The 455,395-nt window shown below is 71.1% G+C and carries 407 protein-coding genes, 4 tRNA genes, 2 rRNA genes, 9 pseudogenes and 1 riboswitch (2 of these 423 running past the window's edge); of the genes and pseudogenes, 202 read left to right on the top strand and 220 right to left on the bottom strand.

Annotation, left to right across the window (positions count from 1 at the left end; genetic code table 11):
* The 4 genes from OG456_RS21375 to OG456_RS21360 all read right to left on the bottom strand — a co-directional run.
* Positions 1 to 314, bottom strand: partial view of a SurA N-terminal domain-containing protein gene (locus OG456_RS21375; RefSeq protein ID WP_266563359.1) — the start only. The gene continues 367 nt to the left of window position 1, outside the view; 314 of the gene's 681 nt are visible here — the first part of the coding sequence; its start codon is at positions 312 to 314; its stop codon lies off the left edge, out of view.
* 147 nt (positions 315 to 461) lie between these two features.
* Positions 462 to 1,946 (bottom strand): serine/threonine-protein kinase, encoded by a 1,485-nt coding sequence (locus OG456_RS21370; RefSeq protein ID WP_266569368.1) that lies wholly within the window; start codon positions 1,944 to 1,946, stop codon positions 462 to 464.
* Positions 1,947 to 1,996: 50 nt separating this feature from the next.
* Positions 1,997 to 2,644: a hypothetical protein gene (locus tag OG456_RS21365; protein WP_266563357.1), complete on the bottom strand. Its 648-nt coding sequence runs from the start codon at positions 2,642 to 2,644 to the stop codon at positions 1,997 to 1,999.
* A 112-nt stretch (positions 2,645 to 2,756) separates the two neighbouring features.
* The gene (locus OG456_RS21360) at positions 2,757 to 4,850 is read right to left on the bottom strand and encodes an N-6 DNA methylase (protein WP_266563355.1); all 2,094 of its coding nucleotides are present in this window, start codon (positions 4,848 to 4,850) and stop codon (positions 2,757 to 2,759) included.
* Positions 4,851 to 5,049: 199 nt separating this feature from the next.
* Here OG456_RS21360 and OG456_RS21355 point away from each other — a divergent pair, with 199 nt between their 5' ends.
* Both OG456_RS21355 and OG456_RS21350 read left to right on the top strand, forming a co-directional pair.
* A complete protein-coding gene (locus OG456_RS21355; protein WP_266563353.1) occupies positions 5,050 to 5,547 on the top strand; it encodes a hypothetical protein in 498 nt (165 codons plus the stop codon).
* Positions 5,548 to 5,606: 59 nt separating this feature from the next.
* Positions 5,607 to 6,371: a hypothetical protein gene (locus OG456_RS21350; protein WP_266563347.1), complete on the top strand. Its 765-nt coding sequence runs from the start codon at positions 5,607 to 5,609 to the stop codon at positions 6,369 to 6,371.
* 14 nt (positions 6,372 to 6,385) lie between these two features.
* Here the strand turns inward: OG456_RS21350 and OG456_RS21345 are convergent, their stop codons facing one another.
* The 4 genes from OG456_RS21345 to OG456_RS21330 all read right to left on the bottom strand — a co-directional run bounded on the left by OG456_RS21345 (position 6,386) and on the right by OG456_RS21330 (position 14,336).
* On the bottom strand, positions 6,386 to 7,099 hold the full coding sequence (locus OG456_RS21345) for an HNH endonuclease family protein (RefSeq protein WP_266563345.1): 714 nt from the start codon (positions 7,097 to 7,099) through the stop codon (positions 6,386 to 6,388).
* A gap of 126 nt (positions 7,100 to 7,225) precedes the next feature.
* A complete protein-coding gene (gene mfd, locus OG456_RS21340; RefSeq protein ID WP_266563343.1) occupies positions 7,226 to 10,756 on the bottom strand; it encodes a transcription-repair coupling factor in 3,531 nt (1,176 codons plus the stop codon).
* A 215-nt stretch (positions 10,757 to 10,971) separates the two neighbouring features.
* On the bottom strand, positions 10,972 to 13,551 hold the full coding sequence (locus OG456_RS21335) for an ABC transporter permease (RefSeq protein ID WP_266563341.1): 2,580 nt from the start codon (positions 13,549 to 13,551) through the stop codon (positions 10,972 to 10,974).
* Positions 13,548 to 14,336, bottom strand: a complete 789-nt coding sequence (locus tag OG456_RS21330; RefSeq protein WP_266563339.1) for an ABC transporter ATP-binding protein — start codon at positions 14,334 to 14,336, stop codon at positions 13,548 to 13,550. Before OG456_RS21330 ends, OG456_RS21335 begins: the two co-directional genes overlap by 4 nt.
* A 343-nt stretch (positions 14,337 to 14,679) precedes the next feature.
* Between OG456_RS21330 and OG456_RS21325 the strand changes: the two genes are divergently transcribed.
* The 3 genes from OG456_RS21325 to OG456_RS21315 all read left to right on the top strand — a co-directional run bounded on the left by OG456_RS21325 (position 14,680) and on the right by OG456_RS21315 (position 18,603).
* A complete protein-coding gene (locus OG456_RS21325) occupies positions 14,680 to 16,284 on the top strand; it encodes an MFS transporter (RefSeq protein ID WP_266563337.1) in 1,605 nt (534 codons plus the stop codon).
* 115 nt (positions 16,285 to 16,399) lie between these two features.
* Positions 16,400 to 16,981: a DUF485 domain-containing protein gene (locus OG456_RS21320; RefSeq protein ID WP_266563336.1), complete on the top strand. Its 582-nt coding sequence runs from the start codon at positions 16,400 to 16,402 to the stop codon at positions 16,979 to 16,981.
* Positions 16,978 to 18,603: a cation acetate symporter gene (locus tag OG456_RS21315; RefSeq protein WP_266563334.1), complete on the top strand. Its 1,626-nt coding sequence runs from the start codon at positions 16,978 to 16,980 to the stop codon at positions 18,601 to 18,603. The genes OG456_RS21320 and OG456_RS21315 overlap by 4 nt, the downstream gene beginning before the upstream one ends.
* Positions 18,604 to 18,868: 265 nt before the next feature.
* Here the strand turns inward: OG456_RS21315 and OG456_RS21310 are convergent, their stop codons facing one another.
* From OG456_RS21310 to OG456_RS21300, 3 genes are all read right to left on the bottom strand, one after another.
* Positions 18,869 to 19,768 carry a cellulose-binding protein gene (locus tag OG456_RS21310; RefSeq protein WP_266563333.1) on the bottom strand — a complete coding sequence of 300 codons (900 nt, stop codon included), beginning with the start codon at positions 19,766 to 19,768 and terminating at the stop codon, positions 18,869 to 18,871.
* Positions 19,769 to 19,994: 226 nt separating this feature from the next.
* Positions 19,995 to 22,763 carry an SUKH-4 family immunity protein gene (locus tag OG456_RS21305; RefSeq protein WP_266563331.1) on the bottom strand — a complete coding sequence of 923 codons (2,769 nt, stop codon included), beginning with the start codon at positions 22,761 to 22,763 and terminating at the stop codon, positions 19,995 to 19,997.
* Positions 22,764 to 22,770: 7 nt separating this feature from the next.
* The gene (locus OG456_RS21300) at positions 22,771 to 23,796 is read right to left on the bottom strand and encodes an SMI1/KNR4 family protein (RefSeq protein WP_266563329.1); all 1,026 of its coding nucleotides are present in this window, start codon (positions 23,794 to 23,796) and stop codon (positions 22,771 to 22,773) included.
* 221 nt (positions 23,797 to 24,017) lie between these two features.
* Here OG456_RS21300 and OG456_RS21295 point away from each other — a divergent pair, with 221 nt between their 5' ends.
* Both OG456_RS21295 and OG456_RS21290 read left to right on the top strand, forming a co-directional pair.
* Positions 24,018 to 24,590, top strand: coding sequence for a YwqJ-related putative deaminase (locus OG456_RS21295; RefSeq protein ID WP_266563327.1), 573 nt, complete (start codon positions 24,018 to 24,020; stop codon positions 24,588 to 24,590).
* A 70-nt stretch (positions 24,591 to 24,660) separates the two neighbouring features.
* The gene (locus OG456_RS21290) at positions 24,661 to 25,146 is read left to right on the top strand and encodes an SUKH-3 domain-containing protein (RefSeq protein WP_266563325.1); all 486 of its coding nucleotides are present in this window, start codon (positions 24,661 to 24,663) and stop codon (positions 25,144 to 25,146) included.
* Positions 25,147 to 25,481: 335 nt separating this feature from the next.
* Here OG456_RS21290 and OG456_RS21285 read toward each other — a convergent pair whose 3' ends face one another.
* Entirely contained in the window at positions 25,482 to 26,786 is a 1,305-nt protein-coding gene (locus tag OG456_RS21285; RefSeq protein WP_266563323.1) for a sensor histidine kinase, read from the bottom strand.
* A gap of 167 nt (positions 26,787 to 26,953) precedes the next feature.
* Here OG456_RS21285 and OG456_RS21280 point away from each other — a divergent pair, with 167 nt between their 5' ends.
* The 7 genes from OG456_RS21280 to OG456_RS21250 all read left to right on the top strand — a co-directional run bounded on the left by OG456_RS21280 (position 26,954) and on the right by OG456_RS21250 (position 32,317).
* On the top strand, positions 26,954 to 27,541 hold the full coding sequence (locus OG456_RS21280; RefSeq protein WP_266563321.1) for a hypothetical protein: 588 nt from the start codon (positions 26,954 to 26,956) through the stop codon (positions 27,539 to 27,541).
* Positions 27,542 to 27,568: 27 nt separating this feature from the next.
* Positions 27,569 to 27,640: transfer RNA gene (locus tag OG456_RS21275), tRNA-Gln, on the top strand.
* A gap of 117 nt (positions 27,641 to 27,757) precedes the next feature.
* Positions 27,758 to 29,206 carry a bifunctional UDP-N-acetylglucosamine diphosphorylase/glucosamine-1-phosphate N-acetyltransferase GlmU gene (glmU, locus tag OG456_RS21270; protein ID WP_266563319.1) on the top strand — a complete coding sequence of 483 codons (1,449 nt, stop codon included), beginning with the start codon at positions 27,758 to 27,760 and terminating at the stop codon, positions 29,204 to 29,206.
* Positions 29,207 to 29,325: 119 nt separating this feature from the next.
* Positions 29,326 to 30,303 (top strand): ribose-phosphate diphosphokinase, encoded by a 978-nt coding sequence (locus tag OG456_RS21265; protein ID WP_266563317.1) that lies wholly within the window; start codon positions 29,326 to 29,328, stop codon positions 30,301 to 30,303.
* Positions 30,304 to 30,482: 179 nt separating this feature from the next.
* Positions 30,483 to 31,070 (top strand): 50S ribosomal protein L25/general stress protein Ctc, encoded by a 588-nt coding sequence (locus OG456_RS21260; RefSeq protein WP_266563315.1) that lies wholly within the window; start codon positions 30,483 to 30,485, stop codon positions 31,068 to 31,070.
* A gap of 99 nt (positions 31,071 to 31,169) precedes the next feature.
* On the top strand, positions 31,170 to 31,766 hold the full coding sequence (gene pth, locus OG456_RS21255; protein WP_266563313.1) for an aminoacyl-tRNA hydrolase: 597 nt from the start codon (positions 31,170 to 31,172) through the stop codon (positions 31,764 to 31,766).
* Between the two features lie 95 nt (positions 31,767 to 31,861).
* The gene (locus OG456_RS21250; RefSeq protein ID WP_266563311.1) at positions 31,862 to 32,317 is read left to right on the top strand and encodes a hypothetical protein; all 456 of its coding nucleotides are present in this window, start codon (positions 31,862 to 31,864) and stop codon (positions 32,315 to 32,317) included.
* Positions 32,318 to 32,348: 31 nt separating this feature from the next.
* Here OG456_RS21250 and ppc read toward each other — a convergent pair whose 3' ends face one another.
* Positions 32,349 to 35,087 carry a phosphoenolpyruvate carboxylase gene (ppc, locus tag OG456_RS21245; protein ID WP_266563309.1) on the bottom strand — a complete coding sequence of 913 codons (2,739 nt, stop codon included), beginning with the start codon at positions 35,085 to 35,087 and terminating at the stop codon, positions 32,349 to 32,351.
* Positions 35,088 to 35,360: 273 nt separating this feature from the next.
* Between ppc and OG456_RS21240 the strand changes: the two genes are divergently transcribed.
* Together OG456_RS21240 and OG456_RS21235 are read left to right on the top strand one after the other, a co-directional pair.
* Entirely contained in the window at positions 35,361 to 36,356 is a 996-nt protein-coding gene (locus OG456_RS21240; RefSeq protein ID WP_266563307.1) for a fatty acid desaturase, read from the top strand.
* Positions 36,353 to 37,036 (top strand): TetR/AcrR family transcriptional regulator, encoded by a 684-nt coding sequence (locus tag OG456_RS21235; protein WP_266563305.1) that lies wholly within the window; start codon positions 36,353 to 36,355, stop codon positions 37,034 to 37,036. The genes OG456_RS21240 and OG456_RS21235 overlap by 4 nt, the downstream gene beginning before the upstream one ends.
* A gap of 27 nt (positions 37,037 to 37,063) precedes the next feature.
* Here OG456_RS21235 and OG456_RS21230 read toward each other — a convergent pair whose 3' ends face one another.
* The 3 genes from OG456_RS21230 to OG456_RS21220 all read right to left on the bottom strand — a co-directional run bounded on the left by OG456_RS21230 (position 37,064) and on the right by OG456_RS21220 (position 40,002).
* A complete protein-coding gene (locus OG456_RS21230) occupies positions 37,064 to 38,758 on the bottom strand; it encodes a multicopper oxidase family protein (RefSeq protein WP_266563303.1) in 1,695 nt (564 codons plus the stop codon).
* Positions 38,759 to 38,845: 87 nt separating this feature from the next.
* Complete coding sequence (locus OG456_RS21225) at positions 38,846 to 39,211, bottom strand: VOC family protein (RefSeq protein ID WP_266563301.1); 366 nt, start codon at positions 39,209 to 39,211, stop codon at positions 38,846 to 38,848.
* Complete coding sequence (locus tag OG456_RS21220) at positions 39,211 to 40,002, bottom strand: trans-aconitate 2-methyltransferase (RefSeq protein ID WP_266563299.1); 792 nt, start codon at positions 40,000 to 40,002, stop codon at positions 39,211 to 39,213. Before OG456_RS21220 ends, OG456_RS21225 begins: the two co-directional genes overlap by 1 nt.
* A gap of 89 nt (positions 40,003 to 40,091) precedes the next feature.
* Here OG456_RS21220 and OG456_RS21215 point away from each other — a divergent pair, with 89 nt between their 5' ends.
* Positions 40,092 to 40,589, top strand: coding sequence for a MarR family winged helix-turn-helix transcriptional regulator (locus OG456_RS21215; protein ID WP_100596154.1), 498 nt, complete (start codon positions 40,092 to 40,094; stop codon positions 40,587 to 40,589).
* 22 nt (positions 40,590 to 40,611) lie between these two features.
* On the opposite strand, the gene OG456_RS21210 is transcribed toward OG456_RS21215, so the two are convergent.
* The gene (locus OG456_RS21210) at positions 40,612 to 41,361 is read right to left on the bottom strand and encodes a response regulator transcription factor (protein ID WP_116512544.1); all 750 of its coding nucleotides are present in this window, start codon (positions 41,359 to 41,361) and stop codon (positions 40,612 to 40,614) included.
* A 266-nt stretch (positions 41,362 to 41,627) separates the two neighbouring features.
* Between OG456_RS21210 and OG456_RS21205 the strand changes: the two genes are divergently transcribed.
* Positions 41,628 to 42,083, top strand: coding sequence for a GNAT family N-acetyltransferase (locus OG456_RS21205; protein ID WP_266563297.1), 456 nt, complete (start codon positions 41,628 to 41,630; stop codon positions 42,081 to 42,083).
* Positions 42,084 to 42,398: 315 nt separating this feature from the next.
* Here the strand turns inward: OG456_RS21205 and galK are convergent, their stop codons facing one another.
* Genes galK through galT form a run of 3 tightly spaced genes read right to left on the bottom strand, consistent with a single transcriptional unit; the run spans position 42,399 to position 45,598 of the window.
* Entirely contained in the window at positions 42,399 to 43,571 is a 1,173-nt protein-coding gene (galK, locus tag OG456_RS21200) for a galactokinase (protein WP_266563295.1), read from the bottom strand.
* Positions 43,572 to 43,574: 3 nt separating this feature from the next.
* Positions 43,575 to 44,540, bottom strand: coding sequence for a UDP-glucose 4-epimerase GalE (gene galE, locus OG456_RS21195; protein ID WP_266563293.1), 966 nt, complete (start codon positions 44,538 to 44,540; stop codon positions 43,575 to 43,577).
* Positions 44,537 to 45,598, bottom strand: a complete 1,062-nt coding sequence (gene galT, locus OG456_RS21190) for a galactose-1-phosphate uridylyltransferase (protein ID WP_266563292.1) — start codon at positions 45,596 to 45,598, stop codon at positions 44,537 to 44,539. Before galT ends, galE begins: the two co-directional genes overlap by 4 nt.
* A 211-nt stretch (positions 45,599 to 45,809) precedes the next feature.
* Here galT and OG456_RS21185 point away from each other — a divergent pair, with 211 nt between their 5' ends.
* Together OG456_RS21185 and OG456_RS21180 are read left to right on the top strand one after the other, a co-directional pair.
* Complete coding sequence (locus OG456_RS21185; RefSeq protein WP_266563290.1) at positions 45,810 to 47,492, top strand: sodium:solute symporter family protein; 1,683 nt, start codon at positions 45,810 to 45,812, stop codon at positions 47,490 to 47,492.
* 18 nt (positions 47,493 to 47,510) lie between these two features.
* Entirely contained in the window at positions 47,511 to 47,789 is a 279-nt protein-coding gene (locus OG456_RS21180; RefSeq protein ID WP_227295200.1) for a hypothetical protein, read from the top strand.
* A 22-nt stretch (positions 47,790 to 47,811) separates the two neighbouring features.
* Here the strand turns inward: OG456_RS21180 and OG456_RS21175 are convergent, their stop codons facing one another.
* The 11 genes from OG456_RS21175 to rsmI all read right to left on the bottom strand — a co-directional run bounded on the left by OG456_RS21175 (position 47,812) and on the right by rsmI (position 60,791).
* Positions 47,812 to 48,549 carry a response regulator transcription factor gene (locus OG456_RS21175; protein ID WP_266563285.1) on the bottom strand — a complete coding sequence of 246 codons (738 nt, stop codon included), beginning with the start codon at positions 48,547 to 48,549 and terminating at the stop codon, positions 47,812 to 47,814.
* Between the two features lie 246 nt (positions 48,550 to 48,795).
* Positions 48,796 to 50,670 carry a PQQ-binding-like beta-propeller repeat protein gene (locus tag OG456_RS21170; protein WP_266563283.1) on the bottom strand — a complete coding sequence of 625 codons (1,875 nt, stop codon included), beginning with the start codon at positions 50,668 to 50,670 and terminating at the stop codon, positions 48,796 to 48,798.
* 73 nt (positions 50,671 to 50,743) lie between these two features.
* A complete protein-coding gene (locus tag OG456_RS21165) occupies positions 50,744 to 52,522 on the bottom strand; it encodes a PQQ-binding-like beta-propeller repeat protein (protein ID WP_266563281.1) in 1,779 nt (592 codons plus the stop codon).
* Positions 52,523 to 52,703: 181 nt separating this feature from the next.
* The gene (locus tag OG456_RS21160) at positions 52,704 to 54,524 is read right to left on the bottom strand and encodes an ABC-F family ATP-binding cassette domain-containing protein (protein WP_266563279.1); all 1,821 of its coding nucleotides are present in this window, start codon (positions 54,522 to 54,524) and stop codon (positions 52,704 to 52,706) included.
* Positions 54,525 to 54,651: 127 nt separating this feature from the next.
* A complete protein-coding gene (locus OG456_RS21155; protein WP_266563277.1) occupies positions 54,652 to 54,918 on the bottom strand; it encodes a hypothetical protein in 267 nt (88 codons plus the stop codon).
* 78 nt (positions 54,919 to 54,996) lie between these two features.
* Positions 54,997 to 55,896, bottom strand: coding sequence for a 4-(cytidine 5'-diphospho)-2-C-methyl-D-erythritol kinase (locus OG456_RS21150; RefSeq protein ID WP_266563273.1), 900 nt, complete (start codon positions 55,894 to 55,896; stop codon positions 54,997 to 54,999).
* Positions 55,893 to 56,756 carry a 16S rRNA (adenine(1518)-N(6)/adenine(1519)-N(6))-dimethyltransferase RsmA gene (gene rsmA / locus OG456_RS21145; RefSeq protein ID WP_266563269.1) on the bottom strand — a complete coding sequence of 288 codons (864 nt, stop codon included), beginning with the start codon at positions 56,754 to 56,756 and terminating at the stop codon, positions 55,893 to 55,895. Before rsmA ends, OG456_RS21150 begins: the two co-directional genes overlap by 4 nt.
* Before the next feature lie 65 nt (positions 56,757 to 56,821).
* Entirely contained in the window at positions 56,822 to 58,171 is a 1,350-nt protein-coding gene (locus OG456_RS21140; protein ID WP_323136343.1) for a ubiquitin-like domain-containing protein, read from the bottom strand.
* A 135-nt stretch (positions 58,172 to 58,306) separates the two neighbouring features.
* Positions 58,307 to 59,188, bottom strand: a complete 882-nt coding sequence (locus OG456_RS21135; RefSeq protein WP_266563267.1) for a TatD family hydrolase — start codon at positions 59,186 to 59,188, stop codon at positions 58,307 to 58,309.
* 86 nt (positions 59,189 to 59,274) lie between these two features.
* Complete coding sequence (locus OG456_RS21130) at positions 59,275 to 59,700, bottom strand: hypothetical protein (protein WP_266563265.1); 426 nt, start codon at positions 59,698 to 59,700, stop codon at positions 59,275 to 59,277.
* 194 nt (positions 59,701 to 59,894) lie between these two features.
* Positions 59,895 to 60,791, bottom strand: coding sequence for a 16S rRNA (cytidine(1402)-2'-O)-methyltransferase (gene rsmI, locus OG456_RS21125; protein WP_266563263.1), 897 nt, complete (start codon positions 60,789 to 60,791; stop codon positions 59,895 to 59,897).
* Between the two features lie 110 nt (positions 60,792 to 60,901).
* Between rsmI and OG456_RS21120 the strand changes: the two genes are divergently transcribed.
* The 5 genes from OG456_RS21120 (at position 60,902) to OG456_RS21100 (ending at position 67,621) form a co-directional block, all read left to right on the top strand.
* Positions 60,902 to 62,665, top strand: coding sequence for a dolichyl-phosphate-mannose--protein mannosyltransferase (locus OG456_RS21120; RefSeq protein WP_266563262.1), 1,764 nt, complete (start codon positions 60,902 to 60,904; stop codon positions 62,663 to 62,665).
* A gap of 130 nt (positions 62,666 to 62,795) precedes the next feature.
* Positions 62,796 to 64,433, top strand: coding sequence for a penicillin-binding transpeptidase domain-containing protein (locus OG456_RS21115; protein WP_266563260.1), 1,638 nt, complete (start codon positions 62,796 to 62,798; stop codon positions 64,431 to 64,433).
* A gap of 92 nt (positions 64,434 to 64,525) precedes the next feature.
* Positions 64,526 to 66,190, top strand: coding sequence for a penicillin-binding transpeptidase domain-containing protein (locus OG456_RS21110; protein ID WP_266563258.1), 1,665 nt, complete (start codon positions 64,526 to 64,528; stop codon positions 66,188 to 66,190).
* Positions 66,191 to 66,245: 55 nt separating this feature from the next.
* The gene (locus OG456_RS21105) at positions 66,246 to 66,770 is read left to right on the top strand and encodes a YbaK/EbsC family protein (protein WP_266563256.1); all 525 of its coding nucleotides are present in this window, start codon (positions 66,246 to 66,248) and stop codon (positions 66,768 to 66,770) included.
* Positions 66,767 to 67,621: a DMT family transporter gene (locus OG456_RS21100; protein WP_266563254.1), complete on the top strand. Its 855-nt coding sequence runs from the start codon at positions 66,767 to 66,769 to the stop codon at positions 67,619 to 67,621. Before OG456_RS21105 ends, OG456_RS21100 begins: the two co-directional genes overlap by 4 nt.
* A 9-nt stretch (positions 67,622 to 67,630) precedes the next feature.
* Here the strand turns inward: OG456_RS21100 and OG456_RS21095 are convergent, their stop codons facing one another.
* Genes OG456_RS21095 through OG456_RS21075 form a run of 5 tightly spaced genes read right to left on the bottom strand, consistent with a single transcriptional unit; the run spans position 67,631 to position 72,234 of the window.
* The gene (locus tag OG456_RS21095; protein WP_266563252.1) at positions 67,631 to 68,404 is read right to left on the bottom strand and encodes an SDR family NAD(P)-dependent oxidoreductase; all 774 of its coding nucleotides are present in this window, start codon (positions 68,402 to 68,404) and stop codon (positions 67,631 to 67,633) included.
* A 40-nt stretch (positions 68,405 to 68,444) separates the two neighbouring features.
* Entirely contained in the window at positions 68,445 to 69,602 is a 1,158-nt protein-coding gene (locus tag OG456_RS21090) for a serine hydrolase domain-containing protein (protein ID WP_266563250.1), read from the bottom strand.
* Between the two features lie 52 nt (positions 69,603 to 69,654).
* On the bottom strand, positions 69,655 to 70,431 hold the full coding sequence (locus OG456_RS21085; protein ID WP_266563248.1) for an energy-coupling factor ABC transporter ATP-binding protein: 777 nt from the start codon (positions 70,429 to 70,431) through the stop codon (positions 69,655 to 69,657).
* A complete protein-coding gene (cbiQ, locus tag OG456_RS21080) occupies positions 70,419 to 71,180 on the bottom strand; it encodes a cobalt ECF transporter T component CbiQ (RefSeq protein ID WP_266563246.1) in 762 nt (253 codons plus the stop codon). The genes OG456_RS21085 and cbiQ overlap by 13 nt, the downstream gene beginning before the upstream one ends.
* Before the next feature lies 1 nt (position 71,181).
* Entirely contained in the window at positions 71,182 to 72,234 is a 1,053-nt protein-coding gene (locus tag OG456_RS21075; protein ID WP_266563244.1) for an energy-coupling factor ABC transporter permease, read from the bottom strand.
* 191 nt (positions 72,235 to 72,425) lie between these two features.
* On the opposite strand from OG456_RS21075, the gene OG456_RS21070 reads away from it, so the two are divergent.
* Entirely contained in the window at positions 72,426 to 72,755 is a 330-nt protein-coding gene (locus OG456_RS21070; protein ID WP_266563242.1) for an SsgA family sporulation/cell division regulator, read from the top strand.
* 36 nt (positions 72,756 to 72,791) lie between these two features.
* Here the strand turns inward: OG456_RS21070 and OG456_RS21065 are convergent, their stop codons facing one another.
* A complete protein-coding gene (locus OG456_RS21065) occupies positions 72,792 to 74,999 on the bottom strand; it encodes an MMPL family transporter (protein ID WP_266563240.1) in 2,208 nt (735 codons plus the stop codon).
* Positions 75,000 to 75,104: 105 nt separating this feature from the next.
* Positions 75,105 to 75,695, bottom strand: coding sequence for a TetR/AcrR family transcriptional regulator (locus OG456_RS21060; protein ID WP_266563238.1), 591 nt, complete (start codon positions 75,693 to 75,695; stop codon positions 75,105 to 75,107).
* 176 nt (positions 75,696 to 75,871) lie between these two features.
* Between OG456_RS21060 and OG456_RS21055 the strand changes: the two genes are divergently transcribed.
* Positions 75,872 to 79,156, top strand: coding sequence for a S41 family peptidase (locus OG456_RS21055; protein ID WP_266563236.1), 3,285 nt, complete (start codon positions 75,872 to 75,874; stop codon positions 79,154 to 79,156).
* A gap of 202 nt (positions 79,157 to 79,358) precedes the next feature.
* On the opposite strand, the gene OG456_RS21050 is transcribed toward OG456_RS21055, so the two are convergent.
* From OG456_RS21050 to OG456_RS21035, 4 genes are all read right to left on the bottom strand, one after another.
* Entirely contained in the window at positions 79,359 to 79,571 is a 213-nt protein-coding gene (locus tag OG456_RS21050; RefSeq protein WP_266563234.1) for a hypothetical protein, read from the bottom strand.
* Between the two features lie 135 nt (positions 79,572 to 79,706).
* A complete protein-coding gene (locus OG456_RS21045) occupies positions 79,707 to 80,582 on the bottom strand; it encodes an SDR family oxidoreductase (protein ID WP_266563232.1) in 876 nt (291 codons plus the stop codon).
* The gene (locus OG456_RS21040) at positions 80,579 to 81,535 is read right to left on the bottom strand and encodes an alpha/beta fold hydrolase (protein WP_266563230.1); all 957 of its coding nucleotides are present in this window, start codon (positions 81,533 to 81,535) and stop codon (positions 80,579 to 80,581) included. Before OG456_RS21040 ends, OG456_RS21045 begins: the two co-directional genes overlap by 4 nt.
* Positions 81,532 to 83,085, bottom strand: coding sequence for an NAD(P)/FAD-dependent oxidoreductase (locus OG456_RS21035; protein ID WP_266563228.1), 1,554 nt, complete (start codon positions 83,083 to 83,085; stop codon positions 81,532 to 81,534). The genes OG456_RS21040 and OG456_RS21035 overlap by 4 nt, the downstream gene beginning before the upstream one ends.
* A gap of 211 nt (positions 83,086 to 83,296) precedes the next feature.
* Here OG456_RS21035 and OG456_RS21030 point away from each other — a divergent pair, with 211 nt between their 5' ends.
* Entirely contained in the window at positions 83,297 to 83,923 is a 627-nt protein-coding gene (locus tag OG456_RS21030) for a MerR family transcriptional regulator (RefSeq protein ID WP_266569367.1), read from the top strand.
* A gap of 13 nt (positions 83,924 to 83,936) precedes the next feature.
* Here the strand turns inward: OG456_RS21030 and OG456_RS21025 are convergent, their stop codons facing one another.
* The gene (locus tag OG456_RS21025; protein ID WP_266563226.1) at positions 83,937 to 84,947 is read right to left on the bottom strand and encodes a DUF6528 family protein; all 1,011 of its coding nucleotides are present in this window, start codon (positions 84,945 to 84,947) and stop codon (positions 83,937 to 83,939) included.
* A 153-nt stretch (positions 84,948 to 85,100) separates the two neighbouring features.
* On the opposite strand from OG456_RS21025, the pseudogene OG456_RS50825 reads away from it, so the two are divergent.
* Together OG456_RS50825 and OG456_RS21020 are read left to right on the top strand one after the other, a co-directional pair.
* Positions 85,101 to 85,697, top strand: a pseudogene (locus OG456_RS50825) (recombinase family protein); the annotation flags it as partial.
* A gap of 159 nt (positions 85,698 to 85,856) precedes the next feature.
* Entirely contained in the window at positions 85,857 to 86,570 is a 714-nt protein-coding gene (locus OG456_RS21020) for a recombinase family protein (protein WP_266563224.1), read from the top strand.
* A gap of 61 nt (positions 86,571 to 86,631) precedes the next feature.
* Here the strand turns inward: OG456_RS21020 and OG456_RS21015 are convergent, their stop codons facing one another.
* On the bottom strand, positions 86,632 to 87,456 hold the full coding sequence (locus OG456_RS21015; RefSeq protein ID WP_266569366.1) for an exodeoxyribonuclease III: 825 nt from the start codon (positions 87,454 to 87,456) through the stop codon (positions 86,632 to 86,634).
* 44 nt (positions 87,457 to 87,500) lie between these two features.
* Between OG456_RS21015 and OG456_RS21010 the strand changes: the two genes are divergently transcribed.
* Positions 87,501 to 87,998, top strand: a complete 498-nt coding sequence (locus tag OG456_RS21010) for a GNAT family N-acetyltransferase (RefSeq protein ID WP_266563222.1) — start codon at positions 87,501 to 87,503, stop codon at positions 87,996 to 87,998.
* Between the two features lie 95 nt (positions 87,999 to 88,093).
* Here OG456_RS21010 and OG456_RS21005 read toward each other — a convergent pair.
* The 7 genes from OG456_RS21005 to galU form a co-directional block, all read right to left on the bottom strand.
* Positions 88,094 to 88,167: transfer RNA gene (locus tag OG456_RS21005), tRNA-Ala, on the bottom strand.
* A gap of 86 nt (positions 88,168 to 88,253) precedes the next feature.
* Entirely contained in the window at positions 88,254 to 89,621 is a 1,368-nt protein-coding gene (gene glpR, locus OG456_RS21000; RefSeq protein ID WP_266563220.1) for a gephyrin-like molybdotransferase receptor GlpR, read from the bottom strand.
* Between the two features lie 171 nt (positions 89,622 to 89,792).
* Positions 89,793 to 90,464: a GNAT family N-acetyltransferase gene (locus tag OG456_RS20995; RefSeq protein WP_266569365.1), complete on the bottom strand. Its 672-nt coding sequence runs from the start codon at positions 90,462 to 90,464 to the stop codon at positions 89,793 to 89,795.
* On the bottom strand, positions 90,461 to 90,961 hold the full coding sequence (locus OG456_RS20990) for a molybdenum cofactor biosynthesis protein B (RefSeq protein ID WP_116512508.1): 501 nt from the start codon (positions 90,959 to 90,961) through the stop codon (positions 90,461 to 90,463). Before OG456_RS20990 ends, OG456_RS20995 begins: the two co-directional genes overlap by 4 nt.
* Positions 90,958 to 91,452 carry a cyclic pyranopterin monophosphate synthase MoaC gene (gene moaC, locus OG456_RS20985; protein ID WP_116512507.1) on the bottom strand — a complete coding sequence of 165 codons (495 nt, stop codon included), beginning with the start codon at positions 91,450 to 91,452 and terminating at the stop codon, positions 90,958 to 90,960. Before moaC ends, OG456_RS20990 begins: the two co-directional genes overlap by 4 nt.
* Before the next feature lie 85 nt (positions 91,453 to 91,537).
* Positions 91,538 to 92,887 carry a gephyrin-like molybdotransferase Glp gene (glp, locus tag OG456_RS20980; protein WP_266563216.1) on the bottom strand — a complete coding sequence of 450 codons (1,350 nt, stop codon included), beginning with the start codon at positions 92,885 to 92,887 and terminating at the stop codon, positions 91,538 to 91,540.
* 4 nt (positions 92,888 to 92,891) lie between these two features.
* Complete coding sequence (galU, locus tag OG456_RS20975; protein ID WP_266563214.1) at positions 92,892 to 93,794, bottom strand: UTP--glucose-1-phosphate uridylyltransferase GalU; 903 nt, start codon at positions 93,792 to 93,794, stop codon at positions 92,892 to 92,894.
* An 84-nt stretch (positions 93,795 to 93,878) separates the two neighbouring features.
* On the opposite strand from galU, the gene OG456_RS20970 reads away from it, so the two are divergent.
* Positions 93,879 to 94,481 (top strand): 5-formyltetrahydrofolate cyclo-ligase, encoded by a 603-nt coding sequence (locus tag OG456_RS20970; protein WP_266563212.1) that lies wholly within the window; start codon positions 93,879 to 93,881, stop codon positions 94,479 to 94,481.
* Between the two features lie 73 nt (positions 94,482 to 94,554).
* On the opposite strand, the gene OG456_RS20965 is transcribed toward OG456_RS20970, so the two are convergent.
* Positions 94,555 to 97,329 (bottom strand): penicillin acylase family protein, encoded by a 2,775-nt coding sequence (locus OG456_RS20965; RefSeq protein ID WP_266563210.1) that lies wholly within the window; start codon positions 97,327 to 97,329, stop codon positions 94,555 to 94,557.
* A 268-nt stretch (positions 97,330 to 97,597) separates the two neighbouring features.
* On the opposite strand from OG456_RS20965, the gene OG456_RS20960 reads away from it, so the two are divergent.
* From OG456_RS20960 to mscL, 6 genes are all read left to right on the top strand, one after another.
* The gene (locus OG456_RS20960) at positions 97,598 to 99,118 is read left to right on the top strand and encodes a potassium/proton antiporter (RefSeq protein WP_266569364.1); all 1,521 of its coding nucleotides are present in this window, start codon (positions 97,598 to 97,600) and stop codon (positions 99,116 to 99,118) included.
* A gap of 391 nt (positions 99,119 to 99,509) precedes the next feature.
* Positions 99,510 to 100,796 (top strand): MFS transporter, encoded by a 1,287-nt coding sequence (locus OG456_RS20955; protein ID WP_266563208.1) that lies wholly within the window; start codon positions 99,510 to 99,512, stop codon positions 100,794 to 100,796.
* Positions 100,797 to 100,863: 67 nt separating this feature from the next.
* Positions 100,864 to 101,208 (top strand): FmdB family zinc ribbon protein, encoded by a 345-nt coding sequence (locus OG456_RS20950; protein WP_266563206.1) that lies wholly within the window; start codon positions 100,864 to 100,866, stop codon positions 101,206 to 101,208.
* A gap of 93 nt (positions 101,209 to 101,301) precedes the next feature.
* Complete coding sequence (locus OG456_RS20945; RefSeq protein ID WP_266563204.1) at positions 101,302 to 102,177, top strand: S-methyl-5'-thioadenosine phosphorylase; 876 nt, start codon at positions 101,302 to 101,304, stop codon at positions 102,175 to 102,177.
* A 249-nt stretch (positions 102,178 to 102,426) separates the two neighbouring features.
* Positions 102,427 to 103,011: an RcpC/CpaB family pilus assembly protein gene (locus OG456_RS20940; RefSeq protein ID WP_266563202.1), complete on the top strand. Its 585-nt coding sequence runs from the start codon at positions 102,427 to 102,429 to the stop codon at positions 103,009 to 103,011.
* Positions 103,012 to 103,161: 150 nt separating this feature from the next.
* Positions 103,162 to 103,620, top strand: a complete 459-nt coding sequence (mscL, locus tag OG456_RS20935) for a large conductance mechanosensitive channel protein MscL (protein WP_266569363.1) — start codon at positions 103,162 to 103,164, stop codon at positions 103,618 to 103,620.
* Positions 103,621 to 103,626: 6 nt separating this feature from the next.
* On the opposite strand, the gene OG456_RS20930 is transcribed toward mscL, so the two are convergent.
* Positions 103,627 to 103,809, bottom strand: a complete 183-nt coding sequence (locus OG456_RS20930; RefSeq protein WP_266563200.1) for a hypothetical protein — start codon at positions 103,807 to 103,809, stop codon at positions 103,627 to 103,629.
* 460 nt (positions 103,810 to 104,269) lie between these two features.
* Between OG456_RS20930 and OG456_RS20925 the strand changes: the two genes are divergently transcribed.
* The 3 genes from OG456_RS20925 to OG456_RS20915 all read left to right on the top strand — a co-directional run bounded on the left by OG456_RS20925 (position 104,270) and on the right by OG456_RS20915 (position 107,764).
* Entirely contained in the window at positions 104,270 to 105,358 is a 1,089-nt protein-coding gene (locus tag OG456_RS20925; protein ID WP_266563198.1) for a P1 family peptidase, read from the top strand.
* A gap of 231 nt (positions 105,359 to 105,589) precedes the next feature.
* Positions 105,590 to 106,861, top strand: a complete 1,272-nt coding sequence (locus OG456_RS20920) for an Ig-like domain-containing protein (protein ID WP_266563196.1) — start codon at positions 105,590 to 105,592, stop codon at positions 106,859 to 106,861.
* A 132-nt stretch (positions 106,862 to 106,993) separates the two neighbouring features.
* Positions 106,994 to 107,764 carry a DUF6227 family protein gene (locus OG456_RS20915; RefSeq protein ID WP_266563194.1) on the top strand — a complete coding sequence of 257 codons (771 nt, stop codon included), beginning with the start codon at positions 106,994 to 106,996 and terminating at the stop codon, positions 107,762 to 107,764.
* A gap of 28 nt (positions 107,765 to 107,792) precedes the next feature.
* Here the strand turns inward: OG456_RS20915 and OG456_RS20910 are convergent, their stop codons facing one another.
* Entirely contained in the window at positions 107,793 to 108,026 is a 234-nt protein-coding gene (locus OG456_RS20910; protein WP_266563192.1) for a hypothetical protein, read from the bottom strand.
* Between the two features lie 748 nt (positions 108,027 to 108,774).
* On the opposite strand from OG456_RS20910, the gene OG456_RS20905 reads away from it, so the two are divergent.
* Positions 108,775 to 109,092, top strand: coding sequence for a hypothetical protein (locus OG456_RS20905; RefSeq protein ID WP_266563190.1), 318 nt, complete (start codon positions 108,775 to 108,777; stop codon positions 109,090 to 109,092).
* A gap of 183 nt (positions 109,093 to 109,275) precedes the next feature.
* Here OG456_RS20905 and OG456_RS20900 read toward each other — a convergent pair whose 3' ends face one another.
* Entirely contained in the window at positions 109,276 to 110,040 is a 765-nt protein-coding gene (locus OG456_RS20900; protein ID WP_266563188.1) for a glucose 1-dehydrogenase, read from the bottom strand.
* Positions 110,041 to 110,118: 78 nt separating this feature from the next.
* Entirely contained in the window at positions 110,119 to 110,766 is a 648-nt protein-coding gene (locus OG456_RS20895; RefSeq protein ID WP_266563186.1) for a TetR family transcriptional regulator, read from the bottom strand.
* 71 nt (positions 110,767 to 110,837) lie between these two features.
* Here OG456_RS20895 and OG456_RS20890 point away from each other — a divergent pair, with 71 nt between their 5' ends.
* Positions 110,838 to 112,097 carry an extracellular solute-binding protein gene (locus tag OG456_RS20890; protein WP_266563184.1) on the top strand — a complete coding sequence of 420 codons (1,260 nt, stop codon included), beginning with the start codon at positions 110,838 to 110,840 and terminating at the stop codon, positions 112,095 to 112,097.
* 76 nt (positions 112,098 to 112,173) lie between these two features.
* Here the strand turns inward: OG456_RS20890 and OG456_RS20885 are convergent, their stop codons facing one another.
* Positions 112,174 to 113,676 carry an MFS transporter gene (locus OG456_RS20885; protein ID WP_266563182.1) on the bottom strand — a complete coding sequence of 501 codons (1,503 nt, stop codon included), beginning with the start codon at positions 113,674 to 113,676 and terminating at the stop codon, positions 112,174 to 112,176.
* Between the two features lie 153 nt (positions 113,677 to 113,829).
* Between OG456_RS20885 and OG456_RS20880 the strand changes: the two genes are divergently transcribed.
* The gene (locus OG456_RS20880) at positions 113,830 to 114,825 is read left to right on the top strand and encodes a YafY family protein (protein WP_266563180.1); all 996 of its coding nucleotides are present in this window, start codon (positions 113,830 to 113,832) and stop codon (positions 114,823 to 114,825) included.
* A 42-nt stretch (positions 114,826 to 114,867) separates the two neighbouring features.
* On the opposite strand, the gene OG456_RS20875 is transcribed toward OG456_RS20880, so the two are convergent.
* The gene (locus OG456_RS20875; protein WP_266563178.1) at positions 114,868 to 115,872 is read right to left on the bottom strand and encodes an RNA polymerase sigma factor RpoD/SigA; all 1,005 of its coding nucleotides are present in this window, start codon (positions 115,870 to 115,872) and stop codon (positions 114,868 to 114,870) included.
* 200 nt (positions 115,873 to 116,072) lie between these two features.
* On the opposite strand from OG456_RS20875, the gene OG456_RS20870 reads away from it, so the two are divergent.
* Positions 116,073 to 116,597, top strand: a complete 525-nt coding sequence (locus OG456_RS20870; RefSeq protein WP_266563176.1) for a GNAT family N-acetyltransferase — start codon at positions 116,073 to 116,075, stop codon at positions 116,595 to 116,597.
* A gap of 102 nt (positions 116,598 to 116,699) precedes the next feature.
* Here the strand turns inward: OG456_RS20870 and OG456_RS20865 are convergent, their stop codons facing one another.
* A complete protein-coding gene (locus OG456_RS20865) occupies positions 116,700 to 117,467 on the bottom strand; it encodes a class III extradiol ring-cleavage dioxygenase (protein ID WP_323136342.1) in 768 nt (255 codons plus the stop codon).
* Between the two features lie 102 nt (positions 117,468 to 117,569).
* Between OG456_RS20865 and OG456_RS20860 the strand changes: the two genes are divergently transcribed.
* Positions 117,570 to 118,082, top strand: a complete 513-nt coding sequence (locus OG456_RS20860; protein WP_266563174.1) for a MarR family winged helix-turn-helix transcriptional regulator — start codon at positions 117,570 to 117,572, stop codon at positions 118,080 to 118,082.
* 21 nt (positions 118,083 to 118,103) lie between these two features.
* Here the strand turns inward: OG456_RS20860 and OG456_RS20855 are convergent, their stop codons facing one another.
* Positions 118,104 to 119,588, bottom strand: a complete 1,485-nt coding sequence (locus OG456_RS20855; RefSeq protein ID WP_266563172.1) for an MFS transporter — start codon at positions 119,586 to 119,588, stop codon at positions 118,104 to 118,106.
* 154 nt (positions 119,589 to 119,742) lie between these two features.
* Positions 119,743 to 120,414 carry a TetR/AcrR family transcriptional regulator gene (locus tag OG456_RS20850; RefSeq protein WP_266569361.1) on the bottom strand — a complete coding sequence of 224 codons (672 nt, stop codon included), beginning with the start codon at positions 120,412 to 120,414 and terminating at the stop codon, positions 119,743 to 119,745.
* A 262-nt stretch (positions 120,415 to 120,676) separates the two neighbouring features.
* On the opposite strand from OG456_RS20850, the gene OG456_RS20845 reads away from it, so the two are divergent.
* Complete coding sequence (locus OG456_RS20845; RefSeq protein WP_266569360.1) at positions 120,677 to 121,954, top strand: M6 family metalloprotease domain-containing protein; 1,278 nt, start codon at positions 120,677 to 120,679, stop codon at positions 121,952 to 121,954.
* A gap of 6 nt (positions 121,955 to 121,960) precedes the next feature.
* Here OG456_RS20845 and OG456_RS20840 read toward each other — a convergent pair whose 3' ends face one another.
* Positions 121,961 to 123,685, bottom strand: a complete 1,725-nt coding sequence (locus tag OG456_RS20840; protein ID WP_266563170.1) for a class I adenylate-forming enzyme family protein — start codon at positions 123,683 to 123,685, stop codon at positions 121,961 to 121,963.
* 258 nt (positions 123,686 to 123,943) lie between these two features.
* Here OG456_RS20840 and OG456_RS20835 point away from each other — a divergent pair.
* Both OG456_RS20835 and OG456_RS20830 read left to right on the top strand, forming a co-directional pair.
* Positions 123,944 to 124,016, top strand: a tRNA-Arg gene (locus tag OG456_RS20835).
* Between the two features lie 320 nt (positions 124,017 to 124,336).
* Positions 124,337 to 124,738 carry an alpha/beta hydrolase gene (locus OG456_RS20830; RefSeq protein WP_323136341.1) on the top strand — a complete coding sequence of 134 codons (402 nt, stop codon included), beginning with the start codon at positions 124,337 to 124,339 and terminating at the stop codon, positions 124,736 to 124,738.
* 343 nt (positions 124,739 to 125,081) lie between these two features.
* Here OG456_RS20830 and OG456_RS20825 read toward each other — a convergent pair whose 3' ends face one another.
* Positions 125,082 to 125,378, bottom strand: coding sequence for a hypothetical protein (locus OG456_RS20825; protein WP_266563168.1), 297 nt, complete (start codon positions 125,376 to 125,378; stop codon positions 125,082 to 125,084).
* A 174-nt stretch (positions 125,379 to 125,552) separates the two neighbouring features.
* Here OG456_RS20825 and OG456_RS20820 point away from each other — a divergent pair, with 174 nt between their 5' ends.
* Complete coding sequence (locus tag OG456_RS20820; protein WP_266563166.1) at positions 125,553 to 128,522, top strand: BTAD domain-containing putative transcriptional regulator; 2,970 nt, start codon at positions 125,553 to 125,555, stop codon at positions 128,520 to 128,522.
* A gap of 34 nt (positions 128,523 to 128,556) precedes the next feature.
* Here OG456_RS20820 and OG456_RS20815 read toward each other — a convergent pair whose 3' ends face one another.
* The gene (locus OG456_RS20815; RefSeq protein ID WP_266569359.1) at positions 128,557 to 129,930 is read right to left on the bottom strand and encodes an FAD-binding oxidoreductase; all 1,374 of its coding nucleotides are present in this window, start codon (positions 129,928 to 129,930) and stop codon (positions 128,557 to 128,559) included.
* Positions 129,931 to 130,253: 323 nt separating this feature from the next.
* Here OG456_RS20815 and OG456_RS20810 point away from each other — a divergent pair, with 323 nt between their 5' ends.
* A complete protein-coding gene (locus OG456_RS20810; protein WP_266569358.1) occupies positions 130,254 to 131,408 on the top strand; it encodes a sulfite oxidase in 1,155 nt (384 codons plus the stop codon).
* Positions 131,409 to 131,450: 42 nt separating this feature from the next.
* Here the strand turns inward: OG456_RS20810 and OG456_RS20805 are convergent, their stop codons facing one another.
* The gene (locus OG456_RS20805; protein ID WP_266563164.1) at positions 131,451 to 132,698 is read right to left on the bottom strand and encodes a globin domain-containing protein; all 1,248 of its coding nucleotides are present in this window, start codon (positions 132,696 to 132,698) and stop codon (positions 131,451 to 131,453) included.
* 127 nt (positions 132,699 to 132,825) lie between these two features.
* On the opposite strand from OG456_RS20805, the gene OG456_RS20800 reads away from it, so the two are divergent.
* The 4 genes from OG456_RS20800 to OG456_RS20785 all read left to right on the top strand — a co-directional run bounded on the left by OG456_RS20800 (position 132,826) and on the right by OG456_RS20785 (position 139,490).
* The gene (locus OG456_RS20800) at positions 132,826 to 135,108 is read left to right on the top strand and encodes a serine/threonine protein kinase (protein ID WP_266563162.1); all 2,283 of its coding nucleotides are present in this window, start codon (positions 132,826 to 132,828) and stop codon (positions 135,106 to 135,108) included.
* Positions 135,105 to 136,343, top strand: a complete 1,239-nt coding sequence (locus OG456_RS20795) for a hypothetical protein (RefSeq protein WP_266563160.1) — start codon at positions 135,105 to 135,107, stop codon at positions 136,341 to 136,343. The genes OG456_RS20800 and OG456_RS20795 overlap by 4 nt, the downstream gene beginning before the upstream one ends.
* On the top strand, positions 136,340 to 137,656 hold the full coding sequence (locus OG456_RS20790; RefSeq protein ID WP_266563158.1) for an extracellular solute-binding protein: 1,317 nt from the start codon (positions 136,340 to 136,342) through the stop codon (positions 137,654 to 137,656). The genes OG456_RS20795 and OG456_RS20790 overlap by 4 nt, the downstream gene beginning before the upstream one ends.
* A gap of 184 nt (positions 137,657 to 137,840) precedes the next feature.
* On the top strand, positions 137,841 to 139,490 hold the full coding sequence (locus OG456_RS20785) for a hypothetical protein (RefSeq protein WP_266569357.1): 1,650 nt from the start codon (positions 137,841 to 137,843) through the stop codon (positions 139,488 to 139,490).
* 70 nt (positions 139,491 to 139,560) lie between these two features.
* On the opposite strand, the gene OG456_RS20780 is transcribed toward OG456_RS20785, so the two are convergent.
* Positions 139,561 to 142,053, bottom strand: coding sequence for a D-alanyl-D-alanine carboxypeptidase (locus OG456_RS20780; RefSeq protein ID WP_266563156.1), 2,493 nt, complete (start codon positions 142,051 to 142,053; stop codon positions 139,561 to 139,563).
* 195 nt (positions 142,054 to 142,248) lie between these two features.
* Between OG456_RS20780 and OG456_RS20775 the strand changes: the two genes are divergently transcribed.
* The 3 genes from OG456_RS20775 to OG456_RS20765 all read left to right on the top strand — a co-directional run bounded on the left by OG456_RS20775 (position 142,249) and on the right by OG456_RS20765 (position 144,626).
* Positions 142,249 to 142,980 (top strand): GPP34 family phosphoprotein, encoded by a 732-nt coding sequence (locus tag OG456_RS20775; protein ID WP_266563154.1) that lies wholly within the window; start codon positions 142,249 to 142,251, stop codon positions 142,978 to 142,980.
* Positions 142,981 to 143,302: 322 nt separating this feature from the next.
* Positions 143,303 to 144,172: a helix-turn-helix transcriptional regulator gene (locus tag OG456_RS20770; RefSeq protein ID WP_266563152.1), complete on the top strand. Its 870-nt coding sequence runs from the start codon at positions 143,303 to 143,305 to the stop codon at positions 144,170 to 144,172.
* A 244-nt stretch (positions 144,173 to 144,416) separates the two neighbouring features.
* A complete protein-coding gene (locus OG456_RS20765; protein WP_100596076.1) occupies positions 144,417 to 144,626 on the top strand; it encodes a DUF397 domain-containing protein in 210 nt (69 codons plus the stop codon).
* A 146-nt stretch (positions 144,627 to 144,772) separates the two neighbouring features.
* Here OG456_RS20765 and OG456_RS20760 read toward each other — a convergent pair whose 3' ends face one another.
* Positions 144,773 to 145,615, bottom strand: coding sequence for a hypothetical protein (locus tag OG456_RS20760; RefSeq protein ID WP_266563148.1), 843 nt, complete (start codon positions 145,613 to 145,615; stop codon positions 144,773 to 144,775).
* 81 nt (positions 145,616 to 145,696) lie between these two features.
* On the opposite strand from OG456_RS20760, the gene OG456_RS20755 reads away from it, so the two are divergent.
* Complete coding sequence (locus OG456_RS20755) at positions 145,697 to 146,479, top strand: SDR family oxidoreductase (RefSeq protein ID WP_227295319.1); 783 nt, start codon at positions 145,697 to 145,699, stop codon at positions 146,477 to 146,479.
* 208 nt (positions 146,480 to 146,687) lie between these two features.
* On the top strand, positions 146,688 to 148,274 hold the full coding sequence (locus tag OG456_RS20750) for a sodium:solute symporter family protein (protein ID WP_266563144.1): 1,587 nt from the start codon (positions 146,688 to 146,690) through the stop codon (positions 148,272 to 148,274).
* A 59-nt stretch (positions 148,275 to 148,333) separates the two neighbouring features.
* On the opposite strand, the gene OG456_RS20745 is transcribed toward OG456_RS20750, so the two are convergent.
* Positions 148,334 to 149,473 carry an ADP-ribosylglycohydrolase family protein gene (locus OG456_RS20745; RefSeq protein WP_266563142.1) on the bottom strand — a complete coding sequence of 380 codons (1,140 nt, stop codon included), beginning with the start codon at positions 149,471 to 149,473 and terminating at the stop codon, positions 148,334 to 148,336.
* A gap of 262 nt (positions 149,474 to 149,735) precedes the next feature.
* Here OG456_RS20745 and OG456_RS20740 point away from each other — a divergent pair, with 262 nt between their 5' ends.
* Together OG456_RS20740 and OG456_RS20735 are read left to right on the top strand one after the other, a co-directional pair.
* Positions 149,736 to 150,815, top strand: a complete 1,080-nt coding sequence (locus tag OG456_RS20740; protein ID WP_266563140.1) for a tyrosine-protein phosphatase — start codon at positions 149,736 to 149,738, stop codon at positions 150,813 to 150,815.
* Between the two features lie 174 nt (positions 150,816 to 150,989).
* On the top strand, positions 150,990 to 152,429 hold the full coding sequence (locus OG456_RS20735) for an FG-GAP-like repeat-containing protein (protein WP_266563138.1): 1,440 nt from the start codon (positions 150,990 to 150,992) through the stop codon (positions 152,427 to 152,429).
* Positions 152,430 to 152,484: 55 nt separating this feature from the next.
* Here OG456_RS20735 and OG456_RS20730 read toward each other — a convergent pair whose 3' ends face one another.
* Together OG456_RS20730 and OG456_RS20725 are read right to left on the bottom strand one after the other, a co-directional pair.
* Entirely contained in the window at positions 152,485 to 155,082 is a 2,598-nt protein-coding gene (locus OG456_RS20730) for a bifunctional FO biosynthesis protein CofGH (RefSeq protein ID WP_266563136.1), read from the bottom strand.
* A gap of 111 nt (positions 155,083 to 155,193) precedes the next feature.
* A complete protein-coding gene (locus tag OG456_RS20725; protein ID WP_266563134.1) occupies positions 155,194 to 156,024 on the bottom strand; it encodes an LLM class F420-dependent oxidoreductase in 831 nt (276 codons plus the stop codon).
* Positions 156,025 to 156,190: 166 nt separating this feature from the next.
* Between OG456_RS20725 and OG456_RS20720 the strand changes: the two genes are divergently transcribed.
* Both OG456_RS20720 and OG456_RS20715 read left to right on the top strand, forming a co-directional pair.
* The gene (locus tag OG456_RS20720; RefSeq protein ID WP_266563132.1) at positions 156,191 to 157,726 is read left to right on the top strand and encodes a CehA/McbA family metallohydrolase; all 1,536 of its coding nucleotides are present in this window, start codon (positions 156,191 to 156,193) and stop codon (positions 157,724 to 157,726) included.
* An 85-nt stretch (positions 157,727 to 157,811) separates the two neighbouring features.
* The gene (locus tag OG456_RS20715; RefSeq protein ID WP_266557237.1) at positions 157,812 to 159,392 is read left to right on the top strand and encodes an IS1182 family transposase; all 1,581 of its coding nucleotides are present in this window, start codon (positions 157,812 to 157,814) and stop codon (positions 159,390 to 159,392) included.
* A gap of 59 nt (positions 159,393 to 159,451) precedes the next feature.
* On the opposite strand, the gene OG456_RS20710 is transcribed toward OG456_RS20715, so the two are convergent.
* The 7 genes and pseudogenes from OG456_RS20710 to OG456_RS20680 form a co-directional block, all read right to left on the bottom strand.
* A complete protein-coding gene (locus tag OG456_RS20710; RefSeq protein WP_266563130.1) occupies positions 159,452 to 161,023 on the bottom strand; it encodes an APC family permease in 1,572 nt (523 codons plus the stop codon).
* Between the two features lie 255 nt (positions 161,024 to 161,278).
* Complete coding sequence (locus OG456_RS20705; protein WP_266563128.1) at positions 161,279 to 162,745, bottom strand: aldehyde dehydrogenase family protein; 1,467 nt, start codon at positions 162,743 to 162,745, stop codon at positions 161,279 to 161,281.
* Positions 162,746 to 162,834: 89 nt separating this feature from the next.
* Positions 162,835 to 164,568 (bottom strand): annotated as a pseudogene (locus tag OG456_RS20700) (amidohydrolase family protein); the annotation flags it as partial.
* A gap of 217 nt (positions 164,569 to 164,785) precedes the next feature.
* Entirely contained in the window at positions 164,786 to 165,904 is a 1,119-nt protein-coding gene (locus tag OG456_RS20695; RefSeq protein ID WP_266563126.1) for an LLM class flavin-dependent oxidoreductase, read from the bottom strand.
* A gap of 145 nt (positions 165,905 to 166,049) precedes the next feature.
* Positions 166,050 to 166,829 carry an SDR family NAD(P)-dependent oxidoreductase gene (locus OG456_RS20690; RefSeq protein ID WP_266563124.1) on the bottom strand — a complete coding sequence of 260 codons (780 nt, stop codon included), beginning with the start codon at positions 166,827 to 166,829 and terminating at the stop codon, positions 166,050 to 166,052.
* 26 nt (positions 166,830 to 166,855) lie between these two features.
* A complete protein-coding gene (locus tag OG456_RS20685; protein ID WP_266569356.1) occupies positions 166,856 to 167,734 on the bottom strand; it encodes a TIGR03619 family F420-dependent LLM class oxidoreductase in 879 nt (292 codons plus the stop codon).
* Between the two features lie 62 nt (positions 167,735 to 167,796).
* Complete coding sequence (locus OG456_RS20680) at positions 167,797 to 169,047, bottom strand: amidohydrolase family protein (protein ID WP_266563122.1); 1,251 nt, start codon at positions 169,045 to 169,047, stop codon at positions 167,797 to 167,799.
* A 165-nt stretch (positions 169,048 to 169,212) separates the two neighbouring features.
* Here OG456_RS20680 and OG456_RS20675 point away from each other — a divergent pair, with 165 nt between their 5' ends.
* From OG456_RS20675 to OG456_RS20665, 3 genes are all read left to right on the top strand, one after another.
* Complete coding sequence (locus tag OG456_RS20675; RefSeq protein ID WP_266563120.1) at positions 169,213 to 172,206, top strand: BTAD domain-containing putative transcriptional regulator; 2,994 nt, start codon at positions 169,213 to 169,215, stop codon at positions 172,204 to 172,206.
* 197 nt (positions 172,207 to 172,403) lie between these two features.
* The gene (locus OG456_RS20670; protein WP_266563118.1) at positions 172,404 to 172,577 is read left to right on the top strand and encodes a sigma-like protein; all 174 of its coding nucleotides are present in this window, start codon (positions 172,404 to 172,406) and stop codon (positions 172,575 to 172,577) included.
* Positions 172,578 to 172,764: 187 nt separating this feature from the next.
* Entirely contained in the window at positions 172,765 to 172,944 is a 180-nt protein-coding gene (locus tag OG456_RS20665) for a hypothetical protein (protein WP_266563116.1), read from the top strand.
* Positions 172,945 to 173,091: 147 nt separating this feature from the next.
* On the opposite strand, the gene OG456_RS20660 is transcribed toward OG456_RS20665, so the two are convergent.
* From OG456_RS20660 to OG456_RS20650, 3 genes are read right to left on the bottom strand one after another with little or no spacing between them, the layout of a single operon-like run.
* Entirely contained in the window at positions 173,092 to 173,934 is an 843-nt protein-coding gene (locus OG456_RS20660) for a DUF3626 domain-containing protein (protein ID WP_266563114.1), read from the bottom strand.
* A gap of 23 nt (positions 173,935 to 173,957) precedes the next feature.
* The gene (locus OG456_RS20655) at positions 173,958 to 174,194 is read right to left on the bottom strand and encodes a hypothetical protein (protein ID WP_266563112.1); all 237 of its coding nucleotides are present in this window, start codon (positions 174,192 to 174,194) and stop codon (positions 173,958 to 173,960) included.
* Positions 174,194 to 174,568 (bottom strand): ATP-binding protein, encoded by a 375-nt coding sequence (locus OG456_RS20650; protein ID WP_266563110.1) that lies wholly within the window; start codon positions 174,566 to 174,568, stop codon positions 174,194 to 174,196. The genes OG456_RS20655 and OG456_RS20650 overlap by 1 nt, the downstream gene beginning before the upstream one ends.
* A gap of 183 nt (positions 174,569 to 174,751) precedes the next feature.
* Here OG456_RS20650 and OG456_RS20645 point away from each other — a divergent pair, with 183 nt between their 5' ends.
* The 3 genes from OG456_RS20645 (at position 174,752) to OG456_RS20635 (ending at position 177,527) form a co-directional block, all read left to right on the top strand.
* On the top strand, positions 174,752 to 175,606 hold the full coding sequence (locus OG456_RS20645; RefSeq protein ID WP_266563108.1) for a helix-turn-helix transcriptional regulator: 855 nt from the start codon (positions 174,752 to 174,754) through the stop codon (positions 175,604 to 175,606).
* Positions 175,587 to 175,871 (top strand): DUF397 domain-containing protein, encoded by a 285-nt coding sequence (locus OG456_RS20640; RefSeq protein ID WP_266563106.1) that lies wholly within the window; start codon positions 175,587 to 175,589, stop codon positions 175,869 to 175,871. Before OG456_RS20645 ends, OG456_RS20640 begins: the two co-directional genes overlap by 20 nt.
* A gap of 696 nt (positions 175,872 to 176,567) precedes the next feature.
* Positions 176,568 to 177,527, top strand: a complete 960-nt coding sequence (locus OG456_RS20635; protein ID WP_266563104.1) for an endonuclease domain-containing protein — start codon at positions 176,568 to 176,570, stop codon at positions 177,525 to 177,527.
* Here OG456_RS20635 and OG456_RS20630 read toward each other — a convergent pair.
* On the bottom strand, positions 177,502 to 179,085 hold the full coding sequence (locus tag OG456_RS20630) for a FadD3 family acyl-CoA ligase (protein WP_266563102.1): 1,584 nt from the start codon (positions 179,083 to 179,085) through the stop codon (positions 177,502 to 177,504). The genes OG456_RS20635 and OG456_RS20630 overlap by 26 nt on opposite strands.
* Positions 179,086 to 179,208: 123 nt before the next feature.
* Here OG456_RS20630 and OG456_RS20625 point away from each other — a divergent pair, with 123 nt between their 5' ends.
* The 3 genes from OG456_RS20625 (at position 179,209) to OG456_RS20615 (ending at position 181,728) form a co-directional block, all read left to right on the top strand.
* Positions 179,209 to 180,360: a lipid-transfer protein gene (locus OG456_RS20625; protein ID WP_266563100.1), complete on the top strand. Its 1,152-nt coding sequence runs from the start codon at positions 179,209 to 179,211 to the stop codon at positions 180,358 to 180,360.
* Between the two features lie 145 nt (positions 180,361 to 180,505).
* Positions 180,506 to 180,958 (top strand): Zn-ribbon domain-containing OB-fold protein, encoded by a 453-nt coding sequence (locus tag OG456_RS20620; RefSeq protein WP_266563098.1) that lies wholly within the window; start codon positions 180,506 to 180,508, stop codon positions 180,956 to 180,958.
* Positions 180,955 to 181,728, top strand: a complete 774-nt coding sequence (locus tag OG456_RS20615; protein ID WP_266563096.1) for an enoyl-CoA hydratase/isomerase family protein — start codon at positions 180,955 to 180,957, stop codon at positions 181,726 to 181,728. Before OG456_RS20620 ends, OG456_RS20615 begins: the two co-directional genes overlap by 4 nt.
* Before the next feature lie 22 nt (positions 181,729 to 181,750).
* On the opposite strand, the gene OG456_RS20610 is transcribed toward OG456_RS20615, so the two are convergent.
* Entirely contained in the window at positions 181,751 to 182,350 is a 600-nt protein-coding gene (locus OG456_RS20610; RefSeq protein WP_266563094.1) for a hypothetical protein, read from the bottom strand.
* 142 nt (positions 182,351 to 182,492) lie between these two features.
* Between OG456_RS20610 and OG456_RS20605 the strand changes: the two genes are divergently transcribed.
* Positions 182,493 to 183,158, top strand: a complete 666-nt coding sequence (locus OG456_RS20605) for a hypothetical protein (RefSeq protein WP_266563092.1) — start codon at positions 182,493 to 182,495, stop codon at positions 183,156 to 183,158.
* On the opposite strand, the gene OG456_RS20600 is transcribed toward OG456_RS20605, so the two are convergent.
* On the bottom strand, positions 183,155 to 185,566 hold the full coding sequence (locus OG456_RS20600; RefSeq protein ID WP_266563090.1) for a PQQ-binding-like beta-propeller repeat protein: 2,412 nt from the start codon (positions 185,564 to 185,566) through the stop codon (positions 183,155 to 183,157). The two genes, OG456_RS20605 and OG456_RS20600, sit on opposite strands and share 4 nt — an antisense overlap.
* A 216-nt stretch (positions 185,567 to 185,782) precedes the next feature.
* Positions 185,783 to 186,466, bottom strand: coding sequence for a VOC family protein (locus tag OG456_RS20595; protein ID WP_266563088.1), 684 nt, complete (start codon positions 186,464 to 186,466; stop codon positions 185,783 to 185,785).
* Between the two features lie 299 nt (positions 186,467 to 186,765).
* On the opposite strand from OG456_RS20595, the gene OG456_RS20590 reads away from it, so the two are divergent.
* Positions 186,766 to 187,413, top strand: a complete 648-nt coding sequence (locus tag OG456_RS20590; RefSeq protein WP_100596046.1) for a TetR family transcriptional regulator — start codon at positions 186,766 to 186,768, stop codon at positions 187,411 to 187,413.
* Between the two features lie 100 nt (positions 187,414 to 187,513).
* Here OG456_RS20590 and OG456_RS20585 read toward each other — a convergent pair whose 3' ends face one another.
* Together OG456_RS20585 and OG456_RS20580 are read right to left on the bottom strand one after the other, a co-directional pair.
* A complete protein-coding gene (locus OG456_RS20585; RefSeq protein WP_266563084.1) occupies positions 187,514 to 187,990 on the bottom strand; it encodes a nitroreductase family deazaflavin-dependent oxidoreductase in 477 nt (158 codons plus the stop codon).
* Positions 187,990 to 189,192, bottom strand: a complete 1,203-nt coding sequence (locus OG456_RS20580; protein ID WP_266563082.1) for an acyl-CoA dehydrogenase family protein — start codon at positions 189,190 to 189,192, stop codon at positions 187,990 to 187,992. The genes OG456_RS20585 and OG456_RS20580 overlap by 1 nt, the downstream gene beginning before the upstream one ends.
* A 142-nt stretch (positions 189,193 to 189,334) precedes the next feature.
* Between OG456_RS20580 and OG456_RS20575 the strand changes: the two genes are divergently transcribed.
* From OG456_RS20575 to OG456_RS20560, 4 genes are all read left to right on the top strand, one after another.
* The gene (locus OG456_RS20575) at positions 189,335 to 190,513 is read left to right on the top strand and encodes an acetyl-CoA acetyltransferase (RefSeq protein ID WP_266563076.1); all 1,179 of its coding nucleotides are present in this window, start codon (positions 189,335 to 189,337) and stop codon (positions 190,511 to 190,513) included.
* 189 nt (positions 190,514 to 190,702) lie between these two features.
* Entirely contained in the window at positions 190,703 to 191,659 is a 957-nt protein-coding gene (locus OG456_RS20570) for a hypothetical protein (protein WP_266563074.1), read from the top strand.
* A gap of 153 nt (positions 191,660 to 191,812) precedes the next feature.
* Complete coding sequence (locus OG456_RS20565; protein WP_266569355.1) at positions 191,813 to 193,264, top strand: amino acid permease; 1,452 nt, start codon at positions 191,813 to 191,815, stop codon at positions 193,262 to 193,264.
* Positions 193,265 to 193,366: 102 nt separating this feature from the next.
* Positions 193,367 to 194,020, top strand: coding sequence for a pyridoxal 5'-phosphate synthase (locus tag OG456_RS20560; protein WP_266563072.1), 654 nt, complete (start codon positions 193,367 to 193,369; stop codon positions 194,018 to 194,020).
* A gap of 10 nt (positions 194,021 to 194,030) precedes the next feature.
* Here OG456_RS20560 and OG456_RS20555 read toward each other — a convergent pair whose 3' ends face one another.
* Genes OG456_RS20555 through OG456_RS20540 form a run of 4 tightly spaced genes read right to left on the bottom strand, consistent with a single transcriptional unit; the run spans position 194,031 to position 196,389 of the window.
* A complete protein-coding gene (locus OG456_RS20555; RefSeq protein ID WP_266563070.1) occupies positions 194,031 to 194,606 on the bottom strand; it encodes a GNAT family N-acetyltransferase in 576 nt (191 codons plus the stop codon).
* 5 nt (positions 194,607 to 194,611) lie between these two features.
* Positions 194,612 to 195,499: a GNAT family N-acetyltransferase gene (locus OG456_RS20550; protein WP_266563068.1), complete on the bottom strand. Its 888-nt coding sequence runs from the start codon at positions 195,497 to 195,499 to the stop codon at positions 194,612 to 194,614.
* A gap of 24 nt (positions 195,500 to 195,523) precedes the next feature.
* Positions 195,524 to 195,940 carry a Zn-ribbon domain-containing OB-fold protein gene (locus tag OG456_RS20545; RefSeq protein ID WP_266563066.1) on the bottom strand — a complete coding sequence of 139 codons (417 nt, stop codon included), beginning with the start codon at positions 195,938 to 195,940 and terminating at the stop codon, positions 195,524 to 195,526.
* A complete protein-coding gene (locus OG456_RS20540; protein ID WP_116512441.1) occupies positions 195,937 to 196,389 on the bottom strand; it encodes a DoxX family protein in 453 nt (150 codons plus the stop codon). The genes OG456_RS20545 and OG456_RS20540 overlap by 4 nt, the downstream gene beginning before the upstream one ends.
* Positions 196,390 to 196,538: 149 nt before the next feature.
* Between OG456_RS20540 and OG456_RS20535 the strand changes: the two genes are divergently transcribed.
* The 4 genes from OG456_RS20535 to OG456_RS20520 all read left to right on the top strand — a co-directional run bounded on the left by OG456_RS20535 (position 196,539) and on the right by OG456_RS20520 (position 201,690).
* Positions 196,539 to 197,690: an NAD(P)/FAD-dependent oxidoreductase gene (locus OG456_RS20535; RefSeq protein WP_266569354.1), complete on the top strand. Its 1,152-nt coding sequence runs from the start codon at positions 196,539 to 196,541 to the stop codon at positions 197,688 to 197,690.
* 232 nt (positions 197,691 to 197,922) lie between these two features.
* A complete protein-coding gene (locus OG456_RS20530) occupies positions 197,923 to 200,139 on the top strand; it encodes an acetate--CoA ligase family protein (RefSeq protein WP_266563063.1) in 2,217 nt (738 codons plus the stop codon).
* Between the two features lie 62 nt (positions 200,140 to 200,201).
* On the top strand, positions 200,202 to 200,990 hold the full coding sequence (locus OG456_RS20525; RefSeq protein WP_266563061.1) for an enoyl-CoA hydratase/isomerase family protein: 789 nt from the start codon (positions 200,202 to 200,204) through the stop codon (positions 200,988 to 200,990).
* Between the two features lie 82 nt (positions 200,991 to 201,072).
* Positions 201,073 to 201,690: a flavin reductase family protein gene (locus tag OG456_RS20520; protein WP_266563059.1), complete on the top strand. Its 618-nt coding sequence runs from the start codon at positions 201,073 to 201,075 to the stop codon at positions 201,688 to 201,690.
* On the opposite strand, the gene OG456_RS20515 is transcribed toward OG456_RS20520, so the two are convergent.
* Positions 201,691 to 203,019, bottom strand: coding sequence for an MFS transporter (locus OG456_RS20515; RefSeq protein ID WP_266563057.1), 1,329 nt, complete (start codon positions 203,017 to 203,019; stop codon positions 201,691 to 201,693).
* A gap of 104 nt (positions 203,020 to 203,123) precedes the next feature.
* Between OG456_RS20515 and OG456_RS20510 the strand changes: the two genes are divergently transcribed.
* Positions 203,124 to 204,140 (top strand): GlxA family transcriptional regulator, encoded by a 1,017-nt coding sequence (locus OG456_RS20510; RefSeq protein WP_266563055.1) that lies wholly within the window; start codon positions 203,124 to 203,126, stop codon positions 204,138 to 204,140.
* Positions 204,141 to 204,152: 12 nt separating this feature from the next.
* On the opposite strand, the gene OG456_RS20505 is transcribed toward OG456_RS20510, so the two are convergent.
* Genes OG456_RS20505 through OG456_RS20495 form a run of 3 tightly spaced genes read right to left on the bottom strand, consistent with a single transcriptional unit; the run spans position 204,153 to position 207,343 of the window.
* Entirely contained in the window at positions 204,153 to 205,202 is a 1,050-nt protein-coding gene (locus tag OG456_RS20505) for a Zn-dependent alcohol dehydrogenase (protein WP_266563053.1), read from the bottom strand.
* Positions 205,199 to 206,398, bottom strand: coding sequence for an acyl-CoA dehydrogenase family protein (locus tag OG456_RS20500; protein ID WP_266563051.1), 1,200 nt, complete (start codon positions 206,396 to 206,398; stop codon positions 205,199 to 205,201). The genes OG456_RS20505 and OG456_RS20500 overlap by 4 nt, the downstream gene beginning before the upstream one ends.
* A 33-nt stretch (positions 206,399 to 206,431) precedes the next feature.
* Entirely contained in the window at positions 206,432 to 207,343 is a 912-nt protein-coding gene (locus OG456_RS20495) for an SDR family NAD(P)-dependent oxidoreductase (RefSeq protein WP_100596028.1), read from the bottom strand.
* 85 nt (positions 207,344 to 207,428) lie between these two features.
* On the opposite strand from OG456_RS20495, the gene OG456_RS20490 reads away from it, so the two are divergent.
* The gene (locus OG456_RS20490) at positions 207,429 to 208,355 is read left to right on the top strand and encodes a cyclase family protein (RefSeq protein WP_266563047.1); all 927 of its coding nucleotides are present in this window, start codon (positions 207,429 to 207,431) and stop codon (positions 208,353 to 208,355) included.
* A gap of 355 nt (positions 208,356 to 208,710) precedes the next feature.
* Here OG456_RS20490 and OG456_RS20485 read toward each other — a convergent pair whose 3' ends face one another.
* The 4 genes from OG456_RS20485 to OG456_RS20470 form a co-directional block, all read right to left on the bottom strand.
* A complete protein-coding gene (locus OG456_RS20485) occupies positions 208,711 to 209,172 on the bottom strand; it encodes an ATP-binding protein (protein ID WP_266563045.1) in 462 nt (153 codons plus the stop codon).
* Positions 209,173 to 209,599: 427 nt separating this feature from the next.
* The gene (locus tag OG456_RS20480; protein WP_266569353.1) at positions 209,600 to 210,463 is read right to left on the bottom strand and encodes an acyl-CoA dehydrogenase family protein; all 864 of its coding nucleotides are present in this window, start codon (positions 210,461 to 210,463) and stop codon (positions 209,600 to 209,602) included.
* Positions 210,464 to 210,465: 2 nt separating this feature from the next.
* Positions 210,466 to 211,713 (bottom strand): acyl-CoA dehydrogenase, encoded by a 1,248-nt coding sequence (locus OG456_RS20475; protein ID WP_266563043.1) that lies wholly within the window; start codon positions 211,711 to 211,713, stop codon positions 210,466 to 210,468.
* A gap of 11 nt (positions 211,714 to 211,724) precedes the next feature.
* Positions 211,725 to 212,924 carry an amidohydrolase family protein gene (locus OG456_RS20470; protein ID WP_100596022.1) on the bottom strand — a complete coding sequence of 400 codons (1,200 nt, stop codon included), beginning with the start codon at positions 212,922 to 212,924 and terminating at the stop codon, positions 211,725 to 211,727.
* Between the two features lie 179 nt (positions 212,925 to 213,103).
* Here OG456_RS20470 and OG456_RS20465 point away from each other — a divergent pair, with 179 nt between their 5' ends.
* Positions 213,104 to 214,684: a class I adenylate-forming enzyme family protein gene (locus tag OG456_RS20465; RefSeq protein ID WP_266563041.1), complete on the top strand. Its 1,581-nt coding sequence runs from the start codon at positions 213,104 to 213,106 to the stop codon at positions 214,682 to 214,684.
* Here OG456_RS20465 and OG456_RS20460 read toward each other — a convergent pair.
* Both OG456_RS20460 and OG456_RS20455 read right to left on the bottom strand, forming a co-directional pair.
* On the bottom strand, positions 214,668 to 215,195 hold the full coding sequence (locus OG456_RS20460) for an EF-hand domain-containing protein (protein ID WP_266563039.1): 528 nt from the start codon (positions 215,193 to 215,195) through the stop codon (positions 214,668 to 214,670). The genes OG456_RS20465 and OG456_RS20460 overlap by 17 nt on opposite strands.
* A gap of 177 nt (positions 215,196 to 215,372) precedes the next feature.
* A complete protein-coding gene (locus OG456_RS20455; protein WP_100596019.1) occupies positions 215,373 to 215,747 on the bottom strand; it encodes an STAS domain-containing protein in 375 nt (124 codons plus the stop codon).
* Positions 215,748 to 216,027: 280 nt separating this feature from the next.
* Between OG456_RS20455 and OG456_RS20450 the strand changes: the two genes are divergently transcribed.
* Both OG456_RS20450 and OG456_RS20445 read left to right on the top strand, forming a co-directional pair.
* Positions 216,028 to 216,615, top strand: a complete 588-nt coding sequence (locus OG456_RS20450; protein ID WP_266563035.1) for a sigma-70 family RNA polymerase sigma factor — start codon at positions 216,028 to 216,030, stop codon at positions 216,613 to 216,615.
* Positions 216,612 to 217,955 carry a zf-HC2 domain-containing protein gene (locus OG456_RS20445; RefSeq protein WP_266563033.1) on the top strand — a complete coding sequence of 448 codons (1,344 nt, stop codon included), beginning with the start codon at positions 216,612 to 216,614 and terminating at the stop codon, positions 217,953 to 217,955. Before OG456_RS20450 ends, OG456_RS20445 begins: the two co-directional genes overlap by 4 nt.
* Before the next feature lie 19 nt (positions 217,956 to 217,974).
* Here OG456_RS20445 and OG456_RS20440 read toward each other — a convergent pair whose 3' ends face one another.
* The 3 genes from OG456_RS20440 to OG456_RS20430 form a co-directional block, all read right to left on the bottom strand.
* Positions 217,975 to 219,558: a transporter gene (locus OG456_RS20440; RefSeq protein WP_266563031.1), complete on the bottom strand. Its 1,584-nt coding sequence runs from the start codon at positions 219,556 to 219,558 to the stop codon at positions 217,975 to 217,977.
* On the bottom strand, positions 219,555 to 220,346 hold the full coding sequence (locus tag OG456_RS20435) for an ABC transporter ATP-binding protein (protein ID WP_266563029.1): 792 nt from the start codon (positions 220,344 to 220,346) through the stop codon (positions 219,555 to 219,557). Before OG456_RS20435 ends, OG456_RS20440 begins: the two co-directional genes overlap by 4 nt.
* Positions 220,347 to 220,456: 110 nt before the next feature.
* Complete coding sequence (locus OG456_RS20430; protein WP_266563027.1) at positions 220,457 to 221,140, bottom strand: bifunctional DNA primase/polymerase; 684 nt, start codon at positions 221,138 to 221,140, stop codon at positions 220,457 to 220,459.
* Positions 221,141 to 221,473: 333 nt separating this feature from the next.
* Between OG456_RS20430 and OG456_RS20425 the strand changes: the two genes are divergently transcribed.
* Positions 221,474 to 222,856, top strand: coding sequence for a transcriptional regulator (locus OG456_RS20425; protein WP_266563025.1), 1,383 nt, complete (start codon positions 221,474 to 221,476; stop codon positions 222,854 to 222,856).
* 216 nt (positions 222,857 to 223,072) lie between these two features.
* Positions 223,073 to 224,608, top strand: a complete 1,536-nt coding sequence (locus tag OG456_RS20420; RefSeq protein ID WP_266563023.1) for a hypothetical protein — start codon at positions 223,073 to 223,075, stop codon at positions 224,606 to 224,608.
* 44 nt (positions 224,609 to 224,652) lie between these two features.
* Here OG456_RS20420 and OG456_RS20415 read toward each other — a convergent pair whose 3' ends face one another.
* Positions 224,653 to 225,948, bottom strand: a complete 1,296-nt coding sequence (locus OG456_RS20415; protein WP_266563021.1) for an ABC transporter substrate-binding protein — start codon at positions 225,946 to 225,948, stop codon at positions 224,653 to 224,655.
* Positions 225,949 to 226,065: 117 nt separating this feature from the next.
* Here OG456_RS20415 and OG456_RS20410 point away from each other — a divergent pair, with 117 nt between their 5' ends.
* The 3 genes from OG456_RS20410 to OG456_RS20400 all read left to right on the top strand — a co-directional run bounded on the left by OG456_RS20410 (position 226,066) and on the right by OG456_RS20400 (position 229,393).
* Positions 226,066 to 226,566, top strand: a complete 501-nt coding sequence (locus tag OG456_RS20410) for a hypothetical protein (RefSeq protein WP_116512416.1) — start codon at positions 226,066 to 226,068, stop codon at positions 226,564 to 226,566.
* Between the two features lie 73 nt (positions 226,567 to 226,639).
* Positions 226,640 to 227,524 carry a formyltetrahydrofolate deformylase gene (gene purU / locus OG456_RS20405; RefSeq protein ID WP_266563018.1) on the top strand — a complete coding sequence of 295 codons (885 nt, stop codon included), beginning with the start codon at positions 226,640 to 226,642 and terminating at the stop codon, positions 227,522 to 227,524.
* Positions 227,525 to 227,995: 471 nt separating this feature from the next.
* Positions 227,996 to 229,393: a PAS domain-containing protein gene (locus OG456_RS20400; RefSeq protein WP_266563016.1), complete on the top strand. Its 1,398-nt coding sequence runs from the start codon at positions 227,996 to 227,998 to the stop codon at positions 229,391 to 229,393.
* 14 nt (positions 229,394 to 229,407) lie between these two features.
* Here OG456_RS20400 and OG456_RS20395 read toward each other — a convergent pair whose 3' ends face one another.
* On the bottom strand, positions 229,408 to 230,163 hold the full coding sequence (locus tag OG456_RS20395; protein ID WP_266563014.1) for an SIS domain-containing protein: 756 nt from the start codon (positions 230,161 to 230,163) through the stop codon (positions 229,408 to 229,410).
* Positions 230,164 to 230,379: 216 nt separating this feature from the next.
* On the opposite strand from OG456_RS20395, the gene OG456_RS20390 reads away from it, so the two are divergent.
* Together OG456_RS20390 and OG456_RS20385 are read left to right on the top strand one after the other, a co-directional pair.
* Complete coding sequence (locus OG456_RS20390; protein ID WP_266563012.1) at positions 230,380 to 231,072, top strand: metal-dependent transcriptional regulator; 693 nt, start codon at positions 230,380 to 230,382, stop codon at positions 231,070 to 231,072.
* A gap of 553 nt (positions 231,073 to 231,625) precedes the next feature.
* A complete protein-coding gene (locus OG456_RS20385; RefSeq protein WP_266563010.1) occupies positions 231,626 to 232,486 on the top strand; it encodes an alpha/beta fold hydrolase in 861 nt (286 codons plus the stop codon).
* A 31-nt stretch (positions 232,487 to 232,517) separates the two neighbouring features.
* On the opposite strand, the gene pdxH is transcribed toward OG456_RS20385, so the two are convergent.
* Positions 232,518 to 233,156 carry a pyridoxamine 5'-phosphate oxidase gene (gene pdxH, locus OG456_RS20380; RefSeq protein ID WP_266569352.1) on the bottom strand — a complete coding sequence of 213 codons (639 nt, stop codon included), beginning with the start codon at positions 233,154 to 233,156 and terminating at the stop codon, positions 232,518 to 232,520.
* 454 nt (positions 233,157 to 233,610) lie between these two features.
* On the opposite strand from pdxH, the gene OG456_RS20375 reads away from it, so the two are divergent.
* On the top strand, positions 233,611 to 234,741 hold the full coding sequence (locus tag OG456_RS20375) for a citrate synthase 2 (protein WP_266563008.1): 1,131 nt from the start codon (positions 233,611 to 233,613) through the stop codon (positions 234,739 to 234,741).
* Between the two features lie 87 nt (positions 234,742 to 234,828).
* Here OG456_RS20375 and OG456_RS20370 read toward each other — a convergent pair whose 3' ends face one another.
* From OG456_RS20370 to OG456_RS20330, 9 genes are all read right to left on the bottom strand, one after another.
* Positions 234,829 to 235,431, bottom strand: coding sequence for a TetR/AcrR family transcriptional regulator (locus OG456_RS20370; RefSeq protein ID WP_266563006.1), 603 nt, complete (start codon positions 235,429 to 235,431; stop codon positions 234,829 to 234,831).
* On the bottom strand, positions 235,419 to 236,165 hold the full coding sequence (locus tag OG456_RS20365; RefSeq protein ID WP_266563004.1) for an enoyl-CoA hydratase family protein: 747 nt from the start codon (positions 236,163 to 236,165) through the stop codon (positions 235,419 to 235,421). Before OG456_RS20365 ends, OG456_RS20370 begins: the two co-directional genes overlap by 13 nt.
* The gene (locus OG456_RS20360; protein ID WP_266569570.1) at positions 236,162 to 236,383 is read right to left on the bottom strand and encodes a hypothetical protein; all 222 of its coding nucleotides are present in this window, start codon (positions 236,381 to 236,383) and stop codon (positions 236,162 to 236,164) included. The genes OG456_RS20365 and OG456_RS20360 overlap by 4 nt, the downstream gene beginning before the upstream one ends.
* 72 nt (positions 236,384 to 236,455) lie before the next feature.
* Positions 236,456 to 237,625, bottom strand: a complete 1,170-nt coding sequence (locus OG456_RS20355; protein WP_266563002.1) for an acyl-CoA dehydrogenase family protein — start codon at positions 237,623 to 237,625, stop codon at positions 236,456 to 236,458.
* On the bottom strand, positions 237,622 to 239,481 hold the full coding sequence (locus OG456_RS20350) for a biotin carboxylase N-terminal domain-containing protein (RefSeq protein ID WP_266569351.1): 1,860 nt from the start codon (positions 239,479 to 239,481) through the stop codon (positions 237,622 to 237,624). Before OG456_RS20350 ends, OG456_RS20355 begins: the two co-directional genes overlap by 4 nt.
* A gap of 17 nt (positions 239,482 to 239,498) precedes the next feature.
* The gene (locus tag OG456_RS20345) at positions 239,499 to 241,106 is read right to left on the bottom strand and encodes an acyl-CoA carboxylase subunit beta (RefSeq protein ID WP_266563000.1); all 1,608 of its coding nucleotides are present in this window, start codon (positions 241,104 to 241,106) and stop codon (positions 239,499 to 239,501) included.
* Positions 241,103 to 242,827, bottom strand: a complete 1,725-nt coding sequence (locus OG456_RS20340) for an acyclic terpene utilization AtuA family protein (protein WP_266562998.1) — start codon at positions 242,825 to 242,827, stop codon at positions 241,103 to 241,105. The genes OG456_RS20345 and OG456_RS20340 overlap by 4 nt, the downstream gene beginning before the upstream one ends.
* The gene (locus OG456_RS20335) at positions 242,824 to 243,618 is read right to left on the bottom strand and encodes a TIGR03084 family metal-binding protein (protein ID WP_266562996.1); all 795 of its coding nucleotides are present in this window, start codon (positions 243,616 to 243,618) and stop codon (positions 242,824 to 242,826) included. The genes OG456_RS20340 and OG456_RS20335 overlap by 4 nt, the downstream gene beginning before the upstream one ends.
* A 213-nt stretch (positions 243,619 to 243,831) precedes the next feature.
* Positions 243,832 to 244,800 (bottom strand): DMT family transporter, encoded by a 969-nt coding sequence (locus OG456_RS20330; protein WP_266569350.1) that lies wholly within the window; start codon positions 244,798 to 244,800, stop codon positions 243,832 to 243,834.
* A 303-nt stretch (positions 244,801 to 245,103) separates the two neighbouring features.
* Here OG456_RS20330 and OG456_RS20325 point away from each other — a divergent pair, with 303 nt between their 5' ends.
* On the top strand, positions 245,104 to 246,000 hold the full coding sequence (locus OG456_RS20325; protein WP_266562994.1) for a LysR family transcriptional regulator: 897 nt from the start codon (positions 245,104 to 245,106) through the stop codon (positions 245,998 to 246,000).
* 77 nt (positions 246,001 to 246,077) lie between these two features.
* Here OG456_RS20325 and OG456_RS20320 read toward each other — a convergent pair whose 3' ends face one another.
* Positions 246,078 to 249,023 (bottom strand): FAD-binding and (Fe-S)-binding domain-containing protein, encoded by a 2,946-nt coding sequence (locus tag OG456_RS20320; RefSeq protein ID WP_266562992.1) that lies wholly within the window; start codon positions 249,021 to 249,023, stop codon positions 246,078 to 246,080.
* Between the two features lie 61 nt (positions 249,024 to 249,084).
* On the opposite strand from OG456_RS20320, the gene OG456_RS20315 reads away from it, so the two are divergent.
* From OG456_RS20315 to OG456_RS20305, 3 genes are all read left to right on the top strand, one after another.
* On the top strand, positions 249,085 to 250,296 hold the full coding sequence (locus OG456_RS20315) for a cytochrome P450 (protein WP_266562990.1): 1,212 nt from the start codon (positions 249,085 to 249,087) through the stop codon (positions 250,294 to 250,296).
* Positions 250,297 to 250,448: 152 nt separating this feature from the next.
* Complete coding sequence (serC, locus tag OG456_RS20310) at positions 250,449 to 251,567, top strand: phosphoserine transaminase (protein WP_266562988.1); 1,119 nt, start codon at positions 250,449 to 250,451, stop codon at positions 251,565 to 251,567.
* 64 nt (positions 251,568 to 251,631) lie between these two features.
* Positions 251,632 to 251,814: a hypothetical protein gene (locus OG456_RS20305; RefSeq protein WP_266562986.1), complete on the top strand. Its 183-nt coding sequence runs from the start codon at positions 251,632 to 251,634 to the stop codon at positions 251,812 to 251,814.
* 50 nt (positions 251,815 to 251,864) lie between these two features.
* Here the strand turns inward: OG456_RS20305 and OG456_RS20300 are convergent, their stop codons facing one another.
* Positions 251,865 to 252,839 carry a WD40 repeat domain-containing protein gene (locus OG456_RS20300; RefSeq protein WP_266562984.1) on the bottom strand — a complete coding sequence of 325 codons (975 nt, stop codon included), beginning with the start codon at positions 252,837 to 252,839 and terminating at the stop codon, positions 251,865 to 251,867.
* A gap of 69 nt (positions 252,840 to 252,908) precedes the next feature.
* On the opposite strand from OG456_RS20300, the gene OG456_RS20295 reads away from it, so the two are divergent.
* On the top strand, positions 252,909 to 253,601 hold the full coding sequence (locus OG456_RS20295; protein ID WP_266562982.1) for a GDSL-type esterase/lipase family protein: 693 nt from the start codon (positions 252,909 to 252,911) through the stop codon (positions 253,599 to 253,601).
* Positions 253,602 to 253,631: 30 nt separating this feature from the next.
* Complete coding sequence (locus tag OG456_RS20290) at positions 253,632 to 254,627, top strand: aldo/keto reductase (RefSeq protein WP_266562980.1); 996 nt, start codon at positions 253,632 to 253,634, stop codon at positions 254,625 to 254,627.
* A gap of 161 nt (positions 254,628 to 254,788) precedes the next feature.
* Here the strand turns inward: OG456_RS20290 and thpR are convergent, their stop codons facing one another.
* Positions 254,789 to 255,358, bottom strand: a complete 570-nt coding sequence (gene thpR / locus OG456_RS20285; RefSeq protein WP_266562978.1) for an RNA 2',3'-cyclic phosphodiesterase — start codon at positions 255,356 to 255,358, stop codon at positions 254,789 to 254,791.
* A gap of 17 nt (positions 255,359 to 255,375) precedes the next feature.
* On the opposite strand from thpR, the pseudogene OG456_RS20280 reads away from it, so the two are divergent.
* Positions 255,376 to 255,908 (top strand): annotated as a pseudogene (locus OG456_RS20280) (GNAT family N-acetyltransferase).
* Between the two features lie 16 nt (positions 255,909 to 255,924).
* Here the strand turns inward: OG456_RS20280 and OG456_RS20275 are convergent.
* Both OG456_RS20275 and OG456_RS20270 read right to left on the bottom strand, forming a co-directional pair.
* Complete coding sequence (locus OG456_RS20275; RefSeq protein WP_266562976.1) at positions 255,925 to 257,268, bottom strand: MFS transporter; 1,344 nt, start codon at positions 257,266 to 257,268, stop codon at positions 255,925 to 255,927.
* A gap of 68 nt (positions 257,269 to 257,336) precedes the next feature.
* Complete coding sequence (locus OG456_RS20270; RefSeq protein ID WP_100595753.1) at positions 257,337 to 257,774, bottom strand: MarR family winged helix-turn-helix transcriptional regulator; 438 nt, start codon at positions 257,772 to 257,774, stop codon at positions 257,337 to 257,339.
* A 154-nt stretch (positions 257,775 to 257,928) separates the two neighbouring features.
* Between OG456_RS20270 and OG456_RS20265 the strand changes: the two genes are divergently transcribed.
* Positions 257,929 to 258,111 carry a ribbon-helix-helix protein, CopG family gene (locus tag OG456_RS20265; protein ID WP_266562974.1) on the top strand — a complete coding sequence of 61 codons (183 nt, stop codon included), beginning with the start codon at positions 257,929 to 257,931 and terminating at the stop codon, positions 258,109 to 258,111.
* Between the two features lie 70 nt (positions 258,112 to 258,181).
* On the opposite strand, the gene OG456_RS20260 is transcribed toward OG456_RS20265, so the two are convergent.
* Entirely contained in the window at positions 258,182 to 259,627 is a 1,446-nt protein-coding gene (locus OG456_RS20260; RefSeq protein WP_266562972.1) for an NCS2 family permease, read from the bottom strand.
* 190 nt (positions 259,628 to 259,817) lie between these two features.
* Here OG456_RS20260 and OG456_RS20255 point away from each other — a divergent pair, with 190 nt between their 5' ends.
* Positions 259,818 to 260,084, top strand: coding sequence for a DUF2530 domain-containing protein (locus OG456_RS20255; RefSeq protein WP_266562970.1), 267 nt, complete (start codon positions 259,818 to 259,820; stop codon positions 260,082 to 260,084).
* Between the two features lie 145 nt (positions 260,085 to 260,229).
* Positions 260,230 to 262,629: a cation-translocating P-type ATPase gene (locus OG456_RS20250; RefSeq protein ID WP_266562964.1), complete on the top strand. Its 2,400-nt coding sequence runs from the start codon at positions 260,230 to 260,232 to the stop codon at positions 262,627 to 262,629.
* A 5-nt stretch (positions 262,630 to 262,634) separates the two neighbouring features.
* Here OG456_RS20250 and OG456_RS20245 read toward each other — a convergent pair whose 3' ends face one another.
* From OG456_RS20245 to OG456_RS20235, 3 genes are all read right to left on the bottom strand, one after another.
* The gene (locus OG456_RS20245) at positions 262,635 to 263,570 is read right to left on the bottom strand and encodes a hypothetical protein (protein ID WP_266562962.1); all 936 of its coding nucleotides are present in this window, start codon (positions 263,568 to 263,570) and stop codon (positions 262,635 to 262,637) included.
* A gap of 223 nt (positions 263,571 to 263,793) precedes the next feature.
* Positions 263,794 to 266,940: a sacsin N-terminal ATP-binding-like domain-containing protein gene (locus OG456_RS20240; protein ID WP_266569349.1), complete on the bottom strand. Its 3,147-nt coding sequence runs from the start codon at positions 266,938 to 266,940 to the stop codon at positions 263,794 to 263,796.
* Between the two features lie 89 nt (positions 266,941 to 267,029).
* Positions 267,030 to 267,953, bottom strand: coding sequence for a DUF3027 domain-containing protein (locus OG456_RS20235; RefSeq protein ID WP_266562960.1), 924 nt, complete (start codon positions 267,951 to 267,953; stop codon positions 267,030 to 267,032).
* Positions 267,954 to 268,288: 335 nt separating this feature from the next.
* On the opposite strand from OG456_RS20235, the gene OG456_RS20230 reads away from it, so the two are divergent.
* From OG456_RS20230 to OG456_RS20215, 4 genes are all read left to right on the top strand, one after another.
* The gene (locus OG456_RS20230) at positions 268,289 to 269,686 is read left to right on the top strand and encodes an MFS transporter (protein ID WP_266562958.1); all 1,398 of its coding nucleotides are present in this window, start codon (positions 268,289 to 268,291) and stop codon (positions 269,684 to 269,686) included.
* 102 nt (positions 269,687 to 269,788) lie between these two features.
* Positions 269,789 to 270,265 (top strand): DUF2771 domain-containing protein, encoded by a 477-nt coding sequence (locus OG456_RS20225; protein ID WP_266562957.1) that lies wholly within the window; start codon positions 269,789 to 269,791, stop codon positions 270,263 to 270,265.
* Complete coding sequence (locus tag OG456_RS20220; protein ID WP_266562956.1) at positions 270,235 to 270,942, top strand: futalosine hydrolase; 708 nt, start codon at positions 270,235 to 270,237, stop codon at positions 270,940 to 270,942. The genes OG456_RS20225 and OG456_RS20220 overlap by 31 nt, the downstream gene beginning before the upstream one ends.
* The gene (locus tag OG456_RS20215; RefSeq protein WP_266562954.1) at positions 270,939 to 271,796 is read left to right on the top strand and encodes a 1,4-dihydroxy-6-naphthoate synthase; all 858 of its coding nucleotides are present in this window, start codon (positions 270,939 to 270,941) and stop codon (positions 271,794 to 271,796) included. The genes OG456_RS20220 and OG456_RS20215 overlap by 4 nt, the downstream gene beginning before the upstream one ends.
* A 20-nt stretch (positions 271,797 to 271,816) precedes the next feature.
* On the opposite strand, the gene OG456_RS50515 is transcribed toward OG456_RS20215, so the two are convergent.
* Entirely contained in the window at positions 271,817 to 272,200 is a 384-nt protein-coding gene (locus OG456_RS50515; protein ID WP_116512381.1) for a cold-shock protein, read from the bottom strand.
* A gap of 187 nt (positions 272,201 to 272,387) precedes the next feature.
* Here OG456_RS50515 and OG456_RS20205 point away from each other — a divergent pair, with 187 nt between their 5' ends.
* The gene (locus OG456_RS20205) at positions 272,388 to 272,636 is read left to right on the top strand and encodes a hypothetical protein (protein WP_266562952.1); all 249 of its coding nucleotides are present in this window, start codon (positions 272,388 to 272,390) and stop codon (positions 272,634 to 272,636) included.
* Here the strand turns inward: OG456_RS20205 and OG456_RS20200 are convergent.
* Positions 272,615 to 273,262 carry an HAD family hydrolase gene (locus OG456_RS20200; RefSeq protein WP_266562950.1) on the bottom strand — a complete coding sequence of 216 codons (648 nt, stop codon included), beginning with the start codon at positions 273,260 to 273,262 and terminating at the stop codon, positions 272,615 to 272,617. The two genes, OG456_RS20205 and OG456_RS20200, sit on opposite strands and share 22 nt — an antisense overlap.
* A gap of 65 nt (positions 273,263 to 273,327) precedes the next feature.
* Here OG456_RS20200 and OG456_RS20195 point away from each other — a divergent pair, with 65 nt between their 5' ends.
* From OG456_RS20195 to OG456_RS20180, 4 genes are read left to right on the top strand one after another with little or no spacing between them, the layout of a single operon-like run.
* The gene (locus OG456_RS20195; protein ID WP_266562948.1) at positions 273,328 to 274,344 is read left to right on the top strand and encodes an iron ABC transporter permease; all 1,017 of its coding nucleotides are present in this window, start codon (positions 273,328 to 273,330) and stop codon (positions 274,342 to 274,344) included.
* Complete coding sequence (locus OG456_RS20190; RefSeq protein ID WP_266562946.1) at positions 274,341 to 275,402, top strand: iron chelate uptake ABC transporter family permease subunit; 1,062 nt, start codon at positions 274,341 to 274,343, stop codon at positions 275,400 to 275,402. Before OG456_RS20195 ends, OG456_RS20190 begins: the two co-directional genes overlap by 4 nt.
* Positions 275,399 to 276,238 (top strand): ABC transporter ATP-binding protein, encoded by an 840-nt coding sequence (locus OG456_RS20185; RefSeq protein WP_266562944.1) that lies wholly within the window; start codon positions 275,399 to 275,401, stop codon positions 276,236 to 276,238. Before OG456_RS20190 ends, OG456_RS20185 begins: the two co-directional genes overlap by 4 nt.
* On the top strand, positions 276,235 to 277,212 hold the full coding sequence (locus OG456_RS20180; RefSeq protein ID WP_266562942.1) for an ABC transporter substrate-binding protein: 978 nt from the start codon (positions 276,235 to 276,237) through the stop codon (positions 277,210 to 277,212). The genes OG456_RS20185 and OG456_RS20180 overlap by 4 nt, the downstream gene beginning before the upstream one ends.
* A 12-nt stretch (positions 277,213 to 277,224) precedes the next feature.
* On the opposite strand, the gene OG456_RS20175 is transcribed toward OG456_RS20180, so the two are convergent.
* Positions 277,225 to 278,238, bottom strand: coding sequence for a hypothetical protein (locus OG456_RS20175; RefSeq protein WP_266562940.1), 1,014 nt, complete (start codon positions 278,236 to 278,238; stop codon positions 277,225 to 277,227).
* Positions 278,239 to 278,379: 141 nt separating this feature from the next.
* On the opposite strand from OG456_RS20175, the gene OG456_RS20170 reads away from it, so the two are divergent.
* Positions 278,380 to 280,899, top strand: a complete 2,520-nt coding sequence (locus OG456_RS20170; RefSeq protein ID WP_266562938.1) for a helicase C-terminal domain-containing protein — start codon at positions 278,380 to 278,382, stop codon at positions 280,897 to 280,899.
* Positions 280,900 to 281,015: 116 nt separating this feature from the next.
* The gene (locus OG456_RS20165) at positions 281,016 to 282,668 is read left to right on the top strand and encodes a DNA repair helicase XPB (RefSeq protein WP_266562936.1); all 1,653 of its coding nucleotides are present in this window, start codon (positions 281,016 to 281,018) and stop codon (positions 282,666 to 282,668) included.
* A gap of 56 nt (positions 282,669 to 282,724) precedes the next feature.
* Here OG456_RS20165 and OG456_RS20160 read toward each other — a convergent pair whose 3' ends face one another.
* The gene (locus OG456_RS20160) at positions 282,725 to 285,001 is read right to left on the bottom strand and encodes a cation-translocating P-type ATPase (RefSeq protein WP_266562934.1); all 2,277 of its coding nucleotides are present in this window, start codon (positions 284,999 to 285,001) and stop codon (positions 282,725 to 282,727) included.
* 181 nt (positions 285,002 to 285,182) lie between these two features.
* Between OG456_RS20160 and OG456_RS20155 the strand changes: the two genes are divergently transcribed.
* Together OG456_RS20155 and OG456_RS20150 are read left to right on the top strand one after the other, a co-directional pair.
* On the top strand, positions 285,183 to 286,130 hold the full coding sequence (locus tag OG456_RS20155; protein ID WP_266562932.1) for a hypothetical protein: 948 nt from the start codon (positions 285,183 to 285,185) through the stop codon (positions 286,128 to 286,130).
* Between the two features lie 127 nt (positions 286,131 to 286,257).
* Entirely contained in the window at positions 286,258 to 286,953 is a 696-nt protein-coding gene (locus OG456_RS20150; protein WP_266562930.1) for a copper homeostasis protein CutC, read from the top strand.
* 13 nt (positions 286,954 to 286,966) lie between these two features.
* Here the strand turns inward: OG456_RS20150 and OG456_RS20145 are convergent, their stop codons facing one another.
* Positions 286,967 to 289,012 (bottom strand): ATP-binding domain-containing protein, encoded by a 2,046-nt coding sequence (locus tag OG456_RS20145; protein ID WP_266562928.1) that lies wholly within the window; start codon positions 289,010 to 289,012, stop codon positions 286,967 to 286,969.
* A 263-nt stretch (positions 289,013 to 289,275) separates the two neighbouring features.
* Between OG456_RS20145 and OG456_RS20140 the strand changes: the two genes are divergently transcribed.
* The 4 genes from OG456_RS20140 (at position 289,276) to OG456_RS20125 (ending at position 292,047) form a co-directional block, all read left to right on the top strand.
* Entirely contained in the window at positions 289,276 to 289,467 is a 192-nt protein-coding gene (locus OG456_RS20140) for a hypothetical protein (protein WP_266562926.1), read from the top strand.
* 64 nt (positions 289,468 to 289,531) lie between these two features.
* Positions 289,532 to 290,182 (top strand): hypothetical protein, encoded by a 651-nt coding sequence (locus tag OG456_RS20135; protein WP_266562924.1) that lies wholly within the window; start codon positions 289,532 to 289,534, stop codon positions 290,180 to 290,182.
* A gap of 31 nt (positions 290,183 to 290,213) precedes the next feature.
* A complete protein-coding gene (locus OG456_RS20130; RefSeq protein ID WP_266562922.1) occupies positions 290,214 to 290,714 on the top strand; it encodes a GNAT family N-acetyltransferase in 501 nt (166 codons plus the stop codon).
* A gap of 97 nt (positions 290,715 to 290,811) precedes the next feature.
* The gene (locus OG456_RS20125; RefSeq protein WP_266569348.1) at positions 290,812 to 292,047 is read left to right on the top strand and encodes a Cmx/CmrA family chloramphenicol efflux MFS transporter; all 1,236 of its coding nucleotides are present in this window, start codon (positions 290,812 to 290,814) and stop codon (positions 292,045 to 292,047) included.
* Here OG456_RS20125 and OG456_RS20120 read toward each other — a convergent pair.
* Entirely contained in the window at positions 291,995 to 292,270 is a 276-nt protein-coding gene (locus OG456_RS20120) for a DUF4031 domain-containing protein (RefSeq protein ID WP_266562920.1), read from the bottom strand. The genes OG456_RS20125 and OG456_RS20120 overlap by 53 nt on opposite strands.
* A complete protein-coding gene (locus OG456_RS20115) occupies positions 292,267 to 292,635 on the bottom strand; it encodes a hypothetical protein (protein WP_227295502.1) in 369 nt (122 codons plus the stop codon). Before OG456_RS20115 ends, OG456_RS20120 begins: the two co-directional genes overlap by 4 nt.
* A gap of 124 nt (positions 292,636 to 292,759) precedes the next feature.
* Here OG456_RS20115 and OG456_RS20110 point away from each other — a divergent pair, with 124 nt between their 5' ends.
* The 4 genes from OG456_RS20110 (at position 292,760) to OG456_RS20095 (ending at position 296,769) form a co-directional block, all read left to right on the top strand.
* Positions 292,760 to 293,680 carry a MurR/RpiR family transcriptional regulator gene (locus tag OG456_RS20110; RefSeq protein WP_116512367.1) on the top strand — a complete coding sequence of 307 codons (921 nt, stop codon included), beginning with the start codon at positions 292,760 to 292,762 and terminating at the stop codon, positions 293,678 to 293,680.
* A 62-nt stretch (positions 293,681 to 293,742) separates the two neighbouring features.
* Positions 293,743 to 294,696: an N-acetylmuramic acid 6-phosphate etherase gene (murQ, locus tag OG456_RS20105; RefSeq protein ID WP_266562915.1), complete on the top strand. Its 954-nt coding sequence runs from the start codon at positions 293,743 to 293,745 to the stop codon at positions 294,694 to 294,696.
* Positions 294,697 to 294,829: 133 nt separating this feature from the next.
* Positions 294,830 to 296,356 carry a PTS transporter subunit EIIC gene (locus OG456_RS20100; protein WP_266562913.1) on the top strand — a complete coding sequence of 509 codons (1,527 nt, stop codon included), beginning with the start codon at positions 294,830 to 294,832 and terminating at the stop codon, positions 296,354 to 296,356.
* 137 nt (positions 296,357 to 296,493) lie between these two features.
* Positions 296,494 to 296,769, top strand: a complete 276-nt coding sequence (locus OG456_RS20095) for a hypothetical protein (protein WP_266562911.1) — start codon at positions 296,494 to 296,496, stop codon at positions 296,767 to 296,769.
* A 72-nt stretch (positions 296,770 to 296,841) separates the two neighbouring features.
* Here OG456_RS20095 and groL read toward each other — a convergent pair whose 3' ends face one another.
* The 4 genes from groL to thrC form a co-directional block, all read right to left on the bottom strand.
* Positions 296,842 to 298,467, bottom strand: a complete 1,626-nt coding sequence (gene groL, locus OG456_RS20090) for a chaperonin GroEL (RefSeq protein ID WP_100595711.1) — start codon at positions 298,465 to 298,467, stop codon at positions 296,842 to 296,844.
* 319 nt (positions 298,468 to 298,786) lie between these two features.
* A complete protein-coding gene (locus OG456_RS20085; protein WP_005315736.1) occupies positions 298,787 to 298,990 on the bottom strand; it encodes a cold-shock protein in 204 nt (67 codons plus the stop codon).
* Positions 298,991 to 299,441: 451 nt separating this feature from the next.
* Positions 299,442 to 299,717, bottom strand: a complete 276-nt coding sequence (locus OG456_RS20080) for a MoaD/ThiS family protein (protein WP_266562904.1) — start codon at positions 299,715 to 299,717, stop codon at positions 299,442 to 299,444.
* A 47-nt stretch (positions 299,718 to 299,764) separates the two neighbouring features.
* Positions 299,765 to 301,051: a threonine synthase gene (gene thrC, locus OG456_RS20075; protein WP_266562902.1), complete on the bottom strand. Its 1,287-nt coding sequence runs from the start codon at positions 301,049 to 301,051 to the stop codon at positions 299,765 to 299,767.
* 17 nt (positions 301,052 to 301,068) lie between these two features.
* Positions 301,069 to 301,200, bottom strand: a riboswitch (SAM riboswitch).
* Positions 301,201 to 301,380: 180 nt separating this feature from the next.
* Between thrC and OG456_RS20070 the strand changes: the two genes are divergently transcribed.
* The 3 genes from OG456_RS20070 to OG456_RS20060 all read left to right on the top strand — a co-directional run bounded on the left by OG456_RS20070 (position 301,381) and on the right by OG456_RS20060 (position 305,580).
* Entirely contained in the window at positions 301,381 to 302,328 is a 948-nt protein-coding gene (locus OG456_RS20070; protein ID WP_266562900.1) for a glucosyl-3-phosphoglycerate synthase, read from the top strand.
* 37 nt (positions 302,329 to 302,365) lie between these two features.
* Positions 302,366 to 304,072 carry a hypothetical protein gene (locus tag OG456_RS20065; RefSeq protein WP_266562898.1) on the top strand — a complete coding sequence of 569 codons (1,707 nt, stop codon included), beginning with the start codon at positions 302,366 to 302,368 and terminating at the stop codon, positions 304,070 to 304,072.
* A 110-nt stretch (positions 304,073 to 304,182) separates the two neighbouring features.
* A complete protein-coding gene (locus OG456_RS20060) occupies positions 304,183 to 305,580 on the top strand; it encodes a trehalose-6-phosphate synthase (RefSeq protein ID WP_266562896.1) in 1,398 nt (465 codons plus the stop codon).
* Here the strand turns inward: OG456_RS20060 and otsB are convergent.
* The 3 genes from otsB to OG456_RS20045 form a co-directional block, all read right to left on the bottom strand.
* On the bottom strand, positions 305,577 to 306,458 hold the full coding sequence (gene otsB / locus OG456_RS20055) for a trehalose-phosphatase (protein ID WP_266562894.1): 882 nt from the start codon (positions 306,456 to 306,458) through the stop codon (positions 305,577 to 305,579). The two genes, OG456_RS20060 and otsB, sit on opposite strands and share 4 nt — an antisense overlap.
* A 47-nt stretch (positions 306,459 to 306,505) precedes the next feature.
* Positions 306,506 to 306,763, bottom strand: coding sequence for a DUF3263 domain-containing protein (locus OG456_RS20050; protein ID WP_266562892.1), 258 nt, complete (start codon positions 306,761 to 306,763; stop codon positions 306,506 to 306,508).
* Positions 306,764 to 306,848: 85 nt separating this feature from the next.
* Positions 306,849 to 308,099, bottom strand: coding sequence for an ABC transporter substrate-binding protein (locus OG456_RS20045; protein WP_266562890.1), 1,251 nt, complete (start codon positions 308,097 to 308,099; stop codon positions 306,849 to 306,851).
* A 220-nt stretch (positions 308,100 to 308,319) separates the two neighbouring features.
* Between OG456_RS20045 and OG456_RS20040 the strand changes: the two genes are divergently transcribed.
* From OG456_RS20040 to OG456_RS20030, 3 genes are all read left to right on the top strand, one after another.
* Positions 308,320 to 309,267 carry an ROK family protein gene (locus tag OG456_RS20040; RefSeq protein WP_266562888.1) on the top strand — a complete coding sequence of 316 codons (948 nt, stop codon included), beginning with the start codon at positions 308,320 to 308,322 and terminating at the stop codon, positions 309,265 to 309,267.
* Positions 309,267 to 310,412, top strand: a complete 1,146-nt coding sequence (gene nagA, locus OG456_RS20035; protein WP_266562886.1) for an N-acetylglucosamine-6-phosphate deacetylase — start codon at positions 309,267 to 309,269, stop codon at positions 310,410 to 310,412. The genes OG456_RS20040 and nagA overlap by 1 nt, the downstream gene beginning before the upstream one ends.
* 84 nt (positions 310,413 to 310,496) lie before the next feature.
* The gene (locus OG456_RS20030; RefSeq protein WP_266562884.1) at positions 310,497 to 311,429 is read left to right on the top strand and encodes a 1-phosphofructokinase family hexose kinase; all 933 of its coding nucleotides are present in this window, start codon (positions 310,497 to 310,499) and stop codon (positions 311,427 to 311,429) included.
* 36 nt (positions 311,430 to 311,465) lie between these two features.
* Here OG456_RS20030 and OG456_RS20025 read toward each other — a convergent pair whose 3' ends face one another.
* Positions 311,466 to 312,422 (bottom strand): carbohydrate-binding protein, encoded by a 957-nt coding sequence (locus OG456_RS20025; RefSeq protein ID WP_266562882.1) that lies wholly within the window; start codon positions 312,420 to 312,422, stop codon positions 311,466 to 311,468.
* Between the two features lie 98 nt (positions 312,423 to 312,520).
* Positions 312,521 to 314,233, bottom strand: a complete 1,713-nt coding sequence (gene cdgB / locus OG456_RS20020; RefSeq protein ID WP_266562880.1) for a diguanylate cyclase CdgB — start codon at positions 314,231 to 314,233, stop codon at positions 312,521 to 312,523.
* A 462-nt stretch (positions 314,234 to 314,695) separates the two neighbouring features.
* On the opposite strand from cdgB, the gene OG456_RS20015 reads away from it, so the two are divergent.
* Complete coding sequence (locus tag OG456_RS20015) at positions 314,696 to 315,214, top strand: flavin reductase family protein (protein WP_266569347.1); 519 nt, start codon at positions 314,696 to 314,698, stop codon at positions 315,212 to 315,214.
* 28 nt (positions 315,215 to 315,242) lie between these two features.
* Here the strand turns inward: OG456_RS20015 and arfB are convergent, their stop codons facing one another.
* Positions 315,243 to 315,680: an alternative ribosome rescue aminoacyl-tRNA hydrolase ArfB gene (gene arfB / locus OG456_RS20010; RefSeq protein ID WP_116512343.1), complete on the bottom strand. Its 438-nt coding sequence runs from the start codon at positions 315,678 to 315,680 to the stop codon at positions 315,243 to 315,245.
* A gap of 180 nt (positions 315,681 to 315,860) precedes the next feature.
* Between arfB and OG456_RS20005 the strand changes: the two genes are divergently transcribed.
* Positions 315,861 to 316,436: a TerD family protein gene (locus OG456_RS20005; protein WP_266562876.1), complete on the top strand. Its 576-nt coding sequence runs from the start codon at positions 315,861 to 315,863 to the stop codon at positions 316,434 to 316,436.
* A gap of 541 nt (positions 316,437 to 316,977) precedes the next feature.
* Entirely contained in the window at positions 316,978 to 318,534 is a 1,557-nt protein-coding gene (locus OG456_RS20000; protein WP_266569346.1) for a M4 family metallopeptidase, read from the top strand.
* 37 nt (positions 318,535 to 318,571) lie between these two features.
* Here OG456_RS20000 and OG456_RS19995 read toward each other — a convergent pair whose 3' ends face one another.
* Entirely contained in the window at positions 318,572 to 319,951 is a 1,380-nt protein-coding gene (locus tag OG456_RS19995; RefSeq protein ID WP_266562874.1) for a M1 family metallopeptidase, read from the bottom strand.
* Positions 319,952 to 320,028: 77 nt separating this feature from the next.
* Positions 320,029 to 320,583 carry a heme-binding protein gene (locus OG456_RS19990; protein WP_266562872.1) on the bottom strand — a complete coding sequence of 185 codons (555 nt, stop codon included), beginning with the start codon at positions 320,581 to 320,583 and terminating at the stop codon, positions 320,029 to 320,031.
* A 285-nt stretch (positions 320,584 to 320,868) separates the two neighbouring features.
* Here OG456_RS19990 and OG456_RS19985 point away from each other — a divergent pair, with 285 nt between their 5' ends.
* From OG456_RS19985 to OG456_RS19975, 3 genes are all read left to right on the top strand, one after another.
* A complete protein-coding gene (locus tag OG456_RS19985) occupies positions 320,869 to 322,002 on the top strand; it encodes a sensor histidine kinase (RefSeq protein ID WP_266569345.1) in 1,134 nt (377 codons plus the stop codon).
* A complete protein-coding gene (locus OG456_RS19980; protein WP_266562870.1) occupies positions 321,999 to 322,640 on the top strand; it encodes a response regulator transcription factor in 642 nt (213 codons plus the stop codon). The genes OG456_RS19985 and OG456_RS19980 overlap by 4 nt, the downstream gene beginning before the upstream one ends.
* A gap of 165 nt (positions 322,641 to 322,805) precedes the next feature.
* Complete coding sequence (locus OG456_RS19975; RefSeq protein ID WP_266562868.1) at positions 322,806 to 323,315, top strand: hypothetical protein; 510 nt, start codon at positions 322,806 to 322,808, stop codon at positions 323,313 to 323,315.
* Between the two features lie 24 nt (positions 323,316 to 323,339).
* On the opposite strand, the gene OG456_RS19970 is transcribed toward OG456_RS19975, so the two are convergent.
* Positions 323,340 to 324,041, bottom strand: coding sequence for a pentapeptide repeat-containing protein (locus tag OG456_RS19970; RefSeq protein WP_266562866.1), 702 nt, complete (start codon positions 324,039 to 324,041; stop codon positions 323,340 to 323,342).
* Between the two features lie 155 nt (positions 324,042 to 324,196).
* Between OG456_RS19970 and OG456_RS19965 the strand changes: the two genes are divergently transcribed.
* Together OG456_RS19965 and OG456_RS19960 are read left to right on the top strand one after the other, a co-directional pair.
* Complete coding sequence (locus OG456_RS19965) at positions 324,197 to 325,372, top strand: FAD-dependent oxidoreductase (RefSeq protein WP_266562864.1); 1,176 nt, start codon at positions 324,197 to 324,199, stop codon at positions 325,370 to 325,372.
* A gap of 88 nt (positions 325,373 to 325,460) precedes the next feature.
* Complete coding sequence (locus OG456_RS19960) at positions 325,461 to 326,465, top strand: zinc-binding dehydrogenase (protein WP_266562862.1); 1,005 nt, start codon at positions 325,461 to 325,463, stop codon at positions 326,463 to 326,465.
* 24 nt (positions 326,466 to 326,489) lie between these two features.
* On the opposite strand, the gene OG456_RS19955 is transcribed toward OG456_RS19960, so the two are convergent.
* On the bottom strand, positions 326,490 to 326,963 hold the full coding sequence (locus tag OG456_RS19955; protein ID WP_266562860.1) for a GNAT family N-acetyltransferase: 474 nt from the start codon (positions 326,961 to 326,963) through the stop codon (positions 326,490 to 326,492).
* A 142-nt stretch (positions 326,964 to 327,105) separates the two neighbouring features.
* Complete coding sequence (locus OG456_RS19950; RefSeq protein ID WP_266562858.1) at positions 327,106 to 327,987, bottom strand: aminoglycoside phosphotransferase family protein; 882 nt, start codon at positions 327,985 to 327,987, stop codon at positions 327,106 to 327,108.
* Positions 327,988 to 328,013: 26 nt separating this feature from the next.
* On the opposite strand from OG456_RS19950, the gene OG456_RS19945 reads away from it, so the two are divergent.
* Positions 328,014 to 328,745: a rhomboid-like protein gene (locus OG456_RS19945; protein ID WP_266562856.1), complete on the top strand. Its 732-nt coding sequence runs from the start codon at positions 328,014 to 328,016 to the stop codon at positions 328,743 to 328,745.
* 11 nt (positions 328,746 to 328,756) lie between these two features.
* Entirely contained in the window at positions 328,757 to 330,178 is a 1,422-nt protein-coding gene (locus OG456_RS19940) for an FAD-binding oxidoreductase (RefSeq protein ID WP_266562854.1), read from the top strand.
* A gap of 279 nt (positions 330,179 to 330,457) precedes the next feature.
* On the opposite strand, the gene OG456_RS19935 is transcribed toward OG456_RS19940, so the two are convergent.
* From OG456_RS19935 to OG456_RS19920, 4 genes and pseudogenes are all read right to left on the bottom strand, one after another.
* Positions 330,458 to 331,522 carry an HTTM domain-containing protein gene (locus tag OG456_RS19935; protein WP_266562852.1) on the bottom strand — a complete coding sequence of 355 codons (1,065 nt, stop codon included), beginning with the start codon at positions 331,520 to 331,522 and terminating at the stop codon, positions 330,458 to 330,460.
* 79 nt (positions 331,523 to 331,601) lie between these two features.
* The gene (locus tag OG456_RS19930) at positions 331,602 to 332,240 is read right to left on the bottom strand and encodes a DUF5819 family protein (protein ID WP_266562851.1); all 639 of its coding nucleotides are present in this window, start codon (positions 332,238 to 332,240) and stop codon (positions 331,602 to 331,604) included.
* A 261-nt stretch (positions 332,241 to 332,501) separates the two neighbouring features.
* Positions 332,502 to 333,590: an ice-binding family protein gene (locus tag OG456_RS19925; protein ID WP_323136340.1), complete on the bottom strand. Its 1,089-nt coding sequence runs from the start codon at positions 333,588 to 333,590 to the stop codon at positions 332,502 to 332,504.
* Positions 333,591 to 334,212: 622 nt separating this feature from the next.
* Positions 334,213 to 334,780, bottom strand: a pseudogene (locus tag OG456_RS19920) (IS5 family transposase); the annotation flags it as partial.
* A 27-nt stretch (positions 334,781 to 334,807) separates the two neighbouring features.
* Here OG456_RS19920 and OG456_RS19915 point away from each other — a divergent pair.
* Positions 334,808 to 335,056: pseudogene (locus tag OG456_RS19915) on the top strand (hypothetical protein); the annotation flags it as partial.
* A 207-nt stretch (positions 335,057 to 335,263) separates the two neighbouring features.
* On the opposite strand, the gene OG456_RS19910 reads toward OG456_RS19915, so the two are convergent.
* From OG456_RS19910 to OG456_RS19890, 5 genes and pseudogenes are all read right to left on the bottom strand, one after another.
* Positions 335,264 to 335,512 (bottom strand): hypothetical protein, encoded by a 249-nt coding sequence (locus tag OG456_RS19910; RefSeq protein ID WP_266562845.1) that lies wholly within the window; start codon positions 335,510 to 335,512, stop codon positions 335,264 to 335,266.
* An 87-nt stretch (positions 335,513 to 335,599) separates the two neighbouring features.
* Positions 335,600 to 336,840: pseudogene (locus OG456_RS19905) on the bottom strand (PP2C family protein-serine/threonine phosphatase).
* 227 nt (positions 336,841 to 337,067) lie between these two features.
* Positions 337,068 to 337,286: pseudogene (locus tag OG456_RS19900) on the bottom strand (YdcF family protein); the annotation flags it as partial.
* Positions 337,283 to 337,620 (bottom strand): annotated as a pseudogene (locus OG456_RS19895) (UTRA domain-containing protein); the annotation flags it as partial. The pseudogenes OG456_RS19900 and OG456_RS19895, both read right to left, overlap by 4 nt.
* 351 nt (positions 337,621 to 337,971) lie before the next feature.
* Positions 337,972 to 338,047, bottom strand: a tRNA-Thr gene (locus OG456_RS19890).
* Positions 338,048 to 338,228: 181 nt separating this feature from the next.
* Between OG456_RS19890 and OG456_RS50510 the strand changes: the two are divergent.
* From OG456_RS50510 to OG456_RS19865, 5 genes and pseudogenes are all read left to right on the top strand, one after another.
* A pseudogene (locus OG456_RS50510) lies at positions 338,229 to 338,453 on the top strand (helix-turn-helix domain-containing protein); the annotation flags it as partial.
* An 8-nt stretch (positions 338,454 to 338,461) separates the two neighbouring features.
* Positions 338,462 to 339,094 carry an RNA-guided endonuclease TnpB family protein gene (locus tag OG456_RS19880; protein ID WP_266562843.1) on the top strand — a complete coding sequence of 211 codons (633 nt, stop codon included), beginning with the start codon at positions 338,462 to 338,464 and terminating at the stop codon, positions 339,092 to 339,094.
* 358 nt (positions 339,095 to 339,452) lie between these two features.
* Positions 339,453 to 340,592, top strand: coding sequence for an ABC transporter ATP-binding protein (locus tag OG456_RS19875; protein ID WP_266562841.1), 1,140 nt, complete (start codon positions 339,453 to 339,455; stop codon positions 340,590 to 340,592).
* Positions 340,593 to 340,817: 225 nt separating this feature from the next.
* Positions 340,818 to 341,273 (top strand): hypothetical protein, encoded by a 456-nt coding sequence (locus tag OG456_RS19870; RefSeq protein ID WP_116512325.1) that lies wholly within the window; start codon positions 340,818 to 340,820, stop codon positions 341,271 to 341,273.
* A gap of 44 nt (positions 341,274 to 341,317) precedes the next feature.
* Positions 341,318 to 342,070 (top strand): nucleotidyltransferase family protein, encoded by a 753-nt coding sequence (locus OG456_RS19865; protein ID WP_266562838.1) that lies wholly within the window; start codon positions 341,318 to 341,320, stop codon positions 342,068 to 342,070.
* 74 nt (positions 342,071 to 342,144) lie between these two features.
* On the opposite strand, the gene OG456_RS19860 is transcribed toward OG456_RS19865, so the two are convergent.
* The 7 genes from OG456_RS19860 to OG456_RS19830 form a co-directional block, all read right to left on the bottom strand.
* Positions 342,145 to 343,815: a DoxX family protein gene (locus OG456_RS19860; RefSeq protein WP_266569344.1), complete on the bottom strand. Its 1,671-nt coding sequence runs from the start codon at positions 343,813 to 343,815 to the stop codon at positions 342,145 to 342,147.
* A gap of 92 nt (positions 343,816 to 343,907) precedes the next feature.
* Positions 343,908 to 344,858, bottom strand: a complete 951-nt coding sequence (gene rlmB, locus OG456_RS19855; protein ID WP_266562836.1) for a 23S rRNA (guanosine(2251)-2'-O)-methyltransferase RlmB — start codon at positions 344,856 to 344,858, stop codon at positions 343,908 to 343,910.
* 85 nt (positions 344,859 to 344,943) lie between these two features.
* Positions 344,944 to 346,344, bottom strand: a complete 1,401-nt coding sequence (cysS, locus tag OG456_RS19850) for a cysteine--tRNA ligase (protein ID WP_266562833.1) — start codon at positions 346,342 to 346,344, stop codon at positions 344,944 to 344,946.
* Between the two features lie 92 nt (positions 346,345 to 346,436).
* A complete protein-coding gene (locus OG456_RS19845; protein ID WP_266562831.1) occupies positions 346,437 to 346,841 on the bottom strand; it encodes a PPOX class F420-dependent oxidoreductase in 405 nt (134 codons plus the stop codon).
* A gap of 74 nt (positions 346,842 to 346,915) precedes the next feature.
* Complete coding sequence (gene ispF, locus OG456_RS19840) at positions 346,916 to 347,410, bottom strand: 2-C-methyl-D-erythritol 2,4-cyclodiphosphate synthase (protein ID WP_266562829.1); 495 nt, start codon at positions 347,408 to 347,410, stop codon at positions 346,916 to 346,918.
* Positions 347,400 to 348,143 carry a 2-C-methyl-D-erythritol 4-phosphate cytidylyltransferase gene (gene ispD / locus OG456_RS19835; RefSeq protein ID WP_266562827.1) on the bottom strand — a complete coding sequence of 248 codons (744 nt, stop codon included), beginning with the start codon at positions 348,141 to 348,143 and terminating at the stop codon, positions 347,400 to 347,402. The genes ispF and ispD overlap by 11 nt, the downstream gene beginning before the upstream one ends.
* A 292-nt stretch (positions 348,144 to 348,435) precedes the next feature.
* The gene (locus tag OG456_RS19830) at positions 348,436 to 348,918 is read right to left on the bottom strand and encodes a CarD family transcriptional regulator (protein WP_003953493.1); all 483 of its coding nucleotides are present in this window, start codon (positions 348,916 to 348,918) and stop codon (positions 348,436 to 348,438) included.
* Between the two features lie 676 nt (positions 348,919 to 349,594).
* Between OG456_RS19830 and OG456_RS19825 the strand changes: the two genes are divergently transcribed.
* Complete coding sequence (locus OG456_RS19825) at positions 349,595 to 350,239, top strand: DUF461 domain-containing protein (RefSeq protein WP_266562825.1); 645 nt, start codon at positions 349,595 to 349,597, stop codon at positions 350,237 to 350,239.
* 89 nt (positions 350,240 to 350,328) lie between these two features.
* Here OG456_RS19825 and OG456_RS19820 read toward each other — a convergent pair whose 3' ends face one another.
* Entirely contained in the window at positions 350,329 to 351,009 is a 681-nt protein-coding gene (locus OG456_RS19820; protein WP_018527980.1) for a response regulator transcription factor, read from the bottom strand.
* Positions 351,006 to 352,283, bottom strand: coding sequence for a cell wall metabolism sensor histidine kinase WalK (locus OG456_RS19815; protein ID WP_266562821.1), 1,278 nt, complete (start codon positions 352,281 to 352,283; stop codon positions 351,006 to 351,008). The genes OG456_RS19820 and OG456_RS19815 overlap by 4 nt, the downstream gene beginning before the upstream one ends.
* 189 nt (positions 352,284 to 352,472) lie before the next feature.
* Between OG456_RS19815 and phoU the strand changes: the two genes are divergently transcribed.
* Positions 352,473 to 353,156 (top strand): phosphate signaling complex protein PhoU, encoded by a 684-nt coding sequence (gene phoU, locus OG456_RS19810; RefSeq protein ID WP_266562819.1) that lies wholly within the window; start codon positions 352,473 to 352,475, stop codon positions 353,154 to 353,156.
* Positions 353,157 to 353,236: 80 nt separating this feature from the next.
* On the opposite strand, the gene OG456_RS19805 is transcribed toward phoU, so the two are convergent.
* The 4 genes from OG456_RS19805 to OG456_RS19790 all read right to left on the bottom strand — a co-directional run bounded on the left by OG456_RS19805 (position 353,237) and on the right by OG456_RS19790 (position 358,009).
* On the bottom strand, positions 353,237 to 353,395 hold the full coding sequence (locus OG456_RS19805) for a hypothetical protein (protein WP_165914669.1): 159 nt from the start codon (positions 353,393 to 353,395) through the stop codon (positions 353,237 to 353,239).
* A 61-nt stretch (positions 353,396 to 353,456) separates the two neighbouring features.
* Entirely contained in the window at positions 353,457 to 355,025 is a 1,569-nt protein-coding gene (locus OG456_RS19800) for an APC family permease (protein ID WP_266562815.1), read from the bottom strand.
* Positions 355,026 to 355,109: 84 nt separating this feature from the next.
* A complete protein-coding gene (locus tag OG456_RS19795) occupies positions 355,110 to 356,462 on the bottom strand; it encodes an aspartate aminotransferase family protein (protein ID WP_266562813.1) in 1,353 nt (450 codons plus the stop codon).
* 83 nt (positions 356,463 to 356,545) lie between these two features.
* Positions 356,546 to 358,009: an aldehyde dehydrogenase gene (locus tag OG456_RS19790; protein WP_266562811.1), complete on the bottom strand. Its 1,464-nt coding sequence runs from the start codon at positions 358,007 to 358,009 to the stop codon at positions 356,546 to 356,548.
* A 115-nt stretch (positions 358,010 to 358,124) separates the two neighbouring features.
* On the opposite strand from OG456_RS19790, the gene OG456_RS19785 reads away from it, so the two are divergent.
* Positions 358,125 to 358,739, top strand: a complete 615-nt coding sequence (locus OG456_RS19785) for a TetR/AcrR family transcriptional regulator (RefSeq protein ID WP_266562809.1) — start codon at positions 358,125 to 358,127, stop codon at positions 358,737 to 358,739.
* Here the strand turns inward: OG456_RS19785 and OG456_RS19780 are convergent.
* The 6 genes from OG456_RS19780 to OG456_RS19755 form a co-directional block, all read right to left on the bottom strand.
* A complete protein-coding gene (locus OG456_RS19780) occupies positions 358,717 to 359,865 on the bottom strand; it encodes a M20 family metallopeptidase (RefSeq protein ID WP_266562807.1) in 1,149 nt (382 codons plus the stop codon). The genes OG456_RS19785 and OG456_RS19780 overlap by 23 nt on opposite strands.
* Before the next feature lie 5 nt (positions 359,866 to 359,870).
* Complete coding sequence (locus OG456_RS19775; protein WP_266562805.1) at positions 359,871 to 360,548, bottom strand: DUF1028 domain-containing protein; 678 nt, start codon at positions 360,546 to 360,548, stop codon at positions 359,871 to 359,873.
* A complete protein-coding gene (locus tag OG456_RS19770) occupies positions 360,545 to 360,967 on the bottom strand; it encodes a RidA family protein (RefSeq protein WP_266562803.1) in 423 nt (140 codons plus the stop codon). The genes OG456_RS19775 and OG456_RS19770 overlap by 4 nt, the downstream gene beginning before the upstream one ends.
* The gene (locus OG456_RS19765; protein ID WP_266562801.1) at positions 360,964 to 362,436 is read right to left on the bottom strand and encodes a 4-hydroxyphenylacetate 3-hydroxylase family protein; all 1,473 of its coding nucleotides are present in this window, start codon (positions 362,434 to 362,436) and stop codon (positions 360,964 to 360,966) included. Before OG456_RS19765 ends, OG456_RS19770 begins: the two co-directional genes overlap by 4 nt.
* The gene (locus tag OG456_RS19760; protein WP_266562799.1) at positions 362,433 to 362,969 is read right to left on the bottom strand and encodes a flavin reductase family protein; all 537 of its coding nucleotides are present in this window, start codon (positions 362,967 to 362,969) and stop codon (positions 362,433 to 362,435) included. Before OG456_RS19760 ends, OG456_RS19765 begins: the two co-directional genes overlap by 4 nt.
* 137 nt (positions 362,970 to 363,106) lie before the next feature.
* A complete protein-coding gene (locus OG456_RS19755; protein WP_266562797.1) occupies positions 363,107 to 364,015 on the bottom strand; it encodes a LysR family transcriptional regulator in 909 nt (302 codons plus the stop codon).
* Between the two features lie 85 nt (positions 364,016 to 364,100).
* Between OG456_RS19755 and OG456_RS19750 the strand changes: the two genes are divergently transcribed.
* Together OG456_RS19750 and OG456_RS19745 are read left to right on the top strand one after the other, a co-directional pair.
* Complete coding sequence (locus tag OG456_RS19750; RefSeq protein ID WP_266562795.1) at positions 364,101 to 364,538, top strand: cytosine permease; 438 nt, start codon at positions 364,101 to 364,103, stop codon at positions 364,536 to 364,538.
* Between the two features lie 541 nt (positions 364,539 to 365,079).
* Entirely contained in the window at positions 365,080 to 366,360 is a 1,281-nt protein-coding gene (locus tag OG456_RS19745; RefSeq protein WP_266562793.1) for a serine hydrolase, read from the top strand.
* Between the two features lie 76 nt (positions 366,361 to 366,436).
* Here OG456_RS19745 and OG456_RS19740 read toward each other — a convergent pair whose 3' ends face one another.
* Positions 366,437 to 367,390 (bottom strand): CorA family divalent cation transporter, encoded by a 954-nt coding sequence (locus OG456_RS19740; RefSeq protein ID WP_266562791.1) that lies wholly within the window; start codon positions 367,388 to 367,390, stop codon positions 366,437 to 366,439.
* A 273-nt stretch (positions 367,391 to 367,663) separates the two neighbouring features.
* Positions 367,664 to 368,425 carry a phosphoglyceromutase gene (locus tag OG456_RS19735; RefSeq protein WP_266562789.1) on the bottom strand — a complete coding sequence of 254 codons (762 nt, stop codon included), beginning with the start codon at positions 368,423 to 368,425 and terminating at the stop codon, positions 367,664 to 367,666.
* A gap of 226 nt (positions 368,426 to 368,651) precedes the next feature.
* On the opposite strand from OG456_RS19735, the gene OG456_RS19730 reads away from it, so the two are divergent.
* On the top strand, positions 368,652 to 369,926 hold the full coding sequence (locus OG456_RS19730; protein ID WP_266562787.1) for an MFS transporter: 1,275 nt from the start codon (positions 368,652 to 368,654) through the stop codon (positions 369,924 to 369,926).
* Positions 369,927 to 369,929: 3 nt separating this feature from the next.
* On the opposite strand, the gene OG456_RS19725 is transcribed toward OG456_RS19730, so the two are convergent.
* The 3 genes from OG456_RS19725 to mshA all read right to left on the bottom strand — a co-directional run bounded on the left by OG456_RS19725 (position 369,930) and on the right by mshA (position 373,595).
* The gene (locus tag OG456_RS19725; protein WP_266562785.1) at positions 369,930 to 371,603 is read right to left on the bottom strand and encodes a glycoside hydrolase family 55 protein; all 1,674 of its coding nucleotides are present in this window, start codon (positions 371,601 to 371,603) and stop codon (positions 369,930 to 369,932) included.
* Between the two features lie 140 nt (positions 371,604 to 371,743).
* Complete coding sequence (locus OG456_RS19720; RefSeq protein ID WP_266569343.1) at positions 371,744 to 372,238, bottom strand: YbjN domain-containing protein; 495 nt, start codon at positions 372,236 to 372,238, stop codon at positions 371,744 to 371,746.
* Between the two features lie 7 nt (positions 372,239 to 372,245).
* Positions 372,246 to 373,595: a D-inositol-3-phosphate glycosyltransferase gene (mshA, locus tag OG456_RS19715; protein WP_266562783.1), complete on the bottom strand. Its 1,350-nt coding sequence runs from the start codon at positions 373,593 to 373,595 to the stop codon at positions 372,246 to 372,248.
* Positions 373,596 to 373,784: 189 nt separating this feature from the next.
* On the opposite strand from mshA, the gene OG456_RS19710 reads away from it, so the two are divergent.
* The 3 genes from OG456_RS19710 (at position 373,785) to OG456_RS19700 (ending at position 377,438) form a co-directional block, all read left to right on the top strand.
* The gene (locus OG456_RS19710) at positions 373,785 to 374,579 is read left to right on the top strand and encodes a class I SAM-dependent methyltransferase (RefSeq protein WP_266562781.1); all 795 of its coding nucleotides are present in this window, start codon (positions 373,785 to 373,787) and stop codon (positions 374,577 to 374,579) included.
* Positions 374,580 to 374,826: 247 nt separating this feature from the next.
* Positions 374,827 to 375,864: a C40 family peptidase gene (locus OG456_RS19705; RefSeq protein WP_266562779.1), complete on the top strand. Its 1,038-nt coding sequence runs from the start codon at positions 374,827 to 374,829 to the stop codon at positions 375,862 to 375,864.
* A gap of 275 nt (positions 375,865 to 376,139) precedes the next feature.
* Positions 376,140 to 377,438: a PP2C family protein-serine/threonine phosphatase gene (locus OG456_RS19700; RefSeq protein WP_266562777.1), complete on the top strand. Its 1,299-nt coding sequence runs from the start codon at positions 376,140 to 376,142 to the stop codon at positions 377,436 to 377,438.
* Positions 377,439 to 377,479: 41 nt separating this feature from the next.
* Here OG456_RS19700 and OG456_RS19695 read toward each other — a convergent pair whose 3' ends face one another.
* The 5 genes from OG456_RS19695 to OG456_RS19675 form a co-directional block, all read right to left on the bottom strand.
* Complete coding sequence (locus tag OG456_RS19695) at positions 377,480 to 377,821, bottom strand: DUF2516 family protein (RefSeq protein ID WP_116512297.1); 342 nt, start codon at positions 377,819 to 377,821, stop codon at positions 377,480 to 377,482.
* A 128-nt stretch (positions 377,822 to 377,949) separates the two neighbouring features.
* Positions 377,950 to 378,546 carry a hypothetical protein gene (locus OG456_RS19690; RefSeq protein WP_266562773.1) on the bottom strand — a complete coding sequence of 199 codons (597 nt, stop codon included), beginning with the start codon at positions 378,544 to 378,546 and terminating at the stop codon, positions 377,950 to 377,952.
* 28 nt (positions 378,547 to 378,574) lie between these two features.
* The gene (locus OG456_RS19685) at positions 378,575 to 379,003 is read right to left on the bottom strand and encodes a helix-turn-helix domain-containing protein (RefSeq protein WP_266562771.1); all 429 of its coding nucleotides are present in this window, start codon (positions 379,001 to 379,003) and stop codon (positions 378,575 to 378,577) included.
* A gap of 85 nt (positions 379,004 to 379,088) precedes the next feature.
* Positions 379,089 to 379,553 (bottom strand): helix-turn-helix transcriptional regulator, encoded by a 465-nt coding sequence (locus OG456_RS19680; RefSeq protein WP_266562769.1) that lies wholly within the window; start codon positions 379,551 to 379,553, stop codon positions 379,089 to 379,091.
* A gap of 80 nt (positions 379,554 to 379,633) precedes the next feature.
* A complete protein-coding gene (locus tag OG456_RS19675; RefSeq protein ID WP_266562767.1) occupies positions 379,634 to 380,593 on the bottom strand; it encodes a sigma-70 family RNA polymerase sigma factor in 960 nt (319 codons plus the stop codon).
* A 104-nt stretch (positions 380,594 to 380,697) separates the two neighbouring features.
* Here OG456_RS19675 and OG456_RS19670 point away from each other — a divergent pair, with 104 nt between their 5' ends.
* From OG456_RS19670 to OG456_RS19655, 4 genes are all read left to right on the top strand, one after another.
* Entirely contained in the window at positions 380,698 to 381,468 is a 771-nt protein-coding gene (locus OG456_RS19670) for an SDR family oxidoreductase (RefSeq protein ID WP_266562765.1), read from the top strand.
* Positions 381,469 to 381,548: 80 nt separating this feature from the next.
* Positions 381,549 to 382,034 carry a MarR family winged helix-turn-helix transcriptional regulator gene (locus tag OG456_RS19665; RefSeq protein WP_266562763.1) on the top strand — a complete coding sequence of 162 codons (486 nt, stop codon included), beginning with the start codon at positions 381,549 to 381,551 and terminating at the stop codon, positions 382,032 to 382,034.
* 135 nt (positions 382,035 to 382,169) lie between these two features.
* A complete protein-coding gene (locus OG456_RS19660) occupies positions 382,170 to 383,618 on the top strand; it encodes an MFS transporter (protein ID WP_266562761.1) in 1,449 nt (482 codons plus the stop codon).
* 74 nt (positions 383,619 to 383,692) lie between these two features.
* Complete coding sequence (locus OG456_RS19655; RefSeq protein WP_266562759.1) at positions 383,693 to 384,157, top strand: TIGR03618 family F420-dependent PPOX class oxidoreductase; 465 nt, start codon at positions 383,693 to 383,695, stop codon at positions 384,155 to 384,157.
* A gap of 9 nt (positions 384,158 to 384,166) precedes the next feature.
* Here OG456_RS19655 and OG456_RS19650 read toward each other — a convergent pair whose 3' ends face one another.
* The 5 genes from OG456_RS19650 to OG456_RS19630 all read right to left on the bottom strand — a co-directional run bounded on the left by OG456_RS19650 (position 384,167) and on the right by OG456_RS19630 (position 389,818).
* Positions 384,167 to 386,260: an AAA family ATPase gene (locus OG456_RS19650; protein ID WP_266562757.1), complete on the bottom strand. Its 2,094-nt coding sequence runs from the start codon at positions 386,258 to 386,260 to the stop codon at positions 384,167 to 384,169.
* A 35-nt stretch (positions 386,261 to 386,295) separates the two neighbouring features.
* Complete coding sequence (locus tag OG456_RS19645) at positions 386,296 to 386,934, bottom strand: TetR family transcriptional regulator (protein WP_266562755.1); 639 nt, start codon at positions 386,932 to 386,934, stop codon at positions 386,296 to 386,298.
* Between the two features lie 41 nt (positions 386,935 to 386,975).
* Positions 386,976 to 388,052, bottom strand: coding sequence for a phosphotransferase (locus OG456_RS19640; protein WP_266562753.1), 1,077 nt, complete (start codon positions 388,050 to 388,052; stop codon positions 386,976 to 386,978).
* A gap of 138 nt (positions 388,053 to 388,190) precedes the next feature.
* Entirely contained in the window at positions 388,191 to 388,991 is an 801-nt protein-coding gene (locus tag OG456_RS19635; protein ID WP_266562751.1) for an HAD family hydrolase, read from the bottom strand.
* On the bottom strand, positions 388,940 to 389,818 hold the full coding sequence (locus OG456_RS19630; protein WP_266562749.1) for a winged helix-turn-helix domain-containing protein: 879 nt from the start codon (positions 389,816 to 389,818) through the stop codon (positions 388,940 to 388,942). Before OG456_RS19630 ends, OG456_RS19635 begins: the two co-directional genes overlap by 52 nt.
* A gap of 126 nt (positions 389,819 to 389,944) precedes the next feature.
* Between OG456_RS19630 and OG456_RS19625 the strand changes: the two genes are divergently transcribed.
* Entirely contained in the window at positions 389,945 to 390,133 is a 189-nt protein-coding gene (locus tag OG456_RS19625) for a hypothetical protein (RefSeq protein ID WP_266562747.1), read from the top strand.
* Positions 390,134 to 390,161: 28 nt separating this feature from the next.
* Here the strand turns inward: OG456_RS19625 and OG456_RS19620 are convergent, their stop codons facing one another.
* Entirely contained in the window at positions 390,162 to 391,052 is an 891-nt protein-coding gene (locus OG456_RS19620; protein WP_266562745.1) for a winged helix-turn-helix domain-containing protein, read from the bottom strand.
* Positions 391,053 to 391,227: 175 nt separating this feature from the next.
* Here OG456_RS19620 and OG456_RS19615 point away from each other — a divergent pair, with 175 nt between their 5' ends.
* Positions 391,228 to 391,413 carry a hypothetical protein gene (locus OG456_RS19615; protein ID WP_100595631.1) on the top strand — a complete coding sequence of 62 codons (186 nt, stop codon included), beginning with the start codon at positions 391,228 to 391,230 and terminating at the stop codon, positions 391,411 to 391,413.
* Positions 391,414 to 391,537: 124 nt separating this feature from the next.
* Here OG456_RS19615 and OG456_RS19610 read toward each other — a convergent pair whose 3' ends face one another.
* The 3 genes from OG456_RS19610 to OG456_RS19600 all read right to left on the bottom strand — a co-directional run bounded on the left by OG456_RS19610 (position 391,538) and on the right by OG456_RS19600 (position 394,534).
* The gene (locus OG456_RS19610) at positions 391,538 to 392,791 is read right to left on the bottom strand and encodes a GNAT family N-acetyltransferase (protein ID WP_266562743.1); all 1,254 of its coding nucleotides are present in this window, start codon (positions 392,789 to 392,791) and stop codon (positions 391,538 to 391,540) included.
* 75 nt (positions 392,792 to 392,866) lie between these two features.
* Positions 392,867 to 393,829 (bottom strand): asparaginase, encoded by a 963-nt coding sequence (locus OG456_RS19605; RefSeq protein ID WP_266562741.1) that lies wholly within the window; start codon positions 393,827 to 393,829, stop codon positions 392,867 to 392,869.
* An 84-nt stretch (positions 393,830 to 393,913) separates the two neighbouring features.
* Complete coding sequence (locus tag OG456_RS19600; RefSeq protein WP_266562739.1) at positions 393,914 to 394,534, bottom strand: ABC transporter substrate-binding protein; 621 nt, start codon at positions 394,532 to 394,534, stop codon at positions 393,914 to 393,916.
* Positions 394,535 to 394,674: 140 nt separating this feature from the next.
* Here OG456_RS19600 and dtd point away from each other — a divergent pair, with 140 nt between their 5' ends.
* Positions 394,675 to 395,112 (top strand): D-aminoacyl-tRNA deacylase, encoded by a 438-nt coding sequence (gene dtd / locus OG456_RS19595; RefSeq protein WP_266562737.1) that lies wholly within the window; start codon positions 394,675 to 394,677, stop codon positions 395,110 to 395,112.
* A gap of 11 nt (positions 395,113 to 395,123) precedes the next feature.
* Here the strand turns inward: dtd and OG456_RS19590 are convergent, their stop codons facing one another.
* The 6 genes from OG456_RS19590 to OG456_RS19565 form a co-directional block, all read right to left on the bottom strand.
* Positions 395,124 to 396,089 (bottom strand): folate-binding protein YgfZ, encoded by a 966-nt coding sequence (locus OG456_RS19590; RefSeq protein ID WP_266562735.1) that lies wholly within the window; start codon positions 396,087 to 396,089, stop codon positions 395,124 to 395,126.
* Positions 396,090 to 396,123: 34 nt separating this feature from the next.
* Positions 396,124 to 396,567 carry a Fur family transcriptional regulator gene (locus tag OG456_RS19585; protein ID WP_266562733.1) on the bottom strand — a complete coding sequence of 148 codons (444 nt, stop codon included), beginning with the start codon at positions 396,565 to 396,567 and terminating at the stop codon, positions 396,124 to 396,126.
* Between the two features lie 79 nt (positions 396,568 to 396,646).
* The gene (locus OG456_RS19580; RefSeq protein WP_266562731.1) at positions 396,647 to 397,219 is read right to left on the bottom strand and encodes an FABP family protein; all 573 of its coding nucleotides are present in this window, start codon (positions 397,217 to 397,219) and stop codon (positions 396,647 to 396,649) included.
* Positions 397,220 to 397,452: 233 nt separating this feature from the next.
* Entirely contained in the window at positions 397,453 to 398,391 is a 939-nt protein-coding gene (locus tag OG456_RS19575; RefSeq protein ID WP_266562729.1) for a hypothetical protein, read from the bottom strand.
* Positions 398,388 to 399,227 carry a hypothetical protein gene (locus OG456_RS19570; protein WP_266562727.1) on the bottom strand — a complete coding sequence of 280 codons (840 nt, stop codon included), beginning with the start codon at positions 399,225 to 399,227 and terminating at the stop codon, positions 398,388 to 398,390. The genes OG456_RS19575 and OG456_RS19570 overlap by 4 nt, the downstream gene beginning before the upstream one ends.
* Complete coding sequence (locus tag OG456_RS19565; protein WP_266562725.1) at positions 399,224 to 399,919, bottom strand: hypothetical protein; 696 nt, start codon at positions 399,917 to 399,919, stop codon at positions 399,224 to 399,226. Before OG456_RS19565 ends, OG456_RS19570 begins: the two co-directional genes overlap by 4 nt.
* Before the next feature lie 153 nt (positions 399,920 to 400,072).
* Here OG456_RS19565 and OG456_RS19560 point away from each other — a divergent pair, with 153 nt between their 5' ends.
* On the top strand, positions 400,073 to 400,435 hold the full coding sequence (locus tag OG456_RS19560; RefSeq protein WP_100595624.1) for a DsrE family protein: 363 nt from the start codon (positions 400,073 to 400,075) through the stop codon (positions 400,433 to 400,435).
* Positions 400,436 to 400,460: 25 nt separating this feature from the next.
* Positions 400,461 to 400,736, top strand: coding sequence for a DUF3099 domain-containing protein (locus OG456_RS19555; protein WP_266562722.1), 276 nt, complete (start codon positions 400,461 to 400,463; stop codon positions 400,734 to 400,736).
* A gap of 15 nt (positions 400,737 to 400,751) precedes the next feature.
* Here the strand turns inward: OG456_RS19555 and OG456_RS19550 are convergent, their stop codons facing one another.
* The 8 genes from OG456_RS19550 to OG456_RS19520 form a co-directional block, all read right to left on the bottom strand.
* Positions 400,752 to 401,117, bottom strand: a complete 366-nt coding sequence (locus OG456_RS19550) for a hypothetical protein (protein WP_266562720.1) — start codon at positions 401,115 to 401,117, stop codon at positions 400,752 to 400,754.
* A 94-nt stretch (positions 401,118 to 401,211) separates the two neighbouring features.
* Positions 401,212 to 401,499, bottom strand: coding sequence for a DUF1416 domain-containing protein (locus tag OG456_RS19545; RefSeq protein ID WP_100595620.1), 288 nt, complete (start codon positions 401,497 to 401,499; stop codon positions 401,212 to 401,214).
* A 49-nt stretch (positions 401,500 to 401,548) separates the two neighbouring features.
* Positions 401,549 to 402,388 carry a sulfurtransferase gene (locus OG456_RS19540; RefSeq protein WP_266562718.1) on the bottom strand — a complete coding sequence of 280 codons (840 nt, stop codon included), beginning with the start codon at positions 402,386 to 402,388 and terminating at the stop codon, positions 401,549 to 401,551.
* A gap of 144 nt (positions 402,389 to 402,532) precedes the next feature.
* A complete protein-coding gene (locus OG456_RS50820) occupies positions 402,533 to 402,613 on the bottom strand; it encodes a putative leader peptide (RefSeq protein ID WP_351257108.1) in 81 nt (26 codons plus the stop codon).
* A gap of 190 nt (positions 402,614 to 402,803) precedes the next feature.
* Entirely contained in the window at positions 402,804 to 403,532 is a 729-nt protein-coding gene (locus OG456_RS19535; RefSeq protein ID WP_266562716.1) for a DUF2993 domain-containing protein, read from the bottom strand.
* A gap of 126 nt (positions 403,533 to 403,658) precedes the next feature.
* Positions 403,659 to 404,897, bottom strand: a complete 1,239-nt coding sequence (locus tag OG456_RS19530; RefSeq protein ID WP_266562714.1) for a hypothetical protein — start codon at positions 404,895 to 404,897, stop codon at positions 403,659 to 403,661.
* Between the two features lie 5 nt (positions 404,898 to 404,902).
* Positions 404,903 to 405,157, bottom strand: coding sequence for a MoaD/ThiS family protein (locus OG456_RS19525; protein ID WP_266562712.1), 255 nt, complete (start codon positions 405,155 to 405,157; stop codon positions 404,903 to 404,905).
* Positions 405,158 to 405,206: 49 nt separating this feature from the next.
* Positions 405,207 to 406,040 carry an alpha/beta hydrolase gene (locus tag OG456_RS19520; RefSeq protein WP_266562704.1) on the bottom strand — a complete coding sequence of 278 codons (834 nt, stop codon included), beginning with the start codon at positions 406,038 to 406,040 and terminating at the stop codon, positions 405,207 to 405,209.
* A gap of 267 nt (positions 406,041 to 406,307) precedes the next feature.
* Here OG456_RS19520 and OG456_RS19515 point away from each other — a divergent pair, with 267 nt between their 5' ends.
* Together OG456_RS19515 and OG456_RS19510 are read left to right on the top strand one after the other, a co-directional pair.
* Positions 406,308 to 407,180 (top strand): response regulator transcription factor, encoded by an 873-nt coding sequence (locus OG456_RS19515; RefSeq protein WP_266562702.1) that lies wholly within the window; start codon positions 406,308 to 406,310, stop codon positions 407,178 to 407,180.
* A gap of 23 nt (positions 407,181 to 407,203) precedes the next feature.
* A complete protein-coding gene (locus OG456_RS19510) occupies positions 407,204 to 408,226 on the top strand; it encodes a LacI family DNA-binding transcriptional regulator (protein ID WP_266562700.1) in 1,023 nt (340 codons plus the stop codon).
* Positions 408,227 to 408,289: 63 nt separating this feature from the next.
* On the opposite strand, the gene OG456_RS19505 is transcribed toward OG456_RS19510, so the two are convergent.
* Positions 408,290 to 410,044, bottom strand: a complete 1,755-nt coding sequence (locus OG456_RS19505; RefSeq protein ID WP_266562698.1) for a trypsin-like serine protease — start codon at positions 410,042 to 410,044, stop codon at positions 408,290 to 408,292.
* Positions 410,045 to 410,386: 342 nt separating this feature from the next.
* Here OG456_RS19505 and OG456_RS19500 point away from each other — a divergent pair, with 342 nt between their 5' ends.
* The 3 genes from OG456_RS19500 (at position 410,387) to OG456_RS19490 (ending at position 413,762) form a co-directional block, all read left to right on the top strand.
* Positions 410,387 to 411,487, top strand: coding sequence for a S1C family serine protease (locus OG456_RS19500; protein WP_266562696.1), 1,101 nt, complete (start codon positions 410,387 to 410,389; stop codon positions 411,485 to 411,487).
* Positions 411,488 to 411,588: 101 nt separating this feature from the next.
* On the top strand, positions 411,589 to 412,323 hold the full coding sequence (locus OG456_RS19495; RefSeq protein ID WP_266562694.1) for a response regulator transcription factor: 735 nt from the start codon (positions 411,589 to 411,591) through the stop codon (positions 412,321 to 412,323).
* Positions 412,320 to 413,762 carry a HAMP domain-containing sensor histidine kinase gene (locus OG456_RS19490; protein WP_266562692.1) on the top strand — a complete coding sequence of 481 codons (1,443 nt, stop codon included), beginning with the start codon at positions 412,320 to 412,322 and terminating at the stop codon, positions 413,760 to 413,762. The genes OG456_RS19495 and OG456_RS19490 overlap by 4 nt, the downstream gene beginning before the upstream one ends.
* 6 nt (positions 413,763 to 413,768) lie before the next feature.
* Here OG456_RS19490 and OG456_RS19485 read toward each other — a convergent pair whose 3' ends face one another.
* A complete protein-coding gene (locus OG456_RS19485; RefSeq protein WP_266562690.1) occupies positions 413,769 to 415,034 on the bottom strand; it encodes a DUF2993 domain-containing protein in 1,266 nt (421 codons plus the stop codon).
* Positions 415,035 to 415,124: 90 nt separating this feature from the next.
* Positions 415,125 to 416,936: a bifunctional UDP-sugar hydrolase/5'-nucleotidase gene (locus OG456_RS19480; protein ID WP_266562688.1), complete on the bottom strand. Its 1,812-nt coding sequence runs from the start codon at positions 416,934 to 416,936 to the stop codon at positions 415,125 to 415,127.
* A gap of 173 nt (positions 416,937 to 417,109) precedes the next feature.
* On the opposite strand from OG456_RS19480, the gene mshD reads away from it, so the two are divergent.
* The 12 genes from mshD to pstB all read left to right on the top strand — a co-directional run bounded on the left by mshD (position 417,110) and on the right by pstB (position 429,777).
* A complete protein-coding gene (mshD, locus tag OG456_RS19475) occupies positions 417,110 to 418,042 on the top strand; it encodes a mycothiol synthase (RefSeq protein WP_266562686.1) in 933 nt (310 codons plus the stop codon).
* Between the two features lie 115 nt (positions 418,043 to 418,157).
* The gene (locus OG456_RS19470; protein ID WP_266569342.1) at positions 418,158 to 418,544 is read left to right on the top strand and encodes a GntR family transcriptional regulator; all 387 of its coding nucleotides are present in this window, start codon (positions 418,158 to 418,160) and stop codon (positions 418,542 to 418,544) included.
* The gene (locus OG456_RS19465; protein ID WP_266562684.1) at positions 418,541 to 419,461 is read left to right on the top strand and encodes an ABC transporter ATP-binding protein; all 921 of its coding nucleotides are present in this window, start codon (positions 418,541 to 418,543) and stop codon (positions 419,459 to 419,461) included. Before OG456_RS19470 ends, OG456_RS19465 begins: the two co-directional genes overlap by 4 nt.
* Positions 419,458 to 420,486, top strand: a complete 1,029-nt coding sequence (locus OG456_RS19460; protein WP_266562682.1) for a hypothetical protein — start codon at positions 419,458 to 419,460, stop codon at positions 420,484 to 420,486. The genes OG456_RS19465 and OG456_RS19460 overlap by 4 nt, the downstream gene beginning before the upstream one ends.
* Positions 420,483 to 421,448, top strand: coding sequence for an ABC transporter permease (locus OG456_RS19455; RefSeq protein ID WP_266562680.1), 966 nt, complete (start codon positions 420,483 to 420,485; stop codon positions 421,446 to 421,448). Before OG456_RS19460 ends, OG456_RS19455 begins: the two co-directional genes overlap by 4 nt.
* A gap of 267 nt (positions 421,449 to 421,715) precedes the next feature.
* Positions 421,716 to 423,965, top strand: coding sequence for an RNA degradosome polyphosphate kinase (locus OG456_RS19450; protein ID WP_266562678.1), 2,250 nt, complete (start codon positions 421,716 to 421,718; stop codon positions 423,963 to 423,965).
* Positions 423,946 to 425,013, top strand: a complete 1,068-nt coding sequence (locus OG456_RS19445) for a CHAD domain-containing protein (RefSeq protein ID WP_266562676.1) — start codon at positions 423,946 to 423,948, stop codon at positions 425,011 to 425,013. Before OG456_RS19450 ends, OG456_RS19445 begins: the two co-directional genes overlap by 20 nt.
* On the top strand, positions 425,010 to 425,432 hold the full coding sequence (locus tag OG456_RS19440; protein WP_266562674.1) for an NUDIX hydrolase: 423 nt from the start codon (positions 425,010 to 425,012) through the stop codon (positions 425,430 to 425,432). Before OG456_RS19445 ends, OG456_RS19440 begins: the two co-directional genes overlap by 4 nt.
* Before the next feature lie 238 nt (positions 425,433 to 425,670).
* On the top strand, positions 425,671 to 426,801 hold the full coding sequence (gene pstS, locus OG456_RS19435) for a phosphate ABC transporter substrate-binding protein PstS (RefSeq protein WP_266562672.1): 1,131 nt from the start codon (positions 425,671 to 425,673) through the stop codon (positions 426,799 to 426,801).
* A 99-nt stretch (positions 426,802 to 426,900) separates the two neighbouring features.
* A complete protein-coding gene (pstC, locus tag OG456_RS19430) occupies positions 426,901 to 427,908 on the top strand; it encodes a phosphate ABC transporter permease subunit PstC (RefSeq protein WP_266562670.1) in 1,008 nt (335 codons plus the stop codon).
* Positions 427,905 to 428,975 carry a phosphate ABC transporter permease PstA gene (pstA, locus tag OG456_RS19425; protein ID WP_266562668.1) on the top strand — a complete coding sequence of 357 codons (1,071 nt, stop codon included), beginning with the start codon at positions 427,905 to 427,907 and terminating at the stop codon, positions 428,973 to 428,975. Before pstC ends, pstA begins: the two co-directional genes overlap by 4 nt.
* A 25-nt stretch (positions 428,976 to 429,000) precedes the next feature.
* Positions 429,001 to 429,777 carry a phosphate ABC transporter ATP-binding protein PstB gene (gene pstB / locus OG456_RS19420; protein WP_100595598.1) on the top strand — a complete coding sequence of 259 codons (777 nt, stop codon included), beginning with the start codon at positions 429,001 to 429,003 and terminating at the stop codon, positions 429,775 to 429,777.
* A gap of 237 nt (positions 429,778 to 430,014) precedes the next feature.
* Here pstB and OG456_RS19415 read toward each other — a convergent pair whose 3' ends face one another.
* Together OG456_RS19415 and OG456_RS19410 are read right to left on the bottom strand one after the other, a co-directional pair.
* Positions 430,015 to 431,013 (bottom strand): inorganic phosphate transporter, encoded by a 999-nt coding sequence (locus OG456_RS19415; RefSeq protein WP_266562665.1) that lies wholly within the window; start codon positions 431,011 to 431,013, stop codon positions 430,015 to 430,017.
* A 9-nt stretch (positions 431,014 to 431,022) separates the two neighbouring features.
* Positions 431,023 to 431,643, bottom strand: coding sequence for a DUF47 domain-containing protein (locus tag OG456_RS19410; RefSeq protein ID WP_100595596.1), 621 nt, complete (start codon positions 431,641 to 431,643; stop codon positions 431,023 to 431,025).
* 188 nt (positions 431,644 to 431,831) lie between these two features.
* Here OG456_RS19410 and OG456_RS19405 point away from each other — a divergent pair, with 188 nt between their 5' ends.
* Positions 431,832 to 432,182: a metal-sensitive transcriptional regulator gene (locus OG456_RS19405; protein WP_266562661.1), complete on the top strand. Its 351-nt coding sequence runs from the start codon at positions 431,832 to 431,834 to the stop codon at positions 432,180 to 432,182.
* Positions 432,183 to 432,267: 85 nt separating this feature from the next.
* Here the strand turns inward: OG456_RS19405 and OG456_RS19400 are convergent, their stop codons facing one another.
* Together OG456_RS19400 and OG456_RS19395 are read right to left on the bottom strand one after the other, a co-directional pair.
* Positions 432,268 to 432,468 (bottom strand): hypothetical protein, encoded by a 201-nt coding sequence (locus OG456_RS19400; protein ID WP_266562659.1) that lies wholly within the window; start codon positions 432,466 to 432,468, stop codon positions 432,268 to 432,270.
* Between the two features lie 97 nt (positions 432,469 to 432,565).
* Positions 432,566 to 433,423, bottom strand: a complete 858-nt coding sequence (locus tag OG456_RS19395) for a hypothetical protein (RefSeq protein WP_266562657.1) — start codon at positions 433,421 to 433,423, stop codon at positions 432,566 to 432,568.
* Positions 433,424 to 433,519: 96 nt separating this feature from the next.
* Between OG456_RS19395 and OG456_RS19390 the strand changes: the two genes are divergently transcribed.
* The 3 genes from OG456_RS19390 to OG456_RS19380 all read left to right on the top strand — a co-directional run bounded on the left by OG456_RS19390 (position 433,520) and on the right by OG456_RS19380 (position 435,767).
* Positions 433,520 to 433,681 (top strand): hypothetical protein, encoded by a 162-nt coding sequence (locus tag OG456_RS19390; RefSeq protein WP_165914664.1) that lies wholly within the window; start codon positions 433,520 to 433,522, stop codon positions 433,679 to 433,681.
* Between the two features lie 72 nt (positions 433,682 to 433,753).
* Positions 433,754 to 435,322, top strand: a complete 1,569-nt coding sequence (locus OG456_RS19385) for an FAD-binding oxidoreductase (RefSeq protein WP_266562655.1) — start codon at positions 433,754 to 433,756, stop codon at positions 435,320 to 435,322.
* 160 nt (positions 435,323 to 435,482) lie between these two features.
* On the top strand, positions 435,483 to 435,767 hold the full coding sequence (locus OG456_RS19380) for a hypothetical protein (RefSeq protein WP_266562653.1): 285 nt from the start codon (positions 435,483 to 435,485) through the stop codon (positions 435,765 to 435,767).
* Here OG456_RS19380 and OG456_RS19375 read toward each other — a convergent pair.
* Both OG456_RS19375 and OG456_RS19370 read right to left on the bottom strand, forming a co-directional pair.
* Positions 435,688 to 436,407, bottom strand: coding sequence for a phosphatase PAP2 family protein (locus tag OG456_RS19375; RefSeq protein WP_266562651.1), 720 nt, complete (start codon positions 436,405 to 436,407; stop codon positions 435,688 to 435,690). The genes OG456_RS19380 and OG456_RS19375 overlap by 80 nt on opposite strands.
* Before the next feature lie 234 nt (positions 436,408 to 436,641).
* Complete coding sequence (locus OG456_RS19370; RefSeq protein WP_323136412.1) at positions 436,642 to 437,664, bottom strand: bifunctional lytic transglycosylase/C40 family peptidase; 1,023 nt, start codon at positions 437,662 to 437,664, stop codon at positions 436,642 to 436,644.
* Positions 437,665 to 438,084: 420 nt separating this feature from the next.
* On the opposite strand from OG456_RS19370, the gene OG456_RS19365 reads away from it, so the two are divergent.
* The gene (locus OG456_RS19365) at positions 438,085 to 438,798 is read left to right on the top strand and encodes a hypothetical protein (protein ID WP_266562647.1); all 714 of its coding nucleotides are present in this window, start codon (positions 438,085 to 438,087) and stop codon (positions 438,796 to 438,798) included.
* Between the two features lie 309 nt (positions 438,799 to 439,107).
* Here OG456_RS19365 and OG456_RS19360 read toward each other — a convergent pair whose 3' ends face one another.
* On the bottom strand, positions 439,108 to 439,548 hold the full coding sequence (locus OG456_RS19360) for an ATP-binding protein (protein ID WP_266562645.1): 441 nt from the start codon (positions 439,546 to 439,548) through the stop codon (positions 439,108 to 439,110).
* Positions 439,549 to 439,734: 186 nt separating this feature from the next.
* Here OG456_RS19360 and OG456_RS19355 point away from each other — a divergent pair, with 186 nt between their 5' ends.
* From OG456_RS19355 to OG456_RS19315, 9 genes are all read left to right on the top strand, one after another.
* A complete protein-coding gene (locus OG456_RS19355) occupies positions 439,735 to 440,580 on the top strand; it encodes a helix-turn-helix transcriptional regulator (RefSeq protein WP_266562643.1) in 846 nt (281 codons plus the stop codon).
* 11 nt (positions 440,581 to 440,591) lie between these two features.
* Positions 440,592 to 440,786 carry a DUF397 domain-containing protein gene (locus OG456_RS19350; protein WP_266562641.1) on the top strand — a complete coding sequence of 65 codons (195 nt, stop codon included), beginning with the start codon at positions 440,592 to 440,594 and terminating at the stop codon, positions 440,784 to 440,786.
* Positions 440,787 to 441,511: 725 nt separating this feature from the next.
* On the top strand, positions 441,512 to 441,745 hold the full coding sequence (locus OG456_RS19345) for a DUF397 domain-containing protein (RefSeq protein WP_266562639.1): 234 nt from the start codon (positions 441,512 to 441,514) through the stop codon (positions 441,743 to 441,745).
* 269 nt (positions 441,746 to 442,014) lie between these two features.
* On the top strand, positions 442,015 to 442,323 hold the full coding sequence (locus OG456_RS19340) for a hypothetical protein (protein ID WP_116512240.1): 309 nt from the start codon (positions 442,015 to 442,017) through the stop codon (positions 442,321 to 442,323).
* A 143-nt stretch (positions 442,324 to 442,466) separates the two neighbouring features.
* Positions 442,467 to 443,273, top strand: a complete 807-nt coding sequence (locus OG456_RS19335; RefSeq protein ID WP_266562636.1) for a hypothetical protein — start codon at positions 442,467 to 442,469, stop codon at positions 443,271 to 443,273.
* Positions 443,263 to 444,612 (top strand): hypothetical protein, encoded by a 1,350-nt coding sequence (locus OG456_RS19330; protein ID WP_266562634.1) that lies wholly within the window; start codon positions 443,263 to 443,265, stop codon positions 444,610 to 444,612. Before OG456_RS19335 ends, OG456_RS19330 begins: the two co-directional genes overlap by 11 nt.
* The gene (locus OG456_RS19325; protein WP_266562632.1) at positions 444,609 to 446,168 is read left to right on the top strand and encodes an SCO6880 family protein; all 1,560 of its coding nucleotides are present in this window, start codon (positions 444,609 to 444,611) and stop codon (positions 446,166 to 446,168) included. Before OG456_RS19330 ends, OG456_RS19325 begins: the two co-directional genes overlap by 4 nt.
* 15 nt (positions 446,169 to 446,183) lie before the next feature.
* Entirely contained in the window at positions 446,184 to 447,611 is a 1,428-nt protein-coding gene (locus tag OG456_RS19320; protein ID WP_266562630.1) for an ATP-binding protein, read from the top strand.
* Positions 447,612 to 447,683: 72 nt separating this feature from the next.
* Positions 447,684 to 449,207 carry a type VI secretion protein gene (locus OG456_RS19315; protein WP_266569341.1) on the top strand — a complete coding sequence of 508 codons (1,524 nt, stop codon included), beginning with the start codon at positions 447,684 to 447,686 and terminating at the stop codon, positions 449,205 to 449,207.
* A gap of 6 nt (positions 449,208 to 449,213) precedes the next feature.
* Here the strand turns inward: OG456_RS19315 and OG456_RS19310 are convergent, their stop codons facing one another.
* On the bottom strand, positions 449,214 to 449,771 hold the full coding sequence (locus tag OG456_RS19310; RefSeq protein ID WP_266562628.1) for a GNAT family N-acetyltransferase: 558 nt from the start codon (positions 449,769 to 449,771) through the stop codon (positions 449,214 to 449,216).
* A gap of 104 nt (positions 449,772 to 449,875) precedes the next feature.
* On the opposite strand from OG456_RS19310, the gene OG456_RS19305 reads away from it, so the two are divergent.
* Genes OG456_RS19305 through OG456_RS19290 form a run of 4 tightly spaced genes read left to right on the top strand, consistent with a single transcriptional unit; the run spans position 449,876 to position 453,540 of the window.
* A complete protein-coding gene (locus OG456_RS19305; protein WP_266562626.1) occupies positions 449,876 to 450,805 on the top strand; it encodes an ABC transporter ATP-binding protein in 930 nt (309 codons plus the stop codon).
* The gene (locus OG456_RS19300) at positions 450,802 to 451,575 is read left to right on the top strand and encodes an ABC transporter permease (protein ID WP_266562624.1); all 774 of its coding nucleotides are present in this window, start codon (positions 450,802 to 450,804) and stop codon (positions 451,573 to 451,575) included. Before OG456_RS19305 ends, OG456_RS19300 begins: the two co-directional genes overlap by 4 nt.
* A gap of 55 nt (positions 451,576 to 451,630) precedes the next feature.
* Entirely contained in the window at positions 451,631 to 452,881 is a 1,251-nt protein-coding gene (locus tag OG456_RS19295; RefSeq protein ID WP_266562622.1) for a sensor histidine kinase, read from the top strand.
* Complete coding sequence (locus OG456_RS19290; protein WP_266562620.1) at positions 452,878 to 453,540, top strand: response regulator transcription factor; 663 nt, start codon at positions 452,878 to 452,880, stop codon at positions 453,538 to 453,540. Before OG456_RS19295 ends, OG456_RS19290 begins: the two co-directional genes overlap by 4 nt.
* 87 nt (positions 453,541 to 453,627) lie before the next feature.
* On the opposite strand, the gene rrf is transcribed toward OG456_RS19290, so the two are convergent.
* Together rrf and OG456_RS19280 are read right to left on the bottom strand one after the other, a co-directional pair.
* A 5S ribosomal RNA gene (gene rrf / locus OG456_RS19285) occupies positions 453,628 to 453,744 on the bottom strand.
* A gap of 89 nt (positions 453,745 to 453,833) precedes the next feature.
* Positions 453,834 to 455,395 (bottom strand): 23S ribosomal RNA (locus OG456_RS19280) (it continues 1,562 nt past the right edge of the window).

Below are 455,395 nucleotides of genomic sequence, written 5' to 3'. Positions count from 1 at the left end.
ACCTTGACGCCCGCGTCGGCGGCCGCGCGGTGCAGGACCCGGTCGAAGACCATGGAGTGCAGCGTGTTCCGGGTGAGGCTGCCGGACTTGGCGATGGCCTGCTCGTACTGCTGGTCGTCCTTGGTGGCGGTCTGCTGGGCGTCACGCACCTCGTTCACCCGGTTCTCCAGCTGGGAGACGGTGATGCGGTCGCTGCCCACGACGGCCGCGGCGCCGGGATGCGCGTCGTCGCCGCAGGCGGTGAGGAGGGGGACCGCGGCTACGGCGGCGGCGGAGAGGACGAGCGCGGTGCGGCGGCTGTTGCGGCGATGCAAGGTGGGCCTCCCTGCGAAGAGTTTGTGCGTCGGTGCACAAAGTCCGGCGGTGATCGATGTTAGGCAGTGGCCGAGCTCTCGGCCACCTATTCGACCCAACGATTCGCCGGGAGTTGAGGCACTCCCCCGCGTCCGGCCCGCCCCGGCTCAGCCCCGGACCTGCCCCAGCCACTGCAAGGTGCGGCGGATTTCGGCCGGGAACGGGTGTCCCGGCCCGTGGAGGCGCTCCGCGTCGTGCAGGAGTCGTACGAGGGTGTCGTGCGCGGCGGCCCGGTCGCCGAGCGCGAGGAGCAAGTGGCCGATGCGGCGCCGGACTTCGAGGGGCAGCGTGATGTCCGTCGTCGCGTACTGGTTCTCGTAGTACGGGAGCAGGGCCCGGTATTCGGCGAGCGCGGCGGCCGGTTCGCCGAGCTGTTCCAGGCACTGTGCGGCCTCGTAGCGGAACTGGAGGGACTGCGGGTCGGCCTGGCCCGCCTCGGCGGAGCGCTCGTCGGCGAGGTGGCGCAGCTCGGGCAGGGCACGGCGGTACTGGCCGTCGTCCATGAGCGTCGCGGCGTACTGCTTGCGCAGGGTCCGGACGACCGGTGAGTGCTCGCCGTGCTGGGCCGCGGCGGCGGGCAGGATCGCGCCGAGGATGTCGACGGCCTGCGTGATGCGGCCCTCGCCGAGCAGGCGCTTGACCTCGTCGACGGCGCCCGCGACGTCCGGCTTGTCGGTGTGGGGGGTGGGCGCGGCGGGCTGCGGGGCGGGGGTGCGGGCGCGGTCGGGCCAGGGGGCGTGCGGGCGCAGGAAGGGGCGGGTCGGGTCGAGGGGACCGCCGCTCGGTACGCCGCGCGCGGGCAGCAGCGGGAGCAGTGCCTCGTACGTCTCCTGCGCGGAGGCGGGCCGGTGCTGCGGGTCCTTGGCGAGCAGGCGCAGGACGAGCGCCTCCAGGGGTTCGGGGACCTCGGGGCGCAGGCGGCGGACCGGCAGGGGCGGCTCGTAGAGGTGGCGGTGCAGGACGCCGAGGGCGGTGGAGCCCGCGAACGGGACGTCTCCGCTGAGGAGTTCGTGCAGCAGCACCCCGAGCGCGTACAGGTCCGTGTAGGGGCCCACCGCGCCGCCCATGGCCTGTTCGGGCGCCATGTAGGCGGGGCTGCCGATGGGGGAGCCGGTGTGGGTGAGGCGGGTGGTGTCGGTGTCGAGCACGGAGGCGACGCCGAGGTCGAGGACGGTGACGGTGCCGTCCTGCTTGACCATCACGTTCCGCGGCTTGAGGTCGCGGTGCACGATCGGCACGGCGTGCACCGCGCACAGGACGGCGCACAGCTGGGCCGCGACGGAGACCGCCCACTGCCACGGGTAGGGGTCGTGCTCGGCGAGGTGGTCGGAGAGGTCGGCCCCGTCCACGTACTGCATGACGAGGTAGAGGTCCTCGCCCTGGGTGCCCGCGTCGTGGACGGTGACCAGGCCGGGGTGGTCGACCTGGGCCGTGACGCGGCACTCACGCACGAAGCGGCGGCGCAGCTCGTCGGCCTCCTGGCCGGCGACGCGGTCGGGGCGCAGCAGCTTCACGGCGACGCGCCGGTCAAGCCGCTGGTCGTACGCCGTCCAGACCTGGCCCATGCCGCCCTGGCCGATGAGGGTGGACAGCTCGTAGCGCCCGGCGACGAGTTGTCCACCGGACGCGTTCAGGGGGTGGGTCACCGTCCGCCTTCCTGCTTTCGCAGGTAGTCGCTGAGTTCGTCGAGCTCCGCGCGGACCTGGTCGATGCGGTGGGGCGGCGGCGCCTGGGGCTGCGGGGCGGGGGTGGGCACGGGCGTGGGGGCCTGGCCCGCGGTCTGGGTGAGCTGGTCGTGCACGGGCGGCGTCGAAGGCGGCGCGGGCCGCGGCGTGGGCGGCGCGTAGTGCTGCGCTTGCGGATACCCGTACGCGGGCTGCTGGAGCGGGGGTTGCTGGAGCGGCTGCGGCTGGTACCCGCTCGCGTAGCCGCCGTAGAACCCGAGGCGCCCCTTGCGGCAGTGGAGGATGTCGGCGACGAGGTAGTACAAGACGACTCCGGCGAGCGTGACCAGAAGCATCATCATGCCCGCGTCGCCCCGCCACGTCGTGAAGTCGTCGACGCCCGGGTCCGTGGCGAGCAGCGCGACCGTGCCGGCCTGGAGCGCGGCGACGGACGCGAAGATGATCCAGTCCGTCCTGCTGCGCGTCGTCAGCGCGAGGCGCAGGAGCGCCGCCCACGCGAGGAAGCCGATGCTCAGCACGGCGAGCGCCACGAACAGGACGCGCAACGCGATCTGCACGCCATGCGACGGGCGCTGTGGCGGTGGCATGTAGCCCTGGCCGTGCATGGTTTCTCCTGCTGCTCCTGCTGGCGGATCCTTTGTGTGTCGAGCGTATAGGCCGACTCCGACAACCCGCGCCGGGTTGTACGGAACCGTTGTCGTACGGATGTCAAACGCGTCACTCGGGGCCGAGTGTGCCGTCCGTCAGTCCGTCGTGCAGGCCCCGCACGAGTTGTTCGCCGAGACGCGCGGCCTGGCGCAGGGCGTCCTCGAACCCGGCCAGGGCGCGGAAGCGTTCGCCGTAGCGGCGCTGGTCGGCGAGTGGCAGGCGCGGGAGTTGGAGACGGCGCACGTCCAGGCGCGTCGCGGTGGACGCAAAGCTGCTGGCCTGCCGGTTGTTGGCGGTACCGCGCAGGAACCCGGCGAGGAACCAGGGGTCGAGCGCGGCCCGGTCGGGGCGCAGCAGGGTCAGGCCGCGGCCGAGCGCGGCGCCCGCGGTGGCCTCGTCGACGACGCGGACGACCGCCCCGCCACCCGCCGGCGGCACGATGACATCGCCCGCCTCGACGAGTACGGGCTCCTCGTCGCCGCCCTGGGGTGAGCCGGAGGGTGCGGTGCCGGCGAGGACGTCGTGGTCGGTGAGGACGGGCACGCGCGCGGAACCGCCGGTGGCGGGCCCCGATGCCGCTGCGACCGCCGTGGCGGTCCGCAGCAACAGGGCGCCCGCGCGGGCGAGTTCACCCACCGTCGTCTGGGGCCAGCGGGCCGGGCTCCGCAGGGCGGGCGGGGTGTCGGGGGCGCGGTCGGCGGTGAGGCGCAGGGTGTCGCCGAGGCGGGTGCGGACCGCGGCGAGCTCCTCGGCGCCGCCGCCCACGGCCGGAGGCGGCAGCCGGCGCGCGGGCGCGAGGTCGACCTCGTCGTCGAGCAGTTCGATCACGGGCACGGAGCGGGCGACGCCGGGCAGTTCCTCGATCGTTCCGTCGCGGTCGAAGGGCCGCCAGGCGTCGAGCACGGCCTGCTGGACCTGCTCCCACGGCAGCCTGTCGCGTCCGTCGCCGGAGCCCGCCGGGCCGCCCCCGGTCGTCTCGACTAGGAGGAGTTCCGGCGCGGGCGGTGTGGCGGCGCCGGGCCTGCGCAGGACCCACAGGTGCAGCGGGATGTTGTTGGGCGGGACAGAGCCCGCGGGCAGGGCGATCACGGCGCGCAGGGCGCCGCGGCGCAGCAGGTCGGCGCGGATACGGCGGCCCGAGCGGCGGGAGGCGGCGGCGGGCGGCATCAGCAGGACGGCGGTGCCGCCGTCGCGCAGGCGGGCCAACGCGTGCTGGATCCAAGCGAGTTCGGACTCGGTGCGGGCCGGGAAGCCGTACTCCCAGCGCGCGTCGTAGGCGAGTTCGTCGTGGCCCCAGTTGCGTTCGTTGAACGGCGGGTGGGCGAGCACGGCGTCGGCGCGGACGTCGGGGAACGCGTCGGCGCGCAGGGTGTCGCCGGCCGCGGTGCGCACGGTGGCGCCGTCGGCGGCCGGGGTGCCGAGCGCGAGACGGAGCGCGGTGAGGGCGGCGAGGTCGGGGGCGCTGTCCTGGCCGTAGAGGCGCTGGTCCGGCTCGGGTGAGAGGTCGCGCACGGCGCGCAGCAGGGCGCCGGTGCCGCAGGCCGGGTCGAGGACGGTGCGGGCGGGTCCGGCGAGGGCGGCCATGAGCTGGGCGGGGCCCGCGGGCGTGAGCGTGTACTGGCGCGGGTTGGCGTCGAGATGACGGCCGAGCAGGAACTCGTACGTCTGGCGGGCGCCCAGTTCCGCGGCGAGTTCGGCGGCGCCGCGCAGCAGCGGGACGGAGGGCGGGAGCCCGGTGTCGGGCAGGCTCACGGCGCGCTCGTCGCGGGGGCCGAAGCGGCGGTTCAGGACGTCGTCGAGGGCGGCCGGGAGGCGCTGGGCGAGGTGCTCGTCGGAGACCGCGGCGAGTTCGAGCCAGTCGGTGGGCCGGTCGTGCACGAGGAGCAGTGCGCAGCCGGCGTGCAGGAGCGCGACGCCGGGGCCCGCGGGGTGCCCGGCGAGTTGCTGCCAGACGCGTTCACGCAGCGGGACCTCGGCGAGCTTGCCCTGCTCGCGCAGCCAGTTCTCGACGTCGGTGAGGGCGAAGGAGGGGCTGGTCTCGGTCCCGCCGACGGGCTTGGGGAAGTCGGGGTGGCGGCGGCGCCAGTTGCTGACGGCGGCGCGGCCGACCCCCGCGAGCCGGGCGATCCCGGCCGCGGTCACTTCTGTGGCGTTGTCCTGCACCCGGCGTGCTCCCCTCAGCTCCCCCACATGACTGTGGCGCCGAGCATACCCGCGAACACGTAAGCACCCCATTCACGAGCGTGTACACACTCGATCCCGTGAATCGTGTTGACTCGGTTCACAAGCTCTGCTCTTATTGACCCATCGAAACAAGCGGTCGCCGGAATCGAGGGGCCGCCTTCTGTTGGGGGGATCAGCCATGGGCATGAAGACCAAGGTCGCGCTGGGTGCAGTCGTCGGGATCGTCGTCATCGGTGTCGTATCGGCGAACTCGGGTGACGGCGGCAACGACAACGGGGGGAACGGCGGCGGCACCTCCGCCGCCGCGGACAAGAACGCGGGCGGCCCCGGCGACAAGGCCGGCAAGGCCGACGACGCCGCCAAGTCCGACGCCGGCGACAAGGGCGCTTCGAAGGCCTCGCAGGCCGAGCAGTTCAAGGCCTTCGTGGCGAAGAACGGCACGCCCAAGGAGAAGGACGCCGTCGCCCACGTCCTCAAGGTCCAGGGCGCCGACCAGCAGAACGACATCCTCGACAGCGCCGACGTCTACACCGACTTCACCGGCGGCCTGATGGGCGAGGGCTCCGGCCCCTCCAAGCTGATCGCCTCCGCGTTCGCGGACTGGAAGGACAGCAAGAACGGCCTCGTCACGGTCTACGACGCCAACGGCGAGATCATCACCAACGGCAACTTCTGACGGCCGTGCACCACCGCTCCGCCTCCACCACCTCAACCACTTCCCGGGGGAGAACTCCCATGCGTCGCAGCACACTTGCCGCCCTCTGCCTCACCGCCGTCACGGCCACCCTCTCGCTCACCGCGTGCGGGACCGGCGGCCCCGGTGACGCCGCGGGCCCGGGCGACAAGCCCAAGGCCCCCTTCGCCGACCTGTCGGGACCGCAGATCGCCAACAAGGCGATGAAGGCCACCCGCGGCGCCTCGTCCCTCACCATCAAGGGCAACGCGGCCGACGGGGACGGCGGGCAGATCACCCTCGACGTCGCCCTCGACAAGAAGGGCGAGTGCACCGGCTCGATGGGCATGAACGGGCAGGGCAAGGTCGACCTGATCAAGACCGGCCCGACCATCTACCTCAAGTCCGACGAGGCGTTCCTGCGCGCGCAGAGCGAGGGCGAGTCCAAGGCGGACACCGACGCCGTCGTGAAGATGCTCGCGGGCCGCTGGATGAAGTCGAAGGCGGACAGCCCCGACGCCAAGGACATGGCGGACTTCTGCGACCTCGACTCGATGCTCGCCGAGTTCAAGAGCAATGACACCCTCGCCCGCAAGGGCAGGGCGACGACGGTCGACGGCACCCCCGCGTTCACGGTCACCGAGACCGACGGCAAGGACACGTACACGCTCTACGTCGCGACCGAGGGCAAGCCGTACGTGCTCAAGCTCGTCACCAAGTCCGCCAAGGAGCCGGCCGCGCTCACGTTCTCGGACTACGACAAGCCGGTCGAGGCGGCGCCGCCGGCCGACAAGGACATCGTCGACCTGGACAAGATGGGCGGCTGACCGGGCCTGAGGGGTCAGCGCGCGTGGAAGCGCTCCGGCGCCGACGTCGGGTTGCCGCCCGTGGGCAGCGCCTGGTCCGGGCAGGTCGACAGCACCCGCTTCATGGCGTCCCGCTCACCGGCCGTCACCCACAGCCCGTACTTCTTCTTCACGGCGACCTGCCCGGCGACATACGTGCACCGGTACCCCTTGCGGGGCGGCAGCCAGGTCGCCGTATCGCCCTCGCCCTTGCTGCGGTTGGGGCCCGCGTCGACCGCGAGGAGGTTGAGCGGGTCGTTGGCCAGGGCGATGCGCTTGCTCGGGTCCCACTTCTGGGCGCCCTTCTGCCAGGCGTCGGAGAGGGCCACCAGATGGTCGATGTCGACCTGACTGCGGCCACGCGCGAACGCGATCTCCTTGCCGGTGTACGGGTCGGACGCGAGCGTCCCCGACACGACCGTGCAGCGCCCGTCGCGGAACTTCACCCCCGTCAGGTCCCGCTTGAGTATGTCGTCCCGGGTGTCGCAGCCGTTCGAATCGGTGTCGGCCCAGGCGCTGCCGAAGCGGCCCCGGTCGTAACCGGTCTTGGGCGCCCGCCCCTTGACGGTCAGCGAGTTCACGGCGTCGAGCGCACCGCCCGCCTTGTACTCGGGCCCGGACCCCGACTCGCCCTGCTGCTCCACGGTGCATCCGGTGGCGGCGGCCACGGTCACCAGTACGGCGGCGACGGCCCGCCCAGCGCCTCGCATCACGACGCTCCCCCCTGCTAGTCCGGTTTCGGTGTCACCGTATCGGGTGAGCGCGCCCGTCACCCGGGCGCACCGGGGCGCGCGGAAGCAGTCGCCTTCCCGCCGCCCCTCCCGGCCCGCGAGACTCTACGAACCGAGGATCGACGTCAAGAACTCCCCGACCCAGCCCAGGAGTTCGCGTCCGACCAGCGGCTTGCCGCCCACCTTCGCGGTCTTCGGGCGCGGGACGAGCACCTGGTGCGCCGCCGCCTTGATGACCGTGCCCGGGTAGAGGCGCTTGAGGCGAAGCTCCTGCGACTCCCTCAGCTCCACGGGGGCGAAGCGGATGTTGTTGCCCTGGAGGACGATCTCGCCGACGCCGCACGCCCGCGCGAACATGCGCAGACCGGCGACGAGCAGCAGGTTCTCGACCGGCTCGGGCAGCTTGCCGTAGCGGTCGGTGAGCTCCTCGCGGACCGCCTTGACGTCCGCTTCCGTGTTCACGGAGGCGATGGCGCGGTAGGCCTGCAGCCTGAGCCGCTCGCCCGGCGCGTAGTCGTGCGGGACGTGCGCGTCGACCGGGAGCTCGATCTTGACCTCCAGGGGCGGCTCCTCCTCGACGCCGCCCTCGACGGCGGCCCGGTAGTCGGCCACCGCCTCGCCGACCATGCGGATGTAGAGGTCGAAGCCGACGCCCGCGATGTGGCCCGACTGCTCACCGCCGAGCAGGTTGCCCGCTCCGCGGATCTCCAGGTCCTTCATCGCCACGTACATGCCCGCGCCCATCTCCGTGTGCTGGGCGATGGTGGCGAGACGCTCGTGCGCGGTCTCGGTCAGCGGCTTCTCCGGCGGGTACAGGAAGTACGCGTAACCGCGCTCGCGGCCTCGGCCGACGCGGCCGCGCAGCTGGTGGAGCTGGCTGAGGCCGAAGTTGTCGCCGCGCTCGACGATCAGCGTGTTCGCATTGGAGATGTCGATGCCCGACTCGACGATCGTCGTCGAGACGAGGACGTCGAACTTCTTCTCCCAGAAGTCCACGACCACCTGTTCCAGGGCCTGTTCGGACATCTGGCCGTGGGCCGTCGCGATGCGCGCCTCGGGGATGATGTCGCGCAGGCGGGCCGCCGCGCGGTCGATGGACTCGACGCGGTTGTGGATGTAGAAGACCTGGCCCTCGCGCAGCAGTTCACGGCGGACGGCCGCGCCGATCTGCTTCTCCTCGTACGGGCCCACGAAGGTGAGCACCGGGTGGCGCTCCTCCGGCGGCGTGGTGATCGTCGACATCTCGCGGATGCCGGTGACGGCCATTTCGAGCGTACGGGGGATGGGGGTCGCGGACATCGTGAGGACGTCGACGTTCGCGCGGAGCTTCTTCAGCTGCTCCTTGTGCTCGACGCCGAAGCGCTGCTCCTCGTCGACGATGACGAGGCCGAGATCCTTGAACTTCGTCTCGGAGGAGAACAGGCGGTGCGTACCGATGACGATGTCGACCGCCCCGTCGCGCAGGCCTTCCAGGGTGGACTTCGACTCGGTCTCCGTCTGGAAGCGCGACAGCGCCCGTACGTTCACGGGGAACTGGGAGTAGCGCTCGGAGAACGTGCCGAAGTGCTGCTGGACGAGGAGGGTCGTGGGCACGAGGACCGCGACCTGCTTGCCGTCCTGGACGGCCTTGAAGGCTGCGCGAACAGCGATCTCTGTTTTGCCGTAGCCGACGTCGCCGCAGATCAGGCGGTCCATCGGGACCGTCTTCTCCATGTCCTCCTTGACCTCGGCAATGGTCGTGAGCTGGTCGGGCGTCTCCACGTACGGGAAGGCGTCCTCCAGCTCGCGCTGCCAGGGCGTGTCCGGGCCGAAGGAGTGGCCGGGCGCCGCCATGCGCGCCGAGTACAGCTTGATCAGGTCCGCGGCGATCTCCTTGACCGCCTTCTTCGCGCGGGCCTTCGTCTTCGTCCAGTCCGCGCCGCCCAGCCGGTGCAGCGTCGGGGCCTCGCCGCCGACGTACTTGGTGATCTGCTCCAGCTGGTCGGTGGGGATGTAGAGGCGGTCGCCGGGCTGGCCGCGCTTGGCGGGCGCGTACTCGACGACGAGGTACTCGCGGGTCGCGCCCTGGACCGTGCGCTGCACCATCTCGATGTAGCGGCCCACGCCGTGCTGCTCGTGGACGATGTAGTCGCCGGACTCGAGGGTGAGCGGGTCGATCGTCTTGCGGCGGCGGGCCGGCATGCGCTGGCCGTCCTTGCCCGCCGCCTTCTGGCCGGTCAGGTCCGTCTCGGTGAGGACCGCCAGCTTCAGGGCCGGGTCCACGAAGCCGTAGTCGATGGAGCCGCAGGAGACCTGCACGACCGCCGGGGTGAGCTCGGTGAGGTCCTGGTCGAGGCGGGCCGGGACTCCTTCGCCGCCGAGCACCTCGACGGTGCGGGCGGCGGGGCCGTGCGCCTCGGTGACGTAGACGGTGCGCCAGCCGTCGGACAACCACCCCTTGGTGTCGGCGAGCGCCCGCGCGGTGTCGCCGCGGTACGTCTCCGGGGCGTGCATGCCGAGCTTCAGGGTGTCCGAGCCCAGCTCCTCGTCGGCCGCGAACGGGGACACCGACCACCACATCATGTCCAGCTCGCGGGCCCGGTCGCGGATGTCGGCGATGGACCGCAGGGACGCCGCGTCCACGTCGATGGGGGCCTCGCCGCCGCCGGCCGTGGCCGCCCACGACGCCTGGAGGAACTCCTGCGACGTGGCCACCAGGTCAGCCGCGCGCGTGCGCACCCGCTCCGGGTCGCACACCACGGCCATGGAGCCCGCGGGCAGCACGTCGACCAGCAGCTCCATGTCGTCGACGAGGACCGGGGCGAGGGACTCCATGCCCTCGACCGCGATGCCCTCGGCGATCTTGCCGAGGAGTTCACCCAGCTCGGGGTGTTCCTCGGCGAGGGCGGCGGCGCGCTCGCGCACCTCGTCGGTGAGCAGCAGCTCACGGCAGGGCGGCGCCCACAGGCCGTGCTCGGCGACCTCCAGGGAGCGCTGGTCGGCGACCTTGAAGTAGCGGATCTCCTCGACGTCGTCGCCCCAGAACTCGATGCGCAGGGGGTGTTCCTCGGTCGGCGGGAAGACGTCGAGGATGCCGCCGCGCACGGCGAACTCGCCGCGCTTCTCGACGAGTTCGACCCGGGAGTAGGCGGCTGCGGCCAGCGACTCGACGATCTCGTTCAGATCGGCGCTCTGTCCGGTGTTGAGCGCCACGGGCTCCAGGTCGCCGAGCCCCTTGACCTGCGGCTGGAGCACGGACCTGACGGGGGCGACGACGACGGAGACCGGGCCGGTCTCGGGGTCGTCGGTGCGGGGGTGCGCGAGGCGGCGCAGGACGGCGAGGCGGCGGCCCACGGTGTCGGAGCGCGGGGAGAGCCGCTCGTGCGGGAGCGTCTCCCACGAGGGGTACTCGACGATGCCGTCCGGCGGCAGCAGCGAACGCAGCGCCGCGGCCAGGTCCTCGGCCTCCCGCCCGGTGGCGGTCACGGCCAGCACGGTCCGCCCGGTCCGCCGCGCGAGAGCGGCCACCGCGAAGGGCCGCGCGGCGGGCGGGCCGACGAGGTCGACGTGGGGGCGGTGCCCGTCGGTGGCGGCCTTCACCGCTTCGGCGAGCGCCGGGTCTCGTACTACGGCGTCCAGCAGACCGTGCAGGCTCATGAAGGGCTTCCATCCCGGGGAGTGGGCAACGCGAACCGCCCGACACGTCGAACGGGCCGGGGGTCTTCCAGACTACGACGCGCCGCCGACACCCGCGTGCGGATCATTCACGGATCACATGCATGGCCCCCAGGGCGCACGGCGGCCCCGGAGTGTCCGGGAAGGACACTCCGGGGCCGTCGGCCTCGTTCCCCCGTTCGCATCGCCGCGCTGAGTTACTCCGTGGCGATCGCGTTCAGTACGTTCATCCGGCCCGCCCGGAACGCCGGGATCAGGGCGGCGAACAGGCCCACGAAGGCCGAGCCGACGAAGACGCCGATGATCGTCGGCCAGGGGATCTCCAGGACGTCCAGGCCCTCCAGGGCGAGGAGCTTCTGGGCGGTCGCGCCCCAGCCCATGCCCAGGCCGAGGCCGAGGAGGGCGCCGAAGAGGGCGATGACCACCGACTCCAGGCGGATCATGCGGCGCAGCTGCCGGCGCGAGAGGCCGATGGCCCGCATCAGGCCGATCTCGCGGGTGCGCTCCACCACGGACAGGGCCAGCGTGTTCACGACGCCCAGGACCGCCACGATGATCGCGAGGGCCAGGAGGCCGTAGATCATGTTGAGGAGCTGGCCGATCTGGTCCTTCAGGGTCTGCTTGTAGTCGGTCTGGTCCTTGACGTGGACCGTCGGGTCGGACGCGACCGACGACTTCAGCGCCTTGTAGGCCTGGTCGGCCTTGCCCGCGTCCGCCTTGGCGAACATCATCCCGTTGAGCGGCAACCGGTCGGCGGGCAGGTACTGCTTCGCGGTCGTGAGGTTGATGTACATCGCGCCCTTGTCGAACGTGGTGTCGTCCGACGTGATCGCCGCGATCTTCAGGTCGGCGGTACGGCCGCGCTCGAACGCGACGTTCATGGTGTCGCCGACCTTGAGGTGGTTCTTCTCGGCGAACTCCGAGCCGACCGACATCGCGTTCTTCCCGTACGCCGCCGACAGCTCACCGGCGGTCGTCTCGCGCCGCAGGTCCTGGGCGTACGTGGGCGTCGCGGCGACGAGCTCCTCGTCCTCCTTCGTGCCGCCCGGCGTGGTCAGCTCCGTCTTGACGTACTTGACCTCTGTGACGTGGGAGACATACCCCGACTCACCCGCCTTCTTCAGGGCCTCGGCGGCCTGCGGCTTCAGCCCGTTCTGTCCCTCGATGATGAAGTCGGCGCCGACGGACCTGTCGAGCTCGCTGGTGGCCGAGGCGACCATGGAGGAGCCGACGACGGACAGGCAGGCGACGAGCGCCAGACCGATCATCAGGGCCGCGCCGGTGGCGCCTGTGCGGCGCGGGTTGCGCAGCGCGTTGCGCTCGGCCATGCGGCCGACGGAGCCGAACATCCGCAGGAGCACGGCGCTGATGACGCGCACCACACCGCCCGCGAGCAGCGGTCCGACGACGACGAACCCGATGAGCGTGGCGACGATGCCGACGCCGAGCCACAGGGAACCCTCGCTCGCCTCGGCGGCCTGCGTGGCGGTGTAGAGCGCGAAGCCGCCGCCGCCCGTGAGGACGAGACCGATCAGGGCGCGGACCAGGCCGGCCTTGACGTCGGCGGGGGTGCCGGCGTCCCTGAGGGCCGCCATCGGCGAGACCTTGCCCGCGCGGCGAGCCGGAACGTAGGCGGCGAAGACGGTGACGACGATGCCGAGGAGCAGCCCGACCACGGGGGTCGTCCACTGGACGGTCAGATCGTCGGTGGACAGGTCCATGCCCGCCGCGGACATCATCTTCATCAGGCCGACGGCGAGTCCGACGCCCGCGCCGACGCCGATGACCGACCCGAAGACGCCGAGCAGCAGCGCCTCGACGAGGACCGAGCGGTTGACCTGCTTGCGGCTCGACCCGATGGCGCGCATCAGGCCGATCTCGCGGGTCCGCTGGGCGACCAGCATGGAGAAGGTGTTGATGATCAGGAAGATGCCGACGAGGAAGGCGATCCCGGCGAAGCCGAGCATGGCGTACTTGATGACGTCCATGAACTCGCCGACGTCCTTGCGGTTGGCGTCCGCGGCTTCCTTCTGCGTCTGGAACTTGTACGGGCCGTCGAGGGACGCCGCGACGTTCTTCTTGAGGACGCTGTCGCTGACGCCGGTGGCGGCGGCGACGTTGATCTGGGTGAACCGGCCGCTCCGGCCGATGAGTTCGCGCTGGGCGGTGGCCGTGTCGAAGTAGACGACGGCGGCACCGGGGTTGGTCACCTTGAAGGAGGCGATGCCGACGATCTTCGCCCTGAAGTCACCGGTGGCGGCGATGGTGCGCAGCTCGTCGCCCATCTTCAGGTGGTGCTTCTTCGCCGTGTCGGAGTCGACCATGACCTCGGTGGGCCCGCGCGGGGCGTGGCCTGAGGTGATGTCCATGGAACGCAGGTCGTTGTGCGTCCAGTTGCCCGCGATCGTGGGAGCGCCGTTCTCGGAGCCCATGTTCTTGTTGTCCGCGTTCACGACGGTCACGTTCATCGAACTGACCGCGCCCTCGGCCGACTTGACGCCGTCCGCCCGCTCGACCTGCGTGAGGGCGGAGGCCGGCAGCGACTCGGGGCGCCCGGTGTCGCTGCCGTCGCTCTTGGCGGCCTTCGGGCTGACGGTCACGTCGGACGACGTCGCCGCGAACAGCTTGTCGAACGTCGTGTCCATCGTGTCGGTGAAGACGAGCGTGCCGCACACGAACGCCACCGACAGCAGGACCGCGACGGCCGAGAGGGCCATGCGTCCCTTGTGCGCGAAGAAGTTGCGCAGGGAGGTCTTCATCACGGTGTTCGCACTCATGACGTGCGCCCCCGCGCGTCGAAGTCCTTCATGCGGTCGAGGACGGCGTCCGCGGTGGGGCGGAGCATCTCGTCGACGATGCGGCCGTCCGCGAGGTACAGCACCCGGTCCGCGTACGAGGCGGCGACCGGGTCGTGGGTGACCATCACGATGGTCTGGCCGAGCTCGTCGACGGACTGCCGCAGGAAGCCGAGCACTTCGGCGCCGGCGCGGGAGTCCAGGTTTCCGGTCGGCTCGTCACCGAAGATGATCTCCGGCCGGGCGGCGAGTGCGCGGGCCACGGCGACGCGCTGCTGCTGTCCGCCGGAGAGCTCGGTGGGCCGGTGCTTCAGGCGCTCGGCCAGGCCCACGGTCCGCACGACGCGGTCCAGCCACTGCTTGTCCGCCTTGCGGCCCGCGATGTCCATGGGAAGCGTGATGTTCTCGAGCGCGTTCAGCGTCGGCAGCAGGTTGAACGCCTGGAAGATGAAGCCGATCCGGTCCCGGCGCAGCTGCGTGAGCTTCTTGTCCTTGAGGCCGGTGATCTCGGTCTCGTCCAGGTAGATCTGCCCCGACGTGACGTTGTCGAGCCCGGCGAGGCAGTGCATGAGCGTGGACTTGCCGGACCCCGAGGGGCCCATGATCGCGGTGAACCCGCCGCGGGCGATGTCCACATCGACGTGGTCGAGCGCGACGACCCGGGTCTCGCCCGAGCCATAGGCCTTGACGACCTGCCGCGCCCGCGCGGCGACGGCCGTCTGCCCTCCAGTGCCCCCGGTCCTGGGAATGGTCACAGCCGTTGTCACGGTAAGTCTCCTATGTCGGTCATGCGGAATGTCAGGTGTGTGCGACGCGCTTCAGTCTGCTGGCGAGGGGGGCCCGGGCGCCCTGGTGGAGGTCACCCTCTTTCCCGGGGGAAAACCCCACCCCTTGAAGGTAGGAAGAACCCCCCACCCCTCTCGTCCTCCGGGGGTACGAACCGTCCCCTGTCCGCAGTACGGAGGTCCCCCTAGGGGCAGTCCACCCAACGGTGGAGCTCTTCTCAGGGTTCGCTCCACCTTCCTGCGCAGTCACGCTCCACCCTCCCGCCGCGGCAGGGTCAGGTGAGAAGGTGTCGGGGGCGAGATAGATGCAGGGGGAAGGAATCCGGTGGGCGGCGCGACAACGCAGGCGGGCACGGGGAAGGACCGGCGCCGGGGCGCGGTCGTCGCGGCGCTGATGCTCTCCATGGCCTTGGCGGCGCTCGACTCCACCATCGTCTCCACGGCGGTCCCGCAGATCGTCGGCGACCTCGGCGGCTTCTCCGTCTTCTCCTGGCTCTTCTCGGGCTACCTGCTCGCCGTCACCGTCACGCTGCCGGTCTACGGGAAACTGTCCGACACCTTCGGCCGCAAGCCCGTCCTCATCGGCGGCAGCGTCCTCTTCCTCGTCGGATCGGTCCTGTGCGCGGGTTCCTGGAACATGGGCGCGCTCATCGCCTTCCGCGTCGTCCAGGGCCTGGGCGGCGGCGCCATCCAGGGCACCATCCAGACTCTCGCCGCCGACCTCTACCCGCTCAAGGAACGCCCCCGCATCCAGGCCAGGCTGTCGACGGTGTGGGCGACCTCGTCCGTCGCGGGCCCGGCACTCGGCGGACTGCTCGCCTCGTACGCGGGCTGGCGCTGGATCTTCCTGATCAACGTGCCCGTCGGCGCCGTCGCCCTCTGGCTCGTCGTGCGCCATCTCCACGAACCGGTACGGGAGAAGGGGCCGCGCGCCCGCATCGACTGGGCCGGCGCGCTCGCCGTGTTCGCGTGCGGCGGGGTACTCCTGACCGCGCTCGTGCAGGGCGGCGTCGCCTGGGACTGGCTCTCGGTTCCGTCGATCGCCATGTTCGGTACGGGGGTCGCGCTGATCGGCGCCGTCGTCGCCATCGAACGGCGGGCCGTCGAACCGATCATCCCCGGCTGGGTCTGGCGACGCCGCACCATCGCCGCCGTCAACCTCGCGCTCGGCGCGCTGGGCCTCCTGATGGTCGCGCCGACCGTGTTCGTGCCCACGTACGCACAGGCCGTCCTCGGGCTCGCGCCCATGGCCGCCGGGTTCGTGCTCTCCGTGATGACGCTGAGCTGGCCCGTCTCCGCGGCCCTCAGCCAGCACGTGTACCGCAGGATCGGCTTCCGCAACACGGCCGTCGTCGGCATCGCGGCCGCGCTCCTCATCCTGCTCGCGTTCCCGCTGCTGCCCTATCCCGGGGCCGCCTGGCAGCCCACGCTGGTCATGCTGCTGCTCGGCGCGGCGCTCGGACTCTTCCAACTGCCCCTGATCGTCGGGGTCCAGTCGACCGTCGGGTGGGCCGAGCGCGGCACGACGACCGCGTCCGTCCTGTTCTGCCGGCAGATAGGCCAGACGGTCGGCGCCGCCCTGTTCGGCGCCGTCGCCAACACCGTGCTCGCCGGGCGCCTGGGCGGCGCGGGGTCCCTCGACTCGGTGGCCAAGGCCCTGCAGGACCCCGCCTCCGTGGCCGACCCGGATCGGCTGCGGCGGGCCGTGGCGGCGGCCGTCGACTCGGTCTACCTGGGCGCCGCGTGCGCGGCCGCGCTGGCGCTGATCGCCCTGCTGTGCCTCGCACCGCGACGATTCCCGGTGCTCGACCAGGACGGTGAGAGGGGCAGCGAGCGGTCGGGTGAGGCGACATCTGGGGCCGATGGCAACTCAGTCGGCTCACAAGATACGCATCAGCATCACTCACGCCTCTCACAACGAACCGACTGAACAGTTCGCGAGAACCGTCGCGGAAAGCGCCTACCTACGAGTAACGTTCCGGCTCCCCCCTCGCTCCCTGCGTCCGCAATCCCCGGCGGACCCAAGCCGCGCAAGGAGAACCGGGATGTCCGACACACCGCACCGCTCATATTCCGACCACCAGAACGAGCCATGGCAGGCCCCCTTCCCCACGGGCCGGAGCCAGCACGGAAACCAGAACCGGCACGGGTACCAGCAGCCACAGCAGCCGTACCCGCAACCGCAGCCGTACCCGCAACAACCGCCGCACCCACAACGGCAGCCCGACCCCGCCCTCACCTATCCCTGGGCACCCCCTCCCCCACCACCCGCGCCCACGCACCGACTCCCGCGCCACCCCGCGCTCGGCCACCACAGCGACCTGCGACTGCTGCGCAGCGCCTACCGATGGCAGCGACGCGTCGCCACGCTCACCGCGCTCGGCTACTTCACCGTCTTCCTCGTCCTGTCGGCGTTCGCGCCCTCCCTCATGACGGGCACCCTCCCCGGCGGCTTCTCCACCGGTCTCTTCCTCGGTCTGTGCCAGCTCCCGGTGACCGCGCTCGCGCTCTGGCTCTACGAGTACACCGCCCGCCGCCGCGTCGACCCGCTCGCCCACCGGCTGCGCAGACAAGCCGAGTTGGACCAGCGTCCGACTCCCGGAACGGCCGGGGGGAACTTCCGATGACGGACTTCAGCAGCTCGGCCCAGGGCATGTCCCTGGTCGCCTTCACCGCGGTCGCCACCATCACGCTGCTCCTGTGCGTGATGACCGGCCCCGACCGCGACAACCTCGACGAGTTCTACACCGGCTTCGGCTCCCTCACCCCGATGCGCAACGGCCTCGCCATCGCGGGCGACTACATCTCCGCGGCGACCGTCCTCGGCACCGGCGGCATCATCGCGCTCACCGGCTACGACGGGATCGTCCTCGCCCTGAGCACGTCCCTGTCCCTGATGCTCCTGATGTTCCTGCTGGCCGAACCCCTGCGCAACGCGGGCCGGTTCACCATGGGCGACGTGATCGCCCGCCGCCTGCCGGGACGCGCCGTACGCATCACCGCGTGCGCCACCACCCTCGCGGCGCTGCTCCCGCTGATGCTGGTCCAACTGGCGGGCGCCGGTGACCTGCTGGCGTTCGTCCTCGGCTTCACCAGCGAGGGGTTCAAGACGGGCTGCGTCATCGCGCTCGGCGCCCTGATGATCAGCTACGCGGCGATCGGCGGCATGAAGGGCACCGCCCTCATCCAGATCATGAAGACCGTGATGCTGCTCGGATCGGGCCTGACCGTCGCCCTCCTGATCCTGTACCGCTTCGACTGGAACCCCGGCGCCCTCGCCTCACAGGCCGCGCAGGCCAGCGGCGTGGGCAACGCCTTCCTGCACTCGGGCCTCCAGTTCGCCGGCACCGCCAACCCCCGCCTGGACATGATCAGTTCGGAGCTGACCGTCGTCCTGGGCGGTGCGTGCCTGCCCCACGTCACGATGCGCATGTACACGGCGCGCAGCGCGCGTGAGGTGCGCCGCTCGATGTCCTGGGCGGTGTCGGCGGTCGGCCTCTTCGTCCTGATCATCGCGATCATCGGGTTCGGCGCGACGGCGTTCCTCGGCCGGGCCGCCGTCGCCGCGGCGGACCCGCAGGGCAACACCGCGTATCTGCTCGGGGCGCGGGCCGCGTTCGGCGCGGACGCCTCCACGGCGGAGACGCTGGTGTTCACCACGGTCACCACGGCGCTCTTCCTCACGCTGCTCGCCTCGGTCGCCGGAATGATCCTGGCCTGCGCCAACTCCCTCGCGCACGACGTCTTCGCGCACCGCAGGACGCCGCTCACCGCCCGCAAGGAGATGACGCTGGCCCGCGTCTCGGCGCTGTCCGTCGGCGTGCCCGCGATCCTCCTGGCCACGTTCGTCCAGCACTACAACCTCCAGCCGCTGGTCACGCTGTCGTTCTGCCTGGGCGCCTCGGCGCTCGCGCCCGCGCTCGTCTACAGCCTGTTCTGGCGCCGCTACACGAGTACGGGCCTGCTGTGGACACTGCTCGGCGGCACGGCGTCCTGCCTCGTCCTGATGACGGGCACCAACCTGGTGTCGGGCTCGCCCACCTCGGCGTTCCCCGGCCAGGACTTCAACTGGTTCCCGTTCACCACGACGGGCATCGCCTCGATCCCGCTGGGCTTCCTCTTCGGCTGGCTTGGCACGCTGGCCTCCGGCCGCCGAACGGCCGACGGCCAACGCCGCCAGTACGAGGCGGTGGAGGCGTGGATCTTGGCGGGCGCGACGCGGCAGGTCCCGAAGGGGCAGGACGGGTAGCCCGACACGGTCCACGCGCCCGGCTACGACGCCCCGCCTGCGGGGTTGCGGCGCCTCGTCGACGGGGTTGCGGCGCCTCGTCGGCGGGGTTGCGGCGTCTCGTCGGCGGGGTTGCGGCGCCTTCACGGCGTCTCGTCGGCGAGACTGCGGCCCCTCACCGCGTCCCGCCGGCGAGACTCCGGCGGCTTCACGGCTCCCCGCCGGCGAGGGCGCGGCCCGCTTACCGCGTGCCGTCAGGGTCGGCGCGGCCCGTGGCCGACAGCGCCTACGACGCCCCGCCGGCGGAGTTGCGGCCCGTGAGCGTGGCCAGGGTGGTGCGGACGTGTTCCATGTGGGCGCGGACCTCGTCCCACTTCTCGCCGTGCGCGCGCAGCACCCGCTCCGTCTCGCGGCCCACGCCCTCCTCGTGCAGGGTCGCCTCCGCGAGGAGCTCCGCGGCGCGGGCCTCGGCGTCCTCCTCGCCGTGCCGGGCCGACTCCTCCGCCTCGGCGAACGCCCGCCGCGCCTCGGACAGCCGCCCCTCGGCCAGTTCCAGGCGCTCCGCCTCGCGTGTGTCCGCCGCGGCCTCCTGCCCGGCGATCTCCCGCTCGGCCTCGTCCCGCCGCTCGGCGTGGTCCTTCTCCTGCGCGGCGAGGGTCGCCGCGGTCCGCTCCCGCACGTCGTCGAGCGCGGCGAGCGCTTCCTCGCGCCGTTCCTTCGCCTCGTCACGTGCGGCGGCGCGGACCCCGTCGGCCGTGGCCCGGCCGGCGCCCAGCCGTTCGTCGGCCCACTGCTCGGCCTCGGCCCGTACGGCGTCGGCCGCGGCGCGGGCCGCCTCTCGCGTCTCCCGCGCGCGGGCCTCCGCGTCCTGCGTGATCCGCCGGACGTCATCGGCGGCGGCCGCCCGTACTCCGTCCGCCGCCTCCTCGGCGAGGGCGAGGATCTCGCGGGCGCGGTCGCCGAGGGACTCGTACGTCTGCGGGGCGAGCTGCGTCACGGCCAGCCGCAGCCGCTGCGCCTCGGCCTCCAGCTCCTCGACCTCGACGGTCAGCCGGGCGACGCGCTCACGGGCGTCGTCGCGGCCCTGGGACAGCTCGGCGGCCAGCGCGTCCACCTGCCCGGGACGGTAGCCGCGGCCCCGTCCCGTGACGAAGCCATGGGGCGACACCGACGCACCGCTGCTCATCCTTGATTCCCCTCGTCGCCTCTTCGGCTCTCCTACCCGGCACCTGATCGAGCCGAAGCGCTCAAATCAAGACACTCCGCCCAACCCACTCGACAAGGATGCGTCAAATACTGCCGAAAGTCGGAATCGAGAGCCTTGAGGGCGAGGCAGGTCACATCCCGCCCAAAAGAAGGAGAGGCGCGCGACCGATACGGTCGCGCGCCTCTCCAGTACCTCTGTACGCGGGTTACAGCAGGCCGTCCCACATCTGCTCGAGCAGCACCGACCACCAGCCCTCCGGCGACGCGAGCGCCGCCGGGTCGACAGCGGCCAGCTGCGCCTGGAAGTCGACGGTCCAGCGGCCCGCCTGCTCCTGGTTGAGCCCGAACCGCAGCGGCCACATCCGGCCGAGCACCGCGAGGCTGCGCGCGAACTCGGGCAGGCCCGTGTTCACGAACTGCGGCGGCACCGGCGCACCGCCGGGACCCGCCTCCACCGGCACGGCCACGATGTTCGCCGTGCCGTACTGGACACAGATCGCCCGCCCGAAGTCACTGCCCATCACGAGGTACGAACCCGCGTCCGACGCGGGCTGCGCCCCCCGCTCCTGCGCCAGCTCGGCAAGCGTCGGCACCGGGCGGCCCGGCTGGGCCTGCGCCCAGAAGAACGGCCCGAAGTCGGCGGGCAGCCCCGCCACGACGAGGGTGTGCGCCACGATGTCCGGCACGCCCTGACGGGACACGGCCCGCTGGTCGAACCGGAACACCCCAGGACCGAACGCCGCGGCCAGCTCATGCCCGATCGCCTCCGGCGGAACCGGCGGCATCGGCTGCGCGGGCGGCAGCGGCGCACGCACCGGCGCGAGCCGCGCCGGACCGTCCGCCACCTGGTGCAACTCGCCCTGGTGCGCGATCAGTTGCTGCATGCCCTGCTGGCGCGACGCGTGGTCCCTGCCGTACGGGGCGATGGACGTGATCCTGGCCTGCGGCCACTGTTCACGGATCATGCGGGCGCAGTACGCACCCGGCAGCTCGCAGGACTCCAGCTCCGTGTGCAGCTCCAGGACCTGGTCCGGCGGGATGTTCATGCCGCGCAGCTCATGGAAGATCTGCCACTCCGGGTGCGGCGTACCGGGCGCCGAGCGGCGGATGAGCTGCTGCTCGGAGCCGTCGGGCGCGCGGTAGCGCAGCACGGCCTGATAGCCGGGCCCGACGGTCGGCTGACCCGTGGGCTGCGGATACCCGTACGAGGCCGGGGGCGGACCCCCCGGAACCTGCTGACCGGGCATCGGCGGCGGCATCGGCATACCGCCCGGCGCCTGCGGCGGCGGGGGAGGAGGCATGCCGGGTCCGGCCTGACCGGGACCGGCCAGCATCGTCGCGGCGTGATGGACACCACCACCGGGTGCACCCGGCGCACCGGGAGCACCAGGCACGCCGGGTGCCGCCGGCGGGGGCGGCGTGCCGGGACCGGCCGGTCCCGGCTGGGCCAGCATCGTCGCGGCATGGTGCACACCACCGGGCGGCGTCCCCCCGGGCGGGCCGGGAGGCTGCGGCGCGCCGGGGGCGCCGGGCGGACCGGGCGGCTTGGGAGCACCGGGGCCACCCAAGCTCGGGTCGGCCAGCATCGTCGCGGCGTGGTGCACACCGCCGGGCGGCGTACCACCCGGGGCGGGCGGCGCCTCGGGCCCGTCGGGGCCGAGCTGAGAGACGAGCTGCGTCGGAACGTAGCCGCCCGCCGGGGTACCCGGAGCGCCGGGCCCCGAGGGGCGCGCACCGGGAGTGCCCGGCGCACCGGGCGGCGGCGGAGTCGTCGCGCCGCCACCGCGCGCACCGCGGGGCGGACCCTGCGCCTTGCTGGTCGCGGCGTCGGCGATGTCACCGGCCCCGGGCGCGAGCGGCCGCCCGGGCGCACCCTGCCCACCCGGCGGCGGAGTCTGCTGCGCGCCGGGGCCCTGCGGGTAGCCGTACGCGTCGGGAGCACCCTGCGGCGGCGTCTGCTGCCGGCCCGGACCCTGCGGGTAGCCGTAGGTGGGCGGCGGAGGCTGCGACACACCGCCCCGCGAACTCCCGGGCGCCTGCGGCACGTTGGACGGGGGCGGAGTGCCGGGCCCCTGCGGGTAGCCGTAGTTCGGCGGGGCGCCGGGCGGCGGAGTCTGCTGCCCGCCGGGACCCTGCGGGTAGCCGTACGCATCGGGAGCACCCGGCGGCGGGGTGCCCGGAGCGGCGGGAGCCTGCCCGTCGATCGCCGCCGGGGCCACCGCCGTACGCGGAAGCCGGCTGCCGCCCGACATCAGCGCTGTCTTGGCCTCCGGCGCGGCGGCGGGCGCAGGCACATCACCCTCGTCCACCAACGGCGGCGCGAACACCGTCGCCGGAGGCGCGACCGAGCGGTCCTCCTCCTCGTCCGCGTTCGTGTCCGTACCGGCCCACGGGGTCGCCCCGGAAGGCGCCGCGGGCGAGGCGGGCCACGGCGTCGCGCCGCTGCCCGCGTCGGCACTCGCGGGCGCGGGGGCGGCCGGCTCAGGCGCGGACACACCCGAACCCGCACCGGAAGCAGAACCCGGACGGGACCCAGAACCCGTACCGGAACCAGCCCCGGAAGACGCGCCGGCCGACGACGCATCCCCCCGCCGGTCCGGAATACCCAGCTTGTCCGCCGCCTCCTGGAGCCACTCCGGAGGGCTCAACAGGAACGACGTCTGATTCAGGTCCACCCGCTCCGGCGGCGCGTCCGCCGGCTCCGGCGAAGCCTCCGGCAGCCCGTACTCCTCCTCGTACCGCCGGATCACCTCACCCACCGGCAGCCCCGGCCACAGCGAGGCGTCCCCGCTGTCGCGCGCGATGACGAGCCGCTGCCGCCCGCCGTCGGACACCGGACCGCCCTCGCGGTCCTCGGCCCACACCACGAACCCCAGCTCGAACTCCCGCACCCGCACCTCACGGTGCTGATAGCCGGGCACATCGCCGTTGATCCACTCTTCCGCGCGCTCCTGCGCCTGCGCGAACGTCACCATCGGACACTCACCCCTCGTCCGGGACAGTCGAAGCAGCCGGCACGGCCGCGCCCGCGGCGTCGACCGCACTCGCGAAACCGCCGTCCACCATCAGGTTCGCCACCGTCTCCAGCTCCGGTGGATTGCCCGCGAGCCGGGCCAGGAACGCGTCGAAGTCGTCACCGCACGGCAGCAGCAGACGCTCCACCCGCTCCGCGACCGACCAGCCGGCCGTGTCCCCGCTGTCCCGCGCGTCGTCGTACGCGCAGAACCACACCGAACCCGCCCGGTCACCCTTGACCTTCACGGCGAGAATGCCGCCCTGCACGAACCCGACACCCAGATAGTCCTTGGTCAGGTGATCACGCAGACACTTGTTGACGTACACCAGATCGTTGACCGCGGCCTCGTCGCGCACCGTGAAGAACGGCTGGTCCACCAGAAGCCCGAGCTCGGCGTCCAGCGCCGCCCCCACCGGAGCGCACCCGCCCGCCGCCTTCAGGAACGCCCGGTACGCACCCGGCAACCGGTACCCCAGATCCTCCTCGGCACCGAGGACCTGCTGCTCCGTCACCGCCACCGACGACTTCGGCAGCCCGAAGTGCGCCGGCCGCGTCTCCTGCAACGGACGCGTCCCCCGCTTGCCGTGATCCACCGCCGCCGTCGCGAGACCGCCGTGATGCCGCAGCAGCGCCTTCACCTCGACCGGGACCAGCTCCATGCGACGACTGCCCGGCACGTGATGCCAGGTCCAGCCGTGCGGCGTCGCCACCGGCACGATCGTGTCCCACAAGTCATGCCCGGCGGCGGCCATCGCCGCGTTCGCCGACACAAAGTCCGTCAGCCGCAGCTCATCGACCCCGAACCCCTCCGGGGGCTCGGCGATCTCCGCCGCGGCACGCGCGTAGGCAGAAAAATCCGGATAGCCGTTCCCGTCGATCCGTACGCCCCTGGGATGGCGCGCTGCACGGACCGGGTCCGGGAAGTGCACGACCTGCCCGGCGTAGGCCGCGTTCGGCGGCGCGGCTTGCTGCCCGAGCCGACCTGTCGTCATGGCGGTTGCCCCCTGCGGCACTGTTATGGATCGCGGATAGCGACAGCCTATGCGGTTGTACGACACCGGTCACCGGCCCTCCGGTTCCATGACCAGCAGTCACCCCACCGTGACGATGAGCCCACGCTCCCGCGTGTCGCCGCGCCCCAGCTTCCGCACCACCGGCCGCATTTGGCAGTCTGTGCACGCAACCCGGGGGATTGCAGGAGGGGAAGCAGCACATGCAGAGCAGCACCGCACCGTCATCCGACACGGCCGTCGCGACCGCCTCGGAGCCCGACACCGGGCACCCGGCCACCGCCGACGGCGCCTCCGGCGACCCACGCGTCGGCTGGAGCAGCGCCGAGGAAGCGCCCGCCCCAGCCCTGCGCCAGCGCCGCGACGGCATCCTGCCCACCGTCGCCGCCGCCCTCTCCGTGCGCGGCACCACACTGACCAGCACCGCAGCCCGCGGCGAACACGCCCCCGCCCTGCACCCCCTCGTCCAGGACTTCCTCGACACCCTCACCAGCGCCCAGCGCGACCGCTTCACCGGACGCTGCGCCGAAACGATCCTCATCTCCCGCCACCTCACGGCCGCCGACGAGGAACGCTCCAAACGCGCCCGCCGCAAACCCATGACCAACGGCGAAGCCCGCAAAGCCCTCAAACACGCCAAACTCACCACCCGCCGTATCCGCGAGGACGGCGACCCCCTGCACGGCGGCTTCGCCCGCCCCTGCCGCGCCTGCGCCGCACTCACCGCCCACTTCGGCGTCCACGTCGTGGACCCGGCCGCGGTCACCACCGGCTGACCGGAACCGGCGCACGGCAGCACGCACGCACCACCGCAGGCCCCAGCAGAACAGGACGAGGCCACCCCACATGACCGCCGACCGCACCCGCTTCACCGCCCCCGTCGACGCAGCACTGCGCGCCGCCGGCTGGCAGCCCGGACGCTGGGACATCAAACAGGCCGAATTCTGGGCCGACGCCCTGCGCACCCACGTATCCCCCGCCGGCCACCGCCACACCGTCTTCCCCGCCGCCGTCGAGGCCTGGGCCGAATTCGGCGGCCTCCACCTCACCCCCCAGGGCCCCGGCCGCCAGATAGCCCCCGCCCAGCCCCACCTCGACCCGCTCCACGGCCTCCACATGGCCCGCACCCTCGGCGACCTCGGCCGCGCCCTCGACACCGAGGTCTGCCCCCTCGGTGCGGAATCCGGCTCCGAAGCACTCCTCGCCATCGACACCGAAGGCCGCGTCTACGCCCTCGACCACAGCGGCGACTGGTACCTCGGCCCCGGCATCGACCACGCCCTGGAAACCCTCGTCAACGGCACCCAGCCGACCCGCCTGACCGCGGCCTAGCGCGGCGCGCACACGCGGACCGGGCCACAGCGCACCGGCACACGACAGACAGCCACAGCACAGCCCCGCGGCCCCGAGACCCCACCGGCCGCCACGCGCCTACGAGACGCGAGGGGACGTGCCGGGATGTGCGCGCGGAGCCACCAGCACCACACTCGGGCGGCATGGGCCCGGAGACGAAGCCCCATAGAACAGCGAGCACGTACATCCCGGCGCGGCCCCGCCACGACCGACACCCGGCGCGGACCACCGCCAGCCACAGAAAAACCCACAGCGGCGCAGCCACACACCCGCAACCCTTGAGCCGCAGGCAGCCCCCAACTCCCCTGCAGCCCCTAGGCCGCAGGCAACACAGCCGACACCCGATACCCACCCGCATCAGTCGGCCCGCACACGAAGACCCCACCCAGGCCCGCCACCCGCTCCTTCATCCCGACGAGCCCGTTCCCCCCACTCGGCAACCGCACATCCGACGCCGAATCCGCGTCCGGCGGCGGCTCGTTCTCCACCTGCATCGCGATCTCCGACACCCGATGAGCCAGCCGCACATACGTCTTCGCGCCCGCCGCATGCTTGTGCACGTTCGTCAGCGCCTCCTGCACCACCCGGTACGCGGTCTGCTCCACCGCCGCGACATACGACCGCATATCGCCCTCGACGAGCAGCTCCACCACCATGCCCGCAGCCCGCGACTGACCCACCAGCTCATCGAGATCACCCAGACACGGCCCGTCCTCGTCATCGACGGCACGCGACGCCGCAGCCGCAGCCGCCACCCCCACCGCCGCCAACGGCACCGCAGCACCCGGCTCACGCCCGCCGCCACCGGACCGCATCACACCGAGCATCTCCCGCAACTCGGTCAACGCCTGCCGCCCCATGTCCCCGACCAGCGCCGCGTTCTTCACGGCCTTCTCCGGATCCTTACGGGCCACCGCCTGCAACGCCGCCGCATGCACCACCATCAAACTCACCCGGTGCGCCACCACGTCATGCATCTCCCGGGCGATCCGCGTCCGCTCCTCACCCCGCGCCCACTCGGCCCGCTCCTCCGCGCGCTCCGCGAGCAACTGAAGCTCCCGCTCCAGCGAATCGTTCCGCTCCCGCAAACTCTCCATGAGACGCCGCCGCGCACCGACATAAAGCCCCAGCAGCAACGGCGGAGCGGTCACACCCAACGACGTCGTGATGGCGACGAACGGAACGAACCAGTCCCCCACCCGCACGAGATTCCCGTGCCCCATGTCCTGCTGCGCCCGCACCACCGACACGATCAGCGTCCCGACGAACGACATCCCCGCCAGGGCCCCGATGATCCGCCGCGGCATCTCGGACGCGGCCAGCGTGTAGAGACCCACCACGCTCAACAGCACACCCATCCGGGCCGGAGTCACCGCGACCCCGACCAGCACCACCGCGATCGGCCACCGCCGCCGCAGCACCAGCATGGCCCCGGCAAGCACCCCGAAAACAACACCCACGGCCGCCGGCACCCCGGCGTCCCGCGCGAACCCGACCCCCTCCACCCCGCACTCCGCCGCCGACGCGACGGCCAGCCCGACATCGAGCACGGCACTACGCCGCCGCTCCCACCACCACGGCCCCCCGGCCGCCCGGTGCATTTCCCCCGTCGTGGTCATGCCGTCCAGCCTACGGGCGCACAGTGCCCCTTTTCCGGTGAGTTTCCGCGACGGCCCCCTGCCACGGGCACCATTCGAACAGAAGCGAAACCAGCCGGTATCCCTCGAACTGTTGGCCCATATGCAAATACGACCCACCCGAGCTCATCCCGAACGAGCCTGCGCCTATGACACAGACCACAGGCAAGTACGCCGACTTCGAGCGGTTGCGGGAGCAGGCGATAGCACTGCGACGGAATGGGCGGAGCCTTCGCCAGATCGCCGACGAGCTGGGGGTGCGCAGCAAGGAGACCTTGAGCCGCCTCGTCAGGGGCGAGCCTCCGGCCGAGCGGAGCAAGCGCCCCAACGCAAAGGACGATCTACGGGCTCAGGCGCGGGAGCTGCGTCGACCAGGGCGGACGTACAACGAGATCCAGGCCGAGCTGGGCTGCTCGAAGAGCTCGGTCTCGCTATGGGTCCGAGACATGCCCAAACCTGAGGCCAGGTGCACACCCGAGGAGCAGCGCGCCCGCATGAATCACGAGTCGGCCGACGTTGCGGCAGCCGAGGCGCACTGGGCAGAGGTCGTCGGCGTCGACGCTTCCGTATTCAGCAAGCCCACGATCAAGAAACGCAACCCACGAACCGTCCGGAAGAACACCGGAGAGAACTACCACGGCTGCCTCGTGATCTATGTCCGCCAAAGCGCCGAGTTGTACCGTCGCATGGAAGGCACTTGGTACGGCATAGTGTTGGGAGCCCGGCCGACAGCCTGACGAAATGTCCGACTTAGGCCGTTTCCATCCCCCGTGGTGTAATTGGCAGCACTGTGGCTTTTGGTGCCATCTGTCCGGGTTCAAGTCCTGGCGGGGGAGCTCACAACGTGGCGCGGCCCGACGGGCCGGGAAAACCCGCCCCCATTTCGCGCCCACAACGCCCCGGTATCCTGCGGATGTCCACCCCACACAGCATCCGAAGCCGAAGGGCCACCCGTGAGCGCCAATTGCCCGGCCGCCGTCGTCGTTCTTGCAGCGGGTGAGGGCACCCGTATGAAGTCGGCCACACCCAAAGTCCTGCACGAGATCAGTGGTCGCTCCCTCGTCGGGCATGTGCTCGCCGCCGCACGGGAGTTGAGCCCCGAGAACCTGGTCGTCGTCGTGGGTCACGAGCGGGACCGGGTGCGTGAGCACCTCGCCGGGATCGATCCGGACGCCCGTACCGCCGTGCAGGAGCAGCAGAACGGCACGGGGCATGCCGTGCGCATGGGGCTCGAGGAGCTCGGTGGCGCTGTCGACGGCACGGTGATCGTGGTGTGCGGTGACACGCCGCTGCTGACCGGCGAGACGCTGAAGCACCTGTCGGCGACTCACACCGGTGACGGCAATGCGGTGACGGTGCTGACGGCGGAGGTTCCGGATGCGACCGGTTACGGCCGGATCGTGCGGGACGGTGCGTCGGGTGCGGTGACGGCGATCGTCGAGCACAAGGACGCGAGTGAGTCGCAGCATGCGATTCGTGAGATCAACTCGGGTGTGTTCGCGTTCGACGGTGCGCTGCTGGCGGATGCGCTGGGCAAGGTGCGTACGGACAACAGTCAGGGCGAGGAGTACCTGACGGATGTGCTGGGGATTCTGCGGGAGGCCGGGCACCGTGTGGGTGCTTCGGTGGCGGCGGATCACCGTGAGATCGCGGGTATCAACAACCGTGTGCAGTTGGCGGAGGCGCGTCGGACGCTGAACGAGCGCCTCGTCGAGCGGGCGATGCTCGCGGGCGTGACGATCGTGGATCCGGCGTCGACGTGGGTCGATGTGACGGTGGGGTTCGAGCGGGACGCGATCGTGCATCCGGGTACGCAGCTCCTGGGTGAGTCGTGGCTGGGTGAGGGTGCCGAGGTGGGGCCGAACACGCGGCTGAGGGACACGAAGGTCGGTGCGGGGGCGCGGGTCGACAACACGGTGGCGGACGGTGCCGAGGTGGGCGAGGGCGCGTCGGTGGGTCCGTTCGCGTATCTGCGGCCGGGTACGCGGCTGGGCGTGAGGTCCAAGATCGGTACGTATGTGGAGACGAAGAACTCGACGATCGGTGAGGGTACGAAGGTGCCGCATCTGTCGTACGTGGGGGACGCGACGATCGGTGACTTCACGAACATCGGTGCCGCGAGTGTGTTCGTGAACTACGACGGTGAGAGCAAGCACCACACGACTGTCGGGTCGCATTGCAAGACGGGTTCGGACAACATGTTTGTGGCGCCTGTCACGGTCGGGGACGGTGCGTACACCGCTGCGGGGTCTGTGATCACGAAGGATGTGCCGGCGGGTTCGCTGGCCGTGGCCCGTGGCCAGCAGCGGAATATCGAGGGTTGGGTGGCCCGTAAGCGTCCGGGGAGTGCGGCTGCGAAGGCGGCTGAGGAGGCGTCCCGGGAGGCCGGCAGCGAAGGCTGACCGGAAACAGTTGCGTCCGACACGGCGTACCGTGATAGGTGCACACGATTCGGCTGCCTCGCTGCTAATGGGACGAGCGGGCGCAGCGGCGGAAGAACGCGTCTGAGGAGACAAGTGCTGTGAGCGGGATCAAGACGACCGGCGAGAAGAAACTGATGCTCTTCTCCGGCCGCGCCCACCCCGAGCTTGCCGAGGAGGTCGCGCATGCTCTCGGTGTCGGGATCGTTCCGACCAAGGCATTCGATTTCGCCAACGGCGAGATCTACGTTCGCTATCAGGAGTCCGCCCGCGGCGCCGACTGCTTCCTGATCCAGAGCCACACTGCTCCGATCAACAAGTGGATCATGGAGCAGCTCATCATGATCGACGCGCTGAAGCGTGCGTCGGCCCGCTCCATCACGGTGATTGTGCCGTTCTACGGTTACGCCCGTCAGGACAAGAAGCACCGTGGACGTGAACCGATTTCGGCGCGTCTGGTGGCGGACCTGATGAAGACGGCGGGTGCGGACCGCATTCTGACGGTGGATCTGCACACGGACCAGATCCAGGGCTTCTTCGACGGCCCGGTCGACCACCTGTTCGCGCTGCCGATCCTGGCGGACTACGTGGGGGCGAAGGTCGACCGCGACAAGCTGACCGTCGTCTCTCCCGACGCCGGCCGCGTGCGTGTCGCCGACCGCTGGTGCGACCGTCTCGGCGCGCCGCTGGCGATCGTGCACAAGCGTCGTGACAAGGACGTGGCGAACCAGGTCACCGTGCACGAGGTCGTCGGGGATGTGAAGGGCCGCGTGTGTGTCCTGGTCGACGACATGATCGACACGGGTGGCACGATCTGTGCCGCGGCGGACGCGCTGTTCGCGCATGGTGCGGAGGACGTCATCGTGACGGCGACGCACGGTGTGCTTTCGGGTCCGGCGGCGGACCGTCTGAAGAACTCGAAGGTGAGCGAGTTCGTCTTCACGGACACGCTGCCGACGCCGGGTGAGCTGGAGCTGGACAAGATCACGGTGCTGTCGATCGCGCCGACGATCGCGCGTGCGGTGCGTGAGGTCTTCGAGGACGGTTCGGTGACGAGCCTGTTCGAGGAGCAGGCGTAGTCGCGCTGCGGCTCTTCTAGATCGATTTTGGGGCGGCCTTCCCGCCGGGTAGACTCACGGAGTTGCTCGGCGAGGGAGGCCGCACTGTTGTGTGCGGCGGTCCGTTATCGACGCGCTCTTCGTAGCAGGCCCGTTCGTGGCCGGGTGACCACCTTTCCCCTTTTCTACGAGGAGTGCACATGGCTGAGATCAAGCTTGCCGCCGAGGTCCGTACCGAGTTCGGCAAGGGTGCTTCCCGCGCCATCCGCCGTGAGAACAAGGTTCCCGGTGTCATCTACGGTCACGGCGCCGAGCCGGTTCACGTGACGCTGCCGGGCCACGAGCTGCTGCTCGCCCTGCGTACCGCGAATGTCCTGCTGTCGCTGGACGTCGACGGCAAGACCGAGCTGGCGATCCCGAAGGCCGTCCAGCGTGACGCCATCAAGGGTTACCTGGTCCACGTCGACCTGCTGACCGTCAAGCGCGGCGAGAAGGTCACGGTCGAGGTTGCGGTCGAGACCGAGGGCGACCTGGCCCCGGGCAGCTTCCTCGTCGAGAACGTGCTGAACACGCTGTCCGTCGAGACCGAGGCCACGCACATCCCGACCTCCGTCACCGTGTCGATCGCGGGCCTGGAGGGCGGCGACGCCATCCACGCCAAGGACGTCCCGCTGCCGGCCGGTACGACCCTGGTCACGGACCCCGACGCCGTCGTCATCCAGATCCTGGCCGCGCAGGCCGAGGAGCCGGCTGCGGAGTCCGCCGAGGCCGAGGGCGCCGAGGCCTGAGCCGTACGCTCTGCTTGACGGGGTGGCGGGCCACTGCGGCCCGCCACCCCGTTTTTCATGTTCGTGTCCGTCTGTTGTACGTGAGGAGACGCGGTCCCGATGACGACCGATGCCACTGCCCCCTGGCTCATCGTGGGTCTCGGGAACCCCGGGCCCGAGTACGCGATGAACCGGCACAACGTGGGCTTCATGGTGGCCGATCTGCTCGCGGAGCGGATCGGCGGCAAGTTCAAACGGGCCGGCAAGGCGCAGGCGCAGGTCCTTGAGGGGCGGATCGGTGCGCCGGGTCCGCAGAACCGCCGGGTGATCCTGGCGAAGCCGATGTCGTTCATGAACGTGTCGGGTGGTCCGGTGACGGGTCTGCGGGACTTCTACAAGGTGCCGGTCGGCAATATCGTGGCGATCCATGACGAGCTGGACATCGACTACGGGACGATGCGGCTGAAGGTGGGCGGTGGCGACAACGGGCACAACGGTCTGAAGTCGATCACGAAGTCGATGGGTGCGGACTATCACCGGGTGCGGTTCGGGATCGGGCGTCCGCCGGGGCGTATGCAGGTCGCGGACTTCGTTCTGAAGGACTTCTCGTCGACGGAGCGCAAGGAGCTGGACTACCTGGTGGACCGGGCGGCGGACTCGGTGGAGTGTCTGGTCACGGAGGGCCTGGAGCGGGCGCAGAGCGCGTACAACTCCTGAGTTCACCGGGCATCTCGACAGGTCACGGGGCATCTCGCCCGGGGCCGGCCGGCTCTTCTTGACTCTTCGCGGGGCCATGGCCAAGGATCGCCGCCATGCTCTCGTACACCCGGCGGGCCGCGATGACGGTCGTGGCCCTGCTGATCCTGATCGCCGGCGTCCGGGCATCCTGGGCGTCGGCTCAGCACGTGATGCTCACCAAGGGCCGTGAGCGCGGCACGATGACGGTGACGCGGTGCACCGACGACACGTGCACCGGCCCTTACGCGCCCCTGTCGCCGGGTTCGCAGCCCCGCGACCGCGTCGTCATCGCCCGGTCGATCGCGGAGAAGAAGGGCGCGCGTATCCCCGTGGTGGTGAAGCCCGGCACGGGCGAGGTGGTGCGCACGGGTGCTGCGGGGTTCTTCCACGCGTGGGTCCCGCTGGGCGGTGCGCTGCTGCTGGCCGCCGTGGTGATCGCGGGCGGGCTGCGTCTGACGCGCTGGGCATGGGTGACGGCAGCCACCGGGATCGCGTTGCTGAGTGTCGCGTTCGCGACGCTCACCTGGTGAACTGCCGTCATCCATCGTCCCGTCGGAGTGATCAGCCCGTGTTGCGCAGGCCCGCCGCCACTCCGTTCACGGTGAGCAGGAGCGCCCGCCCGAGCAGCGGGTCCGGCTCGGAGCCGGCGGCCGCGTCGTCACGCTGACGCTTGAGCAGGGCCACCTGGAGGTACGAGATCGGGTCCAGGTAGGCGTCGCGGATCGAGAAGGTCTGCTGGAGCACCGGCTGCGTGTCCAGGAGTTCCTGGCCGCCGGTGATGCGGAGCACCTCTCGTACGGTCAGCTCGTGCTCCGCCTCGATGTCGGCGAAGACGTGCTTGAGCTCGTCGGGGACGAGCGTGTCGACGTAGTGCCGGGCGATCCGCAGGTCCGTCTTGGCGAGCGTCATCTCGACGTTCGACAGGAAGTTGCGGAAGAAGTGCCACTGCTCGCTCATCTCGTCGAGGACGGTGCCGAGACCGGCCTCGCGCAGGGCCTTGAGTCCGGAGCCGACGCCGAACCAGCCGGGCACGATCTGCCGCGACTGGGTCCAGCCGAACACCCACGGGATGGCCCGCAGGCCGTCGAGGCCGCCGCCGGAGTCGGGGCGGCGTGAGGGCCGCGAGCCGAGGTGCAGGTCGGCGAGCTGGTCGACGGGGGTGGAGGCGAGGAAGTAGGCCGGCAGGTCCGGGTCCTCGACCAGCTTGCGGTACGCGGCGTGCGCGGCGTCGGAGACGACGTCCATGGCCGCGTCCCAGCGGGCGAGGGCCTCGTCGGACTGGCGGGGCGCGGTGTGCAGCGCGGATGCCTGGAGGGTGGCGGCCACGGTGAGTTCGAGGTTCTCGCGGGCCAGGGACGGCACGAGGTACTTGTCGGAGATGACCTCGCCCTGCTCGGTCACCTTGATCTCGCCCTCGAGGGTGCCCCACGGCTGGGCGAGGATCGCGTCGTGCGAGGGGCCGCCGCCTCGGCCGACGGTGCCGCCGCGGCCGTGGAAGAGGCGCAGGCGCACGCCGTAGCGGTGGGCGACGTCGCGCAGCCGGCGCTGGGCGCGGTGGATCTCCCACTGGGAGGTGGTGATGCCGCCGAACTTGGAGGAGTCCGAGTAGCCGAGCATGACTTCCTGGACGTCGCCGCGCAGGGCGACGAGGCGCCGGTAGGACGGGTCGGCGAGCATCTCGTCGAGGATGACGTCGGCGGCGCGCAGTTCGTCGGTGGTCTCCAGGAGCGGCACGATGCCGATCTTGGCCCAGCCGCCGTGCAGGTCGACGAGTCCGGCCTCGCGGGCGAGGACGGCGGCGGCGAACACGTCGTCGGCGCCCTGGCACATCGAGATGATGTACGACTCGATGACCTCGGGTCCGAAGACGTCGAGGGCGCGCTTGACGGTGTGGAAGACACCGAGAGTCTTCTCGCCCGCGGCGTCGAGGGGTGCGGGCGAGGGGGCGAGGGGCCTGCGGGACCTGAGTTCCTTGGCGAGGAGCTTCTGGCGGTACTCGCGGGGCATGTCGGCGTAGCGCCAGGACTCCTCGCCGAGCCGGTCGAAGAGCTGACCGAGGGCGTGGTGGTGGGCGTCGGCGTGCTCGCGTACGTCCATGGTGGCGAGCTGGAGGCCGAACGCGGCGAGCGTGCGGATGGTGCGGTTCATCCGGCCGTCGGCGAACAGGGCGCCGCGGTGCTCGCGCAGGGACGTCTGGATGAGCGTGAGGTCCTGGAGGAGCTCGCCGGTGCCGAGGTAGTCGCGGCCGTCCACGTGCGCGGTGCCCCTGGCGAGGCGCTCCTTGGTGTTCTCCAGCTTCTGCCGGATGCAGGTGGCCTTGAGCCGGTAGGGCTCCTCGGCGTTGAGGCGCTTGTAGCGGGGGCTGATCTCCGGGAGGCGCTCCAGGTCGTCCTGGAGGGAGGCGAGGAGTTCCTCGGTGGCGCCGGTGTAGCGGATCGAGTTCGACAGGAAGCCGCGCAGCTCGTCGATGAGCTCCAGGGCGTCGTTGATGCCGTGCTCGTGCTGGAGGATCAGGACGTCCCAGGTGACGGCGGGGGTGACGTTCGGGTTGCCGTCGCGGTCGCCGCCGATCCAGGTGCCGAAGGTGAGGGGGCGGGTGGCGTCGGGCAGGGTGACGCCGACGCGCTCCAGCTCGGCGGTGAGGTCCTCGAGGACGTCACCGACGGCGCCGGCGTGCAGCTCGTCGAGGTAGTAGATCGCGTTGCGTGCCTCGTCGGTGGGCTCGGGCCGCACGACGCGCAGTTCGTCGGTCTGCCACACCAGGTCGATGTTCTCGGCGAGGCGGGTGTCGTAGCGGCGGCGGTCGGCCTCGATGACGGGGGTCTCGAGGAGTGCGGCGACGCGGCGCAGCTTGTTGAGGACGGAACGCCGGGCGGCCTCGGTCGGGTGGGCGGTGAACACCGGCCGTACGTTCAGGTTCCGGACCGTTTCGCGCAGGTGGTCGGCGTCGGCGTCCTTGAGCCGGTCGGCGGTGCGCGCGAGGAGGCTGCCCTCGGCGGCGCGGCGGGCGCGCAGCTCGCGGCCTCGGTGGACCTGCTCGGTCACGTTCGCCAGATGGAAGTACGTCGAGAAGGCGCGGACCAGCTTGGCCGCGGTCTCCAGTTCCGTGTCGCCGAGCAGGCGGGCGGCGGCCTCGCCGTCCTCCCGGGTGAGGCGGCGGACCTTTTCGACCAGTTCGAGGAGCTCGGGGCCCTCCTGGCGTACGAGCGTCTCGCCGAGGAGGTCGCCGAGTCGGCGGATGTCGGCGCGCAGCTCGGCGCTGGAAGTGGCCTCACGGCTCTGGTCGTCGGCACTGCTCACAGGTGCGGCTCCTTGCAGTGTTGAAGCACGTCTGGGAGGAAAACCCGGGATCCGGGTATGAGTCCCGGGTGGAGATACAGAGCGGACCGCGCTGTCCGACCGTTTCCAAGGATAGGTGTCCGCCCGGTCGGACCGTTTCCGGGCCTCTTGCCGCTGGCCTGCGCGCTGCCATACTTACGACGCCGTAGGTTACGGACGCGTAGTAAAAGTTCTCCGTGCCACTCCCCGGCACCACATCCCCGTTCTCGACCTCGACCCCACAGGGGACGCCCCATGACACCAAGCCCCGATCTGATCGATGACGTCCCGGAGGCGTCGTCGAGTGACTCGACCGGCGCTCCGCTGCCCTCCGCCACGCTCGGCGGTGAGCAGAAGCGTTCGCTGGAGCAGCTCGCGCTGCTGCTCTTCATCACCGTCCCGTTCCTGGCGCTGGTCGCGGCGGTGCCGCTGGCCTGGGGCTGGGGTGTGAGCTGGCTGGACCTCGGCCTGATGGTGTTCTTCTACTACCTGGGCTGCCACGGCATCACGATCGGCTTCCACCGGTACTTCACGCACGGTTCCTTCAAGGCGAAGCGGCCGTTGCGGATCGCGTTGGCCGTCGCCGGCTCGATGGCGGTCGAGGGTCCTCTCGTGCGCTGGGTGGCGGATCACCGCAAGCACCACAAGTTCTCCGACGCGGAGGGTGACCCGCACTCGCCGTGGCGGTTCGGCGAGACGCTGCCCGCGCTGATGAAGGGCTTGTGGTGGGCGCACATCGCCTGGATGTTCGATGAGGAGCAGACGTCGCAGGAGAAGTACGCACCCGATCTGGTGAACGATCCCGCCATAAGGGCGATCTCGCGTCAGTTCATTTTCTGGACGATGCTCTCGCTGGCTCTGCCGGCGCTGATCGGCGGTCTGGCGACGATGTCGTGGTGGGGCGCGTTCACCGGGTTCTTCTGGGGCTCGCTGGTACGGGTGGCGCTTCTGCACCACGTCACGTGGTCGATCAACTCGATCTGCCACGCGGTGGGCAAGCGCCCGTTCAAGTCGCGTGACAAGTCCGGCAACGTGTGGTGGCTGGCGGTCCTGTCGTGCGGCGAGTCGTGGCACAACCTGCACCACGCGGACCCGACGTCGGCGCGGCACGGTGTCATGCGCGGCCAGGTGGACTCGTCCGCGCGGCTGATCCGCTGGTTCGAGCAGCTGGGCTGGGCGCACGACGTGCGCTGGCCGTCGAAGGAGCGGATCGCCTCCCGCCGCAAGCCGCAGGCCGCTGACGCGGCATGATGGAGCATGTGGCGACCGATCCGAACACTGCGAGCCCAGCCGGCAACAACAAGCCCCGGCGCGCGCGCCGCACCCGGATGACCGGTGCGGAACGCCGCCAGCAACTGCTCGAGATCGGTCGCACCCTCTTCGCCGCGAAGGGCTTCGAGGGCACGTCGGTGGAGGAGATCGCGGCCAAGGCCGGGGTCTCCAAGCCGGTGGTGTACGAGCACTTCGGCGGCAAGGAGGGCCTGTACGCGGTCGTCGTGGACCGTGAGATGCGCCAGCTCCTCGACATGGTGACCGGCTCGCTGACGGCCGGGCATCCGCGGGAACTGTGCGAGCAGGCCGCCTTCGCGCTCCTCGACTACATCGAGGAGTACACGGACGGCTTCCGCATCCTGGTACGCGACTCCCCCATCCCGCAGTCCACGGGCTCTTTCGCCTCGCTGATCTCCGACATCGCGACGCAGGTCGAGGACATCCTGGGCCGCGAGTTCAAGAACCGCGGCTTCGACCCGAAGCTGGCGCCGCTGTACGCGCAGGCGCTGGTCGGCATGGTCGCTCTGACGGGCCAGTGGTGGCTGGACGCCCGTAAGCCGGAGAAGGCCGAGGTCGCGGCGCACCTGGTGAATCTGGCGTGGCACGGCCTGGACGGCATGGAGGCGAACCCGCATCTGATCGGGCGGCGCAAGGCTTAGACCGCGTCGCGGTCCGAGAAAGCGCCGTCACTTCTGGTAGCCGAGGACGGTCATCATCCCGGATTCGGAGTGGTACTGGTTGTGGCAGTGGAGCATCCACAGGCCCGGGTTGTCGGCGTGGAAATCGACGACGAGTTTGCGGTGCGGCAGCACGTAGGCGGTGTCCTTGCGAGCTCCGCATGCGTCGATGCCACTGAGGGCGAAGGTATGGCCGTGCAGGTGCACGGGGTGCCACATGTCGGTGGTGTTGATGAGGCTCAGGCGGACCCGCTCATCCTCCCGGATCGGGCGGCGTCGCTCGATGGAGTAGGGCCGGTGATCGAAGCCCCAGTCGAACCTCCTCATGCCGCCGGTCAGCTTGATGCGCATCTCGCGGTCCGGTCGGCGGTCGCTGAGGGCTACGGAATCCTGGGGCACGAGGCGCGTGGCCGGCACGATCCGGCCGTCGAGCTCCTGCGGATGTACGCCGGGCCCGGGGGCTCGCCCGCTGCCGGTGCGCAGGACGGCCAGGGCTCTCGCGTCCTTGCCCTCGGCCAACGCGACCAGCGGGAACACCCCGTCCTGTGCGGTGATCAGCACGTCGTAGCGTTCGGCCATGCCGAGCAGCAGCGCGTCCGTCTCCATGGGTTCGACCGGGTAACCGTCGGTGTGCGTCACCGTCATCGCGTGGCCACCCAGTGCCACCCGGAAGGCCGTGTCGCCCCCAGCGTTGATGATGCGCAGCCGGATGCGGTCCCCGGGGCGGGCCCGGAAGACCGAAGGAGCCTGCGCGATGCGGCCGTTGACCAGGTAGAACGGGTAGTCGACATTGCCGCCCACACTGTGCAGCCGACGGCTGCCGGAGTGCCGTAGGACGCGGTCGGGGCCCGCGGGCCTGCCGCGGCCCGAGGTGTGCGCGCCGCCGGACAGGTCGCGACCGGAACCGCCACCCTCACCGCCCTCCCCCATGTCCGTACCCATCCGCACGCTGCCGTGGTGCAGCTGTGCGAGCACGTCGTCCGGGGTGGAGCCGCCCACGCCGTCGACCCAGTCGTCGAGGACGACGACCCATTCCTTGTCGTAGGACAAGGGCTCACTGGGGTCCTCGACGATCAGCGGGGCGTACAAACCGCGGTCGAGTTGCAGTCCCGAATGCGAGTGCATCCAGTACGTGCCCGGGTGCGTCACGGCGAAGCGGTAGTGGAAGTCCGCGCCGGGCTGGATCGGGTACTGGGTCAGGCCCGGTACGCCGTCCATGTCGCAGCGCATACGGACGCCGTGCGAGTGCAGGGTCGTCGCCACGGGCAGGTGGTTGGCGAGCGTGAGATCGAGGACGTCGCCCGCGGTGACGCGGACCTCCCTGCCGGGCAGCGAGTCGCCGTACGCCCATGACCTGACGGTCGGCCCGCCGAGGTCGAGGGACGTCTCGGCGGCGGTGAGCCTGTACCTGCGCAGGTGGCCGGACCTGCGGGCCCGCTCGGCAGCGAGGACCTCGGGATCGGACGGATTCACGTATCCCTTGGGCCCCTTGGGGACGAAGGGGCGTCCGCCGTGGTCCGAGATCCCGGTCCGCGCGTGCGAACCGGCCTCGGGATGGGGAGCGGACTCCGGGTGAGGAGCCAACCCGGAGTGAGGAGCCGCGGGGCCGGTTCCGGAACCGGCCCCGGAACAGGCTGACAGGGCTGCCGAACCGACGGCCGCGATCGAGGCAGCGAGCAGGCTGCGTCGCGTATATGCATGCATAGCCAAATAACACATGTTTTGTGATGAGATGTGTGCACACCGAGACGGCGTGTCCCGCCGCCGGACCGGGTCTGGGCACGTGCCGGCTCAGGGCGCGACCGGTTCGAGGAATTCGAGCCGGTTGCCCACCGGGTCGTCGGCGTAGAACCGGCGGTGGCCCGGCAGGTCCCCGTCCCAGGTGATCCGCACACCGTGCGCCGCGAGCCGCGCCGCGTACGCCTCGATCCCCGTGACCCGCAGCCCCGGGTGGGCCTTGCGGCCCGGCCGGAAGTCCCGCTCGATCCCCAGGTGCAGCCGCACCTGGCCCGCTTCGAACCAGCAGCCCCCGCGCGCCGCCAGCGCCGGAGGCTTCGGCGTCTCAGTCATACCGAGCGCGTCCCCGTAGAACCGGCGCAGCGCGTCCTCCGATCCCGCCGGGGCGGCGAGCTGTACGTGGTCCAGGGCCCGGAGCATCAGGCGTCGGCCGGCTTGCGGGCCACCGCGAAGAGTCGGCGGAAGGGGAAGACCGTGCCGTGGGGTGTCGCGGGGTAGGCGGTGCGGAGCAGGGCGCGGTAGGCGGTCAGGAACGCGCCGGTGGCCCCCGGGTCGTCCGCGAGGGCGGTCAGGACGGGGCGCAGGCCCGTGCCCTTGACCCAGTCGAGGACGGGGTCCTCGCCCTGGAGGAGATGCAGATACGTCGTCTCCCAGACGTCCGCGTGGCAGCCGAGCGCGGTGAGCTCGTTCAGGTACTGCTCCGGGGTGTGGACGGCGTCCGCGTGGCGCAGTGTGTCGCCGAGCCGGTCCCGCCACCGCGCCGACTGTGCGAGTTCGCGCATCAGGACGTGGCTGGGGGCGTCGAAGTTGCCGGGGACCTGGAAGGCGAAGGTGCCGCCGGGGGTGAGGCCGGCGAGCCACTCGGGGAAGCGGCCCGTGTGGCCGGGGACCCACTGGAGCAGGGCGTTGGAGACGATCAGGTCGAAGGGCTCGCCGGGGATCCAGGTGGCCGCGTCGGCGGGGGCGAAGTCGAGCAGGTCGGTAGCGTGGGCGGCGGCCTTCTCCAGCATCTGCGGGGAGTTGTCGTAGCCGGTGATCCTGGCCTTCGGCCAGCGCTCGGCGAGCAGGGCGGTGACGTTGCCGGCGCCGCAGCCGAGGTCGGCGATCCTCACCGGGTCGCCCTGGACGCGGGCGAGGAGATCGGCGAAAGGGCGTGTGCGGTGGTCCGCGTGCCGGAGATACTGCTGCGGGTCCCAGGTGGGTGCGCTCATGGCGGCCAGGATCCTCCCGCATTTATCTCGATGTCAAGATAGTTGAATTCAAGAGACTTCATGTCGAGGGACCCACTAGACTGATCGTCATGGAGGACGAGGTCGACCGGCTGGTCGCAGCGTGGCGTCGAGAGCGCCCTGACCTCGACGTGGAGCCCCTCGAGGTGCTCAGTCGGGTCAGCAGGCTGGCGCGTCATCTCGACCGGGCCCGGCGCCTGGCGTTCGCCGAGCACCAGTTGGAGCCGTGGGAGTTCGACGTACTGACGTCCCTGCGGCGGGCCGGCGCCCCCTATCAGCTCTCCCCCGGGCAGCTCCTCACCCAGACCCTCGTCACCTCCGGCACGATGACGAACCGTATCGACCGGCTCGCCAAGAAGGGTCTCGTCGAGCGCCTCCCCGACCCGAGTGACCGGCGCGGCGTCCTCGTCCGGCTGACCACCGAGGGGCAGGACCGCGCCGACCAGGCACTCGCCGGCCTCCTCGCGCAGGAGCGGGCGATCCTCGCGGAGCTGTCCCGCACCCAGCGCGGTGAACTGGCGGGCTTGCTGCGGCAGTTGACCGCGCCGTTCGACAACATCCCCGGCTAGGGCCTCAGTCGTACGCGTTCCCCTACGACGCCGCTTCCAGATCCGCGGGCCCGACTCCGGCCCTGCGCGCCAGAGCCACCGCCGCGAGCGTGGAGTGTACCCCGAGCTTGCCGAGCACGTTCTGCATGTGCGTACGGACCGTGTGCGGGGACAGGAAGAGACGCTCGGCGACCGCCTTGCGGCCGAGGCCCGCGACCATGCAGCGCAGCACCTCGCGCTCACGCGGCGTCAGGGACTCCACCAGGCGCTCCGAATCGGTGCGGTGCTTGCGGGCCGCGGTCAGCTCCCGCAGGACGCTCGTGAGCAGGGCGGGCGGCAGATGCGTCTCGTCGCGCAGGACACCCCGGATGACCGTGAGCAACCGCGAGAGCGAGCAGTCCTTGGCGACCCAGCCGGAGGCGCCCGCCTGGAGCGCGAGGGCCGCGCGGCGCGGGTCGTCCTTCTCGGCGAGGACCACCGTCCGGACGGTGGGCTGGCCCGAACGGACGCCCGCCACCAGGGAGATCCCGTCGACCAGGCCGTCCTGGCCGGGCGCCGCGTCGGGCACGGCCGTCGCCGGGCGCGGGCCGTGCAGGGCCGCCCCCAGGTCGGCGTCCACGAGGAGGACGTCGAAACGGCGCCCTTCCGCCGCCGCGCGGTCCATGCAGCGCAGTGCGGCGGGGCCGCTGCCGGCCGCGGACACGTCCACGTCGGGCTCGGCGGCGAGAGCCGCGGCGAGCGACTCGGCGAAGATGCGGTGGTCGTCGACGACCAGGACTCGGATGCGAACCACGTGTATAACCCCCTCCCCCAAGCTCCTCGCGGAGCAGGGGATTCCCCGGCGCCGGGAGGCTGTCCGGCACGAGTACGGCGCCCGAAGAGGCAGGTCGTCGCGGTCGCACGGCCGCCGCCGTGCTCGTACCGCTACCCCCGCTCCGGGCGCGTACCCGACTGTCTCGCCCCCTGAACAGCACCGGCCCCCACCGGCGCTGCCCCTCAGAGTAGGGCCGCGGGCCAGGAGCGGAAGGCAATTTGCAGAACTGATTGGCCTGCGCGTTTATGGTGAGGCGTATGTTTCGTATTGAGACAGAAGTCGACAAACAGCGGCGCGATCTTCTTCACTTCCGGCTGCGTGAGGCGAATACCGCGGCGTCGGTGGAGCTCAGGGCGCTGCGCGGAACGTCCGAGGACCGCGAAGTTCCGCTCCAGGTCTGGGCGTTGGACGAGAGCGGCGAGATCGCCGGCGGCCTGGACGGACACACCTGGGCGACCTGGCTCCACGTGAACCTGCTCTGGGTGGACGACCGCCACCGCACGAAGGGCCTGGGCTCCCGCCTCCTCGCAGAGGCGGAACGCATCGCCCACGAGGACCGCGCCTGCCGCGGCGCCCGAGTGGAGACCTGGGACTTCCAGGCGCCGGGCTTCTACCGCCAGCACGGCTACGAGCTGGTGTGCGTGATCCCCGACTACCCGCCGGGAATCAAGGAGTTCACGCTCACCAAGCGGCTCGGCTGATCCCTGACGGGTAGCCGGGGCTCAAGGAGTTCACCCTTACGAAGCGGCACGGCTGAACACACCCCGCCCACGCGAGGAGACCTGGGCCCGTGCGCGAAGCGCACTGTGAGACACAGCCAGGCGCCGGGCTTCTACCGCCAGCACGGCCACGAACTCGTCTGCGTGATCCCCGGCGGGCAGTCGGGAATCAAGGAGCTCACGCTTCACCAAGCGGCTCGGCTGATCCCTGACGGGTAGCCGGGGATCAAGGAGTTCACCCTTACGAAGCGGCTCGGCTGATCCCCGGCCGTGGGCCGGGGATCAGGGAGTTCACGCCTACGAAGCCGCTGGAGTGAGTTTGTGGGCTCCTGCTGACGGGACCGCCGGGAAGACTCGTGGCGCCGTGCGGCCCGCCGCGGCGAACGCCTCCGTGATCGACTTCGTCACCGCCTCCGCGTCAGGCTCCTCCACCAGGACGATCGCCGAGCCGCCGAAGCCGCCGCCGGTCATCCGGGCGCCGAGCGCGCCCGCCGCGTTCGCGGTGTCGACGACCAGGTCCAGCTCGGCGCAGGAGATGCGCAGGTCGTCGCGGAGCGAGACGTGGCCCTCGGTGAGGACCGGGCCGATCGCCCGTACGTCGCCGGCGTCGAGGAGCTCGATGACCCGCTCGACGCGGTGGTCGTCGCAGACGATGTGGCGGACGTAGCGCACGATCCGCTCGTCGGTGAGGTCCGCCAACCTGGCGAGCGCTTGAGGCAGTTCGGCGTAGGACACGTCGCGCAGGTGGGAGACGCCGAGCGCGCGGGCGCCCTCTTCGCAGCCCGCGCGGCGCTCCGCGTACGCGCCGTCGCCGAGCTCGTGCTTGACGCGGGTGTCGACGACGAGGAGCTGGAGGCCGTGGGCGGCCAGGTCGAAGGGGACCTGGCGGACGGACAGGTCGCGGCAGTCCAGGTGCAGGGCGTGTCCCTCGGTGGCGCACGCCGACGCCATCTGGTCCATGATCCCGCAGGGCACGCGCACGAAGTCGTTCTCCGCGCGCTGCGCGATCCGCGCCAACTCGGGCCCGGTGAGCCCCAGTTCGAACAGGTCGTTGAGCGCGAGGGCCGTGACGACCTCGAGCGCGGCAGACGAGGACAGGCCCGCGCCGGTCGGCACGGTCGACGCGAGGTGGATGTCGGCGCCGGTGACGGTGTGCCCGGCCTCGCGCAGCGCCCATACGACGCCCGCCAGGTACGCGGCCCAGCCGCCCTGCCCGAACTCGGAGAGCGGGGTCAGTTCGTCGGCCCGCAGTTCGGCGATCGGCGCGTCGATGTCCGCGGAGTGCAGCCGCAGGATGCCGTCGGTGCGGCGCGCGACGGCGGCCACCGCGGTGTGCGGCAGCGCGAGCGGCATCACGAAGCCCTCATTGAAGTCGGTGTACTCGCCGATGAGGTTCACGCGTCCGGGCGCGGCCCAGACCCCCTCGGGCTCGTATCCGTACAGATCGCTGAACTGCGAGGCGACGGACATGACTTACCCCTCCTGGCGTGCCTGGGCGAAGGCCCAGGCGTCGGCGACGATTCCCGCGAGGTCCGCGCGGGACGGGTTCCAGCCGAGGCGCTCGCGCGCGGTAGCGGCCGAGGCGACGAGGACGGCCGGGTCGCCGCCGCGGCGCGGGGCGGTGACCTCGGGAATCGGGTGGCCGGTCACCTGGCGGACGGTCTCGATGACCTCGCGCACGGAGAAGCCGTTGCCGTTGCCGAGGTTGCAGATGAGGTGCTCTGCGGGGCGGGCGGCGTCCAGGGCGAGCAGGTGGGCCTCGGCGAGGTCGGCGACGTGGATGTAGTCGCGCACACACGTGCCGTCGGGCGTCGGGTAGTCGTCGCCGTAGACGGAGATCGCGTCGCGCCGGCCCTGGGCGACCTGGAGGACGAGCGGGATGAGGTGCGACTCGGGGTCGTGGCGCTCGCCGCAGCTGCCGTAGGCACCCGCCACGTTGAAGTAGCGCAGCGACACGGCGGCCAGCCCGTGCGCGGCCGCCTCCCCGGTGATCATGTGGTCGACGGCGAGCTTGGAGGCGCCGTACGGCGAGGTGGGGGCGGTGGGGTCGGACTCGGTGATGGGGGTGCTGACGGGCTCCCCGTACGTCGCCGCCGTGGAGGAGAAGACGAGCTTGCGGACGTCCGCCGAGCGCATCGCGGCGAGCAGCGCCATGGTGCCGCCGACGTTGTTGTCCCAGTACTTCTCGGGCTTCACGACGGACTCGCCGACCTGGGAGAACGCGGCGAAGTGCAGGACGGCGTCGAAGGACGGGTCGAGCCACTTGGCGGCGTCGCGGATGTCGCCCTCGACGAACGTCACCCCGGCGGGCACGCCCTCACGGAAGCCGGTCGAGAGGTTGTCGAGGACGGTGACGTCGTGCCCCGCCTCGACCAGGTGCTGCGCGACCACGCTGCCCACATATCCCGCACCGCCGGTGACCAGGTACTTCCCGCTCATGTACTCGCTACCTCTCGCAGTCTCTCGGCCGCGGTCTCCGGCGGCACGTCGTTGATGAACACGCTCATGCCGGATTCGGAACCCGCGAGAAACTTCAGCTTGCCGGAAGTGCGGCGGATGGTGAAAAGCTCGAGGTGAAGCGCGAAGTCGTCCCGCTGGACGCCGGAGAAGTCGTCCAGGGTGCCGAACGGCGCCTGGTGCCAGGCGGCGATGTACGGCGTCGGGGACTCCCCCGTTCCGAAGAGCCGGTCGAAGCGCCTCAAGAGTTCCAGATAAACCTGGGGGAACTCTGTGCGCGCGCCGTCGTCGAGGGCGAGCAGGTCGGGCACGCGGCGCTTGGGGTAGAGGTGCACCTCGTAGGGCCAGTGGGCCGCGTACGGGACGAAGGCCACCCAGTGGTCGCCCTCCAGGACGACCCGCTCGCCGGTGCGCTCCTCGGCGAGTACGTCGTCGAAGAGGTTGCGGCCGCCGGTCTGCTCCTTGTGCTCGGCGAGCGAGCGCAGCATGAGGGCGGTGCGCGGGGTGGTGAACGGGTAGCCGTAGATCTGGCCGTGCGGGTGGCCGAGGGTGACGCCGATCTCGGCGCCTCGGTTCTCGAAGCAGAACACCTGTTCCACGGAGTCCAGGTGGGACAGCTCGGCGGTGCGGTCGGTCCAGGCCTCCAGGACGAGCCCGGCCTGTTCCTCGGTGAGGTCGGCGAAGGACGACGCGTGGTCGGAGGTGAAGCAGACGACCTCGCAGCGGCCGGCGTCCCCGGCGAGCGAGGGGAAGCGGTTCTCGAAGACCGCCACGTCGTACGAGGAGTCGGGGATCTCGCTGAGCCGGTCGCCCTCGGACGGGCACAGGGGGCACTCGTCGGCCGGCGGGTGGTAGGTGCGGCCCTGGCGGTGCGAGGCGATGGCGACGCTGTCCCCGAGGAGGGGGTCACGGCGGATCTGCGAGGAGGAGGCGACGGGGTCCAGCGGACGCCGGTCCTCCGCGTCCCGCACGACGTCGTCACGCGAGTCGTAGTAGATGAGCTCGCGACCGTCGGCGAGCCGGGTCGACGTCTTCTTCACGTCCGATGCTCCTCACTCGCATCAACTCAACATAATCAAACATAACAAAGCACGCTTCAACGGGATGGTCAAGACCGCGGCCGCATCCTTCGGTGCGTGGCGTGTCACTCGCATCACAATCAAACAAAGAACCTCAGCAGAAGTGTTCATTTATTGAACATAGAAGCGTAGGTTCCGGTCTGATCAGTTCGCGCAACGAAGCGAGTTCTCCATGCTGTCCCCCACACAAACCCTGGCCGCGGGGCTCCGGCTGCCCACCAACGGCCTCGACTACGCGATCCTGGCGATCTACTTCGCCGTGGTCCTCGGCATCGGGTTCGCCGCCCGGCGCTCCGTGAAGACCAGCCTCGACTTCTTCCTCTCGGGCCGCTCCCTGCCCGCCTGGGTGACCGGTCTGGCGTTCGTCGCGGCCAACCTGGGCGCCACCGAGATCCTCGGCATGGCGGCGACCGGCGCGCAGTACGGCGTCTCGGTCGTCCACTGGTACTGGATCGGCGCCATCCCGGCGATGGTCTTCCTGGGCCTCGTGATGATGCCCTTCTACTACCGCTCCAAGGTGCGCTCGGTCCCCGAGTACCTGCTCCAGCGGTTCGACAAGAGCGCGCACCTGCTGAGCTCCATACTCTTCGCCTTCGCGGCGATCCTGATCGCGGGCGTGAACCTGTACGCCCTGTCGATCGTCGTGGAGGCGCTGCTCGGCTGGCCGCAGTGGCTGGCGATCGTCGTCGCCGGTCTGTTCGTGCTCGCGTACATCACCATCGGCGGACTCTCCTCGGCGATCTACAACGAGGTCCTCCAGTTCTTCGTGATCCTCGCCGCGCTCATCCCCCTCTGCATCATCGGCCTCAAGCGGGTCGGCGGCTGGGGCGGCATGACCGACTCCCTGAAGAGCGCGCACGGCGACAACTTCCTCTCCGCCTGGGGCGGTACGGGCATCGGTGAGGCCAACCCGCTCGGCGCGAACTGGCTGACGATCATCCTCGGCCTGGGCTTCGTGCTCTCCTTCGGCTACTGGACGACGAACTTCGCCGAGGTGCAGCGCGCCCTGTCCGCGAAGAACCTGTCCGCCGCCCAGCGCACCCCGCTCATCGCCGCGTTCCCGAAGATCTTCATCGTCTTCCTGGTGATGATCCCGGGCATGGTCGCCGCGGTGCTCGTGCCGAAGATCGGCATGGCCGGTTCGGGTCTGACGTACAACGACGCGATCCCGTACCTGATGCAGGAGCTGCTGCCCAACGGCGTGCTCGGCATCGCGGTGACCGGTCTGCTCGCCGCGTTCATGGCGGGCATGGCGGCGAACGTGTCGTCCTTCAACACCGTGTTCACGTACGACATCTGGGCCAAGTACGTGAAGACCGGCAAGCCCGACGCGTACTACCTGAAGTTCGGCCGCCTCATCACGGCCGTCGGTGTCCTCGCGTCGATCGGCACGGCGTTCATCGCCTCGTCGTTCTCGAACATCATGGGCTACCTCCAGACGCTGTTCTCGTTCTTCAACGTCCCGATGTTCGTCGTCTTCATCATCGGCATGTTCTGGAAGCGCGCCTCGGTGAAGTCCGGCGTGTGGGGCCTGCTCGCGGGCACCACCGCCGCGATGGTCAACTACTTCTGGATCTACAAGCAGGGCGTCATCGACATCCCGACCGACCAGGGCGCCAACTTCGTGTCCGCGATCGTCGGCTTCGTCGCCGGTGCGGTCGTCATGGTCGTCGTCACCCTGTTCACCGCGCCCAAGCCGGAGGCCGAGCTCGCGGGCCTCGTGTACGGGACGACGGCGCCGGGCCTGGAGGAGCCGCCCGCCGAGGGCGACGACGCCTGGTACCGCAAGCCCGCACTGCTCGGCTGGGGCGCGATCGTCCTCGCAGCGCTGTGCTACGTCCCCTTCTCCCTCTGATCGGAGGCGCGATCAACCATGTCTGAACTCCACAACGAAGTCACCGAGTTGGAGCGCAAGTCCGCGACCGCGGCGCGGCTCTTCGACATCCGGCGCATCATCGGCGGACTGTTCGCGGTCTACGGGGTCATCGTCACCATCGCCGGCATCACGGCGTCCGACGCGGACCTGAAGAAGGCCGAGAACATCAACATCAACCTGTGGACGGGCCTCGGCATGCTCGCCCTCGGGCTGTTCTTCCTGGTGTGGCTGAAGCTGCGGCCGACGGCCCCGCCGACGCCCGACGCCGCCGAGTAACCAGCGCGCCAGGGGCCGGAGTTCACCGCACAGGTGACTCCGGCCCCTGCGGCATGTCCGGGTGGTCGGCGTCGTCGGCGTGGCCCGTCACCTGCACCGGCCCCGCCCGGTCGAGGAGCCCCGTGCGCGCGGCCAGCGCCGCCGCCTCCAGCCGCGAGCCGACTCCCAGCTTCATCAGGACCCGCTGCACATGCGTACGGGCCGTGCTCGGGGCGATGCCCATGCCGGCCGCGATCAGCCGGGTGTCCTCGCCGTCCGCGACCCGCACCAGGACCTCGACCTCGCGCGGCGTCAGCATCTGCAGGAGCCGCTGCCCCTCGTCGTCGGGCTGCGCGGCCGGATTGAGCAGCTCGCTGAAGGCCCCCTGCAGCAGCTGCGGCGCCACGGCCGCCTCTCCCGCCCGCGCCTTCATCAGGGCGCGCTCGACCCCCTCGATCCGCTCGTCGTGCCGTACGTAGCCGGAGGCGCCGGCCGCGAACGCCGCCGCGATCCCGCGCGGTGACGGCACGGGCCCGAGGACGACCACCGCCACCTGCGGGCGCTCCCGCTTGATGCGCACGATCGGGTCGAAGATGCCCGGCTCCGCGGGCGTCGCCGTACCGATGAGACAGACCTCGGGCGCCCTCGAGATCACCAGCTCGGCCGCTCCCGCGGCGGGCGCGGCCGCCGCGAGCACCCGGTGCCCGCGCAGCTTGAGAGCCGAGGCGAGCGCCTCGGCGAGCAGACGATGGTCGTCGACCACCATGAGCCGCACACCCATAGAGCCATCCCCCCACATCCCCGGGATCCCGTGGGACCCCCAGAACCCCCTTGGTGCGGAAAGCCCCCCGACTCCCCGACCTCCTCCATCTCCCGGAAGCTACACGCTCGTTCGGCGTTGCGCTTCCCCTACTGGTGAGAAGTGACCCGGAATGCCGGAATCTCCCGGCGGCGGGCGCATATGCCGACGGCCCCGCACCCTGTCCGGGTGCGGGGCCGTCGCGTGGCCGCGGTGAGCGGCCCGGAGTCACTTCGCCGCGAAGACCACGGCCTCGTACTCCTTCTCGTCCGCCGAGTACGGCTTGGAGATCAGTTCCTTGCCCATGGCCAGCCTGCCGTTGGTGTAGAGCAGTTCGGACTGGGTGGGGGTCATGCTGCTGATGACGCTGGTCACGGTCTCCGTCGCCGGAGTGACCAGGAGCGTCTTCTGCTTCAGCGTCTTCGGGTCGATCGTGACGATCTCGGCGCCCTTGTCGTAGGGGCCGTCCTTGTACGCCAGGACGTTCCCGCCGTCCATGCGGACCGGGAAGAGCGTGTACTCGCCGCCGTCGACGCGGTCGCCGGTGAGCTGGCCGTTCGCCAGGGAGAACGACACGATCTCGTTGGTCTGGCCGGACGTGCCGCCGCCGTCGTGCTCGCGGGTCGGCATGTAGACGCGGTCGTTGCCGACCGTGATGCCACGGCAGCCGTGCATCTCGCCGACCTCGCAGTCGAAGTCGTACCGGTCCTTCTCCAGCGAGACCTTGGCGCGCAGCTTGCCGGTGTCGTCGAGGGAGAACAGGTCCGACATCTCGACCTCCTCGCCGGTGGCGATCACGAAGGTGACCGGCTTGGTGGAGACGACGGAGATGACGTTCACGTCGGCCGGGATCTTGTAGGTCCACTTCGGCTTGCCCGTCGCCGGGTCGAGGAGCTGCACCTGGTGCTTCTCGTCGCCGTAGTCACCGCACTTGCGCACGGCGACCAGCTGCTCGCCGCCGCGGTAGCCGACGTCCTCGCAGGAGCCGGTCTGCGGCTGCCACAGGATCTTGCCCGACTTGATGTCGAAGGCCGCGCCGCCGTCGTAGCCGCCGCCGACCGCCAGCGTGGAGCCGGTGATCGACAGCTCCTTGAACGGGATGTCACGCCCGCCGCTGCCGACGCTCTTCGTCCACAGCTTCTTGCCCGTGTCGACGTTGAAGACCGTGATCTTGGTGCACGGCTGGTATTCGTACTCCTTCGGCTTGCGCGGGGCCGCCTCGCTGATGACCGCGCTCAGGCCGTCCTGGGTGACCTCGGGGGCGCCGCCGCACGTCTGGCCGGGCAGCGGGAGCGTCCAGGCCTTCTTGCCGGTGTCCGCGGCGTAGCCGTTGATCTCGCCCACACCCGCCTTGGCGTACGTCGTGTCCGTGAGCCAGGAGCCCTTGGTGCTGAACACCTCGTCCTTGGGCACCTCGTGCTGGGGCAGCTGGAAGAGGACCTGGGAACTGGTGTTCCCCGGGACCTTCTCCTTGCTCGCGCCGCCCGTGGTGGTGCCGCCGGAGCCGCCCTTGTCCCCGCCGCCGCCCTTGCCGCCGGTGCCACCGGTCGGGCCCGCGGTGCTGGCGTCGGTCTTGTCGTCACCGGACGACGCCGAGTACCAGACGCCGCCGCCGAAGATCAGGGCGACCGCGACCACAGCGCCGATGATGATCATCATCTGGGAGCTGATCTTCTTGCCGGCACCGCCGCCCGCCGCCTGCATGGGCGTGGTGACCGGCGGCGGGTAGGCGCCGTACTGCGGCGGCTGCTGGCCCGGGTAGCCGTAGCCCTGCGGGGGCGTCGGCGGCTGGCCCTGGGGAGCCTGCGGGTAACCGTAGTTGGGGGCCGGCGGCTGCGGGTGGCCGTACCCCCCGGGCTGGCCCTGCGGCGGCGTCGGCGGCTGGGCGGGCGGCTGCGCCGGGGGCGGCGTCTGGGGCGCCTGCGGGTAGCCGTAGCCGGGCTGCTGGCCGGGCGGGGGCGGCGGCATGGGCGCGCCGAACCCTCCGGGCGGGGGGTCCTGCGGGGCGCCGAACCCTCCGGGCGGCGGGTCCTGCGGCTTGCCGAAGCCCACCGGCGGCGGGCCCTGCGGCGGCTCGTTGGGCGGCTGGGGCGGCTGCGTCATGACGTCTGTACCTCGGGTGACGGGGAGAAGGAGCGGGCGGCGGTGCGGTGGGCGGACACTGGGGCTGCGGCGGTCACTTGCCGTACGCCAGCATCAGTTTCTCCTCGCCCTTGGCGGTGCCGGACAGACGCGTCGTGGAGATGTAGAAGCGCCCGTCGACGTAGTCGATCGCCTTGGAGTAGAAGCCGTTCTCGATCTGCGCGGTTCCCGCCGGGTTCTGCAGCAGGGTCTTCGGCGTGTGCGAGCCCGCCGTCGCGATCGACACGACCCGGCCTCCGGCGTCGTACGAGGCATTGACGTAGGCGATCACCGCGCCGCCCGAGGTCTTCAGCGGCAGCATGTTCTGCGCCACCGGCGACTTCGCGCGCCAGCGCTCCTTGCCGGTCTCCAGGCTGATCGCGACGACCTCGTTGGCGGTGCCGCTGGTGGCCTTGGTCGGCAGGTACAGGGTGTTGGTGTCGGCCGCGACGCCCGTGCAGCCCTGGAGGTCACGGTCGAGGATCGCCCAGCCGCACTCGGGCGCGAAGTCCTCGTCGACCGAGACCTCGGAACGCACCGCGCTGCTGCCGTCCTTCAGCGTGGTGATGTTCCACTGCTTCTTGTCCTCGTTGCTGAGGTAGAGGACGACCGGCGAGACGGAGTAGGCGCGGGCGACCTTCCAGCCCTTGGGGAACGGCTTGGTCCACTTCGCCTTGCCCGTCGCCGGGTCCAGCTCCTGGATCTCGTCGTGCTCCTTGTCCGTGGAGGCACCGCAGGAGGAGACGGCCAGGAGGCGCTCGCCACCGGCGAACGCGCCGGGGAAGCAGGCCGCGCCGTACTTCTTCTTCTCGAAGAGCTGCTTGCCGTCGCTGACGCTCAGGCCGAGGCCCGACATCTGGCGGCCGACCATCAACGTGCTGCCCGCGTACGTGAGTTCGACGCCGCTACCGGTGCCGTCGAAGAGGTCCCCCTCGGGGATCTTCTTCTCCCAGTCCTTCTTGCCGGTCTTCAGGTCGATCTGCTGGACCTGGTTGCACTTGGCCCGGTCGGTGACGCCGCTCATGTACGCGATGGCGACCTTGTCGTCGTCCGACTTCTGCACGCTGGCGCCGCAGATCTTGTGCGGCAGCGTGATCGTCGGCCAACTCGGCTTGCCGTCCGAGATGTTGTACGCGACGAGCTCGTTGTAGACCGCCTTCGCGGCGAGCGTGTCGGTGACCCACATGCCGGGCGCGTCCGCGCCGTCACCGGGGGCCTTGGGGGCCGTCTTGTACCAGAGGACCTTCGACTCACCGGCCTGGCGGCCCGCGTTGAGGTCCTCCTTGCCGTCGCGTCCGTCACCGGAGCCGTCACCCGGGTCGACCGGCGCGGAGCCGGTGGGCTTGGGGTCCTGGCTCTTGTCGGCGACCGGGTCCTTCTTCTTGTCGTCACCGCCGCCCACGACCGCCCACACCACACCGCCGGCGATCACGACGACGGCCACCGCGGCGGCCACGATGATCCCGGTCCGGCCCTTGAAGGGGTTCTTGCCGCCGCCGCCCGGGGCCGCGGGGCCACCGGGGAACGGGGGCTGCTGCTGCGGGTAGCCGTACTGGGGCTGCTGCCCGTAGGGGCCGGGCTGCTGCGCGCCGTACGGGCCGGGCTGCTGCGGAGGCTGACCGTAGGGTCCTGGCTGCTGCTGGGGCTGACCGTAGGGACCCGGCTGCTGCGGCTGACCGTAGGGGCCGCCCTGCGGGGGCTGGCCGTACGGGCCCGGCTGCTGCGGGTAGCCGTATCCGGGCTGCGGGGCCGGCGGCGGCTGGGCCGGCGGCTGCGGCGGATCCTGTGGTGCTCCGAAGCCGCCTTGCGGCGGCTGATTGGGCGGCTGAGTCATCAGCGCTCCCCCCGTCTTCACTGATGTGTCTGCTCGCCTGGTCGATTTCAGGACGTTCTCTGGTCGTTCTCAGGCAATTCCCAGAGCGACCTTTCTATCACCCTGTGCAGTAGCACATCGGGCCGGTCGCTCCCCTGTTCCCAAGGGAGCACCGGCCCGTGATGGGTCTGTTACTGGAGCTTCACGCGTCCTCCGCGAGCTCGAGCCAGCGCATCTCCAACTCCTCGCGCTCCCCGACCAGTTCACGAAGCTCCGCGTCCAGCTTGGCCACCTTCGCGAAGTCCGTGGCGTTGTCGGCGATCTGTGCGTGCAGCTTGGTCTCCTTCTCGGACATCTTGTCCATCTGCCGCTCGATCTTCTGGAGTTCCTTCTTCGCGGCACGCGCGTCCGCGGCGGACACCGTCTTCTCCGGGGCGCCCGCGGCGGGGGCCGGGGCGGCGGCCGTCATCGAGGCGGCGACAGCCTCCTCCATGCGGCGGCGACGCTCCAGGTACTCGTCGATGCCGCGCGGCAGCATCCGCAGCGCGGCGTCGCCGAGCAGCGCGAACACACGGTCCGTGGTGCGCTCGATGAAGAACCGGTCGTGGGAGATCACGACCATGGAGCCGGGCCAGCCGTCGAGGAGGTCCTCCAGCTGCGTGAGGGTCTCGATGTCGAGGTCGTTCGTCGGCTCGTCGAGGAAGAGGACGTTCGGCTCGTCCATGAGCAGGCGCAGGATCTGGAGGCGGCGGCGCTCACCGCCGGACAGGTCGCCGACGGGCGTCCACTGCTTCTCCTTGTTGAAGCCGAACGTCTCGCAGAGCTGGCCCGCGGTCATCTCACGGCCCTTGCCGAGGTCGACACGGTCGCGGACCTGCTGCACGGCCTGGATGACGCGCAGTTCGGGGTTGAGCTCGGCGACCTCCTGGGAGAGGTAGGCGAGCTTCACGGTCTTGCCGACGGCGACGCGGCCCGCCGCGGGCTGCTCCTCGCCGTCGGTGCGGGCGGCCTGCGCCATGGCGCGCAGCAGGGAGGTCTTGCCCGCGCCGTTCACACCGACGAGGCCGATGCGGTCGCCGGGGCCGAGCTGCCAGGTCAGGTGCTTGAGGAGCACCTTGGGCCCGGCCTGCACGGTGACGTCCTCGAGGTCGAAGACCGTCTTGCCGAGCCGGGAGCTGGCGAACTTCATCAGCTCGCTCTTGTCGCGCGGCTCCGGCACGTCGGCGATGAGCTCGTTGGCGGCCTCGATGCGGTAGCGGGGCTTGGAGGTGCGGGCCGGGGCGCCGCGGCGCAGCCAGGCCAGTTCCTTGCGCATCAGGTTCTGCCGCTTGGTCTCCTCGGTCGCCGCGATGCGCTCGCGCTCGGCGCGCGCGAAGACGTAGTCGCTGTAGCCGCCCTCGTACTCGAAGACGTCGCCCTTCTGCACGTCCCACATGCGGGTGCAGACCTGGTCGAGGAACCAGCGGTCGTGGGTCACGCAGACGAGGGCGGAGCGGCGGGCCTGGAGGTGCCTCGCCAGCCAGGAGATGCCCTCGACGTCGAGGTGGTTGGTGGGCTCGTCGAGGACGATCAGGTCGGGCTCGCCGATGAGGAGCTTCGCGAGGGCGATGCGGCGGCGCTCGCCGCCGGACAGCGGCGCGATGACCGTGTCGAGGCCCTGCGGGAAGCCGGGCAGGTCGAGTCCGCCGAAGAGGCCGGTGAGCACGTCACGGATCTTGGCGTTGCCCGCCCACTCGTGGTCGGCGAGGTCGCCGATGACCTCGTGCCGGACGGTCGCCTCGGGGTCGAGGGAGTCGTGCTGCGTGAGGACGCCGAGACGCAGGCCGCCGCTGTGTGTGACACGGCCGGTGTCGGCGTCCTCCAGCTTGGCGAGCATCCGGATGAGGGTGGTCTTGCCGTCGCCGTTACGCCCGACGACACCGATCCTGTCCCCCTCGGACACGCCGAGCGATACGCCGTCGAGCAGGGCACGGGTGCCGTACACCTTGCTGACTGCCTCGACATTGACCAGGTTGACTGCCATTTCGCTCCTGACAAGGGGATGGATCAGTCTTCCAGCGTAGTCGCCGCGAGGGGTCCGGCCGCCTGCGCCTTCGGTGGGACGGCGGATACGGGCGGGGCAGCCGGGAAGGAGCTCGCGACGGCCGCGTTCAAGGCCTTCGTGCGGCGCGCCGTCGCGCGGCACGGCTGCGGGGACCTGCGCCGGCCCGGCTGAGCACCGCGGCGACCTCGCGCGGCCGCGCCACCCTGCCCTGCCAGCCGCCGCCGGCGGGCGGAGGCAGGAGGTGGCCACGGGTGGCGAGGGCGGAGTGCAGCCCGACGAGGGCGATCGCGCCGAGCGGTACGAGGACCTGCCCGCGGCCGATACGGCGGCGTCTGCGGCGCCGGTCCCGGGCGCTCGTGGTGTCGGTGGTCATGGGGACCACGGTGCCGCGGCGCCCGTGGCGGCCGACAGCGCGGACGTACTCAGTTACCCGTGAGTACGTCCGGCTGCGTCAGCGCTGGACGACCGTCGCGCCCTGCGCCGGAGACGTCGTGACCCGTACGGAACGGCAGGTGCCGGACGCCGTGAGGGCGGCGGCGACCGCCCGCGCCGACTCCTCGTCCGCGCAGAGGAACGCCGTGGTCGGGCCCGAGCCGGAGACCAGGCCCGCGAGGGCGCCCGCCGCCGTGCCCGCGTCGAGGGTGTCCTTCAGCGCGGGGAACAGGGAGAGCGCGGCAGGCTGGAGGTCGTTCGTGAGCGTCGCGGCCAGCGCGCTCGCGTCGCCGGAACGCAGCGCGTCGAGCAGGGCGGGCGAGGCCTCCGGCTCGGGGATCGCGCGCCCCTGAGCGAGGCGGTCGAACTCGCCGTACACGGCGGGCGTCGAGAGCCCTCCGTCGGCGGCCGCGAACACCCACCGGAACTCGCCGCCCACGGGCAGGAGTTGAAGCTTCTCGCCGCGTCCGGTGCCGAGCGCCGCCCCGCCGACCAGACTGAACGGCACATCGCTGCCCAACTCGGCGCAGATGTCGAGGAGTTCGTCCCGGGTGGCGCCGGTGCCCCACAGCGCGTCGCAGGCCACGAGCGCGCCGGCGGCGTCCGCGGAGCCGCCCGCCATGCCGCCGGCGACGGGGATGTCCTTGTCGATGTGGAGGTGGACGCGGGGCTCGATCCCGTACCGCTCGCCCAGCGCGATCGCGGCGCGGGCCGCGAGGTTGGTGCGGTCCAGCGGCACCTGGTCCGCGCCGGGGCCCTCGCAGGTGAGGGTCAGCTCGTCGGCGGCGGTCGCCGTGACCTCGTCGTGGAGGCCGACGGCGAGGAAGACGTTGGCGAGGTCGTGGAAGCCGTCGGGGCGGGCGGCGCCCACCGCGAGCTGGACGTTGACCTTCGCGGGGACCCGTACCGTCACGCTCACTGCTTGTTCTCCGCGATCCGTGCGAACTCCTCGACCGTGATGGCCTCGCCGCGCGCCTGCGGGGAGACACCGGCCGCGACCAGGGCGGCCTCGGCCGCGGCAGCCGATCCGGCCCAGCCGGACAGGGCGGCGCGCAGGGTCTTGCGGCGCTGGGCGAAGGCGGCGTCGACCACGGCGAAGACCTCGCGCTTGGAAGCGGTCGTCGCCACCGGCTCGGTGCGCCGGACCAGGGCCACGAGACCGCTGTCGACGTTCGGCGCGGGCCAGAAGACGTTCCGGCCGATGGAGCCGGCGCGCTTCACGTCCGCGTACCAGTTGGCCTTGACCGACGGGACGCCGTAGACCTTCGAGCCGGGGGCTGCCGCGAGGCGGTCGGCGACCTCGGCCTGCACCATGACGAGCGTGCGCTCGATGCTGGGGAACGTGTCGAGCATGTGCAGCAGGACCGGCACGGCGACGTTGTAGGGCAGGTTCGCGACGAGCGCCGTGGGCGCGGGGCCCGGCAGTTCGCGTACCTGCATCGCGTCGGAGTGGACGAGCGCGAAGGCGTCCTTCTTCTGCGGGAGGCGGGCCTCGATCGTCGCGGGCAGCGCGGCGGCGAGCACGTCGTCGATCTCGACGGCGGTGACATGGGCCGCCGCCTCCAGGAGCGCCAGGGTCAGCGAGCCGAGGCCGGGGCCGACCTCGACGACGTTGTCCTCGGGGGTGACCTGCGCGGTGCGGACGATGCGGCGGACCGTGTTGGCGTCGATGACGAAGTTCTGGCCGCGCTGTTTCGTGGGCCGCACGCCCAGGGCTGCCGCCAGTTCGCGGATGTCGGCGGGGCCAAGCAGGGGGCCCTGGGGGTCAGTGGTGCTCACGGTCTCAGGGTACGGGGCGCCGCGGCCGGGTCCCGACCGGACCGCGGGTCCCCGCACCACCCCGGCTACCCGTGCAGGCGGCCACCGCAGTGCGGCCACGGGCTCGCGCCGCGCTGCACGTACAGCTTCTTCGCCCGGTACGTCTGCTCGGAGGCGGACGCGTCCTGGGGCCGGCCGCCGCCGCCCAGGCTGCGCCAGGTCTGTACGTCGAACTGGTAGAGGCCGCCGTAGGTGCCGGTGGAGTCGGTCGCGCCGGGGCGCCCGCCGGACTCGCACCGGGCGAGTTCGCTCCAGTGCAGGCCGTCGGCACCGGCGACGGAGGACGGCGGGGGCTTGGTGCCGACCTTCACGAGCCGGCTGCGGGGCTCGCGCACGACCTCGGCGCTCAGGCGACGCGGCTTCTGCCTGACGCCGTTGACGGTGCGCAGGGCGTAGGTGACGCGCCGGGCGCCCTGTCGGCCCGCCCGTTCGACGACCTCGGTGCCGCGGAACAGGGTCGGGTCCAGGGTGCGCTCCACCTCGTACGCGATGACTTCCTCGCGCACCTCCCTGCTGCCCTTGATGCGCATGACGGTGATCGTCTGTCCGTCGCGCGGGAAGCTGTCCTGCGGCACGGACGTGGTGTCCTGGCCGTGCAGCGAGACGCCCGCCTCGTCGACGGCGTCCCGGACGGTGGCGGCGTTGGTGCGGATGGTGCGCTCGCGGCCGTCGGCCATGACCGTGACGCTGCGTTCGGTGCGGACGTCGAACGCGAGGCCGTCGCGGGCGATGCGGCGCGAGCGGGACGTGGAGACGTAGGAGCCCTCGGCGCGGACGCCGAGCTGGTGCAGGGCGCCGTCGACGGTGGCCGAGGTGGTCCACACCTTGCGGCGCTCCCCGTCGAGGGTGAGGTGGACGAGCCTGCCGTAGCGCACGGCGACCTCGTCGCCGCTGGACAGGGCGGTCCCGGGGGCGGGGGCGACGACATCGTGCGGGCCGACGTCGACGCCCTCGTCGGCGAGCAGTTCGCTGACGTCGTCCGCGAAGGTGTGCAGGGTGCGCGGCCTGCCGTCGACACTGAGCTGGATCGCCTTGTCGGCGGCGACGAAGGCGGTGGTGCCGCCCGCCAGGAACGCGACGACGAGGGCCTGCGGCAGCAGGCGTCTGAGGGTCTCGGGCCGTTCGGGCCGTTTCCTGCGCCGGGCCGCTCTGCGGGCCTCGGCGCGCCCCGCGGTCCGCGGGGCGGGGTCTGCGGCCGGGGCGGACGGGCGCGGCAGCAGTGCTTCGGGCACGGGCCAGGCGGGCTGGGTCTCCATCGACTCGTAGCCGGGGCGGTAGGTGTCCGCGTGCGGGTGCGGGCCGGGCGGTGGTTCGTGTGTCTCGAGCGCGACGAGCGTTTCCTGCGGCTCATACGTCCCGTACGGCGAATTGCTCACGACGACGCTCCTCGGTCCGGATCGGCGAGGAGAACCTAGCGGAGCGATCGTCACTCTCCAAAGCGGCGCGACTACGCTGTGTCGCGGCGCGTTCCCGACCTTCCCCTCCCGGCGCCGTCCCGGGGACGCTGCCGGTCAGTAGTCGAAGGCGCGGGCCGTGTTGGCGGAGATCGCCGCCGCGAGGGTGTCCTCGTCGAGGCCCTTCACCGCGGCCATCGCGCGCAGCGTGACCGGAACGAGGTACGGCGCATTAGGCCGTCCGCGGTAGGGCGCGGGAGTCAGGAAGGGTGCGTCGGTCTCGACCAGGACGAGCTCGCGCGGGGCGGCCACGAGCGCGTCGCGCAGGGGCTGCGCGTTCTTGAAGGTGACGTTCCCGGCGAACGACATGAAGTAGCCGTTTTCGGCGCAGATCCGGGCCATTTCGGCATCTCCGGAGTAGCAGTGGAAGACCGTGCGCTCGGGAGCGCCCTCCTCCTTGAGGATGCGCAGCACGTCGGCATGGGCGTCGCGGTCGTGAATCACGAGCGCCTTGCCGTGCCGCTTGGCGATCTCGATGTGCGCACGGAAGGACCGCTCCTGCGCGGCGATGCCTTCAGGTCCCGTACGGAAGTGGTCGAGTCCGGTCTCGCCGACGCCCTTCACGTGCGGGAGGGCCGCGAGCCGGTCGATCTCCGCGAGCGCCTCGTCGAGGGCGGCGTCACCGCCGGCGGACCGCTCGCCCTGCCGCGACCAGCCGTCGGGGTCGCCGAGGACGATGCGGGGCGCTTCGTTCGGGTGCAGCGCGACGGTGGCGTGCACGTTCGGGTGCGCTGCCGCGGTGTCGGCGGCCCAGCGGGAACCGTTCACGTCGCAACCGACCTGGACGACGGTCGTCACACCCACCGACGCGGCCTTGGCGAGGCCCTCCTCCACCGTGCCCGACTGCATGTCGAGGTGGGTGTGCGAGTCGGCGACCGGCACCGCGAGGGGCGCGGGCAGCGGCGGCGGGGTGACGTCCTTCGAACGGTCAGAGCTCATGCCCCGATCCTACGAAGCCGGGGTCGGTGGGGTCGTCGGGGTCCGGTCGCGGTCCGGTGGGTGATCCGCGGGTGATCAACCGGTGATCAGTCGGTCTTGCGGTTCTGGAAGGGGTGCAGCAGGTCGGAGAAGTGCCAGTGATGTTCCTTCGCGGGGTGCACGTCGCCCTCGCCCTGCTCCGCCGGCATGATCCCCTCGCGTTCCATCACGCCGCGGATCGACGAGACCCGCCCCGCCCTCATGATCCGTACGACATGGCCGCCGCAGTTCATGCACGTGGGCCGGGTCAGCGGCGACGGGACACGCTCGCCGCCCGCCACGTACATCACGAATTCCGCGCCGCCGCCGTCGATGTGGTGCTCGATCTCGAAACTCTGCTCCCAGCCGTGACCGCACCGCATGCAGGCGAAGGCGTACGACTCGTGGGCGATGGCTGTGGCCGCGCTCCGGTTCGGTATCTGGGGTGCGGCAGCACCGGTCGGGGTCGGTACGGCGCCTGCGATCTCACTCATGCCTGCTCCTCTTGCCCTCTGGACAAGGCACTTCGGGGCGGGGCATTACATCCGCCCTGAAGCGTGGGACGGGTGCGTCCCTTCAACCAGTGGACGCTTCTCCCGGCGCGATCGCATCAGGCCTGTCGACTATTGGATCCGATTTGGCCTTTCCTTATCGGAAGAAGCCCGATGCGCGGCCTGCGCTTTGCCTTTCACGATAGTCCTTTGCTCCCCGATGGGGCGCCCCGTGCGGCATTCTTTGCCGCGACCACGGCATCGAAGACCTCACGCTTGGGTAGCCCGGCCTCGGCGGCCACGGCGGCGATGGCTTCCTTGCGCCGCTCCCCCGCCTCCTCGCGCACCTGCACCCTGCGTACCAGCTCGGACGCGTCGAGTGACTCCGCGCCCTTCTCCGGGGCGCCCTCCACGACGACGGTGATTTCGCCGCGTACGCCTTCCGCGGCCCATTTCGCGAGTTCCCCGAGCGGGCCCCGCTTCACTTCCTCGTATGTCTTGGTGAGCTCGCGGCACACGGCCGCCCGGCGATCGGCGCCGAATGCCTCCGCCATCGCGGCGAGGGTGTCGTCGAGGCGGTGCGGGGCCTCGAAATAGACGAGGGTGCGGCGTTCCTCCGCCACTTCCCGCAGCCGCCCCATGCGCTCGCCGGCCTTGCGGGGCAGGAAGCCCTCGAAGCAGAACCGGTCGACGGGCAGCCCGGACAGCGCGAGCGCGGTCAGCACGGCGGACGGGCCGGGCACGGCGGTGACCTTGATGTCCCGCTCGACGGCGGCCGCGACGAGCCGGTACCCGGGGTCGGACACGGACGGCATGCCCGCGTCGGTCACGAGCAGCACCCGGGCCCCGCCCGCGAGCGCCTCGACCAGCTCCGGCGTGCGGGCGGACTCGTTCCCCTCGAAGTACGACACGACGCGCCCGCCCGGGGTCACCCCGAGCGCCTGCGTCAGGCGCCGCAGCCTGCGGGTGTCCTCGGCGGCGATGACGTCGGCGGCGGCCAGCTCCTTGCTGAGCCGGGGCGGCGCGTCCGACACGTCTCCGATGGGCGTGCCCGCGAGCACGAGCGTTCCGGGGGAATCTGGGCTTGATGTCACGGATCCATCCTCGCAGGGGCGGGGCGGGCCGACACGTCCCGCCCCGGAGCCGGCCGACTCGGCGGGGCCGCACACGGGACTCGCACAGTGACGTTCCCTACGATGGCGCGGTGACCAGTACTGCGTCCTCGCCGCACTCGCCCTCGACCAGCGCCCCGCCGGGCCAGAACCCCGGCGAGGCGCGGCAGCCGTCGACGTGGGAGCGCCGGCTGCGGCGGTTCGGTCACGTGGCGCGGCCCAGGGACGACGTGGGCACGCGGCTCGTGCCGCCGTACGCGCCGCCGTCGTCGCGGCTGTGGGCGACCCTCGGTCTCTCCGACGGCCTCGCGCGGGGCGTGACCCGCTGGTCGGGCTGGCTCGGTCCGCTGCTCGTGACGCTGATCGCGGGCCTGATGCGGTTCTGGCATCTCGGCAGCCCCAAGGCCGTGATATTCGACGAGACGTACTACGCGAAGGACGCGTGGGCGCTGATCCACCGCGGCTTCGAGGTCAACTGGGACAAGAACGCCAACGACCTGATCCTGAAGACCGGCGGCCATGTGCCGCTCCCGCACGACGCCGCGTATGTCGTGCATCCGCCGGTCGGCAAGTACGTCATCGGGATCGGTGAGTGGCTGTTCGGTTTCGATCCGTTCGGCTGGCGGTTCATGACCGCGGTGCTCGGCACGCTGTGCGTGTTCCTTGTGTGCCGCATCGGGCGGCGGCTGTTCCGCTCGACGTTCCTCGGCTGCCTGGCGGGCCTGCTGCTCGCCGTGGACGGCCTCGCGTTCGTGATGAGCCGCACGGCGCTGCTCGACTCGGTCCTCGTGTTCTTCGTCGTCGCCGCGTTCGGCTGCCTGGTCGTGGACCGCGACAAGGCGCGCGGGAAGCTGGCCGCCGCGCTCCCGAGGGGCGAGGACGGCGTGCCGCGCCCCGACGTGCACATCGCCGAGACGCTGCGTCTGGGCTGGCGCCCGTGGCGGCTGCTCGCCGGCCTGTGCCTGGGACTCGCCGCGGGCACGAAGTGGAACGGCTTCATCTATCTGGCCGCGTTCGGTGTGCTCACGGTCCTGTGGGACGTCGGCGCGCGCCGCGTCGCCGGGGCCGGCCGGCCGTACGTCACCGTGCTCAAGCGGGACCTCGGCTGGGCGTTCCTGTCGACGGTGCCGGTCGCGGTCGCCACGTACGTCCTGTCCTGGCTCGGCTGGATCCTTTCTCCTGCCGACGGGACCGGCGGCTACTTCCGCAACTGGGCGGCGACCGACGGCCGGGGCGGCTCCTGGACCTGGCTGTTCCCCGACTGGGTGCGCAGCCTGTGGCACTACGAGCACGAGGTCTACAAGTTCAACGTGGGGCTCAGCTCCCCGCACATCTACCAGTCGAACCCGTGGAGCTGGCTCGTCGACGGAAGGCCGGTCTCGTACTTCTACGAGTCCCCGCTGCCCGGCAAGGACGGCTGCCCGGCCGGCGCGGGCGACAAGTGCGCCCGCGAGGTCCTGGCGCTCGGCACCCCGCTGCTGTGGTGGGCGGCGGCGTTCGCCGTGCTCTATGTGCTGTGGCGCTGGTTCTTCCGCCGCGACTGGCGGGCGGGCGCCATCGCGTGCGCCGTCGCCGCGGGCTACCTGCCCTGGTTCAACTACCAGGAACGCACGATCTTCTTCTTCTACGCGGTCGTCTTCGCGCCCTTCCTCTGTCTCGGCGTCGCGATGCTGGTCGGCGCGATCCTGGGGCCACCGGGGTCCGGGGAGCGGCGCAGAGTCGTGGGCGCGGCAGGCGCCGGCGTACTCGTCCTGCTGATCGTGTGGAACTTCGTCTACTTCTGGCCGATCTACACCGGCCAGGCGATCCCCTTCAGCTCCTGGCAGTCCCGGATGTGGCTGGATTCCTGGGTCTGACCTCGGACGACCCGGCCCCTCGTAAGCGGTCTCCGTTCGGACAAGTTCGGACAACATCTGCGCACTCTCGCCACACCGGGCACGGCCGCCGCCTAAAGTTCCCCACCGGAACCTGGGGAGGGGACGCAGCATGCGCAAGGGGGCCAAGGCGGCTGTGATCGGCGGGGTGTTCGCCATCATGGTCGGGGGCGCGGGGTACGGCGCGTACAACGTGGTGACGGCCGTGACCGGTTCGGGCGGGTCGAGTACGGCGGGGGCACCCTCGCCGCGCAGGACCGGGCCGCCGACGGCGGACGAGGTCAAGGACGTGTCGCAGAAGTTCCTCGCGGCGTGGGCGAAGTCCGACCCGGACTCCGCGTCGCGCTACACGAACAACGCGGAAGCGGCGCTCTCGGCGCTGACCGGCTGGCACGACGACGCGCACATCACGCACACCACGCTGACGGCGGGGGCGCCTTCGGGGCCCGAGGTGCCGTTCAAGGTGAAGGCCACGGTGTCGTACGAGGGGAAGAAGAAGTCCCTCTCGTACGACTCGTCGCTGAAGGTCGTGCGGGGGCTCAACACCGGCCGGGCGCTGGTCGACTGGCAGGCGGCCGTCGTGCATCCGGACATGCGCAGGGGCGACACCCTCGTCACGGGCGAGGCCTCGACGCCGCCCATCGAGGCCGTGGACCGTTCGGGCAACGTCCTGACGAAGGAGAAGTACCCCTCGCTCGGGCCGATCCTGGACCAGCTGCGCGAGAAGTACGGCGACACGGCCGGCGGCCGCGCGGGTGTGGAGACGTACATCCAGCGCGAGAGCGAGGACGCCGGCACCAAGACGCTGATCACGCTGGTGAAGGGCAGGGCCGGCGAGCTGCGCACGACGCTCAGCGCCACCGCGCAGGCCGCGGCCGAGCGGGCCGTGAAGAGCTTCGACGAGTCGTCCGTGGTGGCCGTGCAGCCGAGCACGGGCCAGGTCCTCGCGGTCGCCAACCACCGCCGGGACGGCTTCAACGCCGCCTTCCAGGGCGAGCAGGCCCCCGGCTCCACGATGAAGGTCATCACCGCGGCGCTGCTCATCGACAACGGTGTCGCCTCGGTCAACAGCCCCGCGCCCTGCCCGGACACCGCGACCTGGCAGAGCCAGACCTTCCACAACCTGCCGGGCATGAAGGCCAACGAGGGCGCCAACCTCGCGGACAGCTTCGCCCGCTCCTGCAACACCGCGTTCGTGAAGCTCATCGACGAGAAGCCGCTGACGGACGAGTCGTTGACGCGCGAGGCGCAGGACCGTTTCGGTCTCGGCCGGGACAACTGGAAGACCGGCATCGCGTCGGCGGACGGCAAGATCCCGCCGTCCGGCGGCCCCGACCGCGCGGCCAACGCCATCGGGCAGGGCCAGATCCAGATGAACCCGCTGAACATGGCGTCCGTCACGGCGACCGCGAAGACGGGCGTCTTCCGGCAGCCGGTGATCGTGCCGCGCTCCCTCGACGACCGGGAACTCGCCACCGCCCGCGGCCTCGCGCCCAACACCGCCGCGCAGCTGCGGCAGATGATGTACCGCACCGCGACGATCGGCACCGCCGCGCAGGTCATGGCGGGTCTCGGCCCCGACATCGGCGCCAAGACCGGCTCGGCGGAGGTCACCGGCCAGACCAAGTCGAACAGCTGGTTCACCGGCTACCGCGGGGACGTCGCGGCGGCCGCGGTCACCGAGGAGGGCGGCCACGGCGGAGACGCCGCGGGCCCGATCGTGGCGGCGGTGCTACGGGCGGGTAGCTGAGCCGCCGTCGGGGGCACATGGCAAGACGCCTTAGTCTGAGCCGTCCGCGAGGAACCCAGTGGACCGGGCAGACAGGCAACGACGGAGGACCGGTGGGCAGCAGAGGCAGGCAACCCGAGCGCAAGAAGGCGAACGCGGCCGTGATCGGCGGTGTGGTCGCCGTCGTGGTGCTCGGCGCCGGGGTCAGCGCCTACGCCCTCTTCAGCGGCGACTCGGACTCATCGACCGCCGCCGACGACAAGCCCCACGTCAAGACGGGCCCCGTCACCCCGGCCGAGGTCCGCACCGCGGCCGACCGGTTCCTGACCGCGTGGGCCGCGGGCGACACCGCGAAGGCGGCGGCCGCCACGGACGACGCCACCGCGGCGACGGCCGCCCTCACCTCGTACCGCAAGGACGCCCATCTGTCCGGGGTGAAGCTGACGCCCGGGAAGCGTGCCGGGGCCAAGATGCCGTTCGCGGTGTCGGCGCACGTCTCGTACGGGGGAACGTCGAAGCCGTTCGCCTACGGCTCCGAACTGACCGTCGTGCGGCGGGTGAAGGACGGCAAGCCGCTCGTCGGGTGGCAGGCGTCCGTCGTGCACCCGGACCTCAAGGACGGTGACCGGCTCGTCACGGGCGCGGCCGGCGACCCCCCGATCAAGGCGACGGACCGTTCCGGGAACGAGCTGACCGCGGCCAAGTACCCCTCGCTCGGCACCGTCATCGACGGGCTGCGCGAGAAGTACGGCAAGAAGGCCGGCGGTACGGCGGGCATCGAGCTGCGCGTCGTCCACAAGGACAGCGGCAAGAAGAGCGAGCACACGCCCGACAAGACGCTCGTCACCCTCTCCAAGGGCACGCCCGGCACCCTGCGCACGACGATCAGCCCGACGTCGCAGGCCGTCGCCGAACGCGAGGTCGCCAAGCGGGAGAAGGCCGCGGTCGTCACCATCAAGCCGTCGACCGGGGAGATCCTCGCGGTCGCCAACTCCCGCCCCGAAGGCTTCAACACGGCCTTCCAGGGCTCCCTCGCGCCCGGGTCCACGATGAAGATCGTGACGTCGTCCATGCTCCTGGAGAAGAAGCTCGCGGGCGTCGACAAGAAGCACCCGTGCCCCAAGTACGTGACGTACGGCGGCTGGAAGTTCCAGAACGACGACAAGTTCGAGATCAAGGACGGCACCTTCCGCGCCAGCTTCGCGCGCTCCTGCAACACGGCCTTCATCAGCCAGGCCAAGAAACTGGACGACGGGGATCTGACGAAGCAGGCCCAGGAGGTCTTCGGGCTCGGCCGCGACAACTGGTCGATCGGCGTGCCCAGCTTCGACGGCGCGGTCCCGGTGCAGTCGCAGGCGCAGATGGCGGCCTCGCTGATCGGTCAGGGCGGGGTGCGGATGAATCCGCTCAACATGGCGTCGGTCGTCGCCACCGCCGAGACGGGCGAGTTCAAGCAGCCCTACCTCGTCTCGCCCGACGTCGACCACCGCACGCTCGCCACGGCCTCGCGCAAGCTGTCCCCGTCGACCGTGAGCGCCCTGCGCGACCTGCTGCACTACACGGCGGTCGCCGGTACGGCGGTCGAGCCGATGTCGGGGCTCGGCACCGACATGGGCGCGAAGACCGGCTCGGCGGAGGTCGACGGGCAGAAGCAGCCGAACGGCTGGTTCACGGCCTGGCGCGGCGACCTGGCATCGGCGGCGGTCGTCCAGCAGGGCGGCCACGGCGGTGACTCGGCGGGTCCCGTGGTGCGGCAGATGCTGCTCGCCGGGGACTGACGGCGGGGCCGATACCTGGTCGCGTGGTGGGTACACCGAGCGCTACGGTGCGGCCATGAGCACCCCGGAATCCGCCGCATCCGCCGCCACCGCCGCATCCGCCGCGCACCCCCGTTTCGCCGAAGCCCTCGCCGAGCTGGGCCTGGCCGACGTACTCCCGCTCGTCCGCCGCTTCCCGGAGGCGACCAGGACCGCGCAGGAGGCGGCGGCCGCGATCGGCTGCGAACTCAGCCAGATCTGCAAATCGCTGATCTTCGCGGCGGACACCGTGCCGGTGCTCGTCCTGATGGACGGTTCGTCGCGGGTGGACGTCGAGCTGGTCCGGCGCGAGCTGGGCGCCGAGAAGGTCACCCGCGCCAAGGCGGACGTCGTGCGCGCGGCGACCGGGTACGCGATCGGCGGCATCCCGCCCTTCGGGCACGTCACCAGGACGCGGGTCCTCGCCGACCGTTCGCTCCTCGACCACGACACCGTGTGGGCCGCCGCCGGCACCCCGTACGCCGTGTTCCCCATGGACCCCAAGTCGCTGATCGCACACACCGGAGCGGCCCTCGTGGACGTGCGCGAGAGCGCTCAGTGACCCCTGTGGTCGCGGCGGCCGTGCTCCTCGCGGCCGTCACGCACGCCAGCTGGAACGCGATCGCCCACCACATCACCGACAAGCTGGTCGGCTTCACGCTGATCTCGGGCGGCGGCGCGCTCATCGGGTTGGTGTGCGCGCCGTTCGTACCGTTCCCGCACGCCGCGGCCTGGCCGTACCTGATCCTCTCCGCGCTCCTCCACGTCGCCTACTACGCCCTGCTCATGCGGTCGTTCAAGCTCGGCGACTTCGGCCAGGCGTACCCGATCGCGCGCGGCACGGCGCCGCTCGTGGTGACGGTGCTCGCGGCGGTGTTCGCGGGCGAGATCCCCGACGGCTGGCAGGCGGCGGGCGTCGCGGTCTCGTGCGCGGGCCTGACCGGGCTCGCCCTGTGGGGCATACGGGGCTCGGGGCGCAGGCCCGACTGGGCGGCCGTGGGGGCGGCCGTCGCGACGGGCGTGTCCATCGCCGCGTACACCGTGGTGGACGGCCTCGGCGTGCGCGCCTCCGGGAACTCGCTCGGCTACATCGCGTGGCTGATGATGCTCGGCTGCCTCGGCGTCCCGGTGTACGCGGCCTGGACGTGGCTCGGCGAACTGACTGCCCGCCTACGGCCGTTCGCGGCGGTCGGGCTGGTCGGCGCGGCGCTGTCCGTGTCCGCGTACGGGCTCGTCCTGTGGGCACAGACGCGGGCGGACCTCGCCCCGATCTCGGCGCTGCGCGAATCGTCGATCATCGTGGGCGCGGCGATCGGGACGGTGTTCTTCAAGGAGCGGTTCGGTGCGCCGCGGATGGTGGCGGCGGGGCTGATGGTGGCGGGGATCGGGCTGATGCTGCACACCGCCGGCTGAGCGGGAGCGTTACCGGAGCTGCGCGCGGAATCCCAGGTTCGCCGAGGTCAGGCCGCCGTCGACCGGGAGTGTGACCCCGGTGATCCACGCCGCGTCCGACGAGGCGAGGAACGTCACGGCCGCCGCGACGTCCTCCGGCTCACCGACCCGCCCGAGCGGGTAGAGGCCACTGACGGCGTCCAGGGCGGCGCCCCGGCCCGACCAGGCGGGGGTGCGCACCGTGCCCGGCGCGACGAGGTTGACGCGGACGCCGCGCGGGCCCGCGTGTCCGGCGAGGGTGCGGGTCAGCGAGCCGAGTCCCGCCTTCGCGGCGCTGTACGCGTGATTGCCGTAGTCCTGAAGGCCGTTGACGGATCCGACGCTCACGATCGCGCCGCGGCCCGACGCCACCAGGTGCGGCAGCGCGGCGCGGCAGCAGCGGTACGCGCCGGTGAGCGTGATGTCGAGGTCGCGGGCCCACACCTCGTCGGGCTCGTCCTCGAAGAGGGCGGCGTCCGGGGCGCACGCGTAGGCGTTGTTGACGAGCACGTCGAGGCGGCCGAACTCCTCCACGGCGGCCGCGACCGCCGCCTCCACCGACTCGCGCGACCCGACGTCGCAGGTGAACGCCCTTGCCGCGCCGCCCTGTTCGCGGATCCCGGCGACCGTCTTCTCCGCTTCCTGCGGATCCACATCGGTGACGGCGACCCGCGCCCCCTCGGCTGCGAACCTGCGCGCGGTGGCGGCGCCGATGCCGCGTGCCGCGCCCGTGACCATGACCGCGTACCCCTCGAAGCGCCTCATGCGCCGACGCTACCCGGCGCCGGCCCGGGCGACACGGGGGCTATCCGGCGAGAGAGGAGCGCACGGCCCGCACCAGCGCCTGAGCGCGCGGGTCGGCGGTGACGCCCTTCTGCTGACCGTTCGTGACGTATCCGAAGGCGATCCCGGACTCGGGGTCCGCGAAGCCGAGCGCGCCACCCCTCCCGGGGTGGCCGAAGGAGCCGGGGCCGAGGAGAGGGGAGGCGACGCCGTGGAGCATGTAGCCGAGTCCGAAGCGGGTCGGGACGACGAGGACCCGGTCGGCGCCCGAGGACGCCTCGGTGCGGGCCGCCTCCATGGTGGCGGGCGTGAACAGGCGGGCGCCGCCGTCGACTTCCCCGATCAGGGACGCGTAGAAGCGGGAGAGTCCCTCCGCCGTGGCGACGCCGTTCGAGGCGGGCAGCTCCGCCGCGCGGTAGGCCGGGTCGTTCTCGTCGGGCGCGGGGTGGATGGCACCGAAGGCGCGGCGGGTCAGGGAGTCGGGGTCGGTGTACGCGTCGGCGACGTTCCTCTTGGGCCGGGTGCGCAGGCCGCCGGGCGCGGCCGGCGGATCGACGGGTCCGACGAGACCGGCCCGGTGCGCCTCGGCGTCGGGCAGCCCGACCCAGAGGTCGGCGCCGACGGGGGCGGCTATGTGCTCGGCGATCCAGGCGCCGACGGTGCGGCCGGTGACGCGGCGCACGAGCTCGCCGGTGAGCCAGCTGTAGGTCTGCGCGTGGTAGCCGTGGTCGGTGCCGGGTTCCCAGGCGGGCGCCTGGGCGGCGACGGCCGCGGCGCCGGTGTCGAGGTCGGCGGCCTCGGCCGGGGTCAGCGGGCGGTCGAGCGCGGGGACGCCGGCGCGGTGCGCGAGGACGTCGCGGACGCGGACGTGCTCCTTGCCGTGCTCCTTGAACTCGGGCCAGTAGGCGCTGACCGGCGCGTCCAGGTCGAGCTCTCCTCGCTGGTGCAGGAGGAGCAGCGCCGCGGCGGCCACGCCCTTCGTGGCGGAACGCATGATCTGGGCGGTGCCGCGCTCCCAGGGGGCGCCGCCGCCCACGTCGCGGGTACCGGCCCACAGGTCGACGACCTTGTGCCCGTCGCGGTGGACGACCACGCCCGCGCCGCGCTCGCCGAGCGCCTCGAAGTTGTGGGCGAAAGCTTCCCCGACCGCTTCGAAACCGGTGGCCACTGTGCCGTTCATGTCACTCACCTTGCGTGCAACAGCCATGGATCTCTGAGGATTCCTCGGCCGCTCAGACCTTCACGGACTTCGGGTCGAAGCCGAAGGGGAGCTCCAGGCGGTGTGCGCGCATGAGGTCCTCGTCGGCGAGGAGGTCGCCGGTCGTCCCGTCGGCCGCGATCACGCCCTCACTGAGGATCACCGAGCGCGGGCAGAGTTCGAGCGCGTACGGCAGGTCGTGCGTGACCATCAGGACGGTGACGTCCAACGACCGCAGGATGTCGGCGAGTTCGCGGCGCGAGGCCGGGTCGAGGTTCGACGACGGCTCGTCCAGGACGAGGATCTCGGGCTCCATGACGAGGACGGTGGCGACCGCGACGCGGCGGCGCTGCCCGAAGGAGAGGTGGTGCGGCGGCCGGTCGGCGAAGTCGGCCATGCCGACCTGGGCCAGGGCCTTGTGCACGCGGGCCTCGAGTTCGGGCCCCTTCACCCCGGCCGCGGCGGGCCCGAAGGCCACGTCCTCGCGGACGGTCGGCATGAAGAGCTGGTCATCGGGGTCCTGGAAGACGATGCCGACCTTGCGCCGGATCTCGGCCATGTGCCGCTTGCCGACGGGCAGACCTGCGACGGTCACGGTGCCGGCGCCGCCGGTGAGGATGCCGTTGAGATGCAGTACGAGGGTCGTCTTGCCCGCGCCGTTGGGTCCGAGCAGGGCGACGCGCTCACCGCGGCCGATGGTCAGGTCGACACCGAAGAGGGCCTGGTGCCCGTCGGGGTAGGCGTAGGCGAGGCCACCGACCTCGAGCGAGGCGGGGGAGAGCGGGGTGGGGGAAACAGTCACAGCAGCCATCCCAGCAGACAGACGACAAGAGCGGCACAGGGGAGGGTGAGGGCGTACGACCACTGCGCGCGGGACGCGCTCACGTCGTCGATGACGGGCATCGATCCGGCGTACCCGCGGCTGACCATGGCCAGATGCACGCGCTCACCGCGCTCGTAGGAGCGGATGAAGAGGGCGCCCGCGGACTTGGCGAGGACGCCCCAGTGCTTCACGCCGCTCGCCTCGAAGCCGCGCGACTCCCGGGCGATCTTCATGCGGCGCATCTCGTCGGTGATCACATCGCCGTAGCGGATCATGAACGACGCGATCTGGACGAGGAGCGGCGGCAGCCTGAGCCGTTGCAGGCCCAGGAGCAGCTCGCGCAGCTCGGTCGTGGAGGCGAGCAGGACGGACGCGGCGACGCCGAGGGTGCCCTTGGCGAGGACGTTCCAGGCGCCCCACAGACCGTTGACGCTGAGGGACATCCCGAGGACGTCGACGCGCTCGCCCTGCGCCACGAACGGCATGAGCACGGCGAAGGCGACGAACGGGATCTCGATGAGGAGCCGCTTGAGGAGGAAGCCGGCCGGGACCCTGGCCGCGTACGCGACGGCCGCGAGCAGGACCGCGTACAGGGCGAACGCCCACATCGCCTCGCGGGGCGTGGAGACGACCACGATCACGAAGCAGAAGACGGCGGCGAGCTTGGTGTGCGGCGGCAGGCCGTGCACGGGCGAGTGCCCGTGCCGGTAGAGCTTGTGCGCGTGCCCCGCACCCATGTCAGACGGTCTCCGTGATCTGGCTCGGGGAGGTGTCCGCGGTGCGGCGCCTGCGCAGCACCCAGAAGATGCCGCTGCCCGCGACGACGGTGACGCCGACGCCGATCACGCCGGCCAGGCCGCCGGAGAGCCGGGCGTCGCCGACGTCCTTGACGCCGTACCCGGCGAGCGGGGAGCCGTCGGAGGCGTGCTTCTCGGTCTTCGAGTCGATGCCCTTGTCCTGGGCGACCTTCTCCAGGCCGTCCGGGTTGGCGGAGGCGTAGAAGGAGACGAAGCCGGCGAGGACGAGGGAGGTGACGAGGCCGGTGATCCAGACCTTGCGATGGGAGCCGCGGGCGGCGACGGGTGCGGGCGCGGTGTCCGGGGCGTCGACGAGTTCGCCGGCCACGCGGAGCTTGAGCGGCCGGTGCAGGCCGCGGGCGCCGTACACGAGGTCGGGGCGCACGGCGACGACGGCGCCGACGGTCAGCGCGGTGATGACGGCCTCGCCGATGCCGATGAGGACGTGCACGCCGACCATGGCGGTGGCCACCTTGCCGATCGAGACGTCGGTGGTGCCGCCGATCGCGTAGATCAGGGTGAAGACGACGGCCGCGGCCGGCACGGACAGGAGCGCCGCGACGAAGGAGGCGACGGTGACGGAGCGGCGCCCCCGGGGCAGCACCTTCACCAGGCCGCGGAAGACGAGGTAGGCGACGACGGTCGTGGTGATCGCCATGTCGGTGATGTTCACGCCGAGCGCGGTCAGGCCGCCGTCGGCGAAGAGCACGCCCTGCATCAGGAGCACCACGGACACACACAGGACGCCGGTGTAGGGGCCGACGAGTATCGCGGCCAGCGCGCCGCCTAGGAGGTGGCCGCTGGTGCCTGCGGCGACCGGGAAGTTCAGCATCTGCACGGCGAAGATGAACGCCGCGACGAGGCCCGCGAGGGGGGCCGTGCGCTCGTCGAGTTCGCGCCGTGCGCCCCGGAGGCTGACGGCCACGGCGCCCGCGGCGACGACACCCGCGGCCGCCGAGACGGGGGCGTTGATGAATCCGTCGGGGACATGCATGAGTGAGGGCTCCGCTTCGGGGCACGCGACAGGTTTGGTGACCGTCCGATGATAGTGCCTTGTTGCGAACTGCTTGCAAGAGCGTCGTGGACACAATTAACCCGGAAGTAACCCCTGACGCATAGCCGCACATATGACTTATATGGGACATTAGATGACAGCACGCACAAACAGACGACGAGGAGTCCCCGATGTCTGACGTCGAGCAGTACGCACGCGCCCGCCTCGTCAAGGACTCCCCCGACGAGGCGCCGGCCGTCCCTGCGGTCCTGAGTTACGACGGACGCGTCCACGTCACCGTCCCCGAAGAGGGCGACTGGTACTTCCCCCGCGAGCTCCTGGAACAGGGGCTGCGCGCTCCGACCACCGTGGGCGACATCCACATCTGGCCCTGCGGCCGCGTCCAGGCCGTCATGGAGTTCCACTCGCCGAAAGGGGTGGCGGTCGTGCAGTTCGAGAAGAAGGCGCTGGTGCGCTTCCTTCGCCGGACGTACACGACCGCCACCCCGGTGGCTCACTGAGAGTCCCTCGAACTCCCGGTCAGGGAGGGGACCCGGTCACACGCGGGCCAGTTCCTTGTCCTCCTCCGCGGGGTCGCCGCCGGAGGCCGTCTTCAGGCCCTCGCCCTCGACGTCCACGTTCGGCAGGATCCGGTCGAGCCACTTCGGCAGCCACCACGCCCGCTTGCCGAGCAGCGCGAGCACGGCCGGCACGATCGTCATGCGCACCAGGAACGCGTCGAAGAAGACCGCGATCGCGAGTCCGAAGCCGATCATCTTGACCATCTGCTCGCTGGAGCCGATGAAGCCCGCGAACACGGCGATCATGATGACGGCCGCGGCCGTGACCACGCGGGCCCCGTGCCGGAACCCGGTGACGATGGCCTGCGCGGGCCGCTCCCCATGGACGTACGCCTCCCGCATGCGGGTCACGAGGAAGACCTCGTAGTCCATCGCGAGGCCGAAGACCACACCCACCATGAAGATCGGCATCATCGACATGATCGGCCCGGTCTGCTCCACGCCGAACAGCGAACCGAGCCAGCCCCACTGGTAGACCGCGACGACGGCGCCGAGCGCGGCGACCACCGAGAGCAGGAAGCCGAGCGCCGCCTTCAGCGGGACCAGGACCGACCGGAAGACCACCATCAGGAGCAGGAACGCCAGGCCGACGACGAGCGCCAGGTACGGCACGAGCGCGTCGTTCAGCTTCTGCGACACGTCGATGTTCATGGCGGTGGTGCCGGTGACGAGGACCTCGGCGCGGGTGTCCGCCTTGATGTCGGCACCCTTGTCGCGGATCGTGTGGACGACGTCCTCGGTCTGCGTGGAGCTGGGCTTGGACGACGGCACGACGGTGATCGTCGCCGTGTCACCGGCCTGGTTGAACGCGGGCGGGGTGACCGTCTTGACGCCGTCAGTCGCCGCGATGTCCTTGGAGACGCGGGCGACCGCGTCCTTCGGGTCCTGCGAGTGCTTCACGTCGACGACCGCCACCAGCGGACCGTTGAAGCCGGGCCCGAAGCCCTCGGAGAGCAGGTCGTACGCCTTGCGCTGTGTGGTGTCCGTGGGCTGGACCCCGTCGTCGGGCAGCCCCAGCTCCAGCGAGGACACCGGCACGGCCATCACGCCGAGCCCGACCACCGCGGTGAGCAGCACGGCCACCGGCCGGCGCAGCACGAAGCGCGCCCAGCGCGTGCCCATGTTCGTCTTCGGCTCGGGCTTCTCCTCGGCGGCCAGGACCTTGCGGGCCTTGCGGCCGTGGACCCGCTTGCCGGCGTAGCCGAGCAGCGCCGGGATGAGGGTGAGCGCGATGAGGACGGCGATGGCGACCGTGCCCGCGGCCGCGATGCCCATCTTCGTCAGCATCGGGATGTTGACGACGGCGAGACCGACGAGTGCGATGACGACGGTCAGACCGGCGAAGACCACGGCGGACCCCGCCGTGCCGACGGCCCGTCCGGCCGCCTCCTCGCGGTCGCGGCCCTCGGCCAGCTCGGCGCGGAAGCGGGAGACGATGAACAGCGCGTAGTCGATGCCGACCGCGAGGCCGATCATCATGGCCAGCGTCGAGGTGGTGGTGCCCAGGTCGAGCGCGTTGGCCAGCGCGGTGATCGACGAGACGCCGATGCCGACGCCGATCAGGGCGGTGAGCAGCGGAAGCCCGGCCGCGACGAGCGAGCCGAAGGTGATCACGAGGACGACGGCGGCGATCGCCACACCGATGATCTCGGTGGCCCCGGTCTCCGGCATGGCCTGGAGCGCGTCACCGCCGACCTCGACGGTCAGCCCGGAGTCGCGCGCCTCGTCGACGGTCTTCTGGAGCGCGTCCCGGTCGGCGTCCGTCAGCTCCATCGAGGAGACCTTGTAGGAGACCGAGGAGTACGCGATCGTGCCGTCCTTGCTGACGGTCTTCGCGACGAACGGGTCGGCCGCCGCGGCGACCTCCTTCGAACCGGACTTGAGGTCCGCGACGGTCTTGGTGACCTCGGCCTTGTTGGCCGCGGACGTGATCTTCTCGCCGTCCGGCGCCTGGAAGACGACGCGCGCGGTGGCGCCGTCGGCGCTGGAGCCCGGGAAGCGCTGGTCGAGCAGGTCGAAGGCCTTCTGGGCCTCCGTGCCCGGGATGGAGAAGGAACTGGAGGCCGCCGTCGGCGCGGAGGCGGCGCCCACCCCCGCGAGGGTGAGCAGCGCCACCCAGATCAGGGCGACGAAGTGCCGCCTGCGGAAGGCGAGCTTGCCGAGTTTGTAGAGGAACGTGGCCACGAGGGCGTACTCCCGGTCAGTCGTATGGGGGCAGGGGTGATCAGCCCGACGACGTGAGCGGTCGCGTCAGGTGCTCGGGTGGGACGGGTCTTGGGTGGAGAGGGATCAGGCGCCGAGAGCGGGGAGGACCACGGCGTCGATGTACGAGGTGACGAAGGCCTGGGTGGGCGGCTGTTCGTCGATGAGGGTCCGCGCCGTGAAGGCGCCGACGATCATATGGAGGACGTAGTCGAGTGCCGGGTTGTCCGCACGGATCTCGCCCCGGTCGACGGCGCGCCCCAGCACATGCCGGAGCTCCTCCATCTCGGGCTCGATCAGCAGCTCGCGGAAGGCGCGCAGGAGATCCGGGTTCTCGTGGACCGCCATGGCCAGGCCCCGCATCAGCGCGGATCCCTGGGCCATCTCGCAGTCGTCCTCACGGAGGACCAGTTCGTGGAAGTCGCCCCGCAGCGACCCGGTGTCGATCTCGCTCAGCCGCGACGGCTTCTGGTGCCGCAGCGCTTTCACGACCAGCTCGGCCTTGCTGCCCCACTGGCGGTAGAGCGTGGCCTTGCTCGACCGGGTGCGGGCGGCCACGGCGTCCATGGTCAGGGCCTCGTAACCGACCTCGCGGAGCAGTTCGAGCACGGCGCCGTACAGCTCGGCCTCGCGCTCGGGTGTGATCCGGCTGCGGCGCGTCGTCGCGGCTTCAGCCATGGGGCACTCCTGTTCCGGTCCGGACGGTGTGTACGAAACCGTTTCGTACAGAAGTACTCTACGAGCGCCCTTAACGAAACGAAACCGTTTCGTACGTGTCCTGCGCCACAAGCCGCGAGCGGAAACGAGGCAGCCCACAAGTTGCCGGGGCCCGTGGAGCGGAAAAGCATGGGTAGGTGAGCGACAACGCGTACCTGCGGTTTCCCCATCTGCACGAGGACCGGCTCTGCTTCGAGACCGAGGACGACCTCTGGGTCGCCCCGCTCGACGGGCCGGGCCGGGCCTGGCGGGTCACGGTGGACCGGACCAAGGTGAGCAGCCCACGGTTCTCGCCGGACGGCCGCCACATCGCGTACACGACCTGGCGCAGCCTGGACCCTGAGATCCATCTCGCGCCGGTGGACGGCGGCCCCGCCCGGCGGCTCACCTACTGGGGCAGTACGGACACCCAGGTCCGCGGCTGGACACCGCCCGACAAGGACGGGCGGACCGACATCCTCGCCGTGGCCTCGCACGGCCAGCCCTTCTCGTACTTCACCTGGGCCTACGACGTCCCCACCGACGGCTCCCCCGGCGGCAGGCTGCCCTGGGGCCCGGTCTCCGACATCGCGGTCGCCGAGTTCGACGGCGAGCGCAGGACCCTGCTCCTGACCGGCACCGCCCCGCACGATCCGGCCGCCTGGAAGCGGTACCGGGGCGGCGCCCAGGGCCGCCTGTGGCTGCACGGCGAGCAGCTCGTCGCCGACCTGGACGGGCATCTGGAGGCACCGATGTTCGTGGCAGGACGCATCGCGTTCCTCTCCGACCACCAGGGCATCGGCAATGTGTACTCCTGCCTGCCCGACGGCTCCGACCTGCGCCGCCACTCCGACCACGACGCGTTCTACGCCCGCAACGCCTCCAGCGACGGAACCCGGATCGTCTACCAGTGCGCCGGCGACCTCTGGATCATCGACGACCTCTCCGCCGACTCCGTGCCGCGCAAGCTGGACGTGCGCCTCGGCGGCCCGCGCGTCGGGCGCCGCCCCTACCAGGTGCCGGCCGCCCACCACGTCGACGGGCTCTCCGTCGACGAGACGGGCCGGGCCAGCGCCGTCGTCGTACGCGGCAGCCTGTACTGGCTCACCCACCGCGACGGCCCCGCCCGGACCATCGCCGACAACCCGGGCGTGCGGGTCAGGCAGCCCGAGATGCTCGGCTCCGGCGGGCAGGTCGCGTACGTCACCGACGCGGAGGGCGAGGACGCGGTCGAGATCTCGTACCTGCCGCGCGCGAGCGGTGAGCGCGAGCCGCGCCGCCTCGCGTCCGGGGAGCTCGGGCGGGTCCTCGAAATGGTCAGCGACCCGGACGGCGAGCGCCTCGCCATCGCGTCGAACGACGGCCGCCTCCTCCTCATCGACACGACCGAGGAGGAAGAAGAAGGAGGAGAAGCAGGAGCAGGAGCAGAACCGACCGGCGGCGAGGTCACCGAGCTGATCCGGTCGATCAACGGACCCGTGCGCGACCTGGCGTTCTCGCCGGACGGTGCGTGGCTCACCTGGTCCCACCCGGGCATCGGGCGCTCCCTGCGGCAGATCAAGATGGCCCGGATCAAGGACCGGACGATCATCGACGTCACCAACGGCCGCTTCGAGGACGAGAATCCGGTCTTCACGCGCGACGGCCGCTATCTCGCCTTCCTCTCCTGGCGCGGCTTCGACCCGGTGTACGACGTGCACACCGGCGACCTGTCCTTCCCGCTCGGCTGCCGCCCGTACCTGGTGCCCCTGTCGTCCGCGACACCCTCCCCGTTCGCCCTGTCACCCCACGGGCGCACGGCCGCAGGCGGGCTCGACCCGACCGAGGACTCGGGGGCCGACGGGACGCCGAGCGTGGAGATCGAGGGCCTGGCGGACCGTGTCGTGCCGTTCCCCGTCTCGGCGTCGAAGTACTCGGCGCTGTATCCCGTCTCGGGCGGCGGCCTCGTGTGGCTGCGCTGGCCGATCTCCGGCGCGCTCGGCGAGACCTTCGTCAACCCGGCCGACACCTCGGGCCGCCCCACCCTGGAGCACTTCAACCTCACCAAGGGCAAGAAGACCGAACTGGTCACCCACCTCGACTGGTTCGCGGTCAGCGGCGACGGGACGCGCCTGGTCGTCGTCGACGAGGGCGAGCTGCGGGCCGTCCCCTCCACGGAGACCGGCGACAGCGACTCCACGGTCTGGATCGACCTGCGCCGCATCCTGCACGAGGTGGACCCGGCCGCCGAGTGGCGCGGCGCGTACGAGGAGGCCGGGCGCATCATCCGCGCCTACTACTGGGACCCGAAGATGTGCCACATCGACTGGGACGCGATCCTCGCCCAGTACCGGCCGCTCGTCGAACGGGTCGCGTCCCCCGACGAGTTCGCCGACCTGCTGCGCGAGGTGCTCGGCGAACTCTGCACCTCGCACGCCTACGTCTCCGCCGCCCGCCGCAACGAGGGCCCGCCCCACTACCAGCGCGCCCAGGGCCTCCTCGGCGCCAACTTCGTGCACCGCGACGAGGGCTGGCAGCTCGTCCGCGTCCTGCCCGGCGACTCGTCCGACTCCAAGGCGCGCTCCCCGCTGGCCGGCAGCGGCATCCGCGAGGGCGCCGTCCTCACGCATGTCGACGGGCGCCCGGTCGACCCGGTGGCCGGCCCCTACCCGCTGCTCGCGGGCTCGGGCGGCACGACGGTCGAGCTGACGTTCCGGCCCGCGGAGGGCGAGGGCGGCCCCCGCCGCGTCGCGGTCGTCCCCCTCATCGACGAGCGCCCGCTGCGCTACCAGGACTGGGTCGCCAAGCGCCGCGCGGTCGTACGGGAGCTGAGCGGCGGCAAGTGCGGCTACCTGCACATCCCCGACATGGGCGGCTCCGGCTGGGCGCAGTTCAACCGCGACGTGCGCATGGAGGTCTCCCGGCCCGCCCTGCTCGTCGACGTACGCGGCAACGCGGGCGGCCACATCAGCGAGCTGGTCATCGAGAAGCTCACGCGCAAGATCCTCGGCTGGGACCTGACGCGCAACGCCCAGCCCGTCTCGTACGCGTCGAACGCCCCGCGCGGCCCGGTCGTCGCCCTGGCCGACGAGGCGACCTCGTCCGACGGCGACATGATCACCGCGGCGTTCAAGCTCCTCGGGCTCGGCCCGGTCGTGGGCCAGCGCACCTGGGGCGGCGTCGTCGGCATGACGGGCCGCCACACACTCGGCGACGGCACGGTCATCACGGTCCCGATGAACGCCGCCTGGTTCCCCGAGTACGGCTGGTCGATCGAGAACAAGGGCGTCGAACCGGACATCGAGGCCCTGCGCACCCCCCTGGACTGGGCGGAGGGGCGCCACGCCCAACTCGACGACGCGGTCTACCTGGCCCTGGACCTCCTGGTGGCCTCCCCCGCCAAGACTCCCCCGGGCTACACGAACACCCCGAACCACGCCCGCCCCGAGCTCCCGCCGCGCTGACCCCTCCCCCACAGGCCCGCCACACCGACCCGCACGGGCCCACCACGCCGACGCGCACAAGCCCCACCACGCCGACCCGGCGCCGGCGCGCACACGAACGAGGCGCCGGCGCGCACAAGAACGAGGCGCCGGCGCGCACAAGTACGAGGGCCACCCGGCGTCCCGGGTGGCCCTCGTACGACTGGCTCAGCGAAGCGAAGCGTCAGGCGTCGTAGTCCTGGTCGAACCTGTCCTGCGCTTCCTGTCGCCGCCGCTCGGAGTCCCCAGACTGCGAGCCACGCTCACGCATGCTGTCCTGAGTCTGCGAAGAGCGCTCACTCGCCTCGTCCCGGCGGTCCCGGCCTTGACCGGACCGCTTCTTGGCCTGGTCGGCGAGCTGCTCAGCCTTGTCCTGGAACTGGTCCTTCATGCCCATGCGATTTCACTCCCGTTTTTGGGTGAGGGGGTCGGGCCTCGACCAGAGTTACACGCCGGGACAGAGCACGCATTTCGATCAGTAACGGACCGTACTCGACCCTCAAAACCGCAGGTCAGAGCAGCTGAGCGACTGTCAGCCGCCCCTGACCGATTCGTCGGCGGCGCCGCCCGCCCCGACCAGCCCCGTCGAGACACTGCCCAGGCGCGGCTCGAACCGCCGCATCTCGCGCTGCCCGACCGCCCCGATGACCCCGGGCAGATAACCGCGGATGCCCTGCATGCCCCGCAGCCACCACTGCGCGTACACATGGCTGGAGCGCCGCTCGATGCCCGCGACGATCCGGTCCACGGCCGGGCCCAGCGGATACGTCTTGTTCGACGGCCACGGCAGCCGCTGCCGCAGCTCGCGCATCACGTCGTCCTGGTCGGCGCCGCGCACCATGTCGGTGTCGGTCCACGACAGGTACCCGACACCGACCCGCACGCCCTTGTAGCCGACCTCGGCGCGCAGGCTGTGCGCGTACGCCTCGACGCCCGACTTCGACGCGCAGTACGCGGTCATCATGGGCGCCGGCGTGATCGCGGCCAGCGACGCGATCTGGAGCAGATACCCGCGGCTCTCCATGAGCACCGGCAGGAACGCCCGCGCCGTGACCGCCGATCCGATCAGGTTGACCTCGATGACGCGGCGCCAGGCGACCGGGTCGGAGTCGAGGAACGGGCCGCCGTTGGCGACACCCGCGTTCGCGACGACGATGTCGACCTTGCCGAAGCGCTGCTTGACCTCCGCGGCGACCTGCGCCATCGCCACATGGTCGGTGACGTCGGCGTGCCAGAAGTCGCTGTCGGTGTCGAGACGTTCCGACACCGCCTTCAGCTCGTCCGGCTCCAGACCGACCAGCGCGATCCTGGCGCCGCGCGCCGCCAGCTTGCGCGCGAGCAGCTCCCCCACGCCGCGCGCGGCACCCGTGACGACCGCTACCTGTCCTTCGAGACTGACCCTGCTCATGCGGATGCCGCTCCCTTCAGCTCGTCGTTCGTCTCGCCGTTCGTGACGCCGTTCGTGACGTACCCGGCCAGATCGCGGATGCGCTCGGTGACCAGGTCGGGCGCTTCGACGGGCGTCATGTGCCCGAGCCCGGTGAGTTCGGTGAGCCCCACGCACTCCGGCAGCGTCGCAGCCAGGCGCCGCGCGTGCACGACGGGCGTGAGCCGGTCGGCCGTACCGGCGATGACCGCCGTGGGCACCCGCAACTCGGCCGCGCCCTCGTCGAGTTCGAGCTCGGCGAGGACGCGCGACCAGTGGTGGCGCACCTTCGTCGGGCAGGCGTGCACGATCCGCGCGCAGGCCTCGACCTTGTCCGGCGACGACCCCGCGCCCATGGTCGCGTAGCGCAGGACCTTCTTGCCGAGCGGCGTGACCGGCCCGAGCGGGGCCCGCGCGCCGAGCACGGCCGTCGTGATCCGGGTCCGCAGCCGCCCGGGCCTCAGCGGCAGCACGGTCGACTCGGCCACCAGGTGCGAACTGCCCGTGCTGCACAGCAGTACCGCGGCCGCGTGCTCACGGAACTTCGGCCGCCGCGACGCGGCCATCATCGTCATGCCGCCCATGGAGTGCCCGACGAGCACGGCCTTCTCACCCGGCGCGAGCGTCGCGCCGAGCACGGCCTCCAGGTCGTCGGCGAGCATCTCCGTCGAGTACGGGGCCTGCGCCGCGGGGCTGCGACCGTGGCCGCGCTGGTCGTACGCGACGACCTGGTGGTCAGCGGCAAGAGACCGTATCTGCGCGGCCCAGAACGCGGTCGAGCACGTCCACCCGTGGGCGAGCACCACGGTGGGCGCCCCCTCGGGGCCGTGCACCTCGACGTGCAGCCTGGCGCCGTCGGCGGAGACCGCCGTCAGCTCACGCGCGGCCGCGGGCGGCGCGTAGGGACCGCTCACCACATGCATCAACCGGCTCATGCCGCTCCCGCCTCCACCTTGCCGCCCCGGCCCTTCTTCGTACGTGCCGCGGGTACCGCGGCCGGTTTCGCCGCCGGCGCCCTGACCACCTCGTACTCGCCGAGGTCGACCCGGCGCGTGGCGGACCGGAACTCGGTCGTCGTGCCCGGCCACAGCGTGGTGTTCACGCCGCTCTCGTCGAGGTACCAGCTGCTGCAGCCGCCGGAGCTCCACACCGTGCGCTCCATCCGGTCCTGCACGCGGCGGTTCCACGCGTTCACCGCGGAGGCGCGCGGGTCCAGGGCGACGCGGCCGCCGAGCACGTCCAACTGGCGTACGTAGTCGGCCAGATAGTTCAGCTGGGACTCGATCATCAGGATCATCGAGGAGTTGCCGAGGCCGGTGTTCGGCCCGATGACGGTCATGAAGTTCGGGAACCCGGCCGCCGTCGCGCCGCGCAGCGCCTTCATGCCGTCCTTCCAGGACTCCATGAGCGTGTGCCCCTCGGCGCCCACGACCCGGTCGGCGATCGGCATGTCCGTGACGTGGAAGCCGGTGCTGAAGACGATCGCGTCGACCTCCACCTCGCTCCCGTCGGTGGCGACCAGCGTGGAGCCGCGGATCTCGCTGAGCCCGGAGGCCACGACATCGACATTCGGCTGCGCGAGCGCCGGGTAGTAGGCGTTGGACAGCAGGATGCGCTTGCAGCCGATGCGGTAGTTCGGGGTGAGCTTGGCGCGCAGGGCCGGGTCCTTGATCGACCGGTGGATGTTGCGCTTGGCGAGCTGCTCGACCAGGCCCAGCTCGTTGGGCCGCTTCGTGAACGCCTGCACCTGGAGCTCGCGGATGCCCCACAGCAGACCGCGGCGGGCCTGCGTGGTGAACGGCAGCTGACGGTGCAGCCAGCGCTCGGCGCCCGTGATGGCGCGGTCGGCGCGCGGCATCACCCACGGCGGGGTGCGCTGGAAGAGGGTCAGCTGCGCCACGTCGCGCTGGATGGCCGGCACGATCTGGATGGCGGAGGCGCCGGTGCCGATCACGGCGACGCGCTTGCCGCGCAGGTCGTAGTCGTGATCCCAGCGCGCGGAGTGGAAGACCTTGCCGGGGAAGGCGTCGAGGCCCTTGATGTCCGGCATCTTCGGGTCGGACAGCGGGCCGGTCGCCGAGATGACGACGTCGGCGGTGAGCGTCCCCTGCGACGTCTCGACCTCCCACCACAGCTTCTCGGTGTCCCAGCGCGCCTGCTTCACCTCGTGGTCGAAGCGGATGTGCGGGCGCAGCCGGAAGGTGTCGGCGACGCGCTCCAGGTACTCCCGGATGTGCTCCTGGCCGGAGAAGGTGCGCGGCCAGTCGGCGTTGGGCGCGAAGGAGAAGGAGTACAGGTGGGAGGGCACGTCGCACGCGCACCCCGGGTAGCTGTTGTCGCGCCAGGTGCCGCCCACGGCGCCCGCCCGCTCCAGGACCACGAAGTCGGTGATGCCTTCGCGCCGCAGCCGGACCGCGGCCCCGAGGCCGCCGAACCCGGACCCGATCACCGCCACCCGTACGTGTTCATGCTCGTGCTCAGTCATCCCGGCGCCTCCCTAGCCGCACGACCCTGCCAGTGAACACTGGCGCAATGGGGAGAGTAGAGCAGCTGCGTACTGATGGGTAGGGGGCGGGAGCACGAAAGTTACCGGCGGTACAACATAGGGTTCTCGCGTGGCGAAGGAAGCGGCGAAAGCACCCGTGGAAGAAGCGGCGGAAGAGGCGGCGAAAGGCACCGGCACCCGGGAGTTCCGCGTGGAGGAGCTCGCGCGGGAGGCCGGCATCACCGTGCGCACCCTGCGCTTCTACCGCGAACGCAAGCTCATCCGGCCGCCGCGCCGCGAGGGCCGCATCGCCTGGTACGACGAGAGCCACCTGGCCCGCCTGCGCACCATCGCCGCCCTCCTCGAACGCGGCCACACCCTCAGCGGCATCGCCGAACTCTCCGAGGCCTTCGACCGTGGGCGCGACGTCGGCGAACTCCTCGGCCTCGGCGAACCGTCCGAGGAGATCCCCGTCCGCCTCACCCCCGAGGAACTGGCCGACTACTTCGCGGGCCAGGTCACCCCGGACAACCTCGAAGCCGCGATGGACCTCGGCTACGTCGGCGTGGACGGCGAGGAGATCGTCCACGTCAGCCGGCGCCTGCTCGACGTGTCGGCCGCCCTGGTCCGCGAGGGCGTCCCGCTCGCCGACGTCCTCTCGGCCGCCAAACGCGTCCGCGCCCACGCGGAGGACCTGGCCGAACTCTTCACCGACCTGGTCCTCTCGCACGCCACGGAACACGACCTCCAGCGCCTGCGCCCGCTCGCCAAGAGCGTGATCGAGGCGGAACTGTCCCTGGCCCTGGACCGCGCCCTGGCCAAGAAACCCGGAGAGTGAGCAGCCCCGCCGCCTACCTCGGCAACCACCAACGCGCCTTGTAGATCCCGCCGTTGACGAGGGTGTACGAGCCCGGCGGCCGGTGCACGCCCACCCTCGTCGTCCACCACGTCTCACCCAGGCCGCTCTCCGGCACCGTACTGAGCGCCTGCCCGGTCCGCGGATCGTCCCCGATCGCCTTCACCCCGGGCCGCACGATCTCGGCCGCACCGGCGAAGTCCTGCACGAAGGCCCCGCCCGCGATGTCGTACTGGAACACCGAAGCGCTCGTGGTCACCCACAGCCGCCCCGGGCGCCCCGCCACCGGGAACAGGTCGTGCCCGCCGGGCGACTTCCCCGGCTTGGCGACCGGCAGCCCCACCGACGACAGCCTCGCCAGCGCGGGCCGCACCCGACTGCCACCCACCCGGTACGCGACCAGCTCGTCATCGCCCAGCGCCCACAGCACCTCGCGCCGGGCGTCCCAGTGCATCCCGTGCGCACCCTTCAGCGTCACCTCGGCGAACCGCCGCGAGTGCGGGCCGAGCGACGCGGCGTAGAGCCTGACGAGCGCCCCCGTACTGCACGCGACGGCCACGTTCCCGTCCGGCAGGATCTCGATGCTGTGGGGGTTGAGGAGATCGTCGCCGGGCCCGAGCGTCGCACCCCAGTACCGCCGCCCCGACGGATACGAGACGACGGCCGCGAACCCGAAGGACGCCGTGGTCAGCAGATACGTCCGCCCGCGATGCACCCGGACCTTCGCCTCGGCGGGGTACACCCAGCTCTCGTCCGGCACGAGATCCCGATACCGCGGGTCCCCGACGGGCGAGAACTGCCACCGCACACAGGACGGATCGGCCGCCGGATCCCAGACGGTCCGCCCCGGATCGAGCACGAGGATCCGCTTGCTCGCCTGCTCGGTGACCATGACCGCGGGCGGCCCCGAGGCCACCGCGCGGGCCGCCCCCGGCGCCACCACAGCCGCGACCCCGGCCCCGGCGGCCCCGAGCAGCACACGACGCCTGGAAGGAAGCACGGACATGAAGTCCCCCCGCAACGTTGCCAGTTGACCACTCGGACCACTCGTCACGCACACGCCGAAATCTGCCACGCCACTCGAACATACGGACAGTCCTCTACCGGACTTTCGGTCGATGAGCCATCACATCCCTTACGCCGTCGGAACATTCACCCCATGAGGCGCTTTTCCGATAAATGGCAGACGGAAGGCCGTTCCCACTCCGAGAGTGAGATCGAAAGCCCCGGCGACTGTGTCACCAGCCCCGGGGTACGGCCGACACCAGCCAGGAGCGTCGACATGCCCAAGACTAGACCTCAACATCCCGTGCCGACTTCGCCCTCCGCGACCGCCACCGGACAGCCAAGGGACCTCGCAGCAGTTCGCCTCAGCCAACTCACGAGCGTCACCACGTCGCCGGGCCGTCAGCGCGCCACAATCCAACTCTGCGTCGATCGGCTCGGCTTCACGCTGGTCGCCGAGGCCACAGACCTCGGCGTCTCGGCCCGTAGGGCATCCCCCTTCGAACGGCCATCCCTGTCGGCCTGGCTACGTCGCCCTGACGACTACGACGCCATCGCGTGGTCACACGTGGACCGCGCCGTTCGGTCCGTGGCACACATGGCCGAGTTGATCACGTGGGGCCGGAGGCATGCTCGTTCATTCATCTTCGGTCTTCCTGACGAAGACCGTGCGCTCGTGGTGACACCACAGGCAGGCGGTGCCACCATCCGGCGATGCATGGACCTGGGGTACGCCGCTGAGCAAGAGTCCCGCACCATTTCCGACCGGCTCTCCAGCAGCCACGAAGCGCTGCGAGCAGCCGGCCGGTACGGAGGCGGCCTGGTTCCCTTCGGCTACCGGAAATCACCGCACCCTTCCGGCAGCGGGTGGTGCCTGGCCCCGGATCCCCAGTCTGCAGACCTCGTCAGCATGATTGTGAAGGAGGTCCACGCGGGCCTGTCTCTCATCGCCATCGCGCGCAAGCTCAACGAAGCATCGGTGCTCGTCCCGCGCGACCACCACGCGCGACTCCAGGGGCGCCCGACAGGCGGTCGTCGCCACGGCCGGGACTTCGAACGGTTCCGCTGGACGTCCGGCACCCTCTCCAAAGTGCTGCGCAGCCCGTCTCTTGCCGGGCATCGAGTACACCAAGGCCGGACTGTCCGCGACCCCGAGGGCGCCCCCGTCCTGATCGGCCCTCCACTGCTCACCGAGGAGGAGTTCCGTGACCTGCAAGACCTGCTCCAGGCACGCTCCAACGGCACCCGCCACGCCCGCAGCCGTACGACCGCCCTGCTCGTCGGAGTCGTGCACTGCATGGGTTGTGGCGGACGCATGTACTTCGCCGCCCGGAAGGGCTATCCGTACGGGGACTACATGTGCCGCGCGACCGCCCGAGGCGAAACCTGCCCCGCCGCCGCAGGCATGCGCTCCGACTGGCTTGAGGCGTACGCGGTCGACCGCTATCTCCAGGCGATCGGAACAGAGGGTGAAGTAACGCGAGAGGACCTTCTCCGCACCTGCGTCCGCATCGACGTCACCAAGGGTCGTCCTGGCGGAGGTCGCGCCCGACGGTCCGGGCCGGATACCTCCCGCTTGGCGTTCTCGCTCGGGAGATCCCCCGGTACGCGACTGAGCAACTGAGGCGTGAAGGGCTGAGAGTGTGAGGGGCGCGCCGAGATTCTCGGCGCGCCCCTCACACCTGTCACGTCTCGAACACCACGGTCACGGGAGCGTGGTCCGACCACCGCTCCCCGTGACTTGCAGCTCGCTCGACGAACCCCTTGACCGCCCGCCGAGCGAGCCCAGGCGTCGCGACCGCGAGGTCGATCCTCCATCCTGAATCATTGTCGAAAGCCCGCCCCCGGTACGACCACCACGAGTACGGGCCCTCCTCGTCGGGGTGCAGGGAGCGCACCACGTCGACGTAGCCACCGTCTGTCTCGTCGAGAACCTGTCCGAGCCAGTCGCGCTCCTCGGGGAGGAAGCCGGAGTTCTTCTTGTTGGACTTCCAGTTCTTGAGGTCCGCCTCGCGGTGGGCGATGTTCCAGTCGCCGCACACGAGCACCTCGCGGCCCTCGGCGGCGGCCCGCTCGCGCAGGCCCTTCAGATAGGCCAGGAACTCGCCCATGAAGCGGATCTTCTCGTCCTGACGCTCGGTCCCGACCTCGCCGGAGGGCAGATAGAGGCTGGCGACGACGACGCCGGGGAGGTCCACCTCCACGTACCGCCCGCTCCCGTCGAACTCCTCGGACCCGAAGCCGATCTGTACGCGCTCCGGCTCACGGCGTGTGTAGAGCGACACACCGGCCCGCCCCTTCGCGCCGGCGGGGGCGTGCACGACGTGCCACCCCTCGGGCTCGCGCACCTCGTCGGGCAGCTGCTGGGGCTCCGCCCGCACCTCCTGGAGGCACAGGACATCCGCGGAGGTCCCGGCCAGCCATTCCACGAAGCCCTTCTTGGCGGCGGCCCGCAGCCCGTTCACGTTGACACTCGTCACAGTCAGCACCGGGGCACCATACCGGCACACTTGAAAGGACAGCCGCACGCCAGCATAGAGATACGATACTCAGCATGACTATTCAGCCCATGGCGCCCACCCTCCAGCGCGTCTCCTTCGGACACCCCGACGCGATCAAGCTGAACGACCGCGTCCAGCTCGAATACGCCGAGCGCTACGGCGACGACGGCGACGTCACCCCGCTCGACCCGACGATGTTCGACGCCCCGCGCGGCCTCTATCTGATCGCGTACGACGACGGGGGCACCCCGCTCGCCACCGGCGGCTGGCGCACCCAGGAGCAGAACGACGAGGGATATTCGGACGGCGACGCCGAGCTGAAGAGGATGTACGTCACACCCGAGGCCCGGGGGCTGGGTCTGGCCCGGCGCATACTCGCGGCCCTGGAGGACGACGCCCGCGCCGCCGGCCGTTCCCGCATGGTCCTGGAGACGGGCCTCAAGCAGCCGGAGGCCATCGCTCTCTACGCGTCGAGCGGCTACACGGCCTGCAGCAAGTTCGGCCACTACCGCTTCGAGGAACTGAGCCGCTGCTTCGCCAAGGCGCTGTGACGCGCCCAACATCGCGGAAAGGGCGCCACGGGGAGGGAGCAAGCGGGCAAGGCAAGAGCCCCACCGGACGAATCCGGTGGGGCTCTTAATTGCGGTGGACCTGTGGGGATTTGAACCCCAGACCCCCTCGATGCGAACGAGGTGCGCTACCAGACTGCGCCACAGGCCCTTGCAACGAGTGAAACTCTAGCATCCCGATCGGGGTGCTCGGAAATCCGTTCCTGGCTGGTCAGCCAGGGTGGCCCCGGACGGGTCTCACTCGTTGGCCGCGCGGGGGCGGCCGCCGTCGTCGTACTGGTCGAAGAGCGGGGTGCGGCCGCGCTCGCGCGAGCGGCGCGCGGAGGCGGCCCGGCGGGCGTCACAGCGCTCGTCCCCGATCTCGTCCGCGCCGTCGCTCTCCTCGGACGCCGCCGCAGGCTCCTCGCCGGTGTGCCCGTCCGGCTCCTGCTGCGCCGCGCCCGCCGTGCTGGAGCGGGCCGAGCTCCACGCGTCGGGGGCGCCGAGGTCGACGCTGCCCGTGGCGCGCGGGGCGACCGGGGCGGTCACATACGTCGGCAGCGGCACCGGGACCGGGTCCCAGCTGTCGCCGTGGCCGGGGCCGCGTTGCCGCTCGCGCTGCTGGTCGACCCACTCGGCGTGGTCGGTCTGCTCGACGAGCGCGCGCCGGTCGGCCGCGAGCGCCTCGAGACCGGGGTCGGTCTCCACCTCTGGCGCAGGCCCCTCTTCGGCCTCCTCCGCGGCGGACCGGCCCGCGGTGGGCTGGCGCCTGCGGGGCTGCCGTTCGCGCAGCCGCTGCGCCGCGACCTCGGCCTGGCGCCGGTCCATCGTGTACGCGAAGCGCCGCCGCTCCTGGGCGCGCAGATAGAAGATGTACGAGCTGAGCAGCACGGCGGGCACCGCGGGTGCCCAGAGGAACGCGAGCCCGCCGACGGCGGCGACGACCGCTCCGGCCGTGAAGGCGAGGAAGAGCATGACGGTCGTACGGCGCCTGCGCGCGAGCACCTTGGAGCGGCGGGCACGGGCGGCGGCGTCCGCCGAAGCGGCCTGTCGCTCGGCCGCGGACCGGTCGGACGGCTGGCGGTCGGACGCCTGACGGTCCGACTTCTGGCGGTCGGGGCCCTGGCGTCCGGTTGCGGACCTGCCGTTCGTGTGCGGGTCGTTGGCGGGCCGGTCGTGGTGCGGCCGGTCGTGCGCCTGCTGGTCGTGGGGGGTCCGGGCGGAGACCTGGCGGTCGGGTGCCTGCCGGGCGGGCGAGGTCCTGGGCCGGGGCTCGGGGCGGGGTTCGGGTCCGGGGTGCCGCTCGTGGCGGGCGTCCCGGTTCTCGTTCCTGCGCTCCCCTCGGACCGGGGGCGCGGCGAAGGCCCGGACGTCCACCGAGTCGGTGGCCGCGTCCGGGACGGACGGGTCGCTGCGCTGCTCCTCCCCTTCGGGCGAGCGCGTCTGCAGGTCCTTGGCGTATCGGCGCTCCATGCCCGCCCGTCCGGACAGCAGCCGGATGGCGGTGCTGAAGCGTTCCGTCGGACGGGCCTCGTTCAGCTCGTCCTGCCTACGGAGCCACATCGGCACCAAGTAGGCGGCCCAGGCCCCGACGATGACTGCGTAGATGAGGCCGCTGCTGCTCACGTCTCACACGGTAGAGGGGTTTGCGTGGGGGCATCCGCCAATTGAGCCGGTGTGTCGCACGATCTGGCTGATATTTCGAGCTTTTTTTCCGACTGAGGCATCAACGCGCCATCCGTCGAGCGAATTTAATGCCCGAGGCGGACGATCCCCGATCAGTTTCGAACACTTATTTCATTTTGGCGATGTGCCGGGGCGCTCCGCGCTGCTCGGACCACCCGGACCAGCGGTGTTGCCGCCACGCTTGCGACGCAAGCGGCTCAGGAGGCCTTCCGGGACCTCCTCCGCGGTGAGCGCGAAGACGAGATGGTCGCGCCACCCGCCGTCGATGTGGAGATAGCGGGGCCGCAGCCCTTCCTCGCGGAATCCGAGTTTTTCGACGACCCGGCGACTCGGCCCGTTCTCCGGGCGAATACAGACCTCGATACGGTGCAGGCCCACCGTGCGGAAGCAGTGGTCGACCGCGAGCGCCACCGCCGTCGGCATCACGCCGCGCCCGGCCACCGACTCGTCGACCCAGTAGCCGACATGACCCGAACACATCGAGCCCCAGGTGATCCCCGCCACCGTCAACTGCCCGACCAGGCGCCCCTGGTACTCGATGACGAAGGGCAGCATGCGCCCCGCGCTCGCCTCGGCGCGCAGGTGGCGGACCATCTGACGGTAGGTCGGACGGTGGGCGATGGGGCCGCTGGGCGTGGGCGGCGGGATGGTCGCTTCCCAGGGGCGCAGCCAGTCGCGGTTGCGGCGGTTGACCTCGCGCCAGGCCCGTTGGTCGCGCAGTTTTATCGGGCGCAGACAGACGTCACCGTCCGTCAGCTCGACCGGCCAGGATGGGCTGTTCAGCTCGCACCCCCGTCAGGTCTGGGGTGGTCGCCGCCGCGCAGCTGGTCGACGGCGTGGGTCAGCAGGGTGCCGAGCACGGCGAGGCCGTCCTTGACCCCGCCGGACGACCCGGGCAGGTTCACGATCAGGGTGCGTCCGGCGACGCCGGCGAGGCCCCGGGAGAGTGCGGCCGTGGGCACCTTCTCGCGCCCGAACGCGCGGATGGCCTCGGGGATGCCGGGCACCTCGTGGTCGAGCACGCTGCGGGTGGCCTCGGGGGTCCGGTCGGTGGGCGAGATGCCGGTGCCGCCGGTGGTGAGGATGACGTCGTACCCGGCGTCGACACCGGCCCGCAGCGCCTCGGCCACCGGGTCCCCGTCGGGCACGACCTGCGGTCCGTCGACCTGGAAGCCCATGGCTTCGAGGCCCTTCGCGATCCGGGGGCCGCCCGTGTCGGCGTAGACCCCGGCGGCGGCGCGGTTGGAGGCGGTGACGACCAGGGCGCGGTAGGGGCTCATTCCCCGGCCTCCGGGCGGGTCCAGTGGCCCGACTTGCCGCCCGTCTTCTCCTCGACGCGTACGTCCGTGATGACGGCGCCCTTGTCGACGGCCTTCACCATGTCGATCACCGTGAGCGCGGCCACCGAGACGGCCGTCAGGGCCTCCATCTCGACGCCCGTGCGGTCGGTGGTCTTCACCGTGGCGAGGATCTCGACCGCGTCGTCGGCGACGGACAGGTCCAGTTTCACTCCGGACACCGACAGCGGGTGGCAGAGCGGGATGAGATCGGGGGTGCGCTTGGCACCCATGATCCCGGCGATGCGCGCCGTGGCGAGGGCGTCACCCTTGGGCACTCCCTCGCCGCGCAGCAGCTCCACCACGCGGGGCGATACGAGGACGCGGCCGCTGGCACGGGCGGTGCGCGCGGTCACGTCCTTGGCGGACACGTCGACCATGCGGGCCGCGCCCGCCTCGTCGATGTGCGTCAGTCGGTCCTGCGAACTGCTCATGGTGCTCTGGCGCTCCCGGTCCGTGGGCCGCGCGGTGCGGCGCGCGGCCTGTTGTGCGCGACACGGTATCGCGCGGACGGGGCGCTCAGCCGAGGAGGACCACGTCCACTTCCACGCCGGGCTCGGCCGAGGTGGTCTTCTCGGGCAGGACGATCAGCGCGTCCGCGTGGGCGAGCGCGGCGACGAGGTGGGATCCGGAGCCCCCCACGGGGGTGACGGTCCCGGCCTCGGCGTCGTACGTCCCGCGCAGGAACTGACGTCGTCCCGCGGGCGAGCTGAGTGCCTTGGCCGACTTCAGGACCGCGCGGGCCGACGGCCGGTGCACGTCCGCGGCGGGCAGGCCCATGAGAGTACGCACCGCGGGGCGTACGAACAGCTCGAAGGAGACGTACGAGGAGACGGGGTTGCCCGGCAGGGCGAGGAGCGGGGTGTGCTCGGGGCCGATGGTGCCGAAGCCCTGGGGCTTGCCCGGCTGCATGGCGAGCTTGCGGAACTCGACGCCGCTGCCGGCTCCGATGCCGGTCTCGTCCTCGGAGTCGCCGACGGAGGTCAGCGCCTCCTTCACGACGTCGTACGCGCCGACGCTGACTCCGCCCGTGGTGACGATGAGGTCGGCGCGGATCAGCTGGTCCTCGATGGTGGAGCGCAGTGTCTCCGCGTCGTCGGCGACCGCGCCGACGCGGTACGCGATCGCTCCGGCGTCGCGGGCGGCGGCGGTGAGGGCGAAGCTGTTGGAGTCGTAGATCTGGCCCGCGGCCAACTCCTCGCCCGGCTGGACGAGTTCGCTGCCGGTGGACATGACGACGACGCGCGGGCGCGGGCGCACGCGTACGCTGCCGCGGCCGATCGCGGCGAGGAGGGCGATCTGGGGCGGTCCGAGGACCGTGCCGGCCTCCAGGGCGCGGTCGCCCGCCTTCACGTCGCTGCCCTTGGCGCGCACGTGCGCGCGTGCCTCGGCGGGGCGGTGCACACGGACCTCGCCGGAGGCGCCCTCGGGGGCGGCGCTGTGGGCGCGCATCCCGGAGACCGGGCCCTCGCCCAGGCCGCCGTCGGTCCACTCGACGGGGACGACGGCCTCGGCGCCGGGCGGGAGCGGGGCGCCGGTCATGATGCGGGCGGCCTGGCCGGGCCCGACGCGGAGCAGCCGGGCCTGGCCCGCGGCGACGTCCCCCACGACCGTGAGCACCGCGGGGAAGTCCTCGCTCGCGCCCGCCACGTCGGCGGCCCTGACCGCGTACCCGTCCATCGAGCTGTTGTCGAAGGGGGGCAGCGAGAGCGGCACCGAGATGTCCTCGACGAGGACGCAGCCCTGTGCGTCGAGGAGCTGGAGCTCGATGGGCTCCAGCGGGCGGACCGTGGCGAGGATGTCCTCCAGGTGCTCCGCCACCGACCAGACGTGCTGCTGACCGGTGACGTGCGTGGTCGTGCTGCTCAAGGTGCTACATCTCCTCGGTGACGTAACTGCGAAGCCAGGCGCGGAAGTCCGGGCCCAGGTCCTCACGTTCGCACGCGAGTCTGACAATGGCACGCAGATAGTCGCCACGGTCTCCGGTGTCATACCGGCGGCCCTTGAAGACGACGCCGTGGACGGGCCCGCCGGCCTTCTCGTCGTCGGCGAGCTGCTGGAGGGCGTCGGTGAGCTGGATCTCGCCGCCGCGGCCCGGCTCGGTCCGGCGGAGTATCTCGAAGATCGCGGGGTCGAGGACGTAGCGGCCGATGATCGCGTAGTTCGACGGGGCGTCCGCGGGGTCGGGCTTCTCGACGAGGCCGGTGATCTTGACGACGTCGCCGTCCTCGGTCGCCTCGACGGCGGCGCAGCCGTAGAGGTGGATCTGCGAGGGCTCGACCTCCATGAGGGCGATGACGCTGCCGCCGCGCTGCTCCTGGACGTCGACCATGCGGGCGAGCAGGGGGTCGCGCGGGTCGATCAGGTCGTCGCCGAGGAGGACCGCGAAGGGCTCCTGGCCGACGTGGGGAGCCGCGCACAGGACGGCGTGACCGAGGCCCCTGGGGTCGCCCTGGCGGACATAGTGCATGGTCGCGAGGTCGCTGGACTCCTGGACCTTGGCGAGGCGGCCGGCGTCGCCCTTCTTCTGGAGAGCCGACTCGAGCTCGTAGTTGCGGTCGAAGTGGTCCTCCAGGGGCCGCTTGTTGCGGCCTGTGATCATGAGTACGTCGTCGAGGCCGGCGGACACGGCTTCCTCGACGACGTACTGGATCGCCGGCTTGTCGACGACCGGCAGCATCTCCTTGGGCGTTGCCTTGGTGGCCGGCAGGAACCGGGTGCCGAGGCCCGCGGCGGGGATGACAGCCTTGCTGATCCTGGGGTGCGACTCAGTCATGCGGTGAACCATATCCGTAGCGTCTGGGCGGAAGATTTGCTTCCAGTTAACTTGATGCCTATATGAGGGGTTTGTGAGCTGGCTATGTGTTTGTCAAAGGCTGACAAGAACGCGTTGCGGGCAGAACTCCTCCAGGTGAGATCGGGGTTGCCCGCCGATGACGTCGAGACGGCGGCCGGGGCGCTCGCCCGCCAGGCGCTTGAACTTCCCGAGCTGGCCGGGGCGCGGACCGTCGCCGCGTACGTCTCCGTCGGCCGGGAACCGGGCACCCGCGCGCTGCTCGACGCGCTCCACGCGCGCGGGGTACGCGTCCTGCTTCCTGTGCTCCTCGACGACAACGACTTGGACTGGGGCGCCTACGACGGACAGGGGTCCCTCGCGCGCGTGCAACATGCGGGAAAGATGGCCCTGTTGGAGCCCTCCGGGGAGCCGCTCGGCACCGAGGCCGTCGTGGAGGCCGACGCGGTGCTGCTGCCGGGCCTCGCGGTCGACGGGCGCGGCATGCGGCTCGGCCGCGGCGGCGGCTCGTACGACAGGGTCCTCGCGCGCCTTGAGCGGGCGGACGCGGATCCGGCGCTCGTGGTGCTCCTGTACGACGGCGAGGTCGTGGAGCGCGTCCCCGAGGAGCCGCACGACCGTCCTGTGCACGCCGTGGTGACGCCTTCGGGAGTGCGCCGCTTCCGGTGAACCGTCCGCCCCGGTGACCGAAAGGGCCCTCCACGCGTGCGTGGAGGGCCCTTTCATGCGGTGTCGCCCGTCGTCAGGGTCGCAGCACCAGGGTGTCCTTCGTGTTCGCGCCGACCGCCTTCTCCGAGGAGACCCACGGGAGGAGGTCGCCCTTGGACCACTTCTCGGTCTGGTCGGTGTAGTGCGCGCTGAACGCGTGCCCCGAGGCTCCGGTGAGGTTGATCCACTTGGACTTGTCGAGGTCCGCGAGGTTGACCACCATGCGCATCGACGGGACCCAGATGACGCCGTAGCCGCCGGCCGCGTTCCAGCCGGTCGCGTCCACGGCCGCCTCGCCGCCGCCGAGCTTCCACGGGCCGCGGTTGAGCACGTACTGGAGCCAGCCGGGCCCGTCGGTGCCGAGGGTCTGGTTCTTCAGGCTCAGCTGGTGCAGCCGGCCCCAGCTCCAGGTGTCGATGTCCTTGCCGAGCTTGGCCGTCACGTCCCAGCGCGCGTCCTCCATGGCCCGCGCGAACAGCTGGTCGCGGGTCTTGGTCTCGGCGTCGGTGCGAGTGGCCGGGGCCTTCCACCAGTCGTTGTTCTCATCGTTGATGATCTTGCGGACGACCTCGAACCAGCGGTCGCCGCCGTCCGGCTGCGCCGAGTCCGCGTCGCGCTCGCCGCACTCGCGCACCCGGCGGTCCTCGTCCGCCGGGCCGGTGTCACCGGCCGGCTCGACACTCAGGCACTGGCCCTTGACCCGCAGCTCCTTGGGGAGCTTGTTGCCGAAGGACAGCTTGAGGATGTTGCGCCAGACCGAGTTGAAGTACGCGGCGGCCGCCGAGTCCGGGCTCTGGGTGTAGTCCCAGTTCTCCAGGAGCTTCTGTGCCTCACGGACGTACTTGTCCGAGACGTCGATCTTGAGCAGCTTGGGCACGAGCAGCTTGGCGATCTCGCTGCTGTTGTCCATCTGCATGGTGCGCATGTCGTCGGTGGAGATCTTGCCGCCGCCGGCGATCTTCGACTCGATCAGATCGGTGATGCGCTGGCTGCGCGTGCCGTAACCCCAGTCGGAGGTGAGGTGGTACGGGTACTTGTCCTTGTCGATGACAGCCTGGTTGGCGGTCACGATGTAGCCGCGCTTGGGGTTGTACTCGTACGGCAGCGCGGACTGCGGGATGTAGCTCTTCCAGCGGTACGCGGCGTCCCAGCCGGGGGCGGGCAGCGAGCCGTCGCCCTTGCCGCGGACCGGGATCCTGCCGGGCGCCTGGTAGCCGATGTTGCCCTTGGTGTCGGCGTAGATCAGGTTCTGCGAGGGCACCTCGAAGTCGGCGGCGGCCTTGCGGAACTGCTTCCAGTCCTTCGTCTTGTTCAGCTCGAACACGGCGTCCATGGACTTGCCGGGGGTCAGCGCGGTCCAGCGCAGCGAGACCCCGTAGCCGTCGCCCCGGTCGGGGGCGGCCGCGTCGACCTTCGCCTTCTTGCCGACCTTGACCAGCTCGTCGTCCCGGTCGGAGATCAGCGGACCGTTGTTGGTCTCGCGGACGGTGATGGTCTTGTCGTCGCCGCCGGCGACCTTGATGGTCTCCTTGCGGGTCTTGAACGGGACCGTCCTGCCGTCGTACTGGTACCCGCCGCCGCTGTTCAGCTTCTCCAGGTACAGGTCGGTGACGTCGGCACCGAGGTTCGTCATGCCCCAGGAGATGTCCTGGTTGTGGCCGATGATCACGCCGGGCATCCCGGCGAACGTGTAACCCGTGACGTCGTACTGGCACGAGGCCGACAGGCTCCGGCAGTGCAGGCCCATCTGGTACCAGACCGACGGGAGCTGCGGCGACAGGTGCGGGTCGTTGGCGAGCAGCGGCTTCCCGGTGATGGTGTGCGCTCCGGAGACCACCCACGAGTTGGAGCCGATGCCGTTGCCGTTCGGGCCGACGGCCGCGGGGACCTGGTCCAGGGCGTCGGAGAGCCCGGTCAGCTGGCTCTGGAGGCCGTTGGGGGCCTCGGTGTTGCCGGCGAGACCGGTGCCGGTGGAGGCACCCGTTCCGGTTCCGGCACCCGTACCGGTTTGATTTCCGGACCCGCCGGAGCCCTCCCCGTAGGAGTCGGTCGCGCTGTCGTAGGAGCCCGACTGGACGATCGCCTTGTTCCGGTCGTACGGGTAGTCCGGGTACAGGTCCGCGATCTGCTGCGGGCCGAGGCGGCTCGTCATCAGCGAGCGGTCGATCTCTTCCTGCATGTTGCCGCGCAGGTCCCACGCCATCGCCTTGAGCCAGGCCACGGAGTCGGCGGGCGTCCACTTCTGCGGCGCGTAGTCGTTGGTGAACCCGAGCGCCGCGTACTCGACGGAGATGTCCCCGCCGTTCTTGCCGGCGAGGTAGGCGTTGACTCCCTTGGCGTACGCCTGGAGGTACTTCTTCGTCTCGGGCGAGAGCTTGGAGTCGTACTCCTTCTGCGCCACCCGGTGCCAGCCGAGCGTCCGCAGGAACTCATCGGTCTTGACCTGGCTCTTGCCGAACATCTCGGAGAGCCGGCCGGAGGTCATATGGCGGCGGACGTCCATCTCCCAGAAGCGGTCCTGCGCCTGCACATAGCCCTGGGCCATGAACAGGTCCTCGTCGGACGAGGCATAGACCTGAGGGATCCCGTAGGAGTCCCGCTTCACGTCCACTGGACCGGAGAGCCCGTCGAGCTTGATCGAGCCCTTCGTCTGCGGGAAGGAGGCACGCACGGTACTGACGCTCCAGTACGTGCCGTAGCCGATGCCCGCGACAATGGCCAGGACGAGCACGATCACGATCAGTCGGGCTCTGCGGCCCTTCTTCTTGCCGGACGAATGGCCGGAAGAGGCGTTGGTGTTCGAGGGCATCGCTGTCCTTGCTGTCCTTCGCGAGCGGCAGAGCGGGCTGCAGGCGGGCTGTGGGGTCACGGAGCGCTGGAGCAACCATAGGCGCAGGGCTCGGCGGCCTCGGACGCGGTGTCAAGAACCCGGGGCCCCAAACCGTCCGAGGTCACCCCGGACGGCGTCAAGAAAGCGTTAACGATTAGGTAAGGTAACGAAGTACCTGGTCGTTCCGCGGCGCCCCGTACACCCGTACGGGCCCTCCCGTACGGCCTTCGGAGGAAGGAAACAGCCCCTGACTGTCCACCACCTCAACCAGCTCCTGCTCGTCTGTTCGCTGGTCCTGCTGATCGCCGTGGCCGCCGTGCGCATCTCCTCGCGCAGCGGTCTGCCGAGCCTGCTCCTCTACCTCGGCATCGGGGTGGCCATGGGTCAGGACGGCATCGGCAACGTGTCGTTCAGCAACGCCGAGCTGACGCAGGTCATCGGCTACGCGGCCCTCGTCGTGATCCTGGCCGAGGGCGGCCTCGGCACGAAGTGGAAAGAGATCGAACCGGCGCTGCCGGCCGCCGTCATGCTGTCGCTGGTCGGAGTCGCCGTCAGCGTGGGCGTGACGGCCGCCGGGGCGCACTACGTCGTGGGCCTGGAGTGGCGGCAGGCGCTCATCATCGGCGCGGTGGTGTCCTCGACGGACGCCGCGGCCGTCTTCTCCGTGCTGCGCAAGGTGCCGCTGCCGTCCCGCGTGACGGGCGTCCTGGAGGCCGAGTCCGGCTTCAACGACGCCCCTGTGGTGATCCTGGTGGTGGCCTTCTCCACGGCCGGACCCGTCGAGCACTGGTACGCCCTCGTCGGCGAGATCGCCCTCGAACTCGCGATCGGCGCCGCGATCGGGATCGCGGTGGGCTGGCTCGGCTCCTTCGGCCTGCGGCACGTCGCGCTGCCCGCCTCCGGCCTCTACCCGATCGCCGTCATGGCCATCGCCGTCACCGCGTACGCGGCCGGAGCCATGGCCCACGGCAGCGGATTCCTGGCCGTGTACCTCGCCTCGATGGTCCTCGGCAACGCGAAACTGCCGCACTGGCCCGCCACGCGCGGCTTCGCCGAAGGGCTCGGCTGGATCGCGCAGATCGGCATGTTCGTTCTGCTCGGCCTGCTCGTCACCCCGCACGACCTCGTGGACGACGCATGGCCCGCGATCGTCATCGGCCTCGTCCTGACGATGGTGGCGCGCCCCCTCAGTGTCGTCCTGAGCCTTCTGCCGTTCCGGATGCCCTGGCAGGAGAAGGCCCTCATGTCCTGGGCCGGACTGCGCGGCGCGGTGCCCATCATCCTGGCGACCATCCCCATGGTGAACGGCGTCGACGACAGCACCCGGATCTTCAACATCGTCTTCGTCCTCGTCGTCGTCTACACGCTCGTCCAGGGGCCGACGCTGCCCTGGCTCGCCCGGATGCTGCGGCTCGGCAGCGACTCCGCGTCCGCCGCCGACCTCGGCATCGAATCGGCGCCCCTGGAGCGACTGCGCGGACATCTGCTGTCCGTGACGATCCCCGAGGAGTCCCGGATGCACGGCGTCGAGGTCAGCGAGCTGCGGATGCCCTCGGGTGCCGCCGTCACGCTCGTCGTGCGCGAGAAGCAGTCCTTCGTGCCGCTGCCGACGACCGTCCTGCGGCACGGTGACGAACTGCTCGTGGTGGCGACGGACCAGGTGCGGGACGAGGCCGAGGCCCGGCTGCGGGCCGTGGCACAGGGCGGCAAGCTCGCCGGATGGCTCTCGGGGAACGGGACCCCGGGGCGCGGACGGCGGGCTCAGTAGGCGGGGAACGGGGGCTCCGGGCCGGAACTTGGGCGCCTGGGCGGGAGCGAGGGCGCCGGGTCGGGAACTGGGGTGCCGGGGCGGAAGCCGGGACTCCTTGCGGGAGCCGACGGGCGGATGGCGGGTCGATTCCCGCTGGATGAAGTTCCGCTACGCGGAAGAAAGAGGCCCGTCCGCCCGTTAGCATGGACGGTACACACTTGAAGTTCCACCGACTCTGCCTGATGTAGAGCCGGCGCGACCGCAAAGCGGCCGCGGTTCCCTTGCATACCCTGCATGGCCCAGGCCCTCCTGGCGCGGACCCCGGTATCACTCGGTTCCCGGCGCATGAGGACGGCTCTCGGCGCACCCCACCGGGTCAGCGCTACCAGGCGGCAGAAAGGCAAGGGCCGTGCCAGAGAATTACACGGCCACGGTCACCGACAAGCGCCCCGGATACGGACAGCTGCTGCGCACCCGCGGCGCCTGGACGTTCCTGCTCCCCGGCTTCGCCGCCCGGCAGCCGTTCGCGATGCTGACCATCTCGACAGTCCTGCTCGTGCAGCACACCACCGGCTCGTACGGCACAGCCGGCGCCGTCTCCGCCACCACCGGCGTCTCCATGGCGCTGTTCGCCCCCTTCACGGGCAAGCTCGCCGACCGCTGCGGGCAGCGCGCCGTCCTCGTGCCCGGCGTCCTGCTGCACACGGCGTCCGTGCTCCTGCTGACGCTGCTCGCACTCAGCGACGCCCCCCTGTGGGCCCTGTTCGTCGCTGCGGTCCCGACCGGCGCCTCCACCCCGCAGATCGGACCCATGGTGCGGGCCCGCTGGGGCGTCAAGCTCCAGGGCTCGCCCCTGATGACCACGGCCGCCGCCTTCGAGTCGGTCACGGACGAGTTCACGTTCGTGCTCGGCCCGCTGTTCGCGACCGCCCTGTGCACCGGCGTGCACCCCGCCGCCGGTCTCGTCACGGAGGCGTCCCTGACGCTCGTGGGCGGCCTCCTGTTCGCCGCGCAGCGCGGCACACAGCCCCGCCCCTCGCGATCCGCGGGCGACGTCCACGCACGCGTGGAGCACGTTTCCGCGCTGCGCGTCCCCGGAGTGCGCATCCTGATCGTGGCGTTCCTCGGCATCGGCTCCGTGTTCGGCGGCATGCAGGTCGCCCTGGCCGCCTTCACCGAGTCGATCGGCGAGCCCGGCCTGAACGGTGTCCTGTACGGGACGTTCGCCGCGGGCAACATGCTCTCCGGCATCGTCTGCGGAGCCGTCGCCTGGAAGATCGCGCCCCAGCGCCGCCTCCTGCTCGCCTACACCGCCCTCGCCGTGACCGCCTCCGGCCTCTGGGCCGCGCAGTCCGTTCTCCTGCTCGCCGGGATCGGCCTGCTGGTGGGCACGTGCATCGCCCCGGCCCTGATCACCGGATACACGCTCGTCGAGAAGCTGGTCCCCCCGACCGCCCGCACCGAGGCCTTCACGTGGCTCACGGGCGCGGTAGCGCTCGGCCAGGCAGCAGCCGTCACGGTCGCCGGCCAGCTGGAGGACCGCCTCTGGGACGGCGCCGGATTCCTCGTCCCGATGGGCGGCACGGTGCTCGCCCTGCTGCTCCTGGCGACCCTGCGATCCCGCCTCGTCCCGCCATCGACAGGCCTGACCGTGGCGCGTGGCGTCGGTCACCGAGTGCCCGTGTCAGTGGACTGATCTCTCGGAATACGTCAGTATGGATTGTCGTTAGCACTCATCGAGTGAGAGTGCCAGGAGGAAGCAAGTGCCGACGTACCAGTACCAGTGCACCGAATGTGGCGAGGGCCTCGAGGCGGTGCAGAAGTTCACCGATGACGCCCTGACCGTGTGCCCCAACTGCGACGGACGCCTCAAGAAGGTGTTCTCGGCGGTCGGCATCGTCTTCAAGGGATCGGGCTTCTACCGCAACGACAGCCGCGGCTCCTCGTCGAGCAGCTCGCCGGCGCCGTCGTCCGCGAAGTCGGCCTCGGACACGAAGTCTTCGTCCGCGGACTCCAAGTCGTCCGGGTCGTCGTCCTCCACATCGACGTCCTCGGCCTCCGCTTCGTCATCCTCTTCGAGCTCGTCCTCGAGCTCTTCCGCCGCGTAAGGCCGCTCGGCCCCTTCGGCCGAGTTCTTACGGAACCCTGTCGTCCTCCGACGACGGGGTTTTCGGCGTTCCCGGGCGGATACTGTGCCGTACATGGCGAATACAGTTCCGGGCACGGCTCACACGGCGAACACACAGGTCACGGCCGAGGTCGGCGTCATCGGCGGCTCCGGCTTCTACTCGTTCCTGGACGACGTGACCGAGGTCCAGGTCGACACCCCGTACGGAGCGCCGAGCGACTCGCTCTTCCTCGGCGAGATCGCGGGCCGCAAGGTCGCCTTCCTGCCCCGCCACGGCCGCGGCCACCATCTGCCGCCGCATCGCATCAACTACCGCGCCAACCTCTGGGCCCTGCGCTCCGTGGGCGTCCGGCAGGTCCTCGGCCCCTGCGCCGTGGGCGGCCTTCGGCCCGAGTTCGGACCGGGGACGCTTCTGGTGCCGGACCAGTTCGTGGACCGGACGAAGGCCCGCGCGCAGACGTACTTCGACGGGGAGCCGCTGGCGGACGGGACCGTGCCGAACGTGGTGCATGTGTCGCCCGCCGACCCGTACTGCCCGGCCGGGCGCCGGGTCGCCGTGAAGGCGGCGCGTGGCCGCGACTGGGAGCCGGTGGACGGCGGGACGCTCGTGGTCGTCGAGGGGCCACGGTTCTCGACCCGCGCCGAGTCCCGCTGGCATGCCTCTCAGGGCTGGTCGGTGGTCGGCATGACCGGGCACCCCGAGGCGATGCTCGCGCGTGAACTCGAGCTCTGCTACACGTCGTTGACCCTGGTCACCGACCTCGACGCGGGCGCCGAGTCGGGCGAGGGCGTGTCGCACCACGAGGTTCTCCAGGTCTTCGCCGCCAATGTGGACCGGCTGCGGACGGTGCTCTTCGACGCGGTGGCGGGGCTGCCGGCGGAGGGCGAGCGGGACTGCGTGTGCGTGAGGGCGCTCGGGGGGATGGATCCGGGAATCGTGCTGCCGTAGCGGCGTGCGGAACGGTGCTGGCCGGTGCTGGCTGGCGCTGGCCGGTGCTGGCCGGTGCTGGCCGGTGCTGGCCGGTGCTGAACTTCGCCTTCGGGTGAGGGAGTTGTCCACAACCGGCGAGTAGTGCACGGGGCTCAGCGGGAATCGGCGCGGGCCTGGATCGTGGAGCGCGAGGCGAGCTTTCGAGCTTGCGCGTTCCGAGGCTTTTCGATGTTCTCCGATGCCTCTCGATCCAGGTGGTGGTCGCCCATGTCCCCGTTCAGCACTCCCCCGACATGCGAGGTCCCGCATTTCACGCCGCTGCGGGTGCGCGGTGCGCGCTGGCGGCCACGGCGTGCGGGCCGGCACCGGCGGCGGGCGGTCGCTGCGGGGCTCGCCGTGACGGCGGCGGTGCTGGTGGCCGCGGGGCCGTCGGGGGCGGGGTCCTCCGGTGCCGGGTCCTCCGGCGCGGGCGCTTCAGGAGCCGGCTCCGCAGGCTCCGAGTTCTCGGGCTCCGGGCGGGAGCGGGTGCGGCGGTCGGCCGTGACGGTGTCCGCGCCGGTGCGGATCGCGGACGCGGCGGCGGTGCGGCTGCTGCGGCCCGGTGACCGGGTCGACGTGGTGGCGGCGGGGGCGGGAGCCGCTGACGGGCAGGGATCCGGGGGCCGGGGCGGCAGGGTCGTCGCGGCGGGGGCGCGGGTCAGTTCCGTGCCGGATTCTGCGGAGTCGGCGGAGTCCGCCGGCGAAGTCGCCGCGGAGGGCGGCGCTCTGGTCGTCCTGTCCGTGCCTCGAGAGACGGCGGCGCGGCTCGCCGGGGCCGGTGCCACCTCGCGGCTGGCGGTGACCCTGTGGTGATCATTTTCGGGTACCCGGACGGGCCGGTCCGCACGGTTTCGAAGTCAAGTCCCTCGTTCGAGTTGGCGCATTGGACAGGCCGGCCAGGCGCTGTCGTAGGTTGCGGAGCTGTTTGCTCCACATCCTGCACAAGTGAAGAGAGGCCTTCTGGTGAGCGAGAAGAAGAAGCCGAGTCTGTGGGAGGGCTTCAAGGCCTTCTTGATGCGCGGCAATGTGATCGACCTTGCGGTCGCCGTCGTCATCGGAGCCGCGTTCACCAACATCGTGAACTCCGTCGTGAAGGGCGTCATCAACCCACTGGTCGGCGCGTTCGGCACGAAGGACCTGAACGGCTACACGTCGTGCCTGAAGGGCACCTGCCCGGGCGACGACGGCATCGAGATCCTGTGGGGCTCGGTGCTCAGCGCCACCCTCACGTTCCTCATCACGGCCGCGGTCGTGTACTTCCTGATGGTGCTGCCGATGGCCAAGTACCTCGCCAGGAAGGCGGCCCGGGATGCCGCGAAGGAAGGCGCCGCGGAGATCGTGGAGCTGTCCGAGCTGGAGGTTCTGAAGGAGATCCGCGACGCCCTGGTGGCGCAGCGCGGCTCTGGGCACAGCGAGCAGTAGCCGGGCTCAGAGGTGGTGGGGCGGCTTCTCGTCGAGGAAGCGTGCCAGGTCGGCGGCGCTGTCGCCGCTGTGGGTGGGCCGCTCACCCCACCCTTGGTCCGTGTCGTCCGAGGACTGCGTACTCAGCGGATCGTCGAAGACCAGCGCGCTCTTCGGATCGCGCGGTTCGGGGTCGGGGGCGGTACTCATGCCCCCAGCGTACGTCCGTCGGGGGGCGGAGCGTCGGGAGCGGGTGCAGGGGGCCGGGGTGCCGGGAGCAGGGGTGCGGGGTGCCGGGGCGTAGCGGTGCGGGGCGCAGCGGTGCCGGGTGTCGGGGTACAGGGCGCAGGGGTACAGGGCGCAGGGGTGCCGGGCGCAGGGGTGCCGGGGTGCCGGGGTGCAGGACGCTCGGGTCGTCGTCGCTCGGGTCGTGGGGGCAGCTGGGGGATTCGGCGCCCTTGCGGGCGTAGAACGACCAGCAGACGGCGACGCACGTGACCGTAGAAGCCCACGAAGCACCAGAGGTAGCTAGCTGGTCACGGCGAAGTTCGCGGACATCGCCGGCGGGCATCGTGGCCGCGCTCACCGTCGCCGTGGGCGTGAACGTCACGCCCACGGGGGCGTGCGCGGAGGCGGCCCCGGGGCCCAACTCACGTGATACGCATGCCGTATGACGACGCCCACGCGCAATGCCCTGACCGATGTCGCCGGCCTGCGGGTCGGTCATGCCACCCGCGCCGGCGAGGGCGGCTGGCTGACCGGGACGACGGTGGTGCTCGCGCCCGAGGGCGGAATGACCGCCGCTGTGGACGTGCGAGGCGGCGGCCCGGGCACGAAGGAGACGGACGCGCTCGACCCGCGCAATGTGGTCCGGCGCATCGACGCCGTGACCCTGACGGGCGGCAGCGCCTACGGCCTGGACGCCGCGTCGGGTGTCATGGCGTGGCTGGAGGAGCAGGGCCGGGGCGTACGCGTGGGGGCCGGGCCGCGCGAGGTGGTGCCGGTCGTCCCCGCCGCGTGCGTCTTCGATCTGGGGCGCGGAGGGGAGTTCCGGGCCAGGCCCGACGCGGCGACGGGCCGCGCGGCGGTGGAGGCGGCGGCCGCCTCCGCGCCGGGCTCGCCTGTCGCGGAGGGCTCGGTGGGCGCGGGCACGGGCGCGGTGATCGGCGGGCTGAAGGGCGGCGTGGGCACGGCGAGCACGATGCTCGACTCGGGGGTGACGGTCGCGGCACTGGTCGTGGCCAACGCGGTGGGCTCCGCGGTCGATCCGGCGACGGGCGCGCTCTACGGGCGGTTCTTCGCCCCGGACCTCGCAGACGCGCGGGACGGCGGACCCCACCCGCACTCGCACCCGTATCCGTACCCCTCGCCGGAGGCGCACGCGGCGGCGCAGGAACGGATCGCGCGGACCAAGGCGGAGGCCGCCGGACAGGCGCCGCCGATGAACACCACGCTCGCCGTCGTCGCCACGGACGCGGTGCTCACCCGCTCCCAGGCGCACAAGCTCGCGGGCACCTCGCACGACGGCATCGCGCGCGCCGTCCGTCCGGTGCACCTCCTCAACGACGGGGACACCGTCTTCGCCGTCGCGACCGGTACGCGCCCGCTCGACGAGGCCAACCCCCTCGCGCTGAACGACATCCTCACGGCGGGCGCGGACATGGTGACACGGGCCATCGTGCGGGCGGTGCTCGCGGCGGAGTCGGTGCGGGGGCCGGGCGGGACGTTCCTCTCGTACGGGGATCTGTACGGGAGTTGAGGCACGGGCGCCCACCACTCGGGGGCGCGCCAAGGCACACGGAACATACGTCCCACGGAGCACACGACTCACGGAACTCATGCCTCGCGAAGCCCAGGATCCACGTAGCGTCCGGCCCGCCCGGTTCCTGACGTGACCTGTGTCTCCGTTCACATCTTCCCGAAGGAACCTTTACGGTCAGTTCGCCCTCTCTACACACACTGGAGTAACTGACGAATCATGGAGCATCTCGTGACAACCCCGGACACGGCCGCGCACCAGCAGCATCCCCGGCAGCCCGAGCGGGGCCGCAGGCGTACCGCGCGGCGGGTCCTGGTGGCGACGGCCGCGGTCGCCGTCGGCGCGCTCGCCCTCACCGCCTGCGGCGGCAGCGCCAACGCGGAGAACGCAGACGGCAAGAACGGCGACACCAAGACCAACGGCTCGTCCGCCGCGCAGATCACGATCTCGGCCAAGGACGGTTCGACGGGGGCGTCCATCAACGCGACGGGCGTGAAGGTCAAGTCCGGCAAGCTCACCGCCGTGAAGATGACGGAGCCCGACAGCGGGAAGACCGTGCCGGGCTCCCTCACCGCCAACGGCTCGGCGTGGGAGCCCAAGGAACAGCTCGAGCGCGGGACGAAGTACCGCATCTCGGCCACCGCCAAGGATTCCGACGGCCGGACGGCAGCCGCCAACTCGATCTTCACGACGGTCACCACGTCGGGCAGCTTCATCGGCACGTACACGCCGGACGGCGGCACCACCGTCGGCGTCGGCATGCCGGTCTCGTTCACCTTCGACAAGGCGATCACGAACAGGAAGGCCGTGCAGTCGCACATCACGGTCTCCTCCAGCAGCGGCCAGCAGATCGTGGGCCACTGGTTCGGCGCGCAGCGGCTCGACTTCCGCCCCGAGGAGTACTGGAAGGCCGGTTCCAAGGTCACGATGAAGATCGACCTGGACGGCGTGCGGGGCGCGAACGGTGTGACGGGCGTCCAGAACAAGACGGTCACCTTCACCGTGGGCCGCTCCCAGGTCTCCACGGTCGACGTCAACACCCAGACGATGACGGTCGTACGGGACGACAGGACGATGAAGACGATCCCGATCTCGGCCGGCAGCGCGCAGCACACCACGTACAACGGGCAGATGGTGATCTCCGAGAAGTTCGTACAGACCCGGATGAACGGGTCGACGGTCGGCTTCGGCGGCGAGTACGACATCCCCGACGTCCCGCACGCGATGCGCCTGTCCTCGTCCGGCACGTTCATCCACGGCAACTACTGGTACCCGAAGGGCAATCCGCCCTTCGGCCGCTCCGGCACCAGCCACGGCTGCATCGGCCTCGCGGACGTCCAGGGCGCGGGTGGCGCGACGATCGCCAAGTGGTTCTACGACAACTCGCTCGTCGGCGACGTGGTGACCGTCAAGCACTCCCCCGACACCACCATCGCGCCCGACAACGGCCTCAACGGCTGGAACATGTCGTGGAGCCAGTGGACGGCGGGCAGCGCAATCTGACGCTCCTCAGGACGGGCCGCGCGGGAACTTCCCTGCGCGGCCCGTTCGTTTCTGATTTCGAGGACACGATGTCCGACCTAGGGGCTACGGTATGCACCCACAAGGTGACATGTAGCAACGCCGGGAGATGCCTTGAGCGTTCCGTACGACACCGCAGCGTACGAGCCACCCGAGTCGCACGAGTCGCATCAGCCGGACGGCACTCACCAGCCGGATGAGCACCTCGGGCGCCTGCTGGGCCGGGCCCTGAACTCCTTCGAGCTGCCCGACGAGGCCCTCGCTCGTCTCGACTGCGCGCTCGCGTACGACAGTTCGCTGCACTCCGCACACCACAGCGCAGGCCTGCACCGCGAGACGTACCGGCACACGTGGCTGCTCGCGGACGGCAGCGCGCTCACCCTCTGGGAGCTCGTCCACAACACGATGCCCCAGCGGGGGACCCAGCACGAGGTGTATACGTCGGAGGAGGACCTCCGCCTGGCGACGGACCGCCTCCCGCTGCCCCGCGAGGCCGCCCCCGAGTTCGAGCTGCCGCTCCCGCTCCAGCTCCCGTCGATCCCCGAGCCGCGCCGCAGTTACGCGGCCGACGACTCGGCGGACCACGCACGCCGCCTGCTGCGCCGCGCGGAGAACGAGGACCGCCCGGGACCCGACACGGTCCGGCTCCTGCACACCGCGTACGCGCACCAGATCACGCAGGCGTTCGGCCGCCCGCGCCTCGGCTTCACGCTGTACGAGCACGCGTTCCTGCTGCACGACGGCAGCGAGATCAGTCTCTGGGAGATCGAACACACGGCGACGCCGGACGGCCGTCACATGTGCGAGGTGTACGCCACGCAGGACGAGGCCCGCGCGGCGATGCAGCGCCGCGCCACCGACCGCTCCCGCCCCAGCTGCGGCTAGCTTCACAAGCGCCGGCCGCGGCCGGCGGCTAACGGCGGCTGAACTGTCGTACCAGGCCCGCGAACGCGTCGCGCTCGCCCGGCGTCAGCGGCACGGACTCCTGGGCGGGCGGACCGCCCTGGACCGGCAGCGAGGCGAGGGGCTGCTCGGCGCCCCAGCCCACATGGCGCACCAGCCGGACGAGACCCACGACCCACACCACGGTGGCGGCCGCGAGGAACGCCACGCCTATCTGCTGGAAGTACGACAGGTGTTCAGGCATGGGCCCAGTCAACACCACGGTCCTGGACTTTGGTCCCGGACCGTGACGTATCTCGCATGAGCGGACAGTTCCGAACTGTCAGGCGCGCGGAGGGTGCAGCCGAAGGTCATCGACAGGCCGCCGGTGACCGCGCCGCCCACCATCGAGGCGGGGATGATGCGCAGCGGGTCCGTCGCGGCGAACGGGGTCGCACCCTCGGTGAGGAAAGAGTCCCGGAAAAACTCCAGCGAGGGCCTTACGAGCTCTGAAGTTCCTGGATCTATACGACAACGCTCATTCAACTAATGTTCTCGAAGGGGGTCGGGACAGCGCGTAAATGCGGGTCGACAAAATACAGGTCACCTATGCACATTTCCATCCGGCAGCCATCCCGGCGTTCCAGGCATTTTGAGGTGAGCTTCCCTCGGAGTGCTGCGGAGAGCCGGACCACTTCGGTCTGGGTGCCTCACATCGGGTCAAGGATGCCAGGCGCAGGACGCGCTCCCCCCGCTTCTCTCGGGAGCCGGTCCCGCGCCCTCGGCAGCGCACCAGACCGGTCGCCGCCGTGACCTGTGGAGTCACGACCGGATGCCGTGGCTGTCGGCATCCCACGTCGGCGGTTTCCGGGAGCGCCTCGCGGCGGGACCAAAATCAAGTCGAAGCCCTGACTGCCTCTCACGCACGACGGCCCCTAAGCGCCTCGCGCGTCCCTTGCCGGGGTGCGACGATAGAACAACTCAGTTCACTCACAGCTTTTGGGGTGATGAGGATGAAGCAGGCAGCATTGCGGACTGTCACCATTGTCGCCGCAGCCTCCTGCTGTTTCGCGCTCGGTGAATGGGGCGCATCAGCGAGTGAGTCAGGTGGCCTGCCGCAGAAGTCGCAGGCTGCACCAATGAAGTCGACACTTCGGTGCTATGCGACGCACAGCAGTCCGGACGCGATCACCTGCTACCGGTTTTCAGCGAAGGCCGAGTTCAGGCACGGCGAAATGGTCTATGTGCCGATGCTCATTCAGGTGCCTGCGCCTGCACAGCCGCCGTCCGTGACTATCGTCAACAGTCTGAACGACGTTCGGCCCGAGTAGCACGGTGCGGGCGACGGACCCAGCAGCGAAACGCGTCGAGTAATCGGCGCGCTCTCCGCCGTCACGCGCGAGGCGGAGGATCTCCGCTGCCTCTCCGGTGCGCACGTAGCCGTACAGGCAGAAGGGCCCGGCCTCCTCGCGGAGAACCGGGCCCCTCGGGGGTCCCTACCGTGCCTGCGGCACCTACTGACCCATCACGTACTTGACCGTGGGGCCCGTGGTCCAGCCGCCGTCCACGGCGAGCTCGGCGCCGGTGACGTACGAGGAGTCGTCCGAGAGCAGGAACACGGCCGCCTTGGCGATCTCGTCCGCCTCGCCGACGCGGCCCATCGGGGTGTTCGGGTAGCCACCGTCGCCCTGCTGGATGCCGAGCTGGGCCGTCATCGGCGTGTAGATCATGCCGGGGTGCACGGAGTTCACGCGGATCTTCGCCGTGCCCTGCTCGACCGCGGCGAGCTTGGTCAGGCCGCGCACGCCCCACTTGGAGGCGCCGTAGGAGCTGGTGAGGGCGAGGCCCATGAGGCCGGCGGCGGAGGAGATGTTGACGATGGAGCCGCCGCCGTTGTCCTTCATCGCGTTGATGGCCGTCTTCATGCCGATGAAGACGCCGGTGAGGTTGATGTCGAGGACCCTGCGGAAGTGCTCGACGGTCTCCGTCTCCAAGGGCTGGCCCGTGGAGATGCCCGCGTTGTTGACCAGACCGTCGATCCCGCCGAACTCGGCGGTGGCGAACGCGGCGACGGCCGCCCAGTCCTCCTCCGACGTCACGTCGTGCCGCATGAAGCGGGCGCGCTCGCCGAGCCCGGCGGCGAGGGCCTTGCCCTCGTCCTCCAGAACGTCGGTGACGACGACGTTGGCACCGGCCTCGACGGCGCGGCGCGCCGTCTCGGCGCCGATGCCGCGGGCTCCGCCGGTGACAAGGACGGTCTTGCCGGTGAGGTCGTTCATGGGTGCTCCAGAAGAAGTCGAGGGAGAAGTCGAGGGTGGAACAGGGGAATTCACGGGATGCGGGCGCGGAGACACGCCCTAGGCCGGGGCCCACGGGAAGTCGCCGAGCGACGCGAGGCAGCGCGCGGCGAGCGCCGCGGGCCCGAGCTTCCCGCCGGCCGGGGCGTCGCTCGCCGCCCAGGTCTCCACGCCTACGCGGATGGCCGTGCAGGCGACTCCGGCGGCCAGGCGCAGGGCAAGCGACGGGGGTACCCCCTTGTCACCCCCGCCGCCCACCCGCTCCTCAAGAGCCGCCAGCAGCGTGGCTTCCGACGCGTGGCAGGCGGTGCCCCACACCGCTTGCAGCGCCGGGCTCTCCGCCGCCATGCGCAGCAGGGACCTGACCCACTCCAGGGATTCCATGTTCGCCGCGTCGTCCGCGGTGAGCGACCGGGCGACCGCGTGCCGCAGCGCCTCGGGCACGGAGAGTGCGGCCGGGGCGTCACGCACGGCCTCCGCCCACTGCTGGGCTCCCGCGGCGAAGAGCGGGGCGACCGCTTCTTCCTTGGTCGCGAAGTAGCGGTAGAAGGTGCGCGGGGCGACCCCCGCGGCGCGGGCGATGTCCTCGGCGCGGGTGGCGCGCAGGCCGTCCTCCACGAAGAGCGCCGCCGCTGTGCGGGCGATGTCCAGGCGGGTGGCGGCCTTGCGTCGTTCCGTCAGCGTCTCAGTCGTAGAGCTACCGGGCATGAAGTCATGGTATGCCTATGTGGCAGAATCTGCCACCGATCTGGCGTGCAACCAAGGGGTGGGCGAGAGCAGTGCGGCGGCGACGTTTCCTTCTTCAGACGGCCGGGCTCGCCGGCGCCGCGGCCTACGGGCTCAGCGGCTGCGGTTCCGGCTCGTCGAAGTCCTCCCTCAACCTGATGGTGGCGAGTTACGACCAGAGCGTCGGTTCCTCGATCGGCGACCAGTGGGACCAGGTCGTCAAGGCGTACAAGAAGGTGAAGCCGGACGTCACGGTGCATGTCGAGCGGATCCCGTTCGCCAAGCTGGATCGGACCCTCGCCCAGCGGGTGAAGGACGGCAGGGCGCCCGACATCGCGCAGTCCAACGTCTTCGCGACGTTCGCCGACCAGCGCAAGCTCTACCCGGTGTCGGAGCTCTTCGACATCCCCACCCAGGCCGACTTCACCCAGTCGTTCGCCCAGGCGGGCACGGCGCACTACGTCCAGTACGGCATCCCGTTCCTGGCGAGCACCCCGCGCCTCTTCTACAACACGACGCTCTTCGAGCGCGCGGGCATATCCGCACCCGGCTCGTGGGACGAACTGCACTCCGCGGCAAAGGCGTTGAAGGCCATCGGCGTGACGACGCCGCACGGGCTCCAGCTCGGCCCCGAGGCCGCCGAGGACGAGGCGCTCGCCTGGCTGCTGGCCGGCGGTGGCACCTACGCGGGCGTCACCGGCTACGACTTCGCGACCAACAGCAACATCGCGACGCTGACCTGGCTGCGCGACCGCCTCGTCGGCGAGGGCCTGGCCGGCGCCGCGCCGCAGCTCCTCGACCGGACGGCCGCGTACGAGCAGTTCCTGCGCGGGCAGATCGGCATGATGATCGCCCACCCGGTCCTGATGAGCGCGGCCGACCAGGCGAAGGTCCCGTACGCGCACGCGGCGTTCCCGCAGCGGGACGGGGGCGCGGCGGCTCCGCTCGGGCTGAGCGACTGGCTGCTCGCGTTCAGGCAGAACGGCCGTAAGGCCGAGTGCGGCGAGTTCCTGACGTACCTCTACGGCCGTAAGTCGGCCCGGACGTACGGGGGCGGCCAGGCGGCGCTGCCCGTGACGGCCTCCGCGTCGGACTCCCTGCGCTCCGACCCGGCGCAGCGCCCGCTGTGGAAGTTCATCGACCAGATGCCGCGGGCGGAGTTCCAGCCGGTGAACCAGGCGTCCTGGCCCGACGTGCGGGCCGCGATCCGCGAGGACATCGGCTCGGCGGTCGTCCGGGGCGGCAGCCCGCGCGCGGTGCTCCAGGCCCTGGACACGACGGCGAGCCGCGCGGAGATCCGCACGGCCGGCTGAACGACGCGCTGAAACGGAGAGTGGGCGGGCCCCCGCGCCATGCGCGAGGGCCCGCCCACTCGAAGTCCCGCGGGAACTAGACCAGTTCCGGCGTCTTCTCCACCGGTCCGGCCTCCGGGTCCGCGTCCTGCGCGCCGCCTTCGACGTGCTGCGCGGGCCGCCCCGGCAGCGCGAACATCAGCAGGAAGATCACGGCGAGCACGCCGACGACGTACCACAGCGAGTTGCTGAACGCGTCGGTGAACGCCTGCCCGACCTCGGTCGGCGCGAGGTGGTCGCCGATCGTCCCGAAGAACACCACGGAGACGAGGCCGAGGCCGAGCGCCGTACCCATCTGCTGCGTGGTGTTGATCAGCCCGGACGCCGAACCGGCGTGCTCGCGCGGCACGTCGGAGAGCACCGCGTCGGTCAGCGGGGCGACGATGAGGCCCATGCCGACGCCCATCACGACGAGCGGCAGCGCCATCTGCCAGGACGTGATCCCGGCGCCGTAACGTCCGGCCTCCCAGATGTAGATCAGCAGTCCGGCGATCATCGCCAGCGCGCCGGTCTGGAGCACCTTGCGCCCGAACCTCGGCACGAGCTTCTGCACGGAGATCCCGGCCGCAGCCGACACGGCGATGGAGAACGGCACCCCGGTCAGACCCGCGTGCAGAGCCGTCCACCCGAGGCCGACCTGCATGTACATCGTCCACACCAGGAAGAACACGCCGAGCGCGACACCGAAGACGACCTGCACGGCGATACCGGCCGCGAAGCTCTTCACCTTGAACAGCGACAGCTCGACCAGCGGCGAACCGTCGCGTCGCGTCTTGTACTTCTCGTACGCGACGAGCGCTCCGAAGACGAGGACGCTGGAGCCCATCACGACGTGACCCCACACGGGCCAGCCCAGCTCGCGGCCGCGCGTCAGCGGGTAGATCAGCATGAGCAGGCCGAGCGTGACCAGCACGACGCCGACGAGGTCCAGCTTGAGGGCGCGGGGCGCCTTGGACTCGCTGATGAACCTGCGGCCGAGGAGCAGTCCGGCGATGCCGACCGGCAGGTTGATCAGGAAGATCGGGCGCCATTCGAGACCGAACAGGTTCCACTCGGTGAGCAGCGCGCCGAGCAGCGGGCCCGAGACCGCGCCCAGGCCGACGATCATGCCGAAGAGGCCGAAGACCTTGCCGCGCTCCTCCGCGGGGAACGTGGCGTGCACGATCGACAGGACCTGCGGCACCATCATCGCGGCCATGCCGCCCTGGAGGATGCGCGAGGCGACCAGCATCTCGGGGTTCGCGGCGAAGCCGCAGAGCGCCGAGGCGAGCGTGAAGCCGGCGATCCCGATCAGGAAGAGCCGCTTGCGGCCGTAGATGTCGCCGAGCCGCCCGCCGGTGATCAGGCCCGCGGCGAACGCCAGCGCGTATCCGGCGGTGATCCACTGGATCTGGCTCACGGTGGCGCCGGCGTCGCGCTGGATGGACGGGATCGCGATGTTGACGATCGTGACGTCGACCAGGTCCATGAAGGCGGCGGTCATCACGATGGCCAGGGCGAACCAGCGTCGCCTGTCGGGGGTGGTCACGGGTGAAGTCATACGGGGAGACTAGGAGGCATGTAGGTCACACCATGTCCTAGATGGCGCGCACCCTGGAATCTCCCGATAACGAATGCGCCGCGAAAGCCACAAGCGAGGGCGCCACGAGCGGGACGGACACGATGACGGGACGCGAACGAGAGGGGACGCACCATGACCACCGACACCCCGGCCCGGCTGCTTCAACTGCTCTCCCTGCTCCAGACCCCGCGCGAGTGGCCCGGCGGCGAGCTCGCCGCGCGCCTGAGCGTCTCGCGGCGCACGGTGCGCCGGGACGTGGACCGGCTGCGTGATCTCGGCTATCCGGTGCAGGCGTCGATGGGCGCGGAGGGCGGCTACCGGCTGGTCGCCGGCAAGGCGCTGCCCCCGCTGGTCCTGGACGACGAGGAGGCGGTGGCGATCGCGGTCGGCCTGCGGGCCGGGGCGGGGCACGCCGTCGAGGGCGTGGAGGAGGCGTCCGTACGGGCCCTCGCCAAGCTGGAGCAGGTGCTGCCCTCGCGGCTGCGGCACCGGGTCTCCACGCTCCAGGCCGCCACGATGCCGCTGACCGGCGGGGACGGCGCGTCCATCGCGACGGAGACGCTCACGGTCCTCGCGTCGGCGACGGCGGGGCAGGAGCGGCTGCGGTTCCGCTACCGCTCGGGCGACGGCACGGAGTCACGCCGTCTGACGGAGCCGTACCGGATGGTGTCCACGGGGCGGCGCTGGTATCTGGTGGCGTACGACATCGACCGGGACGACTGGCGCACCTTCCGCGTGGACCGGGTCGAGGAGCCGTTCGCCACGGGCGCGCGGTTCGTTCCGCGGGAGCTGCCGACGGGGGACGCGGCGGAGTATCTGCGGCGGTCCATGTCGGGGCGCGGCCGGCCCTCGTACGCCATCGACGTGACGTTCGAAGCGCCGGCGGACTTCGTGGTGGCGCGGCTGCCCTCGGCGCTGGGCGCGCCCGAGGCGCAGCCCGACGGGACCTGCCGGCTGCGCGCGACGGCGACCGACTCGGTGGAGTGGCTGGCGCTGCGGCTCGCGCTCGTGGACTGCGAGTTCACGGTGCACGGGCCGGATGAACTGGCGGACTACCTGAGAGAGTTGAGCAGCCGTCTGGCCCGCGCCACGGACGGGCCGGTGACATCCGGCCCGTCCGGCGCTTGACGACGAGCGGCGCGGGGGGTTGGGGGCGGCGCCCCCGGAACCTCACGCGGCGGCATCGAACCCGGTGTCCCGAGCCAGCTTCTTCAGCTCGAGAAGAGCGTGCTTCTCGATCTGACGGATCCGCTCGCGGGTCAGCCCGTGCTCCTTGCCGACCTCCGTGAGCGTGCGCTCACGGCCGTCGTCGATCCCGTACCGCATCTTGATGATGGACGCCGTGCGCTGGTCGAGGCGTCCGATGAGGTCGTCCAGCTCCTCACTGCGCAGCAGCGTGAGGACGGACTGCTCGGGCGACACGGCGGACGTGTCCTCCAGGAGGTCGCCGAACTGGGTCTCGCCCTCGTCGTCCACCGGCATGTTCAGTGAGACCGGGTCGCGGGCCCAGTCCAGGACGTCGACCACGCGCGCGGGCTTGGATTCGAGCTCGGCGGCGATCTCCTCGGGCTCGGGATCCCGCCCGTTCTTCCGGTTGAACTCGCGCTGCACGCGACGGATGCGCCCCAGCTCCTCCACCAGGTGGACGGGGAGCCGGATCGTGCGTGACTGGTCGGCTATCGAGCGCGTGATGGCCTGCCGGATCCACCACGTCGCGTACGTGGAGAACTTGAAGCCCTTGCGGTAGTCGAACTTCTCGACCGCGCGCACCAGGCCCGCGTTCCCCTCCTGGATGAGGTCGAGGAGCGGGAGACCGCTCCTCGGGTAACGGCGCGCGACGGCCACGACCAGGCGCAGATTGGACTTGATGAAGACGTCCTTGGCCCGCTCACTCGCGGCGACGAGCGCTTCGAGCTCCTCGCGGGACGCCTTGCCCGCGGCTTCGCTCTCCGCCTCGCCGTCGAGGATCTGCCGGGCGTACACGCCCGCCTCGATGGTCTGGGACAGTTCGACTTCCTTGGCAGCGTCCAGCAGCGGTGTACGCGCGATCTCGTCGAGGTACATGCCGACCAGGTCGCGGTCGGCGATCTCGCCGCCTACGGCGCGAACACTGCGTCCGCCGTCGGTCTCGCCGGAGACGGCGGACTTACGACGGGCGACGGCACGGGTTGCCATGCGTGCTCCCTTGCGATGGTGGGCGGGGGCCTGCGGTGGACAGGTCCTGTGGTCCTGTGGTGTGGCACACCCTCCCGGGTGCCCTGCATCCGATGGAAACAACGACTGGAATCCGGACAGAATTCCCAAGCGGACCATCGATTTTCGTGATCATGCAGTACCCTGTGCCGCCACCGGCCGGATACGGGGAGGTCCACAGCGTGACGGAGTCCACAGAAGTGCTGGTCAGGCCTGGCGGCGAAGCGGATCTCGACGCTCTCACCGACCTCTACAACCACTATGTGCGTGAGACGCCGATCACCTTTGACACGGCCGCCTTCACCCCGCAGGAGCGCCGTCCTTGGCTGCTCTCCCACCTTGAAGACGGCCGGCACCTGCTGCTGGTTGCCCAGGAGCGCGATTCCGGCCGCATCCTCGGCTACGCGACCTCGGGCCCCTTCCGCGCGAAGGCGGCGTACGACACCTCGGTGGAGGTCAGCGTCTACTGCGCGCCCGACTCGGGCGGCCGCGGCATCGGCACCCTGCTCTACGACGCGCTCTTCGAGGCGCTCGCGGGCGAGGACGTCCACCGCGCGTATGCGGGCATCACCCAGCCGAACGAGGCCTCGGTCCGCCTGCACGCCCGATGCGGCTTCACCCACGTCGGCACGTACCGCGAGGTCGGCCGCAAGTTCGACCGCTACTGGGACGTGGCCTGGTACGAGAAGCCGCTGAACGGGGTCTGAGCGGCGCGGGTGAGTGCGCCTGTCGGCCCGGGGCCCAGAAGCGCCCCCGAAGGGGCGCGGGGAACCGCGCGACCAGCCCCGCAGCCCCGCACCCGACACTCACTAACCGAACTGCACCGACCGCTTCGCCAGCCCCATCCAGAACCCGTCGATCACGCTCCGCTGCGCGTCCAGCTCCCCGGCCTGGTCCGCCGCCCCCATCGCCACGAACAGTGGCGCGAAGTGTTCGGTCCGAGGGTGCGCCAGCGCACCCGCCGGGGACTTGTGGGTGAAGTCGAGCAGACCGTCCACGTCGCCGCTCTCCAGGGCACGGTGCCCCCAGTCGTCGAACTCCGCCGACCAGGCCGGGATCCCGCCCTGCCGCAGCGCGGCGAGGTTGTGCGTGAAGAAGCCCGAGCCGACGATCAGGACCCCCTCGTCACGCAGCGGCGCGAGCTTGCGCCCGATGTCCATCAGCTTCTGCGGGTCGAGCGTCGGCATGGAGATCTGCAGGACCGGGATGTCGGCTCCGGGGTACATCTCGACGAGCGGGACGTACGCGCCGTGGTCGAGGCCGCGGTCCGGGATGTCCTGGACGGGGGTGCCGGGTCCACGCAGCAGCTTCCGTACGGAATCGGCCAGTTCGGGGGCGCCTGGGGCCTCGTACCGCACCTGGTAGTAGTGCTCGGGGAAGCCCCAGAAGTCGTACACGAGCGGCACGGTCTCGGTGGCGCCGAGGGCGAGCGGGGCCTCCTCCCAGTGCGCGGAGACCATCAGGATCGCCCTGGGGCGCGGCAGTTCGGCCGACCACGCGGCGAGCTGGCCGGTCCACAGGTCGTCGTCGGCGAGCGGCGGCGCGCCGTGGCTGAGATAGAGGGCGGGCATACGCATGGCGACACTCCTGGATGACGTGACCCTGGATTACTTGAAGTCTCAAGCTATACCAACAGGGTAGCTCGGGGTTGTTTAATCTTCAAGAAGGAGGTACGTACAGTGGAACCCATGACGACGGCACGCACCCAAGCCCCTCGCTGGCTCTCGGACGAGGAACAGCGCACCTGGCAGGCGTATCTCCATGCGACCACGCTGCTGGAGGACCACCTCGACCGCCAACTCCAGCGGGACGCGGGCATGCCGCACATCTACTACGGGCTGCTCGTCCAGCTCTCCGAGGCGCCGCGCCGGCGTCTGCGCATGACCGAGCTGGCCATGAACGCGAAGATCACCCGCTCCCGCCTCTCCCACGCCATCGCGCGCCTGGAGAAGAACGGCTGGGTGCGCCGCGAGGACTGCCCCTCCGACAAGCGCGGCCAGCTGGCGTGCCTCACGGACGAGGGGTACGAGGTCCTGACGCGGACGGCGCCCGGTCATGTCAGCGCCGTCCGGCAGGCGCTCTTCGACCGGCTCTCCCCGGAACAGCAGAAGTCCCTCGGCGAGATCATGAGGATCGTCGCCGAGGGACTTCAGCCGAAGGAGGCGGGGGCGGATCTCCCCTGGCTCCGGTAGTGCCCCGCGTCTTCTACGGGGTCAGTGCGCGATCACCGGGATCTGCACCTCGTCCTGAGCGCCCTCCGTGGAGCCGGAGGCCTTCGGGGCGGCACTGCCCGGGACACCCGTGTTGATGAGGGTGAGGGCGATCGTCGCCGCCGCGGCCAGGATGCCGACGGCCCACCAGATGGCGTGGGTGTAGCCGTTCACCATGGCCTGCGCCTGGAGGAGCTTGGGGTTGGTGGCGCCGGCCGCGTGCGCGGCGACGTAGGCGGTGGTCGCCGACGCGGCGATCGTGTTCAGCAGGGCCGTGCCGATCGCTCCGCCGACCTGCTGCGAGGTGTTGACCATCGCGGAGGCGACACCGGCGTCACGCGGCTCGACACCGTGCGTGGCCAGGGACATGGCGGGCATGAACGCCGTACCCATGCCGAGGCCGAGCAGCAGCTGCGCCGGCAGGATCAGGAACGGGTACGAGGAGTCGATCTCCAGCTGCGTCAGGATCAGCATGCCGAGCGCGGCGACCAGGAAGCCGGGGCCCATGAGCAGCCGCGGGCGGACCCGGGTCATCAGCCGGGCGCCGATCTGCGTGGAGCCCGTGATCATGCCGACGATCATCGGCAGGAACGCGAAGCCGGTGGTCACCGGCGAGTAGCCGCGGACGACCTGGAGGTAGTACGTCAGGAAGAGGAACAGGCCGAACATCGAGATGACGGCGAGACCGAGCGACATGTAGACGCCACCGCGGTTGCGGTCGAGCAGGACGCGCAGCGGCAGCAGCGGCGAGCGGACCTTGGACTCGGTGAACACGAACGCGAGCAGCAGCACGGCGGAGGCCACGAACATGCCGACCGTCGTGGCGTCGGACCAGCCGTTGGACTCGGCGCGCGTGAAGCCGTACACGAGGGAGACCAGGCCGAGGGTCGACAGGACGACGCCCGGGATGTCGAGCGACGAGCGGTTGCGGGAGCCGGCCGGCTCACGGATGACGAAGTAGGCACCCGCGGCCGCGATGATCGCGAAGGGGATGTTCACGAAGAACGTCCAGCGCCAGTCCAGGTACTCGGTGAGGAAGCCGCCGAGGATCAGGCCGACGGCGCCACCGCCACCGGCGATCGCACCGTAGATGCCGAACGCCTTGGCGCGCTCCTTGGCGTCGGTGAACATCACCGCGAGCAGGGAGAGCGCGGCGGGCGCGAGCAGCGCGCCGAACACGCCCTGGAGGGCGCGGGCGCCGAGCATCATCGCCTCGCCCTGGGCCGCGCCGCCGAGCGCGGACGCGAAGGCGAAGCCGAGCAGGCCGGTGACGAAGGTCCGCTTACGGCCCCACATGTCGGCGATCCGGCCGCCGAACAGGAGCAGTCCGCCGAAGGCGAGCGCGTAGGCCGTGATGACCCACTGCTTGTTTCCGTCGGAGATGCCGAGGTCCTGCTGGGCCCACGGCAGCGCGATGTTCACGATGGTCGCGTCGAGCACGACCATCAGCTGGGCGAGCGCGATGAAGACGAGCGCCTTCCAGCGCATGGGGTCTGCCTTGGGCAGATCTATTTTTGGCAAGGGGGTAGCCACTGCGGCACTCCAAGTCTCAAATAAGCGTGAAATATCGGGTGTTACGGAAGCTGCTGAGGATGCTTGTGGGCTCCGCCGACGAGCCGGCGACGGCGGGGCGCGGGGTGGATCAGGCCTGCCGGAGGTCCTCCAGAGTCGCGGGCGCACCCGGAAGCTCCGAGCGGGCCGGTGCCATCAGGCCGTCGAGGAACAGCTGCAGATGACGGTGGACGAAGCGGTCGATGCCGAGGCAGGCGATGCCGGGCAGCGGCCGGGTGAGCTGGGAGAGGGCGACCATCAGATCCCCGACGGCGATGTCGGTGCGCAGCTGACCGGCCGCGCGGGCCCGCTCCATGAGGCCCTCGGTGCCGGCCTCGAGCCGGTCGCGGGCGGCCAGCAGATCGGGATGGTCCTTGTCGAAGCCGGCCGTGAGCATCGGGCACAGGGCGCCGATCCGCTCGTCGGCGGCCGCGTGCACGAACGTGCGCAGGGCGCCGAAGGAGGCGTCCGGGTCGGCGTCCGCGACGGCGAGCGCCCGTTCGGCGTGTTCGGTGACGCTGTCCATGACGGAGAGGACGACGTGCCGGAGCAGGTCGGCGCGGTCCGCGAAGTGCCGGTAGACCGTGGCGTTGCCGACGCCCGCGCGGCGGGCGATCTCGTCGATCGGCACCTCGGCCCCGAACTCGACGACCATCTCGCGCGCGGCGGCGACGATCCGCTCCCGGTTGCGCAGGGCGTCGGCGCGCGGCTTGGGCACGCGCTTTCCCGTCGCGGGTGCGGTGGTGGCTGCGGCGCTCACGATTCTGGCTCCTTCCGGCGGACGTTGCGGTCATTCTCCGTTGCCTGCAAGTTCCGGGGAATCGCTCCCCGTTTCGTGCGGACACAGGGCTAAACGGGGAAGGCGTCCCCGGTTATTTCCCGCCATTCGTGTGACCTGAGTCACATCTTTGGAAAACCCCACGATCGGCGCACCCAGCGAGCGACCCGGAACACCCCGTCACAGGGTGATCGAAGGACGCAGCCCGCTCCCGGAGCTGCCGGGGACCGAGGGCGAGGCGATCTCATTGCGGCACCGCATACGCAGGGCCCGGCGCAGCGCGGGGCTCGCGGGGCTCGCCGCCGTGGCCCTCGCCGTCACCACCTCTGCGAGTACGGGCCGCTTCATGGAACAGTCCCCGTCCCCGTCCAGCTCGGGCTCCACGTCCCGATCCCGGCCGGCCGCGCTGAACCCCTGCATGATCCAGGGCGCACTGGGCGTACAGATGTCGGAGAGCATGCCCACACAGGCGGGTTACGCCCGATCCACGGGCACCGTCCACGCCCTGAACCTCATGGTCGACTTCCCCGACGCCCGCGGCCAGGGCCCCGCGCTCGACCGCCTCGGCGAGTTCTTCCCGCAGACCCGGGACTGGTTCCGCACCGCGTCGTACGGGAAGCTCGACTACCGTCCGGAGGCGCCGATACGGCACTGGCTGCGCATGCCGAAGACGTTCGCCGCCTACGGGATAGAACGGGGCGCGCCCTTCGACCCCGGCTACCGCGACCTCATCGACGACATCGTGGCCAAGGCCGACCCGGACGTGGACTTCCGCGACTACGACCTCGTCAACATCCTGGTCACCCCGAACGCCGGCCCCTCGGCCCTGGACACGGTGCTGTCCGTGACGTTCGCCGGCAACCACGATGCGCCGGTCGCCGACGGCGTCCCGATCGCCAACGCGTCGTTCGTCTACAGCCGCCAGGACGACGGCTCCGGCTCGTACGCCGAGACCGGCTACCGCGTACTCCCCCACGAGAACGGCCACACCTTCGGCCTGCCCGACCTCTACACCCAGGACGGCGGCGGCGCCGTCGGCCACTGGGACATCATGAGCGAGGACTGGGGGGCCGACAACGACCTCCTCGGCTGGCACAAGTGGAAGCTCGGCTGGCTCGGGGACGACCAGATCAGCTGCGCGTCGGCGCATGGCACGAGCGAGCACGTACTCTCCCCGCTCGGCCGCCTCGGCGGCCTGAAGCTCACCTTCGTACCGCTCACCGCCAAGACCGGGTACGCGATCGAGGTCCGCACGCGCGCGGGCAACGACGAGGCCGTGTGCCGGCCCGGCGTCCTCATCTACCGGGTCGACGCCGGAGTCGACACCGGCGACGGCCCGATCACCGTCGAGGACGCCACCAAGGACAGCGGAGGCTGCACCCGCAGCCCGAACGTCCACGCGGAACTCTCCGATGCCGCCTTCGCCCCCGGCGAGACCTTCAAGGACCCCAGGACAGGGGTGAAGATCAAGGTCGCGGGGGCGGATCCGAAGGGGGACTACCGGGTGCTGGTCACGCGGAAGTGACCTGGCCTAGGCGGGGGCAGCCGGGGTACCCGGCGCCGGGCGGACGGCCTCCCCCACCGGCCCGCGCAGTTCCCGCTTCAGGAGCTTGCCCGTGGCGTTGCGCGGAAGCGGGGCGTCCCGCAGGAGCACATGCGCCGGGACCTTGAACGCCGCGAGCGACTTGGCGACGTGCGCCCTGACCGCGTCGGCGTCCAGCTCCGACCCGGGCCGCACCTGCACGACCGCGGCGACCTCCTCGCCGAGCACGGGGTGCGGCACGCCGAGCACCGCCGCGTCGAGGACGTCCGGATGGTCGTGCAGGACGGCCTCCACCTCCACGCAGTACACGTTCTCGCCACCCCGGATCACCATGTCCTTGATCCGGTCGACCACGCTGACCCGCCCGTCCCGCAGCGTCGCCAGATCCCCGGTCCTGAACCAGCCCTCCGGCGCGAACGCCGCGGCCGTCGCCGCCTCGTCGCGCCAGTAACCGCGGATCACCGACTGCCCGCGCAGCCACAGCTCCCCCACCTCGCCGTCGGCGACAGCCTCGCCGCCGGGCCCGGCGACCCGCACCTCCAGGGCGGGCGCGGGCCTGCCCACACTCTCCGGGTGGGCCCGGTACTCCGCACCGAAGTTGGCGGTGACCCCGCCGAGCGTCTCGGTGAGCCCGTATCCGTTACGGGGCTCCACGCGCTCCCCGAACCGGGCCGTGAGCCGGGCCACCAGGTCGGGCGGCGCGGCGGCGCCCCCGGTGTTGAACATGGCGAGCGTCGGCATCTCGTCGCCCGCGGCCTCGGCGGCTTCGAGCAGTTGCAGCGCGGTCGCGGGCACACCGCCGTAGTTGGTGATCCCGTGCTCGCGGATCGCCTGGAGCGCCTTGTCCGCGTCCCACTTGCGCAGCAGGACGAGCGTGCCGCCCGCCGCCATCGCCGCGTAGAACCCGGTGAAGGCGGCGACATGGAAGAAGGGGAAGGTGAGCAACGCGACGGGCGCGGGCCCCTGCCCGGGAATCTGCCCGCGCCGCAGAGCCGAAAGCGCCGCAAAATAACGGGGGTTGGCGATGGCACCGACATGCGCGCGGTGCGTGGCGACGGCCCCCTTGGGCCGCCCGGTCGTCCCTGAGGTGTAGATGATGGTGGCGTCGTCGTCGGGTGTCACGTCGACGTCGGGCGGCCCGAGCGCGGGATCGGCGGCGGGCAGGTCCTCGTACCGCTCGACGCGGTCGCCGGGGAGGTCTCCGTCGTGATGGAAGACAAGGGTCCAAGGCCGCCGCCCCTCCCCCTCCGCCCCGTCCAGCCACGGCTGGACGCGCTCCAGCCGCTCGCCGTCGACGAGGAGCACGCCCGGCTCGCAGTCGTCGAGGGCGTACGTGAACTCGCCGGCGGTCCACCACGCGTTCAGCGGAACGGCGACCAGGCCCGCCAGCTGGGCGGCCCAGAAGGCGATCTGCCACTCGGGGTGGTTGCGCATGGCGACCACGGCGCGGTCGCCGGGCCGCAGCCCGTACACGTCCACGAACCGGCGGGCGAGCCCGGACGCCTCGGCGAAGAACTCCCCGTAGGTGAGCCGCCCGCTCCCGGCGATCAGGAAGGGCGTGTCCCCGTAGGCCCAGGTCGTCTCGACGAACTCGCGCAGGGTGCGCGGCCCGTCGGCGTACTCGAGCCCACCGCTCTCGCTGCGCACGACGGCGAAGGGCGCACCGGGTGAGGTGAGCAGGTCGACAGCGGGGTCGGCGGGTTGCGGCTCCATGGACAAGGCCCCTTCCAACTGGCCGGACACGATCTACGGGCGTTCACGATCTACGGGCGTTCCCGATCCGCAGGCGTTCACGATCCGCAGGCGTTACGGACGCTACGTCGCCGGGGACGCGTGCCACAGGGGGATCCCGAGATTTCCGCGAGCCCTCGCGTCGGCCACCTCGACGCACGCCCGAACCGGCCTCGGCCCGGACGGCGAAACACGAGCGAGCCCCGACGATCGCATCCGCTACCCTGTCAGTGGTCGCACGCCTTCGTAGCTCAGGGGATAGAGCACCGCTCTCCTAAAGCGGGTGTCGCAGGTTCGAATCCTGCCGGGGGCACCGACGCAGAGGCCCCGGGCCGATCATGGTCCGGGGCCTTTGGTATCTGCTTCTGAACCCACGCTCAGGGCCCCGCGTCGGGTCCGCGCCGAGCCGTGCGACGGCTGAGTGCGGCCGATGAATGGCGACGCCACGGGCATCTCGGTCCAGGACGACAGAGTCGGCGAGCAGGGCGAAGGCGAATTCCGGCCCGGCGGTCAGGCAGAAGGCGGCGTCGGTGCCGGAGGCCGGCAGCAGGGTGGCGATGACCTGCGACGCGAGGACGTCGGCGACTCGGGCGAGCGAGGTGACTCGGGGCCCACCTGGGTCGCTGGGAGGAGTTGAAGGGCCGGGGAGAGCGTTCCGACGCGGAAGACCGTGAGTACTCGGTGCTGCAGTGGTCGGCGGACTTCAGCGAACGGAAGCGTGCGATCGAGCGCGCCGAGCGCATGGCCACGCCCTGGTTCGGCGTGAATTTCGAGTGCAACGCCGCCATCAACGCCGAGGGCAAGCGCACTTGGGGCACGACAGCTCTGCGCGCGGCATGCGAGGGGCTTGACGTCCCGACGCTGATCGTGGACGGGGCGGAGGACATTCGGCCGCGCCGGGCGGTCGATTCGCTGGAACAGGCTCTTCCTCGGGTGTCGCGGAAGGTGTTGCAGGGCGCTGGGCATCTTCCGTGGGCCGAGGCACCGGACGGCTTCCGGACCGCGGTCGGCGGCTTCCTCGCCGATCGGCTGTAGCGGTCAGGCCCATGTGGCCGGCTTGTGCCAATCCGTACGTAGGTCACCCGGGCGCTGCGCGCTGTTGGCCCGTGAAACGGCTCGTGACCGAGCGGGCGAGCACCCGCCTAAGAGGCGATTGGCAGAAGTTGGCCATCGGCTGTGCGGGCCCCCACCCTCGCCGCGCGTTGGCCAGCCCCCCGCCCCGGAAGTCCGCCGGTACCGCGCCGATCCGCGTGCCGGAGTGTTCGAGTACGGCGGCGCCACCATCGGGGCCGGTCACCGGCGCGAGGGTACGTTCTGCTGGGGATGCCGGGGCGGGAGTTCACCCCCAGGCGTCGGGCGTGAGGCGGTTCCCCCTGCCTCACGCGGTCAGGACGTCCTCGTAGCGGGCGTGGGCGACCACCGCGCGTACCGCTTCGTCGACGCTCTCCAGGCCCGAGGAGATCTCGTCCGTGGTGAAGATCCGGCCGGGGCGGACCCGTGCGTAGGCGCTCCAGGTTCCCGTGCGGGACGAGATGACGTAGCCGACCGGGTAGCCGCCGGGAAGGCCGTCGTCCACGCAGACGTACACCACCTCGGCGGCGTCGCGCCGCTCCACGCTGAGGAAGAGTCCGCGTCCTTTCAGCAGGCGCTCCACAGGGCTGCTCGCTGCTTGCATGTTCCGCTCCTTCCGCAGGGGCGGCGGCCGTTCCCCGGCTACGGCCGCCGCCGGTCCAGCGCGCCCCGGCCGCCGGTGAACTCCCGGGGTCCGATGGGCACTTGCAAACCATCGCGGCACACGCTGCAATGCCAATGAAATTCTGATGATGCGCGGATCGGACGCTCGGTGAGCGTGGAGCGGAGGCTGCGGGTGGGCGACGGCTCTCGTCGGGCGGTCCGGCTCGCCGTGCTCGGACCGGTGCGTGCCTGGCGCGGCGGTACGCCGCTGCCGCTCGGCCATGTCCGGCGCCAGGCCGTCCTTGCGGCGCTGGCCCTGCGGCCCGGATTCCTCGTCAGCCACGAGCAGTTGCTCGACGGCATCTGGGGCGCCCGTCCCCCGAACTCCGGCCGCAAGGTACTGCCCAGCTACGTCTACGCGCTACGCCAGGCCCTCGACGCCGAGACCGCCGGCCCCGCACAGTCCCTGATCCGCGGGGAGCCGGGCGGTTACCGCCTCCTCGTGGGCGAGGTCCAGCTCGACGCCACGGACCTCGCCGAACACGCCGACGCCGCCCGGCGCGCGAAGGTCTCCGGCGATCCGGACACCGCCGTGGAACGGCTCTCGGCCGCGCTCGCCCTGTTCGACGGCGAACCGCTGGCCGGGCTGCCCGGACCGTTCGCCGACGTGGAGCGGCAGCGACTCCTGGAGCGGCTGCGCACCGTGCGGGTGGAACGCCTCGAGTGCCTCGTCCTGCTCGGCAGGTTCGCCGAGGCCCTCGACGGTCTCGCCACCCTGTCCGGGTCCGGCCCGTACGACGAGTCGCTCGCGGCCCTGCGCATGCGCGCCCTGTACGGCAGCGAACGGCCGGTGGACGCGCTCGGCGTCTACCGGGACATGTGCGCGCTCCTGCGCCACGAACTCGGGGTCGAACCCGGTGAGGAACTCCGGCGCGTGCAGGAGGCGGTGCTGCGCCGGGACGACGAGCGCCTCCTCGGGGCGGCCGCCCGCCGCTCCGGATACCCGGGCGACTCCGGAAGACCCGGAAACTCCGCCGCGGCCGGGCCGCCGGGGATCCGCCCCCGCCGCGCCGTCAACGAACTGCCCGGCGACGCCGGCCGCCTGGTCGGGCGGGACGCCGAGCTGGCGCAGCTGACCGCACCCTCCGCGCCCGGATCCGTGTCGGTCGTGACGGTGGACGGTACGGCGGGCGTCGGCAAGACCGCACTCGTCGTCCGCGCGGCCCGCGAGCTCAGCGACCGGTACCCGGACGGCTGCCTGTACGTGGACCTGCGCGCGCACAGCACGCGCCGGCGCCAGTCGCCGGAGCAGGCGCTCCAGCGGCTGCTGCGTTCCCTCGGCGCGGCCACCGGTGAGCTGCCCGGCGACCTCGACGAACTCACCGCCGTCTGGCGCGCGGCGACCAGCCCACTGCGGCTGCTCCTCGTCCTCGACGACGCCCTGGACGCCGACCAGATACGGCCACTGCTGCCCGCCGGGGCCGGAAGCCGCGTGCTGGTGGCGGGCCGGCGGCGCCTCGCCGGACTCGACGCCGACCGGCGCGTCACCCTGGAGCCCCTGGCGAGCGACGCCTCGGTGTCCCTGCTCACGCACCTCATCGGGGAGGAGCGCGCGGCCCGGGAGCCTCAGGCGGCGCAGCGCCTCGCCGGGCTGTGCGACGGGCTGCCGCTCGCCCTGCGCATCGCCGGATCGCGGCTGCAGAACCGGGACACGTGGACGGTGGAGTACCTGGTGGGCCGCATGGCGGGCGACGACCACCGGCTCGGCGAGCTGAGCGTCGGTGACCGCAGCGTGGAGGCGGCCTTCCGCCTGTCGTACGACCAGCTCGCCGCCGAGCAGCAGCGCGGGTTCCGCGCGCTCGGCCTCGCTCCGACGGTCGAGTTCGACGTACTGGCGTCGGCGACGCTGCTCGACCGGCCTGCTGTCGACACCGAGCGGATCCTGGAGAGCCTGGTCGACACGAGCCTGGTGCAGCAGCCGCGACCGGGCCGCTACCGGCTGCACGACCTGGTCCGCGTGCACGCCCGGCGCCTCGCGGACGCCCTCCCCGACGAGGCCGGAGCCGCGCGCCGGGCCGCACTCGGCCTCTTCCTGGACGCGGCCCGGACCGCGAGCGACTGGGGGCCTGCCGGGTTCGCCACCGGACCCCGGCTCACCGCGTCGCGCTTCGCGCACTGGCAGGAGGCCGAGGCCTGGCTGGACGGGGCAGCCGGAGAACTCGTCGACGTCGTCGGATACGCCGCGGCCCTCGGTGAGGCCGACTACGCGTGCTGGATCGCCGAGGCGCTGTGCGACTACTTCATGCGCCGGGGCCGCTATCACGAGTCCCAGACGGCTCTGGAGATCGCGCTCGCGCACGAGGGCGAGGCCACCGACCGTCGGATGGCCGCCTCGCTGCGGAACTGCGTGATGTACACCGCCGGACACCAGCGCAATTACGAAGTCGTCCTCACCTACGCGACCGAAGCCCTGGACCTCGGCCGGCGGCTCTCCCAACCGGGCGAGGAGGCGCGGGCCCTCGCCGGTCTCGGTACGGTCCATCTGCGTCGCGGCGACGGCGACGCGGCAATGCCCCCTCTCCTGGCGGCGGTCGACCTGTCACGACGGCTGCGCAACGACTGGCTCACCTGGATCGTGCTCCTCTTCCTGGGTCTCGCGCACCAGCTGGAGGGACGGGACGCGGAGGCGCTGGCCTGCTTCGACGATGCCTGCACTCACGCCGAGAAGGCCGCCAGGCCACACATGCTCGGCAGGGCCCTGAGCTGCGCCGCCGACGCCCACCTCCACTTCGGCCACTACGGTGAAGCCAAGCGGCTGCTGCGCCGGGCGATCGACCAGGTGCTGCACACCGGGGACGCCTTCCTCTGCGCCCGCAGCCTGACCCGGCTCGGCACGGCCGAGGAGGCCGAGGGAAACCCGGAGTCGGCCATCGCCCTGCACCACCAGGCCCTTCTCCTCCAGCGCCGGCTGATGTCCCCGCTCACCGAACCCAACTACGACTGGCTGGAGATGGACATCCGCAACCGGCTCGGGAGCGCCTACGCGACGGCGGGCCGCCTGCGGGAGGCGAGCCGGGAGTTCCAGGCCGTACTCGACCTGCCCGGTGGCCGTGCGCAACACACTCACGGCCCCGGCCGACGGTGACCCGGGTGGTCACCGAGCCCGCGAACCCACGTTTCTACGCGGCCTTCCCTGCCGCCGGCTCGATGTTCTGGTTGGCGTGGAACAGGTTGTTCGGGTCGTACTTGCGCTTGACCTCCGCCAGGCGGTCGTAGTTGTGGCGGTACGTCGCCTGGACGCGGTCCTGGTGCTCGTCCTCGCCGATGAAGTTCACGTAGGCGCCGCCCATCGAGTACGGGTGCAGGTCGTGCCAGTACGCCCTCGCCCACTGCTTGACCGCGTCCGCGTTCGCCGGGTCCGGGTCGATGCCCGCGATGACGCCCGACCAGACCGCTTCCCGGTAGCCCCAGGCCGTCGCGTCCTCGGAGACCCGGGCCGCGGCCGCGTTCACCGGGTAGAGGTGCATCGTCGACAGCGCGGTGGGGAGGTTCTCGGCGAACTTGACGTGTACGTCGATCGCCTCGTCCGTGATGCGGTCGAAGAAGTCACCGCGCCAGTACCACTGCAGGCCCTTGCGGAGCAGCTCGTCGAACATGCTCTGCAGCGCCGGGTACGGCATCGGTGCCGTGAACCGGAAGGCGGGCGGGCCCGCCTCCACCTCCGCCACCGCCGCGATCGCCTCGTCCGTGCGGGCCAGGTCTCCGGTCCAGCACCACACCACCCCGCACATCTTCTTGCCGTGGATCTCCTCGGGGAAGGGCGGTCCCGGCGGCACGGTCAGCGCGGCGAAGAAGCCGCTCAGGTCCTCGGGTGCCTGCGGCAGGAACTCCCGGTACCACTCCAGGACTTCACGCGTCTTCTCGACCGGCCACAGCGTCAGCGCGACGCCCACCGTGTGCACCGGATGCAGCTGGAACTTGAACGCGGTGACGATGCCGAAGTTTCCGCCGCCGCCCCTCAACGCCCAGAACAGGTCGGAGTGTTCGGTCTCGCTCGCCGTGACGAAGCTGCCGTCCGCGAGGACCATGTCCACGCTGAGCAGGCTGTCGATCGTCAGGCCGTACTTGCGCGTCAGGTGGCCGTGGCCGCCACCGAGGGTCAGGCCGCCGATGCCGGTCGTCGACATGATTCCGGCGGGAATCGCCAGGCCGAACGCGTGCGCCGCGTGGTCCAGGTCGCGGAGTTGGCTGCCGCCACCCACCCACGCCGTCTTCTGCGCGGGGTCCACGCGCACCCAGCGCATCGGTGACAGGTCGATCGTGATCGCGTCGTCGACGAGGCACAGGCCGCCGCCGCTGTGGCCACCGCCGCGGACGGCGAGTTCCAGTCCATGGTCGCGGATGAAGTCGACCGCCGTCATGACGTCCGCCGCGTCCGAGCAGCGCACCATCGCGGTCGGCTTCCGGTCGATCATCCCGTTGTAGATCTTGCGCGCCTCGTCGTACTCCGGGTCGCCCTGCGCAATGACCGGGCCACGCAGCTCGGTTCGCATCAGGCCGACGACGTCCGTGGCGGTCGGGTCCGTGGCGGTCGGGTCCGTGGCAGGGGTGCCGGTCTCGGTACTGGTACCGGTGTCGGTCTCGTTCATGGCGCTCTCCTCGACGGGACGCATCGCTGGCCGGACCGCTGTCCCCCCGTCCCGTCTTCCCGCCTCCCGGCGGGCGTCGGTGAGCGGTTCGTACGCCGGCGTGCGGGCACCCCCGTCAGCCACCGACAGACCTCATCGAGCGCCGGCTGACACTTCAAGGATCCGCCCGCCCGGCAGGCCCCGCAATCGCGGAGCACCATGAAGACATGGACGGAGCGGACCACGTCATGAACGGACCTGACGGACCTGACGGACCTGACGGTCTCGGCGGCGTCAGTCGTCCCGGCCGGCTCGCCGCCCCCGGCGAAGGCATCACGCCCGATGAACTCGCGCTCGCCACGCGTAATCACGGCCTCCCCCTCGAAGCCCTCCGTTACGACGTCACCCCGCCCGGCCTGCACTACGTCCTCGTCCACTACGACATCCCGGACGCGAGCGCCGACGACTGGCGGCTCACGGTCGACGGCCTGGTCAGGACGCCACTGACCCTCGGCCTGGCGGCCCTGAGGTCCCTGCCCGCCGTCACCCACCGCGTCACGCTGGAGTGCGCGGGCAACGGGCGCGCCCTGCTCACGCCCCGGCCCGTCAGCCAGCCCTGGCTGGTCGAGGCGGTCGGCACCGCGGACTGGACCGGTGTGCCGCTGCGCGTGCTCCTCGACGAGGCCGGGGTGGACGACGGCGCCGTCGAGGCCGTCTTCACCGGCGCCGACCACGGGGTCGAGCGCGGCGTGGAGCAGGACTACCGGCGCAGCCTGCCCCTCGCGGTGGCCGCGGGTGACGTCCTCGTCGCGTACGCGATGAACGGCGCTCCCCTGCCCCCGCAGCACGGCTACCCGCTGCGGCTCGTCGTCCCCGGCTGGTACGGCATGGCGCATGTGAAGTGGCTGCGCGGGATCACCCTCGTCGACGCCCCCTTCGACGGGTTCCAGCAGGCCGTCGCGTACCGCTTCCGCTGGGACGCCGACGATCCCGGCGAGCCCGTCACCCGGATCCTGCCGCGCGCCCTGATGATCCCGCCCGGGTTCCCCGACTTCATGTCGCGCGCCCGCGTCGTCCGCCCCGGGCCGGTACTCCTCGAAGGCCGGGCCTGGTCCGGGCACGGACCCGTGACCAGGGTCGACGTGACCACGGACGACGGCGCCACGTGGAGCGAGGCCGCGCTGGACCCGGCGGACGACGACCCGTCGGACGGAGGCCCGTCGGACGGGCACGCGGCGGCCTGGCGCCACTGGCACGCCCCGTGGACCGCCGCGCCCGGCACCCACGTCCTCGGCGCCCGCGCCACCGACGCCACCGGCCGCACCCAGCCGCTCACCCAGCCGTGGAACCGCGGCGGCTTCGCCAACAACCTCGTCCAGCGCATCCCCGTCCACTGCCTCTGACGGCCCGGTCCGGTCACGCCGGCACCGTCACCGCCGGGGCCGTCACGGGCGGGGCCGGATCCAAGGAACCTGGCGCTTCATCAGGAACCACTCCGCCGCCGTCTCCGGGCGCTCGCCCGTGTCGTGGTGGGCCAACGGGTCGTGGTGGACGCGGTCGGGCGGTAAGCGGTGCAGCATGGCCAGTTGGGTCTCCACCGTGTCGACCATGGCCGGGGGACCGCTGACGTACACGTGCGGCCACTCGGCGGGCGCGTGGCGCAGGCTCTGCGCGGTGGCGTAACGCGTCAGTTCCCGCAGGAGCGTCGCGTCCGCGTCGGACCGGTCGCGCGCGGGCAGGGCGCCGACCAGGCGCAGCCACGGGTGCGCGCCGCCGAGGAGCTCCAGGACGCCGAGGTCGTACACGTCGTCTTCCGTGCGGGCGCCGATGAGCAGCGTGGCGGTCGCGGAGCCGCGGCGGACGGCGAACTCCTCGATCAGCGCCTTGATCTGCGCCCAGCCCGTCCCCCCGGCGACGAAGAGCAGCTCCCCCTCCGGGGCTTTCGGGAGCGTCGTCGTGCCCAGTGCCGGGCCGAGGCGGACGGTGCCTCCCGGGGCGACCTCGTCGACCAGGGCGGTGCTCAGGAGGCCGCCCTCGACGCGGCGTATGTGGAAGTCGAGGGTGCCGTCGGCTCGCGGGGCGTTCGCGATCGAGTACGGGCGCCAGACCTGCGGCACCTCGGGGGCCGTCAGCGTCGCGTACTGGCCCGGCACGAAGAGGTACGGCTGGTCCGGGCGCACGGTGAGGACGGCGATGTCCTCGGCACGGCGCTCGTGGCGGAGCACCTCCGCGTTCCACCAGGCCGGTTCCGACTCCGGCACGGACTCCGCTCCGGCGATCATGATCTTGGAGATGAGTTCGTACGCCGCGCGCCAGGCGGCCTCCGTCTTGGGCGTCCAGGCGCTGCCCGAGAAGAACTTCAGGGTCGCTATCAGGCTGCGTCCGACGGCCGGGTAGTGCTCGGTGCCGGCCCCGAACTTGCGGTGGTCGAAGCCGAGCGTGCGCAGGTGGTCGACGAGGGCGTCGGTGTCCTCCAGGTTCAGGATCGCCGTGGTCAGCGCGGCGAAGAGGCGGTCGCGCTGCTCCTCCATGCGCTCCGGGAACATGGCCCGGACACCGGGGTTGTGTTTGAACAGATGGGCATAGAAGTACTTGGTCAGCGCCTCCGCGCGGCGTTCCGCGACGGCGAGGCTGGAGCGGATCAGGGCAGGGTTGAGGGCGGCGTACGGTCTAGCGCCGGTTCTCGTCGTCACTGGCCGGGGCCTCCATTCCACGATCAGGTCGGAGGCATACACACGGGCGCCATCGGGACGCCGCGCCCCTATCCTGAGGCAGCATGCAGGGGGACGCGGGAGCAACCGGAGAATTCAGGGGCGGCCGATGACGGCGTCCTCCGGTCCGCTGTTCGTCATGCCGCCTCCGGACGGGCCGCGGGACGCCTGGGTCACGCTGCCCGACGAGGGGCCCGATCCGACGGCGCTGCCCGAGGTCAGGCCGCGCGACGACCGGGGCCGGGCTGAGGCTCCCGTTGAAGCCGCCCTGGAACAGGGCGAGTTACTGGCCGGGCAGTATGAGGTCGTACGGCGTCTCGGGCGCGGCGGCATGGGCGACGTGTATCTCGCGCTCGACCGGAAGGTCGACGACCGCGAGGTCGCCGTGAAGACCCTGCGGCCGGAACAACTCGCCCCGCGGCTGGGCTCGTTGGAGGACGAGCGGCAGGCGTTCGCCGACCTCCACCACGAGGGGATCATCCCCGTCTTCAACTACGGCCGCCACGCCCGTGTCGGCCCCTTCCTCGTCCTGCCGTACGTCGACGGGCTCAACCTCGACGAGATCCGCGCACTGGCCCTGCACGACCCGGACCGGTTCGGCGGCGCCCGCTTCCACGAGTTCGTGCTCGCGTACGGGCTGCGCGTCCTGTCCGCACTCGACCATCTGCACGCGCGGCCCGGCCCCCGCAAGGTGTACGGCGACCTGAAGCCGCAGAACGTGATGCACGACGGCGCCACCACCAAGGTCATCGACGTGGGGTCCATCCGCGAGGAAGGCGCGCCCGGCCTGACGACCGAGGGCTTCCGCGCGCCGAACGTGCCGCTCGCCCCGCCCGCCCTGTCCGGCGCGTCCACCCCGCGCGATGACCTGTTCAGCCTGGGCGAGACGCTGCGCACGCTGAGCGGACTCGGCATCGGACCCCACTCGCTGGCCGAACTCGGCGCCCTGGACCGGATGCACGACGGCGACCCGGTGACGGCGCAGGCCGCCGCGCTGACCACGACCCCGGCCCCGGAAGGCCTCGGCCTCGTCTCGCTGGCCCGCGCCCTGCGCCGCGCCACCCGCCCCGAACCGGCCGAGCGGTACGCGGACGCGGGCGAGATGGCGGACCAACTGCGCGGTGGCTTCCGGGAGTTGAGGTCACTGCGGACCGGGCAGGAGACGTTCGAGCCGTCGCCGCTGTTCATGCAGTCGCCGTACGCCCTGGACGGAGCGCTCGGGGTCGCGCCGGTCCTGCCCCGGTGGGCGACTCCCGCCGGGGGCGTCCCGCCCGCCCCGCTGCACGAGCCGCCGTCCGCCGCCGATGTCGCGGCCCGTCTGCCCGTGCCGCGCCCCGACCCGCACGACGCCCACCACGACGGCCTCAGCCGCCTCGCCGACGCCGACCCCGCCGCGCTCCTCCAGCACACCGGTGACTGGCGGGACTCCCCCGAGGTGCGGCTCCTGCGGTGCAGGCTCCGGCTGCGCGTCGCCGTACGGGCCGAACGCGCGGAGGGTGAAGGGCCGGACCTGGCGTCCGCCGCCGAGGAGTTGCGCGGCGCCGTCGACGGCATCGGGCGCGACCTGTCCCGGCACGACTGGCGCATCGACTGGCACCGCGGCCTCCTCGACCTCGCCGCCGGCGACGTGGCGTCCGCGCGCGACTACTTCGACCAGGTCTACGGCGCCATCCCCGGCGAGTACGCGCCCAAGCTCGCCCTCGGCCACTGCGCCGAGCGGCTCGGCCACTGGCACGAGGCGCTGACCTTCTACGAGGCCGTACGGCTGCGCAACCCCTCGCTCGGCAGCGCGGCGTTCGGCGCGGCACGGGCCCGCCTCGCGCTCGGGGGCGCCACCCCCGACGCGTACGCCATCGAGGCGCTCGACGCGGTGCCGCAGCACTCGCGCCACCGCACCGGCGCGCGCACCGCGACGGTACGCGTCGCCGTCGAGTACGCGACGACGGCCGACGGGCTGCGCACCGCGCTCACCAGGCTCGCCCGCCTCTTCAACGAGCACGGGCTCACCGACGAACAGGCCCGCGTACGGATGAAGGCCGAGGTGTGGGAGGCCGCGCAGCGCCTCGTGGCGGACGGGACGGTGGGGGCGGAGGCGCTCGGGCGGCTCTCGGCGGCGGCGGCCCGGCGCGACCAGGACGCGCGGGACGCGGGCGGACGGCTCGAATTCCCGGACGAGGACATCACGTTGAGGCGTCAGCTCTCGCAGTTCTACCGGGCGCTCGCCCGGCAGGCCGCCCGCTCCGACAGCCCGCACGCCGAGGCCGTCGCCGAACGCCTTCTGGACCGCGCCTACTTGGTCAGGCCCCTCGGGCTGTGGCACCGCCGAGACCGGTCCCGGCCGCCCTTCCTGCGGCCCTGGCCCACCGGACGGCGACCGGCGGCGGACCGGTGACGTCCACGCGGGGGCGGTCCCGGCGGGCAGCGGCGTCGGCGAAGCGTTTCGCCCGCGCCGCGCTCAAGGGCGCGCGCATGCTGTGGCGGTACGCGTGGGCCCCGCCGGTGCGGGCCACGGGCCGGCCGGGCCCACGGGCCGCGGACCCGCCCCGCAACCGCGCCTACCTCCACGACCGGCTCGTCGCCCTCCCCCTCCTCGCCGCCGTCGCCTTCGCCGGACTCGGCTTCACCGCCGCGTCCCTGCGCGACGACTCCGCCGAGATCCGCAGCCACATCGCGCCCGCGCTGCGCGACCTGGCCGACGCGCGGATCTCGCTGCGCATCGCCCAGCGGGAGGCCGAGGTGAGCCTCGACGCCGGGGACGCCGTCGAGCTGAGCGGGCTCACCCCCCGTTACGGCTCCCGGATCACCGGCGCGGCCCAGGACCTCAGCCAGGTCGCGCGCAGCGGCGCCCTGACCGCCGCCGAGCGCCAGGAACTCGACGTCGTCTCCGGCCTCGTCGACGGCTACGAGCGCTGGATCGCCTGGGCCCAGACGAACGTCTCCGACGAGTCCCTGCGCAAGGCCGGACTCTCCTACGCCCAGAGCATGCTCTGCTCACCCGATCCCGGCGACACCTACGAACCCGCCACCGACCGCTACGCCACCTACCCCCGCTGCGCACCCGTCACCGGCAGCGACGGGACGACCGTCGTCGACCGCATCTCGGACCTCGAACGCGCCCTGCGCGACCGTCTGGAGGCGCGCGCCGCGCTCGGTCCCGCCGCCGTCACCGCCGCCGCCGTGTCGGCCCTCGCGTTCGTGCTGCTGATCGCCGGCCTGTGGCGCACCCTGCGTTTCCTGCGGGTCCGCTTCCGCATCTCGGCCAGCGTGCCGCTCCTCGCCGCCGCGCTGCCGCTGCTCGCCGCGCCCGCGATCGCCCTCGACGGGCTGTACGCGTACACCGCCCAGGAGGACACCGTGCCGATCGCCCGCAGCCTGTACGCGGTGACCTCGCCGGACACCGAGGTCGCCGTCGAGGAGCGCCGCATCGACCCGCCCGGTGACACCGCCGTCGTCACGCTCGCCGACTCGATGGACGACGTCCTGGACAACGGCCGGCTCGCCGCCGTCGACGGGGTGGCCCCCTGGGTGACGCCCGCCGGACTGCTCGTCGCCGCCGTCACCGGCGTCACCCTCCACGCCTACCGGCGCGAGTATCTGCTCGTGGGGCGCCCGGGGACCGCCGTATGAGGCGCCGGACCAGGGTGCTCCGGCTCGCGCTCGCCGCCTGCCTGCTCGCCCTCGCCGCGCTCACCGGCGGCTGCGCGGGCGGCGACGCGCACCGGACCGTCGTCGTACTCGGGCCGTGGACCGGACCCGAGGGCGCCGCGTTCGAGGACGCCCTCGCCCGCCTGTCGCACCGCAGCGGTCACCACTACGTCTACAAGGGCACCCGCTCCCTGCGCGAGACCCTCGTCGCGCAGCTGGAGGCCGGCGCCCCGCCCGACGTCGCGATCCTCAACAGCATCGGCGAGCTCACCGAGTACGCGGCCGACGGCAAACTCGAACCACTGTCCCCACAGGCCGCCGAACGCGGCTACCCGCCCTGGTCCCCCACCCTCACCCTCGACGGCAGGCACCGCACCTACTGGGTGCCGCTGCGGGTCAACCTCAAGAGCGTGGTGTGGAGCAAGCGCGCCACCGGGCCCAAGGCGCCCGACTGGTGCGTGGGCATGGCCGCGCAGGCCACCTCCGGATGGCCCGGCACCGACTGGATCGAGGACATCCTCCTCCACCAGGCGGGCCCCGACACGTACACGCGGTGGGCCACCGGCCGCCTCGACTGGAAGCACGACCCGGCCGTGCGTCGCGCATTCACGACCTGGTCCGAGATCCTCGGCCCACGGTCGCCGAAGTCCGTCGAACGCTCCCTGACCATGTCGTTCGAGGGCACACCCGACCCCAGGCACCCGAACGCCCCCAAGCGCGGACTCCTCGGCGGCTCCCTCCCGGGCTGCACCCACGAACACCAGGGCTCCTTCATCCGCTCCCTCTACCCCGGCGCCATGGCGGACAACACCCTGCGCGTGGAGCCGGCCGCGCGGTTCCTGCACGGGCGGGCCGCGTACAAGGACACGTACGAGGTGTCGGGCGACATGGCCACCGTGCTCACGGACAACCCGGCGGCACAGGACCTCGTGACGCTCCTGACCAGCGAGGACGGCCGCAAGACCTGGTCACGGTCAACGGACGCGCACCTGCGGCCCTTCTTCCCCGACGCGACCGACCCCCGGCCGGACGACCCGACCGGCCGGGCCGTCGCCTCGTATCTGACCCGCGACGCGGACACCCTGTGCTTCGACGCGTCGGACGTCATGCCGCCTGTGCTGCGCGACGCGTTCTACCGGGCCGTCCTGACGTACTTCCAGGACCCGCGGACGGGGACGCTCGACACGCTCCTCGGGCAGCTGGAGACCGTGCGCAGCCAGATCGCCGGAACACCGTCGGGCCGGTCGGGACAGGTGCACGCGCCGGACGACATCTGCGCGTCGCCGGGCGGCTAGCGGCGTCTGACTCCGACTGCACTGCGTAGATTTGCCGCAAACATCAGGGGCGCGTCAACCAACTCTCGGGCCACGGCTAGCGTCTTTCCGAACACAATTGCCCGTCCGACCGGAACGGAACGCCGCAGTGGCCTCTGCCGAACTGTCTCCACCCCCTGCCGCACGCGCGCGCCGGTCCCCGGACATCCCCGAGCCCTGGCACGGCCGGCACCGTACCGCCCTGCTCGTCACCGCCTGCATACTGCCGCTGCACGTCCTGTGGCTGGCGTTCCTCGCGACCGGCGGCGGCGACCTCGCGGCACAGGTGGCGTGGGCCGAGTTCGCCAAGATGTACCCGGGCTCCGCGTACAACCTGTTCTGGTACGGCGGCCTCCACATCGCCAACTACAGCCTCATCTCGCCCTACCTGATGGCACTGTTCGGCGTCGTCCCCGTCACGCTCCTGTCCGGTGTCTCGTCCACCTGGCTCGCCGCGTCGATCGTCGAGCGCACCGGCATCCGAAGACCACTGTGGCCGGCCCTCGTGGTCGGGTTCTCGCTGTGGTGCCAGGTCGTGTCGGGGCGCTCGACGTTCATGCTGGGCGTGGCCTTCGGACTCGGCGCCGTCCTCGCGCACATGAACGGCCGGCGCACCGTCATCGCCGCGGTGTGCGCCGCGCTGTCCACGATGGCGAGCCCCGTCGCCGGGCTCTTCCTCGTCGTGGCCGGCGCCGCGTGGCTCCTGGACCGGCAGTGGGGCAAGGCCCTGTCGCTGCTCCTGCCGCCGGTCCTCATCGTGGGCGTGACGACCTGGCTGTTCCCGTTCAAGGGCGAACAGCCCATGCCGTTCGGGCGGATCTTCCCGCCCCTCGTCCTGTGCGCGGTCGTCCTGGTGTGCGCGCCCCGCGCCTGGCGCGTGGCACGCCTCGGCACCGGCGTGTACGCGCTCGGCGTGGTGCTCACCTATCTGATCGCCACCCCGATCGGCACGAACGTGGAGCGGCTCACGGAGATCGTGGGGCCCGCGCTGCTCCTCGCCGCCGTGATGAACCGGGACCGCGGGCCCCGCTACGACGGCAGACTCGGCGGGTTCTTCCCGCCACACCGGCAGCGCGTGATGTGCATCGTCGCCATCGTCCTCTCCCTCGGCTGGCTGTCCGGCAAGACCATCGCCGATGTCGTCGCCAACACCGAGGTCCCCGAGTGGGCGATCAAGACCGACGGCGTCGTCTCCACGCTCAAGAAGCTCGGCGCCGAACGCACCCGTGTGGAGGTCGTCCCCGCCCGCGACCACCGCGAGGCGGCCGTCCTCGCGCCCTACATCAACCTGGCGCGCGGCTGGAACCGGCAGGCCGACGTCGAGCGCGGACGGCTCTTCTACGAGGGACACGGCGGCACCGACGTGCCCGAGGGCGCCTTCTCCTCCGCCTCGTACCACGCGTGGCTCTCCGAGTGGGCCGTCGGCTTCGTCGTCGTCTACAACGGCGAGCCGGACGGCCCCGCGGAGCTGGAGCACAAGCTGGTGTCCAGTGAGCCGGACTACCTCGAATCGGTGTGGCAGGACACCAACTGGCGGATCTACCGCGTGAAGAACGCGGTGCCGCTGGTGGACTCGCCCGGCTCGGTGGTCCGCTCCGACGGCGCCAACCTCGTCGTACGGATGCCGAAGGCCGGCTCGATCATCGTGCGGATCGCGTACTCGCCGTGGCTGTGGGCGGACACCGGGTGCCTGCGCGAGGAGGGCGAGTTCACGCGCCTGACGGTGAAGGAGCCGGGCGACGTCCAGATCAGCTCGCAGTACGGGGGGCCGTCCGGCAAGACGGCACCCAAGTGCGTGCCGCCGAAGACGAAGTGAGCGGTCCTCCGACGCAGGCGCCCCCACGGCTGTGCCGTGGGGGCGCTTGCGCGTGAGGTCGGCCGGGAAGTCAGCCGACGCGGGTGAGCTTCGCGCCGAAGCCGGGTTCGGCCAGGTCCTTCTGGAGGGCGACCGGGACGGTGACCGCACCGCCCGAACCGTCTCCGACCTTCAGCTCGCCGACCTGCGTACCGGCCTTCGCGCTGTGCGGGATGGCTGCGCCCTTGGCGCCGTCCGCCAGCTCCAGCTTCACCGTCAGGCCCGCCCAGCCGACCGCCGAGACGTTCTTCGTCACCACGACCGGGGTCTGCCCGCCGAGCCCGTCGTCCACGTAGCCGACGACGTCGCCCTTCTTCAGGATCGTCGACGCCTTCACGGCGTCCTGCGCCGCGAGCATCGCCGTCTTGCTGACCGCGTTCACGGTGTCGATGATCGGCGCCCGGTGCTGCCCGAGGATCGCGCCGACGACCGTCACGGTCTCGCCGCCGGCGTCCTTCGTCGCGGCGAAGAGCAGGTTGCCGCCGGCCTTGGTCGTCGAACCGGTCTTCACGCCGACCGCGTTGTTGTACGGGACGAGGCGGTTGTAGTTCTGCCACGTCTTGCCCGACGGGTCCTTCCACGTCGGCAGCTTGGTGATGTCCATCAGGGCCTGGATCTTCACCAGCTCGTTGCCGAGCTTGACCTGGTCCTGAGCGGTGGAGACGGTCGTCTCCTTCAGCCCGGACGGGTCGGTGTACGTCGTGCCGGTCATGCCGAGGTCCTTGGCGGCGGCGTTCATCTTCTTGACGAACGCCTCCTCGGAACCGGTGTCCCAACGGGCCAGCAGCCGCGCGATGTTGTTCGCGGACGGAATCATGATGGCCGAAAGGGCGTCCTTCTGGCTGAGCTTGTCGCCCTCCTTGACGGTGTTCAGCGTCGACTCTCCCTCGGAGTCGTAGCCGCCCTCCTTCTCCGCCTTCGCGTCCACGTCGATGGACGGACCGTCCTTGCCCGGCTGCAGCGGGTGGTCCTTGAGCACGACGTACGCCGTCATGGCCTTGGCCACGGACCCGATCGGTACGGGCTTCTGCTCGCCGAACCCGTCCATCGAGCCGATACCGCTGACGTCCATCGCGCCCTGACCCTCGGCCGGCCACGGCAGCGAGACCTTGTCCCCGTCGAACGCGAACGTCGACTTGGCGGTCAGCGCCAGCGTGGGCGCGGGCAGCGGTCGTACGGCCTGTACGACCGCAAACACGACGGCGAGCAGCAGGACGATCGGCGTCCAGATCTTGACCCTGCGCACGGCCGTGCGGACCGGGGTCTCCGCGGGCGGCGGCGTGTTCGTGAGCTCGGCCAGGAGGTCGAGCGGGGGCAGCGGCGGGAGCGGCTGCTGGGTGGTGCGCTCGGGCCCGACGTAGGGCTTCGCGGGCGGCGGGGCGGTGGGCTGCGCCTTGGACTGTGCCTCGGGCTGCGCCTTGGGCTTGGCCGGGGTGCCCGAATCGAGCCCCTTGAGGGGCACGAACTTGCTGGTGCGCTCGGCATCGGACTCGGCCTTGCCCGCACCGGCGGGCTTGGACCCGAGCGACTTGAGCATCTGGGTCGGCTGGTCGACGGGCGGCTTGACGGCCTTGAAGACGGCGGTGGCCTGGTCGACGGGGGGCTTGGCATCGCCACCGGCGGGCTTCGCGTCGGCGGGCGCCTTGGCCTCGCCGGCGGGTGCCTTGGCCTCGTCGGCCGGCTTCGCGTCAGCCTTCGCGTCGTCGGCCGGCTTCGCGTCAGCCGGTGCCTTCGCGTCGTCGGACGACTTGACGTCGACAGGCGTCTTGGCCTCGTCGGCAGGCGTCTTGGCCTCGTCGGCCGACTTCGCGTCGGCGTCGGGCGCCTCGGCTTCCGGTGCCTCAGAGGCATCGGCCGGCTCGGCGTCGTCGCTGGTTGCCTCGGGGGCGTCAGCCGATTCGGCGTCCGCGTCGTCGCCGGACCCCTCGGGGGCGTCCGCGGCCTCGGCGTCGGCCGAGTCCTCAGCGGCGTCGGCCACGGCGTCATCGCCGTCACCGTCGTCCTCCGCCGCGTCCGACGCTGTGTCTGCCGCCTCCGGCTCGTCCGCCTCGGACTCCTCCGCGGCACTCTCCGCCACGTCAGCGGCACCGTCACCGGCCGCCTCGGGCCCGTCGGCGGCGCCGTCCCGCGGACCGGACACCCAGGCCGCCACAGCGGCACGCAGGCGCGCGTCGCCCGCCTCGTCGCCGGCGCCCGGCTCCGTACCGTCCTCGGAACCCGCCTCGGGCTCCGAGTCCGCCCCGGAATCCGATGCCGACGCCGAACCGGTAGCCGGGCCCGAGTCCTCCGCGCCGGAGGCATCCGCGTCCGAATCCGAATCCGAGCCCGCCGGGGAATTCTCCGCCGAACCCGAACCCGAACCCGATTCCGTCGCCGCCGGAACGTCCCGGACGGAGAACACCGCCGTCGCCTGATCGACCCGCTCCGGCGACTGCCTCGCCATCGCCAGCCTCGGGTCCCGTTCCTCCGGGATCGGTCCTCCCGACGACTCCTGCTGCTTCGACCTGTCGGGGGTCCCCGCCACCGATGCCTCCTCGCTACGCGCCACGCGCTACGCCGCTGCTGTCCGAACCATGTACCAGTGTCCTGTGTGGGGGCTTCACCCACGTGGTAGACGAGAACGACATACCTACTGGTTCCCGTACATAGCACCCACGCACCCTCGACAGACCAATGTGAGAGGGGTCACCCTGTCATTCATCCACGCGGGGAGGCATGGATGGGCAGGAGCCGCAGAACAATTCCGGAGGAGCTTCTGCTGCTCGCTCTGGACCCGGCCACGGGTACCACAGCGCAGCCGCAGTCGCTCGACCTAGGTCTGGCCGGAGCACAGCTAGTAGAGCTGGCGCTGGCCGGACGGATAGCCCCAGACGGGGATCGTATCGCCGTGGTGGCACCACGGCCGACCGGAGATCCGACTTTGGACTGCGCACTGGAGTTGCTGCGAAGGCGCGGCACCCCGGTACGCGCGGTGCACTGGATCGGCGGGCCCCGACTGGGGCTGCGCCAGACGTATCTCTCGCATCTGGAAAGGTGCGGCATGGTCCATGCCGTGGCCGGCCAGATGTGCGGGGTGCTGCCGACGACTCGCTACCAGGCGACGGAGACGGCCATCAGCCGGGAGATCAGGTCCCGGCTGGACAGCGCGATCCGTACCGGGGTACCGCCGGACCCACGGACCGCGGCGCTCGCCGCACTGGCCCACGCGGTCGGACTCGGCAAGCACCTGTATCCGGGGAACGAGGGACGATCGTCCCGCTCCCGGCTGCGGGACCTGATCAGGCACGACCCCATGGGCGGCCTCGTGGCGCACGCCGTGATGGACGTCCAGAACGGCGTGGCCGCTCAGCCACGCCGCAGCCCGGCCCCGCCGGGCAGGGGAGCGCCGGAGCCCGGCAGGGTTCCGATGCAGCCGCATCACGGGCCGATGGCCCGCGCCGTGGCGCACTGAGCACCGCACCAACTGAACAGCCCGCACCGCAACAGCGCCGCACCGCAGTCCCCAAAGACCGGTCCGGGAGCCGCTGAGCCGCGCGGGGTGCCGGATCCGGACGTCGGGACGACGCCACGGACCGGCGCCCCGCGCGGCCGCATGTCCGGCCACGCCGACCACACGTCCGCCCGCACGTCCGGCCGCATGCCCAACTGTCGTGCCCGCTGCGCATATCCGCCGTTTCCCAGCGGTATGAAGCCCAGGGTGGCAATCTGCTGAGCAGCAGATTCGCAAGATACGCAAAGAATCACAGAGGCACGCAGCCGGAGGTGCACGTCCCGTGGCGTCCAATGTCAATCCCACCGTCAGGCGACGCCGGTTGGGCCAGGAGCTGCGCCGGCTCCGCGAGCTCAAAGGCATGACCGCCGAAGAGGTGGCCGAGCGGCTCCTGGTCTCACAGTCGAAGATCAGCAGGCTCGAGAACGGGCGGCGCAGCATCAGCCAGCGCGACGTCCGCGACCTGTGCGGGGTCTACGAGGTCGAGGACCACCGCATCGTCGACTCGCTCATGCAAATGGCCAAGGACTCCCGCCAGCAGGGCTGGTGGCACTCCTTCGGCGACATCCCCTACAGCGTCTACATCGGACTGGAGACGGACGCGGCGAGCCTGCGCGTCTACGATCCGCAGGTCGTGCCCGGCCTGCTGCAGACCCGGGCGTACGCGGAGACGCTGATCACGGGCGCACTCCCGGAGACCATGCCGACCGACATCGACAAGCGGGTCCAGGTCCGTCTCCGCCGCCAGGAACGCATCGCGGCCCCGGACAACCCGCTGCGGCTGTGGACCGTGCTCGACGAGTCGGCGCTGCGCCGCGTCGTCGGGAGCCGGGCCGTCATGCGCGAACAGCTGGAGCACCTGGTCGAGCAGTCACAGCTACCCCATGTGACCGTGCAGGTCATTCCGTTCGACATGGGCGCGCACCCGGGTCTGAACGGCCAGTACGCGATTCTGGAGTTCCCGGACGCCGCGGATTCGAGCGTCGTCTACATCGAGGGCGTCACCAGTGACCTCTACCTGGAGAAGGCCAACGACGTGCAGAAGTACAGCGTGATGTACGAGCATCTGCGGGCACAGGCGCTGAATGTGGAACAATCCCGACAGTTCATCGCGAAGATCGCCCAGGAATACGCGCTCCAGGAAGCGGCCTAGGGAGATCCAAAAGGGGTCCAGAGGGACAGAATCCGCCCCGCGCGAGAAAAGTGCCGCACGGTACACCTTCGCCGCGGCGGGGCGGAAGGCCCCACTAGAATATGCCATCCGGTCGAGTGAATGGCCTCTTCGCGCACCGATGTTGGCTAGTAGCGTCGATCACGCCATCAAGCACCACGTTGGCGCAAACCGCTTCGCAGGAGCGGTGACAGCGATTCGACCACTGGCTAAACCGGAGCAAAAAATGGCAATTCACCAGGGCGGCACGAATTCCTGGACCAAGTCCTCTTATTCGACGGGGAACGGCGCGTGCGTCGAGGTCAAGTCCCCCCTCCTGCACGCGATCGCGGTGCGGGACTCGAAGGCCCCCGAGGGGCCCTCGATCGGCTTCGCCCCCGATTCATGGAACTCCTTCGTGACCGAGGTCGGCCGGGGCGCCTTCGACGCCGCCTGAGGCATCGGAGAGCTCCCCATCGCAGCACAGCACCAACTCAGCATCACAGCACCATTTCGGCACCAACAGAGCACTACCGCGGTACTGAAAGAGCCCTCTCGACTGGCCCGCCGTCCTGGCCGAGGGGGCTCGGCTTTTTCACCGGATCACCCGCGCAGCCGGTCCACGTACGTGTCGGTGCCGGGGATCGTCGGGATGAACGGCGCCACCAGCTCGACGCGGCCGAGGCCCGACTCGTGAACGGTCGCGTCCAGACCCGTGAAGTGGTCCTCCCAGCAGAGGGCCGGGTCCGCCTCCAGGAACCACAGCAGGGTGAGGCGGGTGTCGACGCCCTCGACCTGCTTCACGTACGACATGCGGTCGCCCGGCAGCGGCGTCGGGCGGAAGACCGTGACCATCGCCGCCGGTGAGCCGGCCAGCCGCTTCGGCAGGTGCCGCGAGCGCAGCCACTCCAGCAACTCGTCGCGCCGCTCGGGTCCTTCGGCGTCGATGACCTCCACGACCAGACCCCGGTAGGGGTGATCGAGGGCGTGGTAGTCGCGCGGTCCGGCCGCCCCGTCCCGGTACACGGTCGCCGCGTGGTCCTGGAACGCGGTGAAGACGTGCGTGCGGTCCTGGTAGACGCGCCCGTCCCGGTTGAGCCGCTTGTTGATGCCGACGGTCCACTTCATGTGGTCGTCGTAGCGGCCGTCGGTGATCCAGTACGTGGAGATGTAGCAGCCCGCGGTGACCGGCTGCGCGACCGCCGACTTCTCCGGGTACCGCAGAAGCTGGAGTTCCCGCGTGGCCACCCAGCGGCGCCCCGAGTTCATCCAGGGCATCGCCATCGCGCCGGCGTAGTAGTGGTCGTCCTCGTACCAGCGGTTGTACGCGTACTCATGGCCGGGGTGCGGCTCGACCATGGTGATCAGGGCGTGCCCGGGGCGCACCCCGTACGGGCCGACCGATGCCAGCTCCGCGTACACCTCACTCCTCGTGTCCTCGCTCACGACGCTCCCCTTCCTTCCTCCACCGGACGGGCCTACTCTGACGCCCCGTCAGAAGAACTGCCATAGCCGGGAGGCGACCGGATGCTCCTGAACGGAAAGACAGTGGTCGTGTCGGGGGTCGGGGCCGGGCTCGGCCACCAGGTCGCCGCGGCCGTGGTCCGCGACGGCGGCAACGCCGTACTCGGCGCGCGCACGGAGGCGAACCTCGCCAAGTCGGCCGCCGAGATCGACCCGGACGGCACGCACACCGCGTACGCGGCGACGGACATCACCGACGAGAGCCAGTGCGAGGCGCTCGCGGGGCTCGCGCGCGAGCGGTTCGGCGGGGTCGACGCCGTGGTCCATGTCGCCGCCTGGGACAGCTACTTCGGCGGCCTGGAGGACGCGGACTTCTCGACGTGGCAGCAGGTCATCGACGTGAACCTGCTGGGCACGCTGCGCATGACCCGGGCCTGTCTGCCGGCGCTCAAGGAGCGGGGCGGCTCCGTCGTCGTCATCGGCACACAGTCGGCCGTCGCCGCGCCCTCCCAGGTGTGGCAGGCGGCGTACGCGGCCTCGAAGGGGGCGCTGACCTCGGCCATGTACTCCATGGCCCGCGAGCTCGGCCCGCACCGCATCCGGGTCAACACCGTGCTGCCCGGCTGGATGTGGGGGCCGCCGGTCGAGGCGTACGTCCAGTTCACCGCGCACACCGAGGGCGTATCGCAGGACGAGGTCCTGGGGCGGCTCACCGAGCGGATGGCGCTGCCCGAACTGGCCACGGACGGGGACGTGGCGGACGCCGCCGTGTTCCTCGCCTCCGACCGGGCGCGCGCCATCACCGGCCAGTCGCTTCTGGTCAACGCGGGTGAGCTGATGCGGTAGTTCCGAGCCACCAGCCAGGATCCGACCGCACGGCACCCACCGCCGTGCGGTCCTTTTTGCCCCCATCTCTATTCACAGACATGAACACAGGTCAATAAGTAGAACGATTTTACTGTCCCTTGACCATCCGGTGCGTTGTCCTGGCCCTTCGGCTCCCCACACCATGAACGGCGTTCATAAGTAGGACCAGACCCCTGGAGGGGGCTCAATGAACAGTCTCGACTGGGCCGTGCTCATCGGCTACTTCGGCGTGATGATCGCGATCGGCGTCTGGTCCCACAAACGCGTGGACAACGTCTCCGACTTCTTCACCGCCGGCGGCAAGATGCCCTGGTGGCTGTCCGGCATCTCGCACCACATGTCCGGCTACAGCGCCGTCATGTTCACCGGATACGCCGGCATCGCGTACACCTACGGCGTGACGTCCTTCGTCACGTGGTCGTTCCCGATCGCGCTCGGCATCGCCATCGGCGCGAAGCTGTTCGCGCCGCGTGTCAACCGGCTGCGGTCACGGCTGCACGTGGCGTCGCCGCTCGAATACCTCAAGAACCGTTACAACCTGGGCACCCAGCAGGCGCTCGCCTGGTCCGGCATGCTCCTGAAGATCGTGGACGTGGCCGCCAAGTGGGCCGCCATCGCCACCCTGTTGTCCGTCTTCACCGGCATCTCCATCAATCAGGGCATCCTGATCACCGGCGTCATCACGGCGATCTACTGCACCATCGGCGGACTGTGGGCCGACGCGCTCACCGAGCTGGGGCAGTTCATCATCCAGCTCATCGCCGGTGTCGCCATGTTCGTCGCCGTCGTCTCCAAGCTCGGCCCGTTCGGCGGCATCTTCGGCGTCTGGGACGAGCCCGAGCTCGCGGGTCACGGCAAGCCGCTCGTCGGCCCGTACGGCACTGTGTTCCTGCTGGCGTTCCTCTTCATCAAGCTCTTCGAGTACAACGGCGGCATGCTCAACCAGGCCCAGCGCTACATGGCCACCGGCTCCGCCCGCGAGGCCACGCGCTCGGCCCGCCTCTCGGCGATCCTCTGGCTGGTCTGGCCCGTCGTCCTCTTCTTCCCCATGTGGGTGTCGCCGCTCCTGGTGCACGCGCAGAAGCCGGACGGTTCGGACTCGTACGGCCTGATGACCGAACAGCTCCTGCCGCACGGTCTGTTGGGCCTGGTCATCGTCGGCTTCTTCTCGCACACGATGGCCATGTGCTCCTCCGACGCGAACGCCATCGCCGCCGTCTTCACCCGTGACGTGGCGCCCGCGGTCTCGAAGAAGGCGAAGGAGCAGTGGGTCGGGAACAAGGGGCTGCTCGCCGCCCGCCTCACCACGGTGGTCTTCCTCGGTCTGTCCATGGCGGTGGCCACCCAGGTCAACTCGCCCACGTTCAAGGACATCATCACCGTCGTCATCAAGTGGGTCGCGGGCCTGATGGGCCCGATCGCGATCCCGATGATGCTGGGTCTGCTGCGCACCTTCCGCAAGTCCGGCCCCACGGCGGCGCTCACCAGCTGGGCCGCGGGTCTGCTCGCCTTCTGGCTGGTCAACTACCCGATCAGCTGGAACGTCGAGGGCGGGGTGCCGCTCGAGTACCAGGTGTCGATCCCGCTGGCCGTCTCGCTCGTGCTCTACATCCTCATCGGCTACCTCAAGCCGGAGGACACCCCGGAGCGGGACGCGCTCATCGAGCGCATCAACACGGACGACGACGGGTCCACCGGAGCGGCGGCGGTTCCCGCGCCGGCGGAGCCGCAGGACGGGGCGGTCGGCTCGCAGCCGCCCGGCCGGCTCTCGTAGCGCTTGTTCCTCACCGGGCGCCGGGCGGGCTGATCACAGCCTGTCCGGCGCTTCGGCGTTCACGCCCGCGGATAGCGGGCCAGCCACCCCGGCGACGAGGCCGCGGGGCTGTGCAGGGCGGGCCCCTGCGTCATCTCCATCGCGAAGTCGTCGGCGAGCTCCAGGACCGTGGGGCGGCCCTCCAGCTCGGTCACCCAGCCCGGCGGCAGCGCGGTCTCCCCGTGCAGCGCGCCGAGCAGGCCCCCGCACAGCGCCCCGGTCGCCTCGGACGGGCCGCCGTGGTTCACCGCGAGACACAGTCCGTGCCGTATGTCCTCGCCCACGAGGGCGCAGTACACCGCCACGGCGAGCACGCCCTCCGCGAGCCCGTCACCCACGAGTTCGTCGACACGGGCGGCCGACGGCATGCCCTGGCGGACCGCGCCGAGCGCGTGCTTGAGCGCGTCCGTGACCGGCTGGTGCCCCGGGCGCGCGGCCAGCAGGACGAGGGCGCGCTGCACGGCGCCGTCGAGGCTCTCGCCGCGCGCGAGTCCGTGCACCACGACCGCGTACGCACCCGCGCAGAGGTAGGCCGCGGGGGCGCCGTGCGTCTGGACCGCGCACTCGGCGGCGAGCTGGAAGACGAGCTGCGGCTCCCAGCCGACGAGCAGCCCGAACGGGGCCGAGCGGGCCGCCGCCGCGGACCCGGCGGCGGCCACGTTCTTCGGCTTGTCCAGGGTCCCCATGACGTCGTTGCCGAGTCCGAGGAGGCAGTCGCGGGACGGGCCGCGGCGCGAGTACAGCCACTCCTCGCGGGCCAGCCAGCCGTCCTCCTTGCGCCGCTCGTCCGGGCCCCAGTCACGCTGGGTCGCCGCCCAGCGGAGATAGGCGCGGTGCACGTCGGTCGGGGGATGCCAGGCGCCCGTGTCGCGCCGCACCTGCGCCCTTATCAGGCCGTCCACCGTGAAGAGCGCCTGCTGGGTCGCGGCGGTGACGGCGCCTCGGCGCCCGTACGCGGGAGCGAGGTCCGTCAGTCCCTGGGGACCGTGCGCGGCCCTGACCTCCTCCAGGGAGAGCTCGGCGAGCGGCGCCCCGAGGGCGTCGCCGAGCGCGGCCCCGATGAGCGTGCCACGGACCCGGCTGCGGAAATCCTGCTGCTCGGCGCGGCCCCATACGGCCGATGAGGGTCCCCCCTGCTTGGGGGTCAGTGGGGCTGCCACGGGGAGCTCTCCCCTCCGGGTCTCGTTACGCGTGCGACGACTGCGCAGCACTGTAATCGACGGGGCGTACGCGGTTGAGAGCCGAAGCGGCACAGGCGAAGTCGCCCTTGAGGCCAATTCACCCGCTTTTCTTCCGCAAACCGGACGATGTCCCGGGACGCGGCCCGGGGACCTGCGGTGCGCCGCCGCTCACGTCCGTCGGATGTGCGACGTTCACCGTGCGTTGGCTCACGCATCGCCGGACACCCGGAACATCCGCGTCATGACGCAGATGACTCGTGTCAGGGCCTCCTCGTACGCCCTGGCCGCCGCGCTCCTCGTGGGCCTCTCCGCACCCGTCGCCGCCGCGCGCCCCGCCTCTCACGGGCACAGCTCGCAGCACCGCATCCCGTTCACGGCGGCGACCGTGACGGCGTCCGAGGACGGCTCCTCCTACACGGTCGAGTGGAAGGCACCCCGTGTCCGGCACGTGGCGGTCCGCGCGGGCGGCCGCATCGTCGCCTCCGGCGGCTCGTCCGGCAAGGTCACCGTGCGCGGCCTGCCCGCCGCCGACCGCCAGTGGTTCGACCTGGTCCCCGACCGGGGCCAGGGCCTGCATCTCGCCGACCGCGAGATACGCCTCGACGGCGCGGTCAACTTCCGTGACGCGGGCGGCTACCGCACCACCGACGGGCACTGGGTGCGGATGGGCGAGATCTACCGCACCGCGTCCCTGGACAAGCTCACGGACAGCGACCTGGCGAAGCTGAAGCGCCTCGGCATCTCCGTGGACTACGACCTGCGTACGCAGCAGGAGCGCACCTCCGCGCCCGACCGCGTCCCCGCCGGCTCCCGCTACGTCGTCGCGGACGTGCTCGGCGACCTCGGGGGCCTGTCCGCCCTGCCCGCGTCGCCGGAGGCCTCCGCCCAGCTGATGGTGGACGCGGAGAAGACCATGGTCTCCGCCCCGACCGCGCAGCAGGCCTACACCACGGTCCTCCACGGCATCGCGGACGCCGACGGCGCGAACGCGCTGTTCCACTGCACGGCCGGCAAGGACCGCACGGGCTGGGCGAACGCCACGCTCCTGACCGCGCTCGGCGTGCCGCGCGACACGGTGATGGACGACTACCTGGCCAGCAACACGTACCGCGCGAAGGAGAACGCGGCGACGCTCGCCGCGATGCCGCCCGCGCAGGCCGCCGTGTACAAGCCGATGCTGGACGTCCGCCCCGAGTACCTGAACTCGGGCTTCCAGGAGGTGACGAGCCGATACGGCACGTTCGACCGCTACCTGGACAAGGCCCTCGGCCTCAGCCACCGCGACGTACGCGACCTGCGCGAGGACCTGCTGGTCGGCTGACGGAGTCCCCTCCGCGTTCAGGCCCTCGTTCGGGACACACATCCCGAACGAGGGCCTCCGCATGCCCTGTTACAGGCTTGGGACGTACGTACTCCGGGGCGCGTACAACGTTTTCCTTCGGCGGCCCGTCTTTCTTCACGTAACCAAGAACACCCCCACAGGACACCAAGAAGGATGGGAACAGTGCGCCGCACACTCGTCACAGCCCTCGCCGTCACCGCGCTCGCCGTGCCGCTCGGCCTCGTATCCGCCGCCGGTACCGCCGCCGCTGCCACACCCGTTCCGCCTCGCGTCCCCGCCACCGACTTCAATCACGACGGGTACCAGGACCTCGTGCTCGGGGCGCCGGGCGCGACCGTGTCCGGCAAGGAGAACGCCGGGGCCGTCTCCGTGGTCTACGGCGGGAAGAACGGGCCGGACATCGCGCACGCCAAGGTCTTCACCCGCTCCACCACCGGGATACCCGGGGCCGCCGAGGAGGGCGGCTACTTCGGGGAGCGCGTCACCAGCGGAGACCTCGACGGGGACTCGTACACCGACCTCGTCGTCGCCGGGCTCGGCGGCGCGCCGAGCGTCGTGCTGTGGGGTTCGGCAGCCGGGCTGAGCGGGCAGGGCAGTGTCGCGCTGCCCACGTCGACCGGGATGTTCGCCGTCGGCGACTTCAACGGCGACGGGCACCGCGACCTCGTCACCGACGACTACCCGCGCAGCGACGACCCGGACGACGACGCCGCCGGGATGACCATCTCCTACGGCCCCTTCGACCGCGCGAGCGGCAAGCCGGCGAGCCAGGACTCCATCGCCACCAGCCAGACCTTCGGGCCCGCCGACATCGTCGTCGGCGACATGACCGGGGACGGCGCCGACGACATCGTGACGAGCCACGGCTTCGAGGAGTCGGCGTACGCCAGCAAGTTCTGGAAGGGCGGCAAGTCCGGTGTCAGCCACACCGCGAAGTCGCTGACGTCGTCGTTCCGCGGTGCCGTCGGCGACGTCGACGGTGACGGGTACGGCGACCTCGTCGTCCACGACATCGGCGACAACTACGAGGACATCCCGTACGAGAAGGGCACCCTCCTCGTCATGTACGGGACCGCGGACGGGCCGTCCACGACCCGCACGAAGACCATCACGCAGGACACGGCCGGCGTGCCCGGGGTCGGCGAGAGCGGCGACATGTTCGGCACCGACATCTCCGCCGGTGACGTGAACGGCGACGGCTACGCGGACATCGCCGTCGGCGTGCCCGGCGAGGCCATCGGCAACATCAAGGACGCCGGCAGCGTCGTCCTGCTCAAGGGCGGCCGCGGCGGCCTGTCCGGCACCGGCTCGCAGGCCTTCAACCAGTCCACGACCGCGGTGCCCGGCGCCTCGGAGACGGGCGACGGCTTCGGCCAGAAGGTCCTCCTGTCCGACCTGAACGGCGACGGCAAGGCGGACCTGACGGCCACCGCTCCCCTTGAGGACGGCACGTACGCCGACTCCGGCGCCGCCTGGGTGCTGCGCGGGGCCACCGGCGGGCTCACCACGAGCGGCATCACGTCGTTCGGCGCCGCCGCCGTCCATGTCCCCGAGAAGAACGCCCAGTTGGGGCAGGACCTCATCGGACACTGACGGACGGGGGTGGGTGAGCCCATGGGTTCACCCACCCCCTCGCGCGTGATCCCGCTCAGTCCCCCAGTACCGGCAGCAGTTCCGGCAGGTGGCCGTCCGAGGCCGTCGCCGCGTGCTGCCGCTCCGGCGGGACCTCCCCGTACAGCGTCGTGCGCGGCTTCGCCGGGCGGCCCGCTTCCTCCGCGAGCGTGACGAGGTCCTTGATGGAGCGGTACGAGCCGTAACTGGAGCCCGCCATACGGGAGATGGTCTCCTCCATCAGCGTGCCGCCGAGGTCGTTCGCCCCCGAGCGCAGCATCTCCGCGGCGCCCTCCGTGCCCAGCTTCACCCAGCTCGTCTGGATGTTCGGGATGTGGGGATGCAGGAGGACGCGCGCCATGGCGGTGACGGCCCTGTTGTCGCGGGTCGTCGGGCCCGGACGCGCGATGCCCGCCAGATAGACCGGCGCGTTGGTGTGGATGAACGGGAGCGTCACGAACTCCGTGAAACCGCCCACGTTCTTGGACAGGGCGGCCTGCTGGATGCCGGCCAGCGTGCGGAAGTGGCCGAGCCAGTGGCGGGGCTGGTCCACATGCCCGTACATCATCGTCGACGACGAGCGGATGCCCAGCTCGTGGGCCGTCGTGATGACCTCGATCCACGTCGCCGTGGGGAGCTTGCCCTTGGTGAGGACCCAGCGGACCTCGTCGTCGAGGATCTCGGCCGCCGTGCCGGGGATGGAGTCGAGGCCGGCCTCCTTCGCCGCGGTGAGCCAGTCCCGGATCGACATGCCCGTGCGCGTCGCGCCGTTCACCACCTCCATCGGGGAGAACGCGTGCACGTGCATACCGGGGACGCGCTCCTTCACCGCCTTCGCGATGTCGAAGTAGGCCGTGCCCGGCAGGTCGGGGTGGATGCCGCCCTGCATGCACACCTCGACCGCGCCCACGTCCCACGCCTGCTCGGCCCGGTCGGCGACCTGGGAGAGCGAGAGCGTGTACGCGTCCGCGTCCGTGCGGCGCTGCGCGAAGGCGCAGAAACGGCAGCCGGTGTAGCAGACGTTCGTGAAGTTGATGTTCCTCGTGACGATGTACGTGACGTCGTCGCCGTTGACCGTCTTGCGGATGTCGTCCGCGACGCGGCAGAGGGCGTCGAGCGCCGGGCCGTCCGCGTGCAGCAGGGCGAGCGCCTCGTCGTCGGTGAGTTTCGTCGGGTCGTCGGCCGCCGTCGCGAGCGCGGCGCGCACGTCACCGTCGATGCGCTGCGGGACCATGCCGGGCGCGGCCTGCTCGCGCAGCGCCTCCCAGTCGCCGTACACGTCGTCGAAGTCGTCACGCCGGTCGGACGTGCGGCCCGTCGTGTCGATGGTGCGGTGCAGGTCCGTGCGGCCGGTGGCCGTGAACCCCTCGTCGGGCTCCTGCCAGGGCAGGCCCTCGGGGCGCGCGTCCTCGTCGGCGAGGCCGGTGTCGGCACAGGCGAGGGCCCGTACGTGCGGCAGGAGACGCGGGTCGAGCCACGGCTCGCCGCGCTCGATGAACTCCGGGTAGATCGTCAGGCGTTCGCGCAGCTCGAAGCCCGCCTCGCCCGTCTTCGCGGCGAGCTCGTCGATGTGCGGCCAGGGGCGCTCGGGGTTCACATGGTCCGGGGTCAGCGGCGACACTCCGCCCCAGTCGTCGATGCCGGCGCCGATCAGGAGCGCGTACTCCTCGTCGACCAGGTTCGGCGGGGCCTGGATGCGGGCGGAGGGGCCGAGGATGTGGCGGGCGACCGCGACGCACGCGGCGAGCTCCTCCAGCTCGGCGTCCGGCATGCCGCGCATCGCCGTGTCCGGCTTGGCCCGGAAGTTCTGGACGATGACTTCCTGGATGCCGTGGTAGCTGCGCTGGATGCGGCGCAGCTGGAAGAGGGAGTCGGCGCGCTCCTCGTAGGACTCGCCGATGCCGATGAGGACGCCGGTGGTGAACGGGACGTTCGACCGGCCCGCGTCCTCCAGGACCCGCAGCCGGACGGCGGGTTCCTTGTCGGGCGAGCCGTGGTGCGGGCCGCCCGGCTCGGACCACAGGCGCGTCGCCGTCGTCTCCAGCATCATGCCCATGGACGGCGCGACCGGCTTGAGGCGCTGGAGATCGGTCCATGTCATGACGCCGGGGTTGAGGTGCGGGAGCAGTCCCGTCTCCTCCAGAACCCGGATCGCCATGGCGCGCACATAGGCGAGCGTGTCGTCGTACCCGTGCGCGTCCAGCCACTCGCGGGCCTCGGGCCAGCGGTCCTCGGGCCGGTCGCCGAGCGTGAACAGCGCCTCCTTGCAGCCCATCTCGGCGCCGCGGCGGGCGATGTCGAGGACCTCGTCCGGCGACAGGTACATCCCGTGGCCGTCCCGGCGCAGCTTGCCGGGGACGGTCACGAACGTGCAGTAGTGGCATTTGTCCCGGCACAGCCGGGTCAGCGGGATGAAGACCTTCTTCGAGTATGTGATGACGCCCGGGCGGCCCGCGGCCTTCAGGCCCGCGTCGCGCACGCGCGCGGCGGATGCCGTCAGGTCCCGCAGGTCGTCGCCGCGGGCCTGGAGCAGGACCGCCGCCTCGGCCGTGTCGAGGGCAACGCCGTCGCGGGACCGCTTCAACGCGCGGCGCATCGCGTTGGCAGTGGGTCGTACAGCCTCCGGATCAGTCATGCTCCCGAGGATACGAGCGCCCACCGGCGACGTCTGCGCCGCGCTGACGTGCGCGGGATCACGCGGCGTACACGTTTCACCTGCGCCCGCCGCCCGTCCTGAAGAGACTGCCTACAGGTACTGCCCGTATTCGTCGAGGATCTTGAGGACCGATGTCTCGTCCGCCGGGGGCAGTTGGAGGACGACCTCGTCGATGCCGAGCTCCGCGTAGTGCGCGAGCTTGCCCGGGCTCGGCAGGACCGCGTACGGGACGACGTGCAGGTCCGCCGGGTCGCGGCCCGCCTCCTCCCAGCCGGCCCGCAGCACGGGCATCGACTCGGTCAGGCCGCGCCCGCCGATGGGCAGCCAGCCGTCGGCGTACTCCGTGATGTGCGCGAACAGCTTCGGGCCCGCCGCTCCCCCGATCAGCGTGCGGGGCGCGCCGCCCACCGGCTTCGGGTAGGCGTGGCTGGCCCGCACCGACACCCCGAACTCACCGTCGTACGCGGTCGGTTCCTGCGCCCACAGGGCCCGCATGAGCCCCATCCGCTCCCGGCCGAGCTCGCGCCGCGTGCGCCATTCGACGCCGTGGTCGGCGGCCTCCTCGACGTTCCAGCCGAAGCCGAGGCCGAGCGTGAAACGGCCGCCGGAGAGGTGGTCGAGGGTGGCGATCTGCTTCGCCAGGTCGATGGGGTCGTGCTGGGCGATCAGCGTGATGCCGGTGCCGAGCCCGAGCCGCTCGGTGACGGCGGCGACCTGCCCGAGCGCGACGAACGGGTCGAGGGTGCGGCCGTACTCGGCGGGCAGGTCGCCCCCGGCCGGATACGGCGTCGCCCGCTCCACCGGAATGTGTGTGTGCTCGGGCAGATACAGCCCGGCGAACCCGCGTTGCTCCAGCTCACGTGCGAGCCGCACGGGCGTGATGGTCTCGTCGGTCAGGAAAATCGTGGTCGAGATCCGCATGGGGCATTACTACCGGCCCGCCCCCCAGGAGTCCATGGACTCCCCGGGCGGACAGACGTAAGACTCCGATCCCCTTCCCTTACAGGGGAGTTCACGGCTCAATACCAGAGTTGCATGGACCACCCACGTCACAGACGGAACGTCACAGGACCCTGGGAGCCGCAGCATGTGCGAGGACGACCACACCACGACCGGCATGGGCAGACGCGCGCTGTTCGTGACGGGAGCGGCCACCGCGCTTACGTTGAGCAGTGTGAGCTTCGCGAGCGCGGCCGACGGCCGCACACCGGCGGACGGAACGAAGGCTACGAAGACGACGCAGACCGTGAAGGGGACGCTGCCGCCCGGCGCGCCCGACTTCGTGTACGTGCCGGTCGAGGTGCCGCGCGGGGTCCGCGAGATCCACGTCTCGTACACCTACACGAAGGCGACCGTCCCGGCCGGCACGCAGAACAACGCCCTGGACATCGGGGTGTTCGACGAACGGGGCACCGAACTCGGCGGGAAGGGCTTCCGCGGCTGGTCGGGCGGCGCGCGCACCGAGTTCTTCGTACGGGCGGACGACGCGACGCCCGGCTACATCCCGGGGCCGGTCCGCGCGGGCACCTGGCACATCGCGCTCGGCCCGTACACAGTGGCGCCCGAGGGCCTCCCGTACGAGCTGACCGTCACGCTCACGTACGGCGAGCAGGGTCGGACGCCTCACCCGGTGTACCCGCCCTCGCGCGCCAAGGGCCGGGGCCGTGCCTGGTACCGCGGGGACTGCCACCTCCACTCGTGGTTCTCGGACGGCAGGCGCACGCCCGCCGAGATCGCGGCGCTCGCGCGCGCGGCGGGCCTGGACTTCATCAACTCGTCCGACCACAACACGCACTCGTCGCACGCCCACTGGGCCGACCAGGCGGGCGACGACCTGCTCATCATGCTGGGCGAGGAGATCACGACCCGTAACGGGCACGTGGTGGCGCTCGGCACGGACCCGGGCACGTTCGTCGACTGGCGCTACCGCGCCCGCGACAACCGCTTCGGCACGTACGCGCGCGAGGTCCGCCGGGCCGGCGGCCTGGTCGTGCCGGCGCATCCGCACGCCACCTGCATCGGCTGCAACTGGAAGTTCGGCTTCGGTGAGGCGGACGCCGTCGAGGTGTGGAACGGCCCGTACACGGCGGACGACGAGATCTCCCTGGCCGACTGGGACAACACGCTGGTGGCGGCCGCGCGCGGTTCGCGTCGGTGGATCCCCGCGATGGGCAACAGCGACGCCCATCGCGACCCGGACCGCATCGGCGGCCCGCAGACGGTGGTCCTCGCCGACGACCTGACCCGGGAGGCCATCCAGGCGGGCATCAAGGCGGGCCGCTCGTACGTCGCCGAGTCGAAGTCCGTGGAGCTGACGTTCACGGCGTCCGGCTCGCGCGGCGAGCACGCGGGCATCGGCGAGCGCCTCCACGTGGACCCCGACGCGCCGGTCACCGTCCGCCTGGAGGTCAAGGGCGCCCCGGGCTGCACGCTCCACGTGGTCACGGACCAGGGCACGCTGTTCACCGCGCCGGCGCTCCCCGAGTCCGGGTCGGGCACGGCCGAGTGGCGCACGACGGCGTCGTACGCGGCCTATGTACGGGCCGAGGTCCGGCACGCGCCGACCGTCCCGGGCCTGCCGGCGCTCACGGCGTTCACGAACCCGGTGTTCCTCGGCACGTAAGGCCCAGAGGGGCTAGAAGACTCATGAAGATCTTGGGTTCTGGCCCCGCCGCGTGAGCGGCGGGGCCAGACTGTTTGTTGTGGTGATGGGGGAATGGGCCGGGGAGACGATCGGGCCGGATGTATGGGAGACCTGCCGGGATTTGATCCCGGCAGGGAGTGTGTTCGCGTTCCTGGCCGAGCATCGCAGCGCGCTGTTCGAAGCGGAGATGTTTGCGGACATGTACCCGTCGGCGAACGGGCGGCCGAGCATGCCGCCGCAGATCCTGGCCGCTTCGATCACGCTACAGGCCCTGCACGGGCTTTCGGACTTCGAGACGGTCCAGGAGCTGCGGTGCGACCTGCGGTGGAAGGCCGCCTGTGGACTGGGCCTTCATGACATGGCGTTCGATCCGTCGTTGCTGGCCTACTTCCGCCGCCGGCTGGCCCGTTCCGCCCGGCCGAACCGGGTATTCGAGGCTGTGCGTGAGGTCGTGAAGGCCACCGGTGTCCTCAAGGGCAAGCACCGCCGGGCGCTGGATTCCACTGTGCTGGACGACGCGGTGGCCACCCAGGACACCGTCACCCAGATCATCGCCGCCATCCGGGCGGTGATCCGGGAAGTCCCCGGGGCCGGCGAGGTGGCAGCCGTGCAGTGCACCGCGCACGACTACAACGACCCGGGCAAGCCGAGGATCGCCTGGAACGACGAGCAGGCCCGTGCCGACCTGGTCGACGCCCTGGTCGGTGACGCACTGCGGCTGCTGGGCCATCTGCCCGAGCAGCAGCTCGACGAGAAGGCCGCGAACGCGGTCGGCATCCTGGCCCTGGTCGCAGGTCAGGACGTGGAGCCCGCCGAGGACTCCGACGGCCGCGACGGGCGCTGGCGCATCACCCAGGGCACCGCACCAAACCGGATGGTCTCCACTGTCGACCCCGAAGCCCGGCACGTGCACAAGACCCGCACCCACCAACAGGATGGCTTCAAGGCCCACCTCGCCATGGAGCCCGAGACCGGGTTATACACCGCCGTCGCCCTGCGGCCCGGAGCCGGTCCCGAGCACCACGAGGCGATGGTCGGAATCGACCTGCTCACCGACGAGGACGAGCCCGTTGACGCCTTCGGTGACACCGCCTACTCCACCGGCGACGCCCGCCACAGCCTCGAAACTGCCGGTCACCGGCTGTTCCTCAAACCCGCACCACTGCGGCCCGCCGTCCCTGGCGGCTTCACCCTCGACGACTTCATCATCGACACCGGCGCCGCCACCGTGACCTGCCCCGCCGGACACACCGTCCCTTTATCCGCTCCCGCCGGGCAGCACCACCAGCGCAAAGCCTCGTTCAAGGACGTGTGCGCCGGATGCCCCCTTCGTGAGCGGTGCACCAAGGCCAAGGCCGGGCGGATCCTGACCATCCGTCCGCACCACGACCTGCTCGCCGCCGCTCGCCACCAGACCGCCACCGATCCCGACTGGCAGGCTGACTACCGGCGCTGGAGACCACCAGTCGAACGCGCCGTCGCCTGGCTCGTCCACCACAACAACCGCAAACTCCGCTACCGCGGCACCATCAAGAACGACGCCTGGCTCCACACCCGAGCAGCCGCCCTCAACCTCCGCCGACTGATCAACCTCGGACTCACCCGAACCAACGGAACCTGGCACCTCACCCCGGTCAATACATAGCCGGAGGGGCCGCCCGGCCTGCGGCCGGACAACCCCTCAGCAAGATCTTCATGAGTCTTCTAGGGCGTGTCTTCGACGACCAGCACCGGCGTCTCCCGCGTCAGCACCTCGCCGCGGAAGAACGCCGGGCTGCGCCGCCCCATCACGAGCATGATCACGAAGCCGACGAGCAGCAGGCCGACACCGATCACGAAGACGGAGCCGACGCCGAGGACGGAGGAGCCGCTGCCGTACGCCGGGTTCCACATGTCGACGAGGGTCTTCACGAACACGGCGGACAGCAGGACGCCGCCGAGGACCGGGAAGAGGGCCTTGAAGAAGAAGTCCCGGGGCGAGCGCAGCAGCTCGGAGCGGAAGTACCAGGCGCAGGCGAACGCCGTGAGCGCGTAGTAGAAGCAGATCATGAGGCCGAGCGCGTAGATCGTGTCGACGAGGACGTGCTCGGAGACCAGCGTCATGACCGTGTAGAACACGCCGGTGGCGACGCCCGCGGTGACCGTGGCGCGGCCCGGGGTCTTGAAGCGCGGGTGGACGCGGGCGTAGGAGGCGGGCAGCGCCTCGTACGTCGCCATGGCGAGGACCGTGCGGGCGACCGGGATGAACGTGGTCTGCAGGCTGGCCGCGGCAGAGGCGAGGACGGCGACGAAGAGCAGGATGCCGAGGGTGGGGCCCATGACAGGGCCGGCGAGGGCGGCGAAGACGTTGTCGGACGTCGCGGGGTTGGCGAGACCGAGGCCCTTGCCGCCGGAGCCGACGACCATCTGGGCGGCGACGCCGGTGGCGAGGTAGGAGCCGACGAGGACGACCATCGCGATGAGGGCGGCGCGGCCGGGCGTCTTCTCGCTGCCGATGGTCTCCTCGTTCGCGGTGAGGCAGGTGTCCCAGCCCCAGTACATGAAGATCGACAGGGACAGGCCCGCGGTGAACGCGCCGAACGACTTCACCGAGAACGGGTCGAGCCACGTCCAGGAGAACGGCACGGACGTGGGGAAGTCCGCCGATCCCGCCTTGACGACGGCCATCACGACGAACACGGCGAGCACGACGAGCTGGAGGCCGACCAGGGTGAACTGAACGCCCTTCGTCGCCGTCATGCCGCGGTAGCTGATCGCGGTCGCCGCGGCGATCAGGGCGAGACAGGTGACGATGTGGACGGCCTTGTTGTCGTCCAGGGCGCCGATGGACGTGTTGCCGGTGATCTCGCCCGCGAGGAGCCAGAAGTACGACGTCGCGACGCCGGCCAGGTTGGACAGCACGATGATCGTCGCGATGACGAGGCCCCAGCCGCACATCCAGCCCACGCGCGGGCCGAAGGCCTTCACGGTCCACGTGAAGGACGTGCCGCAGTCCGGCATGGCCTTGTTCAGCTCGCGGTACGCGAAGGCGACGAGCAGCATCGGCAGGAACCCGGCCAGGAACACGGCGGGCATCTGGAGGCCGACCTCACCGGAGGTGGAGCCGAGCGTCGAGGTCAGGCAGTAGACGGGCGCCACGGTCGAGACACCGATGACCGCGCTGCCGACCAGCCCGACGGAGTTCCCGCCGAGGCCCTTGCTGCGGACGCCCCCGTCGGGGGCGCCGCCTGCCGTGTCGTGGGCAGCTTCTGTCGGCCGCGCGTCCAGCTGAGTCATGAACAGGACGTTAAATGCTGCGGTTTCCGCATAAGGGGGACAAGAGATGAAACCGGCCACCTTTGAATCGATGGCCGATTCACGCAACCATCCCACACCCTCAAGGCATCTTCAGGTTAACCCCATTCATCGGAAGGAATCACCGACGACGTCCGATATTCGGTAATCGCAGCAGCGCCCGATTTGCCGGGTTCAAAATTTTCCGTGTGATGTTTCCGGCGGTTACCCCGCCGTCCCCCCGCAACCCCCATCCCGTCACCCCTGCCACACGATCGACTGGAGCTCGCTGTAGGCGTGCAGGGCGTACGAGCCCACGTCCCGGCCCACCCCGCTCTGCTTGAAGCCGCCGAAAGGCGCCTCCATGTTCCGGCCGACCGTGTTCACGCCGACCCCGCCGGCCCGCAGCCGCCGAGCCACCCGGAACGCCCGCGCCACGTCCCCCGACCACACGTAGTCGATGAGCCCGTACTCGCTGTCGTTGGCGAGGGCCACCCCCTCCTCCTCGTCGTCGAAGGGCACGACCACCACGACCGGGCCGAAGATCTCCTCCCGCACGACCCGCATGTCGTTCGTGCAGTCCGCGAGAAGCGTCGGGGCGACGTAGAAACCCTTGTCGAGAGCGGGCCGCTCGCCGCCCGCGACGACCCGCGCCCCTTCCTTGCGGCCCAGCTCGACGTACGACTCGACGCGGTCGCGGTGCGCCGCCGAGATCACCGGCCCGACGACCGTCCCCCGCGCCCTCGGATCGCCGACCTTCATGTAGCCGACGTACGCGGCCAGCTTCGAGACGAGCGCGTCGTACACCCCGCGCTGTGCGATCACCCGCGTCGGCGCCGTGCAGATCTGCCCGCTGTAGAAGGCGTACGTCGTGCCGATCCCCGAGACCGCCGAGGCGAGGCCCGCCTCGTCCAGGTCGTCGAAGACGAGCGCCGCGCCCTTTCCGCCCAGCTCCATCAGCTGCCGCTTCATGCCGCGCCCGCACACCTCGCCGATGCGCCGGCCGACCGCGGTGGAGCCGGTGAAGCTGACCATGTCGACGTCCGGCGAGTCGACGGCCGCCTCGCCCACGTCCACAGCCGTCCCGCTGACCACGTTCACCACACCGCGCGGCGCCCCCGCCTCCTCGAGAGCGGCCGCCATCCGGTACACCGACAGCGGGTCCTGCGGGGCAGGCTTCACGACGACCGTGTTCCCCATGGCGAGCGCGGGGGCGACCTTGCCGGCCGGGTTCGCCCACGGGTTGTTGTACGACGTGATGCAGGTGACGACGCCGACGGGCTGCCGTACGGCGAGCGCCCCGAGCACGCCCGCCTTCCCCATGGGCCCCGCCTCGTTGATCTGCGGCGGCAGCCCCTGCTCGACCGGTTCGAGCGCGCCCTTCGCATAGCGGCGGAACCGCGCCACCCCCACCGCGACCTGCATCCCGCGCGCGGTCCCGCTCGTCGCGCCGCTCTCCGCCTGCGCCAGCTCCGCGTTCGCCGCGAAGTCGCGCTGCATCACGTCGGCGGCCCGGTCGAGGATCGCGGCGCGCTCCTCCGGCTTCGTACGCGACCACGAGGCGAAGGCCTCGCGGGCCGCCGACGCCGCGTCGTGGACCTGTGCGCGGGACGCCTCGGGGGCGAGCCCGACGACCTCCTCCGACGCGGGGTCGACGACCTCGTAGTGCCCGCCGTCCGGCTCGGTCCACTCGCCGCCGATGAACAGCCTCTGCGCGTCCGTCATTCGGCCCCCTCCGAGGTCTCGCTCGCAGCGCCCCGAGCCGCCCGCTTGTCCGGCCGGGGGCCCGGGGGTTGTCCCCCGGGAACATGCAGCGTGCTCACCGTCCTGGTGTCACGTCCGGACCGCAGCACGGTGCCGGGCACGGCCCCCGTCACGACGTCCTCCCGGATGACCTCGACGCCGTTGACCCACACGGCGTTGATGCCGATCGCCTTCGAGTCGAGGCGCGGGCTGTCGCCGGGCAGGTCGTGGACGAGGGTGGCCTTGCCCGCGTCGATCCGCTCGGGGTCGAACAGGACGAGGTCCGCGTGCCAGCCCTCCTCGATCCGGCCGCGGTCACGCAGCCCGAAGAGCCGCGCCGGATCGTCGGTGAGCATCTTCACCGCCTCCTCGATCCCGGCCAGCTTCCGCCCGCGCAGACAGTCCCCGAGGAAGCGCGTCGTGTACGGCGCCCCGCACATCCGGTCCAGGTGAGCCCCCGCGTCGGACCCGCCGAGCAGCACGTCCTCGTGGCTCCAGGTCTCGGCGCGCAGGGCCCACGAGTCCGGGTCGTTGTCGCTGGGCATGGGCCAAAGGACCGTCCGCAGGCGGTCGTTGGCGCAGATCTCGACGATGCACTCGAAGGGCTCCTGCCCGCGCTCGGCCGCGATGTCGTTCACCACGCGCCCGGTCAGGCCCTCGTTCGCCTCCGAGTACGTGTCCCCGATGACGTACCGCCCGAAGTGGGCGAGCCGCCGGAAGACGCCGGCCTCCTTGCTGTCCGCGCGCCGCAGCATCTCGGCGCGCACGTCCGGGTCGCGGAGCTTCGCGATCCGCTCGTCGACGGGCAGGTTCAGGACCTCGCCCCAGCCGGGGATGAGGTTCAGGGCGCAGAACGTGCCGAGCGACATGTTCATGGGGGTCAGGATCGGCATGGTCAGCGCGACGATCCGGCCGCCCGCCTTGCGGGCCCGCTCGCTGGGGATCAACTGGCGCGGCACCCGTTCGGGGACGGCCGCGTCGATGGTGAGGACGTTCCAGTTCAGGGGCCGCCCGGCGGCCGCGCTCATCTCGACGAACAGGTCGATCTCGGCGTCGCTGAACTGGTCGAGGCACCCGGCGACGATCGCCTCGATCTGGGTGCCCTCGTGCTCGGCGACGGCGCGGCTCAGCGCGAGCAGTTCCTCGGGCCGCGCGTGCCGTGACGCGACCGGCTGCCCGTCACCGTCCGAGTGCGTGGACGACTGGGTGGTGGAGAACCCCCACGCGCCCGCGTCCATCGCCTCGTGGAACAGGGTGAGCATCTGCTCCAGCTGCTCGGGCGTCGGCTGCCCGCCGACCGCGTCCGCGCCCATCACGTACCGGCGCAGGGCACAGTGCCCGACCATGAAGCCGGCGTTGACGGCGATCCGCCCGTCGAGGGCGTCGAGATACTCACCGAACGAGTTCCACGTCCAGGGCGCGCCCTCCTCCAGCGCGACCAGCGACATGCCCTCGACCTTGGACATCATCCGGCGCGTGTAGTCGGCGTCCTCGGGCCGCTCCGGGTGCAGCGGGGCGAGCGTGAAGCCGCAGTTGCCGCCCGCGACGGTCGTCACCCCGTGGTTCAGGGACGGCGTCGCGTACGGGTCCCAGAACAGCTGGGCGTCGTAGTGGGTGTGCGGGTCGACGAAGCCGGGGGCGAGGATCCGCCCGCGTGCGTCCTCACTGCCCGCGGCGGGCTCGGTCACGGCCCCCGGCTCGGCGATGACGGCGATACGCCCGTCGCGTATCCCCACGTCGGCGACGTAGGCGGGGGCTCCCGTCCCGTCGACTACGGTCGCTCCTTTGATCAGGTGGTCGAGCACGAGGTCGTCCCCCTCCTGAAGGGTGAGTACTGGCGAGTTCGCGTCGCTCCGGGGTGCGGACGCCGTTCGGCCCGTCCGGCGCTTGAGGACGAGCCCGAAGGGCGACAGGGGGTCCGGGGCACAGCCCCGTGTCGGTCACCCATGACCCGCAACCCCCAGGGGCCCCGGCCCCCGTCCGGGAAAGGAGGGGCCGGGGCGGTCCATGGGCCGGGCGGGATCAGACGGCCTCACGGAAGCGCGTCGTCCGGTGCACCGGATCCGTGTCGATCTTCGGGATGACGTGCTCGCCGATCAGCTTGATCGACTGGAGCGTGTCCTCCTTGGAGATGCCGATCGGCATGCCGAACGACAGCTGGTCGGCGCCCGCCTGCTCCCACCGCTTGCACTGCGTGAGCACCTCGTCCGGGTCGCCGCAGATCAGCAGCTCCTCGGCGATGAGGAGTTCGATGATCTCCTCGTTGAACTCGGGCAGCGTCTCGGGCCACACGGGGAAGCCCTCGGGGCGCGGGAACGTGTCGTGGTAGCGGAAGACGAGCGACTGGAGGTAGTGCAGCCCGCCGGTCGCGGCGATCCGTACGGCCTCCGCGTGGGTCGGCGCGCAGATCGCGGTCGAGGTCACCATGACGTTGTCGTTGACGAACGCCCCGACGGGCTCCGCCTTGCCGATGTTCGACTTGTACTGTTCGAGCACCCACTCCATGTCGGAGACCTTCTGGACGCTGAAGCCCAGGACGCCGAGGCCCTTCCTGGCGGCCATCGCGTACGAGGGCGGGGAGCCGGCCGCGTACCACATGGCGGGGTGCGCCTTCCCGTACGGCTTGGGGAAGATCTTGCGCGGCGGCAGCTGCCAGTGCTTGCCCTTGAACCCGACGTACTCCTCCTGGAGCCACATCTTCGGGAACTCGGCGATGGTCTCTTCCCAGATCTCCTTCGTGTAGTTCATGTCGGTGACGCCGGGGATGAAGCCGAGGATCTCGTGGCTGCCCGCGCCGCGCCCGCTGCCGAACTCGTGCCGCCCCTCGCTGAGATGGTCGAGCATGGCGACCTTCTCGGCGACCTTCACCGGGTGGTTGACCTGGGCGAGCGGGTTGAAGATGCCGGAGCCGAGGTGGATGCGCTCGGTGGCGTGGGCGAGGTAGCCGAGGAAGACGTCGTTGGCGGAGAGGTGCGAGTACTCCTCCAGGAAGTGGTGCTCGGACGCCCAGGCGTACTTGAAGCCCGACTTGTCCGCCTGGATGACGTACTCGGTCTCCTCCATCAGCGCCTTGTGCTCGGCGAGCGGGTCGGTCTCGGCCCGCTTGCCCACATATCCCTGTACAAAGAGCCCGAATTCCAAGGAGGTTCACCGTCCCCTGTCTGTGACCGGCGGCTGCGTCAGAAGCTCCTGCGCTCTTTCTGACGTACCGTCAGATTCGATGTGCCGACTGTTTCACCGTGCCCGCACAGCGTCAATACCTGATGCAGCGTCAGATCATGCGGGATCACAGCACGCTGACGCCCGCCAGCCACCCGCCGTCGATGACGAACGGCTGGCCCGTGATGTACGCGGAGTCCTCCTGCGAGGTCAGGAACAGCGCGAGCCGCGCCACCTCCTCGGGCTGCCCGACCCGCCCCAGCGGCACGAGCTTGCGGTACAGCTCGTCGAGCGCCTGCGAGGCCTCCTCGGTGTCCGCGCCCGGGTCCAGCTGCGAGGGATTGCTCATGGCGGTGTCGATGGCACCGGGGCACACGGCGTTCACGCGGATCTTCTTCGCGGCCAGCTCGAGGGCCGCCACCCTCGTCAGCCCCACGATCGCGTGCTTGGTGGCGGTGTACGCGCCGACGTATGCCATGCCCGTCACCCCCGTGTAGGAGGCCGTGTTCACGATCGTGCCCCCGCCGGCGGCCTCGATCTCGGGCGCGACGGTCTTGATCCCGAGGAAGGCCCCCACCTGGTTGACCTGGATGATCTGCTGGAACTCGTCCAGGGGCGTGCTGACCAGCTCGTTGAACCGCAGGATCCCGGCGTTGTTCACGAGCCCGTCGATCTTCCCGTACGCCTTCTTCGCGGCGGCGACGGCGGCCGTCCAGTCGCCCTCGCGGCTCACGTCCAGATGGACGTAGAGCCCGCCTATCTCCTTGGCGAGCGCCTCGCCCTGGTCGTCGAGGACATCCCCGAGCACCACCTTGGCGCCCTCCACGGCGAACAGCCGTGCCTCCTGCTCGCCCTGCCCGCGCGCCGCGCCCGTGATGACGACGACGCGCCCGTCCAGCTTGCCCATGCCGGTACTCCTAGTCTCTGAGGTGCCTAGTCGTTCAGGTGCGGTGCGACGTCGGCGGCGAACGCCGCCATCTGGTCGGTGAGTTCACCGAGACTCCGGGAGCGGAACCGGACCTGGATCTGGTCCACACCCATCGCGCCGAACGCGCGCAGCGACTCGGCGAGGGCCTGCGGGGCGCCGGACAGGGTGCGCCGCCCGACGTGCCACGCGGGGACGCCCACGTACAGAGGCTCGGCGATCGCGCCCACGGTGACGGGAGCCTCGACACCCGCCTCCTCCCGCAGCCGCTTCAGCTTCGCGATCTGTCCCGGCAGTTGCTCACGGCTGTCCCCCTGCGGCAGCCATCCGTCCCCCTTCACGGCGGCGCGGCGCACCGCCGGGGCCGAGGAGCCGCCCACCCACACGGGGACCCGGCTCTGCGCGGGACGCGGCCGCTGTCCGAGCCCTTCGAAGGCGTACCGCTCCCCCTTGAACGACGGATACTCCTCCGGCCCGAGCGCCGCCTTCAGCGCGTCCACGGCCTCGTCGAGCACGGCCCCGCGCCGCGCGAAGTCGACCCCGAGTGCGTCGAACTCCTCCTGTACGTGCCCTGCCCCGACCCCGAGGATCAGCCGGCCTCCGGAGAGATGGTCGAGGGTGGCGTACTGCTTGGCCGCGGCCAGCGGATGGCGCAGGCCGACGATCGCGACGTGGCTCATGAGGCGCACGTTCTCCGTGATGCCCGCGAGGTACGCGAGCGTGGCCACCGGGTCGTACCAGGTGGTGCTCATCGCGTCGGCGAGGCGGCGCGGGATGGCTACGTGGTCGCAGCAGGCGATGTAGTCGAAACCGGTGCGGTCTGCGGTGCGGGCGATCTCGGCGAGGTCGGCGGCGCCTGCCCCGGCCTCCCAGCTCTCCGCGTACATCGTGGACTGGGACTGGACCGGGAGCTGGATGCCGTAGGTCAGACGCCCCGGCGCCCGGCCGCTCACCGCTGTCCCGCCCAGAGTCCGTCGTCGGTCAGCCCCAGCAGGTCGATGGCGTTGCCGCGCACGATGCGCTCGACGACATCCGCGTCCAGGTGCCCCATCTGTGCCTCGCCGACCTCCTTGGACTTCGGCCAGGTGGAGTCGGAGTGCGGGTAGTCGGTCTCGTAGAGCACGTTCGCGACGCCGATCGCGTCGAGGTTCTTGAGTCCGAACGCGTCGTCGAAGAAGCAGCCGTAGACGTGGTCGGCGAAGTACTCGGACGGCCGCTTGCGGACCTTGTCGGCGACGCCGCCCCAGCCGCGGTTCTCCTCCCAGACGACGTCCGCGCGCTCCAGGATGTACGGGATCCAGCCGATCTGGCCCTCGGCATACATGATCCTCAGGTTCGGGAAGCGCTCGAACTTGCCGCTCATCAGCCAGTCGACCATCGAGAAGCAGCAGTTGGCGAAGGTGATGGTCGAGCCGACGGCGGGCGGCGCGTCGGGCGAGGTCGACGGCATCTTGCTGGACGACCCGATGTGCATCGCGATGACGGTGCCGGTCTCGTCGCAGGCCCGCAGGAAGGGGTCCCACTCGTCCGTGTGGACGGACGGCAGGCCCAGGTGCGGCGGTATCTCGGAGAAGGCGACGGCCCGCACGCCCCGGGCGGCGTTGCGCCGCACCTCTGCCGCGGCGAGCTCGGCGTCCCACAGCGGGACGAGGGTGAGCGGTATGAGCCGCCCCTGGGCCTGCGGCCCGCACCACTCCTCCACCATCCAGTCGTTGTACGCGCGCACGCCGAGCAGCCCGAGTTCACGGTTCTTGGCCTCGGTGAACGTCTGCCCGCAAAAGCGCGGGAAGGTCGGGAAACAGAGCGCGGACTGGACGTGGTTGACGTCCATGTCGGCCAGCCGGGCCGGCACGTCGTACGACCCCGGACGCATCTGCTCGTACGTGATGACCTCGAGCCTGATCTCGTCACGGTCGTAGCCGACGGCGGTGTCGAGGCGGGTGAGGGGCCGGTGCAGGTCCTCGTAGACCCACCAGTCGCCGATCGGCCCCTCGTCCCCGGGCGCGCCCATGACCGGCGCGAACTTGCCGCCCAGGAACGTCATTTCCTTCAGGGGCGCGCGCACGATGCGCGGACCTTCGTCGCGGTATTTGGCCGGGAGGCGGTCCTGCCAGACGCCGGGCGGTTCCACAGTGTGGTCATCCACCGAAATGATCCGGGGGAAGCCCTGCGGGCTCTCCTTGGTCTCCTTGGTCTCCATGTCGACCACGGTAGCGCCGATCTGACGACCCGTCAGCTCTCCGGACGGCGGGGACATGAGGTGAGGTGTCTGTGATGGCTGTCTCGCGTGGCTGACGCATCCGCCATGAACAAGGCAAACTGGCCTCGTCGTCTTTGGATCCGACGCGTGCGGCAGGGGGCAGCGATGGACGGTGTACCGCGAGTACCGGAGCAGCGGTACGCCGGGACCTCCAAAAGCACCGGGAGCAGTGAGCTGCCCGAGGCCACGGAGGGCCTGCGCTTCAGTGTGCTCGGCCCGGTGCGCGCCTGGCGCGGCGACGAGCCCCTGACCACGGGCTCCCCCCAGCAGCGCGCCCTGCTCGCGGCGCTCCTGCTGCGCGAGGGGCGCACCGCGACCGCCGCCGAGCTGATCGACGCCCTGTGGGGCGACGAACCCCCCTCGCAGGCCCTCGCCGCCGTCCGTACGTACGCCTCCCGACTGCGCAAGATCCTCGACCCCGGCGTCCTCGTCAGCGAGGCCGGCGGTTACGCGATCCGCTCCGTGAGCGGCGACGCGCTCGACCTGGCCGCGGCGGAGGCGCTGCGCTCCGACGCGGAGAAGGCCCGGGGCGCCGGGGACCTGTGCAAGGCACGCGAACTCTGCAACAGGGCACTGGCCCTCTGGGACGGCGAGCCTCTCGCGAACGTCCCCGGCCCCTACGCCGAGGCACAGCGCGCCCGCCTGGAGGAATGGCGCCTCGGCCTGCTCGAATCCCGCCTCGACATGGACCTGGAGCAGGGCTGCCACGCGGAGGCGGTCTCCGAACTCACCGCCCTCACCGCCGCTCACCCCCTGCGCGAACGCCTGCGCGAGCTCCTCATGCTGGCCCTCTACCGCTCCGGCCGCCAGGCCGAGGCCCTCGCCGTCTACGCCGACACGCGCCGTCTCCTCGCCGACGAACTCGGCGTCGACCCGCGCCACGGCCTCGCCGAACTCCAGCAGCGCATCCTCCAGGCGGACCCGGCGCTCGCGGAACCGTCCGCACCGACGACGGAACCCTCGGCGAGCCCGCTCCGCCCCGCGCAACTCCCGGCAACAGTGCCGGACTTCACCGGCCGGGCATCATTCGTGACCGAACTGCGCGACGTCCTGGCCTCCGCGTCCTCCCCCGACGGGGAGGGCCAGGTCATGGCGGTGTCGGCGGTGGCCGGAATCGGCGGCGTAGGCAAGACGACACTCGCCGTCCACGTGGCCCACGCCGCCCGCCCGTCCTTCCCCGACGGCCAGCTGTACGTCGACCTCCAGGGCGCCGGCCCGCGCGCGGCCGAACCGGAGACGGTCCTCGGCTCGTTCCTGCGCGCGCTCGGCACGGCCGACTCGGCGATCCCCGACTCCCTGGAAGAACGCTCGGCGCTCTACCGTTCCACGCTCGACGGCCGCCGCGTCCTCGTCCTCCTGGACAACGCCCGCGACGCCGCCCAGGTCCGCCCCCTGCTCCCCGGCACGGAAGGCTGCGCCGCGCTCATCACGGGCCGCGTCCGCATGGTCGACCTGGTGGGCGCGCATCTCGTGGACCTCGACGTGATGTCGCCGGAGGAAGCGCTCCAGCTCTTCACGAAGATCGTGGGCGCGGAACGGGTCGCCTCCGAGCGGGAGGCGGCCCTCGACGTGGTCGCCGCGTGCGGCTTCCTCCCCCTCGCCATCCGCATCGCGGCGTCGCGCCTGGCGGCGCGGCGCACGTGGACGGTCTCGGTCCTCGCCGCGAAGCTCGCCGACGAGCGCCGCCGCCTGGACGAACTCCAGGCGGGCGACCTGGCGGTCAAGGCGACGTTCGAACTGGGCTACGGCCAGCTGGAGCCGGCCCAGGCCCGCGCCTTCCGCCTCTTGGGCCTCGCGGACGGCCCGGACATCTCCCTCGCGGCGGCGGCGGCAGTCCTGGCCCTCCCGGTCGAACCGACGGAAGACCTCCTGGAGTCGCTGGTCGACACGTCCCTACTGGAGTCCGCGGCCCCCGGCCGCTACCGCTACCACGACCTGGTCCGGCTCTACGCGCGTGCGTGCGCGGAGCGGGACGAACTGCCGCCGGAGGAGCGGGAGGCGGCGATGTCTCGGCTGCTGGACTTCTATCTGGCAACGGCGGCCAGGGTTTATGCGATTGAGCGGCCGGGGGATCGCGTCGTGGATCACTTGGCGCCCACTCGCTATACAGGCATCGAGTTCCACGACCGTCATGACGCCCTCGACTGGTTGTACACCGAGGCCAACTCCCTGTTGGCCTGCGCTCGACAAGCCTCAGGAGGCGCCACACTCCGTCAGGCCGTCGACCTTCTGTGGGCGGCCAAAGACTTGGCGGAGTCCGGCGCGAATGCCAAGCAGTATGAGTCAGCCGCTCATGCAGCCAGGCAAGCCGCAACTGCTGCCGACGATGCACGAGCAGAGGGGCGAGCCCGGACGACACTCACCAACGTCCACCTCGTGGCGGGCCGGTATGACGAGGCGGATGACGAGGCACGTCAAGCGGCACTGTCTGCCGCGTCAGCCGACGACGTCGCACCTCTCTACTGGTCGAGCAACGATCGCGGGATCATCGCTTTCATCCAAGGGAAGCACGCCGAGGCGGAGGATCATCTTCGCAAGGCAATAGACGGCTCGCGCTCCGACGGCAACCTCCCTGCAGAAGCCAGCGCCGTATGCAATCTCTCGCGCCTTCGCGCCTCCATGGGGGACTCGACCAATGCGATCTCCCTCGCCCGGGAGGGGGTGGACATCTACAACCGCATTGGGCGCACACTGCGGTTGGCGAATGCCCGATACGCGCTGGGCATTGCCCTGATTCAGGCCGGCCGGTCGTCCGATGCCCTGGACGAGCTCGCTGAGGCACTGCAGATTTTCACAAAGAACCGTCAGCGACTCTGGGAGGGCACCACTCACTTCCGGATTGCGCAGGCCCATCTCGCGGAGAAGCGTCCAACGTCGGCCGCTCAGCACGCCGAACAGGCTCTCGCCACAGGCTTTGTGGGAGGCGACCGCTCACGCGCCGGAATCCTCACCACGCTTGGGCGATCCCTCGTCAGCGTCGGCCAGGTGGACCGCGCACGCGTCTGTTGGCGCGAGGCTCTTTCCCTGTACGAGGCGACAGGTGCCGCCGTCCAGGCCGGCGAAGTCCGAGGGCTGCTCTCTCCGACCCCTGCAGTCTGAGACCGCCTGGGGCGTTCATTGAACGTTTATACCTGCCTGACATCCTTAGGTCATCGATCCGCCGCGTCGGGGGGCAAACGGATCGTCGGGGCTTGCCTCGCAGGTGAGCGCCCACTACGACCCTTGTCCGGCGACCCTCGGGGGAGTTGCCGGACAAGGGTTCTGTCATCAGGTCGCGTTAGAAGGGGTTCATGGCAATGAGCAAGGCAGAGAAGAAGCTGGAAGACATCACCACGATGGACAACCACGCGCCCGCGCCGCCGGCCGACGACACCATCACCACGATGGACAACCACGCGCCCGCGCCGCCGGCCGACGACACCATCACCACGATGGACAACCACGCGCCGGCTCCGTCCAAGGACGCCTGAGACTTTCTTCCCGACGGGGATCGGCCGCGGCGGCGCGGAGGGGGAGCCGTCGCGGCCGAGTCGTGTCCGGGCGAGGCGGCTCGGTCGGCCAAAATCTGGCAGAAACTGTTCGATTCCATCGAATATCGATCTCCTGCCACTAGCGTCACTTGATGTCCGAATGACCTCTCATATCCCAGGAGTTGCCATGACGCGCACCAAGAGGATCCTCGTCACCGCTGCCATGGTCGTCGGCGTTGCAGCGGGCGCGGCAGCGCCCGCGCTGGCAGATAGCCATGCACCGGTGTCCCCGAAGGACAGCCACGCGCCGGTTGCGCCGCTGGACAGCCACATGCCGGTTGCGCCGCTGGACAGCCACATGCCCTGATCCAGTACCTCCTCGATGGGGCCGAGCTCACCGAGCTCGGCTCCATCGTCGTACCCTCTCCGCGACCTCCCGCGGCACCACACTGCCGCCGCGCGGGGGCGTCGGAGCGGTCCCGGAGACATTCCGGCGGGGAGCAGTAGCCAGGACCTAAGGACTTCGTGGCCCGAAGCGCGCCAGGTAGTGCCACACCTTCTTGACCGACTGCGGGGCATAGTGGCCGGCGCGGGACGCGTCTCCGATGATGCGGGGATCGAGCACGCCGCCGATCGCGATCCGCGTGGCCAGGTCGACGTACTCCTGGCCTCGGTATTCCGGATGAAGGCGGAGTTCCTCGACCGCGAGACGGAATCCCGGGTGCCAGTCCACCGGGCAGCCGAGGCGCAGCGCCGCGGACTCGACCGGGGAGTCGCGGTAGCACGGGTCCAAGACCAGTGCCTCCACATGGCAGTTCAGCCGGACCGGCCCGTGCACCTGCGCCTCGATGTAGTCGTCCAGGTCGTCCTGGCTGTCGGCCAGGGCCAGGCCGATGAGCCCCATACGGGCGGCGACACCGAAATCCGAGGGCTCGAGGAAACTGTCCGGGTAGCAGAACGTGGTCCGCGCCACCGCCTCCGCAGTCAGCCGGAAATGGGCGGAGCCGAACCTCGGCGCCGCGCCCGCCGCCTTACGGCGGAAGTTCAACGCCCCGTAGACCGGCCGCTCATGAGCAGCAGCCTCGTCATAAGACCCGTCGAAGATCCGGCTCTCCCAGCGCCACCTGTCCCCTCCGGGATACGCGGTCAGGCCGCCGTTGCTCGTACCCGTCACGAACTGCGATTGGTAGAGACCGTCGTCGGCCAGAGCGTCCAGGATCGGCCTGCCGAGCAGCGGGCGGTCCGGGTGGAAGTTGAGCGTCACCCGCAGCGACGGGTCCACCGGAGGGCCCGTCGCCACTGACGCGACATGACGAAGGGCCCGTTCCTGCGGTGTCCGGGAGGCTTCGGAGCTCATTCGCGCAGTGTTCCCCAAGCCGATCAGCCGGCGCACATGGATTCCGTCGCGCCGTAGTAGCGGTAGTAGGGGCGGGTCAGCGGCTCGTCGGACACGTCGACTCGGTGGTCCGCCGCCGCCTCGCGTGCGTACGGACTGCGGGGCCGCGCACGCGGGGGCGGCGCGACCGGCCCTGCCGCCTGCATCGGGACAGTCCGGCGCCGGGTGCCCCCGCCCGGCAGCAACCACGTGAGCACCCGCCCGAGCAAGGTCAGCAGCACTACGCCTCCCCCACCTCGACCTCACACCACACCGTCTTCGACGCCGCGCCTTGTTCCACGCCCCACCTGAGCGCCATCGCGTCGAGCAGTACGAGGCCCCGCCCCGACTCGTCCTCCCCCGTCGCGTGCAGGAGCACGGGGAGCACGCGTGGGTCGGGGTCCGTCACCTCGACCCGGATCCCGACGCCTGCCACCCGCGCCACCCGCACGCGAACCGGCGTCCCCTCCCCCACATGCCGGATCACATTCCCCAGCAACTCACTGACGCAGAGCTGCACTTCCGCGCACGCCGCACCCAAGTGCCCCCGCACCGCTCTGCGCAGCTCGGGCACGGCCTTCGGAACGGCGAGCAGGTCGACGGCCAGTTCGGACATGCTCACTACCTTCACGCCGGCAGCGGTGGGGGTTTGGTGGTGCATGCGTACGCCTTCCCGTCGAGTGCACTCCGTGACGAATCAGTCACACAGTGGCGCGGGGCGGCGTACCGTAAAAGGGTTTGGGTTCCCGGACCCGAACTGTGGAACTGAGCCCGGCAGTTGTGGAATCGGCGGTAGCGCATGGTGCGACGCAAGGACATCGACGGCTCGGAGAGCGTCCCCTGCTTCTACGGCAAGGAGTTGCGGTGGAAACGGGAGGCAGCCGGGCTCACGCTCCAACAGCTCGTGGAGGGCAGCTTCTACGGCCAGAGCCACCTCAGCGAGATCGAACGCGGCGAGCGCCGCATGCCGCGCGACCTCGCCGAACACGTGGACCGGGTCCTGGAGACCGACGGGTTCTTCGGCCGGCGTTGCGAAGAGGTGCGCAAGGCCCGGCGGGTCGGTCACGCCAGTTACTTCGAGAAGGTCCTGGAGGCGGAGAAGCACGCGGAGGTCATCGAGGAGTGGTGCCCGACCCTCATCCCGGGCCTCCTCCAGACCGGGGCCTACGCCCGTGCCGTCGTACGGGCAACGCATCCCCTCGAACCCCAGGAGAGGACCGACGCCAAGGTGAACGCCCGCCTGGCGCGGGCCCGCCTCTTCGACGACGACCACTCGACGCCCGAGTACTGGGCGATCCTGCATGAATCGCTGCTACGACTGCCCATCCTCCCACCCGAGGAAATGGCCGAACAGCTGGACCGCATCGCCGCCTTGGCGCATCGGCACCGGATCACTCCACAGATCCTTCCGTGGAATTGCGGGGCGCATCCCCTGATGCTCGGCGCAGCCAAGATCATGACCTTTGTTGATGCACCGCCGCTGGTCTACACAGAGTCGCCGTACAGCGGTGACACCATCGACGATCCGGCCCTCGTGAAGCAATACCGCAAGGCATACGATCGGCTCAGGGCCGCCGCTCTGCCGCCGGAGGCGTCCCTCGCCCTGACCGAGGAAGCGGCTGAGGATTACCGAAATGGCAAGCAAAGACTTTGACTTGAGCGGCGCGCGCTGGAGAAAGAGCAGCTACAGCAATGGTGACGGCGGTGACTGCGTCGAGATCGCCGAAGCCTTTCCCGGTGCCGCCCACTGGCGTAAAAGCACCTACAGCAACGGCGATGGCGGGAACTGCGTCGAGGTAGCCGACGGCCACCCCGCCCTCGTCCCCGTTCGGGACTCCAAGACCGCCCACTCCGGCGGCCCCGTCCTCCTCTTCCGTACCCCCGCCTGGGCCACCTTCGTAGCAAACCTGAAGCGCTGACCCAGCCCCGAATCCAGGCCATTGGCAGATCCCGGCCACCCCACCCCGCTCACAGCGCACGCCCCCTGACCCATATCCGCCAATCCTCGACATCACACCGACTCCCCGGGCCCGAGCGCAAAGGGGATGAGGTGCTTGCCCTGGCCGTGAGCGCGGGGAACCTGAGGCCCTTCGTTCCGTTTCTGGGGACTGGGGCATCGCCCTGGAGATTGTCGGCCTACCGCCCACTGCTGCCGGGGCTGCGGGCCGGCGAGTGCGCGGCGCGGACCCCGACCGGGGAGCCCGAGGCGTGGCGTCGCGCCATGGGCGAGATCCGGGCGCTGCGCGCGGCAGCTCGGGACTCGCCCGGGACTGAGTGGCTGACGCCGGGAGTGCGACCCGGACGCGAAGAGCCACGCAGTTGTCCGACCGCCGGAGGCGTCCCGGGATAGATCGCCGCACAGCGGGGCCCGGGCCATCACGAGTGCGCGACGGCCCCGAGGGACAGGGCTGGGCTGGGCTGGGCTGGGCTGGGCTGGGAGGCGAGCGGAAGCAGGGCCTGGATGTCGACGGCGTCTTGATGAACCTCGCCGCGCACTGTGAGAGGTGCGCGATCGAGAGTGGGTCTGGAAGTGGGGCTCATCCAGGAGCCTCCAGGAGCCGGCTGGTTATCCACAGGCCGGAGCGCCGCATCCCGCGCTCCGGCAGAGTCGTCTCATGGCGGGGACGGAGTTGCGGGCGTTGGCGCGGGGCGGGGTGCTGCTCACCTCGGCCGCGCTGGAAGCCGGGTGGGCGGGGCGTACGCTCACGCGGCGGTTGCGCAGCGAAGGGTGGGTTCGGCTGCACGCCGGGGCGTGGGGCGAGCCCGGGCGGAGGCCCGACCTGCCGATACGCCTGCGCGCCGTGCAGCTCCTCAAGCCGGGTCTCGTCGTCAGTCACCGCAGCGCCGCCGCGCTCTGGCGGATCGAGACGCTCACCCCCGTACTCAGCGGCATCCTGGAGTTCACCGACCCGGGGCTCACGCTCCGCCGCGAGGGGACGGAGGTACGCGTCCACCGCATGCCCCTCGCGCCGAGCGAGATCGCGGTCCGATGGGGGCTGCGCCTCACGCACGTGAACCGCACCGTCGCCGACCTGCTCCGGGCAGGCGGTCCTACGGACGACGCGCTGGTCGCCGTCGAGTCGGCCCTCACCCGGCGCACGGTGGGCCAGGTGCGCCGAGCCCCGCTCACGACCGCCGCCGCGCTCGCCGCCGAACTGGAGGCGCCACTGCTCGGGGCGTCCCGTGGCCGGGGCCTGCTGAAGCTCGTGGACCCCGGCGCAGGGTCCCCCGCCGAGACCATCGCCCGCTTGCGCCTGCACGACGCGGGCCTGCGCCCCGAGAGCCAGGTGGAACTGCGTACGCCGGACGGGCGGCGCCGTTTCCTGGACTTCCTGTTCCGGGCGGAAGGGCTCACCGTCGAGATCGAGGGCTACGCGTACCACGGCTCCCGGGAGGCGCACCGGCGAGACATCGACCGCTTCAACCAGGTGCTCCAGTGCCCGGAGGTCCGCCTCCTCCTGCGCTACACCGCCGCCGACGTCTTCCAGCGGCCCGAGCGGATGGTCGAGGAGATCCGTGCCGCCCTCGGGCAGCTACCGGCTACGGGGCTCACCGGCCCCGCAGCTCCCCCTTGACCACCTTCCCGCCGGCGTTGCGCGGGAGTTCGGCCAGGAACTCCACCTCGCGCGGCACCTTGTAGTTCGCCATCTCGCGGCGGGACCAGGCGATCAGGTCGTCGGCCGTGAGGACGGCACCCGGGCGCCGTACGACGTATGCCTTGCCGACCTCCCCCAGCCGCCCGTCCGGGACGCCGATCACGGCGACGTCGGCCACGTGCGGGTGGAGGCCGAGGAGCTGCTCTATCTCGGCCGGGTACGCGTTGAAGCCGCCGACTATGAACATGTCCTTGATGCGGTCGGTGATACGAAGGTTCCCCGAGTCGGACAGGACGCCCACGTCACCCGTGCGCAGCCAGCCGTCCTCCGTGAACGCCTCGCGTGTCGAGTCCTCGTCCTCGAAGTAGCCGCTCATGACGTTGAAGCCCCTGACCAGGACCTCGCCGGGTTCGCCGGGGCCGGGCGAGTCCACGCGTACCTCCGTGCCGGGTATCGCCCGTCCGGACGTCGACGCGATCACCGCCGCCTCGTCGCCGCGGCGGCACATCGTCACGATGCCGCTCGCCTCGGAGAGGCCGTACGCCGTCAGGACCGTGCCCACACCCAGTTCCCCGCGCAGGCGTTCAACCAGTTGCAGGGGGACCACCGCCGCTCCCGTCACCACGAGCCGTAGCGCCGACAGGTCGTGGGCGGTGCGGTTCGGGTGGTCCAGGATCGACTGGTGGAGCGTGGGCGGACCGGGGAGTACGGAGATGCGTTCGGCGGCGATGTTGGCGAGGACCGTGTCCACGTTGAAAACTGGCTGCGGGACCATCGTCGCGCCGCGCATCAGGCAGGCGATGATGCCCGCCTTGTAGCCGAAGGTGTGGAAGAACGGGTTCACGATCAGGTAGCGGTCGCCTTCGCGCAGGCCGGCCAGGTCGGACCAGATCGCGTAGCCGCGCAGGGTCTGGGCGTGGCTGATCACCGCGCCTTTGGGGCGGCCCGTGGTGCCCGAGGTGAAGATGATGTCGGAGGGGCAGGTCGGGGCGATTCCCGCCGCGCGGGCCCGGACCGTCTCGCCCGAGACGCCCTCGCCGCCCGCCAGGAAGTCCTTCCAGGTCCGCCAGACGCGCGGGTCCTCGTGGTCGGGTGAGGTGTCGGGGGCCGTGTCGGAGAGGACGACCACCTGTTCCAGGTAGGGGAGATCGACGTTCGCCCGGCGCAGGGACGCCACGTAGGACGTGCCGAGGAACGTACCCGTGACGAAGAGGAGCTTCGCGCGGGAGCGGGCCAGGACGTAGGCCGCCTCCGCGCCCTTGAAGCGGGTGTTGAGGGGGACGAGGACCGCGCCCGCGCTCACGGCGCCGAGGGCGGAGACGATCCAGTCGAGGGTGTTGGGCGCCCAGACCGCGACCCGGTCGCCGGGTTCGACGCCGCTCGCGATGCACGCGGCGGCGGCCCGTTCGACGCGGTCGCCGAGTTCCGCGTACGAGATGCGCGCACGGCCCTCGACGACGGCCTCACGCTCCCCGTACCGTTCGGCTGCCGCATGCACCAGTTGGGGAACGGTGCCCCACTCCAGGTCCCCGCGCATCGCACGACCTCCACACCCGTAGCCGACCCGTAGCTGACTATCCGTCAGATTAACGGTAGCCTGACGCGCTGTCAGCAGACGGGACGATCGTGGTGGCATCACGGCGTGCGGAGGTGGCTTGCGATGGCGGGGCTCAAGGATGCGACGGCCATAGTGGGGATCGGGCAGACGGCCTTCGGCAAACAACTTCCGGAAAGTGAAAAGACTTTGGCCTGCCGGGCCATCCTCGGCGCGCTCGACGACGCGGGCATCGCGCCGTCCGAGGTCGACGCCTTCGCCTCGTACACGATGGAGGAGACCGACGAGGTCGAGGTCGCCAAGGCCGTCGGCGCGGGGGACGTGACCTTCTTCAGCAAGGTGGGCTTCGGGGGCGGCGGATCGTGCGCGACCGTCGCGCATCTGGCCGCCGCCGTCGCCACCGGGCAGGCGAGCGTCGGGGTCGCGTGGCGGTCGCGCAAGCGGGGGTCGGGGCCGCGCCCGTGGAAGAACACGGCGGTCCAGCTGCCGACGCCGGCACAGTGGACCCGCCCGTACGGGCTGCTGCGCCCCGCCGACGAGATAGCGATGCTCGCGCGGCGCTACATGCACGAGTACGGGGCGACCAGGGACCACCTCTTCAACGTCGCGCTCGCCTGCCGCAACCGCGCCAACCAGAACCCGGCCGCGATGATGTACGAGCGGCCGCTGACGCGCGACATGTATATGACGGCCCGCATGATCAGCGAGCCGCTGTGCCTCTTCGACAACTGCCTTGAGACCGACGGCGCGTTGGCGTGCGTCATCGTCTCCGCCGAGCGGGCGCGCGACTGCCGCCAGAAGCCGGTCTACGTGCACTCGGTCGCGCAGGGGCTGCCGTCCCAGCACCACGGGATGGTCAACTACTGGAACGACGATCCGCTGACGGGGCCGGCGTGGACCGCGGCCCGACACCTGTGGAAACAGGCGGACTTCGGGCCGGAGGACGTGGACGTCGCGCAGATCTACGACGCGTTCACGCCGCTGATCCCGCTGTCCCTGGAGGGCTACGGGTTCTGCGGGCGCGGCGAGGGCGGCGCGTTCACGGAGGGCGGGGCGCTGGAGATCGGCGGGCGACTGCCGCTCAACACCGGCGGGGGCGGGCTCAGCGAGGCGTACGTCCACGGTTTCAACCTGATCAACGAGGGCGTGAAACAACTGCGCGGCATCAGCACGGCGCAGGTACCGGGGGCGGGGACGTGCCTGGTGACGGCGGGCGAGGGGGTACCTACGTCGGCCTTGCTGCTGCGGGGGGCGTGACTGTCGCGGCGAGGCGACGTGGCCGCAGCCGAGGCCGAGGCCGGGGCCGGGGCTGTTGCCGGGGCCAGGGCTGTTGCCGTGGCCGCTGCCGCCTCCCTGGCGGAGTTGGACTTACCCATGACGAAGAGGGAAGTTGGATTGACCAATGACAGAATCTGAAAGCTGTTATCTGTCACCTGTCATCGATGACGACGGTGCACCCTTCTGGCACTACGCCGCCCAATCCCAACTCCGCATCCAGGCCTGCGCCTCTCCCGCCTGCGGTGAGCTGCGCTTCCCGCCTCGTCCCTGCTGCCCGCACTGCGGGTCGTTCGAGAGTGAGTGGCGGCTCATGAGCGGGCGGGGGCGGATCTGGTCCTACGTCGTCCCGCATCCGCCGCTGCTGCCCGCGTACGCCGCCGTCGCCCCGTACAACGCGATCATCGTCGAGCTGGCGGACGCGCCCCGGATCCGGCTCGTCGGGAATCTGGTCGCCTCCGCCGACGCGGCCCTGAACTCCGTCGACCCGGGACGGCTGCGCATCGGCGCGAAGGTGCAGGTCGTCTTCACCGACGTCGACGGCGTGACGATGCCACGCTGGGTTCTGGAGCGGCCGTGAGCGTGCGTGTCGAGACCGACAAGGAGACCGGGGTCGCCGTCGTCACCCTCGACCGGCCCGAACGCCACAACGCGATCGACCTGGCGACCGTCGACGAACTCACCGCCGTCTGGCGGGGGTTCAGGTTCGACGCCTCGGTGCGCGCCGTCGTCGTCACCGGCACCGGAGAGCGGGCCTTCTGCACGGGCATCGACCGCGACGCCGAGGTGCCACAGCCGCAGTCCCCGTACAGCGTCGACGATCCGCTCGTCGCGGTCGGGCCCAAGACCAACGATCTGTGGAAGCCCGTCGTCGCCGCCGTCAACGGGATGGCGTGCGGCGGGGCGTTCTATCTCATCGGCGAGAGCGAGTTCGTCGTCGCCGACGAGAGCGCCACGTTCTTCGACCCGCATACGACCTACGGCATGGTCAGCGCCTACGAGACCATCCACCTCGCCCAGCGCATGCCGTTCGGCGAGGTGGCGCGGATGGCGCTCATGGGGACCGCCGAACGGATCTCGGCCCGGCGCGCGTACGAGACCGGGCTCGTGTCCGAACTGACCGCGCCCGGCGGCGCGTTGGCGGCCTCCGTGCGCTGCGCCGAGACGATCGCGTCGTATCCGACCGAGGCCGTGCAGGGCACGGTGCGGGCGGTGTGGGCGGCCAAGGAGGCGGCGCGCACGCAGGCCCTCGCGCACGCGCCGCAGTTGATCGCCCTGGGCAATCTGCCTCCGGAGCGGCAGGCCGAGCTGTTCTCCGCGCGGCGGCCGGGCGGGTTCCGGGTGCGGTGACCGGCGGCGGGGAGGCAGTGCCTCAGCTCGGGGCCGGGGCTCCGTCGAGCCGGCAGTGGTCGATGGACTGGAGCAGGTCCGCGCCGCCGCCGGGCTTCACCTTGGCGACCTTCGTGCCGTTGGCCGGGACGGTGACGGACGTGGTGCCGTCGATGACCGTGATGTCGCTCGCGTCCTGGAAGTGAAGGGTGAGGTTGTAGCGGCCGTCCCGGCTGCCGCGGTTCCTGAGCTCGACGGACGCGTACGCGGAGTCCTTGCCCGCGCACTTGAGGACCTTCGCCGTGATGTCGGCGCTCCGGCCGCTCCCCGAGGTGCTGGAGGTGCTGGGGGTGCGGGTGGGGCGCCTGTTGTAGCTGCTGCCGCCCGACGTGTAGCCCGAGGAGCCCGAGCTGGAGCTGCCGTACGAGTCGTCGTCATCGTCGTAACTCGAACCGCCCGTCGTGCTCGACGACGATCCGCTGTGGTTCTGCTTCGAGCTGGAGCAGCCGCCTCCGCTGCTGCTGCTGTGGCTGCCGCTCCCCCTGCTCTTGCCCGACCCGTGGCCGCGGCCCGTCGAGAATCCGGTCAGTGCGAGTACGACCACGGCCGCCAGTGCCGTGAGCTTCAACCCTCGTCGCAGCATCCTTCTGCTCCCCCGAAAATATGGTGATCCTTGCGTTCCTTTTGGCGACCCGACACCGTAGCAGCGCCACGTGGCGAGGGGTGTGGTCCCGGCGTAGCGTCGGGACCGAGAGCCGAACCGGGCCGGACTCAGGAGGCTGCGCATGGTCCGCAACGTCCTTGGGTCGATCCTCGCTCTCCTCGGAGCGACGGCCGCCGTTTCCAGCCCCTTCCGTGCGTGGTACGACGGCCGTCACGGGCGCTATTACCGCCTCGGTGACCTGTTCACGGGTGCCGGAGTGACCGACGCGCGCGCGACGTTGTTCGGTTCCCTCCTCCTGCCGTTCGCGGTGGCCGCGGCGGCGACGCTGATCGGGATCGTGCTGCGGTCGCGGCTGCTCGTCGCGTGCGCGGGCGTGGTGGTGCTCGCGTTCACCGTGCTGTGGATAGTGCGGGTGGGGCAGGCCGAGGGGCGGATGGTGGTGGCCGGTGACGGTTCCGGGCTCGGGCTCGGAGTGGCCGGCGCGGTCGTCGGCGGCGCGCTGCTGCTGCTCGGTGCGGCCGTGATGAGCGGGCGGCAGAAGCGGCAGCCGCGGCTGCCCGAGTACGCGGACCAGGGGTACCCCGGTGACAGCGGCCCGGAGCCCACGCACTTCACCGACCCGGTGCCGCCCCCGGCGCCCACGCTCGACGGGCCCCAGCACACGCTGGAGGGCCCGATGCAGCCGTACGCCGACCAGCCCCCGTACCCGGATCCCCCTTACGAGGAGCCCCCGTACGAGGAGGGGCAGCAGGGGCACCCGGGTGGGCGGCCCGGCGACAAGCCCTAGCGCGCCGAAGCCGTCCCGGTGCCCTTTTCCGCGTCCAGTGCGTACACGCAGCGGTCCTTGCTGCACGCGTACACCACGCCGTCCTTGACCACGGGTGCGCCGGTGATCTCGCCGCCCGTGGCGAGCTTCCAGCGGAGGCGGCCGTCGTCGGCCTTGAGGGTGTAGAGGAGGTGGTCGGTGGCGCCGAAGTGGATGCGGTTGTCGGCGACCACGGGCGAGCCGACGACCTCGCCGCCCGCCTGGAAGCGCCACTTGGGCGTGCCGGTGACGGCGTCGAGCGTGTAGAGGCCCTGGCCGCTGCCCACGTGGACGTGGCCGTGCGAGACGAGGACCGGTTCGACGGAGGAGGGGCGGGGTTCCGTCGCGATGCGCCAGCGGTCGCGGCCGTCGGTGGCGTCGAGGGCGTAGACGGTGCCGAGGTGGTCGGCGAGGTAGACGCCGCCGCCGGTGACGGCGGGTCCGGGGGCGAAGGCGGGCGGGCAGAGGAACACGGCGGGCGCCTCGAAGTGCCAGCGGACATGGCCGCTCACGACGTCGACGGCCAGGACGCGGGTGCCGGCGGCCACGTAGACGTAGCCGTCGGAGGCCTGGGTGAGGCGGACGGGGACGCCGCCGCAGGAGGCCGCGTCGCCGATCGGGTACGACCAGCGCTCCTCGCCGGTACGGGCCTCCAGCGCGCGCAGCCGGGCGTCCTGCCAGACGTAGACGGTGCCGTCGTGGATGACGGGTCCGGCCTCGGGGGACTCGAAGTCGGTCTGGGCGCCGGTGATCTCCCACAGCTTGTCGCCGTTGACGGCTTCCCAGGCCTGGACGCCGCCGCCGCGGGTGCCGGTGACGACGGTGCCGCGGTCGGCCTTGAGGGAGTACACCCAGGCGTCGGTCTGGAGCCGCCACAGGTCGTGTCCCTCGCGGGCGTCGAGCGCGTAGAGGGTGGGGCCGTCGGAGGCGTGGATCCGGCCGTCGGCGACGGCCATGGACCAGGCGACGTCGCGCGTCTTGAAGCGGCGGCGGCCGGTGGACACGTCGAGCGCGTGTACCTCGAAAGAGGTCACGTAGACGAGGTCGCCGGCCACGGACGGGGTGCCCCACACGTCGTTCGACATGCGGAAGCGCCAGGGGCGCCAGGCGGCGCCCGCCTCGGGTGCGGGGGCGGGAGCGGGGACCACGGGATCGGGGGTGCCGTTGACGCCGGTCTTGGGGCGGGACCAGGACGCGGCGAGGCCGGCGTCGGCGGGCGGTGCCTTCACTGCGGCGGCGCGGGCGTCGGCGACGCGCGGGCCGGGGCCGATCGGGACCTGCGCCCCGGCCAGGCGCACGGGGCCGGCGTCGGGGGCGAGGCCCGCGGTGCCGACAGGTGCGGGCGCGGGGCGCCAGCCGCCGGTGCCGGGGGCATGGGACGGGGGCGGGCCGGGGGGCTGCGCGGGCATGGCCGGCATGGGGCCGGGGCCGCCGCCGTGCACGCCACGGCCGCCGCTGCCGCCACGACCGGGACCGCTGTTCTTGACCGGGGGCCGTCCGCCCCTGCGTTCCTCGATGAGCGCGACGGAGCGCTCGGGGAGCCAGGCGGACGCGGTGCCGCTGTCGTCGCTGCCCGAGCCGAAGAGGTGCGGGGCGAGCTGGGCCTGGAGGTCCGCGGGCGAGGGCCGCAGCGGGGCCTCCATCTTCATGCAGGACTCGATGAGGGGCCGCAGTTCGGCGGGCAGTCCTTCGATGTCGGGGCCTTCGCGCAGCAGCATGAAGACGGTCTCGACGGGGTTGGCGCCGTGGAAGGGGGCGTGTCCGGTGGCGGCGAAGACGAGGGTGGAGCCGAGGGAGAAGACGTCGGAGGCCCCGGTGACGCTCCGGGAGTCCTTGGCCTGCTCGGGCGACATGTAGGCGGGGGTGCCGACGGCGACGTTCGTCATGGTCAGGCGGGTGTTGGAGACGCCGGAGGCGATACCGAAGTCGATGACGCGGGGGCCGTCCTCGACGACGAGCACGTTCGACGGCTTCAGGTCGCGATGGACGAGCCCCGCGCCGTGGATGGACTGGAGGGCCTCGGCGATTCCGGCGGCGAGCCAGCGCACCGCCTGGGCCGGCAGCGGCCCGCACTCGTTCACTATTTCTTCGAGGGAGGGCGCGGGGACGTAGGCGGTGGCGAGCCACGGCACGGCGGCGCGCGGGTCGGCGTCGACGACGGCTGCCGTGTAGAAGCCGGATACGGCGCGGGCCGCCTCGACCTCGCGGGTGAAGCGGACGCGGAAGAGCTGGTCCTCGGCGAGTTCGGTCCGCACGGTCTTGATCGCCACGCGCCGGCCGGAGGCCGAGCGCGCGAGATAGACGAGTCCCATGCCGCCGGCGCCGAGCCGTCCAAGGACCTCGAACGGGCCGATCCGCCTCGGATCGTGCTGCGTCAGCTGATCCACCACTTGCCTGCCTCCCCGTACGGGACCGGGTCGCTGTGCACAGTCCCCGCTCAGCGTCTCACCACCGAAGCGCTACGGCGGCACGCACCCCGATTCTTCCTGTACGGGGCTCCGGTTGCGAACCCGGGGGCAAATCGGGGTGTCACGGGAGAGGTACCGCATTACGGGTGGTTTCCGCGGGGGCGGGAAGGGGCCGGGAGGGAAGCGGGAGGGGCCTGTTCAGCCCTGGTGGACGGCGAAGGCGGCGCCCTGGTTGTCGGTGAGGACGGCCACGCGTCCGTACGGGGTGTCGATCGGCTCTTCCTTCACGCGGCCGCCGAGGCGGGTGGCGGCGTCGGCCGTGGCCTCGCAGTCGGTGACGGCGAAGTGGACGAGGAAGCGGGCCGGGGCGTTGCGGGCGACGGATATGCCGAGGCCGGCGGCGCCCTGCCGCAGGACCGACGCGTAGAAGGGGGCGACGGCCGCCTTGTCGCGCGCGTGGAGCTCGGTCCGGCGGAACGTCCCGGGTTCCCCTTGGGTCTCGAAGCCGGTGTGGGTGCCGGCCTGCCAGAGGCCGAAGACGGTTCCTTCGGGGTCTGCGGCGAGCGCCATGGTGCCGAAGGGGCCGATGGAGAGGGGTTCGACGAGGAGGTGTCCGCCGCAGTCCCTTACGGCGGAGGCGACGTTCTCGGCGTCGCGGGCCTTGAAGTAGACGGTCCAGCCGGTGGGCGTGCGCCCGTCGCGGTCCGGGGTGAGGGCTGCGATGTTCCTTCCGTCGCGGTAGGCCTGGGTGTAGTAGCCGTACTCGGCGCCCGCGCCCTCGTCGAAGGTCCAGCCGAAGAGGTCGCCGTAGAAGCACTTGCCCGACTCCACGTCGGGGAGCGCGGCGTCGGCCCAGCAGGGGGCGCCCTCGGCGAACTCCATCGGCGTGCGTCCTTCCTGTTCACCTGCCGTACGCGGGTGTGCCGTCCGTCACTGCGGGGAGGGGTGTCCCCTCGGTGGCAGGGTGTCGCGTCCGAGGGCCGGCGGCACGGCCAATTCGAACACTTGGCCAATTTTATCCACCGAGTTTTCCACAGGCTGTTGATAACTTGTGCGACCCCACCGGCCCCCACATGCGCAAAAGCCCCGGGCGACCCCTCATCAACCCATGTGCCGGAGCCCTCAACCCCATTTGCAGTCGGCCGAATCGCGCTCCGATCACCCCTCGGTAAGCTGACGGCATGACAGGACAAGTACGTACCGTCGACGGCCGCGTGGCCGGACGGCGTGGTCAGGCGACGCGTCAGAAGCTGCTGGAGTGCCTCGGCGAGATGCTCAGCTCCTCGCCCTACCGGGACGTCAAAGTCATTGATGTGGCTCGGAAGGCAGGCACTTCACCGGCGACCTTCTACCAGTATTTCCCGGACGTCGAGGGCGCCGTTCTGGAGATCGCCGAGCAAATGGCCACGGAGGGCGCCGGGTTGACCCAGCTCCTCGAGGGCCGCTCATGGGTCGGCAAGGCCGGCTGGCAGACCTCGCAGGAACTCGTCGACGGATTCCTCGAGTTCTGGCGGAAGAACGATGCGATCCTGCGCGTCGTCGACCTCGGCGCGGCCGAGGGCGACAAGCGCTTCTACAAGATCCGCATGAAGATCCTGAACTCCGTGAACAACTCCCTTACGGATACGGTCAAGGAGCTCCAGGCCAAGGGCAAGGTCGACAAGGACGTGAGCCCCGCCGCGATGGCCGGTTCGCTCGTCGCGATGCTCGCGGCGGTGGCCTCGCATCAGAAGGGCTTCCAGACCTGGGGCGTCAAGCAGGCCGAACTCAAGCCCAACCTGGCCCTGTTGGTGCACCTGGGCGTCACCGGCAAGAAGCCGACGAAGTAGCCCTGGAGCGGTCCTTCGGGGTTTTCCAGTTCCTGTCGAGCAGCGGCGGTTCGCGTGTCACGTGAGCCGCCGCTGTTGCAGTTCCATCCCCTGCTCCGCCCTATCGGCGTTCCAGCCGGAAGAGCCTGATCTCCCGTTCCACCCTCGTCTGGTACGTCGCGTACGGCGGCCAGAACTTCAGCACCGCCGCCCAGGCCTCCTCCCGCTCGGCGGAGCCGAGCAGCCGCGCGGTGACCGGGATGTCCTCGCCCTTCCAGTTGATGTCGGCGTCCGGATGGGCCAGCAGGTTCGCCGTCCAGGCGGGATGCCCCGGGCGGCCGAAGTTGGACCCGATCAGCAGCCAGGTGCCGGCCCCCTGCTCGGGCATGCAGGCGAGTGGCGTACGCCGCGGGAGTCCGCTTTTCGCGCCCTGCGCCGTCAGGATGACCCCCGGCAGCATCTGGGCGCTGAGCAGCACCTTTCCCCGGGTGAGCCGGTGCACGGCGCGGTCCATCGCGGGGATGAAGTGGGGGGCGACGCGGGCGAAGGCGCGGGTCGACGAGACCTTCTGCAGCAGTCGTACTCCAGGTGGTGCCATCAGGCCGTCGCCTCCTGGCGGGTGAAGAGCTCGGCGGATTCCGCGGCGCGTGCGCGCAGCAGATGGACGGGGCCGAAGAGCAGTTCGTCGCCGGTCGCGCGCTTGAGGTAGAGGTGGGCGTCGTGCTCCCAGGTGAAGCCGATGCCGCCGTGCAACTGGACGGCCTCGGACGCGGCGGTGCGCAGAGCTTCCAGAGCCTGGGCGAGGGCGAGGCCGCCCGTCCGCTCCCCGCTCCCGGAGCCCGCCGACCAGGCCGCGTAGTACGCCGCGGAGCGCGCCGCCTGCACCTGGACGTAGACGTCCGCGAGGCGGTGCTTGACCGCCTGGAAGGACCCGATGGGCCGCCCGAACTGCTCGCGCCGGCGCACATGCTCGACGGTCCGTTCCAGGGCGCGCTCGGCGGCGCCGACGGCTTCCGCGGCGAGTACGGTCGCGGCCGCGTCACCCATGGCCGCCAGAGCCGCGGCCACCTCGTCGCCCTCGCCGGAGCCGAGCAACTCCGCTGCCACGTCCCGTAGTTCGACCCGAGCGCGGGGACGCGTCTCGTCCAGGGACGTCCGGCGGGCCCTGACGACTCCCTCCGCGTCGCCGTGCACGAGGAAGAGCAGGGTGCGTGAGCGGGCGAAGCCGCCGGTGTGCGCGGCGACGATCAGGAGGCCGGCGCTGTGTCCGTCGAGGACCTGGTCGGCCTGTCCGTACAGGCGCCAGCCACCCTCGTGACGGTCGTCCCGCCTGGCCTGGACGCCGCCCGCGCGGCCGCCGCCCGACCAGTCGCCGCGGTTGTCGCCGGTCAGGCCGAGCGCGGTGGCGAGACCCTCACCGGGTACGGCGAGCGTCGCGGTCAGGGCGCCCGACGCGATGCGGGGCAGCAGTTCGGCGCGCTGCGCCTCGGTGCCGAGGGCGAGGACGAGCGGGGCGGCGAGCGCCGCGGTGGCGACGAGCGGGGAGGGGGCCAGGGCGCGGCCCGACTCCTCGCAGGCCAGGGCGAGTTCGGTGGTTCCGCAGCCGACTCCGCCGTATCGCTCGGGGAGCGCCAGGCCGGGCAGGCCGAGTTCGCCACCGAGGGCCGACCACAGGGCCGGGTCGTGGCCGGCCGGGGTGGCGACGGCGGCCTTGACGTCTTCGGGGCCGCAGCGTTTGTTCATGAGTTCGTGCAGGGTGCGGCGGATCTCGTCCTGTTCCGCGGTGAAGGCGGCGTCCATACGGGCTCCTCCCCGGGGCCCGGCGACCCCGGAACCCCTGCTCTGACGGTGCGTCATGTTAGGGCGGCGGGGTCGGGAAGCACAGAGATGTGCACAGAGAGAGCGTCTGGCGGATCGGGGAATCTGATGTACCGTCAGATTCATGACTGCCGCACTTCACGGTTCCCGCCGGGTCGCCATCGCCGGCATCGCCCTCTCCGACTGCGGCCGCGTGGACGAGGCCACTCCGTACGCCCTGCACGCCCAGGCCGCCCGCCGCGCCGTCGCCGACACCGGGCTCACCCCCGATGTCGTCGACGGGTTCGCCAGCGCGGGCCTCGGCACCCTCGCCCCGGTCGAGGTCGCCGAGTATCTCGGCCTCAAGCCCCGCTGGGTGGACTCGACTTCGGTCGGCGGCTCCACCTGGGAGGTCATGGCGGCGCACGCCGCGGACGCCATCGCCCAGGGCCACGCGCGCGCCGTCCTGCTCGTCTACGGGTCGACGGCCCGCGCCGACATCAAGGCCGGGCGACGCACGTCGAACCTGAGCTTCGGCGCCCGCGGACCGCTCCAGTTCGAGGTGCCGTACGGGCACTCGCTGATCGCCAAGTACGCGATGGCGGCGCGGCGCCACATGCACGAGTACGGCACGACCCTGGAGCAGCTCGCCGAGGTCGCCGTGCAGGCGCGGGCGAACGCGGCGCTGAACCCGGAGGCCATGTTCCGTGACCCCGTCACCGTGGACGACGTGCTCGACGGGCCGATGATCGCGGACCCGTTCACGAAACTGCACTGCTGCATACGCTCGGACGGCGGCGCCGCCGTGCTGCTCGTCGCCGAGGACCTCCTGCCCGACTGCGCCAAGTCCCCGGTGTGGGTGCTCGGTTCGGGCGAGTACGTGTCACACACGACGATGTCCGAGTGGGACGACTTCACCGTGTCCCCGGCGGCCGTCAGCGGGAAGCTCGCCTTCGAGCGGGCGGGCGTCACGCCCGACGAGATCGACCTCGCGGAGATCTACGACGCCTTCACCTACATGACGCTGGTGACGCTGGAGGATCTGGGGTTCTGCGCGAAGGGCGAGGGCGGATCGTTCGTGGAGAAGGGGCGGCTGCTGCGGGACGGCGGGCTCCCGACGAACACGGACGGTGGCGGCCTGTCGGCCCAACACCCGGGAATGCGCGGGCTGTTCCTGCTGGTGGAGGCGGTGCGGCAACTGCGGGGCGAGGCCGGGGAGCGCCAGGTGCGCAAGACGGGCGGGATGCTTCCGCGGCTCGCGGTGGCGTCCGGTACGGGCGGATGGTTCTGCTCGTCGGGAACGGTGGTGCTCGGTACGTCCTGAGGCCGCGTCCATGAGAAACCAGAAATCGGCACAACAAATTTGCAATTTCAATAAACCGACCCCACTCATGTGCCGCGTCATAAACAACCCGGAACCTGTTATTTCGGATGCGCAGTTTCCGTAGGGCATGAACCTGAGTAGGGTGCTCCCCGTCGTCCGTACGGAAAAGCAGAACAGTGGCAGGGGAGCATGACCGCCGGCTCGTTCGAAGGACATTACGTCTGGCATCCCGCCGCCGACGACCGAGAGCTGGCCAGGGCCTGCACGGATTTACGGGCGGGCCGCTACTTCGGCGCACACTCGGTCCTCAAGGAGACGCACGGCGACTTCGGACTGCGCGCCCACCGCTCCCTCGTCCTGGCCTCCGTCGCCGCCGACTCCGACCTCGCGGAACGCTGGCTCGAGGAGGAGCCCGGCCCCGACGCCGCCCTGCTGTGGGCGCGTGTCGCCGTGTTCCGGACCCTGCGCGCCGCCCAGTCGCACGACCGGCGCATCGGGGCGCTGGGCCGGATAGCGCTCGCCGCCTGCGACCGGGCCGCGGACCTCGCGCCCAAGGACCCCACCCCGTGGGCCGCCCGGCTCTCCCTGGCCCGCCTCCAGCGGCCCCGTGACCGCGCGCCGCAGGGCCTGCTCACCGAACCCCGCGGCCCCTGGGCCCAGTTCGAACACGTCACGCGCCTCGATCCCTGGCACCGCGAGGCCCACCACCAGTTCCTGGCGTTCTTCTTCACCCGGCACGGCGGCAGCCCGAACGCGGCCTGGGACGTGGCCGCGTATCTGAGCCAGCGCGCCCCGGCCTCGTCCCCGCTGCGCCTGCTGCCCCTGGTCACCCTCGTCGAGGGCCACAACCCGGCGCACCTCCTCGCCGAGCACACCTGGGACCAGCCGCAGTGGAAGGCGACGGCGCTCGGCGCGTACCGGAACTGGCTGCCGCAGGTGGCCGGTTACCGCTTCACGCCGGTCCTCGACCTGGCGTATCTGGCGCACGCGCTGCACATGGCGCAGTGCGCCTTCGAGGCGCGGGCGGTGTTCACGGCCATGGGCCCGTACGCGTCCCGGATGCCGTGGAGCGTCTTCGGCGACCCCGAGGAACAGCTCAGCAGGGCGCGGCGCGCGTGCGGCCTGCCGGTCCCCCACAGCACCTGACCCCCGCCCGCCCCACAGATTTCGGAAATTCCCCCACACCGGAAGGCCGAGATGGTGTCCGACCCCCTGACCAGCTCACCCACTCCCCCCACGTCCCCCACCAGATCCGGGAGGCCCGCCGCCGCGCTCGACGACGACGCGACGCTGCACGCGATGGGCTACCCGCGGAAGCTGACCCGGCGCTTCAAGGCGTTCGACAATTTCGCGATTTCCTTCACGATCATCAACATCATCTCCGGCATCTTCTCCTCCTTCGGGTTCGGAATGAACGCCGGCGGGCCGCGCATTCTCGTGTTCGGCTGGATAGCCGTCGCAGCCATGGTGCTTTTCGTCGGAGCGTCGATGGCCGAAATCGCATCGGCGTATCCGACGAGCGGGGCGCTCTATTTCTCGGCGGGAAAGCTGGCGAAACGGCACAAGGGCGCCTGGTCCTGGTACACGGGCTGGCTGAATTTCGTGGGGCAGGTCGGCGGCACCGCGGCGACGGGCTACGCGGCGGCGACGTTCATCCAGGCGTTCCTCGTCATGCAGTGGCCGTCGTACCACGCGACGGCGCAGCAGACGGTCCTCATCACGGCGGTGATCCTGCTGCTCCAGGCGCTCGCCAACACGTACACAGTGCAGCTGGTGGCGCTGGTCAACCGGATCTCCGTGTGGTGGCTCCTCGTCGGCATGGTGGTCATCGTGGTCGCGCTGATCGCCGTACCGGACCACCACCAGTCGGCGTCGGTCGTCACGCAGTTCACCAACAACACCGGCTTCTCCAACGGGATTTACGCGGCTCTGCTCGGCCTCCTCGTGACCAGCTGGACGTTCACCGGATTCGACGGCAGTTTCCACATGTCGGAGGAGACGGTCCAGGCGACGGTCAACGCGCCGAAGGGCATCATGCGGTCGATCGGCTACTCCGCCGTCACCGGCCTGATCCTGATGCTGGCCCTCGTCTTCGCGATCGGCGACTACGCGGCGGTGGCGAGCGCGTCGGCGCCGCCCGTGCAGATCCTCATCGACGCGCTCGGCATGACGACCGCGAAGCTCCTGCTGCTGATCGTGATCGGCTCGATGCTGTTCTGCGGCCTGGCCAACATGACGAGCAACACCCGCCAGATCTTCGCCTTCTCGCGTGACGGCGCCATGCCGGGTTCGCGCTGGTGGCACTCGGTCTCCTCGCGTACGCGCACGCCCGTGAAGGCCGTGTGGCTCGCGGCGGCCTGCTCGCTGGTCCTCGTGGTGCCGGGCTGGTGGTCGCACACGGCGTTCACCGCGATCGTGAGCGTCAACGTCGTGGGTCTCTACCTCGCGTACGCCGTTCCGATCTATCTGCGCCTGCGCCACGACGACTTCCAGCAGGGGCCGTGGAACCTGGGCCGCTGGGGCAAGCCGGTGGCCGCGGTCGCGGTGGTCTGGATCGTGGCGAGCAGCGTCCTGTTCATGCTGCCGCAGGCGTCCCCGATCAACGCGACATCGTTCAACTACGCGCCGATCGCGCTGGTCGCCGTCCTCGTGATCGCGACGGTGTGGTGGTTCGCGACGGCCCGCCGCCGCTTCCAGGGACCGGTCAGTTACGGCAGCCCGGACGAGGTCGCGGCGATGGACCTGATCTGACGGGCCTCGCCTGAAGGGCTTCACCCATCTGGCGTACGGGTCGCCCCGCCTTCCGGACGTACCGGTCGGCGGGGCGATCGCGGTCACCGCCAGAATCGGTGCATGCCGGAACTGCGAGAGATCCTGAAGTCCCTGCGCGTCTGGGACACCGAACTGCCCGGGTTCGACCCGTCCACGGCCCCGTCCACCCCGCTGCCGCTCTTCGTCGAGTGGTTCGCCGAGGCCGTCGCCGCGGGCCAGACCGAGCCGCACACCCCGTCCCTCGCCACCGTGGACGGCGACGGACTGCCCGACATCCGTACGGTGATGCTGCACGGCGCCGACGAGGACGGCTTCCACTTCGCCTCCCACGCGGGCAGCGCCAAGGGCCGCCAGCTCGCGGCGCACCCGCAGGCCGCGCTCGGCTTCTACTGGCCGGCCCGGGGCCGCCAGATCCGCGTACGCGGTGATGTCACCACCCGGTCGCCCGAGGTGAGCCAGGCCGACCTCCACGTCCGCTCGACGGGAGCACTGGCGGCGGCCCTGGTCGGCCACCAGAGTGAGGTCCTCGGCTCGCAGGAGGAATTGGAGTCGGCCTCGGTCGCCGCCTGGGAGCACGCGCAGGCGGACCCGAAGGCCCCCGCCCCGACCTGGACGGCCTACGCGCTGGCGCCGCGCGAGGTGGAGTTCTTCCAGGGCGACGCCCGCCGCCGGCACATCCGCCTCAGGTACCGCGCCACGGAGGCGGGCTGGGTACGGGAGCTGCTCTGGCCGTGACGCCGGCGGCTCACGCCGGCCGGGGCGCGGGGTCCGAGGCGAGGCGGGCGTGCAGGTGCGCGTCACGGAAGGCGTCCAGCCGCCCCGCCTCGAACATCGCGCCCCGCAGCGTGCCCTCGTACCGGTATCCACCGCGCTCGGCGACCCGGCAGGACACCTCGTGCCCGACGGCGTGCCCCAGTTCGAGGCGGTGGAGGCCGAGTTCGCCGAACGCCAGCCGCGAGGCGAGCCTCAGCGCACGCGTCGCGACCCCGCGCCCGCGGGCCTCGGGCAGCACCCAGTAGCCGACGTGTGCGGTGCCGAACTCGGGCACGATCATGTTGACGCCGACGTGCCCGAGCACCTCCCCCGTGCTCTCGTCGGTGACGCAGCAGGACACGGATTCGCCGCTCGCCAGCGCCTCCTGGCGTGAGCGCAGGTACGCATGGGCGCCGGCGAGGTCCTCGACCGGGGTGAGCGGGGTGTTCCAGCGCCGGAACTCGGGGTCGCCGAGCCCGCGCAGCACGGCGGCGGCGTCCCCTTCGTCCCCGGCCCGCCAGCCCCGCAGAAGGAGTCCGTGGCCACGTATCTCAGGGGTGTCGGTCATGAGCGTCAGCCGTTCTCGGGTGCGGTGAAGGTGTGGACGGCGAAGTCCCGCACGGGGCGGTAGCCGATGCGCTGGTAGAGGCCGTTGCTGGTCGTGTTGGCGAGGTCGGTGAAGAGGAGCACCTCGCTCGCGCCCCCGGCCCGCGCGGCGCGGCTGACCTCGGCGGTGACCGCTCCCGCGTAGCCGCGGCCGCGCAGCTCCTTCGGGGTGTACACGGGCGCGACCCGGACCGCTCCGGCGGCCTCACGGGTCACTCCGGCCATGGAGACGGGCACACCGTCCGCGGTCTCCCAGAGGGTGACGCCGCCGTACGAGATCCGCTCGTCGGCCCATTCCTCCGAGCCCGAGGCGCCGCCCGGAGTGCCGGCGTCCGCGGCGAACTCGTTGCGCCACCGGACCAGCAGCTCCCGGTCCGCCCCGGTGGCGACGCGGGGCCGCCCGGCGGGCGCGGGCAGCGGCGGGGTGAGGTCCCCGAGCCGGTACAGGCGCTGCTCGACGGCGCGGTGGGCCCGCGCTCCCGTGCGGGACTGCCAGGCGTCGGCGAAGGCGGCAGAGGCCGAGTCGACCCCGAACACGCCCGTCACCGCCCGCCCTTGGAGCGCGACGGCGAGCGCGTCCGCCTGCTCCCTGTCCAGGGGGCTGATGCTGAGCCGGAAGGGCTTCGTCCACAGGAACGTCCCGCTCACGCCGCCGTCCGGCCCGTACAGCACCCCGAAGAGCTGCCCCCGTGCCCCGTACACCGCCGGCCCCCGTTCCCGCAGGCTCGCGGTGACGCCGAGGGCGACCGTGTGCAGGGCGGGCTCGGCGCGCAGGTACCCGCCCGCGCGGGCGAGGAAGTCGTCGACGTCAGCGGTGAGGTGCCAGCCGGGCACGGGAGCGGGGCTCTCTGTCATGACCGCATGGTGCCGCCCGTCCCCTCACGTCCGCGAGCGAAATACGGGGACGGAGAAGCCCTCGACCTGACGGAAGGTGACCTCCAGGGGCATTCCCACGCGCAGATCGTCACCGTCGGCGTCCACGATCTCCGTCATCATCCGCGGGCCCTCCGCGAGATCGACGACGGCCGCGATGTACGGGGTGCGGGCACCGAAGGGTGGCAGGTCGTTCCGGTGGACGACGGACCAGGTGTAGAGGACGGCCGTCCCGGACGCCCGCTCCCACGCCACGTCCTCGCTCCAGCAGTGCGGGCAGAACTCGCGCGGATAGTGATGCGCCCGCTCGCACGCGCGGCAGCGGCGGAGCAGCAGCGTCCCGTCGGCGGCCGCGTCCCAGTAGGGGCGGGTGAAGGCGTCGGGCTCGGGGAGGTCGAACCGTACGGTCGCGGGAAGAGTCACAGGAACAGTCCGATCGCCGCGTCGAGGGACCAGGCCTGCCAGGACATGGCGAAGAGCGCCACGAGCGAGATGAGGGCCATCATCGCGTTCTGTCCCTGCTCGGCCCAGTCGTGGATCATCAGGACCAGGTACAGGAGGTTCAGGAGCAGTCCGCCGATGAGGGCCACGGGTGTCAGCAGGCCCACCACGAGCCCGAGGCCCAGGGCCAGTTCGGCGTAGACGACGATGTACGCCATCACTTTCGGCCGAGGGGTGACGACCGCGCCGAAGCCGCTGCGTACGGCGTTCCACCGGTGCTTCGCGGCGACGTCGGCGGCCCAGGCGATGCCGGTGCCCCGCTCGAACCAGCCCTTCTTGTCCTTGTGCCGCCAGCTCTCCAGCCACCACAGTCCGAGGCCTATGCGCAGCACGGCCAGCCATTCGACGCCGTCGAGCCAGATCGAGTCCACGACCGGGGCCCTCCTCTCCGTTTCTGACGGAACGTCAGTTCAGCGCACGCGGGGGCGCTGACGCAAGGGGCGTACGCCGTGATGAATTCGCAACCGATTCCGGTCTTGACCGAGACCCATCAAATCGAACCGTGATTACGCTCGCACTCATGGTCACCGAGCCCGCGCCCGCCGCACGCACCCAGGACCGCCCCGTGTACGTCATCGGGGGCGGCCCGGGCGGCCTCGCCGCGGCCGCGGCGCTGCGCGAGCGGGGCGTACGGGCCGTGATCCTGGAGAAGTCGGAGCACGTCGGGGCGTCCTGGCGCCGCCACTACGACCGCCTCCATCTGCACACCACCCGCAGGCTCTCCGGGCTCCCCGGCCTCGCGATCCCGCGCCGCTTCGGCCGCTGGGTGTCCCGCGACGACGTCGTGCGCTACCTGGAGAAGTACGCCGAGTTCCACCAGCTGGAGATCGTCACCGGCGTGGCGGTCTCATGCGTGGAGCGCACGGAGGACGGCTGGCTCGTACACGCCTCGGGCGGTCGCGAACTGGCCGCGAGCGCCGTCGTGGTCGCCACGGGCTACAACCACACCCCACGCCTTCCCGACTGGCCGGTACGCCCCTCGTACACGGGCGAACTCCTCCACGCGGGCGACTACCGCAACGCCAAGCCGTACGCGGGCCGCGACGTGCTCGTCGTCGGCGTCGGCAACACGGGCGCCGAGATCGCCGTGGACCTGGCCGAGGGCGGCGCGTCCCGCGTCAGGCTCGCGGTCCGTACGGCGCCCCACATCGTGCGCCGGTCCACCGCGGGCTGGCCCGCGCAGCGGACCGGCATCCTGTGCCGCAGGCTGCCCGTGGCGATCGTGGACCGCCTCGCCCGCCCCATGGCGAAGCTCAGCGTGCCCGACCTGACGGAACAGGGCCTGCCCAGACCCACGACCGGCCTCTACTCGCGGGTGCGCGAAGGCGCGATCCCCGTGCAGGACGTCGGCCTGATCGACGCCGTCCGCACGGGCAAGGTCGAACCGGTCGCGGCCGTCGAGTCGTTCGAGGACGGCAAGGTGGTCCTCGCGGACGGCACGCGCATCGCCCCCGACGCGGTGATCGCGGCGACGGGTTACCGCCGCGCGCTGGAGGACCTGGTGGGCCACCTCGGCGTCCTGGACGCCCGGGGCCGCCCGACCACGCACGGCCGGCGGACGGACCCCGCCGCGCCCGGCCTCCACTTCACCGGGTACACGAACCCGATCAGCGGCATGTTCCGCGAACTGGCCCTGGACGCACGGAAGATCGCGAAGGCGATCGCGGGCTGACCCCGGCCACCGCCGTCCCGCTCCCCCCTCACGCACGCACGCAGGGCGTCATTCGCCCGCGTCCCGTCCATCACATCCGCCCACAGTGGCCACATCCCGCCGTTCCAACCTGCCCGCCCGCGGGAACACCCGTAACAGCCTTTGCGTGCAGCCCTGTTCCTGACACAGCGTCAGTTCAGTAATCTGACACTACGTCAGTTAGTGAGCACCAGTCGAGGAGCGGGCGGACCCGATGCTTGGATCGACATACGGCACCCTGACCACCGACCCCCGCCGGGCCCGCACGATCGCCTGCGGAGAGCAGCCGGCACCTGCCGTGCACGGCAGGACGGACGACCTGGACGTGAGCGGCAGGCCACTGCACCGCGAGGTGCCCGACCTGGACCGTTTCTTCCGGCCCGAATCGATAGCGGTCATCGGCGCGTCCGACGCCGAAGGCCGCCCGAACACGGGCATCACGCGCCAGCTGATCGCGTGGGCGGAGCGCGTGGGCGCCCGCCTCCACCCCGTGCACCCCACCCGCGAGAGCGTCTTCGGCATCCCGTGCTCGCCGGGTGTCTCCGCACTGCCCGAACCCGTCGACCTCGCCGTACTCCTCATCTCGGACCCGCTGCCGGTCATCGAGGAACTGGCCCAGGCCAAGGTGAAGTTCGCGGTGGCGTTCGCGTCGGGCTTCGCGGAGACCGGCGAGGAAGGAGCGGCCGCGCAGTCGTCCCTGTCCGCGGCGGTCAGCCGCTCGGGCATGCGACTGCTGGGCCCGAACACCAACCTGAACGCGTTCTCCGAGTTCCGCGACGACCTCGAAGGACCGGCGATCGCCCTGATCACGCAGTCGGGCCACCAGGGCCGCCCCCTCTACACGATGCAGGAGCTGGGCGTACGGCTCTCGCACTGGGCGCCCACGGGCAACGAGGCGGACCTGGAGACGGCGGACTTCATCTCGTACTTCGCCGAGCAGCCCGAGGTCGGGGCGATCGCGTGTTACGTGGAAGGCCTGAAAGACGGCCGCGGGTTCCTCCTCGCGGCGGACCGCGCGGCCCGCAACGGCGTACCCGTCGTGGCCGTCAAGGTCGGCCGGACCGAGACGGGCGCCCGCATGGCCGCCTCGCACACGGGCAAGCTGACCGGCGCGGACACGGTGGTGGACGCGGCGATGCGGCAGTTCGGCGTGATCAGGGTCGACGGACTCGACGAGCTCCAGGACACCTCAGCCCTGTTGGCGCGGGCCAGGCCCCCGCGGGCGGACGGCGTGGCGGTCTACTCGATATCGGGCGGCACAGGCGCCCACTTCGCCGACCTGGCCACCCGCGCGGGCCTGACCCTGCCCTCGCTGTCCGAGGCGAAGCAGCAGGAGCTGCACCAGTGGATCCCGGGGTACCTCAACGTCGCGAACCCGATCGACAACGGCGGCCACCCGGTGGGTGACTGGCGTGGCCCCAAGATCATCGAGTCGATCCTCCAGGACCCGTCCATAGGCGTCCTGATCTGCCCGATCACCGGCCCGTTCCCGCCGATGAGCGACAAACTGGCCCGGGACCTGGCGGAGGCGGCGGAGCGCACGGACAAGCTGATCTGTGTCGTCTGGGGCTCGCCGCTGGGCACCGAGGACGCCTACCGCGAGACGCTCCTCGGCTCCTCGCGCCTCGCGACGTTCCGCACGTTCGGGAACTGCATCACGGCCGTCCGCGCCTACCTGGACCACCACCGGTTCACCGCCGCGTACCGCTCCCCGTTCACCGATGCGCCCCGCACGCCCTCCCCCTCCTTCCGCAAGGCGCAGGCCCTGATGCGTCCGGGCCGCCAGCTCAGCGAGCACGCCGCAAAGCAGCTCCTGCGCGCATACGGCATCCGCGTACCCCGCGAGCAGCTCGTGACCAGCGCCGCGGCGGCGGTACGGGCGGCCGGGCAGGTCGGCTACCCCGTCGTCATGAAGGCGTCCGGCGCGCGGCTGGCCCACAAGTCGGACCTGGGCCTGGTCAAGGTCGGCCTGACTTCGGCAAGTCAGGTCAGGGACGCCTACCGGGAACTCACCGACATCGCCCGCTACGAGGGCCTCGACCTGGACGGCGTCCTGGTCTGCCAGATGGTCGAGCGGGGCGTCGAGATGGTCGTCGGGGTCACCCAGGACGACCTGTTCGGCCCGACGGTGACGGTGGGCCTGGGCGGCGTACTCGTGGAGGTGCTGCGGGACACGGCGGTGAGGGTGCCGCCGTTCGCGGAGGACCAGGCGCGGGCGATGCTCGACGAACTACGAGGCAGGCCCCTCCTGGACGGGATGCGGGGGGCGCCGCCCGTGGACCTGGACGCGCTGGTGGAGGTCGTCCTGCGGGTCCAGCGCATGGCCCTCGAACTGGGCGACGAACTCGCCGAGTTGGACATCAACCCGCTCATGGTGCTCCCGCGGGGCCAGGGCGCCGTGGCGCTCGACGCGCTCGCCGTCTGCCACTGAGATCCGCCGGTACCGCCCACCGCCCGTGCCCACGCCCGCCTGCGAACAGGGAAGAAGAGGCCATGTCCGCCACCATCGAGTGCACGACCGCCGACGCCGTCACCTGGATCACGCTCAATCGCCCCGAGGCCATGAACGCGCTGACCTGGGACCAGCGCGAGGAGATCATCGGCATTCTGAACGGCGCCTCCGCGGATCCGGACGTGCGTGCCGTCGTCATCACGGCGACCGGCAGGGGCTTCTGCGCCGGCGCGGACCTGCGGGGCGCTCCGGCCACCGGGCCCCGCGTGCCCGGCGACGTCGCCCGCACGATCCGGCTCGGCGCGCAGCGTCTGATCGCGGCGGTCATGGACTGCGAGAAGCCGGTCGTCGCGGCGGTCAACGGGACCGCGGCCGGCATCGGCGCGCATCTGGCGTTCGCCTGCGATCTGGTGCTCGCCGCGGAGTCGGCCCGGTTCATCGAGGTCTTCGCGCGCCGCGGCCTGGTCCCGGACGGGGGCGGCGCCTATCTGCTGCCGCGCCTGATCGGGCCGCAGCGGGCCAAGGAGCTGATGTTCTTCGGCGACGCGCTCTCCTCGGCCGACGCGGAACGCCTGGGCCTGGTCAACCGCACGGTCCCGGACGGGGAGCTGCGCAAGACGGCCCAGGAGTGGGCGACGCGCCTGGCGAACGGTCCGACCCGGGCCATCGCCATGACCAAGCAGCTGGTCAACGTCTCCCTGGAGTCGGACCGCGCGACGGCGTTCGCGGCGGAGGCGACGGCACAGGAGATCAACATGACGACGGCGGACGCGCAGGAGGGCGTCACCTCGTTCAAGGAGCGGCGCGACCCGACGTACCGGGGCCGGTAGCTTTCCCGCAACTGGCCGCCGTCATCGAATTCGGGCCCACCACTTCCTATCTGACGCATCGTCAGCTTCAATCGTAGGTGTGATGGGACACGCAGGAATGGCAGCGACCGTGGTCAGGTACCTCCGGTCGGTCGGTGCGCCCACGTCGGCCGAGCCGGTGGACGCACTGCCGCGTCCGGAGCTGCGGGCCGTGGGCGAGGACGAGCGGGCGCCACTGGACCCCGGCGAGTTCCGCCGCGTCCTCGGGCACTTCGCCACCGGCGTCACCGTCGTCACGGCGCCGCCCCCGCACCCCGGCGCTCCCCCCGCGGGCTTCGCCTGCCAGTCCTTCTCCTCGCTCTCCCTGGACCCGCCGCTGGTGGCGTTCATGGTGGCCCGTACGTCCACGACCTGGCCGCGCATCGCGAGCGCCGGCGTCTTCTGCGTGAACGTACTGGGCGCGAACCAGGGCACGTTGTGCCGGTCCTTCGCGGTGAGCGGCGCGGACAAGTTCGCGGGCGTCGAGCACGACGCGGCGCCCGTGACGGGCTCGCCGCGGATCGCGGGCGCGCCCGCGTGGGTCGACTGCACGATCCACGCCGTCCACACGGGCGGGGACCACCTCATCGTGGTGGGCCGGGTGGAGGCGCTCGGGACGGGGGACGGCGAGGCGCCCCCGCTGCTGTTCCACAAGGGCGCGTTCGGCCGCTTCGAGCACTGATCAGGCCAGTCCGGCCACCAGGCCCGCGCCGGCATCGGCGTGACGGCGCCGGATGACCAGCGCCATCAGGGCCGCCGCGGCGCACAGCGCGCCGGACGCGTACCAGACGACGTCGTACGAGCCGAACGTGTCCCGGGCGACGCCGCCGAGGAAGGCGACGAGCGCGGCACCCACCTGGTGCGAGGCGAGCACCCAGCCGAACACGATCGCGCTGTCCTCGCCGTAGTGCTCACGGCACAGGGCCAGGGTGGGCGGCACGGTGGCGACCCAGTCGAGCCCGTAGAAGACGATGAAGAAGATCATCGGCGGGTGGACGGACGGCGCGAGGAGCATGGGCAGGAACAGCAGGGAGATCCCGCGCAGCGCGTAGTACACCGCGAGCAGCCGCCGCGTGTCGAAGCGGTCGGTGAACCAGCCCGACGCCACGGTTCCGACGACGTCGAAGACCCCCACCACGGCCAGCAGCGAGGCCGCCGCGGTGATCGGCATCCCGTGGTCGTGCGCGGCCGGCACGAAGTGCGTCTGGACGAGCCCGTTCGTGGAGGCGCCGCAGATCGCGAAGGTCCCGGCGAGCAGCCAGAAGGGCCCTGTACGGGCGGCCTTGAAGAGCACGCCCACGGTGCGGCGGGCGGCCCCGGTGACGGGCGGCGGCTTCTCGACGAACTCCTCGGAGCCGTACGGGGTGGTGCCCACGTCGGCCGGGTGGTCGCGCAGCAGCAGCCACACGAACGGCACGACGGCGAGCGCCGCGAGCGCCACCGTCACGGCCGCCGGCCGCCACTTGTGCGCCTCGACGATCCACGAGAGCAAGGGCAGGAAGATGAGCTGCCCCGAAGCGGACGCGGCCGTGAGGATGCCGGTCACGAGCCCGCGCCGGGCGGTGAACCAGCGGTTGGTGACGGTCGCGGCGAACGCGAGGGCCATCGAGCCGGAGCCGAGCCCGACGAGCAGGCCCCAGCACAGCAGGAGCTGCCACGCCGAGTCCATCCACACGGTCAGGCCGGAGCCGGCCGCGATGACGACCAGGGCGACGGCGACCACGCGCCGGATGCCGAACCGGTCCATGAGGGCGGCGGCGAAGGGCGCGGTCAGCCCGTACAGCGCGAGGTTGATGGAGACGGCGAGCCCGATGGTGCCGCGGGACCAGCCGAACTCCTCGTTCAGCGGGTCGATCAGCAGCCCCGGCAGGGACCGGAAGGCGGCGGCACCGATGATCGTCACGAAGGTGACGGCGGCCACGAACCAGGCGCGGTGGATACGGGGACGGGAGCGCGGCGGCCGGGAGGCGCCCGCGCCGGGCGAGCCCTCGGCCGCGGTGGTCGGTGTCATGTCCGATGTGTGCGTCACAGCAGACAGCATCGGATCACCGGCCCGCCCTGGACGAGTGGCCGGAAAGACAGCCTTCGCTAGGATCGGGCCATACACTCGGTGCCATGTCCGAGACTTCCGCGCCCCGCACCCGGCGCCCCCACCGCGTGGTCGTCCTGGCCCTCGACGGCGTGCTTCCCTTCGAACTCGGCATCACCCAGCGCATCTTCACCCGCGCCAAGGACCCCGAGGGCCGGTCGCTGTACGAGGTCGTGACGTGCTCGGTCAGGGAACCCGGCCCGGTGGAGACGGACGCCGACTTCGCCGTCCTGATCAGGAACGGCCCGGAGGCGCTCGCGACCGCGGACACGGTGGTCGTGCCCGCGTCGTACGAGCACGGCCCCGTCCTCGACGAGGGCGTACTCACCGACGAGCTGGCGGCGGCCTTCGCACAGGTCAGGCCCGGTACGCGGATGGTGTCGATCTGCACCGGCAGCTACGTTCTCGCCGCGGCGGGCTATCTGGACGGGCGCCCGGCGACCACGCACTGGGCGTCGGCGGAGCACTTCCAGCGGCTCTTCCCCAAGATCAAGGTCGACGCCGACGTCCTCTACATCGACGACGGCGACGTCCTCACGTCCGCCGGGGTCGCCGCGGGCATCGACCTCTGTCTGCACCTGGTCCGCCGCGACCACGGCGCGGCGGTGGCCAACGAGGTGGCCCGCCACACCGTCGTCCCGCCCCACCGCGACGGCGGGCAGGCCCAGTACATCCACCGCCCCGTCCCCGAACCCCAGCTCGCGACCACGACCAAGGCCCGCGCCTGGGCCCTGGCCCGCCTCCACGAACCGCTCCAGCTGCGGGACCTGGCCGCCCAGGAGGCGATGTCGGTCCGCACCTTCACGCGCCGTTTCCGCGAGGAGGCCGGCGTCAGCCCGGGCCAGTGGCTCACCCGGCAGCGGGTGGAGCGGGCCAGGCACCTGCTGGAGTCGAGCGAACTGTCGATGGACCAGGTGGCGCGCGAGTCGGGCTTCGGCACGGCGCAGTCGATGAGGCAGCACCTCCAGACGGCGCTGGGCGTGACCCCGACGGCCTACCGCCGCACGTTCCACGCGACGAACACGCACGGCGGCGGCGCGTAAGCATCCCCCGGGTCAGAACACCAGCACCCCCCGCGCCACCCTCCCCTGCTGGGCGTCCTCCGCCGCCTTCGCGAAGTCCTCGACCGGGTACGTCTCCGTGACCAGCTCGTCGAGCAGCAGCCGGCCCTGGCGGTACAGGTCGGCGTAGAGCCTGATGTCGCGCTGGGGCCGCGAGGAGCCGTAGCGGCAGCCCAGGATGGACTTGTCGAGGAAGAGCGAGGCGACGACGAAGGACGCCTCCGCGTCGGCGCCCGGCATACCGAGGAGTACGGCCTGGCCGTGCCGGTCGAGGAGGTCGACGGCCTGCCGGACCAGCTCGACACGGCCGACGCACTCGAAGACGTGGTCGGCGCCGTGCGGCAGGACCTCCCTGACCCCGTCGGCCGAGGTCAGGAAGTCGGTCGCGCCGAACTGCCGGGCCACCGCCTCCTTGTCGGGGTTCGCGTCGACGGCGACGATCCGCGAAGCGCCCGCGATCCGGGCCCCCTGGAGCACGTTGAGGCCGATGCCGCCGGTCCCGATGACGACGACGGTGTCGCCCTGGCCGACGCGCGCCCGGTTGAGGACGGCCCCGACACCGGTCAGCACCCCGCACCCCATGAGCGCGGCCGACGTCAGCGGGATCTCCGCGGGGATCAGCACGGCCTGCACGGCCTTCACGACGGTCCGTTCGGCGAACGAGGAGTTCGCGGCGAACTGGTAGAGCGGCGTGCCGCCCCGCGAGAACGGCTGCGTGGGCCTCCCGATCGCCTTGCGGCACATGGTCGGCCGCCCCCGGTCGCAGTCCGCGCAGGCGCCGCAGTTGGCGAGCGTGGACAGCGCCACATGGTCCCCGGGCGACACATGTGTGACGCCCGAGCCGACGGCCTCCACGACCCCCGCCCCCTCGTGCCCGAGCACGACCGGCGCCGGGAACGGGATGGTTCCGTCGATCACCGACAGATCGCTGTGGCACAGCCCCGCGGCCGCGACGTCGACGAGCACCTCCCCCGGCCCCGGATCGCGTATCTCGAGATCGTCGACCACGTCGGCCCGGACCCCGTCGAACACGACACCCCTCATGACGACTCCCTCGTCTCCCTGGGCAGCCCGAGCACGCGCTCGGCGATGATGTTGCGCTGGATCTCGTCCGAGCCGCCGTAGATCGTGTCGGCCCGGCTGAAGAGGAACAGCCGCTGTGCGGCGTCGAGTTCGTACGTACGGTCAGGCGTCCAGTCCCCGGGCCCGGCGGCGGCGAGCGCGCCCCGCGCCTGGAGGGCGAGTTCGCCGAGGCGCTGGTGCCAGCGGCCCCACAGGAGCTTGGCGACGCTCGGGGCGCCCGGGTCCTGCGCGCCGCCGAGCGTGCGCAGCGCGTTGAACCGCATGACGCGCAGCTCGGCCCACTGCCGTACGAGGCGGTCCCTGAACAGCGGGTCCTCGGCCGCGCCCGTACGCACCGCGGTCCGTACGACCTCGGCGAGTTCGGCGGCGAAGCCGATCTGCTGGGCGAGCGTCGAGACGCCGCGCTCCAGGGCGAGCAGCCCCATGGCGACCCGCCAGCCGTTCCCCTCGCCGCCGACGACGTGCTCCACGCGCGCGTGCGCCCCGTCGAAGAACACCTCGTTGAACTCGCTCGTGCCGGTCAGCTGCCGGATGGGCCGCACCTCGATCCGGCCCGGCTGGTCCATCGGCATGAGGAGGAACGACAGGCCGTGATGGCGCCGCGAGCCCGCCTCGGTGCGCGCGAGCACGAAGCACCAGTCGGCCTCGTGCGCGAGCGACGTCCACACCTTCTGCCCGGTCACGCGGTACGTGTCACCGTCGCGCACGGCGGTCGTGCGCAGGTTCGCGAGGTCGGAACCGGCGCCGGGCTCGCTGTACCCCTGGCACCACAGCTCCTCGCCGGAGGCGACGGGCGGCAGGAAGCGCTGTTGCTGCGCCTCGTCGCCGTAGGCGATCAGGGTCGGGGCGAGCAGGTTCTCGCCGATGTGCCCGTGGCGTGCGGGCGCCCGGGCCCGCGCGTACTCCTCGGCCCAGACGACCTGCTGCGTCAGCGAGGCGGCCCGGTTGCCGTACCCGTCGCGCTGCCAGCCGAGCCCGATCCACCCGGACGCGCCCAGCTCCCGTTCCCAGGACCGCCGTACGCCGGCGTCCTCGTGCTCGCTCCCGGGCCCGCCGCGCCCCCGGGCGACGGCGTACTCGCCGGTGAGGTGCTCCGCGAGCCACGCGCGGGCCTCCCGCCGGAACGCCTCGTCCTCATCCCCGAACCCGAACTCCACAACGCGCCTCCGCCCCCGGCCTCGACCTCGACGTCACTGATTGGGCCGCGCTTTCGCCGCGGCCGCCTCGGCCATCGCCTCCAGCTGCGCCAGCATCGGCATCGGATCGACGCCCACGGTGCCCGGCAGGAAATCCGCGATCTTGTCCGGGGTCCAGCCGCCCTCCGCGTAACCCGAGCGCAGCTCCCTCGGCTGGGCCCACACCGCGATCTTCGGGCCGGCGATCGTGTACACCTGCCCGGTGATCTTCTCGGCGCGGGCGCGCTCGCTGAGCAGATAGACGACGAGCGCGGCGACGTCCTCCGGCTCCCCGATCTCCTTGAGCTCCATGGGCACGTTCGCCGACATACGGGTACGGGCGACGGGCGCGACCGCGTTCGCCGTCACACCGTACTTGTGCAGTCCGAGCGCGGCGCTGCGCACGAGCGAGATGATCCCGCCCTTGGCGGCGCTGTAGTTGGCCTGCGCCACGGAACCCTGGTGGTTGCCGCTGGTGAAGCCGATGAGCGTGCCCGACCCCTGCTTGCGCATGACGGCGGACGCAGCCCGGAACACGGTGAACGTGCCCTTCAGGTGCGTGGCGACCACCGGGTCCCACTCCTGCTCGGACATGTTGAACAGCATCCGCTCGCGCAGGATCCCGGCGACGCAGACGACGCCGTCGATCCGTCCGTACCGAGCGAGCGCCACGTCGACGATCCGCTGTCCGCCCGCCATGGTCGAGATGTCGTCGGCGACGGCGACGGCCTCGCCACCGGCCGCCTCGATCTCCTTGACGACGGACTCGGCGATCTCGCTCGCCGGCTCGCCGCCCTCGATGGACACCCCGTAGTCGTTGACCACGACCCGTGCGCCCTCGGCGGCGCAGGCGAGCGCGACGGCCCTGCCGATGCCGCGCCCGGCCCCGGTGACGGCCACCACCTTGCCTGCCAAGAAGTTCCCCACGTCCGGCCCCTTCCCGCGGTTTCTGACGGACCGTTAGATTCTATGACTCGTCAGATACCCGAAGACAAGCCCCCGGGGAGCACTCATGTCGTTGCCTGCCGAGTTCCACGAGATGGCCAAGCGCGTCAACAACTGGGGCCGTTGGGGCGCCGACGACGAGATCGGCACGCTCAACCTGGTCACCGACGAGGTCGTGCGCGAGGCCGCGGCGACCGTCCGCACCGGCCGCCGGACAGCGCTCGCGCTGCCCCTCAAGGAGGACGGGGTGCAGACCGGGATGATCCCCGGCCGGGTCAACCCGCTCCACACCATGGTCCAGATCAACCACGAACTGTTCGGCCCCGGCACCGTCGCCACCAGCGACGACGCGGTGACCATGGGGCTCCAGACGGCCACCCACTGGGACGCCCTCACCCACGTCTCGCACTCGGGCCGGATCTACAACGGCCGCCCCGCCGACACGATCACGGCGCACGGCGGCGCGCGGTTCAGCGGCATCGACAAGGCCCCGCACGTCGTCTCGCGCGGCGTCCTGCTCGACGTCGCAGCGGCGAAGGGCGTGGACCGGCTGCCCGGCGACCACGCCGTGACACCTGAAGACCTGGACGAGGCCGCGGAGTTCGGCCATGTCTCGGTCCGCCCCGGCGACATCGCCCTCGTCCGCACCGGCCAGATCCAGATGTATCTGGCGGGCGACAAGCACGCGTACGGCTATCCGTCGCCCGGCCTGTCCGTGCGCACGCCCGAGTGGTTCCACGCGCGCGACGTGGCCGCGGTCGCGAACGACACCCTCACCTTCGAGATCTTCCCGCCGGAGATCGAGAACCTCTGGCTGCCGGTGCACGCCCTCGACCTGGTCGAAATGGGCATGCTCCAGGGACAGAACTGGAATCTGGAGAACTTGTCCACAGCCTGTGCACAAGAATCGCGCTACGCGTTCCTGCTGTCGGCGATGCCCGAGCCCTTCGTCGGCGGCACCGGCACACCCGTGGCCCCGGTCGCGATCCTGTAGAGCTCAAGAGGCTTGTTGCGTAAGGGAGTTCAGAACCGGACGGCGATGCGACCTGCACCGCCGTCCGGCCCCCGGCGCCCGGGCCCTGCTCCCCCGGCCCCTGGGGGAGCCGGCCGCCGCGGCACGACCCGTACTCGCCGAGGGCCCCCGTCACCGGGACCCTTGACGTCCCCTCGCCACGAATCGCTGACCACAAGCGTGATCAAACGGACACCCGGCGTCAACACCCGTAAGGAGATTTGCCAGTTATGTGACATTTATGACGGCGCACGCCCGGCTCGAACCGACACACTCAGGCGCACTCAGACGCACGGGGACCGCCCACTGCCACCCCGAGAGGCACCGGGAGCCGGAACTACACCGCCTCGTAGGCCATCCCCTGATACGTCCCCGCCCCCGCGCCCTGAGCGCCGCAGCGGTCGATCTCGCACCAGATGGCCTTGCCCGTCCCCTCGGGCCGCCAGCCCCAGCGGTCCGCCAGGCCGTCGACGAGTTCCAGGCCGCGGCCGTTGGTCTCTTCCCCGCCGGCGTGCCGCGGCGCGGGGGGCCGGTCGCTGGCGTCGGCCACCTCCACGCGGACCGTGCCGACGCTGGCCTCCGCCGGGACACCCGGCAGCAGCATGCGCAGAACGGCCGGACAGCCGGTGTGCACCACGGCGTTGGTGACGAGCTCGGAGACGATCAGGATGAGCGTCTCCGCCAGTGGCTCATCGGCCTCCATCCCGGACCCTGCGAGGCGCGAGCGCGCCCACCTGCGGGCTCGCCCCACCTCCGCGGGATCCGCCCCGACCTCCAGCTGAACTTGAAGCACCTGCACCGCTCACACCATCCGAACCGGCGGACACATCGCCTCGGGACTGTGACAAGTCAAGGAGCTCACGGACCGTGATCCCCTTGGAAGACAGCATGGTTGACGTACAGTCACCCCAACAAGCGCTTCGGGCATATTCCAGCGCGAAGGAGTACGCGTGCGCCATACTGTGCGACGCGTCCTGCGGGGAGTCGAACGGGCGGGCGCGAGGCCCTCCCGTGCGCTGCGAACGGCGCGCATCGCCGGATCCGGAGCCGCCTCAGGGGCAACACCGGGATGGCTCGGACTCGGAACCACTCGCATCCCACACAAGGTACCCGAGCGGGACGCCGACTCCGTGCCGTGACGAGTCCCGCGCAGGACACAACCCGATATCGACGTTCCGTGACCGTCCGTACACGGGTTCGCCCCGCGCCGCACAGATCCCCGGACCTCACAGCGCCGCCGCCAGCGCCTCCTCCGTCTCGCGCGTCGTACGGCCCGTTCCGGCGCGCACCCAGGCCCGCTTGAGATGCAGATGCACGTCCGCCTCCCAGGTGAAGCCCATGCCGCCGTGAACCTGGACGCAGTCGCGCGCGTTGCGCACGGCCGCCTCGTCGGCGAGCAGCTCGGCGGCGGCGATCTCGACCGGGTCGGCCGTGACAGCCGCCGCGTACACGGCCGCACGGGCCAGCTCGGCCCGTACGAGCATCTGGGCGCACAGGTGCTTCACGGCCTGGAACGCGCCGATGGGCTGCCCGAACTGCTCGCGTTCCCCCGCGTATCGGACCGCCAGCTCGCAGGTGCGTGTGGCGGAGCCGAGCTGTTCGGCGGCGGTGAGGAGCACGGCCTCGGGGCTGCGGGGCGCGTGCGGGCCCGGCAGCCTGTGCAGGGGCGTGAGCGGGTCGACGGAGGCCAGGGGTACGGCGCCGGTCGCGTCGCCCTGGACGACGTCCGACGCGTCGCGCCACGGCAGGAGTTCCCCGGCGGGCGCCGTCACGACTCTCTCGCCGGTCGCGGCGCCCGGCACGGTACCCGCGGCGAGGTGCGTGGCGACGAGCGGGCCCGGCAGCAGGACCCGGCCCGCCTCCTCGAAGACGAGGACGGCCTCGGGCAGCCCCAGGCCGACACCGCCGTCCGCCTCCGGCAGGCACAGGGCGAAGAACCCCGCGTCACCCAGAGCCCGCCACAGCGCCCGGTCCAGGTGCCCGGGCGTGTCCACGGCGGTGCGCAGGGCGTCGCGGTCGAAGCGGCCTGCGAGCAGGTCGCGTACGCCGTCGCGCAGGGCGCGCTGGTCGTCGGTGAGCTGGAAGCGCATGCTCACCGCCCTCCCTTCTGAAAATCCCTCTGAAGCTCCCTGCGAAGGTCCTTCGGCCGGTCCTTCGGCAGGCCGAGGATGCGTTCGGCGACGATGTTGTGCTGGATCTGGGAGGTGCCGGCGGCGATCGTGTACGAGAGGGACGACAGGCGGTCGAGCGTCCATTCGTGGTCCGTGTCGAGGGCGCCCGCGACGCCGAGCACGTCGGCGGCGGCGTCGAACAGTTCCTGACGGGCGTGCGAGTACCGCAGCTTGAAGACCGAGCCGCCGGCGCCTGGGACGCCGCCCGCCCTCCCCCCAGTTCTCGGCTCCGCTCGAACAGGGGGGACCCCCATCGCCTCGCTGACGTTCCACTGGGTGAGCCGCCACAGGGCGCGGAACTCGGCGTTGAGGCGGCCGAGCCTGCGGCGCAGTACGGCGTCGTCCCAGCGGCCGTTCTTGCGGGCCTGCGCGGCCAGTTCGCCGAGGACGCGGCGGCAGGCGACGACCTCGCCCACGAACGCGGTGCCCCGTTCGAAGGACAGCGTCACCATCGTCACGCGCCAGCCGTCGTTCTCCTCGCCGACCCGGTTGGCGACCGGGACGCGTACGTCGTCGAGGAACATCTCGGCGAACTCGGCGGACCCGGCGAGCGTGCGCAGTGGCCGTACGGTGATCCCGGGCGCGTCCATCGGCATGGCGAGCCAGGAGATGCCCCGGTGTTTCGGAGCGGACGGGTCGGTGCGCACGAGGAGTTCGCACCAGTCGGCGACCTCCGCGTGCGAGGTCCATATCTTGGACCCGCTCACCACATAGTGGTCGCCGTCCCGTGTCGCGCGCGTGCGCAGCGCCGCGAGATCGGAACCGGCGTCGGGCTCGCTGAACCCCTGGCACCACACCTCGTCGCCGCGCAGGACGGGCGGCAGCCAGCGCGCCCGCTGCTCCGGCGTCCCCTCGACCGCGATCGTCGGCCCCGCGTGCAGCAGCCCGACGAAGTTGGCGCCCACGTAGGGCGCGCCCGCTTTCTCGGTCTCCTCCAGGAATATGAGGTGCTGCGTGGGCGTGGCACCGCGGCCGCCCGCGTCGGCGGGCCAGTGCAGGCCCGCGTACCCGGCGTCGTACAGCCTGCGCTGCCAGCCGAGGTCGTAGGCCCGCCTGCCCGGCCAGTCGTTGGGGGACGGCTTCGGGGGGAGCCCCGGAAGCACGGACGCGAGCCACTCCCGCAGCCGCGCCCGGAACTCCTCTTCCTCGTCCGTGTACGTGAGATCCACGGCGCGGCCCGCTACCTGTCGAGGTCCAGGTCGAGCATGCGGATCGCGTTGCCCCGCATGAGCTTGTAGACCGTCTCGGAGTCGAGGCCCTTCACATGGTCGAGGGCGACCTCCTTGGTGTGCGGGAAGGTCGAGTCGACGTGCGGGTAGTCCGTCTCGAAGGTCGCGTTGTCCCGGCCGACGACGTCGAGGGACGCCACCCCGTGCTTGTCGCGGAAGAAGCAGCAGAACATCTGGCGGTAGTAGTACGTCGACGGCGGCTCGGGGATGAGGTCGCGCACCCCGCCCCAGGCCCGGTGCTCCTCCCAGACGTCGTCCGCGCGTTCCAGGGCGTACGGGATCCAGCCCATCTGGCCCTCGGAGTAGGCGAGTTTGAGCGTCGGGAACTTCACCAGGACCCCCGAGAAGAGGAAGTCCATCATCGACGCCATCGCGTTGTTGAAGCTGAGCGAGGCCTGCACGGCGGGCGGGGCGTCGGGGGACGCGGCGGGCATCTGCGAGCTGGAGCCGATGTGCATGTTCACGACCGTCCCGGTCTCCTGGCACACGGCGAAGAACGGGTCCCAGTAGCCGGAGTGGATCGACGGGAGCCCCAGGTAGGTGGGGATCTCGGAGAACGTCACGGCCTTGACACCGCGCGCGGCGTTGCGCCGGATCTCGGCGACGGCGAGGTCGATGTCCCACAGGGGGATGATGCAGAGCGGGATGAGGCGGCCCCCGCTGTCGCCGCACCACTCCTCGACCATCCAGTCGTTGTAGGCCCGCACGCAGGCGAGCGCCACCTCCTTGTCCTTGGCCTCGGCGAACGTCTGGCCGCAGAAGCGCGGGAAGGTGGGGAAGCAGAGGCTGGCCTCGACATGGTTGAGGTCCATGTCCTCCAGGCGGGCCTTCGGGTCCCAGCAGCCGCGCCGCATCTCCGCGCGCGTGATGCCTTCGAGGGTCATGTCGTCGCGGTCGAAGCCGACGGCGGCGATGTTGCGCTTGTACGGGAACTTCAGGTCCTCGTAGATCCACCAGTCCGTCGGGGGCCCGTCCGGGTCCATGGTGATCTGGTACTTGCCCGCCACGTAGGCGAGCTCGCCGATCCCGGCGGTGAGCGGCTGCGGCCCCCGGTCCCGGTACTTCGCCGGAAGCCAGGTCGAGAAGAGGTGCGCGGGCTCGATCACATGGTCGTCGACGCTGATGATCCGGGGCAGTTCCATCGGGTCCATCGTGTCCCCTCACCTGACAGTTTCTGATGGCGTTGCTGACGCGGCTTCCACTGCTGTTTCTGATGGGTCGTCAGATAGCAGGCTAGCCCCGCACCCCTGGACCGACAAGGCGCAGCGCTCTACGCTCTCCGCACGACCTGACTAACCGTCAGATACGGCCTGCCTTGCGAGGGGGAGCAGTGAACGACACCGCACACGCCCTGGGCGCCGCCGGGACGCTCTGGGAGCTGATCGAGCGCCGCGCCGCCCTCACCCCCGACACCCCCGTGCTGATCCAGTCCGCTCCCGACGCGAAGGACGACCGGCGCCTGACCTTCGGCGAGCTGCGCGACCGCGGCGAGCGGGTCGCCGCCGGCCTGTACGACATGGGCGTACGCCCCGGCACGGTCGTCGCCTGGCAGCTCCCGACCCGCATCGAGACCGCGCTGCTCTCCTTCGCCCTCGCCCGGATCGGCGCCGTCCAGTCCCCCGTCATCCCCTTCTACCGGGACCGCGAGGTCGGCTTCGCGCTGCGCGAGTCGAAGGCCGAGTTCTTCGCGACCCCGGGCGTGTGGCGCGGCTTCGACCACACGGAGATGGCCCGGCGCCTCGGCGCACGCGGGATCTTCGAGGCGTACGACACGCTGCCCGACGGCGACCCGTCCGTCCTGCCGCCCCCGCCCTCGGACGGCACGTCCGTGCGCTGGATCTACTGGACGTCCGGCACGACCTCCGACCCCAAGGGCGTCCTCCACACCGACCGCTCACTGATCGCCGGCGGCTCCTGCCTCGCGCACGCCCTGCACCTGTCGGCGTCCGACGTCGGCTCGATGGCGTTCCCCTTCGCGCACATAGCGGGCCCCGACTACACGGTCATGCTGCTCCTGTACGGGTTCCCCGCGGTGATGTTCGAGCAGTTCGCGCTGCCGGACGCGCTCGACGGCTACCGGCGCCACGGGGTCACCGTCGCGGGCGGCTCCACCGCCTTCTACTCGATGTTCCTCACCGAACAGCGCAAATCCCCGGCGGACCGGCTCATCCCGACGCTGCGGCTCCTCGCGGGCGGCGGCGCGCCCAAGCCGCCCGAGATCTACCACGCGGTCGTACGGGAGATGGGCTGTCAGCTCACCCACGGATACGGCATGACCGAGGTCCCCATGATCACGATGGGTGCCCCCGACGACACCGCGGAGAACCTCGCCACGACGGAGGGACGGCCCCCCGAGGGCATGGAGATCCGGGTGACGGACGCGGACGGCAAGCGGGTCCCGTACGGCGTGGACGGCGAGGTCAGGCTGCGCGGGGAGGCCGTCTGCCAGGGCTATCTGGACCCCGTGCAGTCCGCGGCCGCCTTCGACGGCGACGGGTTCCTCGTCACCGGCGACCTCGGGCACGTGAGGGACACGGGGCACCTGGTGCTCACCGGGCGGGCCAAGGACATCATCATCCGCAAGGGCGAGAACATCTCCGCGAAGGAGATCGAGGACCTGCTGCACGCGCACCCCGCGGTGGGCGACGCGGCGGTCGTCGGGCTCCCGGACCCGGAGCGCGGCGAGCGGGTGTGCGCGGTCGTCGTCCAGCGCGACGGCACCGAGCCGCTGACCCTGGAGGCGATGGCGTCCCATCTGCGGTCGGAAGGGCTGTCCACCCACAAGCTGCCGGAGCAGCTGGAGCTGGTGGACGCCCTTCCGCGCAACGACACCCTGCGCAAGGTGCTCAAGTACAAGCTGCGCGAGCGCTATTCGGGCACAAGCCCGGTGAGCGCTATTCCGAAACGGTGAAGTAGTGGGCGAAGGCGGTGACGATCTCCTCCTCGGAGATCCGCCCGTCGCCGTCCGCGTCCAGCGCGGCGGCGACCGGGCCCACCAGGGACGGGGCGACACCGAGGACGCGCAGGACACGCTCCGCGGCCGCCGGGGTGAAGCCCGAGCCGCTCTGGTCCGCGACGGCGATGGCGGCCCGCAGGAAGGGACGGGCGATCTCCGCGAACCGCTCCGGGTTGTCCCGCAGCCGCTTCACCGCTCCCGTCACGAACTCCTCGCGGTTGACGCGCTGGTCGCCGTCCACGTCCGCTATGCCGGCCATGCCCTGCCAGAAGGCCTCGGCACCCGCGTAGAGCGCCTGGCCCTTGTCGCAGCGCGCCGTCGTGGTGAACTCGGCGAGCAGACCCTTGGCCGCGGTCACGAAGTCCTCGCGGTCGATGTAGCCGTTGCCGTCCTGGTCGAAGCCGGCGAAGCGGGCAGCGATCCTGCGCTCGTACTCGGCGTGATCGGTGCTCTCGGCGTGGTCCATGTCCCCTCGGCCGCCTCTCGCATCGGTGGTGGTACGGGTCCTGCCCGTCCTCTCGCCAGGGAGCGTACGTCGTGGAGCGGCGCCGGGGGCCCTCACAGCGACGCTTGTGCCAAAACCGGAGAAATTCCGCAACAACTTCCGTGCCCGGCCGCCCTGACACTCGGGTGTGCGTGTGCGTCAGGCCGAGAGGGGCGACGCCTCGTCGTTCACGGCGGACAGCACGTCCGGGTACACCTCGAAGAGGCGGCGCACGCCCAGCGCCGACAGGACGCGGTTGACGTGCGAGCCGTCCTCGGCCCCCTTGGCGGGCAGGATCAGCCGGAGCTCGCCGCGGCAGGAACGCATCAGACGGCGGGCCGCGATCAGCACGCCGACCCCGCTCGAATCGCAGAAGAGGACCTGCGAGAGATCGAGGACGAGGCTGTGCCGGCCGTCCGCGACCGCGTCGTGCACCTGCTGGCGCAGCGCGGGAGAGGTGGCGAGATCCATCTCGCCCGACACCCGCACGACGGCCCAGCCACCCTGCTGTCCCTCGGTCACCCTGAGCGTCACGCGCCACTCCTCTCGTTGATCCGGAACCTCTGCTTACGCTTGCCTTCTCTCGCGGCTGCCCGACCGCGAGGTGCTGAAACACCACTGCAGACGTATCACATATGACCTGGTTAAGACCCAAGTGTTCGGATTTTGGGTCGCTTACGGCACCAAAGGTCCTCGCATCGTGACCGTCTCCTTACCATCCGCATCCGGACAGGTCGACCTTTGCCGCAAAGAACACGTGCGTTGTCGGCGGGTCCGACTACATTCGAGGGAAGGCACACGGTGAGGGGGCCGCATGGCCAGGGAGACTCCGACCCGGTGGGACCGGAGGATGCAGCAGCGGCTCGCGCACGGAGAGGCCGCCGCGCTCGGCGAGCTGTACGACCGCTTCGCGTCCCTCGTGCACGGGCTCGCGCACCGCGTGCTCGGTGACGAGGACGCGGCCGACCGCATCACGCGCGACGTCTTCACCCACGTCTGGGAGAACCCCGACGCCTACGACCCCAAGCAGGGGCCGCTGCGCTCCTGGATCGCCACGCTGACCCACCGGCGCGCGGTCCACCGCCTGCGCCAGACCGAGTCCGCCGCGCTCGTCCGCAGCGGCGAGGGCACCACGGAGGACCTGGAGCGCAGGGTGCGGCACGCCTCCGCCGCCGCCCGCGCCGACTACATCGTCACGTCGATGCCCGCCCCGCTGCGCGCCGCGCTCGAACTGGCCTACTTCCAGCGCAGGGACTACCGCCAGACCGCGGTCGACCTCGGGGTCACCGAGGACGAGGCGCGCCGCCGCCTGCGCCTCGGCCTCCAGCTCCTTTCCACGGCGCACGACAGCGGCACCTCCGGCACCCCGCCGGGACCTCCCGGGTACGGGAGGGCGCTGTGAGCGGCCCCAACCCCTTCGGCAACGCCGAACAGCCCGAGAACCCCGATAACCCCGATAACCCCGATAACCCCGACAACCGTGACGGCTCCGGGGAGCCCGAGGGCGCCGGGCGTTCCGACGCCGCCGCGAGCGCCCGGATACCGACGCCGCGCTCGTCCGTGGAGGACACCGGGCGCCCGCTGCCGGACCACGTCCCCCAGCCGCTCGTCCTGGAGCACCGCGTCCTCAAGTCCCTCCTCGGCGCGTGGGCGCTGGCCGCGTGCTCGGCCGAGGAGAGCGTCGCCGTGGAGGAGCACCTCGGCGGCTGCGGCCCGTGCGCCGAGGAGGCGCTGCGGCTGCGGGACGCCGTGGGCCTGCTGCATGCCGAGGAGAGCCTCGACCTCGACCCGATGCTGCGCTCCCGCGTCCTCGAACGCTGCCTGAACCGGCGTCCGCCCCGCATCCCGGTCCCCGAGTGGGCCACTCCGTACGACGCGGAGACCGCCCGCCTCGACGCCCTGCTCCAGGACATCGGCGACTCCGAGTGGCACGCGCCCATACGGCTTCGCTGGTACGAGGGCGACGACCGGGTCAGCCGCAAGACGACCGTCGCCGGGGTGCTCACACACCTGATGAGCGTGGACGGCCTAGTCGCCGTCGCACTCGGCCTCGACGACCCGCTGTTCGGCGTCACGCCCGAGGAGCGCCGCACCCCGGAGAGCCGCACGGAGACGTTCTGGAAGGCCTCGCACTTCCCGCCGACCCGCGCCGTCCGCGGCCCCTGGCGCGAGCAGTCGCACGCCGTGATCCGCACGGTGTCCTTCGCGGCCGACCCGAGCGGCTCCGCGGGCCGCACCCGCACCTCCGGGCAGCTGTCGGTCCCGTACGGGGACTTCACGCTGCCGCTGCGCGACTCGATGCTGGACCGCGCCTTCGAGTGCTGGGTGCACGCCGAGGACATCGCCGAGGCGGTGGACTACCCGTACGAGCCGCCGTCGCCCCGCCATCTGAACCGCATGATCGACCTGGCGGCCCGGCTCCTGCCCGACTCCCTCGCGGGGCGCCGCCGCGCGGGCCTCGCCGCACCGGCCCGCGGACTCGTCGCCGCGGGCGCGCCGGGCCGCACCCTGCGCCTTGAGGTCGAGGGGGCGGGCGGCGGCGAGTGGCTCATCGCCCTGGACTCCCCCGGCGCGGTCGGCTCGGCGGAGCACGAGGTGGCCCATGTCGCCCTGGACGGCGTCGAGTTCTGCCGCCTGGCGGCCGGTCACGTCACCCCGGAGGAGGCGGCCGCAGGACAGGACGGCGACCGCGAGGCGATCCACGACGTCCTCTACGCGACGGCGTCGCTCAGCAGGATGTGACGGCGCGCCGCGGCACGCGTCATCCCTTGCTGACCGCCGCGAGGATCTCCGGCAGGCGGGCCGCCGTGCGCGGGGCGGCCAGGCGCAGGCCCGCCACGGTGATCCCCGCTCCGTACGCGGCCCCGACCGGCAGCAGCAGCCAGGTCGCGGACTCGGCGCCTGACACGTGCAGCCAGATCGCGACGGCGATGACCGGGGCGCACAGCAGGGCCGCCGCGACCATCCCGCCGAAGATCGATATCCAGGCGAGGCCCGCCTGCCCCGGGGCGACGTTCTTGTAGCCCTCCTGGGGGATCGAGTACGGGAAGCGGGCCGACGACCAGGCGCCGGTCGCGAGCATCGCGCCGAGCAGGGCGAAGGAGAGGCCGAGGACCTCGGGCAGGGCCCGCCAGTCGCCGAGCATCGCCGTCGTGACGACGGTGACCAGCGTCGCGTAGGGCAGGGTGATCGTCAGGAGGGCGAGGGCGCGGCCGCGCAGTTCGACGTAGGCGTCGTGCGGCGAGGAGATGGTCATGGCGACCATCCAGAACGCCGAGGTGTCCTGCCCGAACTGGTTGTACATCTGGATGCCGAGCATTCCGGCGGCGAAGCACGCGAAGTAGATGGAGCCGGTGCCCTGGAGCGCGTTGAAGACCGGCACGATCAGGCCGATGGCGAGGGACGTCACCCAGGCCGCCTTCGTCTTCGGATCGCGCCACACATAGCGCAGGGCGCGCTCCATGACCGTGCCCGTGCGGCCGTCGGGCAGGAGGCGGGGGCCGCGGGACGTGCGCCTGCGGCGGGTGGGTTCGGCGGCCTGGAGCGTGGAGCCGTCGGGGGACGTCATGAGGCGCGTCAGGGCGCGCTGCCAGGCGTACAGGAGTCCGGCGAGGGCGGCCGCGCACAGGACGAGGCGGGCCGCCGCGACGCCGTACGAGCCATGGCTGACCGCGTCGACGGCGCCGATCGCGGACGCCGGCGGAATCCAGGCCAGTACGTCGCCCGCCGGGTCGAGCGCCCCGAGTCCTCCGGACGAACCGAGCTTCTGCGCACCGAAGTTGACGACCTGTGCGCCGACGGCGATGACGAGCCCGCTGAGGACGGCGAGGTCGCGTCCCTTGCGGCTGGTGAGCAGCCGGATGTTGGCGGCGGCCACGGCGCGGGCGAGGGCGACGCAGGTGAGCAGGGTGAGGGCGACGGCCAGGACCGCGACGGCGTACGCGGCCGCCCCGTGTGCCAGGGCGATCACCGCGCCGACCGCGAGGCAGAGCGTGAACAAGGGGCCGATCCCGACGAGGGACGCGATGAGCAGGCCCCTCACGAGCGGACGCGGACGCAGCGGGAGCATGAGGAGGCGCGTCGGGTCGAGGGTCTCGTCGCCGGAGGGGAAGAAGAGCGGCATCACCGCCCAGCCGAGGGCGAGTACGGCGGTGAGGATGACGCAGAGCGTCACCGCGTGCGTACTGCCGCGCAGGGCGATCAGGCCGATGAGCTGGAGCGCGGCGACGAGGAGTACGACGACGAGCGTGGCGATGTAGGCGGCGCGGCGGCCCGTGGACCCGCGCAGGCCGTTGCGCAGGAGTGCCAGCTTGAGGCGGACCAGCGTGACGGTCGTCGTGGTCACCGGGCCCCTCCCAGCCAGTCCAGGTCGGAGGTGGTGTCGCGGCTGTTCGCGCCGACGAGTTCGAGGAACGCCTGCTGGAGGGAGGGCGCGTCGCCGCGCACTTCGGCGAGGGGCCCCTGCGCGCGGATGCGGCCGGCGGCCATGACGGCGACCCAGTCACAGAGCGACTCGACGAGCTCCATGACGTGGGAGGAGAAGACGACGGTCGCCCCGGAGCCGGTGTAGCGCTCCAGGACGCCGCGGATGGTCTGCGCGGAGACCGGGTCGACGCCCTCGAACGGCTCGTCGAGGAAGAGGACTTCGGGGTTGTGGAGGAGCGCGGCGGCGAGCCCGATCTTCTTGCGCATGCCGGTCGAGTAGTCGACGACGAGTTTGTGCTGGGCCCCGGAGAGGTCGAGCACGTCGAGGAGCTGCGCGGCGCGCTTGTCGACCTCGGCACCGGGCAGGCCGCGCAACCTGCCCGTGTACGCGAGAAGTTCGTGACCCGAGAGCCGCTCGAACAGGCGCAGGCCCTCGGGGAGCACACCGACGCGGGCCTTCACCTCGACGGGGTCGCGCCACACGTCGCGGCCGACGACCTCGACGGTGCCCCGGTCGGGCCGGAGCAGTCCGGTGACCATGGACAGGGTGGTCGTCTTTCCCGCGCCGTTCGGCCCGACGAGGCCGATGAACTTGCCCGCGGGAAAGGCGAGATCGATCCCCGCGACGGCGACGCTCTGGCCGAACGCCTTCCAGAGGTCCTTCACGCGTACGGCCGGCGCACCGGCCTCGGTCCCCGCCTCGGTCACTGTGCCGCCCGCCGTCCTTCGTCGCCGTCACCCTCCCCAAGCGCTCGACTCCGCCATCGAGCAGGGGCCCCGTCCGCACGATACGTGGCCGCGGGACGCGCTGTTGTGTTCTACCGGCGGCCTTCCCGTCCGCACGCGTACGCCAGTGGGGAGATGAGCTCCTCGGCGTCCGGCAGCCAGCGGTTCGCTGCGGTGGGGCGGCAGGCCCACTGGACGGCGCCCCGGCCGCCGAAGCGGGTGGGCGGCGCGGCGATGTAGGAGCCCTCGCCGAGCGCGTCCAGGTCGAGGGAGGCGGGCGGCCAGCCCAGCTTGCGGACCAGGTCGGGGACCTTCGCGGCGGCGCCCGGCAGGACGAAGAACTGCATCCGGCGGTCGGGGGTGCAGGTGACCGGGCCGAGGGTGAGTTCCATGCGCTCCATGCGGGCCAGGGCCAGGAACCCGGCGGTCTCGGGCACGTCGATCGCGTCGAACGTGCGCCCCGTCGGCAGCAGGATCGAGGCGGCGGGCCGCTTGGACCACAGCCGCCGGGCGGCGGTCGCGCTCCCGGTGGCCTGGTTCGCCCAGTCCTCGCGCGCGTGGTGGGCACCGGGGGCCGCGCACCTGGCGTCGCCGCAGGAGCAGTGCTGCCTGCCCTCGGCGACCTCCAGCCAGGTGCCGGGGAACACGTCCCAGTGGCGTTCCTCCGCGTAGCGCACGGCGGCGTCGAGGAGGGCCTCTCCGCGCTGCTTGGGGATCTGGGGAGGCGAGGTGACGGACGAGGTGACTGCCGAGGTGACTCCGATGGTCTCTTCCACGAGGTTCTCAACTCCCGCCGCCACCCGGGGTTACGGGCGCACGCGCGCGGGGGCCTGCAGCACCGATTCCGCACGTGGGGCGCATGGATGCATGGGCGGGGGCGCGCGGGAGGAATGACCCCGGCCGGGGGGTAGCCAGCCCGGAGGACCAGACGAGGGTGCTGTCCACCGACCGGCTACCAGTTGGGGCTCTTGCTTGTTTTTGCCCTTCTTTGTGACGCATCTTCCGTTTGATCTCAGGGCATTGATCACCTCAAGGCGGGCCCGGCCAGGAGTGTGACGACAGGCCCGAGTCCGCCCGATGGTCCACGGTGCACACAGGGGGTATACGCCATGGCCGCAAGGCCTCTCGTAGCGCGACAGCCCAACGAACGGCTGCAGGCGCTCATCCAGGAAGCCGGCTGCTCGAACGCCGGACTGGCCCGCCGGGTCAACATGTGCGGATCGGAGCACGGCCTCGACCTGCGCTACGACAAGACTTCGGTGGCGCGCTGGCTGCGCGGCCAGCAGCCGCGCGGCCGGGCGCCCGGCATCATCGCCGAGGCCATCGGCCGCAAGCTCGGCCGCACGGTCACGATCGACGAGATCGGCATGGCCAACGGCAAGAACCTCGCCTCGGGCGTCGGTCTCCAGTTCTCGCCGACCGTCCTCGGCGCCATTGAGCAGGTGTGCGAGCTGTGGCGCAGCGACGTGGGACGCAGGGACTTCCTGTCCGGGTCGTCGGTTGCCTCGTCCGCACTGGTCGAACCGAGCCGGGACTGGCTGATCTCCGTACCCGACTCACAGGTCGCGCGGTCGGCGGGGCCGCGGGTCGGGACGTCGGACGTGGCGGCCGTGCGGGCGATGACCCAGGCGCTGACGGACCTTGACCACCAGTACGGCAGCGGGCATGTGCGGCCAGTGGTCGTCCACTATCTGAACAGCGTGGTGTCGGGGCTGCTCGCGGGCTCGTACCGGGAGGCCGTGGGGCGTGAACTGTTCGCGGCGGTCGCCCGGTTGACGGAGCTGGCCGGGTACATGGCCGTCGACACGGGACAGCCGGGCCTCGCCCAGCGGTACTACATCCAGTCGCTGCGCCTCGCCCAGGCCGCCGGGGACCGCGGATACGGCGGATACGTACTGGCCGCGTCCATGAGCCACTTGGCGGCGCAGCTCGGCAATCCGCGTGAGATCGCCCAGTTGGCGCGCGCGGCGCAGGAGGGTGCGCGCGGGCGGGTGACCCCGCGTGCGGAGGCGATGTTCTACGCGGCCGAGGCGCGCGGACACGCCCTGCTCGGGGACGCGCGGGCCACGCAGGCGGTGGCGGGCAGCGCGCTGGCCGCGCTGGAGCGGGCCGAGCCGGACTCGGGCGACGACCCGGCCTGGATCGCGCACTTCGACGCCGCCTATCTCGCGGACGAACTGGCGCACTGCTACCGGGACTTGGGACAGGCGGAGGCCGCGCGGCGGCAGGCCGAGGCGTCCCTGGCCGGGCACCCTCAGTCGCGGGCACGGCGCAGGGCGATCGGTCTGGTGCTGCTCGCCACGGCGCAGGTGCAGCAGCGCGAGATCGAGCAGGCCTGCCAGACGGGGACGCGCGCGGTGGAACTCCTCGGCACGCTGCGCTCCAACCGGGGCGCCGAGTACCTGGACGACTTCAGGCAGCGCCTGGAGCCGTACCGGGACGAACCCGTGGTCCGGGAGTTCGGTGCGCGCCTCGATCTTCAGGCGGCGTGAAGTTTTGTGAGCGGCGTGCAGGAGACGTACGCGTGAAGCTTGTGTGACGGACGCCTCAACCCGCTTGGGGAGGGCGCTAATCAGCGTTCCACAGGCTTGTTTTGTTACTTGAGGGTGTGGGGAGGCTGTGGGGTTCTGAGCTGCGTGGCACGTGTGTGCGGGGACCCGGTAGCGTGAGCCGACGATTCCGAAGGTCCCCCAGTCGTAGGAGTCCCGGTGACGCAGCAGAGCGGACAGGGCGAGGATCCGCACCTTCCCTCGGTGCGGCAGGCACACGAAGGCGTCGTGCTGCCCGCCGACGGCAGCGAGCCCTTGCTGCCGGGTACCTTCGGCGACCAGTCGCACGTCGCCCCCTCGGGCGGCAGCCCCTGGGGCCAGCCGTGGGGCCCCGAGTCCGCGCAGGCGGCCTCCGGCGGCCCGATGCCCACGTACGAGTGGGGCGCGCCGTCCGCGTCGCCCGCGCTGCCGGGTGAGAACGCGCCGCACGCTGCGGCCCCGCTGCCCCCGGCCGCGCCGCAGCAGCACTACTCCGCGCCGCTGCCGCCCGCCGGCGCCCCGGCCGCCCCGCTGCCGACGGACGCCGCACCGTACGGCTCCGCGCCGATGCCGCCGGCCTCCGCCTCGGACGCGACGCAGTACATAGCCCCGACCGCGCCCTCCGACGCGGACGCCACGCAGTACATGGCGCCGGTCGCGCCCGGGGCCCTGCCGCCCGAGGTCCCCGCCGACGCCACCCAGTACCTGGGCCGCGCGAACGCCCCCGGCCAGATGCCGCCGCCCCAGCAGCAGCCGTACGGCTCCGCGCCCATGCCGCCCGCGGGCACCGACAGCGATGCCACGCAGTACATCGCGCCCGTGCCCTCGCCGCCGCCGAGCGCGCCCTACGGCATCCGTCCCGGCGCCCCCGGCGACCGCCAGCCCCCGGCCGAGTTCGACAGCCTCTTCCGCACCGAGCCGGAGCCGGACGCGCCCGCCTCGACTCAGCAGATGCCCCGCTTCGACCCGCGCGCCGGCGGACCCGCGGGCCCCGGCGGACCGGGCGGACCCGGACGACCCGGCCCGGCCGGGCAGCCGCAGGCCCCGTACGAGCCCACCGGGCGGGCCGCCGCCCGCAAGGGCCAGAGCCGCACCGGCTCGAAGGTGCCGCTCATCGCCGCCGTCGGCGTCGGCATCCTCGTCGTCGGCATCGGCGCGGGCGCCCTCATCAGCAGCGGGGGCGACGAGAACAAGGGCGACGACGCCAAGCCCGCCGCCGCGACCGGTGCGCCGGACAGCTCGTCCCCGACGCCCGCCGACCCCGCCAAGGCGCAGGCGGTCGCCCTCGACAAGCTCCTCGCCGACTCGAACAACAGCCGCGACACGGTGATCAGGGCCGTCGCGAACATCGGTGCCTGCAAGGACCTCGGCAAGGCCGCCGGCGACCTGCGCGGCGCCGCCACCCAACGCACCGGGCTCGTGACCCGGCTCGCCGGGCTCTCCGTGGACAAGCTGCCCGACCACGCCGCGCTGACGCAGGCCCTCACCAAGGCGTGGCAGGCCTCCGCCTCCGCGGACAGCCACTACGCGGCGTGGGCCGACCAGGCGGCGGGCAAGAACGGCTGCAAGAAGGGCCACGCCAAGCCCACCCCACAGCGCCGCGCGGGCGACCAGGCCAGCGGCACGGCCTCCACGCAGAAGACCCAGGCGTCGAAGCTGTGGAACACCATCGCGGCGCAGTGGAACCTCCCGCAGCGCAAGCCGTTCCAGCTCTAGCCGATGTGCCGGCTCCGGCCGGCACGGAGGCGGCCTGAGCGGGCTCAGCCCGTGGGGGTCGCCTCCAGCGTCCGCGACACGTCGACGAGTCCGCGGCGCGCGGCCACGAGCCGCCCGTCGCGCACCACCTGGAAGGTGACGTCGGCGTTGACGAGCCGCGGGAAGCCGCGGGCCGCGATCATGTCCTCGAAGCGCCAGCTCAGCGTCGGCGTCAGCCCGCCCGTGCGCACCTTCAGGCCGCCGTCGAGCGCCCCGCGCACCGTGTGCGCCGTCACGTCACCGTCGCCGAGCGACTCGACGACCTGCTTCAGGACGGTGTACGCGATCCACGTCGTCTGCACGCCCGCGTCCGCCGGGTCGATCCGGTTGTCGCCGAACGCCTGCTCGCTGATGACCTTGCGCATCGTCGCCCACCGCCGGTCGGTCGCCACCGGGTACCAGCCGGTGACGTACGCCCCTTCGTAGACGCCCGACTTGCCGCCCGAGCGGTCGATGACCGTCTGGTCGACGCTGCCGAGGACGGTCGAGATCCGCACCTTCGGATAGGAGTCGCGGGTGCGGCGGAACGAGTCGAAGAACGTGTCCGTGCGGTCGCCGAGGACCGCCGTGACGCAGCCCTTCCCGACCGGGTCGGCGCCGGCCCGCAGGAGCGCCTGACGGGCCTGCTCCGTGTAGTCGGTGGCGTCCTCGGCGGCGCGCACGTCGGACGCGCGGTTGCGGCCCGCGGACAGGCCCGTGTCGAGGAGCAGCGGCAGCTGGTCGCCGGCGACGGTGTCGGGGCGCACGAGCGAGGTGCGGTCGCAGCCCGCGGCGGCCAGCTGCCGGCCGTTCCCGGCCATCAGGGCGGGCTGGCCGCCGTTGACCGGATACGACAGGGGGCTGGCGAACTCCTCGTCGGTGACGCCGTAGCCGCCGATGTAGGGGATGCCTGCGGACTCCAGAGGCCCGAGGAAGGAGCGGGCGTGCTGACTGTAGGAGCCGACGACCGCGACGGCGTTCTGCTCGACGGCGTCCCTGGCGCAGCGGGCGGCGCCCACGGTGTCGTTGTTGTCGTTGCAGGTGATGACCCTGAGGTCGCGACCGCCGATGCCGCCGTGGGCGTTGACCCAGCGCGCGTAGGCGCGTGCCATGGCGGGCATGCCGGGCATGTTGGTCGCCTGGGTCTTCTCGGGCGCCCATGTCATCACCGTGATGGGGTCCTTGGAGCCCCCGGTGACGTCGGAGACGAGTCCGCATCCGGCGGCGAGCGACGCACAAGCCGCCCACACCGCCGCCGAAAGCACGGTGGAACGAAGGGTGCGGGAGGTGCGCGGGATGGTGGTGCGACGCCGGCCAGTCATGAACCTGCACGATTCCGCCGCATCCCTAACCCGCGAGTGACCCCCGGTCAACGCGCGGTGACGTGGAGGTGAATTACGGGGGTCGGGACGGGCCGAAGCGAACGGCACGTACGATCGATGACCGTGCAAAGCTCGGAGAAGTCTTCCCGTCGCGGCCGTCGCTCCTCCACCATGGGCGGCATGCCACTCAACGACATGCCGTGGTGGCGCTGGCGCAGCAATGTGCGCTCCGCGCTGCACATGCTCTCCGACCCCGCGTTCCAGCGAAACGTCTGGCTCGCGGGTGTGGACGGGTTCGGGGACGTCACCGACGCCGTGTACCGCCTCGTCGAGGACACCTGGCTCGACAACTGGTCCGCCGAGAAGTACGTCGGCACGATCTTCCGTGACTCCCAGGAGGCACAGCTCGTCGACACCGCCGTGCTGCGCGTGCTGCGGATCATGCACCAGGTGGGCCCCGACGCCCCCGTCTCCGCCTATCTCGACCACCACGCCTGGCCGGAAGCGGTGCACTCCGCGCGGGACGCGCACGTCGCGCTCGCCACGAGCGACGGCGACGACCCCGACGCGGCACCCCGCACCCTCGAAGTCCTGCGGATCATGACGCGCGCGGCCTGAGCGCCGCGCGGCTGCCGTCCGAACAGCGGGACGGCGGCCCGGCAGGGGTTACGTGTATGGGACCCTTGCCCGCATGAATGAGCAGTCCCACGCGTCCGGCGCCCCCGGCGGCGAGCAGTACGTCCTGACTCTCTCCTGCCCCGACAAGCAGGGCATCGTGCACGCCGTGTCGAGCTATCTCTTCATGACCGGCTGCAACATCGAGGACAGCCAGCAGTTCGGCGACCACGACACGGGCCTGTTCTTCATGCGGGTCCACTTCTCGGCGGACGCGCCCGTCACGGCGGAGAAGCTGCGGGCCAGCTTCGCCGCGATCGGCGACGCCTTCCACATGGACTGGCAGATCCACCGCTCCGCGGAGCGGATGCGCGTCGTCCTGATGGTGTCGAAGTTCGGCCACTGCCTGAACGACCTGCTGTTCCGCGCCCGGATCGGCGCCCTGCCCGTCGACATCGCGGCGGTCGTCTCGAACCACACGGACTTCGCGGAGCTCGTGAAGTCGTACGACATCCCCTTCCACCACATCCCGGTGACGAGGGACAACAAGCCCGAGGCCGAGGCGCAGATCCTCGACCTGGTGCGCGCCGAGGGTGTCGAACTGGTCGTCCTGGCCCGCTACATGCAGGTCCTCTCGGACGACCTGTGCAAGGAGCTCAGCGGGCGGATCATCAACATCCACCACTCGTTCCTGCCGAGCTTCAAGGGCGCCAAGCCGTACCACCAGGCACACGCGCGGGGCGTGAAGCTGATCGGCGCGACCGCGCACTATGTGACGGCCGACCTCGACGAGGGCCCGATCATCGAGCAGGAGGTCGAGCGCGTCGGCCACGACGTGACGCCGGACCAGCTCGTGGCGATCGGCCGCGACGTGGAGTGCCAGGCACTGGCCCGCGCCGTGAAGTGGCACGCCGAGCGCCGGATCCTGCTGAACGGGCGCCGGACGGTCGTCTTCACCTGATCACAGGTGTCCGGGCTCGTCCGCACACGCAGACGACCCGCGAGCCAGGTCTCCTCCCGTACGGAACGGGCGGAAGCCGGCCGGACGTACCGGCGGCTCGCGGGTCGGGCGACTGCTTGGGATTGGGCCGGCTGCACGCAGCTCTCACGTGCTGGTCCGGCGCCGAAGCCGAGATGCGACGCCGGGCTGCTAGCCCGCAGTCACCTCACGCGTCCGGTATTCATACATCTGCCGAACCACCTCCCTTCGTGTGTACCTCCACCCTAAGAAGGGTCCGGGAAGCCTTCAAGTGAATTAACGGGCCCACGGCTCGGCCCGTGCGCGAGGTCGTAGGCTGTGATCAAGGACGGAACGTTCCCCCCGGATCTCCGGGGCGCAACGATTTCCCCGAACTCCGTGTGTGCTGCGTCACGTTCGAGTTGAATGATCTGAAGTGCGGAACACGCGGACACAGCCTGCAGGGGGTGCCAGGTGAGTGCTTCCCGGCGTAGTGGGGCCACCGACGAACTCGGGCCCGATGAGCCCGAGCGGGACGGGGCCGATCTTCTTGCCGCGTTGCTCGACGGGATGGACGCCGCGCTCTGCGCGTTCGACGCCGACGGGATCGTGACCCATTGGAACCGGGAGGCCGAGCGGATCCTCGGCTGGTCCGCGGCCGAGGCCGTGGGACGGCGCGGGTTCTCCGGATGGGCGGTGCGCGCCGCCGACGCCGACGAGGTCGAGGCCCGGCTGACGGCCGCGATGCGGGCGCCGGGCCGGCAGGTCCACGAGTTCGCACTGCTCACCAAGGACGGCGGGCGGATCCTCGTACGTACGCAGTCCGCCGCGGTGCGCGGGCCCGACGGCAAGCCGGCCGGGCTGTACTGCGCGTTCAGCGAGGTGCACACGCAGATCGACCTGGAGCGGTCGATCGCCCTGAGCGAGGCCCTCTTCGAGGACGCGTCCTGGGGAGTCGTCCTCGTCGACGCCGATCTGCGGCCCGCCGTCGTGAACGTGCATGCCGCGCGGGCCCTCGGCTCCGGCCGCACCGCGCTGCTCGGACGCCCCCTCGGCGACCTGATCTCGCAGGGCGTCGAGGAGCTGGAGAGCGCGCTCGCCCATGTGCTCGCGGAGGGCGCCCCACCGGTCCCCGCCGAGCTGTGGGTGACGGTGCGGCTCCCGGAGGGCGACGCGCGCAGGTGCTGGCGCAGCGGCTTCGTGCGGCTCGCCTCACCGCTGGCCGAGGAACCCGTACCGCTGGGCGTCGGATGGCTGTTCCAGGACGTCACCGAGGCCAAGCGGACGGAACAGGAGGCGGCGCAGCTGCGGTTCCGGGCCAACCAGCTGCACCGGGCCACGCGGGCCGCCGCCGAGTGCGAGGACCCGGCGGAAGCGGCGACCATCCATCTGGACTTCGCGCTGGCCGGGTTCGCCGACCACGCGCTGATCGACCTGGTCGTCGGCGACGAGCAGGCCGACGGCGGTGCCGACGGGGACCCCACGGAACCGGTGTGCCTCGCGCGGGCGGCCGCGACACCTTCGGGGGCGCCGGGGCCGAGCCTGCTGGTGACGCGCACGACGCTGCCCGTGCGCTATCCGGAGGGCCACCCGGCGCTGCAGTGCGTGGAGCGCACGGGTTCGGTCCGGGCGAGCGCGAGCGGGCGTGACGCGGCGCGGACGCGCGAGTGGGCCGAGGCCAGACAGTGGCCCGAGGGCACGGTGCACGCCCTGTGCGCGGTGCTGCGCAGCCGGGCGCGCACGCTGGGCGTGGTGACGTTCCTGCGCGGGCCCAGCCGTACGCAGTTCGAGCGGACCGACGCCACGTACGCGGAGAGCGTCGCGGCGCGGATCGCCGGGACGCTCGACCTGGCGCGGGTCCTCGACCGGTAGCCGCGCCCCCGGCCTCAGCGGCGGTAGAAGATCCGGTCGCCGTACTCGGTGAAGATGCGGCCGTTCCACTCGTGGCCGCCGTCCACGTTCCCCGAGCGCAGGAGCGGCGGCTGGATGCCGCGGTCGGCGAGCTCGGCCGCGGCCGTCGCCATGGTGGCCTGCATCAGAGCGCTGGCCACCATCGTGGAGGCCGGCCCGAAGGGGGCGTCGACGGTGTCGTACGTGAGCTCCGCGTCACCGACCTCGATCTTGGAGTCGAGGACGATGTCGCAGTGGTCCTTGAGGAACGTCCCCGACGCATGGCGGGACTTCGTCTCCTCGGCGTACGCCACGGACGTCACGCCGATCACGCGCAGGCCCAGCTCGCGGGCGTTCATCGCCATCTCCACGGGCAGGGAGTTGCGGCCGGACAGCGAGATGATCACGAGGGTGTCGCCCGCCCGGACGGGGCTGGAGTCCAGGACGGCACCCGCGAGCCCGTCGACGCGTTCGAGGGCGGAGCCCAGCGTGGCGGGCATGACGTCGACGCCTACGACTCCGGGCACGGACAGCAGGTTCATCAGGGCGAGTCCGCCCGCGCGGTAGACGACGTCCTGCGCGGCGAGCGAGGAGTGCCCCGCGCCGAACGCGAAGAGCCGGCCGCCGTCGGCGACCGTGTCGGCGATGAGCGTGCCGGCGGCCGCGATGTTGCGGTCCTCCTCGTCGCGCACCCGCCTCAGCAGGCCGATCGCGGCGTCGAGGTACTGACCGGCCAGCTTGCTGTCGCTCATCGGCGACGCCCCCTTCGTGGTCCCTGGCTGCGTCCCTTACTGCCCGCATGCCGCGCATCACGTTGCGGTCCGGACCAGTGCCCTGTCAATACGTTCCCGCCGTACGGAGCCCGGTTCCCCCGGCGCGGCACGGTTGTCAGCGCTATGCGTCAGAATTGGGTTCAGGGCCAGCGCACGAGCTAGCGGTGAGCTAGCAGAGCTAATCGAGGGGCACGTATGTCCGGACTGATCGACACCACGGAGATGTATCTCCGCACCATCCTCGAGCTCGAAGAGGAAGGTGTGGTCCCCATGCGCGCCCGGATCGCCGAGCGGCTGGACCAGAGCGGCCCGACGGTGAGCCAGACCGTGGCCCGTATGGAGCGCGACGGCCTGGTGGCCGTGGCCACGGACCGCCACCTGGAGCTGACGGACGAGGGCCGCCGGCTGGCCACGCGCGTGATGCGCAAGCACCGCCTCGCCGAGTGTCTGCTCGTCGACGTGATCGGCCTGGAGTGGGAGCAGGTGCACGCGGAGGCCTGCCGCTGGGAGCACGTGATGAGCGAGGCGGTCGAGCGCCGCGTGCTCGAGCTGCTGCGGCACCCGACCGAGTCGCCGTACGGGAACCCGATCCCGGGGCTCGAGGAGCTGGGCGAGAAGGACGGCGCGGACCCGTTCCTCGACGAGGGCATGGTGTCCCTCGCCGATCTCGACCCGGGCTCGGACGGCAAGACGGTCGTGGTGCGCCGGATCGGTGAGCCGATCCAGACGGACGCGCAGCTGATGTACACACTGCGGCGTGCGGGCATCCAGCCGGGCTCCGTGGTCAGCGTGACGGCGTCGCCGGGCGGAGTCCTGGTGGGCAGCAGCGGTGAGGCGGCGGAGCTGGCGGCGGACATCGCCTCGCACGTGTTCGTCGCCAAGCGCTGAGCCGGACACCGGACGCCCCGGCCCGGGGCAACTTACCGACGCGTCAACTCCTGTTCCCACAGGCACAGTTGGGACGTCACCGCATTCGCTGAGAACTCTCACAGAAAGCAAGATTCACTGCGCGGAATCGCAGCGCGCGGACGTTTTGCGTGCAAGGCTGTCGCGAGAGGCATATGACCTGAGGACTCTTGACCGTCTCGGTTTCGGGTCCGCACCGGTCCGGCCGCGCGGGCGGGGAGGGGGCAGGACGATGTGCCGACGTACCCAGACAGAGCGCAGTCAGACAGAGGGCCCCGGCGCCTTGCGGCGCCGGGGCCTGTCCTCCCCTGTGCTGACCCGGAGCCCCGAGCTCCCAGGGTCATCCCCTTCGGACCGATTTCCCCGAGCGGTCCGCCTCCCGCTGAAGATCTCCCCGCGACGGCGGCGGTCAATCCTTGAACGAGGTCACTCGAACGAGGGGTGTTGCCGAGAACGACCGCGCTTTCGAAAGAGAGTTCGATAGCGTGCGCGGGTACGCGACTGCAGGCGCGACCACAAGGGGGTGCCAGGGCCTATGGTGCGACGCATCGACGTGACCGGGGCGGGCGGCGTGAGTCTCGCCGCGTGGGAGTTCGCCGACCCTCCCAAGACGGGCGAGGGCGACCAGTCCCCCGGCGCGCTGTTACTGCACGGCCTGATGGGCCGGGCCTCGCACTGGGCGGGCACCGCCCGCTGGCTCTCCGAGCGACATCGTGCCGTGGCGCTCGACCAGCGCGGCCACGGCCAGAGCCAGAAACCCCCCGAGGGCCCCTACGACCGCGAGGCGTACATCCAGGACGCCGAGGCCGCCCTCGTCCAGCTCGACCTCGCGCCCGCCGTCGTCATCGGCCACTCCATGGGCGCGCTCACCGCCTGGCAGCTCGCCGCGCGCCGCCCCGACCTCGTACGCGCCGTGATCATCTGCGACATGCGGGCCTCCGCGCTCGGGGCGGCGTCCCAGCGGGAGTGGGAGGACTGGTTCGACGCCTGGCCCACACCCTTCGCCACCCTCGCCGACGTACGGAAGTGGTTCGGCGAGGACGACCCGTGGGTGGAGCGACCCCAGCCCTCGCGCGGTGAGTTCTACGCCGAGGTCATGGCGGAGCGCCCCGACGGCTGGCGGCCCGTGTTCGACCACCGGCAGATGCTGGTCTCCCGGGCCACATGGGTCTACGACGCGCACTGGGAGGAGCTGGCCCAGGTCCGCTGCCCCGCCCTCGTCGTCCGCGGTCTCGACGGCGAGCTGGGCCGCGCCGAGGCGCAGGAGATGGTCCGCGTCCTGCCCAGGGGCGAGTACGCGGAGATCGCGGACGCCGGGCATCTCGTCCACTACGACCGGCCGGAGGCGCTGCGCTCCGCCATCGAGCCTTTCCTGGACGGCGTACTCACCTCGTAGTGGCGCAGCCTCGTAGCGGCGGATCAGCGGGTCAGGGGCCGAGGCGTTCGACGCGCCAGGCGCCGGACGGCTCGTGGACGTAGCGCAGCCGGTCGTGGAGGCGGTTCTCGCGGCCCTGCCAGAACTCGACCGTGCGCGGGGTGACGCGGAAGCCGCCCCAATGGTCGGGCACCGGGATGTTCTCGCCCTCCGGGTAGCGCTCGGTGAGTTCGGCGTACGCGATGTCGAGTTCGGCGCGCGAGGTGAGGATCTGCGACTGCGCGCTGGCCCACGCGCCGAGCTGGGAGCCGCGCGGGCGGGAGCGGAAGTACGCGGCCGTCTCCTCGCGGCTCGTGTGGGCGACGGTGCCGGAGACGATGACCTGGCGGGCCATCGGGTGCCAGGGGAACAGCAGCGCGATCTCGCGGTTCGCGGCCAGGTCGCGGGCCTTGCGGGAGCCGTAGTTCGTGTAGAAGACGAAGCCCCGCTCGTCGTAGGCCTTGAGCAGCACGGTGCGCGAGCTCGGCCGGCCGGCCGCGTCCGCCGTGGAGACCACCATCGCGTTCGGCTCGTACAGGACGCCGCGTGCCCGCGTGGCCTCGTTGAACCAGAGCTCGAACAGTTCCATCGGGCGCGCGGGGACGTCCTCCTCCAGGAGTCCCTCACCCGGCGGGCGGTACTGCGCACGCATGACGGCGGGGTTCTGGGGTGCGTGGTGGTCGTGGTGGTCGTGGTCGCTCACGCGGTCATCCTGCCGTACGCGTGGGGCAGTCGGCCGCGTGGAGTTCATCACTGAGTGGCACTGAGTGCCGCGTACTCTCCCCAAGGGTGGCACCAGCGGATATCGTCGTCGGTCCCGCCGCCCCTTCGGTTGGGTGACCGCCTGCCGAACGGGGCATCACCGGGGTGAGACCGATCCGGCCCCTGAGCCCCCGGAGCCGCTACCACCGCGGATCCGGACAGGCCGGAACAGGACAGCACAGCCCGGAACAGTCCGGCGCATACTGCCGCAGAACCGTTACGCCCATGCGGACCGCACACGACCACCGCGGTCCTCCGTCGTACACACGCAGTCGTACCCACGCAGTCGTACACCCGCAGAGCCGTACACCCGCAGAGTCGTACACATTCAGAGGAGCCGCCTGATGTCCGACCCCGGCCTTGACCCCGGCAGTGCCCCCGGCTTCGTGCCCGGCCTCGAGGGAGTCGTCGCGTTCGAGACGGAGATCGCCGAACCGGACAAGGAGGGCGGCGCCCTGCGGTACCGGGGCGTCGACATCGAGGATCTGGTCGGCCAGGTCTCGTTCGGCAACGTCTGGGGCCTGCTCGTCGACGGGGCCTTCAACCCGGGCCTGCCGCCCGCCGAGCCCTTCCCCATCCCCGTCCACTCCGGCGACATCCGCGTCGACGTACAGTCCGCGCTCGCCATGCTCGCGCCCGTGTGGGGCCTGAAACCGCTGCTCGACATCGACGAGGCGCAGGCCCGCGAGGACCTCGCCCGCGCCGCCGTCATGGCCCTCTCCTACGTCGCCCAGTCGGCCCGCGGGCAGGGCAGGCCGATGGTGCCGCAGCACGAGATCGACAAGGCGGACACCGTCGTCGAGCGGTTCATGAAGCGGTGGCGCGGCGAGCCCGACCCGAAGCATGTCGCCGCCGTCGACGCGTACTGGACGAGCGCCGCCGAGCACGGCATGAACGCCTCCACGTTCACCGCGCGCGTCATCGCCTCCACGGGCGCCGATGTCGCGGCGGCCCTTTCGGGCGCCGTCGGCGCCATGTCGGGCCCCCTGCACGGCGGCGCGCCCTCTCGCGTCCTCGGCATGATCGAGGAGATCGAGCGCACCGGCGACGCGGAAGCGTACGTCCGGCGGGCTCTCGACAAGGGCGAGCGCCTCATGGGCTTCGGGCACCGCGTGTACCGCGCCGAGGACCCCCGCGCGCGCGTGCTGCGGCGCACGGCCCGCGAGCTGGGCGCACCGCGCTTCGAGGTCGCGGAGGCGCTGGAGAAGGCGGCCCTCGCGGAGCTGCACGCCCGCAGGCCCGACCGGGTCCTGGCGACGAACGTGGAGTTCTGGGCGGCGATCATGCTGGACTTCGCGGAGGTCCCTGCGCACATGTTCACGTCGATGTTCACGTGCGCCCGCACGGCCGGCTGGTCGGCGCACATCCTGGAACAGAAGCGCACGGGCCGCCTCGTACGCCCCTCGGCCCGCTACATCGGGCCGGGCACCCGCGACCCGCGTGACATCGAGGGGTACGGGGAGATGTCGGGCTGAGCGTCACCCCCGGCAGACTCAGGCATGACAAACGGCGCCGCACGGATTTCCGTGCGGCGCCGCTTGTCATGCGTCACCTGCCCCGGGTCATCCCAGCGCCCCGTCCAGAATCGCCGCCCACTGCGCGACGACCCGCTCGCGGCGCGGCCCGTCGTCGGTGAGGAGGTTCGCGAGGCCGAGGCCGCGCGCCATGTCGAGGAGCCCCTGCACGGTCTCGCGGACGCCGGGGTGCGACTCGTCGGCGGCCAGCAGCTCCACGGCGATGCGGTGGGTCTCGCGGCCGACGCGGGCCTCCAGTTCGGTGACGCGGCCGCCCAGCTGCGGCTCGTTCGACGCCGCCACCCACAGGTGCAGGGCGGCCCGGAACAGCGGGCCCGTGTACAGGTCGACGAGGGCGGCGACGACCTCGGTGCGGCCGCGGGGGCGCAGGGCGCGCAGCGCGGTCGAGCGCTCCTCGGCGACGTACTCGACGGCGGCCGTGAACAGGTCCTCGCGGGTCGGGAAGTGGTGCTGCGCGGCGCCGCGCGAGACCCCGGCCCGTTCGGCGACGACGGAGACCGTGGAGCCCGACCAGCCGCGTTCGGCGAGGCACGACACGGCCGCTTCGAGGAGTCGCAGTCGGGTGGCGCGGCTGCGGTCCTGTTTGGGGGCGCGCTCCACCGCCGTACCGGATGAGGTCACAGCACCCATGCGGGATCCCGTCGTTCGAGGAAGGCCGTCATCCCTTCGCTTGCCTGCGCGGAGGAGAACAGCCGGGCCGAGAGTGCGCTCAGGTCGGCCGCGTCCCGTTCGAAGGCCTCCAGCACCTTAGCCGTGAGCAGCCGTTTCGTCTCGGTCAGGCCCTGCGGGGACGACCTGCGCAGCCCGTCGAGGACGGGGGCGAGAGCGGCGTCGACGTCGTCCCCGGCCGTCGTCAGGAGCCCGATGCGGACCGCCTCCGCCGCGTCGAAGCGCTCGCCCGTCAGGTAGTAGCGGGCGACGGCGCGCGGGTCGGTGCGGGGCAGCAGGGGCAGCGAGATGACGGCGGGCGCGACCCCTATGCGGACCTCGGTGAACGCGAACGAGGCGGCGTGCGAGGCGGCCGAGATGTCGCAGGCCCCGAGCAGACCGAGCCCGCCCGCGCGCACATGCCCGTCGATCCGCGCGACGACGGGCCGGTCGAGCGCGACGATCTGCCGCAGGAGCGCGACCAGGGCCTCGGGCGGGGGCGGGGACGTCAGGTCGGCGCCCGCGCTGAACGTGTTGCCGGTGTGGGTGAGGACGACGGCCCGTACGGCTTCGTCCTTGCCGCACGCCGTGAGCGCGTCCGCCAGCTCGGCGACGAGCGCGGCCGAGAGGGCGTTGCGGTTGGCCGGGGAGTCGAGGGTGAGGGTGATGATCCCGCACTCGTGCGAGGAGCGGACCAGGGTCTTTTCCGTGCTCACGATGTCTCCCTGAGCTGTCGGCGGAGGATCTTTCCCGAGGCGGCGCGCGGCACGGCGTCGACGAACTCGACACGCCTGACCTTCTTGTACGGGGCCACGCGCCCCGCGACGTACTCCCGCCCGGGGACGTTGCCCCGGGCCGCCGCGCCCCCGAGGACGGCGTCATGCATCGGCTCGTCGACCGGCTCGACATCCGCGTACTCACTGTGGAACACCATGGCCGAACTCCTCACGGGTCAGTACGACTTGGTCCTGTGACGGGGGTCCTGCGACGTGGTCCTGCGACGTGGTCAGTACGACTTGGGCAGCCCCAGGGTCTGGTGGGACACGTAGTTCAGGATCATTTCCCGGCTCACGGGCGCGATGCGGGCCACGCGGGACGCCGTGATGAGCGAGGCGAGGCCGAACTCGCGGGTCAGCCCGTTGCCGCCCAGCGTGTGCACCGCCTGGTCGACGGCCCGCACGCAGGCCTCCGCTGCCGCGTACTTGGCCATGTTCGCGGCCTCGCCCGCCCCGATGTCGTCGCCCGCGTCGTACAGATGGGCCGCCTTCTGCATCATCAGGCGGGCCGTCTCCAGCTCGATGTGGGCCTGCGCGAGCGGGTGCGCGATGGCCTGGTGCGCGCCGATGGGCGACTTCCAGACGCTGCGCTCCTTCGCGTACCCGACGGCCCTGGCCAGCGCGAAGCGGCCCATGCCGATCGCGAACGCGGCCGTCATGATGCGCTCGGGGTTGAGGCCCGCGAACAGCTGGAGCAGGCCGGCGTCCTCGTCGCCGACGAGCGCGTCGGCCGGGAGCCGTACGTCGTCGATGACGAGCTCGAACTGCTTCTCCGGCGCCTGGAGTTCCATGTCGATCTGCCGCCGCCCGAACCCCTCGGCGTCGCGCGGCACAATGAACAGGCACGGCTTGAGGCTGCCGGTACGGGCGTCCTCGGTGCGGCCCACGATGAGGGTGGCGTCGGCTATGTCGACGCCGGACACGAACACCTTGCGCCCGGACAGGATCCAGTCGCCGCTGTCCCCGTCGCGGCGGGCGGTGGTGGTGATGCGGTGCGAGTTGGAGCCCGCGTCGGGCTCGGTGATCCCGAACGCCATCGTGCGGCTGCCGTCGGCGAGGCCCGGCAGCCAGGCCGCCTTCTGCTCGGGCGTGCCGAAGCGGGAGATGACGGTGCCGCAGATCGCGGGCGACACGACCATCATCAGCAAGGGCGCGCCGGAGGCACCCAACTCCTCCAGTACCAGTGACAGTTCATACATGCCGCCACCCCCGCCGCCGTACTCCTCGGGCAGGTTCACGCCCAGGTAACCGAGCTTCGCGGCCTCCGCCCACAGCTCCTCGGGGTGGCCCTCCTCACGGACGACGCGGGTCATGTAGTCGCGTCCGAAGCGGCTGCCGAGAGCCGCGACGGCGGAGCGCAGGGCCTGGCGCTCCTCGGATTCGAGGACGGAAGCGTTCATGACTGATCCTCCTGTACGACGGCGAGCAGGGCGCCGACCTCGACCTGGCGGCCGGGCGCGGCGTGCAGGACGGTGAGCGTGCCGGAGGCGGGAGCGGTGATGCGGTGCTCCATCTTCATCGCCTCCAGCCAGATGAGGGGCTGACCCGCGGCGACCGTGACGCCCTCGGCGAGGCCTTCGGCGAGCCGGACGACGGTGCCGGGCATCGGCGCGAGCAGGGATCCCGGCTCCTGGCGTGCGACGGGCTCGGGGAGGCGGGGCAGGACGGTGAGCGCGGCACCGTTCACGTACACCCGCTCCCCGTGTGTCGCAACATCGAACTTCCGCACCACGCCGTCCACTTCGAGCACGACGAGCGCCATCGTCGCGCGGACGACACGTACACCGTCCGCGGCCAGTCCATCGCGGGTGTGCCGGTAGCGCACCTCGTGCTCGGCCCCGTCGGGTTCGGTGCGGTAGTGCTTGACCTGCGGCTGCGAGGCCACATTGCGCCAGCCGCCGAACCGGGACCGGCCGTGCGCGTCCGCGAGCGCCGCGGCGAGCGGTGCGTACAGATCCGGGCTCGGCGCCGTGAGCGCGGCCAGATGCCGGTCGTAGAACCCGGTGTCCGCGCCGCCCGCGATGAACTCGTCGTGCCTCAGCGACCGTACGAGCAGCTCCCTGTTGGTGACCGGTCCGTGCACGACGGACCGCTCCAGGGCGCCCGCCAGCTTGCGCAGGGCCTCGGCGCGGGTCGGCGCGTGTGCGACGACCTTGGCGAGCATCGCGTCGTAGTGCACCCCGATCGGGTCGCCGTCGGTGAACCCGGTGTCCAGGCGTACGGCCTCCGGGACGGACAGCCGGTACAGGGTGCCGGTCTGCGGGGCCCAGCCGGCGGCCGGGTCCTCCGCGTACAGCCGGGCCTCGACCGAGTGGCCTCGCGCGGTGGGCGGCTCCTCGTCCAGGGGCTCGCCCTCGGCGACGCGCAGTTGCAACGCCACGAGGTCGACGCCGAACACGGCCTCGGTGACCGGGTGTTCGACCTGGAGGCGGGTGTTCATCTCCAGGAAGTGCGCCTTGCCGCCGGCGACGAGGAACTCGACGGTCCCGGCACCCCGGTAGTCGGTGGCGCGAGCGGCCCGCACGGCCATCTCGCCTAGAGATGCCTCCAGTTCAGGGGGGAGGCCTGGCGCGGGCGCCTCCTCGATGACCTTCTGATGGCGCCGCTGGAGCGAGCAGTCACGGGTGCCGAGCGCCCACACGGTGCCGTGCGCGTCGGCCATGATCTGCACCTCGACGTGCCGGCCGCCCTCGATGTACGGCTCGACGAACACCTCGCCGTCCCCGAAGGCACTCAGCGCCTCCGCGCCGGCGGCGGCCAACTGCTCGTCCAGATCGGTCAGTTCCCGTACGACGCGCATGCCGCGACCGCCACCGCCGGCCGCCGCCTTCACGAGGACGGGCAGGTCTCCCGCCGTGATGTCACCGGTCTTCAGGGGCTCGATGCCCATGACTTCCTTGGCGCGCGTCTTGGACGCCATGGCCTCGATCGCCTCGGGCGGCGGGCCGATCCAGGTCAGGCCCGCGTCGGCGACGGCCCGCGCGAAGTCGGCGTTCTCGGACAGGAACCCGTACCCGGGGTGCACGGCGTCCGCGCCCGCGGCAAGGGCCGCCTTCACGATCAGGTCGCCGCGCAGATACGTCTCGGCGGGCGACGCCCCAGGCAGCCGTACGGCGGCATCGGCCACGCGCGCGTGGAGGGCGTCCTCGTCGGCGTCCGAGTACACGGCGACGGTCCGGATGCCCAGCTCGGCGCAGGTACGGAAGACGCGGCAGGCGATCTCGCCGCGGTTGGCGACGAGTACAGAGGTGATCATTCGCGTGGTCATGGGCCTCACATCCGGAACACGCCGAATCCACCGCGCGCGCCCTCCACGGGCGCCGTGTGGATCGCGGACAGGCACAGGCCGAGCACGGTCCGGGTGTCGCGCGGGTCGATGACCCCGTCGTCGTACAGCCGCCCGGAAAGGAACATCGGCAGGGACTCGGACTCGATCTGCTGCTCCACCATCGCGCGCAGCGCGGCATCCGCCTCAGCGGCCTTGTCGTCGTACGGCAGCCCCTTCGCGGCGGCGGACTGACGGGCCACGATCGACAGGACACCGGCGAGCTGCTGCGGCCCCATCACGGCCGACTTGGCGCTCGGCCAGGCGAACAGGAAGCGGGGGTCGAAGGCCCGCCCGCACATCCCGTAGTGCCCGGCGCCGTACGAGGCGCCCATGAGGACGGACAGGTGCGGCACGCGGCTGTTGCTGACGGCGTTGATCATCATGGAGCCGTGCTTGATGATGCCGCCCTGCTCGTACTCCTTGCCGACCATGTAGCCGGTGGTGTTGTGCAGGAACAGGAGCGGGATGTCGCGCTGGTTGGCCAGCTGGATGAACTGGGCGGCCTTCTGCGACTCCTCGCTGAACAGGACGCCCTGCGCGTTGGCGAGGATGCCGATCGGATAGCCGTGCAGTGACGCCCAGCCCGTGGTGAGGCTCGACCCGTACAGCGGCTTGAACGCGTCGAAGTCGGAGCCGTCCACGATCCGGGCGATCACCTCGCGCGGGTCGAAGGGGACCTTGAGGTCGCCGGGCACGATGCCGAGGAGTTCATCGCTGTCGTACTTGGGCGGCTCCACAACCTGTGGATCCCCGTACGCCTTGCGGTGGTTGAGGCGGGCGACGACGCGGCGGGCCTGCCGGATCGCGTCCCGCTCGTCGACGGCGAAGTAGTCGGCGAGCCCGGACGTACGGGCGTGCATCTCGGCGCCGCCGAGCGACTCGTCGTCGCTCTCCTCACCGGTCGCCATCTTCACCAGGGGCGGCCCGCCGAGGAAGACCTTCGCCCGCTCCTTGACCATGATCACGTGGTCGGACATGCCGGGGATGTACGCGCCGCCGGCGGTCGAGTTGCCGAAGACGACGGCGACGGTGGGGATCCCGGCGGCGGAGAGGCGCGTGATGTCGCGGAAGATGCCGCCGCCCGGGATGAAGATCTCCTTCTGGGACGGCAGGTCGGCGCCACCGGACTCGACGAGGCTGACGCAGGGCAACCGGTTGGCGAACGCGATCTCGTTGGCGCGCAGGGCCTTCTTCAGGGACCACGGATTACTGGCTCCGCCGCGCACCGTCGGATCGTTCGCGGTGACCAGGCACTCGACGCCCTCGACGACCCCGATGCCCGTGACGAGGGAGGCACCGACGGCGTAGTCGCTGCCCCAGGCCGCGAGGGGGGAGAGTTCGAGGAAGGGGGTATCGGGGTCGAGAAGCAGCTCGATACGTTCGCGAGCGAGCAACTTGCCGCGCTTGCGGTGCCGTTGGACGTACTTCTCCCCACCGCCCGCAAGCGCCTTGGCGTGCTCGGCGTCGAGCGCGTCGAGCTTGCCGAGCATGGCCTCGCGGTGAGCGGCGAAGTCGGCACCGCCGACGTCCAGGGCCGAGGCGAGAACGGTCACAGGAGGACCTCCGGTATGTCCAGATGACGGGAGCGCAGCCACTCGCCGAGCCCCTTGGCCTGAGGATCGAACCGGTGCCGGGAGGCGACGCCCTGGCCGAGGAGGCCGGTGATGGTGAAGTTGAGGGCGCGGAGGTTGGGCAGCACGTGCCGGACAACTGTCAGATGACGACTTTCAGATATCAGATTCTGAAATCTGTCAGCTGTCATCTCATGGACGAGCCACCGCCAGGCCTGGTCCCCGCCCCCGTCTCCGCCCCCGTCTCCGTCCACCCACACCCCCACGTTCGCGTCCCCGCCCTTGTCGCCGCTGCGGGCGCCCGCGACGAGGCCGAGGGGAACACGCCGGGTGGGGCCGGGTGGCAGGGGTGCGGGCAGGGGTGGTGCCGCCACGTCCACGAGGGCGCGGGTGGCCCCGTCGTACGCGATCACCTTCCGCTCCCCGTCCGGCAGTACGGCGACGTGCTCGACCTCGCCCCGGTCCACGTACGCCGCCTCGAACACCCCGTACGGCGCGCCCTTGCCCGGCGGGGCCGTCACGTGGAAGCCGGGGTAGCTGCCGAGGGCCAGCTCGATCGCGGCGCTGCTGAGGGTGCGGCCCACCGCGTCCGCGTCGCCGTCCCGGACGACGAGCCGCAACAGCGCGCTCGCGGTCTCCTCGGTGTCCGCGTCCGCCCGATCCGTGCGCGCCAGCTCCCACGTCACCTGCGCGGGGCGGGACTTGGCACGGTCGAACGCCTCGTCCATCTGCTCCCGTACGAGCGCCGCCTTGGCCTCGATGTCGAGACCGGTCAGCACGAACACGACCTCGTTGCGGAAGCCGCCGAGCCGGTTGAGGCCGACCTTGAGGGTGTGAGGTGGCGCCTCGCCTCGTACGCCTTCGACGCGGACGCGGTCCGGGGCCTCCTGCGTGAGCCGTACGGTGTCCAGCCTCGCCGTCACATCGGGTCCGGCGTACCGGGCGCCGCCGGTCTCGTAGAGGAGCTGTTCCGTCACCGTCCCCACGGTCACGAGCCCGCCCGTGCCGGGGTGCTTGGTGATGACGCAGGAGCCGTCCGCGTGGAGTTCGGCGAGCGGGAAACCGGGGCGCCGCAGATCGCGGGCCCGCCCGGCGAAGCGGGAGTAGTTGCCGCCCGTCGCCTGGGTCCCGCACTCCAGGATGTGCCCGGCGACGACGGCCCCCGCGAGCCGGTCGTACGCGTCCTGCTCCCACCCGAAGCGCCAGGCCGCGGGCCCGGTGACCAGGGCGGCGTCGGTGACGCGGCCGGTGACCACGATGTCGGCGCCGGCGGCGAGGCAGGCGGTGATCCCGGCGCCGCCGAGGTAGGCGTTGGCGGTGAGGGCGCCCGGGAAGCGCCCGTCCGGGGAGAGGTCGTCGCCCTCGACGTGCGCCACGCGCGCGTGGAGGCCGAGCCGGTCCGCCAACTCCCTCACGGCGTCGGCGAGTCCGGCCGGGTTGAGCCCGCCCGCATTCGCGACGATCCGCACGCCCCGGTCGAGCGCCAGACCGAGGGTCTCCTCCAGCTGGCGCAGGAACGTGCGGGCGTAGCCGCGCGCGGGGTCCTTCAGGCGGTCGCGGCCCAGGATGAGCATGGTCAGTTCGGCGAGGTAGTCGCCGGTCAGGACGTCGAGTGAGCCGTCTTCGAGCATCTCGCGCAGGGCGTCGAAACGGTCACCGTAGAAGCCGGAGGCGTTGCCTATGCACAGTACGTCGCCGGTCACCGCCCGGACTCCTTCGCCGCACGCCCCGGTCCCGGCGGTCCCGCGAAGGCCTGGGCGATGTCCAGCCACCGGTCTGCGTCGGCGCCTTCGGCCCGTACGTCGACGTCGTCGCGGTGCGCCCGCTGCGTCACCAGCAGGCAGAAGTCGAGCCCGGATCCCGTCACGCGCTGCGCCGCGTCCTCGGGCCCGTACGTCCACAGGTCGCCGGAGGGGGCGGTCAGTTCGACGCGGAACTCCTCGGCGGGCGGGGTCAGCCCGCGTACGGCGAAGGCGAAGTCGCGGGCCCGGATCCCGATGCGGGCCACATGCCGCAGCCGGTCGCTGGGCTCGCGTTCGACGCCCAGCGCGTCGGCCACGTCCTGCCCATGGGCCCAGGTCTCCATGAGGCGGCCCGTCGCCATGGAGGCGGCCGACATAGGTGGCCCGTACCAGGGGAAACGCGTTCCCGCGAGGGCGGCGGCCAGGGACCGGAGCAGTTCCTCGCGGCCCGCGCGCCAGCGGGCGAGGAGTTCGGCGGGCGGCAGCGCGGCGCCCTCCTCCGCCCCCGCGTCGACGAAGGCGTCGGGCGCGGCGACGGCTTCCCGCACGAGGGCGGCGAACGCGTCGGCGTCCGTGACGGCGAGCAGGGCGGAGTGGTCGGTCCAGGCCAGATGCGCGATCTGGTGGGCCACGTTCCAGCCGGGCGCTGGCGTGGCGAGGGCCCATCGGTCCTCGCTCAGCTCACTGACGATCCGGTCGAGTTCGGCGCTCTCACTGCGCAGATCCTCGAGCACGGCCAACGGGTCGGACACGATGCGCTCCCCTCGGGGCACGACGGCGTGCCCCGGAGCATGGCAGTGCCCGGAGAAACAATCAAGCGTGCTTGTATGAAAATTGGCCAGGGGAAGGCGGCCAGAGGAGGCGACGCAAAACGGGTGCGGCGCACGTCGGGGGCTCCGCTCAGCCCCTCACCGACGTCCGCCGCACCCGCGCGTCAACCAGCCCGACGTTCGGCCCACTTCGGCCTACTCGGCCTCCGGCGCAGGCATTGCCTTGTCCTCCGGTGCGCGCACCGTCCTGGCCTCCGGCTCGGGCATCTTCGCCCGCCCCCGGCCCACCTGTGTGCGCACCGCGCCGATGCTGGCAGCGACGACCAGGGCGATCGCCAGGGCGCCGAGGGCGGACATGGCCTGGTCGAGGATGAGGAATCCGGCGAGCGCGGCGATGGCCGGTTCGAGGCTCATCATGACCGCGAAGGTGGACGCGGGCATGCGGCGCAGCGCGAGGAGTTCGAGGGTGTACGGGAGGACCGAGGACATGACGGCGACGGCCGCGCCGAGCGCCAGCGTCGTCGGCACGACGAGCTTCGAGCCGGACTCCGCGATGCCGAGCGGCAGACAGAGCACGGCCGCGACCGCCATCGCGAGGGCGAGCCCGTCTGCCTGCGGGAACCGCCGCCCCGTACGGGCGCTGAAGATGATGTACGTAGCCCACATGCCGCCCGCCGAGACGGCGAAGGCCGCGCCGACCAGGTCGAGTCCGCCGAAGCCGCCCCCGCCGAGGAGGAAGACGCCGCAGAGCGCGAGGCCGGCCCAGATGGCGTTGACCAGACGGCGGGAGGCGAAGACCGACAGGGCGAGCGGGCCGAGCACCTCCAGGGTGACGGCCGGGCCCAGGGGGATCCGCTCCACCGCCTGGTAGAAGAGCATGTTCATGCCGCCCATGGCGACGCCGAAGGCGACGACGGTGCCCCAGTCGGCGCGCGAGTGGCCGCGCAGCTTCGGCCGGCACACGATGAGCAGCACGATCGCGGCGAACGCCAGCCGCAGGGTGACCACGCCGACCGCACCGGTGCGCGGCATCAGGGTGACCGCGACGGCCGCGCCGAACTGCACCGACACGCAACCGCCGAGCACGAGTCCGACCGGGCCGAGCGCGCCCCAGCGGGAGCCGTTCGGCGCGGCACCCTCGGGTGCGGCGGGAGCGCCCGCCACCTCCGGCTGCGCCACCGCGGACTCCGGCTGCACCAGTGCGGCGGCCGCCGCGTCGGCGCCGGCCGCCGCCCGGTCGGTCCGTGAGACGTTCACGTCTGAGCCTTCCCCTTCACCGCCACCCCGCAGTTCAATAGGGTGGACTCCACCGTCCAAGGTAGTACACCACGTCATGATCGTGGACCCCTTTTACGGCTGACGTTCCACCGCCTGTACGTTCAGCGCGGCGCAAGCCCACCTGCCACGCTAAGACCGCCGCGCGCGGTCCGTAAAATGCCGACTGTGCTCCCGTTATGCTCCGCAGACATGAGCGGTCCGTATGCCCTCCACTCGCTGGAGCTGCGCCATCTGCGCTGCTTCCTCGCCATCGCCGAGGAGGGCAACGTCACACGCGCCGCCGCCCGGCTTCGCCTCACCCAGCCCGCCGTCTCGCGCACCCTCGCGACCCTCGAGGACGCGCTCGGCGTACGGCTCGTCGACCGCTCCACCCACCACCTCGCCCTGACCGCCGAAGGGCGCGCGTTCCAGGAGAGCGCGGCGGCCGCCGTCGCCGCGTTCGAGGACGCCCTGGACTCCGTCCGCGCCGTGCGGCGCCCGCTGCGGCTCGGGCACGCCTGGTCGGCGGCGGGCCCGTACACCACGCCCCTGCTGCGGCGCTGGCGCGAGCGGTACCCCGCCGTGCCGCTCGAACTCCTGCGCATCGACGACCGCACGGCCGGGCTGACCCGCGGCGCCGTCGACGTCGCACTGCTGCGCGGGCCCGTGGACGCGCCGGGCCTGGTCACCGAGCTCCTGCACACGGAGAGCCGCGTCGCGGCCGTACCGTCCGACAGCCCCCTCGCCCCGCGCGACGCGCTCACGCTCGCCGATCTCTCCGGCCACACCATCGCCGTGAACACCGTCTCCGGCACCACCGCCCTCGACCTCTGGCCGCCCGCCGCCCGGCCGACCGCGACGATCACCGTGGCGAACACGGACGACTGGCTCGCGGCCATCGCGGCCGACCGCGCGGTGGGCGTCACGACGACGGCCACTCCCGGCATGCACCCGCACCCGGGCGTCGTCTACGTCCCACTGACCGACGCCCCCGACCTGCCCGTCGTCCTCGCCTGGCGCGACGGCCCACGCCACCCCGCCGTACGCGACCTGATCGAACTCGCCCACGAGGTCGTACCGTCCGACGGGGCGCGATCTACGGAGTGAGCCAGGAGGTCGCGCCGTCCGAGGGGACGCGCCCTACGGAATCACCCACGAGGACATGCCCTCCGACGGGACGCGCCCTACGGAGTGATCCCCAACGCCTCCGCGAGGACCTCCGCCAGGTGCCGCCCCGGCCGGCCCCCTTCCCGCTCCAGCTGCTCCAGCTGGGTGCGGCACGAGAAGCCGTCCGCGAGGACCACCGCCCCGTCGGCGGCGGCGCGGACGGCCGGCAGAAGCTGCTCCTCCGCGCAGGCCACCGACACGTCGTAATGCCCCTCCTCGAAGCCGAAGTTGCCCGCGAGACCGCAGCACCCGCCGCTCAACTCGCCGTCCAGGCCCGCCCGTTCGCGCAGTCGGCGCTCGGCCGCGTCGCCGAGGACCGCGTGCTGGTGGCAGTGGGTCTGGCCGACGGCGGGGCGGTCGACGCGAGGCGGGTCCCAGTGCGGAGCGAACCGCTCAAGGGCCTCGGCGAACGTGAGGACCGAGTCGGCGAGGCGCCGGGCGCGCGGTTCGTCCGGCAGCAGCTCCGGCAGGTCGGTGCGCAGCGCGGCGGCGCAGCTCGGCTCCAGGACGACGACGGGCAGGCCCGAGTCGATGACCGGCCGCATCAGGTCGAGGGTGCGGCGCAGGACGGCGCGGGCGCGGTCGAGCTGGCCCGTGGAGACGTAGGTGAGGCCGCAGCAGACGCGGCCGCGGCGCGACGGGAGGAGCCCGGCGACCGCCGAGAGCCCGTCGGGCCTGTAGTCGAAGACGCGCGTCGGGGGCAGCAGGACGGAGAGCCCGGCCTCTTCGAGGACCCGCACGGCGGCCCGCCCGACCTGCGGCGCGAGATGCTCCGTGAACGTGTCCGGCCACAGGACCACCTCGGGCCCGTCGCCGCCGAACCGCGCCGCGCCGCCCCGCCGGGCCACCTGCACCCTTCGCCGCAGATCCCGCCGCCACCACGCGCTGAACGTTTCCGGGGCCACCCGCGGAATCCTCCGCTCCGAGGCGATCCCGCCGAGCCGCTTGCCGAGAGCGGCCAACGGCCCCACACGCGCGAGGGTGTTGACGACGCCCGCCGCGCGCGCGTGCTGCACGAGACGCAGCCAGCGCGGCAGCCACCCCATGGAGTAGTGCGCCGCGGGCCGCCTGCGGCCTTCGTAGTGGTGGTGCAGGAACTCCGCCTTGTACGTGGCCATGTCGACGCCGACCGGACAGTCCGTACGGCACCCCTTGCACGACAGACACAGGTCGAGCGCGTCCCGTACCTCCGTGGACTGCCAGCCGTCCGTGACCACCTCGCCGGCGAGCATCTCGTGCAGCAGGCGCGCGCGCCCGCGCGTGGAATGCGCCTCCTCGCCGGTCACCCGGAAGGACGGGCACATGACGCCACCCGAAGGGGCCGATTCCGTACGGCACTTGGCGACGCCCACGCAGCGGCGTACGGCGGCGGAGAAGTCGCCGCCGTCGTGCGGGTAGGCGAACTCGACGTCGACGGGACCGCGCGGCAGGACCGCGAAGCGCAGGTTCTCGTCGAGGCGGGCGGGGCGCACGAGGACGCCGGGATTGAGGAGGCCGTCCGGGTCCCACACGTCCTTGATCCGCCCGAAGAGGCCCACCAGCTCGGGCCCGTACATCTTCGGCAGGAGTTCGGCGCGGGCCTGCCCGTCGCCGTGCTCCCCGGACAGCGATCCGCCGTGCGCGACGACGAGTTCGGCGAGATCCTCGGAGAAGTGCCGAAAGCGCCGCACGCCGGTCTCGCTGAGCAGGTCGAAGTCGATGCGTACGTGGATGCAGCCGTCGCCGAAGTGCCCGTACGGGGTGCCGCGCAGGCCGTGCTGCGACAGGAGCCCCCGGAAGTCCCGCAGATACGGGCCGAGGCGTGCGGGCGGCACGGCGCAGTCCTCCCAGCCGGGCCACGCCTCGGTGCCGTCGGGCATGCGGGTCGCGGTGCCGGAGGCGTCCTCGCGGATGCGCCACAGGGCGCGCTGGCCCGTGGGGTCATCGACGATGAGGGAGTCCGTGGTGCCGTCGGCCGCGGCCCGCACGATCGCCTCGGCATGCGCGCGTGCCTGCGCCGGAGTGTCGCCGCCGCTCTCGACGAACAGCCAGGCGCCGCCCTTCGGCAGGCCGGCCTGTTCCCGTACGAGGTCGGCGGCCATGCCCTCGACGGTGAGCGGCCCGTGCGGCAGGAGCCCCGCGGCGGCCTCGGCGGCGGCGCTCTCGTCGGCGTAGGCGAGCACCGCGAGGGCACGCGCGCGTGGCGCCTCGACGAGCCGGACGGTCGCCTCGGTGACGATGCCGAGGGTGCCTTCGGTGCCGCAGAAGAAACGGGCGAGGTCGACACCGTTCTCGGGAAGCAGGGCGTCGGCGGCGTACCCGGAGATACGGCGCGGCAGGTCGGGGAAGCCGGTGCGCAGGAGCGCCAACTCGCCCTCGATCAGCGGGCGGAGGGCGTCGGGTGCGCCCTGCCAGCCACGGGCCAGGGTGGCTTGACGAATATCACCGTTGGATTGACAGATGACAGATGACAGAGAACAGATATTGTCAGCTGTCGTTCCATAGGCCACCGAATGCGACCCGCACGAGTTGTTCCCGATCATCCCGCCGAGCGTGCACCGACTGTGCGTCGACGGGTCGGGCCCGAAGCGCAAACCGTGCGGCGCGCACGCTTCCTGGAGCCGGTCGAGCACAACTCCTGGCTGCACCACGGCCGTTCGCGTGACCGGATCGACGTCCACGATCCGGTTCATGTGCCGCGTGAAGTCCATGACGACGCCCGTCCCGGTCGCCTGCCCCGCGATCGACGTCCCGCCCCCGCGCGCCACGACCGGCACCCCGTGCTCCCGGCAGGCCGCGAGTGCCGCCGCCACGTCCTCGGCGTCGCGCGGCGCCACGACGCCGACGGGAACTCTCCGGTAGTTCGACGCGTCCATGGTCATCAGGGCCCGCGCGGCCGCGGAGAAGTCGACCTCCCCGCGCACGACGCCGCGCAACGCCCTCGCGATACCTTCCGGGTCCTGGTTTCCCACGGTGGCAGTCATGCCTCCCAGCATGCATCTCCCCCGGGAACGACAACAGTTCGCCACGACAGGAGCAACTCCCATGCCCCGCATAGCCCTCGACCCGTTCGTCACCGACCTTGACGCCGAGAGCGCCGCACTGCGCGCCGCGGGGCCCCTCGCCGAGGCCGAGCTGCCGGGCGGCGTACCCGTATGGGCCGTCACGCACCACGCGGAGGCACGTCAACTCCTCACGGACCGGCGCCTGGTGAAGGACATCGAGGTGTGGGACGCGTGGCGGCGCGGCGAGATCCCGGCCGACTGGCCGCTGATCGGTCTCGCCAACCCGGGCCGTTCCATGCTGACGGTCGACGGCGAGGACCACCGCAGACTGCGCACGCTCGTCGCGCAGGCCCTCACGCCCCGCCGGGTGGAGCTGATGCGCGACCGGATCGCGCGGCGCACCGAGGAACTCCTGGACGCCCTGCCCAAGGACGGCACCACCGTCGACCTCAAGGCCGCGTTCGCCTATCCCCTCCCCATGTACGTGATCGCCGACCTGATGGGCATCGACGACTCGGCGCTGCCCCGCCTGAAGGTCCTGTTCGAGAAGTTCTTCTCGACGCAGACCCCGCCCGCGGAGGTCGTCGCGACGCTGACGGAGCTGGCCGGGATCATGGCGGCCACGGTCGCGGCCCGGCGCTCCGAGCCCGGCGACGACCTGACGAGCGCGCTGATCCTGGCGGCGGGCGACGACGGCGACCGGCTCACCGACGAGGAGATCGTCTCCACGCTCCAGCTCATGGTCGCGGCGGGCCACGAGACGACGATCTCGCTGATCGTCAACGCCGTGGTGAACCTGTCCGCCCACCCCGAGCAGCTCGCCCAGGTCCTCTCCGGCGAGGTGCCGTGGGAGGCCGTGGTCGAGGAGACGCTGCGCCACTCCACACCGACGTCGCACGTCCTGATCCGCTTCGCCGCCGAGGACGTACCGGTCGGCGACAAGGTGATCGCGAAGGGCGACGCGCTGATCGTGTCGTACGGGGCGATCGGCCGGGACGAGGCCGCCCACGGCCCCAGCGCGGGTGACTTCGACATCACCCGCACCTCCCCGAACCGCCACATCTCGTTCGGCCACGGCCCGCACGTGTGCCCGGGGGCGGCGCTCTCCCGCCTGGAGGCGGCGGTGGCGCTGCCCGCGCTCTACGCCCGCTTCCCCGCCCTCGCCCTCGCCGTCCCGCCCACGGCCCTGCGCCACAAGCCGGTGGTGACCCAGAACGACCTGTTCGAGCTGCCGGTACGGCTGTTCGGCTGATTCGAGGCGCCGGGGTGCCGGGGTGCCGTTCCAGCCCCTCCGGCGTTTGAGGAGAGGAGCGGGGGCCGGGGCGGAGACCTTGTGGCGGGACCGTGAGTCTCACCGGGCGGACACGGTGATTCCAGGCTCCCGCGAGCCGCTAGGCTCGCCCCGTGGCTGAGATCCAGATTCCCGCTGACATCAAGCCCGCCGACGGACGTTTCGGCGCGGGCCCCTCCAAGGTGCGCACGGAGGCGCTGGACGCCCTGGCCGCCACCGGCACGTCCCTGCTCGGCACCTCCCATCGCCAGGCCCCGGTGAAGAACCTGGTCGGCCGGGTGCGCGAAGGGGTCAAGGACCTCTTCCAGCTCCCCGAGGGCTACGAGGTGATCCTGGGCAACGGCGGCTCCACCGCCTTCTGGGACGTGGCGACGCACGGCCTGATCGAGAACAAGTCGCAGCACCTGAACTTCGGTGAGTTCTCGTCCAAGTTCGCGAAGGCCTCGAAGCTGGCCCCGTGGCTGGCCGAGCCGACCGTCATCGCCTCCGAGCCCGGCACGCACCCCGAGCCGCAGGCCGAGGCGGGCGTCGACGTGTACGGCCTCACGCACAACGAGACCTCCACCGGTGTCGCCGCCCCGATCAAGCGCGTGGCGGGTGCCGACGAGGGCGCCCTCGTCCTGGTGGACGCGACCTCCGGCGCCGGCGGTCTGCCCGTCGACATCGCCGAGACAGACGTCTACTACTTCGCTCCGCAGAAGTCGTTCGCGTCGGACGGCGGCCTCTGGCTGGCGGCGTTCTCGCCGGCCGCCCTGGAGCGCGCCGAGCGCATCCACGCGTCGGGCCGCCACATCCCGGAGTTCTTCTCGCTGCCGACGGCGATCGACAACTCCCGCAAGAACCAGACGTACAACACCCCGGCGCTCGCGACGCTCTTCCTGCTCGGTGAGCAGCTGGAGTGGATGAACAGCCAGGGCGGTCTGGCCTGGACGACGGCCCGCACCAAGGACTCCTCGACGCGCCTGTACAGCTGGGCCGAGGACTCGAAGCACGCGACGCCGTTCGTCACGGACCCGGCGAAGCGTTCGCAGGTCATCGGCACGATCGACTTCTCGGACGAGATCGACGCGGCCGCGGTCGCCAAGGTGCTGCGCGCCAACGGCATCGTCGACACGGAGCCGTACCGCAAGCTGGGCCGCAACCAGCTGCGCGTCGCGATGTTCCCGGCGATCGACCCGGCGGACGTCGAGGCACTCACGAAGTGCATCGACTACGTGATCGAAAAGCTCTAGTCACACCGGTTCTACGAGGATGGGGCGCCCGGCACTTCCGCCGGGCGCCCCATCGGCGTAGAGGGTGACAGGCCCCGAGTTCAAGGCCCGGGTCCGCCTCCTCGACGAGGACGGCGAGGAGGCGAAGCACGCGGCGAAGCTGCTCCGCCACAAGCACCCGGTGATGCACGGCGTCGCGGTCCCGCCGGCGCACAAGGTGCAGCGGGACAGGACGCTGCACTACGAGGTACGGGTCCTGGAGGAGTGATCATCGGCGCGCGGCGATCGGTGCATGGCAGCCCGGCCGGCCCGGCTGCGCTACTTCTTCGGCCGCCTCAGCAGCCGCCCGATCCCGAAGACGGCGATGACCACGACGACGAGCCCGACCGCACTCGCGCTGAGCCCCGTGTCGATGGGTCCGTCGCCCGAATCACCGCTCCCCGAGGGCGACTTCGAGTCGTCGCCGGACCCGTCGCCGGCCTGTACGGGCTCCACCGAACTGCCCCGGCCCTCGCTCCCGTAGAGCAGCGTCTTCCCGTCGGCGGTGTACGTGACGGACTCGCCCTGGGGCTGCATCGGCACGTTCAACTGCCCCTCACGCTCGGGCTTGCCGTCCTTCCAGGCGTACGAGATCCCGCCGAAGTAGCCGCGCAGGGCGAGGTGCTTGCCGTCGGGCGAGAACGCGCCGTCCGTCACCCACAGGTTGATGCCGGAGATGCGGCGGAAGACGTTCGTGCCCGACGCGGACAGGTTCCGGGGGCCCTCGTAGAGGCCGCCGCCGTCCTCGTTCTTCTCGGCGATGTAGACGCGTCCGGTCTTCGGATGGACCATCAGCGCCTCGGCGTTGCGGGGCCCGTCCGCGTACTGCACGGTGAACTGCGTCGCCCGCACGGTCTGGTCGCGCAGTTCCTTCGGCTCCGGCAGCTTGTAGATCCACACGTGGGACCACTTGCCGCCGAGGTTATCGCCGATGTCGCCGACGTAGAGGTTGTTGTCGGGGCCGATGGAGATGGCCTCGACGTCGCGCGGGGCGCCGACGCCGGTCAGGGTGAGGGTGGCGACGGTTTTGCCGGTCCTGCCGTCGATCGCGTACAGGTACGCGCCGTCGCTGCTGTCGTTGTGGGTCCAGTAGATGCCCGGGTGGATCCGGGACGCGGCGAGGCCGCTGGACTCGGTGATGCGGGGGTCCTTGATGGTGAACCCGTCGCTGCCGGGGTCGTCCGCCACGGCGGGAGCGGTGGCACCGAACGCGAGAACGACGGCGGCTCCGGCCGCACCCAGAAACGAACGCATGCCCCCAGCTTGCCAGGGCGTGCTCAGCGTCACACACTTCGCCCGCCCGCGATCCGCGATGATGAGCGGATGCTCAGGTTCACATTCGTCGGCGACTCCATGACGATAGGCAGCGCGGGCGAACTCACCTGGCGTTACCGGATGTGGCAGCATCTGCGGGCCGCGTACGGCGACGGCGCGTTCGAGATCGCCGGGCCGCGCGAGACGCTCTACGACAAGACGGCGAACGCCGCGGTGTCGCACGACTACGCGGACGCGGACCCCGCGTTCCCGCGCGCCCATCTCGCGGGCTGGGGCGAGGGCTGGCTGCACATGGCGCCCGTCATCGAGGAGGCGGTCGCGCTCGCCCGCACCGATGTCCTGCTCATCTCGCTCGGCCTGATCGATCTCGGCTTCTACACGAACGCGGAGCAGACCGCGCAGAACGTGCGCCGCTTCGTCGCCGGCGCCCGCGCCGCGAACCCGCGGGTGCGGATGGTCATGCTGCCGGTCATACCGAACGTGCGCGCCGAGACTGACGCGCCGTTCGCCGCGGAGGTCGCGCACTTCAACACGCTCCTCGCGAAGGCGGTCGCCGACCTCGACTCGGGCCGCTCTCCCCTGCTCCTCGCGTCGGTGCCGGAGTCGTACGACATCCACGGGGACACGTACGACGGCACGCACCCGAACGCGAGCGGTGAGCGCAAGCTCGCGGACACGTTCGCCCGTGCGATGCGGCAGGCGTGGGGTCCGCTGAACGCCCGGCCCGGGGGCCTTGCCTAGAGTCCACTCCACGCCGTTGGCTGGGCACTCATGAAGTACACGCAGCTCGGACGCACAGGACTCAAGGTCAGCCGGCTCGTTCTCGGCACGATGAACTTCGGTCCGCAGACCGACGAGGCCGACAGCCACGCGATCATGGACACGGCGCTGGCCTCGGGGATCAACTACTTCGACACCGCCAACGTCTACGGCTGGGGCGAGAACAAGGGCCGTACCGAGGAGATCATCGGCAGCTGGTTCGCCCAGGGCGGCGACCGGCGGGACAAGACGGTCCTGGCCACGAAGGTCTACGGCAACATGGCCGGCGCGGGCACCGATTCGCCCTGGCCCAACCACGACAAGCTCTCCGCGGTCAACATCCGCCGCGCCGTCGAGGCCAGCCTCAAGCGGCTGGGGACGGACTACATCGACATCTACCAGTTCCACCACGTCGACCGCGAGACCCCCTTCGAGGAGATCTGGCAGGCCGTCGACGTCCTGATCCAGCAGGGCAAGATCCTGTACGCCGGATCGTCGAACTTCCCCGGCTACAAGATCGCCCAGGCCAACGAGAAGGCGGCCGCGCGGGGCACGCTCGGTCTCGTCAGCGAGCAGTGCCTCTACAACCTCGCGGAGCGCCGCGCCGAGATGGAGGTCATCCCGGCCGCGCAGGAGTACGGCCTCGGGGTCATCCCCTGGTCGCCGCTGCACGGCGGTCTGCTGGGCGGGGTCATCAAGAAGGAGGTCGAGGGCGGGCGTCGCGCGAGCGGCCGGGCCGCGGACGCGCTCGCGAACCCGGAGACGCGCGCCCAGCTCCAGTCCTACGAGGACCTGCTCGACAAGCACGGCCTCGCGCCCGGCGAGGCGGCGCTGGCCTGGCTGCTGACCCGTCCCGGCATCACCGGGCCCATCGTCGGCCCGCGCACCTCGGAACAGCTCGACTCGGCACTGCGCGCGGTCGAGCTGGAACTGAGCGAGGAGGTCCTCACGGGCCTGGACGAGATCTTCCCCGGCCCTGGCCCTTCACCGGAGGCGTTCGCCTGGTAGAGCCGGGGCCTCGCCCGGCCTGGCAGCAGTGCGGCCGCGGGTACGGCGCGGCGCGGCCGCGGTCACTTTCCGACCGCGGCCGCCACTGCGACGACGGCGAACATCAGTACCAGCACAACGGCCATGATCCGGTTACGGCTCTTCGGGTCCACCCTTCGAGATTAACCCGTGGCCGAAAGAGGCCAGCCGCCGACCTTCTCGTAGCGGGGCCGCTCGCCGCGCACCCCGGACGCCGGCAGCCGGCTGCGGACGAGTGCCAGCTCGCCGACCGTCCACTGTTCACCGGTGAAGGTGTCGAGGGCGGCCGCGTACGGCGTGAGGTGGACGGCGCCGGAACCGCGGGCCAGCGTGAGGTGCGGCCGGTAGGGGCGGTGCTCCTCCGTGTCGAGGCCTGCCTTGCGGGCCGCCGCCCCGGCCCGCTCGGCGAGCCGCCGCAGCGCCGCCACGTCACCGGCCGCGCCCACCCACAGGGCCCGGTCCCCGAAGTGCCCGCCGCCGCGCAGGCCGAGCGGGAAGGGCGCGGTGCGGGCCGCGGCCCGTTCCAGGCGCCGCGACAGCTCGGGCACGGTCTCGTCGGGCACTTCGCCGTAGAAGGCCAGCGTGAAGTGCCAGCCCGGGGGGCCGGTCCAGCGCAGGCCCTCGGCCCCCTCGGAACCCGTCAACTGGTCGACGGCACGCCCCAGTTCGGCCACCGCCTCGTCCGGCAGAAGCACTGCTGCGAAAAGTCTCACGGGATTAGTGTCCCCGCATGGAGATCAGAAAGGGCAGTACCGCGGACATCCCGGCCATAGTCGGCCTGTTCGACGGCGCCATGGAGTGGCTGGTGTCACAGGGGCGCACGGGGCAGTGGGGCGAGAGGCCGTGGTCGCAGCGTCCACAGGCCGTGGCGATGGTCGAGGAGTACGTGGCCAAGGGCCGGCCATGGATCGCCGAGGTCGACGGCACCCCGGTCGGCACGCTCACGCTCTCCGAGGGACCCGGCTCGTACGTGGAGCCGGCCGGTGAGCCCGAGCGCAGCGCGACGTCCATCTGCTCGCGGCCCGGCACGGCAGCGGGGCGGGCGCCGCGCTGCTCGCCCACGCCGTAGACGAAACGCTCCCCCATAGCCAGAAGAGCATGGGGGGACCCCCAGCCGGCGTTCCGCTCCTGCGCGTCGACTGCTACGCGGGCGACGACGGCAAGCTCGTCGCGTTCTACGAGGCGAACGGCTTCGTCCGCACCGCGACGTTCATCGGGCCCGACGGCATCTGGCCGGGCCAGGTCCTGGCCCGGCGCGTCTGACGGCCGGCCCCTCGGCTCAGGCCGCCGTGGCCAGTTGCTCGCGCGGTACGAACTGCACGTGCTGCTGTCCGCGGCGCAGGTCGAGCTTGAGCCGCAGGTTCGCGGCGCGGGCCAGCATCAGTCCGACGCCGACCGCGGCCGTGGCGCACACGAGGCCGCCGAGGGCAAAGCTGATCCGGACCCCGTACTGGTCGGCGATCCAGCCGAACAGGGGCCCGCCGAGCGGCGTACCGCCCGTGAACACCATCATGAACAGCGACATGACGCGGCCCCGCATCTCGGGGTCGGTGGCCATCTGGACGGACGAGTTCGCGGTCACGTTGACCGTGAGGCCGAGGATGCCGAGCAGCACGATCAGCGGCGCGAAGACCCAGACGTCGGGCGCGAACGCGGCCACGACCTCCAGGACACCGAAGCCGACCGCGGCTCCCGCGAGGACGCGCAGCCGGGTGGAGCGGCGCCGCGCGGCGAGCAGCGCACCGGCCAGCGAGCCGAGGGCCATGAGCGTGTTGAACACGCCGTACATGCCGACCCCTCCGTGGAAGACGTCGTCGGCGTAGGCGCTCAGCCAGATCGGGAAGTTGAAGCCGAAGGTGCCGACGAAGCCGACGAGGACGATCGGCCAGATCAGCTCGGGGTGCTTGGAGACGTAGTCGAGGCCCTCGCGGAGCTGGCCCTTGCCGCGCGGGGCGCGCGGGGTGTGGTGCAGCTCACGGGTGCGCATCAGGCAGAGGCTGGTGAGCGGTGCGAGGAAGGACAGTCCGTTGGCGAGGAACGCCCAGCCCGGACCGACGGCAGCGGTGAGTGCACTCGCGACCGCGGGACCGATCAGGCGTGCCGACTGGAAGTTCGCCGAGTTCAGGCTGACCGCGTTGCGGACCTGGTCGGGGCCGACCATCTCGGAGACGAAGGACTGGCGGGTCGGGTTGTCGACGACGGTGACGAGGCCGGTGAAGAAGGCCGCGAGGTAGACGTGCCAGACCTGGACGTTCCCGGTGAGGGTGAGCGCGGCGAGGAAGAGCCCGGACAGGCTCATGGCGCCCTGGGTGACGAACAGGAGGTTCCGCTTGGCGAAGCGGTCGGCTATGACGCCGCCGTAGAGGCCGAACAGGAGCATCGGCAGGAACTGCATGGCGGTGGTGATACCGACGGCCGCCGAGGAGCCGGTGATGCTGAGCACCAGCCAGTCCTGGGTGATGCGGGCCATCCAGGTGCCGGTGTTGGAAACGACGGCCCCGGTCGCGAAGAGCCGGTAGTTACGGATCTTCAGCGAGCTGAACATCGAGCTCTTGCGGGGGCGGTCGGTCTTGTCGAGGGCGGTTGGTGCGGGGGCGGAGTCTGCTCCGGATCCCGTACTCAATGCGGGTTCGCCTCCTTGGCGGCCGTGAAGGCAGGTCGACGACGCCCCGAGGGGCATGGCAGGGGGGCTTACAGGTGGGCGAGCTTCTCCAGGACGGGGGCGGCGGCGCGGATCTTGGCCCACTCGTCCTCGTCCAGGTTCTCCACGAGCGAGGCCAGCCACGCGTTGCGCTTGCGGCGGCTCTCTTCGAGCATGGCCTCGGCCTGCTCGGTGGAGGTGACGACCTTCTGTCGCCGGTCCTCGGGATGCGGCTCCAGCCGGACGAGCCCCTTGGCCTCGAGCAGCGCGACGATGCGGGTCATCGACGGCGGCTGCACGTGCTCCTTGCGGGCGAGTTCGCCCGGAGTCGCGCTGCCGCAGCGGGCGAGGGTGCCGAGCACCGACATTTCTGTGGGGCTCAGCGACTCGTCGACCCGCTGGTGCTTGAGTCGGCGCGACAGGCGCATCACCGCTGAGCGCAGGGCGTTCACTGCGGCTGCGTCGTCGCCATGGGAGAGGTCCGGCATGTCCTTAGCTTAACTCATTACTCTTTCTAAAGACCACTCGGGTTCCCATGACTCCGCCCACTGAATCCTCCGCGAGCCCCTCCGTCACCCGTATGAGTGACGTGGCCACGAAAAGTGACACGCGGGTGGACAGCGGCCCGCGACCCTGTTGCGCATGGGATCGACAGTGCTCAGCCTGCGGATGGACGGTGAGCTGCTCGACCGGCTCAAGACCCACGCCGCCAAAAGAGGAATGAGCGTCCAGGACTATGTGGTCCGGACGCTCATTCGAGACGACTTCGACGAACGCTTCGCGACGTCCGTCGAGGAGACAGAGAAGTTCTACGGGGCGGCGTGACCCCTCCGCCTGCGGGCCGTCTGTGGCTGGTCGCGCGGTTCCCCGCGCCCCTGGCGCCCCTTCAGGGCGCTCAGGTCAGGCCCAGCGCCGGCATCAGGTAGTAGAAGGCGAAGACCCCCGCGACGATGTACATCGCGACCGGCACCGAACGGGCGCGGCCCGCCGCGACCCGCAGCAATGTGAAGCTGATGAAGCCCATCCCGATGCCGTTGGTGATCGAGTACGTGAACGGCATCATCAGCATCGTCACGAAGGCCGGGATGGCGATCGTGTAGTCGCTCCAGTCGATGGCCCCGATCGACCCCGACAGGATCAGGAAGCCCACCGCGAGCAGCGCTGGCGTGGCGGCCTGGGACGGGACCATCGTGGCGATCGGCGTGAGGAACAGCGCGACGGCGAAGAGACCGCCGGTGATCACGTTGGCGAAACCGGTGCGGGCGCCCTCGCCGACACCGGCGGTGGACTCCACGAAGCAGGTGGTGGCCGACGAGGACGAGGCGCCGCCCGCGGCGACGGCGATGCCGTCGATGAAGAGGACCTTGTTCATGCCGGGCATCTGACCGTCCTTGTCGGTCAGCTTGGCCTCGTCGCTGACGCCCATGATCGTGCCCATCGCGTCGAAGAAGCACGACAGCAGCACGGTGAAGACGAAGAGGATGCCGGTCAGCATGCCGACCTTGTCGAAGCCGCCGAACAGGCTGACCTGGCCGACCAGACCGAAGTCCGGCATCTCCACCGGGTTGCCGGGCCACTTGGGCGTCGTCAGGCCCCAGCTCGGGACGTTGGCGACCGCGTCGATGAACACCGCGACGAGCGTCATGACGACGATGGAGATCAGGATGGCGCCCGGCACCTTGCGCACGATCAGCGCGAGGGTGAGCAGCACGCCGAGCACGAAGACGAGGACGGGCCAGCCGTTGAGGTGACCGTCGCTGCCGAGCTGGAGCGGCACCGTGGTGTGCGCGGCGTCCGGGATGCGGGAGACGAAGCCCGAGTCGACCAGGCCGATCAGCATGATGAACAGGCCGATACCGATCGCGATGCCCTTGCGCAGGCCGAGCGGCACGGCGTTCATGACGCGCTCACGCAGACCGGTCGCCACCAGGAGCATCACGACGAAGCCCGCGAGGACGACCATGCCCATCGCGTCCGGCCACGACATGCGGGGGGCGAGCTGGAGGGCCACGACGGTGTTCACGCCGAGGCCGGCGGCGAGCGCGATCGGGACGTTGCCGATGACACCCATGAGCAGGGTCGTGAACGCGGCGGTGAGCGCGGTCGCGGTGACCAGCTGACCGTTGTCGAGCTGGTGCCCGTACATGTCCTTCGCGCTGCCGAGAATGATCGGGTTCAGCACGATGATGTAGGCCATCGCGAAGAAGGTGGCGAAGCCGCCGCGGATCTCCCGGCTGACCGACGAGCCCCGCTCTGAGATCTTGAAGTAGCGGTCGAGGCCGTTCTTGGGGGCCGACGGCGGCTCGATGAGATCGACCGGTGCGGGGGCCGAGCTGGACATGGATGACCTCTGAATCGTGTGCTGACGGGGGCGCTGTTTGGCGTTTTCTACGAACAGAAGTGGCCAGACTCAGGCCGTTTCAGTATGAACATATGAGCAAGAATTCGCTATCTCCGCGCGTAGACCCTTGACCCGTAAGGGGTCCGGGGCGACTGAAGACGTCGTTTCGTGCTCCTCGTAAGCTGTGCCCATGGAGAAGTGGACCCCCAAGCACGAGGCACCCGAGCCCCTTGAAGGGCCCGTGGTCGCCACCATCACGGGCGGCACGATCCTGTGGTTCGTCCTCTTCCTGGTGCAGCTGCCGTTCTACGGCTGGTTCGACGACCACGGCCACACCTGGTGGGTGTGGACCTGCCTGGCCGGCGCCGGACTCGGGCTCATCGGCATCTGGTACGTACGGGGGCGCGACGCGGCGCTCAAGCGCGCGGCCGCCGAAGCGGGCCCGGCAACCGAGTAGCGGCCGGCCCGGCACCCGAGCAGCGGCCGGCGCGTCGGCCGCCTACCACCACGGGACCGGCCCCCGCCCCTCCACGTCCTCCCCGGGTCGGATCTTTGGCGCACCCGAGGGGTGAAGCCGCAAATCCGCCCGTACTGTCGTTGGCATGACGCACATCGACGCGGGCTCCGAGCTGGACCCGGTCCACCCGGTGCCGCTCCCCCAGCGGGCGAGGGGGCTCACCACCGGCGAGGTGGCCGAGCGCGTCGCGCGCGGCGAGGTCAACGACATACCGGTCCGCAGCTCCCGCTCCACCACCGAGATCATCCGCGCGAACGTCTTCACGCGGTTCAACGCGATCATCGGCGTCCTCTGGCTGATCATGCTGTTCGTCGCGCCGTTCCAGGACAGCCTCTTCGGCTACGTCATCCTCGCGAACACCGGCATCGGCATCATCCAGGAGATGCGCGCCAAGAAGACCCTCGACTCACTCGCCGTCATCGGCGAGGCGAAACCGACGGTCCGGCGCGACGGGCGCGCCACCGAGATCTCCACCTCCGCCATCGTCCTCGGCGACCTGATCGAGATCGGGCCGGGCGACAAGATCGTCGTGGACGGCGTGTGCGCCGAGACCGACGGGCTCGAGATCGACGAGTCCCTGCTCACCGGCGAGGCCGACCCCGTCGTCAAGCACCACGGCGACCAGGTCATGTCCGGCAGCTTCGTCGTCGCCGGCGGCGGCGCGTTCACCGCCACGAAGGTCGGCCGCGAGGCCTACGCCGCGCAGCTCGCCGAGGAGGCCAGCCGCTTCACCCTCGTCCAGTCCGAGCTGCGTACCGGCATCTCCACCATCCTCAAGTACGTCACCTGGATGATGGTCCCGACCGCGATCGGCCTCGTCATCAGCCAGCTCGTGGTCAAGCAGAACGACTTCAAGGACTCCGTCGCGCGGACCGTCGGCGGCATCGTGCCGATGGTCCCCGAGGGACTCGTCCTGCTCACCTCCGTCGCCTTCGCGATCGGCGTGATCCGCCTCGGCCGCAAGCAGTGTCTCGTCCAGGAACTCCCCGCCATCGAGGGTCTCGCCCGCGTCGACACCGTCTGCCTCGACAAGACGGGCACCCTCACCGAGGGCGGCATGGACGTCACCGAGCTGCGCCCGCTCGGCGGCGCCGACGAGGGCTACGTACGCAAGGTCCTCGGTGCGCTCGGCGAGTCCGACCCGCGGCCCAACGCCTCGCTCCAGGCGATCATCGACGCCTACCCCGACAGTGAGGAGTGGCGCTGCACCGAGTCGCTGCCCTTCTCCTCCGCCCGCAAGTACAGCGGCGCCGCGTTCAGCGAGGGCGACGGCACCACCAGCGCGTGGCTGCTCGGCGCGCCCGACGTCCTCCTGCCGGCCGGGCACGCGGTGCTCGCCGAGACCGAAGAGCTCAACCACCGGGGCCTGCGTGTCCTGCTGCTCGCCCGCGCCCGTGGCGACCTCGACGACCCGGCGGTCAAGGAGGGCGCCGAGGCCGTCGCCCTGGTCGCCATGGAACAGCGGCTGCGGCCCGACGCTGCGGACACGCTGCGGTACTTCGCCGACCAGGACGTCCACGCGAAGGTCATCTCCGGGGACAACGCGGTGTCGGTGGGCGCCGTCGCCGGGAAGCTGGGCCTCGCGGGCGCGCAGGACACGGTCGACGCCCGCACGCTCCCCGCCGACCAGGCCGGGATGGCCAAGGCCCTCGACGAGAACACGGTGTTCGGCCGCGTCACCCCGCAGCAGAAGCGCGACATGGTCGGTGCGCTCCAGTCCCACGGGCACACGGTCGCGATGACGGGCGACGGAGTGAACGACGTGCTCGCCCTCAAGGACGCCGACATCGGCGTCTCCATGGGCTCGGGCTCGGAGGCGACCCGCGCCGTCGCGCAGATCGTGCTCCTCAACAACAGCTTCTCCACGCTGCCGTCGGTCGTCGCCGAGGGCCGCCGCGTCATCGGGAACATCACGCGCGTCGCGTCCCTGTTCCTGGTCAAGACGGTCTACTCGGTGCTGCTCGCCGTCCTCGTGGTCTGCTTCCAGATCGAGTACCCGTTCCTGCCGCGGCACCTGACGCTGCTGTCGACGCTGACGATCGGCATCCCCGCGTTCTTCCTTGCGCTCGCGCCCAACAAGGAGCGGGCCAAACCGCAGTTCGTGAAGCGGGTGATGCGGTACGCGATCCCCGGGGGCGTCGTCGCCGGGACCGCCACCTTCGTGACGTACATGATCGCCCGGCACTACTACACGGGCTCCGGCGCGCTCGACGCCGAGACCAGTTCGGCGACGCTGACGCTGTTCCTCGTCTCGATGTGGGTCCTCGCCATCATCGCGCGGCCCTACACGTGGTGGCGGGTGTGCCTGGTGGCCGCGATGGGCGCGGCGTTCCTGCTCGTCCTCGTGGTGCCGTGGCTCCAGGACTTCTTCGCACTGAAGCTGGTGGGCGCGTCGATGCCGTGGACGGCGGTCGGCATCGCGGGGGTGGCGGCGGTCGCCCTGGAATTCCTGTGGCGCTGGGTCGACCGCCGCTTTCCCGTCTAGGACTTCTACTGCACGTCGACGAAGTCACCCGTGGCCTTGACGGCCGGGGTGGTGGAGGTGCCGAGGAAGTTGTAGCGCCAGTAGCCGTCGTACGTGGCCGTGGACGTGGTCTTCAGCGAGCCGGTCGAGGACGACGTGACCGACTTCAGGTACGTCGTCGGGTACGCCGAGGAGCTCGTCTTGCGGAACTGCAGCTTCACCGACTGGCTGGTGTAGCCGGCGTACTTGTGCGTGTCCCAGTTCGCGCGGGTCAGGGCGCCCGTGATGGTGAGCGTGCCGCCCTTCTTCACGGGCTCGGGGGACGCGTTGACGGTGAGCTTGGAGTAGCGCTGCAGGGCGTTGGACGACACGGCGTCCTGGTACGCGGTGCCGATCTTGCTCGGGTCGCTGGGGCTGTCCGGGTCCTGGCCGTTGTACGCGACGGCGAACGCCTCGCCGGTCCATTTGGCTCCGGCGTCGACGTTGGTCAGCTCCTCCTGCGGGTTGATGTCGATGCTGCCGTTGCAGTTCGCGACAGTCGACGAGGCGGCCGTGCAGGTCGCCGGGGCGTCGCCGAACAGGGCGTTCCCCTCGTCGGTGTCGGTGCGGTAGAGGTCGACGCCCGGGACGAAGTCGTCGGCCGTCGGGTCCACGTCCGAGCCGTGGGTGAAGGTGAAGCTGTACGAGACGTGCACCGTGTTGGTGGTGCCGACAACGATGGCGGACTTACCGCTGTTCACCTTGATGTTCGAGAAGGTGGCGTCCATCACGTATGGGTCGCCGGCCTCGGTGGCGGTCAGCGAACGGGCCTGCGGAGCCGAGTGCCCCGCAGCCTTCTGGGCGACCTGGTGAGCCTGCGCCAGGCTCGGCTGGTCGGTGGCCTGCGCGGCCGGCACGGCGAAAGCGGCCAGGGCGAGAGAGCCGGTCACCGTCGCGGCGGCCATGGTGGCACGTATGCGCATGTGATTCCCCATGAGGAGAGGGGTCCCGCGGTGCAGATGCTGTCACGCGGGGCCCAAGTGATCTAGGAGTCTGTTGACTCGGATGATCAGACGTGCAACCCCCGCGACGGGTTGTACGGCAGGTGAAGCCTTTGTGCGTGCTTTGCCAGGGCGCCGTCGGGCTTTACCAACGGCACACCAGATGCATACTGAACCGCAGGTCAGCCGACCAGCCGGTCCCGGATCAGTCGAACCAGCGGTCCCGTGCCAGCTCCGCCGTCCTCGACGGGTCTTCGAGCAGGGCCGCGACCTCGAAGCGGCGCGGCCACTGCCCCGCCGCCCACGCCAAGCCCGCCGCCACGCCCTCCAGGGTCGAGGCGTGGACCGTGCCCTCGGACGTGCGCCGCCAGTCGACCTCCACCCCGGCGACGAACAGCTCCTCGTGCTCGACGTACCTCTGCGGGGTCGCCGGTCCGAGCAGGGTCCGTACGGACTCCGGCACCGGATGTTCGGCGCCCTCCTGAGTGACCCCGGCGTCGGCGGTCGTGCTCAGCCGTCGTACCTGGAAGAGGTCCGCCAGGTCCGCGGCCCGACCCGGACTCACCGGCAGCAGGGCCAGCCCGCCGGCCAGGGGCAGCAGATCGGGCGCGTCCGCGACGACGGCGTCGGCCGCGTCCACGACCCTGACCTCACCGTCCACCACGGCCCGCAACTCGTCGGGCAGGGTCACCTGCTCCGGGTCGAGGTCGGCCAGCGCCCCGTACAGGGCGTGGAGTTGGGCCGCGCCGACCTCGCGCTCCGGGTCGGCGAGCCGGTCGAGGAGCTCGGCCGCGCCGCCGGGCTCGTCGAGGAGCGCGGCGACGGAGGTGCGTACGCCGAGTGCGCGCAGCACCTGCTCGTCCTCGAACCCGGTCGCGTCCGCCGGGTCGTAGAGCCCGGCGAGCAGCGGGTCACCGCCCGCCGCGCGCAGGCCGGCCGGCCGGCGGCCGTCGAGGACGGGGTGGTCACGCAGCCACCAGGCCGTGTACGGGCGGACGATCTCGTGCGTGCCGTCGGGCAGCAGGACCCGGACGGGCTGGGTGAGGGCGTCGCGCAGCGGCGGGCGGGACAGCAGGGCGAGGGCCTGGGGCCAGCGGTCGTCGTCGACGAGGTCCAGGTCGCGTACGGCGACGAGTTCGGTGGCGACGGGCGGCACGGGGGTGTCGGGCAGCCGGTCGAGTACGTCCTCGCACCACACGTCGACCGCGTCGAGCAGGCCCGCGTCGTCCGGCTCCGCGAAGTCGCCGTCGCGCGGGTCGAGTTCGTCCGGGTCGAGGACCACGTCGGCGGCGCGGACCAGGGCGAACCCGGCGAGGACACCGCACGCGGCGAGCGGCTGCTCACCCCACCGCTCGGCGAGGTCGCCGTCCACCATGGCGAGTTCGCCCTCGCGGACGACCTGCGCGAACGGGCTGCCGGGCAGCACGAGTTCACCGGCGGGCGCCAGCTCGCCCTCGTCGTCGGGCAGCGCGAGCGCGCCCAGCCACGGCTCGTCCCCGGGCTCCAGGTTCGCGTCCCGTACGAGGGTGAGGACCAGCTCGGCCAACTCGTCCACGCCGACCGGGCCGTCGTCGTCGAGGGACCAGACGTCGTCGTCGAGCGAACCGGCGACGGCCGCCCGCACCTGAGGGGTCGTCAGGACGGCGCGGGGCGTCGCGGGCAGCGCGCCCAGCTTTTCGAGCAACGGGTGCGCGGCGTCCACGTGGGCGACCTTGAGGCCGAGCCGGGCGAGCGCCTCACCCGGTGTCGCGTCCGGCATGGGCAGCAGCACCTGCCGCGGCCCGATCGTCGTACGCCCACCGGCCAGCGGCACCGGGAGCCCGGTGAGCCGGTCCGGGTCGACGCCCGCGAGGCTGTCGTAAAGGCGCCGCCACCAGCCCGGCTCCTTCTCCAGACCGGCGAGCCGGTCGACCGCCTCCGTCAGCGGGACCCGGGCGACCTCCAGGGTCCGCAGCTCGACGCGGCGTTCGAGTCCGGCGGGCAGCAGGCTCGGCAGGACCTCGGCGAGGACCCGCACGGTCTCGGCGCCGGCGCCCTCGACGACCTCGGCCTCGCGCGGCCGCAGCGTCTCGGGCAGTCCGTCGGCGTCGTCCTTCGTGCGCGGCAGCGCGGGCGGCAGGAACGCGGTGCGCGGCAGCCGGGCCAGGATCGCCCCGCGCAGGCTGCCGTCCAGCTCACCCCGGCCGAGCGGGCCCGGCACGAGGCCGAGGACGGCGGTGCTCACCGGGCGCCATCCGGCGAGGAGTTCGGCGTAGGCGTCGGCGGCGCGCTCCACCAGGAAGTCGGTGAGCGGCCCGGGGGCGGCGTGCCGCCGGGTCGTGTCGAGGGGGAACGAGGCGATGAGCAGCGCGGGCACGCCGAGCGGTTCGTCGCTGGGGGTCGGCGCGTGGAGCACGGGCGCGCTGCGGGGCGGCTCGGGGGCGCCGTCCGTGTCCACGGGTACGGCCCAGGTCACGGACCAGTGCGGGCGGAGGCGCTCTTCGAGGGGCCGGTCGGCGAGGAGCGCGGCTTCGAGCGGGCCGTTTCGGACGAGGACACGCCAGCGGGTCGTGACACTCTCGCGCCCGCCGGACGCGGCGTCCTCGCGCTCGTCGTCCACCGCCACGTACGGCCCGTCGGTCCTGCGGCGCAGGATGCGCGTCCCCGACCCGGTCTCCACGACGACCTCGTCGAGACCGGGCAGGGCGAGGAGGAGCGTGTCGTCGATGGCGTCGATGAGCCGCGCCGCGAGCGCCTCCGCCGCGGCGTCGCGCAGCGGCAGGATCACGACGGTCTCGTACGGGTCCGGGGCCGAGCCCTCCGCGGCGAACGGAAGCCTGAGCAGCGGCACATGGCCGTCCCGGCGGCGCAGTTCGTCGCCGAGGCCGGGGCTGTGCCGCGCGGTGTCGGCGGCGAGGCCGCGCGCCTCGGCCAGCGACCAGCGCACCCCGCCCGTGCGGCCGACGACCGCGGGCTCGTCGGTCACGGCGAGGACGGCGGCGAACCCGACGCCGAACCGGCCCACCGCGCCGTCGCCCTGCTCACGCTTGGCGGAGGCCCGCAGCGTGGACAGCGACTCGACACCGGCGGCGTCCAGCGGCGCGCCGGTGTTCGCGGCGACGAGCACGCCGTCGCGCAGGGTCAGGGAGAAGCGGCCGGGGACACCTGCGCGGGCGGCCGCGTCGGCGGCGTTCTGGGCGAGCTCGACGACGAGACGGTCGCGGTAGCCGCCGAGGGCGAGGTCCTCCTCGGCGTTGGCGTCCTCACGGAAGCGGGCCGGGCTGCCGGCCCAGGCATCGAGGACCCCACGCCGCAGACGGGCCGTCCCGAACGGGTCCATCCCCTCGGCTGCCGGGCGCACGATCTTGCTCACGCTCACGGTGTGGTCTCCCTCTGCCGTTCACCCAGGCCAACCCTGGCGACGCAGACGCTACCGCGCGGGCGGAAAGAGAACTGCGAGGGCTACGAGTGCCCCAGGTCCTCCGTGCCGTCCGGGGCGCTCGGGACCGAGCCGGAGTCCGCCGCCGGGCGGAGCGGGAACGGGTCCACTCGCGTCTCGTCGATCACCGGCGGGGCCGGGCGCGGGGGCTTCGGCATGACGGCCGCCTCGGAGTGGCCGCCGCAGCCGTACGAGAGGGAGACGACCCGGCCGTCCGCCGGGGAGAACTCGTTGCCGCAGACGCCGAAGGCCTGGCCGAGCGAGCCGCCGATCGGTGCGAGGAATCCACAGGACACGCAGGTGGCGGGCGCCGCCTGGGCCATCTGCGTCTTCGCCCCGTACGCCTCGTCCCAGCGGTCGGCCGCGGTGTGGAGGCCATAACGGGACAACACCCGGGCGCGCCGCATACCGAGCTCCTCGGCGACCGACGCGATGGAGCCGCGCTCGGGCACGACGGGCAGTTCCGCGGGCGGTCCCACCGTCAGCTCGGCGTCCTCCGCCTCGGCGAGTTCGGCCATCTCCTCGGACACCACGGAGTTAGGCGGCGGGGCGTCCTCACCCGAATAGCCGGGCTCAAGCCGAAGATCCTCGGCGTCGGTCGGGAGCAGGTCTCCGGGGCCCATGTCGCCGGGCCGCAGCCGCTCGCTCCACGGCACCCACTCGGGGGCGAGAAGCGCGTCGGGGCCGGGCAGCAGCACCGTCTCGTCGAGGGTGACGACCTTGGCGCGCGAGGCCCGCGCGACCGTCACGGCCCACCGCCAGCCGCGGTAGCCGAACTCCTTGCACTCGAAGAGATGCGTGACGACCCGGTCGCCCTCGACGACCACGTCGACGTGCTCGCCCACGACTCCTGGCGCGGCGGCCTCCTCGGCCGCGGTCCGCGCGAGACCTACCGCCTCGGCGCACAGACGGTCAGGGGTGCGGCTTCGCGTTGTCGCTGCGCTCACAGGTATCGCTTCTCTCCTACGCCGTCTCACGAGTGCGCCACCCTTGCGCGGGGGTACGGACGGAGCGGACCAGGGGGCCGCGTCGACGTCCGCGCCCGAACGTCCCCGGGCGCACCTACGTCACCCATTCTGCGGGATGACCGAGAGGCGCGCGGCCGAGCACAGCTGCCGCAGGCGCGTTACGCACGCTACCTTCTCCTGGCCCGTGCGCCCACACCGACGTACAAGTAGCTGTGTCCTGCACCACGCGGCGGGGCGGTTCCAGGGGGCCGTACCGGCGACCCGCTCCGCCGATATCGGCACTAGTCGCCACCTTCCGGGGGCACTATGGCTGAGTGACTTCCGCAAGGTCGTCCTCGCGCGCAGCAGGCGGATCGGGCCCGGTACGCAGGGCGGTCCGCGGGCTCGGGCGCGCCCTGCACCTGCCGTTCACCGGCACGGCGCGCGGAATCCGCAAAGCGACCCACGCGCACGGCGCGGGCGAGTCGGGTCTCGGAAAACTGATCGAACTGCATGCGGTGAACGGCGCCGGCGACGTCATGATCACCATCGCGCTCGCGTCCACGGTGTTCTTCTCGGTGCCGACGGACGAGGCGCGCGGGCGCGTCGCCCTGTACCTCGGCATCACGATGGCGCCCTTCACCATCCTCGCGCCCGTCGTCGGGCCGCTCCTGGACCGGCTGCCGCACGGGCGGCGCGCCGCGATGGCCGCTTCGATGCTGGCGCGGGCGCTGCTCGCGATCGTCCTGTCCGAGGCGGTGATCAGCGGCGGCGTGCAGCTGTACCCGGCGGCACTGGGCGTCCTGGTGGCGTCCAAGGCGTACGGCGTGGTCCGCAGCGCCGTCGTGCCGCGCCTGCTGCCACCCCGCTTCTCCCTGGTCAAGGCCAATTCGCGGGTGACGCTCGGCGGGCTCCTCGCCACCGGTGTGGCCGCACCGGTCGGCGCCGGACTCCAGCTGCTCGGGCCGCGCTGGCCCCTCTACGGCGCGTTCGTGATCTTCATTTCGGGCATGGTCCTGTGCTTCCAGCTCCCGCACAAGGTGGACTCCGCGAAGGGCGAGGGAAAGGCGCTCCTCGCGGCCGACGAGCAGCATCTGCACGGCCCGCACAAGGAGACGACGAAGCAGAAGCGCCCCGGTCTGCGCACGGTCGGCCCGGCCGTGACGCACGCGCTGTTCGTCAACGCCTCGCAGCGCTGCCTCTCCGGCTTCCTGATCTTCTTCCTGGCGTTCCTGCTGCGCGAGCACCCCATGCCGGGGCAGAGCGCCGCCGTGTCGCTCAGCATCGTCGGCATCTCGGCGGGCGCGGGCAACGCCCTGGGCACGGCCGTCGGGGCATGGCTCAAATCACGGGCGCCGGAGATCATCATCGTGACGGTGGTGGCGGCGGTCCTGGGCGTGGCGATCGCGGCCGCGCTGTTCTTCAGCGCGGCCCTCACAGCGTGCCTGGCGGCCGTCGCCGGGTTCGCGCAGGCCCTCTCCAAGCTGTCCCTGGACGCCCTGATCCAGCGCGACGTCCCGGAAGAGGTCCGCAACTCCGCGTTCGCCCGCTCCGAGACCCTCCTCCAGATGGCGTGGGTCGTCGGCGGCGCCATCGGCATCGCACTGCCCCTGAACGGAGCACTGGGCCTCGGCGTCGCCGCGGCGATCGTCGGAACGGGCTGGCTGACGACCGTACGAGGCCTGCTGGCCGCCGCGCGCCACGGCGGCCAGGCACGCAGCCGCGTGGCGTGAGGGACGGCCGGGAGAGCGGGAGATCCACTCCGGATGGCGTGAGCATGCGGCACGCCGTACCCGCATGGCGAGTGTGTGCGGGCCGCCAGATAGCCTGCCCGCATGACCTCCCTGCGTTTCACCGTGCGCAACCGCCGCACCGTGGCAGCCGCCGGCGCCGTCGCTGCCGGACTGCTCGTCCTCTCGGCCTGCGACAAGCCGACGCCGCTGGCGACCATCACGGTCGGCCGCTCCACGGTGACGTCGGAAGCCGCCTGCTACAACGACGGCAAGGCCCTGAACGCCTCCGCGCTGAAGGACTGCCTCAAGAACAAGGACATCAAGTCCATCAAGGTCGACCCCGACGCGACCGTCCGCTTCGGCGTCGACCCGAAGATCGCGGACAAGGGCTGGACCCTGCTCATGAACGGTCAGCCGCTGACCGAGGCCAGCAACAAGACCTACCGCACCGTCCCGGGCAGCGTGTTCTTCAACCAGCAGTACGGCGCCACGGGCAGCTCCACGACGGTCTCCATCGTCGAGGGCAGCGGCTCGAACGCGACCGGCCTGTGGTCGTTCAAGCTGAAGAAGGACGCCTGACGGAGCGTGGGCGGGTCCTGATCGCCACCGCCGTCCCCGCGGAGCGGGACGCGGTGGCCAGGGGCCTGTCCGGGGCGGGCGCCGCGCACCCTGCCGTCGATGTCGTCGCGGTGGGCGTCGGGCCCGCCGCCGCGGCGGCCGGCACCGCCACCGCCCTCACCACCGCCGCCCTGTCGGGGCGGCCGTACCGTCTCGTCGTCTCCGCCGGGATCGGCGGCGGATTCCAGCCGAACGCGCCCATCGGCTCCGTCGTCGTCGCCGACGCGCTGACCGCCGCCGACCTGGGCGCCGAGACCCCCGACGGCTTCCTGCCCGTCACCGAACTCGGCTTCGGCACGGTCACGCACCTCCCGCCGCCCTCCCTCGTGACGGACGTCGCCGAGGCCACCGGCGCGCTCACCGGCACCGTCCTGACCGTCTCCACCGTGACCGGCACCGCGGCCCGCGCCGCCGAGCTGCTGGACCGTCACCCCGGCGCCGCCGCCGAGGCGATGGAGGGCTTCGGGGTCGCCGAGGCGGCCGCCGCGCACGGCGTGCCCGTCCTGGAGATCCGCGCGGTCTCCAACGCCGTCGGCCCCCGCGACCGCGCGGCCTGGCGCATCGGCGACGCACTCGCGGCGCTCACCGAAGCGTTCGGGAAGTCCGCGCCCGTACTGGAGAGTTGGAACCGCACATGACGCACCCCGAAGATCTCAGGATCGCCTTCTCACCCTGCCCGAACGACACGTTCGTCTTCGACGCGTGGGCCCACGGCCGCGTCCCCGGGGCGCCCGCCCTCGACGTGACCTTCGCCGACATCGACATCACGAACGGCGTCGCCGAGCGACGCTCCCCCGAATTCGACGTGCTGAAGGTGTCGTACGCCGTCCTGCCGTACGTCCTCGACGACTACGCGCTGCTGCCCTGCGGCGGCGCGCTGGGCCGGGGCTGCGGCCCGCTCGTGCTCACGCGCGAGCCGGGCGTCGACCTGACCGGGAAGACGGTCGCCGTCCCCAGCGAGAAGTCGACGGCGTACCTGCTGTTCCGCCTCTGGACCGCGGACATCGTGCCCGGCGGGGTCGGCGAGGTCGTCGTGATGCCCTTCGACGAGATCATGCCCGCCGTACGGGACGGCAAGGTCGACGCCGGACTCGTCATCCACGAGGCCCGCTTCACGTACCAGAACTACGGCCTGCACTCCCTCGCCGACATGGGCGAGCACTGGGAGAACACGACCGGGCTGCCCATCCCGCTCGGCGCGATCATCGCGAAGCGGAGCCTGGGCGAGGACCGGCTGCGCCGACTCGCCGAGGCGGTCCGCACATCGGTGCGCATGGCCTGGGACGACCCGGAGGCCTCCCGCCCCTACGTCCAGGAACACGCCCAGGAGATGGACCCGTCGGTGGCGGACCAGCACATCGGCCTGTACGTCAACGAGTTCACGGCCGACCTGGGCGAGAACGGCTATGCGGCGATCCGCGGTCTCCTGACGCGCGCCGCGGCCGAGGGGATCGTGCCCGCCCTCGGCCCGGGCGCGCTCGCGTTTCCGTAGAGGTCGTGAAGTGGCGGCGGCTACACGTCCAGTTGGTCGGCCACCGCTCGCAGCAGGCCCGCGATCTTCGCGCCGGAGGCCTTGTCCGGGTAGCGGCCCTTTTCCAGCATGGGCGTGATGTTCTCGAGGAGCGTCGTCAAGTCCTGGACGATCGATGCCAGTTCGTCCGGCTTGCGGCGCTGCGCCGCGGCCACGGACGGGGTCGGATCCAGGATGGTCACGGAGAGCGCCTGGTCGCCGCGCTGTCCCGCGACGACGCCGAACTCGACACGCTGGCCCGGCTTGAGAGCGTCCACGCCGGCCGGGAGTACGGAGGAATGCACGAAGACGTCGCCGCCGTCGTCGCGGGAGAGAAAGCCGAAGCCCTTCTCGCTGTTGAACCACTTGACCTTGCCGGTAGGCACGTGAAGTCCTCGTCCTCGTACTCGTCATGCCGTTTCGTGCGATGAAGAACGGCGCTGGAAACGGCTCTGGATAGCACTGCAGCGGGCCGCCCGACCCGCCGGCACCAGGCTAATGGCCCAGGAGCCCGTGACAAGACGGCCCGAGGAACCCGGATTGTTCCTTCGCGCTGGGAACTACCCTGGTCGGGTGCGTGACAAAACCCAAGCGAATTCCGCCGGACCCGGCGACGGCCTCGTCAAGGCCGGCGGCGTCGTCTTCATCGTCGGAGCCGTGGCCACCCTGGCCACGATGGCTCCCCTGTTCCTCGGAACCGACCCGTTCCCGCCCGTCGCCTACGCGGTGTGCATGCTGATGGGTGTCGGCTTCCTGATCTCCGCGGCCGGAGTGCTGCGCGGGATCGCCGTGCAGCGCCGTCAGGCCCGCTCGGCGACGTAGCGCTCCAGCCAGGCGGGGAACTCCGTCAGATCCGCGAGCACGACGTCCGCGCCGGCGTCGCGCAGCTCCGCCGCGTCGCACGGCCCCGTCGTGACGGCCACGGACAGCGCGTCGGCGGTGCGGGCGCCGCGCACGTCGCCGGTGTGGTCACCGACGTACACGGACGCGCCGTGCTCGCGCAGCGCCGTCGCCTTGCCCTCGGCCCACAGGTTGCCGACGACCTCGTCGGCGGCGATGTCCAGGTGTTCGAGGTGGAGCTTCGCGTTGGGCTCGTACTTCGCCGTGACGACGATCGCCCTGCCGCCCGCCGCGTGCACCGCGGCGACGGCCTCGTGCACGCCCGGCATCGCGTACGTCCCGGTGATGGCGTGCGCCGGGTAGAGCTCCCGGTACAGGTCGGCCATCTCCGGGATCCGCTCCTCGGGGAACCAGTACGCGAGCTCCTGCTCCAGCGGCGGGCCGAGCCGGGTCACGATGAGATCGGCGTCGAGCTGCGCGCCCGTACGGTCGGCGAGTTCCAGCCAGGTGTCCCTGATCCCCGGCCGTGAGTCGATCAGCGTCATGTCGAGGTCGAAGCCGACCGTCGGTCCCGCGGCTGATCCGTTCGCGCTCTCGTATGCACCCATGAGGGCCATTGTGCCTGGGCGTACGATTGCCGCTTAGCTAAGCCTTACCAACCTCGGATTGGTCCATGGGTCAGATCTCAGCCGCCCCCGCCGCGCGGCGACGCATCGTCTGGACGGCGGCCGCGCTCGTGGCCCTCGTTCTCGCGGTCCTGCTCAGTCTCGCCGTGGGCGCCCGCGCGATCGCCCCGTCCGCGGTCCTCGACGCGCTCGTGCACGGCGGCCACAGCGACGACGCCGAGGTCATCAGGGGCCTGCGGCTGCCGCGCACGCTCGTCGGCCTGATGGTCGGCGCCGCGCTCGCCCTCGCCGGGACCGTCCTCCAGGGCATCACCCGCAACCCCATCGCCGACCCCGGGATCCTCGGCATCAGCCAGGGCGCGTCGGTCGGCGTCGTCCTCGCGATCGCCTTCGCCGGCATCCACACGCTCACCGGCTACGTCTGGTTCGCGTTCGCGGGCGCGGCGCTCGCCTCCGTCGCCGTCCACGCCATCGCCTCCAGCGGGCGCGGCGGCGCGACGCCGGTCAAGCTCGCGCTCGGCGGTGCCGCGATCAACGCGCTCCTGGTCTCCGTCACCACGGCCGTCCTCACCACGAAGGCGTCCGCCATGGACGAGTTCAGGTTCTGGCAGGTGGGCTCGCTGTCCGGCCGGGACACCCACATCGTGGGCCAGGTCTGGCCGTTCCTCGTCGTCGGCGTACTCCTCGTGCTGTCCGTCGCCCGCGGCCTCGACGCGCTCGCGCTCGGCGAGGACGTCGCCAAGGGACTCGGCCAGCGGGTCGCGACCGTACGGATCGTCGGCGGCCTCGGCGCGACCGTCCTGACCGGCGTCGGGGTGGCCGCCGCGGGACCGATCGCCTTCATCGGCCTGGCCGTTCCGCACATAGCCCGGGCCGTCGTGGGCAGCGACCACCGCTGGGTCCTGCCGATGGCGGCCCTCATCGGCCCCGTCATGCTTCTCGTCTCCGACACCGTGGGCCGCGTCGTCTTCCCGCCGGGCGAGGTGCCCGCGGGCGTGATGACCGCGCTGATCGGCGTTCCGTTCCTCGTCACCCTGGTCCGGCGCAAGGCGGTCCCCGCATGAGTACGACCACCGCGCCCCGGGTCCGCCCCGCCGGGTACTCCGTCGTCCGCGCGGGACGCGCCGCGTTCCTCCTGCACCGCAGGGCCGCCGTCGTCGCCGTGTCCCTCGTGGTCCTTCTCGCGGCCGCCTGCCTCGCCTGTCTCTGCGTCGGCGAGTCCTTCATCGCTCCCGCAGAGGTCGTCAGGGTCATCACCGGCCGGCCGTCCCCGGACGAACTCGTCGTCGGCACGCTGCGCGCCCCTCGCATGGTCGTCGGGCTCCTGGTCGGCGCCGCGTTCGGCGTCGCGGGCGCGCTCATCCAGACCGTCGCCCGCAACCCGCTGGCGTCCCCCGACATCATCGGCGTCAGCCAGGGCGCGAGCGCGCTGACCGTCGGCGCCATGACGTTCGGCGTCACGTCGTACGCGGTCCTGCCCTACCTCTCCGTACTCGGCGGCCTCCTCGCCGCGCTCCTCGTGTACGCCTTCGCGTGGCGCGGCGGACTGCACGCGACGCGCTTCGTCCTCATCGGCATCGGCTTCGCCATCGCGCTGCGGTCGGTGACGACGCTGTTCATGACGAAGGGCGACTATCTCGTCGCCCAGCAGGCCCAGATCTGGATGACGGGCTCTCTCAACGGCCGCGGCTGGGCCGAGGCCGCCCCATTGGGCTGGACCTTCCTCATCCTCGTCCCGTTCGTCGCATGGGCCGCCCGCGCCCAGCGCACCGTCTCCATGGACGACGACACGGCGACCGCGCTCGGCGTGCGCCTCGGCCGCGTGCGCCTCGGCCTCGTGCTCCTGGGCGTCGTCCTCGCGTCCGTCGCGACCGGCGCCGCGGGACCCGTCGACTTCGTCGCGCTCCTGGCCCCGCAGATCGCCCGCCGGGTGACCCGCACCGCCCAGATCCCGCTCCTGTGCTCGGCGCTCCTGGGCGCGTTCATCGTCGTCGTGGCCGATCTGCTGGCCCGGCGCCTGTTCTCCCCCACCGAACTCCCGGTGGGTGTCCTCACAGCCGCCGTCGGGGCGCCGTACCTGATCTGGCTCATCGTCCGCAGCCGCACGGGAGGAAACCGGTGACCCGGCTCAGCACCAGCGCGCTCACCCTCGCCTACGAGGACCGCACCGTCGTCCACGACCTCGACCTCGCCGTCCCCGACGGCCGGGTGACCGTGATCGTCGGGCCCAACGCGTGCGGCAAGTCGACCACGCTGCGCGCTCTCGGCCGGCTGCTCAAGCCGAGGAGAGGCTCCGTGCTCCTCGACGGCGAAGCCCTCACCAGGCTGCCCACCAAGAAGATCGCCCAGCAGATCGGGCTGCTGCCGCAGACGCCCGTGGCGCCCGAGGCGATCACCGTCGCCGACCTCGTGGCCCGTGGCCGCCAGCCCCACCAGCACTGGTGGCAGCAGTGGTCCGACGCCGACGAGCGCGCCGTCACGGAGGCCATGGAACGCACCGACGTCGCGGCCCTCGCCGACCGCTCCGTCGACGAGCTCTCCGGCGGCCAGCGCCAGCGCGTGTGGATCGCCATGGCGCTGGCCCAGGAGACGGAGCTGCTGCTCCTGGACGAGCCGACGACGTATCTCGACATCGCCCACCAGGTCGAAGTCCTCGACCTCGTACGCCAGTTGAACCACGACAAGGACCGCACCGTCGTCCTCGTCCTGCACGACCTCAACCAGGCGGCGCGCTACGCCGACCATCTCGTCGCCATGAAGTCGGGCCGCATCGTCGCCGAGGGCCCGCCCGCCGAGGTCGTCACGGCGGATCTCGTACGGGAGGTGTTCGGTCTGGACTGCGTGGTCGTTCCCGACCCGGTGACCGGCTCCCCGCTGATCGTCCCCGGCGCGCCCTGGCAGGCCGGCGCCCGGTCCGGCGCCGCGTCCGACTCCCTTTCCCGGAAGGCGGCCTCATGACCCGCAGCGCCCGCCCCGCCCTGACCGCCGGTGCCCTCGCCCTGACCGGCGCCCTGGCCCTGACCGCCTGCGGCTCGTCCGACGGGGACTCCGGCTCCGACGCGGCGGCGTCGGCCTCCGCGAAGACGCACACAGTCAGTACGGCGATGGGCGACGTGAAGGTGCCCGAACACCCCACCCGCGTCGTCGTCCTGGACACCGGCGAGCTCGACTCCGCGCTCACCCTCGGTGTGAAGCCCGTCGGCGCGACCCACGCGGCGACGGAGGAGGGCTTCCCGTCCTACCTGCCCGGAGGCGAGGTGAAGGGCATCAAGGAGGTCGGCGAGATCGCCAACCCCGACATGGAGGCCGTCGCCGCCCTCGAGCCCGACCTCATCCTCACCAGCAAGGTCCGCGACGGCGCCCGCTACAAGCAGCTCAGCGCCATCGCCCCGACCGTGATGACGGAGTCCACCGGCACCGCCTGGAAGGAGAACTTCCAGGTCCACGCCGACGCGCTCGGCCGGAAGGCCGAGGCGAAGAAGGTCGTCGCCGACTACGACGCGCACGTCGCGAAGGTGACCACCGCGATCGGCGGCAAGGAGAAGGCCGCCGCGACGGACATCAACTTCGTCCGCTTCGTCGAAGGCGCCGACATCCGCATCTACGGGAAGCAGAACTACATCGGCTCGATCCTCGGCGACCTCGGCGTGGGCCGCCCCGCCATCACCGACAGGGCCAAGGACGGGTTCTCGTACGACGTGAGCCCCGAGAAGATCGACCTCGCCGACGCGGACGTCGTCTTCACCTCGACCTACGGCGACCCGGGCAAGGCCAAGGCGACCGGGACGATGAAGAGCGGGCTGTGGAAGAAGCTCAAGGCGTCCAAGGACGGCAAGGTCTTCCAGGTCGACGACAATCTGTGGATCGCGGGCATCGGTTACAGCGCCGCGCACCAGATCCTCGACGAGTTCCAGATGGACCTGACCGCGTAACAGGCCCTCGCGTCAGGGCCGTTGCCGCTGCGATCTCCACACCACGAAGAGGGCGGAGGCGACGGCCGCACCCCGTACCACCCACGGCCACGTCGTGCTGATCGCGTCGCTCATCCGCCCGTCCGCGATCGGCTCGCCCCACCGTCCGGTGTTACGGCCCCACAGCCACACGAGCCCCGCCGCCACGGCAAGTCCCGGCAGCCACAGCACGGCCGCCTTCGACTCGCCCTCGCTCAGCCGCCGCGACGCGTACGCGATGATCCAGCCGAGGCCCAGCGCGAACCAGTTGCCCATGACCGCGCCGGCGACCAGGAGTGCGGCGGCGAGCAGCAGGAGCGGGTTCGACCAGCCGGGCAGGGACGGGAGGCGGCGCCGTCGGGTCGCCTCCTCCGTTCCCTTCCCCGTTCCCGTCTCCCGCTCGTCGTCCGGGAGTTCCTCGTCCGTATCGGCCCCGGCCCGGCGTGCCTTGGGCGGTCGCGGGTCGCCCTTGCCCGGCGGCCTGAGTATCTCCGGGATCTCCACGCCGCCCACGAACCCCGGCACGCTGTCCGCAACTCCGAACGGGCTGCTGTCCACCCGCCACCAGTCCGGCTCCGAACCCGGCGCCCCCAGCTCGTCCGTCCCCGCCAGATGCGGCGGCGACGGCGCGTCCCGCGACGTCTCGTCCTCCTGCGGCTCCGCGCGCGGGCCCGGCACGATGCGCCGCAGGCCCTTCGGGCGCGGCTCCTTGGGACGCTGCTCCTTCGACCGCTGCACGGGCACCGCCGCCCGCGGCGCTTCCGGCTGCGCCGCACCGCGGCCCGTGCCCGCGCCCGTGACCACCTCGTCCGGCGAGCCGAGGCGTTCCAGGATCCGGCGCACCGCCGCCGGACTGTCCACCGTCGTCTTCGCGCGCCGCGCCTCGATCTCGTTGCGCAGCTCCGACACCAGGCGCATCCGGGTGCCGGAGGGCAGTTGACGCTGCTGGGCCAGGTCGCCGACCCGGCTCAGATAGTCGAAGACGAGCTGATCGCTCTCGATCCCCACGAAGTCCCCTCCGGGGTGGTGGTGTTGACGGTTCGTTCACCCGTTTTACGACGTTACCGTGCCCGGCCGGGCACCGGGGGCCTCTTCCGGGCCCAGCGGGGCCGCAGCCCGCCGGGCCGGTCAGGCGCTACCGTGGCCCGGATGAGCACTCACGAGCCGGACCGCGCCGCCGAGGACGGGAGCGGGGCGGGGAGTACGGCCCCCCGGTCCCTCGCCGAGGCGTTGCGCGCCCGCGACGACGCCTCCCTCGGCGCACTGCTGCGCGCCCGCCCCGATCTGCTCAGTCCCGTCCCGAGCGACCTCACCCAGCTGGCCACCCGCGCGGGCACCCGCGCCTCCGTGATCCGCGCGCTCGAACACCTGGACCGCTTCACGCTCCAGACCGCGGAAGCGCTGGCCGTCGCCCCGGAACCCACCACGTACGGCACGCTCCTGGCCCTGCTCGCCGGCGACGAAGGCGACGACGCGGGCGTGGACGCCCGTACGGTCTCCGCGGCCCTGCCGCACGCCGTCGCCGCCCTGCGCGAACAGGCCCTGCTCTGGGGGCCCGACGACCGGCTCCGCCTCGTGCGCACCGCCCGTGAGCTGCTCGCCCCCGCGCCCCAGCGGCCCTCTCCCACGGGCCTCGGCCCGACGGTCGCCGAGGCCACCGCGGGCATGTCCCCGGGCCGTATCCAGGAGATCGTGACGGCCGCGGGCCTTCCCTCCACGCACGACCCGGTCTCCGCCGTCGCCTCGCTGACCGCGCTCTTCACCGACCGGCCCCGCATGTCGGCCCTCCTCGACGAAGCGCCCGCGGACGCCGTCGAGGTCCTCTCCCGGCTCGTCTGGGGCCCGCCCTACGGCCAGGTCACCGCCGAACCCGCCGCCCATCTGCGCTGGCTCCTCGACCGCGGCCTCCTGCTGCCCACGGCTCCCGGGACCGTCGTCCTGCCCCGCGAGGCCGCCCTCCATCTGCGTGGCGGACGCGCCCACCGCGCCCTGGAACCCGTACCTCCCGCCGTCGACCCGGCCGCCACCCACCGGGCCACCGTCGTGAACGCGACCGCCGCCGGGCAGGCCTACACCGCGCTCGCCACCGTCGAGGAGCTCCTCAAGGACTGGGACGAGGGCGGGCCCGCCGTCCTCCGGGCCGGCGGGCTCAGCGTGCGGGACCTCAAGCGCACCGCCGCCGCCCTCGACACCACCGAGCCCCTCGCCGCGTTCTGGGTCGAACTCGCCTACGCCGCCGGGCTCATCGCCCCCGACGGCGAGGCCGACGAGCAGTACGCCGCGACGCCCGCCTACGACAACTGGCTGGAGCAGCCCGCCGCCGAGCGCTGGGTCCGGCTCGTCGCCGCCTGGTTCCCCGCCACCCGCACGTCCGGCCTGGTCGGCGGGCGTGACGGTGCCGTCTCCGCCGCCGGGCGCACCCTCTCCGTGCTCGGGCCGCACCTCGACCGCTCCGCCGCTCCCGAGGTCCGCCGCCGCGTCCTCGCGCTCCTGTCCGAGCTCCCCGAGGGTGCCTCCCCGGACCCCGAGACCCTGCTCGCCCGGCTCCGCTGGGAGCGGCCCCTGCGCGGCGCCGCCGCCTCCTCCGACGACGCCGGTGACCCCGACGACCTGCGCGCCCGCATCGCCCGGTGGACCCTCACGGAGGCGGAGCTGCTCGGCGTCACCGGGCGGGGTGCCCTGTCCGAGCACGGGCGGACGCTTCTTGACGGCGGGGGCGCGGCCGCCGCTTCGGCGGAGGCGGCCGCTGTCGCTCTGCTCGCGCCGCTGCTGCCCGAGCCGCTGGACCATGTCCTTCTTCAGGCCGACCTGACCGCCGTCGCCCCCGGGCCCCTGGAACGGCCGCTCGCCGAGGCGCTCTCCGTCCTCGCCGACGTCGAGTCCAAGGGCGGGGCGACCGTCTACCGGTTCACGCCGGGGTCCGTACGGCGCGCCCTCGACTCCGGGCGCACCGCCTCCGACCTGCACGACTTCCTGAACACGCACTCCCGTACGCCGGTGCCGCAGCCTCTCGCGTACCTCATCGACGACGTGGCCCGTAAGCACGGGCATCTGCGCATCGGCGCCGCCTCCGCGTATGTGCGCTGCGACGACGACCTGCTCCTGGGCGAGATCCTCGCCGACAAGCGCTCGGCCGGCCTGCGCCTGCGGCGGCTCGCGCCGACCGTCCTCGCCGCGCAGGCCGATCCGGCGGCGCTCCTGGAGGGCCTGCGGCAGATGGGGTTCGCGCCCGCCGCGGAGAGTCCCGAGGGCGATGTGCTGATCACTCGCGCCCATGCCCGCCGTACCGGGCCGCGCACCGCCCCCGAGCCCGTCCCGGAGGGGCCGCCGGTTCCGGACGGCACACTCCTGACCGCCGCCGTGCGCGCGATCCGCGCGGGTGACCTCGCCTCCACGACCCCGCGCAAGCACGCGCCGGGCGAGCAGAGCGGGGCGCTTCCCCGCACCAGCGCGGCGGAGACGCTGGCCACGATGCAGGCGGCCGTCCTGACCGGTGAGGCCGTGTGGATCGGCTATGTGAACGCGGAGGGCTCCGCCAGCCAGCGCGTCATCGCCCCGATCCGGGTGGAGGGCGGGTTCGTCACCGCGTACGACCACACCGCGGACGAGGTCCGGACGTATCCGCTGCACCGGGTGACCGGGGTGGCCGAGCTGGAGGCCGAGGCCTGACGCCGGGGTCCGTGCCCCCGTCCCGTCGGCGACCGACCGTACGCGGTTCGTACGCGCCATGCGGCACACTGGACGTTTGGCCCCGCGCCTCGCGGAGCGCGGTGGAAGGGATACATGTGAACGGACCGCTCATCGTCCAGAGTGACAAGACGCTGCTCCTGGAGGTCGACCACGACCAGGCCGACGCCTGCCGTCGCGCCATCGCGCCCTTCGCCGAGCTGGAGCGCGCCCCGGAGCACATCCACACCTACCGGCTGACGCCGCTGGGCCTGTGGAACGCGCGGGCCGCCGGCCACGACGCCGAGCAGGTCGTGGACGCCCTCGTCGAGTACAGCCGCTACCCCGTCCCGCACGCGCTCCTGGTCGACATCGCCGAGACCATGGACCGGTACGGGCGTCTCACGCTCTCCAAGCACCCGGCGCACGGTCTCGTCCTGACCACCACGGACCGGCCGGTCCTTGAGGAGATCCTCCGTTCCAAGCGCGTGGCCCCGCTGGTCGGCGCCCGCATCGACGCCGACACCGTCGCCGTGCACCCCTCGGAGCGCGGCCAGATCAAGCAGACGCTCCTCAAGCTGGGCTGGCCCGCCGAGGACCTCGCCGGTTACGTGGACGGCGAGGCGCACGAGATCGAGCTCGCGGAGGACGGCTGGGCGCTGCGCCCGTACCAGAAGCAGGCCGTCGAGGGCTTCTGGCACGGCGGGTCCGGCGTGGTCGTGCTCCCCTGTGGCGCCGGCAAGACGCTGGTGGGCGCCGGCGCGATGGCCGAGGCCAAGGCGACGACGCTCATCCTCGTCACCAACACCGTCTCCGCCCGGCAGTGGAAGCACGAGCTGGTCAAGCGGACGAGCCTGACCGAGGACGAGATCGGCGAGTACAGCGGGACGAAGAAGGAGATCCGGCCCGTCACCATCGCCACGTATCAGGTCCTGACCACGAAGCGGAAGGGCATCTATCCGCATCTGGAGCTCTTCGACTCCCGCGACTGGGGGCTCGTGATCTATGACGAGGTGCATCTGCTGCCCGCGCCCGTCTTCAAGTTCACCGCCGACCTCCAGGCCCGGCGGCGCCTCGGCCTCACCGCGACGCTGGTGCGTGAGGACGGGCGCGAGTCGGACGTCTTCTCGCTGATCGGGCCCAAGCGCTTCGACGCTCCGTGGAAGGAGATCGAGGCCCAGGGCTACATCGCCCCCGCCGACTGTGTCGAGGTGCGCGTCAATCTCACCGACAGCGAGCGGCTCGCCTACGCGACCGCGGAGGCCGAGGAGAAGTACCGCTTCTGCGCCACGACGGCGACCAAGCGGAAGGTGACGGAAGCCCTCGTGCGTAAGCACCAGGGCGAGCAGACCCTCGTCATCGGGCAGTACATCGACCAGCTCGACGAGCTCGGCGAGCATCTGGACGCCCCGGTCATCAAGGGCGAGACCAGCAACGCCCAGCGGGAGAAGCTCTTCGACGCGTTCCGCAACGGCGAGATCTCCGTCCTCGTCGTGTCCAAGGTCGCCAACTTCTCCATCGACCTGCCCGAGGCCACGGTCGCGATCCAGGTGTCCGGCACGTTCGGGTCCCGGCAGGAGGAGGCCCAGCGCCTCGGCCGCGTCCTGCGCCCGAAGGCCGACGGGCACGAGGCCCGTTTCTACTCCGTCGTCGCCCGCGACACCATCGACCAGGACTTCGCGGCCCACCGTCAGCGCTTCCTCGCCGAGCAGGGCTACGCGTACCGCATCATCGACGCCGACGAGCTCCTCGCGGGCGGGCAGGGCAGCTGAACGGTCAAGGGTGAGGGCCCGTCCACCGTGGGTGGACGGGCCCTGCTTGCCTGCTCCTACGCCTGCGGCCTGAAGTTCCTCAGCCGCAGGCTGTTGCCCACGACGAACACCGATGAGAACGCCATCGCCGCTCCCGCGATCACCGGGTTCAGCAGGCCCGCCGCGGCCAGCGGCAGCGCGCCGACGTTGTAGGCGAACGCCCAGAACAGGTTGGTGCGGATCGTCCCCAGCGTCCGCCGGGACAGGCGGATCGCGTCGGCCGCCGCCCTCAGGTCGCCGCGGACCAGCGTCAGGTCGCCGGCCTCGATCGCCGCGTCCGTGCCCGTGCCCATCGTGAGCCCCAGGTCGGCCTGTGCCAGGGCCGCCGCGTCGTTGACGCCGTCGCCGACCATGGCCACGGAACGCCCTTCGCCCTGAAGCCGCTTGACGACGTCGACCTTGTCCTGCGGCATGACCTCCGCGATCACCTCGTCGATGCCCACCTCGGCGGCCACCGAGCGTGCCACGGCTTCGTTGTCGCCGGTCAGGAGGATGGGCGTCAGGCCCAGGCCCCGCAGTCGCCGTACCGCCTCCGCGCTGGTCTCCTTCACCGCGTCCGCGACTTCGAGGACGGCCCTGGCCTCCCCGTCCCAGGCCACCGCGACGGCCGTACGCCCCGCCGCCTCGGCCTCCGCCTTGGCCCGCTCCAGCTCCACCGGCAGCCGGATCTCCCACTCGCCCAACAGCCTGACGCGGCCGACGAGTACGGCGTGGCCGTCCACGACGCCCTGCACGCCGAGCCCGGGAAGGTTGGCGAAGTCCTCGACGACGCCGAGCTCGCCCACCTTCTCGCGGGCCCCGTCGGCGATCGCCTGCGCGATCGGGTGCTCCGAGGAGTGCTCCAGCGCCCCCGCGACACGCAGGACTTCGCCCGTGTCCGTGCCATCCGCCACATGCGTGGCGAGCAGCGTCATCCGGCCGGTCGTGACCGTTCCGGTCTTGTCCAGGACGATCGTGTCGACCGCGCGCGTGGTCTCCAGGACCTCCGGGCCCTTGATGAGGATGCCGAGCTGCGCGCCGCGCCCCGTGCCGACCATCAGCGCCGTCGGTGTGGCGAGGCCCAGGGCGCAGGGGCAGGCGATGATGAGGACGGCAACGGCCGCGGTGAAGGCGGCGGTGATCCCGGCGCCGTTGCCGAGCCAGAACCCGAGCGTGGCCAGCGCGAGCCCGATGACGACCGGCACGAACACGGCGGAGATCCTGTCGGCGAGGCGCTGCGCCGCCGCCTTGCCGTTCTGCGCGTCCTCCACGAGGCGCGCCATACGGGCGAGTTGGGTGTCGGCGCCGACGCGGGTGGCCTCGACGACGAGGCGTCCGCCGACGTTCAGCGTCGCGCCGGTGACGGCGTCCCCGACGGCGACCTCCACGGGCACGGACTCACCGGTCAGCATCGAGGCGTCCACGGCGGACGCGCCCTCCACCACGGCCCCGTCGGTGGCGATCTTCTCGCCGGGCCGTACGAGGAACCGGTCGCCGACCTTCAACTCGCTGACGGGGGCGGTCTCTTCCCGTCCGCCCTCGCGCACCAGCGTGACGTTCTTGGCGCCGAGTTCGAGCAGGGCCTTGAGTGCCGCGCCGGCCTTCCGCTTGGACCTGGCCTCGAAGTAGCGCCCGGCGAGGATGAAGGCGGTGACTCCGGCGGCGGCCTCCAGGTAGATGTTCCCGGCGCCGTCGCTGCGGGCGATGGTCAGCTCGAAGGCGTGCGTCATGCCGGGCGCGCCGGCGGTTCCGAAGAAGAGCGCCCACACCGACCAGAGGAACGCGGCCGACGTGCCGACGGAGATGAGGGTGTCCATGGTCGCGGCGCCGTGCCGCGCGTTGGTGAAGGCGGCCTTGTGGAAGGGCCAGGCCGCGTAGGTCACGACGGGCGCCGTCAGCGTGAGGGACAGCCACTGCCAGTACTCGAACTGGAGGGCGGGGATCATCGCCATCGCCACGACGGGCACGGCGAGTGCGACGGCGGTGACCAGTCGCTGCCGGAGCGGCGCGAGCGGGTCGGCCGACGCGTCCGACTCCGCTTCCTCCGCCTTTTCCTCGACGGTCCGGGGCGGCTCCTGGGCTGTGTACCCGGTGGCCTCGACCGTGGCGATCAGGTCGGCCACCGCCACCCCGTCGGCGAAGGTGACCTTCGCCTTCTCCGTCGCGTAGTTGACGGTCGCCTCCACGCCGTCCATCCGGTTCAGCTTCTTCTCGATCCGGGCGGCGCACGAGGCACAGGTCATGCCGCCGATGGCGAGTTCCACCTCTGCCGCCTGGGCGGCGGAGGGCGCGGTGGCGGCTGGATGCGCCGACATGAGGCCTCCTCGGTTGCGGTCTGCTCCGGTACCCGGGGTGGGTATCGCTCACGAGATCCAATCTATACCCATGGGGGGTATCCGACGCAAGCGTTCCCACCACTTGACTTCATACCCCCTGGGGGTATGGTCGGGCTATCAGCCACCGGACACCGACACCGTCCGCACACCAGGAGCCGTCATGAAGACCGGACTGAAGATCACCGCTTTCGCGGCCGCCGTCGCCGCGACCTTCGGCACCGCGTACGGGGTGGGCAAGGGCGTGGACCCCGTCACCGCGGGCGAACAGAAGACGGCAGGGCACGCGGGGGGAGGACGTGCGGAGGAAGCGCAGGAGGCGCAGGACGGGCACGCCGGCCACGGCACATCGGACGCCAGGGCCGCGGCCGTCCCGGGCGGGCTGCAGATCTCCGAGCGCGGCTACACGCTCGACCTGCGGACCCGACACATCGCGGCCGCCGGAGAGCGCACCGAGCTGAGTTTCGCGATCACCAAGGACGACACAGGCCGCAAGGTCACCGCGTACCGGACGGAGCACGGCAAGCAGCTGCACCTGATCGTGGCCTCGCGGGACCTCACGGTCTACCGCCATCTGCACCCGGCCCGCGCGGCCGACGGCACCTGGAAGACACCGGTCGAGCTGCCGAAGGCCGGCGGCTACCGCGTCTTCGCCGACTTCACCCCGCAGGCGGAGAAGGAGGGTCTCACCCTCGGGGCGGACCTGGCGGTCGCCGGAAAGTACGCACCCCGGGACCTTCCGGCGGCCTCCCGGACCGCCGGCGCCGGCGACGGCTACGAGGTGCGGCTGAGCGGCGGCCTCGGCGCGGGATCGGCGAGCGAGCTGACCCTGAGCGTCGCCAGGAACGGGAAGCCGGTCACCGACCTCCAGCCCTACCTCGGCTCGTACGGGCACCTGGTCGCCCTGCGCTCCGGCGACCTCGCGTACCTCCACGTGCACCCGAACAAGGGCGAGCCGGGGCCGGAGGTGTCGTTCACGGCGACGGCGCCCAGCACCGGGACGTACCGCCTCTTCCTGGACTTCAAGCACAACGGCACCGTGCGGACGGCGGAATTCACGGTGCACGCCGGGAAGAGCGCGGGTGATCACCCAAAGGAGCACGGCCACTGATCACCTGTCGGCGCGGGCCGTCTGCGCGTAGGCTGACCTATTGGACTAGACCTCTAGCCCTGTTGTGACGACAGGCCGGGGGCCCGGCCGCCACCGCATCCGCCTTCGTAACCGACAAAGGGGTCCCATGAGCAAGCGTGCAGTCCTGGAGGTGATCGCGCTCGGCGCCGAGGACGCCGTCGCGGCCCAGGCAGGAGGGGCCGACCGGCTTGAGCTGGTCACCGACATGGCGGCGGACGGGCTCACCCCGTCGCACGAGACGTTCGGCCGGATCCGCGCGGCCGTCGGCATCTCGCTGCGGGTCATGATCCGGCTCGCGGACGGTTTCGCGGCGGGCGACCTCGACGCGCTGGCCGAGACCGCGCGCGGGCTGCGCGCGGAAGGGGCCGACGAGTTCGTGCTCGGCTTCCTCGACCCGGCGGGCGGCCCCGACCTCGCGGCGGTCGAACGGATCACGGCGGAGCTGGACGGCTGCCGCTGGACCTTCCACCGCGCGATCGACCGGGCCGCCGACCGCGACGCCCTGCGCAAGCAGCTCGCGCACGCGCCGGGCCTCGACACGTATCTGACGGCCGGTTCGCCGGACGGCGTGGACGCCGGGCTCGACGTCCTGGCGGCGGAGGCGGCCCGCTCGGGCGAACCGGGTTACGAGCAGCGGATCCTGGTCGGCGGCGGCCTGCGCCTCGACCACCTGCCGCGCCTGAAGGCGGCCGGCATCGACGCCTTCCACATCGGCGGCGCGGCCCGCCCCCAGGGCTGGACGGCCCCGGTGTCGACGGACGCGGTCCGCACATGGCGGGAAGCGGTCGACGCGGGGCTGTAGGGCCCCCGGCCCCCTACAGCGCTCCCCCGAGCTGCTCCGGCAGCTCCGCGGCGTGGACCACCACCAACCCGGAGACGGCTCGGGTCAGCGCCACGTACAGGCGACGCAGTCCGGTCCGCTCGTCGGGTTCGCCGTCGACCACGGCGGCGGGCTCGTCGAGGACCACGTAGTCGTATTCGAGGCCCTTCGCGAGTGAGGCCGGCACGAGGGTGAGGCGGGTCTGCGCGCTGGTCTCCTCGCCGGGGCCCAGGTAGGTGAGCCCGCCGTCGGCGAGGGCCGCGGCCAGGGCCGGGATGCGGGCGTCGGCTGCGATGAGGCCCACGGACCCCTCCCGCTCCAGCGCCTCTTCGCAGGCGACGACCACGTCGTCGGCCCCGTTCGCCGCCTCCCGGACCTCGAAGGCGCCGGGGTTCTCACGGACGGACGAGACGGGCGCGAGGCCGGGCGCGATGTGGGGCAGCAGCCGGGACGCGTAGGCGATGACGTCGCGCGGCACGCGGAATCCCACGGTCAGCTCCTCGACCACGGCCTCCTCCTTGCCCAGATGCCGCAGCGCCTCGGCCCAGCTGCGCGTGGCCCAGGGCGTCGTGCCCTGCGCGAGGTCGCCGAGGACCGTGGCGGACCCGGTGGTGCAGCGCCGCCCGACGGCCCGGTACTGCATGGGCGAGAGGTCCTGTGCCTCGTCGAGCACCACATGCCCGAGGGAGTGCGTACGGGCGACGAGATCGGTGACCTCGTCGATCAGCACCGCGTCGGCGGAGGACCACTTGGCGGCCCGCACGCTGCGCGCCGGCCGCTCCCACAGCACGCACTTCTGCTCGTCCTCGCTGAACACACCCTCCGCGTGCTCGGCGAGGAACTCGGCGTCGGACAGCAGCCGCAGCACGAGCTTCGCGGGATCGACGGCTGGCCACAGGACCTTCACGGCGGCCTTGACGGCCGTGTTCCTGGCCACGGAGTCCTGCACACGGTCGTCGGGGGCTTCGCCCGACCGCTCCATCTGTACGAGAACGGCGTGGGCGATGCGCTGCGGAAGGGCGTCGCGGGCGGCGCCGTACCGCATGTCCCGGCCCATCAACTCCCGTACGATCTCCTCGAGTTCACACGCGGGCACGCGCCAGCGCCGGGACCCGCGCACCACCACGACGGGCTCCACGGGCAGCGTGATGTGCGAGCGCACGGCCCGCCGCAGCACCTCGGCCATCCGCGCGTCACCCTTGATCACCGCGGCGTCCGCGCCGTCGGCGCCCCGCACCTCCACATGGGCGACGAGGTCGTCGACGGTGGCCTGCTTGACCTCCAACTCGCCGAGGGCAGGCAGCACTTGCTCGATGTAGTGGAGGAAGGACCGGTTCGGCCCGATGACGAGGGTCCCGGTACGGGCCAGCCGCTCGCGGTGGGCGTAGAGCAGGTAGGCGACACGGTGGAGGCCGACGGCGGTCTTCCCGGTCCCGGGCCCTCCCTGGACACACACGGACCCCGAGAGCCCGCTGCGCACGATCTCGTCCTGCTCGGGCTGGATGGTGGCGACGATGTCGCGCATGGGTCCGACGCGGGGGCGCTCGATCTCGGCCTGGAGCAGCGCGCTCACGACCTCGGCCTCGGCGGGGTCGGACAGCCGCTCGTCCTCGTACGCGGTGAGATCCCCGCCCGTGTAACCGAACCGCCGCCGCAGCCCGACGTCCATCGGGTCCTTCTTCGAGGCGCGGTAGAAGGGCTGCGAGACGGGGGCGCGCCAGTCGATGACCATCGGATCGCCCACCGCGTCATGAACATGCCGCCGCCCGATGTAGAACCGCTCCCCCTCGGCCCCCTCGGCCTGGTCCGCACCAGGGGCGTGCAGGTAGTCGAGCCGCCCGAAGAACAAGGGGGTGTGCGACAGATCGGCCAGGGCCTTGATCCGGTCGTCGATCTGGCGCTGCAGAACGGCAGCGTTCACCCAGTTCGCGGTGACGTCGGCGATGTCGAGGGATTCCACGTCCTCGCGCATGGCGCGCAGGGCGGCACGGGACGACGTTAGGTGGGCGCGCTCGCGGGAGAGCGGGTCGTCGAGGGACACGGGCTATGCCTCCGGGCTCCGGGGGTTCGGTTACACACGGCAGCCGGCCGGTTTCCGTCCGGGCGGCGGCGCTCCACGGAGGGAGGCGGGCAAGGCGGACCACCTTACTCCCGCCCCGGCACACGACCAACACATTTATTTCCCCTGGGAGCCATGGAGAGCCGGGCCCTAGGGGGCGGAGTCACCCCCAGGACGCACCCGGCCGCCGCAACCTACACCTCCGGACCGATGTGCACGGAATGCCCGTATTCCACCATGGTGGCATGACAGCCATGACCTTCACCCACGGTGCCACCGCAGCCACGGAGACCCACCACCCCCACCGCCTCGGAAACGTCCTGCGCGCGGCCAAGGTCATCGTGACCACGGCGCTCGGCGTGATCCTTCTGGGCGAGTACGACGAGGAGGCCGGCGTCCAGAAGCGAACATCCGCGTACGAGCCACCCCCGGACTAGAGCGAGCGGGCCCCGCCGACAGGGCCCGCCGACAGGGCCCGCCGACAGGGTCTAGGGTCGCCGCATGCGGGACGACCTGAGGAAAGCCTGGGCGGACACACTCGCCACGGCGCAGCCCACGACAGCCACCCCGACGACCCCGGAGGCCTACGCGGACAACCTCCTGGCCCGCTGGGCGGAGCCACAGCGCCGCTACCACACGACGGCGCACCTCAAGGCGGTCCTGGACCACATCGACGTACTGGAGGACCACGCCGACGACCCGGCGCTGGTCCGCCTCGCGGCCTGGTTCCACGACGCGGTGTATCTCCCCGAGCGCTCGACGAACGAGGAGCGCTCGGCGCGCCTCGCGGAACGGGCCCTGGCGGAAGCGGGCCTGACGGAGCGGCAGATCGACGAGGTGAGCCGCCTGGTCATGCTCACGGTGACGCACGACCCGGACGAGGACGACCACAACGGCGCGGTCCTGTGCGACGCGGACCTGGCGATCCTGGCGGCGTCCCCGGGCGCGTACGCGGCCTACGCGGCGGCGGTCCGGGAGGAGTACGGCTTCGTACCGGACGAGCCGTTCCGCGAGGGCCGCGCCGCGGTCCTGCGCCAACTCCTCGCCCTGCCCCGCCTGTTCCGCACCCCGTACGGCGCGGCGCACTGGGAGGAGCGGGCCCGCGAGAACCTCACGGCCGAGCTGGCCCTGCTGACTCCGCAAACCGGTTGATCGGCGCGCGCCGCTGTCGCATCCTCGGCCCATGACACTCCTCACCATCACGGCCGCGCGCGTACGCCTGCACGAGCTGTCCCTGGAGTCGGCCAGGGACCTGAACGCGGACAGCGGGTCGGGCGGCTTCGCCTGGCTGGACGGCGACGCACCGGACGGCACCCGGACCGGCTCGGGGATCACGGTGAAGGCGCACGCGGCGGGCACGTACCGCGAGGGCTGGGGAACGTACGCGATCGTGCGGGCCGAGGACGGACGCGCGCTGGGCGGGATCGGCTTCCACAGCGCGCCGGACGAGGAGGGCCGCGTGGAGATCGGTTACGACGTGACGGAGGGAGCGCGCGGCCAGGGCTACGCGACGGAGGCGGTGACCGCGATAGTCGCGTGGGCGCTGGCGCAGCCGGGCGTCACAGCGGTGACGGCGAACACGGACCTGGACAACGGGCTGTCGCAACGGGTACTCGAGCGCGCCGGTTTCGTGCGGATTTCGACGACGACGGACCTCTGCGCCTACGAACTGTTGGGAATTTGAGCAACGCTGCGTCGCGTTGTGTCACGTCATGCCTGACTCCGCTCGAAAAGCCCCCGAGGACACCGCCGAAGACACCCCCGCGGGCGGCCCCGCCGGTATGCCGTCGGCCGTCTACATCCTGGGCCTCGCGGTGTTCGCCCTGGGCACGTCCGAGTTCATGCTGTCCGGCATCCTGCCCGCGATCGCCGACGACATGGACGTCACGATCCCGCAGGCGGGCCTGCTGATATCGGCGTTCGCGATCGGCATGGTGGTGGGCGCGCCGCTGCTCGCCGTGGCGACGCTGCGCCTGCCGCGCCGCACCACGCTCATCGCGCTGATCTCGGTGTTCGGCCTGGGCCAGGTCGCGGGCGCGCTGGCGCCGACGTACGCGGTCCTGTTCGCGTCGCGGATCGTGAGCGCGCTCGCCTGCGCCGGGTTCTGGGCCGTGGGCGCGGCGGTGGCCATCGCGATGGTGCCGGTGACACAGCGGGCGCGGGCCATGGCGGTGATGATCGGCGGCCTGTCGATCGCCAACGTGCTGGGCGTCCCGGCGGGCGCGTTCCTCGGTGACGGTCTGGGCTGGCGGGCGGCGTTCTGGGCGGTGGGCGTGGCATCGGCGATCGCGCTCGTGGGGGTGGTGGCGCTGATCCCGCGGATCCCGCTCCCGGCGCAGAGGCCGCGGCCGCGGCGCGAGCTGGCGATCTACCGGGACAGCCAGGTCTGGCTGTCGATCACGGTGACGGCACTGGCCGCGGGCGGCGTGTTCTGCGCGTTCAGCTATCTGTCGCCGCTGCTCACGGATGTGGCGGGCCTGGACGAGGGCTGGGTCCCGACGGTCCTCGCGCTCTTCGGTGTCGGCGCGCTGGTCGGCACGACGGTCGGGGGCCGGGTCGCCGACGCGCATCTCTTCGGAGTGCTGCTGAGCGGGATCGCGGCGTCCACGGTGTTCCTGGTGGCACTGGCGCTGCTCGGCGGGTTCGCGGTGGCGGCGGTGGTGCTGTCGTTCCTGCTGGGCTTCTCGGCGTTCTACACGGCACCGGCCCTGAACGCCCGCATGTTCAACGTGGCGGGCGCGGCCCCCACGCTCGCCGGGGCGACGACGACGGCGGCGTTCAACCTGGGCAACACGGGCGGGCCGTGGCTCGGCGGCACGGTGATCGACGCGGGGCTCGGCTACCCGGCGACGGCGTGGGCGGGCGCGGCGATGACGGCGACGGCGATCGGCGCGACGGCGGTGTCGCTGCGCCTGCACCGCGGATCGGCCACGAAGCTCGTGGCGTCGTCCGGCCCCATGGACCTCAACTCCCCGCCGCGGGACGCCCCTTCGGCCTCCGTAGCCCCGCCTCGGTGAGCCTGCGCACCAGCTCCTTCGAGCCGACCTTCACCGCCCCGGCCCGCACCGCGTCCTCGTAGCGGTGCGACGGCAGGTCGTAGTGGTCGCGCTCGAAGGCACGGGGCGGGACGCCGAGCCGCTCGGCGAAGAGATGCAGCTCGTCGAAGGAGACGTCGCTGACCACGTGGGACCACATGCGCCCGTGGCCGGGCCAGGTCGGCGGATCGATGTAGACGGTCATCGCGCGACGGTACCGAGGGACCCCACGGGCGCCACGACCACGCCCGCCTCGCTGCACACCCAGTGCGGGTCGGGGCCCAACTCCGGTTCCACATCGAGGGCGTGGGGTTCGCCGGAGCCGCACACCGGGCACAGGGGCCAGCGGCCGGAGCGTTCGAGGAGTCCGTCCTGGACGTCCTGCGCGACGAGCCCGGCGACGTAGTCGACCCCCTCCGGCCACTGCTCGACCCACCAGCGACGGTGCACTATGGAGTCCTCGACCAGGGAGACGACGTCGGCGTGGGCGACCTCGCCGGAGCCGAGGTCGGCGAGTACGAGGGCGCGGGCCGCGTGCAGTGCCTGTTCGAGGGGGCTGATGTGGTCCATGCAGCCCATTGTGCTCCCTCGGCGTACGGGCCCCTCAGAACGTCCGATGGACCCGGAGTGACGTGCCGTACGGCACAGTCGAAGGACTCTTGACGTCTTACCCCCCTGAAAATATCTTTCAAATGTGACCAGCAACGTGAAGGAAATTTTCGCAGGCGACGCTCCGCCCGCCCCGGCCGCCCTCGCGGCCAAGGTGCGGACCCTCGCGCCGTCGATGACCCGCTCCATGCAGCGGGTCGCCGAAGCCGTCGCCGGAGACCCGGCCGGCTGCGCGGCCCTCACGGTCACCGGCCTGGCGGAGCTCACCGGCACCAGCGAGGCGACGGTGGTCCGTACCGCCCGCCTCCTCGGCTACCCCGGATACCGGGACCTGCGTCTCGCCCTCGCCGGGCTCGCCGCCCAGCAGCAGTCGGGCCGCGCCCCCGCCGTCACCGCGGACATAGCCGTCGACGACCCCATCGCCGACGTCGTCGCGAAGCTCGCGTACGACGAGCAGCAGACCCTCGCCGACACCGCGGCCGGCCTCGACACCGTGCAGCTCGGCGCGGCCGTGAACGCGCTGGCGGGCGCCCGCCGCATCGACATCTACGGCATCGGCGCGTCCAGCCTCGTCGGCCAGGACCTCGCCCAGAAGCTCCTGCGCATCGGACTGATCGCCCACGCCCACGGCGACCCGCACCTGGCGATCACCAACGCCGTGCAGCTGCGCGCCAAGGACGTCGCCATCGCCATCACGCACTCCGGATCGACCGGTGACGTGATCGAACCGCTGCGCGTCGCCTTCGAGCACGGGGCCGCCACAATCGCGATCACGGGCCGCCCCGACGGCCCGGTCTCGCAGTACGCGGACCACATATTGACCACGTCCACGGCGCGCGAGAGCGAGCTGCGGCCGGCCGCGATGTCGTCCCGCACGAGCCAGCTGCTCGTCGTGGACTGCCTGTTCGTGGGCGTCGCGCAGCGTACGTACGAGACGGCGGCCCCCGCCCTGTCGGCGTCGTACGAGGCGCTCGCGCACCGTCACACGCCGCGCGGCTCCCGCTAGGCGACGCGCGCCCGCCTTCTCCCTCCGACCTCATCGCCGCACCGGAAAGAGCCGCACACGTCATGACCTCCACGACCGACGCCGCCGACAACTACAGCGAACTGCGCGCCCAGCTCGCCACGCTCACCACGGAGGCGTTCCGCCCGGAGCTCTCCGAGATCGACCAGCTGTCGACGCTGGAGATCGCGCAGATCATGAACGGGGAGGACGCGAGCGTCCCCACCGCCGTCGCCGAGCAGCTCCCGCAGATCGCCGCCGCGATCGACGGCACGGCCGAGCGGATGGCCCGCGGCGGCCGCCTCGTCTACGCGGGCGCGGGCACGGCCGGCCGGCTCGGCGTCCTGGACGCGTCCGAGTGCCCGCCCACGTTCAACACCGACCCGAGCGAGGTCGTCGGTCTGATCGCGGGCGGCCCGAGCGCCATGATCAAGGCGGTCGAGGGCGCCGAGGACTCCAAGGAGCTCGCGGCCCAGGACCTGGACGCACTGGGTCTGACGGCGGACGACGTCGTGGTCGGCATCTCGGCCTCGGGCCGCACCCCGTACGCGATCGGCGCCGTCGAGCACGCGCGCGACCGGGGCGCCCTCACGATCGGCCTGTCCTGCAACGCGGACAGCGCGCTCGCGGCGGCCGCGGACCACGGCATCGAGGTCGTCGTCGGCCCCGAGCTCCTCACCGGTTCCACCCGGCTGAAGGCGGGCACGGCCCAGAAGCTCGTCCTCAACATGCTGTCGACGATCACCATGATCCGGCTCGGCAAGACGTACGGGAACCTGATGGTGGACGTACGCGCCTCGAACGAGAAGCTGCGCGCCCGCTCCCGCCGGATCGTCGCCCTGGCCACCGGCGCGGACGACGCCGACATCGAGGCCGCACTCGCCGCGACGGACGGGGAGGTGAAGAACGCCATCCTCGTGATCCTCGCCTCGGTCGACGGCCCGACGGCCGCCCGCCTCCTGACCGACAGCAAGGGCCATCTGCGCGCCGCGCTCCAGTCCTCGGCCACGACCGCGTAGTCCAGCAGTCCCGCAGTCCCGCAGTCCCGCAGTCCCGCAGTCCCGCAGTCCCGCAGTCCCGCAGTCCCGCAGTCCCGCAGTCCCGTATTGCTCCACCCCCCCACGCACCACGCACAGCAAGGCACCACGACCCATGGCTGACTCAAAGAACCGCGCCACGGCCGCCGCGATCCTTCCTCTCGTCGGCGGCGCATCGAACATCACGTCCGTAGCCCACTGCATGACCCGGCTCCGTCTCGGTCTGGCCGACCGCGCGCTCGTCGACGAGGACGCGCTGAAGGCGCTCCCCGACGTCATGGGCGTGGTCGACGACGAGACGTACCAGATCGTCCTCGGACCGGGAAAGGTCGCCCGGGTCACCCCGGAGTTCGAGACCCTGGTCGAGGAGGGGAAGGCCGCCGCACCCGCCGCCCCTGCCGCCGCCCCCGAGCCGCACGCGGTCACCGCGGACGAACTCGCCGCCCAGGGCGCCGAGTTGAGGGCGGCCCGCAAGGCGAAGAACGCGACGCCGTTCAAGCTGTTCCTGCGCCGGATCGCGAACATCTTCGTGCCGCTGATCCCGGCACTGATCGGCTGCGGCATCATCGCCGGCATCAACGGCCTGCTGATCAACCTGCACTGGCTGCCGGGCGTCACCCCCGCCCTGGCCGCCATCGCCTCCGGCTTCATGGCGCTGATCGCCGTGTTCGTCGGCCACAACACGGCGAAGGAGTTCGGCGGTACGCCGATCCTGGGCGGCGCGGTCGCGGCGATCATCGTGTACGCGGGCGTCGCGAACATCGAGGCGTTCGGCCAGAAGCTGTCGCCCGGCCAGGGCGGCGTGCTGGGCGCGCTGGGCGCCGCGGTCCTCGCGACGTACATCGAGAAGTGGTGCAGGAAGTGGGTCCCGGAGGCGGTGGACGTGCTGGTCACGCCCACCCTCACGGTCCTGGTCTCCGGCCTGGTCACGATCTTCGGCCTGATGTTCGTGGCGGGTGAGATCTCCACGGGCATCGGCACCGCGGCGAACTGGCTCCTCGACAACACGGGCGCCTTCGCGGGCCTGGTCCTCGGCGGCCTGTTCCTCCCCCTGGTCATGCTGGGCCTGCACCAGGCCCTCATCCCCATCCACACCACGCTCATCGAGCAGCAGGGCTACACCGTCCTGCTTCCCGTCCTGGCGATGGCGGGCGCGGGCCAGGTCGGCTGTGCGATCGCGGTGTTCAAGCGCCTCAAGCACAACAAGTCGATCCGTACGACGATCAAGTCCGCGCTCCCCGCAGGCTTCCTCGGCGTCGGCGAACCCCTGATCTACGGCGTCTCGCTCCCGCTCGGCCGCCCCTTCATCACGGCGTGCGTGGGCGGCGCGGCGGGCGGCGCGTTCGTCGGCTTCTTCTCGATGATCGGCGACAAGGTCGGTTCCACGGCGATCGGCCCCTCGGGCTGGGCCCTGTTCCCCCTCCTCGACGGCAACAAGGGCCTCGGCACGACGGTCGCGATCTACGGCGCGGGCCTGCTGGTCGGCTACATCGTGGGCTTCGTGGCGACGTACTTCTTCGGCTTCAGCAAGCAGATGCTGGTGGATCTGAACGTGGACACCCGGGAAGCAGCCGCGGGCGGCTCGCCCGAGCCTCTCGCCCCGGGCGAGCCGGCACCGTCCAAGGTGACGGCCTCGGCCTGACCCCGGCATCCACCACTGAGGGCCACCCGGTCACGTACCGGCGTGGCCCTCGTCGATTCCCACCGCACGACTAGGCCGCCTTGACGGCGCCCGGCGCTCCACATGCGCCCGCGCGAGCCGTCCCGCATTCTGAAGTCATGGCTGAGAGCACGTTCTCGAAGATTTCCTGGACCGAGTTCCGTCCCGACCAGAGGCGGCTGACCACCGGTGCCGCGCTGACCGGCGCCGGGATGCTGGTCTCCGCGGCCGGTGTCGGCCTGCTCGTCTTCGAACTGGTCCGCGCGGGCCGGTCCTGGACCGGCAGCTGGGAGGTGTCACCCGGCGAGCTCGCCTCCCGGACGCTCCATCAGGCGCAGACCGCGGCGCAGGCCGGGCGCGACGCGTGGCGCACCTACGAGGAGCAGGCGGTCTGACAACACGCCGTCGGCCCCCGGGACCAAGTGGTCCCGGGGGCCGACAGAGATGTACTTACCGATCCATCAGGATCAGAAGTCCATGTCACCGCCCGGCATGCCGCCCGGAGCGCCGCCCGCGGCGGCCTTCTCCGGCTTGTCGGCGATGACGGCCTCGGTGGTGAGGAACAGCGCGGCGATGGACGCGGCGTTCTGCAGCGCGGAACGCGTGACCTTCGCCGGGTCGAGGATGCCCTCGGCGATCATGTCGACGTACTCGCCGGTCGCGGCGTTCAGGCCGTGGCCGATGGGAAGGTTGCGGACCTTCTCCACGACGACGCCACCCTCGAGACCACCGTTGACGGCGATCTGCTTGAGCGGGGCCTCCAGCGCGAGCTTCACGGCGTTGGCGCCGGTCGCCTCGTCACCGTCGAGCTCGAGCTTCTCGAAGACCGCGGAGGCCTGGAGCAGGGCCACGCCACCACCGGCGACGATGCCCTCCTCGACGGCCGCCTTCGCGTTGCGAACGGCGTCCTCGATGCGGTGCTTGCGCTCCTTGAGCTCGACCTCGGTCGCGGCACCGGCCTTGATGACCGCAACACCGCCGGCGAGCTTCGCCAGGCGCTCCTGCAGCTTCTCGCGGTCGTAGTCGCTGTCCGAGTTCTCGATCTCGGCACGGATCTGGTTGACGCGGCCCTGGACCTGGTCGCTGTCACCGGCGCCGTCGACGATCGTCGTCTCGTCCTTGGTGATGACGACCTTGCGGGCGCGGCCGAGCAGGTCGAGACCGGCGTTCTCCAGCTTGAGGCCGACCTCCTCGGAGATGACGGTGCCACCGGTGAGGATGGCGATGTCGCCGAGCATGGCCTTGCGGCGGTCACCGAAGCCCGGGGCCTTGACGGCGACGGACTTGAAGGTGCCACGGATCTTGTTGACGACCAGGGTCGACAGGGCCTCGCCCTCGACGTCCTCGGCGATGATCAGCAGCGGCTTGCCGGACTGCATGACCTTCTCGAGCAGCGGAAGGAGGTCCTTCACGTTGCCGATCTTCGAGTTGACGATCAGGATGTACGGGTCGTCGAGCGACGACTCCATACGCTCCATGTCGGTGGCGAAGTACGCCGAGATGTAGCCCTTGTCGAAGCGCATGCCCTCGGTGAGCTCAAGCTCGAGACCGAAGGTCTGCGACTCCTCGACGGTGATGACGCCTTCCTTGCCGACCTTGTCCATCGCCTCGGCGATGAGCTCGCCGATCTGGGTGTCGGCGGCGGAGATGGAGGCCGTGGAAGCGATCTGCTCCTTGGTCTCGACATCCTTGGCCTGCTCGAGCAGGGCGGCGGAGACGGCCTCGACGGCCTTCTCGATGCCGCGCTTGAGGGCCATCGGGTTGGCGCCGGCCGCGACGTTGCGCAGGCCTTCCTTGACGAGCGCCTGGGCGAGGACGGTCGCGGTCGTCGTGCCGTCACCGGCGACGTCGTCCGTCTTCTTCGCGACCTCCTTGACCAGCTCGGCGCCGATCTTCTCGTACGGGTCCTCGAGCTCGATCTCCTTGGCGATGGACACACCATCGTTGGTGATCGTGGGGGCGCCCCACTTCTTCTCGAGGACGACGTTGCGACCCTTGGGGCCCAGGGTCACCTTGACGGCGTCGGCGAGCTGGTTCATGCCGCGCTCGAGGCCGCGCCGTGCCTCCTCGTCGAACGCGATGATCTTGGCCATGTGAAGTGGTCCTCCCGGACGGGGTGGAAACGCAAACGGACCGTGCTGGTGCCCGCGACGGACGGCCTGCGTGCCGTGTGGTTCCTTGCCCCACCCGGCCTGCGAGCCTCACCGACCCGATCCAAGTTCTGTCACTCTCACCTTCAGAGTGCTAACGCAATGATTAGCACTCGACCTAGGAGAGTGCAAGCGCCTCCGGCAGACGCGCGGTCCCCGCGAGCGGTGTGCCCGGGCCGCGCGCACACGCACGAGAGGCCCGCACCCCTCGCGGGGTACGGGCCTCTCGGCGTGAGTGTGTCGGTGGCCGATCGCGCCGAGATCAGACGGCGAGCTTGACCATGTCCGCCTGCGGACCCTTCTGGCCCTGCGAGATCTCGAATTCGACTCGCTGACCCTCTTCAAGGGTGCGGTATCCGTCCATCTGGATGGCGCTGTAGTGGACGAATACATCCGCACCACCGTCGACCGCGATGAAGCCGTACCCCTTCTCCGCGTTGAACCACTTGACGGTGCCCTGAGCCATGACTAACTCCCCTATTACTGGCCCTTGCACAGGCCCGCACTTCGCGGACCCGGGTCAGACCTCACGCCCCATTGGTTGGAGGTGTGCGCCGGAACGCGTCGACCGCGGCTGAATGTATCTGCCCAACTGCCGTCTGCAACAGGGCAATCGGGCGAGAATTCTGGGCACGGCAGAGCGGTAATAAGCGGCGGAGTCATTGGAATCCGGGGCAACTCGGGCCCGACAAATGCCGCGAACACCCGATAAGGGCTGGGCACTTTGGCTGCTTCTTGTCGGACGGCGGCCGACTTCGTATATGCGCTCGGCACAGGCGCGAAGCTCGCTTCCCAACTCTACCGCGCTCAACCATGCAGAATTGCCCCCTCCGTTTCTCTCGCGGAGGGGGCAATTCAGGTGACTCTGTGTGGCCTTGCAAGGCCGGGCGATCAGTCGCCGGCAATGGGCCCGACGGTCAGCCTCCGGCGACGGCCGGGATGATCGAGACGCCCGCGCCTGCCGGCGTCGCCGTCTCCAGGCCCTGCTCGAAGCGCACGTCGTCGTCGTTGACGTACACGTTCACGAAGCGGCGCAGCTTGCCCTGGTCGTCCAGGACGCGGGCCGCGATGCCCGTGTGGTTCTTCTCCAGGTCGGCGATGACCTCGGAGAGGGTCGCGCCCTCGGCGGCGACCTCGGCCCTGCCGCCGGTGTAGGTGCGCAGGATGGTGGGGATGCGGACGTTGACGCTCATGGGGACTGCAGCCTTTCCGTGCGGGTGTCGCGGGAGTGCGCGGGTCTTCAGTGGGCGAGGCCCGCGTCGCGGAACGCGTCCAGGCTCGGGCGGATGGTGGCGGTCGCCTGGGACGTCTCAGCGACCGCGTCGAGGGTCTTGAGGCCGTCGCCGGTGTTGAGGACGACGGTGGTGAGCGTCGGGTCGATCAGGCCGGCCTCGATCAGCTTCTTCGTCACGCCGACCGTCACACCGCCCGCGGTCTCCGCGAAGATGCCCTCGGTCTGCGCCAGGAGCTTGATCGCCTCGACGACCTGCTCGTCGTTGACGTCCTCCACGGCACCGCCGGTGCGGCGGGCGATGTCGAGGACGTACGGGCCGTCGGCCGGGTTGCCGATGGCCAGGGACTTGGCGATCGTGTTCGGCTTCTGCGGCCGCACGACGTCGTGGCCACCCTTGTAGGCGACGGACACCGGCGAGCAGCCCTCGGCCTGGGCGCCGAAGAGCTTGTACGGCTTGTCCTCGACGAGGCCGAGCTTGATCAGCTCCTGGAGGCCCTTGTCGATCTTCGTGAACTGGGAGCCGGACGCGATCGGGATGACCAGCTGGTCCGGGAGCCGCCAGCCGAGCTGCTCGCAGATCTCGAACGCAAGCGTCTTGGAGCCCTCGCCGTAGTACGGGCGCAGGTTGACGTTGACGAAGCCCCAACCCTCGCCGAGCGGGTCGCCGATGAGCTCGGAGCAGAAGCGGTTGACGTCGTCGTAGTTGCCCTCGATGCCGACGAGTTCGCCGCCGTAGACCGCGGCCATGACGACCTTGCCCTGCTCCAGGTCGTGCGGGATGAACACGCAGGAGCGGAAGCCGGCGCGGGCCGCGGCGGCGCCGACGGCGCCGGCGAGGTTGCCGGTGGAGGAGCAGGACAGCGTGGTGAAGCCGAAGGCGCGGGCGGCCTCGATGGCCTGGGCGACGACGCGGTCCTTGAAGGAGTGCGTGGGGTTGCCGGAGTCGTCCTTGACGAACAGCTTGCCCTGCTCGACGCCGAGTTCACGGGCGAGGTTGTCGGCCTTGACGAGCTTGGTCCAGCCAGGGTTCAGGTTCGGCTTCTCGGCGACGTCGGCCGGGACGGGCAGGAGAGGGGCGTAGCGCCAGATGTTGGCGGGTCCGGCCTCGATCTCCTTGCGCAGCGACTCGGGGTCGCCGACCGGCAGGTCGTAGGAGACTTCGAGCGGCCCGAAACACTCGGCACAGGCGAAGATCGGTCCGAGCGGGAAGCTGGTGCCGCACTCGCGGCAGGAAAGCGCCGAGGCGGGTCCGAGATCGACGGAAGTGGTGGTGGCGACAGTCTGCGCAGCCATGATGGCGAGGCCCTTTCTCCTCATCTTCCTCGCGGCGCATCTCGCCACGAGACGGAATTGGCACCTTCCCCACCTGGACCTCGACAAGGTCGGCGGGAGGGTTGCCGGGACTTCAACGGGCCGTATCCCTCTGTCCCTCTGGATGAGCGCTATTCGGTTGTTGAGCTGGCACTTGATCACTCAAGCGCGGCGGCGACCCCGACATGCGATGGTCACCGGCGTTGTTCAAGACTGTAACCGAAGGCCTGGACGCTTGAGATAGTCGTCCGAACCGCGAGATGGATCACAGTTCGTGATCAGACAGTTCAGACAGTGAGGAGCCGCGCACCGTGCTGGAAGAAGTAGAGCGCTGGCTGAGCAGGCGTTCCTGGTCGGTGTCGGACCGCCCGCTCCCTCAGCTGATCGCCGCGAAGCGCGCCTCGGGCACCTCGGTGAGCGTGGTACTGCCCGCGCTGAACGAGGAGGAGACGGTCGGCGAGATCGTCGCCGAGATCCGGCGCGCCCTGATGACGGAGCGGGTGCCGCTGGTCGACGAGCTGGTGGTGATCGACTCGGGCTCGACGGACCGTACGGCCGAGGTCGCGCGGGCCGCCGGGGCGCGCGTCGTGCACCGGGACGCGATCCTGCCGAGGATCCCGGCCGTGCCCGGCAAGGGCGAGGTGCTGTGGCGCTCGCTGCTCGTGACGGGCGGCGACATCGTCTGCTTCGTCGACGCGGACCTGAAGGAGTTCTCCGCCGACTTCGTCTCGGGCATCGTGGGCCCGCTGCTCACGGATCCCGGTGTGGACTTCGTGAAGGCGATGTACGACCGCCCGCTCGGTTCCGCCGCGGGCCAGGGGGGCCGGGTCACGGAACTGGTGGCGCGCCCGCTCCTCAATCTGCACTGGCCGCTGCTCGCGGGGTTCGTGCAGCCGCTCGGCGGCGAGTACGCGGCCCGCAGATCGCTCCTTGAGCGCCTGCCGTTCCCCGTCGGTTACGGAGTTGAGCTCGGTCTTCTCGTCGACGCGCTGCACACGGTGGGCCTGGACGCGCTCGGGCAGGTCGACGTGGGGGTGCGCAAGCACCGGCACCAGGACGGGCAGGCGCTCGGGCGGATGGCCGCGGCGATCTACCGCACCGCGCAGTTGCGGCTCGCGCGCGGGCACCTCGTACGTCCGGTGCTCACCCAGTTCGAGCGCGGGGAACAGGGATTCGAGCCGCGCACGCACGACGTGGACACGGAGGAACGCCCCCCGATGACCGAAATCACCGAGTACGCGGAGCGCCGCGTGGCGTAGCCGGGGACAATCGTATGTTTTGCCTACATTGCCCTTTATGTGGCTCAGACAAGTTTCGGGTGGGCGACGGCTGCGCGCAGCCGCGACCCGCACCGCCGGGGCGCTCGTCGCCACGGTCACCGCACTGACGGCGCTCGGCGCCGCGGCCCCCGCATCGGCGGACGTGGTCGCGCCGTTCCCCAAGCGCTACGACGAATCGCTGGACGGCGGCTTCGTGACCATCGGCAACACGGTCATGGGCTGCCCGGCCGCGCCTGCCGACCTGGCGGCGCGCTGCGCGGTCGCCGCCGGCGGCCGGGACGGCGCCGACGGCACGTTCGTCATGCGGCGCGTCAACACGGCCGGCACGACGGCCGGTTACGGCTCCAGCACCGGCCGGGTGACGATCCCGCCGGGCGCGAAGGTGGCGTACGCCCGCCTGTTCTTCGGCGGCAACGACGGCACGTACAAGGGCCCGAACGGCGCGCAGCTCGCGCGGTGCGACCTCTCCGGCGCCGATGTGCGGACCTCGCCGGGCGCCCCGCTCGCCGCCGTGCCCGTGCTGGGCGTGAACGACGGCGCGGCGGCGAAGGTCTCCGCCGAGCACCTGGTCCAGGACCCGGCGACCACCGACGGCCCGCACTACTACACGGGCGAGGCCGACGTCACGAGCATGTTCGCCGGTGTCACCGGCACCGGCGCGCCCGTCCCCGTCGCGGTCGGCGGCGTCTGGGCGCCCGACGGCAAGGGCTGCGTGGCCGGCTGGTCGATGACCGTCGTCTACAAGTACGGCGCCCCGAACGCGCTCGCGCGGTCCGTCCCGGTCCCCGACCTGGAGGTCACCAAGACGGCGAGCCCGAAGACGGTCGGCCCCGGCGACACCCTGACGTACACGGTCAGGGCGAAGAACATCAGCTCGCTCGACTACCCGAACGCCAGGTTCAGCGACGACCTGACCGGCAACCTCGACGACGCGGCGTACAACGGCGACGTGCGGACGGACCTCGGCCATGTCTCGTACAGCGCGCCGAGGATCGGCTACTCCGGTGACATCCCCGCCGGGAAGACCGCCACCGTGACGTACTCGGTGAAGATCCACGACCCGGTGCGCGGCGACGGGAAGCTGCCCAGCGGCATCGAGGTGCAGTCACCGCGCTCCAACTGCGCGGCCGGCAGCACCGACCCGGGCTGCGGGACCGCCCCCGAGATCGAGAAGCCGCAGCCCCCGGCGCCGCCCGCCCTGCGCATCACGAACGTGCCGCAGCGGCCTGCCGTGCCGCCGTGCCAGGAGACCGGGAACACCGTCACGATCTCCGACTTCTCGGCCAGGAAGCGCACCGGCGCCGCCGTCGAGTGGCCCGTGACGGCGGGCTCGGCCCCGGTCGCCTCCGCCGGGAGCGTCACGAAGCGGGGGTCCGTGTACGTCTGGAAGGGTGACGTCGCGGCCCACGGCAAGGTCGTCATCACACAGCGCGTGAAGGCGTCCTGCACGGCGGGAGAGGCCACCGTGGTCACCGTGACGGCCGGCGTGCCGCGCACCAACTGCCCGAAGGCCCGGCCCGGCGGGGGCGACCCGTGCACCTCGGTCATCACCGCCAGGCGGGAGCAGGCGCGCCCGGCCCCACCTCGGGAGTCGCACCGGCCGCACGGCAGCAAGCTGGCCGCCACCGGTGACTCGGACACGCTCCTGTACGGCGGTCTCGCGGCGGCCCTGTGCGCGCTCGGTGTCCTCGCGGTGGCGGCGGCGCGCAGCCGGCGTGACTGACCCGCGCGGGTAGCCGTCGCGGCAGGCGAACGGCGGATCGTATACGGCCGGGCTCCCACGGAGTCCGGCCGTACGTTTGAGCGTTTACGGGCCGGGCTACGTTTGCCCGTATGGCTTCCACGCAGGGTGCACAGATCCTCGTCGCGTCCAACCGCGGTCCGGTCTCGTACGAGCTCGGGGCCGACGGGACGCTCGACGCGCGGCGCGGCGGCGGCGGGCTCGTCTCCGGGCTCTCCGCCATCGGACAGGACCCGGAAGGCGCGAGCGCGGTGTGGGTGTGCGCGGCCCTCGGCGAAGGCGACCGCGAGGCGGTGCGGCGTGGCGTGGGAGAGCCGGGGGTGCGGATGCTCGACATCGACCCCGAGGTGTACGCAGACGCGTACAACGGCATCGCGAACTCGGTCCTCTGGTTCGTCCACCACATGCTCTACCAGACGCCCCTGGAGCCCGTCTTCGGGCCACAGTTCCGTGCGCGGTGGGCCTCGTACGAGGCCTACAACCGGGCGTTCGCCGAGGCGCTGGCCGCGGAGGCCGGGCCGGGCGCCGCGGTCGTCGTGCAGGACTACCACCTGGCGCTCGTGCCGGGGATGCTGCGGGAGCTGCGCGACGACCTGCGCATCGGACACTTCTCGCACACCCCGTGGGCGCCGGTCGACTACTTCCGGATGCTGCCGGACGACATCGCCGGGCAGCTGCTGCGCGGGATGCTGGGCGCGGACCGGCTCGGGTTCCTGACGCGGCGCTGGGCGGACACGTTCACGGCGTGCTGCGAGGCCGTGGTGGGCGGCACGTTCGGTACGGAGATCGGGGTGCACGGCCTCGGCGCGGACGCGGACTTCCTGCGGGAGCGCTCGCGCCGCCCCGACGTCGAGGAGCGGCTCGCCGCGCTGCGGGAGCAGATCGGCGGCCCGGACCGCAAGGTGATCGTCCGCGTGGACCGCACGGAGCTGTCGAAGAACATCGTGCGCGGCCTGCGCGCGTTCGGCCTCCTCCTCGATGAACACCCCGAGTGGCGCGAGCGGGTGGTGCACGTCGCCTTCGCGTACCCGTCACGGCAGGACCTCGCGGTCTACCGGGAGTACACCGACGAGGTGTCCCGGGTCGCCGGGGAGATCAACTCCCGCTTCGGCACGGAGAGTTGGACCCCTGTCGTGCTCCATGTGAAGGACGACTTCGCCCGCTCCCTGGCCGCGTACCGGCTGGCCGACGTGGCCCTGGTCAACCCGATCAGGGACGGCATGAACCTCGTCGCCAAGGAGGTCCCGGTCGTCTCCGACGAGGGCTGCGCGCTGGTCCTGTCGCGGGAGGCGGGCGCGTACGAGGAGCTGGGCGACGACGCGCTCGTGGTGAACCCGTACGACGTGTCGGCGACGGCCGAAGCCCTGCACACCGCACTGCTCATGGGCGACGGGGAGCGCGCCGAGCGCACGAAGCGGCTCACGGCCGCGGCGACCGCGCTGCCGCCCGCCCAGTGGTTCCTGGACCAGCTCAACGCGCTGCGGGGTTAGACCGGGCCGAGACCGGGGGGCTGGGCCCGGGAGCTGATCGCGTCGGCCAGACCCCACAGCAGCCCGACCACTCCCTCCGGCCCGTCCACCACCACGTCGGCCCGTTCCGCCAGCTCCGTGACCTCCGAGCTGCCGCTGCACACCAGCAGGCCCGGCACCCCGTCCTTGCGGAGCTCGTCGACGGCGGCGAACGCGGGCAGGTCGCCGAGGTCATCGCCCCCGTAGAGGACCGACGTCGCGCCCACTTCCCGTACGTAGGCGCTGAGCGCGGCGCCCTTGTCCATGCCGGGCGGCCGCAGTTCGAGGACGAGACGGCCGGGCTCGACGATCAGGCCGTGCCGGGCCGCGAGGTCGGACAGAGGCGCGCGCAGCGCCTCGAACGCCGCCTGCGGGTCGGCCGCGCGGCGCGTGTGGACGGCGACGGCCCGGCCCTTCTCCTCGATCCAGGTGCCGCGCCAGGCGCCCACGGACTCCAGGACTCCGGGCAGTTCGGCGCGGACGGCCGCGACGCCGGGGTGCGGGGCGGGAGCGTGGACCGTGCCGGTGACGGCGTCCCAGCGCTCGGCGCCGTAGTGGCCGAGGACCACGAGGTGTTCGAGGCCCGGGATGCCCGCGAAGCCGCCGTAGCGCACGGCGACGCCCGCGGGTCGGCCGGTGATCACGGCGACGGAGCCGACCTGCGGTGCCAGCGCGGCGAGCGCGCGGACGGCGCCCGGGTGGGCGCGGGCCTGTTCGGGGTCGGGCACGATCGGCGCGAGCGTGCCGTCGAAGTCGAGCGCGATCACGGCCCGCGCGGGGTCCGAGAGGAGTGCGTCGAGGCCGTCACGCCCGGCGGAGGTCACAGGCGACGGCAGGTCGTGCTGCTGAGGGCTGCCCATGCGCCGAGCCTATCCGCGGGAGGCGGACCGTACGCCTGGCGTGCGGGTCAGCGTTCCTCGCGGCGCGCGTCCCGTACCCGGCGCAGCCGGTTGACGGTGACCGGGTCGTGGGCGAGGGCCCTCGGGTCGTCGAGGAGCGCGTTGAGCAGCTGGTAGTAGCGCACCGGGGCGAGCCCCAGCTCCTCGCGCACGGCGCGCTCCTTGGCCCCGGCCGAAGCCCACCCGCGCCGCTCCAGGGCGAGGACGCCCTGCTCACGGGGGGACAGGGCGCCGGACGTCTCCTCGGCGGACTCGGGCACGGGCACGGGCTCGGGCCCTGGCTCTGGTCCTGGCCCTGCCTCTGACTCCGGCCCTGACTCTGCGTACGGCGGTTCGCTCACGGCAGCGACGCTACTCCGCGTTCTCCGCCGCGTCGGCCGAGCGCTGAAGGCGGCCCAGGGTGGCGCCCGGGTTGCCGTTGGGACCGACGGTCGAGCCGATCTCGCGCTTGACGCCGGCGCTGACCTGGGCCCAGGACGTCTTGCCGACGGGGTAGAGCTCCGAGTTCTGCAGCTCGCCGAGGAACTTCCAGAGCTTCTGGTCGCGCTTGTCGTCGGCCATCGTGTCCGACGCGGAGTTGGTGACCGGCAGGAGGTCGTACTCGCGCGAGAAGTCGAGGACGTTCTTCTCGCTGTAGACGAAGTCGAGGAACTTGCCGACCTGGTCCTTGTGGCCGTTCTGCCGGAACGCCATCATCCAGTCGGCGACGCCCATGGTCGAGCGGGCCCTGCCGTTGATGCCGGGCATCGGCACCGTGCCGAACTTCACGCCCTTCCTGGCGGCCATCTGCATCAGCGTCGGATGCCCGTTGAGCATGCCGACGTCACCGCGCGTGAAGGCCGCGAAGGCCTGCGCGCGGTCGAGCTTGGCGGGCGGCGTCGGACCGGTGAGCCCTTGGCCGACCAGGTCGTTCTTCAGCCACTCGAAGGTCTTGACGTTCTGCGGGGAGTCGAGGCTGTAGGTGCCGACGTCGTCGGTGTAACCGGAGCCGCCGCTCAGCATCCACATCATGGTCTCGGCCTGCGCCTCTTCGGGGCCCAGCGGCAGCGCGTAGGGGATCTTCACGCCGCGCGCCTTGAGGGCCTTGGCGTCGGCCTGGAGCTGGGCCCAGGTCTGCGGCGGGGTCAGGCCCGCCTTGTCGAAGAGGGTCTTGTTGTAGAACAGCAGCCGCGTGGAGGACGCGAAGGGCATGCCGTACTGGACGCGGGAGACCTCGCCGGCGTCGGCGAGCTGCGGCAGGAAGTCGGACTGCACGGGGATGGAGAGCAGGTCGTTCGCGCTGTAGAGCTTGCCGCTCGCGGCGTAGTCGGAGTACGCGCCGATCTGCGCCATGTCGGGCGCGTGGCCGTCCGCGACCATCTTCTTGACCTTGGCGTCGACGTCGTTCCAGGAGTAGACGCTGACGTCGACCTTGATGCCGGGGTTCTTCTTCTCGAAGGCGGCGGACAGCTTGTCCCAGTACTTCTGGGAGCTGTTCGCCGGGGAGTCGCCGTAGTCGGCGGCCACCAGCTTCAGGGTCACGTCCTCGGAGCCCGGGCCCCCGCAGGCGGCCAGCGTCGCCGCCATGCCGAGCGCGGCCACCGCCGCCGTCAGACCTGTCATGCGCCGCTGCACAGCCGGTTTCCCACCCTCTTGATGTCGCTCGTCAGGATTTCGGGCCCGGAATGCTCACGAGGCCCGGCCATAAGGTCTACACCACACGGGTTTCGCACCCGCAACGGGCCTTCGCCGGGAAAGCGGAAACGCGCCATCCGTACACATCGACGCAAGATCCATGCAAGTGGACTAGACCTCTCGCGGGTTGAGGCGCGAGACTGTCCCCGTGAGACATGTCATCGCCCTCGATGTGGGCGGCACCGGAATGAAGGCCGCGCTGGTCGGGGCCGACGGCACCCTGCTCCACCAGACACGGCGCGCCACCGGCCGCGAGCGCGGGCCCGACGCGGTCGTCGAGACCATACTCGGCTTCGCCGCCGACCTGCGCGCGTACGGCGAGGAACACCTCGGGGAGCCGGCCGCCGCGGCCGGCGTCGCGGTGCCGGGCATCGTCGACGACGAGCACGGCATCGCCCTGTACGCGTCGAACCTCGGCTGGCGCGACGTGCCGATGCGCAGACTGCTGAGCGAGCGGCTCGACGGCATCCCCGTCGCCCTCGGCCACGACGTGCGCACCGGCGGCCTCGGCGAGGGCCGGCTCGGCGCGGGCAAGGGCGCCGACCGCTTCCTGTTCGTACCGCTCGGCACGGGCATCGCCGGCGCCATCGGCATCGCCGGCCGCATCGAACCCGGCGCGCACGGCTCGGCCGGCGAGATCGGCCACATCGTCGTACGCCCCGGCGGCACGGACTGCAGCTGCGGCCAGCGCGGCTGCCTGGAGCGCTACGCGTCCGCCTCGGCGGTCTCGCTCGCCTGGGCCGAGGCCACCGGCGACCCGGAGGCGGACGCCGCGGACTGCGCCAAGGCCGTCGAGTCCGGTGACCCCAGGGCGCGGCAGGTCTGGCTGGAGGCCGTGGAGGCGCTCGCCGACGGGCTCGTCACGGCGCTCACTCTGCTGGACCCGCGCACCCTGATCATCGGTGGCGGTCTGGCCGAGGCGGGGGAAACCTTGTTCACACCACTGCGGGCCGCCGTCGAGGAACGCGTGACGTTCCAGAAGCTGCCCACGATCGTCCCGGCGGCCCTCGGGGACACCGCCGGCTGCCTGGGCGCGGGCCTGCTCGCCTGGGACCTGCTCGCCCGGTCCACCGATTCCACGGAGGTAGTCGCCTGATGGCCGCTCTGAATGTTCTCTCCGGCGCCCGCGTCGTCCTGCCGGCCGGCGTCGTCGAGAACGGACGCGTGATCGTGGACGGCGCGAGGATCGCCGGCAGCGCGCCGGCCGGCGCCCCCTCCACCGATCTCACCGGCCACTGGGTCGTGCCCGGCTTCGTCGACATGCACAACCACGGCGGCGGCGGGGCCTCCTTCACCTCGGGATCGATCGACGACATCCTCAAGGGCGTCCGCACGCACCGCCTGCACGGCACCACGACGGTCGTCGCGTCCTTCGTCACCGGCGAGACGGACTTCCTCACCCAGCGCGCGGGCCTGCTGTCCGAGCTGGCCGAGCAGGGCGAGATCGCGGGCATCCACTTCGAGGGCCCGTTCATCTCCCCGTGCCGCAAGGGCGCCCATGACGAAACGCTCCTGCGCGACCCCGACCCGGCCGAGGTCCGCAAGCTGCTCGACGCGGCGCGCGGCCGGGCCAAGATGCTCACCCTCGCCCCCGAACTCCCCGGCGGCATCGACTCCGTACGCCTCCTCGCCGAGCACGGCGTGATCGCCGCGATCGGCCACACCGACGCCACGTACGAGCAGACCGTCGAGGCGATCGACGCGGGCGCCACCGTCGCCACGCACCTCTACAACGCCATGCCGGCCGTCGGACACCGCGCCCCGGGACCCATCACGGCGCTCCTGGAGGACGAGCGGATCACCGTCGAACTCATCAACGACGGCACGCATCTGCACCCGGCCGCCCTGGAGCTGGCGTTCCATCACGTGGGCAGCGGTCGCGTCGCGTTCATCACCGACGCCATGGACGCGGCGGGCTTCGGCGACGGCCGCTACATGCTCGGCACCCTGGAGGTCGAGGTGAAGGACAGCGTCGCGCGGCTCGTCGAGGGCAACTCGATCGCCGGCTCGACGCTCACCCTGGACCGCGCGTTCAAGCGCGCCGCCACCATCGACAAGCTGCCCGTCGAGGACGTCGTCCGCGCGATCTCCGCCAACCCGGCCCGCCTCCTCGGCGTGGACGACAGGGTGGGCTCGCTGGAGCCCGGCAAGGACGCCGACCTCGTGGTCCTCGACGAGGACTTCGAGCTCAAGGGCGTCATGCGCAAGGGCCGGTGGATCGTGGAACCCCGGCTCGCGTGAGGTCTGGGCCTACCGCCCGGTCTTTGGCATGATCAGGCCGCGTTACTGAAGGTAGTTCCGAACTGAGGGGTGGGCTGGGGTCTCGTGATCCTCACGGTCACACTGAACGCCGCGCTCGACATCACCTACGACGTGCCGGCGCTGCACCCGCACGCGTCGCACCGCGTCACCAAGGTCACCGAACGCCCCGGCGGCAAGGGCCTCAACGTCGCGCGCGTGCTCGCCGCGCTCGGCCACGACGTGACCGTCACCGGCTTCGCCGGCGGCGGCACGGGCCGCGCCCTCAGGGAACAGCTCGTGGACTCCCCCGGCATCCGGGACGCACTCGTCCCGGTCTCGGGCGCCACCCGCCGCACCATCGCGGTCGTCGACGCCACGACCGGCGACACGACCCAGCTCAACGAGCCGGGCCCGCTCGTCTCCCCCTCCGAGTGGTCCGCGTTCACCGAGGCCTACGAGGAGCTCCTCACGTCCGCGTCCGCGGTGGCCCTGTGCGGCAGCCTCCCGCCGGGCGTCCCCGTCGGCGCGTACGCCCAGCTGGTCCGCGCGGCCCGCGCCGCGTCCGTGCCCGTCCTGCTCGACTCGTCCGGGGAACCGCTGCGCCGGGGGCTCGCGGCCCGCCCCGACATCATCAAGCCGAACTCCGACGAGCTCGCCGAGCTCACCGGCTCCCACGAGCCGCTGCGCGCCACCCGTGACGCCCGCCGCCGCGGCGCGCACTCCGTGGTCGCCTCACTGGGCCCTGAGGGCCTCCTCGCGGTCACCCCGGACGGCAGCTGGCGCGCCCCCGCCCCGGACCGGGTGAAGGGCAACCCGACGGGCGCCGGCGACTCGGCGGTCGCCGGCCTGCTCTCGGGCTACGTGGAAGACCTGCCGTGGCCGGACCGCCTGGCCCGCGCGGTCGCCCTGTCCGCGGCGACGGTACTGGCCCCGGTGGCCGGGGAGTTCGACCGCGCGGCGTACGAGGAACTGCTCGGCCGGGTCGCGGTGACACAACAGACGCCGACAGCGGCCTAGGGCACGCCCCAGGCCGCTGTCGGCAAGCTCTGTCGATCAGCCGTTGGTGCCCTTGACCAGCCACATCTGGTCGAAGTTGGCGTCACACTGGTTGCCCTGCTCGCACGAGATCGCGATCGCGTTCGTGCCCTTGCTGAGCTGGACGACGGACCAGGTGTTCGTCCACCCCTTCTCCCAGTCGCCTTCCTTGGCGCGGGAGAAGTTCTCCATGTTGAGCGGGCGGGTCTGCACCTTGCCGTTGACCGTGATGGTCGCGTTGGCGTCCTTGCCGGGCACGCCGTAGTTGACGCGCAGGCTGTACGCGCCGTCCTTCGGGATGCCGTTGACCGTCCAGGTGAGCTTGGCGCCCACCTGATTGAAGCCGGCCACATAGGTGCCGCCGTCGGCCTTGGCGCCCTGGACGTCCGACGCGGTGGCCGTGCCGCCCTCGAGCTTCAGCGCCTTGGCGTCCGTCTTGGGGAGGTCGACCGGCTTGTCGGCCTTCTTGGACGCGGTCTGGCTCGGCTGGACCGACTGGGAGCCACCGGACGGCTGGCCGCCCGCGTCGCCCTTCGCGTCGTCGTTCGAGTCGCCGCCGAGGACCGCGACACCGATGCCGATGACCACGGCCGCCACGACGGCGAGCGCGCCGATCAGCAGGCCCTTGGTGTTGGGCCCCCGCCCCCGGCCGCCACCGCCGCCGTGCTGCGTGGGCGTCACCGTGGTCGGTGCGCCGCCGGGCAGCGTCTCGGGGGCCGAGTAGTGCGCGTTCGGCTGGCCGTAGGCCTGTGGCTGCTGCTGGGGCGCCTGACCGTGCGCGGCGGTCGGCTGGGGCTGCTGCCCGTACTGCCGCTCACCGACCGGCCTGACCTGGTGGTAGGACCGGGGACCCGGATAGCCGTAGCCGCCGCCCCCGCTGGGCGGTGTCGCCCCGGCCGCCTGTCCGTCGGCGTACAGATAGCCGAACGGATCGTCGTCCTCGGGCGTGCTCGCGCCGTTGTCAGCGGGCGCCATCCCTGATCACTCCCTACGTATCGCTTACCCGGCGAGCGTACCCGCTGGGAGTGGTCCGAAGGGGTGGCGTTGACCTCACCGATACCCGCGGAAGGAGATCATCCGGCCCGTCGTTGCTGCTTGGCACGCGACCGTTTCTCGATGTACATCCGCTGGTCAGCGGATTTCAACACCTCGTCGGCCGTCATCCCGCAGTGCGCCCAGCCGATGCCGAAACTGGCGCCCACACGGACGGCCCTTCCATCGACCCGGATGGGCGGAATGATCGCGTTCCGCAGACGGACGGCGAGGTCCTGTGCGTCGGCACGGCCGAGCCCGTCGGCGAGCACGACGAACTCGTCGCCGCCGAGCCTGGCGACGGTGTCCCCGTCACGGACACCGCTGGTCAGACGCCGTGCGACCTCGATCAGAACGGCGTCTCCGGTGTGGTGCCCGAACCGGTCGTTGATCGACTTGAAGCCGTCCAGGTCGCAGAAGAGGACCGCCAGGCCCTTCGTGCCGTCATCGGTCTCCCCCTCGGGCGCGACGATGTGGACGTGGTGATCGAAGCCATAGTCGTCGTAGATCCCGCCGGAGGGCCCGGACCCGCCGTTCTGCTGGCCGGCCGCGGCGGCAGCGGCGGCCCCCGCGAAGTCGAATCCGTGCCCGTTCGTGTCGTACGAGCTGCCGGTGCGGTCCCCGTACGCCGCGTCCAGGGAGTCCACGGCGCTCGGCTCGGGCAGCTGGGGGCGGCGGCACAGGCGGGCCGAGAGGCGGGAGCGCAGCTCCGCCGAGTTCGGCAGGCCGGTGAGGGAGTCGTGGGACGCGCGGTGCGCGAGGTGCAGCTCGCGGCGCTTGCGCTCCTCGATGTCCTCGACGTGGGTGAGCAGGAAACGCGGCCCGTCGGCGGCGTCGGCCACCACCGAGTTCCGCAGGGACACCCAGACATAGGTGCCGTCGCGCCGTCCGAGGCGCAGCTCGGCGCGGCCTCCCTCGGCGGAGGTGCGCAGCAGCGTGCCGATGTCCTCGGGGTGGACGAGGTCGGAGAACGAGTAGCGGCGCATGGCGGACGCCGGGCGGCTGAGCAGCCGGCACAGGGCGTCGTTCGTGCGCAGGAGCCGCCCGTGCTGGTCGCCGCCCATCTCGGCGATGGCCATGCCGCTGGGGGCGTACTCGAAGGCCTGGCGGAAGGACTCCTCGCTGGCGCGCAGGGCCTGCTGCTCGCGTTCGAGCCGGACCAGGGCGCGCTGCATGTTGGCGCGCAGCCGTGCGTTGCTGATGGCGATGGCGGCCTGGAAGGCGTACATCTGCAGGGCCTCGCGGCCCCAGGCGCCGGGGCGCCTGCCGTTGCGCGGGCGGTCTGCGGAGATCACGCCGAGGAGTTCGCCCCCGGAACCGCCGGTGGCGTACATCGGGGCGAAGAGGCGGTCCGCGGGGTGCCACTCGTCCTCGAAGCGGGGCGGCGGCCCGTCGGTGAACCACTGCGGTACGTCGTCCTCGTCGAGGACCCAGCCCTCGGTGTGCGGGATGAACCGCAGGTCGCCCCAGGCCTCGCCCATGGACAGGCGGCGGTCCCAGGAGGCGCGGGAGCCGACCCGGCCGGTGATGAGGGCTTCGGCGGAGGAGTCGCCGGAGAAGGCGGCGACGACGAGGTCACCGTCGGGGCGTACGAGATTGACGCAGGCCAGCTCGTATCCGAGGCCGTTCACGACTCCGTCGGAGACCGTCTGCAGGGTGTCGGCCAGGCTGCGGGCGGTGTTCATGTCCGCCATCACCTGGTGAAGCTGCCGCAGGGTCGCAAGACGGACGTACGGCTCCGACTCGGTCTCCATGCTCAGCTCTCCCCGAGACCTCGACAGCACTCCAGAATTCTGATCGCCGATTCCGCACGTGCGTGTGCACGCTCTTCTTGCAGTGTCTCCGCCACTGAATCACAGCGAGCTGTGCACCCGGTACACAGGGTCAACAAAATATGGCTCCTGTGACTCAAGTCACAGGAGGAGATGAAGGGTTGAGGGGTGTTCCGGCGCACGCCCCCTGCACTTCCTGAACGGAGAACACCCCCGAACACCGCCATATCCGGACGGAACCCACCACAGGTCCTAGGACCGTCCTCGGCCCAAGGCCCGATGTGGCGGCCACGGCACCGAAGCTAGCGTCGAGACGTGCTGAAGACTCCCCCGCTGCTCAAGAATCCCCCGCTCTCCCCCACCAGCCGCACGACCCCCACGCTCCCCACAACCCCCACAGCCGCTTCCGTCCCCGCGCCCGCCTCGGCCGGGCATGCTGAGGGGGTGAGCAACGACGAGTTCCGCGCCGCCATGTCCCGACTGGCCGCGGGCGTGGTCCTGGTGACCGCGCGCGAGATGCCGCTCGACCCGGACGACCCGTCGGCTCCCCTGGGCGAGGACGTCGGCATGACGGCGACGGCGTTCCTGTCGGTCTCCCTCGACCCGCCGCTCGTCCTCGTCAGCCTGCGCAACGGCTCCCGCATGGACGACCTGCTCGACGAGCAGCCCCTGTGGGCGGTGTCCGTGCTCTCCGAGAGCCAGCACCACATCGCGGGCCGCTTCGCGATGAAGGGCCGCATCAGCGACCGTCTGCTCTTCGAGGGCATCCCTTACGTACGCGGCGAGGTGTCAGGCGCGCCCTTGGTGGGCGGCGCGCTCGCGACGCTGGAGTGCCGCACGGAGCAGCGGGTGGTGGCCGGGGACCACACGCTGGTGATCGGCCGGGTGCTCACGGCCACGCTGCCCAGCGCCGACGGCGGACCGCTGGCCTACTTCAAGGGGAAATACCGGCAGTTGGGGTGAAGCCCCCGCCCGGACCCCGTGAGGCCGCTCAGTCCCAGCCCCGCCCCGACCGGCCCCGCTTCGTGTCCGACCGTGCCTTCTTGTTGCGTAGGCGGCGCTCGTTGATCCCCCGGGGGATGCGGGTCGCGCGGCGCGGCTTGGGCGGCGGGGCGGTGGCCTCGGCGAGGAGGGACGTGAGGCGTACGGCGGCGGTCTCGCGGTTGCGCCACTGGGAGCGGTGTTCCGAGGACCGTACGGAGATGACGCCGTCGACGAGGCGGGAGGCGAGCCGCTCCAGGGCCCGCGCCTTCCACACCTCGGGCAGCGCCTCCGTCCTGGCGAGATCGAAGCGGAGCTCGACCTGGGAGTCGCTGGTGTTCACGTGCTGGCCGCCCGGCCCGGACGACCGGGAGAATCGCCAGAGAAGCTCGGCCTCCGGAAGGACCACCGAGCCGCGGATGAAGTAAGGACCGGACATGGGTTCCATGGTCGCGCCTGGACACGCGCCGCGTCACCCCCTTTTCCCGGCGCCGCACCCATCCCGGGGAAAGTGGGTAAAGAAAGTAAAGACACCTGGAACCCTGGATCCCCCCTTGGCGTTCATAGGGGTACGAGTAGCTTCGTCTACGAAGCGCACGCACCGCTAACGAGGGAAGGACTCCCAACAATGGCTGTAAGCCTGTCCAAGGGTGGCAACGTCTCGCTCACCAAGGAGGCTCCGGGCCTGACCGCCGTCACCGTGGGCCTCGGCTGGGACGTCCGCACCACCACCGGCACCGACTTCGACCTCGACGCCTCCGCGATCGCGGTGAACCCGCAGGGCAAGGTCTACTCGGACGGCCACTTCGTCTTCTTCAACAACAAGGCGACGCCGGACCAGACCATCGTCCACACCGGTGACAACGTCACGGGCCAGGGCGAGGGCGACGACGAGCAGATCAACGTCAATCTGGCGGGCCTCCCGGCCGACGTCGACAAGATCGTCTTCCCGGTCTCGATCTACGACGCGGAGAACCGCTCGCAGAACTTCGGCCAGGTGCGCAACGCGTTCATCCGCATCGTCAACCAGGCCGGCGGCACCGAGATCGCCCGCTACGACCTCTCCGAGGACGCCGCCACCGAGACCGCCATGGTCTTCGGCGAGCTGTACCGCAACGGCGCGGAGTGGAAGTTCCGCGCGGTGGGCCAGGGTTACGCGTCGGGCCTCGTCGGCATCGCGCAGGACTTCGGCGTGAACGTCTGATCGCTGACACCCTCACGCGGGACGCGGGCACGGCCGGCGTGACCGGCATGGCTGCCATGGATGTCATGACCGCCTGATGCCCGCAGCACGGCAGTTGAAGGGCCCCGGCCGGGGAGATCCGGCCGGGGCCCTTCTGCGCGCCCGCGCGCCCCGCCCCACGCCTCACGCCTCACGGCTAACAACTCCTCAGCTTCCTCGCCGCCCTCAACGCCCTCAACGCCCTAGCCGCCCTCAACGCCCTCGCCGCCCGCCCCTCGTCGCCCTCAACCGACGCATTCCGGCCAGCACTTCCCTGTCAAGCGGCAAATAACGGACAGTCACCACCCGCATTCGGACACGAACTGGCAAATCTTTGACGGCGCCCTGTCAAACACAGCGTGCCCGGTGTCACTCTCTCCCCGCGCCCCCCACCCCCCGACGGGTCACCACCCACGGGTCGTTGGACACAGAAGGAGTCCGAGTGACACACCGCTCCCCCACTCCCCGCACCACCGGCCGCAGGACCACCGCTCGAGCCACCGCACTCGCGGCATCGGCCGCCATGGTCGTCCTGGCTCTGCAGAGCGGCACCGCGGCGACCGCCGCCGACCGCACCGCCGGTGCCACCGCCGTTCCGCTCAGCGCCTCCCAGCGGGCCACGGCCCTCAAGGACGCACAGGCCGACGCCCCGGCGGCCGCCCGCCAACTCGGGCTCGGCAGCGGGGAGAAGCTCGTCGCCCGCGACGTCGTCAAGGACGCGAACGGCACGACCCACACCCGCTACGAGCGCACCTACGACGGTCTGCCCGTGCTCGGCGGCGACCTCGTCACGCACACCGCGAAGAACGGCGACCTCAAGGGTGTCTCCAAGGCGCACAAGGGGGCGATATCCGTGGCGTCGACGGACGCCTCCCTGGCCCCCGCCGCCGCCAAGAAGTCGGCCCTCGCCGTCTCGGACGCCAAGAGCGCCGCCGCGAAGAACGTCCGCAAGGTCGTCTGGGCCGCCTCCGGCAAGCCGGTCCTCGCCTACGAGACGATCGTGACCGGCACTCAGGCCGACGGGACGCCGAGCGAGCTCCACGTCGTCACCGACGCCGCCACCGGCAAGAAGCTGTACTCGTACGAGGGCATCGAGAACGGCACCGGCACCAGCGAGTACAGCGGCACCGTCACGGTCGGGAGCACCGCATCGGCCGGCGGCGGGTTCGACCTCACCGACGGCGGGCGCGGCGGCCACAAGACGTACGACCTGAACGGCGGCACGTCCGGCACGGGCACGCTCTTCCACGACGCCGACGACCAGTGGGGCGACGGGACGGTGACGAACCGGCAGACCGCCGCGGTCGACGCCGCGTACGGCGCGGCCGAGACGTGGGACTACTACAAGAGCGCGTTCAACCGGAACGGCATCGCGGGCGACGGCAAGGCCGCTTACTCCCGTGTCCACTACGGCAACGCCTATGTCAACGCCTTCTGGTCGGACGCCTGCTTCTGCATGACGTACGGCGACGGGCAGAGCAACCAGCACCCGCTCACGGCGCTCGACGTGGCCGGCCACGAGATGAGCCACGGCCTGACCGCGTCCACCGCGGGCCTCAACTACAGCCGTGAGTCGGGCGGCCTGAACGAGGCGACCTCCGACATCTTCGGCACGTCGGTGGAGTTCTTCGCGAACAACAGCAGCGACGTCGGCGACTACCTCATCGGCGAGAAAATCAACATCAACGGCAACGGCACCCCGCTGCGCTACATGGACAAGCCCAGCAAGGACGGCGGCTCCGCCGACTACTGGTCCAAGACGGTCGGCCGCCTCGACGTGCACTACTCGTCGGGCGTCGCCAACCACTTCTTCTACCTCCTGAGCGAGGGCAGCGGCGCGAAGACCATCAACGGGGTCTCGTACAACTCCCCGACCTCCGACAACTCCACGCTCACCGGCATCGGCCGGGCCAAGGCCGAGCAGATCTGGTACAAGGCCCTCTCGACATACATGACGTCGACGACGAACTACGCGGCCGCCCGCACCGCCACACTCCAGGCGGCGAGCGACCTGTACGGCGCGAACAGCGCCGAACAGCAGGCCGTCGCGGCGACCTGGACCGCCGTGAACGTGAAGTAGCCCTGACCACAGGGACGTCCGGCCGGGCCATCCGGGACTACGGGTGGTCCGGCTTTCCGTTTCCGTACAGCCAGTCGTCCCAGACGGGCCCCAGATCCTTGCCCGGGTTCTGCTTCTCCACGTACGCGGTGAAGTCGGCGGTGTCCGCGTTGCCGTAACGGTGCGCGGCGGGCCAGCTCTTGAGCAGCTCGAAGAACTTGGCGTCGCCGACCGTCTCGCGGATCTTGTGCAGCACCATCGCGCCGCGCTCGTAGACGGGCGCGGCCGAGATGTTCGCGGCCCCGGACGGCTTGGCGGGCGGGAAGGCCCAGATCGCGTTCCCGCCGTCCTTCGCGTAGTAGCGGTCGAACGTGTCCTGCGCGCTGTCGCCGCCGTGCTGCTCCTGCCAGAGCCATTCGGCGTAGGTCGCGAAGCCCTCGTTGAGCCACATGTCCCGCCAGGACTTCGGCGTGACGGAGTCCCCGTACCACTCGTGGGACATCTCATGGACGAGCGTGGACAGAGGGGGGGTGCCGGGGAAGACGGGCCGGTTCTGGGTCTCCAGCGCGTACCCGGCGTCGTTCTCCCGGTCGACGACGGCGCCGGTGGAGGAGAAGGGGTAGGGGCCGAAGGTCTTCGACTCCCAGGCCATGACGTCCGGGAGCCTGGCCAGGACCTTGGCGCTCGCGGCCGCCTCGACCGGGTCCACGGCGGTGTACACGGGCAGCCCGTCGGGCGTCTTGTAGGCCTTGGTCTCGAACTTCCCGATCGCCAGCATCGCCAGGTAACTGGCCATGGGCTGCGGGACGTGCCAGTCGAACGTCGTCCGCCCGCCGGCCGTCCGCTCCTTCGTCAACTCCCCGTTGGACACGGCCTTCAGGCCCTTGGGGACGGTGACATGGATGTCGTACGTCGCCTTGTCGGAGGGGTGGTTGTTCCCGGGGAACCAGGCCATGGACCCGGTGGGCTCGCCGAGCGCGAGGGCCCCGTCCTCCGTGGGGAGCCAGCCCTCCTCGGAGCCGTCCGGGTCGGTGATGGTCACGGGTTTCCCGGAGTACCGCACGACCGTGCGGAACTCGGAGCCCTTCCGCAGCGCCTTCGCCGGACGGATCGTCAGCTCGTGCCCGGCCCGCTCGAACGTGGCCTTCTCCCCGTCGACGGTGACGCGTTCGACGGTCAGGCCCTTGAGGTCAAGGTTGAACGCGCTGAGGTCCTGGGTGGCCTTCGCGGTGATGTCGGCGGTGCCCGTCAGCCGGTGCCGGTCGGCGTCGAGGGTGAGCGTGTAGTGCGTGGCGTCGTAGCCGCCGTTGCCCAGCTTCGGAAAGTACGGGTCCCGCACGCCCCCGGCACCCGGCGTGCTGTGCGCACCGGCGGAACAGGCGCTGAGGGCCAGGACGAGGGCGAGGACGGCCGGGGCCGATCGTGGGCTGTGGGGCACTGAATGATCGTAGGCGCGAACGCCGTGGAGGCGCCTGCCGGTCGGCGGGCGCCTCCACGTCGGTGGGGGGTCGGCGACTAGCGCTTCAGCGCGGCGACACCGGCCTGCGCGAACTTCTCGTCCAGGTCGCCCGAGGGGGCACCCGCGACGCCGATGCCCGCGACCGGGGCGCCGTTCGCCGCGACGGGCGCGCCGCCCGCGAGGAACAGGGTGCCCGGGATGTCCTTCAGGTTCGGGGCCTGCTCGAGGCGCTTGGCGAGCTCGGACGTCGGCGCGTTCCAGGACACCGCGGTGTACGCCTTCTTCACGGCGGACTCGTACGACTGCGGGCCTGCGCCGTCGCCGCGGAGGGTGACGATCGTGTTGCCGTTGCGGTCGACGACGGCGACGGAGACGCGCTGGTTCTCCTTCTTCGCGGCGTCGAGGGCGGCCTGCGCGGCCTTCGTGGCGGCGGCCGTGGTCAGGTGCGTGGACTGGGTGAGGTTCTTGGCCGGGGCGTCCGCGGTCACGGCGGCGGGGGCGGCGGCCGGGGCGGACGCACTGGCCGAGACCGCGCCGAAGGTACCGGCGACGACGCCGGCGAGGACGGCGCCACCGGTCAGGACACGGGCGCGCTTCGAGATCTTCTTCATGACGGGTGCTCCTTGGAGGCGGTCGGGTCGGTCAGAGGCGGTCGGTGAGTCGCTCTGGTATCGATCCTCGGGCCGGAAACCGCGCCGCACCGTCGACGTACCGGCTGCGACCGGAGCGCGGCTCGGCTGACGTCCGGGTCAGCCGATCGGTTGACCCGCGTACCGCCCGAGCAGGCCACAATGAGGGTGTTTGACCAGTTCAGCAGCGCGATGGCGGAAGCGGAGAGGGGTACGGGCGTGGCACCTGAGACGCGGGATCCGGACGCCCGCTGGCTGGCCGCTGTGATGCACACCGCGTTCTTCCTGCTGCTCGGCGGAGCCCTCGCCCGGTTCCTGCTGCGCCACCCCGGCGAGGCCCGCACCCCGTGGATCATCGCGCTGTCCGTGGTCCTGGCCGCGCTGTACGTGCTCGGCCCCGCGCTCGGCCCGGGCCTCGGCACCCGCCCCACCCCGCGCCGCCTCACCTGGCTGGCCCTGGTCGTCGCCGTGTGGGTGGTCCTCGTCGTCCTCGCGCCGAGCTTCGCGTGGTGCGCGGTCCCGCTCTTCTACACGGGCCTGCGCACCCTGCCCGCCCGCGCCGCGCTCGTCCTGATCGGCGTGCTCACGGTGCTGGTCGTCGGGGCGCAGCTGCGCCTCGCGGGGGACTTCGACCCGAACCTGCTGCTCGCGCCGCCGGCCGTCGCGGCCCTGGCGACCGCCGTCTTCGTCCACATGGAGCGCCAGGCGGAACGCCAGCGCGCGCTGATCGACGACCTGGTGCGCACCCGCAGGGAACTCGCCGCGACGGAGCGCCGCGAGGGGACCCTCGCCGAGCGCCAGCGCCTGTCGATGGAGATCCACGACACGCTCGCCCAGTCCCTGTCCAGCCAGCAGATGCTGCTCCAGGCGGCGGACCGGCTGTGGGACGCCGACCCCGAGCGGGCCCGCGCCCATGTGTGGACCGCGGAGTCGGTGACCGAGCGGGGCCTCGTGGAAGCGCGCCGGTTCGTGCACGACCTGGCGCCGGCGGATCTCGCGGGCGGCGGCCTGGACGAGGCGCTGCGCACGCTGGCGGCGCGGGAGTCGGAGGCGGGGCTCGCGGTCCGCTTCCACGCGGAGGGCGCCCCGGCCCCACTGCCCGACCGGGTCGAGTCCGCGCTGTTGAGGATCGCGCAGGGCGCCCTGGCGAACGTACGGGAGCACGCGGACGCGACGGCCGCCGCGATCACGCTGACGCACCTCGGTGACCAGGTCGTCCTCGACATCGCGGACAACGGCCGCGGCTTCACACCCGAGCCCCCGCGGAAGTCGGGCGTGCGCGGGCACGGCCTTCCGGCGATCCGGGCGCGCACGCGGCAGCTGGGTGGCACGCTGACGATCGAGTCGGCGCCGGGCGAGGGCACGGTGCTGTCGGTGGCGATTCCGCTGGAGGCCTCATGAGTGACCCCGTACGGCTGCTGGTGTGCGACGACCACGTGGTGGTGCGCGCGGGACTGCTCGCCCTGCTCGGCAGCGCACCCGGCATCGAGGTGGTCGGCGAGGCCGGCACGGGCGACGAGGCGGTGGCGCTCGCCGCGAAGCTGACGCCGGACGTCGTCCTCATGGACCTCCAGCTGGGCGAGGGCATCGACGGCGTGGAAGCGACTCGGCGCATCACGACCGCGCCGCCCGAGGCGGGCCCGCACCCGCACGTCCTGGTCCTGACCACGTACGACACGGACGCCGACATCACCCGGGCCATCGAGGCGGGCGCCACGGGATACCTCCTCAAGGCGGAGCGGCCCGAGGAGCTGTTCGCCGCGATCCAGGCCGCCGCCGAGGGCCGTACGACGCTGTCCTCGCCGGTCGCGAGCCGCGTCATGGCCCGTATGCGCAGCCCGCGCCCGTCCCTCACGGATCGCGAGCGCGACATCCTCGGCCAGCTTGCCCAGGGCCTGGGCAACCGGGACATCGCCCGCGCCCTGTTCATCAGCGAGGCCACGGTGAAGACCCACCTGGGCCGGATCTACGACAAGCTCGGCGTGGACACCCGGGCGGGCGCGGTGGCGGTGGCGAAGGAACAGCGGTTGCTGGGCTGAGCGCGTGCCGACCACCGGGGCCGCCTGCGCGAGCGTGACGGCCGCGGTGACCGTGACAGCCGCGCGCCCCCTCCCGCCCGTGACCGGCGCCCCTTCTCGCCCGTGAACGGCGCCCCTCCTCGCCCGTGAACGGCGCCCCCTCCCGACCGTGACACCATCACTCACGTGCTCGACATCGGCTACGCCCTCTCCCGCCGCTTCCCCGACCCTCCGCAGACGGACTTCCGTCGTGCGGACGTCCACGCGCTGCGGCACGACCTGTTCGCCGGCGACGTCTACCTCGCCGACACCAAGGCCGACCGGGAGCTGTCCACAGCCTGGGGATGGGTTCCGGTGCTGGACTTCGCGTGGGCGCTGTGCGACATCGTCGAGCAGCTGGACCGTGACCCGCGCGGGAGCCGCGCGTCGAGGCCGCAGTACGCCGAGCTCGACTTCACGGAGTCGACGGACCGGATGCTCTTCGAGCGCCGCTTCGGGTGGGTCGACATCGAGGCCGACTGGATGGAGGCCGACGAGCCGCCCCTGACGTTCTCCCACAGCGAGCTGCGCCGTGAGGCCCGCGACTTCCTGCACGACGTGATCGCCGACCTCACCGACATGCACGAGGACCTGGCGGACAACCCGGCGATCTGGGACCTCCAGGCCCGCTTCCCCCGCGTCCCGGACGAGCGCTAGCCCCCACCTCTCCGTCAGCCGCCCCTACTCCACCCGCACCCCGATCTGCGCCGCGAACGCCGGTGCCAGGTCGAAGAGCTGGGCCGGGCTGATCACGGCCCCGGCCAGCCGGTCCACGCCGCGCGCGATCCCCAGCTCGGCCACGCCCCGCAGATCCACGTCCGCCATCACGGCGCCCGTGAAGTCCGCACCCCGCACCACACAGCCCTGGAACTCCACCCGGTCCAGACGCGCGCCCCCGAAGTCCGGCTCCACCAGCACGCATCCGTCGAAGACGACGTCCTTCAGGCGCGCCTTGCGCAGATTCAGGTACTCGATCTTCCCGCCGCGCACCACGACCCGCTCCAGCACGCTCCCGTGCAGCTGGACCCCGCCGAGCCGGGCGTCCACCACCTCGACGTCCCGCAGGGTCGCCTCCGCGAGGTCCGTGCCCACACCCCGTATCCCCATCAGCGTGGAATCGAGGATCCGGGCGCGGGTCAGCCGCGTCTCGTCGAGCCCGCACCCTTCGAGCGCGCAGTCCATGAAACGGGCGCCCCCGCCGTCCTGCCCGGTGAAGTCGGCCGCCGCGAACTCCACCCCGTCGTAGTCCCCGTCCGGCTCGAGCTCGCCACCGCTCCAGGGCGCCAGCGGGGGCAGCCGCACCTCGGGCCGCCGCGCCTTCTTCACCGCCGCCGGTTTCGCCGACGACGCCTTCGCCGGCCTCGCCACTCGTTTCTCCGCCATGCCCCCATGCTGCCCGCCGCCACTGACAATCGGTGACCGCCGCCCCTCCCCCGCCCATGTCACATTCCGCCGCGCACAGCCGTCGTAAGTCGTAAAAGCACAGACACAGACACAGGCACAGGCACGGCACAGCCAACCCGAAGGGGAACAGCGGCGTGGCAACGACCACCCCCGACCTCACCGTCATCGGCGGCGGATTCGCCGGCCTCACCGCGGCCGTCACCGCCGCCGAGGCCGGAGCGCGCGTCACGCTCCACGAGTCGCACCACACCCTCGGCGGCCGCGCCCGCACCGCCGAAGGGCCGTACCGCACACACGACGGACCGCACGCCCTCTACAGCGGCGGCCCGCACTGGACCTGGCTGAAGCAGCGCGACCTGCTCGGCCCGCTCGCCCCGATCCCGCCCGTCGAGGGCTCCCGCCTGCGCTTCCACCACCGCGGAGCCCTGCGCCGCACCCCTCCGCTGGCCCTTGTGCGCCTCCTTCGCCACCGGTCCGAACACGCGCCCGTGGACGTGGACTTCATGACGTGGGCGACGCGCCACGTCGGCGAGGAGGGCGCCCGCGCGGCCGCCCACTACACCTCCGTGGCGCTCTTCCACCACGACCCGGGCTCCCTCTCCGCGGCCTTCGTCCAGGAGCGTCTGCGCCGCGCCGCGAAGGTGCCGCCCGAGGCGCACTATCCGCGCGGCGGCTGGGCGTCCGTGATCGACCGGATGGCGGCCCGTGCCTGGAATCTGGGCGTGCGCGTGGAGACGCTGTCCCGCGTCGACTCCGTGCCCACGGGCGGCGGGCCGGTGATCGTGGCGACGTCCCTCGACTCGGCGCGCCGCCTCCTCGGGGACTCGTCGCTGACGTGGGCCGGCGGCCGTACGACTCTGATCGACCTGGCCGTGCGCACCCGCCGCGGCGACGCCTTCATCGTGTCCGGGCTCGACTTCCCGGCCTGGCTCGAGCGGTTCACGGCCCAGGACCGGAGTCTGGCGCCGCGCGGGCAGCAGCTCGTCCAGGGCCACATCCCCGTAGCGCCGCACGAGTCGAAGGCCGACGGCACGGCACGCGCCGAACGCCTGCTCGACCTGGGATTTCCCGGCTGGCGCGACCGCGCGACCTGGCGCAGGGACGCGCTCGCGAACGGGCGGACGGGGGCGGTCGACCTGCCCGGCACCACCTGGCGGGACCGGCCCGCGATCGACCGCGGGGACGGCGTGTATCTGGTGGGCGACCAGGTCGCGGCGCCCGGCGTGCTCTCCGAGGTGTCGTTCAACAGCGCCATCGAGGCGACCACGCTCGCGCTCACCGCGTCCCGCCCGGGACTCCGCGCGGCCTGACCCTCGCGCTTGACCTCAAGTGAGCTTGCGGTTGAAGGGTGGTGCACACCTGGCCCAGCAAGAGGCCGCACGCCCAAGGGAGCCCGCCATGCACGCTGTACGACTGCACGCCTTCGGACCCGCCGAGAACCTCACCTACGAGAAGACCGGAGACCCCCTGCCCGGCCCCGGCCAGGTCCGGATCGCCGTGGCCGCGGCCGGCGTGCACCTCCTGGACACCGCCCTGCGCGAGGGCATGAAGGGCCCCGCGCCCGAACCGCCCGCGCTGCCCACCGTTCCCGGCCGCGAGGTCGCCGGCACCGTCGAATCGCTCGGCGAGGGCACCGACGCGTCCTGGCTCGGCAAGCGCGTCGTCGGCCACCTCGGATTCGCCCCCGGAGGCTACGCCGAGCTCACCGTGATCGACGCGGCCCGCCTGCACGAACTCCCGCCCGACCTGGACTTCCCCGAGGCCGTCGCCCTGATCGGCACGGGCCGTACGGCGATGGGAATCCTGCAGTTCGCCCCGCTCGGCCCCGCGTCGGTGGCCGTGATCCCGGCCGCGGCCGGAGGCATCGGCACCCTGCTCGTCCAGTACGCGAAGCACGCGGGCGCCACCGTCGTCGGCCTCGCGGGCGGCCCCGAGAAGGTGGCCCGCGTCCGCGCGAACGGTGCCGACCTGGCCGTCGACTACACCGCCGCCGACTGGCCCGAGCAGGTCCGCCGGTTCCTCAGCGGCCGCCCGGCGACCGTCGTCCTCGACGGGGTGGGCGGCGACGCGGGCCTGGCCGCCGTCGACCTGCTCGGCCCCGGCGGCGTCCACGTCGTCTTCGGCTGGTCCGGCAAGGGCCTGCACGACGGCGAGCCCCTCACCTTCTCCGCGGACGAACTCACCCGGCGCGGCATCACCCAGGAACAGGTGCTCGGCCCGCCGATGATGCGGCGCGCGGGCGGCGACGACCCGGTCCGCACGCTGGAACTGGCCGCACTGAGGGAGGCCGAGGCGGGCCGCCTGCGTCCCGCGGTGACCCGCTTCCCGCTCGCCGAGGCTGCCGCGGCGCACCGTGCCCTGGAGAACCGCGGCACGATCGGCAAGGTGGTCCTGATCCCGTGACCGCGAGCCTGGGCCCCGGGCGCGCTACGACCCGAGCCGGGCCAGCGCCTCATCCGTCAGCCGGTACACCGTCCACTCGTCCTGCGGTGCCGCGCCGAGCGCCTTGTAGAAGTTGATCGACGGCTCGTTCCAGTCGAGGACCGACCACTCCAGGCGCTCGTAACCGCACTCGCCGCAGATCCGCGCCAGCTCGGTCAGCAGCGCCTTGCCGTGACCGCCGCCGCGCGCCTCGGGCCGTACGTACAGGTCCTCCAGGTAGATCCCGTGCACCCCGCGCCAGGTGGAGAAGTTCAGGAACCACAGGCAGAAGCCGACGGGCTCGCCCGTCGTGTCGTCCTCGGCGATGTGGGCGAACGCGGCGGGCCGCTCCCCGAACAGCGCCTCGCGCAGCTGCTCCTCGGTGGCCCGCGCCTCGTGCAGCGCCTTCTCGTAGTCGGCGAGTTCACGGACCATGGCGTGGATGACGGGGACATCGGCGGGCGTGGCGGTACGAATCATGACGGCAGGCTAACCACTCACCACGGGACGGCCCGCACGGGTCGGCCGACCACCCACCACGGGGCGGCCGACCACTCACCGCCTGGCCGGACACGCACGCCCGGGCCACCCACGCACCGCAGCGCGCCCCGCACGGGCCCGCTCACCGCCCGAGCAGTCTGCGCGCCGTCTCCAGATGGTCCGGCGCCAGTGGTCGCCCGTCCTCGATCTCCCACAGGGAGTCCTGAAGCACCCGCCCGAGCGTCCAGGCGCGCGCCCGCTCCCGGTCGAGCCCGAGCACCCCGCTCATCGCGTCGAACCGCCACACCACCTCGTCCGCGTCGAAGCGGTTGTCGATGGCGGGCTTCAGGTCGAAGCCCGGGTCGCCCGCGAGCGGCTTCGGGTCGATGGCCAGCCACGGCTCCCGCTCGGCGGCCAGCACGTTCTCGAAGTGCAGATCCCAGTGCAGCAGCCGGTCACCCGCCTCGCCCGCGACCTCGCGCACGGCCGCCGCACAGTCCGCGAGCAGCGCTCGGTCGGACGGGCCGGGCACGGCCGCGAGCGCCGACGGCACCTGGGCGAGCATGTCGGCGGCGATGTCGGACAGCCGCCGCATCCCTTCCGGGGCGGGCCCGGACGTGAGCCGGGCCAGCAGTTCGGCGATGACGAGGACGGCCTTCCGGGAGTCCTCCACGGAGTCCAGCATCCGCCCGGAGTCGAGCCGTTCGAGGAGCATCGTGCCCGTGGCGTCGTCGTGGTCGAGGAGCCGGACGGCGCCGTCGCCGTCCCAGACACGCAGCGCGACCGGCTCGCCCTCGGTCTCCTCGTCGAGGATCTGGAACTTGACCGCGGCGGGCGTCCCGTCGCACCGCACCACGGGCAGGACCAGGGCGGCCATGCCGTGCATCGCGGGCCCGTCGACGCGCAGCTCCCAGCGTTCGACGAACTCCTCCACGCGCGCCGGGAGCCCGGCGATGAAGGCGCGACCGGGCTCACCCGCATAGGTGTACTGGGACTCGACCAGGCCGTCCGGGATGTCGATCACCCGAACGACCCTATGTGCGTGCCTGAATGCAGTCCATGCGCCGTTTCCCCCTCGCCGTGTGGTCGTACGTACGGCACGCCCCCGGCACCTATCTCTGGCTGGCAGCCCTGTTCTTCACGACGGTCGCCATGCACCACATGGACCCGCACTTCGAGCACGAGTTCCTGCGCCAGCGCTCCACGAACCTGAACGAGCTGTCGACCAACCCGGTCCGCGTCTTCGTCGCCTCCTTGTTCTGGATCGACGACAGCAGTTGGTGGCCCTACGCCGTCCTCTACACGGTGTTCCACGCGCAGGCCGAGCGCTGGCTCGACACCTGGCGCTGGCTGGCCGTCGTGGGGGCGGCGCACGTCCTCGCGACCCTGATCAGCGAGGGCGCCCTGCTGTGGGCGATCCGCCACGGCCACGCGCCCGCCTCGTCTGCCGCCACCCTCGATGTGGGGGTGAGTTACGCGCTCGCGGGCGTCGTCGGCGTTCTCACGTACCGGCTCGTCCCGCCCTGGCGCTACGTCTATCTGGCCGTCGTCCTGATCGTCTACGGCGGCCCGCTCCTCACCGGCCGCACCTTCACCGACCTGGGGCACTTCGTCTCGGTCCTCATCGGCCTGGCCTGCCACCCCCTCGTACGCGACCGGGCCGAGCCCTGGAACCCGCTGACGGTCCTGCGGCGACGGGACAGGACAGCGCGACGGAACGATCACCCACAAAATCAGGAAGGCATCCGTCCCCCCTGCCCGAACCCCCCTGCGGAGCGCTAACGTCCGACGCCATGAGCAGCAAGAACGGCACCCACGGCGCCCAGGCCACCGTCAACGGCGGCATATCGTTCTGGTACGCGGACGACGGCATGCCCACCGCCCGCGAGCCCCTCCCGGGTGACGCGTCCGCCGACGTCGTCATCGTCGGCGGCGGCTACACGGGCCTGTGGACCGCCTACTACCTGAAGAAGGCCGCGCCCTTCCTCCGCATCACCGTCCTGGAGCAGAAGTTCTGCGGCTACGGCGCGTCCGGGCGCAACGGCGGCTGGCTCTACAACGGCATCGCCGGCCGCGACCGCTACGCGAAACTGCACGGCCACGACGCGGCCGTCCGCCTCCAGGAAGCCATGAACGACACCGTCTCCGAGGTGATCCGCGCGGCCGCCGAAGAGGAGATCGACGCCGACATCCACCAGGGTGGCGTACTCGAAATCGCCTACACACCAGCCCAGTTGGCCCGCCTCAAGGCCTTCCACGCGGCGGAACTCGCGTACGGCGAGAAGGACCGCACCCTGCACGGCGCCCGCGAGACCGCCGAGCGCGTCCGCGTCTTCGGGGCCGTCGGCTCGACCTGGACCCCGCACGGCGCCCGCCTGCACCCCGTCAAGCTCCTCAAGGGCCTCGCCGCCGCCGTCGAGGCGCTCGGCGTCACGATCCACGAGTCGACGCCCGTCACGGAGATCAAGCCGAAGCACGCCGTCACCCCGTACGGCACGGTCCGCGCGCCCTACATCCTGCGCTGCACCGAGGGCTTCACGGCCTCTCTCAAGGGCCAGCGCCGCACCTGGCTCCCCATGAACTCGTCCATGATCGCCACTGAGCCGCTGACCGACGCGCAGTGGGAGTCCATCGGCTGGGAGGGCCGCGAGACCCTCGGCGACATGGCGCACGCCTACATGTACGCCCAGCGCACCGCCGACGGCCGCATCGCGCTCGGCGGCCGGGGCGTCCCGTACCGCTACGGCTCGAAAACCGACAACGACGGCCGCACCCAGCCCGCCACCATCGAGTCCCTCACCGCGCTTCTGACCCGCTTCTTCCCCCAGCTGGCGGGCATCGCCGTGACCCACGCCTGGTCCGGCGTCCTCGGCGTCCCCCGCGACTGGTGCGCCACGGTCACCCTCGACCGCGCGACGGGCCTCGGCTGGGCGGGCGGCTACGTCGGCTCCGGCGTCGCCACCACCAACCTCGCCGCCCGCACCCTGCGCGACCTCGTCCAGCAGGACTCCGGCCAGTCCGGCCCCACCGACCTCACGACCCTCCCCTGGGTCAACCACAAGGTCCGCAAGTGGGAACCGGAACCCTTCCGCTGGCTGGGCGTCCACGGCATGTACGCCACCTACAACGCGGCCGACCACCGCGAACTCACCACCCACACGACGGACTCCTCCCGCCTGGCCCGAGCCGCGGACCGGGTGGCGGGCCGCGGCTGACAAGCTCCCACGCACGACGAAGGCCCAGGTCACACCCGTGACCTGGGCCTTCGTCCCGTGGGAGCCCCCTGTCGGATTCGAACCGACGACCTACGCATTACAAGTTGTGCGATCTTGTTCCGTGGACGTCCACGTTCATCCACGGAACAAGCTTCACCCCTGGTCATGAAGGGTCCTGGACCTCACAGGACCAAAGTGGACGCCAACGAACCGAGCGGCAATCGAGACCACGACTGAGACCAAGACTGCCGTCCCATACTTCCGTGGGTGCGCCGGCGCCTAACGTCCGCGGGGCACGGGGAGCGCGCGGGTGGGAGGGAGCGGCTGGTGGCCGAGGTGCTGAGGTGGGTGATGCCGCGGCACATCGCGCTGGGTAGTGAGCCGCCACAGCTGTCCGAGATACCGGTAGAAGCGGTCTGGAAGGAACGCGGCGTCCGCGACGATCATCGCGCCGGAGAAGAGCGGCAGGCCCAGGAACAGCGCGATACCCAGGTGCATGCCCAACAGCATCGTCAGGACGGGGTACTTGAGCCTGCCGAACAGGACGAACGGGAAGGCCACCTGCAACAGCACGGTCAGGTAGCAGGCGATGGCGATCAGTACGTCGTGTTCGTCCGCCATGGCGGAGAGCTCAGGCCAGGGCTGGAACACGTCGAGGTTCAGGGCGTAGTGGAGAGCGGTGCCGTTGCCCCAGGCGGCGCCCTGCACCTTGTACAGGCCTGCGGATCCGTAGAGGAAGCAGACCTGGGCGGCGATGACGAGCATGCCGCAGTTGTGCAGCACGGTGATCACTGTCAGGCGCGCGTCGCGGAGGTGGCGTCGCAGCTCGCCGGATGCCTGGTCCAGCGGAAGCCGGTCCGTCTTGACGGCGGATGCTCGGAGCCGGGTCCTGCGCGCGTCGAGGGACCAGCGTCGGCCGCATGCGGTGACGACGAGGTAGAGGACCATGAGGAGGATGAGGGTGTCCCCTCCGTCCGTCATGTAGATCGCCCTGGCGTGGAAGGACGTCACTACGACCGCGAACAGCACGGACACCGCTCTGGTCCGCCAGCCCAGCATGAACAGTGCGGAGGTGACGAGGGCTGCCGCGTAGCAGACCTCGAAGTAGGCCCGGCTGTCGGACAGGGTGAGGATGCTGACCCAGCCGGTCTGGTCGAAGAGTTGCCTGGCCAGTGTCGGCGTCCACGGTGAGCCGGGACCCCAGATCTCGTTGCGGTGGGGAAACTCGCGTAGCAGGAAGGCGAGGTAGAGGAACCCGTAGCCGATGCGTAGAACCGCCGCAGCATACAGGGAGATGGGCCGCTCCAGCAGGAGAGTGAGGAGCGTACCGATGCGGTCGGGCATTCGCTGCGGCGTACGTGCGCTCCCCCGCTCGGCGCCGTGTCCGGGTCGCGACGGCGTGGTTGCCGGGGCCGATGTCTGCTCAGCTTGTTGCATGGCGGGCCACCTTCCACCAGGGCAGGTAACGGGTGTCGGTGGGCCGTGGTGCGGCCGCGCCGGGACTGTGGCCGCTCGCTGCGGGCGGTGCGGCGATGGGCAGGGTGATCACTCGCAGTTGGATGGACTCGAATGCGCCGGTGCGATGGGCGGCGACGCGATCCACTGCGATGTTGCCCAGGTACTGCTGGATCATCAGCGCGCGTTGCGAGCGCGGACGGTCGTCGCCGCCGTGTGTTTCGAGGTAGGAAGTCCAGGCCCGGCGCAGCATGTTCTGTGATGTGTGACTCGGGAAGGGATCGTGTTTCACCGCGGCTGTATCGACGGCGCCCAGGTCGAACCAGCCGCTGACATGGACGGTACCGTCCGGGGCGGTATGCATGGTCCTGGCCGAGATCTGCCGGTTGACCGACTCCGGGTCCGGGGCGAAGAGCCGCCAGTTCTGCTCGAACAACGGGAAGACCCAGGCGTTGACCTGCCGGCTGTACTGCCGAGAGAGGGGATTCGGCGGCGCCACCTGCAGGAATACCAGGAGTACGTGGACCAGGGCCGTCGCCAGACACAGGATCACGGCGACGTGTACCGCGGCCTTCAGGACGACGGGCGGCTCTGAAGACGCTTGCAACGCAGTCGGTCTCCCGTCTCCCTTCTGTGCGGTTGGCCCAGCATGAGCCCGGCCCGATTCGTCAGCATCTGCGGATGCAACGCCACCCCGCACGGCTACATCCGGCCTTTCCGTCCCGACTTCTCTCACCTGGTTCTCCTGAGCTTGCGCCTGCGGCGTGCGGCGGAATCGATGACGATCCGCGCCGCACGCCGCCTGACCTACGCGCGCATGTGGGCGGCTGCCTCCGAGGGCTTATCCCTGCGGAGTCGGCCGTGCATGCTAGGCGGGGTCACAGCCGTACCCGCCGGGTTCGTCGCCGTATCCGCCGGGCTTGTCGCCGTACCCGCCGGGCTTGTCGCCGTACCCGCCGGGCTTGTCGCCGTACCCGCCGGGCTTGTGGGGCTTGCAGCCGTGGCCGCCTCCACCAGTGGTGCCGGCGGTGGTGCTGCCCGTCGTACCGGCGGTCGTCGCACCGGTCGTGCCGGCAGTCGTGCTGCCCGTCGTACCGGCAGTCGTGCTGCCGGTGGTGCCGGCAGTCGTCGCACCGGTCGTGCCGGCAGTCGTGCTGCCCGTCGTACCGGCGGTCGTCGCACCGGTCGTGCCGGCAGTCGTGCTGCCCGTCGTACCGGCAGTCGTCGCACCGGTCGTGCTGCCCGTCGTACCGGCGGTGGTGCTGCCGGTGGTGCCGGCAGTCGTCGCACCGGTGGTCCCGGCAGTCGTCGCACCGGTGGTCCCGGCAGTCGTCGCACCGGTGGTCCCGGCAGTCGTCGCACCGGTGGTCCCGGCAGTCGTCGCGCCGGTGGTGCCGGCAGTCGTCGCGCCGGTGGTGCCACCCGTGGTGCCAGCGGCACACTGCGGCCGGGTGATCGTGTTGGTGTCCAGCGTCACGGCACCGTTACGGGCCAGCGCCCGCCCCTCGATGCTCGCGCCCGTGGTGGCGGTGATCGAGGTCAGGGCAAGGATGTTGCCCACGAAGTCGGAGTCGGTGCCGAGGGTGGCCGAACTGCCGACCTTCCAGAAAACATTGCACGGCGAGGCGCCGTTGATGAGGGACACACTGCTGCCGGATGCCGTCGTGAGACCCGAACCAATCTGGAACACCCAGACCGCGTTGGGGTCGCCCTTTGCATCAAGGGTGAGGGTGCCCGTGAGTCCCAGCGTGGACGAGGCGGTGTAGACGCCCGGAACCAGCGTCTGGCCACCAGCGTCCGCGGGAAGTGCCCCGTCGGGGTCGGAGGGCTCCCCGGCGGCGTCGTCGTACGCCGCAATCAGGTCGGTCTGCGCATTCTGGGCCACAGTGTCCGCAGAGTGCTGGGTCCCGTTCACCACGGCGGACTCGTATCCCGTGATGGACGTTCCCGGAGACACTCCGACATCTCCAGTGATCACCGAAGGGCCGGTGTTGGTGGTTGCCGAACCGGCCAGTACCGCGAAGCTGTCTGCCCTACCCAGATCTACAAACGTGGCGAGAGCACTCGCCTGTGTCGGACTAACAGCGACTACGACGGCGGAGATCACCACGGCAAGTACCGCCGCGATCCACACCGACAATGTGCGCCGTAGAGGCGCGACAGGGAAATTGGGTGGCGTCATCGAGGGGCCAACTCCTGTGAGGGGACGGTGATTTTTGACGGTTCTCAGTCACGCAGAATCGCCTGTTTTCTGCCGCTGACACGTTACTCATCAATATGGGCCGTGTTGCGATTCAGCCGGGCGGTTTCGCCCGACCTGACGAGCCGATCGCGTACACAAAAAATCATTAACGGGCTGGCTAGAGGTGCCTGTTTGGTTCGAACGGGCGAGGCCACGACGTCGTGACCAGGTCGGCGCAGGGGTCAATGAAAATAATGCATTCGCAGCAACCTGGCTCACATTGGCTAGACCAACAGGGCAAAAATAGTGAGGCGCCCGGCCATGGGCCGGGCGCCTCATCGTCCTGTAGTGGCGAATCATCTTTGCCGTTCAGCCTTGTTTATCCTCGTGCTCTCATGCGCTCGATGACCCACCTGCGGCGCCCTAACCGTTCGCTGGACTCGATGCCCTTGCGGGCGATTCGGACGCCGATGCGTTTGCCCCATAGCCATTTCCGCAGATGAGGGATGTCGTACGCCTTGTCCGCGTGGAGGCGTTGTGGCTTGGAGTCGGCTGCGTGGAACTCGTGTCCCATGTGGAAGTGAGACAGCATCGGCTTCAGTGCCGGCTGTCGTGGGTGTTGGCCGCGGAGAGTCCGACGCGTAGGGGCAGTCCGGCCGCGTCGGACAGGACATGCGTCTCGGAACCAGGCTTACCCCTGTCCACGGGGCTCGGACCTGCAAGTGCGCCCCTCTTTTAGCGCGGACGTGGGCGGAATCGAGGACCGCGCGAGAGAGATCAACCAACCTTTGTTCGTGCAGGAGTTGCAACACCTTCTGGTGCATCCGGCCCCACACTCCGGCCCGCGACCAGATCACGAATCGGCGATGCACAGTCGACTTCGACGCCCCGAAACAGGGCGGCAGCGCCCGCCAGGCACAACCACTGACCAGCACGTAGACGGTCGCGGCGAACACCGCCTCGTCGTCGATGTTCGCCACCCCACCAGCCTGCTGTTGCTGCTCTCCTACACCGTTGGCCGCTGGGACCTGCTCGTGATTCCGCCGCAGACGGATCCGGCCATCGCTGCCTGGCTGATGACTGCGGCTACCGGTCCGCTGCGCAGCCACACAGCGGGTGATCTGCTGGAGAGGGCCGAATTCCAACGGATCGTGACAAGAGCCGACCTGGGCCGAGAAGCGGTCTGGGACTCCGAGGGCGGCCATGGCGCCCGTGTGACCGCGCCAGCACGCTCAGCGTGACCGCCGAAACGGCCCCGGTGAAACCGCCGGGGCCGTCCTTTCAGGCGCGACACGTGAGAGTGCGCAACCCACGATCCACGGTACACCTGCGTAGTTTCCGACGTGATTCCGTAGCCTGACGCGAAGCATGAGCACATCTGCTCGGACCTCAAGTACCGACGACCGGGCTCAGTAGCCGGCAGCGCCCGGCTGCTGGCAAAGTGCTTGCTATTCCGCATTACCGCGACATTGCCCCCGGACACGGAACCAGAGTCCGGGAGCGTAGATCGATTCGACTACAGCGGCTTCGCCTTTGGTCATCCTGAGGATCCGCAATGCGCCGCTCGGAAGCAGGTCGTACTCGTACGTGGCGGGCGACTCACCTTCGGTGATGTCGTCGTAGGAGATATCTGCGGCCGCCAGCTCCGCGTATTCCTTGGGGGGCCGGTTCTCCACCAGCTTGATGAACACGCTCATACCTTTACGGTAGATCCCTCGCGGTTTTCTCGCGTGACATGCCCGATCTCACCGCCCACGGCCGCCCCTCCGTCGGGCGGTATCGGCTCATTCCAGGGTGGCAAGGTGGTCGGCGGCGCCCCCGCGCCACTCGATCAGGAAGAGGGTCGCGTCATCGCTGGTGATCCCGCCCCGCTCCCGGATCAGGGTGTGGGAGAGGGAGCGCACCACGGCCCGAACCCCTTCCTCGCGTGCTCGATGCGGTTGACCCAGGCGATGAGTTGCTCCTCGCCGAACTGCTCGCCGCGGACATCGTGCTCCTCGATCAGGCCGTCGGTGAAGCACAGCACCCGGTCGCCGACCTGGAGTGTCTGCTCGCTGAGCTGGGGCTCGTCGCCGCCGAAGCCGACCGGCAAGGTGGTGGGGCTGTGGAGTTGCCGGACGACCTGGTGGTTGCGAATCAGCAGCGGCGCGGGGTGGCCGGCGTTGACCCATTGCAGGTGGCCTGTCGCAACGTTCAGGCGCATCATCTGTGCGGTGACGAAGTGCTCGGGCCCGAACTGCCCGGCGATGGCCCGGTCCATGAACGCGTAGATCTCGGACAGCCCGACGTCGGTGCGGCGGGCGTGCCGGTAGGCGCCGATGGCGACGGTCGCCATGGTGGCGGCGTCCAGGCCGTGTCCCATCGCATCGACTGTGGCGACGTGCAGGATGTCGTCGTTGAGGGCGTAGTCGAAGCTGTCGCCGGCGACCTTGTAGGCGGGTTCGAGGATGCCGGCCACCGCGACCTGCGGGGTGGACATCGACAGCGGGGGCAGCAGGGACCACTGGATCTCCGCGGCCACGCTCATCGGCTCGCGCCGTCGGGTCTGGAAGAACTGGTCGGTGTAGCTGTTCTTGGTGACCAGCACGTGGGCGGCCAGGCCAGCCAGTCGGCGCAGCAGCCGCCGGTCGTCGACGTCGACGGTGTCCAGGGTGAGCGCCAGCACCCCCACCTGGTCACTGCCGTCCAGCAACGGCAGGTACATCCGCACCCCGTCTGCCTGCGGCACCTCGACGGGGGTCCCGCTCCGGAAGGCCGTGCCGGCGGGGGAGCCATCAATCGGCGCGCACTCGCCAACGGTCAGCCGCCTACCCGGCAGCGGCACCAGCATCAGCTGTTCGTAGTCCTGCAGGAGAACCGAGACGTCACGGCCCCCGACCCGACCCACCACTTCCACGATCAGCGGGGCGATCAGATGCGGTGGCATCTCGTGGGCCCGGTCCAGCAGCACCCCCAGCAGCAGCTCACCGAATCCTTCCGACCGGTCCACCGCGCCCCTTTCGGGCTGCGACTCTCCTGCCGTCACAGCCCCACCCGCCCTTGACGGATCCGCTCGAAGCCCCCATCACGTGATCGGTACACACGGGCTCCTGGTACGACCGTCAATCCGCACAGCCTGACACGGCCAACCGACCCAACGAGCCGATTACGCTAAGGGCGGCATGTCACACCAGGTCAGGAGACGTGGCTCTCAATCCCGGTGTCCAAACGGCGGCTCCCGATCTCGCTGCCCGAGTGGCTCCGAAACACCCTGTCGCCCTTCGGCATCGCCTCACGCGTCGTTCGGCTGGTCGCCCCGGTGAACACGATCAGGGGCGCCAGGCCACAGTGGTACAGGTCGGCCGTCACGTCAGCTACGCCGAGGTCATGGCTGCCGAGCCCGATGGCTACCGAGCATGGCCGGAGTTCTTGGCCCATCTGCTGGACGGCCCACAGTTCCTGCGCGTCGGCCCATGCCTGTGTGGAGATCACGCCTTGTCGCCCCCTTCCTGCGCCGAGTCGGGCACCTTGAAGTCGTAGGACCACGCGAAGCGCGTAGCCGCATGAACGCCGATGGCGAACTCCACAACCGTGTTGTCCGCCGTGTAGGTCGTGCGATGCAGCTCGACTACCCGCTCTCCCGGCGGGAGTTGCAGGCCCTTCACTTCGTCCACGCTCGGGGCGGTAGCAGCTGGTGAGTGTGCGTGGGGCGGTCCCCCATCACTGGCCGAGCCCGCGCGTAGACCTCTGCCCCCGCGGGCAGCCCGAGCGTCGTGGCGCCGATCCGCAGTGCCACGAGGCGGCTGACCAACCGCGTCTGCTCGTGCGCGATGCCGAGGCGCCTCAAGCGCTCGACGTGCCCGTCACACGTATTCAAGGTGCACCGCATCCTCTCGCGGGCCCTGAAGTGCAGCTAGGGGATGAACGTGTGCGAGCCGCGACCGGGCACACGAGGCAGGAGCACAAGACCGTGATCGCGTGCCCGGACGGCCGACCACTGGACCCCCTGCAGACTGGGCAGAAGTCAACGAGCAGCTTGCACGCCTGCTCCGAAACGTCCGTCTGAGACCACAACTGAGACCACCGACTCGGCGCGGCTCGTGCCTGGCGTCGCCGCCACGTCCGGTGAACCAGGAAACCCCAGCTCAGACGACGTCTGAGCTGGGGTTTCCTGCAGAGCCCCCTGTCGGATTCGAACCGACGACCTCGAGATTACAAATCACGCGCTCTAAACCGAACTGAGCTAAGGGGGCATCGCGTGCGACAACGACCGTACGCGAAGGCTGCTCCACCTTACACAGCCCCCGTTTGCCCCAGCCACGAAGTCGCCCACCACGCCCGAGATCGCGATCCCCGCGTAACCACCCACGCACTCGTTCGTTTAACGAACAGACTCACTGTTCCGACTATCGGACTACGAGACCCGGGGGACTCATGGGGGATTCGGCGGCGCATGGGCAGTCGGTGGCGCTGACCGGCACCGACGCCAAGCGCGTCAAGCGCGAGGCACTCGCCATTAGCGACCGGGTCGAGGATCAGGGCCGTCCGGCGACCCACATGGGGAGCCGCACCAAGGAGCCCGGCACTCAGCAGCGCGTCTACCGCTTCCGCTTCTACCCGACCGCGGCGCAGGCCGAGCAGCTGGAGAAGACGTTCGGCGCCTGCCGGTGGGTCTACAACGAAGGCCTGGCGCTGCGTTCGGGCGCCTGGGAGCGGCATCGGGTGAATGTGGGGTTCGCGGAAGGGAGAAGGTCAGGCGGCAGATCGCTCGCCTGTACGCGCTCATTGGTGATGTACGCGGGGACATGCTGGACCAGTTCACGACCCGCCTCGTGCGCGAGAGCCAAGTGCTCGTGGTGGAGGACCTGTCCATCGCGTCCCTGTTGCGGCCGGCTCGTGGCAAAGGCAGAACTCGTGGCAAAGGCAGAAGACGAAAGGCGTCGCTGAACCGTGGGATCCGGAACGCGGCCTGGGGAGAGCTGTTGCGGCAGCTGCGTTACAAGTGCGAGTGGTACGGGCGGACGCTGGTGATCGTGGACCGGTTCTTCCCCTCCACCCGCCGCTGCTCGGCCTGCCACGTCAAGGGCCCGAAGCTGGATCTCGCGGTGCGGGAGTGGACATGCGACGGGTGCGGCGCGACACACGACCGCGACGTGAACGCGGCGGTGAATCTGCGGGACGAGGGAATGCGGCTGTGCCGGCTGGCGACATCCGCACTCCCACCCGACGGCAGGGCGCCGACAGTGATCAGGGCGTCGGCGTTGCCTCGACCACAGGGGCCTCTGCCAGTCATGCGGTAGGCGCCACACGGACCGACGGGCCGTCGGCCGGAACGCCTGTGGAGCTCGTGTGAGTCCGTAAGCGACGGCGGGGATATCCCGTCCGTCCGTCGGCGACGGGCAGTGAAGCAGGAAGCCTGAGGGCGAGGTCAAAAGTGCGTTGCTCTGCCTGCCAGCCAGTCCGAACCCTCGAACTTCTCGAAAAAATTTCGTCGAAGGTCACTTCGCTCCGACTACTGACAGACCCGACACCCGACAGGTACCGTCCAGACACAGTTCACCCGTGTGGACTAAACCACTGCGGCATCAGCCGTAGCGGATCACCACCTTTACTCGGATCGTCCGGCACGTTCCTGCCGGTGAAGGGGGCTTCACAGCCATGGCAACTGTTTCGTTCGACAAGGCGACCCGGATCTACCCGGGCTCCACCAAGCCGGCCGTCGACGGCCTGGAGATCGAGATCGAGGACGGCGAGTTCCTCGTCCTCGTCGGCCCGTCCGGCTGCGGCAAGTCGACCTCCCTGCGCATGCTCGCGGGTCTCGAGGACGTGAACGGCGGAGCGATCCGCATCGGCGACCGCGACGTGACCCACCTGCCGCCCAAGGACCGGGACATCGCCATGGTGTTCCAGAACTACGCGCTCTACCCGCACATGTCGGTCGCCGACAACATGGGCTTCGCCCTCAAGATCGCCGGCGTGAACAAGGCCGAGATCCGCCAGAAGGTCGAAGAGGCCGCGAAGATCCTCGACCTGTCCGAGTACCTGGACCGCAAGCCGAAGGCCCTCTCCGGTGGTCAGCGCCAGCGCGTGGCCATGGGTCGCGCCATCGTGCGTGAGCCGCAGGTCTTCCTCATGGACGAGCCGCTGTCGAACCTCGACGCCAAGCTCCGTGTGTCCACGCGTACGCAGATCGCGTCGCTGCAGCGCCGCCTCGGCATCACCACCGTCTACGTCACCCACGACCAGGTCGAGGCCATGACGATGGGTGACCGTGTGGCGGTCCTCAAGGACGGTCTGCTGCAGCAGGTCGACACCCCGCGCAACATGTACGACCGCCCGGCCAACCTCTTCGTCGCCGGCTTCATCGGCTCCCCCGCCATGAACCTGGTCGAGGTCCCGATCACCGACGGCGGCGTGAAGTTCGGCAACTCGGTCGTCCCGGTGAACCGCGAGGCGCTGAAGGCCGCCTCCGACGCCGGCGACCGCACCGTCACGGTCGGCGTCCGCCCGGAGCACTTCGACATCGTCGAGGCGGGCGGCGGCGAGGCCGCGAAGTCCCTCACCAAGGACGCCGAGGACTCCCCGGCCGGCCTCGCCGTCTCGGTGAACGTCGTCGAAGAACTCGGCGCCGACGGCTACGTCTACGGCACCGCGCAGGTCGGTGGCGAGGCCAAGGACCTCGTCGTCCGGGTCAACGGCCGCCAGGTCCCCGAGAAGGGCACCCAGCTCCACGTCGTGCCGCGTCCGGGCGAGACCCACGTCTTCTCCTCGTCGACCGGTGAGCGCCTCACCGACTGACATCCCGCCTGTTCCGCCGTGGAGCCCCGCACTTCGGTGCGGGGCTCCACCGCGTTCCGGCCGCTCCCCCGCCCCCCGCGCACGCCGCGTTGTCGACAAATGCCCCGGCACGCCCGCCATTTCGACCCCCGCGCGTCAACACGCGTGAATCAAAACCGGATTACCCATCCCTCGACCGAGTGACTAAATGTCGCCAAATCATCACCGACCGCTACGCTCACTCGCGTGACGCACTCCGCCAACTACACCCAGAAGCCGCGCCGAGGCCGGGGCCCCGCCCGCCGCGTCGGCCGCACCCTCGCTCTCGTCCTGCCGGTGATGCTGGTGCTCTCCGGCACACTCGCGGTCACCCGAGTGAACTGGTCCGGCAGTTCAGCGGACTCGATCCTCACCGCTTCCTCGCAGAACGTCTCGGCGCGCGCCAAGTCGCGTGCCCCCCAGGACGTCCTGCGCGACAAGCTGCTGCTCGAGCTCCAGGACAAGGACCCCGGTATCGCCCTCACCCACCTCCAGCAGGAGATGCACGAGCGGCCGTCCCTCGCCAAGCACTGCGTCTCCATCGCCCGCGCCCTGGGCCGCGCCGCCGTGCAGGCCTACGGTCCCTCCCGCGCCCAGTCCTTCGCCCGCCCTGTCTGCGACACCGCGTTCGCCACGGGCGTCGCCACGGCGGCGCGCGGCTGACGCCCTCACGGCCGGCCGGGAAGGGGCCGACGTACAGTGCGGGCATGACGAGCGCCCAGGCCCAGGACCCGCACACGCACAGCCAGCACCACCCCACACAGGCCGTCGTCCTGGCCGGCGGCCAGGGCTCGCGCCTGCGGCCCTACACCGACGACCGGCCCAAGCCGATGGTCGAGATCCCCGGCACGGGGACCCCGATCATCGGCCATCAGCTTGCCTGGCTCGCCCAAGAGGGCGTGACGGACGCGGTCGTCTCCTGCGGGCATCTCGCCGAGGTGCTCCAGGAGTGGCTCGACGGCGCCGAACTCCCCCTGCGCGTCACCACGGTGGTCGAGAAGGAACCCCTCGGCCGTGGCGGCGGCCTCAAGTACGCCGCCGCGCACCTGCCGCACCCCGACCGGCCCTGGTACGCGACGAACGGCGACATCTGGACCCGGTTCTCGCTGCGCGAGATGGCGGACTTCCACGCCGAGCGCGACGCCACCGCCACCCTCGCCCTGGCCCGCCCCCGCATCCCGTGGGGCGCTGTGGAGACCGACGCGTTCGGCCACATCACGGACTTCGTCGAGGCCCCGCCGTCCCCGTATCTGATCAACGCGGGCGTCTACGTCTTCTCCCCCGACTTCACGGGCCTGCTCCCGGACCGCGGTGACCACGAGCGCACCACGTTCCCGCGCCTGGCCCGCGCCAAGCGTCTCGCCGGGTTCCCGATCCCGCAGGGCGCGTACTGGAGGGCCATCGACACGGCGAAGGACCTCACCGAGGCCGCCAAGGAGCTGGCCGCGCCGGGGCGTTGAGCCCGTCGCCCCCGCAACCTGAAGGGCCCGCACACACGGTGTGTGCGGGCCCTTCAGGTTTCTACGGGGTGTGGTCAGCCGCCGAGTACTCCGCCGAGGAGGCCCCCCGGCTCGTCCCCGCCGCCGGAACCGCCGGAACCGCCGGTGCCGCCACCGGTACCGGCGCCGCCGCCCGTGCCCGTACCGCCGCTGGAGGCGGGTCCGCTGCTGGACGCCGGAGGCTGCTGCTGGGCCGGCGGGGCCGACTGCGGGGGCGCCTGGCCGGTGCCCTGCGTCTGGCTGGGCTGGCCCGCGCCGCTGGCGGTGCCCGTCGCCGGGGCGGATCCCGGTGAGCTCGCGGCGCCGGACGGCTTCGCCGAAGTGGCGCCCTGCGTAGGCGTGTTGGACGCCGACGGGCTCTGCGAGCGGTGCTGCTTGCGGCCGGGCTCCGACGGGAGCGGGGAGCCGGGCAGTTCGTTGCGCGGGGCCTCACCGGGACCGGGGGCGGTGACGCGGCCCGCGTCGCGCACGGCGCCGCCGAGCAGCGAGCCGATGAGCAGGGTCAGGCCGACGACGACGGTCGTCACGACGGTGCCGCGGCGCAGCACGTACCGCCGCAGCTCCCACAGTTCGGCGCGCGGGCCGAGCCGGCGCCAGGCGCCGCCCGCGAGGCGTCCGTCGATGGAGTAGACGGGCGCGCCCGCGATGATCAGCGGGGACCAGGCGGCCAGGTAGATGATGTCGGGCGCGTCGTAGGCGGGCACCGTCTTCCAGCTGACGGTGACGATGAGGGCGGCCGAGAGCAGTACGCCGAAGACGGCCGCGACGCGCTGCCAGAGGCCGAGCACGGTGAGCACGCCGACGACGACCTGGAGGAAGGCGATGCACAGCCCGGCGCCGACGGGGTGCTGGAGGGCGAAGTCGCGCAGGGGTTCGGCGAGGGCCCACGGGTGCAGCGAGTTGAGCCACTTGACCATGGAGCCGCGGTCGCCGCCGTCGAAGTAGACGGGGTCACAGAGCTTGCCCATGCCCGCGTACATGGAGATGAAGCCGAGGAAGACGCGCAGCGGGAGGAGGACGACTCCGAGGTTCATCCGGCGGCCGGGGTAGTACGCGTGCCGCACCGGGTCGGCGCCGTGCCGCCGGGAGGCGTTCCGCTCGTCCCCGTCACCGTACTCGTCGCCGTACTCGTCGCCGACGAACTCGCCGCCGTCATACGGGGGTTCCTCGTACGACGGCTCTTCGAAGGCGCTGCCGGACTGGCGCATCTTCGGGAGGAGGCGGGTGCCCTGCGCGGTGACCGTGGGCAGTTCGCCGGTGGCGTCGTCCCTGAGGTCGCTGTCGAGGTCGATGCGCGGGATGACCTGGGTGGCGCCGCCCTCCCCGCCCTCGAAGCCGTGCCGGGGCAGCGTGCTCTCGCCTGCTCTGCGGGCCGCCTGGAGGAGACCGGTCGCCCCGGGGTCGCCGGGCGCGGACCGGCCGCTCCAGACGACCGGGGCGCGGCGGCGCGCGGCGGCCGCGCCGACGACGGGGATGCGGGCGGTCTGGTCCAGCGAGCCCAGGTGCCGGGCGATGCGGGGGGACTGCGTCTGCTGCGCCCTGGGCAGCTGCACGCGGAAACTCGCGTGATTGACGACGACCTGCGCGGGATCGCACGGCACCTTCACCATGCTCAGCGCGGGACCGTCGTCGAATCCGGAATCGAATCCGGGGCCGAATCCGGGCGAGCGGTCCCCCGTAGGTGTGCGGGGTGTTCTGGTGTCCACACTCATCTAACCGAGTGATGTGTGTTTAGGACACTGCCTTGAGCGCGTGCAAATGTCCGGACCGCGTCAAGATCGCGGCCCGGACACCCGGCTCAGGACCGGCGGCGCGCGGCCTCGTACAGGACGACGCCCGCCGCGACACCGGCGTTGAGGGATTCGGTGCCGCCCGGCATCGGGATCCGCACGCGGTAGTCGCAGGTCTCGCCGACGAGGCGGGACAGGCCCTTGCCCTCGCTGCCGACGACGATGACGACGGGCCCGCCGAGGGCTTCGAGGTCACCGACGGTGTGCTCGCCGTCGGCCGCGAGACCGACGATGGCGATGCCCGCCTTCTTGTACCCCTCGAGAGCGCGCGTCAGGTTCGTGGCGCGGGCGACGGGCGTACGGGCCGCGGCGCCCGCGGACGTCTTCCAGGCACCGGCGGTCATGCCGGCCGCGCGCCGCTCGGGCACGACGACGCCGTGGCCGCCGAACGCGGAGACGGAACGCACGACGGCGCCCAGGTTGCGCGGGTCGGTGACGCCGTCCAGGGCGACGATCAGCGGGTCCTGGCCCTGGTCGTACGCGGCGGCGGCGAGGTCCTCCGGGTGCGCGTACTCGTACGGCGGGACCTGGAGGACGAGGCCTTGGTGGTTGAGGCCGTTCGTCATGCGGTCCAGCTCGGGGCGGGGGGCCTCCATCAGGTGGATGCCGCCGCGCTCACCGGCGAGCTGGAGCGCCTCGCGCACCCGCTCGTCGTTGTCGATGAACTGCTGGACGTAGAGCATCGAGGCGGGCACGCCCTCGCGCAGCGCCTCCACGACGGAGTTGCGGCCGACGACCATCTCGGACGTGCCCTTGCCGCCGCGGCCCTTCAGCGTCGCGGTGCGGCGGGTGGCGGTGGTCTGCTTCGCCTTGGCGCCCGCGATGCGGTTCTTCTTGTGTCCCTTGCGCATCTCGGCGGGCGGCGTCGGACCCTTGCCTTCGAGTCCCCGGCGTCGCTGGCCGCCACTGCCGACCTGCGCGCCCTTCTTGCCGGACATGCGGCGGTTGTTCGCGGCCATGATCTACCTGTCTGTGTGATGCGTATGTGCGTACGTATATGAAGTGTGCCGCCCGGAGGCCCGAGCGGCACATTCGCGCAGGTCGTCAGCGCGGGCCGAGCGTCCAGCGCGGCCCGGTCGGGCTGTCCTCGATGACGAGCCCGGACTGGCCGAGCTGGTCGCGGATGGCGTCGGCGGTCGCCCAGTCCTTGCGGGCGCGAGCGGACTCGCGCTGCTCCAGGACGAGCCGTACAAGGGTGTCGACGGCGCCGTGCAGGTCCTCGCCGCGGTCGGTCTCGCCGGCCCAGTGCGGGTCGAGCGGGTCCAGGCCGAGGACGCCGAGCATCGCGCGCACCTCGGCGAGGCGGGCGACGGCGGCTTCCTTGTCGTCGGCGGCGAGGGCGCTGTTGCCCTGGCGGACGGTGGTGTGGATGATCGCGAGCGCCTGCGGCACGCCGAGGTCGTCGTCCATGGCCTCGGCGAAGCCGGGCGGCACCTCGTCGGCGGGGGCGACGACGCCCCCGGCCTTCTCCACGACGCGCTGCACGAAGCCCTCGATCCGCGCGAACGCCGACTCGGCGTCGCGCAGGGCCTCCTCGCTGTACTCGATGGTCGAGCGGTAGTGCGGGGTGCCGAGGTAGTAGCGCAGCACGATCGGGCGCCAGTCCTTGACCATCTCGGACACGAGGACCGAGTTGCCCAGGGACTTCGACATCTTCTCGCCGCTCATGGTGACCCACGAGTTGTGCACCCAGTACTTGGCGAACTCGTCGCCGAAGGCCTTGGCCTGGGCGATCTCGTTCTCGTGGTGCGGGAAGATCAGGTCGATGCCGCCGCCGTGGATGTCGAAGGCGGTGCCCAGGTACTTGTGGGCCATCGCCGAGCACTCCAGGTGCCAGCCGGGCCGGCCGCGGCCCCACGGAGTCTCCCAGCTGGGCTCCCCGGGCTTGACGGCCTTCCACATGGCGAAGTCGCGCGGGTCGCGCTTGCCGGTCTCGCCGTCGCCGGACGGCTGGCGCAGTTCGTCGAGGTCCTGGTTCGACAGCTCCAGGTAGCCGGGGAAGGAACGCACGTCGAAGTAGACGTTCCCGTCCGCCTCGTAGGCGTGGCCGCGCTCGATGAGGCCGCGCATCATCTCGACCATCTCGGTGACATGACCGGTGGCGCGCGGCTCGTACGTGGGCGGCAGGCAGCCGAGGGCGGTGTAGCCGTCGTTGAACGCGCGCTCGTTCTCGTACCCGATCGACCACCAGGGCCTGCCCTGTTCGGCGGCCTTCTTGATGATCTTGTCGTCGATGTCGGTGACGTTCCGCACGAACGTCACTTCGTAGCCGCGGTACGTGAACCAGCGGCGCATGATGTCGAAGTTGAGGCCGGACCGGATGTGCCCGATGTGCGGAGCGGCCTGCACGGTCGCGCCACAGAGGTAGATCGAGACACAACCCGGTGTCAGCGGGACGAAGTCACGGATCTTCCGGGCGCTGGTGTCGTGCAGGCGAATAGTCACGCCTCCAGGGTAGTGGCCCCAAGGCAGTGCCCCGCGACCCCTTGGGGACACGGGGCGCAACCGTGACGTTGTGACGTGTGTCAGGCCACCGTTCAGATCCGGCCGACGACCTTGCGGGGTGTGATGCGCACGACGACGCGCTCGGCGTCGTCCGCGGAGCGGGGGTTGAACTCCGCGTACTTCTTGCCCGTGTACTTGAGGGACAGCTCGTCGATGAGCTCCTGGCCGCCCTCGGTGGTGAGGTCGGCCGTGCCGCGGATCTCGGCGTACGCGTAGGGGTTGTCGGTGGGCTGCACGACGACGGAGACGCGGGGGTCGCGGCGCAGGTTCTTCTCCTTGCGCCGGCCGACGGTCGTGGAGAACAGCACGTCGTCCCCGTCCCGTTTCACCCAGACAGGCGACACCTGCGGGCTCCCGTCGGGCTGGATGGTGGCGACGGTGATGAAGACGGGGGTGTCGAGCAACGCCTTGAGCTCTTCGGACAGCTGGGCGGACATGGAGCCTCACTCCTTGGGGGGATGCCTGTACGAGTACCCGATATTGCGGCAACATCCGCCCCCGGAGCGGTATTTCAGCCCGTCCTGACGACCAGTGCCGTGGCGATCGCCGCGAGGCCGTCGCCGCGGCCGGGGAAACCCAGGCCGTCGGTGGTGGCGCCGGAGACGGAGACCGGGGCGCCGGCGGCGTCCGACAACACCTTCTGCGCTTCCTCGCGCCGCTTCCCGATCTTCGGCCGGGGACCGATGACCTGTACGGCGACGTTGCCGATGGTGAAGCCCGCCTCGCGCACGATGCGGGCGGCCTCGGTCAGCAGGGTGAGCCCGGCCGCGCCGGACCACTCGGGACGGCCGGTGCCGAAGTGGGCGCCGAGGTCACCGAGCCCGGCGGCGGAGAACAGCGCGTTGCACGCGGCGTGCGCGACGACGTCGGCGTCGGAGTGCCCGGCGAGACCGGGGCCCTCGCCCTCCCACTTCAGGCCGGCGCACCACAACTCGCGGCCCTCTTCGAAGGCGTGGATGTCGGTGCCGATGCCGACGAGGGGGATGACCGGCGGCTCAGAACCCATCGTTGGCCCTCCTGCGGGCGAGTACGGCTTCGGCGAGCACGAGGTCGAGGGGGCGGGTCACCTTGAAGGCCTCCTCGTGCCCGGGCACGACGACGACCGGTTCACCGAGCTGCTCGACCATGCCGGCGTCGTCCGTCACGTTGTCGGTGACGGTCTCGTGGGCGCGCACGAGCGTCGCGCGGTCGAAGCCCTGTGGGGTCTGCACGGCACGCAGCCGGGCCCGTTCGGGCGTCGCGACGACGAGTTCGGGGCCGCCGTCGGTGCGGGCCTCGACCTGCTTGACGGTGTCGGCGAGGGGCAGCGCGGGGACGACGGCGGGGGCCCCTTCGCGTACGGCTTCGATGACGCCGTCGACCGTGTCGACGGGCACCAGGGGACGGGCCGCGTCGTGGACGAGGACGACGTCGATGCCGGGCGGCAGGGCGTCGAGGCCGAGCTTCACGGACTCCTGGCGGGTCTCGCCGCCGGGGACGACGACGAAGTCGGTCCGCTCGGGCAGCGCGTGGTCGGCGAGGAGGGTCTTCACCTCGGCGGCGGACGCCTCGTCGGGCGGGGCGACCACGACGACGAGGGAGACGGACCGCGAGGCGGCCATCGCCCGGACGGCGTGGATGAGCATCGGGGTGCCGTTGAGCGCGCGGAGTGCTTTGGGGGCGCCCGGGCCGAGGCGTACGCCCCGGCCGGCGGCCGGAATCACGGCCGCGGTGCGCGAGGGCCGCGTTTCGTCAGACATCGCTTCCGTTCAGGTTTGTGTGCTCGACCGAGGTGGGTATGGCCAACACCAGTGCCGGGCGCGACGCCTTGACCGGACCCCTTCCGTGACACCGGTCGAGCCAGCTGCCCGGGCCCGGCACACCAACTGAGTCAAGCGGGTAGGGCGCCACGAGTAGACACAGAGTGCGGGTACGAACATGCCGCAGCGCCCGGCGACACCATCAGGGTCAGCGGGCACCGCGGCATTATTCATGCGCCCGGGCTCTCGCCCGGGACTTCTTGTCGCAGCCGCGTGCCGGTCAGGGCACGCGTCAGGACGCGAGAACCTCGTCGAGCAGGGCCTCGGCCTTGTCCTCGTTCGTGTTCTCAGCGAGCGCGAGCTCGCTCACCAGGATCTGCCGTGCCTTGGCGAGCATGCGCTTCTCACCTGCGGACAGTCCGCGCTCACGCTCCCGACGCCACAGGTCACGGACGACTTCCGCGACCTTGATGACATCGCCGGAGGCGAGCTTCTCGAGATTTGCCTTGTAGCGGCGCGACCAGTTCGTGGGCTCTTCGGCGTACGGCGCGCGAAGCACCTCGAAGACCCGGTCGAGACCGTCCTGACCGACCACATCACGTACGCCGACGAACTCCGCATTGTCCGCTGGCACACGCACCGTCAGGTCACCCTGCGCGACCTTCAGCACCAAGTAGGTCTTGTCCACGCCTTTGATCTGGCGAGTTTCGATAGCCTCGATCAGCGCGGCCCCGTGATGGGGATAGACCACGGTGTCGCCAACCTTGAACGTCATGTGACAGGTACCCCTTCCGTGGCTATCCAGGGTAACACGGAAACGGCGTCTTCTGAATGGCGTTTTCGCAGGTCAGGGCATATCTCGGGGCTTGACAACCACAACCGGAACGTGCTGCGGAGGGCCTGTGGAAGGAGGTATTCGCAGGTGGGAGCGGCTCTTCGGTAGAGCCGAAACGCGCACGTTACACCTACCTGGAACGACCCGCAGAGGGTCGAACGTCCCGGTTTGCGCGGTTCGAAGCGCCACGCTTCCGCTACTCCGTTCGGTGACTCGGAGACGCGTGCGACCCGAATCCGGAATTGATCACCGTGGCGGGTGATCAATTTTCCGTACCGCCATGCATTCCTTACCGGAAATCCGCAGGAGCGGTCCAGCGGCCCTTATGTGAATGGTGAACGGGAGGCCAATGCGGCCTGTCACGTTTGGTGAGGTGAGAGGGGCCGAGGGGGTCGGCGGGGGTGTGATCGCGGGTGGGGCGGGGCGTGCGCGCCCCGGTCGGAGCGGGGGATCGGCCGGTGCCGAGATCCATCCGAAACCCCCTAGGGGCGGGTCGGGTGCAGCGGCGCGCGAACGGCTCGGTAACCTAAGCCCGCTGACAGACCCTTAGGGCGGCTTTACACCCGTCCAGGGCGTCCAGACCCTTACCGCCCACGTTCAAGGAGTTGCCGCCGCCGTGAGCAGCAGCCTTCGACGCGGCGCCCTCGCCGCCGCCGCCCTCGCGTTCTCGATCGCCTCGCTCGCCGCGTGCGGCGCCGGAAACAATGCCCAGACGCTGGAGGTCAAGCCGGACAACGCGGAGACCTCCGTCGGGGACATCCGGATCCAGAACGCCACCGTGATCACGCAGCCCGACCTGAAGTCCACGGGTCCGGCCGTCGTGACCGCGACGCTCTTCAACAATGGCTCCAAGGCCCAGACCCTCGACTCGATCGTGCTCGACGGCGTCGGCAAGAAGGCCGAGCTGTCGGCCGCCGACGGCAAGTCGACCGTGAAGATCCCGGCCGGTGGCTCCCTCGTGCTCGGCGGGAAGGGCAACGCGTCCGCGCAGCTGCCCAACAGCCGCACCGCCGACCTCGACGGTGACGTGAAGGCGCTGACCTTCACGTTCAGCACCACGGGCGCCGTCAAGATCCAGTCGTTCGTCGTGCCGGCCGAGAGCTACTTCAAGAAGTGGGGGCCGAGCGAGATCCCGGCCGTGCCGAGCACGGAGCCGTCGGAGTCCGCGTCCGGCTCCGCGACGCCCTCCGGGTCGGCCACCCCGTCCGGCTCCGCCTCGCCGTCCGAGTCGGCCTCGGGCAGCCCGGCCGCCGGGCACTGATCACGTACGCAATGGCGAAGGGCGGGACCCCCGGTGGGGGTCCCGCCCTTCGGCGTTCCGTGGCTGGGTCACCGCCGTGACCCGGCGCTCTACGGCTCGAACTTGTAGCCAAGGCCGCGCACCGTCACCAGGTAGCGCGGGGCTCCCGGGTCGGGCTCGATCTTGGCGCGCAGACGCTTGACGTGGACGTCGAGGGTCTTGGTGTCGCCCACGTAGTCGGCGCCCCACACGCGGTCGATCAGCTGCATGCGGGTCAGGACGCGGCCCGCGTTGCGCAGGAGCATCTCCAGGAGGTCGAACTCCTTGAGGGGCAGGTCGACCTTGGAACCGGAGACCGTGACGACGTGGCGGTCCACGTCCATGCGGACCGGGCCGGCCTCCAGGGCCTGCGGGGCGACCTCCTCGGGCTCGCCCCGGCGGCGCAGGACCGCGCGGATGCGGGCGACCAGCTCGCGGGACGAGAAGGGCTTGGTGACGTAGTCGTCGGCTCCTATCTCGAGGCCCACGACCTTGTCGATCTCGCTGTCCTTGGCGGTCACCATGATGACGGGGACGTTGGACCGGCCGCGCAGCTGGCGGCAGACCTCGGTGCCGGGCAGGCCCGGCAGCATCAGGTCGAGCAGGACGAGGTCGGCGCCGTTGCGCTCGAACTCGTCGAGTCCGTCGGGGCCGGTGGCCGCGATGGCGACCTCGAAACCCTCCTTGCGGAGCATGTACGACAGGGCGTCGGAGAAGGATTCCTCGTCCTCGACGACGAGCACTCGGGTCACGGAAGGACCTCCGGGGCGGCAGGAATGGGATCGTATGCGGTTGTCTCGTCGGGCCCGTCGGCGTCATTGCCGTCGTGGTGTCCGTATGCGTCGCCGCCTACGTGTCCTGGGCCGCGGTCGCGGGTCGCGCCTGCCTCCGGCAGCCGCAGGGTGAACGTGGAGCCCTGGCCTTCGGAGCTCCATACGGTGACTTCCCCGCCGTGCGAGGCAGCCACATGCTTGACGATGGCAAGGCCGAGGCCGGTGCCGCCGGTGGCCCGGGAGCGGGCCGGGTCGACCCGGTAGAAGCGCTCGAAGATGCGCTCCTTGTCCTTTTCGGAGATGCCGAGGCCCTGGTCGGTGACCGCCACTTCTATGAGGTCTCCGCCAGGTGCGCTGACCCGGCGCGCGGCTATGCCCACGCGGGTTCGGGCCGGGCTGTAGTTGACGGCGTTCTCGACGAGGTTGCCGAGAGCCGCGGCGAGCTGGCCGCGGTTGCCCCAGATCTGGAGGTCCGCGGTGCCTCCCGCGGCCATGGTGATCTGCTTCGTGCCGGCCTGGTGGCGGCAGCGGTCGATCGCCTCGGCGACGAGTTCGTCGACGCGGACCGGCTCGGCGTCCTCCAGCGGGTCGTCGTTCTGCACCCGGGACAGGTCGATGAGCTCCTGGACCAGGTTCGTCAGGCGGGTCGCCTCGATCTGCATCCTGCCTGCGAAGCGCTCCACCGCCTCCGGGTCGTCGGACGCGTCCATGACCGCCTCGGAGAGGAGGCTGAGCGCGCCGACCGGGGTCTTCAGCTCGTGGCTGACGTTCGCCACGAAGTCGCGGCGGACCGCCTCGATGCGGCGGGCCTCCGTCAGGTCCTCCACGAGGAGCAGGACCAGGCGGGAGCCGAGGGGGGCCACCCGTGCGGAGACCGCGAGGGCGTCCCCGCGGCCGGTGCCGCGGCGGGGCAGGTCGAGCTCGACCTGCCGTATCTCTCCGTCACGGCGGGTGTCCCTGGCCATGAGGAGCATCGGCTCCACGGCCAGTTTGCCGCCTCTGACCAGGCCGAGGGCGTACGCCGCCGAGCTGGCCTTGACCACGCTGTCCGCCTCGTCCAGGACGACGGCGGAGGAGCGCAGTACGGAGAGGACGGTGTCGACGCCGGGCGGAAGGACCGGGTCCGTGTGCAGGGAAGTACGGGTGGGGCGTTTCTGGTCGCGTTCGCTCCAGCGAAACGCCAGCATGGCGATCACGCCGGTGCACACCCCGGCGATCGCTGCCGCTGCGGCGACCGCCGCGTTCACGTCCATGCCCCCAGGTTATGCGCCTCGTCAGCACTGCCCACAGCCGTCCGAGTGGTACCTCGAACACTCGTCGCCCAGAGTTCACCTTGGGTACAGGGGTGATTCATTCGGGGTGACGGAAACGGACGCGTACAGGGCCGAACGTGGGAGCGTGGGGCACAACAGCCCCACGCAGTGAGTGAGAGGGACAGTTGTATGCGTGACGCGTACCACGAGGAACTTGACTCGATCGGCGAGGGCCTGGTCGAGATGGCCCGCCTTGTCGGGTCGGCGATCGGGCGCGCCACCACGGCCATGCTCGACGCCGACCTGAAGCTGGCCGAGAGTGTCATCGCGGCGGACCAGAAGGTCGACGATCTGCAGCATGACCTGGAGGCGAGGGCGATTGCCCTGCTCGCGCGCCAGCAGCCCGTCGCCACGGATCTGCGGATCGTCGTGACCTCGCTGCGGATGAGCGCGGACCTGGAGCGCAGCGGTGACCTGGCGCAGCACGTCGCCAAGCTCGCCCGGCTGCGGTTCCCGGACCAGGCCGTTCCGCACGACCTGCACGCGACCGTGCTGGAGATGGGGCAGCTCGCGCAGCGGCTCATGGCGAAGTCCGCCGAGGTCATCATCACCAAGGACGTCGACCTCGCGCTTCAGCTGGAGCAGGACGACGACGAGATGGACCAGCTGCACCGGACGCTGTTCCAGCATCTGATGGACGACCGGTGGAAGCACGGCATCGAGACCGCCGTGGACGTGACGCTGCTGGGCCGTTACTACGAGCGCTTCGCCGATCACGCGGTCTCCGTGGCCAAGCGTGTGGTGTATCTCGTGACCGGTGAGCACGCCGACGAGATCCAGGCGCCGCAGCCGCAGCCTGTCGACGGCAGCTGAGCCGGTCCCCTCTCGGGGTGACCTGTCGGACGGGGGCCCCGCACCTGTGTGGTGCGGGGCCCCCGTCACGTTCCGTCGTGTCAGCCCGAGCAGCCGCCGCACTGGCACGGCGCGCCCGACTGGCAGCCGCAGCCGCAGCCCGAGCCGCAGCCGCAGGCGCCTAGCAGGACCAGCCGGTGCGGCTGCGCGACTTCCGTGGGCTGCTCTGCGACGGCTTCTGGGGTGGGGGACTCGGCCATGGTGTTCCCTCCTCGGGGCGAACTGCCTGTCCCTCAGTTCATGCCCAGCCCGGCGGGCGCGTCAACGGCGCACACGCGCGCGGGCGTTCATCTTTCCGGCCACTGTGTGACCGATGGTGCCGATGAGCAGCAGGGCGACCACCGTGCCCAGCGTGAATGCCTCGAACGCCGTCCGCGACACCCCCCACGTGTCGTGGAAGTCGTACGTGATGCCGAGCAGCCCCTCCAGCGTGCCAGGGAACAGGGCCGCCCATGAGCCGGTCAGGATCCACGCGTAGACCAGCGCCGCGCAGATCATGAACCCCTTTGTCCCGAACGGGACTTGGTACGGGCGCGGTACGTCCCTGTGGCGCAGGCGCAGGACCGCCAGGGCCGGGATCACCGTCAGGTACGAGAGCAGCAGCGTCGTCACCGCGACGGTCAGGACAACCGAGAACACCGCCGCCGCGTCGCCGTCCGCGAGCCGCATCGCCGCCACCATGAACACCGTCGCGATCGCCCCCGACAGCAGGTTCGTGCGCACTGGTGTGCCCAGCGTCGGGTGGAACGCGCCCAGCTTGCGGCTGAAGAAGCCGCCGTCCGCCGCCGCCATCGCCTGCATCCGGTCGCTGACGATCATCCAGGCACTGCCCTGGGTGAGGAGCGCGAAGACGAAGAGGAGCGCGGTCGCCTTCAGGAGTGCGCCGCTTGCGCCTCCGTAGATCGTGAAGATGGTCTGGGCGCCCTCCATGAAGCCGCCGATGCCGGTCACCTTGCCGGGCGGGACCACGGAGAGGATCGCCAGGACCGGGAGCAGGTAGCAGGCCGCCGCGATCGCCGCGGAGCGTCCGAGGGCTGTGGGGACGTCGCGTTGCGGGTTGTGCATCTCCTCGCCCGCCGCGTTCGGGGCCTCGAAGCCCACGTACGCGAAGAGGAGTACCGGGACGAGCGCCAGGAAGCCGGCTGTCGTGGGGGTGAAGGTGGCGGTGGTGCTGTCCGCCGTTCCCGTCAGGCCCTGGAAGCCGTGCTCCAGTCCGTACGCCACTGCCGTCGCCGTGAACACGGTGAGCGCGAGGACCTTGGCCGCCGCGCCCGCCGTGGTGATCCATTTGCCTTTGCGCAGCGAGACCACCGCCGTGAGGATCGCGGTCCAGATGAACACCGTCTTGAACGCGTAGTCCGCGAACGTGCCCTGGCCCAGGCGGAACACGAAGCCGTCCCAGGTCTGGGCCGCGATGAACACGAGCGAGCCGCCCAGCCAGATCGGGTTCGTCACCCAGTAGAAGAGCGTCGTGATCGCCGCCGTCAGCCGGCCGAACGCCAGCTTCACCCAGACGTAGGGGCCGCCCTCCTGGGGGAAGGCAGCGCCGGTCTCCGCGAAGAGCAGCGCGTACGGGATGAGGAACGCGACCGCGATGACCGCCGTCCACGTCACCGCCTCTCCGCCGCCCGTCGCGATCTGGCCCACCGTGTCGAAGGAGATCACCGCGGCCACCGCCATGGCCGTGATGTCGAACCGGCGGAGGCTTCTGTGGAGGTTGGGGGTGGAGGTGGGGGTGCTTTCTGCGTCCGCGGGGGTGAGGGTGCTTGCTGCGTCCGCGGGGGTGGTCGTGCTGGGTGGAGGTGCTGCTTGTTCTTTGTAGTCGGGCACGTCTGTGTCCTCGTGAGCTGGGGACGGGTGGGACGGTGCGGGTGGCTTGGTGGCGCTCGGTGGTTCGTGGGGCAGGGCCCGGGGCTACTTGGTGATGTCGCCCGCCGGTGTCGTGCGTTCGAGGACCGAGCGCATCGCCGTCGCCGCCTCCTTCGCCTCCTGCTCCGTCATGATCAGCGGCGGGGACAGGACCAGGCTGTGGGCCGAGTCGCGGACGATGACGCCCGTCTCCCTGCGGATCACGTCGTGCGGCATGCGGGCCGGGTTCATGGGGAGGGGGGTGCGGGTCTCGCGGTCCGCGACCAGCTCCACCGCCAGCATCATGCCGACCGAGCGGATCTCGCCGACGATCGGCAGGTCGCCCAGGGCGTCGGTGAGCTGGTTGTGGAGGTACTCGCCCATCGTGACGGCGCGCGACAGGAGGTTCTCCCGCTCGATGATGTCGAGGTTCGCGAGCGCCACCGCCGCCGCCACCGGGTGCCCGTTGTACGTGTAGCCCATCGGGAAGCCGTGGTCCTGGAGCAGCGCCTCGGTCACCTCGTCGGAGACCAGGAGTGCGCCGAGCGGTGTGTAGCCCGACGTGATGCCCTTGGCCGTCGTGATGATGTCCGGCTTCACGTCGAAGTGCTGGGCCGCGAACCATTCGCCCACGCGGCCGTACGCCGTCACCACCTCGTCGAAGATGAGGAGGATGCCGTGGCGGTCGAGGACCTCGCGTACGCGCGGCCAGTAGTCCGCCGGCGGGACCAGCATGCCGCCCACGCCCATGATGGGCTCGCCGATCATCGCCGCGATGTTGGAGGCGCCGATCTCCGCGATGCGGCCCTCCAGTTCGGCGATCAGGAAGTCGGTGGGGTCGGCGTCGCCGTAGAGCTCCGTGCGGTACAGCCACGGGGGCGTCAGGTGGCTGACGTGCGGCATCATCGGGGCGAAGCCCTCGTGGTAGACGGGGAAGCCGGTCGCCGAGCCGCCGCCGTAGCCGATGCCGTGGTACGCCTTGTCGCGGGCCAGGATCCAGGTGCGGGAGCCCTCGCCCCGGCGGTGGTGGTAGTAGCGGGCCATCTTGATGGCCGCCTCGTTGCCCTCCGAGCCGCCGGACGTGAAGTAGACGTGGTTGAGGTTGTCGGGGGCCAGCGTGGCGAGGCGTTCGGCCAGTTGGATCGCCTTGTCGTTCGAGAACTCCCAGAAGCTCGTGAAGTATTCGAGCTGCTGCATCTGAGCGTGCGCGACGTCGGCGATCTCCTTGCGGCCGTGGCCGACCTGGGCGAGCCAGAGCCCGCCGGTCGCGTCGAGGTAGCTGCGGCCTTCCGCGTCGGTGAGGCGGCAGCCCTTGCCCTCCGTCATCACCACGCGTTCCTCGGCGGTGCCGGGGAGGTAGGGGTGGATGATGTGCGCCCGGTCCGTGGCGGCGAGCTGCTGTGCGGGGGTGAGGGTCATGGTGTTCGTCCCTTCGGGAGGTCGTGTGGAGGGTCGGGGAGCCGTCCGGGCGGTCGCCGTCGGGCCCGGTTGCGCGTCCGGGTTCACCCGTACGTGATCCACGTCGTCTTCAGGCCCGTGTACTTGTCGAGGGAGTGGAGCGACAGGTCCCTGCCGTGGCCCGACTGCTTGAAGCCGCCGAACGGCGTGAGCGGGCTCAGCGCGTCGACCGTGTTCACCGAGACCGTCCCGGCGTGCAGGGCTTCCGCCACGCGGTGGGCGCGGGCCAGGTCCCTCGTCCACAGCGAGGCCGCCAGGCCGTACGGGGAGTCGTTGGCGGTCCGTATCGCCTCTTCCTCCGTGGTGAAGGCGTGGACCGTCAGGACCGGGCCGAAGAGTTCCTCGCTCGCGAGGGGTGCGTCGGGGCGCAGGCCGGTGACGATCGTGGGGGTGAGGTACGCGCCCTCGCGCGTGCCGCCCGTGATCACCTTGCCGTCCGATGCCTCGATCGCGCCGAGGACCCGGACGGCCTGGGCTTCGTCCACCAGCGGGCCGAGGTTCGTGTCGGGGTCCAGGGGGTCGCCCGGCACGAAGCGTGCCGCGTGTTCCGCGACGCGGGCGGTGAACTCCTCGGCGATCGGACTCTCCACCAGGAGGCGGGTGTTGGCCGAGCAGACCTGGCCGGCGTTGTACGCGAATCCCCAGGCCGCGCGCTCTGCCGCCGCGTCCAGGTCCGCGTCGGCGAAGACCACGTTCGGGCTCTTGCCGCCCGCCTCCGGCCAGACCTGCTTCATGTTCGACTCGGCGGCGTAGGACAGGAAGAGGCGGGCGACCTTCGTCGAGCCCGTGAAGACCAGGGTGTCGACGTCCTTGTGCAGGCCGAGGGCCCGGCCCGCGGTGTCACCCATGCCGGGGACGACGTTCAGTACGCCGTCGGGGAGACCCGCCTCCGCTGCCAGTTCGGCCAGGCGCAGGGCCGAGAGCGGGGACTGCTCCGCCGGTTTGAGTACGACGCTGTTGCCCGCCGCGAGGGCCGGCGCCAGCTTCCAGCTCGCCAGGTCGAGGGGGAAGTTCCACGGGACCACGGCGCCCACCACGCCCAGCGGTGTCCGGCGGACCGTCGCCAGGTTGCCCGGGGGCGTCGGCGCGATCTCGTCGTACAGCTTGTCCGCGGCCTCCGCGTACCAGGCGAAGACGCCGGCCGCACCGGGCACGTCCGTGCCGTACGACTCGGCGATCGGCTTGCCCATGTCGAGGGTGTCGAGGAGGGCCAGCTCCTGCGCGTCGGCGGTGATCAGGTCGGCGAGCCTGAGCAGGACGCGCTTACGGGCCGCGGGGTCGGTGCGGGACCAGCGGCCGTCGTCGAACGACGTGCGGGCCGCGCGGACCGCCGCGTCGATCTCGGGCGCTTCGCCCCGGGCGACGTGTGCCGTGACCTTGCCGGTGGCCGGGTTGACGGTGGGGAAGGTGGCCTGGGACTGCGCCTCGGTCCATGTGCCGTTGATGAACGCCCGGGTGCGTGGCGTCAGTTCGGCTGCTCGGCGCTGCCAGTCTGCGTAGGTGTTCATGCGGCGGCTCCCTCTACTTCTTTGAGATCGGATTCAAACAATGGGGTGCCGGGTCGTCAATGCCCTGGACGCAAGGAACTTGATTTATTTGAACCGAGTAACAGAGAATTAACCCATGGGGAACAAGCCTGGGAGACCGAAGAACCAGACGGCGCGCCGCGAGGCCCTCGTCGACGCGGCGGGGCGCGCCATCGCCGAGCGGGGCCTGGAGGGGCTGCGCATCAAGGACATCGCCGCCGAGGCGGGGATGTCGGCGGGGTCGGTTCTGTACTACTACCCGGAGATGGGCGAGCTGGTCCTGGAGGTGCACCGAGGCGCCGTGGAGCGCTATCTGGCCGCCCGGCAGGGTGCCGTGGACGGGGCGACCGGGGCCGCCGCGCGGCTGCGGGCCCTCGTGGGGAGCGGGCTGCCGGGCGGCTCAGGGGACGCCGTGCACGGACTGCTCTTCGAGCTGCACCGGCGCGCCGACCGCAGCTCCGGGCACGCGACGCTGATGGCATCACTCTTCGCGCGCGAGGTCGCCCTGTACGCGACGGTGCTCGAAGTCGGCGCGGCCGTAGGGGAGTTCACGCTCACCGAGCCCGTCGCCGACGTCGCGCGCAACCTCGTCGCGCTGGAGGACGGCTACGGGCTGCACATCGTCAGCCGCAACGCCGAGCTGACGCCGGACGTCGCCCGGCGCCTGCTCCTCGGCTACGCGCGGACGGTCACCGGCTGCCCGGTGCTGTGAGCCGGGCCCGCTCCCGGTCGTCGCCCGCGAGGGCCACCGCGGTGAGCGCCATGCCCAGCGCGCCGTCGAGGACCGCCCGGTCCGCGTCCGGGGTGACGCACGCCGCCGCGAACTCCTTCTGGTGGTTCACCGCGGGCAGCGAGTTGATGCCCAGGTAGGGGTGGATGGCGGGCAGGACGCGGGAGACGTTGCCCATGTCCGTGGAGGCGCGGTTCATCCGGGCCGCCGGCGATCCGCAGCTGTCGAAGGTGCGGCCGAGGGATTCGGCCGCCTGCCGGTAGACGGCCAGCATCGCGGCGTCGTTGCGGAACTCCGAGTACGGGCGGGACTCCGGCTCTATCTCGAGGTCGCAGGCCGAGGCCAGGGCGCCGGCCTCGAAGCATTTCTCGACGCGCGGCTGGAGCGCGGACAGCTCCTCAAGACTTCCCGCGCGCACGTACCAGCGGCCCTCGGTCAGCTCCGGGATCGCGTTCGGTGCCTCCCCGCCGCGCGTCACCATGCCGTGCACGCGCGTGGTGGACGGGAGCTGCTGGCGCAGCAGACCGATGGCGACCTGGGCGACCGTGAAGGCGTCCGCCGCGTTGCGGCCCTGCTCCGGGTAGGCCGCCGCGTGCGCCGCCTTGCCGTGGTAGCGGACCTTGAGGTGCGCGACCGCGTACGGGTCGGCCTCGGCGACGTCCGCGGGACCGGGGTGCACCATCATCGCCGCGTGCACCCCGTCGAAGGCACCGCGCTCCAGCATGAGGATCTTGCCGCCGCCGCCCTCCTCGGCCGGGGTGCCGAAGACGGTGACCTTGAGGCCCAACTCGTCCGCCACCGGCGCCAGTCCGGCCGCGGCGCCCACCGCGGCCGCCGCGATGACGTTGTGCCCGCAGGCGTGGCCGAGGCCGGGCAGCGCGTCGTACTCGGCGCAGATCGCGAGATGGAGCGGGCCGCTGCCGACGGTGGCGGTGAAGGCGGTGGGCAGGCCCGCGGTCCCGGTCACGACGTCGTAGCCGAGGCCGCTCAGGGCGTACGCGGTCCAGCGCGCTGCCTTCTCCTCCTCCCACGCCACCTCGGGGTTCGCGTGGATGCGATGGCTCAGGGCGAGGAGTTCGGGCGCCGCCTTCGCGACCGCCTCGCGCACGGGCCTCACTCGTCCCCCGGCACGCCGTAGTTCGGCGCCGCGTCCGGGGCGAGCGCCCGTTGTACGTACGCCTCCTGCTGTGGCTCCCACCGTTTCCACAGGTCCGCGAGCTCCGCGATCGGGTCGCCCTCGGTCCAGTCGACACGCAGGTCCGTCACCGGCCACCGTTGTGCGTCGACGACGAGGAGCCCGGCCGAGTGGACGGGGCCCGCCTCGCCGCCCGCCGCCGCACCCGCGGTCAGCGCGTCGACGAGGCGGCGGGCGAGCGGAACCTGAGGGTCCGCGGCCGTGAACGCGTCGAGTACCGCCTGGGGGACCCCGAGGCCCGACAGGAGGTTCCCCGCGGCCACGGCGTCGGGGCCGACCGCCTCCGCGTACGTGCCGAGGGTCCGGGCGCCCGAGAAGACGGCGCCGGGACCGGAGGCGCCGACGGCTGTCAACTGCCGCCATTCGGCGTGGGGTTGGGCGGCCACCTCGCGTACGGCCGTCTTCGCGGGCACCCCGGATTCCAGGAGGTCGAGCAGGCGGGTGCCCAGGCGCGGGTCGGTGACGTTCTGGGAGCAGACCGCGCCCACTCCGGGCCGTACGTGCGCGCAGCGCGCGGCGACGGCCGGCGAGGACGAGGTGACGGCCACCCCGAACCGACCCGTGCGCGGGCACCGCGCGGCGATCGAGAACGTCATCGGCGCTCCTTCGGGATGACGGCCGTCGCGTCGATCTCGACCAGCCACTCCGGGCGGGCGAGCGCCGAGACGACCAGGCCCGTGGAGACGTAGTGGACGCCCTTCAGCCGGCGGCCCATGACGCGGTAGACGGGCTCGCGGAAGCGGATGTCCGTCAGATAGACGGTGATCTTGACGATGTCGTCGAGGCGGCTGCCGGACTCCTCCAGGAGCATCGCGATGTTCGCCATGGCCTTCTCGGCCTGGGCGGAGACGTCCCCGACGCCGACGTTCTCGCGGGTGTCGAGATCCTGGCCGATCTGGCCGCGCAGATAGACCGTGCCGTCGGCGACGACCGCCTGCGCGAGGTCGTTGGACAGGTCCTGCTCGGGATAGGTGTCCGCCGTGTTGAAGGGGCGGACGCGCCGGTGGGTCGTCACTTGGCCTTCCTCCCGAGGGTGCCGAGGACGTTGTCGCTGAGGCCGGCCGCGTCCTTCACCAGGTCGAGCGGGCCCTCCCAGTCGAAGTTGCGGTACACCGCGCCGAGGTGCGCGAACGGCGGGGACTGCGCGAAGAGCTGGAAGGTGAGGCGGTGGCCCGCGTAGTCCGAGTTGAGCAGGTCACGGGCGTACGCGAGGAGCTTGCGGCGGTCCTCGGCGACCCAGTGCTCGTTGATCGAGTAGAACTTGTCGAGCCAGGGCTTGGTGTCCGGGTGGTCGAAGGACGCCTTGTCGGGCGTGATGCAGATCTGCCCGCCGCACAGCTCGCGCGCGATGTGCATCATCTCGTGCAGCTGCGAGCAGGCCAGGACGCGGCCGGTGTACAGCAGCGACTGGTTCGGCATGAGGAGCCCGCCGGGGCTGGGCTCGGCCATCGCGATCGACGCGGTCAGGTGCGCGTTGATGCCCTCGCGGTAGCAGGCCAGCGTCGCGAGCTTCTCCTGTACGGCCTGCTGCTTCTCCAGGCCGGTCTGCTTCACGTTCCACAGCGCGGCGCCGATCATCAGGTCCGCGAGCCGCAGGTTGCGCTGCGTGAACGCGAACGCGCTGTAGCGGTGGAGCGTGGCGCGGATGAAGGTCGCGGCCTTGGTGTCCCGGTAGAAGAGGACGTTCTCCCAGGGGATCTCGACGTCGTCGAAGACGACCAGGGTGTCGACCTCGTCGAAGCGGCTGGAGACCGGGTAGTCGGCGGGCGGCTTCGTGCCGGCGAAGCCCGTACGGCAGATGTACTTCAGGCCCGGCGATCCCATGTCGGCGACGAAACCGAGGGCGTAGTCGGAGAGTTCGGAGTCGCCCCAGTTCGCGATCGTCGGCTTCGTGAACGCCTGGTTCGAGTAGGCGGCGGCCGTCTCGTACTTGGCGCCGCGCACGACGATGCCGCTGTCCGTCTCCCGCACGACGTGCAGGAGCATGTCCGGGTCCTGGTCCTGGGGGCGCTTGGAGCGGTCACCCTTCGGGTCGGTGTTCGCCGAGACGTGGAACGGGTCGGCGTACAGCGCGTGGTCGATGTGCCGCTTGACGTTCTCCGCGTACGTCGGGTTGATCGCGTTGAGGACGTCCTGGCCGTCGATGAGCGACCAGACCTCGCCGATCGTCTCGTCCCCGACGCGCGTGACGACACCGCCGACGTCGCTCAGCACGGCGTCCGTCGCCGCCCGCTTCGCGTCCCAGTCCTCGCGGGTGCGCGGCGGCTTCTGCTGGATCGCGTTGACCTCGCCGGTCGACTCGTCCCGGTACGTCATCGAGTCCCGGGTCGCCGGGTCGTGCGCCATGTCGTAGATCCGGGCGCGTATGTCGACCAGCGGCTTGAACGCGGGGTGCGTGGTCACGTCGGTGACCTTCTCGCCGTTCATCCATACGTCGCGGCCGTCGCGGATCGACTCGCGGTACTGGTCTCCGGTGCGGATCATGCGCCGTGCTCCTTGAGGGAGTTGAGGGGACTCGGGGTGGCGTACGTACGGGCGTGGTGGACGAGCGGGCGGGCGCCGGACACGGCGGAGGCGACGACGGCGCCGAACAGGACCTGGTGGGTGCCCTGCGTGACGGAGTCGGCGAGCCGGCAGTCGAAGGCGGCGGCCGCGCCGCGCAGGACGGGCGCGCCGGTGGCGAGTACGTCCCACTCGGCGCAGTCGAAGTCGTACGGACCGCTGCCGTGGGCGGGGCGGCCCGCGAACACGTCCGAGACGTGGGCCTGGCCGGCGGCGAGGACGCTCACGGCGATGACGCCGTTGCGCGCGGCGGCCGCGGCGAGGGGGCTCCGCTCGTTCACACAGACCAGCAGCGAGGGCGGGTCGGCGGAGACGGAGCACATGGCGGAGACGGTCTGGGCGAAGCGACCGGCCGGCCCTTCTGTGGAGACAACGGTCACGCCCGTCGCGGCGTTCCCCATCGCGGCCACGAAGTCCTGGCGGAATGTGAGGAGTTGGTCCGGAGCAATGCTCATGAGCGGCCTCCCTCGGAGCGAGTGGGCTGTGGTGCGACCACTATGCGAGGGGAAGCCTGCATCCGTACAACAGATCTTTTCGTCTTATTGAATCTGGTTTTTAGATGCTCTCCGCTGTGCCGTCCTGAGCTGGGCTCTCAGGATCTGAGCGCCTCGCGGCACGCCGTCGCGAACGCCTGCGCGCGGCCCGTCAGCCGGACCCCGCGCAGCTTCGCCAGGACGACGGGGAGCGCGGGCAGCGGGTCGGCGAGCGGCAGGGCGACGACGCTCGAACCGTCGTACGTGCGGTCGTGCGCGGGCCGCTGGTTGAGCAGCGACCAGCCGTATCCGGCGGCGACCAGGGCGCGCACGGTCTCGTAGCTCCTCGTGCGGTGGCTGATGCGCGGCTCGACGCCGGCCTTGGCGGCGACCGAGCGGAAGTAGTCACGGCTGGCGGGCAGGTCGAGCAGGATCATCGGCTCGTCCGCGAGGTCCGCGAGGCGGGCCCGGCCGCCGCCCGCGAGCCGGTGCCCCTCGGGGACCAGGGCGTAGGGCGGGGCCATCGCGAGGACCTCGCACTCGATGTCGGCGTCGAGATCCATGTCGTAGAGCAGTGCCAGTTCGCAGGCGCCCGTGCGCAGGCTCTCCTGCACGGCCGGGATGTCGCCCTCGACGACCTCGACGCGCACGGCGGGCTGGCGCTCGCCGAACTCCCGCAGCAGGCGCGGCAGATAGAACGGGGCGAGCGTCTGGAAACAGCCCACCGCCAGCTCGCCCACGAGGTCGGCGCCCAGGCTCCTGGCCGATTCGGCGAGTTCGTCGGCGTGGGTGAGGAAGCCGCGCAGCTCGTGCAGGAACCGCTCCCCCGCGGCCGTCAGCTCCAGGCCCTTCGCGTGCCGGCGGATCAGGAGCTGCACGCCGAGCTCGCGCTCCAGATGGTGCACGGCGGTGGAGACCGCGGACTGCGAGACGTTGATGCGGTGCGCGGCGGCGGTCATGCTGCCGAGCTCGGCGGCGGCGAGGAAGTACCTCAGCTGCACGAGGGTGAAGTTCGCGTCCTTGGCCATGGCGGGATTGTGCCCCGGGCGCCTGCGAGCTGTCTGCATCTCGAAAACAGATGTAACTCCCGGGAAATCGATGTTTGACCGGGGATTGCGAGGGTGGCGAGACTCCCCAACCAACCCGCACGCCCGAACACCCCCCGCCCGCCCCCTCGTTTTCCGGACAGGGAGTCCGCATGCCCGCCATACCCGAGGCGGCCCCGGCCGCTTCTACCTCGTCCACCGCGGGCGCTACGCGCTCGGCGACCTCTTCGCGCCCGACGGCGGGCGCTACGGCCGCTTCAACCCGGTGGCCCTGACCTCGTACGCGATCGGCATCGCGGTCCAGCTCCCCTTCGTCGCCACGTCGCTGTACACGGGCCCACTGGTCGCCCCGCTCGGCGGCGCGGACCTGTCATGGCTCGTGGGCCTGTCGGTGACGGCACCCGTGTACTACGTGTGGGCGCGCCGGGTGGCGATGCGGGGCGGGACCGCGGTGGCGGAGGCCGAGACAGGGGCGCCGGCGGAGTCCGCCTCCGCGACGGCGTGACCACGGCCTGCCTGGCGGCCAACCACGAAAACAACGTCGTCGGGCGACAGCCTCAACTCGACGACGCACGGCGCCCGGAGGCGCAGCAACTTCGCGTAGCGATCAGTTAGTTGGATGGGCCCTGTCGAATGACGGGGCCCACCCGTTTGTCCGGGACCATGCCCCTTCACGCAACCGCTGTCGCCCCGGACAGTGTCTGGAGGAGCCGGAGACGCTTTCCGACGTCCGCAGCGGACCCGTGTGCGCGCCCTGCGCCGGCGAGCTGAACTCCCTTGAGGTGACGGTGCATCCCCTTGATGCGCAGACCAGCCAGGTCTATCTGCGTGGGGTCGACTGACGGGGCCGGGTCCGCCGAGCGGCATTTCGGGCCGCGCGGCAGTGGTGGTGGCGATGAACGGGGGGCCTCTGGAGAGGCGGTGACCGCGCTGACCCCAGTGGTCGCAGGGGCTGTGGTGGCTGGAGAGGCGGTGCGTGGGGCCCCGCCCTACGATGGGTCTGGGTTCTTCCTGTGGGTTCTTCCTCACACGGTTGGAGTCAGCTCATGACGCATTCGACCCGGGGACTGCGCAGGGGGGCTGTGACCGCCGTGGCGGTGGGAACGCTCGCGGTGCCGATAGCGGGTGGGTCCGCATTTGCCACGCCGGCCTCCGTGTCCGCCGGCTCCAGCTCCGCCTCCGTCATCCGCGCCGCCGACCCGCCCTCGCCGTCCGATTCCGGATCGGCCACCCCGGGCCAGGTTCAAAAGCTCACTCCCGCCGTGGAGAAGGAGCTGGACACCGCCGTGCAGAAGGTCATGGACGAGGCGAACGTTCCGGGTGTGACCGTCGGGGTGTGGACGCCGGACAGCGAGTACGTGAAGTCCTTCGGCGTCGCCGACAAGAGCACCGGCCAGAAGATGTCGCCCGACCTGCACATGCGTATCGGCAGCGAGACCAAGACCTTCACCGTCACGTCGATACTGCAACTGGTCGACGAGAAGAAGGTCGGCCTCGACGATCCGATCGGGAAGTACATCGACGGCGTCCCCAACGGGGACAAGATCACGATCCGTCAGCTCGCCGAAATGCGCAGCGGACTCTTCAACTACTCGGAGGACGACGACTTCTACAAGGCGCTGACGTCGAATCCGGAGCGGCCGTTCACCCCGCGGCAGCTCCTCGACTACTCGTTCAAGCACCCCGTGCTGTTCGAGCCGGGCAAGCAGTTCTACTACTCCAACACCAACCTCATCCTGCTCGGCCTCGTGGTCGAGAAGGAGAGCGGCCGGCCGCTCCACGACTACATCCAGGACAACATCCTCACCCCGGCCGGCATGAAGCAGACGCTGTTTCCGACCGGCAACGAGTTCCCGGAGCCGCGCTCGCAGGGCTACACGAACCAGACCGCGAGCGGGAAGGTCGAGGACACGGTCGACTGGAACCCGTCCTGGGGCTGGGCGGCGGGCGCGATGATCTCCACGCTGAACGACCTGCGCATCTGGGCACCCACGGTCGCCACGGGCACGTTCCCCAACGGTGACGCGATGATCAGCCCCGCCGCGCAGAAGCAGCGCCTCATCACCCCGAAGACCACGATCCCGGGTGCGGGCTACGGCCTCGGCATCTTCAACGTCCAGGGCTGGATAGGCCACAACGGCTCCCTGCCGGGCTACGAGTCCCTGACGATCTACCTGCCGTCGGCCAAGGCGACGCTCGTGGTGGTCCTGAACACGGACATCAACCACGACAACTCGGAGCCGAGCACCCTCTTCGGCCAGGCGATCACCAAGATCATCTCTCCGGACAACGTCTTCGACCTGCCGGCCCAGCCTGCGGCGAGGTGACGAACCGGCAATCCCCGGCCCGGCTCATGTGATCGGCCGGACGGTCCCAGTCGCAGTCGCAGTACCAGTCCCAGTCCTAGTCCTCGTCCCGCAGCCGCCGCCAGATGCGGGTGCGGTGCAGGACGTAGAAGGCCACGAACAGGACGGCCACCTGAAGCCCCACGGCGAGCAGCCAGAAGACGACCTTGCTCTCCAGTTCGTCGGTCAGGTAGGTGAAGTTCATGCCGAAGAATCCGCTCAGGAACGTCAGCGGCAGGAAGATCGTCGACACGATGGCCAGCCGGTTGATCACGCCGTTCTGCTCGCCCGCGGCAAGGGAGGAGTAGCTGGCGAAAGCACGACGGGCGGCATCCTGGAGGGTCTCGATGTTCGCCAGGACCAGCCTCGCCGCGTGCTGGAACTCCTGGGCGAGTCTTTGCCGCTCCTCCGGGAAGTTGGGGTTCAGCATCCGGCGGGTGAAGACCTCGTCCACCACCTGGAGGTAGGGAAGCAGCGAGTGGTGCAGGAGCGCGGAGCGCCGTCGCAGCTTCGACAGGCGGTAGACCTGCTCGGGGCGCCGTTTCTGGAACATGTCGTCCTCGAGTTCCTCCGTCAGCAGCAGGTCCTGCACGGCGGCCCGGCGGAAGGTCGCCAGCGCCTCCTGGAGCAGCAGGAAGAGCACAGCCACGACGTCGGGGGGCCTCTCGTGCCGGAGCTGCGCGGAGATGTCCGACGCCAGGCCCACCTGGCCCCGGTGAACGGTGACCAGGAACTGCTCGGTCACCAGCGCGTGGATGTAGGCGATCTGGGCGTCGTGGACCACGGGCACGACGAAACCGGCCTTCTCCCCCAGGAAATCGGCCCGCGCGGGCTCGTCCTTCCTGCCGAACCAGTCCAGGTCGTCAGCCTCCAGGCCGAGCTGACGGGCCACGGCCTCGCCATCCGCCGGCGCTTCCTCCGGCAGCTCGATGTCCACGATCAGAAAGCGGGCCGCGGCGAGCCGCTCACGTGCCTCGGACATGTTCGTACGGGTCACGGTCGCGTCCGGCATTGACACCATCGTTACGATCATGGCCCTCACCGTTGGTTACGACTCCGACGGTCCCAGCGTGAGTGCGGTCCGGTATCTCCGCACTCGGACACAGTCATGTGCGGCACCGCGCGGACCGCACGGGTGACGAGATCACTCGCAGGAGAGTCGGCAGGGCGCTCCGGCGTCAAGGTCCCAAGGGCTGAGGGCCCAGCGAGGACCCAGCGAGGGCCAGGACACGAAAACGCCCCTGAGCCGCGCCGTATGCGCAGCTCAGGGGCACGATCGGGAAGGCTACTTCTTCTTGCCCTGGTTCTTGACCGCCTCGATCGCGGCCGCGGCCGCGTCCGGGTCCAGGTACGTGCCGCCCGGGTTCAGGGGCTTGAAGTCCGCGTCGAGCTCGTAGGACAGCGGGATGCCCGTCGGGATGTTCAGGCCCGCGATGTCGGCGTCGGAGATGCCGTCGAGGTGCTTGACCAGGGCGCGCAGGCTGTTGCCGTGGGCCGCGACCAGGACCGTCTTGCCGTCCAGGAGGTCCGGGACGATGCCGTCGAACCAGTACGGGAGCATGCGGACGACGACGTCCTTGAGGCACTCCGTCTGCGGGCGCAGCTCCGGCGGGAGGGTCGCGTAGCGCGCGTCGTCGAACTGGGAGTACTCCGCGTCGCGGGCCAGCGGCGGCGGCGGGGTGTCGTACGAGCGGCGCCAGAGCATGAACTGCTCCTCGCCGAACTCGGCCAGGGTCTGCGCCTTGTCCTTGCCCTGGAGCGCACCGTAGTGCCGCTCGTTCAGGCGCCAGGAGCGGTGGACGGGGATCCAGTGGCGGTCCGCGGCCTCCAGCGACAGCTGGGCCGTGCGGATCGCGCGCTTCTGGAGCGAGGTGTGGACGACGTCGGGGAGCAGGCCTGCGTCCTTGAGCAGCTCACCGCCGCGGACTGCCTCCTTCTCGCCCTTCTCGTTGAGATTGACGTCCACCCAACCGGTGAACAGGTTCTTCGCGTTCCATTCGCTCTCGCCGTGGCGGAGGAGGATCAGCTTGTACGGTGCGTCGGCCATGGCTCTGAGCCTAATCCAAGCCTCCGGCGCCCTGCGCGCCCGGCCACGGGCCGGACGGTACGGGCCCGGACGGTACGGAGGCGGGTCCCGCCGACGATTGACGGCCATCGTCAATTGAGTGGCTGCGGCCGCCCTCCCCCACGTAAGTTACGGACTTGGCCGGCGCCGCTTACAGGCCCCTCAGGCCGCACCCACGCCGCACGCGCCCCAGGGGGGATCCGTCCCGATGTCCGTCACCGCACTCAGACGGGCCGCACACGAGAGTGTGTCCGGTCTGCCGCGCCAGTTCTGGTGGCTGTGGACCAGCACCCTGATCAACCGCCTGGGCGGCTTCGTCCTCACGTTCATGGCGCTGTACCTGACCACCGAGCGCCACTTCTCCGCGTCGTACGCGGGTCTGGTCGCCGCGCTCATCGGGCTCGGCGGCATGATCGCGTCGCTGCTCGGCGGGGTGCTCGCGGACCGGATCGGGCGGCGCCCCACGCTCCTCGGCGCGCAGCTCGCGACCGCCGCGACCGTCGCCGTCCTCGCCTTCGTGCGCGACCCCGCCGGGATCGCGGTGACCGGCTTCCTGCTCGGCGTCGCGTCGAACGCGTCGCGTCCCGCCGTGCAGGCGATGATGGCCGACCTCGTCGCGCCGAAGGACCGTGTGCGGGCCTTCTCCCTCAACTACTGGGCCATCAACCTCGGCTTCGCCGTCTCCTCCGTCTACGCCGGTTTCCTCGTCGCCGCCAGCTACACCGCCGGCTTCCTCCTGGAGGCCGCGATGACGCTGGCCTGCGCGGTCCTGGTGTTCGTGAAGGTGCCCGAGTCGCGGCCCGAGCGGGCCGAGCCGAGGCCCGACGCGGCGCCCGTCGCCGACGTGACCATGCTGACCGTCCTGCGCGACGGCCGGTACATGCTGATGGTGGGGCTGTCGTTCCTCATCTCCGTCGTCTTCACGCAGTCCTCGTCCGGGCTGCCCATCGTCATGGGGCAGGCGGGGCTGAGCAGTTCGGACGTCGGGCTCGTCGCCGCCGTCAACGGCATCGTCATCGTGGCGCTGCAGATCCCGCTGACCCGTTTCATCGAGAAGCGCGACGCGGGCCGGCTCCTGACGGTCTCCTCCCTCCTCATCGGCTACGGCTTCGCGCTCACCGCGTTCGCCGGGTCGATGGCCGCGTACGCCCTGATCGTCGTCGTGTGGACGCTCGGCGAGATGGTCAACGCGCCCACGCAGTCCGGCCTGGTGGCGCGGCTCGCCCCGACCCATGGGCGCGGCCGCTACCAGGGCATGTACTCCATGTCGTGGTCGGTGGCGGCCCTGGTCGCGCCGCTCGCGTCGGGCGTGACGATCGACCGGTTCGGCGCGGGGTGGCTGTGGGCGGGCTGCGCGGTGATCGGGACGGTGGCGGCGGCCGGGTACTGGATCCTGATGCGGGGGCTGCCCGCGGACGACCAGCCCGTCACTCCCGTCCCCACCCCCGAGAAGACCGGGGCCGAGCCCGAGCTCACCGCCTGACGCTCACCGCCTGACCGACGACCGCTGCGCGTCGTACAGGTTCCGCGGCCGGACCCTGTCCGACACCCCGTCGCCGTAGAGCTCCAGCCGCGCATGCAGATCCCCGGTGAAGTCCGGGACGTCGGTCTGGTCGAACTCGCGGACCGTGTTGACGGCGACGGTCGCGCTGTACGGCGCGAGTCCGTCGAGGCGCATCAGACCGGCGCGCTGGTTCGTGACGCGGATGTTCCAGTGCGTGAAGCGCGCCCCGAAGAGCGGTCCCGCCGAGGAGTCCCCTCCGTGGCGGCCGTTGTTGTTCACCGTGATGTCCGTGCGCACGTTCGCGAAGGGCATGCCGCGGTGCGAGTCGAACGTGCCCATCTCCATCTCGCCGCGCGACCACACGTTGTACGACGACAGGCCCTCGACGTTGATGCCGTGCAGTTGCGTGCCGGCGGGGGCGGGGACGGTGCGCTGCTCGATCGTGAACGACTCGACGAGGTTGTCGTGGGAGCCCTCGCGGCAGAAGTAGGGGTGGTGCGAGCCGCGGCCCGCGACGCGCGTGCGGCGCAGCGTGCACGCGGACGCGGCGACCAGGCCGAAGCCGTTGTCGACGTGGCGCACGGTGACGTCGTCGGCCCAGCAGTCGTACGCGCACTGGAACGCGACACCGTTGTAGCCCTTGTCGAGGAGGTGCTGCGACTGCGGGGTCTCGACGGCTTCGAGGGTCAGCGCCTCGACGCCCGAGCCGGTCAGGGCGCCGACGTGCGTGGTCAGCCGGGGGTCCCACTCGGGGCGTACGTCGAGGGGGAGCGGGCGTTCGAGCGTGACGCGACGGTCGTGCACGGAGGCGATCCGTACGGGCCATTCATAGGGCACGTACGAGGTCAGCTTGGTCTTGTCGTCCCAGAAGTACGCCTCGGGGCCCGCGCCGCCGCCCGCCATGTGTTCGAGGAGGGTGTGGCCGGGGTCGTCGGCGAGGCGCAGGAGGACCAGGTCGCCGCGGGACAGGCGGGACGCGTCCGCGACGGTCACCGACCAGGAGCCGCGGGCGGCGGGCTCGACCGCCGTCAGCGTGTCCCACTCGTCGCGCTTGTTGCCCGTCCAGCCCTCGAAGGGCCAGGCCTTGGCCCTGATCGCGTCGGTGAGGGTGCGGAAGCGGTCCTCGGGGCAGAGCCAGATCAGGCCGCCCGCCCAGGACCAGCTGGACTTGTCGCCGCCGTAGCGGGAGCCGTAGACGCCGACGAGTTCGGTGAGGCTGCGGGTCGCGTACAGCTTGGTGCGGGTGCTGCCCGCGCCGCGCAGGACGACGCCGGAGTGGCCGATGTGGATGAGGTCGTCGATGCGGTACGTGCCCGGGGGCAGGTGGACCGTGCCCCCGCCGGCCCGTCCGGCGTCGGCGAGGGCCCGGTTGATCGCGGGGGCGGCGTCGGCCGAGCCGTCGGGGCGCGCGCCGTAGTCGCGTACGACGTCGGCGACGACGCGGGGGCGGGCGAAGCCTCGCCGGCCCCCGCGGTATCCGGCCCGTCCGACGTACGGGATCTGCGGGTGCGTGTAGGGGGTGCGGGTGAACTCACGCCAGATGGGCGGGACTTCACCGGACGGTGCCGTGGCGGCCCGCGCGCCGGTTCCCGTCACCGTCACGGCCGCCACCGCTATCGCGCCGCCCAACAACCCGCGTCGACTGAGGTTCTCCACCGTCGCCACCCTCCGCACGATTCAGTTCGAGGACGTTCAAAGATGTGAACGTCGTTCATGTCCGCGTCGGCCGCGAGCATGCCACGGCGACCCCTGCGGCGGAAGGGGTCGCGCAACAGTCAACCGGCAGGAGAGAGGCGCTACTTGGCGGGGCGCTGGGTCAGATTCGTGAACGCGTCGAGGTTGCGCGTGGACTCCCCGCGCGACACCCGCCAGGCGTACTCGCGGCGGATCGCGCTCGCGAAACCGAGCTCAAGGAGCGTGTTGAACGCGCCGTCCGCGGCCTCCAGGACCGAGCCGAGGAGGCGGTCGACCTCGTCCGGAGTGACGGCCGCGAGGGGCAGCTTGCCCGTGAGGTAGACGTCGCCGAGCTGGTCGACCGCGTAACTCACGCCGTACAGACGGAGATTGCGCTCCAGGAGCCAGCGGTGGACACCCTGCTCGTTCTCGTCCGGGTGCCGGATCACGAACGCGTTCAGCGAGAGCGAGTGCTTGCCGACGAGCAGCGAGAGCGTCGTCGACAGCTTGCGCGTCCCGGGCAGCTTCACGACGTACGACGAGCCGGGCTCGGGGCTCTCCCACTCGAGCTCGGCCTCGGTGAGGACCTGCTCGATGACCGCCGCCGCGCCGGCCATGGTGCTGTCAGCCATGCAGCGAGGGTACGTGACGGGGGTGGCGGTGCTCGTAGGTGGCCGCCGTGTACACATCGGCCGTCGCGGAGGCCGCGGTGTCCCACCCGAAGCCCTGCGCGTGCGCCGCGGCCGCGGCGCCCATGCTGTCCACAAGCTGTGGACGGTCGGCGAACTCGCCCAGCCTGCGCGCGTACGACGCCGGGTCGTGACCCGGGACAAGGAAGCCGGTCGTCTCGTCGCGCACGGCGACGGGCAGACCGCCGACCGCGGCCGCGATCACCGGCGTACCGGCCGCCTGCGCCTCTATGGCGACGAGCCCGAAGGACTCGCTGTACGACGGCATGACGAGGACGGAGGCCGCACGGAACCAGTCCGCGAGCTGGTCCTGCCCGACCGGCGGGCGGAAGCGGACGACGTCCCCGATGCCGAGCTTGGCGGCGAGCTTCTGCAGCCCCTCCGGCTTGGCCAGACCGCTGCCGCTGGGGCCGCCCACCACGGGCACGACCATCCGCGAGCGCAGCTCGGGCCGCTCGTCGAGGAGGACGGCGACGGCCCTGAGCAGGATGTCCGGCGCCTTGAGAGGCTGGATGCGGCCCGCGAAGAGCGGGATGAGGGCGTCCTGGGGCAGGCCGAGACGCTGCCGGGCGGCGGCGCGGCCGTCGGCAGGACGGAAGCGGTCCAGGTTCACGCCGGGGTGGACGACAGCGACCTTGGCGGCGTCCGCCTCGTAGTGGCGTACGAGCTCGTCGGCCTCCTCCGCGGTGTTCGCGATGAGGCGGTCGGCGGCGCGGACGATCTGGGTCTCGCCGATGACGCGCGCGGCGGGTTCGGGGGTGTCTCCCGCGGCGAGCGCGGCGTTCTTGACCTTGGCCATGGTGTGCATGGCATGCACGAGGGGGACGCCCCAGCGCTCGGCGGCCAGCCAGCCGACGTGACCGGAGAGCCAGTAGTGCGAGTGGACGAGGTCGTAGTAGCCCGGCCGGTGGCCCGCCCAGGCCTGCATCACGCCGTGCGTGAAGGCGCACAGCTGGGCCGGCAGGTCCTCCTTGGCGAGACCTTCGTACGGACCCGCGTCCACGTGCCGGACCAGGACGCCGGGCGCCAGCTCGACGGAGGGGGGCAGCGCGCCGGTCGTGGCGCGCGTGAAGATCTCGACCTCGATGTTGATCGCGGCGAGGCGCTTGGCGAGTTCGACGATGTAGACGTTCATGCCGCCCGCGTCGCCCGTGCCGGGCTGGTGGAGCGGTGACGTGTGCACGCTCAGCATGGCCACGCGACGCGGTCTGCGGTGCGCGCCGGGGAACCTGAGCCGCGGGGACGAGGCCCCGGAACGGCGGAGCCTGGACACGTACTGGCTCACGTGGCGGTCCTCCTTGTTGCGGGCACGACTCCGTCGGGGGGCGCGGAACCGCGGGCACGGAGCCCGGGCACGAACCCTCCTTCAGCCCCTCCAACACCGGAGGTCTCCGCTCCATTTCCGTTTTGCCGAATCATTACCGGCGGGGACTCAACCCTGGGGCGCCCGGGGCGGGCGCATACCCTCGTACCCATGAGCCCGCGCCCCCCGTCCCGCCCCGTGGGAACGGTCACCCGTGGGACCACCAACCCCAATCGCCTGCGTCGCATGGACCGCTGGATCGCGGCCACGCACGGCGCCGCCCTGCGCCGCGCCGACCACCCCGTCGCCGTCGACCTCGGCTACGGAGCCGCGCCCTGGACCGCGGTCGAGCTGCTGCACCGACTGCGCACCGTGGCGCCACGCGCGCGCGTGGTGGGCATCGAGATCGAGCCCGCGCGGGTCGCCGCCGCCCTCCCCTACGAAGAGGACGGCCTCACCTTCCGCCACGGCGGCTTCGAGGTGCCCCTCCCCCACGACCCGCTCCTGATCAGGGCCGCGAACGTGCTGCGCCAGTACGACGAGGACCAGGTCGCCGGCGTATGGCGGCGGCTGACCGCACGGCTCGCGCCCGGCGGGCTCCTGGTCGAGGGGACCTGCGACGAGATCGGCCGCCGCCACGTGTGGGTGGCGCTCGGACCCGAGGGCCCCCGCACGGTCACCTTCGCGACCCGCCTCGGCTCCCTCGACCGCCCCTCCGACCTCGCCGAGCGCCTCCCCAAGGCGCTGATCCACCGCAACGTGCCGGGCGAGCCGGTCCACGCGTTCCTGCGCGACTTCGACCGCGCCTGGGCGGCGGCCGCCCCCTATGCCTCGTACGGGGCGCGGCAGCGGTGGATCCGGACGGCACGGGCGCTGAGCGCGGACTGGCCGGTGCTCGACCGGCCCGCGCGCTGGCGGCAGGGGGAAGTGACGGTCGCCTGGGGGGCGTTGGCTCCCCAGGGCTGACGAAGGCGTGTCCGGAGCCCGAGGGAACGATCTCCGGGGGTCGTACGTCAGACGGTGCGGGGCAGGGGCGTGCGGGACCGATGGGGCGGGCCGGGAGCGGATAGGGAGTTGTTGCCCGGCTCTGTCACATTCGGCGCCGGCGTGGCACCATCCCCAGGGCATCCGTAAGTTACTGACGGTAAATCAGTTTTGGTGAGTCTTCACGGCTTGGGGGCGGAGCGCGATGAGCAGGCGGAGCACGACAGTCATGGCGGCCGTGGCACTGGTCAGCGCGTTGACCGTACTGACGGCGCCAGGCGCCGCGTACGCGAGTCCCGCGCGGCCCGCGCCGCCGTCAACGTCCGACAGGAGCAGGGACCTTGAGCAGGTCCGCGCCGAGCTCGACGGGCTCTACCACGACGCGGCCGTCGCCACGGAGGCGTACAACGCGGCCGAGGAGAAGGCCGAGAAGCAGTCGGGACAGATCGTCCGGCTGGCCAAGGACATCGTCGCCGGCCAGAAGAAGCTGGACCGGCTGAAGTCCCGCGCGGGCGCCGCGGCCCGCCAGCAGTACCGCGACGGCGGGATGCCGCCGGAGGCGCAGCTGATGCTCTCGGACGACCCCTCGCGGTTCCTGGACGGTGCGGACCGGATGCGGCAGGGGCAGCACGCCACCAAGGGACTCCTGGGCGAGATGGCCCGGACGCAGGAGGACCTGCAGACATACGCCCAGGACGCCACGCGGAACTGGAAGGAGCTCGAGGCCGGCCGCAAGGAGAAGGCCCGGGCGCAGAAGAAGATCAAGAGCAAGATCGCGGCCGCCGAGAAGCTCGAGTCGCAGCTCGAGAAGAAGGAGCGGGAGCGGCTGAAGGAGCTGGAGCAGCAGGCCGAGTACAAGCAGCAGACGGCCTGGCTCAGCTCGGGGGTCCTGAAGGACATCAAGGGCAGCGCGTCGGCGCGGGGCAAGAAGGCGGTCGCGTTCGCCACCGGCCAGCTCGGCAAGCCGTACGTGTGGGGCGCCGAGGGTCCCGGCTCCTACGACTGCTCGGGCCTGACCTCCCAGGCGTGGTCGGCGGCCGGACGGCCGATCCCGCGGACCTCGCAGGAGCAGTGGAAGCAGCTCAAGCACATCGACATCAAGGACATGCGCCCCGGCGACCTGATCATCTACCACGACGACGCCAGCCACGTCGGGATGTACGTAGGGGACGGCGCCATCGTGCACGCGCCGCGCCCCGGGCGGAACGTCACGATCGCGGGCGCGGGCTCGATGACGATCCTCGGGGTCGTCCGGCCGGACGCGTAAAGGGCCGCGGGGGGCGTCGTCGTCGTGAGCTGGGCCACGTGACCCACCGCACTCCTACGCCTCCGGTTGCAGTGAACCGACGTGACCTTCGTCATCCCCAAATCCGCCGATGGGCCCTTTGGCGTGCCCAATTCCGTTGACTGAGGCGGCATATGACAGTGGCGGTTTGCCTCTCACCATTCCGTTGCGACGCCGCCTACCGCTAAGGTCCACCGTCGGTGGTGCGACGATCCTTCGCCCCACCACGCCCTCGGGGGGAGGGAAGGAACCGAGCGATGCCCGTACCCGTACCGCGGCAGAGAGCTATCCCGGCCGTGGAAGGTGGTCAGGCTCCGACAGTGCCGACGCCGCCCGTCACGCTGCCCCGGCAGCCCACGGCCTCCGGCGCCCAGAGCGGCGGAGGTGGCCCTCTGACGCTCCTCGTCATCGAGGACGACCCCACCGCCTCCCTCGGCGTGCCCGAACTGACCGACTCGGCCGGCAAGCCGATCCGCGTCCGTACCGCCCGCAACCTCACCGAGGCCGAGCGGCTCCTCACCGACGACGTCCACTGCATCCTGCTCGACCTCGCCCTGCCCGCGCCCGGCGCGGCCACGGACGCCGACGAGCTGGAGACGCTCCGGCACGTCCTGCGCCTCGCGCCGCGGCACGCCGTCCTCGCCCTCACCGCGTCCGGCGACGCGGAGCGCGGCGCCGAGGCCGTGCGCGTCGGCGCCCAGGACTATCTGTTCCGCGACGAGCTGGACGGCCGCCTGCTGGGCCGCGCCGTGCGCTACGCCGTCGAGCGCAGGCGCGCCGACGTCGCCCAGCGCAAGCTCGCCGAGTCCCGGCTGCGCGCCCAGGAGAACGCCCGCCTGGAGCGCGGCCTCCTCCCGACGCCGCTCCTGGACGGCTCCCCGCTGCGTTTCGCGGCCCGCTACCGCCCCGGCCGCTCCCGCGCGCTGCTCGGCGGCGACTTCTACGACGCCGTCCGCACGCCCGACGGCACGGTGCACGCCATGATCGGCGATGTCTGCGGGCACGGCCCCGACGAGGCGGCGCTCGGTGTCGAGCTGCGCATCGCCTGGCGGGCGCTGACGTTCGCCGGCCTGTGCGGCGACGAACTGCTCTCCACGCTCCAGCAGGTCCTCGAACACGAGCGGGCTGACGACGAGATCTTCGCGACGCTGTGCACGGTCGACATCTCCCCCGACGGCCGCCGCGCGGGCCTGTGCCTGGCGGGCCACCCGTCGCCGCTGATAGCGCGCCCGGGGCGGCGCGCCGAGCTGCTCCCGTACGAGGACAACGGCCCGGCGCTCGGTCTGCTGCCGCGCGCCCGCTGGCCGCGCCGCCAGGTCGAGCTCGGCCCGACGTGGAGCCTGATGCTCTACACGGACGGCCTGATCGAGGGACGGGTCGGCGACGGCAAGCAGCGCCTGGGCCAGGACGGCATGGTGGACATGGTGCGCCGCAGGCTCACTGAGGGGCTGCGCGGCGAGGAACTCATCGACGCGACGGTGAACGAGGCCCGCGACCTCAACGGCGGCGACCTCACGGACGACGTGGCAGTCGTCCTCCTGGACCGGGGGAACTAGCCCCTGATCCGGGGGCGACCGCGCCCCGGGACCCGGAGGGCTCAGCGCCCGCCGTTGTACGGCCCGTACGGGCCGTCACTGCTGGAGCCGCCGCCACGGCGGCCCCGGCCGCCGCCCGACACCTGCTGGAGCGCGGGCCGCACGTCCACGAAGAAGACGATCGTCGCGACGAGCCCCGCGAGCTGGAGGAACAGCATCGGGACGAGCAGATTCACCGCGACCGCGATGCCGAGGATGATCAGCCAGAACATCTTGTTCTGCTTGTCCGCCGCGCGGAACGCGTCCTCGCGCGAGAACGCGGCCATCACCAGAGCAACCACCGCGAGCACGAGCATGGCGGTGTAGAGCAGCCACATCAAGCCGCCGAAAGCCGACATCAGCACAACGCCCACCACCCGAGTCAGGTCAGTCCTACGCGGTCACCGTACCCGGTGAACGGGCCGGACACTCGGTAAGTGCCCGGCCCGCCCCTCGGTACGCTCCGTACCGTTTTGTTCACCCCGCCGTGCCGCTACTTGCCGGAGGGCGCGGTCTTCTTCGCGGTCGTCGTCTTCTTGACCGGGGCCTTCTTCACGGCCTCCGGCTTCTTGGCGGCCGCGTCGGCCGGCCCGGACTTCGCGGCGGCCGGGCCGCCGGCCACGGTCACGGGCTCCGCGTCGGGCTCGACGGCTTCGGCGACCTCGAGGATGTCGTCGGCCGCCTCACCGCGCCAGGCCCGCACGGTCTCCTCGCCGTGCTCGGCGACCTTCTCGTACGTCTCGCGGGCCTTGACGGCGTACTCGGCGGCGACGCCGACACCGCGCAGCGCGAGGTCCTGGGCGGACTCGCCGATCTTCTTCAGGTCGGTGTCGAGGGTGCCGAGCACCTCGGTGACCTTGGCCTGGATGGCCGCCTGGGCCTCCTTGGCGCGGCCGGCCGCCTTCTCCTGGACGTCCTTCGGGTCGGTGTTGCGCACGGCCTCGAACCGGGCCGGGGCCTCGGCGCGCAGCTGCTCCACGATGCCGGGCACCTTCTTCGCCTGCTGATAGGCGAGCTCGGCCGTGCCGGCGGCGAAGTAGAGGGGGGTCGGGTTGCTGAGGGTCTTACGCAGGTCGTCGGTGATGGCCATGGCGTGGTCCTCCCGGATCACATCGGCTTCAGCTTGAGGGTTCGGCACCGCTGCTCCCGGCCGTGCGGGGGCCGTCGGCGGGGTGTTCCTGACTGTCGTGCTGTACCTCGGTCCCGTTCTCTTTCCTGAAGGACTCGTAGATCTGCAACAGCACTTGTTTCTGGCGCCCGTTGAGCGAGGGGTCGGCGAGGATGACGGCGCGCGTCTCCACCTCTTCCCGCTCCCGCTCCGCATCGAGGATCCCGGCCCGCACGTACAGCGTCTCCGCGGAGATCCGCAGGGCCTTGGCCACCTGCTGGAGGACCTCCGCGCTCGGCTTGCGAAGACCGCGCTCGATCTGGCTCAGATACGGATTGGACACCCCGGCGGCATCGGCGAGCTGCCTGAGCGAGAGCTGCGCACTGCGGCGCTGCTCGCGCAGGTACTCACCGAGATTGCCGACGTTGAGCGATGCCATGCTCCGATAGTGCCTCGCCATTGCTAACTTTTGCAAGCGACTGCTTGCAAAAGTGCGCCATGCCACCCGGAAGGCGGCGTGAGGCCTACGCGCGAGGGCCCGTTTCCGGTTCTCCGTCGAGGACTTGGGCGTCGATGAGGCGCCCGCCCCCGGCCGGTCCGTTACGGACCGGGCGGGTGAGGATCTTGGCCACGCACGCGGGTATGACCGCGCCCGGCTCGTGACTGCGGGCCCGGTACGCGCTCGGGGTCTCGCCGACCAGCTCGGTGAAACGCGAACTGAACGACCCCAGCGACGTACAGCCGACCTCGAAGCAGACCTCCGTCACGCTCAGATCGCCCCGCCGCAGCAGCGCCTTGGCCCGCTCGACACGGCGGGTCATCAGATAGCTGTACGGGGTTTCGCCGAAGGCCGCCCGGAAGCTGCGGGAGAAGTGCCCGGGCGACATGTGCGCGGCACGCGCCAGGGCCGGGACGTCGAGGGGCTGCGCGTAGTCGCGGTCCATCATGTCCCGGGCCCGGCGCAGCCTCACGAGGTCATCGAGCGTCACGCTGCCAGCGTACGGCCGGGCCCGTGCCCGCGTCCGGCCACTCGCCGCAGGCCTCCATTCCTCGTACATCCATGACAGCCCTATTCCCCGTACGGATCGCTCGGATCACCGTCGAGGACGGCGATGTCCAGGTGGCGCAGGCGCTCCGGTTCCGCGATCACGTCGATGCCCGTGATCAGGTCGCCGGTGACCGTGAAGACGAGCACCAGGAACAGCCGGCCGCCGGGGGCCATCACGAGACCGGCCGAGCCGTCGATCAGCGCGGGACCGGTGAACAGGGCGCGGCCCGTGGCGGCCATCGCGCCGCGGGCCACCGTGGCGGCGCCGCGTACCAGGACGGGCTCGGGGGTCGGGACGACCGTACGGTCCGCGTGGAGCACCACGTCCGGGTGGAGCAGGGCGACCAGCGCGTCGAAGTTCCCGCCGCGCGTGGCGGCCAGGAACGCCTCGACGACCTGGCGCCTGCGCGGCAGGTCGGCGCCGGGCACCGGGGCGACGCCCCTGACCCGGCGGCGGGCACGGCTGGCGAGCTGCCTGGTCGCGGCCGGGGTCCGCTCGATCAGCGGCCCGATCTCGTCGAACGGCACGGCGAACATGTCGTGCAGCACGAAGGCGAGCCGCTCGGCGGGGGTCAGGGTGTCGAGTACGACGAGGAGGGCGACGCCGACCGAATCGGCGAGCAGCGCCTCCTCCTCGGGGTCACGCCCGTCCTCGGGGGCGGCGTCCGGGTCGGGGACGTACGCGTCGAGGGGGTCCTCGCGGCGGTTCTCGCGGGCGCGCAGCATGTTGAGGCAGACGCGCGACACGACCGTGGTCAGCCAGCCGGTGAGGTTCTCGATGCCGGCCGGCGCGTCCCCGTCTCCCCGCCCCTCCCCGTCCTCGTGATGCGCGTGCGCGTCGGCCGTGCGGCTGAGGCGCAGCCAGGTCTCCTGCACGGCGTCGTCCGCCTCGGTCACCGAGCCGAGCATCCGGTAGGCCACCGCGCGCAGCCGGATCCTGTCCTTCTCGAAGCGCTCGGACAGCGATGCGTTCTCGTCCATCGGTCACATTCCTCGCTCGGCGCGGGTCAAAGAAGCAGACGTCGAGAACCTACCGACCCGGACCGGGCGCGAAGCCCCGGTCCGCGCAACCAACGGGAGTAGCCATGACCGCACCGATCCTGGTCACCGGCGGCACGGGCACGCTGGGCGGCCACGTCGTGCCCCTGCTGCGCAAGGCCGGCCACCCGGTCCGCGTGCTCAGCCGGCACGGCCGCGAGTCCGCCGACGGCGTCGAGTACGTGACCGCCGACCTGCTCGACGAAGAAGACCCCGGACTGCGGACGGCACTGACGGGGACCGAGATCGTCCTCCACCTCGCGGGCGGCCCCAAGGGCGACGACGTGGCGACCCGGAACCTGGTGCGGGAGGCGCGGCAGGCCGGGGTGAAGCACCTCGTCCACATCTCGGTGACCGGCGCGGACATGGTCCCGGTGGCCTGGCTCAAGAACAAGCTGGCCGCCGAGCGGGCCGTCGCCGAGTCCGGCATACCGTTCACGACGCTACGGGCCGCCCAGTTCAACGACCTCGTCCTCGGCGTGGTCGAGAAGATGACGAAGCTGCCGGTGCTCCCGGTCCCGGGCGGGCTCCGCTTCGAACCGGTCGACGCGCGCGACGTCGCCGCCCGCCTGGTGGAGCTGGCACTCGGCGAGCCGGCCGGCCTGGTACCGGACCTGGCCGGGCCCAAGGTGTACGGGATGGCCGAACTGAGCGCCGGCTACCTCCGGGCCAAGGGCAGGCGCAGGCCGAAGCTGCCGGTCCGCATCCCCGGGAAGGCGGGCCGCGCGTACCGGGCCGGGGAGAACCTGGCGCGCGAGGGTGCGGCCAGGGGCGAGCGGACGTGGGAGGCGTTCCTCGGCGAGCGGGTCGGCGGGTGACCGGGTGCACCGGACGTGTGCCCAGGGTGCGCCACGTTGCAGATAATCCGTAACGGATCAAATTGGCTACCCTGGCACCCATGACCTCCATGGCGCCCACCCGCACCGAACCGGACCTCTCCTTCCTGCTCGACCGCACCAGTCATGTGCTGCGTACGCAGATGGCGGCGGCCCTCTCCGAGATCGGCCTCACGGCCCGGATGCACTGCGTACTGGTGCACGCCCTGGAGGAGGAGCGCACCCAGGCGCAGCTCGCGGAGATCGGCGACATGGACAAGACCACGATGGTGGTGACGGTCGACGCCCTGGAGAAGGCGGGCCTCGCCGAGCGGCGCCCGTCCGCGCGGGACCGGCGGGCGCGGATCATCGCGGTCACGGAGAAGGGTGCGCAGGTCGCCGTGGAGAGCCAGGCGATCGCCGACCGCGTACACGAAGAGGCGCTCGGCTCGCTCCCCGAGACAGAGCGCGAGGTTCTGCTGCGCGCGCTGAACCGCCTGGTCGACGGCCACCTGGCCACCCCTCCCGAGAGCCGGCACCCGGCACCCCGGAGGGCACGCCGGCACTAGCCACCCGCCCCCGCCCACCTGCCCACCCGCACATGCGCCCGTAAAAGATAGTCTGCAACAAAACTATCTGCTACGGTCATTCCTGTTGGCTCACAGCGGCTCCCACAGTGGCCCTTTGACAGGAGATGACCGCACATGTCTGCCGTTTCCGCACCGCTCCGCGCCCTTCCGGCTCTCCTCGCCCCCCGGCGCTCCAGGTGGCCGGCCCTCGGCGTCCTGGCCACGGGGATGCTGATGACGATCCTCGACGGCAGCATCGTGACCGTGGCGATGCCGGCCATCCAGAGCGATCTGGGGTTCACCCCGGCCGGCCTCAGCTGGGTCGTCAACGCCTACCTGATCGCGTTCGGCAGCCTGCTGCTGCTCGCCGGGCGGCTCGGCGACCTCATCGGACGCAAGCGGCTGTTCCTCGTGGGCACGGCGGTCTTCACCGCGGCCTCGGTCCTGGCGGGCGTGGCCACGAGCCCCGCGATCCTGATCGCCGCGCGGTTTCTCCAGGGCGTCGGCAGCGCGCTGGCGTCCGCCGTCAGCCTCGGCATCCTCGTCACGCTGTTCACCGAACCCCGCGAACGCGCCAGGGCCATCGCCGTGTTCAGCTTCACCGGCGCCGCCGGAGCCTCGACAGGACAGGTCCTCGGTGGCCTGCTCACCGACGGCCTCAGCTGGCACTGGATCTTCTTCATCAACCTGCCCATCGGGCTCGCGGCCCTCGCGGTCGCCGTTCCCGCCCTGCCCCGCGACCGAGGCCTCGGGCTCAGGGCGGGTGCCGACACGGCCGGCGCGCTGCTCGTCACCGGCGGCCTGATGCTCGGGATCTACTCCGTCGTCAAGGTCGAGGAGTACGGCTGGACTTCGGCGCGCACGCTCGGGACCGGGGCCGTCGCCGCGCTCCTGCTCGCCGGGTTCTTCGTCCGGCAGGCAAGGGCCCGTACGCCGCTCATGCCGCTGCGGATCCTGCGCTCACGCAGCGTCGCCGGGGCGAACCTGGTCCAGATGCTGATGGTGGCCGCGCTGTTCTCCTTCCAGATCCTGGTCGCTCTCTACCTCCAGCAAGTTCTCGGCTACGGCGCCGCGGAGACCGGCCTCGCCATGCTCCCCGCGGCCGCCGTCATCGGCGCGGTCTCCCTCGGCGTCTCGGCCCGCCTCAACACCCGGTTCGGCGAACGGAACGTGCTGCTCACCGGGATCGCGCTCCTCATCGGCGTACTCGGACTCCTCGCCCGGGTCCCCGTGCACGCGCACTACGCCACCGACATCCTCCCGGTGATGCTCCTCGCGGCCGGTTTCGGCCTCGCCCTGCCCGCGCTGACCTCGCTCGGCATGTCCGGGGCGAGCGAGGCCGACGCCGGGCTCGCGTCCGGTCTCTTCAACACCACCCAGCAGATCGGCATGGCCGTCGGCGTCGCCGTGCTCTCCACGCTCGCCGCGTCTCGCACCCGCTCGCTCACCGCACAGGGCGGCACCCGCGCCGAGGCCCTCACCAGCGGCTACCACCTGGCTTTCACGGTCGGCACGGGTCTGCTCGTCGCCGCGTTCGTGATCGCGTACGGGGTGCTGCGCGGCCCCCGTACGACTACGGCCTGACCCGCATCCCCGCTCCCGCGTCCCACACCAGCCGCATCACACACCAGCTCGAACTAGATCCCGATGGAGTTGTCATGGCAGCGAAGAGCGGTCCCGCGCCCCGGGTCCTCACCGACGAAGAGCTCCAACTGCTGCTTGCCCGGGGCCGGTTCGGGACGCTGGCGAGTGTCCGGCGCACCGGGCACCCGCACCTGGCCACCGTGCTCTACCACTGGAGTCCCGGCGAGCGCGTCCTGCGCGTCTCCACCACGGCCGACCGCCTCAAGGCCCGTCAGCTGCGGAGCGACCCGCATGCCGCGCTGCACGTCACCGGCCCCGACATGTGGTCGTTCGCCGTCGCCGAGGGCGAGGCGGAGGTGTCGGACGTGACGGCCGCGCCCGGGGACACCGTCGGGCGCGAACTGCTCGCCATGACGCCGGGGTTCGACGACCCCGCGCAGGAGGCGGAGTTCCTCGGCCGGCAGGTCGAGGAGAGCCGCGTGGTGATCAGGCTCCGGGTGACCCGGCTCTACGGGACGGCGCTCGACATCCCGAAGTGAGCGGACGGCTCAGGACGCCGCGGCGAACGGCAGCGGCCGGCTGTGCACGACGTCGAGGCGGGACACGGCACGGGTCAGGACGACGTACAGCCGGTGCAGGCCACGGCGCTCGGCCTCGGCCACGGCGGCCGGCTCGACGGCGACGACATGGTCGTACTCGAGGCCCTTGGCGACGGACGCCCCGAGGACGGTCACGCGGGCCCGTGGATCATCCGGTCCGCCCACCTCGATCCCCGTATCCGCCAAGGCGGTTCGCAGCAGCCGCACCGTCTCGTCATCGGCCGCGACGACGCCCACGGACCCCTCGTGCGCCAACGCCTCGCGCACGGCGTCGACGGTCTCCGCGATGACGTCCCGCGCCGGGCGGATCCTCACCTCGCCGTCGTGGCGCAGGGAACGGGCGGGCGGCACGTCCACGTCGAGGAGACCGAGGAGGCGGTTGGTGAGGGCGACGACCGTGCCGGGGACGCGGAACCCCGTCGTCAGGGGCGCGATCAGGGCGTCGGGCTTGCCCAGGTGACCGAGCAGCTCGCCCCAGGTGCGGGCCGCCCACGGGGTGGTGCCCTGCGCGAGGTCGCCGAGGACGGTGAGCGAACCGTACGCGGCGCGGCGCGCGATCGACCGGGCCTGCATCGGGGAGAGGTCCTGGGCCTCGTCGATGACGATGTGCCCGTAGCCGGCGGGGTGTTCGAGGAGCCCGGAGACCTCGTCGAGGAGGACGAGATCGGCCGCCGACCAGGAGGCCGAGCGGACGGAACGCGGGAGCTTCGCCCACAGGATCGCCCGCTGCTCGTCGGTGTCGAGGATCCCGTCCGCCGCGGCGGCGAGCGCGTCCGCGTCGCCGAGGAGCCCGGCCACGACCTCCTCCGGCCGCACCGTGGGCCACACCGCGTCGACGTACGCGCTCATCGGCCGGGACCTGCCGACCTTCTGCAGCCAGAGGTTGTTCACTGGCCCCGACCTGCGTTCGGCCTGCTCCTGGAGATGCCGCACGGCCCGGCTGCGTACGCGCTCCCGCCCGACCGCGTACGGCGGCTCCTCCTCCCGTACGCCCGCCACGATCCGCCCGAGCACACCGGCCGGCACGCGCCAGCGGTACGAACCGTCGGGGATGGCGAGGGAGTCGGTGGCGGCCTCGGGGCGCACGCGGGAGTAGAGGGCGCGGTGCAGGACATCGGCCATGCGGGCGTCGTGCTTCACGGCGGCCGCGGCCTCGGCGTCCTCGTACGTCCGCGCCCTGGCCACCGCCGTGCTGCTCTCCTCCACGAGGATCTCCTCGATGGTGGACTGCCGCACGCCGCTCTCGCCGAGCGCGGGCAGCACCTCGGAGATGTAGGTGAGGAAGGTGCGGTTGGGCCCGAGGATGAGGAGTCCGCCGCGCTGGACGCGCTGGGGGTGGGTGTAGAGGAGGTACGCGGCCCGGTGCAGGCCGACCGCGGTCTTGCCGGTGCCGGGGGCACCCTGCACACAGACGGAGGTGACGAGATCGGCGCGGACGAGGTCGTCCTGGTCGGGCTGGATGGTGGCGGCGATGTCGCGCATGGGGCCGACGCGGGGGCGCTCGATCTCGCGGGCGACGATACGGCTGCCCTCACCGGAGGCGGCAGCGGCAGCGGGGACGGCACCGTCCTCCACCGTGAGCCACTCGTCCTCCAGACCGGTCAGATCGGCGGAGTCGCCCTTGCTCGCGGGGGCCCATCCGAAGCGGCGCCGGACCGCGACGCCTTGCGGTTCCTGGGGTCCGGCCTGGTAGAAGGCGCGCGAGACGGGGGCGCGCCAGTCGACGACGAGGGGCGGGGCGGCCGGGTGCTCGACCACGCGTCGCCGTCCTACGTGGTAGCTCTGCCCGGCGTGGTCGCCGACACCGTCGGCGAAGTCGAGGCGCCCGAAGAAGAGCGGGACCTCGGGCAGTTCGTGCAGCTCCTTGGCCTTGCTGCGCAGCTGGTACCCGAGCACTTCGGCGTCGGCCCCGGAGGCGGAGGCGTTCTCGCCGATGACGACCTGTTCGTCGGCGCCCTCGATCATCGCGGCGAGGGCGGCGCGGCAGAGGTCGTGGTGGTGGCGTTCCTGGACGAGGGCGCGGAGATCGGCGGAAGCGGTCACCGAACGAGAATAACGTAACCGAGTAACATTTTTGACTAACCCTCACCATGCCTGAGCGCCCCGAGCCCGCCCTCCAACTGCCGGAACCCCAGCTCAGCAGCCTCCACGGCATCCGGCCACACCTCGTCGGCACTCTCCCCCGCCGCGATCCGCCGCCAGTTCTCCATGGCGAGAACCCGCTGTACGGCCACGATCTGCCCGGCCGCGAGCCGCGCCCCGGCCCCCTCGCCGAGCGCGCCGGCCAGGATCTTCTCCGACCGCTCCTGATAGCCGTAGGCCCGCGCGACCAGCGAAGGGGTGCCGTAGAGCAGCCGGTGAAAGGCGAGCACCGCGGGGTGGTCGTTCAGCCCGGTCACCGGGTCGCGCCGCTCGAGCCCGGCGAGGAAATGCGCCCGCAGCGCGGCGAGCGGCGTCACGCCCTCGCCCCGCCCGGCGACGACGCGTGCGGGCTCGTCCTCGTGATCGGCGAACCGGTGCAGGACCAGGTCCTCCTTGGTGGGGAAGTACCGGAACAGGGTCGGCTTGGAGATCTCGACGGCCGCCGCCACCTCGGCGACGGACACCTTGTCGAACCCCTTCTCCAGAAACAGCCCGATGGCCGCCTCGGAGATCGCCTGATACATCCGCCGCTTCTTCCGCTCACGGAGGCCCATCTCACCGGTGTCGCCACTCATGGGCGAAAGCGTACGCAGGACAGCGCCGCCCTCTTCGCCCGTCAGCGGCCGGCCAGCCAGCGAGCCAGCCTTTCGGCGATCCGGGGGACGGAGGGGACAGTCTCCAGCCCCAGAGGGACGGCCGCCGCGGACACGATGCCCCGCAGCTTGGCGGCAGTCAGCCAGAGCAGCGAGCCGTGCCGGGCCGGAGAGGCGCTGAGCTTCGTCGCGGACCTGATCACATCCGTGTACACCGACTGCGCCCTCTTGAAGTCGATCAGGAGCGGAAGGTCCTTCTCCCAGCCCTGGGAACTTCCCTCCCTGACCTCCTCGACACTGCTGCGCCAGGAGGTGATGACCCCGGACGCCTGCGCTTCCGGGTATCGCATGAGATACAGATGCGTTGCCAGGTCGTACAGGGGGTCACCGAACATCGCCAGTTCCCAGTCGATCGCCCAGAGCCGGGACGACTCGTCCACGATCAGGTTCTCTCGGTGGAGATCCGCGTGCAGAAGGCAGAAGGGCCGCTCCACCAGCCCCAGAACGTGCTTCCGCAGGCGCGTGAAAGCTTCACCGTCCAGACCCAGGTGGCCGAAGAGCCCGCCGAACCGCTCCAGGTTCTTTTCGTATACCTGTTTTTCGGTGAACCTGATCAACCGCTCCAGAAATTCCGCGGAGTCCCCCTCCGGCGCCCGGTCCTCCTTTGTGCATTTTCTGGCAATGGAGAGCGAATCGGGTCGCACCTCGGCCATTTCGCGAAACAGGGAGCCCAGCTGAGCGGTCAGGTCGGAGGGAGCGGACTCGCCCCTTTTCGCGAGCGATCCGAGCGTGCTGCCCTCGATGAACTGCTGCAGCTTGGCACCTTCGACCTCGACCACCTCAGGAATGCGCGAGATGCGCCCCGACAGGGCGCTGAGCAGTACCTCTTCCGATTCGAAGCATCGGCGGTCGAACCAGAAGAGGCCACTGCGAGGGTCCCGGCACTTCCACCGACCGGTCCGGGACACGTCATCCGTACGCAGAAAAGGGAGGACATACGTTTCATGGTGGTGACCCTTGATCGGCCCTTCGATCGACTGTTCGCCACCACTCAATGCGATAGCCCGTCGCCGGGCTGTCGTGGTCGGGTCCGTTGCCATCGCCCATTCTTTCGCCAGGAGTAGCGCCAGCGTTATTGAAGAGGAGGCGTACGGTACTCCGCCGGGCGGCAGCATCCCAGAACCCACTCAGGTACGACTCGCAAGGACCGGGCGAGCCGTACGACCGGGATCACCCGGTCAGTCACTTTCCCCCCGCTCCCGCAGCACTCCCAGAAGCGGCTCCAGCGACGACACCACCACCTCCGCCCCCGCCTCCCTCAGTACCTTCGCCGTGCGTTCATTACGCGCGTAGCCGAGGAACGCGATGCCGGCCGCGGTTGCCGCCTCGAAGTCCGAGGGGGTGTCGCCGATCATCAGGGACGCTTCGGGGGTCGCTCCCAGGGCGCCGAGGGCGCGTTGCACGCAGTACGGGTGGGGTTTGAGCAGGTGGAGGTCCTGGGTCCGGCCGTAGATGTGCGGGGCGAAGCAGGTCGTGAGGCCGCGCGTGGCCAGGTAACGGGACGCCACCGCCGGGGAATTGTTCGTCGTGACGGCCAGGTGCGCGCCCACCGCGTACCACGTCCTGATCAGCGGGTCGGCGTACTGCGTGGGCCATGCCGAGGCCACCGCCGTGAGCTCCTGCTGGGTGAGGCGCTCCTCCAGTTCGACGACCAGGTCGCTGCCGGGGCGCCTGCGGTCGACGGCGCGCAGGACGGCGTGCGGGTCCGGTTCCGCGCGCTCCTCCTCGGTGAGCAGACCGTGCAGGCCGCGTTCCTCCAGCCACCGCACCTGTTCGACGGCCACCCGCTCCGCCGAGTGCCCCGCGAAGAGCCGGCAGATCGGCCCGTCGAAGTCGAAGAGCACGAACCGCGCCCTTTTGATCAGTTCCCGAAGTGATTCCGTCGCTTCAGCCACCGGAACAGTCTGCTTCGTTGCATCAGAAGTCACTAGGAGAGTGTCAGGTCCGTGGTGATGGTTTCCCAGAGGGCGTCGAACCACTTCTGCGATTCCTCCACGAACGCCGTGTCCCGCTGCCCCGCCCGCTTCTCGAACGAGAACAGCAGCGACTCCGTGCCGAGCGTGTCGTACATGTCGAGCGTGCCGCTGTCGATCTCCTCCTCGCGCCGCGTGACCAGGTAGTACGAAAGGAGCGCCTCGTTCCCGTTGAGCAGGTAGAGCTTGACCGGCGGGGTGAAGGGCAGCGCCCGGAAGGTGACCCGTACGTCGATGCCGTGCGAGGACCTCAGCGAGCGCAGATTGTGGCGCAGAACCTGGCCCTGCGCGTTGCGCTGGTCGAGCCAGCGCTTGTGGACGAGTGCGGCGTCGCCCTCCTCCGTGGCCGATACCGGGAAGGCGAGATTGATGTCCCTGCCCGGCAGCAGGATGCGCACGTCGACCGAGTCGGGGCGTATGCGGCCCTCGTGGATGAAGCGCAGCGGCTCGCCGAGCGCCAGCATCAGGGTCTCCGCGGTGAGGCAGACGGCGTCGATCCGCACCTGCGGCGCCGCGAACGCCTCGGACAGGCGCGGGGCCAGGCCGACCATCGTGCGCTGCGGCTCGTCGCGCGCCGGGGTCTGCTCGGCGATCCTCGGCGGACTGCCCTTGCTCACGTTGCTGAGCAGGCCGTCCTCCTGGAGGGAGCGCAGGGCCTGCCGTACGGCGCCGCGTTCCACGCCGAACTCCTCGGCCAGCTCCGCCTGCGTCGGCAGCCGCTCGCCCGCGCGGAGCTCACCCGCCTTGATGCGCTCCCGCAGGACGTCGGCGATCTCCTGGGGTGAGGACCTTCTGCTGCCGTTCACTGCAACGCTCTCCTGAGTCACAACCAAACGCTACAACTAACCACCATTTGGCGGGAGTTGTTGAAGAGTTGTTTATCCATCACGACCAAGTGGGGACAACTTCATAGTAGTTGGTTACCAACTTGGAGCAAGATGGCCGAAGGAGGAACCACCATGCCCGTCCTCACCTTCTTCTCCGCGGTGTTCGTGATCACTTTCGAGCAGCTGGTCCAGTGGCGCTACGGTCCTGTCGGGATCACCGGGCTGCTGCTCCTCACGATCGGCGTCAAGACGAAGAGCCCCACCTGCAGCTCCATCGGGGCCGTACTCCTGGCCCTGATGCTCGCCGGACCCGCGCTCTGACGCCGTCGGCCCGCGGGTCCGCGCGCCCTCACGGCGTGAGCGTCAGGTCCGAACTGATCGTGTTCCAGAGGCTGTCGAACCACAGATGGGACTGCTCGACGAACGTCGTCTCCCGCAGCCCCCACCCCTGTTCGAACGGGAAGAGCACCGACCGCGTGCCCTGCACCCCGTACGTCTCCAGGTACTCCTGGTCGATCTGCTCGCCCCGCCTGGTCAGTGTGTAGTACGCGAACAGCGCCTCGCCGCCGTTGAGCAGATAGAGCTTGATCGGTGGCGTGAACGGCAGCGCCCTGAACGTGACGTGGACGTCGATCCCGTGCGTGGAGCGCAGGGCGAGGAGGTTGTGGCGCAGGACCTGCCCCTGCGCGTTGCGCTGCGCCAGCCAGTTCCGCTTGAGCCGGGCGTCCGCCGCGCCCACCCGCGTCGGGAACGCGAGGTCGATGTCGCGGCTCGGCAGCAGGACGCGGACGTCGACCTTGGCCGGATTCGAACGGCCGGCGTGGATCTGACGGAGCGGCTCACCCATCGCGAGCGTCAGCGAGACCGCGGTCAGGCACAGGGCGTCGATCTGGACGTGCCGGGCGCCGAACGCGGCGGTGACCCGCGGGCCGAGCCCCACCATCGTGGGCTGGGGCGACGCCCCGGGGCCGGCGAAGGCGGGGCCCGTGTGCTGCGCGACGGTGGCCGGGGTCCCCTTGGACACATCGGCGAGCAGACGTTCCGAGCGCAGGATGCGCAGGGCCTGGCGCACGGCGGCGCGCTCCACGCCGAACTCGTCGGCGAGGCGGGCCTGGGTCGGCAGGCGTTCGCCCGGCCGCAGCCGGCCCGCCCTGATCCGGGCGCGCAGCTCGTCAGCCACCTGACGGTACGTCGCCGGTGGCTCCCGGCGACCGTCGACCTCGGCATGTTCCGGACCCACAGACGAACCCTACAACTTCCCGCCATCTTTGGGGAGTTGAGGGAAAGGTGGTTATGAGTCGGCGTTAGGCGGAGATAAGTCCAGTGGAGTTGGTTGCCAACTTGAGCCACATGGTCAGAGACCCTCAAGGGTTGGCCCGGTTGGTCATCGCTCCCGAACTGAAGGGGGACCAGACATGCCGTTCATCGCCATCGCCGTAGCAGCCCTCGCCATCGGGTTCGAGCAGCTGATCCAGTGGAAGTACGGGCCGATGGGCATCATCGCGTTCGTCGCGCTCTCCATCGGCCTCAAGGCCAAGAACAACCTCATCAGCGGCATCGGGGCCGTGATCCTCGTGATGCTGCTGGCCCAGAGCGGCTGACCGGGCTCCCTTCCGGAGGGGAGCCGGGAGCCCGGTCACGCCACGGCGTCACAGCGCGCCGGAGCACCACAGCACGTCAGCACGGTTCGGAAGACGCACGCCGGCACACCTCAGCCAGTGCGCCTCAGAAGATGTCCGGGCACCACGGGCGCCTGGACGTACGCAGCAGGGCGTCGGCAATGGCGGCGGCGCCCGCCCTCTCCTCCCTGACGCGGCCGAGCGCGGCGAGCCGCACCGCGGACTCGTCGCCCAGCCACAGCGTCCCCAACTCGCGCACGTCCAACGTGAGTTCGGGTTCCTCCGAGGTCGGTGCGCACACCGCACCCCCGGGCTCCGCGTCCAGCCGGTAGCGGCCCCCGGAGAGGCCGGCCGCGTCGCCGACCTCGAGGACCAGCGATCCCGTCCCCGCGTACGTACGCGCCTCCAGAGCCCGTACGACGTCCAGGATCCGCACCCACAGCCAGTCCGCGTGCGTGACGACGCGGGCCGCGCGCGGGTCGGGCAGCAGATGCGGCAGCAGGTCGTCCGGGGCCCGGTGGCCGGTGCGGACGGTCGCGATCCAGTCGACGGAACAGACGTAGTGCCACAGCGCGCGCTCGGCGGCCGGGGTGACGGCGATCAGGTCGCGCACGGTCGCCGTGTTGTGCGGCTGCTTGGTGTCGCTCCAATTGTCGTCGACGGAGTAGACGATCAGGCCCTCGGCCTCGCCGTTCGGAGCGCGGTAGACCGCGTAGAAGGGCTCTTTCCAGGGCTCTTCCGGAGTTTCGAGGAGTCCGGTGTTGCGACGCCACCAGAACCCGTCGCGATCGATGACGCCGGGCCGGCTCGCACGCAGCCGCTCGTGCAGCTCCGGGCCCGTCTTGCGGACGTCCTCGCCGTCGACGAGATCGATACGGCCCCCGTCGTCGGGGACCGGCCGGCGCGGATCGAGCCCGGCGCGCGGCACGTCTACCGCCCACTCGCTGAGCGCCGTGGCGGGCCCGAAGCCGAACCGGCCGTAGATCGGGTACTCGGCGGCGATGAGCGTCGCGACGACGTCACCGCGGGCCTTCGCGTCGGCGAGATCGCCCGCCATCATCCGGCTCAGGAGCCCGCGCCGGCGATGCGTGGCGCTGACCGTGACGTTCGAGATCGCGTCGGCGGGGACGGCCGCGCCGCCCGGCACGGTGAGCTCCTGCGGGAACGAGCGGAAGGTGGCGACGCAGCGCCCGCCGTCGAACGCGCCCAGGATCCGTGAGTCGCGCGCCTGTTCCCTGCGCTTGTCGAGGGTTTCGCGCGAGTCGGGGGTGCTCCGCAGGAAGCCGGTGTTCAGCGCGCGGGACCAGTCGGCAAACTCGTCATCGGTGATCGGCCGTACGTCGATGTCGTCGCGGGTCATCCCGTCACGCTAAGCGGGGAGCGCGGGGTGAGGCCACCCGATTACCGCGCGGCCCCGCCCCGGCGGCAGCAGGGCCTAGAAGACCGCGCGGATCTCCCCCACGACGCCCCCGCCGCCGTGCAGCGGCGCCTCGCCGATGCGGGCCACGACCTCGCCGTCCACGCCCAGCATCCGCAGCGCGCGGGCCAGGACCGGGCCGAGCGCCCGCGTCGCGCCGTCGTCGATCTTGAAGGCGAGCGCACGTCCGTCCGGGAGCGCCACGGCCTGGACCGCCTCCGCGCCCATCTTCGACAGGACGCCGGGCACCTCGCGCATCAGCCAGGTGTCGGGGCGGCGCGTACCGGCGACGTACTCGGGGTGCGCACGCATCGCGTCGGCGACGCGGCGCTCCGCCGAGCCCTCGGGGGCGAGCACGAAGTGGCGGAACGCGCGGGCGAGGCCGGTGAGGCTGATCGCCATCAGGGGCGCCCCGCAGCCGTCCGTACCGACCGCGGCGACGGGCTCGCCCGCGGCCTCCTTCACCACCTCGTGGATGAGCTTCTGGAGCGGGTGCTCCGGGTCCAGGTAGGAGTCCTTGGGCCAGCCGTTCAGGTCGCAGGCGGCCAGCATCGCGGCGTGCTTGCCGGAGCAGTTCATCGTGACCCGGTCCCGTACGGCGCCCGCCGCCAGGTACGTCTCGGTCTCGACGGGGTCGAGCGGCAGGTCGGGCGGGCACTGGAGCTCGGCCGGGGTCAGCTCGTGCTCGGACAGCATCTTCTGGACGAGATCGCGGTGGAAGATCTCACCGGAGTGGCTCGCGGCCGCGAGCGCGAGCCGCTCGCCCGACAGGTCGAGGCCCGCGCGCAGCACGCCCGCCGCCTGCATCGGCTTGTTCGACGAGCGGGGGAAGACGGGAGCGGTCACGTCCCCCAGGGCGAGCTCCACGGTCCCGTCCGCGGCGAGCACGACCAGGCTGCCTCGGTGATGGCCCTCGACGAAGCCGGAACGGACGACCTCGGCGAGGACCGGGGGTATGGCGGCGGCGGAGGAGGGGGACATCGGTGGCCTTCCGGGGCGGGTCCATGGCGGGCCATGGACAGACCCGCCCCGCAGCGGGCCACCGGGGTCACCGGTGCGGCCGCGTCACGCGAGCAGGTCGTCTACTTGTGCTTCGCCTTCACGGTACCTGCGGGCGATCTCGGCGCTGCAATCGTCGGCCGTCGACTGGAGCAGGTGGCGGCGGCGCGAGACCTGCTGCTCGTAGCGCACGAGGCGGCCCATCGCCGTGTGCAGCTCATCGTCCGTTCGGGCGTCCAGGTCGGACAGCTCGACCTCGGCGAGCATCTCGGCGGCGAGGTCCCGGTACTCCTCGCTGCGGGGCGTGCCGAGGGTGACGTGGCGGGCGGAGGAGCGGTGCGTGGCGGCCTTGTCGGTGAGGATCTCGGAGAGCCGGTCCACGACCGGCGCCTCGGGGTCCCTGCGGCGGGCGACCTCGGCCCGCAGGATGTCGATCCGGCCCTGGAGCAGCCGTCGTACGTAGCTCAGGTCGGCCTCGTCCTGCTGGGCGTCGCGGCGCAGCGTGCGCAGCTCGGGAAGGCGCAGCGCGGACAGGTCGTGGCCGGGCGGCTCCGGAAGGTCCGGGCCGGCGACCCGCTGCCTCGGCGGGCGCGCCGTGCTGAGGCGGTTCGTACCGGTGATGCGACTGGCGTGCGTCAACGAAACGGGGGCCCCTGGAGGCTGCCCGATGCTCGATGTGTGGCTCATTGCGTCCCTACCGTCCCCTCGACCGGACCGACGCGGTGCACCGCGTGGGAGCATCGTGCCACTCCGAGTGGCCGCTCTGTGCACGAGTGCCCCTAATCCGCCCCGGATGGGCGGTTCGGGAGCACGGCATGATGGTCCGTATGCGTGCAGTGGTGCAGAGGGTGGACGACGCGAGCGTCGTCGTGGACGAGGACAACCAGACGAAGACCGTCGGCGAGATCAAGGGCGAGGGGCTGTGCGTCCTCGTGGGGGTCACTCACGAGGACACCAAGGAGAAGGCCGCCCAACTGGCCCGCAAGCTCTGGTCCGTACGGATGCTCTCCGACGAGAAGTCGTGCAGCGACATCGACGCCCCGCTCCTGGTGATCAGCCAGTTCACGCTCTACGGGGACGCCCGTAAGGGCCGTCGCCCCACCTGGAACGCGGCGGCACCGGGGCCGGTGGCCGAGCCGCTGGTCGACGAGGTCGTGGCGCAGCTGCGCGCCCTGGGCGCGACCGTGGCGACGGGCCGGTTCGGGGCGAAGATGCGGGTGTCCCTGACGAACGACGGCCCGTTCACGGTGCTTCTGGAGATGTAGCCACGGCGCGGCTAGGGCTCGACGACGACTTCCTGCGCGGCCGCGGTCGTGTCCACGATGAGGTCCGCGTCCACCGGCACGTTCCGCTTCACCAGGGCGAGCGCGATCGGACCGAGTTCGTGGTGGCGTACGGACGTCGTCACGAAGCCCAGCTTGCGGCTCTCGGGGCCGTCGGACGCGAGACGGACCGGGGCGCCGTGCGGGGGCAGGTGCACATCGCTGCCGTCCAGGTGCAGGAAGACGAGGCGGCGCGGGGGCTTGCCGAGGTTCTGCACGCGGGCGACGGTCTCCTGGCCGCGGTAGCAGCCCTTCTGGAGGTGGACGGCGGTGCCGATCCAGCCGAGCTCGTGCGGGATGGTGCGGTGGTCGGTCTCGAAGCCGAGGCGCGGCCGGTGGTTCTCCACGCGCAGCGCCTCGTGGGCGAGGAGCCCGATCACGGGCCCGTTCTGCTCCGCGTACGCCTCCAGATCGGCGCGCGGCAGGAACACGTCGCGGCCGTAGGCCGTCTCGCGCACCGCGACACCGTCCGGCACCGGCGCGATCGAACCGGCCGGCAGCTGGACGAGGGCGAACTCCTCGGTGCGGTCGGCAACTTCGACCCGGTAGAAGAACTTCATCGACTCCAGGTAGGCGATCAGCTCCTCCTGCGTGCCGGGCTCGACGTGCGCCCACGTGGTGGTGCCGTCGTCGACGATGTAGAGGGCGTGCTCGATGTGGCCGTGCGCGGAGAGGACGAGCGCCTCGGTGGCCTGGCCGGCCGGGAGGTCGCTGACGTGCTGCGTGAGCAGCAGATGCAGCCACGCGAGCCGGTCGTCGCCGGTGACGGTGATGACGCCGCGGTGGGAGAGGTCGACGAGGCCGTTGCCGTCGGCGAGGGTGCGCTGCTCGCGGAACAGGTCGCCGTAGTGCGCGGCGACGCCTTCGTCCACGCCCTCGGCGGGAACGGCGCCGGGCAGGGACAGGAGGGGGCTCTTCATGTTCACAGACACTACGACGAGCGCACCGGCCGGCTTATTCCTTGCCGGAGGGTTCGGCTTCCTCGGCGGCACAGTCGGTGCAGCGGCCGAAGATCGCGAAGTGCTTGAGGTCCGTGTCGAAGCCGAACGTGTCGCGGAGCTTCGCCGTGAATTCGGCGGCCACCTCGACGTCGGCCTCGATCACGTTCGTGCAGTCCCGGCACACCAGGTGGATGTGGTGGTGCCGGTCGGCGAGGTGGTACGTCGGCGCACCGTGCCCGAGGTGGGCATGGCTGACGAGCCCCAGCTCCTCGAGCAGCTCAAGGGTGCGGTAGACCGTCGAGATGTTGATCCCCGACGCCGTCTTGCGCACTTCGCAGAGGATGTCGTCGGGGGTCGCGTGCTCGAGGGTGTCGACGGCCTCGAGGACCAGCTGACGCTGGGGCGTCAGCCGGTAGCCGCGCTGCCGCAGGTCGCTCTTCCAGTCGGTGCTCACCACACCGCCGAGTGTAGGTCCACTTGCCGGGGACCACTTCGGGACTGCTCGAAGAACGGGAACGGGGGACTGCCCGACGGGACTACTTGAAGAAGGCGATGCCGTCGTCGGGCAGGTCCGGGAGGTTGCGGGCCATCTCGGCCACGTCCTCCGGAGAGACGACCTTCTTCAGCTGGGCCGACATGTAGGGGCGCAGCTCGACCTCGGGGGTCTGCTTCTCGCCGACCCACATCAGGTCGCTCTTCACATAGCCGTAGAGCCGCTTGCCGCCGGTGTACGGGCCCGAGGCCGCGGTGCGCGCGACGGCGTCCGTGACCAGGTCGATCTGCGGCTTCTTGTCGGCGAGCTCGCCGTACCAGACCTCGACGACGCCGTTGTCACGGACCATGACGACCTCGACCTTGCGGTCCTTGTCGATCCGCCAGAACCCGGACTCGGACTCCAGGGGCTTCACCTTGTTGCCCTCGGAGTCGAGGATCCAGGTGTGCGAGTGGTATTCGAGGAAGTCCCGCCCGTCGTGGGTGAAGGAGGCCTCCTGCCCGAAGTTCGCCTTCTCGGCGCCGGGGAAGTCGGTGACACCCGCACCCGCCCAGTCACCGAGGAGGAACACCAGGGGGACGAGGTCGGGGTGCAGGTCGGACGGGATCTCGATCATGGTCTGCGAAGGGTCTCTCTGGTGGGGGTCAGCGCTGGCCCTGGTACAGCTTCTTCACGGTCAGCCCGGCGAACGCGAGAACGCCGACGCAGACCAGGATGAGCAGAGTGGAGAAGAAGGCCTCAAGCACGGGGTGCTCCTCGGTGAGCGGTGGTCGGTACAGAGCCGGACCCCACTTTAGTCGGGTGGGGCCCGGCTCTCTCGATGAGGTCACCCAAGCGGGGTGCGGGCGGTCAGCCGAGGAGCTGGCTCTGCAGGACGACGGTCTGCTGGAAGGTGATCCGGGGCGGCAGGGACGCCTTCCCGGACTGGATCACCAGGGCGATGACGTCACCGGCCTCGATGTAGGCGTATCGCACGGCCGTCCTCCCGTACGGCTTCGCCTCCGTGAAGACGTTCCGCTTCGTGTACTGGATGTCGACCTTCTCCGCCCAGCCGCCGTACTCCTCGTCGGCGTACGGCGCGTCCGCCGGGGAGGCCACGTTGTCCGTCAGGTCGGCGTGGACGATCCGGGTGAAGGCCGCCGAGGTGAAGCGCAGCGCGTAGATCCGCGTACGCGTTCCGTCGGGCGTGGTCCAGCCGCGGGCCGCGATCTGCCGCAGCCCGTCGTCCTTGAGCTGCTGCCCCAGGTCCTGGCGCGCCTCCTTCTCGTACGCGTCGAGGTACACGGATGTGGGCAGCCACCCGTCCTTCCCGGCCAGTGCCGTATCGGGCGTGGCGCCCCGGGGCTGGGGCAGGACCAGCTTGCGCAGATCGGCGTAGTGGGTCTCGCTGTCGTTGGCGTCGGCGAACGGGGCCGGGGAGCCGGCGGGCAGCGGGGGCTTCTCGATCGCCGGATATGTCCACCGGCCGTCACTCTCGGTGGCCAGGCCGGGCAGATCGGTGCGCTTCTGCTCGGTGACGCCGTACGCGGTGGCCGCGCCGATCACGCCGAACACGGCGACAGCGGCGGTCCAGCGCAGGACGGCGCGTAGGACGCGCCGGTCCCTGGGGGCGGGCGGGGCCGCCTCGGCAGGGACGAGACCCGGCTGCTGCGGTGAACCGGCGGCAACGGGGTCCTGCTGCTGCGGCTCCTCGGCCGGCTGCGGTGTCTCGGCCTGCTGCGACTCCTCGGACAGCCGCGGCGTCTCGGCCTGCTGCGGCTCCTCGGCCGGCTGCAGTGTCTCGCTCATACGAGCTGCCCTCCCTGCGACGTCAGACGGTCGAGCTGCTGGGCGAGCAGGTCGGCGACCTCGGCGGTGTTGAGCGGCTTGGGGCCGTAACCGGTGGCGGTGACCAGGACGTCGTCCTCGTACGCGCTGCAGAGGACCATTTCGAGCTTGCCCTTGCTGTCTTTGGGTGCGAGGAAACAGTCGGCGTTGCGATGGCCCTTGACCTTCGGTCCCTTGGGGAACACGCCGACCGAGCGCAGGAACTCGCTGCGGAACTCCTTGAGCTGACGCCCCGCTCTGCGGTTCTGCATCTGGGCGAGCTGTATTTCGACGACGAGGGACTTCTTGTCGTCGTCCATCCCGAACCCCATGGAGCCGCTCAGCTGGTAGCTGCGCATGGCCATGCCCCTGACCTTCAGCTTGTCGATGGCTTTGTCCTGCGCCTCGCGCTGGCGGGAGGGCAGGTTGCGCGTGCCCTTCTTGAGGCGAGCGGTGGCTTCGCTGCCGCTGAGGGACTTGTCGTTGCCGTACTCGTCGATGTCCGGGCCCGGCCGGTAGGCCTTGGGGACCGGGAGCAGCCGAGCGCTGAGCCCCTGGGCCTTGGCCTGGCCGGGCTTCGCCTGTTTCTGCTCCTTCGGCTTCGCCCACACCTTGGTGGGCGCCGAGCGGTCGGCGGCGTTGACCTTCATGACGGTGAGGCCGGTGCCGGCCCCGACGGCGAGCACGACGGCGCAGGCCACGGCCACGACGGGCCAGCGGCGGGCCGCGCTCCCCGCGACGGGAGCGGGATCCGTGGCGACGGGGGCGGGATCCGGGGTGGGCCCGGGTTCCGGAAGCTGTGTGTCCAGGTCGCTCACAGTCGCTCCAACTGGCGCTTCGCGAGAGACATCACGGTCTTCTCGGGGATCGGCCTGGTGTCGTACAGCCGGATGTCCATGACGATGTCGCCACGGGCCGCGAGCGCCCTGGCCTGGTACACCGGGAGGTAGCCGGCCTCGGTGTGCGGCTTGTCGTAGACGTAGACGCGCCCGTTGCCGCTACCGGTGAGCGGCACCCCCTCGTTGCCCGCCCAGTCGCGGTCACCCATGTAGCTCTGCTGACCGTCCAGGAACTTGCGCGAGCCGGAGTCGGTGTCGTCCCGGAACTGGATGAGCTGAACCTCCGTCGTGGACTGACCGCGCCGCCAGGCCTCGATCGTGGCCCGGCGGAAGCCGCCTTCGGCGAGCTGCCCGAACATCCAGCGCGGATCTTTGAAGCCGTTCGCGAAGTCGTACTGGTTCAGCCAGCCCTGCCGCGCGTCCGACTTCTGCGTCCCGGCGGGCCTGGGCGCGAGGAGCTTGCGCAGATCGCCGTCCTGGGCCCGGGGCGTCGCCTTGGGCCCCTCGCCCTTCGCCTGCCCGACCACCGCCAGGGACAGCGGCGGCAGCGCCGTCGGCTCCCGGTCCGCCTGTACGGCGTAGCCGGTGCACACGCCCGCGACGGCGCCGAGCAGGGCGGCGCAGGCGATCAGCAGGGTGGTGCGGCCGCGGCGCCGCGGTCTCTCCGGCACCGCGGGCACGGACGGCTCCGGCGCCCCTTGCGGTATTCGTTCGTCATCCAACGGGTCCCCCCACGGAACTCGAAGCGCGGATTCCGTATCCGCGCGCACAGGAGACCCACGGGCAACGTCCCTGGTTGTACGGGAGTTGATTACGATTCAGCCATGGCGAACAAGCTCGTGATCAAGGTGACCGCGGGGGCCGATGCCCCCGAACGCTGCTCGCAGGCCTTCACGGTCGCGGCGGTGGCCGTGGCCAGCGGCGTGGAGGTCTCGCTCTGGCTGACCGGTGAGTCGTCGTGGTTCGCGCTGCCGGGCCGCGCCGCCGAGTTCGAGCTGCCGCACGCCGCGCCGCTGCCCGACCTGATCGAGTCGATCCTGGCGGCCGGGCGGATCACGTTGTGCACGCAGTGCGCGGCCCGCCGTGAGATCACGGAGAAGGACGTCATCGAGGGCGTCCGGATCGCCGGTGCGCAGGTCTTCGTCCAGGAGGCGATGACGGACGGGACGCAGGCGCTCGTCTATTGACGCGGCGCGGACCTACGCTTGAAGCATGTACTCGCGGCGTCGTCACCTGTACTTCGCCATGATGGGCCTCTGCATCGGCCTGTTCGTCCTGGCCTGGGCCGTCGTGCGCCTCTGGTCCGTGCCCGCCGCGGTGGCGATGTGCATCGTGGCGATGGTGATTCCGCCCGTCGCCGCGATCGTCGCCAACCGCCGCGGGCCCGACGACCGCTGGTGGGACGACCCCTCCGGCGACGCGAAGTCCGACGAGTGGTGGGACGAGCTGGACGGCAAGAAGCGCCCCCAGGACCCGTACGACCATTAGGCCACGCAAGAAGCCCTAGACCTGTAGGACCCCTGAGGTCCCTGGGAGCCCTAGGAACCGTAAGAGGCCCGAGACCAGGGCCTTGCCGCCGCCCTGGAACGCCTCGATCATCTGCTGGGCGTCGCGGGAGGCGGCGCCCACCACGTCGGAGGCGAGGACGCTCGTGTCGCCGACCCAGACCTGCGGCAGACCCTTGTGGGCGATCTTGTCGATCCGGTCGCTCACGGCGTCGGTCTGGCCGGTGTAGCGCTTGTCCAGCGCTTCGATCACCTTCGGATCGCCGACCGGGCCCGAGACGCCGAGGGCGTCCTCGATCGCGTCGATCAGGTCGTTCTTGCTGCCGGCCGAAGAGATCTTGTCGCGCAGGCCGTTGTGGCACAAAGCCGAGGGACCGCACCTCGATTCCGTAGGCGTCCAACCCCCGGAGGTGCGGCCCCTCGGCCGTATCTGCGCCGCCGTCACACGGCGAGCCGCGTCAGACGGCGATGGCGACCTCGGAGAGACCACCGGTCTGGGCGACGACCGTGCGGTCCGCCGAGCCGCCGGGGACCAGGGCGCGCAGCGTCCACGTGCCCTCGGCCGCGTAGAAACGGAACTGGCCCGTCGCCGAGGTGGGGACCTCGGCCGTGAACTCGCCGGTCGAGTCCAGCAGGCGCACGTAACCGGTGACGGGCTCGCCGTCGCGGGTCACCTGACCCTGGATGGTGGTCTCACCGGGCTTGATCGTCGAGGCGTCGGGGCCGCCGGCCTTCGCTCCACACATGTGTTTCTCCAAAAAGGTCGGTCAGGTCTGTCTGAGGGGTCCGGGAGGGTTACTTGTTGGCGCCGAGCTCGATCGGCACGCCGACGAGGGAGCCGTACTCGGTCCACGAGCCGTCGTAGTTCTTGACGTTGGCCTGGCCGAGCAGCTCGTGCAGGACGAACCACGTCAGGGCCGAGCGCTCACCGATGCGGCAGTACGCGATGGTGTCCTTGGCCAGGTCGACCTGCTCGTCCTCGTAGAGGGCCTTGAGCTCGTCGTCCGACTTGAACGTGCCGTCGTCGTTGGCGTTCTTCGACCACGGGATGTTGCGCGCGGACGGGACGTGGCCCGGACGCTGCGACTGCTCCTGCGGGAGGTGGGCCGGGGCGAGGAGCTTGCCGGAGAACTCGTCGGGGGAGCGCACGTCGACGAGGTTCAGGCTGCCGATCGCGGCGACGACGTCGTCACGGAAGGCGCGGATCGAGGTGTCCTGGGCCTTGGCCTTGTACGCGGTGGCGGGGCGCTGGACGATCTCGGCGACGAGGTCGCGCGAGTCGAGCTCCCACTTCTTGCGGCCGCCGTCGAGGAGCTTGACGCTGTCGTGGCCGTAGAGCTTGAAGTACCAGTAGGCGTAGGACGCGAACCAGTTGTTGTTGCCGCCGTAGAGGACGACCGTGTCGTCGTTGGCGATACCGCGCGAGGACAGGAGCTTCTCGAAGCCGGCCTGGTCGATGAAGTCGCGGCGGACCGGGTCCTGGAGGTCCTGCTGCCAGTCGACCTTGACGGCGTTCTTGATGTGGTTCTTGTCGTACGCCGAAGCGTCCTCGTCGACCTCGACGATGACGACCTTCGGGTTGTCGAGGTTCGCCTCGACCCAGTCGGCGTCTACCAGGACGTCGCTGCGGCTCATGTTTTCTCCTCCGGGGCAGTTGCGGCGGGGTGCGGGAGTGCGGGTGCGGTGCGGGCACGGTCCCTGTACGCGAACAGGGACGGCATTCGGCGCGCGCGGGGGAGGCCTCAAAGGGGCCTGGGGAAGCGGGAGTTGCCGTCCCGCTCAGGCGGTGCGACAGAGCATGGCGGCGACGCGGCACAGGTCTACTGCCCGCCGCTTCGTGAGATCCGCCTGTCGCTTCATGCCACCGATCGTAGGTACGCACGGGCGGCCGTGTCACCGGCGTGTCGCATCCTGAGACGGGATCGTCCGCAATGCGAGACGCGTGGGGCCCCGGAGCCTCTTCCCTCAGGCTCCGGGGCCGCTGCGGCTCCCTCGATCACTGCTGTGCGGACGGCACCGTCTCGCAGTGCGGACGCGCCGTTCCGGGTGGCTACCCGACGAGGTCGAGTTTCGAACCCTTCACCGAGATCTCGACGCCGTCCTTGACCGCCTCGACCCGGTCCAGCTCGATCCCGGCCGGCAGGTCGTCGATCGCCTGCTGGAAGTCGGTGACGGCGCGGATCCTGCCCTCCGCCAGTTCGAGCGCGCCGACCTTGGGCAGGCTGTCGGCGCGCGCCGAGACCTTGCCGTCGGTGACCTTGATCGAGCTGAGGACGGTGGGGTGCAGGGTGCCCAGCGCCGTGTGCACGGTGATCCCGACCTTGACCTTGTCGCCGCCGCCGTAGGAGAGCCCGTCGATCTGGGCCGTCACGCCCGGGGCGACCTGGGCGGCGTCCTGCTTCCTGACGGCCTTGAGCAGCTCGGCGTAGGAGATGCGGGCGGTGCCGGTGGCCGACTCGGCGGTGGCGGAGCTGAAGCTGCTGTTGAACTCCACGCCGTGCATCTCGGCGTTCAGATCGGCGATCCGGATCGACTCGCCGCCGCTCTTCGCGTCGTAGTCCTTGATGCCGATCTCCACGTCGTCCAGCGTGCCGGACGCGGCCTGGGTCAGGAACGGGAAGCCCTTGATGGACACGTCGGGCGTGCTGGCCAGGCCCTCGCTGGTGCGCACGCGGTCGGCCGCCTCGCCCTCCGCGTAGTTCACCGCGACCCGGTCGGCGATGACGAACAGGCCGCCCAGGATCACGACGACGATCAGAAGTATCCGCAGAGCACGCATGGCCCGGTGCTTCTCCCCACCTGGACGACAGTTCCTGATCGCGAGAGTACGGGCCGGGCCCCCTCGTAGGGGGCCCGGCCCGATTCTTGTCGATCAGCTGTGACAGGCCGTACGCCCGCCGGACGCTCAGCCCACGACCCGCCCGAGCAGGTAGACGGCCGGGGCCGCGGCGGTGAGCGGCAGGGCCACGCCCGCCGTCATGTGCACGAAGCGGGACGGATAGTCGTAACTCGCGACGCGGTGGCCGACCAGCGCGCAGACACCGGCGCCGAGGCCGAGGAGCGCACCCTCGGACCCCATGTCCGTCATACCGCCGGCCGCGATTCCGGCGCCCGCGGCGGCGAGGAGCGCGACGGCCACGGAGGCGGGCGTCGGCAGCGGGAGCGCCCGCGCGAGGACGGCGACGGCGACGGCCACGGCGCCGACGGTCACGGCGTCCGGGTCGGCCGCCAGGTGTCCGGTCGCGACGATGGCGAGCGCCGCCGAGGCGACCGTCGCCATCAGGCCGTACATGCGCTCGTCCGGTGCCGCGTGGCTGCGGAGCTGGAGGACGAGGGTGAGCAGGACCCAGACACCGAGGGTGCCGAGGATCGCGGCGGGCGCGTTCTCCCGGCCGGTGACGAGCAGCGCGGCGTCGGCGGCGAGGCCGCCCGCGAAGGCGAGCGCGATGCCCTGCCGGGCCGGCCACATGCCGTTGAGCCGGAACCAGCCGGCGGCCGTGACGGCCTGGAGCAGCACGAGCGGGACGAGCAGCGCGTACTGGCCCACCGCGGCGCCGCCCGCGAGCAGCAGCCCGAGCAGCGCGGTCAGCGCGGCGGGCTGCATCCCCGGCTCGATGATCGGCGACCGCCCCTCGGCACGGGCGCGCTGCGCGTCGGTGACGCGGGGGTTGCCGGTGACGGTGGCGGGCCCGTAAGCGGCGGCCTCCGGCTCGGCGACGGGCAGCGGCTGGGCTGCCGCCACCGTCCCGAAGACCTGCGTCTGCTGGTCGACTCCGGGGGTGTGGGGGGCCTGCCCGTACGCGGCCGGTTCGCCGTACGCGGCATGCGCGGGCGGTGGCGTGGTCTGCCCGCCCGGCGTCTGCACCGCCGGCCCCTGCCCGTACGGCACCTGCCCGTAGCCGTAAGCCTGCTGGTCACCGCCGTAGACCTGCTGGTCGCCGTACGCCTGCTGCTCGCCACCGGTCTGGCTCACCGGGTCCTGCCCATACGCGGCCTGCCCGTACGGGGACTGGCCGGGCTCGAATCCCTGGGGCTGCGGGTACGTCGACTGGACCTGGGTGTCCCATGTCTGGCCCTGCCACTGCTGCGTCTGCTGGGGCGGCTGCTGCTGCCCGTACTCGTCTTCGTACGGCTCGTTACTCATCGCGGTCACCCTCCTGCGAACGGCGGGAGCACCTCGACCGTGCCGCCCTCGGCAAGGCGTACCGTCTCATGCCCGCGCTTGCCGACGGGATCGCCGTCGATCAGGAACGAGGAACGCTGCAGGACGCGCACCAGGTCCCCGGGGTGTCGCGCACGCGCGCCGTCCAGCGCGTCGGCCAGCGTCTCGGCCTCGTACGGCTCCTCGGCGACACCGGCGGCCGCCTTGGCCGCGGCCCAGTAGCGGATGGTCCCGTTGGCCATGTGCGGCGTTCCTCCCATGCGGTCTGTCCATGCGGTCTGTACATGCGGTCTATTCGGCGGTTGCCGTCGTCCATGATGCCGTGGCCCAGTCGCCGATCCGCGCGAGGAGCCCGTCGTCCGCCGCGTGCTCGGCGTGCCCCATGCCCGGTTCCAGCCACAGCTCGGCCCCGCCGGACGCGGCCGCGGCGAGCATCCGGGGGTGGTCGAGGGGGAAGTACGGATCCCGGTCGCCGTGCACGATCAGAAGCGGTGTCGGCGCGATCAGCGGCACGGACTCGACCGGCGAGAGCGGCACCGGGTCCCACTCGTGCGGGTGAATGCGGGTGCGGAGTCCGATACGGCCCACGATCCGGCCGGCGGGCCGCGTCACGAGCCAGTGCAACCGCCGCATCGGCGCGGTCCCGCGGTAGTACCAGCGGGCCGGGGCACTCACCGCGACCACGGCGTCGGAGCGCGCTTCCGTGCGCCCCCTGTGCAACGCGGCGTGCCGCAGAACGACGGAACCGCCCATCGAGAAGCCGACGGTCACCACTTGTTCATGCCCGAGTGACCTCGCCCACTCCACCGCGGCCACCAGGTCGAGTACCTCCCGGTCGCCGACGGTGGACCGCCCGCCGGACCGCCCGTGCCCGCGGAACGAGAAGCTGACCACGGCGGCACGCTGCGCGAACATCCCCGCCGCCCGCCGGACGTGCGGCCGTTCCAGATCGCCTGTGAACCCGTGCGCGACCACGATCACCGGGCCGCCGGCGGGGCCCGGCCCGGGGTCGTGGGCGGCCTCGATCGGGACCCCGTCCCGCGTGCGCAGCATCACACGCCGTGAGCGCGCAGTGATCGGCTGCACAAAAGATCGTGCGTCTTGACCTGCCGGACCGGAACTCATGTGGGCTATTCTCCTAGGCAGAGGATCCGGGCAGCGAAGCCCCCGGGTCCTTTTGTGCTTTCGGACCGCGTTGTATACGAACGCCGGCCGCGAGGCGCACAGGGCCCCAGGGCGCGGGACCCGAAGCAGTAAAACAGCACGAAAAGCAGTACGAACAAGCAGTACGAAGCAGTGCCGTAAACGTCCTCGCAGGGACCGAGGAGGAACCGACGTTATGGGCGAGCGAAACGTGCACGACCGCAGGACGACCCAGGCAGGTGGGCCGCGATGAGTTCATTGCTGCTCCTCACGAATGCCCTTCAGCCCTCGACGGAGGTGCTCCCCGCTCTCGGCCTGCTGCTGCACAACGTGCGGGTCGCCCCCGCCGAGGGCCCGGCTCTCGTCGACACCCCCGGTGCCGACGTCATCCTCATCGACGGGCGCCGCGACCTCCCACAGGTACGCAGCCTGTGCCAGCTTCTCCGCTCCACCGGGCCCGGCTGTCCGCTGGTCCTCGTCGTGACGGAGGGCGGCCTCGCGGCCGTCACCGCCGACTGGGGCATCGACGATGTACTTCTCGACACGGCGGGACCGGCCGAGGTCGAGGCGCGGCTGCGCCTCGCGATGGGCCGCCAGCAGATCGTCACCGACGACTCCCCGATGGAGATCCGCAACGGCGACCTGTCGGTCGACGAGGCCACCTACAGCGCCAAGCTGAAGGGGCGGGTCCTCGACCTGACCTTCAAGGAGTTCGAGCTCCTCAAGTACCTCGCGCAGCACCCGGGCCGCGTCTTCACGCGCGCCCAGCTGCTGCAGGAGGTCTGGGGCTACGACTACTTCGGCGGCACCCGCACCGTGGACGTCCATGTGCGGCGCCTGCGCGCGAAGCTCGGGCCCGAGCACGAGTCGCTGATCGGCACCGTGCGCAACGTCGGCTACCGCTTCGTGACGCCGGAGAAGGTCGAGCGGGCGGCGGACGGGGCGAAGGCCAAGGCGGCGACTCCGAGGCCGGACCACCCGGAGCACGCGGCACCGGCGGAGCCCGCTGCACACACCGACGAGACGGGCTCCGCGGCGGATTCCCATGCCGGGCGGGAGCCTGCCGAGCAGCCCCGGGCAGGCGCTCATGAGGCCGCCGCCGGACGCCCTGCCCAGCGGTAGGTCCATCCGCGTAGACTCCGCGCGTGGCCAAGGTGACTCGGGATGATGTGGCGCGACTGGCGGGTACTTCGACCGCGGTCGTGAGTTACGTCATCAACAACGGACCTAGGCCGGTTGCCCCGGCCACGCGCGAGCGTGTACTCGCCGCGATCAAGGAACTGGGGTACCGGCCCGACCGGGTCGCCCAGGCCATGGCGTCGCGGCGGACCGACCTCATAGGCATGATCGTGCCGGACGCGCGCCAGCCGTTCTTCGCGGAGATGGCGCACGCCGTCGAACAGGCGGCGTCCGAGCGCGGAAAGATGGTCCTCGTCGGCAACTCCGACTACGTCGAGGAGCGCGAGGTCCACTATCTGCGGGCCTTCCTCGGCATGCGGGTGTCCGGCCTCATCCTCGTCAGCCACGGCCTGAACGATCTGGCCGCGGCCGAGATCGAGGCGTGGGACGCGCGCGTGGTCCTGCTGCACGAGCGCCCCGAGGCGATCGACGACGTCGCCGTCGTCATCGACGATGTCGGCGGCGCCCAGCTCGCCACCCGCCATCTGCTCGAGCACGGTCACCCGTATGTCGCCTGTGTCGGCGGCACCGCCGAGACGCCGTCCGTCGGCGACCCGGTCTCCGACCACGTCGAGGGCTGGCGCCGGGCCATGCACGAGGCGGGGCTCTCCACCGAGGGGCGGCTGTTCGAGGCGCCGTACAACCGCTACGACGCCTACAAGATCGGGCTCGAGCTGCTTGCCGGGCCCCAGCGGCCGCCGGCGATCTTCTGCTCCACGGACGACCAGGCCTTCGGCATCCTGCGGGCCGCGCGCGAGCTGCGGATCGAGGTGCCGGGCGAGCTGGCCGTCGCCGGGTTCGACGACGTGAAGGAGGCGGGTCTGACGGATCCGCCGCTGACGACGGTCGCGTCCGACCGCTCGGCGATGGCGCGGTCCGCCGTCGATCTCGTCCTCGATGACTCGCTGCGCGTCGCCGGGTCCCGGCGTGAGCGCCTGAAGGTGTTCCCCTCGCGGCTGGTCGTCCGCCAGTCCTGCGGCTGCCCCTGACCTCCCACGACCGCGCGCCGGCCCGGAATTCCGGACCGGCGCGCGTGCTGTGTTCCGGGTCGCTCAGAACATCAGGTTGTACTGGTTGAACCCGGTGCCCAGGCTCTTGCGGGCGCCGAAGACGTCGGCGGACGCCTTGTTGGTGCCCGGGTAGAGCCAGAGCGTGCCGCCCGAGTCGCGGGCCATGACGTCGGCGATGCCGTCGCCGGTCACGTCGCCGCTCGTCACGTACGAGGTGAAGTTCCAGCCCGTGCGCGCCTGGATGCGCGCGGCGAACGGGGTCTTCTCGACCTGCGTGCCCCGGTAGAGGTACAGGACGCCGGAGCTGTTGCGGACCAGGAGGTCGGCCTTGCCGTCGCCGGTCAGGTCGCCGCGGCCGAAGATCTTGACGCCCTTCCAGGCCTTGTCGACGACCTTGACCTTGCCGTAGAACTCGCCGTTGCCCTTGCCCGGGTAGAGGTACGTCGAGCCGTCGGCGTCGACCGCGACCAGGTCGGGGCGGGAGTCACCGGTCATGTCGCCGGGGATGGCGTACGACTTGTAGCCGCCCCACACCGAGGTGATCTGCATCCACTCGAAGGCGTCGGACGCGTGGTTGTAGTAGCTGCGGTACAGCTTGCCGTCTCTGCTGTCGCGGATGATCAGGTCCTGGAAGAAGTCCCGGTCCAGGTCGGCCTGGAGGGCCCAGCTCGCGGTCTGCCAGCCGGCGCTCTGGTAGGCGCGCGAGGCGAGCGACGTGCCCTTGCTGTCCTGCTCGAACAGGCCCCCGGAGGGGGTGCGCGCCAGCAGGTCGGCCCGGCCGTCGAAGCTCAGGTCCGTGTCGTCGATGCGCGGCTGGGCCGCCCAGACGTACGAGGACACCTTGGTGAAGACGGGGTAGGCGCCCTTCGCGGTGCAGCCGGAGACGCCCCACGAGACGATGCCGACGACGCGGCCGCCGACGACCACCGGACCGCCGGAGTCACCGCTGCAGGTGCTCTTGGTGCCCTCGTCGGTGCCCGTCGCCGGGGTGCCCGCGCAGAACATCGAGCCCTCGACGAAGTCGTCCTCGCCGAGGACGGACTGCATCGCGGTGTTGCAGGTGGAGTCGGAGACCATCGGCAGGGTCACCTTGCGCAGGGTCGCCGACAGGTCGGCGTCCTGCGCGCCCGAGGTCAGGCCCCAGCCGTAGACGGTGGCGGAGGTGCCGGCCTTGTAGGACGCGGTGTCGTTGCTCTGGACCAGCTTCGTCCACTGGTCCTCCAGCGGACGGTCCAGGGTGAGGACCGCGATGTCGTTCTGGATGGTCGCGTCGTTGTACCGCGGGTGGTTCCACTGGCGCCAGACGCCCGCGACGGTGCCGTTGGCGCTGTCGAGCAGGCCGGTGGCGCCGGCCACGACCGCGCCGTTGTTCACCCAGTCCAGACCGGCGACGCAGTGGGCCGCGGTGAGAACCTTGTTCGGGGCGACGAGGGTGCCGCCGCAGAAGTAGCCGTCGCCGGACGCGGGGTCGTAGTACGAGAGCTGGACCATCCACGGCGCGGAGGAGATCGACGTCTCGGTGCCGCCGATGATGAACGGCGTCTTCTTGGGCTTCGTCTCCGGGGTCGCCTGGGTCTTCGCGGCCTCGACGACCCGCTTGCGCAGTTCGGCGTCGGAGGCGGAAGGCGCCGGATTCGCGGTGCGGGCGATGCTCGCGTCGGGCAGTCCGGGCGGATCGTCGGCCGCGGTGGCGGGGTGCGCCACGAGGGCGCCGGCGCAGCTCAGCGCCAGCGCGAGAGCGGCCGTGGACAGCGCCGTGACGGGGCGTCTCCAGCGGTCGCGCAGGGCAGGTATCACTCAGGGCTCCTGGTGTGAAGAGTGGCTTCAGGGCCCGAGAAGGGGCATACGGCGCGCATCACGGCAGGTACCGGACACCGAGCGGACAAGACATCAGATTCGGGCTCGGACCCAGGCACCACCGCAGACCCCCCTCCGGCGCACGGATCGTAGATCCCACGGGCTCCTCGACACACGGCCTTCACAGCAGGCAGGTGAGAGTTGTTCCGGCGCCCTCCCGCACCTCACCCTCAGTCAACCCGCCGTTTTCCGGGGCGCCTTTATTTCGGGCAAACAGGGTTCTCGCGGGACTCTCAGGGCACGCTCAGGCGGCTCTCATGAACGCGGTTCAGGCTTGCTGCCATGACCGAGAGCTTCCGCCGAAGCGGCGAGTACCCCCAGGGCCAGCAGCAGCACTCGCAGTCCTCGTATCCGGGGACCCCCGGGGCGGGCGGCGCCTTTCCGCCCCCGCCCGCCTACGACCCGCCGCAGCCGGTGAACGCCGCCCCAGGGTCGGCGATGTGGCCCGCTCCCACGCCGGAGGGCTCCCCCGCGCCGCCCGCCGCCCCGTCCGCACGCCGGCGGCGGGTCAGGGGTCCGCTCGGTCTGCTCGCCGCGGTCGCCATCGCCGCCGCGGCCGTCGGCGGCGGCACCGCCTACGCCTTCCAGGAGCTGACCGGCAAGCAGTCCACGTCCGCCTCCGCCGGCACGGCCGTCGTGCCCACCAGCCAGAAGGGCACCGTCTCCGGTGTCGCCGCGGCCGTCAGCCCCGCCATCGTGGAGATCAACGCGACCTCGAACGCGGGCAGCTCCACCGGCTCCGGCGTCGTCATCACGAGCGACGGCGAGATCGTCACCAACAACCACGTCGTCTCCGGCGCCTCGACGGTCAAGGTGCGGACGAGCGACGGCAAGACCTACACCGCCGAGGTCGTCGGCACCGACGCCAAGAAGGACCTCGCCCTCATCAAGCTGAAGAACGCGTCCGGCCTCAAGACCGCGTCCCTCGGCGACTCCGACAACGTCAAGGTCGGCGACGAGGTCATCGCCATCGGCTCCCCCGAGGGCCTGACCGGCACCGTCACCAGCGGCATCGTCTCCGCGCTCGACCGCGACGTCACCGTCTCCACGGACGAGGAACAGCAGCAGCAGGGTGACGGCAGCGACGGCCGGTGGCCGTTCGAGTTCGGCGGGCAGCAGTTCAACGGCGACACGGGCTCGTCGAAGACGACGTACAAGGCCATCCAGACCGACGCGTCCCTCAACCCCGGCAACTCCGGCGGCGCCCTCATCGACATGAACGGCAACATCATCGGCATCAACTCCGCGATGTACTCGGCCAGTTCGGACAGCGGGTCGGGATCGTCGAGCGCGGGCAGCGTCGGACTCGGCTTCGCCATCCCCGTAGACACCGTCAAGGCCGACCTCGACTCGCTGCGCAGCGGGGGCACCTCCGGCGGCTGACCCCGGCCGCGCACCGCCGCGCCGCACGCACCCGTAGCACCACCGTGCGAGGCTGATACCGGCCCCCCACCGCCGTCCGAAACCCCCGAGGAAGCCCGCCCATGAGTCCCGCCGAAGGCGACCGCGAACCCCAGCGCATTCTCATCGTCGACGACGAACCCGCCGTCCGCGAGGCGCTGCGGCGCAGCCTCGCCTTCGAGGGGTACGGCACGGAGGTCGCGGTCGACGGCGCGGACGCGCTCGACAAGGCGGCCGCGTACCAGCCCGACCTGGTCGTCCTCGACATCCAGATGCCGCGCATGGACGGCCTCACGGCCGCCCGGCGGCTGCGGGCCGGCGGTTCCAGGACGCCGATCCTGATGCTCACGGCCCGCGACACCGTCGGCGACCGCGTGACCGGGCTCGACGCGGGCGCCGACGACTACCTGGTCAAGCCCTTCGAACTGGACGAACTGTTCGCGCGGGTACGGGCGCTGCTGCGGCGCAGCGCATACGCCTCCGCGGCGGGCCCGGCGGACGACGCGGGTGACGTCCTGTCCTTCGCGGACCTGCGGATGGATCTCGCGACCCGCGAGGTCACGCGCGGCGCGCGCACCGTCGAACTGACCCGCACGGAGTTCACACTCCTGGAGATGTTCCTGGCCCACCCGCGCCAGGTCCTCACCCGCGAGCAGATCCTCAAGGCGGTGTGGGGCTTCGACTTCGAACCCAGCTCCAACTCCCTGGACGTGTACGTGATGTATCTGCGACGGAAGACGGAGGCGGGCGGCGAGCCGAGGCTGGTTCATACGGTGCGGGGTGTGGGATACGTGCTGCGGGCCGGGGGCGCGGAGTGATCAGGCGGGTCCGTGCGCTTCCCCTGCGGTCACGGCTCGCGCTGCTCGTCGCGGTGGCGGTGGCCGTCGCGGTGGCCGCGGTCTCGGTCACGTGCTGGGTGATCGTGCGAGGGAAGCTGTACGCGGAGGTGGACGACCAGCTGCACTCGACGGACAAGACGCTCCAGGCCGGCGAGGTCACCAGCCTCCTGCAGAACTGCGGTCAACGGCCCAGCGCACGCCCGAACGCCCTGCGAAGCACGTCCTACGCCCAGCTGATCAAGGCGGACGGCACCCCCTGCGTCTTCCCCAATTCCAGCGGCACGGTGGAGGTGACCAGCAGCGACAAGTCCGTGGCCCGAGACCCCAACCCGGGCGTCGAGACCTACCGCAACGGCACGGACGCCGACGGAAAGCCCGTCCGGGTGGTGACCGTCCCCGTCGTGCTCGGCGGCCCCGGTCAGCCGGTGCTCGCCGGAACGGCACTTCTCGTCGCCCTCCCCCTCGAGGACACCCGGTCCACGCTCAACGAACTCGCCCTGGTCCTCCTCCTCGTCTCCGGAATCGGAGTCGTCGGCGCCGGCGCCGCCGGCCTGTGGGTCGCCCGGTCCGGACTCCGCCCCGTCGACGAACTCACCGACACCGTCGAACACGTGGCCCGTACCGAAGACCTCACCGTCCGCATCCCCGTCGAGGGCGACGACGAGATCGCACGCCTCTCCGCGTCCTTCAACTCCATGACCGCCTCCCTCGCCTCGTCGCGTGACCTCCAGCAGCAGCTCATCGCCGACGCCGGGCACGAGCTGCGCACCCCGCTCACCTCCATGCGCACCAACATCGAGCTGCTCACCCGCAGCGAGGAGACCGGACGCGCGATCCCGCCGGACGACCGCAAGGCGCTGATGGCCTCACTCAAGGCCCAGATGACCGAACTGGCCGCACTCATCGGGGACTTGCAGGTGTTGTCCCGTACGGGGCTGGCCGGCGGGGACGGCCCTCTCAAGGTCGTCTCGCTGCACGACACGGTCCGCACCGCGATCGAGCGGGCCCGGTTGCGCGGACCCGAGCTGACGATCACGTCCGAGCTCGCCCCCTGGTACGTACGGGCCGAGCCCGCCGCCCTGGAGCGCGCGATCGTCAATCTGCTCGACAACGCCGTCAAGTTCAGCCCGCCGGAAGGCACCGTCGAGGTCCACCTCATGCGCGGCCGGCTGACCGTGCGCGATCACGGTCCCGGCATTCCGGACGATGAACTCCCGTACGTCTTCGACCGGTTCTGGCGTTCGCCGAAGGCGCGGGCGCTGCCGGGCTCGGGCCTCGGCCTGTCGATCGTGGCCCGCACGGTGGAGAGCTACGGCGGCACCGTCGAGCTCGGGGCCGCGGAGGGCGGCGGCACGGTCGCGACGGTGCAGCTGCCGGGCGCGCCCACGCCTCCGCCGGAGGCCCCCGAAGGGGCCTAGGACGGCCTACTGACCGAAGCCGAGGCCCTCCCCCGTCAGGCCGACCCGGATCCCGTCCTTCTCGACCCGCACGTCACTCAGCCGGACGTCGCCCGTGCCCGCGCCCGGCAGTTTCGGCAGCCGGAACGCCAGCGAGAGGCGGTCGGCGAGTTCCGGGCGGGTGAGCCGGGTGAGGCCCTGGAGCAGCGCCGGGTCGAGGCCGAACTTCTTCAGGAGCGCCGGGTGCGCGAGCGCGAGGTCGACCAGGTTCAGGGACATCAGCTGGTGCACGAAGCGCGGCGATCCGGTGAGGTCGCTCAGGCGCCGGTCGCTGCGCAGCGCCGCGCGCACGGCCGAGTCGGGCACGCCGAGCCGGTGCACGAGGGACGGCACGGACAGCAGGGCCTTCGCCTTCGCGGTCTCGGTCGCGAGGCGCGCCACGGAGCGGCGGCTCAGGTGCAGGCCCTCGGAGGGACGCGTGCCGGGCCGGTACGTGGCGAGGTCGCCGATGTCGAGCCGCATGCCGCCGATGTCGGTGGCGATGCCGGTGTCGCCGATGCGCCGGATCGTGGCGTCGGCGCGCACCTTCAGGTCGTGTCCGGCGACGGGCAGCGTGCCGCGCGCGAGGACCCGGTCGCGGCCCTGTCCGCTGAACGTGACCTGGGAGGCGCCGAGTTCACGGTTCAGGTCGTCGAAGGTGAGCAGGACCTCGCCGGTCATGCCGCCGATGCGGGCGCCGCGCACATCGGTGGGCCCGTCGCCGTCGATGCGTACGTCGCGGACGGTCGCGGAGACCTTGGCGAGGGAGACGCGGCTCGCGGCGACGTCGGGGACGGTGACCTTCACCTCGTCCAGGCGCCGGTCGGCGAGCTGCGTGAGGAACGGGAAGCCCTCGATGTCGACCTCGGGCGCGGCGCTCAGGTGCAGCTGGTCCTTGAGCCGGTCCGCGGCGCGGTGCTCGGCGTAGAGGAGGGCCCAGCGGTCCGCGAGGGTGACGAAGGCGGCGAGGACGAGGATCCCGACGACGGCCTTCGTGGCGAGGGGCAGCCCGGCGAACCGGTTGCGGCGGCGGCTGCCGCGGCGGTGGTTGGGCCTGGCCCAGGGCTGGTCGTCCGGCCCCGCCTCGGGGTCTTCTTCGTGCAGGAACTCGTCGAGCGGATTGTCCGCGAGGGCGCCCAGCTCGTCGTACGGGTTGTGCGGCGCAGTGCCCGATGGAACGGATCCCTCCGTACGTACATCAGACAGTTCGGCGGACTCGGACGTGAACGTGGCTATGCGGTGGGGGGAACGCATCGTGAGATTTCACCACACGTCCCGACCCCACCGCTAAGCATTACTCCCAGTAAGGGACGGTTTAGGCCCCCAACCCGGCCGTGCGATACGTCACTTCACGATCGTGATCCGGTCCGCCTTCGGGGGCGCGATCGGTGACGTGGCCGACGAGTTGGCCGTCAGGTAGTCGTTGAACGCCTTCAGGTCGTCGCTGCCGACCAGCGGGTTCTTGCCCTGGCCGAGCGCCGCGAAGCCGTCGCCGCCGCCCGCGAGGAACGAGTTCATCGCGACGCGGTACGTCGCCGCCGGGTCGATCGCGGCGCCGTTCAGCCTGATGGAGTCGACGACGACCCGGGCCGCACCCGTCTTCGTCATGTCGAGCGTGTACGTCAGGCCCGCCGACGGCTGGAGGATCTTCGGCGAGGCCTCGTTGGAACCGCTGACCTGCTGCTGGAGCGCGGTGATGACCTGCGCGCCGGTCAGGTCGGCCAGGTTCACGGTGTTGCTGAAGGGCTGCACGGTGAAGCCCTCGCCGTAGGTGACGACGCCGTCGCCCTCGCTGCCGCTCGCCTTGTACACGAGGTCGGAGCGCACGCCGCCGGGGTTCATCAGGGCCAGCGAGGTCTTCGGGTCGAGGGTCTTGGCGTGCGCGAGCTGCGCGTCCGCGATCAGATCCCCGAGCGGTTCCTCCGGCGAAGCGGCGCCGCGGCCCGGGATGTCCGCCGAGATGTACCCGACGGGCTGGTTCGCGACGGGCGCGGCGAGCTTGTTCCAGCGGCCGATGAGCGCGGTCATGTCCGCGGCCTTCGGCTGCGTGCGGCTCACCACGTGGTTGGCCGACTTCACCGACGTGCGCACGATGTCCTTGGTGCGGCGGTCGTACGTCAGCGTCGTGTCCGTGTAGAGCTTCCCGTACGAGGACGCCGAAGTGACCATGCGGGGCTTGCCGGACGGGTCGGGGATCGTGCAGACGTACGCGTTGTGCGTGTGCCCGGTGACCAGGGCGTCGACCTTCGGCGAGATGCCCTTCGCGATGTCGACGATCGGGCCCGAGATGCCGGCGCCGCCGCTCGGGGAGTCGCAGTCGTAGTTGTACGAGCCGGAGGCCGGCACGCCGCCCTCGTGGATGAGCGTGACGATCGACTTCACGCCCTGCTTGTCGAGGATCTTGGCGTACTTGTTGACGGTCTCGATCTCGTCGTGGAACTTCAGGCCCTTGACGCCGTCCGCGGAGACGATGTCGGGGGTGCCCTCAAGGGTCACGCCGATGAACCCGATCTTCACGCCGTTGTGCTTCCACACCCAGTAGGGGGCGAGGATCGGCTTGCCGGTCTTCTCGTTCGTCACGTTCGCGGCGAGGTAGGGGTAGTCGGCGCCCTTGAACTTCTTGCCGTCCTCGAAACAGCCGTCCTTGGGGTGACAGCCGCCGTTCTGCATGCGCGCCAGCTCCGTGGCGCCCTCGTCGAACTCGTGGTTGCCGACGCTCGTGACGTCGAGGTCGAGCTTGTTCATCGCCTCGACGGTGGGCTCGTCGTGGAAGAGCCCCGACAGCAGCGGGCTGGCCCCGATCAGGTCGCCGGCCGCGGCGGTGACGCTGTACGGGTGGCTCTTCCTGGCGGTCCGCAGGGACGTGGCGAGGTACTCGACGCCGCCCGCGTCGACCTTCCTCGTGGTGCCGTCCGGCAGGTTCTCCGTGACCTGGCCCGACGAGCCGGCCGGGGGCTCCAGGTTGCCGTGGAAGTCGTTGAAGGAGAGCAGCTGCACGTCGACCGTGCGGCCGCCCTTGCCCCCGTGGTGCCGGTCCTGCGTGGCGTTCGCGGGCAGCGCCGCGACGAGCGCGCCGACGGTGGCGAACCCGGCGGCCGCGGCGAGTATCCGCGACGCGACGCGGCGTCTGGTCCTGTGCGGTGTCAGCGGAGTCATGGGTACGTCCCCCTGTGTGGGTGCTGTGAGACGGAAGTGCCTGCGGTGTGTCGTGACCAAGTCGGCAGCCTAGGGTCAACGCGCGTAGCACGACAGGTGTTTGCCGGTTACGAGCTGATTGCCATCACCCGGCAGCAAGCCCGGCGCGGGCCCGTCGCCGTACCCTCTTGTCCATGACCAGCGATGCCGTGCCCACCACCCCCGACCGCCAGATCGAGACGCTCACCGCCCTCACTCCCGACCAGGCGGAAGCCGTCCTGGAGATCCTCTCGGACGCCGCCCGTACCGACGGGCAGCAGGCGGTGTCGGAGCAGGGCAGGCTGCAGCTGCGCGGCGGCCCCAGGGAAGCCGTGCGCCACTTCCTGCTGACCGTCGACGGCGAGCTGATCGGGTACGGCCAGCTGGAAGACACCGACCCGATCGAGGCGCCGGCCGCCGAGCTCGTCGTGCACCCCGCACACCGCGGGCACGGGCACGGGCGGGCGCTCGGCTCGGCGCTGCTCGGCGCTTCCGGCAAGCGGCTGCGCGTCTGGGCGCACGGCGGCCACTCGGCTGCCCGGCACCTCTCGCAGGTCCTCGGCCTGACCCTGTTCCGCGAACTGCGCCAGATGCGGCGCCCGTTGGCCGAGGGCCCCGCGCTCGCCGAGCCGGTGCTGCCCGAGGGCGTCGCCATCCGCACCTTCGTGCCCGGCGAGGACGACGCGGCCTGGCTCGCGGTGAACGCGGCGGCGTTCGCCCACCACCCCGAGCAGGGCGCGCTGACCCAGCGCGACCTGGACGACCGCAAGGCCGAGCCGTGGTTCGACCCGGCCGGCTTCTTCCTCGCCGTCCGGGAGGCCGACGGCGAGGTCGTCGGCTTCCACTGGACGAAGGTCCACGCCGAGGAACAGCTCGGCGAGGTGTACGTCGTCGGGGTCGCGCCGGGCAGCCAGGGCGGCGGCCTCGGCAAGGCGCTCACCGCGGTGGGCCTGCGGCATCTGGAGAGGTCGGGTCTGCCGACGGCGATGCTCTACGTGGACGCCGACAACAAGCCCGCGGTCACGGTCTACGAGCGCCTGGGCTTCGTCACCCACGAGACGGACCTGATGTACCGCACGGAGTCGTAGTCCGCGGGAGCGGAAAGCGGCCGGCAGGCACCGAGGGGCAGTCGTCACTTGACACTGCCCCTCCCTTGCACCACCCTTTCACTACTTGATTAGTGAAAGGGTGGTGTTGAGGAACGTGGTCGAGTACCGGATCGACCGGCGCAGCGGCGTCGCCACCTACCTCCAGATCGTCCAGCAGACCCAGCAGGCCCTGCGCCTCGGCCTGCTGGAGCCCGGCGACAAGCTGCCCACGGCCCGCGAGGTCGTCGAAGCCACCGCGATCAACCCGAACACCGTGCTCAAGGCGTACCGCGAACTGGAGCGCGAGGGACTGGTCGAGGCCCGCAGAGGTCTCGGCACCTTCGTCCGCAGGACGCTCGGCGCGGCCCCGGCCGACTCGCCGCTGCGGGCCGAACTCGCGGACTGGGCCAGGCGGGCCCGCGCCGCGGGCCTCGACCGCGAGGACGCGGCCGCCCTGTTCGGCGCCGTACTGGACGAAAACTTCCCGAAGGGGGATCAGTGAGTTCCACCAGCACCACCCCGGCCGTCGCCATCGAGGCGACAGGGCTCGACAAGCGCTACGGCCGCCACGGCCAGGCCGCGCTCGACCAGTGCTCCTTCCGCCTGCCCGCCGGGCGGATCAGTGCCCTGGTCGGGCCCAACGGGGCGGGAAAGTCGACCCTCCTCGCGATCGCCGCCGGGCTCCTGCGCCCCACCTCCGGACACCTCACCGTCCTCGGCGCCGCCCCCGGCGCGCACCGCGACCGTGTCGCCTACCTCTCGCAGGACAAGCCGCTGTACCCGCAGCTCTCCATCGCGGACACCCTGCGCATGGGCGCCGAGCTGAACCCGGGCCACTGGGACGCCGCGTACGCCGACCGGATCGTCGAGCAGGGCGACCTCGACCCCAGGGCCCGGGTCCGCTCGCTCTCCGGCGGACAGCGCACCCGCGTCGCGCTCGCCCTCGCGCTCGGCAAGCGCCCCCAGCTGATGCTCCTCGACGAGCCGATGGCGGACCTCGACCCGCTGGCCCGCCACGAGCTGATGGGCACACTGATGGCGGACGCCGCCGAACACGGCACCACCGTCCTGATGTCGTCGCACATCGTCGCCGAACTGGCGGACGCCTGCGACCACTTGCTGCTCCTGGGAGCCGGCCGCATCCGGCTCGGCGGCGGCATCGACGACCTGACGGCCGCGCACAGCCTGGTCACCGGGCGCGGCACGGCCGCCGACCTCGCCCCGCACACCGTGGTCGAGTCCCGCCCCGCCGGCCGCGGACTGACCGCCCTGATCCGCCGCGACGGACCGCTCGACAGCGCCTGGGAGGCACAGGAGCCGTCCATGGAGGAGCTGATCCTCGCCCATCTGCGCAACCCCGGCGCCCCGGCCCTGATCACCCCGGGCACGACCGCGTCCGCCGTGGCGGTGACGGCATGACCTCCACGACCCCGACGCTTGAGCGCCCCGCCCAGAGCCCCGCCCGGCGCAGCCTGCCCGGCCCCGACGGCCTCGTCCGGACCGTGCTGCGCCTGCACCGCACGGCGCTGTGGGTGTGGACCGCCTACGTCGCCCTCACCGTCGGCCTGCTCCTGTGGCTGTGGGGCCCCGGCGCGAACGCGGCACAGAAGGCGTTCGACACGTTCGGCTACGCCGGGGCGCAGGACAACGCGTTCCAGGGGCGGGCCCCGATCGTCCTCGTCGGCGGCTCGTTCGACTCGCTCTTCTACGAGCCGTCCACGCTGATCGGCATCGCCTCGTGCGCCATCGCCGTGTTCGCGGCGGGACCGCTCACCGCGCGCGAACTGGAGCTGGGGACCGCCCAACTGGCGTGGACCCAGTCCGTGTCGCCCGCCCGCTGGCTGGCCGCGAAGCTGGCCGTGCCCGCGGTGCTCGTCACCGTCGGCACGGGCCTGATCGTCGTCCTGTACCGCCTCGTGTGGAACGCGCACAACCACCTGCTCGTGGCGGGCATCGGCCCCCGCTCGTTCTCCTTCTCCATAGGCCCCGCCACCGTCGCGACCGCCCTGTTCGGCCTCGCGGTCGGCGTACTGGCCGCCCTGGTCCTGCGCCGCACGCTGCCCGCCCTCGTGGCCGCCGGACTCGTGCAGTTCCTGGCCAGTGCGATGCGCGGCAACAACTGGCCGTTCCAGCACTCGCCGTTCTCACGCCTCCAGCCCGAACTGCCCGTGTACAGCAAGGCGATCACGTCCTCGGGCGCCAAGGTCCCCGACCCCGGCTGCTATCTGAGCCAGAAGTGCCTCGACCGGCACGACATCACCGGCTTCACCCGCACCTACCTCCACTCCCCCGACTACTGGCCCCGACAGCTCACGGAGACGGGCATCCTGCTCGCCCTGACCGCGCTCGCCGTCGTCGGCGCGTTCCTCGTCCTGCGCAGGTACCAGCCGCGCACGCGCCGGCCGAAGAACACGCCCGAGCCGAAGAAGGAGACCGCAGCATGAGCACCGCCGTCTTCTCCCCCTTCTCCCCCTTCTCCCCCTCGACCGGGCTGACCTGGACGGTCCTGCGGCTGCACCGGCTCGCTCTGTGGGTGTGGGTCGCGTACGTCGCACTGACCGGGGCCCTGCTGCTGTGGCTGTGGGGACCGGGCAGCTCCGGGTGGCACATCACCGGCAAGTGCGTCGCGGGCGTCGTGAACGCCTGCACCGCCACGGGGCCGGGCGCGGGCACGTACACCCACCTGCTCGGGCTCAGCACGAGCCTGATCACGATCGTGCCCGCGATCGCCGCCGCCTTCGCGGGCGGAACGCTCATCGGCCGCGAGCTGGAGCGCGGCACGGCCGCCCTCGCCTGGACGCAGTCCGTCCCCCCGGCCCGCTGGCTGGCGGCGAAGCTCGCCGCGCCCGCCGCGTTCCTCGTCGTGGGCACCGGCATCCTCGTGGCGCTGCGCCGCCTGGTCGCCTCGGGGGCGAGCGGCCTCCCCGACAACCAGTGGTTCACCTACGGCGTCTACGGCTCCCTCGGCCCGACCGCCGTCGCGCTCCCGCTCCTCGGCCTGTCCCTCGGCGCGCTGGTGGCGTTCATCTCCCGGCGCGTGATCTCGTCGATCTGCGTCTCGCTCGCCCTCACCGGCATCGTGATCACCGCGCTCGGCGAGCTCCGCGGCCACCTCTGGACCACCTCCACCGTCACGGGCGACATCCACCAGGGCTACCGGGGCTTCACCGGCCTCTTCCTCGACGAGGGAGCGGTCACCGCGAGCGGCGCCCGCATCGCCGACCCCCTGTGCGTCAGTGACAAGAGCTGCCTGGCCCAGCACGACATCACGGGCTTCTACCGCGAGTTCCAGCCGGCCTCCCACTTCTGGCCGCTGCAGCTCGTCGAAACCGGCATCCTCCTCGCCCTGACGGCGCTCGCGGTGACGGCGGTCTTCGCCCTCCTGCGCAGGAACCAGCGGATCTAGGGCCTCTCGTCCGGATCATGCCGGGCGGATCCGGCCGACGCCGGGCGCCGGGGCGTCCCTCGGACGCCCCGGGGACGCCCCGCCATGCCCCGCACGTCATGTCGCCGTAACCAACCATTCAGACGGGCTTGCCACCCTCTCAGAATGCAGCCCGCCGCGCCCGACCCCACCGGGGCCCCGGCGGAGCACTCCCCGAACGGGAGACTCCGCCTCACGCCCGCGCTCTCCGACGCGCCCATCGTGGTCCGGGCGCGGAAGAATGGGTCCATGAGCCAGCAGAACGCCCAGGACCAGGCCTCCGACCGGAAAGCGCAGCCGTCCGTCGGCTCGATAGCCGCGCACCGCCCGCACACGGTCGCAGGCGGTGACTTCGAACCCGAGCTCCCCGAGCTCACGGCCGACATCGACGCCGACCCCGACGAGTTCGAGGACTACAGCGCCGAGCTGCCCCAGGGCCGCTTCCTCGACCGCGAGCGCAGCTGGCTCGCGTTCAACGAGCGCGTGCTCGAACTGGCCGAGGACCCCGACACCCCGCTCCTGGAACGGGCGAACTTCCTGGCGATCTTCGCGTCCAACCTGGACGAGTTCTTCATGGTCCGCGTGGCCGGCCTCAAGCGCCGTATCGCGACCGGCGTCGCCACCCGTTCGGCCTCAGGGCTCCAGCCCCGCGAAGTCCTCGAACTGATCTGGAACCGCTCGCGCGAACTCATGGCGCGGCACGCCGCCTGCTACCAGGAGGACGTCGCCCCGGCGCTCGCCGACGAGGGCATCCACGTGGTGCGCTGGGAGGAGCTCACCGACAAGGAGCAGTCCCGGCTCTTCACGCTGTTCAAGCAGCAGATCTTCCCGGTGCTCACGCCGCTGGCCGTGGACCCCGCGCACCCCTTCCCCTACATCTCCGGCCTGTCCCTGAACCTCGCCGTCGTCGTGCGCAACCCGGTCTCCGGACACCGCCACTTCGCGCGCGTCAAGGTGCCGCCGCTGCTCTCCCGCTTCCTGGAGGCCTCGCCGCAGCGCTACGTCCCCATCGAGGACGTCATCTCGGCACCCAAGCACCTGGGCGAGCTGTTCCCCGGCATGGAGGTCCTGGAGCACCACATGTTCCGGCTGACCCGGAACGAGGACCTGGAGGTCGAGGAGGACGACACGGAGAACCTCCTCAAGGCGCTGGAGAAGGAGCTCATGCGGCGCCGCTTCGGCCCGCCAGTGCGGCTCGAGGTCGAGGAGACCATCGACCGGTACGTCCTCGACCTCCTCGTGCGCGAGCTGAAGATCAGCGAGTCCGAGGTGTACCCGCTGCCGGGCCCCCTGGACCTCACGGGCCTCTTCGGCATCTCGAGCCTCGACCGGCCCGAGCTGAAGTACCCCAAGTTCATCGCGGGCACCCACCGCGACCTGGCCGAGGTCGAGTCCGCGTCCGCGCCCGACATCTTCGCCGCCCTCCGCGAGCGGGACGTTCTGCTCCACCACCCGTACGACTCGTTCTCCACGTCCGTGCAGGCGTTCCTGGAGCAGGCCGCCTCGGACCCGGACGTCCTCGCGATCAAGCAGACGCTGTACCGGACCTCGGGCGACTCGCCGATCGTCGACGCGCTGATAGACGCCGCGGAGTCCGGCAAGCAGGTCCTCGTCCTCGTCGAGATCAAGGCCCGCTTCGACGAGCAGGCCAACATCAAGTGGGCGCGCAAGCTGGAGGAGGCCGGCTGCCATGTCGTCTACGGCCTCGTCGGCCTGAAGACGCACTGCAAGCTGTCACTCGTCGTGCGCCAGGAGGGCGACACGCTGCGCCGCTACTGCCACGTCGGCACGGGCAACTACCACCCGAAGACGGCCCGCCTCTACGAGGACCTGGGCCTGCTCACCGCCGACTCGCAGGTGGGCGCCGACCTCTCCGACCTCTTCAACCGGCTGTCGGGCTACTCGCGCCGCGAGACGTACCGCCGCCTCCTCGTCGCCCCCAAGTCCCTGCGCGACGGCCTCATCTCGAGGATCAACAACGAGGTCCAGCACCACCGCGCCGGCCGCCCCGCCTACGTCCGCTTCAAGGTCAACTCGATGGTCGACGAGGCCGTCATCGACGCGATGTACCGGGCGGCGCAGGCCGGTGTGCCCGTCGACGTGTGGGTCCGCGGGATCTGCGCCGTGCGGCCCGGCGTCGCGGGCCTGTCGGAGAACATCCGCGTACGGTCCGTGCTCGGCCGCTTCCTGGAGCACTCCCGGGTCTTCGCCTTCGGCAACGGCGGCGAGCCCGAGGTCTGGTTCGGCAGCGCGGACATGATGCACCGCAACCTCGACCGCCGCATCGAGGCCCTGGTCAGGGTCTCCGACCCGGCTCACCGCGGCGCCCTGAACCGGCTCCTGGAGACGGGGATGTCCGACACCACCGCCTCCTGGCACCTGGGACCGGACGGCAACTGGGTCCGGCACGCCAAGGACGCGGAGGGCCGGCCCCTGCGGAACGTACAGGAGATGCTCATAGACGCCCGGAGGCGCCGGCGTGGCAAAGCAACACCTTGAGACATCGGGAGCGGAGGGTTCCGCGGGCGAGGTCGTCGCGGCCTATCTGCGCGAGCAGGCCACGGAGTTCCTGCGCTCCCTGCGGCAGCACCGCGAGAGCGGTGGCTCCGCGCCCGGGGGAACCGCCGAGGAGGCGGCCGGAGCGGCGCGCGCCCTGCGCCGCTCGGCCCGCCGCGTCAGCGGCACCCTGCACACGTTCCGTCCTCTGCTCGACCCCGAGTGGTCCGACGCCCTGCGCCCCGAACTGGCCTGGCTCTCGGGCACGTTGGCGCAGGAGCACGCGTACGCGGGCCGCCTGGAGCGGCTGCTGTCGGCACTGCACCGGCTCTCCGGCGCCCACGCGGTACCGGCCCAGACCCCCGCGGCTCCCCCCGGGCGGGTGGGCACGGCCCAGCTGTCGCGGACCGAGAACACGGCGTCGGGGAATCTGACCGTGGGCGCGGCGAAGGCGGGCGCCCTGCTCGAGCGCCAGCTCACCCTCGCCCGGACCAGAGCCCACTCCACGGCTCTGCAGGCACTCGGCTCGTCCCGCTTCCACGCGGTCGCGGACAACGTCGCCGTGCTCGCCAGCGAGGTCCCGCTGCGCGCCACCACGGCCGACCTCGACGCGCTGGCCGCCTCCGCCGGGTCCCGCCTCGCCGAGGCCGTCGCCGCGCTGCCCCTCCACCGGGCGGGCCACCCCTACAACGCGGAGGCCCTCGTCCAGGGCCTCACCGCCGACACGGCGCCCCCGTCCCAGGACGCCCCCTGGCACCACGTACGCCTCCTGCTGCGGCTGCACCGCTACGCCCAGGAGGTCGTGCCGTGCGGACCCGGTACCGGTGGCGGGCCGGCCGACGCGGAGACCGAGGCGGCCGCCGCGCTGGACCGGCACCGGGACGCCGCCGAGGCCGCGGCCGCCGCCGCCCACGCGGCCCGCACCCCGCGCATCGCCCCGGCGACGGCCTACGCGCTCGGCGTCCTGCACGCCGACCAGCGCCACGACGTGGAAGCGGCCCGTTTCGCGTTCCAGCGGGCCTGGCTGAAGGAGTCGGTCCCCACCACATGAGCAACGGCGACAACGACGTCATCCGCGCCGCCGGCTGTGTCCTGTGGCGCCGCTCCCCGTACGACGACCACCTTGAGATCTGCCTCGTGCACCGGCCCAAGTACGACGACTGGTCACACCCCAAGGGCAAGCTGAAGCGCGGCGAGGAGGCCCTCGCGGCCGCGCTGCGCGAGGTCGAGGAGGAGACCGGCTTCCGGTGCGCTCCCGGCGCCCGCCTCCCCACCACCCGCTACGTCGCGGGCGGCCGCCCCAAGCGCGTCGACTACTGGGCCGCCGAGGCGACGGACGGCGGATTCACGCCGAACCGCGAGGTCGACCGCGTCGCCTGGCTCTCCCCGACGGCCGCCCGCCACCGCCTGACCCAGCCCCGGGACAAGACGCTCGTCGACGCGCTGCTGAGCGCCCTCCACCTGGCATAGTCGCAGCGTGTGCCTGCGTCATCACAAAACGTCACACAGTACCTCACCGCACCGACCGCCGAGGTTCACCCTCCGTTCACTCATGCCCATCGGTCGCTTCACCTGTCCTGCCTAATTTCGGCCTTACACGGTGCGAGTCGCTCACACGGGCGAACACCGCACCGCCTACCTGGAACGAACAGACTTCGCACGCCGTCCCGGATCACCGACCGGCGGCTCCTGGAAGGAACATCCGAAAGTGAAGCTTCAGCGCAAGAACCGGCTCCGCGCCCTTTCCCTCGGCGCCATCGCCGTCTCCGGCGCCCTGGCCCTCACGGCGTGCGGCTCGGACGACACGAGTGCCAACGGCGGCTCGAGCAGCGGCCCGACCGCCAAGGCCGGCAGCATCAAGTGCGACGACGCCAAGGGCCAGCTCCTCGCCAACGGTTCCTCCGCGCAGGCCAACGCCATCCAGGCCTGGGTCAAGGCGTACACCGCCGAGTGCAAGGACGTTCAGATCAACTACAAGCCCGAGGGTTCGGGCGCCGGTGTCACGGCGTTCACCCAGGGCCAGGTCGCCTTCGCCGGCTCGGACTCCGCTCTGAAGCCCGAAGAGGTCGCCGCCTCCAAGAAGGTCTGCTCCGGCGGCCAGGGCATCGACCTCCCGATGGTCGGCGGCCCGATCGCGGTCGGTTACAACGTCCCGGGTGTCGACAACCTGGTCCTGGACGCCAAGACCCTCGCCCAGATCTTCGACGGCAAGATCAGCACCTGGGACGACGCGGCCATCGCCAAGCTGAACCCCAAGGCGAAGCTGCCCAAGACCAAGATCCAGGCGTTCCACCGCTCGGACGAGTCCGGCACCACGGACAACTTCACCAAGTACCTCAAGGCCGCCTCCCCGGCGGACTGGAAGTACTCGGGCGGCAAGGCCTGGCAGGCCAAGGGCGGCCAGTCGGCGCAGGGCTCCTCCGGCCTCGCCCAGCAGGTCAAGCAGACCGCCGGAGCGATCTCCTACTTCGAGCTCTCCTACGCCAAGGACGGCATCAAGTCGGTCGACCTCGACACGGGCGCCTCCGCGCCGGTCAAGGCCACCGTCGAGAACGCCACCAAGGCGATCTCCGAGGCCAAGACCGTGGGCACCGGCAAGGACCTCGCCCTCCAGCTGAACTACGCGACGAAGGCCGACGGCGCCTACCCGATCACCCTCGTCACCTACGAGATCGTCTGCGACAAGGGCAACAAGGCCGACACCTTCCCGGCCACCAAGTCCTTCCTCACCTACATCGCGAGCCAGGACGGCCAGGACTCCCTGGCGGCCCTCGGCTACGCGCCGATCCCCTCCGAGATCAACACCAAGGTCCGCGACACCATCGCGAGCCTGAGCTGACCCAGCGTGCGGCCCGCCCCCCATCGGGGGCGGGCCGCACCGTCCGGTGCACCGCCGCCTGGAGCCGCCCGACCGCGGCTCCGCAGACCGGAGAACCCCATGGATATATCCACGAAGACGACTGCTCCACCCGCCCCCACCGACCCGCCGACGCCCTCGCTCGACAAGCGCGGGGCCCGCGGCGCCACCCGCCCCGGTGACCGGATCTTCCTCGGTCTCTCGCGCGGCTCCGGCATCCTGCTTCTGGTGATCATGGCCGCCATCGCGGCCTTCCTCACCTACCGCGCCTCGATGGTGCTGTCCAAGAACGACGGCAACTTCCTCACGACCTTCGAGTGGAACGCCAACGCGACCCCGCCGGTCTTCGGTATCGCGGTCCTCGCCTTCGGCACGATCGTCTCCTCGGTCGTCGCCATGGCGATCGCCGTCCCGGTCGCCGTCGGCATCGCGCTGTTCATCACGCACTACGCGCCGAAGAAGCTCGGCGGCACGATCGCGTACGTCGTCGACCTGCTCGCCGCCGTACCGTCCATCGTGTACGGCCTGTGGGGCGCCCTCTTCCTGGTGCCGCACCTCACCGGCTTCTACAGCTGGCTCGACGACTACTTCGGCTGGACCGGCATCTTCGAGTGGCAGGGCGGCGCCCCGCGCACCCTCCTCGCCGTCGGCATCCTGCTCGCGATCATGATCCTCCCGATCATCACGAACGTCAGCCGTGAGGTCTTCCGGCAGGCGCCCCTGATGCACCAGGAGGCCGCACTCGCGCTCGGCGCCACCCGCTGGGAGGTCATCCGCATGTCGGTGATCCCCTTCGGCCGCTCCGGCGTCATCTCCGCCTCGATGCTCGGCCTCGGCCGCGCGCTCGGCGAGACCATGGCCGTCGCGACGGTCCTCTCCCCCAGCTTCGAGATCAACGCCAGCCTGCTCGACCCGGGCGGCGGCACCTTCGCGCAGAACATCGCCGCGAAGTTCAGCGAGGCCACCGAGCAGGGCCGTGACGCGCTCATCGCCTCCGGTCTGGTCCTGTTCATCATCACGCTGGTCGTGAACGGTGCGGCCCGCGCGATCATCGCCCGCCGCAAGGAGTACTCGGGGGCCAACGCATGAGCAACGCAACGATCACCCCGCCGGCCCCCGGCACCAACTCCCTCAGCGCCGCGCGCCTGCCGCGCTGGTCCCCGTACGCCATCGCCGTCGGCGCCGTCGCGATCGGCTGCGCGATCGGCCTGGGCGCCGGACTCGGCAGTCAGATCCAGTGGGGCCTGATCGCCGCGGTCCTGTTCGTGCTCGGCACGTACGGCATCGCCGCCGCCGTCGAGGGCAAGCGCCAGGCCAAGGACCGTGTCGCGACCAGCGTCGTCTGGGTCGCGTTCATCCTCGCCGTGATCCCGCTGGTCTCCCTGATCTGGGAGACCGTCTCGCGCGGCGTGAAGGTCCTGGACGTCTTCTTCCTGACGCACTCGATGGGCGTCGTCACCGACTACGAGCCGGGCGGCGGCATCTACCACGCCATCATCGGCACCCTGGAGCAGGTCGGCCTCGCCACCCTGATCTCCGTGCCGATCGGCCTGCTCACCGCGATCTACCTGGTCGAGTACGGCCGGGGCAAGCTCGCGAAGGCGGTCACCTTCTTCGTCGACGTCATGACGGGCATCCCGTCGATCGTCGCGGGCCTGTTCATCCTCAGCTTCTGGATCCTGATCCTCGGCTTCAGCTACTCCGGCTTCGCCGGGTCGATGGCCCTTTCCATCCTGATGATCCCGGTCGTCGTCCGCTCCACCGAGGAAATGCTCAAGCTCGTCCCGAACGAGCTGCGCGAGGCCTCCCTCGCGCTCGGCGTACCGAAGTGGCGCACGATCCTCAAGGTCGTCCTGCCGACGTCGATCGGCGGCATCACGACCGGTGTGATGCTGGCCATCGCCCGTATCGCCGGTGAGACCGCGCCCGTACTGCTGCTGGTCTGGGGCAACCCGCTCATCAACACGGACCCGTTCCAGGGACCCCAGTCCTCGCTGCCGCTGTACATCTACCAGCAGTACCAGAACAGCGGCGGCAGCCCGGCGGCGTACGACCGTGCATGGGCGGCGGCTCTCGTCCTCATCGCCTTCATCATGATCCTCAACCTGGTGGCCCGCGGCATCGCCCGCTGGAAGGCCCCCAAGACCGGCCGCTGACGCGGCATCTGGAAGTGAATTAGTTATGGCCAAGCGAATCGACGTCAGCGGCCTCACCGCGTACTACGGCTCCCACAAGGCGATCGAGGACATCTCGATGACCGTGGAGCCCCGCTCCGTGACGGCCTTCATCGGCCCGTCCGGCTGCGGCAAGTCCACCTTCCTGCGCACTCTGAACCGCATGCACGAGGTCACCCCCGGTGGCCGCGTCGAGGGCAAGGTGCTCCTGGACGACGAGGACCTCTACGGCACCCACGTCGACCCGGTCGCCGTGCGCCGCACGGTCGGCATGGTGTTCCAGCGCCCGAACCCGTTCCCCACCATGTCGATCTTCGACAACGTGGCGGCGGGCCTGCGCCTGAACGGCTCGTACAAGAAGAGCGAGCTCGGCGACGTCGTCGAGAAGTCCCTCAAGGGCGCCAACCTCTGGAACGAGGTCAAGGACCGCCTCAACAAGCCCGGCTCCGGCCTCTCCGGCGGCCAGCAGCAGCGTCTGTGCATCGCCCGCGCCATCGCGGTCGAGCCACAGGTGCTCCTCATGGACGAGCCCTGCTCGGCCCTCGACCCGATCTCGACCCTCGCCATCGAGGACCTGATCGGCGAGCTCAAGGAGCGCTTCACGATCGTCATCGTGACGCACAACATGCAGCAGGCGGCCCGCGTCTCGGACCGCACGGCGTTCTTCAACCTGTCCGCGGTCGGCCAGCCCGGCAAGCTCGTCGAGATCGACGAGACCGAGCGGATCTTCTCCAACCCGTCGGTCCAGGCCACCGAGGACTACATCTCGGGCCGCTTCGGCTAGACACCACCTGCTCCTTGCGGTGCTGCATGGCGGTGCCACCGCAAGGCAAAGGGCCCGCCCCCTGGCTCCCGGGGGGCGGGCCCTCTTTCGTTCCACGAAGACTGCGTACTGGCCGAACGCGAGATTCACGACCCAGTAGCTCCGCCGCCGCGACCAGCGCGGCGGCGGCCGGCATGGTGATACCGCATCAACCCGGGGGACGACCCCCGGACCCCAGCCGCATCACTCCACCCGCGGTCAGCCGAACGCGAGATTCACGACCCAATAGCTCGCCGCCGCGACCAGCGCAGCGGCCGGCATGGTGATGAACCAGCCGAGGACGATGTTCTTGGCGACGCCCCAGCGGACCGCCTTCACGCGCTTGGTGGCGCCCACGCCCATGATCGCCGAGGTGATGACGTGCGTCGTCGAGATCGGCGCGTGGAACAGGAACGCCGAGCCGAACATGATCGACGCACCGGTCGTCTCCGCCGCGAAACCCTGCGGCGGGTCGAGCTCGATGATCTTGCGTCCGAGGGTCCGCATGATGCGCCAGCCACCCGCGTACGTACCGAGGGACAGCATCAGCGCGCAGACGAGCTTGACCCAGACCGGGATCGGGTCGCTGTAGGTCTCGTGCCCGGAGATGACGAGGGCCATCACCACGACGCCCATCGTCTTCTGCGCGTCCTGCAGACCGTGGCCGAGCGCCATGCCGGCCGCCGACACCGTCTGCGCGATACGGAAGCCGCGCTTGGCCTTGTGCGGGTTGGACCGCCGGAACAGCCACAGGATCGCGCACATGACGAGATAGCCGACGATCAGACCGACCACCGGCGAAGTGAGCATCGGGATGACGATCTTGTCGAGCACGCCGGACCAGTGGACGGCCGTCCCGCCCGCGAGCGCCGCACCGACCATGCCGCCGAACAGCGCGTGCGACGACGAGGACGGCAGCCCGAAGTACCAGGTGACCAGGTTCCAGATGATCGCGCCGACGAGCGCGGCGAAGAGGATGCCCATCCCCTTGCTGCCCTCGGGCGTGGCGATGATCCCCTCACTCACGGTCTTGGCGACACCGCTGCCCATGAAGGCACCGGCGAGGTTCATCACCGCGGCCATCGCGAGCGCCGCCCGAGGCGTCAGCGCACGCGTGGAGACCGACGTGGCAATCGCGTTCGCCGAGTCGTGAAAGCCGTTCGTATACGTGAATCCGAGCGCGACGCCAATCGTCACGATCAGTGCGAAGGTGTCCATGAGAGGGCCTCAGGACTCCTTGACGGCGATGGTCTCCACCGTGTTCGCCACGTGCTCGAAGGCATCCGCCGCCTCTTCGAGCACATCCACGATCTGCTTGAGCTTCAGGACCTCCATGGCGTCGTACTTGCCATTGAAGAGTTGCGCGAGCAGCTTGCGGTGGATCTGGTCGGCCTGGTTCTCGAGGCGGTTGACCTCGATCCAGTACTCGGTGAGGTTGTCCATGGTCCGCAGGTTCGGCATGGCCTCGGCCGTCAGCACGGCCGCGCGCGCCAGAACCTCGATCTGCTGCTCCACACCCTTGGGAAGCTCTTCGACCTGGTAGAGGACGACGAGGTCGACGGCCTCCTCCATGAAGTCCATGATGTCGTCGAGGGACGACGCGAGCTTGTAGATGTCCTCGCGGTCGAAGGGCGTGATGAACGAGGAGTTCAGTTGGTGGAAAATCGCGTGGGTGGCGTCGTCACCGGCGTGTTCCGCTGCCCGCATCCGCTCCGCGATCTCGGCCCGGGCGGAGGAATCCGCCCCGAGCAGTTCCATCAGGAGTTTCGAGCCCGTGACGATGTTGTCCGCGGATGCGGCAAACATGTCGTAGAAGCTCGTCTCCCTGGGGGTCAGACGAAAGCGCACGTGGGGTCCTCGGGGTGCTTTGGATTCGGTCAGGCTGATGCTAGGCGCATCATCCGGCCACGGCTAACCGGCAATACCCCAGTGTCGCCCATCAGACACTGTGATGAGCACGGGGTCCCGCGAACCCGTCGGACCCCCTCGGAATTCGGTACCATATACCCACTAGGGGTATACAACGGGAGGACGCGATGACCACGGAAGCGACCGAGATCGTGACCGACCACGACGGCGAGAACGTGACGGACCACGACCGTGGAATCCACGGGTACCACCACCAGAAGGCCGAGCACCTCAAGCGCCTGCGTCGCATCGAGGGCCAGATCCGGGGCCTGCAGCGCATGGTCGACGAGGACGTCTACTGCATCGACATACTCACGCAGGTCTCCGCTTCCACCAAGGCCCTCCAGTCCTTCGCGCTCCAGCTCCTCGAGGAGCACCTGCGCCACTGCGTCGCCGACGCGGCGGTCAAGGGCGGCGACGAGATCGACGCGAAGGTCGAGGAGGCGACGAAGGCGATCGCGCGGATGCTGCGCACCTGAGACGCCCGGGCCGCGCACCGCGCGCCCTGCCCCTGTGAGATACGTGACCCGGAGCCGGGGCGCGCCGGACAGCCGGCCGCGCCCCTCACGGGTTCAGGACCTCCCCGGGGTCCTCGTCCCGGGGCCACCGCTCCTCGGCGACCCTCAGCACCTCGTCGATACGGTCCGCACTGAGCCGGTCCTCATCCGCGGCGGACGCCGCGATGATCAATTCACCGCACAGCTCGATCTCGGCGAGGGCGACGTGGTCATGAACCGCCGTGCCGCCCACCGGAGCCACGCTCATCACCTCTTCCAGCCGTAAGCCGTAGCCGTAACCGACTTCCTAGAGTAGGGAGCGGCCTACGCGCCGCGCATGGCACGGACGGACCATTTCCGGACGGCTAATTCTCGGCGATCTTCCCGGCGAAGATGTCCTTTGTGTCGGGAAGTTCGATATTCGCCGAAATCCCGAAGCCGTCGAGAAGAGTGGTGGACGCCACATCGACGACCTCCCTCTTCCCGCCCTTCCCCTTCACCGAAGCCGTCACCTTCGTATTCACGAAGCTGAACCGGTGGCGCACCTTCCTGATCCTGCCCTCGTCGTCGAGGTACACGTCGAACGGCACCTGGTCCTTGGCGAACCCTTTCGCCGCGGCCGCCAGCGACGGCCGGCTGGCCGGGGAGGCGGCACGGGCGGCGGCCGCCATGTCGATGGTCCCGCGGTAGTGCCGGACCTCCGTCCCGGCGAGCTCGCTCTCCCCCACATACGTCACCTTGCGCGCGCCCCGCAGCAGTTCGGCGGCGGCCAGCGGATCCGTGGCCCCGCCCGTGACCAGGTTCCCGTCCGACATGGTGGCCGTGTCGACCCGCACCCACTTGTCGGCGGGCACCCCCGCGCCCCTGTTCTTCATGTACAGCGCGCCGGGCGCGAGAAGTTCGGTGATGGGCCGGTGCTCCTCGGCGCCGGAAGGATCCTGCGGAAGCACGACCTTCAGCCGCCCGACACGCGCCCGGTAGTCGTAGACGCCCTCGCCCCTGATCGTGACGCGGGTCCCGCCGCTCGCCATCTCCATGGACGTACGGGCCTTGGAACTGCCCTCCCTGACCAGGCGGTCGGCCGCGTCGTGCACGGCGGCGGCGGACTGGGCCGGGCTCTCGTTGTCCGCCTCGGCGGCGGCCGAACAGCCGGTGGCGAGGCCCATCAGTCCGACCGTCGCGGCCGCCGCGACCGCCCGTGCTGCGCGTTCGTGCTGCACCATCGCCTGTCTGCCCCCAAGCCCTGTCCGAGCGTCCGCGGCCCCGCTGTTGACCGGATAACGACAGTTGCCTGCACCCGTCACGCGTACCGTTGAGCTGTGGCACAAGAGCAGTCCGAACTCCCCGAGACCCACCGAACGACCACGGCCGAACAAGGCCGCTTCTGCCTCGCCCGCTGCACGTGCGGCTGGCGTGGCCCCTCCCGCAGAGCCCGCTCGAAGGCGAGAACCGACGCCGAGGAGCACACGGCCCGCCCCTGACCCGACCGCCCGGCGTGGAACCCCGCGCTTCCCGGAGACGTCTCGTACCCCGGGAACCAACGGGAGGCGTCCATGGATCGGCGTACGTTCATCGCAGTCGGCGCGGCCACCGTCACGGCAGGCGCGGCCACGGCATGCAGCACCGGCTCGGCGGGGGCCGGCGGGCGGACCACGCCCAGCGCGACGACCAGCGCGCCCATCCGCACCACCAGCGCGAGCGCCTCCGCCGCGGCGAACCTCAAGGCACTCGCCAAGGACCTCGACGGCACCCTCGTCACCCCCGGCCAGGCCAAGTGGGCGGCCGCGCGCCAGCTCTACAACACCCGCTTCGACAGCCTGAAGCCGACCGCCGTCGCCTACGTCGCCCACCCCGACGACATCCGCACCACGCTCGCCTACGCGCGGGCCCACCACGTGCCCGTCTCGATCCGCAACGGCGGCCACTCGTACGCGGGCTGGTCGTCCGGCGACGGCCGCCTGATCCTGGACGTGTCCAAGCTCTCCGCGATCAGGGCCTTTGGGAGCGAGGCCGTGGTGGGCGCGGGCGCCAAGCTCATCGACGTGTACCGCGCGCTCGCCGCGAAGGGCGTCACCATACCGGCCGGCTCCTGCCCCACCGTCGGTGTCTCCGGCCTCACCCTCGGCGGCGGCCACGGCGTCGTCTCCCGCGCCTACGGCCTGACCTGCGACAGCCTCACCCAGGCCACGCTGATCACGGCGGACGGCAAGCAGGTCGTCGCGAACAAGAGCGAGAACAAGGACCTGTTCTGGGCCCTGCGCGGTGCGGGCAACGGCAACTTCGGCGTGGTCACCGAGCTCCGCTTCCGCACGCACCCCGCCCCGCAGGCCGTCTCCGCGTACATGACCTGGCCCTGGTCGAAGGCCACGGCCGTCCTCAAGGCCTGGCAGGAGTGGGGCCCCTCGCAGCCCGACGAGATCTGGTCGTCCTGCCACATAGCCAACGCGGTGGGCGGCCGGCCGACCATCACGATCGCCGCGTTCTCCCTCGGCACGTACCGCGAACTCCAGAACGCCGTCGACCGCCTCGCCGACGGCCCCGGCGGCCCCGGCCCCGCGTCGAACGTCTCCCTCAAGCGGCGCTCCTACGAGGAGTCGATGGAGGTGTACGCGGGCTGCTCGGCGTTCGCCGAGGACGCGATGTGCCACCTGCCGGGCACCACCCCGGGGCGCAGCACGCAGGGGGCGCTGGGGCGCGAGACGTACGCGGCCCGCTCGGACTTCTTCGACCGCTCCCTCTCCTCGGCCGGCATCCGCGCCATGTTCGCCAAGATGGAGAACGTCACCTCGGGCGCCGGCAGCATCGCGCTGACCGCGCTCGGCGGGGCGATCAACCGCGTCGACCCGACCGCCACCGCCTTCGTGCACCGGCGCTCCCGGATGCTCGCGCAGTACATCGTGTCCTGGCGGGCCGGAACGTCCGGCTCCACGGCCCGCGGCTGGCTCGATTCCACCCACGCGGCGATGCGCCCGTACGCGTCGGGGGCGGCGTACCAGAACTACACGGACCCGACGCTGACGGACTGGCGCAAGGCGTACTACGGCGACGCGGCCGCGCGCCTGACGACGGTCAAGAAGCAGTACGACCCGAACCGCTTCTTCACGTTCCCGCAGGCACTCTGAGCCCGCGTCCGACGCGCCCCGTCAGGGGCGCGGGGAACCGCGCGACAGGCCCTCACCGGCTCCCACGTACACACGACCGTTCCAGCGGTATGCGACACGTACGGCTCACCCGACACGCCCTCAACTGGCCCAAAGCACAGCGCAGCGTTCCGCTGGAACCATGAACAAGCCCCGGATACCCCGCATAGCCGCCGTCTTCGCGCTCGCCGCAGTCGCGCTCGCCGTGGGCGTCACGATCGCCGCCGTCACCGACGACGGCTCGGACCACCCCGCTTCGGGCTCCCTCGCGGTCACGTCCGGCGCCGTGGCGCTCGCGGCCGCCGGCGGCGGCACCGCCCTCCTGTGCCGACGTGCGGCCGAAGAGGCTAAGCGGCCAGATCCCGCTCTTCGGACTCCCGGGCCTCAGGAACCTCCACCGCCTCCCGAGCCGGCGAAGCAGCGCTAGGCGACCACACCAGCCACCGCAGCCGCGTCGTGCGACCGACGGCGCGCGCCAGCGGGGTGAGCAGCGCGGACGCGAGCGGCGACAGGAGCAGCGCCACCGCCGTGCCGAGGGCGAATCCGCCGACGACGTCCGTCGGGTAGTGCACGCCCATGAAGACCCGGCAGAACCCTTCGAGCACCGCGAGCCCCAGCCCGATGAGCCCGAACTTTCGGTGGGCGACGAAGAGGCCGGCGCCGATGGCCATGGCGAGCGTCGCGTGATCGCTGACGAAGGAGAAGTCCGACTTGCCGCTGACCAGGACGTCGAGGCCGTCGTGGTCGGTGAAGGGCCTGGGCCGTTCGACGAAACTGCGGATCGGCACGTTCACCAGGACGGCGATCCCGGCGGCGAGCGGCGCCCAGACGACGGAGGCGACGGACGAGGCGGCGTCGTCGAGCGAGTCCCGCTTCCGCACGCCCCACCAGCACCACAGCGTGAGCAGCACGAGCGCGAGCAGCAGCCCGTACTCACCGACGAACGCCATGGTGCTGTCGACCCAGCCGGGGGCGTCCTTCGCCAGGCCGTTGATGTCGTAGAGCAGACCGACGTCGGGGTTGGACCCGGAGGCCCCGAGTGCCGAGAGTCCAGCCAGTCCAGCCATCTCGCCGCGGCCCCTTCGTCTTGCTGCTCAGTGGGCGCACACTGTCGTGCGCCGCTCGTCCACCCCCGTGGTCATAGATCCGCGGTCTTCGTCGATCCGCGATCGCTCAGGAAAAGGAACGCACGGTCCCCTCTCCTTCGTTCCACAATCCACTGAATGATCACGCAGACGTTATCGAAGAGAGACACGAAGCCGCAGCTCAGGGCAGGGCTCTGACGGAGAGTTCCGGCCACGTCACACTTGGGGGTTTCCGTCCGGCCTCTCGCTCGGCACGGCCTTCGCACCATCTTCGGTCACCCTCGTCGCCCCGAAATAGTCGGGTGTGTCGACCGGGTCGAACCGGATCACGGCACCCGGACGCGGCGCGTCGATCATGTAGCCGCCGCCCACATAGATCCCGACGTGCCGGATCGCACGGCTGTCGGTGAGATCGTCCGAGAAGAAAACGAGATCCCCCGGCAGCAGCTCGTCCCGCTTGGGATGCGGCCCGGCGTTGTACTGGTCGTTCGCGACACGTGGCAGCTCGATCCCGACCTCCCGGTACGCGGCGAGCGTCAGCCCCGAGCAGTCGAACCGGCCGCCCTGATCGGCGGTCCCGTTCCCGCCCCACAGATACTCGGTCCCGAGCTTCTTCTGCGCGTAGTAGATGGCACCCGCCGCCTGCTGCGACGGCTGCACCCGGCCGACCGGCCGGGCGAAGCTCTTCTCCAGGTTCGTGATCGTCTTCACGTAGTTCTGCGTCTCGCGGTACGGCGGCACGCCTCCGTACTTGATGACGGCGTACGCGCCCGCGTTGTACGCGGCGAGCATGTTCTCGGTCTGATTGCCCGGCGCGTCCTTCACGTACTTGGCGAGCGAGCAGTCGTACGAGGCCGCGGACGGAATGGCGTCCTTCGGATCCCAGATGTCCCGGTCCCCGTCCCCGTCCCCGTCGACCCCGTGCGCGGCCCACGTCCCCGGGATGAACTGCGCTATCCCGAGCGCCTTCGCCGGGCTCTTCGCGTTCGGGTTGAACCCGCTCTCCTGATACAACTGCGCGGCGAGCAGCGCCGGATTGATCGCGGGGCAGAGGTTCCCCCACTCCTGCACGATCGACTGGTACGCGCTGGGCACGGCGCCCTTGGCGAGCCCCACGGCCCCCTTGCCGACCCCGCTCGCGAGACTGCCTGCGGCCATGAACGTACCGACGACCAGCAGCGTCACGAACCCGGTCCCTCCGGCGGCGAGCGCGCCCCCGACGACCCACGCCTTACGCACCGTCAACCGCCCTCCGTCGCAAGGCCATCAGTCTAGATGCGGGCCCGTCAGGCGGGGTGGACCATCTCCTTACTCGGAAAACTTGATCCGCATCTTCGGCGACCACGCCATGACTCTGATCGCGCGTAGCGACGTCGCTTGTCTGCCGACCTGGGAAGTCGCGCGCTTGTTTGAGCAGGCGATGTACTTGAGTATCGAGGTCACTTGAGGGCTTGCAGTGACGGGTCCGATCGTTCCTGGGGAGGGCTTGTGCGAGTGCGGGTCACCTGCTGCGCGATGACCGTCGGCTTGCTGATGGCGGCTGGGTGCGGCATGAAGAGCACAGGCCCTGGCGCAGACGGCGGTAGCAAGCCGCCCTCCGTCACGTCCTCAGCGCCGCGCAGCACCACGCCCCCGAAACCGGATCTCAGTACGCTCCCGATGCCGTCGCCCCCGGTGGCCGGGGTGGACGGAACACCGGCCGATGGGCAGACGTTCAACGTCACGCAGGTCAAGAGCGCGCTGCTGCGGCCCGGGGAGATTCATCCGGCCGGGACCAGCAAAGCAGAGGTGTACGAGGGCGATATCAACCAGTGGGCGGGGCTGTCGGCAGGCTGGGCGGACTGCGGGGCGCAGGTGAACAGCCTGCTCGAGGAGCTGCGGGGGTTGCACGGCCCGAGAGCCCAGTACATCGCACGGCGGCCGATGACCAGCGAGGAGGCGAGCAAGCGGGACGCCAGCCGTACGGCCGTCGGGTTCGAGCGGGTGGCCTCTTTGCCGGACTCGCAGGCCAAGCGCTATCTCGAGCTGCAGTATCAGCTGCACAAGTCCTGCCCCAGCTACATGAGGGACACGGACGGTGCGCCGGAGGCGGAGTTCCGCGCTGCGGAGCGGCTCACGGGTCTCGGCGACCAGGCGATCCTCACGGCACGCGGGAGGCACACCAACCCGAATGACCCGGCCAACAGCGGCGTGAGCTGGTCGTACACCGTCGAGGTGCGCATCGGCACCGTCATCGTCACCGTCGACACCCAGGAGGCCGAGGAGAGCAGCCCCGACGGCGCCGTGGCCCTGGCTGCCAAGGCAGCCCTGCGCGTCCGGGACACGCTTTATGCCCAGGCTCCGACACCAACCGCCTCCGGGGGCGCCGGCTGACAGGCACCACCCAGGCACCACTCCGGCGCAACCCCAGGTGCAGTCCCAGGTGCAGCCCCAGGTGCAACGTAGAGCTGCCGAGTGCGGATCGTCTGCGCGGGGCACCTGGCCTGGCTACTCCCACGGATTCAGAGACTGGCCACGCCCGCTCGGATTTCCGCGATGGTGACCACGCTGAGCCATAGGCCCGAGGCCGACACCGCCGGGCCCACGCGACGACCTCAGCGGCCTGCCTCGCCCATGTGGCCAGCTCGGCCACCACGTTCGTGCCAAGCAGCCAGATCACTCAGCACCCGGCGCTTACGGCCCTCACCGTCCACGCCCACCCGCGCACTCCGCCCACAGCAGCTTCCCGGCATGGCCTCCGGCGAGCGTGTACGCGCCCCACGCGTCCGCGCAGGCCCGCACCAGATGCAGGCCGCGGCCGTGCTCCGCGGACTCGGGTGGCAGGTCACCGTTGCGGACGGGCCCGAACCCCGGCGGAATCTGCGGGCTCGCGTCCCACACGGCGACGCGCAGCCGCACCGGATCGACCGCGGAGGGAGTGAGGCGCAGGGCGTAGGAACCGGTGGTGTGGAGGTGAGCGTTGGTGAGGAGTTCGGAGGCGAGGAGTTCGGCGTCGTCGGTGAGGTCGGAGAGGCCGTGGGCGTCGAGGATGACGCGGAGAGCGGCGCGGGCGATGCCGGGGGCGCGGGGGTCGTGGGGGAGATGGAGGGCGTAGGTCCAGGGGGGCGGGGATACGGTGGTCATGGAAGTCTCCGGGTGCGGTGGGGAGTTGGACTTCATGGGGGCCCAGTGACCAGGCCGCTCCGTCGAGCGGGGTGCTTCTGGGCTGGCGCCTGATCGTTAAGGTAGCGAGCGACAGTGAATGCATTAACCGAATTCCATAAACTGGGTTCACTGCCACTCCTGTGAGTGAAGGAGACCGGGAAAGCCGTGCGGACCAACCCGACGGGGCGCCAACTCCGATTTGGCACCGAGCTGCGCAAACTCCGTGAGCGGGCTGGCCTGACCGCGACCGAAGCCGGTCAACTCATGGGCATCAAGCAGACTCAGGTCAGCAACATGGAGGCCGGTCGTGTGGGCGTGAGCGCCGAGCGCGTACGCACACTCGCCTGCCACTACGACTGCTCGAACAAGGCCTTCGTACAAGCCCTCAGCGACATGACCACCGACCGGACGCGGGGCTGGTGGGAGGAGTACCGCGAGACGCTGCCTGCCGCACTGCTCGATCTAGCCGAGGTCGAGCACCACGCCAGGCGCATACGGACCGCCATCACCGTTCATATCCCAGGCCTGCTCCAGACCCTGGACCACGCGCGGGAGATCTTCCGGCAGGACGTACCGGAGATGTCGCCACCCGACATCGAGCACCGGGTCTCCTTCCGCCTCAAGCGGCAGGCCGTCATCTTCCGCAGCGACCCGACCCCTTACCAGGCGATCATTCACGAGGCCGCCCTGCGCATGCAGCTCGGCGGCACCACAGTGACAGAGCGTCAGCTCCAGCACCTGATCGACATGAGCGAGCGCGAACACGTCACGATCCAGGTGATCCCTTTCGCCGCGGGCTCCTTCGCGGGATCAGGACAGTCGATCTTCTACTCCCATGGCCCCGCGCCCCTGCTCGACACCGTTCACCTCGACCAGTCCCACGGACCGGTATTCCTCGACGCCGAGGCCCAGCTCACCAAGTACCGCGTCCTCATCGAACGCATGGAAGCCATCGCCCTGACTCCCAAGGAGTCGAGGGATTTCATCCACAACATCGCCCAGCACCTGTGAAGGGAAGAGGCATGTCCAACCTCACCTGGCAGAAGTCGTCTTACTGCGCGCAAGGCGATTCCTGTGTCCACGTGGCCGCACACGCCGGCGCGGTCCACATGACCGAATCCGCCGACCCCAGCGGAGCGATACTCACCGCCACCCCCGCCGCCTTCGCCGCTCTGGTGCGGCGGGTGCGGGTTACCGATCAAAAGCAGATTGGGTAGCTGGGGTAACTGGGTGGTTGCTGGCGGCCTCCGTACGCCGTCCTTTTGTCCGCAGCTCGGTGGGGGCTGACTTTCGTCGGCTGATCTTCGTACTGGGTTGGGGGGAGCCAAATTTTCCTTCAACCCCCAATGGGCCCCGGACCGCCGAGGAACAAAAGACGCAAAGCAGGCAGCAACAGCAAGAAGAGCACGCGGCGGGTGGTGGGGCGGCCTGGCGTCTCAGTCGCGGCTGCGGCCCGTCCGGGGAGGGCAGATGACCGCTCCGGAGGCCGAGATCTGCCACTCGTATCCATAGTGGACGGCACGCCCCAGGCGCCCTCCACGAATGCCCAGCTAGGGGCAGCGCCCTCCTGGCAGCGCTCTCATGACTGGCAGATTCGGGCCAGTTCCGCTCCCACCGACGAAGAACTCAGCGGCCCCACCCCCACCAACCCACGCCCCCCACCCGCCCCCGCATACGAACCGGCCCGCACCCGGCAGCCCACCCCGCCCTTCCCCTCCCTCCCCGTAGCCGCCGTCTTTGGTCTTTGTCCTTCTTGGCCGGGAGCCCATTGGTGGTCGGAGCGAATGAGGAACCCCCCTCCCCCGTACGAACATCAGGCGACGAAAGTCAGCCCCCACCTCGCCGCGGACAAGAGGACGGCGTACGGAGGCCGCCGGCAACCACCCATGGGCCCCAGCCACCCCATCCGCTTTTCATCGGTGACCTCTGGGAAGGACGCCCCATGCCCCACGACGGAACCCCGCCCCCCACCCAGCTCGACTGGACCCGCGCCGCCCCCGAGGACGCGACCGGGCAAGGCCCCTGGATCGAGATCGCGTTCGGCCCGGACGATCAGGTGTACCTACGCGAGACCTCCGCCCCTGAAACGGTCGTCACGACCACGCGCCAGAAATGGGACGCCTTCGTGCTGGGCGTACAGGCGGGCGAGTTCGACCACTTCGCCGAGGGCGCCTGACGCGTCCGTCGATGGCCGGTGAGTGGCCAACGAATCGTCACCCCTCAGGTCACGGCGCAGACCTGGCGTTCATTGCCCGGAGTGACGCAGCGTGATACACAGAGTGACCATACGTTCCGTCGTATACGCAACCCTGTGAAGACGTTGGAACTCAGCCAAGGAATGGCGCCAAGTCGGCAGGCATCCGCGGCGATCTGGGCAAGAATGGGCCTGACCTCTGCGCTGCGGCGGGGGCGACAGAACTACCCACTTGGGGCGGTGAGTTACACATGCTGCTGGCAGCCGGCAAGGGCAACATCGACACCATCATCGGCGGGATCGCCCCCGACTGGGGCCCATTCCAGAACCTGGGCAAGGAAGCACAGGTGATGGTCGAGGTCGTGATGGCGGTGGCGATCCTGCTGTGCCTGGGCATCGCCATCTGGGGCGCGGCCAAGCAACGGATCGGCGCGACGGCCCTGCGCGACACCTTCAGCGCCGAGCAGGGCAAGGGCCTCATCATCGCGGGCCTGACCGGCGTATTCATCATCGGCTCACTCGGCACGCTCTTCACCATCGTGTACGGCATGGCGATCTAGCCCCTGTTCCGCCCGCTCCGGTCTCATCTGCACTGAGGTTGCAACTCCCTGATGTCGAGTCACTACACCGCGCCCGCGCGGAAAGCAGCGCGGCTACCGTCGTACGTGGCGGTTCAGCACGAGCCTGAGGGGGCGTACGCGGGATGAGTCCGGGCGACGGCAACGACGACGACCTCTACGGAGGCACAGGTCAGACCCGTACGCGCCTGCCCGACGGGGGGCAGGGCGACATGTACGGGGGCGCTGCGCGCAGACCTGCCCGCTCTTCGTCGCGCAGCCTCATCACGGTGGTCGGAGTAGTGGTCCTCCTCATCGCGGCGATCGCCTTCGCGAACCGGGGCGATTCCTCATCGGACGACGGCGACGCGAAGAAGCCGGATACGTCTCCGACTGCCCCTACGGGGACAAAGGCGGTCACATCCGGGTTCGCCCACGACAAGCAGGGGGCGCAGAGCGCTGCCGCGAATTATGCGGTTCAGCTCGGTTCTGCGGAGATGTTCAACAAAGCTCAACGAAACCGCATTCTCCAAGAGGTCATCACCCCCTCCCGCGTGACCGGCTTCGAGGACACCCTCGACAAGGCCTACTCCCCCGAGTTCAACACGAACGTCGGACTCAATAAGGACGGATCGTCGCCCCAGGGCTACACCTTCGTCTCGCGCACCACCCCGATCGGAACCAAGGCGACCGGCTACTCGGCAAGCACGGCGAACGTCGCCGTCTGGTGCAGCGGGCTGCTCGGTATGGCTGGAGAGAACTCGAAGAACCCGGTCACGAACAGTTGGTTCACCATCTCCATGAAGCTCGAGTGGACCGGCGGGGACTGGAAGATCGTCACGCACTCCCAGAAGGACGGCCCCGCCCCGGTCCCGGGCGACGAGCGGGCCTCCAGCTCTGACGAGATCGCGAACGCGGTCGAGGGGTACGGAGGGTTCACGTATGCCCGCTAAGCGGCACATGCTCAAGCTCACCACTGCCATCACGGCTGTGCAGACCGCCGCGTTCCTGTTGGCTACGCGTGCCTATGCAGCGCCAGACCCGAAGCGCTCGAACGATCCGTGCGATCTGATCCACGGCCCCGCCAAGGCCTACTGCGAACGCGGCAACGGTAAATCCGGAGGTGGCGGATCCCCCGCCACACCCCCCGGCACCACCAACCCCCTGGACCCCCTTTCCTCCCTCGCCAAGGGCTGTGCCGACGCCGCGTCCTGGACCGTGGACATGCTCAGCAAGTCCATCAAGCAGACCGCCAACGTCGACTTCACCAACCCGAAGTTCCTCCAGCAGTACGCCATCGTGTTCGCGGCGTCGGCGATTCTCACGTTGCTGCTGTGGCTGCTCGCCGTGGCCAAGAGGGCCGTCCGGGGTGTCCCCCTCGGCACCGCCCTCTCCGAGGCCATCGGGTTCCTCTGGCTCACGGTCATCGCGTCCGCGTTCACGCCGCTGATCCTCTACACCGTCGTATCCGCGACGGACGGTGTCTCGGATGTGCTGGCGAAGGCGACGGGAGATCAGACGGACGCGTTCTTCGGGACGTTCTCCGGTGCGCTGAAGAAGGGCGACGACATAGGGGGCGGGCCGATCATGCTGATCGTCGTCTCGCTCGTGTCGATCCTCGCCGCGGGCGTGCTGTACCTGGAGCTGTATCTGCGGGCCGTGCTGCTGTACGTGGGCGCGCTGCTCGGCGTCGTCGTCTACGCCGGTCTCGTCGACAAGAACCTGTGGGGGCACGTCCGCCGCTGGGCCGGCGTGATGATCGCCGTGATCCTGGTGAAACCGGTGATCGTCATCGTGCTCGGGCTGGCCGGCGCGTTGTCCGGGTCGGAAGGGCCGGACTCCCTCGCCGCCGTCGTGTCCGGTCTCGCCATCGTGCTGCTCGCGATCTTCGCCAGCGGCATGATCTACCGCTTCGTACCCGGCTTCGGCGACGAGATCGCCAACGGCCGTAACAACCGCATCATGCGCGGCGCCGAGAGCAAGGCGGCCGCAGTCATCAGTTCACCCGCCGCACTCGTCTCGCAGGGCATCAAGACGCACAGCGCCCGCGCGGACGGTGGCGGCGGCAGCGGTGGCGGCCAGTCCCAGGCCCGCCCCGCGAACCCCGTGTCGGGAGGCGTGGCCGCACACAGCACACGCCCCTCCTCCGGGGGCAGTGGCGGTGGCGGCGGATCTGTCCCCTCCGCCGCACCCCCGCCCCGTACGAGTCCCACGAACACGCCGCACGCGAGCAATACGCGTGGCGGCGGTAACACCGGCAACAGCAATCGGCAAGGAGGTGCAGGGCGTTGACGACCCAGTCCCATATGTCCCCATCGGTCACGCCCCGCCGTACGTATCTGATCGGCCGTGCCCGGCCGAACGCCATCGTCGGCAAGAACCGCGAGACCGGCGAGATCGCCCTCATCATCGGGGGCGCTTTCCTGGGCATGATGTGCGGGCTTCTCGTCCCCGCCCTGTCCCTGCGCATCACGCTGCTCCTGGGCTTCCCGCTGATCGCGCTCGCGGCCGTCTACATCCCGTACAAGCACCGCACCTTCTACAAGTGGTTCGAGATCAACCGCAGTTACAAGCGGCAGCTGAAGCGCGGCACGACGTACCGGTCGCGGGCCATGGACGCCGGCGTCCGACTCGACGGGCGCGAGGTGGAGATCGGGCCGCCGCCCGGCATCGGCCGGCTGACGTGGCTGGCGGCGCCGTTCGGGCCGGACGAGATCGCCGTGCTGCTGCACGCCGACCGGCGGACGGTCACGGCCGCGATCGAGATCGAGGGGCCCGGCGTCGGGCTGCGGGACAGTGAGGACCAGGAGGCGCTGGTCGACCGGTTCGGGACGCTCCTGAAGCACGTCGCCAATGGGGACGGCTTCGTCACGCGGCTGCAGATGCTCGCCCGTACGCTCCCCGCCGACCCCGACGCGCACGCCAAGGACGTCGCCGTGCGCGGGGACGACCGCACGCCGGGCTGGCTGCAGCAGTCGTACAACCAGCTCCAGTCGATGGTGTCGACGAGCAGCGAGCAGCACCGCGCCTACCTCGTGGCCTGCATGCACTACACCCGCGAGCTGGCCGCCGAGGCGCACGCCATGGCCCGCGCGGCCCGTCCCCACAGCGGCCGCAAGGTCGACCGGGACGCCGGGCTCGCGGTCGTCATGGCGCGCGAGCTGACCGACATCTGCTCGCGCCTCCAGGAGGCCGACATCCGGGTGCGGCAGCCGCTCGGGCAGGGGCGGCTCGCCTCGCTCGTGCACTCCATGTACGACCCGGATCATCCGATCGACCACATTCAGGCCATGACCAAGCGCAATGCCTGGCCGGCTGAACTCGACGCGATGGAGCCGACGTACCTCCAGGCCAAGACGCGTGAGTCGTCGACGCGCGCGCCCTGGTGCCACGCCACCGCCTGGGTCAAGGAGTGGCCGATGACGCCGGTCGGCGTGAACTTCCTGGCGCCGCTCCTCGTCCACACCCCCGACGTCATCCGTACCGTGGCCGTCACGATGGACCTGGAACCCACCGAGGTCGCCATCGAGCGGATGCTCACGGAGAAGACGAACGACGAGGCGGAGGCCAGCCGCGCCGCCAAGATGAACCGGACCGTCGACCCGCGTGACGTCGCCGCCAACACCCGCCTCGACCAGCGCGGCGAGGACCTCGCGAGCGGCGCGGCCGGGGTCAACCTCGTCGGTTACATCACCGTCTCCTCCCGCTCGCCGGAGAGCCTCGCGCGCGACAAGCGCACGATCCGCGCCTCCGCCGGCAAGTCCTATCTGAAGCTGGAGTGGTGCGACCGCGAGCACCACAGGGCCTTCGTCAACACATTGCCGTTCGCGACCGGCATCCGACGGTAGAGGCAGGGCTCTGAGATGCGGGATCCGCTGTCCATGGCCACGGACGCCTTCACCTCCTTCCTGTTCGGGAAGGTGGAGACGACCCGGCTTCCGGTCCGTACGTCGACGGGGCAGGCCCAGGCCGTCTACCTGCCGACGGCCGCCCCCGGCCTCGGCGACTCGGGCGTCATCATCGGCCGCGAGGTGTACTCCGGCAAGGGTTACATCTACGACCCCTTCCAGCTGTACGGGCAGCAGCTGCCCGCCCCGCACTGGCTGGTCCTCGGCGAGTCCGGCAACGGCAAGTCCGCGCTGGAGAAGACGTACGTCCTGCGGCAGCTGAGGTTCAAGGACCGCCAGGTCGTCGTCCTCGACGCGCAGGGTGAGGACGGGGTCGGCGAGTGGAACCTCATCGCCCAGGAGCTGGGTATAACTCCCATCCGGCTGGATCCGACGGCCGCTCTGGACATGGGGATCCGGCTCAACCCGCTCGACCCGGCGATCACGACGACCGGGCAGCTCGCCCTGCTCCGGACGATCATCGAGGTCGCCATGGGGCACGGCCTCGACGAGCGCTCGGGCTTCGCCCTCAAGGTGGCGCACGCCTACGTCAACGAGACCATCGTCGAGCGCCAGCCCGTCCTGACCGACATCGTCGAGCAGCTCCGCCACCCGGAACCCGAGTCGGCGGAAGCGATGAACGTGGCCATAGACGACGTACGGGCGTGGGGACTTGATGTCGCCCTCGTCATCGACCGTCTCGTGGACGGTGACCTGCGCGGCATGTTCGACGGTCCGACGACGGTCGGTATCGACCTCGACGCCCCGCTGATCGTCTTCGACCTCTCCCACATCGACCGCAACTCCATCGCGATGCCGATTCTGATGGCGATCGTGGGTGTGTGGCTGGAGCACACCTGGATCCGGCCGGACCGCAAGAAGCGCATCTTCCTGGTGGAGGAGGCGTGGCACATCATCAACTCGCCTTTCGTGGCACAGCTGTTCCAGCGGCTCCTGAAGTTCGGCCGGCGCCTCGGTCTGTCGTTCGTGGCCGTCGTCCACCACCTCAGTGACGTGGTGGACGGGGCCGCGGCCAAGGAGGCGGCCGCGATCCTGAAGATGGCCTCGACCAGGACCATCTACGCCCAGAAGGCCGACGAGGCACGGGCCACCGGTCTCGTACTCGGCCTGCCACGCTGGGCCGTGGAGATCATCCCCTCGCTGACCCCGGGCATCGCGGTCTGGGACGTGAACGGGAACGTCCAGGTCGTGAAGCACCTCATCACCGAGACGGAACGGCCCCTGGTCTTCACCGACCGCGCCATGACGGAGTCCTCCGCCGAGACGCTCGGCGACGACGCCATGCGCGCCGCCGACCTGGAGGCGGAGGAGCGGGCGGCCGCCTTCGTGGAACAGCACCTGGGCGACCGGCTGAAGGACTCGTCGGAGTCGACGGTGGCCTGAGGTCTGAGGTCGGTGGCCTGAGGTCTGAGGTCTGGGAAGTTACTGGTGGGGCTCGGCGAGAGCGAGAGCGGCATGCGGCGGCACGACGCCTACGAGCAGGACGACAGGTACGGGGACCGGGGCCGGGGTGGCCCCGCCCCGCGGGAACGGGAACGCGGCATTCCCGACGGGCTGCTCCTCGGCGTGCTCGCGTTCCTGCTCGGCATGACCGTCATGGTGTGGACGGCGACGGGCCTGTCGGGCCTGTTCTCCCAGGGCGCCTGGCCGGACGGCGTGACGATCCGCCACACGCCGGTGGCGATGCGCGCCCTCATCGGCCGCCCGCACGACCTGCCGGGCGCCTGGCCGGACACCCCGGACGGGCAGCTCTCCGGGTACGGGCTGTTCTGGGGCCTGTTCATCGGCCAGGTGCTTGTGCTGATCGTGCTCACGGTGTTCGTCGCGGGGACGGTGGCACGGTGGCGGGCCGTACGGCGAAGGCGCCGGGCGGAAGCGGCCGCTGCTCGTTCGGCCGAGCCGGCGCCCGTGGCCGACCCCGCCCCCCGGGCCACGGTCTCCGAGGTCCCGGCAGCCGGGCCGGAGCCCCATGAGAATCACGAGAAGCAGGAGAAGCAGGAGCGTCACGAGAGTCCCGCCGCCCCGGCCGCCCCCACGACCGTCCCCGCCCCCCGCGGTCCCGTCGTCCTCGGGCCCGCCGAGACCCGTGCCCCGCGGGCCATTCAGGCCATCAGGGACGCCGAGGGTCCCGTCCTCGTCGTCACGTCGTCGGCGAGTGTCTGGGCGGAGACCAAGGACGCCAGGTCGAAGCTCGGCCCCGTCCTCGTCTACGACCCCACCCACCTGTGCGACACCCCGGCCCGCCTCCACTGGAACCCGGCCCAGGGCTGCGAGGACAAGCCCACGGCCGCGTCCCGGGCGGCCGCCCTCCTCGCCCCGATCCGGCCCACCGCCAAACTCGACACGGCCACCGCCGACACGGCGGAGACGCTGCTGCGCAGCTTTCTGCACGCCGCCGCCGTGGACGCGAAGCTGTTCCGGCACGTGCACCGCTGGGCGCAGGGCACCCAGGTCCAGGAGGCCGTACGCATCCTGCGTACGAGCCCGAAGGCGGCGGCCGGCTCCGCTGGCGAGCTGGAGGCCGCGCTCACCTCGCACCCCGAACGCCGGGACATGGCACAGGAGTTGACGACCCGCGCACTGTCCTCTCTGTTCTCCGTCCACATCCGCGAGGCCTGCACCCCAAACCGAACTGATGCGCTCACCCTGGATTCCTTCGTGAACGAAGGGGGCACGCTTTATGTGGTGGGTGAAGCCATCGAGGATCCCAAGGCGGACCCGGGCGCGATGCCCCTCCTCACGGCCCTCGCCTCAAGCGTGGTCGAGCACGGCCGGCGCATGGCCGAACGGTCATCTGCCGGTCGGCTCGACCCACCAATGACGCTCGTCCTCGACGACGTCGCCGCGGTGGCTCCGCTTCCCCAGCTTCCGGAGCTGCTGTCCACCGGAGCGGACCAGGGTCTGCCGACCCTGGCCCTCCTCCGGTCCCGGGAGCAGGGCCGGGCCCGCTGGCCGCACGCCGAACTCCCGTCCCCTTAAGGCCTGTTACCGCCCCTCCAGCACCATCTCGTACTCGACCTTCGACGAGTCGCCCGGCACCGCCACGCTCGCCCCGCTGCGGCCGAAGCCGAACCGCCGGTAGAACGCCTGCGCCCGCGCGTTGTCCTGGTGCACGTACAGCCGTACGCGCTCAAGACCCTCCAGCGAGCGCGCCCACTCCACGGCCGCCAGGAACAGCGCCTCGGTCACGCCGCTCCCCCGGTGCTCGGGCCGCACGTACACGCCGACGAGATGCGCCTGCCGCACGTCGCTCGTGTCGCCGAACGCGAGCGGCGCCCCGGCCTCCTCCACCCGCACGGTCACGGACCCCCACCACCGGCCGTCCGCTCCCTCGGCGACGAACTGGTTTCCCGAACCGTCGAGTTCGAACCGTCCGGCCCGCTCCCGCCAGAACTCCTCGGGCCGCGCGACGGCGGTCTCGTACGTCTCCAGGAAGGCGATCGGAGCCGCCGGGTCACGCAGGGCGGCGAGCCGGATCTCCCGCACCGCCTCCCACTCCTGGGACCGGACAGGACGTACGACGTACTTCTCGGCAGGCTCCATGGGCCGGACCCTACGGGACCGTCGTACCGGGGTACTACGGCATTTCGGCAGCTCCGGACCGCGGTCGGACGCCCCGTCCCCGCCCCTCTCCCTACCTTCGGAGCATGACGATCAGGGCACACGGACTCACCAAACGCTACGGCGACAAGACCGTCGTCCAGGACCTCACCTTCACGGTCAACCCGGGCACCGTCACTGGCTTCCTCGGCCCGAACGGCGCCGGCAAGTCCACGACCATGCGCATGCTCCTCGGCCTCGACACCCCCACCGCGGGCCACGCCACCGTCGGCGGCCGCGCCTACGCCGCCCACACCGCGCCCCTCCGCGAGGTCGGCGCCCTCCTGGAGGCCCGATCGATCCACCCGGGCCGCACCGCGTTCCACCACCTCATGGCGCTCGCCCACACGCACGGCGTGCCGCGCTCCCGCGTCGACCACGTCCTCGCTCTCACCGGCCTCACCGACGTCGCGGGAAAGCGCGTGAAGGGCTTCTCCCTCGGCATGGGCCAGCGCCTCGGCATCGCGGCCGCGCTCATCGCCGACCCGGCCACCGTCATCCTGGACGAGCCGGTCAACGGCCTCGACCCGGAGGGCGTCCTGTGGGTCCGCAACCTCCTCAAGTCCCTTGCCGCGGAAGGCCGTACGGTCCTCGTGTCCTCGCACCTGATGAGCGAGATGGCCCTGACCGCGGACCACCTCGTCATCATCGGCCGCGGCCGCCTCCTCGCCGACACCACCGTCGCCGACCTCGTACGCGAATCAGGCGCGGCCTACGTCAAGGTCGTCACGCCCGAAGCCGTCCGCCTGCGCGAGCTCCTGTCCGGCGATCCCGGCGTCGAAGTCACCGGCGAGTCCCCCGACACCCTGCACATCCGCGGCGCCGACGCCCCGCAGATCGGCCGCACAGCCGCCACGCACGGCATCCCACTCTTCGAACTCACCCCGCGGACCGCCTCGCTGGAGCAGGCGTTCATGGACCTCACACATGACTCGGTCGAGTACCAGGCCACCGCCATGACGGGAGCAGCAGCATGACCACCGCAGTCCCCTACCGCGTCACCACGCCCCGCGTGCTGCGCTCCGAGTGGCACAAGTTCTGGACCCTGCGCTCCACGTGGATCACCCTCGCCGTCGCGAGCGCCCTCGTCCTCGCCGTCGGCATCACCATGGGCTCGACCTATGACGGCGACGACTCCGAGATCGACACGGTCGTCTTCGTCCTCCTCGGCACCCAGCTCTCACAGCTCTGCGTCGCCGTCCTCGGCATCCTGGTCACGGCCGGCGAGTACTCGACGGGCATGATCCGCGCGTCCCTGACGGCGGTCCCGCGCCGGGTGCCCGTCCTGTGGTCCAAGGCCGGCGTGTTCGCGGCCGTAGCGTTCGCCCTGGGCTTCCTGACGAACGTGATCACGTTCCTCGTCGCGCAGATCTGGCTCTCCGACGGCGACAAGGCGACCTCGCTCACCGACCCGGGCGTCCTCGGCGCCCTCGCGGGCAACGCCGCCGGGATCACCCTGATGAGCCTGATCGCCCTCGGCCTCGGCGCCCTGCTCCGCTCGGTCCCGGCCGCGATCGGCGCGTTCGTCGGCGCCGCGCTGATCCTCCCCGAGATCCTCGGCATGCTCCCGTACGACGCCGTGGACAGCGCCGTGAACCACTTCCCGACCCAGTCCGCCGCATCCCTCGGCTCCGCCACCCACCTCGTCGGCGCGGTCTCCCCCGCCATGGGCCTCCTCTCCCTGACGCTGTGGGCCGCCGCGGTCCTCACGGCCGCGGCCCTGCTCCTCAGGCGCCGCGACGTATGACCCCCCGCGGAACCCTTTCCCGTACGAGGATGAACCGGTGTACGAGGATGAACCGGTGACGGACGACAGGACCCAGGGGCCGGAGCGAGCTCCCTTCCCCCTCACCGCGTACGTCCAGCGGCTCACCGAGCGGGTGCGCGCCTTCGACCGGCGCCGCCCGCTCGGCTGGGACCTGGTCCTGACGGGCTTCTTCGTGATCGCCGCCCTCGTCGACTACACAGGCGGCGGCTGGCGCAACATCGCCCACAACACCGACGTACCGGGTCCGCTGGTCCTGTGCCTGAGCCTCGCGCTGACGGTGCCCCTGCTGTGGCGCCGGACGCGCCCGATGACGGCACTCGCGGTGATGGTGGCGGCCGGGGCCGTCAACAGCTGGACGGGCGCGCTGCTCCAGGCGGCCCTGGTCCAGCTCATCGTCGTGTTCAACGTCGCGCTGCGCCGCCCGCTGAAGCTCCTCGCGGCCGCCTGCGCGCTGACGTTGTCGCCGGTCGTCGTGGGCGCCGTCCGCTATCCGAAAGGCAGTTGGGACCAGCAGATCGTCCCGCAGGTATGGGCGATCACCCTGGTGGCGCTGCTCGGCATCGCTGTCCGCAGCCGCCAGGAGTACACGTCGTCCCTCGTCGAGCGCGCCCGCCGACTCGAAGTCGAGCGCGACCAGCAGGCCCAGCTCGCCGCGGCGGCGGAACGCACGCGCATCGCCCGCGAAATGCACGACATCATCGGCCACAACCTCTCCGTCATCACAGGTCTCGCCGACGGAGGCTCCTACGCGGCGGCCAAGAACCCTGAACGCGCAGGACAGGCACTGGAGGCTATCGCCACGACAAGCCGCCAGGCTCTCGCGGAACTGCGCCGCCTCCTCGACGTACTGCGCGAAGAGGTCACGCCCACACCCCAGTTGGCACCTCAGCCGGCGCTCACGGACCTGGACCGGCTCGTCGACGGGGTCCGCGCGGCGGGCCTGCCCGTACGTCTCGCACTGCGCGGCCGGCCCGACTCCCTCGCCCCCGGAAAGGAACTGACGGTGTACCGGGTCGTGCAGGAGGCCCTCACCAACACGCTCAAGCACGCCGGTCCGGGCGCCGCCGCGGCCGTCGACGTCACGTACGGGGACGACGGGGTACGCGTCAGCGTCACGGACACGGGCCACGGAGGCCCGGCGCCGAAGCCGGGCGCGGGACGCGGCCTGACCGGCATGCGCGAGCGAACTTCCCTCTACGACGGCACACTTGAGGCAGGCCCGCTGCCCACGCCCCCGGGCGGCTGGCGCGTCCATCTCCACCTCCCGAAGGAACCCTCCCCGTGACCAGCGTGCTCATCGTCGACGACCAACCCATGCAGCGCTTCGGTTTCCGCATGCTGCTGGAGAGCCAGGACGACCTGACGGTCGCCGGCGAGGCGGGCGACGGCGCCGAGGCGGTGCGCCTCGCGGCACGTCTCCACCCGGACGTCGTCCTGATGGACATCCGCATGCCGGGCCTCGACGGCATCGAGGCCACACGCCGCATCGTCGCGTCCGGCGACCGCACCCGGGTCCTGATCCTCACGACGTTCGACCTCGACGAGTACGCGTACGACGGCCTGCGGGCGGGAGCATCCGGATTCCTCGTCAAGGACGCGCTGCCGGAGGAGCTCCTCTCCGGGATCCGCGCGGTGGCGACAGGCGACGCGGTGGTCGCCCCGAGCCTGACGCGCCGTCTCCTCGACGCATACGTACAGCACTTGCCGGCCACGAACGCGCCCCAGGGCCCCGACCCCCGGATCGCCGCCCTCACGGACCGGGAGCGCGAGATCCTCACAGTCATCGCCCAGGGCTGGACGAATTCGGAGATCGCCGCACGTCTGCACCTCGCCGAATCGACGGTGAAAACGCATGTGAGCCGCATTCTGGCGAAGACGGGCGCCAGGGACCGGGTGCAGGCGGTGATCGTGGCGTACGACGCGAAGCTGGTGGAGCCGGCGTGAATCTGCGGCTTGCTATATGGCCGGGAACGCAAAAAAGCCTCATTCCCCGAGTTTTCACTCGGGGAATGAGGCTTTTTATCAAAAATAGTTCGGCGGCGTCCTACTCTCCCACAGGGTCCCCCCTGCAGTACCATCGGCGCTGTGAGGCTTAGCTTCCGGGTTCGGAATGTAACCGGGCGTTTCCCTCACGCTATGACCACCGAAACACTATGAAACTGTCAACCGCACCACGCTCTGTGACAAACGTGGGGTTGTTCGTGGTTTCAGAACCAACACAGTGGACGCGAGCAACTGAGGACAAGCCCTCGGCCTATTAGTACCAGTCACCTCCACCCGTTACCGGGCTTCCAGATCTGGCCTATCAACCCAGTCGTCTACTGGGAGCCTTAACCCCTCAAGGGGGTGGGAATACTCATCTCGAAGCAGGCTTCCCGCTTAGATGCTTTCAGCGGTTATCCTTTCCGAACGTAGCCAACCAGCCATGCCCTTGGCAGGACAACTGGCACACCAGAGGTTCGTCCGTCCCGGTCCTCTCGTACTAGGGACAGCCCTTCTCAATATTCCTGCGCGCGCAGCGGATAGGGACCGAACTGTCTCACGACGTTCTAAACCCAGCTCGCGTACCGCTTTAATGGGCGAACAGCCCAACCCTTGGGACCGACTCCAGCCCCAGGATGCGACGAGCCGACATCGAGGTGCCAAACCATCCCGTCGATATGGACTCTTGGGGAAGATCAGCCTGTTATCCCCGGGGTACCTTTTATCCGTTGAGCGACGGCGCTTCCACAAGCCACCGCCGGATCACTAGTCCCGACTTTCGTCCCTGCTCGACCCGTCGGTCTCACAGTCAAGCTCCCTTGTGCACTTACACTCAACACCTGATTACCAACCAGGCTGAGGGAACCTTTGGGCGCCTCCGTTACTCTTTAGGAGGCAACCGCCCCAGTTAAACTACCCATCAGACACTGTCCCTGATCCGGATCACGGACCCAGGTTAGACATCCAGCACGACCAGAGTGGTATTTCAACGACGACTCCCCCTGAACTGGCGTCCAGAGTTCAAAGTCTCCCACCTATCCTACACAAGCCGAACCGAACACCAATATCAAACTGTAGTAAAGGTCCCGGGGTCTTTCCGTCCTGCTGCGCGAAACGAGCATCTTTACTCGTAGTGCAATTTCACCGGGCCTATGGTTGAGACAGTCGAGAAGTCGTTACGCCATTCGTGCAGGTCGGAACTTACCCGACAAGGAATTTCGCTACCTTAGGATGGTTATAGTTACCACCGCCGTTTACTGGCGCTTAAGTTCTCAGCTTCGCACACCCGAAAGTGCACTAACCGGTCCCCTTAACGTTCCAGCACCGGGCAGGCGTCAGTCCGTATACATCGCCTTACGGCTTCGCACGGACCTGTGTTTTTAGTAAACAGTCGCTTCTCGCTGGTCTCTGCGGCCACCCCCAGCTCGAGGAGCAAGTCCTCTCACCAGTGATGGCCCCCCTTCTCCCGAAGTTACGGGGGCATTTTGCCGAGTTCCTTAACCATAGTTCACCCGAACGCCTCGGTATTCTCTACCTGACCACCTGAGTCGGTTTAGGGTACGGGCCGCCATGAAACTCGCTAGAGGCTTTTCTCGACAGCATAGGATCATCCACTTCACCACAATCGGCTCGGCATCAGGTCTCAGCCTTAATGTGTGACGGATTTACCTATCACACGGCCTACACCCTTACCCCGGGACAACCACCGCCCGGGCTGGACTACCTTCCTGCGTCACCCCATCACTCACCTACTACAAGTCTGGTCCGTCGGCTCCACCACTTTCCTTTCCCCGAAGGGTCCGGAACGGCTTCACGG

This window comes from Streptomyces sp. NBC_01446, from assembly GCF_026340095.1.
GTDB lineage: Bacteria > Actinomycetota > Actinomycetes > Streptomycetales > Streptomycetaceae > Streptomyces > Streptomyces aureus.
Note: the sequence above shows the minus strand (reverse complement) of the source record. Positions and strands in the feature narration are given on the sequence as shown.

Coding starts and splice junctions, on each gene's coding strand:
- OG456_RS21365 (WP_266563357.1), bottom strand. CDS start 2,644: ATGCACGGCCAGGGCTACATGCCACCGCCACAGCGCCCGTCGCATGGC.
- OG456_RS21355 (WP_266563353.1), top strand. CDS start 5,050: ATGGGCATGAAGACCAAGGTCGCGCTGGGTGCAGTCGTCGGGATCGTC.
- OG456_RS21350 (WP_266563347.1), top strand. CDS start 5,607: ATGCGTCGCAGCACACTTGCCGCCCTCTGCCTCACCGCCGTCACGGCC.
- OG456_RS21345 (WP_266563345.1), bottom strand. CDS start 7,099: ATGCGAGGCGCTGGGCGGGCCGTCGCCGCCGTACTGGTGACCGTGGCC.
- mfd (WP_266563343.1), bottom strand. CDS start 10,756: ATGAGCCTGCACGGTCTGCTGGACGCCGTAGTACGAGACCCGGCGCTC.
- OG456_RS21335 (WP_266563341.1), bottom strand. CDS start 13,551: ATGAGTGCGAACACCGTGATGAAGACCTCCCTGCGCAACTTCTTCGCG.
- OG456_RS21320 (WP_266563336.1), top strand. CDS start 16,400: ATGTCCGACACACCGCACCGCTCATATTCCGACCACCAGAACGAGCCA.
- OG456_RS21315 (WP_266563334.1), top strand. CDS start 16,978: ATGACGGACTTCAGCAGCTCGGCCCAGGGCATGTCCCTGGTCGCCTTC.
- OG456_RS21310 (WP_266563333.1), bottom strand. CDS start 19,768: ATGAGCAGCGGTGCGTCGGTGTCGCCCCATGGCTTCGTCACGGGACGG.
- OG456_RS21305 (WP_266563331.1), bottom strand. CDS start 22,763: ATGGTGACGTTCGCGCAGGCGCAGGAGCGCGCGGAAGAGTGGATCAAC.
- OG456_RS21300 (WP_266563329.1), bottom strand. CDS start 23,796: ATGACGACAGGTCGGCTCGGGCAGCAAGCCGCGCCGCCGAACGCGGCC.
- OG456_RS21295 (WP_266563327.1), top strand. CDS start 24,018: ATGCAGAGCAGCACCGCACCGTCATCCGACACGGCCGTCGCGACCGCC.
- OG456_RS21290 (WP_266563325.1), top strand. CDS start 24,661: ATGACCGCCGACCGCACCCGCTTCACCGCCCCCGTCGACGCAGCACTG.
- OG456_RS21285 (WP_266563323.1), bottom strand. CDS start 26,786: ATGACCACGACGGGGGAAATGCACCGGGCGGCCGGGGGGCCGTGGTGG.
- OG456_RS21280 (WP_266563321.1), top strand. CDS start 26,954: ATGACACAGACCACAGGCAAGTACGCCGACTTCGAGCGGTTGCGGGAG.
- OG456_RS21260 (WP_266563315.1), top strand. CDS start 30,483: ATGGCTGAGATCAAGCTTGCCGCCGAGGTCCGTACCGAGTTCGGCAAG.
- pth (WP_266563313.1), top strand. CDS start 31,170: ATGACGACCGATGCCACTGCCCCCTGGCTCATCGTGGGTCTCGGGAAC.
- OG456_RS21250 (WP_266563311.1), top strand. CDS start 31,862: ATGCTCTCGTACACCCGGCGGGCCGCGATGACGGTCGTGGCCCTGCTG.
- OG456_RS21240 (WP_266563307.1), top strand. CDS start 35,361: ATGACACCAAGCCCCGATCTGATCGATGACGTCCCGGAGGCGTCGTCG.
- OG456_RS21235 (WP_266563305.1), top strand. CDS start 36,353: ATGATGGAGCATGTGGCGACCGATCCGAACACTGCGAGCCCAGCCGGC.
- OG456_RS21230 (WP_266563303.1), bottom strand. CDS start 38,758: ATGCATGCATATACGCGACGCAGCCTGCTCGCTGCCTCGATCGCGGCC.
- OG456_RS21225 (WP_266563301.1), bottom strand. CDS start 39,211: ATGCTCCGGGCCCTGGACCACGTACAGCTCGCCGCCCCGGCGGGATCG.
- OG456_RS21220 (WP_266563299.1), bottom strand. CDS start 40,002: ATGAGCGCACCCACCTGGGACCCGCAGCAGTATCTCCGGCACGCGGAC.
- OG456_RS21215 (WP_100596154.1), top strand. CDS start 40,092: ATGGAGGACGAGGTCGACCGGCTGGTCGCAGCGTGGCGTCGAGAGCGC.
- OG456_RS21205 (WP_266563297.1), top strand. CDS start 41,628: ATGGTGAGGCGTATGTTTCGTATTGAGACAGAAGTCGACAAACAGCGG.
- galK (WP_266563295.1), bottom strand. CDS start 43,571: ATGTCCGTCGCCTCGCAGTTCAGCGATCTGTACGGATACGAGCCCGAG.
- galE (WP_266563293.1), bottom strand. CDS start 44,540: ATGAGCGGGAAGTACCTGGTCACCGGCGGTGCGGGATATGTGGGCAGC.
- OG456_RS21185 (WP_266563290.1), top strand. CDS start 45,810: ATGCTGTCCCCCACACAAACCCTGGCCGCGGGGCTCCGGCTGCCCACC.
- OG456_RS21180 (WP_227295200.1), top strand. CDS start 47,511: ATGTCTGAACTCCACAACGAAGTCACCGAGTTGGAGCGCAAGTCCGCG.
- OG456_RS21175 (WP_266563285.1), bottom strand. CDS start 48,549: ATGGGTGTGCGGCTCATGGTGGTCGACGACCATCGTCTGCTCGCCGAG.
- OG456_RS21170 (WP_266563283.1), bottom strand. CDS start 50,670: ATGACGCAGCCGCCCCAGCCGCCCAACGAGCCGCCGCAGGGCCCGCCG.
- OG456_RS21165 (WP_266563281.1), bottom strand. CDS start 52,522: ATGACTCAGCCGCCCAATCAGCCGCCGCAAGGCGGCTTCGGAGCACCA.
- OG456_RS21160 (WP_266563279.1), bottom strand. CDS start 54,524: ATGGCAGTCAACCTGGTCAATGTCGAGGCAGTCAGCAAGGTGTACGGC.
- OG456_RS21155 (WP_266563277.1), bottom strand. CDS start 54,918: ATGACCACCGACACCACGAGCGCCCGGGACCGGCGCCGCAGACGCCGC.
- OG456_RS21135 (WP_266563267.1), bottom strand. CDS start 59,188: ATGAGCTCTGACCGTTCGAAGGACGTCACCCCGCCGCCGCTGCCCGCG.
- OG456_RS21130 (WP_266563265.1), bottom strand. CDS start 59,700: ATGAGTGAGATCGCAGGCGCCGTACCGACCCCGACCGGTGCTGCCGCA.
- OG456_RS21115 (WP_266563260.1), top strand. CDS start 62,796: ATGCGCAAGGGGGCCAAGGCGGCTGTGATCGGCGGGGTGTTCGCCATC.
- OG456_RS21105 (WP_266563256.1), top strand. CDS start 66,246: ATGAGCACCCCGGAATCCGCCGCATCCGCCGCCACCGCCGCATCCGCC.
- OG456_RS21095 (WP_266563252.1), bottom strand. CDS start 68,404: ATGAGGCGCTTCGAGGGGTACGCGGTCATGGTCACGGGCGCGGCACGC.
- OG456_RS21090 (WP_266563250.1), bottom strand. CDS start 69,602: ATGAACGGCACAGTGGCCACCGGTTTCGAAGCGGTCGGGGAAGCTTTC.
- OG456_RS21085 (WP_266563248.1), bottom strand. CDS start 70,431: ATGGCTGCTGTGACTGTTTCCCCCACCCCGCTCTCCCCCGCCTCGCTC.
- cbiQ (WP_266563246.1), bottom strand. CDS start 71,180: ATGGGTGCGGGGCACGCGCACAAGCTCTACCGGCACGGGCACTCGCCC.
- OG456_RS21075 (WP_266563244.1), bottom strand. CDS start 72,234: ATGCATGTCCCCGACGGATTCATCAACGCCCCCGTCTCGGCGGCCGCG.
- OG456_RS21070 (WP_266563242.1), top strand. CDS start 72,426: ATGTCTGACGTCGAGCAGTACGCACGCGCCCGCCTCGTCAAGGACTCC.
- OG456_RS21060 (WP_266563238.1), bottom strand. CDS start 75,695: ATGGCTGAAGCCGCGACGACGCGCCGCAGCCGGATCACACCCGAGCGC.
- OG456_RS21050 (WP_266563234.1), bottom strand. CDS start 79,571: ATGGGCATGAAGGACCAGTTCCAGGACAAGGCTGAGCAGCTCGCCGAC.
- OG456_RS21045 (WP_266563232.1), bottom strand. CDS start 80,582: ATGAGCAGGGTCAGTCTCGAAGGACAGGTAGCGGTCGTCACGGGTGCC.
- OG456_RS21040 (WP_266563230.1), bottom strand. CDS start 81,535: ATGAGCCGGTTGATGCATGTGGTGAGCGGTCCCTACGCGCCGCCCGCG.
- OG456_RS21035 (WP_266563228.1), bottom strand. CDS start 83,085: ATGACTGAGCACGAGCATGAACACGTACGGGTGGCGGTGATCGGGTCC.
- OG456_RS21025 (WP_266563226.1), bottom strand. CDS start 84,947: ATGTCCGTGCTTCCTTCCAGGCGTCGTGTGCTGCTCGGGGCCGCCGGG.
- OG456_RS21020 (WP_266563224.1), top strand. CDS start 85,857: ATGATTGTGAAGGAGGTCCACGCGGGCCTGTCTCTCATCGCCATCGCG.
- OG456_RS21010 (WP_266563222.1), top strand. CDS start 87,501: ATGACTATTCAGCCCATGGCGCCCACCCTCCAGCGCGTCTCCTTCGGA.
- OG456_RS20990 (WP_116512508.1), bottom strand. CDS start 90,961: ATGAGCCCCTACCGCGCCCTGGTCGTCACCGCCTCCAACCGCGCCGCC.
- moaC (WP_116512507.1), bottom strand. CDS start 91,452: ATGAGCAGTTCGCAGGACCGACTGACGCACATCGACGAGGCGGGCGCG.
- galU (WP_266563214.1), bottom strand. CDS start 93,794: ATGACTGAGTCGCACCCCAGGATCAGCAAGGCTGTCATCCCCGCCGCG.
- OG456_RS20970 (WP_266563212.1), top strand. CDS start 93,879: ATGTGTTTGTCAAAGGCTGACAAGAACGCGTTGCGGGCAGAACTCCTC.
- OG456_RS20965 (WP_266563210.1), bottom strand. CDS start 97,329: ATGCCCTCGAACACCAACGCCTCTTCCGGCCATTCGTCCGGCAAGAAG.
- OG456_RS20945 (WP_266563204.1), top strand. CDS start 101,302: ATGGCGAATACAGTTCCGGGCACGGCTCACACGGCGAACACACAGGTC.
- OG456_RS20940 (WP_266563202.1), top strand. CDS start 102,427: ATGTCCCCGTTCAGCACTCCCCCGACATGCGAGGTCCCGCATTTCACG.
- OG456_RS20930 (WP_266563200.1), bottom strand. CDS start 103,809: ATGAGTACCGCCCCCGACCCCGAACCGCGCGATCCGAAGAGCGCGCTG.
- OG456_RS20925 (WP_266563198.1), top strand. CDS start 104,270: ATGACGACGCCCACGCGCAATGCCCTGACCGATGTCGCCGGCCTGCGG.
- OG456_RS20910 (WP_266563192.1), bottom strand. CDS start 108,026: ATGCCTGAACACCTGTCGTACTTCCAGCAGATAGGCGTGGCGTTCCTC.
- OG456_RS20905 (WP_266563190.1), top strand. CDS start 108,775: ATGAAGCAGGCAGCATTGCGGACTGTCACCATTGTCGCCGCAGCCTCC.
- OG456_RS20900 (WP_266563188.1), bottom strand. CDS start 110,040: ATGAACGACCTCACCGGCAAGACCGTCCTTGTCACCGGCGGAGCCCGC.
- OG456_RS20895 (WP_266563186.1), bottom strand. CDS start 110,766: ATGCCCGGTAGCTCTACGACTGAGACGCTGACGGAACGACGCAAGGCC.
- OG456_RS20885 (WP_266563182.1), bottom strand. CDS start 113,676: ATGACTTCACCCGTGACCACCCCCGACAGGCGACGCTGGTTCGCCCTG.
- OG456_RS20880 (WP_266563180.1), top strand. CDS start 113,830: ATGACCACCGACACCCCGGCCCGGCTGCTTCAACTGCTCTCCCTGCTC.
- OG456_RS20875 (WP_266563178.1), bottom strand. CDS start 115,872: ATGGCAACCCGTGCCGTCGCCCGTCGTAAGTCCGCCGTCTCCGGCGAG.
- OG456_RS20865 (WP_323136342.1), bottom strand. CDS start 117,467: ATGCGTATGCCCGCCCTCTATCTCAGCCACGGCGCGCCGCCGCTCGCC.
- OG456_RS20855 (WP_266563172.1), bottom strand. CDS start 119,588: ATGCGCTGGAAGGCGCTCGTCTTCATCGCGCTCGCCCAGCTGATGGTC.
- OG456_RS20840 (WP_266563170.1), bottom strand. CDS start 123,685: ATGGAGCCGCAACCCGCCGACCCCGCTGTCGACCTGCTCACCTCACCC.
- OG456_RS20825 (WP_266563168.1), bottom strand. CDS start 125,378: ATGCAAGCAGCGAGCAGCCCTGTGGAGCGCCTGCTGAAAGGACGCGGA.
- OG456_RS20815 (WP_266569359.1), bottom strand. CDS start 129,930: ATGCGAACCGAGCTGCGTGGCCCGGTCATTGCGCAGGGCGACCCGGAG.
- OG456_RS20810 (WP_266569358.1), top strand. CDS start 130,254: ATGAACGGACCTGACGGACCTGACGGACCTGACGGTCTCGGCGGCGTC.
- OG456_RS20800 (WP_266563162.1), top strand. CDS start 132,826: ATGACGGCGTCCTCCGGTCCGCTGTTCGTCATGCCGCCTCCGGACGGG.
- OG456_RS20790 (WP_266563158.1), top strand. CDS start 136,340: ATGAGGCGCCGGACCAGGGTGCTCCGGCTCGCGCTCGCCGCCTGCCTG.
- OG456_RS20775 (WP_266563154.1), top strand. CDS start 142,249: ATGGGCAGGAGCCGCAGAACAATTCCGGAGGAGCTTCTGCTGCTCGCT.
- OG456_RS20765 (WP_100596076.1), top strand. CDS start 144,417: ATGGCAATTCACCAGGGCGGCACGAATTCCTGGACCAAGTCCTCTTAT.
- OG456_RS20755 (WP_227295319.1), top strand. CDS start 145,697: ATGCTCCTGAACGGAAAGACAGTGGTCGTGTCGGGGGTCGGGGCCGGG.
- OG456_RS20750 (WP_266563144.1), top strand. CDS start 146,688: ATGAACAGTCTCGACTGGGCCGTGCTCATCGGCTACTTCGGCGTGATG.
- OG456_RS20740 (WP_266563140.1), top strand. CDS start 149,736: ATGACGCAGATGACTCGTGTCAGGGCCTCCTCGTACGCCCTGGCCGCC.
- OG456_RS20735 (WP_266563138.1), top strand. CDS start 150,990: ATGGGAACAGTGCGCCGCACACTCGTCACAGCCCTCGCCGTCACCGCG.
- OG456_RS20730 (WP_266563136.1), bottom strand. CDS start 155,082: ATGACTGATCCGGAGGCTGTACGACCCACTGCCAACGCGATGCGCCGC.
- OG456_RS20725 (WP_266563134.1), bottom strand. CDS start 156,024: ATGCGGATCTCGACCACGATTTTCCTGACCGACGAGACCATCACGCCC.
- OG456_RS20720 (WP_266563132.1), top strand. CDS start 156,191: ATGTGCGAGGACGACCACACCACGACCGGCATGGGCAGACGCGCGCTG.
- OG456_RS20715 (WP_266557237.1), top strand. CDS start 157,812: ATGGGGGAATGGGCCGGGGAGACGATCGGGCCGGATGTATGGGAGACC.
- OG456_RS20710 (WP_266563130.1), bottom strand. CDS start 161,023: ATGACTCAGCTGGACGCGCGGCCGACAGAAGCTGCCCACGACACGGCA.
- OG456_RS20705 (WP_266563128.1), bottom strand. CDS start 162,745: ATGACGGACGCGCAGAGGCTGTTCATCGGCGGCGAGTGGACCGAGCCG.
- OG456_RS20690 (WP_266563124.1), bottom strand. CDS start 166,829: ATGGGCAAGCTGGACGGGCGCGTCGTCGTCATCACGGGCGCGGCGCGC.
- OG456_RS20685 (WP_266569356.1), bottom strand. CDS start 167,734: ATGTACGCGGAGAGCTGGGAGGCCGGGGCAGGCGCCGCCGACCTCGCC.
- OG456_RS20680 (WP_266563122.1), bottom strand. CDS start 169,047: ATGGAGACCAAGGAGACCAAGGAGAGCCCGCAGGGCTTCCCCCGGATC.
- OG456_RS20675 (WP_266563120.1), top strand. CDS start 169,213: ATGGACGGTGTACCGCGAGTACCGGAGCAGCGGTACGCCGGGACCTCC.
- OG456_RS20670 (WP_266563118.1), top strand. CDS start 172,404: ATGAGCAAGGCAGAGAAGAAGCTGGAAGACATCACCACGATGGACAAC.
- OG456_RS20665 (WP_266563116.1), top strand. CDS start 172,765: ATGACGCGCACCAAGAGGATCCTCGTCACCGCTGCCATGGTCGTCGGC.
- OG456_RS20660 (WP_266563114.1), bottom strand. CDS start 173,934: ATGAGCTCCGAAGCCTCCCGGACACCGCAGGAACGGGCCCTTCGTCAT.
- OG456_RS20650 (WP_266563110.1), bottom strand. CDS start 174,568: ATGTCCGAACTGGCCGTCGACCTGCTCGCCGTTCCGAAGGCCGTGCCC.
- OG456_RS20645 (WP_266563108.1), top strand. CDS start 174,752: ATGGTGCGACGCAAGGACATCGACGGCTCGGAGAGCGTCCCCTGCTTC.
- OG456_RS20640 (WP_266563106.1), top strand. CDS start 175,587: ATGGCAAGCAAAGACTTTGACTTGAGCGGCGCGCGCTGGAGAAAGAGC.
- OG456_RS20635 (WP_266563104.1), top strand. CDS start 176,568: ATGGCGGGGACGGAGTTGCGGGCGTTGGCGCGGGGCGGGGTGCTGCTC.
- OG456_RS20630 (WP_266563102.1), bottom strand. CDS start 179,085: ATGCGCGGGGACCTGGAGTGGGGCACCGTTCCCCAACTGGTGCATGCG.
- OG456_RS20625 (WP_266563100.1), top strand. CDS start 179,209: ATGGCGGGGCTCAAGGATGCGACGGCCATAGTGGGGATCGGGCAGACG.
- OG456_RS20620 (WP_266563098.1), top strand. CDS start 180,506: ATGACAGAATCTGAAAGCTGTTATCTGTCACCTGTCATCGATGACGAC.
- OG456_RS20610 (WP_266563094.1), bottom strand. CDS start 182,350: ATGCTGCGACGAGGGTTGAAGCTCACGGCACTGGCGGCCGTGGTCGTA.
- OG456_RS20605 (WP_266563092.1), top strand. CDS start 182,493: ATGGTCCGCAACGTCCTTGGGTCGATCCTCGCTCTCCTCGGAGCGACG.
- OG456_RS20595 (WP_266563088.1), bottom strand. CDS start 186,466: ATGGAGTTCGCCGAGGGCGCCCCCTGCTGGGCCGACGCCGCGCTCCCC.
- OG456_RS20590 (WP_100596046.1), top strand. CDS start 186,766: ATGACAGGACAAGTACGTACCGTCGACGGCCGCGTGGCCGGACGGCGT.
- OG456_RS20585 (WP_266563084.1), bottom strand. CDS start 187,990: ATGGCACCACCTGGAGTACGACTGCTGCAGAAGGTCTCGTCGACCCGC.
- OG456_RS20580 (WP_266563082.1), bottom strand. CDS start 189,192: ATGGACGCCGCCTTCACCGCGGAACAGGACGAGATCCGCCGCACCCTG.
- OG456_RS20575 (WP_266563076.1), top strand. CDS start 189,335: ATGACTGCCGCACTTCACGGTTCCCGCCGGGTCGCCATCGCCGGCATC.
- OG456_RS20570 (WP_266563074.1), top strand. CDS start 190,703: ATGACCGCCGGCTCGTTCGAAGGACATTACGTCTGGCATCCCGCCGCC.
- OG456_RS20565 (WP_266569355.1), top strand. CDS start 191,813: ATGGGCTACCCGCGGAAGCTGACCCGGCGCTTCAAGGCGTTCGACAAT.
- OG456_RS20560 (WP_266563072.1), top strand. CDS start 193,367: ATGCCGGAACTGCGAGAGATCCTGAAGTCCCTGCGCGTCTGGGACACC.
- OG456_RS20555 (WP_266563070.1), bottom strand. CDS start 194,606: ATGACCGACACCCCTGAGATACGTGGCCACGGACTCCTTCTGCGGGGC.
- OG456_RS20550 (WP_266563068.1), bottom strand. CDS start 195,499: ATGACAGAGAGCCCCGCTCCCGTGCCCGGCTGGCACCTCACCGCTGAC.
- OG456_RS20535 (WP_266569354.1), top strand. CDS start 196,539: ATGGTCACCGAGCCCGCGCCCGCCGCACGCACCCAGGACCGCCCCGTG.
- OG456_RS20530 (WP_266563063.1), top strand. CDS start 197,923: ATGCTTGGATCGACATACGGCACCCTGACCACCGACCCCCGCCGGGCC.
- OG456_RS20525 (WP_266563061.1), top strand. CDS start 200,202: ATGTCCGCCACCATCGAGTGCACGACCGCCGACGCCGTCACCTGGATC.
- OG456_RS20520 (WP_266563059.1), top strand. CDS start 201,073: ATGGGACACGCAGGAATGGCAGCGACCGTGGTCAGGTACCTCCGGTCG.
- OG456_RS20515 (WP_266563057.1), bottom strand. CDS start 203,019: ATGACACCGACCACCGCGGCCGAGGGCTCGCCCGGCGCGGGCGCCTCC.
- OG456_RS20510 (WP_266563055.1), top strand. CDS start 203,124: ATGTCCGAGACTTCCGCGCCCCGCACCCGGCGCCCCCACCGCGTGGTC.
- OG456_RS20505 (WP_266563053.1), bottom strand. CDS start 205,202: ATGAGGGGTGTCGTGTTCGACGGGGTCCGGGCCGACGTGGTCGACGAT.
- OG456_RS20490 (WP_266563047.1), top strand. CDS start 207,429: ATGTCGTTGCCTGCCGAGTTCCACGAGATGGCCAAGCGCGTCAACAAC.
- OG456_RS20480 (WP_266569353.1), bottom strand. CDS start 210,463: ATGCGCTTCCAGCTCACCGACGACCAGCGCGCCCTGCGCGACGGCGTA.
- OG456_RS20470 (WP_100596022.1), bottom strand. CDS start 212,924: ATGGACCCGATGGAACTGCCCCGGATCATCAGCGTCGACGACCATGTG.
- OG456_RS20460 (WP_266563039.1), bottom strand. CDS start 215,195: ATGGACCACGCCGAGAGCACCGATCACGCCGAGTACGAGCGCAGGATC.
- OG456_RS20450 (WP_266563035.1), top strand. CDS start 216,028: ATGGCCAGGGAGACTCCGACCCGGTGGGACCGGAGGATGCAGCAGCGG.
- OG456_RS20425 (WP_266563025.1), top strand. CDS start 221,474: ATGGCCGCAAGGCCTCTCGTAGCGCGACAGCCCAACGAACGGCTGCAG.
- OG456_RS20415 (WP_266563021.1), bottom strand. CDS start 225,948: ATGACTGGCCGGCGTCGCACCACCATCCCGCGCACCTCCCGCACCCTT.
- OG456_RS20410 (WP_116512416.1), top strand. CDS start 226,066: ATGACCGTGCAAAGCTCGGAGAAGTCTTCCCGTCGCGGCCGTCGCTCC.
- purU (WP_266563018.1), top strand. CDS start 226,640: ATGAATGAGCAGTCCCACGCGTCCGGCGCCCCCGGCGGCGAGCAGTAC.
- OG456_RS20395 (WP_266563014.1), bottom strand. CDS start 230,163: ATGAGCGACAGCAAGCTGGCCGGTCAGTACCTCGACGCCGCGATCGGC.
- OG456_RS20390 (WP_266563012.1), top strand. CDS start 230,380: ATGTCCGGACTGATCGACACCACGGAGATGTATCTCCGCACCATCCTC.
- OG456_RS20385 (WP_266563010.1), top strand. CDS start 231,626: ATGGTGCGACGCATCGACGTGACCGGGGCGGGCGGCGTGAGTCTCGCC.
- pdxH (WP_266569352.1), bottom strand. CDS start 233,156: ATGCGTGCGCAGTACCGCCCGCCGGGTGAGGGACTCCTGGAGGAGGAC.
- OG456_RS20375 (WP_266563008.1), top strand. CDS start 233,611: ATGTCCGACCCCGGCCTTGACCCCGGCAGTGCCCCCGGCTTCGTGCCC.
- OG456_RS20370 (WP_266563006.1), bottom strand. CDS start 235,431: ATGGGTGCTGTGACCTCATCCGGTACGGCGGTGGAGCGCGCCCCCAAA.
- OG456_RS20360 (WP_266569570.1), bottom strand. CDS start 236,383: ATGGTGTTCCACAGTGAGTACGCGGATGTCGAGCCGGTCGACGAGCCG.
- OG456_RS20355 (WP_266563002.1), bottom strand. CDS start 237,625: ATGAACGCTTCCGTCCTCGAATCCGAGGAGCGCCAGGCCCTGCGCTCC.
- OG456_RS20350 (WP_266569351.1), bottom strand. CDS start 239,481: ATGATCACCTCTGTACTCGTCGCCAACCGCGGCGAGATCGCCTGCCGC.
- OG456_RS20325 (WP_266562994.1), top strand. CDS start 245,104: ATGAGCGGTCCGTATGCCCTCCACTCGCTGGAGCTGCGCCATCTGCGC.
- OG456_RS20320 (WP_266562992.1), bottom strand. CDS start 249,023: ATGACTGCCACCGTGGGAAACCAGGACCCGGAAGGTATCGCGAGGGCG.
- OG456_RS20315 (WP_266562990.1), top strand. CDS start 249,085: ATGCCCCGCATAGCCCTCGACCCGTTCGTCACCGACCTTGACGCCGAG.
- OG456_RS20300 (WP_266562984.1), bottom strand. CDS start 252,839: ATGCGTTCGTTTCTGGGTGCGGCCGGAGCCGCCGTCGTTCTCGCGTTC.
- OG456_RS20295 (WP_266562982.1), top strand. CDS start 252,909: ATGCTCAGGTTCACATTCGTCGGCGACTCCATGACGATAGGCAGCGCG.
- OG456_RS20290 (WP_266562980.1), top strand. CDS start 253,632: ATGAAGTACACGCAGCTCGGACGCACAGGACTCAAGGTCAGCCGGCTC.
- OG456_RS20270 (WP_100595753.1), bottom strand. CDS start 257,774: ATGCCGGACCTCTCCCATGGCGACGACGCAGCCGCAGTGAACGCCCTG.
- OG456_RS20265 (WP_266562974.1), top strand. CDS start 257,929: ATGGGATCGACAGTGCTCAGCCTGCGGATGGACGGTGAGCTGCTCGAC.
- OG456_RS20260 (WP_266562972.1), bottom strand. CDS start 259,627: ATGTCCAGCTCGGCCCCCGCACCGGTCGATCTCATCGAGCCGCCGTCG.
- OG456_RS20255 (WP_266562970.1), top strand. CDS start 259,818: ATGGAGAAGTGGACCCCCAAGCACGAGGCACCCGAGCCCCTTGAAGGG.
- OG456_RS20250 (WP_266562964.1), top strand. CDS start 260,230: ATGACGCACATCGACGCGGGCTCCGAGCTGGACCCGGTCCACCCGGTG.
- OG456_RS20245 (WP_266562962.1), bottom strand. CDS start 263,570: ATGCGCATACGTGCCACCATGGCCGCCGCGACGGTGACCGGCTCTCTC.
- OG456_RS20225 (WP_266562957.1), top strand. CDS start 269,789: ATGACCTCCCTGCGTTTCACCGTGCGCAACCGCCGCACCGTGGCAGCC.
- OG456_RS20215 (WP_266562954.1), top strand. CDS start 270,939: ATGACGCACCCCGAAGATCTCAGGATCGCCTTCTCACCCTGCCCGAAC.
- OG456_RS20200 (WP_266562950.1), bottom strand. CDS start 273,262: ATGGGTGCATACGAGAGCGCGAACGGATCAGCCGCGGGACCGACGGTC.
- OG456_RS20195 (WP_266562948.1), top strand. CDS start 273,328: ATGGGTCAGATCTCAGCCGCCCCCGCCGCGCGGCGACGCATCGTCTGG.
- OG456_RS20190 (WP_266562946.1), top strand. CDS start 274,341: ATGAGTACGACCACCGCGCCCCGGGTCCGCCCCGCCGGGTACTCCGTC.
- OG456_RS20180 (WP_266562942.1), top strand. CDS start 276,235: ATGACCCGCAGCGCCCGCCCCGCCCTGACCGCCGGTGCCCTCGCCCTG.
- OG456_RS20170 (WP_266562938.1), top strand. CDS start 278,380: ATGAGCACTCACGAGCCGGACCGCGCCGCCGAGGACGGGAGCGGGGCG.
- OG456_RS20160 (WP_266562934.1), bottom strand. CDS start 285,001: ATGTCGGCGCATCCAGCCGCCACCGCGCCCTCCGCCGCCCAGGCGGCA.
- OG456_RS20155 (WP_266562932.1), top strand. CDS start 285,183: ATGAAGACCGGACTGAAGATCACCGCTTTCGCGGCCGCCGTCGCCGCG.
- OG456_RS20150 (WP_266562930.1), top strand. CDS start 286,258: ATGAGCAAGCGTGCAGTCCTGGAGGTGATCGCGCTCGGCGCCGAGGAC.
- OG456_RS20140 (WP_266562926.1), top strand. CDS start 289,276: ATGACAGCCATGACCTTCACCCACGGTGCCACCGCAGCCACGGAGACC.
- OG456_RS20135 (WP_266562924.1), top strand. CDS start 289,532: ATGCGGGACGACCTGAGGAAAGCCTGGGCGGACACACTCGCCACGGCG.
- OG456_RS20130 (WP_266562922.1), top strand. CDS start 290,214: ATGACACTCCTCACCATCACGGCCGCGCGCGTACGCCTGCACGAGCTG.
- OG456_RS20125 (WP_266569348.1), top strand. CDS start 290,812: ATGCCGTCGGCCGTCTACATCCTGGGCCTCGCGGTGTTCGCCCTGGGC.
- OG456_RS20120 (WP_266562920.1), bottom strand. CDS start 292,270: ATGACCGTCTACATCGATCCGCCGACCTGGCCCGGCCACGGGCGCATG.
- OG456_RS20115 (WP_227295502.1), bottom strand. CDS start 292,635: ATGGACCACATCAGCCCCCTCGAACAGGCACTGCACGCGGCCCGCGCC.
- murQ (WP_266562915.1), top strand. CDS start 293,743: ATGACCTCCACGACCGACGCCGCCGACAACTACAGCGAACTGCGCGCC.
- OG456_RS20100 (WP_266562913.1), top strand. CDS start 294,830: ATGGCTGACTCAAAGAACCGCGCCACGGCCGCCGCGATCCTTCCTCTC.
- OG456_RS20095 (WP_266562911.1), top strand. CDS start 296,494: ATGGCTGAGAGCACGTTCTCGAAGATTTCCTGGACCGAGTTCCGTCCC.
- groL (WP_100595711.1), bottom strand. CDS start 298,467: ATGGCCAAGATCATCGCGTTCGACGAGGAGGCACGGCGCGGCCTCGAG.
- OG456_RS20085 (WP_005315736.1), bottom strand. CDS start 298,990: ATGGCTCAGGGCACCGTCAAGTGGTTCAACGCGGAGAAGGGGTACGGC.
- OG456_RS20080 (WP_266562904.1), bottom strand. CDS start 299,717: ATGAGCGTCAACGTCCGCATCCCCACCATCCTGCGCACCTACACCGGC.
- thrC (WP_266562902.1), bottom strand. CDS start 301,051: ATGGCTGCGCAGACTGTCGCCACCACCACTTCCGTCGATCTCGGACCC.
- OG456_RS20065 (WP_266562898.1), top strand. CDS start 302,366: ATGTGGCTCAGACAAGTTTCGGGTGGGCGACGGCTGCGCGCAGCCGCG.
- OG456_RS20060 (WP_266562896.1), top strand. CDS start 304,183: ATGGCTTCCACGCAGGGTGCACAGATCCTCGTCGCGTCCAACCGCGGT.
- otsB (WP_266562894.1), bottom strand. CDS start 306,458: ATGGGCAGCCCTCAGCAGCACGACCTGCCGTCGCCTGTGACCTCCGCC.
- OG456_RS20045 (WP_266562890.1), bottom strand. CDS start 308,099: ATGACAGGTCTGACGGCGGCGGTGGCCGCGCTCGGCATGGCGGCGACG.
- nagA (WP_266562886.1), top strand. CDS start 309,267: ATGGCCGCTCTGAATGTTCTCTCCGGCGCCCGCGTCGTCCTGCCGGCC.
- OG456_RS20025 (WP_266562882.1), bottom strand. CDS start 312,422: ATGGCGCCCGCTGACAACGGCGCGAGCACGCCCGAGGACGACGATCCG.
- cdgB (WP_266562880.1), bottom strand. CDS start 314,233: ATGGAGACCGAGTCGGAGCCGTACGTCCGTCTTGCGACCCTGCGGCAG.
- arfB (WP_116512343.1), bottom strand. CDS start 315,680: ATGGAACCCATGTCCGGTCCTTACTTCATCCGCGGCTCGGTGGTCCTT.
- OG456_RS20005 (WP_266562876.1), top strand. CDS start 315,861: ATGGCTGTAAGCCTGTCCAAGGGTGGCAACGTCTCGCTCACCAAGGAG.
- OG456_RS20000 (WP_266569346.1), top strand. CDS start 316,978: ATGGTCGTCCTGGCTCTGCAGAGCGGCACCGCGGCGACCGCCGCCGAC.
- OG456_RS19990 (WP_266562872.1), bottom strand. CDS start 320,583: ATGAAGAAGATCTCGAAGCGCGCCCGTGTCCTGACCGGTGGCGCCGTC.
- OG456_RS19985 (WP_266569345.1), top strand. CDS start 320,869: ATGCACACCGCGTTCTTCCTGCTGCTCGGCGGAGCCCTCGCCCGGTTC.
- OG456_RS19980 (WP_266562870.1), top strand. CDS start 321,999: ATGAGTGACCCCGTACGGCTGCTGGTGTGCGACGACCACGTGGTGGTG.
- OG456_RS19970 (WP_266562866.1), bottom strand. CDS start 324,041: ATGGCGGAGAAACGAGTGGCGAGGCCGGCGAAGGCGTCGTCGGCGAAA.
- OG456_RS19960 (WP_266562862.1), top strand. CDS start 325,461: ATGCACGCTGTACGACTGCACGCCTTCGGACCCGCCGAGAACCTCACC.
- OG456_RS19955 (WP_266562860.1), bottom strand. CDS start 326,963: ATGATTCGTACCGCCACGCCCGCCGATGTCCCCGTCATCCACGCCATG.
- OG456_RS19945 (WP_266562856.1), top strand. CDS start 328,014: ATGCAGTCCATGCGCCGTTTCCCCCTCGCCGTGTGGTCGTACGTACGG.
- OG456_RS19940 (WP_266562854.1), top strand. CDS start 328,757: ATGAGCAGCAAGAACGGCACCCACGGCGCCCAGGCCACCGTCAACGGC.
- OG456_RS19935 (WP_266562852.1), bottom strand. CDS start 331,522: ATGCCCGACCGCATCGGTACGCTCCTCACTCTCCTGCTGGAGCGGCCC.
- OG456_RS19910 (WP_266562845.1), bottom strand. CDS start 335,512: ATGAGCGTGTTCATCAAGCTGGTGGAGAACCGGCCCCCCAAGGAATAC.
- OG456_RS19875 (WP_266562841.1), top strand. CDS start 339,453: ATGGCAACTGTTTCGTTCGACAAGGCGACCCGGATCTACCCGGGCTCC.
- OG456_RS19865 (WP_266562838.1), top strand. CDS start 341,318: ATGACGAGCGCCCAGGCCCAGGACCCGCACACGCACAGCCAGCACCAC.
- rlmB (WP_266562836.1), bottom strand. CDS start 344,858: ATGGCCGCGAACAACCGCCGCATGTCCGGCAAGAAGGGCGCGCAGGTC.
- OG456_RS19845 (WP_266562831.1), bottom strand. CDS start 346,841: ATGTCCGCCCAGCTGTCCGAAGAGCTCAAGGCGTTGCTCGACACCCCC.
- ispF (WP_266562829.1), bottom strand. CDS start 347,410: ATGGGTTCTGAGCCGCCGGTCATCCCCCTCGTCGGCATCGGCACCGAC.
- ispD (WP_266562827.1), bottom strand. CDS start 348,143: ATGTCTGACGAAACGCGGCCCTCGCGCACCGCGGCCGTGATTCCGGCC.
- OG456_RS19830 (WP_003953493.1), bottom strand. CDS start 348,918: ATGACGTTCAAGGTTGGCGACACCGTGGTCTATCCCCATCACGGGGCC.
- OG456_RS19815 (WP_266562821.1), bottom strand. CDS start 352,283: ATGGACGTGAACGCGGCGGTCGCCGCAGCGGCAGCGATCGCCGGGGTG.
- phoU (WP_266562819.1), top strand. CDS start 352,473: ATGCGTGACGCGTACCACGAGGAACTTGACTCGATCGGCGAGGGCCTG.
- OG456_RS19805 (WP_165914669.1), bottom strand. CDS start 353,395: ATGGCCGAGTCCCCCACCCCAGAAGCCGTCGCAGAGCAGCCCACGGAA.
- OG456_RS19795 (WP_266562813.1), bottom strand. CDS start 356,462: ATGACCCTCACCCCCGCACAGCAGCTCGCCGCCACGGACCGGGCGCAC.
- OG456_RS19790 (WP_266562811.1), bottom strand. CDS start 358,009: ATGAACACCTACGCAGACTGGCAGCGCCGAGCAGCCGAACTGACGCCA.
- OG456_RS19785 (WP_266562809.1), top strand. CDS start 358,125: ATGGGGAACAAGCCTGGGAGACCGAAGAACCAGACGGCGCGCCGCGAG.
- OG456_RS19775 (WP_266562805.1), bottom strand. CDS start 360,548: ATGACGTTCTCGATCGCCGCGCGGTGCCCGCGCACGGGTCGGTTCGGG.
- OG456_RS19765 (WP_266562801.1), bottom strand. CDS start 362,436: ATGATCCGCACCGGAGACCAGTACCGCGAGTCGATCCGCGACGGCCGC.
- OG456_RS19760 (WP_266562799.1), bottom strand. CDS start 362,969: ATGAGCATTGCTCCGGACCAACTCCTCACATTCCGCCAGGACTTCGTG.
- OG456_RS19755 (WP_266562797.1), bottom strand. CDS start 364,015: ATGGCCAAGGACGCGAACTTCACCCTCGTGCAGCTGAGGTACTTCCTC.
- OG456_RS19745 (WP_266562793.1), top strand. CDS start 365,080: ATGACGCATTCGACCCGGGGACTGCGCAGGGGGGCTGTGACCGCCGTG.
- OG456_RS19740 (WP_266562791.1), bottom strand. CDS start 367,390: ATGCCGGACGCGACCGTGACCCGTACGAACATGTCCGAGGCACGTGAG.
- OG456_RS19735 (WP_266562789.1), bottom strand. CDS start 368,425: ATGGCCGACGCACCGTACAAGCTGATCCTCCTCCGCCACGGCGAGAGC.
- OG456_RS19730 (WP_266562787.1), top strand. CDS start 368,652: ATGTCCGTCACCGCACTCAGACGGGCCGCACACGAGAGTGTGTCCGGT.
- OG456_RS19720 (WP_266569343.1), bottom strand. CDS start 372,238: ATGGCCGGCGCGGCGGCGGTCATCGAGCAGGTCCTCACCGAGGCCGAG.
- OG456_RS19710 (WP_266562781.1), top strand. CDS start 373,785: ATGAGCCCGCGCCCCCCGTCCCGCCCCGTGGGAACGGTCACCCGTGGG.
- OG456_RS19705 (WP_266562779.1), top strand. CDS start 374,827: ATGGCGGCCGTGGCACTGGTCAGCGCGTTGACCGTACTGACGGCGCCA.
- OG456_RS19700 (WP_266562777.1), top strand. CDS start 376,140: ATGCCCGTACCCGTACCGCGGCAGAGAGCTATCCCGGCCGTGGAAGGT.
- OG456_RS19690 (WP_266562773.1), bottom strand. CDS start 378,546: ATGGCCATCACCGACGACCTGCGTAAGACCCTCAGCAACCCGACCCCC.
- OG456_RS19685 (WP_266562771.1), bottom strand. CDS start 379,003: ATGGCATCGCTCAACGTCGGCAATCTCGGTGAGTACCTGCGCGAGCAG.
- OG456_RS19675 (WP_266562767.1), bottom strand. CDS start 380,593: ATGGACGAGAACGCATCGCTGTCCGAGCGCTTCGAGAAGGACAGGATC.
- OG456_RS19670 (WP_266562765.1), top strand. CDS start 380,698: ATGACCGCACCGATCCTGGTCACCGGCGGCACGGGCACGCTGGGCGGC.
- OG456_RS19665 (WP_266562763.1), top strand. CDS start 381,549: ATGACCTCCATGGCGCCCACCCGCACCGAACCGGACCTCTCCTTCCTG.
- OG456_RS19660 (WP_266562761.1), top strand. CDS start 382,170: ATGTCTGCCGTTTCCGCACCGCTCCGCGCCCTTCCGGCTCTCCTCGCC.
- OG456_RS19655 (WP_266562759.1), top strand. CDS start 383,693: ATGGCAGCGAAGAGCGGTCCCGCGCCCCGGGTCCTCACCGACGAAGAG.
- OG456_RS19645 (WP_266562755.1), bottom strand. CDS start 386,934: ATGAGTGGCGACACCGGTGAGATGGGCCTCCGTGAGCGGAAGAAGCGG.
- OG456_RS19640 (WP_266562753.1), bottom strand. CDS start 388,052: ATGGCAACGGACCCGACCACGACAGCCCGGCGACGGGCTATCGCATTG.
- OG456_RS19625 (WP_266562747.1), top strand. CDS start 389,945: ATGCCCGTCCTCACCTTCTTCTCCGCGGTGTTCGTGATCACTTTCGAG.
- OG456_RS19615 (WP_100595631.1), top strand. CDS start 391,228: ATGCCGTTCATCGCCATCGCCGTAGCAGCCCTCGCCATCGGGTTCGAG.
- OG456_RS19610 (WP_266562743.1), bottom strand. CDS start 392,791: ATGACCCGCGACGACATCGACGTACGGCCGATCACCGATGACGAGTTT.
- OG456_RS19605 (WP_266562741.1), bottom strand. CDS start 393,829: ATGTCCCCCTCCTCCGCCGCCGCCATACCCCCGGTCCTCGCCGAGGTC.
- OG456_RS19600 (WP_266562739.1), bottom strand. CDS start 394,534: ATGAGCCACACATCGAGCATCGGGCAGCCTCCAGGGGCCCCCGTTTCG.
- dtd (WP_266562737.1), top strand. CDS start 394,675: ATGCGTGCAGTGGTGCAGAGGGTGGACGACGCGAGCGTCGTCGTGGAC.
- OG456_RS19590 (WP_266562735.1), bottom strand. CDS start 396,089: ATGAAGAGCCCCCTCCTGTCCCTGCCCGGCGCCGTTCCCGCCGAGGGC.
- OG456_RS19580 (WP_266562731.1), bottom strand. CDS start 397,219: ATGATCGAGATCCCGTCCGACCTGCACCCCGACCTCGTCCCCCTGGTG.
- OG456_RS19575 (WP_266562729.1), bottom strand. CDS start 398,391: ATGAGCGAGACACTGCAGCCGGCCGAGGAGCCGCAGCAGGCCGAGACG.
- OG456_RS19560 (WP_100595624.1), top strand. CDS start 400,073: ATGGCGAACAAGCTCGTGATCAAGGTGACCGCGGGGGCCGATGCCCCC.
- OG456_RS19555 (WP_266562722.1), top strand. CDS start 400,461: ATGTACTCGCGGCGTCGTCACCTGTACTTCGCCATGATGGGCCTCTGC.
- OG456_RS19545 (WP_100595620.1), bottom strand. CDS start 401,499: ATGTGTGGAGCGAAGGCCGGCGGCCCCGACGCCTCGACGATCAAGCCC.
- OG456_RS19540 (WP_266562718.1), bottom strand. CDS start 402,388: ATGAGCCGCAGCGACGTCCTGGTAGACGCCGACTGGGTCGAGGCGAAC.
- OG456_RS50820 (WP_351257108.1), bottom strand. CDS start 402,613: ATGAAGCGACAGGCGGATCTCACGAAGCGGCGGGCAGTAGACCTGTGC.
- OG456_RS19535 (WP_266562716.1), bottom strand. CDS start 403,532: ATGCGTGCTCTGCGGATACTTCTGATCGTCGTCGTGATCCTGGGCGGC.
- OG456_RS19530 (WP_266562714.1), bottom strand. CDS start 404,897: ATGAGTAACGAGCCGTACGAAGACGAGTACGGGCAGCAGCAGCCGCCC.
- OG456_RS19525 (WP_266562712.1), bottom strand. CDS start 405,157: ATGGCCAACGGGACCATCCGCTACTGGGCCGCGGCCAAGGCGGCCGCC.
- OG456_RS19520 (WP_266562704.1), bottom strand. CDS start 406,040: ATGAGTTCCGGTCCGGCAGGTCAAGACGCACGATCTTTTGTGCAGCCG.
- OG456_RS19515 (WP_266562702.1), top strand. CDS start 406,308: ATGAGTTCATTGCTGCTCCTCACGAATGCCCTTCAGCCCTCGACGGAG.
- OG456_RS19500 (WP_266562696.1), top strand. CDS start 410,387: ATGACCGAGAGCTTCCGCCGAAGCGGCGAGTACCCCCAGGGCCAGCAG.
- OG456_RS19495 (WP_266562694.1), top strand. CDS start 411,589: ATGAGTCCCGCCGAAGGCGACCGCGAACCCCAGCGCATTCTCATCGTC.
- OG456_RS19485 (WP_266562690.1), bottom strand. CDS start 415,034: ATGCGTTCCCCCCACCGCATAGCCACGTTCACGTCCGAGTCCGCCGAA.
- OG456_RS19480 (WP_266562688.1), bottom strand. CDS start 416,936: ATGACTCCGCTGACACCGCACAGGACCAGACGCCGCGTCGCGTCGCGG.
- mshD (WP_266562686.1), top strand. CDS start 417,110: ATGACCAGCGATGCCGTGCCCACCACCCCCGACCGCCAGATCGAGACG.
- OG456_RS19460 (WP_266562682.1), top strand. CDS start 419,458: ATGACCTCCACGACCCCGACGCTTGAGCGCCCCGCCCAGAGCCCCGCC.
- OG456_RS19455 (WP_266562680.1), top strand. CDS start 420,483: ATGAGCACCGCCGTCTTCTCCCCCTTCTCCCCCTTCTCCCCCTCGACC.
- OG456_RS19450 (WP_266562678.1), top strand. CDS start 421,716: ATGAGCCAGCAGAACGCCCAGGACCAGGCCTCCGACCGGAAAGCGCAG.
- OG456_RS19440 (WP_266562674.1), top strand. CDS start 425,010: ATGAGCAACGGCGACAACGACGTCATCCGCGCCGCCGGCTGTGTCCTG.
- pstC (WP_266562670.1), top strand. CDS start 426,901: ATGGATATATCCACGAAGACGACTGCTCCACCCGCCCCCACCGACCCG.
- pstA (WP_266562668.1), top strand. CDS start 427,905: ATGAGCAACGCAACGATCACCCCGCCGGCCCCCGGCACCAACTCCCTC.
- pstB (WP_100595598.1), top strand. CDS start 429,001: ATGGCCAAGCGAATCGACGTCAGCGGCCTCACCGCGTACTACGGCTCC.
- OG456_RS19415 (WP_266562665.1), bottom strand. CDS start 431,013: ATGGACACCTTCGCACTGATCGTGACGATTGGCGTCGCGCTCGGATTC.
- OG456_RS19405 (WP_266562661.1), top strand. CDS start 431,832: ATGACCACGGAAGCGACCGAGATCGTGACCGACCACGACGGCGAGAAC.
- OG456_RS19400 (WP_266562659.1), bottom strand. CDS start 432,468: ATGAGCGTGGCTCCGGTGGGCGGCACGGCGGTTCATGACCACGTCGCC.
- OG456_RS19395 (WP_266562657.1), bottom strand. CDS start 433,423: ATGGTGCAGCACGAACGCGCAGCACGGGCGGTCGCGGCGGCCGCGACG.
- OG456_RS19385 (WP_266562655.1), top strand. CDS start 433,754: ATGGATCGGCGTACGTTCATCGCAGTCGGCGCGGCCACCGTCACGGCA.
- OG456_RS19380 (WP_266562653.1), top strand. CDS start 435,483: ATGAACAAGCCCCGGATACCCCGCATAGCCGCCGTCTTCGCGCTCGCC.
- OG456_RS19375 (WP_266562651.1), bottom strand. CDS start 436,407: ATGGCTGGACTGGCTGGACTCTCGGCACTCGGGGCCTCCGGGTCCAAC.
- OG456_RS19365 (WP_266562647.1), top strand. CDS start 438,085: ATGCCGTCGCCCCCGGTGGCCGGGGTGGACGGAACACCGGCCGATGGG.
- OG456_RS19360 (WP_266562645.1), bottom strand. CDS start 439,548: ATGACCACCGTATCCCCGCCCCCCTGGACCTACGCCCTCCATCTCCCC.
- OG456_RS19350 (WP_266562641.1), top strand. CDS start 440,592: ATGTCCAACCTCACCTGGCAGAAGTCGTCTTACTGCGCGCAAGGCGAT.
- OG456_RS19345 (WP_266562639.1), top strand. CDS start 441,512: ATGCCCCACGACGGAACCCCGCCCCCCACCCAGCTCGACTGGACCCGC.
- OG456_RS19340 (WP_116512240.1), top strand. CDS start 442,015: ATGCTGCTGGCAGCCGGCAAGGGCAACATCGACACCATCATCGGCGGG.
- OG456_RS19335 (WP_266562636.1), top strand. CDS start 442,467: ATGAGTCCGGGCGACGGCAACGACGACGACCTCTACGGAGGCACAGGT.
- OG456_RS19330 (WP_266562634.1), top strand. CDS start 443,263: ATGCCCGCTAAGCGGCACATGCTCAAGCTCACCACTGCCATCACGGCT.
- OG456_RS19320 (WP_266562630.1), top strand. CDS start 446,184: ATGCGGGATCCGCTGTCCATGGCCACGGACGCCTTCACCTCCTTCCTG.
- OG456_RS19315 (WP_266569341.1), top strand. CDS start 447,684: ATGCGGCGGCACGACGCCTACGAGCAGGACGACAGGTACGGGGACCGG.
- OG456_RS19310 (WP_266562628.1), bottom strand. CDS start 449,771: ATGGAGCCTGCCGAGAAGTACGTCGTACGTCCTGTCCGGTCCCAGGAG.
- OG456_RS19305 (WP_266562626.1), top strand. CDS start 449,876: ATGACGATCAGGGCACACGGACTCACCAAACGCTACGGCGACAAGACC.
- OG456_RS19300 (WP_266562624.1), top strand. CDS start 450,802: ATGACCACCGCAGTCCCCTACCGCGTCACCACGCCCCGCGTGCTGCGC.